The sequence below is a fragment of the Magnetospirillum sp. 15-1 genome (genome assembly GCF_900184795.1).
Taxonomy (GTDB): Bacteria; Pseudomonadota; Alphaproteobacteria; order Rhodospirillales; family Magnetospirillaceae; genus Phaeospirillum.
Window position 1 is genome coordinate 169918 of sequence record NZ_FXXN01000028.1, and the last position, 452488, is coordinate 622405.

The 452488-nt window shown below is 66.8% G+C and carries 426 protein-coding genes, 1 tRNA gene, 6 pseudogenes and 3 riboswitches (2 of these 436 running past the window's edge); of the genes and pseudogenes, 225 read left to right on the plus strand and 208 right to left on the minus strand.

The features are described from left to right. Window positions 1–543 carry the 3' portion of an ABC transporter permease subunit gene (locus CP958_RS22055; RefSeq protein ID WP_096704362.1) on the plus strand. Its footprint begins 264 nt before the window's first position, so the window shows 543 of its 807 coding nt (coding positions 265–807); the start codon falls outside the window, past its left edge; the stop codon is at window positions 541–543. A gap of 193 nt (window positions 544–736) precedes the next feature. Here the strand turns inward: CP958_RS22055 and CP958_RS22060 are convergent, their stop codons facing one another. From CP958_RS22060 to CP958_RS22170, 23 genes are all read right to left on the minus strand, one after another. Further along, complete coding sequence (locus tag CP958_RS22060) at window positions 737–1150, minus strand: hypothetical protein (RefSeq protein WP_096704363.1); 414 nt, start codon at window positions 1148–1150, stop codon at window positions 737–739. Then, window positions 1147–1440: an RnfH family protein gene (locus CP958_RS22065; RefSeq protein ID WP_096704364.1), complete on the minus strand. Its 294-nt coding sequence runs from the start codon at window positions 1438–1440 to the stop codon at window positions 1147–1149. The genes CP958_RS22060 and CP958_RS22065 overlap by 4 nt, the downstream gene beginning before the upstream one ends. Before the next feature lie 16 nt (window positions 1441–1456). Continuing rightward, a complete protein-coding gene (locus tag CP958_RS22070) occupies window positions 1457–2128 on the minus strand; it encodes an electron transport complex subunit E (RefSeq protein ID WP_096704365.1) in 672 nt (223 codons plus the stop codon). Next, the gene (rsxG, locus tag CP958_RS22075; protein WP_096704366.1) at window positions 2128–2757 is read right to left on the minus strand and encodes an electron transport complex subunit RsxG; all 630 of its coding nucleotides are present in this window, start codon (window positions 2755–2757) and stop codon (window positions 2128–2130) included. The genes CP958_RS22070 and rsxG overlap by 1 nt, the downstream gene beginning before the upstream one ends. Beyond that, a complete protein-coding gene (locus CP958_RS22080) occupies window positions 2754–3830 on the minus strand; it encodes an RnfABCDGE type electron transport complex subunit D (RefSeq protein WP_096704367.1) in 1077 nt (358 codons plus the stop codon). The genes rsxG and CP958_RS22080 overlap by 4 nt, the downstream gene beginning before the upstream one ends. Next, window positions 3827–5326: an electron transport complex subunit RsxC gene (gene rsxC / locus CP958_RS22085; protein WP_096704368.1), complete on the minus strand. Its 1500-nt coding sequence runs from the start codon at window positions 5324–5326 to the stop codon at window positions 3827–3829. The genes CP958_RS22080 and rsxC overlap by 4 nt, the downstream gene beginning before the upstream one ends. 13 nt (window positions 5327–5339) lie before the next feature. After that, on the minus strand, window positions 5340–5876 hold the full coding sequence (locus CP958_RS22090) for an RnfABCDGE type electron transport complex subunit B (RefSeq protein WP_096704369.1): 537 nt from the start codon (window positions 5874–5876) through the stop codon (window positions 5340–5342). A 13-nt stretch (window positions 5877–5889) separates the two neighbouring features. Next, a complete protein-coding gene (gene rsxA, locus CP958_RS22095) occupies window positions 5890–6471 on the minus strand; it encodes an electron transport complex subunit RsxA (protein WP_096704370.1) in 582 nt (193 codons plus the stop codon). A 15-nt stretch (window positions 6472–6486) separates the two neighbouring features. Beyond that, the gene (locus CP958_RS22100; protein WP_096704371.1) at window positions 6487–7026 is read right to left on the minus strand and encodes a SoxR reducing system RseC family protein; all 540 of its coding nucleotides are present in this window, start codon (window positions 7024–7026) and stop codon (window positions 6487–6489) included. 8 nt (window positions 7027–7034) lie between these two features. Next, window positions 7035–8033: an FAD:protein FMN transferase gene (locus CP958_RS22105; protein WP_096704372.1), complete on the minus strand. Its 999-nt coding sequence runs from the start codon at window positions 8031–8033 to the stop codon at window positions 7035–7037. A gap of 556 nt (window positions 8034–8589) precedes the next feature. Then, on the minus strand, window positions 8590–10560 hold the full coding sequence (locus tag CP958_RS22110; protein WP_242443069.1) for a tetratricopeptide repeat protein: 1971 nt from the start codon (window positions 10558–10560) through the stop codon (window positions 8590–8592). A 37-nt stretch (window positions 10561–10597) separates the two neighbouring features. Then, entirely contained in the window at window positions 10598–11818 is a 1221-nt protein-coding gene (locus tag CP958_RS22115; RefSeq protein WP_096704373.1) for a CaiB/BaiF CoA-transferase family protein, read from the minus strand. 18 nt (window positions 11819–11836) lie between these two features. After that, window positions 11837–13246 (minus strand): hypothetical protein, encoded by a 1410-nt coding sequence (locus tag CP958_RS22120; protein ID WP_096704374.1) that lies wholly within the window; start codon window positions 13244–13246, stop codon window positions 11837–11839. Next, the gene (locus CP958_RS22125) at window positions 13243–14229 is read right to left on the minus strand and encodes a nitronate monooxygenase (protein WP_096704375.1); all 987 of its coding nucleotides are present in this window, start codon (window positions 14227–14229) and stop codon (window positions 13243–13245) included. The genes CP958_RS22120 and CP958_RS22125 overlap by 4 nt, the downstream gene beginning before the upstream one ends. Beyond that, window positions 14226–14657, minus strand: a complete 432-nt coding sequence (locus CP958_RS22130; RefSeq protein ID WP_096704991.1) for a PaaI family thioesterase — start codon at window positions 14655–14657, stop codon at window positions 14226–14228. Before CP958_RS22130 ends, CP958_RS22125 begins: the two co-directional genes overlap by 4 nt. Further along, on the minus strand, window positions 14647–15375 hold the full coding sequence (locus CP958_RS22135) for an ABC transporter ATP-binding protein (protein ID WP_197706441.1): 729 nt from the start codon (window positions 15373–15375) through the stop codon (window positions 14647–14649). Before CP958_RS22135 ends, CP958_RS22130 begins: the two co-directional genes overlap by 11 nt. After that, window positions 15359–16075, minus strand: coding sequence for an ABC transporter ATP-binding protein (locus CP958_RS22140; protein ID WP_197706442.1), 717 nt, complete (start codon window positions 16073–16075; stop codon window positions 15359–15361). The genes CP958_RS22135 and CP958_RS22140 overlap by 17 nt, the downstream gene beginning before the upstream one ends. Further along, window positions 16065–17027 carry a branched-chain amino acid ABC transporter permease gene (locus CP958_RS22145; protein WP_096704376.1) on the minus strand — a complete coding sequence of 321 codons (963 nt, stop codon included), beginning with the start codon at window positions 17025–17027 and terminating at the stop codon, window positions 16065–16067. The genes CP958_RS22140 and CP958_RS22145 overlap by 11 nt, the downstream gene beginning before the upstream one ends. A 2-nt stretch (window positions 17028–17029) precedes the next feature. Beyond that, a complete protein-coding gene (locus CP958_RS22150) occupies window positions 17030–17905 on the minus strand; it encodes a branched-chain amino acid ABC transporter permease (RefSeq protein WP_096704377.1) in 876 nt (291 codons plus the stop codon). 159 nt (window positions 17906–18064) lie between these two features. Next, a complete protein-coding gene (locus tag CP958_RS22155) occupies window positions 18065–19231 on the minus strand; it encodes an ABC transporter substrate-binding protein (protein WP_096704378.1) in 1167 nt (388 codons plus the stop codon). Window positions 19232–19250: 19 nt separating this feature from the next. Beyond that, window positions 19251–20804: an AMP-binding protein gene (locus tag CP958_RS22160; protein ID WP_096704379.1), complete on the minus strand. Its 1554-nt coding sequence runs from the start codon at window positions 20802–20804 to the stop codon at window positions 19251–19253. Next, window positions 20804–21955, minus strand: coding sequence for an acyl-CoA dehydrogenase family protein (locus tag CP958_RS22165; RefSeq protein ID WP_096704380.1), 1152 nt, complete (start codon window positions 21953–21955; stop codon window positions 20804–20806). The genes CP958_RS22160 and CP958_RS22165 overlap by 1 nt, the downstream gene beginning before the upstream one ends. Before the next feature lie 32 nt (window positions 21956–21987). Next, window positions 21988–22800: an IclR family transcriptional regulator gene (locus CP958_RS22170; protein WP_096704994.1), complete on the minus strand. Its 813-nt coding sequence runs from the start codon at window positions 22798–22800 to the stop codon at window positions 21988–21990. 134 nt (window positions 22801–22934) lie between these two features. Here CP958_RS22170 and CP958_RS22175 point away from each other — a divergent pair, with 134 nt between their 5' ends. The 14 genes and pseudogenes from CP958_RS22175 to CP958_RS22240 all read left to right on the plus strand — a co-directional run bounded on the left by CP958_RS22175 (window position 22935) and on the right by CP958_RS22240 (window position 38599). Continuing rightward, window positions 22935–23705, plus strand: coding sequence for an enoyl-CoA hydratase (locus CP958_RS22175; protein ID WP_096704381.1), 771 nt, complete (start codon window positions 22935–22937; stop codon window positions 23703–23705). A gap of 17 nt (window positions 23706–23722) precedes the next feature. Beyond that, a complete protein-coding gene (locus CP958_RS22180) occupies window positions 23723–25243 on the plus strand; it encodes a 3-hydroxyacyl-CoA dehydrogenase (RefSeq protein WP_096704995.1) in 1521 nt (506 codons plus the stop codon). A gap of 3 nt (window positions 25244–25246) precedes the next feature. Next, window positions 25247–26444 (plus strand): annotated as a pseudogene (locus CP958_RS22185) (3-oxoadipyl-CoA thiolase). A gap of 4 nt (window positions 26445–26448) precedes the next feature. Continuing rightward, window positions 26449–27132: a universal stress protein gene (locus CP958_RS22190; protein WP_096704382.1), complete on the plus strand. Its 684-nt coding sequence runs from the start codon at window positions 26449–26451 to the stop codon at window positions 27130–27132. Between the two features lie 71 nt (window positions 27133–27203). Continuing rightward, window positions 27204–28643, plus strand: a complete 1440-nt coding sequence (locus CP958_RS22195) for an aldehyde dehydrogenase family protein (RefSeq protein ID WP_096704383.1) — start codon at window positions 27204–27206, stop codon at window positions 28641–28643. 4 nt (window positions 28644–28647) lie between these two features. Continuing rightward, a complete protein-coding gene (locus tag CP958_RS22200; RefSeq protein WP_096704384.1) occupies window positions 28648–29592 on the plus strand; it encodes an alpha/beta hydrolase in 945 nt (314 codons plus the stop codon). A 92-nt stretch (window positions 29593–29684) separates the two neighbouring features. After that, window positions 29685–30452 (plus strand): enoyl-CoA hydratase/isomerase family protein, encoded by a 768-nt coding sequence (locus tag CP958_RS22205; RefSeq protein ID WP_096704385.1) that lies wholly within the window; start codon window positions 29685–29687, stop codon window positions 30450–30452. Window positions 30453–30475: 23 nt separating this feature from the next. Continuing rightward, on the plus strand, window positions 30476–31222 hold the full coding sequence (locus CP958_RS22210; RefSeq protein WP_096704386.1) for an SDR family NAD(P)-dependent oxidoreductase: 747 nt from the start codon (window positions 30476–30478) through the stop codon (window positions 31220–31222). Between the two features lie 38 nt (window positions 31223–31260). Then, on the plus strand, window positions 31261–32079 hold the full coding sequence (locus tag CP958_RS22215) for an enoyl-CoA hydratase family protein (protein ID WP_096704387.1): 819 nt from the start codon (window positions 31261–31263) through the stop codon (window positions 32077–32079). A gap of 104 nt (window positions 32080–32183) precedes the next feature. Further along, entirely contained in the window at window positions 32184–33368 is a 1185-nt protein-coding gene (locus CP958_RS22220) for an acyl-CoA dehydrogenase family protein (protein ID WP_096704388.1), read from the plus strand. Beyond that, window positions 33365–34150 (plus strand): SDR family NAD(P)-dependent oxidoreductase, encoded by a 786-nt coding sequence (locus CP958_RS22225; RefSeq protein WP_197706443.1) that lies wholly within the window; start codon window positions 33365–33367, stop codon window positions 34148–34150. Before CP958_RS22220 ends, CP958_RS22225 begins: the two co-directional genes overlap by 4 nt. A gap of 140 nt (window positions 34151–34290) precedes the next feature. Further along, window positions 34291–34968, plus strand: a complete 678-nt coding sequence (locus tag CP958_RS22230; protein WP_096704389.1) for a TetR/AcrR family transcriptional regulator — start codon at window positions 34291–34293, stop codon at window positions 34966–34968. Between the two features lie 52 nt (window positions 34969–35020). Further along, on the plus strand, window positions 35021–37243 hold the full coding sequence (gene parC / locus CP958_RS22235) for a DNA topoisomerase IV subunit A (protein ID WP_096704390.1): 2223 nt from the start codon (window positions 35021–35023) through the stop codon (window positions 37241–37243). A gap of 261 nt (window positions 37244–37504) precedes the next feature. Continuing rightward, entirely contained in the window at window positions 37505–38599 is a 1095-nt protein-coding gene (locus tag CP958_RS22240) for a TRAP transporter substrate-binding protein (RefSeq protein ID WP_096704391.1), read from the plus strand. A gap of 48 nt (window positions 38600–38647) precedes the next feature. Here the strand turns inward: CP958_RS22240 and CP958_RS22245 are convergent, their stop codons facing one another. From CP958_RS22245 to motA, 6 genes are all read right to left on the minus strand, one after another. Then, window positions 38648–40114: a TRAP transporter large permease subunit gene (locus CP958_RS22245; protein WP_096704392.1), complete on the minus strand. Its 1467-nt coding sequence runs from the start codon at window positions 40112–40114 to the stop codon at window positions 38648–38650. Next, the gene (locus CP958_RS22250; RefSeq protein WP_096704393.1) at window positions 40111–40674 is read right to left on the minus strand and encodes a TRAP transporter small permease subunit; all 564 of its coding nucleotides are present in this window, start codon (window positions 40672–40674) and stop codon (window positions 40111–40113) included. The genes CP958_RS22245 and CP958_RS22250 overlap by 4 nt, the downstream gene beginning before the upstream one ends. A gap of 140 nt (window positions 40675–40814) precedes the next feature. After that, window positions 40815–41537 (minus strand): arginyltransferase, encoded by a 723-nt coding sequence (locus tag CP958_RS22255; RefSeq protein ID WP_096704394.1) that lies wholly within the window; start codon window positions 41535–41537, stop codon window positions 40815–40817. An 84-nt stretch (window positions 41538–41621) separates the two neighbouring features. Then, a complete protein-coding gene (locus CP958_RS22260; RefSeq protein WP_096704395.1) occupies window positions 41622–42143 on the minus strand; it encodes an RDD family protein in 522 nt (173 codons plus the stop codon). A gap of 9 nt (window positions 42144–42152) precedes the next feature. Next, the gene (locus tag CP958_RS22265) at window positions 42153–43187 is read right to left on the minus strand and encodes a flagellar motor protein MotB (protein ID WP_096704396.1); all 1035 of its coding nucleotides are present in this window, start codon (window positions 43185–43187) and stop codon (window positions 42153–42155) included. Between the two features lie 19 nt (window positions 43188–43206). Further along, a complete protein-coding gene (gene motA, locus CP958_RS22270) occupies window positions 43207–44067 on the minus strand; it encodes a flagellar motor stator protein MotA (protein WP_096704397.1) in 861 nt (286 codons plus the stop codon). A gap of 209 nt (window positions 44068–44276) precedes the next feature. Between motA and CP958_RS22275 the strand changes: the two genes are divergently transcribed. Continuing rightward, the gene (locus tag CP958_RS22275) at window positions 44277–44780 is read left to right on the plus strand and encodes a flavin reductase family protein (protein WP_096704398.1); all 504 of its coding nucleotides are present in this window, start codon (window positions 44277–44279) and stop codon (window positions 44778–44780) included. A gap of 161 nt (window positions 44781–44941) precedes the next feature. Here the strand turns inward: CP958_RS22275 and CP958_RS22280 are convergent, their stop codons facing one another. Further along, on the minus strand, window positions 44942–47347 hold the full coding sequence (locus CP958_RS22280; RefSeq protein ID WP_242443070.1) for a penicillin acylase family protein: 2406 nt from the start codon (window positions 47345–47347) through the stop codon (window positions 44942–44944). A 148-nt stretch (window positions 47348–47495) separates the two neighbouring features. Between CP958_RS22280 and mce the strand changes: the two genes are divergently transcribed. The 11 genes from mce (at window position 47496) to CP958_RS22335 (ending at window position 60569) form a co-directional block, all read left to right on the plus strand. Beyond that, on the plus strand, window positions 47496–47900 hold the full coding sequence (mce, locus tag CP958_RS22285; protein WP_096704400.1) for a methylmalonyl-CoA epimerase: 405 nt from the start codon (window positions 47496–47498) through the stop codon (window positions 47898–47900). A 69-nt stretch (window positions 47901–47969) separates the two neighbouring features. Then, entirely contained in the window at window positions 47970–48527 is a 558-nt protein-coding gene (locus tag CP958_RS22290; protein ID WP_096704401.1) for a DNA-3-methyladenine glycosylase I, read from the plus strand. 202 nt (window positions 48528–48729) lie between these two features. After that, window positions 48730–49533: a hypothetical protein gene (locus CP958_RS22295; protein WP_141400615.1), complete on the plus strand. Its 804-nt coding sequence runs from the start codon at window positions 48730–48732 to the stop codon at window positions 49531–49533. A 311-nt stretch (window positions 49534–49844) separates the two neighbouring features. Beyond that, on the plus strand, window positions 49845–50711 hold the full coding sequence (locus CP958_RS22300) for a hypothetical protein (protein WP_096704403.1): 867 nt from the start codon (window positions 49845–49847) through the stop codon (window positions 50709–50711). An 82-nt stretch (window positions 50712–50793) separates the two neighbouring features. Further along, on the plus strand, window positions 50794–52038 hold the full coding sequence (locus CP958_RS22305; protein WP_096704404.1) for a lipoprotein-releasing ABC transporter permease subunit: 1245 nt from the start codon (window positions 50794–50796) through the stop codon (window positions 52036–52038). Further along, the gene (locus CP958_RS22310; protein WP_096704405.1) at window positions 52031–52711 is read left to right on the plus strand and encodes an ABC transporter ATP-binding protein; all 681 of its coding nucleotides are present in this window, start codon (window positions 52031–52033) and stop codon (window positions 52709–52711) included. Before CP958_RS22305 ends, CP958_RS22310 begins: the two co-directional genes overlap by 8 nt. An 80-nt stretch (window positions 52712–52791) precedes the next feature. Continuing rightward, a complete protein-coding gene (locus tag CP958_RS22315; protein ID WP_096704406.1) occupies window positions 52792–54003 on the plus strand; it encodes an HD domain-containing phosphohydrolase in 1212 nt (403 codons plus the stop codon). 32 nt (window positions 54004–54035) lie between these two features. Next, complete coding sequence (dnaE, locus tag CP958_RS22320) at window positions 54036–57500, plus strand: DNA polymerase III subunit alpha (protein WP_096704407.1); 3465 nt, start codon at window positions 54036–54038, stop codon at window positions 57498–57500. After that, window positions 57500–57976, plus strand: coding sequence for an LEA type 2 family protein (locus CP958_RS22325; RefSeq protein ID WP_096704408.1), 477 nt, complete (start codon window positions 57500–57502; stop codon window positions 57974–57976). Before dnaE ends, CP958_RS22325 begins: the two co-directional genes overlap by 1 nt. A 98-nt stretch (window positions 57977–58074) precedes the next feature. Further along, the gene (locus tag CP958_RS22330; RefSeq protein WP_096704409.1) at window positions 58075–59763 is read left to right on the plus strand and encodes an exo-beta-1,3-glucanase; all 1689 of its coding nucleotides are present in this window, start codon (window positions 58075–58077) and stop codon (window positions 59761–59763) included. After that, window positions 59760–60569 carry an FkbM family methyltransferase gene (locus tag CP958_RS22335; protein ID WP_096704410.1) on the plus strand — a complete coding sequence of 270 codons (810 nt, stop codon included), beginning with the start codon at window positions 59760–59762 and terminating at the stop codon, window positions 60567–60569. The genes CP958_RS22330 and CP958_RS22335 overlap by 4 nt, the downstream gene beginning before the upstream one ends. A gap of 3 nt (window positions 60570–60572) precedes the next feature. Here CP958_RS22335 and CP958_RS22340 read toward each other — a convergent pair whose 3' ends face one another. The 4 genes from CP958_RS22340 to CP958_RS22355 all read right to left on the minus strand — a co-directional run bounded on the left by CP958_RS22340 (window position 60573) and on the right by CP958_RS22355 (window position 64511). Further along, window positions 60573–61358 (minus strand): formylglycine-generating enzyme family protein, encoded by a 786-nt coding sequence (locus CP958_RS22340; protein WP_242443071.1) that lies wholly within the window; start codon window positions 61356–61358, stop codon window positions 60573–60575. 24 nt (window positions 61359–61382) lie between these two features. Beyond that, a complete protein-coding gene (locus CP958_RS22345; RefSeq protein WP_096704412.1) occupies window positions 61383–61895 on the minus strand; it encodes a pentapeptide repeat-containing protein in 513 nt (170 codons plus the stop codon). Window positions 61896–62077: 182 nt separating this feature from the next. Continuing rightward, window positions 62078–63043, minus strand: coding sequence for a porphobilinogen synthase (hemB, locus tag CP958_RS22350; RefSeq protein ID WP_096704997.1), 966 nt, complete (start codon window positions 63041–63043; stop codon window positions 62078–62080). Window positions 63044–63218: 175 nt separating this feature from the next. After that, a complete protein-coding gene (locus tag CP958_RS22355; protein WP_096704413.1) occupies window positions 63219–64511 on the minus strand; it encodes a PLP-dependent transferase in 1293 nt (430 codons plus the stop codon). A gap of 184 nt (window positions 64512–64695) precedes the next feature. On the opposite strand from CP958_RS22355, the gene CP958_RS22360 reads away from it, so the two are divergent. Both CP958_RS22360 and CP958_RS22365 read left to right on the plus strand, forming a co-directional pair. Then, window positions 64696–65754 carry an enoyl-CoA hydratase/isomerase family protein gene (locus CP958_RS22360; RefSeq protein ID WP_096704414.1) on the plus strand — a complete coding sequence of 353 codons (1059 nt, stop codon included), beginning with the start codon at window positions 64696–64698 and terminating at the stop codon, window positions 65752–65754. A 29-nt stretch (window positions 65755–65783) separates the two neighbouring features. Further along, entirely contained in the window at window positions 65784–65984 is a 201-nt protein-coding gene (locus CP958_RS22365; RefSeq protein ID WP_096704415.1) for a hypothetical protein, read from the plus strand. Window positions 65985–66007: 23 nt separating this feature from the next. Here CP958_RS22365 and CP958_RS22370 read toward each other — a convergent pair whose 3' ends face one another. The 3 genes from CP958_RS22370 to CP958_RS22380 form a co-directional block, all read right to left on the minus strand. Continuing rightward, window positions 66008–66664 carry a flagellar motor protein MotB gene (locus CP958_RS22370; RefSeq protein ID WP_096704416.1) on the minus strand — a complete coding sequence of 219 codons (657 nt, stop codon included), beginning with the start codon at window positions 66662–66664 and terminating at the stop codon, window positions 66008–66010. Window positions 66665–66686: 22 nt separating this feature from the next. After that, complete coding sequence (locus tag CP958_RS22375; RefSeq protein WP_096704417.1) at window positions 66687–67484, minus strand: MotA/TolQ/ExbB proton channel family protein; 798 nt, start codon at window positions 67482–67484, stop codon at window positions 66687–66689. Between the two features lie 88 nt (window positions 67485–67572). Further along, entirely contained in the window at window positions 67573–70281 is a 2709-nt protein-coding gene (locus CP958_RS22380) for a bifunctional acetate--CoA ligase family protein/GNAT family N-acetyltransferase (protein WP_096704418.1), read from the minus strand. A gap of 219 nt (window positions 70282–70500) precedes the next feature. Here CP958_RS22380 and CP958_RS22385 point away from each other — a divergent pair, with 219 nt between their 5' ends. The 4 genes from CP958_RS22385 (at window position 70501) to CP958_RS22400 (ending at window position 73867) form a co-directional block, all read left to right on the plus strand. Then, entirely contained in the window at window positions 70501–71910 is a 1410-nt protein-coding gene (locus CP958_RS22385; protein WP_096704419.1) for a bifunctional enoyl-CoA hydratase/phosphate acetyltransferase, read from the plus strand. Between the two features lie 14 nt (window positions 71911–71924). Next, window positions 71925–73118: an acetate/propionate family kinase gene (locus tag CP958_RS22390; protein ID WP_096704420.1), complete on the plus strand. Its 1194-nt coding sequence runs from the start codon at window positions 71925–71927 to the stop codon at window positions 73116–73118. 102 nt (window positions 73119–73220) lie between these two features. Then, window positions 73221–73604 (plus strand): cyclophilin-like fold protein, encoded by a 384-nt coding sequence (locus tag CP958_RS22395; protein ID WP_096704421.1) that lies wholly within the window; start codon window positions 73221–73223, stop codon window positions 73602–73604. Beyond that, window positions 73604–73867 (plus strand): hypothetical protein, encoded by a 264-nt coding sequence (locus CP958_RS22400; protein ID WP_096704422.1) that lies wholly within the window; start codon window positions 73604–73606, stop codon window positions 73865–73867. The genes CP958_RS22395 and CP958_RS22400 overlap by 1 nt, the downstream gene beginning before the upstream one ends. Before the next feature lie 4 nt (window positions 73868–73871). On the opposite strand, the gene CP958_RS22405 is transcribed toward CP958_RS22400, so the two are convergent. From CP958_RS22405 to CP958_RS22415, 3 genes are all read right to left on the minus strand, one after another. Next, window positions 73872–74531, minus strand: a complete 660-nt coding sequence (locus tag CP958_RS22405; RefSeq protein WP_096704423.1) for a cyclic nucleotide-binding domain-containing protein — start codon at window positions 74529–74531, stop codon at window positions 73872–73874. An 89-nt stretch (window positions 74532–74620) separates the two neighbouring features. After that, window positions 74621–76108: an aldehyde dehydrogenase family protein gene (locus CP958_RS22410; RefSeq protein ID WP_096704424.1), complete on the minus strand. Its 1488-nt coding sequence runs from the start codon at window positions 76106–76108 to the stop codon at window positions 74621–74623. 10 nt (window positions 76109–76118) lie between these two features. Continuing rightward, a complete protein-coding gene (locus CP958_RS22415) occupies window positions 76119–77801 on the minus strand; it encodes a thiamine pyrophosphate-binding protein (RefSeq protein ID WP_096704425.1) in 1683 nt (560 codons plus the stop codon). A 95-nt stretch (window positions 77802–77896) separates the two neighbouring features. On the opposite strand from CP958_RS22415, the gene CP958_RS22420 reads away from it, so the two are divergent. Beyond that, complete coding sequence (locus CP958_RS22420) at window positions 77897–78229, plus strand: hypothetical protein (RefSeq protein ID WP_096704426.1); 333 nt, start codon at window positions 77897–77899, stop codon at window positions 78227–78229. On the opposite strand, the gene CP958_RS22425 is transcribed toward CP958_RS22420, so the two are convergent. After that, window positions 78171–78662, minus strand: coding sequence for a CinA family protein (locus CP958_RS22425; protein WP_096704427.1), 492 nt, complete (start codon window positions 78660–78662; stop codon window positions 78171–78173). The genes CP958_RS22420 and CP958_RS22425 overlap by 59 nt on opposite strands. A 2-nt stretch (window positions 78663–78664) precedes the next feature. After that, the gene (locus CP958_RS22430; protein WP_242443072.1) at window positions 78665–79147 is read right to left on the minus strand and encodes a phosphatidylglycerophosphatase A; all 483 of its coding nucleotides are present in this window, start codon (window positions 79145–79147) and stop codon (window positions 78665–78667) included. Between the two features lie 365 nt (window positions 79148–79512). Here CP958_RS22430 and CP958_RS22435 point away from each other — a divergent pair, with 365 nt between their 5' ends. Beyond that, window positions 79513–82008, plus strand: coding sequence for an ATP-binding protein (locus tag CP958_RS22435; RefSeq protein ID WP_242443073.1), 2496 nt, complete (start codon window positions 79513–79515; stop codon window positions 82006–82008). 9 nt (window positions 82009–82017) lie between these two features. Here the strand turns inward: CP958_RS22435 and CP958_RS22440 are convergent, their stop codons facing one another. From CP958_RS22440 to dapA, 3 genes are read right to left on the minus strand one after another with little or no spacing between them, the layout of a single operon-like run. Then, entirely contained in the window at window positions 82018–82659 is a 642-nt protein-coding gene (locus CP958_RS22440) for a sulfite oxidase-like oxidoreductase (protein ID WP_096704429.1), read from the minus strand. Window positions 82660–82697: 38 nt separating this feature from the next. Continuing rightward, window positions 82698–83159 carry an SsrA-binding protein SmpB gene (gene smpB / locus CP958_RS22445; protein WP_096704430.1) on the minus strand — a complete coding sequence of 154 codons (462 nt, stop codon included), beginning with the start codon at window positions 83157–83159 and terminating at the stop codon, window positions 82698–82700. A gap of 14 nt (window positions 83160–83173) precedes the next feature. Then, entirely contained in the window at window positions 83174–84046 is an 873-nt protein-coding gene (gene dapA, locus CP958_RS22450) for a 4-hydroxy-tetrahydrodipicolinate synthase (RefSeq protein ID WP_096704431.1), read from the minus strand. Between the two features lie 178 nt (window positions 84047–84224). On the opposite strand from dapA, the gene CP958_RS22455 reads away from it, so the two are divergent. The 8 genes from CP958_RS22455 to CP958_RS22490 are packed head-to-tail and all read left to right on the plus strand — an operon-like array spanning window position 84225 to window position 92986. Beyond that, window positions 84225–85388 (plus strand): efflux RND transporter periplasmic adaptor subunit, encoded by a 1164-nt coding sequence (locus tag CP958_RS22455; RefSeq protein WP_096704432.1) that lies wholly within the window; start codon window positions 84225–84227, stop codon window positions 85386–85388. Further along, on the plus strand, window positions 85385–86518 hold the full coding sequence (locus tag CP958_RS22460) for an ABC transporter permease (protein WP_096704433.1): 1134 nt from the start codon (window positions 85385–85387) through the stop codon (window positions 86516–86518). The genes CP958_RS22455 and CP958_RS22460 overlap by 4 nt, the downstream gene beginning before the upstream one ends. Before the next feature lie 2 nt (window positions 86519–86520). Continuing rightward, window positions 86521–87210, plus strand: coding sequence for an ABC transporter ATP-binding protein (locus CP958_RS22465; protein WP_096704434.1), 690 nt, complete (start codon window positions 86521–86523; stop codon window positions 87208–87210). A 52-nt stretch (window positions 87211–87262) separates the two neighbouring features. Continuing rightward, window positions 87263–89236, plus strand: a complete 1974-nt coding sequence (locus CP958_RS22470) for a lytic transglycosylase domain-containing protein (RefSeq protein WP_096704435.1) — start codon at window positions 87263–87265, stop codon at window positions 89234–89236. After that, window positions 89233–89910: a haloacid dehalogenase type II gene (locus CP958_RS22475; protein WP_096704436.1), complete on the plus strand. Its 678-nt coding sequence runs from the start codon at window positions 89233–89235 to the stop codon at window positions 89908–89910. The genes CP958_RS22470 and CP958_RS22475 overlap by 4 nt, the downstream gene beginning before the upstream one ends. Window positions 89911–89913: 3 nt before the next feature. Continuing rightward, window positions 89914–90243, plus strand: a complete 330-nt coding sequence (locus tag CP958_RS22480) for a hypothetical protein (RefSeq protein ID WP_096704437.1) — start codon at window positions 89914–89916, stop codon at window positions 90241–90243. Between the two features lie 37 nt (window positions 90244–90280). Continuing rightward, window positions 90281–92131, plus strand: a complete 1851-nt coding sequence (gene ilvD, locus CP958_RS22485; RefSeq protein WP_096704438.1) for a dihydroxy-acid dehydratase — start codon at window positions 90281–90283, stop codon at window positions 92129–92131. Window positions 92132–92146: 15 nt separating this feature from the next. Continuing rightward, entirely contained in the window at window positions 92147–92986 is an 840-nt protein-coding gene (locus CP958_RS22490) for a bacteriohemerythrin (protein WP_141400616.1), read from the plus strand. An 8-nt stretch (window positions 92987–92994) separates the two neighbouring features. Here CP958_RS22490 and xth read toward each other — a convergent pair whose 3' ends face one another. Continuing rightward, window positions 92995–93771, minus strand: a complete 777-nt coding sequence (gene xth / locus CP958_RS22495) for an exodeoxyribonuclease III (protein WP_096704999.1) — start codon at window positions 93769–93771, stop codon at window positions 92995–92997. A 185-nt stretch (window positions 93772–93956) separates the two neighbouring features. Here xth and CP958_RS22500 point away from each other — a divergent pair, with 185 nt between their 5' ends. Continuing rightward, a complete protein-coding gene (locus tag CP958_RS22500; protein ID WP_170959081.1) occupies window positions 93957–95762 on the plus strand; it encodes an ATP-binding protein in 1806 nt (601 codons plus the stop codon). Window positions 95763–95808: 46 nt separating this feature from the next. Further along, on the plus strand, window positions 95809–96420 hold the full coding sequence (locus CP958_RS22505) for a hypothetical protein (RefSeq protein WP_096704441.1): 612 nt from the start codon (window positions 95809–95811) through the stop codon (window positions 96418–96420). Between the two features lie 3 nt (window positions 96421–96423). On the opposite strand, the gene erpA is transcribed toward CP958_RS22505, so the two are convergent. Beyond that, a complete protein-coding gene (erpA, locus tag CP958_RS22510; protein ID WP_096704442.1) occupies window positions 96424–96777 on the minus strand; it encodes an iron-sulfur cluster insertion protein ErpA in 354 nt (117 codons plus the stop codon). A 293-nt stretch (window positions 96778–97070) separates the two neighbouring features. Here erpA and CP958_RS22515 point away from each other — a divergent pair, with 293 nt between their 5' ends. The 17 genes from CP958_RS22515 (at window position 97071) to CP958_RS27170 (ending at window position 112202) form a co-directional block, all read left to right on the plus strand. Further along, window positions 97071–98264 (plus strand): deoxyguanosinetriphosphate triphosphohydrolase, encoded by a 1194-nt coding sequence (locus CP958_RS22515; protein ID WP_096705000.1) that lies wholly within the window; start codon window positions 97071–97073, stop codon window positions 98262–98264. Window positions 98265–98269: 5 nt separating this feature from the next. Then, window positions 98270–100000, plus strand: coding sequence for an arginine--tRNA ligase (gene argS / locus CP958_RS22520; RefSeq protein ID WP_096704443.1), 1731 nt, complete (start codon window positions 98270–98272; stop codon window positions 99998–100000). A gap of 19 nt (window positions 100001–100019) precedes the next feature. Then, window positions 100020–100973 (plus strand): SPOR domain-containing protein, encoded by a 954-nt coding sequence (locus CP958_RS22525; protein ID WP_096704444.1) that lies wholly within the window; start codon window positions 100020–100022, stop codon window positions 100971–100973. Continuing rightward, window positions 100960–101991 (plus strand): beta-N-acetylhexosaminidase, encoded by a 1032-nt coding sequence (gene nagZ, locus CP958_RS22530; RefSeq protein WP_096704445.1) that lies wholly within the window; start codon window positions 100960–100962, stop codon window positions 101989–101991. The genes CP958_RS22525 and nagZ overlap by 14 nt, the downstream gene beginning before the upstream one ends. Further along, on the plus strand, window positions 101988–102674 hold the full coding sequence (locus CP958_RS22535; RefSeq protein WP_096704446.1) for a site-2 protease family protein: 687 nt from the start codon (window positions 101988–101990) through the stop codon (window positions 102672–102674). Before nagZ ends, CP958_RS22535 begins: the two co-directional genes overlap by 4 nt. Further along, complete coding sequence (locus CP958_RS22540) at window positions 102671–103489, plus strand: ScpA family protein (protein ID WP_096704447.1); 819 nt, start codon at window positions 102671–102673, stop codon at window positions 103487–103489. Before CP958_RS22535 ends, CP958_RS22540 begins: the two co-directional genes overlap by 4 nt. Next, a complete protein-coding gene (scpB, locus tag CP958_RS22545) occupies window positions 103486–104136 on the plus strand; it encodes an SMC-Scp complex subunit ScpB (protein ID WP_096704448.1) in 651 nt (216 codons plus the stop codon). Before CP958_RS22540 ends, scpB begins: the two co-directional genes overlap by 4 nt. A gap of 3 nt (window positions 104137–104139) precedes the next feature. Beyond that, window positions 104140–104532: a YbaN family protein gene (locus tag CP958_RS22550; RefSeq protein ID WP_242443074.1), complete on the plus strand. Its 393-nt coding sequence runs from the start codon at window positions 104140–104142 to the stop codon at window positions 104530–104532. A 103-nt stretch (window positions 104533–104635) separates the two neighbouring features. Then, window positions 104636–104875 carry a twin-arginine translocase TatA/TatE family subunit gene (locus tag CP958_RS22555; RefSeq protein WP_096704449.1) on the plus strand — a complete coding sequence of 80 codons (240 nt, stop codon included), beginning with the start codon at window positions 104636–104638 and terminating at the stop codon, window positions 104873–104875. A gap of 15 nt (window positions 104876–104890) precedes the next feature. Then, window positions 104891–105310 carry a Sec-independent protein translocase protein TatB gene (tatB, locus tag CP958_RS22560; protein ID WP_096704450.1) on the plus strand — a complete coding sequence of 140 codons (420 nt, stop codon included), beginning with the start codon at window positions 104891–104893 and terminating at the stop codon, window positions 105308–105310. A 10-nt stretch (window positions 105311–105320) separates the two neighbouring features. Then, window positions 105321–106148 (plus strand): twin-arginine translocase subunit TatC, encoded by an 828-nt coding sequence (gene tatC, locus CP958_RS22565; protein WP_096704451.1) that lies wholly within the window; start codon window positions 105321–105323, stop codon window positions 106146–106148. Between the two features lie 14 nt (window positions 106149–106162). Continuing rightward, entirely contained in the window at window positions 106163–107431 is a 1269-nt protein-coding gene (gene serS, locus CP958_RS22570) for a serine--tRNA ligase (RefSeq protein WP_096704452.1), read from the plus strand. A gap of 1 nt (window position 107432) precedes the next feature. Beyond that, window positions 107433–108212, plus strand: a complete 780-nt coding sequence (gene surE / locus CP958_RS22575; RefSeq protein WP_096704453.1) for a 5'/3'-nucleotidase SurE — start codon at window positions 107433–107435, stop codon at window positions 108210–108212. Beyond that, window positions 108212–108856: a protein-L-isoaspartate(D-aspartate) O-methyltransferase gene (locus CP958_RS22580; protein ID WP_096700043.1), complete on the plus strand. Its 645-nt coding sequence runs from the start codon at window positions 108212–108214 to the stop codon at window positions 108854–108856. Before surE ends, CP958_RS22580 begins: the two co-directional genes overlap by 1 nt. Window positions 108857–108918: 62 nt before the next feature. Further along, window positions 108919–109965, plus strand: coding sequence for a M23 family metallopeptidase (locus CP958_RS22585; protein ID WP_242443075.1), 1047 nt, complete (start codon window positions 108919–108921; stop codon window positions 109963–109965). A gap of 89 nt (window positions 109966–110054) precedes the next feature. Next, window positions 110055–111695: a globin-coupled sensor protein gene (locus CP958_RS22590; protein WP_242443076.1), complete on the plus strand. Its 1641-nt coding sequence runs from the start codon at window positions 110055–110057 to the stop codon at window positions 111693–111695. 12 nt (window positions 111696–111707) lie between these two features. Next, window positions 111708–112202, plus strand: a complete 495-nt coding sequence (locus CP958_RS27170; RefSeq protein WP_242443077.1) for a hypothetical protein — start codon at window positions 111708–111710, stop codon at window positions 112200–112202. 427 nt (window positions 112203–112629) lie between these two features. Here CP958_RS27170 and CP958_RS22595 read toward each other — a convergent pair whose 3' ends face one another. Next, complete coding sequence (locus CP958_RS22595) at window positions 112630–113649, minus strand: IS110 family transposase (protein ID WP_096702752.1); 1020 nt, start codon at window positions 113647–113649, stop codon at window positions 112630–112632. A gap of 277 nt (window positions 113650–113926) precedes the next feature. On the opposite strand from CP958_RS22595, the gene rpmI reads away from it, so the two are divergent. From rpmI to CP958_RS22625, 6 genes are all read left to right on the plus strand, one after another. Further along, complete coding sequence (gene rpmI / locus CP958_RS22600) at window positions 113927–114130, plus strand: 50S ribosomal protein L35 (RefSeq protein WP_008616783.1); 204 nt, start codon at window positions 113927–113929, stop codon at window positions 114128–114130. Window positions 114131–114133: 3 nt separating this feature from the next. Then, window positions 114134–114490: a 50S ribosomal protein L20 gene (gene rplT, locus CP958_RS22605; protein ID WP_009869562.1), complete on the plus strand. Its 357-nt coding sequence runs from the start codon at window positions 114134–114136 to the stop codon at window positions 114488–114490. An 83-nt stretch (window positions 114491–114573) separates the two neighbouring features. Beyond that, complete coding sequence (gene pheS, locus CP958_RS22610; RefSeq protein ID WP_096704455.1) at window positions 114574–115650, plus strand: phenylalanine--tRNA ligase subunit alpha; 1077 nt, start codon at window positions 114574–114576, stop codon at window positions 115648–115650. Beyond that, a complete protein-coding gene (pheT, locus tag CP958_RS22615; protein ID WP_096704456.1) occupies window positions 115647–118091 on the plus strand; it encodes a phenylalanine--tRNA ligase subunit beta in 2445 nt (814 codons plus the stop codon). Before pheS ends, pheT begins: the two co-directional genes overlap by 4 nt. A 9-nt stretch (window positions 118092–118100) precedes the next feature. Beyond that, the gene (locus CP958_RS22620; RefSeq protein WP_096704457.1) at window positions 118101–118709 is read left to right on the plus strand and encodes a histidine phosphatase family protein; all 609 of its coding nucleotides are present in this window, start codon (window positions 118101–118103) and stop codon (window positions 118707–118709) included. Window positions 118710–118809: 100 nt separating this feature from the next. Further along, the gene (locus tag CP958_RS22625; protein WP_242443079.1) at window positions 118810–119205 is read left to right on the plus strand and encodes a MarR family transcriptional regulator; all 396 of its coding nucleotides are present in this window, start codon (window positions 118810–118812) and stop codon (window positions 119203–119205) included. A 59-nt stretch (window positions 119206–119264) separates the two neighbouring features. On the opposite strand, the gene CP958_RS22630 is transcribed toward CP958_RS22625, so the two are convergent. After that, entirely contained in the window at window positions 119265–120131 is an 867-nt protein-coding gene (locus CP958_RS22630; protein ID WP_096704459.1) for a dienelactone hydrolase family protein, read from the minus strand. A 111-nt stretch (window positions 120132–120242) separates the two neighbouring features. On the opposite strand from CP958_RS22630, the gene CP958_RS22635 reads away from it, so the two are divergent. The 5 genes from CP958_RS22635 (at window position 120243) to CP958_RS22655 (ending at window position 123824) form a co-directional block, all read left to right on the plus strand. After that, window positions 120243–120539, plus strand: coding sequence for a YggT family protein (locus tag CP958_RS22635; protein WP_096704460.1), 297 nt, complete (start codon window positions 120243–120245; stop codon window positions 120537–120539). Further along, the gene (locus CP958_RS22640; RefSeq protein ID WP_096704461.1) at window positions 120536–120862 is read left to right on the plus strand and encodes a DUF167 family protein; all 327 of its coding nucleotides are present in this window, start codon (window positions 120536–120538) and stop codon (window positions 120860–120862) included. The genes CP958_RS22635 and CP958_RS22640 overlap by 4 nt, the downstream gene beginning before the upstream one ends. After that, window positions 120855–121742: a bifunctional methylenetetrahydrofolate dehydrogenase/methenyltetrahydrofolate cyclohydrolase FolD gene (gene folD, locus CP958_RS22645; RefSeq protein WP_096704462.1), complete on the plus strand. Its 888-nt coding sequence runs from the start codon at window positions 120855–120857 to the stop codon at window positions 121740–121742. Before CP958_RS22640 ends, folD begins: the two co-directional genes overlap by 8 nt. A 4-nt stretch (window positions 121743–121746) precedes the next feature. Further along, on the plus strand, window positions 121747–122418 hold the full coding sequence (locus tag CP958_RS22650; RefSeq protein WP_242443080.1) for an NnrU family protein: 672 nt from the start codon (window positions 121747–121749) through the stop codon (window positions 122416–122418). Between the two features lie 62 nt (window positions 122419–122480). Next, window positions 122481–123824 carry a TldD/PmbA family protein gene (locus tag CP958_RS22655; protein ID WP_096704464.1) on the plus strand — a complete coding sequence of 448 codons (1344 nt, stop codon included), beginning with the start codon at window positions 122481–122483 and terminating at the stop codon, window positions 123822–123824. Between the two features lie 146 nt (window positions 123825–123970). On the opposite strand, the gene panC is transcribed toward CP958_RS22655, so the two are convergent. The 11 genes from panC to ccoN form a co-directional block, all read right to left on the minus strand. Beyond that, window positions 123971–124825 carry a pantoate--beta-alanine ligase gene (gene panC, locus CP958_RS22660; protein WP_096704465.1) on the minus strand — a complete coding sequence of 285 codons (855 nt, stop codon included), beginning with the start codon at window positions 124823–124825 and terminating at the stop codon, window positions 123971–123973. Continuing rightward, window positions 124822–125646, minus strand: a complete 825-nt coding sequence (gene panB / locus CP958_RS22665; RefSeq protein ID WP_096704466.1) for a 3-methyl-2-oxobutanoate hydroxymethyltransferase — start codon at window positions 125644–125646, stop codon at window positions 124822–124824. Before panB ends, panC begins: the two co-directional genes overlap by 4 nt. A gap of 47 nt (window positions 125647–125693) precedes the next feature. Then, entirely contained in the window at window positions 125694–126452 is a 759-nt protein-coding gene (locus CP958_RS22670) for a helix-turn-helix domain-containing protein (RefSeq protein ID WP_242443082.1), read from the minus strand. Window positions 126453–126457: 5 nt separating this feature from the next. Continuing rightward, entirely contained in the window at window positions 126458–126619 is a 162-nt protein-coding gene (gene ccoS, locus CP958_RS22675) for a cbb3-type cytochrome oxidase assembly protein CcoS (protein ID WP_009870367.1), read from the minus strand. Continuing rightward, window positions 126619–128964: a heavy metal translocating P-type ATPase metal-binding domain-containing protein gene (locus tag CP958_RS22680; RefSeq protein ID WP_096704467.1), complete on the minus strand. Its 2346-nt coding sequence runs from the start codon at window positions 128962–128964 to the stop codon at window positions 126619–126621. The genes ccoS and CP958_RS22680 overlap by 1 nt, the downstream gene beginning before the upstream one ends. Then, window positions 128961–129449, minus strand: coding sequence for a FixH family protein (locus tag CP958_RS22685; RefSeq protein WP_096704468.1), 489 nt, complete (start codon window positions 129447–129449; stop codon window positions 128961–128963). The genes CP958_RS22680 and CP958_RS22685 overlap by 4 nt, the downstream gene beginning before the upstream one ends. A 1-nt stretch (window position 129450) precedes the next feature. Further along, window positions 129451–130908, minus strand: coding sequence for a cytochrome c oxidase accessory protein CcoG (gene ccoG, locus CP958_RS22690; protein ID WP_096704469.1), 1458 nt, complete (start codon window positions 130906–130908; stop codon window positions 129451–129453). A 231-nt stretch (window positions 130909–131139) separates the two neighbouring features. Further along, window positions 131140–132000 (minus strand): cytochrome-c oxidase, cbb3-type subunit III, encoded by an 861-nt coding sequence (ccoP, locus tag CP958_RS22695; RefSeq protein ID WP_096704470.1) that lies wholly within the window; start codon window positions 131998–132000, stop codon window positions 131140–131142. 2 nt (window positions 132001–132002) lie between these two features. Further along, window positions 132003–132164, minus strand: a complete 162-nt coding sequence (locus CP958_RS22700) for a cbb3-type cytochrome c oxidase subunit 3 (protein ID WP_096704471.1) — start codon at window positions 132162–132164, stop codon at window positions 132003–132005. Between the two features lie 13 nt (window positions 132165–132177). Then, window positions 132178–132900, minus strand: coding sequence for a cytochrome-c oxidase, cbb3-type subunit II (gene ccoO / locus CP958_RS22705; protein WP_096704472.1), 723 nt, complete (start codon window positions 132898–132900; stop codon window positions 132178–132180). Between the two features lie 13 nt (window positions 132901–132913). Continuing rightward, a complete protein-coding gene (gene ccoN / locus CP958_RS22710; protein ID WP_096704473.1) occupies window positions 132914–134365 on the minus strand; it encodes a cytochrome-c oxidase, cbb3-type subunit I in 1452 nt (483 codons plus the stop codon). 226 nt (window positions 134366–134591) lie between these two features. Here ccoN and CP958_RS22715 point away from each other — a divergent pair, with 226 nt between their 5' ends. Next, window positions 134592–135797: a class I SAM-dependent rRNA methyltransferase gene (locus tag CP958_RS22715; protein ID WP_096705003.1), complete on the plus strand. Its 1206-nt coding sequence runs from the start codon at window positions 134592–134594 to the stop codon at window positions 135795–135797. 283 nt (window positions 135798–136080) lie between these two features. Continuing rightward, window positions 136081–136542: a helix-turn-helix transcriptional regulator gene (locus tag CP958_RS22720; protein WP_096704474.1), complete on the plus strand. Its 462-nt coding sequence runs from the start codon at window positions 136081–136083 to the stop codon at window positions 136540–136542. A 113-nt stretch (window positions 136543–136655) separates the two neighbouring features. Here the strand turns inward: CP958_RS22720 and CP958_RS22725 are convergent, their stop codons facing one another. Then, a complete protein-coding gene (locus CP958_RS22725; RefSeq protein ID WP_096704475.1) occupies window positions 136656–137168 on the minus strand; it encodes an HPP family protein in 513 nt (170 codons plus the stop codon). 117 nt (window positions 137169–137285) lie between these two features. On the opposite strand from CP958_RS22725, the gene CP958_RS22730 reads away from it, so the two are divergent. Next, a complete protein-coding gene (locus tag CP958_RS22730; protein WP_096704476.1) occupies window positions 137286–138584 on the plus strand; it encodes an NCS2 family permease in 1299 nt (432 codons plus the stop codon). A gap of 7 nt (window positions 138585–138591) precedes the next feature. Here the strand turns inward: CP958_RS22730 and argB are convergent, their stop codons facing one another. The 6 genes from argB to rpmH all read right to left on the minus strand — a co-directional run bounded on the left by argB (window position 138592) and on the right by rpmH (window position 142888). Continuing rightward, entirely contained in the window at window positions 138592–139512 is a 921-nt protein-coding gene (argB, locus tag CP958_RS22735; RefSeq protein WP_096704477.1) for an acetylglutamate kinase, read from the minus strand. A 12-nt stretch (window positions 139513–139524) separates the two neighbouring features. Continuing rightward, window positions 139525–140115 carry a ribosome biogenesis GTP-binding protein YihA/YsxC gene (gene yihA / locus CP958_RS22740; protein WP_242443085.1) on the minus strand — a complete coding sequence of 197 codons (591 nt, stop codon included), beginning with the start codon at window positions 140113–140115 and terminating at the stop codon, window positions 139525–139527. 62 nt (window positions 140116–140177) lie between these two features. After that, window positions 140178–141911, minus strand: coding sequence for a membrane protein insertase YidC (gene yidC, locus CP958_RS22745; RefSeq protein ID WP_096704478.1), 1734 nt, complete (start codon window positions 141909–141911; stop codon window positions 140178–140180). Beyond that, window positions 141908–142207, minus strand: coding sequence for a membrane protein insertion efficiency factor YidD (gene yidD / locus CP958_RS22750; RefSeq protein ID WP_141400617.1), 300 nt, complete (start codon window positions 142205–142207; stop codon window positions 141908–141910). The genes yidC and yidD overlap by 4 nt, the downstream gene beginning before the upstream one ends. A 138-nt stretch (window positions 142208–142345) precedes the next feature. Further along, complete coding sequence (gene rnpA, locus CP958_RS22755) at window positions 142346–142747, minus strand: ribonuclease P protein component (RefSeq protein WP_096704479.1); 402 nt, start codon at window positions 142745–142747, stop codon at window positions 142346–142348. Window positions 142748–142753: 6 nt separating this feature from the next. Further along, window positions 142754–142888, minus strand: a complete 135-nt coding sequence (gene rpmH / locus CP958_RS22760; RefSeq protein WP_008619694.1) for a 50S ribosomal protein L34 — start codon at window positions 142886–142888, stop codon at window positions 142754–142756. 142 nt (window positions 142889–143030) lie between these two features. Here rpmH and CP958_RS22765 point away from each other — a divergent pair, with 142 nt between their 5' ends. Beyond that, window positions 143031–143801 (plus strand): methyltransferase domain-containing protein, encoded by a 771-nt coding sequence (locus CP958_RS22765; protein WP_096704480.1) that lies wholly within the window; start codon window positions 143031–143033, stop codon window positions 143799–143801. Here CP958_RS22765 and CP958_RS22770 read toward each other — a convergent pair. Next, window positions 143798–144397 carry an HD domain-containing protein gene (locus CP958_RS22770; protein WP_096704481.1) on the minus strand — a complete coding sequence of 200 codons (600 nt, stop codon included), beginning with the start codon at window positions 144395–144397 and terminating at the stop codon, window positions 143798–143800. The genes CP958_RS22765 and CP958_RS22770 overlap by 4 nt on opposite strands. Beyond that, entirely contained in the window at window positions 144394–145605 is a 1212-nt protein-coding gene (locus CP958_RS22775) for an MFS transporter (RefSeq protein ID WP_096704482.1), read from the minus strand. The genes CP958_RS22770 and CP958_RS22775 overlap by 4 nt, the downstream gene beginning before the upstream one ends. 172 nt (window positions 145606–145777) lie before the next feature. Between CP958_RS22775 and CP958_RS22780 the strand changes: the two genes are divergently transcribed. The 4 genes from CP958_RS22780 (at window position 145778) to ychF (ending at window position 148737) form a co-directional block, all read left to right on the plus strand. Further along, window positions 145778–146386: a 50S ribosomal protein L25/general stress protein Ctc gene (locus tag CP958_RS22780; protein ID WP_096704483.1), complete on the plus strand. Its 609-nt coding sequence runs from the start codon at window positions 145778–145780 to the stop codon at window positions 146384–146386. Further along, complete coding sequence (pth, locus tag CP958_RS22785; RefSeq protein ID WP_096704484.1) at window positions 146387–147088, plus strand: aminoacyl-tRNA hydrolase; 702 nt, start codon at window positions 146387–146389, stop codon at window positions 147086–147088. A 141-nt stretch (window positions 147089–147229) separates the two neighbouring features. Further along, complete coding sequence (locus CP958_RS22790; RefSeq protein ID WP_096704485.1) at window positions 147230–147616, plus strand: GxxExxY protein; 387 nt, start codon at window positions 147230–147232, stop codon at window positions 147614–147616. Between the two features lie 17 nt (window positions 147617–147633). After that, window positions 147634–148737: a redox-regulated ATPase YchF gene (gene ychF / locus CP958_RS22795; protein ID WP_096704486.1), complete on the plus strand. Its 1104-nt coding sequence runs from the start codon at window positions 147634–147636 to the stop codon at window positions 148735–148737. Window positions 148738–148767: 30 nt separating this feature from the next. Here the strand turns inward: ychF and CP958_RS22800 are convergent, their stop codons facing one another. Beyond that, on the minus strand, window positions 148768–149715 hold the full coding sequence (locus tag CP958_RS22800; protein WP_096704487.1) for a prenyltransferase: 948 nt from the start codon (window positions 149713–149715) through the stop codon (window positions 148768–148770). A 118-nt stretch (window positions 149716–149833) separates the two neighbouring features. Here CP958_RS22800 and CP958_RS22805 point away from each other — a divergent pair, with 118 nt between their 5' ends. Together CP958_RS22805 and CP958_RS22810 are read left to right on the plus strand one after the other, a co-directional pair. Then, window positions 149834–150211, plus strand: a complete 378-nt coding sequence (locus CP958_RS22805; protein WP_096704488.1) for a hypothetical protein — start codon at window positions 149834–149836, stop codon at window positions 150209–150211. A 39-nt stretch (window positions 150212–150250) separates the two neighbouring features. After that, window positions 150251–151318: a GGDEF domain-containing protein gene (locus CP958_RS22810; protein WP_096704489.1), complete on the plus strand. Its 1068-nt coding sequence runs from the start codon at window positions 150251–150253 to the stop codon at window positions 151316–151318. Between the two features lie 48 nt (window positions 151319–151366). Here CP958_RS22810 and htpG read toward each other — a convergent pair whose 3' ends face one another. Continuing rightward, window positions 151367–153238: a molecular chaperone HtpG gene (htpG, locus tag CP958_RS22815; protein WP_096704490.1), complete on the minus strand. Its 1872-nt coding sequence runs from the start codon at window positions 153236–153238 to the stop codon at window positions 151367–151369. Between the two features lie 257 nt (window positions 153239–153495). Between htpG and CP958_RS22820 the strand changes: the two genes are divergently transcribed. The 4 genes from CP958_RS22820 to CP958_RS22835 all read left to right on the plus strand — a co-directional run bounded on the left by CP958_RS22820 (window position 153496) and on the right by CP958_RS22835 (window position 156620). Next, on the plus strand, window positions 153496–153858 hold the full coding sequence (locus tag CP958_RS22820) for an HPF/RaiA family ribosome-associated protein (RefSeq protein ID WP_096704491.1): 363 nt from the start codon (window positions 153496–153498) through the stop codon (window positions 153856–153858). 151 nt (window positions 153859–154009) lie between these two features. After that, window positions 154010–154867: a LysR family transcriptional regulator gene (locus CP958_RS22825; RefSeq protein ID WP_096704492.1), complete on the plus strand. Its 858-nt coding sequence runs from the start codon at window positions 154010–154012 to the stop codon at window positions 154865–154867. A gap of 10 nt (window positions 154868–154877) precedes the next feature. Continuing rightward, window positions 154878–155186: a hypothetical protein gene (locus CP958_RS22830; protein ID WP_096704493.1), complete on the plus strand. Its 309-nt coding sequence runs from the start codon at window positions 154878–154880 to the stop codon at window positions 155184–155186. A gap of 342 nt (window positions 155187–155528) precedes the next feature. Further along, window positions 155529–156620: a hypothetical protein gene (locus CP958_RS22835; RefSeq protein ID WP_096705005.1), complete on the plus strand. Its 1092-nt coding sequence runs from the start codon at window positions 155529–155531 to the stop codon at window positions 156618–156620. Here CP958_RS22835 and CP958_RS22840 read toward each other — a convergent pair. Genes CP958_RS22840 through CP958_RS22860 form a run of 5 tightly spaced genes read right to left on the minus strand, consistent with a single transcriptional unit; the run spans window position 156612 to window position 159878 of the window. Further along, entirely contained in the window at window positions 156612–157256 is a 645-nt protein-coding gene (locus CP958_RS22840) for an ABC transporter ATP-binding protein (protein WP_096704494.1), read from the minus strand. The two genes, CP958_RS22835 and CP958_RS22840, sit on opposite strands and share 9 nt — an antisense overlap. Further along, window positions 157247–157984 (minus strand): cobalt ECF transporter T component CbiQ, encoded by a 738-nt coding sequence (gene cbiQ, locus CP958_RS22845; protein ID WP_096704495.1) that lies wholly within the window; start codon window positions 157982–157984, stop codon window positions 157247–157249. The genes CP958_RS22840 and cbiQ (CP958_RS22845) overlap by 10 nt, the downstream gene beginning before the upstream one ends. Further along, window positions 157981–158502, minus strand: a complete 522-nt coding sequence (locus tag CP958_RS22850; protein WP_096704496.1) for a hypothetical protein — start codon at window positions 158500–158502, stop codon at window positions 157981–157983. Before CP958_RS22850 ends, cbiQ (CP958_RS22845) begins: the two co-directional genes overlap by 4 nt. Then, entirely contained in the window at window positions 158499–159098 is a 600-nt protein-coding gene (gene cbiM / locus CP958_RS22855) for a cobalt transporter CbiM (RefSeq protein WP_096704497.1), read from the minus strand. The genes CP958_RS22850 and cbiM overlap by 4 nt, the downstream gene beginning before the upstream one ends. A gap of 15 nt (window positions 159099–159113) precedes the next feature. After that, window positions 159114–159878: a DUF4198 domain-containing protein gene (locus tag CP958_RS22860; RefSeq protein ID WP_096704498.1), complete on the minus strand. Its 765-nt coding sequence runs from the start codon at window positions 159876–159878 to the stop codon at window positions 159114–159116. A 224-nt stretch (window positions 159879–160102) separates the two neighbouring features. Between CP958_RS22860 and CP958_RS22865 the strand changes: the two genes are divergently transcribed. Further along, window positions 160103–161767, plus strand: a complete 1665-nt coding sequence (locus CP958_RS22865) for a cation acetate symporter (RefSeq protein WP_096704499.1) — start codon at window positions 160103–160105, stop codon at window positions 161765–161767. Here the strand turns inward: CP958_RS22865 and CP958_RS22870 are convergent. Continuing rightward, window positions 161761–162600 (minus strand): DMT family transporter, encoded by an 840-nt coding sequence (locus CP958_RS22870; protein ID WP_242443086.1) that lies wholly within the window; start codon window positions 162598–162600, stop codon window positions 161761–161763. The two genes, CP958_RS22865 and CP958_RS22870, sit on opposite strands and share 7 nt — an antisense overlap. 264 nt (window positions 162601–162864) lie before the next feature. Here CP958_RS22870 and CP958_RS22875 point away from each other — a divergent pair, with 264 nt between their 5' ends. Next, window positions 162865–163104 (plus strand): hypothetical protein, encoded by a 240-nt coding sequence (locus CP958_RS22875; protein ID WP_141400618.1) that lies wholly within the window; start codon window positions 162865–162867, stop codon window positions 163102–163104. Between the two features lie 61 nt (window positions 163105–163165). On the opposite strand, the gene CP958_RS22880 is transcribed toward CP958_RS22875, so the two are convergent. From CP958_RS22880 to CP958_RS22895, 4 genes are all read right to left on the minus strand, one after another. Next, a complete protein-coding gene (locus tag CP958_RS22880; RefSeq protein WP_242443088.1) occupies window positions 163166–163717 on the minus strand; it encodes a hypothetical protein in 552 nt (183 codons plus the stop codon). Window positions 163718–164155: 438 nt separating this feature from the next. Beyond that, window positions 164156–164692 carry an RNA 2',3'-cyclic phosphodiesterase gene (gene thpR / locus CP958_RS22885; RefSeq protein ID WP_096704502.1) on the minus strand — a complete coding sequence of 179 codons (537 nt, stop codon included), beginning with the start codon at window positions 164690–164692 and terminating at the stop codon, window positions 164156–164158. Then, on the minus strand, window positions 164689–165810 hold the full coding sequence (locus CP958_RS22890; protein WP_096704503.1) for an FIST C-terminal domain-containing protein: 1122 nt from the start codon (window positions 165808–165810) through the stop codon (window positions 164689–164691). Before CP958_RS22890 ends, thpR begins: the two co-directional genes overlap by 4 nt. Beyond that, window positions 165807–166412 (minus strand): arylesterase, encoded by a 606-nt coding sequence (locus tag CP958_RS22895; RefSeq protein ID WP_242443090.1) that lies wholly within the window; start codon window positions 166410–166412, stop codon window positions 165807–165809. Before CP958_RS22895 ends, CP958_RS22890 begins: the two co-directional genes overlap by 4 nt. Window positions 166413–166499: 87 nt before the next feature. Here CP958_RS22895 and CP958_RS22900 point away from each other — a divergent pair, with 87 nt between their 5' ends. The 3 genes from CP958_RS22900 (at window position 166500) to CP958_RS22915 (ending at window position 170874) form a co-directional block, all read left to right on the plus strand. Further along, a complete protein-coding gene (locus CP958_RS22900) occupies window positions 166500–167189 on the plus strand; it encodes an ABC transporter ATP-binding protein (RefSeq protein ID WP_096704504.1) in 690 nt (229 codons plus the stop codon). Between the two features lie 304 nt (window positions 167190–167493). Further along, window positions 167494–170016 carry an FtsX-like permease family protein gene (locus CP958_RS22910; protein WP_096704506.1) on the plus strand — a complete coding sequence of 841 codons (2523 nt, stop codon included), beginning with the start codon at window positions 167494–167496 and terminating at the stop codon, window positions 170014–170016. A gap of 135 nt (window positions 170017–170151) precedes the next feature. Next, a complete protein-coding gene (locus CP958_RS22915) occupies window positions 170152–170874 on the plus strand; it encodes a Bax inhibitor-1/YccA family protein (RefSeq protein WP_197706444.1) in 723 nt (240 codons plus the stop codon). 77 nt (window positions 170875–170951) lie between these two features. On the opposite strand, the gene CP958_RS22920 is transcribed toward CP958_RS22915, so the two are convergent. Together CP958_RS22920 and CP958_RS22925 are read right to left on the minus strand one after the other, a co-directional pair. After that, window positions 170952–171701, minus strand: coding sequence for a J domain-containing protein (locus tag CP958_RS22920; protein WP_096704508.1), 750 nt, complete (start codon window positions 171699–171701; stop codon window positions 170952–170954). 155 nt (window positions 171702–171856) lie between these two features. Beyond that, window positions 171857–174427, minus strand: coding sequence for an EAL domain-containing protein (locus tag CP958_RS22925; protein ID WP_242443091.1), 2571 nt, complete (start codon window positions 174425–174427; stop codon window positions 171857–171859). A 225-nt stretch (window positions 174428–174652) separates the two neighbouring features. On the opposite strand from CP958_RS22925, the gene CP958_RS22930 reads away from it, so the two are divergent. The 5 genes from CP958_RS22930 (at window position 174653) to CP958_RS22950 (ending at window position 178394) form a co-directional block, all read left to right on the plus strand. After that, a complete protein-coding gene (locus CP958_RS22930) occupies window positions 174653–175423 on the plus strand; it encodes a TerC family protein (RefSeq protein WP_096704509.1) in 771 nt (256 codons plus the stop codon). A 134-nt stretch (window positions 175424–175557) separates the two neighbouring features. Continuing rightward, complete coding sequence (fdxA, locus tag CP958_RS22935; RefSeq protein ID WP_096704510.1) at window positions 175558–175887, plus strand: ferredoxin FdxA; 330 nt, start codon at window positions 175558–175560, stop codon at window positions 175885–175887. Window positions 175888–176222: 335 nt separating this feature from the next. Continuing rightward, window positions 176223–176717 (plus strand): CarD family transcriptional regulator, encoded by a 495-nt coding sequence (locus CP958_RS22940; protein ID WP_068429376.1) that lies wholly within the window; start codon window positions 176223–176225, stop codon window positions 176715–176717. A gap of 55 nt (window positions 176718–176772) precedes the next feature. Next, the gene (locus CP958_RS22945) at window positions 176773–177606 is read left to right on the plus strand and encodes a hypothetical protein (RefSeq protein ID WP_096704511.1); all 834 of its coding nucleotides are present in this window, start codon (window positions 176773–176775) and stop codon (window positions 177604–177606) included. A 2-nt stretch (window positions 177607–177608) separates the two neighbouring features. Beyond that, a complete protein-coding gene (locus CP958_RS22950) occupies window positions 177609–178394 on the plus strand; it encodes a DUF4197 domain-containing protein (protein WP_096704512.1) in 786 nt (261 codons plus the stop codon). A gap of 7 nt (window positions 178395–178401) precedes the next feature. Here the strand turns inward: CP958_RS22950 and CP958_RS22955 are convergent, their stop codons facing one another. Beyond that, window positions 178402–178992, minus strand: coding sequence for a malonic semialdehyde reductase (locus tag CP958_RS22955; RefSeq protein WP_096704513.1), 591 nt, complete (start codon window positions 178990–178992; stop codon window positions 178402–178404). 90 nt (window positions 178993–179082) lie between these two features. Between CP958_RS22955 and CP958_RS22960 the strand changes: the two genes are divergently transcribed. Beyond that, a complete protein-coding gene (locus tag CP958_RS22960; protein ID WP_242443092.1) occupies window positions 179083–180105 on the plus strand; it encodes a polysaccharide deacetylase family protein in 1023 nt (340 codons plus the stop codon). Between the two features lie 115 nt (window positions 180106–180220). Here CP958_RS22960 and CP958_RS22965 read toward each other — a convergent pair whose 3' ends face one another. Together CP958_RS22965 and CP958_RS22970 are read right to left on the minus strand one after the other, a co-directional pair. Next, window positions 180221–180781 carry an HNH endonuclease gene (locus tag CP958_RS22965; protein WP_096704515.1) on the minus strand — a complete coding sequence of 187 codons (561 nt, stop codon included), beginning with the start codon at window positions 180779–180781 and terminating at the stop codon, window positions 180221–180223. A 207-nt stretch (window positions 180782–180988) separates the two neighbouring features. Further along, window positions 180989–181663, minus strand: coding sequence for a dienelactone hydrolase family protein (locus tag CP958_RS22970; protein ID WP_096704516.1), 675 nt, complete (start codon window positions 181661–181663; stop codon window positions 180989–180991). A 78-nt stretch (window positions 181664–181741) separates the two neighbouring features. Here CP958_RS22970 and gluQRS point away from each other — a divergent pair, with 78 nt between their 5' ends. Together gluQRS and CP958_RS22980 are read left to right on the plus strand one after the other, a co-directional pair. Next, complete coding sequence (gluQRS, locus tag CP958_RS22975; protein WP_096704517.1) at window positions 181742–182593, plus strand: tRNA glutamyl-Q(34) synthetase GluQRS; 852 nt, start codon at window positions 181742–181744, stop codon at window positions 182591–182593. Continuing rightward, complete coding sequence (locus tag CP958_RS22980; protein ID WP_096704518.1) at window positions 182590–182916, plus strand: antibiotic biosynthesis monooxygenase; 327 nt, start codon at window positions 182590–182592, stop codon at window positions 182914–182916. Before gluQRS ends, CP958_RS22980 begins: the two co-directional genes overlap by 4 nt. Here CP958_RS22980 and gstA read toward each other — a convergent pair. From gstA to CP958_RS22995, 3 genes are read right to left on the minus strand one after another with little or no spacing between them, the layout of a single operon-like run. Further along, the gene (gstA, locus tag CP958_RS22985) at window positions 182894–183499 is read right to left on the minus strand and encodes a glutathione transferase GstA (protein ID WP_096704519.1); all 606 of its coding nucleotides are present in this window, start codon (window positions 183497–183499) and stop codon (window positions 182894–182896) included. The genes CP958_RS22980 and gstA overlap by 23 nt on opposite strands. An 11-nt stretch (window positions 183500–183510) precedes the next feature. Continuing rightward, window positions 183511–183732 carry a hypothetical protein gene (locus tag CP958_RS22990; RefSeq protein WP_096704520.1) on the minus strand — a complete coding sequence of 74 codons (222 nt, stop codon included), beginning with the start codon at window positions 183730–183732 and terminating at the stop codon, window positions 183511–183513. A gap of 17 nt (window positions 183733–183749) precedes the next feature. Next, window positions 183750–185345, minus strand: coding sequence for a gamma-glutamyltransferase family protein (locus CP958_RS22995; RefSeq protein ID WP_096704521.1), 1596 nt, complete (start codon window positions 185343–185345; stop codon window positions 183750–183752). Window positions 185346–185436: 91 nt separating this feature from the next. On the opposite strand from CP958_RS22995, the gene gpt reads away from it, so the two are divergent. The 3 genes from gpt (at window position 185437) to irrA (ending at window position 186953) form a co-directional block, all read left to right on the plus strand. Beyond that, entirely contained in the window at window positions 185437–185892 is a 456-nt protein-coding gene (gpt, locus tag CP958_RS23000) for a xanthine phosphoribosyltransferase (RefSeq protein ID WP_096704522.1), read from the plus strand. Between the two features lie 61 nt (window positions 185893–185953). Continuing rightward, window positions 185954–186379 (plus strand): thioesterase family protein, encoded by a 426-nt coding sequence (locus CP958_RS23005; RefSeq protein WP_170959083.1) that lies wholly within the window; start codon window positions 185954–185956, stop codon window positions 186377–186379. Window positions 186380–186533: 154 nt separating this feature from the next. Beyond that, window positions 186534–186953, plus strand: coding sequence for an iron response transcriptional regulator IrrA (irrA, locus tag CP958_RS23010; protein WP_068429339.1), 420 nt, complete (start codon window positions 186534–186536; stop codon window positions 186951–186953). Window positions 186954–187135: 182 nt separating this feature from the next. Here the strand turns inward: irrA and typA are convergent, their stop codons facing one another. Next, window positions 187136–188956: a translational GTPase TypA gene (typA, locus tag CP958_RS23015; protein WP_096704524.1), complete on the minus strand. Its 1821-nt coding sequence runs from the start codon at window positions 188954–188956 to the stop codon at window positions 187136–187138. Between the two features lie 10 nt (window positions 188957–188966). Next, entirely contained in the window at window positions 188967–189983 is a 1017-nt protein-coding gene (locus tag CP958_RS23020) for an adenosine kinase (RefSeq protein WP_096704525.1), read from the minus strand. A gap of 188 nt (window positions 189984–190171) precedes the next feature. Between CP958_RS23020 and CP958_RS23025 the strand changes: the two genes are divergently transcribed. Both CP958_RS23025 and CP958_RS23030 read left to right on the plus strand, forming a co-directional pair. After that, entirely contained in the window at window positions 190172–190846 is a 675-nt protein-coding gene (locus tag CP958_RS23025; RefSeq protein WP_096705009.1) for an EI24 domain-containing protein, read from the plus strand. Then, a complete protein-coding gene (locus tag CP958_RS23030) occupies window positions 190843–191262 on the plus strand; it encodes a hypothetical protein (protein WP_096704526.1) in 420 nt (139 codons plus the stop codon). Before CP958_RS23025 ends, CP958_RS23030 begins: the two co-directional genes overlap by 4 nt. Window positions 191263–191376: 114 nt before the next feature. Here the strand turns inward: CP958_RS23030 and CP958_RS23035 are convergent, their stop codons facing one another. From CP958_RS23035 to CP958_RS23045, 3 genes are all read right to left on the minus strand, one after another. Next, window positions 191377–191853, minus strand: coding sequence for a TNT domain-containing protein (locus CP958_RS23035; RefSeq protein ID WP_242443094.1), 477 nt, complete (start codon window positions 191851–191853; stop codon window positions 191377–191379). A 130-nt stretch (window positions 191854–191983) separates the two neighbouring features. Further along, window positions 191984–192439, minus strand: coding sequence for a TNT domain-containing protein (locus CP958_RS23040; protein ID WP_096704527.1), 456 nt, complete (start codon window positions 192437–192439; stop codon window positions 191984–191986). Between the two features lie 95 nt (window positions 192440–192534). Beyond that, complete coding sequence (locus tag CP958_RS23045) at window positions 192535–194049, minus strand: UbiD family decarboxylase (RefSeq protein WP_096704528.1); 1515 nt, start codon at window positions 194047–194049, stop codon at window positions 192535–192537. 193 nt (window positions 194050–194242) lie between these two features. On the opposite strand from CP958_RS23045, the gene CP958_RS23050 reads away from it, so the two are divergent. Both CP958_RS23050 and CP958_RS23055 read left to right on the plus strand, forming a co-directional pair. Continuing rightward, a complete protein-coding gene (locus tag CP958_RS23050) occupies window positions 194243–196018 on the plus strand; it encodes an HD family phosphohydrolase (protein WP_096704529.1) in 1776 nt (591 codons plus the stop codon). Between the two features lie 3 nt (window positions 196019–196021). Next, window positions 196022–196543: a dihydrofolate reductase family protein gene (locus CP958_RS23055; protein WP_096704530.1), complete on the plus strand. Its 522-nt coding sequence runs from the start codon at window positions 196022–196024 to the stop codon at window positions 196541–196543. On the opposite strand, the gene CP958_RS23060 is transcribed toward CP958_RS23055, so the two are convergent. Genes CP958_RS23060 through CP958_RS23070 form a run of 3 tightly spaced genes read right to left on the minus strand, consistent with a single transcriptional unit; the run spans window position 196528 to window position 199808 of the window. Further along, a complete protein-coding gene (locus CP958_RS23060; RefSeq protein ID WP_096704531.1) occupies window positions 196528–197829 on the minus strand; it encodes a TAXI family TRAP transporter solute-binding subunit in 1302 nt (433 codons plus the stop codon). The two genes, CP958_RS23055 and CP958_RS23060, sit on opposite strands and share 16 nt — an antisense overlap. Before the next feature lie 21 nt (window positions 197830–197850). Then, the gene (locus CP958_RS23065) at window positions 197851–199437 is read right to left on the minus strand and encodes a CopD family protein (RefSeq protein ID WP_096704532.1); all 1587 of its coding nucleotides are present in this window, start codon (window positions 199435–199437) and stop codon (window positions 197851–197853) included. A gap of 11 nt (window positions 199438–199448) precedes the next feature. Then, complete coding sequence (locus CP958_RS23070) at window positions 199449–199808, minus strand: copper resistance CopC family protein (RefSeq protein WP_096704533.1); 360 nt, start codon at window positions 199806–199808, stop codon at window positions 199449–199451. A gap of 159 nt (window positions 199809–199967) precedes the next feature. Here CP958_RS23070 and CP958_RS23075 point away from each other — a divergent pair, with 159 nt between their 5' ends. Then, the gene (locus tag CP958_RS23075) at window positions 199968–200951 is read left to right on the plus strand and encodes a glycosyltransferase family 2 protein (protein ID WP_096704534.1); all 984 of its coding nucleotides are present in this window, start codon (window positions 199968–199970) and stop codon (window positions 200949–200951) included. Here the strand turns inward: CP958_RS23075 and CP958_RS23080 are convergent. From CP958_RS23080 to CP958_RS23090, 3 genes are read right to left on the minus strand one after another with little or no spacing between them, the layout of a single operon-like run. Then, window positions 200938–201327, minus strand: a complete 390-nt coding sequence (locus CP958_RS23080) for a hypothetical protein (RefSeq protein ID WP_096704535.1) — start codon at window positions 201325–201327, stop codon at window positions 200938–200940. The two genes, CP958_RS23075 and CP958_RS23080, sit on opposite strands and share 14 nt — an antisense overlap. Window positions 201328–201340: 13 nt before the next feature. Further along, on the minus strand, window positions 201341–201748 hold the full coding sequence (locus tag CP958_RS23085) for a bacteriohemerythrin (RefSeq protein WP_096704536.1): 408 nt from the start codon (window positions 201746–201748) through the stop codon (window positions 201341–201343). Between the two features lie 49 nt (window positions 201749–201797). After that, window positions 201798–202565 (minus strand): class III extradiol ring-cleavage dioxygenase, encoded by a 768-nt coding sequence (locus CP958_RS23090; protein ID WP_096704537.1) that lies wholly within the window; start codon window positions 202563–202565, stop codon window positions 201798–201800. Between the two features lie 91 nt (window positions 202566–202656). Between CP958_RS23090 and CP958_RS23095 the strand changes: the two genes are divergently transcribed. After that, the gene (locus tag CP958_RS23095; RefSeq protein ID WP_096704538.1) at window positions 202657–203586 is read left to right on the plus strand and encodes a LysR family transcriptional regulator; all 930 of its coding nucleotides are present in this window, start codon (window positions 202657–202659) and stop codon (window positions 203584–203586) included. Here CP958_RS23095 and CP958_RS23100 read toward each other — a convergent pair. Further along, window positions 203564–203755, minus strand: a complete 192-nt coding sequence (locus CP958_RS23100; protein WP_141400619.1) for a hypothetical protein — start codon at window positions 203753–203755, stop codon at window positions 203564–203566. The two genes, CP958_RS23095 and CP958_RS23100, sit on opposite strands and share 23 nt — an antisense overlap. Window positions 203756–203816: 61 nt before the next feature. Between CP958_RS23100 and CP958_RS23105 the strand changes: the two genes are divergently transcribed. Together CP958_RS23105 and thiC are read left to right on the plus strand one after the other, a co-directional pair. Then, a complete protein-coding gene (locus CP958_RS23105; RefSeq protein WP_096705011.1) occupies window positions 203817–204617 on the plus strand; it encodes an SPOR domain-containing protein in 801 nt (266 codons plus the stop codon). A 47-nt stretch (window positions 204618–204664) separates the two neighbouring features. Further along, window positions 204665–204777, plus strand: a riboswitch (TPP riboswitch). Between the two features lie 55 nt (window positions 204778–204832). Then, window positions 204833–206698: a phosphomethylpyrimidine synthase ThiC gene (gene thiC / locus CP958_RS23110; protein WP_096704540.1), complete on the plus strand. Its 1866-nt coding sequence runs from the start codon at window positions 204833–204835 to the stop codon at window positions 206696–206698. A gap of 26 nt (window positions 206699–206724) precedes the next feature. On the opposite strand, the gene CP958_RS23115 is transcribed toward thiC, so the two are convergent. Beyond that, a complete protein-coding gene (locus CP958_RS23115) occupies window positions 206725–207429 on the minus strand; it encodes a pentapeptide repeat-containing protein (protein ID WP_242443096.1) in 705 nt (234 codons plus the stop codon). A 224-nt stretch (window positions 207430–207653) separates the two neighbouring features. Between CP958_RS23115 and CP958_RS23120 the strand changes: the two genes are divergently transcribed. From CP958_RS23120 to pobA, 14 genes are all read left to right on the plus strand, one after another. Beyond that, a complete protein-coding gene (locus tag CP958_RS23120; protein WP_096704541.1) occupies window positions 207654–210077 on the plus strand; it encodes a bacteriohemerythrin in 2424 nt (807 codons plus the stop codon). 546 nt (window positions 210078–210623) lie between these two features. Beyond that, window positions 210624–211511 (plus strand): LysR substrate-binding domain-containing protein, encoded by an 888-nt coding sequence (locus CP958_RS23125; protein ID WP_096704542.1) that lies wholly within the window; start codon window positions 210624–210626, stop codon window positions 211509–211511. Window positions 211512–211619: 108 nt separating this feature from the next. Further along, complete coding sequence (locus tag CP958_RS23130; protein WP_096704543.1) at window positions 211620–212711, plus strand: 4-oxalomesaconate tautomerase; 1092 nt, start codon at window positions 211620–211622, stop codon at window positions 212709–212711. Next, complete coding sequence (locus CP958_RS23135; RefSeq protein ID WP_096704544.1) at window positions 212708–213736, plus strand: amidohydrolase family protein; 1029 nt, start codon at window positions 212708–212710, stop codon at window positions 213734–213736. The genes CP958_RS23130 and CP958_RS23135 overlap by 4 nt, the downstream gene beginning before the upstream one ends. Window positions 213737–213738: 2 nt before the next feature. Next, window positions 213739–214422 carry a 4-carboxy-4-hydroxy-2-oxoadipate aldolase/oxaloacetate decarboxylase gene (gene ligK / locus CP958_RS23140; protein ID WP_096704545.1) on the plus strand — a complete coding sequence of 228 codons (684 nt, stop codon included), beginning with the start codon at window positions 213739–213741 and terminating at the stop codon, window positions 214420–214422. Further along, the gene (locus tag CP958_RS23145) at window positions 214412–215332 is read left to right on the plus strand and encodes a DUF1932 domain-containing protein (RefSeq protein ID WP_096704546.1); all 921 of its coding nucleotides are present in this window, start codon (window positions 214412–214414) and stop codon (window positions 215330–215332) included. The genes ligK and CP958_RS23145 overlap by 11 nt, the downstream gene beginning before the upstream one ends. After that, window positions 215329–216240 (plus strand): amidohydrolase family protein, encoded by a 912-nt coding sequence (locus CP958_RS23150; RefSeq protein ID WP_096704547.1) that lies wholly within the window; start codon window positions 215329–215331, stop codon window positions 216238–216240. Before CP958_RS23145 ends, CP958_RS23150 begins: the two co-directional genes overlap by 4 nt. A gap of 5 nt (window positions 216241–216245) precedes the next feature. After that, window positions 216246–216677 carry a protocatechuate 4,5-dioxygenase subunit alpha gene (ligA, locus tag CP958_RS23155; RefSeq protein WP_096704548.1) on the plus strand — a complete coding sequence of 144 codons (432 nt, stop codon included), beginning with the start codon at window positions 216246–216248 and terminating at the stop codon, window positions 216675–216677. Window positions 216678–216681: 4 nt separating this feature from the next. Further along, on the plus strand, window positions 216682–217527 hold the full coding sequence (locus tag CP958_RS23160; protein ID WP_096704549.1) for a class III extradiol dioxygenase subunit beta: 846 nt from the start codon (window positions 216682–216684) through the stop codon (window positions 217525–217527). Further along, window positions 217524–218477 carry a Gfo/Idh/MocA family oxidoreductase gene (locus CP958_RS23165; protein WP_096704550.1) on the plus strand — a complete coding sequence of 318 codons (954 nt, stop codon included), beginning with the start codon at window positions 217524–217526 and terminating at the stop codon, window positions 218475–218477. Before CP958_RS23160 ends, CP958_RS23165 begins: the two co-directional genes overlap by 4 nt. A 7-nt stretch (window positions 218478–218484) precedes the next feature. Next, entirely contained in the window at window positions 218485–219477 is a 993-nt protein-coding gene (locus CP958_RS23170; protein ID WP_096704551.1) for an aldo/keto reductase, read from the plus strand. An 11-nt stretch (window positions 219478–219488) separates the two neighbouring features. After that, a complete protein-coding gene (locus tag CP958_RS23175; protein WP_096704552.1) occupies window positions 219489–219842 on the plus strand; it encodes a protocatechuate 4,5-dioxygenase subunit alpha in 354 nt (117 codons plus the stop codon). A 3-nt stretch (window positions 219843–219845) separates the two neighbouring features. Then, complete coding sequence (locus CP958_RS23180) at window positions 219846–220685, plus strand: class III extradiol dioxygenase family protein (protein ID WP_096704553.1); 840 nt, start codon at window positions 219846–219848, stop codon at window positions 220683–220685. A gap of 53 nt (window positions 220686–220738) precedes the next feature. After that, entirely contained in the window at window positions 220739–221914 is a 1176-nt protein-coding gene (gene pobA / locus CP958_RS23185) for a 4-hydroxybenzoate 3-monooxygenase (RefSeq protein WP_096704554.1), read from the plus strand. Here pobA and CP958_RS23190 read toward each other — a convergent pair whose 3' ends face one another. Further along, the gene (locus tag CP958_RS23190; RefSeq protein ID WP_096704555.1) at window positions 221915–222703 is read right to left on the minus strand and encodes a phosphatase PAP2 family protein; all 789 of its coding nucleotides are present in this window, start codon (window positions 222701–222703) and stop codon (window positions 221915–221917) included. It lies immediately after the preceding gene. Beyond that, the gene (locus CP958_RS23195) at window positions 222700–224343 is read right to left on the minus strand and encodes a glycosyltransferase family 39 protein (RefSeq protein WP_096704556.1); all 1644 of its coding nucleotides are present in this window, start codon (window positions 224341–224343) and stop codon (window positions 222700–222702) included. Before CP958_RS23195 ends, CP958_RS23190 begins: the two co-directional genes overlap by 4 nt. A gap of 252 nt (window positions 224344–224595) precedes the next feature. Here CP958_RS23195 and CP958_RS23200 point away from each other — a divergent pair, with 252 nt between their 5' ends. Next, a complete protein-coding gene (locus CP958_RS23200; RefSeq protein ID WP_096704557.1) occupies window positions 224596–226272 on the plus strand; it encodes a HAMP domain-containing methyl-accepting chemotaxis protein in 1677 nt (558 codons plus the stop codon). Here CP958_RS23200 and CP958_RS23205 read toward each other — a convergent pair whose 3' ends face one another. Continuing rightward, window positions 226273–227319 (minus strand): glycosyltransferase family 1 protein, encoded by a 1047-nt coding sequence (locus tag CP958_RS23205; protein ID WP_096704558.1) that lies wholly within the window; start codon window positions 227317–227319, stop codon window positions 226273–226275. It lies immediately after the preceding gene. Continuing rightward, window positions 227247–228083: a UDP-2,3-diacylglucosamine diphosphatase gene (locus CP958_RS23210; protein WP_096704559.1), complete on the minus strand. Its 837-nt coding sequence runs from the start codon at window positions 228081–228083 to the stop codon at window positions 227247–227249. The genes CP958_RS23205 and CP958_RS23210 overlap by 73 nt, the downstream gene beginning before the upstream one ends. A gap of 160 nt (window positions 228084–228243) precedes the next feature. On the opposite strand from CP958_RS23210, the gene CP958_RS23215 reads away from it, so the two are divergent. After that, on the plus strand, window positions 228244–229176 hold the full coding sequence (locus tag CP958_RS23215; RefSeq protein WP_242443098.1) for a YegS/Rv2252/BmrU family lipid kinase: 933 nt from the start codon (window positions 228244–228246) through the stop codon (window positions 229174–229176). Window positions 229177–229186: 10 nt separating this feature from the next. Here the strand turns inward: CP958_RS23215 and CP958_RS23220 are convergent, their stop codons facing one another. Beyond that, window positions 229187–229552 carry a hypothetical protein gene (locus CP958_RS23220; protein WP_096704560.1) on the minus strand — a complete coding sequence of 122 codons (366 nt, stop codon included), beginning with the start codon at window positions 229550–229552 and terminating at the stop codon, window positions 229187–229189. A gap of 77 nt (window positions 229553–229629) precedes the next feature. Here CP958_RS23220 and CP958_RS23225 point away from each other — a divergent pair, with 77 nt between their 5' ends. After that, window positions 229630–231228: a SagB/ThcOx family dehydrogenase gene (locus tag CP958_RS23225; RefSeq protein ID WP_096704561.1), complete on the plus strand. Its 1599-nt coding sequence runs from the start codon at window positions 229630–229632 to the stop codon at window positions 231226–231228. Here the strand turns inward: CP958_RS23225 and CP958_RS23230 are convergent. After that, entirely contained in the window at window positions 231203–231391 is a 189-nt protein-coding gene (locus CP958_RS23230) for a hypothetical protein (protein WP_096704562.1), read from the minus strand. The two genes, CP958_RS23225 and CP958_RS23230, sit on opposite strands and share 26 nt — an antisense overlap. A 62-nt stretch (window positions 231392–231453) precedes the next feature. On the opposite strand from CP958_RS23230, the gene CP958_RS23235 reads away from it, so the two are divergent. The 5 genes from CP958_RS23235 to CP958_RS27415 all read left to right on the plus strand — a co-directional run bounded on the left by CP958_RS23235 (window position 231454) and on the right by CP958_RS27415 (window position 235822). Continuing rightward, complete coding sequence (locus CP958_RS23235) at window positions 231454–233040, plus strand: peptide chain release factor 3 (RefSeq protein WP_096704563.1); 1587 nt, start codon at window positions 231454–231456, stop codon at window positions 233038–233040. A 147-nt stretch (window positions 233041–233187) separates the two neighbouring features. Then, window positions 233188–234675: a hypothetical protein gene (locus tag CP958_RS23240; protein WP_096704564.1), complete on the plus strand. Its 1488-nt coding sequence runs from the start codon at window positions 233188–233190 to the stop codon at window positions 234673–234675. Between the two features lie 331 nt (window positions 234676–235006). Beyond that, entirely contained in the window at window positions 235007–235252 is a 246-nt protein-coding gene (locus tag CP958_RS23245; protein WP_197706445.1) for an AbrB/MazE/SpoVT family DNA-binding domain-containing protein, read from the plus strand. Window position 235253: 1 nt separating this feature from the next. Further along, a complete protein-coding gene (gene mazF / locus CP958_RS23250) occupies window positions 235254–235592 on the plus strand; it encodes an endoribonuclease MazF (RefSeq protein ID WP_096704565.1) in 339 nt (112 codons plus the stop codon). A 104-nt stretch (window positions 235593–235696) separates the two neighbouring features. After that, window positions 235697–235822, plus strand: coding sequence for a hypothetical protein (locus tag CP958_RS27415; RefSeq protein ID WP_277948894.1), 126 nt, complete (start codon window positions 235697–235699; stop codon window positions 235820–235822). 668 nt (window positions 235823–236490) lie between these two features. Here the strand turns inward: CP958_RS27415 and CP958_RS26125 are convergent. Next, window positions 236491–236922 (minus strand): hypothetical protein, encoded by a 432-nt coding sequence (locus CP958_RS26125; RefSeq protein WP_141400620.1) that lies wholly within the window; start codon window positions 236920–236922, stop codon window positions 236491–236493. A 205-nt stretch (window positions 236923–237127) separates the two neighbouring features. On the opposite strand from CP958_RS26125, the gene CP958_RS23260 reads away from it, so the two are divergent. From CP958_RS23260 to CP958_RS23275, 4 genes and pseudogenes are all read left to right on the plus strand, one after another. Continuing rightward, window positions 237128–237204, plus strand: a tRNA-Arg gene (locus tag CP958_RS23260). A gap of 143 nt (window positions 237205–237347) precedes the next feature. Then, window positions 237348–237761 carry a hypothetical protein gene (locus tag CP958_RS23265; RefSeq protein WP_141400621.1) on the plus strand — a complete coding sequence of 138 codons (414 nt, stop codon included), beginning with the start codon at window positions 237348–237350 and terminating at the stop codon, window positions 237759–237761. A 676-nt stretch (window positions 237762–238437) separates the two neighbouring features. After that, a pseudogene (locus CP958_RS23270) lies at window positions 238438–239201 on the plus strand (IS5 family transposase). 161 nt (window positions 239202–239362) lie between these two features. Beyond that, window positions 239363–239703 (plus strand): annotated as a pseudogene (locus tag CP958_RS23275) (IS3 family transposase); the annotation flags it as partial. A gap of 37 nt (window positions 239704–239740) precedes the next feature. On the opposite strand, the gene CP958_RS23280 reads toward CP958_RS23275, so the two are convergent. The 3 genes from CP958_RS23280 to CP958_RS23290 form a co-directional block, all read right to left on the minus strand. Continuing rightward, on the minus strand, window positions 239741–240580 hold the full coding sequence (locus tag CP958_RS23280; RefSeq protein WP_141400622.1) for a hypothetical protein: 840 nt from the start codon (window positions 240578–240580) through the stop codon (window positions 239741–239743). A gap of 169 nt (window positions 240581–240749) precedes the next feature. Then, window positions 240750–241976, minus strand: a complete 1227-nt coding sequence (locus tag CP958_RS23285; protein WP_096704569.1) for a hypothetical protein — start codon at window positions 241974–241976, stop codon at window positions 240750–240752. Between the two features lie 86 nt (window positions 241977–242062). Then, the gene (locus CP958_RS23290) at window positions 242063–243025 is read right to left on the minus strand and encodes a radical SAM protein (RefSeq protein WP_170959084.1); all 963 of its coding nucleotides are present in this window, start codon (window positions 243023–243025) and stop codon (window positions 242063–242065) included. Between the two features lie 325 nt (window positions 243026–243350). Between CP958_RS23290 and CP958_RS23295 the strand changes: the two genes are divergently transcribed. Genes CP958_RS23295 through CP958_RS27420 form a run of 6 tightly spaced genes read left to right on the plus strand, consistent with a single transcriptional unit; the run spans window position 243351 to window position 249319 of the window. Next, a complete protein-coding gene (locus CP958_RS23295) occupies window positions 243351–244355 on the plus strand; it encodes a Gfo/Idh/MocA family oxidoreductase (protein WP_096704571.1) in 1005 nt (334 codons plus the stop codon). A 30-nt stretch (window positions 244356–244385) separates the two neighbouring features. Beyond that, on the plus strand, window positions 244386–245510 hold the full coding sequence (locus CP958_RS23300) for a DegT/DnrJ/EryC1/StrS family aminotransferase (RefSeq protein WP_096704572.1): 1125 nt from the start codon (window positions 244386–244388) through the stop codon (window positions 245508–245510). Next, a complete protein-coding gene (locus tag CP958_RS23305) occupies window positions 245507–246616 on the plus strand; it encodes a GNAT family N-acetyltransferase (RefSeq protein ID WP_096704573.1) in 1110 nt (369 codons plus the stop codon). The genes CP958_RS23300 and CP958_RS23305 overlap by 4 nt, the downstream gene beginning before the upstream one ends. Window positions 246617–246650: 34 nt before the next feature. Next, window positions 246651–247622, plus strand: coding sequence for an NAD-dependent epimerase/dehydratase family protein (locus tag CP958_RS23310; RefSeq protein ID WP_096704574.1), 972 nt, complete (start codon window positions 246651–246653; stop codon window positions 247620–247622). Between the two features lie 20 nt (window positions 247623–247642). Next, a complete protein-coding gene (locus tag CP958_RS23315; RefSeq protein ID WP_242443099.1) occupies window positions 247643–248839 on the plus strand; it encodes a DegT/DnrJ/EryC1/StrS family aminotransferase in 1197 nt (398 codons plus the stop codon). A gap of 3 nt (window positions 248840–248842) precedes the next feature. Further along, window positions 248843–249319, plus strand: coding sequence for an acyltransferase (locus CP958_RS27420; RefSeq protein WP_096704576.1), 477 nt, complete (start codon window positions 248843–248845; stop codon window positions 249317–249319). 93 nt (window positions 249320–249412) lie between these two features. Here CP958_RS27420 and CP958_RS23325 read toward each other — a convergent pair. From CP958_RS23325 to CP958_RS23335, 3 genes and pseudogenes are all read right to left on the minus strand, one after another. Next, window positions 249413–250619, minus strand: a pseudogene (locus CP958_RS23325) (IS3 family transposase). A gap of 61 nt (window positions 250620–250680) precedes the next feature. Beyond that, complete coding sequence (gene cas9, locus CP958_RS23330) at window positions 250681–251139, minus strand: type II CRISPR RNA-guided endonuclease Cas9 (RefSeq protein WP_096704577.1); 459 nt, start codon at window positions 251137–251139, stop codon at window positions 250681–250683. 258 nt (window positions 251140–251397) lie between these two features. Then, window positions 251398–251613 (minus strand): annotated as a pseudogene (locus CP958_RS23335) (tyrosine-type recombinase/integrase); the annotation flags it as partial. A 363-nt stretch (window positions 251614–251976) separates the two neighbouring features. On the opposite strand from CP958_RS23335, the gene CP958_RS23340 reads away from it, so the two are divergent. Continuing rightward, a complete protein-coding gene (locus tag CP958_RS23340) occupies window positions 251977–253560 on the plus strand; it encodes a benzoate-CoA ligase family protein (protein WP_170959085.1) in 1584 nt (527 codons plus the stop codon). A gap of 51 nt (window positions 253561–253611) precedes the next feature. Then, window positions 253612–255006: an MFS transporter gene (locus CP958_RS23345; RefSeq protein ID WP_096704579.1), complete on the plus strand. Its 1395-nt coding sequence runs from the start codon at window positions 253612–253614 to the stop codon at window positions 255004–255006. A 10-nt stretch (window positions 255007–255016) separates the two neighbouring features. On the opposite strand, the gene CP958_RS23350 is transcribed toward CP958_RS23345, so the two are convergent. The 9 genes from CP958_RS23350 to CP958_RS23390 all read right to left on the minus strand — a co-directional run bounded on the left by CP958_RS23350 (window position 255017) and on the right by CP958_RS23390 (window position 264488). Continuing rightward, window positions 255017–255478: a MarR family transcriptional regulator gene (locus CP958_RS23350; protein WP_096704580.1), complete on the minus strand. Its 462-nt coding sequence runs from the start codon at window positions 255476–255478 to the stop codon at window positions 255017–255019. Window positions 255479–255657: 179 nt separating this feature from the next. Continuing rightward, window positions 255658–256827, minus strand: a complete 1170-nt coding sequence (locus CP958_RS23355) for an ABC transporter substrate-binding protein (protein ID WP_170959086.1) — start codon at window positions 256825–256827, stop codon at window positions 255658–255660. Then, window positions 256824–258059, minus strand: a complete 1236-nt coding sequence (locus tag CP958_RS23360; RefSeq protein WP_096704581.1) for an amidohydrolase family protein — start codon at window positions 258057–258059, stop codon at window positions 256824–256826. The genes CP958_RS23355 and CP958_RS23360 overlap by 4 nt, the downstream gene beginning before the upstream one ends. Then, on the minus strand, window positions 258056–258928 hold the full coding sequence (locus tag CP958_RS23365) for a dihydropteroate synthase (RefSeq protein ID WP_096704582.1): 873 nt from the start codon (window positions 258926–258928) through the stop codon (window positions 258056–258058). The genes CP958_RS23360 and CP958_RS23365 overlap by 4 nt, the downstream gene beginning before the upstream one ends. 12 nt (window positions 258929–258940) lie before the next feature. Continuing rightward, window positions 258941–260518 (minus strand): ASKHA domain-containing protein, encoded by a 1578-nt coding sequence (locus CP958_RS23370; protein WP_096704583.1) that lies wholly within the window; start codon window positions 260516–260518, stop codon window positions 258941–258943. Next, complete coding sequence (locus tag CP958_RS23375; RefSeq protein WP_170959087.1) at window positions 260515–261207, minus strand: hypothetical protein; 693 nt, start codon at window positions 261205–261207, stop codon at window positions 260515–260517. The genes CP958_RS23370 and CP958_RS23375 overlap by 4 nt, the downstream gene beginning before the upstream one ends. Continuing rightward, complete coding sequence (locus tag CP958_RS23380; RefSeq protein ID WP_242443101.1) at window positions 261204–262544, minus strand: methylenetetrahydrofolate reductase C-terminal domain-containing protein; 1341 nt, start codon at window positions 262542–262544, stop codon at window positions 261204–261206. The genes CP958_RS23375 and CP958_RS23380 overlap by 4 nt, the downstream gene beginning before the upstream one ends. A 10-nt stretch (window positions 262545–262554) precedes the next feature. Further along, window positions 262555–263820, minus strand: coding sequence for a uroporphyrinogen decarboxylase family protein (locus CP958_RS23385; protein ID WP_096705017.1), 1266 nt, complete (start codon window positions 263818–263820; stop codon window positions 262555–262557). Between the two features lie 14 nt (window positions 263821–263834). Then, window positions 263835–264488 (minus strand): cobalamin-dependent protein, encoded by a 654-nt coding sequence (locus CP958_RS23390; protein ID WP_096704586.1) that lies wholly within the window; start codon window positions 264486–264488, stop codon window positions 263835–263837. A 358-nt stretch (window positions 264489–264846) separates the two neighbouring features. On the opposite strand from CP958_RS23390, the gene CP958_RS23395 reads away from it, so the two are divergent. Both CP958_RS23395 and bluB read left to right on the plus strand, forming a co-directional pair. Further along, complete coding sequence (locus CP958_RS23395) at window positions 264847–265332, plus strand: MarR family winged helix-turn-helix transcriptional regulator (RefSeq protein WP_096704587.1); 486 nt, start codon at window positions 264847–264849, stop codon at window positions 265330–265332. A gap of 66 nt (window positions 265333–265398) precedes the next feature. Further along, a riboswitch (cobalamin riboswitch) is annotated at window positions 265399–265587 on the plus strand. A gap of 45 nt (window positions 265588–265632) precedes the next feature. Further along, window positions 265633–266385, plus strand: coding sequence for a 5,6-dimethylbenzimidazole synthase (bluB, locus tag CP958_RS23400; protein ID WP_096704588.1), 753 nt, complete (start codon window positions 265633–265635; stop codon window positions 266383–266385). Window positions 266386–266389: 4 nt separating this feature from the next. Here bluB and CP958_RS27185 read toward each other — a convergent pair whose 3' ends face one another. From CP958_RS27185 to CP958_RS23440, 9 genes and pseudogenes are all read right to left on the minus strand, one after another. Next, on the minus strand, window positions 266390–266950 hold the full coding sequence (locus tag CP958_RS27185) for an IS5 family transposase (protein WP_277948895.1): 561 nt from the start codon (window positions 266948–266950) through the stop codon (window positions 266390–266392). Continuing rightward, window positions 266851–267168 (minus strand): annotated as a pseudogene (locus CP958_RS27190) (IS5 family transposase); the annotation flags it as partial. The pseudogene CP958_RS27190 and the gene CP958_RS27185, both read right to left, overlap by 100 nt. 73 nt (window positions 267169–267241) lie before the next feature. Further along, a complete protein-coding gene (locus CP958_RS23410; RefSeq protein ID WP_096704589.1) occupies window positions 267242–267787 on the minus strand; it encodes a flavin reductase family protein in 546 nt (181 codons plus the stop codon). 352 nt (window positions 267788–268139) lie between these two features. Continuing rightward, entirely contained in the window at window positions 268140–268445 is a 306-nt protein-coding gene (gene rpmB, locus CP958_RS23415) for a 50S ribosomal protein L28 (RefSeq protein ID WP_096704590.1), read from the minus strand. A gap of 169 nt (window positions 268446–268614) precedes the next feature. Continuing rightward, the gene (locus tag CP958_RS23420) at window positions 268615–269208 is read right to left on the minus strand and encodes a hypothetical protein (protein WP_096704591.1); all 594 of its coding nucleotides are present in this window, start codon (window positions 269206–269208) and stop codon (window positions 268615–268617) included. A 62-nt stretch (window positions 269209–269270) separates the two neighbouring features. Continuing rightward, the gene (locus tag CP958_RS23425) at window positions 269271–270179 is read right to left on the minus strand and encodes an Hsp33 family molecular chaperone HslO (RefSeq protein WP_347337853.1); all 909 of its coding nucleotides are present in this window, start codon (window positions 270177–270179) and stop codon (window positions 269271–269273) included. After that, complete coding sequence (argF, locus tag CP958_RS23430) at window positions 270167–271084, minus strand: ornithine carbamoyltransferase (RefSeq protein WP_096704593.1); 918 nt, start codon at window positions 271082–271084, stop codon at window positions 270167–270169. The genes CP958_RS23425 and argF overlap by 13 nt, the downstream gene beginning before the upstream one ends. Beyond that, window positions 271081–272235, minus strand: coding sequence for an aspartate aminotransferase family protein (locus tag CP958_RS23435; RefSeq protein WP_096704594.1), 1155 nt, complete (start codon window positions 272233–272235; stop codon window positions 271081–271083). Before CP958_RS23435 ends, argF begins: the two co-directional genes overlap by 4 nt. A gap of 135 nt (window positions 272236–272370) precedes the next feature. Next, window positions 272371–273183 (minus strand): ABC transporter permease, encoded by an 813-nt coding sequence (locus CP958_RS23440; protein WP_096704595.1) that lies wholly within the window; start codon window positions 273181–273183, stop codon window positions 272371–272373. 15 nt (window positions 273184–273198) lie between these two features. Here CP958_RS23440 and CP958_RS23445 point away from each other — a divergent pair, with 15 nt between their 5' ends. Beyond that, a complete protein-coding gene (locus CP958_RS23445; protein ID WP_096704596.1) occupies window positions 273199–273747 on the plus strand; it encodes a regulatory protein RecX in 549 nt (182 codons plus the stop codon). Here CP958_RS23445 and CP958_RS23450 read toward each other — a convergent pair. Next, a complete protein-coding gene (locus CP958_RS23450; RefSeq protein ID WP_096704597.1) occupies window positions 273739–275013 on the minus strand; it encodes a mechanosensitive ion channel domain-containing protein in 1275 nt (424 codons plus the stop codon). The genes CP958_RS23445 and CP958_RS23450 overlap by 9 nt on opposite strands. 28 nt (window positions 275014–275041) lie before the next feature. Here CP958_RS23450 and arsC point away from each other — a divergent pair, with 28 nt between their 5' ends. Then, a complete protein-coding gene (gene arsC / locus CP958_RS23455; protein ID WP_096704598.1) occupies window positions 275042–275389 on the plus strand; it encodes an arsenate reductase (glutaredoxin) in 348 nt (115 codons plus the stop codon). Window positions 275390–275787: 398 nt separating this feature from the next. Here the strand turns inward: arsC and CP958_RS23460 are convergent, their stop codons facing one another. After that, entirely contained in the window at window positions 275788–277800 is a 2013-nt protein-coding gene (locus CP958_RS23460; RefSeq protein WP_096704599.1) for a protein meaA, read from the minus strand. A gap of 215 nt (window positions 277801–278015) precedes the next feature. Between CP958_RS23460 and ccrA the strand changes: the two genes are divergently transcribed. Beyond that, on the plus strand, window positions 278016–279272 hold the full coding sequence (gene ccrA / locus CP958_RS23465) for a crotonyl-CoA carboxylase/reductase (RefSeq protein WP_096704600.1): 1257 nt from the start codon (window positions 278016–278018) through the stop codon (window positions 279270–279272). 71 nt (window positions 279273–279343) lie between these two features. After that, complete coding sequence (locus CP958_RS23470; protein ID WP_096704601.1) at window positions 279344–281005, plus strand: acyl-CoA dehydrogenase family protein; 1662 nt, start codon at window positions 279344–279346, stop codon at window positions 281003–281005. Window positions 281006–281166: 161 nt separating this feature from the next. Here the strand turns inward: CP958_RS23470 and CP958_RS23475 are convergent, their stop codons facing one another. Then, window positions 281167–284184 carry a response regulator gene (locus CP958_RS23475; RefSeq protein ID WP_096704602.1) on the minus strand — a complete coding sequence of 1006 codons (3018 nt, stop codon included), beginning with the start codon at window positions 284182–284184 and terminating at the stop codon, window positions 281167–281169. 3 nt (window positions 284185–284187) lie between these two features. Then, window positions 284188–285588, minus strand: coding sequence for an EAL domain-containing protein (locus tag CP958_RS23480; protein WP_096704603.1), 1401 nt, complete (start codon window positions 285586–285588; stop codon window positions 284188–284190). Between the two features lie 311 nt (window positions 285589–285899). On the opposite strand from CP958_RS23480, the gene CP958_RS23485 reads away from it, so the two are divergent. The 6 genes from CP958_RS23485 (at window position 285900) to CP958_RS23510 (ending at window position 292051) form a co-directional block, all read left to right on the plus strand. Beyond that, window positions 285900–286166: a hypothetical protein gene (locus CP958_RS23485; protein ID WP_141400623.1), complete on the plus strand. Its 267-nt coding sequence runs from the start codon at window positions 285900–285902 to the stop codon at window positions 286164–286166. 72 nt (window positions 286167–286238) lie between these two features. Beyond that, window positions 286239–286778, plus strand: a complete 540-nt coding sequence (locus CP958_RS23490; protein WP_096704605.1) for a cytochrome C oxidase subunit II — start codon at window positions 286239–286241, stop codon at window positions 286776–286778. Between the two features lie 12 nt (window positions 286779–286790). Next, window positions 286791–288239, plus strand: coding sequence for a cbb3-type cytochrome c oxidase subunit I (locus CP958_RS23495; protein WP_096705018.1), 1449 nt, complete (start codon window positions 286791–286793; stop codon window positions 288237–288239). Between the two features lies 1 nt (window position 288240). Further along, window positions 288241–288834: an SCO family protein gene (locus CP958_RS23500; protein WP_096704606.1), complete on the plus strand. Its 594-nt coding sequence runs from the start codon at window positions 288241–288243 to the stop codon at window positions 288832–288834. Next, window positions 288819–289475, plus strand: coding sequence for a hypothetical protein (locus CP958_RS23505; protein WP_096704607.1), 657 nt, complete (start codon window positions 288819–288821; stop codon window positions 289473–289475). Before CP958_RS23500 ends, CP958_RS23505 begins: the two co-directional genes overlap by 16 nt. After that, window positions 289472–292051, plus strand: coding sequence for a tetratricopeptide repeat protein (locus CP958_RS23510; RefSeq protein ID WP_096704608.1), 2580 nt, complete (start codon window positions 289472–289474; stop codon window positions 292049–292051). Before CP958_RS23505 ends, CP958_RS23510 begins: the two co-directional genes overlap by 4 nt. Before the next feature lie 46 nt (window positions 292052–292097). On the opposite strand, the gene CP958_RS23515 is transcribed toward CP958_RS23510, so the two are convergent. Then, complete coding sequence (locus CP958_RS23515) at window positions 292098–293723, minus strand: bacteriohemerythrin (RefSeq protein ID WP_096704609.1); 1626 nt, start codon at window positions 293721–293723, stop codon at window positions 292098–292100. Window positions 293724–294127: 404 nt separating this feature from the next. Here CP958_RS23515 and CP958_RS23520 point away from each other — a divergent pair, with 404 nt between their 5' ends. The 7 genes from CP958_RS23520 (at window position 294128) to CP958_RS23550 (ending at window position 302370) form a co-directional block, all read left to right on the plus strand. Then, window positions 294128–294721: a DUF6624 domain-containing protein gene (locus tag CP958_RS23520; protein ID WP_096704610.1), complete on the plus strand. Its 594-nt coding sequence runs from the start codon at window positions 294128–294130 to the stop codon at window positions 294719–294721. 76 nt (window positions 294722–294797) lie between these two features. Next, complete coding sequence (locus tag CP958_RS23525; RefSeq protein WP_096704611.1) at window positions 294798–295796, plus strand: hypothetical protein; 999 nt, start codon at window positions 294798–294800, stop codon at window positions 295794–295796. An 86-nt stretch (window positions 295797–295882) separates the two neighbouring features. Beyond that, window positions 295883–297445: a 2,3-bisphosphoglycerate-independent phosphoglycerate mutase gene (gpmI, locus tag CP958_RS23530; protein ID WP_096704612.1), complete on the plus strand. Its 1563-nt coding sequence runs from the start codon at window positions 295883–295885 to the stop codon at window positions 297443–297445. Window positions 297446–297452: 7 nt separating this feature from the next. After that, window positions 297453–299063: a peptidoglycan DD-metalloendopeptidase family protein gene (locus tag CP958_RS23535; protein WP_242443110.1), complete on the plus strand. Its 1611-nt coding sequence runs from the start codon at window positions 297453–297455 to the stop codon at window positions 299061–299063. Next, complete coding sequence (locus CP958_RS23540; RefSeq protein WP_096704614.1) at window positions 299060–300424, plus strand: S41 family peptidase; 1365 nt, start codon at window positions 299060–299062, stop codon at window positions 300422–300424. The genes CP958_RS23535 and CP958_RS23540 overlap by 4 nt, the downstream gene beginning before the upstream one ends. A 21-nt stretch (window positions 300425–300445) precedes the next feature. Next, window positions 300446–301864 (plus strand): divergent polysaccharide deacetylase family protein, encoded by a 1419-nt coding sequence (locus tag CP958_RS23545; RefSeq protein ID WP_096704615.1) that lies wholly within the window; start codon window positions 300446–300448, stop codon window positions 301862–301864. Further along, complete coding sequence (locus CP958_RS23550; protein WP_096704616.1) at window positions 301861–302370, plus strand: RNA pyrophosphohydrolase; 510 nt, start codon at window positions 301861–301863, stop codon at window positions 302368–302370. Before CP958_RS23545 ends, CP958_RS23550 begins: the two co-directional genes overlap by 4 nt. Before the next feature lie 15 nt (window positions 302371–302385). Here the strand turns inward: CP958_RS23550 and CP958_RS23555 are convergent, their stop codons facing one another. The 6 genes from CP958_RS23555 to CP958_RS23580 form a co-directional block, all read right to left on the minus strand. After that, window positions 302386–303843: a M48 family metalloprotease gene (locus CP958_RS23555; protein ID WP_096704617.1), complete on the minus strand. Its 1458-nt coding sequence runs from the start codon at window positions 303841–303843 to the stop codon at window positions 302386–302388. Between the two features lie 68 nt (window positions 303844–303911). Beyond that, entirely contained in the window at window positions 303912–305705 is a 1794-nt protein-coding gene (gene cobJ / locus CP958_RS23560; protein ID WP_096704618.1) for a precorrin-3B C(17)-methyltransferase, read from the minus strand. Beyond that, window positions 305696–306394 carry a precorrin-2 C(20)-methyltransferase gene (gene cobI, locus CP958_RS23565; protein WP_096705019.1) on the minus strand — a complete coding sequence of 233 codons (699 nt, stop codon included), beginning with the start codon at window positions 306392–306394 and terminating at the stop codon, window positions 305696–305698. The genes cobJ and cobI overlap by 10 nt, the downstream gene beginning before the upstream one ends. Before the next feature lie 175 nt (window positions 306395–306569). Further along, window positions 306570–307745, minus strand: coding sequence for a precorrin-6y C5,15-methyltransferase (decarboxylating) subunit CbiE (gene cbiE, locus CP958_RS23570; protein ID WP_096704619.1), 1176 nt, complete (start codon window positions 307743–307745; stop codon window positions 306570–306572). Beyond that, window positions 307742–308359, minus strand: coding sequence for a precorrin-8X methylmutase (locus tag CP958_RS23575; protein ID WP_096704620.1), 618 nt, complete (start codon window positions 308357–308359; stop codon window positions 307742–307744). The genes cbiE and CP958_RS23575 overlap by 4 nt, the downstream gene beginning before the upstream one ends. Before the next feature lie 9 nt (window positions 308360–308368). Continuing rightward, complete coding sequence (locus CP958_RS23580) at window positions 308369–309346, minus strand: sirohydrochlorin chelatase (RefSeq protein WP_096704621.1); 978 nt, start codon at window positions 309344–309346, stop codon at window positions 308369–308371. Between the two features lie 288 nt (window positions 309347–309634). On the opposite strand from CP958_RS23580, the gene cbiB reads away from it, so the two are divergent. Then, the gene (gene cbiB / locus CP958_RS23585; RefSeq protein ID WP_096704622.1) at window positions 309635–310630 is read left to right on the plus strand and encodes an adenosylcobinamide-phosphate synthase CbiB; all 996 of its coding nucleotides are present in this window, start codon (window positions 309635–309637) and stop codon (window positions 310628–310630) included. Here cbiB and CP958_RS23590 read toward each other — a convergent pair. Continuing rightward, window positions 310619–312067, minus strand: coding sequence for a cobyric acid synthase (locus CP958_RS23590; RefSeq protein ID WP_170959090.1), 1449 nt, complete (start codon window positions 312065–312067; stop codon window positions 310619–310621). The two genes, cbiB and CP958_RS23590, sit on opposite strands and share 12 nt — an antisense overlap. A gap of 87 nt (window positions 312068–312154) precedes the next feature. On the opposite strand from CP958_RS23590, the gene CP958_RS23595 reads away from it, so the two are divergent. Then, window positions 312155–312862: a SprT family zinc-dependent metalloprotease gene (locus CP958_RS23595; protein ID WP_096705020.1), complete on the plus strand. Its 708-nt coding sequence runs from the start codon at window positions 312155–312157 to the stop codon at window positions 312860–312862. Beyond that, window positions 312852–314066 (plus strand): multidrug effflux MFS transporter, encoded by a 1215-nt coding sequence (locus tag CP958_RS23600; protein ID WP_096704624.1) that lies wholly within the window; start codon window positions 312852–312854, stop codon window positions 314064–314066. Before CP958_RS23595 ends, CP958_RS23600 begins: the two co-directional genes overlap by 11 nt. On the opposite strand, the gene CP958_RS23605 is transcribed toward CP958_RS23600, so the two are convergent. Genes CP958_RS23605 through CP958_RS23615 form a run of 3 tightly spaced genes read right to left on the minus strand, consistent with a single transcriptional unit; the run spans window position 314035 to window position 318308 of the window. Beyond that, a complete protein-coding gene (locus tag CP958_RS23605) occupies window positions 314035–315441 on the minus strand; it encodes an ATP-binding protein (protein WP_096705021.1) in 1407 nt (468 codons plus the stop codon). The genes CP958_RS23600 and CP958_RS23605 overlap by 32 nt on opposite strands. A gap of 12 nt (window positions 315442–315453) precedes the next feature. Further along, window positions 315454–317754, minus strand: coding sequence for an NADP-dependent malic enzyme (locus CP958_RS23610; RefSeq protein ID WP_096704625.1), 2301 nt, complete (start codon window positions 317752–317754; stop codon window positions 315454–315456). 26 nt (window positions 317755–317780) lie between these two features. Continuing rightward, window positions 317781–318308 carry a hypothetical protein gene (locus tag CP958_RS23615; RefSeq protein ID WP_096705022.1) on the minus strand — a complete coding sequence of 176 codons (528 nt, stop codon included), beginning with the start codon at window positions 318306–318308 and terminating at the stop codon, window positions 317781–317783. 148 nt (window positions 318309–318456) lie between these two features. Here CP958_RS23615 and CP958_RS23620 point away from each other — a divergent pair, with 148 nt between their 5' ends. From CP958_RS23620 to CP958_RS23635, 4 genes are read left to right on the plus strand one after another with little or no spacing between them, the layout of a single operon-like run. Beyond that, a complete protein-coding gene (locus CP958_RS23620) occupies window positions 318457–318726 on the plus strand; it encodes a DUF4160 domain-containing protein (RefSeq protein ID WP_096704626.1) in 270 nt (89 codons plus the stop codon). Between the two features lie 5 nt (window positions 318727–318731). Continuing rightward, window positions 318732–318995, plus strand: coding sequence for a DUF2442 domain-containing protein (locus tag CP958_RS23625; protein WP_242443112.1), 264 nt, complete (start codon window positions 318732–318734; stop codon window positions 318993–318995). 53 nt (window positions 318996–319048) lie between these two features. Further along, window positions 319049–321658, plus strand: coding sequence for a DNA mismatch repair protein MutS (mutS, locus tag CP958_RS23630; protein ID WP_096705024.1), 2610 nt, complete (start codon window positions 319049–319051; stop codon window positions 321656–321658). Further along, window positions 321655–322593: a nucleoside recognition domain-containing protein gene (locus tag CP958_RS23635; protein ID WP_096704627.1), complete on the plus strand. Its 939-nt coding sequence runs from the start codon at window positions 321655–321657 to the stop codon at window positions 322591–322593. The genes mutS and CP958_RS23635 overlap by 4 nt, the downstream gene beginning before the upstream one ends. On the opposite strand, the gene CP958_RS23640 is transcribed toward CP958_RS23635, so the two are convergent. Next, window positions 322590–326048, minus strand: coding sequence for an FAD-dependent oxidoreductase (locus CP958_RS23640; protein WP_170959091.1), 3459 nt, complete (start codon window positions 326046–326048; stop codon window positions 322590–322592). The two genes, CP958_RS23635 and CP958_RS23640, sit on opposite strands and share 4 nt — an antisense overlap. Before the next feature lie 178 nt (window positions 326049–326226). On the opposite strand from CP958_RS23640, the gene CP958_RS23645 reads away from it, so the two are divergent. The 4 genes from CP958_RS23645 (at window position 326227) to CP958_RS23660 (ending at window position 330248) form a co-directional block, all read left to right on the plus strand. Beyond that, window positions 326227–327015 (plus strand): hypothetical protein, encoded by a 789-nt coding sequence (locus tag CP958_RS23645; RefSeq protein ID WP_096704629.1) that lies wholly within the window; start codon window positions 326227–326229, stop codon window positions 327013–327015. Beyond that, a complete protein-coding gene (locus CP958_RS23650; RefSeq protein ID WP_096705025.1) occupies window positions 326987–327838 on the plus strand; it encodes a M23 family metallopeptidase in 852 nt (283 codons plus the stop codon). Before CP958_RS23645 ends, CP958_RS23650 begins: the two co-directional genes overlap by 29 nt. 75 nt (window positions 327839–327913) lie before the next feature. Next, entirely contained in the window at window positions 327914–328114 is a 201-nt protein-coding gene (locus CP958_RS23655; protein ID WP_096704630.1) for a hypothetical protein, read from the plus strand. Window positions 328115–328208: 94 nt separating this feature from the next. Beyond that, window positions 328209–330248: a bifunctional aldolase/short-chain dehydrogenase gene (locus tag CP958_RS23660; RefSeq protein ID WP_096704631.1), complete on the plus strand. Its 2040-nt coding sequence runs from the start codon at window positions 328209–328211 to the stop codon at window positions 330246–330248. A gap of 234 nt (window positions 330249–330482) precedes the next feature. On the opposite strand, the gene CP958_RS23665 is transcribed toward CP958_RS23660, so the two are convergent. From CP958_RS23665 to CP958_RS23685, 5 genes are read right to left on the minus strand one after another with little or no spacing between them, the layout of a single operon-like run. Then, entirely contained in the window at window positions 330483–330920 is a 438-nt protein-coding gene (locus tag CP958_RS23665) for a rhodanese-like domain-containing protein (protein WP_242443114.1), read from the minus strand. Window positions 330921–330947: 27 nt separating this feature from the next. Beyond that, a complete protein-coding gene (locus tag CP958_RS23670; RefSeq protein ID WP_096704632.1) occupies window positions 330948–331742 on the minus strand; it encodes an ATP-binding cassette domain-containing protein in 795 nt (264 codons plus the stop codon). Beyond that, window positions 331739–332473, minus strand: coding sequence for a cobalt ECF transporter T component CbiQ (gene cbiQ, locus CP958_RS23675; RefSeq protein WP_096704633.1), 735 nt, complete (start codon window positions 332471–332473; stop codon window positions 331739–331741). Before cbiQ (CP958_RS23675) ends, CP958_RS23670 begins: the two co-directional genes overlap by 4 nt. Continuing rightward, entirely contained in the window at window positions 332470–332742 is a 273-nt protein-coding gene (locus CP958_RS23680; RefSeq protein ID WP_096704634.1) for an energy-coupling factor ABC transporter substrate-binding protein, read from the minus strand. The genes cbiQ (CP958_RS23675) and CP958_RS23680 overlap by 4 nt, the downstream gene beginning before the upstream one ends. Beyond that, entirely contained in the window at window positions 332739–333389 is a 651-nt protein-coding gene (locus tag CP958_RS23685) for an energy-coupling factor ABC transporter permease (RefSeq protein WP_096705027.1), read from the minus strand. Before CP958_RS23685 ends, CP958_RS23680 begins: the two co-directional genes overlap by 4 nt. Before the next feature lie 89 nt (window positions 333390–333478). Then, window positions 333479–333705: riboswitch (cobalamin riboswitch) on the minus strand. Between the two features lie 88 nt (window positions 333706–333793). Between CP958_RS23685 and CP958_RS23690 the strand changes: the two genes are divergently transcribed. From CP958_RS23690 to CP958_RS23700, 3 genes are all read left to right on the plus strand, one after another. Next, the gene (locus CP958_RS23690; protein ID WP_096704635.1) at window positions 333794–334492 is read left to right on the plus strand and encodes a response regulator transcription factor; all 699 of its coding nucleotides are present in this window, start codon (window positions 333794–333796) and stop codon (window positions 334490–334492) included. 9 nt (window positions 334493–334501) lie between these two features. Next, window positions 334502–336130: a stimulus-sensing domain-containing protein gene (locus CP958_RS23695; RefSeq protein ID WP_096704636.1), complete on the plus strand. Its 1629-nt coding sequence runs from the start codon at window positions 334502–334504 to the stop codon at window positions 336128–336130. A gap of 75 nt (window positions 336131–336205) precedes the next feature. Beyond that, window positions 336206–336565, plus strand: a complete 360-nt coding sequence (locus CP958_RS23700) for a hypothetical protein (RefSeq protein WP_096704637.1) — start codon at window positions 336206–336208, stop codon at window positions 336563–336565. Here the strand turns inward: CP958_RS23700 and CP958_RS23705 are convergent, their stop codons facing one another. Further along, window positions 336566–337249 carry a lipid-binding SYLF domain-containing protein gene (locus CP958_RS23705; protein WP_096704638.1) on the minus strand — a complete coding sequence of 228 codons (684 nt, stop codon included), beginning with the start codon at window positions 337247–337249 and terminating at the stop codon, window positions 336566–336568. Between the two features lie 137 nt (window positions 337250–337386). Here CP958_RS23705 and CP958_RS23710 point away from each other — a divergent pair, with 137 nt between their 5' ends. The 9 genes from CP958_RS23710 (at window position 337387) to ccmI (ending at window position 345405) form a co-directional block, all read left to right on the plus strand. Then, window positions 337387–337851: a (2Fe-2S)-binding protein gene (locus tag CP958_RS23710; protein ID WP_096704639.1), complete on the plus strand. Its 465-nt coding sequence runs from the start codon at window positions 337387–337389 to the stop codon at window positions 337849–337851. Between the two features lie 32 nt (window positions 337852–337883). Beyond that, entirely contained in the window at window positions 337884–340010 is a 2127-nt protein-coding gene (locus tag CP958_RS23715; protein WP_242443116.1) for a xanthine dehydrogenase family protein molybdopterin-binding subunit, read from the plus strand. A gap of 75 nt (window positions 340011–340085) precedes the next feature. Then, entirely contained in the window at window positions 340086–340820 is a 735-nt protein-coding gene (locus tag CP958_RS23720; protein WP_096704641.1) for a heme ABC transporter permease, read from the plus strand. A gap of 35 nt (window positions 340821–340855) precedes the next feature. Continuing rightward, entirely contained in the window at window positions 340856–341041 is a 186-nt protein-coding gene (ccmD, locus tag CP958_RS23725) for a heme exporter protein CcmD (protein ID WP_242443118.1), read from the plus strand. Further along, on the plus strand, window positions 341038–341478 hold the full coding sequence (ccmE, locus tag CP958_RS23730; protein WP_096704643.1) for a cytochrome c maturation protein CcmE: 441 nt from the start codon (window positions 341038–341040) through the stop codon (window positions 341476–341478). Before ccmD ends, ccmE begins: the two co-directional genes overlap by 4 nt. A 92-nt stretch (window positions 341479–341570) precedes the next feature. Further along, on the plus strand, window positions 341571–343559 hold the full coding sequence (locus tag CP958_RS23735) for a heme lyase CcmF/NrfE family subunit (RefSeq protein ID WP_096704644.1): 1989 nt from the start codon (window positions 341571–341573) through the stop codon (window positions 343557–343559). A 15-nt stretch (window positions 343560–343574) separates the two neighbouring features. After that, entirely contained in the window at window positions 343575–344117 is a 543-nt protein-coding gene (locus CP958_RS23740; protein WP_096704645.1) for a DsbE family thiol:disulfide interchange protein, read from the plus strand. Then, a complete protein-coding gene (locus CP958_RS23745) occupies window positions 344114–344578 on the plus strand; it encodes a cytochrome c-type biogenesis protein (RefSeq protein WP_096704646.1) in 465 nt (154 codons plus the stop codon). The genes CP958_RS23740 and CP958_RS23745 overlap by 4 nt, the downstream gene beginning before the upstream one ends. Then, window positions 344575–345405, plus strand: a complete 831-nt coding sequence (gene ccmI / locus CP958_RS23750; RefSeq protein ID WP_096704647.1) for a c-type cytochrome biogenesis protein CcmI — start codon at window positions 344575–344577, stop codon at window positions 345403–345405. The genes CP958_RS23745 and ccmI overlap by 4 nt, the downstream gene beginning before the upstream one ends. A 165-nt stretch (window positions 345406–345570) precedes the next feature. On the opposite strand, the gene ccmB is transcribed toward ccmI, so the two are convergent. Beyond that, a complete protein-coding gene (ccmB, locus tag CP958_RS23755) occupies window positions 345571–346236 on the minus strand; it encodes a heme exporter protein CcmB (RefSeq protein WP_096704648.1) in 666 nt (221 codons plus the stop codon). Then, the gene (gene ccmA / locus CP958_RS23760) at window positions 346233–346886 is read right to left on the minus strand and encodes a heme ABC exporter ATP-binding protein CcmA (protein WP_096705028.1); all 654 of its coding nucleotides are present in this window, start codon (window positions 346884–346886) and stop codon (window positions 346233–346235) included. Before ccmA ends, ccmB begins: the two co-directional genes overlap by 4 nt. 99 nt (window positions 346887–346985) lie before the next feature. Between ccmA and CP958_RS23765 the strand changes: the two genes are divergently transcribed. After that, window positions 346986–349838: a DUF748 domain-containing protein gene (locus CP958_RS23765; protein ID WP_096704649.1), complete on the plus strand. Its 2853-nt coding sequence runs from the start codon at window positions 346986–346988 to the stop codon at window positions 349836–349838. Window positions 349839–349910: 72 nt separating this feature from the next. Continuing rightward, entirely contained in the window at window positions 349911–351767 is a 1857-nt protein-coding gene (locus tag CP958_RS23770; RefSeq protein WP_096704650.1) for a sensor histidine kinase, read from the plus strand. Here CP958_RS23770 and CP958_RS23775 read toward each other — a convergent pair. Next, complete coding sequence (locus CP958_RS23775) at window positions 351762–352403, minus strand: GntR family transcriptional regulator (RefSeq protein WP_096704651.1); 642 nt, start codon at window positions 352401–352403, stop codon at window positions 351762–351764. The genes CP958_RS23770 and CP958_RS23775 overlap by 6 nt on opposite strands. Before the next feature lie 97 nt (window positions 352404–352500). Here CP958_RS23775 and CP958_RS23780 point away from each other — a divergent pair, with 97 nt between their 5' ends. Continuing rightward, complete coding sequence (locus CP958_RS23780) at window positions 352501–353883, plus strand: SLC13 family permease (protein ID WP_096704652.1); 1383 nt, start codon at window positions 352501–352503, stop codon at window positions 353881–353883. On the opposite strand, the gene CP958_RS23785 is transcribed toward CP958_RS23780, so the two are convergent. After that, a complete protein-coding gene (locus tag CP958_RS23785) occupies window positions 353880–354602 on the minus strand; it encodes a metalloendopeptidase (protein WP_096704653.1) in 723 nt (240 codons plus the stop codon). The two genes, CP958_RS23780 and CP958_RS23785, sit on opposite strands and share 4 nt — an antisense overlap. Before the next feature lie 177 nt (window positions 354603–354779). Beyond that, window positions 354780–355187 (minus strand): CVNH domain-containing protein, encoded by a 408-nt coding sequence (locus CP958_RS23790; protein WP_096704654.1) that lies wholly within the window; start codon window positions 355185–355187, stop codon window positions 354780–354782. A 330-nt stretch (window positions 355188–355517) separates the two neighbouring features. On the opposite strand from CP958_RS23790, the gene ccoG (CP958_RS23795) reads away from it, so the two are divergent. Beyond that, the gene (gene ccoG, locus CP958_RS23795; RefSeq protein WP_096704655.1) at window positions 355518–356963 is read left to right on the plus strand and encodes a cytochrome c oxidase accessory protein CcoG; all 1446 of its coding nucleotides are present in this window, start codon (window positions 355518–355520) and stop codon (window positions 356961–356963) included. A 4-nt stretch (window positions 356964–356967) separates the two neighbouring features. Here the strand turns inward: ccoG (CP958_RS23795) and CP958_RS23800 are convergent, their stop codons facing one another. After that, window positions 356968–357441, minus strand: a complete 474-nt coding sequence (locus CP958_RS23800; RefSeq protein WP_096704656.1) for a response regulator — start codon at window positions 357439–357441, stop codon at window positions 356968–356970. Between the two features lie 54 nt (window positions 357442–357495). Next, window positions 357496–358269 carry a hydroxyacylglutathione hydrolase gene (gene gloB, locus CP958_RS23805; protein WP_096704657.1) on the minus strand — a complete coding sequence of 258 codons (774 nt, stop codon included), beginning with the start codon at window positions 358267–358269 and terminating at the stop codon, window positions 357496–357498. 93 nt (window positions 358270–358362) lie between these two features. Here gloB and CP958_RS23810 point away from each other — a divergent pair, with 93 nt between their 5' ends. Further along, window positions 358363–359100, plus strand: coding sequence for a methyltransferase domain-containing protein (locus CP958_RS23810; protein WP_096705029.1), 738 nt, complete (start codon window positions 358363–358365; stop codon window positions 359098–359100). Here the strand turns inward: CP958_RS23810 and CP958_RS23815 are convergent. From CP958_RS23815 to CP958_RS23835, 5 genes are read right to left on the minus strand one after another with little or no spacing between them, the layout of a single operon-like run. Continuing rightward, the gene (locus CP958_RS23815) at window positions 359055–359600 is read right to left on the minus strand and encodes a HyaD/HybD family hydrogenase maturation endopeptidase (RefSeq protein WP_096704658.1); all 546 of its coding nucleotides are present in this window, start codon (window positions 359598–359600) and stop codon (window positions 359055–359057) included. The genes CP958_RS23810 and CP958_RS23815 overlap by 46 nt on opposite strands. Further along, on the minus strand, window positions 359593–360315 hold the full coding sequence (cybH, locus tag CP958_RS23820; protein WP_096704659.1) for a Ni/Fe-hydrogenase, b-type cytochrome subunit: 723 nt from the start codon (window positions 360313–360315) through the stop codon (window positions 359593–359595). The genes CP958_RS23815 and cybH overlap by 8 nt, the downstream gene beginning before the upstream one ends. A 14-nt stretch (window positions 360316–360329) precedes the next feature. After that, complete coding sequence (locus CP958_RS23825) at window positions 360330–362126, minus strand: nickel-dependent hydrogenase large subunit (protein WP_096704660.1); 1797 nt, start codon at window positions 362124–362126, stop codon at window positions 360330–360332. Next, a complete protein-coding gene (locus CP958_RS23830) occupies window positions 362113–363213 on the minus strand; it encodes a hydrogenase small subunit (protein ID WP_096704661.1) in 1101 nt (366 codons plus the stop codon). The genes CP958_RS23825 and CP958_RS23830 overlap by 14 nt, the downstream gene beginning before the upstream one ends. A 19-nt stretch (window positions 363214–363232) precedes the next feature. After that, window positions 363233–364981, minus strand: a complete 1749-nt coding sequence (locus CP958_RS23835; RefSeq protein ID WP_141400624.1) for a methyl-accepting chemotaxis protein — start codon at window positions 364979–364981, stop codon at window positions 363233–363235. A 233-nt stretch (window positions 364982–365214) separates the two neighbouring features. Here CP958_RS23835 and CP958_RS23840 point away from each other — a divergent pair, with 233 nt between their 5' ends. After that, entirely contained in the window at window positions 365215–367821 is a 2607-nt protein-coding gene (locus CP958_RS23840; protein ID WP_170959092.1) for a response regulator, read from the plus strand. 154 nt (window positions 367822–367975) lie between these two features. Here CP958_RS23840 and CP958_RS23845 read toward each other — a convergent pair whose 3' ends face one another. From CP958_RS23845 to CP958_RS23885, 9 genes are all read right to left on the minus strand, one after another. Then, on the minus strand, window positions 367976–369142 hold the full coding sequence (locus tag CP958_RS23845; RefSeq protein WP_096704664.1) for an MFS transporter: 1167 nt from the start codon (window positions 369140–369142) through the stop codon (window positions 367976–367978). Continuing rightward, window positions 369139–369531 carry a VOC family protein gene (locus CP958_RS23850; protein ID WP_096705030.1) on the minus strand — a complete coding sequence of 131 codons (393 nt, stop codon included), beginning with the start codon at window positions 369529–369531 and terminating at the stop codon, window positions 369139–369141. The genes CP958_RS23845 and CP958_RS23850 overlap by 4 nt, the downstream gene beginning before the upstream one ends. A 92-nt stretch (window positions 369532–369623) precedes the next feature. Next, window positions 369624–370622, minus strand: a complete 999-nt coding sequence (locus CP958_RS23855; protein WP_096704665.1) for a TRAP transporter substrate-binding protein — start codon at window positions 370620–370622, stop codon at window positions 369624–369626. A gap of 53 nt (window positions 370623–370675) precedes the next feature. Then, window positions 370676–371533 carry a CoA ester lyase gene (locus CP958_RS23860; RefSeq protein WP_096704666.1) on the minus strand — a complete coding sequence of 286 codons (858 nt, stop codon included), beginning with the start codon at window positions 371531–371533 and terminating at the stop codon, window positions 370676–370678. Continuing rightward, entirely contained in the window at window positions 371533–372747 is a 1215-nt protein-coding gene (locus tag CP958_RS23865; protein WP_197706448.1) for a CaiB/BaiF CoA-transferase family protein, read from the minus strand. The genes CP958_RS23860 and CP958_RS23865 overlap by 1 nt, the downstream gene beginning before the upstream one ends. 11 nt (window positions 372748–372758) lie before the next feature. Beyond that, the gene (locus tag CP958_RS23870; RefSeq protein ID WP_096704668.1) at window positions 372759–373445 is read right to left on the minus strand and encodes a class I SAM-dependent methyltransferase; all 687 of its coding nucleotides are present in this window, start codon (window positions 373443–373445) and stop codon (window positions 372759–372761) included. Then, window positions 373442–374281, minus strand: a complete 840-nt coding sequence (locus CP958_RS23875; protein ID WP_096704669.1) for a MaoC family dehydratase N-terminal domain-containing protein — start codon at window positions 374279–374281, stop codon at window positions 373442–373444. Before CP958_RS23875 ends, CP958_RS23870 begins: the two co-directional genes overlap by 4 nt. Then, entirely contained in the window at window positions 374278–375402 is a 1125-nt protein-coding gene (locus tag CP958_RS23880; protein WP_096705031.1) for a CaiB/BaiF CoA-transferase family protein, read from the minus strand. Before CP958_RS23880 ends, CP958_RS23875 begins: the two co-directional genes overlap by 4 nt. 112 nt (window positions 375403–375514) lie before the next feature. Then, entirely contained in the window at window positions 375515–376450 is a 936-nt protein-coding gene (locus tag CP958_RS23885; RefSeq protein WP_096704670.1) for a LysR substrate-binding domain-containing protein, read from the minus strand. A 194-nt stretch (window positions 376451–376644) separates the two neighbouring features. Between CP958_RS23885 and CP958_RS23890 the strand changes: the two genes are divergently transcribed. Together CP958_RS23890 and CP958_RS23895 are read left to right on the plus strand one after the other, a co-directional pair. Then, complete coding sequence (locus CP958_RS23890; RefSeq protein ID WP_096704671.1) at window positions 376645–377802, plus strand: acyl-CoA dehydrogenase family protein; 1158 nt, start codon at window positions 376645–376647, stop codon at window positions 377800–377802. Window positions 377803–377836: 34 nt separating this feature from the next. Then, window positions 377837–378613: an SDR family oxidoreductase gene (locus tag CP958_RS23895; RefSeq protein ID WP_096704672.1), complete on the plus strand. Its 777-nt coding sequence runs from the start codon at window positions 377837–377839 to the stop codon at window positions 378611–378613. Window position 378614: 1 nt separating this feature from the next. Here CP958_RS23895 and CP958_RS23900 read toward each other — a convergent pair whose 3' ends face one another. Next, window positions 378615–379208, minus strand: coding sequence for an XRE family transcriptional regulator (locus tag CP958_RS23900; RefSeq protein WP_197706449.1), 594 nt, complete (start codon window positions 379206–379208; stop codon window positions 378615–378617). Between the two features lie 117 nt (window positions 379209–379325). On the opposite strand from CP958_RS23900, the gene CP958_RS23905 reads away from it, so the two are divergent. Genes CP958_RS23905 through CP958_RS23915 form a run of 3 tightly spaced genes read left to right on the plus strand, consistent with a single transcriptional unit; the run spans window position 379326 to window position 382697 of the window. Continuing rightward, the gene (locus CP958_RS23905) at window positions 379326–380483 is read left to right on the plus strand and encodes an ABC transporter substrate-binding protein (RefSeq protein ID WP_096704673.1); all 1158 of its coding nucleotides are present in this window, start codon (window positions 379326–379328) and stop codon (window positions 380481–380483) included. Between the two features lie 10 nt (window positions 380484–380493). Beyond that, the gene (locus CP958_RS23910) at window positions 380494–381630 is read left to right on the plus strand and encodes an alpha-hydroxy acid oxidase (protein WP_096704674.1); all 1137 of its coding nucleotides are present in this window, start codon (window positions 380494–380496) and stop codon (window positions 381628–381630) included. Beyond that, a complete protein-coding gene (locus CP958_RS23915) occupies window positions 381627–382697 on the plus strand; it encodes an enolase C-terminal domain-like protein (protein WP_096704675.1) in 1071 nt (356 codons plus the stop codon). Before CP958_RS23910 ends, CP958_RS23915 begins: the two co-directional genes overlap by 4 nt. Window positions 382698–382702: 5 nt before the next feature. On the opposite strand, the gene CP958_RS23920 is transcribed toward CP958_RS23915, so the two are convergent. From CP958_RS23920 to CP958_RS23975, 12 genes are all read right to left on the minus strand, one after another. After that, entirely contained in the window at window positions 382703–383245 is a 543-nt protein-coding gene (locus tag CP958_RS23920; protein ID WP_096704676.1) for a response regulator, read from the minus strand. Further along, complete coding sequence (locus CP958_RS23925) at window positions 383238–384536, minus strand: ActS/PrrB/RegB family redox-sensitive histidine kinase (protein WP_170959093.1); 1299 nt, start codon at window positions 384534–384536, stop codon at window positions 383238–383240. The genes CP958_RS23920 and CP958_RS23925 overlap by 8 nt, the downstream gene beginning before the upstream one ends. A 170-nt stretch (window positions 384537–384706) precedes the next feature. Then, window positions 384707–386302: a dicarboxylate transporter/tellurite-resistance protein TehA gene (gene tehA / locus CP958_RS23930; RefSeq protein WP_242443120.1), complete on the minus strand. Its 1596-nt coding sequence runs from the start codon at window positions 386300–386302 to the stop codon at window positions 384707–384709. After that, on the minus strand, window positions 386299–386889 hold the full coding sequence (locus tag CP958_RS23935) for an SCO family protein (protein ID WP_096704678.1): 591 nt from the start codon (window positions 386887–386889) through the stop codon (window positions 386299–386301). Before CP958_RS23935 ends, tehA begins: the two co-directional genes overlap by 4 nt. A 14-nt stretch (window positions 386890–386903) precedes the next feature. Then, window positions 386904–388361 carry a cbb3-type cytochrome c oxidase subunit I gene (locus CP958_RS23940; protein WP_096704679.1) on the minus strand — a complete coding sequence of 486 codons (1458 nt, stop codon included), beginning with the start codon at window positions 388359–388361 and terminating at the stop codon, window positions 386904–386906. A 44-nt stretch (window positions 388362–388405) separates the two neighbouring features. Then, a complete protein-coding gene (locus CP958_RS23945) occupies window positions 388406–388873 on the minus strand; it encodes a hypothetical protein (protein ID WP_197706450.1) in 468 nt (155 codons plus the stop codon). Window positions 388874–389281: 408 nt separating this feature from the next. Further along, on the minus strand, window positions 389282–389989 hold the full coding sequence (narI, locus tag CP958_RS23950) for a respiratory nitrate reductase subunit gamma (protein ID WP_096704681.1): 708 nt from the start codon (window positions 389987–389989) through the stop codon (window positions 389282–389284). After that, window positions 389986–390645: a nitrate reductase molybdenum cofactor assembly chaperone gene (narJ, locus tag CP958_RS23955; protein WP_141400626.1), complete on the minus strand. Its 660-nt coding sequence runs from the start codon at window positions 390643–390645 to the stop codon at window positions 389986–389988. Before narJ ends, narI begins: the two co-directional genes overlap by 4 nt. Window positions 390646–390650: 5 nt before the next feature. After that, window positions 390651–392165: a nitrate reductase subunit beta gene (gene narH / locus CP958_RS23960; protein ID WP_096704683.1), complete on the minus strand. Its 1515-nt coding sequence runs from the start codon at window positions 392163–392165 to the stop codon at window positions 390651–390653. A gap of 3 nt (window positions 392166–392168) precedes the next feature. Beyond that, window positions 392169–395903 carry a nitrate reductase subunit alpha gene (locus CP958_RS23965; protein WP_096704684.1) on the minus strand — a complete coding sequence of 1245 codons (3735 nt, stop codon included), beginning with the start codon at window positions 395901–395903 and terminating at the stop codon, window positions 392169–392171. A 37-nt stretch (window positions 395904–395940) separates the two neighbouring features. Then, window positions 395941–397350 (minus strand): NarK family nitrate/nitrite MFS transporter, encoded by a 1410-nt coding sequence (locus CP958_RS23970; RefSeq protein WP_096704685.1) that lies wholly within the window; start codon window positions 397348–397350, stop codon window positions 395941–395943. Between the two features lie 76 nt (window positions 397351–397426). Next, the gene (locus CP958_RS23975) at window positions 397427–398761 is read right to left on the minus strand and encodes a nitrate/nitrite transporter (RefSeq protein WP_096704686.1); all 1335 of its coding nucleotides are present in this window, start codon (window positions 398759–398761) and stop codon (window positions 397427–397429) included. A 267-nt stretch (window positions 398762–399028) separates the two neighbouring features. Between CP958_RS23975 and CP958_RS23980 the strand changes: the two genes are divergently transcribed. The 3 genes from CP958_RS23980 (at window position 399029) to CP958_RS23990 (ending at window position 403298) form a co-directional block, all read left to right on the plus strand. Then, window positions 399029–399733: a cyclic nucleotide-binding domain-containing protein gene (locus CP958_RS23980; protein ID WP_096704687.1), complete on the plus strand. Its 705-nt coding sequence runs from the start codon at window positions 399029–399031 to the stop codon at window positions 399731–399733. A 173-nt stretch (window positions 399734–399906) separates the two neighbouring features. Beyond that, window positions 399907–402609 carry a sensor histidine kinase KdpD gene (locus CP958_RS23985; protein WP_170959094.1) on the plus strand — a complete coding sequence of 901 codons (2703 nt, stop codon included), beginning with the start codon at window positions 399907–399909 and terminating at the stop codon, window positions 402607–402609. Further along, a complete protein-coding gene (locus CP958_RS23990; RefSeq protein WP_096704688.1) occupies window positions 402609–403298 on the plus strand; it encodes a response regulator transcription factor in 690 nt (229 codons plus the stop codon). Before CP958_RS23985 ends, CP958_RS23990 begins: the two co-directional genes overlap by 1 nt. A gap of 24 nt (window positions 403299–403322) precedes the next feature. On the opposite strand, the gene CP958_RS23995 is transcribed toward CP958_RS23990, so the two are convergent. Beyond that, entirely contained in the window at window positions 403323–404720 is a 1398-nt protein-coding gene (locus tag CP958_RS23995) for a PLP-dependent aminotransferase family protein (RefSeq protein WP_096704689.1), read from the minus strand. Window positions 404721–404818: 98 nt separating this feature from the next. Next, on the minus strand, window positions 404819–406270 hold the full coding sequence (ccoG, locus tag CP958_RS24000) for a cytochrome c oxidase accessory protein CcoG (RefSeq protein WP_096704690.1): 1452 nt from the start codon (window positions 406268–406270) through the stop codon (window positions 404819–404821). Between the two features lie 230 nt (window positions 406271–406500). Here ccoG (CP958_RS24000) and CP958_RS24005 point away from each other — a divergent pair, with 230 nt between their 5' ends. After that, complete coding sequence (locus CP958_RS24005) at window positions 406501–407787, plus strand: Hsp70 family protein (protein WP_096704691.1); 1287 nt, start codon at window positions 406501–406503, stop codon at window positions 407785–407787. Between the two features lie 163 nt (window positions 407788–407950). Here the strand turns inward: CP958_RS24005 and CP958_RS24010 are convergent, their stop codons facing one another. The 11 genes from CP958_RS24010 to CP958_RS24060 all read right to left on the minus strand — a co-directional run bounded on the left by CP958_RS24010 (window position 407951) and on the right by CP958_RS24060 (window position 420953). Next, window positions 407951–409573, minus strand: a complete 1623-nt coding sequence (locus CP958_RS24010; RefSeq protein ID WP_096704692.1) for an electron transfer flavoprotein-ubiquinone oxidoreductase — start codon at window positions 409571–409573, stop codon at window positions 407951–407953. A 74-nt stretch (window positions 409574–409647) separates the two neighbouring features. Further along, the gene (locus tag CP958_RS24015) at window positions 409648–410586 is read right to left on the minus strand and encodes an FAD-binding protein (protein ID WP_096704693.1); all 939 of its coding nucleotides are present in this window, start codon (window positions 410584–410586) and stop codon (window positions 409648–409650) included. 129 nt (window positions 410587–410715) lie between these two features. Further along, window positions 410716–411465 (minus strand): electron transfer flavoprotein subunit beta/FixA family protein, encoded by a 750-nt coding sequence (locus CP958_RS24020; RefSeq protein WP_096704694.1) that lies wholly within the window; start codon window positions 411463–411465, stop codon window positions 410716–410718. A gap of 10 nt (window positions 411466–411475) precedes the next feature. Then, window positions 411476–412297: an NAD(P)-dependent oxidoreductase gene (locus tag CP958_RS24025; RefSeq protein ID WP_096704695.1), complete on the minus strand. Its 822-nt coding sequence runs from the start codon at window positions 412295–412297 to the stop codon at window positions 411476–411478. After that, entirely contained in the window at window positions 412285–412848 is a 564-nt protein-coding gene (locus CP958_RS24030) for a thioesterase family protein (protein WP_096704696.1), read from the minus strand. Before CP958_RS24030 ends, CP958_RS24025 begins: the two co-directional genes overlap by 13 nt. Window positions 412849–412875: 27 nt before the next feature. Next, on the minus strand, window positions 412876–414660 hold the full coding sequence (locus CP958_RS24035) for an acyl-CoA dehydrogenase C-terminal domain-containing protein (RefSeq protein ID WP_096704697.1): 1785 nt from the start codon (window positions 414658–414660) through the stop codon (window positions 412876–412878). A 202-nt stretch (window positions 414661–414862) separates the two neighbouring features. Continuing rightward, window positions 414863–417187, minus strand: coding sequence for a 3-hydroxyacyl-CoA dehydrogenase/enoyl-CoA hydratase family protein (locus tag CP958_RS24040; RefSeq protein ID WP_096704698.1), 2325 nt, complete (start codon window positions 417185–417187; stop codon window positions 414863–414865). Then, a complete protein-coding gene (locus tag CP958_RS24045) occupies window positions 417187–418323 on the minus strand; it encodes a thiolase family protein (RefSeq protein ID WP_096704699.1) in 1137 nt (378 codons plus the stop codon). The genes CP958_RS24040 and CP958_RS24045 overlap by 1 nt, the downstream gene beginning before the upstream one ends. A gap of 79 nt (window positions 418324–418402) precedes the next feature. After that, window positions 418403–418801 carry a MerR family DNA-binding transcriptional regulator gene (locus tag CP958_RS24050; RefSeq protein WP_170959095.1) on the minus strand — a complete coding sequence of 133 codons (399 nt, stop codon included), beginning with the start codon at window positions 418799–418801 and terminating at the stop codon, window positions 418403–418405. A gap of 116 nt (window positions 418802–418917) precedes the next feature. Then, window positions 418918–420579 carry a long-chain fatty acid--CoA ligase gene (locus tag CP958_RS24055; RefSeq protein WP_096704700.1) on the minus strand — a complete coding sequence of 554 codons (1662 nt, stop codon included), beginning with the start codon at window positions 420577–420579 and terminating at the stop codon, window positions 418918–418920. Between the two features lie 71 nt (window positions 420580–420650). Continuing rightward, window positions 420651–420953: an SCP2 sterol-binding domain-containing protein gene (locus CP958_RS24060; protein WP_096704701.1), complete on the minus strand. Its 303-nt coding sequence runs from the start codon at window positions 420951–420953 to the stop codon at window positions 420651–420653. A 525-nt stretch (window positions 420954–421478) separates the two neighbouring features. Between CP958_RS24060 and CP958_RS24065 the strand changes: the two genes are divergently transcribed. The 5 genes from CP958_RS24065 (at window position 421479) to CP958_RS24085 (ending at window position 430041) form a co-directional block, all read left to right on the plus strand. Further along, entirely contained in the window at window positions 421479–423359 is a 1881-nt protein-coding gene (locus tag CP958_RS24065) for a DUF1302 domain-containing protein (RefSeq protein ID WP_096704702.1), read from the plus strand. 15 nt (window positions 423360–423374) lie between these two features. Then, window positions 423375–424721: a DUF1329 domain-containing protein gene (locus CP958_RS24070; RefSeq protein WP_096704703.1), complete on the plus strand. Its 1347-nt coding sequence runs from the start codon at window positions 423375–423377 to the stop codon at window positions 424719–424721. Window positions 424722–424783: 62 nt separating this feature from the next. Beyond that, complete coding sequence (locus CP958_RS24075; protein ID WP_170959096.1) at window positions 424784–425749, plus strand: YCF48-related protein; 966 nt, start codon at window positions 424784–424786, stop codon at window positions 425747–425749. Continuing rightward, entirely contained in the window at window positions 425739–428129 is a 2391-nt protein-coding gene (locus CP958_RS24080) for an efflux RND transporter permease subunit (protein ID WP_197706451.1), read from the plus strand. Before CP958_RS24075 ends, CP958_RS24080 begins: the two co-directional genes overlap by 11 nt. Then, complete coding sequence (locus tag CP958_RS24085; protein ID WP_096704706.1) at window positions 428113–430041, plus strand: HAMP domain-containing methyl-accepting chemotaxis protein; 1929 nt, start codon at window positions 428113–428115, stop codon at window positions 430039–430041. Before CP958_RS24080 ends, CP958_RS24085 begins: the two co-directional genes overlap by 17 nt. A 16-nt stretch (window positions 430042–430057) precedes the next feature. Here the strand turns inward: CP958_RS24085 and CP958_RS24090 are convergent, their stop codons facing one another. Continuing rightward, entirely contained in the window at window positions 430058–430300 is a 243-nt protein-coding gene (locus tag CP958_RS24090; RefSeq protein WP_096704707.1) for a DUF1178 family protein, read from the minus strand. Between the two features lie 70 nt (window positions 430301–430370). Next, window positions 430371–431099 carry a DUF2076 domain-containing protein gene (locus CP958_RS24095; RefSeq protein ID WP_096704708.1) on the minus strand — a complete coding sequence of 243 codons (729 nt, stop codon included), beginning with the start codon at window positions 431097–431099 and terminating at the stop codon, window positions 430371–430373. 245 nt (window positions 431100–431344) lie between these two features. Between CP958_RS24095 and groES the strand changes: the two genes are divergently transcribed. From groES to CP958_RS24145, 10 genes are all read left to right on the plus strand, one after another. Further along, window positions 431345–431632: a co-chaperone GroES gene (gene groES / locus CP958_RS24100; protein ID WP_096704709.1), complete on the plus strand. Its 288-nt coding sequence runs from the start codon at window positions 431345–431347 to the stop codon at window positions 431630–431632. A 28-nt stretch (window positions 431633–431660) separates the two neighbouring features. Further along, on the plus strand, window positions 431661–433319 hold the full coding sequence (gene groL / locus CP958_RS24105) for a chaperonin GroEL (RefSeq protein ID WP_096704710.1): 1659 nt from the start codon (window positions 431661–431663) through the stop codon (window positions 433317–433319). A 155-nt stretch (window positions 433320–433474) separates the two neighbouring features. Next, complete coding sequence (coaBC, locus tag CP958_RS24110) at window positions 433475–434680, plus strand: bifunctional phosphopantothenoylcysteine decarboxylase/phosphopantothenate--cysteine ligase CoaBC (protein WP_096704711.1); 1206 nt, start codon at window positions 433475–433477, stop codon at window positions 434678–434680. Between the two features lie 130 nt (window positions 434681–434810). Beyond that, on the plus strand, window positions 434811–435266 hold the full coding sequence (dut, locus tag CP958_RS24115) for a dUTP diphosphatase (RefSeq protein WP_096704712.1): 456 nt from the start codon (window positions 434811–434813) through the stop codon (window positions 435264–435266). 6 nt (window positions 435267–435272) lie between these two features. Continuing rightward, window positions 435273–435728 (plus strand): Rrf2 family transcriptional regulator, encoded by a 456-nt coding sequence (locus CP958_RS24120; protein ID WP_096704713.1) that lies wholly within the window; start codon window positions 435273–435275, stop codon window positions 435726–435728. Between the two features lie 55 nt (window positions 435729–435783). Then, entirely contained in the window at window positions 435784–436743 is a 960-nt protein-coding gene (cysK, locus tag CP958_RS24125; RefSeq protein ID WP_096704714.1) for a cysteine synthase A, read from the plus strand. Window positions 436744–436820: 77 nt separating this feature from the next. Continuing rightward, complete coding sequence (gene moeB / locus CP958_RS24130; RefSeq protein WP_096704715.1) at window positions 436821–437621, plus strand: molybdopterin-synthase adenylyltransferase MoeB; 801 nt, start codon at window positions 436821–436823, stop codon at window positions 437619–437621. Further along, window positions 437608–438057 (plus strand): DsrE/DsrF/DrsH-like family protein, encoded by a 450-nt coding sequence (locus tag CP958_RS24135; protein WP_096704716.1) that lies wholly within the window; start codon window positions 437608–437610, stop codon window positions 438055–438057. The genes moeB and CP958_RS24135 overlap by 14 nt, the downstream gene beginning before the upstream one ends. A gap of 64 nt (window positions 438058–438121) precedes the next feature. After that, window positions 438122–439471 (plus strand): alkaline phosphatase family protein, encoded by a 1350-nt coding sequence (locus tag CP958_RS24140; RefSeq protein WP_096704717.1) that lies wholly within the window; start codon window positions 438122–438124, stop codon window positions 439469–439471. Window positions 439472–439570: 99 nt separating this feature from the next. Continuing rightward, window positions 439571–440083, plus strand: coding sequence for a Spy/CpxP family protein refolding chaperone (locus CP958_RS24145; RefSeq protein ID WP_096704718.1), 513 nt, complete (start codon window positions 439571–439573; stop codon window positions 440081–440083). A 64-nt stretch (window positions 440084–440147) separates the two neighbouring features. On the opposite strand, the gene CP958_RS24150 is transcribed toward CP958_RS24145, so the two are convergent. Continuing rightward, the gene (locus CP958_RS24150) at window positions 440148–441134 is read right to left on the minus strand and encodes a D-glycerate dehydrogenase (protein ID WP_096704719.1); all 987 of its coding nucleotides are present in this window, start codon (window positions 441132–441134) and stop codon (window positions 440148–440150) included. A gap of 182 nt (window positions 441135–441316) precedes the next feature. On the opposite strand from CP958_RS24150, the gene CP958_RS24155 reads away from it, so the two are divergent. Beyond that, window positions 441317–441811, plus strand: a complete 495-nt coding sequence (locus CP958_RS24155) for an SH3 domain-containing protein (RefSeq protein ID WP_242443124.1) — start codon at window positions 441317–441319, stop codon at window positions 441809–441811. Window positions 441812–441896: 85 nt separating this feature from the next. Here CP958_RS24155 and CP958_RS24160 read toward each other — a convergent pair whose 3' ends face one another. Both CP958_RS24160 and CP958_RS24165 read right to left on the minus strand, forming a co-directional pair. After that, window positions 441897–442361, minus strand: coding sequence for a diheme cytochrome c (locus CP958_RS24160; RefSeq protein WP_242443125.1), 465 nt, complete (start codon window positions 442359–442361; stop codon window positions 441897–441899). Then, window positions 442358–443194: a DUF1924 domain-containing protein gene (locus CP958_RS24165; RefSeq protein WP_096704720.1), complete on the minus strand. Its 837-nt coding sequence runs from the start codon at window positions 443192–443194 to the stop codon at window positions 442358–442360. Before CP958_RS24165 ends, CP958_RS24160 begins: the two co-directional genes overlap by 4 nt. 249 nt (window positions 443195–443443) lie before the next feature. Here CP958_RS24165 and CP958_RS24170 point away from each other — a divergent pair, with 249 nt between their 5' ends. The 4 genes from CP958_RS24170 (at window position 443444) to CP958_RS24185 (ending at window position 447468) form a co-directional block, all read left to right on the plus strand. Then, on the plus strand, window positions 443444–443731 hold the full coding sequence (locus CP958_RS24170; protein WP_096704721.1) for a PepSY domain-containing protein: 288 nt from the start codon (window positions 443444–443446) through the stop codon (window positions 443729–443731). After that, on the plus strand, window positions 443728–444408 hold the full coding sequence (locus CP958_RS24175) for a response regulator transcription factor (protein WP_096704722.1): 681 nt from the start codon (window positions 443728–443730) through the stop codon (window positions 444406–444408). Before CP958_RS24170 ends, CP958_RS24175 begins: the two co-directional genes overlap by 4 nt. Then, the gene (locus CP958_RS24180) at window positions 444405–445748 is read left to right on the plus strand and encodes an ATP-binding protein (RefSeq protein ID WP_096704723.1); all 1344 of its coding nucleotides are present in this window, start codon (window positions 444405–444407) and stop codon (window positions 445746–445748) included. Before CP958_RS24175 ends, CP958_RS24180 begins: the two co-directional genes overlap by 4 nt. 67 nt (window positions 445749–445815) lie before the next feature. Further along, window positions 445816–447468, plus strand: a complete 1653-nt coding sequence (locus CP958_RS24185) for a SpoIIE family protein phosphatase (RefSeq protein ID WP_242443127.1) — start codon at window positions 445816–445818, stop codon at window positions 447466–447468. Here CP958_RS24185 and CP958_RS24190 read toward each other — a convergent pair. Next, window positions 447440–448204: a transporter substrate-binding domain-containing protein gene (locus CP958_RS24190; RefSeq protein ID WP_170959097.1), complete on the minus strand. Its 765-nt coding sequence runs from the start codon at window positions 448202–448204 to the stop codon at window positions 447440–447442. The two genes, CP958_RS24185 and CP958_RS24190, sit on opposite strands and share 29 nt — an antisense overlap. Before the next feature lie 188 nt (window positions 448205–448392). Between CP958_RS24190 and CP958_RS24195 the strand changes: the two genes are divergently transcribed. From CP958_RS24195 to CP958_RS27425, 3 genes are all read left to right on the plus strand, one after another. Next, the gene (locus CP958_RS24195; protein ID WP_141400627.1) at window positions 448393–451449 is read left to right on the plus strand and encodes a CHAT domain-containing protein; all 3057 of its coding nucleotides are present in this window, start codon (window positions 448393–448395) and stop codon (window positions 451447–451449) included. Between the two features lie 147 nt (window positions 451450–451596). Next, complete coding sequence (locus CP958_RS24200) at window positions 451597–452127, plus strand: PAS domain-containing protein (protein ID WP_096704726.1); 531 nt, start codon at window positions 451597–451599, stop codon at window positions 452125–452127. An 11-nt stretch (window positions 452128–452138) separates the two neighbouring features. Further along, window positions 452139–452488, plus strand: partial view of a methyl-accepting chemotaxis protein gene (locus CP958_RS27425; protein WP_096704727.1) — the 5' portion only. 982 nt of this gene lie beyond the right edge of the window; the window shows 350 of its 1332 coding nt (coding positions 1–350); it begins with the start codon at window positions 452139–452141; the stop codon falls past the right edge of the window.

A 452488-nucleotide genomic window follows, 5' to 3' on the forward strand; every position in this document is an offset into this window, starting at 1 on the left:
TTCAAGCGCTTTCCCGGCCGTGCCCTGTTTACCGGCATGGTCTCGGCCCCCCTGGTGATGCCGGAGATCATCACCGGCCTCGCCCTGCTGCTGCTGTTCGTCGGCATGGAGAATTTGCTGGGCTGGCCCGACGGGCGCTCCATGACCACCATCGTCATCGCCCACATCACCTTCAGCCTGTCCTTCGTCACCGTGGTGGTGCGCTCGCGCCTGTCCCAGATGGACCGGTCGCTGGAGGAGGCGGCCATGGATCTGGGTGCCCGGCCACTGACCGTGTTCCTGCGCATCACCCTGCCGATCATCGCGCCGGCCCTGGCGGCCGGATGGCTGCTGGCCTTCACGCTCTCGGTGGACGACGTGGTGATTTCCGCCTTCGTCTCGGGGCCGGGCGCCACGCCGTTGCCCATCGTCATCTTCTCCAAGGTGCGCCTGGGGGTCAGCCCGGAGATCAACGCCCTGGCCACCATCGTGGTAGCGCTGGTGGCGCTTGCCATCGCCGTGGCGGGCCGCGTGATGATGACCAGGGAGAACCAGGGCGGGTGATGCCGCTGGCCGTCGTGCTGACGGCCTTGTTCGCCTCAGCATTGACCAAGCCGCTGGCATCGGTGGGCTGCCGCCCCCCCCCCATCCGTCCGGAGGGAAATCCTCTGAACCTTCTCTCAATCCATAAAGAAGAAGGGTTCGGGAAGCATGTCCCCCGATCGGGGGCTGGGGCGGAAGCCCCGTTTCCGCTCCCCTAGAATTCCTTCTGAACCTTGGCCCGCAGTTCCGCCGAGCGGGGGCTTTGGGTGTCGAGGGTTCCGTCGCTGCTGCCCATGCGGATGGACTCGGCCACGGCGCCCAGGCATTGCTCGTTGCGCAATTCGTACTGGTCCAACTGCCACGAGGCGTTGCGGTTCTCGCTCATCAGCATGGCCGCCTCGGTCTGCAACTGGGTGGCCTCGGCCGCCAGGCGGGCGGCATTGGCCGCCGACTTGGCGGTGGGGGTGGAGGCGCCGGCCGCCGCCATCTGGGCGGAGGACGCGGTACGGTCGTCACCCTTCAGCCAGATATGGGCCCAGGCCTTCCAGGGAGCGGCCGCCTCGACGTCCAGGGCGTAGAGGACGGCGTAGGCTACCGCCTGGGTGACGGTCAGGTCCTCGGTACTCATGACTCTGATCCTCCGGCCGCCGGAGCCTCGGGGGCGGCGCGGCGCTTGACGGTCTTGGGATCGACGGTGATGGGGCGGTAGATCTCGATGCGCGCCCCTTCCTCCAGGACGGCGTCCAGTGCGGCGGCCTTGCCGAAGATTCCGACCTTCTGGGTTTCCAGATCGATCTCGGGGAACTGGTTGAGGATGCCCGATTTCTCGATGGCTTCCTTGACCGTGGTTCCCTCCGGCACGTCGATGGACAGCCACGACTGGCGGGAGGGAAGGGCGTAGACGACTCCGATCTTCATGACTCTCGTCTCTCCCTTAGACGCTGTGGGCGCCGGCCATCTTGATCTCCTTGCCCGAGGCAAGATCGATCAGACGCTTGGCCACCACCATCAGACCGGCGATCAGGAAGCCGCCCGGCGGCAGGATGAGGACCAGGATACCCCAATCGGCCGGCATGACGCGCAGTTCCATGAAGTGGGCCCAGTTGCCCAGCAGCAGGGCGGCGTCGGCGAACAGGGTGCCCTGGCCGATCATCTCGCGCACCGCGCCGATGGCGGTCAGCGCCAGGGTGAAGCCGATGCCCATGAACAGGCCGTCGAGGAAGGACGGCAGCACCGGCTCCTTGGCGGCAAAGGCCTCCAGGCGGGCCAGCGGCAGGCAGTTGGACACGATCAGCGGAATGAACAGGCCCAGCACCTTATAAAGCTCGTGCATCCAGGCGTTCATCACCAGATCCACGAAGGTGACGTTGGCCGCCACGATCAGGATATAGACCGGGATACGCACCTCGTGGGTGACGTAGTTGCGGAACATGGCCACCATCAGGTTCGAGGCGGCCATCACCGCCGCGGTGGCGAGGCCCATGCCCAATCCGTTGGTGGCGGTGCCGGTCATGGCCATGGTCGGGCACATGCCGAGCAGCATGCACAGCACGCCGTTGTTTTCCCACAATCCGTCCTTGATGATCCGTCCGTAGCTTGCAGACATCACTTCTTCTCCATCATGCGGGAGGAATTGGCGGCGAAGAATTCCAGGCCGTGGCGAATGCCGCCCACCACGGCGCGCGGCGTGATGGTGGCGCCCGAGAACTGGTCGAACTGGCCGCCGTCCTTCTTGACCTTCCACTTGTCCACCGGCGGATTGCCGAGCGACAGGCCGGTGAAGCGGGTGATCCAGTCGGTCTTGGCGGCGTCGATCTTATCGCCCAGGCCGGGCGTCTCCTTATGGGAGATGACGCGCACGCCCAGCAGCTTGCCGTCGGGGGCGACGCCGATCATCAGCTTGACCGGGCCACCATAGCCGCCCGAGGCATCCATCTCGAAGGCCACGCCGGTGACCTCGCCGCCCTTCATGGCGCGGTAGACCACCGTCTCGGCCGGGGCGCCGTGGCCGCCCGCATTGGGACTGGGCAGCTTGATGGCGTCGTTGACCGGGTTGTTGTCATGGATGGATTTCGGGATGACCTGGCCCAGCGAGTTCATCTTGTCCTCCAGGGCGCGGTCCTTGATGGGCGCCTTGGTGATGTCGTCGGTGAGCGCCAGCGCGATCCCGAAGCCGGCACAGAAGGTGCCCAGGATGGTGGCGTGGACCCAGGTGGGCCGGATCGCTTGGCTCATTTGTCCCCCCTGGCCGGCAGAGGCTCGCCCTTGCGGGTGCGCCCGAAGACGCGCGGCCGGAAATGTTGATCGAGAATGGGCGTCAGCGCGTTCATCAGCAGCACGGCGAAGGCCACGCCCTCGGGATATCCGGCGTAGGTGCGGATGATCCAGGTGAGCAGGCCGACGCCGAAGCCGAAGGCCAGTTGGCCCGACTTGGACACCGGCGAGGTGACGTAGTCGGTGGCGATGAAGAAGGCGCCCAGGAACGACGCGCCCGACAGCAGGTGGAACATGCCGCTGGCGTGCCGCGCCGGATCGACGGCGTTGAAGACGGTCCCCATCAGGAACAGGGTCGCCAGCATGGCCACCGGAATGTGCCAGGAGATGATCTTGCGCCACATCAGGAACAGGCCGCCCAGCAGGATCAGCGGCACCGCCGTCTCACCCATGGAGCCGGGATGGAAGCCGATCATCATGTCGCCCAGGCTGGGGACCGAGGCCAGCGACTGGCTGACCGGAGTGCCCTTGGACAACTCGGTCTTGATGAAGCCCAGCGGCGAGGCGGTGCTGATGCCGTCGAGCGAGAAGCCGCGCCCGAAGGTGATGTTGAACGCCTCGGCCAGGGAGGGGGAGCCGGGGGTGAACAGCGGCTTGGGTGTCACGAACGAGGTCATCTGCAGCGGGAAGGAGACCAGCACCACCACGCGGCCGACCATGGCCGGGTTGAAGACGTTCTGGCCCAGGCCGCCGAAGGCGTGCTTGGCGAGGCAGACGGCGAACACCGAGGCCACCACGGCGACCCACCAGGGCGCCCACGGCGGCAGCGACAGGGCCAGCAGCCAGCCGGTGATCGCCACCGAGCCGTCGCCCAGCGCCCGGTCGGGATTGCCGCCGCTGATGCGCACGCAGGCCGCTTCGCACAGGGCGCAGGCCGCCATGGTGACCAGGAACAGGAAGATGGCGGGAAGGCCGAACAGCCACAGATTATACAGCGTCGCCGGCGCCAGGGCCGCCAGGACCGTGAACATGGTCCGGGAGACGTTGTTGGGGCCGTGGGTGAACGGTCCGCTCTTGTCGATCACGATACTCATGCGTTGGCCCCGCCTGCGGAGTTGGTTTGTGCCTGAGCAGCCGCCGCGGCCGCCTCGGCGGCTTCCTTGGCGGCCTTGGCCTTGGCGGCGGCTTCGCGCTTGGCCTGGGCCTGACGCTCGAGGCGGGCGTTATGGGCCTCGACCAGCGCCTTGGTCTGCTCGTTCTTGCGCCGCTCGCGGTCCAGCGCCGCGATCTTGCCCTTGGCGTAGTTGAAGTAGTGGACCAGCGGAATGTGCGACGGGCAGATGTAGGAGCACGAGCCGCACGACACGCAATCCTGCACGCCGATCTTGGCGGCGAGGTCCAGCTTGTCGTTCCTGATGTAGCTGGCCATCTCCACCGGCACCAGACCGCACGGGCAGTAGGTGACGCACGAACCGCAACGGATGCAGGGGCTGGAGGCGTGCTCGTTGGTTTCCTTCTGGGTCAGCGCCAGGATGCCGGAGGTGCCCTTGACCACCGCCACGTCCAGTGACGGCAGCGGCTGGCCCATCATGGGACCGCCCGAGATGATGCGCCTGGCCTCCTTGGTGACGCCGCCGCAGAAATCCAGCAGTTCGCTTACCCGAGTGCCCAGCGGCACCTCGATATTCTTGGGCTGGACGACGGCCCCGCCGCTCACCGTCACGACGCGCGACAGCAGCGGGCGGCCGAGGCGCACCGCCTGATGCACGGCGCGCGCGGTGGCGACGTTGTGCACCACCACGCCCACATCGGCGGTCAGCTTGCGGGCGGGAGTCTCGCGGCCGGTGACCGCCTGGGTCAGGTGGCGTTCGGCGCCCATGGGGTACTGCACCGGCACGCCGACCACTTCCACGTTGGGCTGGGTCGCCGCCACCGCTCTCAACGTCTCGATGGCCTGCGGCTTGTTGTCCTCCACGGCGATGATCACCTTGGGGGCGCCGAGCGCATGGGCCATGATGCGGGCGCCGTCCACCACCTCGGCGGCGAATTCGCGCATGACGCGGTCGTCGCAGGTCAGGTAGGGCTCGCACTCGGCGCCATTGAGCAGCAGGATTTCCAGCTTGTGCTGGTTGCCCAGGCCCAGCTTGACCGCCGAGGGGAAGGTGGCGCCGCCCATGCCGACGATGCCGGCTTCGGCGACGCGGGCCTTGATCTCGTTGGCCGAGGCGGCGAAGGGATCATTGATGGCGGGCATAAGCTCGCCCCATTCGTCCTTGCCGTCGGAATCCAGCATGATGGTCAGGGTCGGCAGGCCGGACGGGTGCGGCGCGGTCATCTCGGTGATGGCGGCGATGCGGCCCGAGGTGGGGGCGTGCACGGCGGCCGAGATCGCCCCTTGCGCCTTGGCCAGCAACTGGCCCTTCTTGACCAGGTCACCGGCATTGACGGTGGTGTTGGCCGGCGCCCCCATGTGCTGCTGCAGCGGCAGGTAGAGCGTCTTCGGCAGCGGCAGGGCGACGATGGCCTTCTCGCTCGTCAGCTCCTTGCGGTATTCCGGGTGGATGCCGCCCAGGATGGGAAACAGTTTCATCGACCGTCTCTCCTCAATGAGCCGCATGCTCGCCTGGCTTTTGCCAGTGCCAGGCTGCGATGGTTTGCGGAATGGGGCGCATCTCGATGGCCTCGGTGGGGCAGATCTTGAAGCACTTGGAACAGGCGTGGCAGGCTTCGGCGATCACGGTGTGCAACTGCTTGGGGGCGCCGACGATGGCGTCGGAGCCGCACTCGCCGATGCAGCGCAGGCAGCCGATGCACAGGTCCTCGTTGATGAAGGCGACACGGGGGCCGACTTCCTCGTGAGCATCGGCATCGGCGTGCACCCCCAGCTTCTTGGCCAGGGCTTCGATGGTGGCCTTGCCGCCGGGTGCGCACAGCGTGATGGGCGTGTCGCCCTTGGCGAGCGCGGCGGCGTACTGGGCGCAGCCGACGAAGCCGCACTGGCCGCATTGCGAGCCGGGCAGCAGGTTCTGCAGTTCTTCCTCGATGGGATTGGTGGGCACGGCCAGGAGCTTGGCGGCGGTTCCCAGAACCGCGCCCAGCGTCACACCCATCACCGCCAGACTTCCGACATCCAACAACATGACAGGCAACCTCCTAATTGGTGCTCATACCGGAAAAGCCCATGAAGGCCAGGGCCAGCAGGCTGGCGGTGATGAAGCCGATGGGCGGACCGGCGAACAGACGCGGCACCTCGTTGAGCGCGATACGCTCGCGCAGGCCGGCGAACAGCACCATGACCAGCGAGTAGCCGAGCGACGAGGCCAGGGCGAACAGCGTGCTCTCGATGAAGTTCATCTTGCCTTCGACCAGCAGCAGGTTCACGCCCAGCACGGCGCAGTTGGTGGTGATCAGCGGCAGGTAGATGCCCAGCATCTGGAACATGGCCGGCGAGACCTTGCGCACCACTGCCTCGGTGAACTGCACGGCCGCCGCGATGACCAGGATGAAGGCCACGGTGCGCAGATAGCCCAACTCGTAGGGCTCCAGCAGCGCCTTCTCCACACCCCAGTCGATCATGGCGGAAACCGTGATGCAGAAGGTGGTGGCGGCGCCCATGCCGATGGCGGTGTCCACCCGGGTGGTGACGCCCATGAAGGAGCACAGGCCCAGGAACCGCATCAGCACGACGTTGCTGACCAAAGCGGCGCTGATGATCAGCAGAAGGTAATGTTGCATCGGGTGCTTCCCCCTTTACCCATGTTCCGTGTGGCACGAGGCATCCGGCGGCGCCTCGAAGGCGCGGCGCAGGAAGCGGGGGGTCAATACCCCCCGTGCCGAAAGAATGCCGGAGATGATCCGGGCGCCGAACAGCCCGACCGCCAGACCGCCGACGGCGCCCAGCGCCGCCATGGAATCGGCGCGGCCGATTTCCTGTCCCGCGATGCCGCCGATCAGCAGAGTGACCAGCGGCAGGCCGTAGGCGGTGAGCGCCCCGGTGGTCAGGGTGTTCTCGCGCACACCCACCACCACCCGTTCGCCGACCGCGAGGCCAAGGTCGCCGGGCAGGGCGAAACGCTTGGCCATCTGGCGCGCCGAGGGGTCTCCCACCTGCTTGCCGATGCTGCACAGGCCGGCCGAATGGCAGCCGCCGCAGCTCGGCGCTTGCTCTGGCTCGGCCCAGGCCTTGCCGCCGCTGATGGCGACCACGCGGGCGAAGCCCTCGACCATGTCGCGGCCATCGGCGTCCGGAAAGAAGGATTCCGGCGGGGTGGAGGACTCGGGGGTGCTCATCACCAGACTCAGGCCGTCACCGTCGCGATAACGCCCTGGGGCGTGACGAAGAAGGCCTTCTCGGCGCCGCCCGCCCGCAGAATCTGCTGGCGCTTGTCTTCCGGCGCCAGGATCAGGGTGGTGGCCAGGCCGTCGGCGATGGTGGCGTTGTCGGCAATCACCGTCACACCCAGCTCGGCCGGGGCGGTACGCCCGGTCTTGGGGTCGATGATGTGGGTGAACTTGCCGGCTTCATCGAAGATGGTGCCGTAGCCGCCCGAGGTGGACACGCACTTGTTGACCACGTCTACCGAGGTGATGGCCTTGGTGTTGTCCGCCGGGTTGGCGATGCCGATATGCCAGGCCGAGCCGTCGGGCTTGGCTTCCATGGCGCGGGGCTCGCCCATGTCCACCAGCATCTGGGAGAAGCCGTGGGCGCGCAGCACGTCGGCCACCTTGTCGGTGATATAGCCCTGGGCGCGGGCGTTCAGCGTCAGCGCCATGCCCGGCTTGGCCAGGGAGACGCGGCGCGACGCGGCGTCGATCTCGATACCCTTCCAGTCGACCAGGGTCAGGGCGGCGTCGATGTCCCTTTGGGCCGGGCCGTTGGGGTCGGGATTGGCGGCGGTGAAGTGGCTGAAATACAGCTGCCACACCGGCTGGATGGTCGGATCGAAGGCGCCGTCGCTGATGGCGGCCAGGCTCTTGGCGTGGGCGACCAGTTCGACGAATTCGGCCGGCGCGTCGTCCAGCTTGCCGTCGCGGTTCAGCGCCGACAGGGCCGAATCGGCGCGATAGATGCTGAAGATGGCTTCCAGCCGGGCCAGTTCGTCCTGCGCGGCGGTCAGCGCGGCGCGGGCCTTGGCCTCGTCGGCGGCGAAAAGCTGAATGGTGGAGGGCGCGCCCAGCGTCGTCCCTTCCCAGCGGACCAGGCGGGCCTGGGCGGCATTGGCCTTCATCAGCAGCGGCAATCCGGCGGCCGCGGCCAGAATGGTGATGGCGCGACGGCGGGTGATACGAACGGTCATCGAGCCTAAGCCCTCCTTCGGGTGAAACTTCCGGGCGCCCAAGGCCAGACCCGGTTCGGGGCCTGTTCCCGTGGTCCCGCCAAACTCCTTAGCAAGACCCGCGCCACAAAAGTATAATTGCTCAAAAAAACGCCACATAGATGGTATGCGAGGACATCGCCCACATCAAGAGTGTGTGTTTTTAAATACGCATTGCAATACCAAATTTGGGGGATGGCGGAAAATAGCCGTTTTTTAAGCGATACGCGATAATTTGCCAGGGTGTAACGGGTCGGCTATGGCCTTTAGGCGGCAGAAAAAATTCCGCCTCGCCACGCCGCCGTCGTTGTCGCAAGTGCGACATGGACGGGGGATTTTCCTTTCAAATGTCGTGCCCTCTCCATAGGTATGGGGTTGTCCTATCCTTTTGTGCTTGGCAGGGGTGGGGTTTGATGGTAAGTAGAAATCCGCAACGACCTGTGCCCATGGGGCCGGGTCCTTTTTTTTGCGGTGTAGGAATATACCGCCGCGATCCCAACCCGGGGGGGTAGGGGAGAGCGGTAAAGGGGGGAGCTTTTCAGGCTTCCCCCTTTATCTTTGCGCACCAGCCGATCCAGGCTTGCCGGAAGAACGCTTCCACCGCCGCCACATGGGCCGCCCCGTCGCCGATTCCCCGTTTCATGGCGGGGCGCAGGGCATGGCGCAGGCGCGTCAGGCGCGGGGGATCGCCGGCCAGGGCGACGGCGAGGTCCTCATAGGCCGCCATGTCCGGGCGGGCCAGTTCCGTTTCCATCCCCATGGCCGAGAGCAGCGCCAGGGTCTGGCGCCAGAACGGGCGCGGCCCCGGCAGGGTGACCACCGGCACGCCCATCCACAGCGCCTCGCACGAGGTGAAGGCGCCGCAATAGGGGAAGGGGTCGAGGCCGATATCCACCTCGCGGTATTCGGCCAGCAATTGCTCGGGCGGCGAATTGCCGCGCAACTCCAGCCTTTCCGGCGCGATGCCGTGGGCGGCGAAGGCATCGCGGAAGCGCTTCGCCACTTCCGCCTGGGCGAGATGGGGCCATTTGAGCAGCAGGCGGCTGGCGGGAACCCGTGACAGGATGCGCGACCACGACCCGATCACCGCGTCGTTCAGCTTGGCGATATTGTTGAAGCTGCCGAAGGTGACGAAGCCTCGGGCCAGCATCGGCGGTTCCGCCGGTTCGGGGGTGTCCGGCCCCTGGTAGCACAGGCGCGAGCCGGGCAGCAGCGCCACCGTTTCGCGGAACCAGGCTTCGGCCTCGGGCGGCACGGTGGCACGGTCCATCAGGGTGTAGTCCATGGTCGCCAGCCCGGTGGTGAAGGGATAGCCCAGCCAGCTCACCTGTACCGGGGCGGGCTTGGCGGCGAACAGGCCCAGCCGGTTGCCCGCCGTCTGGCCGTCCAGGTCCACCAGGATGTCGATGCCGTCGTCTTGGATCAGCCGGGCCAGCCCGTCGTCGTCCAGGCCGGCGACATCGCGCCAGAGATGGGCATTGCCCCGCAATTCCCCGGTGACGTCGTCACCACCCGGCCGGGTGGCGTAACAGGCGGCGAAGATGCGGCCGCGGTCGTGGCCCTTCAGCACCGGACGCATCAGCAGACCGAGGGGATGGCGGCGGAAATCGGCGGAGACATAGCCGACGCGGATCACTCGGCCCGGTTCCGGCGTATTGGCATATTGGGCTGGAACCGGCACGCGGTGGCGGTTCATGACCTGTCGGTGGGCCTGTCCGATCTCCTCGCCGCTCATCTCGAGGAGGTAATGCAGGCAGTTGAGGTAGTTGGATGCCGCCTGAACCAGCCGGGAATCCATGTTCCAGGCGGCACGGTAGCAGGCGGCGGCCTCGGCGGCGCGGCCCTCGCCATAGAAGGCGTTGCCCAGGTTGTAATGGGCGGCGGCATGGCCGGGGCGCAGGGATATGGCTGCGCGCAAGGAATCCTGGGCCGCCCTGATGCGCCCCGCCTGCTGCCGCATGGCCCCCAGATCGGTCAGCAGCCGCCAGTCGCCGGGGGCCAGACGCACCGCCGCTTCCATGCTGTCGGCGGCTTCGGCCGCGCGGCCCAGGGCGTCCAGGCAGCGGGCCAACTGGGCGTGCGCCAGAGATAATTGGGGCAGTAATTCGGCGGTGCGGCGGTAGCAGGGCTCGGCCTCCGCCGCCCTGTCCAGGCGCATCCTGGTATTGCCCAGGTTGAACCAGGCGGGGGCCAGACCGGGAGAAAGGGCGGCGGCGCGGGCGAAATCCGTTTCCGCCTCCTCCAGCCGGCCAAGGTCGCTGAGCAGATCGCCCCGGTTGCACCACGCTTCCGCCAGATCGGGCGCCAGATCGAGGGCACGCCGGTGCAGCTCCAGGGCGGTATCGGCCTGACCGCGCTGCTGGGCGATCACTCCCAGATTGGTCAGGGCCCTGGCGGCCAGGGGCGACGGTTCGACAATGCGGTGATAAAGGGATTCCGCCTCTTCCACGCGGCCCTGGTTGTGCAGCGCTTCGGCCTGTTGGAGCAGCAAGGCGGGGTCCGAGGTCATCACCGATTTATCCCGGTGGCCTCCGCCCGCGTCAAGCTCACACCACGCCCTTGTCGCGCAAGGCGGACAGCGCGGCCGCATCCAGGCCGAGCAGTTCGCCCAGCACCGCATCGGTGTGCTCGCCCAGGAGCGGCGGCCCCCGGTCGTAGGATACCGGCGAATCCGACAGGCGCAGCGGGCTGGCCACGGTGGGGACCGTTCCGGTCAGGGCGTGGGGAACCTCCTGGCGCAGGTGCCGGGCCTGGGCCTGGGGATCGGCGAACACCTTGTCCATGGTGTTGATGGGGCCACAGGGAATCTGGCGCCGCTCCAGAGCCTCCAGTAACTGGGCCGAGGTATGGCGCCGGGTCTCGGCTTCCAGCAGCGGGATCAGCACGGCGCGGTGCTCGACGCGGGCGCGGTTCAGGGTGAAGCGCTCGTCCGCCGCCCATTCCGGATGGCCCAGTTCGTCGGCCAGCTTGGCGAACTGGCCGTCGTTGCCCACCGCGATGATCAGATGGCCGTCGGCGGTGGGAAAGGCCTGATAGGGGACGATGGCGGCGTGGCCGTTGCCGGCCCGGCCGGGGGCGTTGCCGCTGACCAGACAGGTCATGGCCTGATTGGACATCATGGCGACCTGCACGTCCAGCAGCGCCATGTCGATGTACTGGCCGCGCCCGGTACGGTGGCGCTGGTTCAGCGCCGCCAGCACGGCGACGGTGGCGTGCAGTCCGGTGGACAGATCGGCGATGGCGATGCCGGCCTTCTGTGGCCCGCCGCCGGGCAGCGTGTCCTTTTCCCCCGTCACGCTCATCAGCCCGCCCATGGCCTGGATCATGAAGTCGTAGCCGGCGCGCGGCGCATAGGGACCGTCCTGGCCGAAGCCGGTGATGGAGCAATAGACCAGCCGGGGATTGACCGCCGCGAGCGACTCGTAGTCCAGGCCGTACTTCTTCAGCCCGCCCAGCTTGTAGTTCTCCACCAGTACGTCGGCCTGGGCGGCAAGGCGGCGGATCAGTTCCTGGCCGTCGGGGCTGGCCATGTCGATGGTCACCGAGTGCTTGCCCCGGTTGGCCGCCAGATAATAGGCGGCGTCGCCCTTTTCCCCCGTCCGGGGATCGGCCAGGAAGGGCGGGCCCCAGCCTCTTGTGTCGTCGCCGGAACCGGGCTTTTCCACCTTGATCACCCGGGCGCCCAGATCGGACAGCATCTGGGTGCACCAGGGACCGGCCAGCACGCGGCTGAGGTCGAGGACCAGGATGTCGTCGAGGGCCCGCATGGAATGCTTCCTTACTTCTTACTGTGTCAGACGGGACAGAATGGTCAGCCAACCGGTCAGCACCGCGAAGGCCGCCAGGGTGAACAGGCCGTTCCAGCCCAGAACGATGGTCTTGGCCGGCTTGCCCACCAGCTCGCCCAGCAGCATGGCCGAGGCGGTCATGGCCGAGGAATTGATGGCCAGGCACCAGCCGCTGATCAGGCCCAGCGCCAGGGATTCGGTCGAAAGCGGCAGGCCGGGCGCCGCCCGGAGCGCCGAGGCGATGATGGTGACGGAAACGATGGGGTTGATGCCGATCAGGGCCGGGACCACCACCGCCAGGATGGCCAGGGCCGGCAGGATGACCGGCGGCAGCAGCGGCGAGGCGATCAGCGCTCCCAGGGTCTCGGGCGGGATCATGGCGGAGAACAGGGTGCCGATGAATCCGGCCGAGGACAGGATGGCGATCTCGGTGCGGTAGGCGGGGAAGGTGTTGGCCGCCTGGGTGACCACGCGATGGGCCACGGCGGCGCTGCCGTTGGCGATGCCGCCCTCCAGATACTGGCTGGCCAGCCAGCCCAGGCCGACCAGCGGGGTGGAGACCAGCATGGCGCGGCTGAGCGGCACGCCCAGCAGCCACTCGAACACCAGCGCCATCAGGAAGACCAGCAGCACCAGCCCGGCCACGCCGCCCAGGGCGGCGAGGTCGCGGGTAGGCTCGGTGGGCGGCACCAGATGGCGCAGATGGGCGGGGGCCTGGATGCGGTCCTGCACCCAGCCGAGCCCCAGGATCATGGCGCCGGTCGCCATGCCCAACGGCAGCATGGAGCTCCAGTGCAGGCTGGGCAGGGCGGTCAGCATCACCGCCAGGGAAATGGACAGCGGCGAGGCCAGCGGCGTGATGGAAAAGCCGCGCAGCAGGGCCATGACCATGCGGCGCTCGCGGATATCCCTGATCTGCTCGTTGCCGCCCGCCGCTTCCAGCGAGTTGCGGTGCTTGATCATGATGCCCAGCAGGCTCAGCACGCCGATATTGAGGATGATGCCGAACAGATAGCCGCCGACGGTCAGCAGGGCATAGCGTCGCCCCGGCGTCTGGTTGACGAAGAAGGTGGAGCAGCGGCTGACCAGGGGCGAGGTGCGGGCGGCTTCGCGCAAAAAGAACTGGTTGGCGAAGAAGGTGGCGAAGAAGGCGCCGGTATCCAGGGACGAGGCGATGACCTTGACGGGGTCGGCGGTGCCGGCCACGGCGGCGCCCATGGTCAGGCCGATGGCAAGGCCGACCATCACCTTGGCGTTGACCGCCATTTTGCGCCATTCCGCCGCCAGATAGGCGACCAGCAGCAGCCGCGCCCCCATGCGCAGAACCTCGGCCGGCACGATCACGTCGCCCAGCACGCAGGCGATCATGCCGAGCAGCAGCAGGGCGGAGGCACGAGTGCCGGTCATGGCGCCGCAAGTCCCTTCAGCCGGGCCAGCGCCGCCCTGGCCTCGTCCTCGAAGCGGGTAACGATGGCGGCCAGCGGCTCGATGCGGTCGGCGAAGGCCACCGATTGGCCCACCGACAGGGCGGCCTTGGTCCAGTCGCCGGTGCGATAGGCCTCGCGGCCCACCTTGCCGGAAATGTGCGGCATCAGCGCCTCGATACCGGCACCGCCCGATTCCAGGGCCTGGACCGTGGCGGTCGCCTCGTTACGCAGGACACGGGCGGTGTTGCGCAGACTGGACAGGATCAGGGTGGTCTCGGTCTCGTCGGCCTCGATCAGGCGGCGCTTGTAGTCGGCGTGGGCCCAGATTTCGTCGGCCACCAGGAAACGGGTGCCCACCACCACGCCGTCGGCCCCCAGCGCCAGGGCGGCCACCAGATGGGCGCCCGTGCCGATGCCGCCGCCCACCAGCAACGGGATGGACAGTTTGGCCGCCGCCACATTGGCCTGCACCATGGTTCCCACCATGTCCATGCCGGGATGGCCGCCGCATTCGGCGCCGACCACCGCCACGGCGTCGACGCCTTCGGCCTGGGCCTTCTGGGCGTATTTCACCGCCGGCACCTTGTGCATCACCTTGATGCCGGCCGCCTCGAGAGCCGGCAGGTAAGGGGCGGGATTGCGGCCCGAGGTCTCGACGAAGCGCACGTCCTCCTCGACGATCAGATCGAACACCGCCTGGGTGCGCTCGCCCTGGACCAGCTTGGGCAGCATGGAGACGTTGACGCCGAACGGCTTGCCCTCGGCCAACTCGCGGCATCTGCGGATGGCGGCCCTGAGGTCGGCCAATTCCTCGTAGCTGGCGGCGGTGATGAAGCCGCAGATGCCGGCCCGCGCCGCGGCGGCCACGTAATCCGGCGTCGCCAGCCATTGCAGCCCGCCGGCCAGCACCGGCAGGCGGATGCCGAACAGCTCGGTGATGCGGGTGGAGAACAGGGGGGTCACAGCGCCACGCCCTCCGGGGTCTCGCTCCCGGTGCGGTAGCGGAAGGTGCCTTCGCCCATGGCGATCAGCTTGCCGTTCTCGTCGAGGACTTCGGAGGAGCAGAACACGATACGGCTGCCGCCGGCCTTCTTGCGGCCGACGGCACGGATGATGCCGTGGCGGGCCTGGCCGGTGAAGCTGGTCGTCAACTGCAGGGTGACGACGCGACGCACCCGTCCGGGAAAGGGACAATAGGTAGCGGCAAAACCGCATGAGGTGTCGATCAGGGTGGCGAGCACGCCGCCATGGACCAGACCGGCCCGGTTGCAGTGCTTTCGCTCGATGGCGAGCTCCAGCACGGCGCGGTCCTCGGACCATTCCACCAGATGGTAGTCCAGCAGTTCCTGGAAGCCCGATCTGGGCTCGCCGTCCAGCAGATCAGTGCTCATGGAGGGCATCCCTGGCGAAGTAGAGGTCGTGGAGGCGGCCAAGATCAACCGAGGCCGCCGCTTCGGACAAGACCACCTTGCCGCCCCTGACCAGATAGACGTGGTCGGCGATCTTGAGCGCCTTGTTGGTGTTCTGCTCCACCAGCACGATGGTGCGGCCATCCTGCTTCAGGCGGTCGAGGATGCCCATCACCTCGTCCACCACCACGGGGGCGAGGCCGAGGGACGGCTCGTCCACCAGGATCAGCTTGGGCTCCTCCATCAGGCCGCGCCCCATGGCCAGCATCTGCGCCTCGCCGCCCGAAAGTGCGCCCGCCAACTGATCGCGGCGCTCGTAGAGGCGGGGGAACATGTCGTAGACCATTTTCAGGTTCCGGGGCGCGTTGGCCCGGCATTTCTTGGGGAAGGCTCCCATCATCAGGTTGTCGGCCACCGTCATGTCGCGGAACACCATGCGGCCTTCCGGGATCATGGCGATGCCGTCGGCCACCATGTCCCAGGTGGGGGCGTTGGTGCGGTCGGCACCCTGATAGAGGACCCGGCCCGAGCCGGTCTTCACCAGCCCCATGATGGCGCGCAAAAGCGTGGTCTTGCCGCCGCCGTTGGGGCCGAGGATGCAGGTGAGCTTGCCTTCCTCGATGGCGAGCGACAGGTCCCACAGGACGTTAATGGAGCCGTAGCCGGCCCTTAAGGATTCGATCTCAAGCAGCTTCGCCACCGGTGTAGCTCCTGATGACTTCGGGGTCGTTGAACACGTTTTCGGGGCTGCCCTCGGCGATCAGACGGCCGAAGTTCAGCACCACCACGCGGGGACACAGGCGGGTGATGGTCTCGATGTCGTGCTCGATGATCAGCAGGGCCAGGCCGTAGCGCTGCCGCACCTCGGACAGCGTATGCATGAAGGCGCGCTTGCCCGCCGTCTCGAGCCCGGCCAGCACCTCGTCGAGCATCAGCAGCTTTGGGTTGGTGGCGAGCGCCTTGCCCACCTCCAGCGCCTTCTGCTCGGTCAGCGCCAGCGAGGTGGCGGCGTCGGAATCCGCCTTGTGGCCCAGCTTCAGCAGGTCGAGGATTTCCTCGATCCGCTGCTTGTCGATGCGCCCGGTGGCGAAGCGCGACGCCACCATCAGGTTTTCGCGCACCGTCAGCTCGTGCATGGGCTGGGGCACCTGGAAGGCGCGGCCGATGCCGGCCCGCGCCCTGGCGTGGATGGGCATGGCCACCAGATCGCGGCCCAGGAAGCGGGCCTTGCCCCGCGTGGGGCGCACCAGCCCCGACACGGCGTTGAACAGGGTGGTCTTGCCCGCCCCGTTGGGGCCGACCAGACCGAGCACGTCGCCTTCCGCCATGGAGAAGGTGACGTCTCCCACCGCGATCAGGCCGCCGAAGGCCACGGTGACGCCGTCAAGCTCAAGCAGCATGGGCCGGGCCCTCCTTGCGCGACAGTTTGGCCATCAGCAGGGGCATCAGGCCGCCCGGACTGAACAGGATCATGGCGCCCAGCAGCACGCCCAGCACGATCTGATGGCCCTGGGGCAGGATGGGCTTGAAAGCCAACTGGTCGACCAGATAGACCACCACCGCGCCGACCAGCGGGCCGGTCACCGTGCGATAGCCGCCGAAGATGGCCGAGACGATGGCCAGCGTCGTCCACTGCCCGGCAAAGGCGTAGTCGGGCTCCAGGAAGTTGATGTAATGGGCGTTGAAGGCGCCGACCATGCCGGTGATGAAGGCGGAAACCACCAGCATCCAGGCTTTCAGCACGGTGGAGTTGACCCCCACCACGCGGGTGGCGTCCTCGCTGTCGTGCATCGCCTTGAGCGCCAGGCCATAGGCGCTGCGGCGGATCAGGTGATAGACCGCCATGGCCGCCACCACGATGGTCAGGATGACGAAATAGCCGCCCAGCTTGGAGCCGAAATCCAGGCCCAGCACGGTGGGCAGGCGGGGAATGGACAACAGCCCCGCCGCGCCGCCGGTGACCGGCTTCATCTCGGTGGCCAGGATACGGAAGATCTCGGCATAGGCCAGGATGGCGAGGGCGAAATAGGGGCCGCGCAACCGTAGCGCCGGCATGGTCGCCACCGAGGCCACGGCGGCACCCAGGCCGGCGACCAGCATGGCGGGGAATACCGGCCAGCCCCCCCTGAGCGTCAGCAGAGCCGAGACGTAGGCACCGACTCCGAAGAACGCGGCGTGGCCGAAGCTGACCATGCCGCCCAGATTGCCCAGCAGCGCCCAGGCCACCGCGATGCCGCCGATGGTCAGCGCCGCGACGATCAGGCCGATGACATAGGCGTTGGAGCCCACCGCCAGCGGCACGGCGATATAGGAGAAGGCCAGGAAGGCGGCGATCTTGATTACGTTGTTCATGCTTACCCCCGCCGCTTGGCGCGGCCGAACAGGCCGGACGGCATCAACAGCAGCACCACCAGGAACAGCACCATGCCGGCCAGTTCCTGCAGCGCCGACGACGCCATGGTGACGGTCAGGCTTTCCACGATGCCCAGCAGCACGGCGCCCAGCAGCACGCCGGGCACCGAGCCCATGCCGGCCAGCACGGTGATGATGAAGGCCTTGACCGTCAGGTGATGGCCCATGGCGGGCTGGATCACCTTGGCGGTGTAGATGGCGACACCCGCCACGGTGGCCAGCAGGCCGGACACAGCGAAGGAGAGTACCTCCGTCAATTGCGGGTTGACGCCCATCAGCTTGGCGGCGTCGCGGTTGGAGGCGACGGCGCGCAAGGCCCTGCCGTACCAGCTTTTTTCCAGCCACCACCACACGGCGCCCACCAGGATGATGCCGAGCGCGGCGAACACCAGTTCGGCCTGCATGGCGAACAGCGTATCGAACAGGATGGTGGCGTCGTGGTACCACGGCGTGGTGGCGGAATGGATGTCCGCCGACCAGATCATCAGCACCGCGTTGGTGAGGATCACCCCGATGCCGAAGGTCAGGATCAGCGAGTTCAGCTCGCGATCCTTCTTGATCATGCTGACCAGGTAATAGACCACCATGGCGGTCGCCACCACCACGGCCAGGGCCAGCGGCAGCGAGGCCAGGGGGTCGAGACCCAGCTTTTCCTCGGCGGTGTAGCTGATATAGGCGCCCAGCAGCACCAGCTCGCCATGGGCGAGGTTGATGACCCGCATGGTGCCGAACACCAGCGCGAGGCCGAGGGCGATCAGGGCGTAATACGCTCCCGACAGCACCCCGGAGAACAGGGATTGAAGGGTAAGTTCAAGCATGGACTCGGACCCTGGAACAGGAAATGGGCAATTCTATTCCCGTCATCACCGGGCTTGACCCGGTGATCCACGCGGTGTCGCCATTCCTGCGGTATCGGCGGCGGCGGGGCGTGGATGCCCGGAACAAGTCCGGGCATGACGGGAAAAATTCAGCGTTTCTCACCACGGAACGGCGGGGTACTTCACCTTGCCGGTGGCGGCGTCACTGGGCCACACCAGCACCACCTTGCCCGCCTGGTGCTGGCCCATGCGGTGGGTGAATTCCGGGTTGTCGCCGGATTCGTCGAAGCGGACCTTGCCGATCACTGTGTCGGCCTGGGTCTTGCGCATCTCGGCGGCGATGCCGCCCTTGTCCACGGTGCCGGCATCGGCGGCGCGGGCCACCGCCTCGAACAGCAGCTTGGACTGCACATAGCCGAAGATGCCCAGGTAATCGGGAGCCTTGTTGAACATCTTCTGGTAGGTCTCGGCGAATTCCTTGGCCTCGGGCGTGGTGAACTCGGCCGGGAAGGACAGGGTCGAGGTGCCCGAGACGTTTTCCATCAGGTCGGGGAACTCGGTGGCCATCTTGGAGGTGGCGAGCGACCATACGCCGGCGATGGTCTTGATGTCGGGCTTCAGAACCTTGGCGGCGCGCAGGATGCCCACGTAATCGTTCTCGTAGCCGATCATGGCGATGGCGTCGGGACGGTCCTGCAGCTTGATCTTGTGGATGATCGGCTTGAAGTCGTTGGTGGCCGGATCAAACGCATGCATGGTGACCTTGACGCCCTTGGGCGACAGGCCGGATTGCAGCATCTTGGCCACTTCCTCGGTGGCTTCCTTGGTGGAATAGACCACCGCCACCGACTTGACGCCCATCTCGCCGAACATGCCCATCAGGGCGCGGGCATAGCCTTCCGAGCTGTTGATGCGGAAGAAGGTCTTCAGGTTGCGCTTGGTCAGCTCGGTGGCGACGCCGCCCGAGGTGATGTAGACCTTGCCCAGCTTCTCGGCGGCTTCCGAGGCCGGGCCGATGATGTTGGAACCGTATCCGCCGGTATAGGCGACCACCCCGTCGGCGGCCAGCTTCTCCACGGCGCCCACCGCCTTGGCGGGCGAGGATTCATCGTCGACGGTCACGATCTTGACCGTGTGCTTGCCGTTCTTCTTGTTGAACATCTCGGCGGCCACCTGGATGCCCTCGTTCATGGCGGTGCCAACCCGGGCGAGATTGCCCGACAGCGGAATCTCGGCGCCGATCTTGAACTCGGCGGCCTTGGCCGGGGCAAGGCCCAGCATCAGCGACAGGGCGAGAGCCGAAACACAGAGCTTGCTCTTGGACATTATTGCTTCCTCCCAACGTTCAAAGATTGTCGTAGCTGTGGTTTCTTGCCGCCTCGGCGAGGCGGTTCTTCAGGATTTTGCCGGTGGCCCCGGCGGGCAGGTGCCCGACCACCACCACCTCGCCCGGTCGCTTGTAGGGGGCGAGGCGGGTGGCGGCCCATTCCTCCAGCTCGGTGGCGGCAAGCTCGGTGCCCGGCGCCACCTGGACGAAAGCCACCACCTCCTCATTGCCGTCGGCGGCGGGGCGGCCCACCACGGCGGAATGGGTGACCAGCGGATGGGCGTTGAACACCGCTTCCACCTCGGCGGGATAGACGTTGAAGCCCGAACGGATGATCAGCTCCTTGGCACGGCCCACGATGAACAATGCCCCATCGGGGTCGCGTCGCGCAAAGTCGCCGGTGTTGAGCCAGCCCTCGGGATTGATCACCTCATCGGTCATTCTTGGGGCGCGGTAATAGCCCTTCATGGTGCCGGGACCCCGGCTCCACAATTCGCCCACCTGGCCGTCGGGCATGTCCTGGCCGTCGGGACCGACGATACGCGCCTCGACGCCGGGCAGGGCGTGGCCCACCGAGCAATCGCCGCGCGGCGCGTCCAGGCGGGTCTGGCAGATGGTCGGTGCCGATTCGGTCAGGCCGTAACCGTTGTTCAGCACCCGGCCGAACAGCGCCTCGGTCTCGGCCTTGATGGCCGGGTCGAGCGGCGACCCGCCCGCCGACAGGAAGCGAAGCGCGGGGGCCTCCACCTTGGCGCCGGAGAGGCGGATGTGTTCCAGGAACTTGGCGAACATGGCCGGCACGCCGTTCCACATGGTGAGACCGGCCTTGAGGTCGGCCAGCACCTGGGCGGGAGCGAAGCGCGGCGCCACATGCAGGCAGGCGCCGCCATAAAGCGTTCCCACCAGCACCGAGGCCAGCCCGAAGACGTGGGACATGGGCAGCACGCCATAGGCCACGTCGCCGGCGCCCATATCGCGCAGGCCGCCCGATACCGCCCCCACGAACATGACGTTGCGATGGGTGAGCATGACGCCCTTGGGGGTCCCCGTGGTGCCCGAGGTATAGATCAAGGCCGCCACCTGGGTGTTGCCGGGCTCCACCGGCTCGGGCTGACATTGGGCGTTGAGCGGCCCCACGGCGAAGCTGCCGAGGAAGGGCAGGGACCGCAGTTCCGCGCCGTGCCGTCTGGCGTGGGCGGTGGCCTCCGCCGAGACGTCGGTGGTGTAGATCACCCGTCTGGCGCCGCAATGGTCGCGGATGGTGTCGATCTCGCGCTCGGACAGTCGTGCGTTGATGATCGCCGCCCAGGCATCAAGCTCGCCCGCCGCCAGGATCAGGGCCACCAGGGTCAGGCAATTTTCGCCCACCAGCATCAGCCGGTCGCCGGGACGCACCTGCAATTGGCGCAGCAGCGTCCCGGCCTCGTCCATGGCCTCGCCCAACTGGGCATAGGTCCAGCGGGTCTCTCCCTGGATCATGGCCGGGGCCTGGGGCGTGCGTCGCTGCCACTGCCGCGCCAGCTGGGCCAGCCGGGGCGGCAGGTCGGCCAGGATATCGGCGACAGGCCGCATCAGGCGATGTCCTTCAGCATGTTGCGCGCGATGACCAGTTGCTGGATCTGGGTGGTGCCCTCGTAGATGCGGAACAGACGGACGTCGCGATAGAACCGCTCGATGCCGTAATCGGCGATGTAGCCGGCGCCGCCATGGACCTGCACGGCGCGGTCGGCGATGCGACCCACCGCTTCCGAGGCGAACATCTTGCAGCAGGCCGCCTCGGTGGAGACGTTCTGGCCCAGGTCCTTCTTGCGCGCCGCGTCCAGCACCATGCAGCGCGCCGCATAGGCCTCGGTGCGGGAATCGGCCAGCATGGCCTGGATCAGTTGGAACTCGCCGATGGGCTTGCCGAACTGCACCCGCTCGGCGGCGTACTTGACGCTGTCCCTGATCAGGCGCTCCGACACGCCGACGCAGGTGGCCGAGATGTGCAGGCGGCCGCGATCCAGAACCTTCATGGCGGTCTTGAAGCCCTGGCCCTCGACGCCGCCGATGATGTTGGCGGCGGGCACGCGGACGTCCTCGAGGATCACGTCGCAGGTGTGGGCGCCCTTTTGGCCCATCTTCTTGTCGATCTTGCCCAGGCTGAGGCCGGGGGAATCGGCGTCGACGATGAAGGCCGTGATGCCGCCCGCGCCCTTATTGTTGGGATCGGTACGGGCCATCAGGGTGAAGATGGAGGCTTCCGGCGCGTTGGTGATGAAGCGCTTGGTGCCGTTGACGATGTAATGGTCGCCGTCGCGGCGCGCCGTGGTGCGCAAGGACGCGGCGTCCGAGCCGGCATTGGGCTCGGTCAGGGCGAACGAGGCGATCAGTTCGCCGGTGGCGAGGCGGGGCAGGTACTTCTGCTTCTGCTCCTCCGTGCCGTCGATGATGATGCCCTGCGAGCCGATGCCGTTATTGGTGCCGAAGATGGAGCGGAAGGCCGGCGAGGTCTGGCCGATCTCGAAGGCGCACAGTACCTCCTCCTCCATGGTCAGGCCCAGTCCGCCGTATTCCTCGGGAATGGACAGGCCGAACAGGCCCAATTCCTTCATCTCGGCCACGATCTCGGGCGGAAGGGCGTCGTCCTCGGCGATGCGCTCCTCGTTGGGCACCAGGCGCTCGCGCACGAAGCGCGAAAGGGTGTCGAGCAACTGATTGAGGATTTCCTGGTCACGGATCATGTCGGTCTCGTCCCGTCTTGGATGGATTGGAGTCAGCGGCGTCCCAGCGCCGCCTCGATCTTGCGGGCCACCGCCACCAGGCGGGGGCCGAGGTCGCCTTCCAGGCGCTCGCGCGACAGCAGGAAGGCGGCTCCGCCGCAGTTGAGCGCCACCACGGTGCCGGTGGCCGGATTGGTCAACGCCACGCCCACGGCGTGGACGTCGCTCTGCCAGTCGCCCACCGACATGGTGAAGCCACGGGTGGCGTATTCGCGGAAGGCCCGTTCCAGGCCCAGCTTGATGCGCGGCCAGTCGTCGGGATGACGCGTCCTGACCTCGTCGAGGATGGGATTGCGCTCGGCCTCGGGGATCGCCGCCAGGAAGGCGCGGCCCATGGCGGTGGTCGCCACCGGAATGCGCGAGCCCACCGACAGGCGGATGGTCAGCGCCCCTTTGCCGCGGCAGGATTCCACGTAGATCATGCTGGTGCGGTCGTGGCTGCCCAGCGACACCGCCACGTCGGAGTAATCGGCCAACTCCTGCATCAGCGGGCGGGCCACATGGCGGATGTCCATGCCGGCCAGGGCGGTGTAGCCCAGCGACAGCACGGCGGTGCCCAGCTTGTACTTGGAATAGCGGTCGATATAGATCAGGTAGCCCAGCTTGGTCAGCGTGTAGGTCAGACGCGATATCGTCGGCTTGGGCAGTCCGGTGCGCGCCGCGATCTCCTGGTTGCCCAGCATGGCGTCGTTGGCGCGGAAGCAGCGCAGCACCTCGAGGCCACGCGACAGCGCCACCACGAACTGCCTGTCCTGAGTTTCCTCGGTCTGCGTCTCTTCGGTCCGGCTTTCCTCGGATTCCGTCAAGGCTTCATCTCCCGGTTCCCCCTCCTTTTGGCGGGGGAGGATGTTTTCGTTTGCCAAGCGACCAAAACACGACTTAGGCTCTGGCGTCAACAGAATGTGAAATCGAATTCCGCACAGCGAAATTGAGGGACGTCATGACGGAAGTGCTCCTGGAAAAACCCTTTGATTCCGTGGCTTTGCTGCGTATCAACCGGCCCGAGGCCAAGAATGCGCTCAACGGCGAAGTGCGCCGCCAGTTGGCCGAGCACATGACGGCGCTGGGCGCCGACCCCACCGTCCGGGCCATCGTGATGACCGGTAACCAGGAGGCCTTCGCCGCCGGAGCCGACATCAAGGACATGGCCGAGGTGGGGGCCATCGAGCTGATGCAGCGCAACAATCATCTGCTGTGGCGGGCCATCGCCAATTGCCCCAAGCCGGTGATCGCCGCGGTCCAGGGGTATGCCTGGGGCGGCGGCTGCGAGTTGGTGATGCACGCCGACATCATCGTGGCGGGCGAGACCGCCAGCTTCTCCCAGCCCGAGGTCAAGGTGGGCATCATGCCGGGCGCCGGCGGCACCCAGCGCCTGACGCGCGCCGTGGGCAAGTTCAAGGCCATGCTGATGGTGATGACCGGCCAGGCGATCAGCGGCATCGAAGCCGGCCAGATGGGCCTCGCCAGTCTGGTGGTGCCCGATGCCGAGGTGCTGGACAAGGCGCTGGAGATCGCCAAGACCATCTCGCGTATGCCGCCCGTCGCCATCGCCCAGATCAAGGAAGTGCTGCTGGCCGGTCAGGACGCCTCGCTGGACACCGCCCTGATGCTGGAGCGCAAGGCCTTCCAACTGCTGTTCGCCAGCGCCGATCAGAAGGAAGGCATGAAGGCCTTCATCGAGAAGCGCAAGCCCGCCTACGTCGGCAAGTGAAAATGGGGGAAATGATCATGAGCCTCGACGCCAACCGTTCCGACCTCATTCTCGGGCTCGTAGGGACCGGCACCATGGGGCGCGGCATCGCCCAGATCGCCGTGACCTCGGGTGTCACCGTCATCCTGGTGGACGCCATGCCCGGCGCCGCCGCCAAGGCCCGTGACGCCGTTTCCGGCATGCTCGCCAAGCTGGCCGAGAAGGGCAAGCTGACCCCCGACGCCTGCGCCGCCGCGACCGGTCGTCTCAAGCTGGGTGAAAGCCTCGCCGATCTGGCCCCCTGCCATGTGGTAGTGGAGGCCATCGTCGAGGACATCAACGTCAAGCAGGCTCTGATGAAGGACCTGGAGGCGATCGTCTCCTCGGACTGTCTGATCGCCAGCAATACCTCGTCGCTGTCGGTGACCTCCATCGCCGCCGCCTGCCGGCACCCTGAGCGGGTGGGCGGCTTTCATTTCTTCAATCCCGTTCCACTGATGAAAGTGGTGGAGGTCATCGATGGCGTCATGACGGCGCCGTGGGTCGTCGAGGCGCTGACCGCTCTGGCCCGGCGCATGGGGCATTCCCCCGTGAAGGCCAAGGATACGCCCGGCTTCATCGTCAACCATGCCGGGCGCGGCTATGGTACCGAGGCGCTCAAGCTGGTGGGCGAGGGGGTGACCGATTTCTTCACCGCCGACCGTATCCTCAAGGGTGCCGCCGGATTTCGCATGGGGCCGTTCGAACTGCTCGACCTCACCGCTCTCGACGTTTCCCACCCGGTGATGGAGAGCATCTACGACCAGTATTATCAGGAACCCCGCTACCGCCCGTCGCCCATTACCCGGAGCCGCCTGACCGCCGGGCTGCTGGGCCGCAAGACCGGGCGCGGCTTTTATACCTATGAGGGCGACAAGGCGGTAGTCCCGCCGGCTCCCGTGGTCCCCGCCGCTTGGGAAGGTCCGGTATGGGTGGCGCCGGGCGAGGGCTCGCTGGCCGTCGCCGCCCTGGTGACCAAGCTGGGGGCCAAGCTGGAAAAGGGCGCGAAGCCGACCAAGGCCGCCCTGATCCTGATCCCGGTGCTGGGTGAGGATTGCACCGCGGCCGTGGTCCGCCTCGGCCTCGACGCCAGCCGCGCCGTCGCCATCGATCCGCTGTTCGGTCTGGACGGCCATCGTACCCTGATGACCAACCCGGTGACCGCCGCCGAAATCCGCGACGGTGCCCATGGCCTGCTGGCCGGCGATAATGTCGCCGTCTCGGTGATCTCGGACAGCCCCGGTCTGGTGGCGCAAAGGGTGGTGGCGACCATCGTCAACATCGGCTGCGATATCGCCCAGCAGCGCATCGCCACGCCCGAGGACATCGACAAGGCGGTGACGCTCGGCCTCGGCTATCCCGCCGGACCGCTGTCGTGGGGCGACCGCATCGGCGCCGACAAGGTCGTCGCCATCCTCGATGCCATGCTGGCCATCACCCATGACCCCCGCTACCGCGCCTCGCTCTGGCTGCGCCGCCGCGCGGCGCTGGGCGTTTCCCTGCTGACTTCGGAGTCCTGATCCATGCTCGACGCTTATCTCTATGACGGTCTGCGTTCCCCCATCGGCCGCCATGCCGGCGGGCTGGCTCCGGTGCGTCCCGACGATCTCGCCGCCGAAGTGATCCGCGCCCTGGTGGCCCGCTCATCCTTCAAGCCGGAAGATGTCGAGGACGTCATTCTCGGCTGCACCAATCAGGCGGGCGAGGACAGCCGCAACGTGGCGCGTCACGCCAGCCCTGCTGGCCGGACTCCCCGTGGAAGTGGCGGGGCAGACCATCAACCGCCTGTGCGCCTCGGGTCTGGCCGCCGTGCTGGACGCGGCGCGCTCGGTGACCTGCGGCGAGGGCGACCTGTTCGTGGCCGGCGGCGTGGAGAGCATGAGCCGTGCTCCCTTCGTGCTGGCCAAGGCGGAAAGCGCCTGGTCCCGCGACGCCAAGATCTTCGACACCACCATCGGGGCGCGCTTCGCCAATCCCAAGGTGATCAAGGGCTTCGGCAATCATTCCATGCCCGAGACCGCCGACAATATCGCCCACGATCTGGGCCTGTCGCGGGAAGCCTCCGACACCTTCGCCGCCGCCTCCCAGGCCAAGTATGCCAAGGCCAAGGCCGAGGGCTTCTACGAGGGCGAGATCCACCCCATCACCATTCCTGGCCGCAAGGGCGACACCGTGGTGGCCGAGGACGAGCATCCGCGTCCCCAGACCGATCTGGCGGCGCTGACCAAGCTGAAGCCGCTGTTCGAGGGCGGCGTGGTCACCGCCGGCAACGCGTCGGGCATCAACGACGGCGCGGCGGCCCTGTTCATCGGCTCGCGCGCGGCGGGCGAGAAGGCCGGCGTCGCGCCCATCGCCCGCATCGTCGCCGGGGCGGCGGCCGGCGTTCCTCCGCGCGTCATGGGCCTGGGGCCGGTTCCGGCCATCACCAAGGCCCTGGCCCGCGCCAAGCTCAGCCTGAAGGACCTCGACCTCATCGAGATCAACGAGGCCTTCGCCGTGCAGGTGCTGGGCTGCGTCACCCAACTGGGTGTCGCCGCCGATGATTCCCGCCTCAATCCCAATGGCGGCGCCATCGCCATCGGCCATCCGCTCGGCTGCTCCGGTGCCCGTCTGGCGTTGACCGCCGCCCGGCAGTTGCAGCGTACCGGCGGCCGCTATGCGGTGGTGTCGCTCTGCATCGGGGTCGGCCATGGGCTGGCCGCCGTGATCGAGAGGGTCTAGAGCCATGGGCTTGAAGGAAATCCTCGTCCATGTGGAGCCCGATGCGGCCGGGGCGGGGCGTCTCGACCTCGCCCGGGTCCTGGCGGCCGAGCATGGCGCCCGGCTGGTGGGCGTGGGGGAGGGGGATGTGGTCCCCGAGGGCGTCGACGAGTGGCGGCCCATCAGCGGGCTGAAGCAGTTGGCGCTGCATGCCCGCTACGCCGACCTGACCATCGTCGGACAGGCCCCCTCCGGTGCCTCCGACCACATCACCGAAACGCTGATGAGCGTCGGCCGCCCTTTGCTGGCGGTACCGCGCCACGGCCGCTTTCCCAGCGTCGGCCGCCGTGTTCTGGTGGCGTGGAACGCGTCCCGCGAGGCGACGCGGGCGGTGTTCGATTCCCTGCCGCTGCTGGAGGGAGCCACCAATGTCACGGTGATGACCATGGATGCCGAGGATGACGACCGTGTCCCCGGTGCCGATATCGGCCTTACCCTGGCCCGGCACGGCATCAAGGTCGACGTGGTGCGCTCGACCCTGGGCGATATCGACGCCGGCAACGCCCTGCTGTCGCGTGCCGCCGACCAGGGGGCCGACCTCCTGGTCATGGGGGCGTTCGGCCATTCGCCGTTGCGCGAGAAGATGCTGGGCGGCGCCACCCGCCATATCCTCGACCACATGACCGTACCGGTCCTCCTCTCACATTGAGGATGTTTCATTCGACGGGGGGCGGCGGATAAGGCAACAATCCGCCGCCCCCTTTTCCTTGGAGACTGGCTATGCGTGACTGCCTGGAATTCTACATCGACGGCGCCTGGGTGAAGCCCGCCCCGGGCTCGCGTCTGCTCGACGTGATCAACCCCGCCACCGAGCAGGTTTCCGGGCAGGTGGCGCTGGGCATCGCCGACGACGCCGTCCGCGCCATCGAGGCGGCGGCGCGTGCCTTTGCTCCTTGGGCGGCGACGCCCTTGGCCGAGCGCCTGGACATCCTCGCCAGGGTGACGGCAGGCTACGAGCGCCGCATCGACGAGATCGCCCAGGCCATCAGCCTGGAGATGGGCGCACCGCTGGAACGCTTCGCCAAGCCGGCCCAGGCCCGCGCCGGGCTGGGGCATTTCAAGACGGCCCTGGCCCTTGCCAAGACCTACGCCTTCGAGCGCCGCCAGGGCACCACCCTGGTGGTCAAGGAGCCGGTGGGCGTGGCAAGCCTGATCACGCCGTGGAACTGGCCCTTGAACCAGATCGCCTGCAAGGTGGCGCCCGCCTTGGCGGCGGGCTGCGCCATGGTTCTAAAGCCCAGCGAATTCGCCCCCTATTCGGCCCGTATCCTGGCCGAGATCATCCACGAGGCCGGTGTTCCCGCCGGCGTCTTCAACATGGTGTTCGGCGACGGCGCCGAGATCGGCCCGGTGCTGTCGTCCCATCCCCTGGTGGACATGGTGTCGTTGACCGGCTCCAACCTCGCCGGTTCGTCGGTGATGCGCGAAGGGGCGGCGACCATCAAGAAGGTGTCGCTGGAACTGGGCGGCAAGTCGGCCAACATCATCTGCGACAGCGCCGACTTCCCCAAGGCCATGGGCCACGCGGTCAAGGCCATGATGGGCAATACGGGCCAAAGCTGCAACGCGCCGTCCAGGCTGTTCGTCCCCGCCCATCGGCTGGAGGAGGCCGAGGCTCTGGCCGCCGAACTGTGCGCCCAGATCAAGGTGGGCGATCCCCTTGACCCCGAGACGGTGATGGGCCCCATCGCCAATGCCCGCCAGTTCGACAAGGTGCGGCGTATGATCCGCACCGGCATCGAAGAGGGCGCCAGGCTAGTCTGCGGCGGTCCCGAGCGGCCCGACGGGCTTGAGGCGGGCTACTTCGTGCGTCCCACCGTGTTCAGCCGGGTCAATGACCGGATGACCATCATGCGCGAGGAAATCTTCGGCCCGGTATTGTCCATGCGCGGCTATGCCGATCTGGATGACGCGGTGAATGGCGCCAATGATTGCGTCTACGGCCTGTCGGGCTATGTCACCGCCGGCGACCTGGACGAGGCCCGCGCCGTGGCGCGGCGGCTGCGCACCGGCATGGTGCATCTGAACGGAGCCCTGTCCCATCCCGGCGGACCGTTCGGCGGCATCCGCCAGTCGGGCGTCGGCCGCGAATGGGGCGAGGCGGGATTCGAGGAATTCCTGGAATCCAAGACCCTGTTCGGCTCCGAACCGAAGGAATAGACCAATGCTGGAAACCGGCTTCTTCTCCCTCGGCACGCCGGGGCGTCTCGACGAGGATCTCGCCTTCGTTCTCGCCAAGGCCGCCGAGTTGAATCTGCCCAAGCTGGGTGATCTGGGGCCGGTGGAGGGGCGGGCCGAGTTCGCCCGGCGGGTGGCGCGCACCAATCCCCCGGCGCCGGAAGGGATTGTTGCCGAGGACTTCACCATCGGCGGCATTCCGGCCCGGCGCTACCAGCCGCAGGGGGGGCCGAGGAGCAAGGCCCTGCTGCTGTACTTCCACGGTGGCGGTTTCGTGGTCGGCGACCTGGAGACCCACGATCCCCATTGCCGCGCCCTGGCGGCGGACAGCGGTTCCGTGGTGGTGGCGGTGGATTACCGCCTTGCGCCCGAAAATCCCTATCCCGCCGCCATCGAGGACGGCATCGCCGCGCTGAAATGGGCGGCCAGGGAGTATGCGGGTTGGAAACTGGGAGTGGCCGGCGACAGTGCCGGCGGCACCCTGGCGGCGGTGGTGGCCTTGCATGCCCGCGACCTGGATATTCCGCTGGCCCTGCAGATGTTGATCTACCCGGCGGTGGACCAGCGGGGTGACTTTCCCTCCCGCGTGCGGCTGGCCCGCGGCTATCTGCTGACCCAGGCCGATATGGAGTGGTTCACCGAGCAGTATTTCATCGGCCGGGCCAATCCGGTCCTCGAGCCCGATGCCTCGCCGCTGCGCGCCGCTTCCCATGCCGGGCTGGCTTCCGCTCTGGTGTTGACCTGCGGCTTCGATCCCCTGGTGGACGAGGGCGACGCCTATGCCCAGGCCTTGAAGCGGGCAGGGGTGCCGGTGCGCCATGTGCGGCTGGAGGGCTCCATTCACGGCTGTCTGGGGCTGGCCGGCTACGTCGCCTCGGGCAAGGCGGCGCTGGCGGAGGTGTGCCGGGCGTGGGGGGCTGTGGCCGCCTGATTCGTTGAACGGCCATTCAATGATGGTTGACTCTCGCAACGGAATGAATGAACATTCAGTCAGATTGAATGGTCAGTCAATTCGAGGCGTGAATGTCCTTCTCCGTGCTGAATACCGCCCGCCGTGGCGCCGTCTTCGTGGTCACCCTGGCCAGTCCGCCGGTCAATGCCCTGTCCCGCGCCCTGATCAAGGACCTGCATGCCGCCATGGATATGGTGGAGGCGGACAAGTCCATCCGTGTCCTGCATGTGCGTTCCGAGCAGAAGGCGTTCTGCGCCGGTGCCGATCTGGCCGAGATGCGCGAGAATCTGGCCAATCCCGATCTGGTGGATGCCCAGATCGCCTTTGTCCGCGACCTGCAGAACGTCTTGAAGCGCATCGAGACCCTGCCGCTCGCCACCGTCGCCGAGGTGGGCGGCGCGGCCATGGGCGGCGGGCTGGAACTGGCGCTGGCCTGTGATTTCCGCATCGCCGCCGACGAGGCCAAGCTGGCCCTGCCCGAGGTCAATCTCGGCCTTATTCCGGGGGCGGGGGGAACCCAGCGCCTGACCCGCCTGTGCGGCCCGGCCATCGCCAAGCGGCTGATCCTGGGCGCCGAAATCCTCGACGGCCGGAGCGCCGCCCAGATGGGCATCGTCCATTGGTCGGCGCCGCGCGCCGAACTGGCCGACAAGGCCGCGACGCTCGCCGATCGCATCGCCACCCTGCCGCGCGCCGCCGTGGCGGCGTCCAAGTCCTGCATCGAGGCCTCCCTCGACCCGTCCCGCGACGGCTACGAGGAGGAGCTGACCGCCACCCGTGACCTGTTGTTGCACGAACCCGAGACCCGCCACCGGGTCGAGGCGTTCCTGTCCAAGTGAATGTTCATCAAAGGAGCAAGGAAATGAAGTTCGAGGATAAAGTCGCCCTGATCACAGGCGGTGCGTCGGGCATCGGCCTGTGCACCGTCACCTCCATGGCCGAGTTGGGTGCCGACGTGCTGATCGCCGACATCAACGTCGAAGCCGGCGAGAAGGCGGCGGCCGGCTTGAAGGCCCGGGGCTTCAAGGCCGAGTTCGTGCGTCTCGACGTCACCGACAAGGCCAATATCGCCAAGGTGAAGGAGCATGTGCTCGCCACCCGCGGCCGCCTCGACATCCTGTGCAACGTGGCGGGCTGGGGCCATATCCAGCCGTTCGTCGACAACGACGACGCCTTCATCGCCAAGGTTATGAGCCTCAACCTGTCGGGTCCCATCGAGCTGATCCGCGCCTTCTTCCCCATGATGATCGAGAAGAAGACCGGCAAGATCGTCAACGTCGCCTCCGACGCCGGCCGCGTCGGGTCCTTGGGCGAAAGCGTCTATTCGGCGGCCAAGGGCGGCCTGATCGCCTTCTCCAAGGCGCTGGCCCGCGAGGGTGCCCGCTACAACATCAACGTCAACGCCATCTGCCCCGGCCCGACCGACACCCCGCTGCTCAAGTCCGAGCCGGAAAAGTTCCTCGAGGCCTTCCTCAAGGTCATTCCCATGCGCCGCTTCGGCCAGCCGCAGGAAGTGGCCGATTCCATCGTCTTCATGGCTTCCAACCGCGCCGATTACATCACCGGCCAGGTTCTGTCGGTCAACGGCGGCATCACCATGGTGGGCTAAGGGCCCCCTTCGCAACATCGAGACAAGAGGACAATCCCATGCGTAAGTTCAAGGCAGCCGAGTACAAGGCCACCCATTTCGACTGGAAAGTGGACGGCAAGGTGGCGACGCTCACCCTCAACCGTCCTGACAGAAAAAATCCGCTGACCTTTGATTCTTATGGCGAACTCCGTGATCTGTTCGAGAACATGGTCTATGCCGACGACGTCAAGGCGGTGGTCGTCACCGGTTCGGGCGGCAATTTCTGCTCGGGCGGCGACGTGCACGAGATCATCGGCCCGCTGACCAAGATGGACATGCCCGAGCTGCTGGAATTCACCCGCATGACCGGCGACGCGGTGCGCGCCATGCGCAATGCGCCCCAGCCGATCATCGCCGCCATCGACGGCATCTGCGCCGGTGCCGGTACCATGCTGGGCTGCGCCTCGGACATCCGCCTGGGCACCGCGCGCTCCAAGGTGGCCTTCCTGTTCGTCCGTGTCGGTCTGGCCGGCGCCGACATGGGCGCCTGCACCCTGCTGCCCCGCCTGATCGGCCTGTCGCGCGCCGCCGAGCTGCTTTACACCGGCCGTGCCATGGGTGGCGAGGAGGCCGAGCGCGTCGGCTACTACAACTCGCTCCATGCCCCGGAGGAACTGCTGGACGCCGCCAACAAGCTGGCCCACTCCCTGGCCACCGGCCCGACCTTCGGTCACGCCATGACCAAGAAGATGCTGTGGCAGGAATGGAACCACGGTCTGGGCGAGTGCATCGAGGCCGAGGCCCAGGCCCAGGCCATCTGCATGCAGACCAAGGACTTCGAGCGGGCCTATATCGCCTTCGCCAACAAGCAGGCGCCGATCTTCGAAGGCAACTAAGGTTCGAGCGAGTGAAACGAGCGCGGGAGCATTGAGCGGCCCGTAGCGCAGCGAAGGAGCCAAGGGGGCAGAAGCCCCCGCCCGGCGCCTGAGGGAAAAATACCATGAGTGATGCCACGTTCCTCGACTGGCCCTTTCTCGACGAGTCCCACCGCGCGTTCGCCGCGTCGCTTGAGGACTGGGCCAACACCATCCTCCCAGGGGTGTGTCCCGAGGACGAGGCGCATGGCCCCGCCATGGACCAGACCGCCCGACGCCTGGTAACGGCTCTGGGAAAGGCGGGGTTCCTGCGGGCGGCCATTCCGGCCGCCCATGGCGGGCGGGCCAAGGATTTCGATGTGCGGGCGCTTTGCCTGGGCCGCGAAATCCTGGCCCGCCACGCCGGTCTTGCCGATTTCGCCTTCGCCATGCAGGGGTTGGGCAGTGCCGCCATCACCCTGTTCGGCAACCAGGAGCAACAGGCCCGCTACCTGCCCAAGGTGGGAACGGGCGAATCCATCGCCGCCTTCGCCATTTCCGAGGCCGACGCCGGCTCGGACGTGGGGGCCATGAGCACCAGGGCGGTTCCGGACGGTGACCATTACGTCATCGACGGTGCCAAGACCTGGATTTCCAATGCCGGGCTGGCCGATTTCTATACCGTCTTTGCCCGTATCGGCGACGAGCCGGGGGCCAAGAATCTGGTGGCCTTCGTGGTGGATGCCGATACGCCCGGCCTGTCGGTCTCCGAGCGTATCGACGTCATCGCGCCCCACCCCCTGGGCTCGCTCAGGTTCGAGAACATGCGGGTGCCGGCCGCCAATATGCTGGGCAAGCCCGGCGACGGCTTCAAGGTGGCCATGAGCGTGCTGGACGTGTTCCGCACCACGGTTGGCGCCGCCGCCCTGGGCTTCGCGCGGCGTGCCATGGACGAGGCGGTTTCCCGTTCGCTGAAGCGCAAGGCCTTCGGCTCCAAGCTGGCCGATTTCCAACTGATTCAGGCCAAGATCGCCGATATGGCGGTGGCGGTGGACACCTCGGCCCTGCTGATCTACCGCTCGGCATGGACCAAGGATACCAAGGGTGGCCGCGTCACCCGCGAGGCCTCCATGGCCAAGCTGTGGGCCACCGAGCAGGCCCAGATGGTCATCGATCAGGCGGTGCAGATCTGGGGCGGCCTGGGGGTGATCAGCGGCATGACGGTGGAACAACTCTACCGCGAGATCCGTGCCTTGCGTATCTATGAAGGCACCAGCGAGATCCAGAAGCTGGTGATCGCCTCCAAGGTTTACGAAGGATTGAGCCCATGATGGGTGACGCAAGGCCGCTGGCCGGCCGACACGCTCTGGTTACCGGCGGCGGGCGGGGCATCGGCGCCGCCATCGCCCGCCAGATGCTGGCCCTGGGGGCCGCCGTCACCATCACCGGCCGCGATGCCGGCCGGCTGGACAAGGCCGCCGGCGACATGGCCGGGCTCGGCCGGGCCCAGGGCATCGCCGTGGACGTCAACGACGCCCAGGCCATTCAGTCCGGCTTCGCCCAGGCCGCCCAAACCTTCGGTCCCATCGCCGTCCTGGTCAACAATGCCGGTATCGCCAAGGCGGCGCCCTTTGCCAAAACCGATCTGTCCCTGTGGAACGATATCCTGCGTACCGACCTGACCGGTGCCTTTCTCTGCACCCAGGCGGCGCTTCCCGACATGCTGAAGGCGGGCTGGGGCCGGGTGGTCAACGTGGCTTCGACGGCGGGGCTGACCGGGATGGCCTATTGCGCCGCCTATTGCGCCGCCAAGCATGGGCTGATCGGCATGACCCGCGCCCTGGCGGTGGAACTGGCCGCCAAGCCGGTGACCGTCAACGCCGTCTGCCCCGGCTATACCGAGACGGATATCGTCGAGGAAACCATCGCCAATATCGTCGCCAAGACCGGTAGGACGCGCCAGGACGCGCTGGCCCAACTGGTGGCCGCCAACCCGCAGCAGCGCCTGATCAAGCCGGAAGAGGTGGCCGAGGCGGTGGCCTGGCTGTGCCTGCCCGGTTCGTCCGCCATCACCGGCCAAAGCATCGCCGTGGCGGGCGGGGAGTTGATGTAGGGATTGACGGGCGGGTAGGGGCGGAGTAGTCGGGAACGCAGATTTCCCCGACATCGTCATGCCCGGACTTGATCCGGGCATCCATGGATTGCCGGGTCGAGCCCGGCAATGACGGGCATATGGGAAGGGCGGAACGCTGAATGGACAACAAGCCGGGTACGGTTCACGACGTCAAGGCCCAGGTCAGCGACGAGGCGCTGGTCACCCGGCGGCGCGGCCAGATCATCGCGGCGGCGGTGGAGCTGTTCTCGCATCAGGGCTTCTACCGCACCACCATCCAGGACGTGGCCAAGAAGGCGGGCGTCTCCGCCGGGCTGATCTACCAGTACGTCAGCGACAAGGAGGACGTGCTGCTGCTCGCCCTGCTGTCGGTGCTGGAATCCTATAAGCACGAGATTCCGGCGGCGCTGGAGGGGCTTTCCGACCCGCTGGAGCGTTTCCAGGCGGCCATCCGCGCCTATTGCCGGGTGGTGGACCAACGGCGCGAGGCCACGGTTCTCGCCTATCGCTCCACCAAATCGCTGCCCGACGATCGCCGCCAGTTGATCAAGGATTGCGAGATCGAGACCAACGGCATGATCGCCGCCTGTCTGTCCGACTGCATCCGGTGCGGGCTGATGCGCGAGGTCAACGTGGAACTGGTGACCTACCAGCTGGTCACCTTCGCCCATAGCTGGGCACTGAAGCACTGGCGCCTCAAGGATCAGTGCGACCTGGAGGAATACGTGGCCGAGGGCCTCGATTTCTTCGCCCATGCCCTGCTGACGCCCAAGGGCTGGCGGCAGTGGAAAAGGATGGCGGACGCCACGACCGGTTGACCCTCCCGCTGCATCGGGTACTATATCTGGCCTTAAAAGCCAGAGGATTGTAATGACCAAGCCCGCCGTTACCGGCGATATCCGCGACACGCCGCTCGCCGAGGCCCTGGGCGAGCGCTATCTCGCCTATGCCATGTCCACCATCGTGTCGCGCTCGCTGCCCGATGTGCGCGACGGGTTGAAGCCGGTGCACCGCCGTCTGCTGTTCGCCATGCGCCAGTTGAAGCTGGACCCCAGCGGCGGCTTCAAGAAGTGCGCCCGCGTGGTCGGCGACGTCATCGGTAAGTACCATCCCCACGGCGACGTGGCGGTCTACGATACCCTGGTGCGTCTGGCCCAGGACTTCGCCGTCCGCTATCCCCTGGTGGAGGGGCAGGGCAATTTCGGCAATATCGACGGCGATAACGCGGCGGCCATGCGTTACACCGAGGCCAAGCTGACCGAGGTCGCCGCCGCCCTGATGGAAGGCCTGGACGAGGACAGCGTCGACTTCCGTCCCACCTATGACGGCACCGAGGAAGAGCCGGTGGTCATGCCGTCGGCGTTTCCCAACCTGCTGGCCAACGGCTCGGCCGGTATCGCGGTGGGCATGGCCACCAGCATCCCGCCCCACAACCTGGGCGAAATCTGCGACGCGCTGGATCACCTGATCGCCAAGCCCGATTGCGATGTGGACGAGCTGATCGCCCACATGCCCGGCCCGGACTTCCCCACCGGCGGCGTGCTGGTGGAGACCAGCGCGGCGATCACCGAGGCCTACCGCACCGGCAAGGGCGCCTTCCGGGTGCGGGCCAAGTGGGCGGTGGAAAAGCTGTCCCACGGCCTTTACCAGATCGTCATCACCGAGATTCCCTATCAGGTGCAGAAGGCCAAGCTGATCGAGAAGATCGCCGAGCTTCTGTCCGAGAAGAAGCTGCCCCTGCTGGCCGATATCAGGGATGAATCGGCCGAGGACATCCGTCTGGTGCTGGAGCCCAGGAACCGCACGGTCGAGGCCGAGCTGGTGATGGAGCAACTGTTCCGCCAGACCGACCTGGAATCGCGCTTCTCGCTCAACATGAACGTGCTGGACGCCACGTCGGTGCCGCGCGTCATGAACCTGAAGGAAGTGCTGCGCGCCTTTCTCGACCACCGCATGGTGGTGCTGGAGCGCCGTGCCCGCTTCCGCCTGGAGAAGATCGCCAAGCGGCTCGAGGTGCTGGAGGGCTTCCTCAAGGTCTATGCCGATCTGGACAAGGTCATCAAGATCATCCGCTTCGCCGACGAACCCAAGGCCGAGCTGATCAAGACCTTCAAGCTGTCCGAGGTGCAGGCCGAGGCCATCCTCAACATGCGCCTGCGCTCCCTGAACAAGCTGCAGGAACTGGAGATCAAGACCGAGCACGCCGAACTTTCGGCGGAAAAGGCCGATCTTGAGGCCCTGCTGGCCGATGAGGGGCGCCGCTGGGCCACCATCGCCGCCCAGAACGCCGAGACCCGCAAGGCCTTCGGCGGCGCCACCGCGCTCGGCAAGCGCCGCACCGAGCTGGGCGAGGCCCCTTCGTCCGTCGTGGTACCTATCGAGGCCTATGTGGAGCGCGAAGCCATCACCATGATCCTGTCCGAGAAGGGCTGGATCAGGGCGCTTAAAGGCCATTCCGACAATCCCGATGCCCTCAAGTTCAAGGAGGGCGATCAACTCGGGCATCTGCTCAAGGCGTGGACCACCGACAAGATCCTGGTCTTCGCCACCGACGGCCGCTTCTATACCATCGGCGGCGACAAGCTGCCGTCGGGGCGCGGTCATGGCGAGCCGCTGCGCCTGATGATCGATCTGGCCGGCGATGTGGATATCGCCGGCGTGATGGTCCACAAGCCCGGCCGCAAGCTGCTGGTGGCCACCAACTCGGATCGCGGTTTCGTGGTCGAGGAGAACGAAGTCCTGGCCCAGACGCGGGCGGGCAAGATGATCCTCAACTGCGGCCCCGGCGAAAAGGCCAAGTTCTGCCTGCCGTTCGAGGGCGACGCGGTGGCGGTGATCGGCGAGAACCGCAAGCTGCTGGTGTTCATGGCGGACGAAATCCCGGTGATGAGCCGGGGCAGGGGGGTGATCCTGCAGAAGTACCGTGACGGCGGCATGGCCGACATCAAGGTCTTCACCCTGGCCCAGGGCCTGACCTGGAACCTGGGCGACCGGGTGCGGACCGAGGCCGATCTTACCCCCTGGCTGGGCAAGCGCGCTTCGGTCGGCCGTCTGCCGCCCACCGGTTTCCCGCGTAACAACCGGTTCAGCTGAACACCTTCTAAATCTCCAAGGTCCCGTCATGGCCGGGCTTGTCCCGGCCATCCACGCCTTTCCGGCGGCACCACGTGGATCGCCGGATCAAGTCCGGCGATGACGAAGGTGAGGGAGGTCGCAAGACCATTCACCGGGTGTACCCGACCGGCCGATTGCGGTTTTCCGAAATGGCCGGTCGCGTTGCGTCCCCCTTGCATTGGTGTAGGATAATTTCCACCTGAACCGGATCAACCGGCGTGAATTTGGGAGGAGACTTTAATGCAGCGACGTAAATTTCTGACCGGAGCGGCCGTGGGAGCCGCCGCCGCATCGACCACGATCGCGGCCCCGGCCATCGCGCAGAGCATGCCCGAGATCAAGTGGCGCCTGGCGTCCAGCTTCCCCAAGAGCCTGGACACCATCTACGGTGCCGGTGAAGTGCTGGCGAAAAGGGTGGCCGAGGCCACCGACGGCAAGTTCCAGATCCGCGTGTTCGCCGGCGGCGAAATCGTTCCCGGTCTGCAGGTGCTGGATGCCGTGCAGAACGGCACCGTCGAATGCGGCCATACCGTCAGCTATTACTATGTGGGCAAGGACGCCACCTTCGGCTTCGACGCCTCCATGCCGTTCGGCGCCAATACCCGCCAGCAGAACTCCTGGCTGTATCATGGCGGCGGCCTCCAGCTGATGCGTGAGTTCTTCGGCAAGTACAACATCGTCAACTTCCCCTGCGGCAATACCGGCACCCAGATGGGCGGCTGGTTCCGCAAGGAGATCAAGACGGTCGACGACCTCAAGGGCCTCAAGTTCCGCATCGGCGGCTATGCCGGCAAGGTGCTGACCAAGCTGGGCGTGGTGCCGCAGCAGATCGCCGGCGGCGATCTCTATCCCGCCCTGGAGAAGGGCACCATCGACGCCGCCGAGTGGGTCGGCCCCTATGACGACGAGAAGCTGGGCTTCAACAAGGTTGCCCCCTACTACTACTACCCCGGTTGGTGGGAAGGCGGTCCCTGCGTCTCGGCCCTGGTCAACAAGGCGGAATGGGAAAAGCTGCCCAAGCATTACAAGGCGGTGTTCGAGGCGGCGGCGGCCGAGGCCAATATGGACATGAGCGCCAAGTACGACGTGCTCAATCCTCCGGCCCTGAAGCGCCTGATCGGTGCCGGCACCCAGCTGCGCCCGTTCTCCAAGGACATCATGCTGGCCTGTTACAAGGCGGCCCAGGAGACCTATGCCGAGGAATGCGCGGTCAATCCCGCCTTCAAGAAGGTCTACGACCACTGGAACGCCTACCTGATCGAGCAGCGTTCCTGGTTCAGCGTCGCCGAAGCCGGCTTCGACAACTTCATGCTCTACGGCATTCCCAAGAAGTAGGGCTCTCCATAAGGAAAGCCCCGGAACCTTGCGGTTCCGGGGCTTTTTTCATTTGGCCTCGGCGTCCGGCTGGCCGTACATGCCGCCACCGTATTCACCCTGGGGCACCTCGATCTGGATTTTCGAGGTATCCACGGCGCTGGCCTTGTCGATTCCGCCGGTCACCAGATCGGGGAAGGTGATGACCAGACCGACCATGATGATCTGGATGATCACGAAGGGCACCGCGCCCCAGTAGATCTGGCCGGTGGTGATTTTCGGCGTCAGCTTGTTGGTGATCTTGTCCATGTAATCGGCCTTGGGGGCCACGCTGCGCAGGTAGAACAGCGCGAAGCCGAAGGGCGGGTGCATGAACGAGGTCTGCATGTTGACGCCCAGCAACACCCCGAACCAGATCAGGTCGATGCCCAGCTTCTCGGCCACCGGCCCCAGCAGGGGGACCAGGATGAAGGCCAGTTCGAAGAAGTCGAGGAAGAAGGCCAGCACGAACATCAGCACGTTGGTGACGACCAGAAAGCCCAGCTTGCCGCCCGGCAGGCTGCTCATCAGGTGTTCGACCCACAGGTCGCCGTTGACGCCGCGGAACACCAGGCCGAACACCGTGGACCCCACCAGGATGAACAGCACGAAGGATGACAGCTTGGCAGTGGTGTCCATGGCCTGACGCATCAGGTTCCAGTCCAGTTTACGCTTGGCCAGGGCGAGGATCATCGCCCCTGCCGCCCCCATGGCGCCGCCCTCCGTGGGGGTGGCGATGCCCAGGAAGATGGTGCCGAGCACCAGAAAGATCAGCACTAGGGGCGGCACCAGGGAGAAGATCACCCGGCTGAGCAGCGCAAAGCCCCGGAGCGAGCGGGCCTCGATCGGCAGGGCCGGGGCGAAGTCCGGCTTGATCAGGGTGACCAGGAAGATGTACCCGGCATAAAGGCCGGTCAGAACGAAGCCGGGGATGAAAGCGCCCTGGTACATGTCGCCCACCGAGCGGCCCAACTGGTCGGCCATGATGATGAGGACCAGCGACGGCGGGATGATCTGGGCCAGGGTGCCCGAGGCGGCGATGACGCCCGAGGCGATGCGGCGGTCATAGCCGTAGCGCAGCATGATGGGCAGCGAGATCAGCCCCATGGAGATCACCGAGGCCGCCACCACGCCGGTGGTCGCCGCCAGCAGGGCGCCGACGAAGATCACCGCATAGGCCAAACCGCCGCGAATGGGGCCGAACAGTTGGCCGATGGTGTCCAGCAGATCCTCGGCCATGCCCGATCGCTCGAGAATCAGGCCCATGAAGGTGAAGAACGGAATGGCCAGCAGGGTGTCATTGCGCATGATGCCGAACACGCGCTCCGGCAGCGCCTGGAACAGATGGGCGTTGAGCAGCCCCAGTTCGATGCCCACCAACCCGAAGATGATGCCGTTGGCGGCCAGCGCGAAGGCCACCGGGTAGCCGATCAGCAGGAAGAACACCAGCGCCGCGAACATCAGCGGCGCCATGTTGGCGATCAGGAATTGGGTCATACCGCTTCTCCGTCCGCCGCGGTGTGGTGGTGGTGGCCTTGATCACCGGGGTCGGGCAGGTCGCCGGTCAGGATGGCGATCTTCTTGATCAGTTCCGAGACGCCCTGGAGCATCAGCAGGCTGAAGCCCGCCGGGATCATCAGCTTGACCGGCCAGCGGACCAGGCCGCCCGCGTCGGACGACATCTCCATCATGGTGAAGGACTTCATGAACATGGGCCAGGACAGCGTCAGGATCAGCATGGCCATGGGGAACAGGAAGAGCAGGGTGCCCAGGATGTCGATCCATATCTGGGTGCGGCGCGACAGGCGGCCGGCGATGACGTCGATACGGATATGCTCGTTGCGCAGCAGGGTATAGCCGGAGCACAGCAGGAACACCGTCGCGAACAGGTACCACTGCACCTCGAGCCAGGCATTGGAACTGGTGGAGAAGATGTAGCGGATGGTGGCGTTGCCGGAACTGACGATCACCATGAGCAGGATCAGCCAATAGACGCTCCGCCCGACCCGTTCATTGATGCGGTCAATGAACGAACTGAGTGCCAGAAGTGGTTTCAACGCCGATTCCTCCCGTTCCCCTATGGATGCTCCCTGTCGAGCACGATGCGGGGTCCGGCTTATACGCCGTTTCCCCCGGAAATGATGGCATGGGCTCCCTGGGGGGGCCAATTGTGGACTTCCGAACCGGGGCCGGGCTTTTAAGCCTCCAGCAGCTTCCATCCGTCCGGACCGAAGGCCTCCAGCGGCTGGAAGCGGGTCTTGTAGGACATCTTGCGGCTCTCGGCGATCCAATAGCCGAGATAGACATAGGGCAGGCCCAGGCGATGCGCCTCCTCCACCAGCCACAGGACCATGAAGGTTCCCAGGCTGCGGGACGCCAGATCGGGGTCGAAGAAGGAATAGACCGCCGACAGGCCGTCGCTCATGCGGTCCGACAGGCAGGCGGCCGCCAGATTGCCCTCGGTATCGCGGAATTCGACGATGAAGGTGTCGATCGGACTGTCCTCGACCATGGAGCGATAATCGTAGAACCCCATCAGTGCCATGTCGCCGCCCGAATGCCGCGATTCCTGGTAGCGGGAGAACAGGCGGAACTGGTCGGCGGTGGCTCGGGCCGGCACCGCGCGGGCCACCAGCCCGCCATTGGCGCGCGCGACACGGCGCATGGTGCGGTCGGGCTCGAACTCTTCCGCGACGATGCGCACCGGAATGCAGGCCTTGCAGCCGGGACAGGCGGGGGTATAGGCGATGGAATGGCTGCGGCGGAATCCGGCGCGGGACAAGGCCTCGTGCAGGGTTTCGGCGTCGGTGCCGTTCAGTTCGGTGACGATCTTGCGCTCGAGGCGTCCAGACACGTACGGGCAGGGCAGGGGCGCCGTCGTGAAGAAGAAGTGCGGCCGTTTAAGCGGAAAATGATCCATGGAAACCCGTTACCCATAATCCCGGCTGAACCGTCCGGTTTCTCACATATAGGGGGCGGCGCCCGTCGCTGCCAGCCCCTTGATTCAGCCGCTCCATTGGGCCGGATCGTTGACCACCACCGTCCCGGCCAGCATGTCGTGCACGGTCCGCCGCCGGGGATTGAACAGGGCCACGCCCAAGATCAGCCAGCAGGTCACCGCCACCGAGCCATAGAAGCAGACGGTCTGGACGGCGGCCTGCAGCAGACTGGGGCGCCCGTTGTCGTCGAAGGCGTTGGCTCCCACCGACATCACCCGAATCCCGGCCGCCCGCATGCCCAAGGTGGCGGCGCGGGGGCCGCCGATGGTCAGGGTGTGGTAGGCGATGGGGGTGAGGGCGATCAGCAGCAGCATGACCGGCCACAGCAGGGTGAAGGTCAGGGCCCCCACGATGATCGCCGCGATCCACATCATGCCGAGCAGCAGGCCGACCACCACCAGATCGATGAGGTAGGCATAGATGCGCCGCGCGGTGATGCCCATGTAGTAGCGGGGCTGGCCCCAGGGATCATCCCATTCCGGCGTGTTGTCGATGATGCGGGAGAACGGGGTGGGCGGCATCGCCATGGCGGCCGCCTAGCGCTTGGCCGGAGGAGTGGTGCCCTTCATGGGAACCGACAGGGATTGGGAATCCACCGGCCCCAGGTCGTTCTCGCGCAGCAGGATGATGCTGATGCGGCGGTTGCGCAGGCCCTTGGGATCGTTCTTGTCCAGCGGCTCCTGGTCGGCGCGGCCGACGATGCGGTCGATGCGGCTTTCCGGCACGCCCGAGGCGATCAGCGCCCGGCGGCTGGCCAGGGCGCGGTCGGCGGACAATTCCCAGTTGGTGTAGCCGGAGGGGTCGCGGAAGGGAATGGCGTCGGTATGACCGGAAATGGCGATACGGTTGTCGGGCAATTGCTTGACCACGCGGGCCACCAGATCGAGCATGGCCCTGGTGTGGCCGTAAGGCGCGCTGGAGCCCGATGGGAACATGGCCAGGCCTTCCTGGTCGGTGATCTGGATGCGCAGGCCCTCGGGCGTGTTGTCCACCAGCATGGAGCCCTGGAACTGCTTCATCTCCGGAATGCCCTTCATGGCGCCTTCCAGCACTTCCTTGGCCTTGTCGAACTTCTGCTGTTCGCGCTGGGCCATGGCCTCCTTGAATTCCTGCTCGGACATGCCGGCGCGGTCCTTGCCCTGGCCGGCACCCTGTCCTTCGCCCTGACCCGCACCCTGGCCCGGCCCCAGATTGCTTTCACCCGGGTTCTCGGGCTCGAATTCCTTGGAGCCGGTCAAATCCTCGCCGCCCGGACCGATGGAGGCGGGGGGCAGGTGCTGCACCAGACTGGGAGACGAGGTGTTGGAGACCTGGGCACCCTCGCCGATCACCTTGCCGCCCAGCAGGCCGCCGGCGCCCGACGCGCTCTTGGAGGCCATGGTGGGGGCGAAGTAGTTGGACACGCCGGTCAACTGCTCCTCGGTGACGGCGTTGAGCAGCCACAGCAGCAGGAAGAAGGCCATCATGGCGGTCACGAAGTCGGCATAGGCCACCTTCCAGGCGCCGCCGTGATGGCCGCCGGCCACCTTCTTGACTCGCTTGATGATGATCTGCTGACCGCCTTCCGCCATGTCCAGCCGCTCCTATGGCTCAATCGGGAGGCAGGTTGGTGACGGTCTCTTCCAGCTCCTGGAAGGTCGGGCGCAGCTCGTCGGGCAGGATCTTGCGCGCGAACTCGATGGACACCTGGGGGGCGTAGCCCTGCATGTGTCCCAGCAGCCCGGCCTTGATGGCCAGGAAGTAGTAATGGTCGGAATCGAAGCATAGCTGCATATTGCGGGCGATGGGCGCCACGAAGGCGTACGAGATCAGCACGCCCGAGAAAGTGCCCACCAGCGCCGCGCCGATCAGGTGGCCCAGCACCTCCGGCGGCTCGGTGATGGAGCCCATGGTGTGAATCACGCCCAGCACCGCGGCCACGATGCCCAGCGCCGGCATGGCGTCACCCATCAGGTTCACCGCGTGGGCGATCTCGTGATAATGCTTGTGATGGGCTTCCAGCTCGCCGTCGATGATGGATTCAAGCTCGTGGGCGTTGCTGGTGCCCAGCGTCAGCAGCCGCAGGTAGTCGCAGAAGAAGGTGCGGGTGTGGTGGTCGGAGCTGAACTTGGGGAACTTGCCGAACAGCGGGCTCTCGTCCGGCTTTTCAACGTGGCTTTCCAGGGCCAGATCGCCCTTGGTCTTGGCCAGCTTGAACACGGCGTACAGCACCGACAGCAGTTCGATGTAGTCGTCCTTGCCGTGATGGGCGCCCTTGAACACCAGACCGATATTCTTGGCGATGCCGACGATGGTAGATTTCGGATTGCCCAGCAGCATGGACCCGGCTGCCGCGCCGATGATGATCAACCATTCGAAGGGCTGGAACAGAACGCTGAGATGGCCGCCTGGCGCAGCATAACCGCCGATGACGCTGACGAATGTCACGACGATGCCGATGATTGCGAACATTCACTTCCCCTGGAGGCCATCCCAACGGGGACGGGCAGATCATCTCCTTACCACGGAGAATGCTATAATTCCTGCTCTATGTCTTGAGTCAACTGCCTTGTCGTGATGAAAAGCGTCTCTTTTCCGCTGTCAAGGGTAATGGCACATTTGACCTGGACGGTAGGACGCCTTTAAATTCGATTCCCGCCTCCAGTGATGCCGAGCCATTCATGTCCCTTGACCCCCGTTCTTTTCGTAAGACTTTGGGCTGTTTCGCTTCCGGCGTTACGGTGATCACCACTTTGACTCCCAACGCCAAGGAGCCGGTGGGCGTTACCGTCAGCGCGTTCAGCTCGCTGTCGCTCGACCCGCCGCTGGTGCTGTTCTGCCTGGGTAACAACACCTCCAGCATGGAGGCCTTCAAGACCTTCGGCCATTTCGCCATCAACATCCTGTCGGAACACCAGCGCGACCTGTCCATCCGCTTCGCCAGCCGGTCCGACGACAAGTGGCAGGGCGTCGTCCGGACCGAGTGGAACAGCGGCGTGCCGATCCTGTCGGGATGCCTGGCCAATCTTGAATGCTCGCTGGTCAACGTCATCGACGGCGGCGACCACCAGATCTTCGTCGGCAAGGTGGACAGGCTCAAGCACCAGGAGGGCGGCAGCCCGCTGGTCTATTTCCGCGGCAGCTACATGGACCCGGCTTCAGCGCGCCTCACCGACGTGGTGTAATCCCCGGCCACGCCCCTTCCATAGCGTGATGCCCAAAATGTGCATCACGCTATAGGCCTTATCATTGTCCCTCGCCGGGCGGGCGCCTCCGCGCCCTTGGCCGCGCCCTCAACGGCCGCTGGAGCGGCCCGCCTCATATTTGAGGCGCGCCGCTCTAACGTCTAACGTCCCCGTTCGAGAATCAGGACCGAGCGCTTGCTGTCCTGCCCGAAGCGGTAGAGGCGGTTGACGCTCCACGCCGGCAGCATGTCGCTGTAATGGCGTGACAGTGGATTGCCCGACTGGCCGGTGGCGATGACGAAGCGGCTGTCGGCCAGATCGGACAGGTCGAACACGGCCCGCAGCCCGGCTCCGTGAATCTGGGGGAAGCGGGTGGCGTTGTCCTCGACGCGATAGGCGGCGCGCGAGACGGTGAAGTCGTCACCGTCGGCGGGCACCTGCAGATCGGCCATTCCGCCCAGCAGGGGAACCTTGCCCAGGATGGGATGCTCGAAGCGGGCCGGATGGGCGGCGCCCCACCGCCACTTCTTCATGTCGTTGCCCCAGGTGGTATCCAGATCGGCCAGGGCCTTGTCCAGGCTGCGCTCGATCAGCTCGTCGCAGCTTTCCGCCTCGGGGGTGTCGACATTGTCGCACCAATGGCGCCGCCGGGTCAGGATATCCACCAGAACCTGGGGGCGGACCCGCTCGAAGGCCTGGAACGAGTCCTTCAGTTCGTCGGCCAGGATGGCGCGGTTAAGGCGATTGAGCCAGGCGGCGAAGATCAGCGGCTCGGCACGGTCGCGGTCGGCCTTGCCGTCCCACTCGGCGATCTTTTGGGCCACTTCGCGCGAACGCTGGTTCCTGAACTCCACGCCGGTCATCAGTTCCTTGATCTCGACGGCCTGCAGCGACACCGAATCGGCCTGGATGGCCATCATGTCCTCGATGGTCAGGCCGCGGCGCTCGCCCAGCAGGTCGCGGATGCGGGTGGCGCGGTAGCCTTCGGACCAGGTGGCGGAAATCAGGTAGGGGTACTTGTCGCCCACCACCTTGTTGTTGGCGTTGACCACCACGCCGGATTTGGGATTGAGGCTCTGGGGCAGCTTGGCGAAGGGCACCCAGCCGGTCCAGTCGCCCTCGCCGGTCCAGCCGCGCATGGGGACGGTGCCGTTGCCCGATTTGCGGATGGGAATGCGCCCGGCGGTAAAGAAGCCCAGATTGCCGCTCGTATCGGCATAGGCGATGTTCAGGACAGGTGCCTGCACGTCCTTGACCGCCTTGGTGAAGCCGGTCCAGTCGGTGGCCTGGTTCAGCAGGAGAAGGGCCTGGACGCTGGTGTCGCCCTGGCCGAGCGCCGTGGCGGCCATGCTCACCACTTCGTCCTTGCCGGCGACGCCCTGGGCGAGAAGATCGGAAATCACCGGCCCGTGGCGGGTCTCGCGCACGGTCAGCACCTCATCCGGCTTGCCCTTGACCCGGATGGTCTCGGTGCGGGTGAGGAAAGGGCGGTTGCCGTCGGCGGCGCGATAACCGGATTCGCCCGCCAGCTTCTCCACGAACAGATCGACGGTGTCGGCCTGGGTGGCGGTGAAGCTCCAGGCGATGTGGCCGTTATGCCCGATCAGGTGGAAGGGCAGGCCGGGAACGGTGGCGCCCGCCAGCTTGAGATCGGGGGCTTCCAGTTCCGCCAGATACCACAGGATGGGTGCGCGGAACCCCAGATGAGGGTCGCCGGCCAGCAGCGGCTTGCCCGAACGGGTGCGGGCCCCGCCGACCGCCCAGACGTTGGAGGCCGGGGTGGGGCGAACGGTATCGGGGGGCAGGTCCAGCAGCGCCTTGCCGCCCTCGGGCGACAGGGTTACCGGCGCATCGGCGGGATAGGCGGGGAACAGTTCCTGCAGCCGCTTGGCATCCAGGGTGCGGGCCAGCCGGGCCCGCAGGATGTCGTCCTGCCAGTTGCCGGTCAGCGTCATGGCCATGATCTTCTGCCAGACCATGGAATCGGCCATGGTCCACGGCTCGGGCTTGACGCCGAGGATGGTGAACTCGGGCGGCAGGCGGTGGGTGTTGTAGGACATCCAGGCGTTGACGCCGTCGGCATAGGATTGCAGCGCCGACCGCGTCGGGTCCGACAGCGCCCCCAGCGATTGCTCGGCGGCCCGGTAGAGTCCAAGGGTGCGCATGTAGCGGTCGCTGGCCAGGCCCGGCTCGCCGACGATCTCGGCCAGCCGCCCGGCGCCCAGGCGGCGCTGGGCCTCCATCTGCCACATGCGGTCCTGGGCATGGACCCAGCCCATGGCGAAATAGGCGTCGTGCCGGGTCTCGGCGACGATCTTGGGAATACCGACGCTGTCGCGGGTGATGGTGGTCTTCAACTGGATGCCGGCGACCGGATGGCGGCCGTCGATGCGCGGCAACGACCCCATGGCTACCACGAACAGGGCGGAGAAACCGAGGAGGAGAACCAGGGCGATCCCATTGACCACCTTGGCCCAGGTGGACATGGAATCGCCGATATGCGCGAAATCCTGGGCGCCCGGCTTGTCCTCGGCCGTGTTTTCATTCGTCGCGGCGTTTTCCGGCACGGCCTCGCCCCCACATCCCCAATTCAGGCGCAGCCTCTTCCTAACCCGCTGCGGGTCATGAGTAAAGGCCGCATCGCCTTTGGCCGGGACGCAGCGGGCATGGTATAGGTGTCGGCGATGTATTTTTTCAGCAAGGACGAGGAATCCGATGATCGGTAAGTTGAACCATGTCGCCATCGCCGTGCCCGATCTGGCCGCCGCCACCGCGCTCTACCGTGACACGCTGGGTGCCAAGGTTTCCGACCCGGTGCCGCAGCCGGCCCACGGCGTGACGGTGGTGTTCGTGGAATTGCCCAACACCAAGGTGGAACTGCTGCATCCCATGGGCGAAAAGTCGCCCATCGCCGGTTTCCTCGAGAAGAATCCGTCCGGCGGCATCCACCACATCTGCTATGAGGTCGAGGACATCCTGGCGGCGCGCGACAAGCTGAAGGCCACCGGCGCCCGCGTCCTGGGCGACGGCGAGCCCAAGATCGGCGCCCATGACAAGCCGGTGCTGTTCCTGCATCCCAAGGACTTCAACGGTACCCTGGTGGAATTGGAACAGGCGTAGCGCCCAACCAAACCCTACTCGGCCACGCGGGGTTGGCGGGGCGGCCGCGTGGCCGAGGAGAAATGATCCATGAGTTGGTATTGCGATGTCGCGCCGGGCCACCCCTTCCACGGCCCTTACCACGACCGGGAATACGGCTTTCCGCTCACCGACGAGCGCGGATTGTTCGAGCGCCTTTGCCTGGAGATCTTCCAGGCCGGCCTGTCCTGGCTGATCGTGCTCAAGAAGCGCCCCTCCATGGTGGCGGCCTTCGACGGCTTCGAGGTGGACAAGGTCGCCGCCTATGGCGAGGCCGACCTGCAGCGCCTGCTGAATGACGCCGGCATCATCCGCAACCGCCGCAAGCTGGACGCCATCATCGAGAACGCCCGCCGCCTTCGGGCGCTGCGGGCCCGCGAAGGCAGCTTCGCCGCCTGGATCGAGCGGCACCATCCGCTGACCAAGGACGGCTGGGTCAAGCTGTTCAAGGCGAATTTCGTCTTCATGGGCGGCGAGGTGGTCAACGAATTCCTGATGAGCATCGGCTACCTGCCCGGCTCCCATCGCGAGGATTGCCCGGTTTGCCAGTGCCTGAACGGCTTGGATGTGCCGTGGAAAAAGGTGGGGGAGGCTTTCTATTCTAAATAGGATGCCGGTGGGCTGTAAACGAAGTGTGTCAATAATGTTATTGTGGATAAATGAATGCCTGGAGACGCAGGTTGTTTCCGAGTTGTGGCTGCATATCGGCTTTGCGTAATCTGTGGATTCATAATTTGTAATTAGTATTGAGTGACGCTTTGCCTGTGCCTATAGTTCTCCCGTGGGCGACACTATCCGGGTGGGGGTGGCGATGTCTGAGAACGATCTTGGGTCACGATGCCGGAACACGGCCGGGACCGTCGTCAGGGTCTTTGCCGGCTTGCTGGAGGAACAGGCGGTCGGCGGTCAGGTTTCGGTGGATGTCATCCGGCGGACCTGTACGGTGGTCGGCGGGACCGGCGAGATTCTCGATGATCTCTATGCCAGCAGCGAGCGGTCCTGCCAGGACATCTTCGCCCTGCGGCAGGTGGACGGCCAGCGGACCAACTATATCGGCCGGATCGTCACCAAGACCTTTTCCCATGTGCTGGACGACCGTTCGTCGGGGATCACCCGGTCCCATCTCGGCCGCTTCTTCACGGCGCTGCGCATGATCCTGGGGGAGGAGGTCTACGACGATCTCCAGTCACGTTGCGCCGCCATCGCGGCGGAGGTGTCGCGGGGAGACGACGGCGTTACCCGGTGGGAGGCGTTCTATCACCATCCCGACGTCATGCTGATCCGCGAGCGCGTGCTGGTGTCCATCGCCCGGACCTTCCGGCGTTTCGAGCCGCGCAAGGACTGGCTGATGATCGTCATGAACTCGTCGCCGGGCAGCCGCTCCATCGGCGGCAGCGCCTTCGTGACCGCCGCGCAGGGCAAGCGCGGCGCCGACGAATTCGGCGATGCCAAGTTCCTGCTGGTATTCGACGCCCTGTTCGCCTCTTGCGCCCCCAAGGCCATGGACGATGCCCAGCGCGCCGAGTTTCTGTCGCGCTGGCAGGTGGCGCCGGAAGCGGTGTTCGGGCCGATCCTGTCGGAACTGGCCCGCTTGCGCGCCCGTCTGGCGGCCTGATCGCGCACGATCCGAAAACGGAAACGGCAGGATCGCCTTTGGCGATCCTGCCGCATCCTACGTTCCTGGCCTCGGCCTTTCGGCGGACCTGGGACACGTTCCTCCCGACACTCAAGCCGCTTTGGCGCAACCGTTATCGGATGTCTTGCTCGTTTGCCGAGCTTGAGGAGCACTTTACGAAATATTCTGGCGGCCGTCACCCCATTTCTTTGTGAACATTTCGTAAATGCGAGTGGCTGCGAAAGTCTTGAAGGCGGGCGGCGGGGGGCGCATCGTGGTGGTAATACCGTCCCACCGTTCGGAGCCGGGCCATGCGCCGTTTCGTGTTTCTGTCCGCCGCCCTTTGCCTTTCCTCCACCGCCGCCATGGCGCAAGGGCAGGGGGCAACCGCATCGTCCGGTCCCATGGTCATCACCATTTCCAGGCTGGATTGCTCGCGGGTGATCCAGCACACGCCGGCCGCCGACGTGGCCTACAAACCCGGCGTCGACGTCCATGGCAAGCCGGTGGTCTCGGCCGATGCCGATCCGAAGCAGGCGGAATTCGCCAAGAAGATCCTGCCCGAGGTGCTGGAGATTCCCCTCACCATCAATCCGCTGACCTACAACAAGGCCAAGGCGGCCAACAAGAACAAGGCGGCAGCCGCCTCCGCCGTGGCGGCCAACACCCAGGCCATCACCACGGCCAAGGCCCAGGGAACCGCCCTGAACACCCAGCTCGGCACGCTCACGTCCCAGAAGACGGCGCTGACCAATACCTACAACGCCGACACGGCGGCGCTGATCGCCAATACCGGCGGGGCCGGGACGACGGATGCCGGGCTGTTGCGGGTCCGGGCGGCGCGGCAGTCGGCCATCGATTCCGCCTACAACGGCAAGCTCTCCACCATCAATTCGCAGATCACCTCGGTGAACTCGGCCATTACCGCCAACACCGCCTCGCTCACCAATCTGCAGGCGCAGGACACCACCTTGCGCCAGCAATATACCGACACCAACATGGCGACCGAGGGAACCCTGGCCGGGTTGTCGGCCAAGGGGCTGGATTCGACCCAGATGAAGCTGGGAACCATCAAATACGACATCGCCCGCAACATCTTCACCTTCAACGACGAGCCCCTGATGTCCGAGGACCAGCGCGCCCTGGCCGAAGCCTGCGCCAGGCGAGGGGTGAGGTAGCGGGGCGAGGGGCATCGGGTAGCGTTGCCAAGCCGGCCGCCATTGCCTATTGTCCCCGTCCAGGATTGATCCGCGGGGTTCCATGATCTTCAATTCGTTCGAGCGCATGGTGGCGTTCCGCTATCTGCGGGCCCGGCGCAAGGAAGGCTTCATCTCGGTCATCGCCGGGTTCTCGCTGGCCGGCATCGGCCTCGGCGTCGCCACGCTGATCGTGGTGATGGCGGTGATGAACGGCTTTCGCCACGAGTTGCTGGGCCGCATCCTCGGCATCAACGGCCATATCGGCGTCTACGGTTCGGGCGCGCCGCTCACCGGCTTCGACCCTTTGTCCGAGTCCATCCGCAAGCTGCCGGGCGTCACCAAGGTCATCCCCACCGCCGAGGGACAGGTCTTCGCCACGTCGGCCGGCGGCGGCACCGGGGCCATCGTGCGCGGCGTGCGGCCCGAGGACCTGCTGACCCGCCAGGTCTTCCAGAAGAAGTATCGCGGCAATCCCGCCGATTTCGCCGGCGACGACGCGGTGGTGATCGGCAAGCGCCTGGCCGAGAAGCTGGGAGTGCGCATCGGCGATTCCGTCTCGCTGATCTCGCCCAAGGGCAACGCCACCGCCTTCGGCACCGTGCCGCGCATGCGCGGCTACCGGGTGGTGGGAACCTTCGACGTCGGCATGTTCGAGTATGATTCCGGCTTCATCTTCATGCCGCTGGAAGCCGCCCAGACCTATTTCCGCATGCCCGATTCGGTGACTCAGATCGAGGTGTTCGTCGAGAATCCTGACATGGTCCCCGAGACCCGCAAGGCCATCTGGGACATCGCCGGCAACAACGTCACCATCTATGACTGGCAGCAGGCCAACGCCAATTTCTTCAACGCCATCCAGGTGGAGCGGAACGTCATGTTCCTGATCCTTACCCTGATCATTCTGGTGGCGGCGTTCAACATCATCTCCAGCCTGATCATGCTGGTGAAGGACAAGGGGCGCGATATCGCCATCCTGCGCACCATGGGGGCGACGCGCGGCATGATTCTCCGCATCTTCTTCCTGGCCGGTGCTTCGGTTGGGGTGGTGGGGACGGTGGCCGGTACCCTGCTGGGTGTGGCCTTCGCCAGCAATATCGAGAATATCCGCCAGTTCATCCAGTCCATCATCGGCCGCGAACTGTTCGCCGCCGAGATTTACTTCCTGACCCAGCTACCCGCCCGGGTCGAGGTGCGCGAGGTGGTCACCGTGGTGCTGATGGCCCTGGGGCTGTCCTTCGCCGCCACCATCTACCCCGCCTGGCGCGCCGCCAAGCTCGATCCGGTGGAGGCCCTTCGTTATGAATAGCGACGGTCTGAAGCTGGACAACATCCGCCGCGTCTTCCATCAGGGCAAGGACGACCTGGAGGTGCTGAAGGGCGCCAATCTGGAGATCCGGGCGGGCGAGATCGTCGCCCTGGTCGGCCCCTCGGGAGCGGGCAAGTCGACCCTGCTGCACATCGCCGGCCTGCTGGAGCGCCCCGACAGCGGCGAGGTCCATCTGGCCGGCAATCCGGCCGGCGCCCTGGGAGAGAAGGAGCGCACCCTTCTGCGCCGCCTGCATCTGGGCTTCGTCTATCAGTACCACCACCTGTTGCCGGAATTCTCGGCCGTCGAGAACGTCATCCTGCCGCAGATGATCGCCGGGGTAAGCCGGACCCGGGCGCGGGCGCGGGCCATGGACCTGCTGGGCCGTATGAAGCTGGACGCCCGCGCCGAGCACCGCCCCGGCCAGTTGTCGGGCGGCGAGCAGCAGCGTGTGGCCATCTGCCGTGCCCTGGCCAACGGGCCGCGTGTCCTGCTGGCCGACGAGCCCACCGGCAATCTCGACCCCCACACCGCCGAAGGGGTGTTCGACGAGCTGATCCGTCTGGTCAAGACCTCGGGCGTGGCGGCCCTGATCGCCACCCACAACCCCGATCTGGCCGCCCGCATGGATCGGGTGGTGAAGATGAGCGAGGGCTTGCTGGTCGAGCAATAGGGTGATGCCGGCATCCGGTGCCGCTGGAGTCCGTGCTCGCCGAAGGGTAGAATGACGACAGGCATCGGCTGGGGGCATCCATGGGTGCGATTCCGATCTGTTTCGATCTCGACCGTCTGATCCTGGCCCTGTCCGACGCCTTTGATCTGGTGGGGGTGGACAAGACCGGCCATTCCCGCCGCGTCGGGCTGATGGCGGCCCGTATCGCCGAGGAATTGGGCTGGGAGAACGGCGAAATCCGCACCCTGTTGCGTGCCGCCCTGCTGCACGATTGCGGCGTCTCCACCACCGGCGAGCATCACGATCTGATGGGGGCGCTCCGCTGGGCCGATTCCGTCGAGCATTGCCAGCGCGGCGCCGGTTATCTCGCCTCCGTGCCGGAACTGGCGCGGCTGGCTCCCCTGGTGGCCGAGCATCACACCGCCTGGACCAATCTGTGCAACCGGGGCGTGGCCGATGACGTGGCCCTGGCCGCCAACCTGATCTGTCTGGCGGACCGCACCGACGCCTTGCTGCAGGGGGGCGCCACGGCCGGGCGTGACTTGGTGGTGATACTCAGGGGCCATGGTGGCTTCTTCGCCCCACAGGCGCTGACGGCGCTGGATCGCCTGGCCCGTCGCGAGGCATTCTGGTTCGCTCTGGAAGAGCCGGTCCTGTCGGAGGCCTTGACCCGTTTGATGGCGGTGGGAGCGCCCGAACTGCTCGATATCGCCTCGGTGGTGCGGCTGGCGGCGGTGGTGGGCGGCATCATCGACCGCAAGAGCCCCTATACCGAATGCCACAGCAGCGGCGTGGCGCGGGTGGCGGTGCTGCTGGGCAAGGCGCTGGGCCTCGGCGAGGTGACGCAGCGCGGCCTGGAGATCGCCGGCTATCTGCACGATATCGGCAAGCTGCGCATTCCCGACGAACTGCTCGACCGCCAGGGGGCGCTGGACGCCGCCGAACGCCTGCGCATGGCGCGGCACGCCTTCGACACCCGGGTGATTCTCACCCACGCCTTCGGACCGGGCGGCATTGCCGATTGGGCGGCCTTTCACCATGAATGCCTGTCGGGCAACGGCTATCCGTTCCATCTGGACGGGGACGCCCTGTGCCCAGAAGCGCGCATCGTCGCGGTGGCCGACGTGTTCCAGGCCCTGGCCCAGCACCGGCCGTACCGCGCGCCGCTTTCGGCCGACGAGATCGCCGCCCTGATGGACGGCATGGTGTTCGCGGGCAAGCTGGATTCCGAGGTGGTGGCCGCCTGCAAGGATCATCTCGACGAATGCTGGCGGGCGGCGACCGGGCAGTGACGCGCCGGCCGGACTAGGGTACTCTCGCCGCCATGCCTGCACATGCCGATTTCGTCCATCTCCGTGTCCACACCGCCTATTCCCTGGCGGAAGGTGCCATCAAGCTGAAGCAGCTGATCAAGCTGTGCGAGAAGACGGCCATGCCCGCCGTGGGCATCGCCGACACCGCCAACCTGTTCGGCGCCCTGGAATTCTCCACCTCCTGCGCCGATGCGGGCATCCAGCCCATCGTCGGCGCCCAGATCGCCATCCGGCGCGAGGATGGCGGTCCCTCCAAGGACGGGCGCAAGCCCGAGCCCGATACCCTGGTGCTGCTGTGCCAGAACGAGGCCGGCTATCTCAACCTGCTGAAGCTGGTGTCCAAGGCCTTCCTCGAGACCGATGCCGGCGAGACGCCGCAGGTGACGCTGCACGATCTGGAAACCCGCTCGGACGGCCTGATCGTCCTGACCGGCGGTCCCGCCGGACCGGTGGGGCGGCTGTTGGCCGACGGGCAGGGGGAGAAGGCCGAGATCGTTCTGGCCCGGCTGGCCCGAGCCTTCGCCGGCCGCAGCTATGTGGAGCTTCAGCGCCATGGCCTGGAGGTGGAGGACCGCATCGAGCCGGACCTCGTCGCCCTGGCCTACAAGCACGACCTGCCCCTGGTCGCCACCAACGAGCCGTTCTTCGCCGACCGGGGCATGTACGAGGCCCATGATGCGCTGATCTGCATCGCCGAGGGTGCCTACATCTCCCAGGACGAGCGCCGCCGTCTGACGCCCGAGCACTATTTCAAGTCGCCGGAGGAGATGCGGGCGCTGTTCGCCGACCTGCCCGAGGCCTGCGACAATACCCTGGTGATCGCCCGGCGCTGCGCCTTCGGCGTCGCCAAGCGCAAGCCCATCCTGCCGCCCTACCGCATGGACGGCCTGACCGAGGCCGAGGTGCTGCGCAAGAAGACCCTGGAGGGCCTCGATGCCCGGCTGGAGAAGCATGTCTTCCAGACCGGCATGACCGACGACGAGAAGGAGCACGCCGCCAAGCCCTATCGCGAGCGCGTCGAGTTCGAGTTGAACGTTATCGAGCAGATGGGCTTTCCCGGCTACTTCCTGATCGTGTCCGACTTCATCCAGTGGTCCAAGGCCCACGACATTCCCGTCGGACCGGGCCGCGGCTCGGGCGCCGGTTCGGCGGTGGCCTGGGCACTGACCATCACCGACCTCGATCCCTTGCGCTGGGGGCTGCTGTTCGAGCGATTCCTCAATCCCGAACGCGTCTCCATGCCCGACTTCGATATCGATTTCTGCCAGGACCGGCGTGAAGAGACCATCCGCTACGTCCAGGCCAAGTACGGCTATGCCCAGGTGGCGCAGATCATCACCTTCGGAAAGCTGCAGGCCAGGGCGGTGCTGCGCGACGTGGGCCGCGTGCTGCAGATGCCCTACGGCCAGGTGGACCGCATCTGCAAGCTGGTGCCCAACAATCCCGCCAATCCCATGACCCTGGAACAGGCGCTGGAGAGCGAGCCGCTCTTGAAGGAGCAGAAGGACCGGGACGAGGCGGTTTCCCATCTGATCGATCTGGCCATGAAGCTGGAGGGGCTGTACCGCCACGCCTCGACCCACGCGGCGGGCGTGGTGATCGGCGACCGGTCGCTGGACGAACTGGTGCCGCTGTACCGCGATCCGCGTTCCGACATGCCGGTCACCCAGTTCAATATGAAATGGGTGGAATCCGCCGGTCTGGTGAAGTTCGACTTCCTGGGGCTCAAGACGTTGACCGTGATGGAAACGGCGGTGAAGCACGTCAGGAAGACCAAGGGGATCGACATCGACCTGTCGGCCATTCCGCTCGACGACGCCAAATCCTACGAACTCTTGTCGCGGGGCGATGCGGCCGGCGTGTTCCAGCTGGAAAGTTCGGGCATGCGCGACGTGCTGCGCAAGATGGGTCCCAACCGTCTGGAAGATCTGATCGCCGTGGTGGCGCTGTACCGTCCCGGCCCCATGGATCAGATTCCGCGCTACATCGCCTGTAAGCACGGCAAGGAAGAGCCGGACTACATGCACCCGCTGCTGGAGCCCATCCTGAAGGAGACCTTCGGGATCATGGTCTACCAGGAGCAGGTGATGCAGATCGCCCAGGTGCTGTCGGGCTATTCCCTCGGCGGCGCCGACCTGCTGCGCCGCGCCATGGGCAAGAAGATCAAGGAGGAGATGGAGGCCCAGCGCAAGACCTTCGTCGAGGGCGCCACGGCGCGGGCCGTGGACGGCGCCCAGGCCTCCATGATCTTCGACAAGGTGGCCAAGTTCGCCGAATACGGCTTCAACAAATCCCACGCGGCGGCCTATGCGCTGATCGCCTACCAGACGGCCTGGCTGAAGGCCAACCATCCGGCCGAGTTCATGGCGGCGACCATGACCTACGAAATGAGCAACACCGATAAGCTCAATTCGTTCCGCCAGGAACTGGACCGCCTGGGCATCAAACTGTTGCCCCCCGACATCAATTCTTCGCAGCCCACCTTTTCGGTGGAACTGCTGCCCGACGGTGGTTCCGCCGTGCGCTACGCCCTGGCGGCGCTCAAGAACGTCGGCGAGGCGGCCATGAAGTCGCTGGTGGAGGAGCGGGAGCGGGGCGGGCGCTTCAAGGATATCGGCGATTTCGCGGCCCGCATGGATTCCAAGGTTCTGAACCGCCGCCAGTTGGAGAATATGGTCAAGGCCGGCGTTTTCGATTCCCTCGACAGGAATCGGGGACGGCTGTTCAAGAACGCCGACACGCTCTGCCGCTATGCGGCCAGCGCCGCCGAGGATCGGGAGTCCAGCCAGATGAGCCTGCTGGGCGGCTCCAACGCCCCGACGCTGAAGCTGGAGAGCGGCCCCGACTGGTCGCCGCACGAGAAGCTTAACCAGGAATTCGAGGCGGTGGGCTTCTACCTCTCCGCCCATCCGCTGGACGCCTATTCCAAGAGCATGAAGCGGCTCAACGTGCTGAAGATCGCCGAACTGCCGCGCCACCTGCAATCGGGCGGCAAGGGCAGGGTGCGTCTGGCCGGCTCGCTGCTGTCCAAGCAGGAGCGGGTCTCGGCCAAGGGCTCGCGCTATGCCTTCCTGCAATTCTCCGACGCGTCGGGCATGTTCGAGGTCACCTGTTTTTCGGAAATCCTCGCCACCTCGCGGGAATTGCTCGATGCTGGCGGGCCGCTGCTCATCGACGTGGACGCCAAGCTGGAGGAGGACCAGTTGCGCATGACCTGCCAGCGCATCGCGTCGCTGGACCAGGAAGCGGCCAAGGCTGCCGCCGGCATCCGGGTGATCATCTCCGACGACAGCGCCATCAGGCAACTGGCCGAACTGATCAACGGCGAGGCCAAGGGGCGCAACCGCGTGGCCATCGTGACCCGTGCCGACAACCGCGAGGTGGAACTGGGCCTCAGGTCGACCATCACGCTTTCGCCCAAGTTCATGGGCACGCTGCGCAGTATCCCCGGCATCACCGAGGTGGAGGAGATTTAATGTCAACGAAGTGGTTGACGGCCCTGGTGATGTTCCTGGGCCTTGCCGCCTGTACGCCCTCGGAATTCGCCGAGCCGCCCGAGGTGGTGCTGGTTTCCATGGTGCCGGTGGACGTGTCGCTGATGGAGCAGCGGCTGGCGGTGACCCTTCGGGTGCGCAACCCCAACAACGTGCCCATGAGCGTCGACGGCCTGCGCTTCGCCATCGACGTCAACGGCAAGGGGTTCGCCAAGGGCACCAGCGACAAGGCGGTCACCGTGCCGCGCCTGGGCGAGGCGGATATCGAAGGCACGGCCCACGTGTCGACCACCGATCTGGTCCGTCAGGTATTGGGTGCTCCCGATGCCCAGGGGCTGGCCTATCGCATGTCGGGCACCTTGTTCCTGGCCGGCATGGCCGGGCGCAGCGCCGGCTTCGAGACCAACGGCGATTTCGACTTCGCCTCGGCGCTGGGCGGCGCGGCCAAGAAGAATTGACGCTGTCCGGGGAGGACGGGCAGGATGCCCGCGCCCCAAGGCGTTTTCGGAATGCGGGCGCCCCGCCCGCTGGTGACACTGGTGTCCGTGAGTTCCTTATGAACCGTTTCCTCGCCCTTCTCGCCGTCCTCGTCCTGGCTGTCCTCAATGCCGCCGGCTGGTGGTGGTTCAACCGGCCGGTACCGGTGGAACTGTCGTTCAACGAGCCGTTCCCCTCGGTGTCCTTCGCGCCGTTCCGCCGGGGGCAGGGGCCGATCACCAAGGTCTACCCGACCTCGGACCAGATCGCCGCCGACATGAAGAGTCTGGTGGGCGTCGCCAAGGGGGTGCGCACCTATACCAGCCGCGAGGGTCTGGACGTGGTGCCGGAACTGGGCCGCAAATACGGGATCGAGGTCACCCATTCGGCATGGCTGGGCCAGAAGCCCGCCATCAACGACGCCGAGGTGGATGCCCTGATCAAGGCGGCCAACGCCTATCCCGACGTCATCAAGCGGGTGATCGTCGGCAACGAGGTGCTGCTGCGCCAGGACCTGCCGCCCGAGCAACTGATCGCCTATATCCGCAAGGTCAAGGCGGCGGTGAAGCAGCCGGTATCCTATGCCGACGTCTGGGCCTTCTGGCTGAAATACCCGGAAGTGGCCAAGGAAGTGGATTTTCTCACCATCCACATCCTGCCCTATTGGGAGGACGAGCCGGTCGGCGTCGATGGTGCCGCCAAGCACATCGTCGCCATCTACCGCCGCATGGCCGAGCAGTTCGGCAAGCCCATCCTGATCGGCGAGGCCGGCTGGCCGACGCGCGGCCGCTCGCGCGGGCCGGCGGTGGCCGACATGGAGAACGCGGCGCGCTTCGTCCGCACCCTGGCCCTGGTTTCCAAGGAGAACGGCTTCGACTACAACGTGGTCGAGGCCTTCGACCAGCCGTGGAAGGCCTTTCTGGAAGGCACCGTCGGCGCCAAATGGGGCGTGGTGGACGAGAACCGCCGGGTCAAATACGCCATGTCAGGACCCGTCGAGCCCAGCCCCGACTGGCCGCGCCATGCGGCGGCGGCGGTGCTGATCGGCACCGCGCTGTCGCTGGCCTTCCTGTGGCGGCGTCCCGAGCGCTATGACCTCAAGGGCGGCCTGCTGGTCGCCGTGCTGGGCCAACTGGCCGGGCTGTTCATCGTCTGGCAGTCCATCAACGCCTTCGCCATGGCCTATGACTGGCTGGAGGATGCCTGGGCCTATGTCCGCATCCTGCTGCATACCGGCTTCGCCCTGCTGATCGTGCGGGCGGCGGGCGAGGGCTTCGCCAGGGACGCCAGGCGGCTTTGCTGGCCGTTGGCCGAGAAGATCATGCCGGTCTACGGCTTCGCCGCCATCGTGGTGGGGGCCACCTTGCTGCTGCACGGCCGCTATCGCGACATTCCGCCCATCGAGTTCCTGATGCCCTGCTTCGGTCTTACCCTCTACGCCCTCGGCCGCATGGCGGTGCAGGGCAAGGCCTGGGACGAGGCCTTCGCGGTGGGCCGGCTGTTCGGCGGCGACGGCTTCGGCATGGCGAAGCGCTTCGTGGCCGGCCTGGGCCTTTCCGCTCTGGCGGCACCGCTGTCCGAGGCCTGGGCACTGTCGCGCGGCGACGATTTCATCACCTCCCATCCCCAATGGTCCGACCGCATTCCGCTGCTGGTCCGCGCCCTGTGGGAGAACCAGGAGATGTGCGTCTGGGCCGTCATGGTGGTGGTGATGATCCTGCCGTTCTGGGCGGAATGGCGGCTGCGCTCGCGCCTGGGCGGGTTGTGACCGGCGGCACCCTCAATCTGCCGCCCTATCTGGGCATGGCGCCGACCCGTTACGGGACCATGCTCTTTCCCGTGGGCGATATCTGGGTGGGGCGCTCCATCGCCACCTATGGCGAGTATTCCGAGGGCGAGACCGCCTTGTTCCGTCAGTTCGTTCGGGCGGGCGACACCGTGGTGGAGGCGGGCGCCAATATCGGCGGCCTGACCCTGCCGCTGGCCGGGCTGGTGGGAGCCGGCGGCCGGGTACTGGCCTTCGAGGCCCAGCGCTCCATTCATGCGGTGCTGAGCGCCAACCTGCTGCTCAACGGCCTGCGGCATGTGTGGGCCGAGCGGGTGGCGCTGGGCGGGACGGTCGGCAGCATCAAGGTTCCGTATCTGGATATCTCGCATGTCGAGAATTTCGGCGGCCTGTCCCTGGGCGGCGAGGTGGGGGAGGATTGCCCGCTCAGGACGCTGGATTCCTATAATCTGGCGGCGCTGAAGCTTATCAAGGTCGACGTGGAAGGCGCCGAGTCCGAGGTTATCGACGGTGCCCGCGAGACCATCGGCCGCCTGCGTCCGGTTCTCTACGTGGAGAACGACCGCAAGGAGAAATCGGCGGCCCTGATCGCCCGTATCCTCGATCTGGGCTATCGGCTGTGGTGGCACGTGGTGCCGCTTTACTCGCCCCATAACCCGCGCGGCAACGCCGAGAACGTCTTCGGCAACACCTCGTCGCTCAACATGGCCTGCCTGCCGCGCGAAAGCGGCATGGTTCTCGGCGGCGGTATGGAGATTCTGTCTCCCGACGCTCCGCCGCCGTTCTGATCCCTATTGCAGGGTCTTGGCCAGCCGGAAGCCCAGATTGGCGTTATGCAGCGGTTGCTTCAGGGACGCTCGGTACCAACTGGTCACCGCCATGGGCAGGTTGAGGACTGAGCCGCCGCGCGTCACGCGGTAGCAGCCGGTTTCCCAGTCCTTGGAGAATTTCTGGTCCTTCAGCCCGGCGATGAATTTTTCCATGTAGCAGTCGGCGGTCCATTCCCAGACATTGCCGTGCATGTCGTAAAGGCCGAAGGCATTGGGCTTCAGCTTGCCCACCGGATGGGTGACGTTGCCGGAATTGCTGACATACCAGGCGTATTCCCCCAGCTTCTTCTCGTCCTCGCCATAGGAATAGGTGGCGGACGAGCCGGCGCGGGCGGCGTATTCCCATTCCGGCTCGGTGGGCAGGCGGTAGGTCTGGCCCGACTTGGCGTTCAGCCTGGCGATGAACTCCTGGATGATCTTCCAGTCCACATGCTCGACGGGATTGGTCGGTCCCTTGTTTTCGCTGGGATTGGAGCCCATCACCGCTTCCCATTCGGCCTGGGTGACTTCGTACTTGCCGATGGCATAGGGCTTGGCGATGGCGATGGCCGGGCGCTTGGGGGCGTCGGGTTCGGGATCGTCGTAATCCTTGGGATTACCGACGATCACCGAACCGGCGGGAATCACCACCATCTCCGGGCAATAGGTGCAATCCTTGAAACTCTTGCCCGGAGCCGACGTGTCGGCCCGCGCGGCAAGCGGGGCCGTGACGGCGAGGGCCACAAGCAGGAGCAGGGAAATTCTCATGATGGCGACCCTTCCGTCAGGACTTTAGCGACAGCCGCCGATGGAGCCTTCCTTGCACACGTGGCCGTCGGTCCAGATGGCACCCGAGAAATCAGCGCCCTGCAGCGAGGTGTGGGCGAGATTGGCGCCTTTGAAATTGGCGCCCATGGCGAAGGTCTTGGTCATGGTGGCGCCGTCGAGGTCGGCCCCCGACAGGTCGGCGCCCATCAACTGGGCGGCGTGGAGGTGGGTATGGACCAGCTTGGCCTTGGACAGATTGGCCTTGGTCAGGTTGGCCACCTGCATGCTCGATCCCGTCAGATTGGCGCCGGCCAGGTTGGCGCCGTCCAGCCGGGCGGTGTCGTAATTGCCGTCGTGCAGGTCCCTGCCGGCCAGATTGGCGTTGCGCAGCTCGCCGAAGGCGCACTGATTTTCGGGTTCCGCCTTGCAGGCCGGATTGACGACTTCCTTGTCGTTGGCCAAAGCCGGCGCGGCCAGCGCCAGGGCGAAGAACGAGAGGAGGGCACTGCGGCAAAGCGGGCTCGTGATCTTGGTCATGGTCTCGATCCTTCCGTACTGGCGGAAATAGGAATGTTTAACACCTGTTTGTGTGGTGTTAGGAGCGGAGCATACGACGTGATGGCTTTGGCTGTTCTTGACTTTGGTTAATTACGTAGCGCAAATGTTCAATGTCCGCAAGGGGCGGCACCGATGGGGATCGATGCCGTAAAAGAGGGGAGTTACCTGGCCAGCAGGCGGGCCGCCTCGGGGGCGGTATAGGTCAGGACGGCGTCGGCCCCGGCCCGCTTGAAGGCGGTCAGGCTCTCCAGCATGACCTTGTCCCAGTCCAGCCAGCCGTTGAGCGCGGCGGCCTTCATCATGGCGTACTCGCCCGACACCTGATAGGCCAGGGTCGGGACGCCGAAGGCCTCCTTCACGCGACGCACGATGTCCAGATAGGGCAGGCCGGGCTTGACCATCACCATGTCGGCGCCCTCGGCGAGGTCCAGCGCCACTTCGCGCAATGCCTCGTCGGTGTTGGCCGGGTCCATCTGGTAGGTCTTCTTGTCGCCGCCCTTCAGCGCCGATTTGGAGCCGACCGCGTCGCGGAACGGGCCGTAGAAGGCCGAAGCGTACTTGGCGGCGTAGGACAGCAGGCGCACATGGTCGCAGCCCGCGCCGTCCATGGCCTCGCGGATGGCCCTGATGCGGCCGTCCATCATGTCCGACGGCGCCGCCACGTCGCAGCCGGCCTCGGCCTGGACCACCGCCTGACGGCACAGCATCTCGACCGAGGCTTCGTTCTGCACATAGCCGTCGATGACCAGTCCGTCATGGCCGTCGCTGTTGTAGGGGTCCAGTGCCACGTCGCAGATGATGCCCAGGCGGGGCACCGCCTTCTTGACGGCGCGTACCGCCCGGCAGACCAGATTGTCGGGATTGACCGCCTCGGCGGCATCGGGGGTCTTCAGCGACGCCTCCACCGAGGGGAACACGGCGATGGCGGGAATGCCCAGATCGGCGGCGCGGCGCGCCTCCTCGACCAGCAGGTCGATGGACAGGCGCTCGACGCCGGGCATGGAGGCCACCGCCTGACGCACGCCGTTGCCTTCGACCACGAACAGCGGCCAGATCAGGTCGTCCACCGACAGCCTGGTCTCGGCGACGATGCGGCGTTGCCATTCGTCGCGGCGGTTGCGGCGCATGCGGGTCAGGGGGAATTCGGCGTGGGGCAGGAAGGACGGCACGGTCCGGGTCTCCAGCAGGTGACGGCAAACGGGAAATGGCATAATGCCCCCCCGCCCGCCAGTGAACAATCGTCCATGAACGGGAAGGGGCCGGTCCCTCGCGGCACCGGCCCCTTTTTTTGCTGAAACGGCCTCAGGCGGCGTCGAGGGCCTGCTTGAGGTCGGCCAGGATGTCGTCGATGTGCTCGATGCCGATGGACAGGCGGACATAGCCCGGAGTGACGCCGGTGGCCAGCTGGTCGTCGGCCGACAACTGGGAATGGGTGGTGCTGGCCGGATGGATGGCCAGCGAGCGGGCATCACCGATATTGGCCACGTGATAGAGCAGCTTCAGCGAGTCGATGAAGCGCCGGCCGGCCTCGGCCCCGCCCTTCAGTTCGAAGCCCAGCAGGCCGCCATAGCCGCCCTTCAGCACCGCATCGGCGCGGCGACGGTATTCGCCGGTCTGCTGGCTGGGATGGATGACGTTGGCTACCTTGTGATGACCGGCCAGGAACTCGGCCACCGCCTGGGCGTTGCGGCAATGCTCGCGCATGCGCAGCGGCAGCGTCTCCATGCCCTGCAGCGCCTGGAAGGCGTTGAACGGGCTGATGGCGGCGCCGATATCGCGCAGCAGGACGACGCGGGCGCGGATGATGTAGGCGATGGGGCCCAGCGGCTTGACCGCCTGGGTCCACACGGCGCCGTGATAGCTGGGATCGGGCTCGTTGAGCAGTGGGAAGCGCTTGGCGTGCTTCTCCCAGTCGAAGGTGCCGCCGTCGACGATGGCGCCGCCGATGGAGGTGCCGTGGCCGCCGATATACTTGGTGCAGGAATAGACCACGATGTGGGCACCGAGCGACAGCGGCTTGGCGATCACCGGCGAGGCGGTGTTGTCGACGATCAGCGGCACGCCCACCTGATTGGCCAGCTTGGCCACCTCGGCGATGGGGAACACCTGCAGCTTGGGATTGGGCAGGGTCTCGGCGTACCACGCCCGCGTCCGGTCGTCGGTGGCGCGCACGAAGGCCTCCGGGTCGGCGGGGTCGACGAAGCGGGCCTCGATGCCCATCTGCTTGAAGGTATTGGCGAACAGGTTCCAGGTACCGCCGTAGAGGTCGGTGGAGGTGACGAAGTTGTCACCGGCCTGGGCAAGGTTCAGAATGGCGAAGGTCGACGCCGACTGACCCGAGGACAGCGCCAGCGCCGCGACGCCGCCTTCCAGGGCGGCCAGGCGCTGTTCCAGCACGTCGGTGGTCGGGTTCATCAGGCGGGTGTAGATGTTGCCCAATTCCTTCAGCGCGAACAGATTGGCCGCATGTTCGGTGTCGCGGAACTGGTACGAGGTGGTCTGGTAGATGGGAACCGCGACGGCACCGGTGGTCGGATCGGCGCGATAGCCGGCATGGAGAACGATCGTCTCGGGATTGGTGCTGGTGACGGTCATGGGCGTCGCATTCCTGTGGTTGGCCGCTGGGCCTGTGGTTGGCCGCCGGGGCGGAAGAGTGGCTTGATATTCGACCGCGCAAGGGTCGGCAACGAATGCCTCTTTGGCAATGGAAAAAATTTCACGGAATTTTTCTGTCCTGTCAATTATAAATCTACTCATTTAATAGATTAACGGAGTGGGCATGATCGATGAGACGCTGATGCACCGTGACGGAAGGCTGGGCCGGATCGTGCTCAACCGCCCCAAGGTGCTGAATGCCCTGTCGGCGCGGCAGTATCACGACATCACCGCTTACCTGAGCGGCTGGGAGGATGATCCCGAGATCGGCGTGGTTCTGATCGAGGGGGAGGGGGAGCGGGCATTCTGTGCCGGCGGCGACATCCGCATGGTGTGGGACGCCGCCCGGCGCGGCGACCACGACTTCAACCGCGATGTCTTCCGTACCGAATACCGGCTCAATCGCCGCATCCACCGCTACCCGAAGCCCTATGTCTCGCTGCTGGACGGCATCTGCATGGGCGGCGGCGCCGGGCTGTCGGTCAACGGCGGTTATCGTGTCGCCACCGAGCGCATCCGCTTCGCCATGCCCGAGACCGGGATCGGTTTCTTTCCCGACGTGGGAGCCACCCACTTTCTCAACCGCTGTCCCGGCCATCTGGGGCTTTATCTCGGTCTGACCGGCAAGCAATTGGGACCGGCCGATTGTCTGTGGGCGGGCATCGCCACGCATTTCGTGCCGGCCGAGCGGCTGGACGATCTGCGCCGCGCCCTGGGCGAGGCCGCCAAGTCCGCCGAGCCCGACGGCGCGGTGGCGGCGGTTCTGGCCCGTTTCCATCAGGAGCCCGGCGAGGGGCCGCTGCTTCGCCACGTGGCGGCGCTGGAAAACTGTTTCGCCCATCGCCGGCTGGCCGACGTGATCGAGGCCCTGCGGCTGGAGGGCGGGCAATGGGCCTGGGATACCCTGAGCGATCTGTCGGGCCGCGCCCCGTTCAGTCTGGCGGTGACCAACCGGCAATTACGCGAGGGGCGGGGGCTGGACTTCGACGACGCCATCCGGCGCGAGTTCCGCCTCGCCTGGCATTTTCTCCAGGGTCACGATTTTCTTGAGGGAATCAGGGCTCAGGTCGTAGATAAGGATCGGCAGCCGGCCTGGAGCCCATCCAGTCTGGCCGAGGTGGATGAATTGGCGGTGGCGGCGTATTTCCAGCCACTGGGCGACGACGAATTGCCGTTGCCCTAGGGGCTTGGGAGGCCGCGAGGAATTTGGGGATGAAGTCCGATATCGATGCGGCCGAGGTGTTGTTCGAGTTCATCCGCCTTGGCAATGCCGTCAAGGTGACGGCCTTTCACGTCCCGACGCTGACCGAGATATCCATCGTCGGCGCCAGGGGGGCCAGCGAGGCCCATCTGAAGCTGCTGGGGCTGAAGCGGCTGGAATACGTGCTGGCCAAGCAGCGCCGAAACCAGTGACCTGCCGGGGCCAGTGAAGCGACCTATCGGGGATAGATGTGAATCTCGACCCGGCGGTTGATGGCCTGATTTTCCGGATAGGCCTTGCCGGTGTCGCTGTGGTTGGGGACGCGCGGCGCATTGTCGGCCAGGGCGGCGATCTTCATGCGCGTGGTGGGAATACCCAACTCGTTCATGGTCTTGAGCGTCGACAGGGCGCGGGCCGCCGAAAGGTCCCAGTTGCTGGGAAATTGCGGCGTCTTGATCTGGGTGTCGTCGGTGTGGCCCTGGATCTCGATCTGGTAATTCTCGAACCGTGCCTGCTTCAAGGTGCCGCTGATTTCCTTCATCAGCGGCAGGATTTCCGGCCGGACCTCGGCGGAACCGGGCTTGAACATGGTACCGCTGGCCAGATTGAGGACGATACCCTTGTCGTCCTTGCCCACGTCCACGGTATCGTCCACCCCGGCGCCGGCCACCTGGCCCAGCAGTTCCGAACGCATGTCCTGCAACGGCGTCTTGCTTTCGCGCATGCCGATATCCTTGGCCATGCCCTGCTGGACCTGCTCGTACTTGTTCTTGTCGATCTTCGACATGGACACCAGGATGATGAAGAAGGCCATCAGCAAGGTGATCATATCGGCGTAGGAGAGCAGCCAGTCCTCGGCCGCTTCCTTGTTTTCCTTGCGGAACTTGCTCATGACCGTCGCGCCTCCTGCCCGGTTACTTCTTCGGCGCCTTGTCGATGTCGAAGTGGATGGCGGGATCGAGATAGGAGTTCATGGCGTCCTGGATGAAGCGCGGGCTGCGCCGCTCGGCCAGCAGGACCAGTCCTTCCGCCACCAGCATGTTGCGGAAGCGGATGATGGATTCGCGCTGATGGGCTTTTTCCGCCGCCGGCATCAGGATCAGACGGGCGAACAGCACGCCGTAGAGGGTGCCGAGCAGACCCACCGCCATGCCGGGGCCCAGCTTGGAGGGATCGTCGCCCATGTTGTCGAGCATGATCACCAGACCGACCAGTGTGGCCATCATGCCGAAGGCTGGAGCGTTGCTGGCCATGTATTTGAGGATTTCCACCGAGACGGTGTGGCGCTGGAAGGTGGTTTCCACCTGGTTTTCCAGCATGTGCCGCACCTCCTCGCCGGTGTAGCCCGAGACCACCAGGCTGACGCCATAGGCCAGGAAGGCATCCTGGTTCTTCAGGCTCTTCACGTCGCTTTCCAGGGCCTGGATGCCGTTCTTCTGCAGCATGTAGCCCCAGCGGATGACGCGGGCCACCTCGTTGGTCAGCATGCCGCGCGCCATCTTGGGCGAGAAGAAGATGGCCTTGATATTGCCCAGGGCCTGCTTCACGTAGCGGGCTTCGAAGCCCACGTTGGTGGCGGCCAGGGTGCCGCCGACCACCATCAGGAAGCCGGTGAGGTGAAGGAAGATCTTGTAGTTGGTCGTCGATTCGACGATCGCGCCGAGAAACAGCAGCAGGCTCAGCGTAAATCCGATGACCGTAGGCAGCGACATGACGGCAAGATCCCCAAACGCCGATTTCCCCGCCGCATCTTGCGGCAACTTGACTGATCCGGCAACAGCTTAGGGCTATGCCCCCCGCTTATACTGTGGGATCGGGGCCGATCGGGTGTTCCTTCTGCAGTTCCAGTTCCACCTCGACGATGTCGCCGTCGATGGTCCGGATGGGCAGGAAGCCCAGATGCTGGACGAAGGCCAGCATGCGCTGGTTGTCCTTCAGCACCTGGCCGACGATGGTCCGGGTACCGCGCGAGCGGCAGTAATCGATCATCTTGACCAGCAGGCGCTTGCCCAGGCCCGAGCCCTTGAGGTCCGAGCGCACCACGATGGCGAATTCGGCGGCTTCGTTGTCGGGATCGGTGACGGTGCGTACCACGCCCAGCGTTTCCCGGCCGCCCTCGGCCTTGTCGATCTCGCCGATGAAGGCCATCTCGCGGTCGTAGTCGATCTGGGTCAGCCGCGCCATTTCCGAATGGGGCAACTCGTGCACCAGCCCGAAGAAGCGGAAGCGGATGTCCTCGGGGGTCAGCTTGGATACCAGGATGTGGTGGTTGGGCTCATCCTCGGGCCGGATGGGGCGCAGGAAGGTCTTGCGCCCGTCGGTCATGGTGAACCACTCCTCCAGCTCCTTGGGGTAGGGGCGGATGGCGAGGCGGTCGGTGCCGGCCTTGGCCGGGGCCACCACCATGCGGGCGTCGAGCGCCAGCACCCCGTGGGCGTCGGCGAACAGCGGATTGATGTCCAGTTCGACGATCTCGGGGAAGTCGACCACCAGTTGGGACAACTGCACCAGGGCCAGCTGGATGGCCTCCTTGTTGGCGGGCGGACGGCCGCGATAGCCCTCCAGCAGGCGGGCCACCCGGGTGCGCGAGATCACGTCGGCCGCCAGATTCATGTTGAGCGGCGGCAGGGCCATGGCCCGGTCGGCGATGACCTCGACGGCGATGCCGCCCTGACCGAACATGATCACCGGTCCGAACACCGGGTCGGTGGCGACGCCGCAGATCAGTTCCTGGGCGCCGGGGCGCCGCGCCATGCTCTGGACGGTGAAGCCGTCGATGCGGGCGTCGGGATAGACCGTCTTGACCCGCTCCAGCATGGCGTGGGCGGCCTTCTCCACCTCGAAGGCGCCCTGCAGGTTCAGCATCACGCCGCCCACATCCGACTTGTGCAGGATGTCGGGCGAGAGAATCTTGAGCGCCACCGGCTCCTTCATGGCCATGGCGATCTTGCCGGCCAGGGCCGGGCTGCGCGCCACATGGGTCTCGACGGTGGGAATGCCGTAGGCCTCCAGCACCGCCTTGGCCTCCGGCTCGTTGAGGGTGCCGCCGCCCTTGGCCAGGGCCTCGTCGATCAGGAAGCGGGCCCGCTTGGTGTCGGGCACGAAGTCGGTCGGCGCCGAGGCCGGGACTTCCATCAGCAGTTCCTGGTTCCTGCGGTATTCCAGCAGGTGCATGAACGCCTGGATGGCGGCGCGCGGCGTGTCGTAGGTGGGAATGCCGGCGCCGCTGAACAGGTGGCGGCCGCGGGCCACCGCCTCGTTGCCCACCCAACAGGTCATCACGTTGGCGCGCGGCCGGTCCTTGGCGGTCTTGATGATCGCCGCCGCCACGTCGGTGGGGTCGGACACCGCCGAGGGAGCGTGCATGACCAGCACGGCGTCCACCGCCTTGGCTTCCGAGAGAATGTTCAGCGTCTTGACGTAGCGGTCGCCGTCGGCGTCGCCCGAGATGTCGACGGGGTTGCCCGGCGACCAGCCGGGGGGCAGCACCGCCTTCAGCTTGTCGTTCACGTCGTCGGGCAACTGGGCCAGTTCGCCGCCCATGCCGGCCAGATCGTCGGCGGCGATGACCCCGATGCCGCCGCCATTGGTGAGGACGGCCAGCCGCCGGCCCTTCATGGGCTTGGAGCGGGCCAGGGTCTCGACCGCGCCGAAGATTTCGTCGATGTCCTGGACGCGCAGCATGCCGGCGCGGCGCATGGCGGCATCGAACACCAGATCCGAGCCGGCCAGCACTCCGGTGTGGGAGGCCGCGGCGCGCGCGCCTTCCCGGGAACGCCCGGCCTTGATGGCCAGCACCGGCTTGTTGCGGGCGGCGGCGCGGGCCGCCGACATGAAATTGCGCCGCTCGCGGATGGATTCCATATAGAGCAGGATGGCGCGCGTGCCGGGATCGCTGCCCAGGTAGTCGAGCACGTCGCCGAAATCGACCCCGGCCGTGCCCAGATGGATGAAATGGGAAAAGCCGATCTCGCGGGCCCGCGCCCAGTCCAGCACCGCCGTGCACAGGGCGCCCGACTGGGAGACGAAGGCCAGCTTGCCGGGCAGGACGTTCTCGTGGGACGAACTGGCGTTGAGCCCGATGCCGGGGACCAGGATGCCCATGGAATTGGGACCCAGCAGGCGCATGCCGTACTGCCGCATGGCCGCCAGGGATTGTTCCAGCATGGTGGAGCCGTCCTCGGCCCGCTCGAGATGCAGGCCGCCGGTCATGACGCAGGCCGCCTTGGTGCCGCGCTCGCCCAGGGTGCGCAGGATGCCGGGAACGGTGGCGGGCGGCGTACAGATCAACGCCAGATCGGGAGCCTTGGGCAGGCAGGCCACGTCGGGATAGGCGAGCACGCCCCCCACCGAGGCATGTTCGGAGGTGACCGGCATCACCGGCCCGGCGAACTCGCCTTTCAGCAGATTGCGCATCACCACCGAACCGATACTCTTCGGCTTGGTCGAGGCTCCGACAACGGCGATGGATTGCGGGCGGAACAGGGACTTCAGATTGCGGGTGCTCATGGGAATCCCGATATGGCGGTGAATATCCGGCGCAGTCAGGAGATTAGTCCTCTTCCATGGTGCGTCGCAACATCTTGTGAAGCTTGCTTGGAAGATCCCCAAAATCCATCCGGTCTTGACCTTAGTCATCAAGCGGTCATTGTGCGGCGCGGTGGATCAAGGCTATAACTTCGCAGTGCAATAATATTTCGTCGGTATGAGTCCAAAAGGGGATCGGGCATGGTCGAGATGATGGAAAACCGCACGTTCGCCGAGATCAAGGTCGGCGACACGGCAAGCCTGACGCGCACCTGCTCCATGAAGGACGTGGAGCTGTTCGGCGTGGCCACCGGGGATCTCAATCCCACCCATTACAGCGTGGAAAGCGCCGAGAAATTCGGCAATCACCGCAAGGTGGTGGCCCATTCCATGTGGGGCGGCTCGCTGCTGTCGGCGCTGCTGGGCAACGAGCTGCCGGGACCGGGCACCATCTATCGCAGCCAGAACCTGGACTTCGCCGGCGCGGTGGAGGTCGGCGACACGCTCACCGTCACCGTCACCGTCACCGAGAAGATCGCTCCCGCCGATATCGCCCTGGACTGCAGGGGCGTCAACCAGCGGGGCGAGACGGTGTTTTCCGGCAAGGCCCGCGTCGCCGCTCCCGCCGAGAAGGTGGTGCAGCCGCGCATGGAATTGCAGGAAGTGGCATTGCGCCGCCGTCACCACGTGTTCGAGGACATCATCGCCCGCTGCGCCCCGCTGGCGCCCATCTCGGTGGCGGTGTGCCATCCCTGCGATCAGGTGTCGCTGGAAGGCCCGGTGGAGGCCGCCAGGCTGGGCCTCATCGATCCCATCCTGATCGGGCCGGAAGCCAAGATCCGCTCGGTGGCCAAGGAGTTCAACCTGGACATCTCGGGCCTGCGCATCGTCGATACGGCCCATTCCCACGAATCCGCCGAGAAGGCGGTGGCCATGTGTCGCTCGGGCGAGGCCGAGGCCCTGATGAAGGGAAGCCTGCACACCGACGAGATGATGCACGAGGTGGCGTCGCGCGATAAGGGCCTGCGCACCGCCCGGCGCATCAGCCACGTCTTCGTCATGGACGTGCCCACCTATCCGCGCACCCTGCTGATCACCGACGCGGCCATCAACATCTACCCGACGCTCGAGGACAAGGCCGACATCCTGCAGAACGCCATCGAACTGGCCCACGTTCTGGGTGTCGAGGTGCCCAAGGTGGCCATCCTGTCGGCGGTGGAGACGGTGTACCCGAAGATCAACTCGACCATCGAGGCGGCGGCGCTGTGCAAGATGGCCGATCGCGGCCAGATCACCGGCGGCGTGCTGGACGGCCCGCTGGCCTTCGACAACGCCATCAGCGAGGAAGCGGCCAAGATCAAGAAGATCAACTCGCCGGTGGCGGGGCGCGCCGACATCCTGCTGGTTCCCGACCTGGAGGCCGGCAACATGCTGGCCAAGCAGCTGTCCTATCTGGCCGACGCCGATGCGGCCGGCATCGTGCTGGGCGCCCGGGTGCCCATCGTGCTGACCAGCCGCGCCGACAGCGCCAAGGCCCGTCTGGCGTCCTGCGCCGTCGCCGTTCTCTTCGCCCACGCCCGCCGCGCCAAGGGCGCGGTCGCCGCTCAGTAAGGGATACAAGCGAAATGCGTGAAGGTATCCTGGTCATCAATGCCGGCTCGTCCAGCATCAAGTTCTCGCTCTATATCTCCGAGGGGAATGACCCGCCGCTGCTGTCGTGCAAGGGGCAGGTGGAGGGCATCAACGTCGCCCCCCATTTCATCGCCAAGGCGCCCCATGGCGGCGTACTGAACGAGCAGCGCTGGCCCGATCAGCCGAACATGAGTCACGAGGCGCTGTTCAAGTACATGATCGATTGGATCGAGGCCCAGTTGGGCGACGCCGAACTGAAGGCGGCGGGGCACCGCGTGGTGCATGGCGGCTCGCAGTACTCGCAGCCGCTGCTGGTCACCGACGAGCTGATGGAGGAGCTGGAGCGCCTGATCCCGCTGGCCCCTCTGCACCAGCCCCACAACCTGGCTCCCATTCGGGCGCTGACCAAGGTCCACCCCAACCTGCCGCAGGTGGCGTGCTTCGATACCGCGTTCCACCGCTCCAATCCCTGGACGGCGCAGAGCTTCGCCCTACCGCGCAAGATCACCGGCGAGGGGGTCAAGCGTTACGGCTTCCATGGTCTGTCCTACGAGTATATCGCCCGCCAGCTGCGCAAGCTGTCGCCGGCGACGGCGCGCGGCAAGGTCATCGTCTGCCACCTGGGATCGGGCGCGTCCATGTGCGCCATCGATGGCGGCAAGAGCGTGGCCAGCACCATGGGCTTCACCGCCGTGGAGGGCTTGCCCATGGGGACCCGCACCGGCTCCATGGACGCGGGCGTCATCTTGTATCTGCTGCAGCAAAAGGGCATGACCCCCAAGGAGGTCGAGGACCTGCTGTACAAGCAGTCGGGCTTGCTGGGCGTGTCGGGCGTCAGCAACGACATGCGGATTTTGCTGGAAAGCTCCGAACCCCATGCCGCCGAGGCGGTCGAGCTGTTCGTCTATCGCATCGGCCGCGAGATGGGCTCGCTGGCCGCCGCCATGGGCGGTCTCGACTCCATCGTGTTCACCGCCGGAATCGGTGAGCGCTCGCCCCAGATTCGTGAGAGAGTCTGCCGCCATGCCGAATGGCTGGGCGTCGAGATCGACGAGGAAGCCAACCGGCACGATGCCATGCTGATCAGCGGTGCCGACAGTCCGGTTTCCGTCTGGGTCATTCCCACCGACGAGGAAATGATGATCGCCAAGCATACCCGCGAGGTGTTGCGGAACTTGCAGGATTAGTTTCTAGACACCACATATGGTATGGCTATTGTGCTTCTGGTCAATTCCCTTGGGAACTGGCACATTGGGGCCATGACAGGAACCAGCCGGGACCGATAAGGCATGCGTAAGCTGAAGATTTCCATCGGACACCATGTCCTGCACGTCGATCTCTACGATACCGCCACCGCCGACGCGATCCTGGCGGCGGTGCCGTTCGAGACCCGCGCCGCCACCTGGCAGGGCGAGATCTACTTTCAGGCTCCTGTTCACGCCGACCGCGAGGATGATGCCCGCGACGTGGTCGAGGCCGGGGAACTGGCCTTCCGCCATGAAGGCGAGTCCATCGTCATCGCCTATGGCCCGACGCCGTGCTCGGAAGGCGACGAGATTCGCCTGGCGGTTCCCGCCAATATTTTCGGCCGTACCGCCGACGCGGTCGCGTTTCTGGCTACGATCGAGGCGGGCGCCATGGTCCGGGTCGAGGCGGCTGTGGAACAGGCGTGATGGCGTCCTTGCCTATGATGCGGGTGGTGGTCGCCCTGGCGCTGCTGGCCGGACTGTCGGGGTGCGCCGTTGCCGAGCTGACCGCCCATGGCGTCAAGGAATGGGATAAGCGCAATCGCGGTGACCAGGCCAGTCAGACCGCTTCCCAGCCGGCCTCCCAACCCCAGACCCAGGCCCGCGCCGAGGAGGAGCCGCCGCCGCCGGCCAGCGCCCCGGCTGCGCGCCGCTCGTCGGTGACGGTCGAGGAACTGCCGGCCCGGTAGGTATCTAAAGCTTCCGATGACCCTCGGTGCTCATCACGGTCTTGAGGCCGACATTGTGGGCGTCGCCTTCCTCCATGATGTGGTCGTGGCGCTTGTCCTTGGCGCGATTGCCGATTTCCGCCAGCTCGGCCACCGCCTTTTCCACCTTGTCCAGCGCCGCCAGCATCTCCTCGCCCAGGGGGCGATCCTCGATCAGGTTGGCGTAGCGGCTGACATTGAAGGCGAAATAGCGGATCAGCTTGATATTGTCGCGGAAGCTGCGCGGCCGCCGCACGAAGATACGGTGCGAGGTACGGATGTTCTTGATGAACATGTTGACCAGGGCGCGGACGAATTTGTCGGTGGCTTCCAGCTTGCGATTGAAGATGGCCTGCGGCACGCGGGTGACGGCGCAATCGGTGGCCGCGACGGCGGTGGCCATGCGCTCGGAGCTGTCGATCACCGCCATTTCGCCGAAAATCTCGCCCGGTCGGATGGTATCCAGTTCCACCCGCTGACCTTCCACCTGCTGGAAGATCATCACCTTGCCCTTTTCCAGGATATAGGCGGCATCGCCCGAATCGCCCTGGCGGAACAGGACGGCTCCCGCGGCGACGGCGAGCTTTTCCATCTTGGGTTCGCCGAGTTTGGCCTGCGAGGCGAGCGGAGCGCTGATTTCGTTCATGATCCTGGGGGGGAAGGAGCTGAAAGACGCCGAGACTGTGCTCGAATCGCTTCGAGGCCGCAACCGCCAAGACTTGATAAAGTGTGACATTACTCAAGTTCGAAGACGATTCCCTGAGCCAGCGGCAGTTCATGCCCGTAATTGATGGTGTTGGTGGCGCGGCGCATGTAGGCCTTCCAGGCATCCGATCCGGATTCGCGGCCGCCGCCGGTGTCCTTCTCGCCGCCGAACGCCCCGCCGATCTCGGCGCCCGACGGGCCGATATTGACGTTGGCGATGCCGCAATCGCTGCCCGAGGCGGCCAGGAACGTCTCGGCCTCGCCCAGATCGCGGGTGAAGATGGACGAGGCCAACCCCTGCGGCACGTCGTTGTTGAGGGCGATGGCGTCCTCCAGCCTGTCATGGGCCATGACGTAGAGGATGGGGGCAAAGGTCTCCGACCGCACCAGTTCCGTTTGCCGCCTGACCTCCACCAGGGCCGGGCGGACATAGAACGCCCCCTCCCAGCCGCCCACCGCAATTCGCTCACCGCCGGTCACGGTGGCACCTGCGGCGCCGGCCTTGGCCAGGGCGTGGCGCATGGCTTGATACGCCTTGCCGTCGATCAGCGGCCCCACCAGGGTGGCGGGATCGCGGGGATCGCCCACCCGGACGCGGCCATAGACGGCCTTCAGCCGCTCCACCAGCCTGTCGCGGACCGAGCGGTGGACGATCAGGCGGCGCAGCGTGGTGCAGCGCTGGCCGGCGGTGCCGGCGGCGGCGAACAAAACGGCGCGCTCGACCAGATCAAGGTCGGCCGACGGACAGATGATGGCGGCGTTGTTGCCGCCCAGTTCCAGCAGCGAGCGGCCCAGGCGCCGGGCGATGCGCGGTGCCAGCGCCTTGCCCATGGCGGTGGAGCCGGTGGCCGAGACCAGCGCTACCGCCCGGTGGTCGGCCAGGGCGCGGGCGGTGTCCGCTCCGCCGATCACCACTTGGGAGAGGCCTTCCGGCACGTCTCCGAACCGCCCGGCGGCCCGCGTCAACAGGGCATTGACGGCCAGGGCGGTCAGCGGCGTCTTCTCCGACGGTTTCCAGATCACCGGATCGCCGCAGACCAGGGCCAGGGCGGCGTTCCAGGCCCACACGGCGGCGGGGAAGTTGAAGGCGGTGACGATCGCCACCGGCCCCAGCGGATGCCAGGTCTCCATCATGCGGTGCCGGGGGCGCTCGGTGCTGATGGTCAGGCCGTGAAGCTGGCGCGACAGGCCGACGGCGAAGTCGCAGATGTCGATCATCTCCTGCACCTCGCCCAGCCCCTCCTGCAGGATCTTGCCGCTTTCCACGGTGATCAGCAGGCCGAGATCGGGCTTGGCGCGGCGCAGTTCGTCGCCCAGCAGGCGGATCAATTCGCCCCGGCGCGGCGGCGGAACGTCACGCCAGCGGCGGAAGGCTGCGGTCGCGACGTCAACCACCCCATTGACGTCCGCGGTGGCGGCTACCGAGGCGATGACCTCGCCGTGAATGGGGGAGCGAACCTCCAGCGGGCCGCTCGGTGGGGAAAGGCCCAGGCGGGCCAGCAGGCTGGAGACGTCCATGGAGCCTCCTTCAGGATTTGCCGGCCTTCTCCCGAATGGCCGACAGGGTTGTGCGGGTGGTGATGGCCTCGGGGTCCAGCACCAGATGCAGCAGGGCGAGGCGCCCGACGGCCAGAGCCTGCTCGAAGGCGGCGGCGAAGTCCTCGGTGCGTTCGACCCGCGCCGTCCAGGCGCCGTACGAAGCGGCCAGGGCGGCGAAATCGGGATTGGCGAGGTCGGTGGCCAGCGTCCTTCCAGGGTGGGAGGCTTCCTGATGCATGCGGATGGTGCCGTACATGCCGTTGTCCACCACCAGCACCACGGGGGCGAGGCCGTGCAGCTTGGCGGTGGCCAGCTCCTGGGCCGTCATCAGGAAGCAGCCGTCACCGGCGAAGGCCAGCACGGTGCGGTCCGGATGCAGCGCCTTGGCGGCCAGGGCGGCGGGCAGGCCATAGCCCATGGAGCCGTTGGCCGGGGCCAGTTGGCCGGGATAGCGGCGGAAGCGGTGGAAGCGCTGGGGCCAGCCGGTATAGTTGCCGGCGCCGGTGCAGATGATGGCGTCCTCGGGCAGGCGCGCCTCGATCTCGGCCATCACCTTGCCCATGTCCAGGGCGCCGGGGCAGGGATTGGGCACCCGGTTGGCCAGATGATCGGCGCGTACGGCCCTTGTCCAGTCCTTCCACGGCATGGCGGCGGGCGGCGCCAACTGGGCGACGCGTCGGGCGAAGGGCAGCATGGCGGCGACGATGGCGAGGTGGGGACGGTAGACGCGCCCCAGTTCCTCCGCCTCGGGGAAGACGTGGATCAGAACCTGCCTGGGATTGGGGGCTTCGATCAGGCTGTAGCCGGCGGTATCGATGTCGCCCAGCCGGGTGCCCACCGCCAGGATCAGATCGGCGTCCCGCACCCGCGCCCCCAGGCTGGGGGCCATGGAATAGCCCAGCTCGCCCCCATAGACGGCCGAGTCGTTGTCGACGATGTCCTGGCGGCGGAAGCAGGCGGCCACCGGCAAATTCCATCCTTCCGCGAAACGGGTGATCGATGCGGCGGCTTCCGCGCTCCAGCCGCCGCCGCCCACCAGCATCAGCGGGCGCTCGGCCTTGCCCAGCAGTTCCGCCAGCTTCTCCAGGCGGCACGGGCCGGGGTGGGGCAGGGCCGGCGGAAGTCGTTCCACATCGGCAACGACGGCCTGCTCGGCCAGCATGTCCTCGGGCAGGATCAGCACCGCCGGGCCGGGGCGGCCGCCCATGGCGGCGGCAAAGGCGCGGGCCACCGCCTCGGGCAGGCGGTCGGGCGCGGTGATCTCCTCGACGCGCTTGGCCAGGGGGCGGAACATCTGGGCCAGTTCCACCTCCTGGAAGGCCTCGCGCCCCCGGAACGGCCGGTCCACCTGACCGATCAGCAGCACCATGGGGGTGGAATCCTGGAAGGCGGTGTGGACGCCGACCGAGGCATGGGTGGCGCCGGGGCCGCGCCCGACGATGCAGACGCCCGGCCGGCCGGTCAGCTTGCCGTGCGCCTCGGCGGCATAGGCGGCGCCGCCTTCGTGGCGGAAGGCCAGGACCTTGAGGCGGTCGCGGCGGTCCCAGGCGGCGTCGAGGAAAGGCAGGAAGCTCTCGCCCGGCACGCAGGTCACCGTGTCGGCCCCCTGGCCGATCAGGGCATCGGCGAGAATCTCGCCGCCGGTACGGGATGCGGGGCCGGATCGCGACATGGAACTCTCCCACACTTCAGTGAAAGTGGCTGTGACAAGGCTGGCGCACAAGATAGGCTGGGAGGCGCGGCCGCGTCCATGGACCGCTTGGAGGAATGATGGCGACCGACTGGCCCGGACTGGAAAAGCGGCTGGAACTGGCGACGGGGGCCGAACCCGAACTCGACCGCGAACTGGCGATGGCCTTCGCCGTGGCCGAGGCGCCGTTCACCGCCTCGGTTCCCCATTGCCGCACTCTGGTCGAGGCGGCCTTGCCCGGCATGAAACTGCATCTGGGATACGGCGCCAGCGGGATGTTTCCCTACGCCTTGCTGTCGGGGGAGGGGCTGCACGTCGTCTCCGAGGCCCCCACCGTGCCCCTGGCCATCCTCAGGTCGCTGGCGGCGGCAGAAACAGCCCGAGCGCGGTCAGCGCCGCCTGCAGCCTGACGGCGTCGCGGTCGCCGTCGAAACGGTGTTCCGCGTGCCGGGTCGCCTGTCCCCGGCGGGCCAGGGCGAAATGCACCAGCCCCACCGGCTTGTCCGCCGAGCCGCCGCCCGGCCCGGCGATACCGGTTATCGCCACCGCCGCGTCGGCGTGGGAATGGCGCAAGGCGCCTTCGGCCATGGCGACCGCCACTTCGCCACTGACCGCGCCGCAGGTGGCGATCAGCGCGGCGGGAACCCCCAGCATCTCCGCCTTGGCCTCGTTGGAATAGGTGACGAAGCCGCGCTCCACCACCGATGACGAGCCGGCGATGGCGGTCAGCGCCGCCGCCACCAGACCGCCGGTGCAGGATTCGGCGGTGGCGAGCCGCTCGCCGCGTTGCCCGGCGACGCGCAGCACCTCGGCGGCAAGCTCGGTCAAGGGGGCGGCAAGCATGCTCAACTCCGTAAGTGGTTGAAAAGGATCAGCAGTCCCAGGCCGTACGACCCGGCCAGGATATCGTCGAGCATGATCCCCAATCCGCCGCCGATCCGCCGGTCGGCCCAACCCACCGGCCAGGGCTTCCAGATGTCGAAGATCCGGAACAGGGCGAAACCCGCCAGATAGAACAGGGGATCGAGGGGGGCGGCCAGCAGCACCAGCCATTGCCCGGCGACCTCGTCGATGACCACCTCGCCGGGGTCCTCGGTGCCGGTGCGGCGCACATAGACCGAGGACGCCCACCAGCCGACGCCGAAGCAGACCAGGGTGGCGGCCGCCAGCAGGGTCGGGCCGCCCGCCATGGTCAAGCCCCAGGCGAAGGGCAGGGCGGCGGCGGACCCCCAGGTTCCCGGCATTTTGGGCAGCAGCCCGGCGCCGAACCAGGTGGAGAGCAGGGTGGCGGGATGCAGGACGGACAGTCCCGTACGGTGATCAGGCAAGAGGCGGCCTCCATGGAGCGGCGCCACCATACCACCGGGGCCATTGCCGACAACTCTCATCTCAATGTCATATATCTTTCGGTGCGGCAGGATTGTGTATGGCTTTGACAATTATCATCTATAGCAATGAGTTCGTCACAATATTCAACTCGTGCGGGACTGGACAGGGTCTGGTGGGTATGTGAAAATCCTTACCAGTACGAGGCTTCGCCAAGACGGCCGATGACTGATTATTCCGGAACCGTTCGTGCTGTTCATATTATCCTTTTGGATATTTCGCGTTCTTTCGTTTAATGCATCGCGGCATCACAGAGGCGGCAATGAACATGCCTCGGGGAGCAGGACTGATCGGCAGACACGGTCTCATGGCGAGACTGGTGTTCCTCGGCATGGTCACCTGCGTGGCGCTGTGGGCAATCCTTGAATTCATGCATCAGCGGGATTTGGCCGCGCTGGTCGACCGTATCCTGGTGGAACGCCTGGAGCAGAAGGCCGGGCGGGATTCCCTGCGTCTCGAGGCCGTGTTGCGATCCCATCAGGCCCTGGCCTCGCTGGTCGGCCGGTTGGAAGGTGTGGGCGGCGACGGCGAGCCGAACTGGCTGCCTGGCCGGGATGAAAGCGGCGCGTTTCCACCCGTGGATATCCTTGCCACCCTGACTCCGGGCGAACCGCGCCTGTGGGCGTTGGAGGGGCGGACGATTCCCGCCGGACTGGCGATCGCGCTCGCCGCTCTGCCGCCGGGGCGGGTTCAGCGCATTGCTGTCCTCGAATCCGGGGCCGTCCTCATTTCGGCCGCCGCCCTGGCCGGCAATGGGGGGCGGCGGGTGGCGGTGGTCTCGCTGATCGACGACGGCTTTCTGGCGGTGACCATGGGGGCCTACCTGGATCGCGGCTTTGCCATGCTGGCGAGCGAACCGGGCGGTGGCCGGGTGGTGGCCCGCGCCGGAACTTCGGATGCGGCATTGCCGCCGGGTGAGCTGAAGGATTGGGCCGAGACGTTCCTGGTGGCCGGGATGGGGGTGTTCGGCGCCGGTGATGGATTCGCCGGGCTGGCCTTCGCCAGCGCCCTGCCGCGCGACCGGCAGGGGGTGATGAGCGAGCCGCTGATCGCCATGGAACGGTCCAGCCGCACCATCATGGGGGCCGGGCTCAGTTCGCTGTTCTTTGCCGCCCTGGTCTATGTGGCGTGGCGAATCCGTGAATCGGCCCGGCGGGTCGCCGCCAGGACCCGCCAGGTCTTCGGTGCCGAGAGCAGGAAGACCGCCGGCCGCGACGAACTGGATCATCTGGAGGCCGAGGTGGAAATCCTGGTCTCCGAGGTCGAGCGCTCCCGCCGCGCCCTGCGCGACGAGGAGGAGGCACGTATCGGCCTGCTGACCGAGCAGATGGCCTTGACCACCGAGAACGAGCGACTGAGGCTGCTGCAGTCCGTTACCGAAATCATGGGGATCGGCATCATCCGCGTCACCGACGCGGGGCCGCAGGCGGAAAATGCCGTCATGCGCGGTTTCGCCGAGGCGGCGAAGGGATTGGAGCCCTTCCTGCAGGCGCGGACCAGCGGCGATGACGTGGTGCGGACCGGCGACGGCGACGACGCCCGTATCTTCGAGACCAAACTGGCCCGCACCGTGGATACCGGCCTGATCCTGGTGGAGGACACCACGGCACGGCGCAAGGCCGAGGAAACCATCGCCATCTTCGCCCAGTTTCCGTCCCAGGACCCCAATCCGGTGCTGCGGGTGAACGGTGACGGCGTGGTGACCCACGCGAACCAGGCCGCATCGCGGCTGCTGGAGTTCTGGATGATCGACGTGGGCGAGGCGTTGCCCGATGATTGGAGGGGCAGCCTCACCGAGGCTCTGCATACCCGCTCGCAGACCGAGATCGAGATCACCATCCGCGACCGCATCCTGTCGCTGGTGCTGGTTCCGCTGCCGGAGGCCGGGGTGGTCAACGTCTACGGCAGCGACATCACCGGCCGCGTCGCCGCCGAGCGTTTGCTGCACATGGTCAACGAAAGCCTGGAGCGTCGCGTCCATCAGCGCACCGAGGCCCTGAAGGCGGAGATCGCCGAGCATATCCGCGCCGAGCGGGAACTGGTGGCCGCCAAGGAGCAGGCCGATCTGGCCAACCGGGCCAAGACCGAGTTCCTGGCCAATGTCAGCCACGAATTGCGTACGCCGCTCAACGCCGTGATCGGCTTCTCCGAGGTGATGGTGGCCGAGATGTTCGGTCCCCTGGGCTCGGCCCGCTATACCGGCTACGTCAACGATATCCTGACCTCGGGGCGCCATCTCCTGGCGGTGATCAACGACATTCTCGACATCGCCAAGATCGAGGCCGGCCAGATGGAATTCGACATGGCCCCGGTGGAGCCGTCGGAAGTGGTGGCCGCCGCGGTGCGCATCGTCGAAAGCCGGGCCGATGCCGGCGGCTTGTTCCTGGGCACCCGGGTGGCGGAGGATGTTCCCACCCTGTGGGCCGATCGCCGCCGGCTGCTGCAGATTCTGGTCAACCTGCTGTCCAACGCCGTCAAGTTCACCCCGGAAGGCGGCAACGTCGAGGTGTCGGTGGACATGATGGGCGACCATGTGGGTTTCACCGTCTCGGATACCGGTATCGGCATGAGCGACGACGAGGTGGTGGTGGCCATGCTGCCCTTCCGTCAGGTGGACGGCAGCCTGTCGCGCCGTTACGACGGTACCGGTCTGGGACTGCCCCTGGTGCGGGCCTTCGTCGAACTGCACGGCGGCCATCTGGATATTTCCAGCCGCAAGGGGGCGGGGACCAAGGTCACGGTGCGCCTGCCGCTGGGACCCTATCCCGACCGGGCCGGACAGTTCCAGAACGCCGGGGAGTAGGCGTTTCGGTCAGGTGTACCGCTCTTCCTTCCACGGGTCGCCCTCGCCGTGATAGCCGCGCAATTCCCAGTATCCGGGAGTATCGTGGTCGGAGACGGTGATGTGGCGCAGCCATTTGGCGCTTTTCCAGAAATACAGCTTGGGGATGACCGCCCGTACCGGCCCGCCATGCTCGCGGGGCAGGGGCTGGCCCTGCCAGGAATGGGCCAGCAGCACGTCGTCGTCGGCGAAGCGGGCCAGCGGAATGTTGGTGGTATAGCCGTCGAAACTGCGCAGCAGCAGGAAGCGCGCCTCCTTGCGTGGTCTGACCGCCGCCAGCAGATGCCGTGCCGAAACCCCCGCCCAGGTATTGTCGTAGCGCGACCATGTGGTGACGCAATGGATATCGCTGATCAGTTCGGTCTGCGGCTGGGCCATGAAGGCGGCCCAATCCCAGCGGATGGGATTCTCCACCATGCCGCCGACGCTCAAGGACCAGTCGCGGGTGGCGAGGTTGGGCTGGTCGCCCAGATCGAGGACGGGAAAGTCGAAGGTCTCGCGCTGGCCGGGCGGCAGGCGGCGGGCGGCGGGGGCCGTCTTTTCGCCGGTCAGGCCGCGCCCTTCGCGCGCCCACTTCTCCTTGGCGGCGATCAGCTTGTCCTTGTCGGTCATGGTGTGTCCTTCGGGCTGCCTGCCGAAGAGATGGGGACTCAGCCCTTGTCGCGCATCAGGCGGGCCTTGTCGCGGTTCCAGTCCCGCTCCTTGATGGCTTCGCGCTTGTCGTGCAGCTTCTTGCCCTTGGCCAGGCCCAACTGGATCTTGGCGATGCCCCGCTGGCCGAAATGGATGTCCAGCGGCACCAGGGTCATGCCGTCCTTGGTGATGGCGCTCATCAGCTTGGCCATCTCGCGCTTGTGCAGCAGCAGCTTCCTGGGCCGCCGCGTCTCGTGCGGGAAGGGCATCTTGGACTGGTATTCGGGGATATAGGCGTTGAACAGGTACAATTCGCCCTGCATGGGGCCGGCAAAGGCTTCGTTGATGTTGCCTTTGCCGACCCGCAGGGATTTGACCTCGGTTCCGACCAGCATGATGCCGGCCTCGACCTCGCTCACGATGAAGTATTCGTGGCGCGCCCGGCGGTTTTGAGCGGCGACGTGGCCGGGAAGCACCATGACCCCGATATCCTTCAGATCAGGCCGGCAGCCTTCATGGCCGCCTCGACCCGGTGGCGGGCGTTCTCGCTGGCCGGGACCAGGGGCAGGCGCACCTCGGGGGTGGACTTGCCCAGCAGGCTGGCGGCGTACTTCACCGGCGCCGGGCTGGTCTCGCAGAACAGGGCGTCGTGCAGCGGCATGAGCTTCTTGTTCAGCTCGTTGCAGGTGGCCAGATCGCCGGCGGCCCAGGCGTTCTGCATCTGGGCGCACAGCTTCGGCGCGATGTTGGAGGTCACCGAAATGCAGCCCACGCCGCCCTGGGCGTTGAAGGCGATGGCGGTGGCGTCCTCGCCCGACAACTGGCACAGCCGGTCGTCCAGGGCGGCGCGGATGCGCAGCGGCCGGGCCAGATCGGCGGTGGCGTCCTTGATGCCGGCGATGTTGGGCAGCGCCGACAGCCGCACGAAGGTGTCGACACCGATGTCGACCACCGAACGGCCGGGGATGTTGTAGACGATGATCGGAATGTCCACCGCCTTGGCGATGGCCTCGAAGTGGCGGAACAGGCCTTCCTGGGTCGGCTTGTTGTAATAGGGCGCCACCACCAGGGCCGCGTCGGCTCCGGCCTTCTTGGCATGACGGGTCAGCGCGATGGCCTCGTCGGTGGAGTTGGAGCCGGTGCCGGCGATGACCGGAACCTTGCCCTTGGCCACTTCCAGGCACAGCTCCACCACGCGGTGATGCTCGTCATGGGACAGGGTGGGCGATTCGCCGGTGGTGCCGCAGGGGACGACCGCGTGGGTGCCCTCGGCGATCTGCCAGGCGACCAGATCCTGGAACGCTTTCTCATTCACCTTTCCATTGAGGAAGGGCGTGATGAGAGCGGTGATGGATCCCTTGAACATGGCAGTCTTCCCAGATGGGTTGGTCGAAAAGAGCTAGGGACATTAGCCGCAACCGCATCCGGGAGCAAGATGACCATGCGCGACTCATGACAGTCATGACGGAAACCTGGGTTGGCACGGTAAATTAGATGTGTCTAAATAAGCATCGAATATCATCTTTTGCCCGAGGACTCTGTCGATGAAGGTTGTTGCCGTGCTGCGTGCCCACCCGCGATTGGCCGTGGCGCTGGCTTTGGTGCTGGCTGGTCTGGCCGTGGGGCGGATGGCGCTGGGAGGCGTCACGGTCGAGGTGGCGGTTCCGTCGCACGACGTGCCGATCCGGGTCTATGGACTGGGCACCATCGAGGCCAAGGTCTCCTCCAAGATCGGCTTCGCCGTGGCGGGAACCCTGAGCGAACTGCACGCCGATGCCGGTGACCTGGTGGCCAGGGGGCAGGTGCTGGGCCGGCTGGACGACGCCGAGCAGCGGGCCAAGGTGGCCGCCGCCCGCGCCCAGTACGACAAGGCCATGGCCCAGTCCACCTCGGCGCGGGCCATCGTCGCCAAGACCGCCGCCAACCGCGCCCAGAAGGAGCGGGTCAGCCAGCGCCGCAGATCGCTGGTGGCCTCGGGGACGGTCAGCGAGGAGACGTTCGGCGACGCCCATGCCGCCGCAATCAGCGCCGGTGCCGATGCCCAGGCCGCCAACGCCGACGTGGCCCTGGCCCTGGCGACCCTGGCCGATGCCCGCGCCCAGTTGGAACTGAATGAGGTCCTGCTGGCCCGTCACACCCTGACCGCTCCTTATGACGGCCGGATTTCGTTCCGTTCGCGGGAATTGGGCAGCGTGGTGGCGCCGGGCGAGGGCATTTTCACCCTGTTCGATCCCGAGACCGTCTGGGTGCTGTCCTATGTAGACGAGACCCTGGCCGGTGGCGTGGCGGTGGGCCAAGACGCCGAGGTGCGGCTGCGCTCGGCTCCCGCCAGGCGTTTTGCCGGCCGGGTGGTCCGCATCGATATCGAAAGCGACCGCACCACCGAGGAGCGGAAAATCTATGTGGCCTGTGCCGAGTGCCCCCAGCATCTGGGCGAGCAGGCCGAGGTGGTGATCGATACCGCGCGGGTGGATGGCGCCATTCTGGTGCCCAGCACGGCCATCGAGGGATTCGACGGCCGCCAGGGGCTGGCCTGGGTGGTGGAGAACGGGCGGCTGGCCCGCCGCTCGCTGTCCTTCGGGCATCGCACCCTGGATGGCCGCCTCGAGGTGGCCGGTGGCCTGGCAGAAGGAGCCAGGGTGGTGACCCGGCTGGTCTCCGGTCTGGCCGAGGGGCGTTCGGTCCGTACCCACGACGCGTCACCATGAATCTGGCGCTGCGCGATATTCGCCATAAGCTGGGGCGTTTCCTGCTGACCTGCCTGGGGCTGGCCCTGCTGCTGGGCGTGGTCTTGTCCATGATCGGCATCTATCGCGGTCTGGTGGATGACGCCCTGTCCCTGGTGCGTGCTCCCGCCGCCGATCTTTGGGTGGTGGAGGCCGGGTCGCGCGGGCCGTTCGCCGAGGCATCCCGCATGCCCGGCGACACCCGCGAAATGGTGGCCCGCGTTCCCGGAGTGGCGGAGGCCGGTTCCGTCACCTATCAGACCGTCGAGACCACCCATCAGGGCCGCAAGCTGCGCTTTCAGGTGGTCGGCTACGAGCCCGGCCGCATGGGCGGTCCGGCGGCCATCGAGACGGGCCGGGCCATCGCCCTTCGCCACGGCGAGGCCGTGGTCGACCAGCGGGCGGGCATTCCCCTGGGCGACCGCATCCATCTGGGGCGGGACGATTACCTGATCGTCGGTGTGACCCGCAACCACCTGTCCACCGGCGGCGATCCGGTGATGTTCCTCAGCCTGCGCGATGCCCAGGACCTGCAGTTCCTGCCCAAACCCTCCACCTACCGCCGCGATCAGGCCCGTGGCGCGCCGCCGCCCGCCCTGGATACCGTCAACGCGGTGGTGGCCCGGCTGGGGCCGGATGCCCCGGCCGACCGGGTGGCCCGCGAGATCGGGCGCTGGAAGCATCTGGGCACCGCCACCCAGGCGCAGCAGGAAGCCATCCTGGTGGAATCCGTGGTGGAAAAGGCGCGGCGCCAGATCGGCCTGTTCACCGCCATCCTGATGGTGGTGTCGGCGGTGGTGATCGCCCTGATCATCTATACCATGACCATGGACAAAACCCGTGAGATCGCCACCCTGAAGCTGATCGGCGCCCCCGACCGGACCATCGTCGGGCTGATCCTGCAACAGGCCCTGGCCATGGGGCTGATCGGCTTTTCCATGGGGTTGATCCTTGTCAACCTCGTGGCTGACAAGTTTCCCCGCCGCGTGCTGCTGCACGCCGAGGACGCCCTGATGCTGGGCGTGGTGGTACTGATGGTCTGCGTCGTCGCCAGCGGCCTGGGCGTCCGTCTGGCCCTGCGTATCGAGCCGGCGGCGGCGTTGGGAGGCTGAGAATGAGCGCCTTGGCAGAGTTGACGGGCATCGCCAAGCATTTCGGCGAGGGAAGCTCGCGGGTCGATGCCCTGCGCGGCGTAGACCTCTCCCTTCATCCCGGCGAGGTGGTGGGCCTGTTGGGCCCCAGCGGTTCGGGCAAGAGCACGCTGCTCAACATCATCGGCTGCGTCGTCGAGCCCAATGCCGGGCGGATGGTGCTGGACGGGATGGTGGTCTATGACGGAGCCTGGACCGGCGGTGATTTGCGCCGGCTGCGGCTGGACAAGATCGGCTTCATCTTCCAGTTCCACAACCTGCTGCCCTTCCTCAACAGCCGCGACAATGTGGCGGTGGTGCTGGAACTGGCCGGGCAGGACGGCCGGGCGGCGCGGCGCGGCGCCGACGAATTGCTGGAATACCTCGAGGTGGGCGGCCGTGCCGAGGCTTCTCCCGGCCAGTTGTCGGGCGGCGAGGCCCAGCGGGTGGCCATCGCCCGCGCCCTGGCCAACCGTCCCCGTCTGATTCTGGCCGACGAACCCACGGCGGCTCTCGATTCCCAGCGGGCGGCCATCGTCATGGACCTGCTGATCAAGGTGGCGCGGGAACAGCATGCGGCGGTGCTGGTGGTCAGCCACGACGAGAAGATCTACGACCGCTTCGACCGCATGGTCCGGGTACGCGACGGAGTGCTCGAAAGCGGTTCGGCTTGAAAGGGCTCCGTAGAGCCCTCTAGAATACGCCCCCGCTGAATGATCCCACTGGATGCGTCCGTTGAAGGTTCTGTCCTCCCTCGTCCTCGCCGCGTTTGTCCTCCTGAGCCTGCCCCGGCCCGCGGTGGCCGAGGGTGACGTGGCCCTGACCCGGCAGGTCATCGCCGCCGCCAAGCGCGACCATTTCGACGAGGCCGCCCGGCTGGCGCGGCAGTCCCATTCCAAGGTTCTGCCCCGGCTGGTGACCTGGATGGCCTATGTGTCGGGACGCTCGGGGGCCGATTTCGCCCAGTTGGCGGCCTTCATCCACGCCAATCCCGAATGGCCGATGATGAGCCAGATGACCAAGCGGGCCGAGGAATCCATCACCGCCGCCACGCCCATTCCCCAGGTGCTGGCCTGGTTCGACAGCCACCCGCCCACCACCGCCGATGGCGGCCAGGCCTATGCGCGGGCCCTGTTCGCCGCCGGCCGCGACGAGCAGGCGGTGCAGGTGATCCGCGACACCTGGGTCAATCTGAGCTTCGGGGCGCTGCAGGAAAAGCAGTACCTCAATCTCCTGGGCGAGCATCTGCGCTACGAGGACCATTGGCGCCGCCTCGACCGGCTGCTGTGGGACCGGCAGGAGACCTCGATCCAGCGCATGATCATGAAGGTGGATGCCGGCCATCGCGCAGTGGCGCAGGCCCGTCTCGCGCTGCAGGCGGGCAAGGCCAACCCCGAGCCGCTGATCAACGCCGTTCCCGCCTCGTTGCGCGACGATCCCGGCCTGATCTACGAGCGGGTGCGCTGGCGCCGCCAGAAGGATCTGGACGAGGACGCGCTCGACCTCCTGGCCCATCCGTCGCGCAACAAGGTCCGTCCCGACCTGTGGTGGCAGGAGCGGGCCATCCTGGCGCGGCGCGCCCTGCAAAAGGGGCTGGTGTCGCGGGCCTATCAGGCGGCGGCCGACCACGGGCTGGAGGGCGGCACCCAGTACGTGGACGCCGAGTTCCTGGCCGGCTGGGTGGCGCTGCGCTTCCTCGACGACAAGACCACCGCCATTCACCATTTCACCCGCCTGCACGAATGGGCCAGCCATCCCATCTCGCGGGCCCGTGCCGCCTATTGGGCGGGGCGCGCCTTCGAGGCGGCGGGCGACGCCAAGGCGCGGGAGTGGTTCACCCGCGCCGCGCGCTATTCCACCACCTATTACGGCCAGTTGGGGGCGTCCCGGCTGGGCGACCATCATTGGCCGCTGCCCGACGAGCCGCAGCCGACGCCCGAGGACGTGGCGCGCTTCGAGGGCCGCGACGTGGTCGCCGCCACCCGCCTGCTGATGCAGGTGGGGGAAAGCGAATTGCTGCGCTCGTTCTTCATCCGCCTCAACGACACCGTCCAGACGCCGGGCGAGCGCGCCCTGGTGGCCGGGCTGGCCACCCGCACCGGGCGGCACGACCTGGGGCTGACGGTGGCGCGGCGGTCCGACCGCGAGGGCGTCACCCTGGTGAACGCCGGCTGGCCGATTCCGCCCCTCGATGCCGACGAGAGCAATCCCGAAAAGGCCCTGGTCCTCGCCCTGATCCGCCAGGAAAGCGGCTTTGTCGCCGATATCGAATCGCCGGCCGGGGCCAAGGGGCTGATGCAGCTTCTGCCGTCCACCGCCTCCAAGGTGGCCAAGGCCCTGAAGCTGAAGTTCCACGTGGACAAGCTGGACGAGCCCAATTTCAACGTCCAGGTCGGCTCCGCCTATCTGCGCGACCTGGTGAGCGCCTTCGAAGGCTCCTACATCCTGGCGCTGGCCTCCTACAACGCCGGGCCGGGGCGGGCGCGGCGCTGGATTCGCGAATACGGCGATCCCCGCGACACCAACGTGGACGTGGTCGACTGGGTGGAGATGATCCCGTTCAGCGAGACCCGCAACTACGTGCAGCGGGTGATGGAAAGCGTCGCCGTCTACCGCGCCCGTCTCGGCAAGCATGCCGGTCCCACCCTGGAAGCCGACCTGAGGCGCTGGGCCCGCCGCACGGCGGAGGCCCGGCCGTGACTCTCGCCCCCGTCGGGGCGTGTGTCTTCGACGCCTATGGCACCCTGTTCGATCTGGGAGGCATCCCCCGGTCGGTGCGGGTGGAACTGGGTGACCGGGCCGATACCCTGATGCGCGTCTGGCGCCGGCGGCAGTTGGAGATCAGCTGGCTGCCGCTCCGGCCGGGGGCTCACGCCGATTTCTGGCGGGTGACCGACGAGGCCCTGGATTTCGCCATGGAGGCCGTCGGTGTCGACGACCGGCGCCTGCGGCTGCGCCTGATGGAGGGCTGGCTGACGCCGGCGCCCTATGCCGAGGTGGCCAAGACCCTGGGCCGCTTGCGGGAGATGGGCTACCGGACGGCCATCCTGTCCAACGGCTCGGTCCGCATGATCGAGGGCGCGGTGGCGGCCGCAGGGCTGGGGGATCGTCTGGACGCGGTGCTGTCGGCGGAAAAGGTCGGACGCTTCAAGCCCGATCCCCTGGTGTACCAGGCGGCGGCGACCCATTTCGGCCTGGCGCCGGAAAGCGTATGCTTCATATCGGCCAACGCCTGGGATGTCAGCGGCGCCGCCGCGTTCGGCTTTCAGGTGGTGTGGATCAACCGTGATGATACCCCGGCGGAGAAGCTGCCGCTGGGGACAAGGGCGACGGTGGCGAATCTGGCCGAACTGCCGATAATTTTGGGAAGGTGAGCCATGGATGAACTGGAAGAGCTGCGGGCCGAGAACGAGGCCCTGCGCGCCGAACTCGAGGAATTGCGCGCCGAGATCGAGGATTTGCATGGCGACGCCGACCTGGAATCCTGCCATATCGCCGGGTTGACCGCCCAGATCAGGGCGCTGATCGCCGAGGGCGATGCCTGCCCCAACAAGGATGCCCATCCGCTGCTGGTGCGCGAGAAATACACCCATGCGCGCACCGGGGAGGAAGTGGTCAAGACCCGCGCCTTCCCGCTGTACCGCGAGGCTTTCGACGCCGAGGCCGAGCGCCTGGGCATCGCCAATCCTGAGAAAGTCCGGGGCTGACCCGGTTCCCGTTTCCGCCAGACGAAGGTTGACTTCAATGCCCGCTTATCGTTCCCGTACCTCGACCCACGGCCGCAACATGTCCGGCGCCCGCGGCCTGTGGCGCGCCACCGGCATGACCGATGCCGATTTCGGCAAGCCGATCATCGCCATCGCCAATTCCTTCACCCAGTTCGTGCCCGGTCACGTGCACCTCAAGGACCTGGGCCAGATGGTGGCGCGCGAGATCGAGAAGGCGGGCGGCGTCGCCAAGGAATTCGACACCATCGCCATCGACGACGGCATCGCCATGGGGCATGCGGGCATGTTGTACTCGCTGCCGTCGCGCGAGCTGATCGCCGATTCCGTGGAGTACATGGTCAACGCCCATTGCGCCGACGCCATGGTCTGCATCTCCAATTGCGACAAGATCACTCCCGGCATGCTGATGGCGTCGCTCCGCCTCAACATTCCGACCATCTTCATCTCGGGCGGCCCCATGGAGGCCGGCAAGGTCACCTATCAGGGCGAGACCCACGCGGTGGACCTGATCGACGCCATGATCAAGGGCGCCGACCAGAACGTCTCCGACGAGGAGGCCCTGGCCTTCGAAAAGGAAAGCTGCCCCACCTGCGGTTCGTGCTCGGGCATGTTCACCGCCAATTCCATGAACTGCCTGATCGAGGCCCTGGGCCTCGGCCTGCCGGGCAACGGTACGGTGGTCGCCACCCATGCCGACCGCAAGGAGCTGTTCCTGGAAGCCGGGCGGCGCATCGTCGATCTGGCCAAGCGTGCCTATGAAGGCGACGACGCCTCGGTCCTGCCGCGCTCCATCGCCACCTTCCAGGCCTTCGAGAACGCCATGACGCTCGATATCGCCATGGGCGGCTCCACCAACACCGTGCTGCACCTGCTGGCCGCCGCCCAGGAAGCGGGGGTGGCGTTCGGCATGGGCGACATCGACCGCCTGTCCCGTCGGGTGCCCTGCCTGTGCAAGGTGGCCCCCAACGTGCCCGACGTCCATATCGAGGACGTGCACCGGGCAGGCGGTATCATGGGTATCCTGGGTCAGTTGGACCGGGGCGGGCTGATCAACCGCGATTGCGGCACCGTTCATTCGCGCACCCTGGCCGAGGCCCTGGACAAGTGGGATATCTCGCGCTCCGACGACCCCAGGGTGCACGAGCTGTTCAAGGCCGCCCCCGGCGGCGTGCGCACCACCCAGGCCTTCGGTCAGTCCAAGCGCTGGGCCGAGGTGGACAAGGATCGCGTCAAGGGCGTCACCCGCTCGGTTGACAACGCCTTTTCCAAGGACGGCGGACTGGCGGTACTGTTCGGCAACCTTGCCCTGGACGGCTGCATCGTCAAGACGGCCGGCGTGGACGACAAGAACCTGACCTTCTCGGGTCCGGCGGTGATCTGTGAAAGCCAGGACGAGGCGGTGGCCAAGATCCTGGGCGGTCAGGTCAAGGCCGGCGACGTGGTCATCGTCCGCTACGAAGGCCCGCGCGGCGGGCCGGGCATGCAGGAGATGCTTTATCCCACCAGCTACCTGAAGAGCATGGGCCTGGGCAAGGAATGCGCCCTGATCACCGACGGCCGCTTCTCGGGCGGCACCTCGGGTCTGTCCATCGGCCACGTCTCGCCCGAGGCGGCGGAAGGTGGTGCCATCGGCCTGATCGAGACGGGCGATATCATCGATATCCATATCCCGAACCGCAGCATTGCAATCCGGGTGTCCGATGCCGAACTGGAAAAGCGGCGCCAGGCCATGCAGGCCAAGGGTGCCAAGGCGTGGAAGCCGGTCGACCGTGACCGGCAGGTTTCGGCGGCGCTTCGTGCCTACGCCGCCATGACCACCAGCGCGGCGCGTGGCGCGGTACGCGACGTCTCCCAGCTGGAACGCTGAGGAAAGGATCGGCCGATGGGGTTAACGTGGAACGAGAGGATGAGCGTCGGCGTGCCGCTGCTCGATTCCGACCACAAGACCCTCATCGGCCTGATCAACCATCTGCATCGCTCCATCGGCGACGAGGAGGAATACGCGGCGGTCGGCAGCGTGCTGCAGGCCTTGGAGGAATATGCCGCCCATCATTTCGTCCGCGAGGAAAAGATGATGGAGGCCTGCCGCTATCCGCTGCTGGATCAGCATTACGGTACCCATGGCGGTTTCGCCGCGAAGGTGAGGGGCCTGAGGGCCCGTTACGACGGCGACCCGACGGGCGTGCGGGCGCGGGAGTGCCTGACCTTCCTCAACACCTGGCTGATCGATCACATCTGCACCACCGACATGAACTACCGCTCGTGGGTGATCGGCCATCCGGGCGCCGAGGCGGCCGCCCAGCGGGTGTCGCTGACCGGCGGCGGGCGGAAGGCGGTGACGGTGGATTGGACGCGGCTCCGTGTCCTGCTGGTGGACGACAACGTCAATTTCTCCGAAATCCTGCGGACCATCCTGCTCAGTGTCGGCGTGACCGGCGTGTCGGCGGTCCATGACCTGGACTCGGCCAAGGCGGTGATCAGCCATCAGCCCCTGGACATCCTGGTGTCCGACTGGCATGTGGGCGAGGAAAGCGGCCTCGATCTGGTGAAGTGGGTGCGGCGCGGCCCGCCTGATCAGGCGCGTCTGCCCGTGCTGATCCTGTCCGGGCACGAGCGTATGACCAACCGGGATTTGGCCCTCATGGCCGGCGCGGACGAATTCATGGAAAAGCCCATCTCGGCCCGCAATCTGTTGCTGGGGGTGGCGCGGCTGGTGGTGTAGGGGGCGGTTCAGCCCAGTTCGATCCAGACCGGCGTGTGGTCCGAGGCTTTTTCCTTACCCCTCGGCCCCTTGTCGATGTCACAGGCCCGCAGGTGGTCGGCCGCCTGGGGCGACAGCAGGAAGTGGTCGATGCGCAGGCCCTCGTCGCGCTGCCAGGCGCCCGCCTGATAATCCCAGAAGGAATAGCGGCCCTTTTCCCCGGGATGCAGGGCGCGGAAGGCTTCCGTCAGCCCCAGGTTGACGATGGCGCGGTAGGCGGCCCGGCTGTCCGGGCGGCACAGCGCGTCGTCGCGCCAGTTGGGCGGGTCGTAGACATCGTCGTCGGTGGGGCAGATGTTGAAGTCGCCGCCCAGGAGGAAGGGCACGCCCTGGGCCAGCAAGGCCTGGGCACGGCGCTTCAGGCGGGCCATCCACGCCAGCTTGTAGTCGAACTTGTCGCCGGGCGCCGGATTGCCGTTGGGCAGGTAAAGGGAGGCGAGGCGCCAGCCGCCGATGGTGGCTTCGATGTAGCGGGCCTGTTCGTCGGTCTCGTCGCCGGGCAGGCGGCTGGTGACGTCGCTCATGGGAGCGCGCGACAGGATGGCGACGCCGTTATAGCTTTTCTGGCCGTGGACGGCCGCGTGATAGCCGGCGGCCTCGATCTCGAGGCGTGGAAAATCGTGATCCTGGCACTTGATCTCCTGCAGCAGCACCACGTCGGGCGCGAAGGAGCCCAGCCAGTCGAGGACGTTGCCCAGGCGGGCGCGCACCGAATTGACGTTCCAGGTGGCTATCCGCAGGCCCATGATTTTCTTGTGCTCCGGGAAGGTATGGCTGGCTCGGAGGATACAGGAGACGGTGGTTTCGGCAAGGCAGGCCAGCATTTATCCGATTGTAAGAATAAATGCCGAGCGTGCATACTTATTCGGGCGGCAAAGCTTTGGGGGCGTGGGTGACAAGCGAAAGCGGCATCAACTCCAGGTTCAGGCTGTTGCGGTATTATTCTATCGCCAGCGCGGTGGCGCTGGTGGTTACCGCCTCCGTCCTGGTGGCCCTTTACCGTCACGATCAGATGGACGAGTTCGTTCTGTCCACCGAGGACGGGAACACCCGTCTCGCCACCACCTTCGGCAATACGTTCTGGCGCCAGTTCCAGCCGTTCTTCCTTTCGGCATCGGCTGTTCCGGCTGAGGTGCTGCGCCGCCGGGGCGAGTTGCGCGCCTTGGACATCGCCTTCGAAAGCCTGTCGACCGGGTTGCCCATCCTGAAGATCCGTGTCTATGACGAGCGGGGCCGCGCCGTCTATTCCTCGGTCCGCGACGAGGTGGGCGAGAGCTTTTCCACCACCCCCGGGGTGATGAAGGCCTTGGGGCAGGGACTGCCCTGGAGCCGGATGACCTTCACGCCGGGCATGCCCACCCTGGACGGGCAGCGGGCCGACCGTTGGGTGGTGCAGACCACCCAGCCGGTAAAGGGTGACCTCGGGCGGGTTATCGGCGGGCTGGAACTCTATTCCGACGCCACTCCTTCCATGGAGCGGTTGCAGTCCAATGTCTGGCAGCTGGGGATGCTGGCGGCGGGCATCCTGGCCGCCCTTTATCTGATTCTGTTCCTGATCGTCCGGCGCGCCGATGCCATTATTCACGACCAGCACGAACTGGTGGAGCGGGCCCGCGAGGCGCTGCGGCTCAAGGAGGAGCGATTCCGCGCCATCGCCGATTACACCTTCGACTGGGAATCGTGGCTGGATCAGGACGGCCGGCTGCAATGGGTCAATCCGGCGGTGGAGCGTCTGGCCGGCTATTCCATCGATCAGTGCCTGGCCATGGACGACTATCCCCTGCCCATGGTCTACGAGGACGACCGCGCCGAAATCCGCAGGCACCGGCAGGCGGCGCTGGACGGCACCTTCGAGAGCGGCATCGAGTTCCGGCTGATCTGCCGCAACGGCCTGATCAAGTGGGTGACGGCCAGCTTCCAGCCCATCTTCAACGACAGCGGGGCGATCATCGGCACCCGCTGGAGCATCCACGATGTCACCGACCGCAAGAAGGCCGAGCGGGAACTGGCCGAGCGCACCTCGGAGCTGGAGCGGTCCAACGCCGAGCTGCAGCAATTCGCCTACGCGGCGTCCCATGACCTGCAGGAGCCGCTGCGCACGGTGACCAGCTTCCTGCAATTGCTCCAGCGGCGCTACGAGTCCGCCCTGGACGACAATGCCAGGGAATATATCCGTTTCGCCACCGACGGCGCGGCGCGCATGCACCGGCTGATCACCGACCTGCTGGTGTTCTCGCGCGTTACCACCCATGGCGGCACCTTCGAGCCGGTGCAGATGGATCGGGTGCTGGACGTGGTTCTGAAGAACTTGGGCGCCGCCATCCAGGAGGCCGGGGCCGAGATTTCCCGCGACCCGCTGCCCGAGGTGGAGGGCGACGACATCCAGATGGTCAGCCTGTTGCAGAACCTGGTGGGGAACGCCATAAAGTACAGGGCGCCCGAGACGGTTCCGCGGGTCCATGTCGGGGCGGCGCAGGATGGCGATTACTGGGTCTTTTCCGTGCGCGACAACGGCATCGGCATCGACCCCAAGTATTTCGAGCGGGTGTTCGTCATCTTCCAGCGGCTGCACGCCCGGACCGAGTACGAAGGCACCGGCATCGGTCTGGCGGTGGCCAAAAAGATCGTGGAGCGACATGGCGGACGTATTTGGGTGGAATCCGTGCCGGGCGAGGGGAGTATCTTCCGCTTCACCCTGCCGGTCCGGCGCGAGCGAAAGAAGGAAGGGGGGGCCTAGCCTCGCCCTGCTGGTCCTTATCCCGCTGGTCCTGCCGTCATTCGCCTTGGCTCAGGCCTGCCCGCCGGCCGGGGCCTATGTGCCGGCCCGCGCCGTGACTTTTTCCACCTGGGTGGCCGATCCCACCTACAGCAGCGGCGAGAACCGGGCGCGCATCACCGCCCTGTCCGGCCTGACCCGGCCGGATTCCAAGGAGTTCACCACCGGCCTGACCCGCACTACCACCAATCTGGAGCTCAGGGTGCAGGGCTGGCAGATCGATCTGGGCCAGGGACGGCGCTGCATGGGGCTCGCCCGGGTCGAGGGCGTGTGGAAGATCACCGAGATCAAGGTCGACATCGCCCGGGAATATCCGCCCGGCGGCTGCCAGTACCGGGTGATCCGCACTCACGAGGACGAACACGTCGCCATCAGCCGCGATGCCTTCCGCCACTGGACACCCCAGGCGGAGACGGTGCTGCGCAATGCGGCGGCACGGATGGCGCCGCGTATCACGACGTTGAGCCCCGACGCCATGACCGCTGAATTCAAGGACCAGCTGACGGCGGCCATGAAGCCGACCTTCGAGGCCTTCGCCGCCGAGCTGCGTACCCGCAACGCCGCCATCGACACGCCGGGCAATTACCGGCGTGTCAACGGGCAGTGTCCGAGCTGGTGATGGTCAGACGGAGAACGAGCTGCCGCAGCCGCAGGTCGAGGTGGCGTTGGGATTCTTGATCTGGAAGGACGAACCGGCCAGATCCTCGACGTAATCCACCACCGAGCCGTCCAGCATGTCCAGCGAGGTCTGGTCGACCACCAGGGTGATGCCGAATTCGCTGAACATGCGGTCGTCGTCGCCGACCTTGTCGTCCAGCGAGATGCCGTAGGAAAAGCCCGAGCAGCCGCCGCCCGACACGCCCAGGCGCAGCATCATGTTGGGCTTGCCCTCCATCTTGATCAGGGTCTGGACGCGCTCGGCGGCGCTTTCGGTGACGCTGACGCGGGCGGCGTAATTGTGTTCGACCTCGGCCATCTTGTCCTCTGCGGCAAGGATTGGAATTGTTCGAAGGGTAGCACCGTGCCCACCCTGGAGGGAAGCTTCGTTCCCGCAATTTAGGTATTCCGATGCCGAATTCAAGTCATGCTTCGCTTCCCGGCGGTTCCACCGCCGAGGCAAACGGGCTGGATACGGAGGGAAAGCTGGATTTTCCCATGACGCTCAGCGCCGATCCCGCCCTTTACCGCGCCAGGGCCGCCGGGCGCGACCGCTGCGAATTGGCCGGGGGATGGTTGCGTTCCCCCGCCTTGGGCGGTAGTGTCCCGGACATGACCGAGTCCCGCTTTCATACCCTGGCCCCCTATGCCTGCCGGCCCGAGGAATCGCGCGGCCGCCTGCATGAAGAGGCGGACAGCCCGACCCGCTCGCCGTTCCAGCGCGACCGCGACCGCATCATCCACTCCGCCGCCTTCCGCCGCCTGCAATACAAGACCCAGGTGTTCGTCTATCACGAGGGCGATAATTACAGGACGCGGCTGACCCATTCGCTGGAAGTGTCGCAGATCGCCCGCTCCATCGCCCGCGTGCTGGCCCTGGACGAGGATCTGGCCGAGGCGCTGGCCCTGGCCCACGATCTGGGCCACACCCCGTTCGGCCACGCCGGCGAGGACGCGCTGCAAGAGGTGCTGGCCGAATACGGCGGCTTCGACCACAACGCCCAGTCCCTGCGCATCGTCACCAAGCTGGAACGCCGCTACGTGGAGTTCGAGGGCCTCAACCTCACCTGGGAGACCCTGGAGGGGCTGGTCAAGCATAACGGTCCGCTGGCCGGTCCGCTGGCCGTCCGGCCCGAACGGGTGCTGCCCGGCGCCATCGCCGAATATGCCCAGTTGCACGACCTGCGACTGGAGAGCTTCGCCGGCATGGAGGCCCAGGTGGCGGCCCTGTCCGACGACATCGCCTACAACAACCACGACATCGACGACGGGCTGCGCGCCGGGCTGTTCACCATCAAGGATCTGGCCGACGTGCCCCTGGTCGGGCCGCTGTTCCATCAGGTTGCCAGGCAATATCCCGATGCCGAGCCCTCCTTGCACATCCACGAGGTCGTGCGGCGGATGATCGGCATCATGATCTTGGACCTCATCGAGGAAACCCGGCGCCGCATCGCCGAGTTCAAGCCGCAAAGCGCCGACGACGTGCGCGGCCTGGGCCGGCCGCTGGCCGCCTTTTCCGCCGAGATGCGTGCCAATGACGCGGCGCTGCGCCAGTTCCTGTTCACCAATATGTACCGCCACTTCAGCGTCAACCGCATGACCAGCAAGGGGCGCCGGGTGGTGAAGGACCTGTTCAGCCTGCTGTTCGCCGAGCCCGAATGCCTGCCGCCCGAATGGCGGCGGCTGGCCGACGGCAAGGGCACCGCCAAGACCGCCCGCGTGGTGGCCGATTACATCGCCGGCATGACCGATCGCTTTGCGCTCGACGAGCATCGCCGGCTGTTCGACCTGCAAGAGAAGCCTTGAGAAAAATGAATCTGTTCAAATACTTCCGCGAAGAAATCATCAAGTCGGTCGAAGCGATCGTCCCCGGCCTCGATACCTCCAAGGTCACCGCAGAGCCGCCGCGCGAGACCAGTCACGGTGATGTGGCCACCAACGCCGCCATGGTGCTGACCAAGGCGGCGGGCATGAAGCCCCGTGATCTGGCCGAGAAGATCGCCGAGGCCTTGCGCGCCCATCCGGCGGTCACCGAGGTGGAGGTGGCCGGTCCCGGCTTCATCAATCTGCGCCTGTCGGATTCCTTCTGGTTCGACCGTCTGGCCGAAGTGCTGGCCGCCGGTACCGCCTATGGCCAGTCGGACATGGGCAAGGGGCACAAGGTCAACGTGGAATACGTCTCGGCCAATCCCACCGGCCCCATGCATATCGGACACGCCCGCGGCGCGGTGTTCGGCGACGCCCTGGCCTCGCTGCTGGTCAAGGCCGGTTACGACGTGACCCGCGAATACTACGTCAACGATGCCGGCTCCCAGGTGGATGTGCTGGCCCGCTCGGCGTATCTGCGCTACCGCGAGGCCCTGGGCGAGGAGATCGGCGAAATTCCAGAAGGCCTCTATCCCGGCGAGTACCTCAAGCCGGCCGGCGAGGCCCTGGCGAAAAAATACGGTCCGGCGCTCAAGGACAAGCCCGAGGAAGAGTGGCTGCCCGAACTGCGCACCTTCGCTGTCGACGCCATGCTGGACATGATCAAGGACGATCTGGCCGGGCTGGGGGTCAAGCACGACGTGTTCGTCTCCGAGCGCGGGCTGGTCGATGCCGGCAAGGTCCAGGATTCCCTGGATTACCTGAGCGGCAAGGGGCTGATCTACGAAGGCGTGCTGGAGCCGCCCAAGGGCAAGCTGCCCGACGATTGGGAGGCCCGGCCGCAAACCCTGTTCAAGGCCACCCAGTTCGGCGACGACGTGGACCGGCCCTTGAGGAAGTCGGATGGGTCATGGACCTATTTCGCCTCGGATATCGCCTATCACCTGGACAAGTACCGGCGCGGTTTCGCCTCCATGATCGACGTGTGGGGCGCCGACCACGGCGGCTACGTCAAGCGCATGCAGGCGGCGGTCAAGGCGGTGAGCGAGGGCGGCGGCGATCTCGACGTCAAGCTCTGCCAGATGGTCAATCTCCTGAAGGGCGGCCAGCCCTACAAGATGAGCAAGCGGGCCGGCACCTTCGTCACGCTGCGCGATCTGGTCGAGGCGGTGGGCAAGGACGTGGTCCGCTTCATCATGCTGACCCGCAAGAACGACGCCCATCTCGACTTCGACCTGGACAAGGTGCTGGAGCAGAGCCGCGACAATCCGGTGTTCTACGTCCAGTACGCCCATGCCCGCTGCCATTCGGTGATGCGCCACGCCGCCGGCATGTGGCCCGATGCGGTGGGGCCGGTTCCCGGTGTGGAGGTGCTGGCGCGCTTGACCGACCCGGCCGAGCTTGGTTTGATCAGGCTGCTGGCCGGCTGGCCGCGTCAGGTGGAAAGCGCGGCCGAGGCCCACGAGCCGCACCGCGTCGCGTTCTACCTGTACGAACTGGCCGCCGCCTTCCATGGGCTGTGGAACAAGGGTAAGGACGAGACCCGGCTGCGGTTCCTGATCGAGGACGACCGCGAGCTGTCCTTGGCCCGTCTGGGCCTGCTGCGCGCGGTGGTGGGGGTGATCGCCTCGGGGCTTGGCATCTTCGGTGTCGCTCCCGTGGAAGAGATGCGCTGAACAGGGGAGATGCGCTGACATGGCCAAACGTCCCGGCGACGATTACGAACGCGACCTGCTGGACATCATTCCCGAGCGCTACGACGCCGACGCCGATTCCCATCAGGCCCGCGCCGGCCATCGCCTGCGCAGTTGGGTGCTGATCGGCGGCGCCGTCATCGCGGTGGGCGCCATCGTCGCCGCCGGCCTGCATTTCGTCGGCGGCCGCAAGGGCGGCGGACTGGGCGTGCCGGTGATCAAGGCCGACGACCGTCCCATCAAGACCCGCCCCGACGACCGGGGCGGCATGCAGGTGCCCAATCAGGACAAGCTGGTCTACGAGCGCATGGATTCGGCCGGGGAGGGCGAGCCCAAGGTGGAGCGCCTGATGCCTCAGCCCGAAGCCGCCAAGGCGCCGCCCAAGACCATCTCCGTGCCGCCGCTGTCGGCCGAGCCGCCGCCGCCCGCTCCGGTGGCGAGCCGCCCGGCTCCCATTCCGCCCAAGCCCGGCGAGCCGCCGGCCCCCAAGACCGCCCCGGCGGCCAAGGTGGCGGTCCAGCCCATGGAAGCCTCGCCCATTCCGCCGGCCGCCGCTCCGGTGCCGCCGGCCTACCAGCCGGTGCAGGAGCGTGCCGCCGCGCCCGCCCAGCCCGAGCACATGGCGCCCGCCGTGGTGGCCCAGGCACCCCGCACGGCTCCGCCGCCGCCCGCTCCGACACCCGCCACCTCCGCCAAGGCCCCGGCCTCGGGCGAGTTCGTGGTGCAGTTGGGCGCGGTGCGGGCCGCCGATCAGGCCGACAAGGAATGGCTCCGCATCCAGAAGGCCAATGCCGATCTGCTGGGCGCTCTCAAGTCCGATATCGTCCGTGTCGAGCTGCCGGGCAAGGGAACCTTCTGGCGGGTGCGCGCCGCGCCCCTGTCCGAGCAGGCCGCCCGCCAGCTTTGCGCCGAACTCACCGCCCGATCCCAGGGGTGCATCGTTGCCCGCCGCTAAGACTCCTCCCGCCGCCGCCATCTTCGGCTGTTCCGGTCTGGCTCTCACCGAGGCCGAGCGCGACTTCTTCCGGCGCACCGATCCGCTGGGCTTCATCCTGTTCGCCCGCAACGTGGCCGATCCCACCCAGGTCAAGGCGCTGGTCAACTCGTTCCGCGAGACGGTGGGCCGCCCGGACGCTCCGGTGCTGATCGACCAGGAGGGGGGCAGGGTGCAGCGCCTGAAGCCGCCCCACTGGCGTAAGGCGCCGCCCGGCGAGCCCTTCGCCGCCCTGGCCGTCCGCGACCTGGAGGCGGCAAGGGAGGCCCTGCGCCTCAACTTCCGCCTGATCGGCGCCGAACTGGCCGATCTCGGCATCGACGTGGATTGCGCCCCCGTCCTGGACGTGCCCATTCCCGGCGCCCACGACGTCATCGGCGACCGTGCCTATGGCCGCACCGCCGAATCGGTGATCACCCTGGCCGGCGAGGTCATCGACGGCCTGCTGGACGAGGGCGTGCTGCCGGTGATCAAGCATATTCCCGGCCATGGCCGCGCCATGGTGGACAGCCACCTCGACCTGCCGGTGGTCGACACTCCGCTGGCCGAACTGGAGGGCCAGGATTTCCCGCCCTTCCACGCCTTCCGCCATGCGCCCTGGGCCATGACCGCCCATGTGGTCTATACCGCCCTTGACGCGGCGCGGCCCGCCACTACCTCCAGGGTGGTGATCGACAAGGTGATCAGGGGGGCCATCGGCTTCGACGGCCTGCTGATTTCCGACGATCTGTCCATGAAGGCGTTGGGCGGCAGCTTCGAAGACCGTACCCGCGCCAGTCTGGAGGCGGGCTGCGACGTGGTGCTTCACTGCAACGGCAACATGGCGGAGATGGTGGCCATCGCCTCGGAACTGCGCCCCCTGAGCGCGGCGGCCGAGGTGCGGGTGGCCCATGGTCTGGCGCAGAAGCGCAAGCGGGTGCCCTTCGACCGCAAGGCGGCCGAGGAGCGGGTCGAGGCTTTGCTCAGGCTCTCCCCATGATGGGCGATCTGGGTGGGCTGCTGTTCGGCATCACCATCTGGGCGATTCCGCTGATCTTCGCCGTGACCCTGCACGAGGCGGCCCACGGCTATGCCGCCAGGGCGTGCGGCGACGATACCGCCGAGCGCCTGGGGCGTATCTCGCTCAATCCGCTGCGTCACATCGACCCGTTCGGCACCATCATCCTGCCCGGCCTGCTGCTGGCCATGGGCGGCGTGATGTTCGGGTGGGCCAAGCCGGTACCGGTCAATTTCAACCGCCTGCGCAACCCTCGCCGCGACATGGTGATCGTCGCCGCCGCCGGCCCCGCCATGAACATGGGCCTCGCCATCCTGGCGGTGCTGGCCGTGCGGCTGGTGCCGGTCCTGCCCGAGGCGGTGCGCGGCTGGTATTTCCTCAATCTGGACAACGCCATCTATTTCAACCTGTTGCTGGCGGTGTTCAACATGATCCCCATTCCGCCCCTGGACGGGGGCCGGGTGGCGGTGGGCATCCTGCCGCGCCCCCTGGCCAGGCGGCTGGCCGGCATGGAAAAAGCCGGGATGCTGATCCTGATCGCCGCCCTGTTCCTGTTTCCCCTGCTGGGGTCCAAGATCGGCATGGACCTGGATGTGTTCCGTTGGCTGGTCCAGGGACCGGTGGATGCCATCGGCGGCTTCCTGGTCAGGACCCTGGGGCCGTGAGTGGCGGGCTGCCTTTCACCTTCGAGGAGGACCGGGACCGTCCCGGCCGCGCCCCGGCCGAGCGGCTGTTGCTTGATCTCGACGGCTGGGAAGGTCCGCTGGACGTCCTGCTGCAACTGGCCCGCGACCAGAAGGTGGATCTGGCTAAGATCTCGATTCTGAAGTTAGCCGACCAATACCTTGATTTCGTTCAGAAGGTCGGGCGCGAACAGATCGACCTCGCCGCCGAATACCTAGTGATGGCGGCGTGGCTGGCCTACCTCAAGAGCCGTCTGCTGCTGCCCGAGCCGGAGCCCGAGCCGGGCGAGGAATTGTCGCCGGCCGAGATGGCCGCCGCCCTGGCCTTCCGGCTGCGGCGGCTGGAGGCCATGCAGAAGGCCGGGACCCATCTGTTCACCCGCCGGCTGCTGAACCGCGACGTCTTCGCCCGGGGAGCGCCCGAGGATATCGAGGTAGTCAGCCGTTCCATCTTCGACCTGGACCTTTACGACCTGCTGAAAGCCTACGCCGATCACGTGGTACGCAACTCGGTGCGGACGCTGACCGTCGAGGCGCCCGACCTGTGGTCGGTGGAGCACGCCCTGGCGCGGCTGGAAGCCATGCTGGGGATCGGCAGCCTGCCCGACTGGTCTGTGCTGATGGCCTATCTGCCGGCCATCGAGGGAGATTCGCTCAAGATGAAATCGGCCATGGCCTCGACCTTCGTCGCCGCCCTGGAACTGGCCAAGCAGGGCAAGCTGGTGCTGCGCCAGGACGGCGCCGCCTATTCCCCCATCTACATCCGGGCGGGGCAGGGCGAGGGGAGGGAGGAATGACCGGCGATCCGCAATATCTCCGTATCGTCGAGGCGCTGATCTTCGCCTCGGCAGAACCGGTCTCCGAACGGGCGGTGGCCGAGCGCCTGCCCGAGGGTGTCGACGTGGTTCAACTGCTGGCGGAGTTGGAGACTCATTACGCGGCGCGCGGCTTCAATCTGGTGCGGCGTGGTGACGGCTGGGCCTTCCGTACCGCCCCCGATCTGGCCGAATCCCTGAAGGTGGAGCGTACCCAGGAACGCAAGCTGTCGCGGGCCGCCATCGAGACCCTGGCCATCATCGCCTATCATCAGCCGGTGACCCGCGCCGAGATCGAGGAAATTCGCGGCGTGGCCCTGTCCAAGGGCACCATCGACATCCTCTTCGCGTCGGGCTGGATTCGGCCCAAGGGCCGCAGGCGCACGCCAGGGCGCCCGCTGACCTGGGCGACCTCCGACGGCTTCCTCGACCATTTCGGCCTGGAATCCCTGGGCGACCTGCCCGGCGTCAAGGAACTGGAGGCCGCCGGTCTGCTGGATGCCAGAGCCGCCGCCGGCGCCTACGGCAATCGCGCCGTCGAGGATTCTCGGCTGGTGGATACCGTCGAGGAGGACGAGACCCAGTTGGACCTGCTGGACGACGAAACCCTGCTGGGCATCGGGGAGTAGACGGTGAAGGCCGTCGCCGACAAGGGCCGCAAGATCGCGCTGATGATCATCGGCTGGGCCTTCGTGGCCCTGGGCGTCGTCGGTGCCTTTCTGCCGGTGATGCCGACCACCCCGTTCATGCTGGTGGCGCTGTGGTGTTTCGCCAAGAGCTCCGACCGCTTCCATGCTTGGCTGTTCTATCACCCGGTGTTCGGCCCGCCCTTGCGCGACTGGGAGATCAACCGGGTCATCCCCCTTTACGCCAAGGTCTTCGCCCTCTCCAGCATGGCGGTCAGCATCGTCTATGTGGTCGGCTTCTCCCAGGCCCCGTGGTGGGCCATGGCCACCATGGGAGCCACCTGCACGGCGGGCGCGGTATTCATCCTGTCCAAGCCCAGCCGCAAGCCGGTTCAATGACCAAAGCCGCCCCCAAAAGCCGCCATTGCGGTGTTGCTTTTCTTTTGCGATGATCCGCCGCCGGCCGGTTTGCCCGGCAGTGACGTACGAGGAGTGTTGTGGCATGGGTAGCATGAGTATCGGTCATTGGCTCATCGTTCTGGTCATCGTGCTGCTGCTGTTCGGCGCCAACAAGATTCCGAAGCTGATGGGCGACATGGCCAAGGGCGTGAAGGCCTTCAAGCACGGCCTGAAGGACGAGGACGAGGCGCCGGCCCAGTCCGCCGCCGCTCCGCAGCCGCAGGTGACGGAAGCCCAGGCCGCCAAGCCGGCCGCCGCCCCCGATTCCGCCCCCAAGCACTAGTTCGGGACCCGCCGGATGTTCGACATCGGCTGGGACGAGATGGCGCTGATCGCCGTGGTCAGTCTGATCGTCATCGGACCAAAGGATCTGCCGGTGGTCCTGCGCCAGATGGGGCGCTGGACCCGCAAGGCACGCGAGATGGCTTCCGAGTTCCATCGCGGCGTGGATGACATGGTCCGCGAGTCCGAACTGGACGAGTTGAAGAAGCAGGTCACCAAGGTCTCGGACGTCAACCTGCTGCGGCAGGAGGTCGACAAGGCCATCGATCCCACCGGCGAGATGGCCAAGGCCATGGAGCTTCCCGCCCTGAACGTCAATTCCGCCGCCGAGGTCGCGCCGCCGGCTCTCGCCTCGGTGACCGAGCCGGCTCCGGAAGAGATCAAGCCGGCCGAAATCGATCTGACCGGGGCGCCCGCCCGCCCGCCGGAACCCTAGAGGACGTATTTTGAGCCAATCCCAAGACGACAAGACCATGCCGCTGCTCGAGCACCTGATCGAGCTGCGCCGGCGGCTGATCTGGTCGGCGATCGCCTTCATCATCGCCTTTGGGATCTGCTACTACTTCTCCAACGAGATCTACGAATTCCTGCTGGAGCCCTATTCCAAGGCGGCCCTGGCCAAGGGCGGCAACCGCCGCCTGATCTACACCGCGCCCACCGAGGCGTTCTTCACCTTCATGAAGGTGTCGGCCTTCGCGGGCGCCGCCCTGTGCTTTCCCATCTGGGCGGGACAGCTGTGGGCCTTCGTGGCGCCGGGCTTGTACAAGCACGAGAAGCAGGCCTTCCTGCCCTTCCTGTTCGCCACGCCGGTGCTGTTCGCCATGGGTGCCTCCATGGTCTATTACCTGGTGCTGCCCAACCTCTACACCTACCTGCTCGGCTTCGAGAATCTGGTCGGCGGTCCCAGCACGCTGCCCATCCAGATGGAGGCCAAGGTCAACGAATCCCTGTCGTTGATCATGACCCTGATCTTCGCCTTCGGGCTGGCCTTCCAGATGCCGGTGCTGTTGACCCTGCTGGCCCGGGTGGGACTGGTCACCGCCGCGGGACTGGCCGACAAGCGCCGCTTCGCCATCGTCGGCAATTTCGTCTTCGCCGCCGTCGTCACGCCGCCCGACGTGGTCAGCCAGTTGTCGCTCGCCATTCCCATGGTCGGGCTTTACGAGATTTCCATCCTCTCCGCCCGCTGGGCCGAGAAGAAGCGGGAAGAGGCGCTGGCGGATGACGGGGCCGATGATGACACCGCCCACGACGAGACCGATTTCAACGCGTAACCGGAATTTTTGCCATGCATGACTTGAAGTCCATTCGCGACAACCCGGACGGATTCGATTCGGGGCTGAAGCGCCGGGGCCTGGAGCCCAAGGCCGCCGCCATCCTGGAGCTGGACACAAGGCGCCGCGCCGCCCAGACCGCCTTTCAGGAAATGCAGGCCCGGCGCAACGACGCCTCCAAGCAGATCGGCGCCATCAAGAAGCAGGGCGGCGACGCCCAGGCCCTGATGGACGAGGTGGCGGCGCTGAAGGAGCGCATCCCGGCCGCCGAGGAAGAGGACCGGCAGCTTGGCGCCGAGATCGAGGCCATCCTGGCCTCCATCCCCAATCTGCCCGCCGATGACGTGCCGGAAGGCCCCGACGAGAGCGCCAACGTGGAAGTCCGCCGCTGGGGCACGCCTAAGGAATTCGCCTTCACCCCGCTCGACCACGACGCCATCGGCGCCAAGCTGGGGCTGATGGATTTCGACGGCGCCGCCAAGCTGTCGGGTGCCCGTTTCGTGGTGCTGAAGGGCCCGCTGGCCCGGCTGCAGCGCGCCATCGGCCAGTTCATGCTGGACCTGCAGACGGCTGAGCACGGCTATACCGAGATGGACCCGCCGCTGATGGTCAAGGACGGTGCCGCCTTCGGCACCGGTCAGTTGCCCAAGTTCAGCGAGGATCTGTTCAAGACCAATACCGGCCACTGGCTGATCCCCACCGCCGAGGTGCCGCTGACCAATCTGGTCAGCGACGAGATTCTGGACGACAAGGTCCTGCCGCTGCGCATGACGGCGTTGACGCCCTGTTTCCGCTCGGAAGCCGGGTCGGCGGGCAAGGATACCCGCGGCATGATCCGCCAGCACCAGTTCCACAAGGTGGAGATGGTTTCCATCGCCCATCCCGACGCCTCCGACGAGGAACACGAGCGCATGACCAGATGCGCCGAGACGGTGTTGCAGCGTCTGGGCCTGGCTTATCGCACCATCGTGCTGTGCACCGGCGACATGGGGTTCTCGGCGCGCAAGACCTACGACATCGAGGTGTGGCTGCCCGGCCAGCAGCGCTACCGCGAAATCTCGTCGTGCTCCAATTGCGGCGACTTCCAGGCGCGGCGCATGAAGGCCCGCTTCCGCCCCGAGGGCGAGAAGGGGACCCGCTTCGTCCATACCCTGAACGGCTCCGGCCTTGCCGTGGGCCGCACCCTGATCGCCGTGATGGAGAACTACCAGCGCGACGACGGCACCATCGAGGTGCCCGAGGCCCTGCGTCCCTACATGGGCGGGCTGGAGGTCATTGCCTAAGATGTTCGACCCGGTTTCCGATCCCTCGTCGCTCCGCATCCTGATCTCCAACGATGACGGCATCAACGCGCCGGGCATCAAGGTGCTGGAGGCCATCGCCCGCACGCTCTCCAAGGATGTCTGGGTAGTGGCGCCGGAAACCGAGCAGAGCGCGGCCGGCCATTCGCTCACCATCCGCCGGCCCCTGCGGGTGCGCAAGGTGTCGGCGCGGCGCTATGCGGTGGACGGCACTCCCACCGACGCGGTGCTGCTGGGCGTCAACCACGTGCTGAAGGGCAAGAAGCCCCACCTTGTGCTGTCGGGCATCAACCGGGGCTCCAACCTGGGCGAGGACGTCACCTATTCGGGGACCGTGGCGGCGGCCATGGAAGGCACCATCCTAGGCATTCCCGCCATCGCGCTCTCCCAGTTCATCAACCATCCCCATCCGGTGAAGTGGGGCACGGCCGAGCATTGGGCGCCCGAGGTCATCCGCCGGCTGCTCGCCAAGGGCTGGAGCCGCAACGTGCTGATCAACGTCAACTTTCCCGACGTGATCGCCTCGTCGGTCACCGGGGTGGAGATCACCCGCCAGGGCAAGCGCAAGATCGGCGACGACATCATGGAGCGCGAGGACCCGCGCGGCGAACCCTATGTGTGGATCGGCGCCCAGCGGGCCGAGGAGCGCTCCACTCCCGGCACCGACATCGAAGCAGTCTGTCGCGGCGCCATTTCGGTGACGCCGCTGTGCTTCGACCTGACCCATCGCGACGACATGAAGGCGCTGGAGACGGCCTTTTGATGAAAAGGGCGGAACCCCGCGTCATCCGCCTGCTGATGGAATTGCGGCGGATGGGCGTCGTCGACACGAGCGTGCTGTCGGCCATCGAGCGCATTCCGCGCGATCTGTTCGTCGCCGAGCCCTTCCTCGATCAGGCCTACGAGAACACGGCGCTGCCCATCGGCTGCGCCCAGACCATCAGCCAGCCCCTGGTGGTCGGCCTGATGACCCAGGCGCTGCAGGTGGGCGACCGCATGAAGGTGCTGGAAGTGGGGACGGGCTCGGGCTATCAGGCGGCCATCCTGGCGCGGCTTTGCCGCCGTCTCTATTCCGTCGAGCGGCATAAGCCGTTGCTGGCCGAGGCGGAGGCGCGCTTCAAGCATCTTCGCCTGCACAACATCACCTGCCGGGCCGGTGACGGCTCGCGCGGCTGGCCCGAGCAGGCGCCCTTTGACCGCATCATGGTCACCGCCGCCGCTCCCGACATTCCCCCCGCCCTGGTCGAGCAGCTGAAACCCGACGGTATCATGGTTTTGCCGCTGGGCGACGTGGGCGGCATCGACCAGGAACTGGTGCGGGTCACCAGGACCGACCGTGGCATCGATATCCAGCCCTTCCTGCCGGTGCGCTTCGTGCCGCTGGTCGAGGGCATACCCGAGGAATGATTGCCGGTCGTATCCGCCGCGCTTATAGTGCTGGCATGAGGCATGCGCCACATCATCTGGTTATGGTTCTGGGTCTCGCCGGCCTGATGGCGGCGTGCTCGCCCAGCTATGACTCCCAGGTGCCGGTATCGCGCGGTCCCGATGGCCCTCTGTATGTGCAGCGGCCGGCCACGGTGACCGTCTATGCTGGCGATACCGTATATGGCGTCGCCCGGCGCTATTCCCTGGCCGTCCGCGACCTGATCGAGGCCAACAACCTGCAGCCGCCCTACCAGTTGCAGCCCGGAACGGTGCTGCGCCTGCCCGGCGGCGGCCAGGATTACGTGGTGCAGAAGGGTGACACTCTGTCGGTGCTGGCCCGGCGCTTCAAGGTGGATTTCAATTCCCTGGCGGCCACCAACGGCAAGCGGGCTCCCTATGTGCTGCATGTGGGCGAGCGCCTGACCATTCCCGGCGTCAAGGGGGGGACTCCCGCGCCGACCCAGACCGCCATGGCCGCGCCACCCGCGTCGGGCGGTGGCACCGGCTCCATCGTGGTGGGCTCGCCCAATGCGCCGGGAGGAGGAGGAGGAGGGGGCAAGGCCACGGCCAAGCTGGACCAGCCGCCGGCCTACGCCCGCGCGCCGTCCCATGCCGCCCCGCAATCGCCGTCGCTGCCCGCCGCGCCGCCGGCCCGCGCCGGCTCCAGCTTCCTGTGGCCGGTCAAGGGCGAGGTGGTGGCCGAATTCGGCCCGCTGCCCGGCAAGGGCCAGCACAACGACGGCATCAATATCGTCGCCGCCAAGGGTACGGCGGTACGGGCCGCCGAGAACGGCGTGGTGGCCTATGTGGGCAACGAACTGAAGGGCTTCGGCAACCTGCTGCTGATCAAGCATGCCGACAACTGGATGACCGCCTATGCCCACAACGACCGGCTGATGGTCAAGCGCGGCGACCAGGTGAAGCGCGGCCAGACCATCGCCACCGTGGGCGCCAGCGGCTCGGTGACATCGCCGCAATTGCATTTCGAGATTCGTCGCGGAACCGAAGCGCTCAATCCCGTCGATTACCTACAAGATAAGGTCGCGTCGACGGAAAAAGTGTATCATTTTGCTATGATTGCGTATTGACCCCGGCGCGTGAACAGCCCACCCTAACCTCATAAATAAATGACCGTTCGTATAGGACGGCATGAGGGATGGATTCCAAGGAGGGGCGCATGGCCGGTGACGTCGCGGCCGAGTCCAAGAACAGGGACCGGCTCAAATTTCTCCGCCTGGATGACAATGCGGTTTCGGCCATGAAGGCGGCCGGTCCCCTGGTCGACGGTGCGCTTCCCGCCATTGCCGATTCCTTCTACGCCCACCTGATGGCCTGGCCGAACCTGCAATCGCTGCTGGGCGGCGGGGCGAAGGTCGGTCACCTGAAGCAGACCCAGCAGGCCCATTGGAGCAGCCTGTTCTCGGGGCGCTTCGACGACGATTATTTCAAGCGCGCGGTCGCCATCGGCGCCACTCACGAGCGTATCGGCCTGGACGTCAACTGGTACCTGGGCGGCTATTGCTTTGTGCTGGAAAAGCTGATCACCGAACTGCACGCCAAATGCGACAAGGCGCGTTTTCCCGGTATCGCCGGTGCCGTGCTGCGGGCCGCCTTCCTGGACATGGATCTGGCCATCTCGACCTATATCGAGCACGGCGAGGCGGGCAAGATGAAGCGCGAGATGCTTGCCTTGTCGGACACCGTCGACCGCGAGGTGGCGCTGACCGTCGGCGACATCGAAAAGCAGGTGAAGCGGCTGATCGAAGGCGCCCGGGAACTGACCGGGGTCGCCACCGCCTCGGAGGCCATGGCCGAGGCGGTGGCCGGCGCGGTSTCSATCTTCTGCTGGGCGGCGTCGGTCAGGCGCGAGGCCACCGAGGCGCTGGAGGAGACCTCGCGGCAGATTTCCGCCAAGGTCCACGGCACCTCGCGCCTGACCGACGCCGCCCAGCAGAAGATGGAGACCGCCGCCGCCACCGTCGACGGCCTGAAGGAGGCGACGGGCCGTATCCGCGACGTGGTGCGTCTCATTCAGTCCATCGCCGGCCAGACACGCATGCTGGCGCTCAACGCCACCATCGAGGCGGCCAGGGCCGGCGAGATGGGCAAGGGCTTCGCCGTGGTGGCCGACGAGGTCAAGCGCCTCGCCAAACTGACCGAGGACGGCATCCGGGGCGTCAACGCCCAAGCCCAGGCCATCGGCCAGGCCACCGACGAGACGGTGGCCATGGTCGAGGAGGTGACGCTGTCCATTCAGGACATCAACACCATCGCCCAGGAAGTGAATCACGCCAGCGAGATGCAGCTGTCGGCCACCGCCGACATCAAGGGCAATGCCGGGCAGGCCGCCGACCATACCGGTACCGTGCACGGCCATGCCCAGTCGGTGCTGAGTCAGGCCGAGCGCACCGGCATCACCGCCCAGCGGGTCAACGAACTGTCCATGGTGGTCAACCGCGACGTCAGCGATCTGCAGCGTCGCTTAGGCATCATCCTGCGCTCATCGGCGGCGGGCGACCGCCGCGCCGTGCCGCGCGTTGCCCTGGGACTGGCTTTCTCGGGGCGGATCGGCGCCAAGGAGATCAAGGGCCATACCGGCGATCTGGCCAGCAAGGGCGTGGTGCTGGCCGGGCTCAACGACCCGTCGCTGGTGGGCCAGAGCGGCAGCCTGGACCTGGAGGGGATCGGCCAATTGCCCTGCGAGGCGGTGGGGGCCAGCGTTCTCGGCCTGCACGTGCGGTTTCTCGAGGTGCCGCCGAGGGCCTTGACGGCCATTGCCGCCGCCCAGGACAAGGCCCGTACCGAGGAGCGCTTCTAGCATGCCGATCTGGTGCAGGGCGTGGCCGGCGGCGTCACCAGGGCTTTCGAGCAGGCGCTGAAGGCCGGGGAAATCACCGAGGCCGACCTGTTCGACACCCATTACGAGCCGATCCCCGGCACCGATCCCCAGCAATTCATGGCCCGGCACGCGGGCTTGACCGACCGGGTGGTGCACCAGTTCACCGAGACGGTCCTCGACAAGGACCCGCGCATCATCATCTGCTGCGTCGCCGACCGCAACGGCTACATCGCCACTCACAACAAGAGGTATTCCCAGCCGCAGAAATTGGGCGAAACGGTGTGGAACGCCGCCAATTCCCGCAACCGCCGCATCTTCGACGACCGCGCCGGGCTGGTGGCGGCGCGCAATGTCCAGCCGTACTTCGTCCAGACCTATCCCCGCGACATGGGCGGCGGCAATTTCGTGGTGCTGAAGGAGTTCGACAGCCCAATCACCATCAAGGACAAGCATTGGGGCGCGGTGCGGCTGGCCATCAAGCCGTAGTATCGTGAGGGCGGCCGGAACGGAACCATAAGACACGGACGGCACGGATGCGGAGCTTTGCTCCGCTCGCGGATGGACACGGATATGTATCCTTCCCGATTGTCGCCCTGGGGCGAGTCCGGGACGAGGATGGGGCAATTTCATAATCCGTGGCCGCGAAGCGGCATCCGCGTCCATGTGTGGACGGCCCCTGCGTTGCAAGGAAAATTAGGCGCAGTGTCCGCCGGTCTGGGGCAGTCATGTGTCCGGCCTGTTTGCGCGGCACACCTTGCCGCTGGCCATGATGTGATCCGCGAACCGCTCCCAAATCATCCGTACGGCCTCGACCGGCCGGGACACGAACAGGGTTTTTCGGCTCGTGGGTCTGACCGGTCGCCATCACGCTTTCATCGCCCTCGCAATCGAAGTGCCGTGGTTGGACTTTGGTTCAGGCGGCCAATCCGGCTTGCCTGTGATATGTGCCGCCATGGGCGAGAATAGCCCAGGCGATCCGGGCCAGCTTGTTGGCGATGGCGACGGTAGCCTTGCGTGCCGGCATGCGTTCCAGCAGCGCCTTGATCCACGGGCTTTCGGTTCGGTGGCGCAACATGCCGGTGGCACAGACGACGAGCAAGGAGCGGAGATAGCGGTCGCCGGCCTTGGTGATGGGGCCAAGGGCGGTCTTGCCTCCGGTCGAGTGCTGCGACGGCACCAGGCCGAGCCAGGCGGCGAAGTCGCGGCCGGTCTTGAAGCGATGAGGGTCGCCCATGGTGGCGGCGATGGCGCTGGCGGTGACCGGACCGATGGACGGGATGCTCGTCAGACGTCGACAGGCCTCGTCGGCGCGCTGAGCCGCCAGGACTTCGTGCTCGAGCGCATCGATCTTGGCCTCGGCATCGCGCAACTGTGCCGCCAGCATGCCCAGCGCCTCGCGCGCCAATTGCGGCAAAGCCAGATCGCCGGCATCCACGGCAAGAGCGATCAGGCCGTCGAGCGCTTTGTCGCCGCACGGCGCGACGATGCCGAACTCGGCCAGATGCGCCCGCACCGCATTGGCGAGCATGGTGCGCTGGCCCACCAGCATCTTGCGGGCACGATGAAGCATCAGCACCGCCTGCTGCTCGGGCGTCTTGACCGGCACCCGGGGGACAGAGCGCCGCGCCATCGCTTCGCAAATGGCAGCGGCGTCATTGGCGTCGTTCTTGCGGCCGCGCTTGACGTACGGCTTCACATAGGCCGGCGGGACCAGTACCACCTCGTGGCCCAGCGCCCCGATCTCCCGCGCCCAGTAATGGGCCGAGGCGCACGCCTCCATCCCCACCAGGCACGGCGACAGCTTGGTGAAAAAGCCGAGAACCTGGCCGCGCTTCAACTGACGGCACAAAATCGCTTCTTCATCCGCATTCACCCCGTGCAGCGCAAACGCGCCCTTCGACAGGTCGATCGCAATCCTGATAATCTCGCTCATGGGCGGCCCCCTCTTTGTGGCGTCTCAGAAACGACCACGTTAGGGCACTTCGATGCCGGTGAGCAGGGGCCGTCCACACCATCATCCGTGAGCCGGCGGAATGCCGGCTATCCGGCAAGTCCGTGTCTATTTCACCGGCCAAAATTGGAAGTGATTCCATCCCCTTGCATTCATGGATCGCCCAAGCTATAAGCGTCCCCTTCCTGAGCGGACAAGGCTGTTAGGGCTGCCTTGCCGTTCCTCGTCGCTGAACCATTCAGACTAAGGATAAGCGCAAATGCCCAAGATGAAGACCAAGAGCTCCGCCAAGAAGCGGTTCAAGCTCACCGGCACCGGCAAGGTGAAGGGCAACGTGGCGTTCAAGCGTCACTGCCTGTCGGCGAAGTCGCAGAAGATGAAGCGCCAGGCGCGCGGCACCTTCCTGCTGTTCAAGACGGACAGCGACAACGTCAAGAAGTACTTCCTGCCGAACGGAGGCTGATAAATGGCTCGCGTCAAGCGGGGCGTCACCACGCACGCCCGTCACAAGAAGATTCTCAAGCTCGCCAAGGGTTATCGCGGCCGGTCCAGCACCTGCTTCCGCGTTGCGATCCAGAAGGTCGAGAAGGCCCTGCGGTATGCCTATCGCGACCGCCGCGCCAAGAAGCGCAATTTCCGCGCCCTGTGGATTCAGCGCATCAACGCCGGCTCGCGCGCCTACGGCCTGCCGTACTCGCGTTTCATGGACGGCTTGAAGAAGGCCGGCATCGCGCTCGACCGCAAGGTGCTGTCCGATATCGCCATCCGCGAGCCCGATGCGTTTAAGTCGCTGGTGGAAAAGGCTCAGGCCGCCCTCCAGTAGGACTTCCTTTCGGGAAGCAATGTGTTGGAGAGGGGCCGGCCCAATCGGGGCGGCCCCTTTTCCTGTCTTGGGGAACGAGAGACATGCACGACCTCGATCAACTCCGCGCGCAGGCGCTGGCCGACGTGGCCGCCGCCGCCACACTGGATCAGCTGGAAGCCGTCCGCGTCGCCGCGCTCGGCAAGAAGGGCACCGTCACCGGCCTGATGAAGACCCTGGGCGGCATGGGGCCCGACGAGCGCAAGGCCGCCGGCGCGGCGCTCAACGCGGCGCGTGACCAGATCGAGGGCGCGCTGTCGGCGGCCAAGGCGACGCTGGAGGCCAAGGCCCTGGACGAGCGCCTGGCCCGCGAGCGCATCGACGTGACGCTGCCGTCCCGGCCCGAGGCCATGGGGCGCATCCACCCCATTTCCCAGGTCATGGACGAGATGAGCGCCATCTTCGCCCAGATGGGCTTCGACGTGGCGGAAGGCCCCGACATCGAGGACGACTTCCACAATTTCAACGCGCTGAACATCCCGCCTGAGCATCCGGCGCGCCAGATGCACGATACCTTCTATTTCGGCGAGAAGCCGGATGGCGGCCGCCATCTGCTGCGTACCCATACCAGCCCGGTGCAGATCCGCACCATGCTGGCCAACAAGCCGCCGATCCGCATCATCGCCCCGGGCCGCACCTATCGCTGCGATTCGGACATGACCCATACCCCCATGTTCCATCAGATCGAGGGTCTGGTCATCGACGAGGTCACCCATATGGGCCACCTCAAGGGCTGCCTGCTGGAATTCGTCCGCGCCTTCTTCGAGGTGGACGATGTGCCGGTGCGCTTTAGGCCCAGCTTCTTCCCCTTCACCGAGCCCTCGGCCGAGGTCGATATCGGCTGTTCGCGCGAAGGCGGCGAACTGAAGATCGGACCCGGAGCCGGCTGGCTGGAAATCGGCGGTTCGGGCATGGTCCATCCCAATGTGCTCAGGAACTGCGGCATCGACCCCGACCGCTACCAGGGCTTCGCCTTCGGCATGGGCGTCGAGCGCATGGCCATGCTGAAATACGGCATCCCCGATCTGCGCACCTTCTTCGATTCCGATCTGCGCTGGCTGAAGCATTACGGCTTCGTGCCGCTCGACGTTCCCACGCTCGCGGGAGGGCTGACCCGATGAAGTTCACGCTGGACTGGCTCAAGACTCATCTCGACACCGAGGCGAGCCTCGCCGAAATCGAAGTGGGCCTCACCGCCATCGGCCTCGAGGTCGAGGGTATCGACGACCCCGCCAAGCACCTGGGCGGCTTCGTGGTCGGCCATATCCTGGAGGCCGAGAAGCATCCCGACGCCGACAAGCTGAAGCTGTGCAAGGTGGATTCGGGCAACGGCGTGCTGCAGGTGGTCTGCGGCGCCCCCAACGCGCGCGCCGGCCTCAAGGTCATCCTGGCCCAGCCGGGCACCTATATCCCCATCACCGGCGACGTGCTGAAGAAGGGCAAGGTCAGGGGCGTGGAAAGCCAGGGCATGATGTGCTCGTGGCGTGAGCTGAAGCTGGGCGAGGACCACGAGGGCATCGCCGAACTGGACGTGACCGTCGCGGTGGGCGCCAGCCTGCTCGATATCATGAGCTTCGATCCCATGATCGAGATCTCGGTCACCCCCAACCGGGTCGACTGCCTGGGCGTGCGCGGCATCGCCCGCGATCTGGCCGCCTTCGGCCTGGGCAATCTGAAGCCGCTCAAGGTCGAGCCGGTGCCCGGTTCGTTCAAGAGCCCCATCGGCGTGCGTCTGGATTTCGCCCCCGAGGACGCCAATGCCTGCCCGCTGTTCGCCGGCCGCCTGATCCGGGGTGTGAAGAACGGCGACAGCCCGCAGTGGCTGAAGGACCGCCTGACCGCCATTGGGCTCCGCCCCATCTCGGCCCTGGTGGACATCACCAATTTCTTCGCCTACGACCTGTGCCGTCCGCTGCACGTCTTCGACGCCGCCAAGGTCAAGGGCGACATCCGCGCCCGCCTGGCCAAGGATGGCGAGACCCTGGCCGGTCTCAACGGCAAGACCTATACCCTGGACGCCGGCATGACGGTCATCGCCGACGAGAACGGCCCCGAGGCCCTGGCCGGCATCCTGGGGGCTGAGCATTCGGGCTGCACCGAGGCCACCACCCAGGTGTTCCTGGAAGCCGCCTATTTCGATCCCATCCGCACCGCCGCGACGGGCCGCAAGCTGGACATCCTGTCCGATGCCCGCTTCCGCTTCGAGCGCGGCGTCGATCCGGCCTTCGTGGTTCCGTCCATGGAGCTGGCGACACGGATGATCCTCGATCTGTGCGGCGGCGAGGCCTCGGAAGCGGTGATCGCCGGGACCGAGCCCGACTGGCAGAAATCCATCGTGCTGCGCCCCAACCGCGTCGCCGAGCTGGGCGGCGTCGAGGTGTCGATCCAGCGCATGGAGACCATCCTCAACGATCTGGGCTGCGCCGTGGCCGAGCACGACGCCCTCGCCGGCGATGTCGGCGAAAACGGTTCGCGAGCGTGGCCCGCTGGGGGGCTGCTGGTCAATCCGCCGTCGTGGCGCGGCGACATCACCGCCGAGCACGATCTGGTGGAAGAGGTCATCCGCATCAACGGCTACGACAACATCCCGGCCGTTCCCATGCCGCGTCCTTCCAGCCCTAAGCCGGTGCTGACCGCCGGCCAGCGCCGCGCCGGCTGGGTGCGCCGCCAGTTGGCGACCCGCGGACTGGTGGAGACGGTGACCTGGTCGTTCCTGCCCGAAGCCCATGCCGTGATGTTCGGCGGCGGGGCGCCCGAGATGCATCTGGCCAATCCCATCTCGTCGGACCTCGACGTCATGCGTCCCTCGGTGCTGCCCAATCTGGTCAGTGCCGCCGGCCGTAACGCCGACCGCGGCATGAAGGATCTGGGCCTGTTCGAGCTGGGGCCGCAATTCGACGGACCCGAGCCGGGGCAGCAGCGTCTGGTGGCCGCCGGCATCCGGGCCGGCCGGGCGCGCGGCCGCCATTGGGCCGATCCGGCCCGCAATGTGGATGCCTTCGACGCCAAGGCCGATTGCCTGTCCGCCGTGGCCGCCGCCGGAGCCAATCCCGACAGCCTGCAGGTGGTCGCCGAGGCCCCCGCCTGGTACCACCCCGGCCGCTCCGGCACGCTGAAGCTGGGCAACAAGCCGGTGGGCTTCTTCGGCGAGATTCATCCGGGCATCCTGTCCAAGCTGGACGTCAAGGGTCCGGTGGTCGGCTTCGAACTGTTCCTCGAAGCCCTGCCGGCGCAAAAGGCCAAGGCCACCAGGGCCAAGCCGCTGCTCAAGGCCTCGGCCCTGCAGCCGCTCGACCGCGACTTCGCCTTCACGCTGGATTCGGGCGTGGCGGCGGATGCGGTGGTCCGCGCCGCCAAGACCGCCGACCGGGCCCTGATCTCCGACGTGGCGGTGTTCGACCTCTATGAGGGCGACAAGATGGCGGCGGGCAAGAAGTCCCTGGCCATCACCGTGACGCTGCAGCCCACCGACAAGACCCTGACCGACGAGGAAATCGAGGCGGTGGGCGCGAAGATCGTCGCGGCGGTGGCCAAGGCCACCGGCGGCGAGCTTCGCGGCTGATCCCAGGCGGTGCCGACCATCATCCTGGTCCGCCACGGCGAGACCCGATGGAACCGCGAAGGCCGCGTCCAGGGCCACGGCGATTCGCCGTTGACGCCCAAGGGCGCGGCCCAGGCGCGGGCCTATGGGCTGCGGCTGCGGCAGATGCTGGGCGCCGGAATCCTGGGCGATCGGCGGGAATGGCGGGTGGTGTCCAGTCCGCTGGGCCGCTGCGCCCAGACCACCGGCATCCTGTGCGAGGTGGCCGAACTGGATTTCCACTCCATCACTTTCGATGATCGCCTGCGCGAGGTCCATACCGGCGAGTGGTCCGGCCTGCCCAAGGCGGAACTGGCCGCCCGTCATCCCGGCATTCTGGAGAGCGACGGACTGGATCACTGGGTGTTCCGCTGTCCCGGCGGAGAAAGCCATCAGGCGGTGACCAGCCGCCTTGCCGAGTGGCTGGCGGGTCTGGCGCCCGGTGACAAGGTGGTCGCGGTCAGCCACGGCATCGCCGGCCGGGTGCTGCGCGGCCTCTATCTGGGTAGCGATCCCGACCAGGCCATGCGGGGCGATTCACCCCAGGACGCATTGTTCTTTATGGCAAGAGGGTGCATCGAACGAATTAGCGTTCAATAAACTCTCGCTCCGTTGCGCCGCACAAAACCCCGTGCCATGATGAATTATGATGGACGGTAACGTTAGGTTTCGTTTTTCGGCTCGGACCACCGCCGAGGTCATGGCGCAGATTCTGCGTCTGGCCAACGGGGCGGCGTTTGCCGGCGGACTGAACCCGGCGCAATGGAGCGCGCTGCGCTATCTCGCCGACGCGGTGCCCGAGGCCCGCACCGTCACCGCCTTCGCCCACTACCATGCCACCACCAGCGGCACCGCCAGCCAGACGGTGGCCGCCCTGGTGCGCAAAGGTCTGGTGGACCGCCTGCCCGAATTGGGCGACCGTCGCCGCAACCGTCTGGAACTGACCTCGGCGGGCCACGAATTGCTGCAGGACGATCCCCTGGGCAGCATCGCCGCCGCCATCGCCGCTCAATTGCCCGAGGTGCAGGAAGCCCTGGCCCATGGGCTGGAGGTGACGCTGCGCACCCTGGTCCGGCCGGAAGACGGTCAAGACTGAGGATCGGGGCACCCCGGCGTCACGGCCGGGGCACCCCTGATTTCCATTCCGGAAAAACGTCATCCCACTCCGTTGGCCTTGAACCAGGCCAAGGCCTTGGTCCAGCCGTCCTTGGCCGGCGCCTCGCGGTAGGAGGGGCGGTAATCGGCGTGGAAGGCGTGGGGGGCGTCGGGATAGACCACCAGTTCCACCTTGACCCGCGCCACCTTGACCGCCGCCCGCATCTTCTCGACGGTATCGACCGGAATACCCTGGTCGGCGCCGCCGTAAAGGCCCAGCACCGGCGCGTACAAATCGCCTGCGATGTCCAAGGGCTGCTTCGGCGTCTCCGGAGTCGGGCTGCCCACCAGCTTGCCGTACCAGGCGACCGCCGCCTTCAGCTTGGGATTATGGGCGGCGTAAAGCCACACTGCGCGGCCGCCCCAGCAAAAGCCGGTGACGCCCAGCCGGTTGGAATCGCCGCCATTGGCCGCCGCCCACGCCGCCGCCGCGTCCAGATCGGACAGTACCTGGGTATCGGGCACGCGGGCGACGATGGTCGACAGGATGGTGGGAATATCGGTCAGCACGGCGGGATCGCCTTGGCGGAAATACAGTTCCGGCGCGACCGCCAGATAGCCCAGCTTGGCGAAGCGGCGGCAGACGTCGCGGATATGCTCGTGGACGCCGAAGATCTCCTGGATCACCAGGATGATGGGAAACGGCCCCTTGCCCTCGGGACCGGCGGCATAGGCCGGCATGGAATGGCCGCCCGGGGTGGGGATCATCACCGCTCCGGCCGACAGGCCCGTGGCGTCGGTGGAGATGGCGCCGGCCGAGGCGGGGCTGACCGCCAGGGCGTAGCCGGTGGCCAGTACGGCGGCCGACACGAAACCGCGCCGGGTCATGTCGGTCTTGGGCATCAGACTCTTGACGTCGTCGTTCATTACCACCCTCCCTAAATTCGAGTGCTTCCAAAGATGGCATCGGCGGCCTTGCGCGGCAAGGCCGCCGAGGATAGGTTTGGCGCGATTCGAACCGCCCTCGGGGTGCCACCGATGCATGTGATCCTGAATACGCTGATCGAAGTCATTCTGATCGCCCTGAACCTGTACTGGTACGTCATCCTGGCGTCGGTGATCGTCAGTTGGCTGGTGGCCTTCGGTGTGATCAACACCTACAACTCGGCGGTGCGGACCATCGTCGACGTGATCTACCGCCTGACCGAGCCGGCGCTGCGCCCCCTGCGGCGCGTCCTGCCCGATTTCGGCAATGTGGACCTGTCGCCCATCGCGCTCTGGCTGATCTTGTATTTCATCATCCGGGTGCTGGAGCAGGTGCGGTTCAGCCTTTGAGCGCCTCGCCCTTCACCCCCTGCGCGGGCGGCCTGAAGGTGGCGATCCGCCTGACCCCCAAGGCATCGCGCGACCGGATCAACGGCGCGGCGGCCGAGGCGGACGGCGGCGTGGTATTGAAGGCCCAGGTCACCACGGTGCCCGAGGACGGCAAGGCCAACGCGGCGCTTCTGAAGCTTCTGTCCAAGGCTTGGAGGATTCCCAAGTCGGACATGGACATCGTCCTGGGCGCCACCGACCGGCGCAAGGTGGTTTTGATTTCCGGCGATTCCGAGGATCTGCGGCATCGCCTCGACGAGTGGATGGCAAGCAATCATGACTGACGCGAAGCTGATCGACGGCAACCTGTTTTCCGGCAAACTGCGCGAGACCATCGCCGCCCGCGTGGCCGAGATGAAGGCCGCCCACCGGATCACCCCCGGACTGGCGGTGGTGTTGGTGGGTGAGGACCCGGCCAGCCAGGTCTATGTGCGCACCAAGGGCAAGCGCACCGTCGAGACCGGCATGCGCTCGTTCGAGCACAAGCTGCCCGCCGACACTCCCGAAGACGCCCTGCTGCTGCTGATCGAGAGCCTGAACAAGGACCCCGAGGTCCATGGCATCCTGGTGCAGTTGCCTGTCCCCAAGCACATCGACACCCAGAAGGTGATCGAGGCCATCGACCCGGCCAAGGACGTGGACGGCTTCCATCCCGTCAATGTGGGCCGTCTGGCGGCGGGCATGGACGCCATGGTGCCCTGCACGCCGCTGGGCTCCCTGCTGCTCTTGAAGGACACCCTGGGCAAGCTGGGGGGGCTGGACGCCGTGGTGATCGGCCGTTCCAACATCGTCGGCAAGCCCATGGCCCAACTGCTGATCAAGGAAAGCTGCACGGTCACCGTCGCCCATTCCCAGACCAAGGACCTGCCCGGCGTGGTGCGCCGTGCCGACATCGTCATCGCCGCCGTCGGCCGGCCGGAGATGGTCAAGGGCGACTGGATCAAGCCGGGCGCCACGGTGATCGACGTGGGCATCAACCGCATCGAACTGCCCGACGGCACCAAGAAGCTGGTGGGTGACGTGGATTTCGCCTCGGCGGTCAAGGTGGCGGGCGCCATCACCCCGGTGCCGGGCGGCGTCGGCCCCATGACCATCGCCTGCCTGCTCCGGAATACCCTGGTGGCATGTGCCCGTCTGCACAACCTGCCCGAGGTGGAGTTCTAGCACCGTGAGCCTGACGGGCGGCGTCGGCCATCTGGTCCTGTCGGTGGCGGTCTTCTTGGGGGCGCATTCGCTCTCCAACTGGAAGCCGGTGCGCGGGCCGATCGAGGCGAGGTATGGCCGCACCGCCTTTTATGCCGGCTATTCGGTGGTCTCCACCGCTTTGCTGGTCTGGGTGATCGCCGCCGCCCTGGCCTCCCCCACCGTGGTGGTGTGGGAGCAGCAGGCGTGGATGCGCTGGGTGCCGCCCCTGGTCATGCCCGTCGCCTGCCTGTTCTGGGTGCTGGGCCTGACCCAGAAGAATCCCTTCTCCATCGGTCCCGGCGGCACCGGCTACGACCCGGCACGGCCGGGCATCGTGCGGCTGACCCGGCATCCCATCATCTGGGGTCTGGGTCTGTGGAGTGCCGCCCACATCGTCCCCAACGGCCATCTGGCCGGGTTGCTGCTGTTCGTGCCGCTGTTCCTGCTCTGCCTGGTGGGGCCGCGCATCCTCGACGCCAAGCGCCGCAGGTCCCTGGGCGAGGAGCGCTGGCGGGAAATGGCCGGGCAGGCGGCGTTCGACATCCGCGCCCTGCTGGCCGAACTGGGCTGGGTGCGTCTTTTCGGCGGTCTGGTCCTCTACCCCGTGCTGCTTTGGCTGCACCCCATGGTGATCGGACTCAGTCCACTGCCCTGATCCCCCCTTTACGGCGGCCGAGAATCGGGGCAGCCTGAATGCCCCCTTTTGGAGCCGCCGCCATGCCCGGGATTTCGCCCCTCGATCTGTTGAGTGATCTGGTCGCCGACGCCCGCAAGGCCGGAGCCGAGGCCGCCGACGCGGTGCTGATCGATTCCGCCTCCCTGTCGGTGGGCATGCGCCTCGGCGCGCTCGAGCGCCTGGAACGGGCGGAATCCGGCGATGTGGGCCTGCGGGTGCTGATCGGCAAGCGTCAGGCCTTCGTGTCATCCTCCGACCGTTCCAAGGCGGCGCTGGCCGAACTGGTCGAGCGCGCCGTCGCCATGGCGCGGGCCATCCCCGAGGACCCCTATTGCGGTCTGGCCGATCCCGCCGATCTGGCCCGCGACTTTCCCGATCTCGACGTCTGCGATCCCCAGGAGCCGTCGGCCGAGCGCCTGATCGACATGGTGCGCAGTGCCGAAGATGCCGCCCGCTCCGTCACCGGCGTCACCAATTCCGAGGGTGCCGAGGCGGGCTGGGGCCGCTCTGGCGTCGCCATCGTCGCGTCCAACGGCTTCTCCCATGCCTATTCGGTGACCTCGTCGTCGCTGTCGGTCTCGGTGCTGGCCGGCACCAACGAGCAGGGCATGGAGCGCGACTACGATTATTCCTCGGCGGTGTTCCTGGCCGATCTGCGCGAGCCCGAGGAAATCGGCTTTGAAGCCGGCCGCCGTGCCGTCCGCCGCCTGGGCGCCCGCAAGGTGGCCACCAAGCAGGTGCCGGTGATCTATGACCCGCGCGTGGCGCGCGGCCTGCTGTCCAGCCTGGCCGGGGCCATCAACGGCGCCGGGGTGGCGCGCGGCACCAGCTTCCTCAAGGACAAGCTGGGCAAGGCGATCTTCGGCCGCGGCGTGCGGGTGATGGATGATCCCCACCGCCGGCGCGGCCTGCGCTCGCGGCCCTGTGACGGCGAAGGGATCGCCACCCGGACGCGGGCCATCGTCGAGGATGGCGTGCTGACCACCTGGCTGCTGGATCTGCGTTCCGCCCGGCAATTGGGCCTTTCATCCACCGGCCATGCCAGCCGGGGCACCTCGTCGCCGCCCTCGCCCTCGGCCAGCAACTTCTATCTGGAGGCCGGGCACGTCACGCCGTCCGAGATGATCCACGACATCTCCGAGGGCTTCTACATCACCGATCTGTCGGGCCAGGGGGTCAACGGCGTCACCGGCGACTATTCGCGCGGCGCCTCGGGCTTCTGGATCAAGGGCGGAGAACTGGCTTTTCCCGTCAACGAGGTGACGGTGGCCGGCAATCTCAGGGATATCTTCCTTAATCTCACCCCGGCCAGCGACCTGACGCTCCGCCACGGCATCGACGCGCCCACCTGCCGCATCGACGGGTTGATGGTGGCGGGACGGTAGGAGGACAGTTTTTCAGCCTTCCATGAACACGGATACCGCTACGCGGCCACGGATCGACACGGATAAAAGGATTTCCCCTTCATCCGCGAGCGGTGCACAGCACCGCATCCGTGTTCTCCGTGTCTTATGACACTGCCTCGGGGGGGTTAAGGCTCCACCCCGATATTGTCGATCAGCCGGGTCTTGCCCAAGCGGGCGGCGGCCAGGATGCGCAGGGGCCGGTCCAGGGTTTCGGCCGGGGCCAGCGAGGCGGCGTCGCGCACCTCGATGTAATCCACCGAATCAAAGCCGGCCTTGAGCAGCCCGGAGGCGGCCATGGGGCACAGATCGGCGGCCTTGGCGCCGGCCCGCAGACCGTCGGCGATGCCGCTCAGCCCCCGGACCAGCCAGGGCGCGATGGCCCGCTGCTCCGGTGTCATGTAGGCGTTGCGCGACGACATGGCCAGGCCGTCCTCCTCGCGCATGGTGGCGACGCCCTCGATACGTACCGGAATGTCGAGGTCACGGGCGAAGCGGCGGATCACCGCCAGTTGCTGGTAGTCCTTCTCGCCGAACAGCGCCACGTCGGGCAGGCATTGCAGCAACAGCTTGGTCACCACCGTGGCGACACCGGCGAAATGGCCGGGCCGCACCGCGCCGCACAGCCCCTCGGAGACTCCGCCCACCGAGACGGCGGTGGCGAAGCCTTGCGGGTACATCTCGTCGACGGTGGGGGCGAACAGCAGGTGGCAGCCGGCACCGGTCAGGGCGGCGGCGTCCTGCTCCTCCTGGCGGGGGTAGCGGGCGAAATCCTCGTTGGGGCCGAACTGGGTGGGATTGACGAACACCGAGGCGACGACGCGGTCGACCAATTCCAGACCGCGCTTGACCAGCGACAGATGGCCGGCATGCAGCGCCCCCATGGTGGGGACCAGGGCGACGGTCAGGCCTTCCTTGCGCCAGGCGGACACCTGGGCGCGCAGCTCGGCGACGCCGCGGACGACGGGCAGCGGCGCACTCATTTCTTCGGCATTCCGAAGCAATGCTCGGGAGCGGGGAAGGTGCGGGCCTTGACCTCGGCGGCATAGCGCTCGGCCGCTTCGGTGATCAGGGGGCGCAGATCGGCATAGCGCTTGACGAATTTGGGCGTGAAATCGTCGAACAGCCCCACCACGTCGTCGATGACCAGCACCTGGCCGTCGCAGGCCGGCGAGGCGCCGATACCGATGGTGGGAATGCTGATCTCGGCCGACAGGGCGCGGGCCACCGGCTCGACGGTGCCTTCGACCACCACCGAAAAGGCGCCGGCCTCGGTGATGGCGCGGGCATCGGCGCGGATGGCCTCGGCCTCGGCCTCGAGGCGGCCCTGGGCACGGAAGCCGCCGGCGGCGTGCACCGCCTGGGGCTTCAGGCCGATATGAGCCATCACCGGAATGCCGCGGTCCACCAGAAAGCGGATGGTCTCGGCCAGTTCGCGGCCGCCTTCCAGCTTGACGGCGGCGCAGCCGGTCTCGGCCATCACCCGGGCGCAGTTGCGGAACGCCTGCTCCTTGCTTTCCTGGTACGAGCCGAACGGCATGTCCACCACCACGCAGGCCTTGGAGGACGAGCGCACCACGGCGGCGCCGTGGTTGATCATCATGTCCAGCGTGACGCCCAGCGTGGTCTCCATGCCGTAGACCACCATGCCCAGCGAATCGCCGACCAGCAGGATATCGCAGACCGGATCGAGCAGCCGGGCGATGGGGGCGGTATAGGCGGTCAGCACCACCAGCGGCTCGGCCCCCTTGCGGGCGCGGATGTCGCGCGTGGTGATGCGTTTGATCCTGACTTCGGTGCTCACCGGAGGGCCTCTTTCGCTTAAGGAGACTGTGAAGGACAGATGGGTGTTCAGGCGCCTTCGGCCAGCTCTCTGAGTGCGTCCCAGTCATTGACGATGCAATGGCCGGACGCCGGCAACCCGATGATGCCGTCGCGTTTGAGCTGGGTGAAGGTGCGGCTGACCGTCTCGATGGTCAGGCCGAGATAATCGGCGATGTCGGCGCGGCTCATGGGCAGCGCCACCGGGCTGGCGGAACCGCCCGTCTGGAGCGAGCGCTGCGACAGGCGCAGCAGGAAGGTGGCCACCTTCTCGCGCGCCGTCTTGCGCCCCAGCAGCAGCATCTGGTCCTGGGCCGACACCAGATCCTTGACCGCCATGGTGAACATGCGGCGCTCCAGGCGGGGAATTTCGGAGACCAGGGAATCCAGCTTGCGGTGGGTGAAGCGGCACAGATGGGTCGGCGTGATGGTCTCGGCGGTGTAGCAATAGCCGCCGTCGATGCCCAGCCCGAACATATCGCCCGAGAACAGGAAGCCGATGATCTGGCGCCGCCCGTCGGGCATCAGCTTGTAAAGCTTCACCGCGCCGTTGGAGATGGAATAGACGTGATCCACCTCGTCGCCTTCGCGGAACACCGTGAAGTTGGCCGGCAGCGCCGCGTGGCAGCGCACGGTGGCCAGACGCTTGACCTCGTCCTGCGACAGATCGGCGCAGAAGGCGATCTCGCGCACGATGTCGCAGTTGCGGCACTGGGGCGAGCGCAGATCGGCAACGTGCGGCGTCTTGTGAGCGTCGTAGTCGAGGGGCGGCATGTGCAGGCTACCCATCCCCCTCAAGCCCCGGTCTTGGGCTGTTCGTCGTCATCGAAGAGAATGCGATGCGCTGCTCCGTCGAGGTCATCGAACTGACCCGACTTCAACGCCCACAGGAACCCGAGCAACCCCACGAAGCCCAAACCGAGGGCCACCGGGATCAGCATCAACAGATTGTCCACTAACCTCTCCGGCGCGATAGACGCAGAGCGTTCCCAATTACTACCAGTGACGAGGTGGACATGGCAATCGCGGCGATGAGGGGGGTCACCATTCCGGCAACGGCCAGGGGCACCGTGAAGAGGTTGTAGCCCAGCGCCAGGACGAAATTCTGCTTCACCAGCACGCGGGACAGCCGCGCCACCGACAGGGTTTCGATGACCGGAGTAAGGCGGGCACCCTGGAACACCACGTCGGCGGCGGTCTGGCTGACATCCACCGCCGAAGACGGCGACATGGAGACATGGGCGGCGGCCAGCGCCGGGGCGTCGTTGAGGCCGTCGCCGATCATCAGCACCTTGCGGCCCTCGGCGGCCAGTTCGGCCAGCCGGGCGCATTTGTCGGCCGGCGTGCAGCCGGCCCGCCATTGGACCAGCCCCAGGGCCTCGGCCACCTTGGCGGCGGCGGCGGGGCGGTCGCCCGACAGCAGCTCGATATCCATGCCCATGCCGCGCAATTCGGCCACCACCTGGACGGCGTCGGCGCGCAGCGCGTCCGAGAAGGAAAAACGCACCGGGGCATGGTCGGGACGGGCCAGCCACAGTTCGGGACCGTCGCCGGCCGAATCGTCGGGAACGCTCACGAAGCGCCGGCTGCCCAGGCGGATGCCCCGGTCGGGAATTTCCAGGCCCATGCCGGGCACCTCGACCACGCCCTCGGCCACCGGGGCGGCGGGGCAGGCGGCGGTGATGGCGCGGGCCAGGGGATGGCGCGACGAAGGCGTCAGGCCGGCGGCGACCATCAGGTCGTCGCGGCTCCAGGCGCCGTCCTCGGTCAGGACGGGCTTGCCGAGCGTCAGGGTGCCGGTCTTGTCGAACACCACCGTGTCGGCATCGGCGAAGCGCTCCAGCGCGGTGGCGGACTTGACCAGCACGCCCTGGCGCATCAGCCGGCCCGAGGCGATGACCTGCACCACCGGCACGGCCAGGGCCAGGGCGCAGGGGCAGGTGATGATCAGCACCGCCACGGCGTAGAGCAGGGCCTCCTGCCACGGCGTGGCGGTGAAGACGGTCCAGCCGGTGAAGGTCAGCAGGGCGGCCACGTGCACGACGGGCGCGTACCAGCGCGACACGCGGTCGGCCAGGGCGACGTAGCGGGCGCGGCCCTGCTCGGCCACCTCCATCATGCGGACGATCTCGGCCAGCAGGGTGCGCTCGCCCACCGCCGCCACTTCCAGGCGCAGGGGGGCGGACAGGTTGATGGTGCCGGCGAACACCTGGCCGCCCACCGCGACCGGGACGGGCAGGCTCTCGCCGGTCAGCAGGCTGGTGTCCACGTCCGAGCGGCCGTCGACGACGCGGCCGTCGACGCCGATGCGCTCGCCCGCCGCCACCAGCACCCTGGAGCCCGGCGCCACCTTGTGGGGCGGCAGCATACGCTGGCTGCCGTCGGCTTCCAGCACGGTGACCGCCACGGCGTCCAGGGCCAGCAGGTGCTCCACCGTGGTGCGCGCCCGGCCCCGCGCCCGCGAATCCAGGTAGCGGCCGATCAGCAGGAAGAACAGCAGGGTGATGGCCGAATCGAAATAGGCGTATTCACCGCTGTGGATGGTCTCCCACAGGCTCATCAGGCTGGCCAGCGTCACGCCGATGGTGATGGGCACGTCCATGTTGGTGCGCCCGGCGCGAAGCGCCGCCACGGCCGAGCGGGCGAAGGGCCGCACGCACCACGCCACGGCGGGCAGGACGATCAGGGCGGAAATCCAGTGCATGAGGTCGCGGGTCGCCGGCCCCATATAGGAGAAATGGCCGGCCCACACCGACACCGACAACAGCATGACGTTGCTGGCGGCGAAGCCGGCGATGGCCATGGCGCGCAGCAGTTCCTTTTCCTGGCGCTGGGTCTCGGCGCCCAGGCGTTCGGGATCGTAGGGCACCAGGCGGTAGCCCACGGCGATGACCGGGGCGAGCAGGGCGCCCGGCTCGGTCTCTTGGGGATTCCAGCGCACCACCAGACGCCGCGTGGTCATGTTGACCCGCGCCCAGGTGACGCCCTTCTGCTTGTTCAGCAGGGATTCGATCAGCCAGATGCAGGCGCCGCAATGCAGCCCCTCGATCATCAGGTGCAGGCTGGCCTCGCCCTTGTCGTCGGTGATCACATGGGCGGAAAAGTCGTGATAGCGGTCGGCGTCGTCGTCGGGGCGCAGCGGCCGCGCCGCCGGATCGGTGGTCCGGCGGGCGTAGTACTGTTCGAGACCCAGCCCCTCGACCAGATGGAAGGCCCCCTCGCAGCCGCGGCAGCAGAACGATCCGGCCAGATCGGCCGGCATCGGTCCCCCGCAATGGCGGCAGAGCGCAGCTTCGGTCACGGCACCACGATGCGGCGGAGAACCGAATAGGGCTGGTCCTTGGCCGAGGCCAGCACCGTCATGTCCCATACGCCGGCCAGCGGCAGTTCCTGCATGGTGGCGTAGGCGCCGGGGCCGACGGAGGCGAGAGCGACCTCGCGGTCATGGCCCTTGGCGGTGGGGCGGACGAAAAGAGCCTTCACCTGCATGCCGTCCACCGGCTTGCCGGCGGCATCCTTGTAGGTGATGGTGACATGGGCGCCGTGATTGGCGGCGGGCTCGACCTGCAGGTCCACCGACCAGTTCAGCGCTTCCTGCTGGCGTGCCGCCTCCAGGGTCTGGTTGAAGGCCAGACCCTTCTCGTAGGGGCGCTCGGTGGAGATGCCCGAGAAGGTGGAATTGGCGAAATACGCCATGGTCAGATTCACCGCCAGCACCACCATGAAGCCGCCGACGAAGATGTAGGGATACCACCAGCCGGGTTTGCGCTGTTGGGTCATGTCCATATTACCTCTCCGGTGCGGCGAACAGGGATTCGAGACGGTTGCTTCCGCCCTTGGCCGTCTCGCGCAGGGTAAAATACAGCGGCGTGCGCTTGCCCTGCAACTTGTCGGCGGGAGCGGTGACGAAGATGTTGTAGGTACCCACCGCGTCGGGCTCGACCCGCAGCATGGCCTTGGCGCCGGTGGCCTGGCCGCCGACCACGTTGAGGCCGGCGCCGTCGATGCCCGACACCGTCAGCTCGAACTCGCGGTCCTCGCGCACCATGTTGAGAATCTTGACGGTATAGCCGTTGCGGATGGAGCCGTCGGACAACTGGACGAACAGCGGCGAGCGCTCGTGCTGCACGGCGATGTCGAAGCTCTTGCGCGACGACAGGCCGAAGATCATCAGGGCGCTCACCGCGGTGATGATCGCCACGTAGACGATGGTACGGGCGCGGATCAGGCGGATCTTGGTCTTCTCGCCCCGTTCGCGGGCGGCGAGGTTGGCCGAGGAATCCCAGGTGATCAGGCCGCGCGGCAACTGGTACTTGTCCATCATGGTGTTGCAGGCGTCGATGCACAGCGCGCAGCCGATGCAGCCCATCTGCATGCCGTCGCGGATGTCGATGCCGGTGGGACACGAGGTGACGCACATCTTGCAGTCGATGCAGTGGCCGCGATTCTCGAAGGTCTCGCTCTTGCGGATGGGCTTCCTGGGTTCGCCGCGCCATTCCTCGTAGGTGATGATCAGCGAGTGCTCGTCGAACATGGCCGACTGGAAGCGCGAATAGGGGCACATGTACAGGCAGACCTGCTCGCGGGCATAGCCGGCCAGCAGGAAGCAGCAGCCGCCCACCACGGCGATGGTGCCGTAGACGGCGGTATCCTCGCGGCCGGTGAAGATGTCCCGCAGCATGGTCGGCGCGTCGCCGAAATACAGCGTGAAGCCGATGCCGCACGAGGCGGCGATGACCAGCCAGACGGCGTTGACGATGGCCTTCTTGACCAGCTTGTCGCCGTTCCACTTGGCACGGTCGAGCGCCATGCGCTTGGAGCGGTCGCCCACCACCAGCCGTTCCACGAACATGAACAGGTCGGTGTAGACGGTCTGGAAGCAGAAGAAGCCGCACCAGATGCGGCCGGCCAGCGAGCTCATGAAGAACAGGGCGATGGCCGCCAGGAACAGCAGGCCGGTGATGTAGTAGACCTCCTGCGGCCAGATCTCCAGGAAGAAGAAATAGCCGCGCCGCCCGGTCATGTCGGCCAGGATGGCCTGGCTGGGGGCGTCGGGGCCGCGATCCCAGCGCAGGAAGGGAGCGATGTGGTAGATCGCCAGCAAGACGATCATGGCCGCCCACTTCCAATTGCGGAAGGTACCCTTCACCGTGCGCGGGTGAATCATGACGGTCTCGGCATAGAGCGGACCGTCGCCGTCACCGGCGGGCTTCTTCAGGGTCGGATCGATCTTCGGGGTGGCCATGGATGCGAACGCTCTGCTGCGGAAGGGGCCAAAAGACATGGCGGGGGGTCGTACGTCGCGACCCGTCCCCGCCATCCCGGATGTGATACCCCATAATCAAAGAATCAAGAATGCTTGTTTTGTCGCCCCCGCCCCGCACCGCCAAGGGGGTGCCGGACCGGGGCCAGATATGCCGATGGGGTGCGCTCCCGTCGCCGGGAACGCACCCCACCGGGTCCCCCCATTACACTCTTACTTGCCGCCGCCCAGGTTGTGGACGTAGACGGCCAGCATCTTGACGGTGCTCGCGTCCAGGCGCTCGGACCAGGCCGGCATGGAGCCGTGCTTGGGCTTGGTCACCTGGGCCACGATGGCGTCCTTGGTACCCTTGTACAGCCAGATCTGGTTGTTCAGGGCAGGAGCGCCGAGGTCCTTGTTGCCCGTGCCGTCTTCGGCATGGCAGGCGGCGCAGTTCTCGGCATAGACGGTCTCGCCCGCCGAACCCTTGGCCGGAGCCTTGGAGGCCAGGGAGAGGACGTAGTCGGCCACCGCGGTGATCTGCTCGGGCTTGAGCAGGCCGTCGGCACCGAACTTCGGCATCTCGCTGGCGCGCGAGTTGGCGTTGGTGTTGCGGACACCGAACTTGATGGTCTGCTCGATGTCGGCCAGCGTGCCGCCCCACAGCCATTCGTCGTCGGCCAGGCTGGGATAGCCGAAGGCGCCGACGCCGCCCACGCCGTGGCAGGCACCGCAGTTCTCGTTGAACGCGATCTTGCCGCCGGCCATGGCATAGCGCAGCAGGTCCTTGTCCTTCTCGATGGCGGCCACGTCGGACGCCTCGATCTTGGACAGCCAGGCCGAACGGGCCTTCTTCTGGGCGGCCAGCTCGTTCTCCAGCTCACCGCGGGACGAATAGCCGAACGTGCCCTTGGTGTAGCCGTTGACCAGCGGCCACGCCGGGTACGCGACCCAGTAGCCGATGGCCCACAGGACGGTGGCCCAGAAGACGTAGACCCACCACTTCGGCAGAGGAGTATTCAGCTCCTTGATGCCGTCCCACTCGTGACCGGTAGTGTTCTGACCGGACACCGAGTCCTTTTCAATGGTCGCCATTGTTAGCGCTCCTCATTGTCGTCCCTCAGCGGGATGTTTCCGTACTCTTCCAGCCGCTTCTTGTTTTTCGGCCGGTAGGCATAGAAAACGACCCCGGTGAAGATCATGATCACCCACAAGACCCAGAAGGGCCGGAGTACATTGTCGACGAATGCGACGAACAAACTCCGTACTCCTCTAGCGGCGGATTGCCTCGGGCTTCACGGTCGAGAAATCGACCATGGTTCCCAGCACCTGCAGATAGGCGACCAGGGCATCCATTTCGGTGACCTTGTCCTTGCCGGACGCCGAGCCGATATGGGCCTTGGGATAGCTGGCGGCGATGGCCGGCTTGGCGGCCGGATCACCGAACACCTGCTCTTCCAGGTCCTTGGCGGCATTGGCGATCTGCGCGTCCGTATAGGGCACGCCGACAACCCGCAGCGCCTTCATGTTCGCCGCGACGTCGGAGTAGTCCAGGGGACGCAGGAGGTGCTTGTAGCCCGGCATGATCGATCCGGGGACCACGTCACGCGGGTTGACGAGGTGGCGGACCTGCCAATCGTCGGTGTACTTGCCACCCACGCGGGCCAGGTCGGGACCAGTACGCTTCGAGCCCCACTGGAAGGGGTGATCGTACTTGGACTCGGCCGCGAGGCTGTAGTGGCCATAGCGTTCGACCTCGTCCTTGAACGGACGGATCATCTGGCTGTGGCAGTTGTAGCAGCCTTCGCGGATGTAGATGTCACGGCCCTTCTGCTCCAGCGGAGAATAGGGACGGACGCCATCCACCTTCTCGATCGTCGATTCGATCGAGAACAGCGGAACGACTTCGACCAGACCACCGACGACGATCGTGAGAAGGATGCCGACGGCCAGGAAGAAGATGTTGGTTTCGAGCTTTGCGTGATGCTTGAACATGGGTCGGGTCTCCTCAGCGCGCCGCGTTGGTGGCGGAGGCCAAAGCCTCGTCGGCGACGTCGCCCTTGATGGTCTTGATGACGTTGTAGACCATCACCAGCGAACCGCAGACGAAGAGGAAGCCGCCCAGAGCACGGATCATGTAGTACGGACGCATGGCCTCGACAGTCTCGATGAACGAGTACTGCAGGAAACCAAGGCTGTCATACGCGCGCCACATGAGGCCCTGCATGATGCCCGAAATCCACATGGCAGTGATGTAGAAGACGATACCCACGGTAGCGACCCAGAAATGGACGCCGACCAGCTTCAGCGAATACATCTCCTTGCGGCCCCACAGCTTGGGAACAAGGTAGTACAGAGCGCCGAAGGACACGAAGGCCACCCAGCCCAGCGCACCGGAGTGCACGTGGCCGATACCCCAGTCGGTGTAGTGCGACAGCGAGTTCACCGCCTTGATCGACATCATCGGACCTTCGAAGGTCGACATGCCGTAGAACGCCACCGACGAGACCAGGAAGCGCATGACCGGATCGGTCCGGAGCTTGTCCCAGGCACCCGACAGCGTCATCAGGCCGTTGATCATGCCGCCCCACGACGGCATCCACAGCATCACCGAGAAGGTCATGCCCAGGGTCTGCGCCCAATCGGGCAGGGCGGTGTAGTGCAGGTGGTGCGGACCGGCCCAGATGTACAGGAAGATCAGCGCCCAGAAGTGCACGATCGACAGACGGTAGGAGTACACCGGACGCTCGGCCCGCTTCGGCACGAAGTAGTACATGATGCCGAGGAAGCCGGCGGTCAGGAAGAAGCCCACCGCGTTGTGGCCGTACCACCACTGGGTCATGGCGTTCTGCACGCCGCCGAACACGTTGTAGCTCTTCATCCAGCTACCGCCGAAGATGGCGGCGGGAATCGCGATGTTGTTGCCCAGGTGGAGCATCGCGATGGTCAGGATCATGGCGAAGAAGAACCAGTTGGCCACATAGATGTGGGGTTCCTTGCGCTTCATGATGGTGCCGGCGAAGGCGATCAGGTAGGCCACCCAGATGACGGTGAGCCACAGATCGATCCACCATTCCGGCTCCGCGTATTCCTGGCCCTGGCTGAAGCCCAGGACATAGGACAGCGCGGCGACGACGATCAGCGCCTGGAAGTTCCAGAAGATGAAGCCGCCGAGACCCGAACCGCCGAACAGGCTGGCACGGCTGGTACGCTGCACGATGTACAGCGAAGTGGAGAAAAGAACGTTGCCGCCGAACGCGAAGATCACCGCGGAGGTGTGAACGGGACGCAGGCGCCCGAACGAAGTCCACTCGAGATCGAGGTTCAGAACGGGAAAGGCCAACTGCAGGGCGATGAAGTCGCCCGCCAGGAAGCCCACGACGCCCCAGAAAATCGCGGCGAGCGTGAACTTCTTGATCACGTCTTCGCAATAGGGCGTGGCTTCGGTGTTGATGCTCATGCCGAACTCCTGTTTCGACCGGAAAAGGGTCCACCTGAAGCATCCGGCCGGTTCCATGGCGACACCATGCCCCCGGGGCCGATGGCGGCCGGGTGGTTCTTTGCTTCAAGTGTGGGCACTATGCCGACGGACGGGGTGGCCGCCATTGATATATATCAAAGTATGACGATTTTCAGGCATCACAGGCACTTGGCGCAGATATTTAGGCAAGTGTAGAGTGCCGGCCATGACACAGATTCATGAAGACGTCCCCGCCGCCCGCCCCGTGATCCGCCTGGCCAAGGGGCGCTCCAAGCGCCTGCGGGCCGGTCACCCCTGGGTATTTTCCAACGAGATCGAGATGGGCGCCGACGCCAAGGCGCTGCCGCCGGGTTCCCTGGTCACCCTGATGGATGCCGGCGACGAGCGCCTGGGCGTCGCCACCTTCAACCCCCATTCCCTGATCGCCGCCCGCGTGCTGTCGCGCCGTGCCGCCGACACGGTGGACGCCGACTTCCTGGCCGAGCGGCTGCGCGCGGCCCTGGCCTTGCGCGACACGCTGTTTCCCACCGCCCATTACCGGCTGATCCATTCCGAGGCCGACCGGCTGCCCGGCCTGATCGTCGACCGTTATGGTGACGTGCTGGCGGTGCAGACCAATACCGCCGGCATGGAGCGCCTGCTGCCGGTTCTGCTCGAGGCCTTGAAGGTCGTTCTCGACCCGCGCGCCGTGGTGCTGGTCAACGACAGCCCGGTGCGCAAGCTGGAAGGCCTCGAGCAGCATCACGAGGTGGCCTTCGGTTCGCTGGACGGGCCGGTGGAATTGGTGGAGAACGGCTGCTGCTTCGTCGCCGACCTCACCGGCGGCCAGAAGACCGGCTGGTTCTTCGACCAGCGCGACAACCGGGCCTTCGTCGCCCGGCTGGCCAAGGGTCGCCGCGTGCTGGACGTCTATACCTATGCCGGCGGCTTCGCGGTGCAGGCGGCCATGGCCGGCGCGGTGGAAACCGTCGCCGTGGACCGCTCCGAGCATTCCCTGGCCCTGGCGGATCAGGCGGCGCGGCTGAACGGCGTCGAGGTGCGCACGGTACGGGCCGAGGCCTTCGCCGAGATGGAGCGTCTGGCCCTGGCCGGCGAGCGCTTCGGCGTGGTGGTGGCCGACCCGCCGGCCTTCGTCAAGTCGCGCAAGGACCTGGGCGCCGGGGCCAAGGGCTACCGCAAGATGGCCCGTCTGGCCGCCGCCCTGGTGGAGCCGGGCGGCTTCCTGCTGTGCGCGTCGTGCTCCCACCACATGCCGGTCGAGACCTTCGCCGAGGAAATCGGCCACGGCCTGCATCTGGCCGGCCGCTCGGGCCGCATCCTCAGGAGTGCCGGTGCCGCCCCCGATCATCCGGTCCATCCCTGGCTGCCGGAAAGCGCCTATCTCAAGGCTCAGGTTTTCCAGCTCGATTGAATTCCAGCGACCCAAAGCAAATATCCCGACAGACCCAACCTTTAGGCATGCAGTAATCGTATCAATCGAAATCATGACCCCAAGGGGGGGCGAAGGGGGCTCTGCTCAAGAACGGTGCAGCAGAGTTACCTCCAAACGGTTGTCAAATACATATGCTTTGAATCCGGGTTTGTGTGCCTTGGGCTAACTTGTTGGTTTTTCCATTATTTCGGGCGATCTTTCCCTCTTGCGTTTGTAAAATTACTAGAGCAAGTATTGGGCGCTTCATGGGTCAGAGGGAAACATGCCGCGCAGAAAGGCAAATCGGGGCCGTACACCGGCCGGGGCGCCCAATCCGATCGATGTCCATGTCGGTTCACGCATGCGCTTGCGCCGGACGTTACTCGGGCTCAGCCAGGAAAAGCTTGGCGAGATGATTGGGCTTACCTTCCAACAGGTACAGAAATACGAACGTGGTGCCAATCGAGTCAGTTGCTCGCGACTGTTCGATTTGTCCCGCTCGCTCGAAGTACCAATTTCATACTTCTTTGACGACATGCCCGACGAGGTGAAGGGCCTGTCGCCGGTGCAGATGGTACGCGAACCCCCCAAGGAGGAACCGCCGGCCGCCGAGGCCGACCCCCGCCTGCGTCGCGAGACTCTGGAATTGGTGCGTAATTACTACAGCATCATCGATCCCGACGTGCGTCGCCGGATTTATGATCTGGCCAAGGCTCTGTCCGACCGCGGCGGCGCCGAGGAATAGGCCCGTCGGGCCGTTGAACCAAGTCATCCGTGTCATCCCGAGCAGAAGCGAGGGATCTCACTCCCGACGGTTCTCGGGATGACCGATCAGAGCAAAGTCCGGAAATATAAGCCTCAGCCGCCGCCCGCCGGGTCCCGGATGGGCAGCGGATAGGTTGCCCGGGGCGGCAGGCGGTGAATCAGCACCGCCACCGCCACCAGGGTGACGGCTCCGGCCAGGACCGGCAGGAACAGAAAGCCCCAGCCGGGATGCGTCATCATCACCACCAGCGGGTCGGCACCCGCCGGCGGGTGGGTTAGGCGCAACCCGGCCAGCACCACCATCACCACCGCCACCGACAGGACCATGCTGATCCAGCCGCCCGGCAGGAAATGGTCGAACAGCAACCCGATGAAGGTGGCGACCATGTGGCTGCCGATCACGCTGGACGGCTGCGACAGGGGCGAATCCGGCATGCCGAACACCAGCACCGCCGAAGCCCCCAGGGGTGCCGCCAGCATGGGTGCCCCGCCCACCTGATCCAGCATCGCCACCGTACTGAGCGCCAGGACGACGCCTAATCCGGCCTTGGTCCAGGACGGCAGGCACTGGCGCGACTGGTGGCGATGGATGAAACGACGGGGCATGAATCCTCCTGTTGGCGGCCTCGCTAAAGCGGGGGATAAATACATCTTTATGCCCGAGCCTATCCATGATGAGGGTCAAGGGTGGTGTCGATTCCTTGGCATTGAGAGAGAACAACGATGCTCGAGCGCCTGTTTCACTTATCCGGGCACCGAACCAACCTGCGGACGGAGGTGCTGGCCGGGGTCACCACCTTCCTGACCATGGCCTATATCATCTTCGTCAATCCGGCCATGCTGGCCCAGGCGGGCATGGACAAGGGCGCGGTGTTCGTCGCCACCTGTCTGGCGGCGGCGGTGGGCAGCGCCGCCATGGGCCTGCTGGCCAATTATCCCATCGCCCTGGCGCCGGGCATGGGGCTCAACGCCTATTTCACCTATGGGGTGGTGATCGGCATGGGCGTGCCGTGGCCGGTGGCGCTGGGGGCGGTGTTCGTCTCGGGGGTGCTGTTCCTGGTCCTGGCGGTGACCAGGGTGCGCGAAGCCATCATCAACGCCGTGCCGCAATCGCTGAAGCTGTCCATCTCGGCCGGCATCGGCCTGTTCCTCGGCCTGATCAGTTTCGAGAACGCCGGGCTGATCGAGGGCCACAAGGCCACCCTGATCACGCTGGGCCACCTCAACCGGCCCGAACCGCTGCTGGCGGCGGCCGGCTTCGTGGCGATGGTCGGGCTGGAGGCCCGGCGGGTGCCGGGCGCGATCCTGATCGCCATCCTGGGAACCGCGGCGGCCGGTATGCTGCTCTGCATCACCCCGTTCGGCGGCATCGCCGCCTGGCCGCCGTCCATCGCCCCCACCTTCCTCAAGATGGACGTGGCCGGCGCCCTGAACCTGGGGCTGGTGACCATCGTCTTCGCCCTGCTGTTCGTCGACCTGTTCGACAATGCCGGCACGCTGATCGGTCTGGCCCACCGGGCCGGCATGCTGGATGAGCGGGGCAGGCTGCCGCGCCTGGGCCGCGCCCTGATCGCCGATTCCCTGGCCGCTATGGCCGGTGGGGCGCTGGGGACCTCGACCACCACCAGCTATATCGAGAGCGCATCCGGCATCAATGCCGGCGGGCGGACCGGGCTGACGGCGGTGGTCACCGGGCTGTGCTTCGTGGCGGCGCTGTTCCTGGCGCCCCTGGCCGCCGCCATTCCCGCCTACGCCACCGCGCCGGCCCTGCTGTTCGTCGCCTGCCTGATGGCCCGCTCCCTGGCCGAAATCGCCTGGGACGACGTGACCGAGGCGGTACCGGCCGTGGTGACGGCCCTGGCCATGCCCTTCACCTTCTCCATCGCCCACGGCATCAGTTTCGGCTTCATCACCTATGCGGCGGTCAAGCTGCTGGGCGGCAAGGCGCATCAGGTCAGCCCGACGGTCTGGCTGCTGGCCGGGGCCTTCGTCTTGAAATTCGTGTTGCTGGGAAGTGGGTAGGCGGGCCTCAGCCCGCCTTGATCAGCGTTCCCACGCCGTGGGGGGTGAACAGCTCCAGCAGCACCGCGTGGGGGACGCGGCCGTCCAGGATGACGGCGGCGTCGACGCCCTTTTCCACGGCATCCAGGCACGTTTCCACCTTGGGGATCATGCCGCCCGAGATGGTGCCGTCGGCGATGTAGGCCTTGGCCTGGGCGGCGGTCATCTCGGGGATCAGGTTGCAGGACTTGTCCAGCACGCCGGCCACGTCGGTCAGCATCAGCAGGCGCCGGGAATTGGTGGCGGCGGCGATGGCGCCGGCGGCGGTGTCGGCGTTGATGTTGTAGGTCTCGCCGGCCGGGCCCATGCCCACCGGGGCGACCACCGGAATCACGTCGGATTCGCGGAAGACCTCCAGCACGTGCGGGGTGATCTCGGCCGGCTCGCCGACGAAGCCCAGGTCCAGCACCCGCTCGATGTTGGAATCCGGGTCCTTGACGGTGCGGCGCAGCTTGCGGGCGCGGATCAGGTGGCCGTCCTTGCCCGACAGGCCCACGGCGAAGCCGCCGGCCTCGTTGATGGCCGAGACGATCTGCTTGTTGATCTTGCCGGCCAGGATCATCTCCACCACCTCGACGGTGGCCTCGTCGGTGAAGCGCAGGCCGTCGACGCGGGGCGTGGTGATGTCGAGGCGCTTCAGCATGGCGTCGATCTGCGGCCCGCCGCCGTGCACCACCACCGGGTTGATGCCCACCTGCTTCAGGAGCACCACGTCGCGGGCGAACAGCCGGGCCAGGTCATCGGATTCCATGGCGTGGCCGCCGAACTTGATGACCAGCGTCTCGTCGCTGAACTGGCGCATGAAGGGCAGCGCCTCGGACAGGGTCTTGGCGCGGTCCAGCCAGGCCTTGCGGTCATGCATGATGTCGGCGGTGTTGTCGGTGCTCATGTCGGACGTTCCTCAGGCGAGAGAGGCCAGCTCGGCGCGCAGCTCGGGGATACCGGTCCCTTTTTCCGAACTGGTGACGATCAGGGTGGGATGGGCGGCGACGCGGGACTTGATTTCCTCCAGCGTGCGGGCCTGGACGGCGTCGAGCTCGGACGCCTTCAGCTTGTCGGCCTTGGTCAGCACCACCTGGTAGACCACGGCGGCCTTGTCCAGCATCTTCATCATGTCGCGGTCGCTGTCCTTGAGCCCGTGGCGGGAATCCACCAGGACGATGGTCCGGCGCAGCACCGAGCGGCCCTTGAGGAAGCCGTTGACCAGCCGGGTCCACTTTTCCACCACCCCCTTGGGGGCCTGGGCGAAGCCGTAACCCGGCATGTCCACCAGCACCAGCCTGCCGCCCAGATTGAAGAAGTTCAGCTCCTGGGTGCGGCCCGGTGTGTTCGAGGTGCGCGCCAGGGTGTTGCGCCCGGTCAGCGCGTTGATCAGGCTGGACTTGCCCACGTTGGAGCGCCCGGCGAAGGCCACCTCGGTCAGGGTGGCGGCCGGCAGGTGGTCCAGGCCGGATGCGCCCTGCATGAAGATGCATTCGCGCGCGAACAGCAAGCGGCCAGCCTCAAGGAGGCTGGCCTTCTCGTCATCGCCGCTGTTGGAGGACTCGCTCAGGGCTATTTCTCCTCGGCGCGCTTCATGATCACCCACTGCTGCAAGATGGACAGCGAGTTGCTCCACGCCCAGTAGATCACCAGACCCGAGGCGAAATTGGCCAGCAGGAAGGTGAAGATGATGGGCAGGAATTGCATCATCTTGGCCTGCACCGGGTCGGTGGGCTGCGGGTTGAGCTTCTGCTGCAGGAACATGGTGACGCCCATGATCAGCGGCCAGACGCCCAGGTGCATGAAGTGGGGCGGGGTCCAGGGGATCAGGCCCAGCAGGGTGAAGATGTTGGTGGGGTCCTGGGCCGACAGGTCGCTGATCCAGCCGTAGAACGGCGCGTGCCGCATCTCGATGGTGACGAACAGCACCTTGTACAGCGCGAAGAACACCGGAATCTGCACCATGATGGGCAGGCAGCCCGAGACCGGATTGACCTTCTCGGTCTTGTACAGCGCCATCATTTCCTGCTGCAGGCGCATCTTGTCGTCGGCGTAGCGGGCCTGCAGTTCCTGCACGCGGGGCTGCAGCTTCTTCATCTTGCCCATGGCCACATAGGACTTGTTGGCCAGCGGGAACATGGCGAGCTTGAGGACCACGGTCAGCGCCAGGATGGCGAGGCCCATGTTGCCCAGCGCGCTGTGCAGCATCTGCAGCAGGTAGAAGAACGGCTTGGTCAGGAAGTAGAACCAGCCGAAATCGATGGCCAGATCGAAGCGGTCGATACCCAGCTTGTCGGCATAGCCGTCCAGCAGGCTGACCTGCTTGGCGCCGGTGAACAGGTGGAAGCCGGCTTCGTCGGACTTGCCCGGCTCGACCATGCGGGCGGGGGCCAGATAGTCCACCTGATAGCGGTCGGCGTTGCCTAAGCGCTGATGCACGAAGCGGCCGGTGATCTCGGTCTTGGCCGGCGGCACCAGGGCGGTCAGCCAGTACTTGTCGGTGATGCCCGCCCAGCCGCCGGTGGTCTTGTGCCGGGCCGAGCCTTCCTTCTTGAGGTCGTCGTACTTTATTTCCTTCAAGGTGCCGTCGAACACGCCGAGCGGGCCTTCGTGAAGGATGTACATGCCGGCCACATGCGGGGTGCCGGTACGGGCCAGCAGGGCGTAGGGATGCAGGCTCGCGGCCTTGGTGCCGTAGTTCTCCACCCGCTGGGCGACGCCGAACATGTAGTTCTCGTCCACGGTGTAGGTGCGGACGAAGCGCAGGCCCTCGCCGTTGTCCCAGGTCAGCACCAGGGGAGCCGCCGGGGTCAGCGGGCCGTCGCCCTGGGCCTGCCACACGGAATCGGGACCGGGGACCTTGACGCCGGCGTCGGTGGCGACCCAGCCGAACTCGGCCCAGTAGGGCTCGGGCGATTCGGCCGGCGACAGCAGGTCGATCTCGGCCGAATCGGCGGCCGGGGTCTCGCGGTACTTGACCAGGGTGATGTCGTCGATGCGGGCTCCGGTCAGCGCGATGGAGCCGTGCATGGAGGGCGTCTTGATGGCGATGCGGCGGCTCTTGCCCAGGGCGTCGTTGCGGGACGCTCCGGTCTGGGCCGCGGCGGCGGCGGGGGTGCCGGGCACCTGGGCCGGGCTGGACGCCGTCGCGGGCGTCGGCGCGGTGGCCGGAGTCGCCGGCTTGCCGTCGGCGGTCTGGTGCTGGGCAACGGGCTCGGCCGGCTTGCTCGGGAAGAAGTACTGCCAGCCGATCAGGATGGCGACCGAAATGGCGATGGCGACGAAGAGATTGCGCTGGTCGTTCATGTCATCCTATTCCGGCAGTCGCGACGGACGGAGGTGTCCGCCGTGGTCGGTATATTGGCAGGGGGAACGGGGTCGTAGCCCCCATCGTTCCAGGGGTGGCAGCGGCAGATACGCTTGACGCCGAGCCAGGAGCCGCCCACCGGGCCGTGCTCCTCGATGGCTTGCATGGCATAGGCGGAGCACGACGGCGTGAACCGACAGCTGGCCGGCAGCACCGGGCTCAGCAGCAGCTGGTACAGGCGGATCAGGCCGCGCATCAGCAGGCTGGCGAGATTCCTGGGGCCGATGGGGTTCATGCCTCTCCTGGTCGTTACCGGCGCACCGGTGAACCGGTACGCCGTATTGCCCTCAAACGCCGGGCGCTTCGCTTGGCTTTCGCGGCATAAGTCGCGACGGGCCTTGCCCTTGCCGCCTCACCACAGAACTGAAGCCTGTCAGTTCTGTGGTGAGGCGGTATCGGGCGCCTCGGCAGCATGCGTCCTTTGCAGCGCGCCGACACGTTTTAACGCCGCCAGCAAATCCTGCAAGAGAAGAGAATATGGCCGCTCCAGCGTCTCCTTGCGTCCGATCACCACGTAATCGACGCCCGCGCTGGCGTGGGCCGGAAAAATCGCGGCCACCGCTTCCTTGAGCCGGCGTCTGGCCCGGTTGCGGCATACCGAATTGCCTACCTTCTTGGAAACGGTGAAGCCGACCCTCAGCGAGTCGGCTTGCAATTCCGTTCCGGGAGCGGGCGCGGCCTGAAGAATCAGACCCGGCGCCGCCCACTTTCGCCTCAGGGCCGCGACACGCAGGAAATCGGCCCTTTTCTTAAGCCGATCAAGCCGCGCGGCCATGGGAACTTAAGCGGACAGCTTCTTGCGACCCTGGCGGCGGCGGTTGGCGATGACCTTGCGGCCACCGACGGTGGCCATACGAGCGCGGAAGCCGTGGCGGCGGGCGCGGACGAGCTTGCTCGGCTGATAGGTACGCTTCACGGGAGGTACTCCAAACTGAACGGACTTGAAAATGAGCGGACGTGTATAAGCCGGGCGAACCTAAGAGTCAATGCGCGGAGTGCACGGCTTTCAGAACCCGTTCCGACCGGCTACACTGGGGCGATTTCCAAGAGGAGCCGCCATGGCCTGGGACCCCGCCATCTATTCCGCCTTCGCCCAGCCGCGGCTGCGTCCGGCCCTCGACCTGATGGCCCGTGTCGAGCCGGCCGATTGCCGGCGGGTGGTGGATTTGGGCTGCGGCACCGGCAACGTCACCCGCATCCTCAAGGAGCGGTGGCCCGACGCCGACGTGGTCGGCATCGATTCCTCGCCCGAGATGCTGGTGACCGCCCGCGATCATGGCGGCCCGGTGCGCTATCTTCAGGGCGACGCCGGCACCTGGGCGGAAAACGGCGGCGAGGTGGACATCCTGTTCTCCAATGCGGCGCTGCACTGGCTGGGTGACCACCAGATTCTGTTTCCCCGGCTGATGGAGCGCGTCGCTCCGGGCGGCGTGCTGGCGGTGCAGATGCCCCACAACCACTATGCCGCCTCCCACACCATCATGGCCGAGGCCGCCGCCGCCGGGCCATGGTCCGAGGTACTCTCCCCCCTGGCGGCCCGCTTCCCGGTGGGCGAGCCCTCCTTCTATTACGATATGCTGGCCCGGCACTCCTCCCAGATCGATATCTGGGAGACCGAGTACCTGCACGTGCTGGAGGGCGACAACCCGGTGGTCACCTGGACCAAGGGCACGGCGCTGCGCCCGCTGATGGATGCCGTCGAGGGGGCATGGGCGCTGGGCTTCCTGGCTGAATACGCCAAGCGCATCCAGGCGGCCTATCCGCCGCGTTCCGACGGCAAGACCCTGTTCCCCTTCCGCCGCCTGTTCATGGTGGCGCGCAAGGCCTAGGGCGCCAGATAGCCCCGCCGCACCGCCTCGTCCACCAGGGCGCGGGCATAGGCGCCCAGGCGTTTCGAGCCGGCCTCGATACGGGGTGTCAGCTTGTCCACCTTGGCCCGGGTGACGCCGTGTGGCTTCCAGGTGGCGCCCCCGGTCTCGAAATTGTGTAAAAGCGGCTGCAGGCGGTCCAGGGCGTCGGCGAAGCGGGCGTCGGCCGTCTCCCGCGCCTCGTATTCCTGCCACAGGGCGGCGTACTCGCCGGCCTGGTCGGCGGGCAGCAGGCCGAACAGGCGGGCCGCCGCCTTCTTTTCGCGCTCCTCCTTGTCCTCGTGTCCGGCCTCGTCGTGGATGAAGGTGTCGCCGGCGTCGATTTCGACGATGTCGTGGATCAGCAGCATGCGGGCCACCCGGCCGATATCCACCGGCCGGTCGGCGTATTCGGCCAGCAGGAAGGCCATGGTGGCGATGTGCCAGGAATGCTCGGCATCGTTCTCGCGCCGCGACGAATCCACCAGCAGGGTCTGGCGCAGCACGGTCTTCAGCTTGTCGATCTCGACGATGAAGGCGATCTGGGCGGCAAGACGGGGATCGGGGAAGGGGATCATGGGCCACTCCGGGGCAGTTCGAAATTGCGCAACGCCGGAAAGCGCCACGCCCACAGACCCGCCACCACCAGACAGCCCACGCCACCCGCCACCACCGCCGGGACGGTGCCCAGCAAGGCGGCGGCCACGCCGGATTCGAACTCGCCCAGCTCGTTGGAGGCGGTGATGAACACCAGGTTGACGGCGCTGACCCGGCCACGCATGTCGTCGGGGGTGCTGATCTGCACCAGGGTCTGGCGCAGTACCACGCTGACCATGTCGGCGGCGCCCAGCACCGCCAGCGCGGCCAGCGACAAAGGGAAGCTGGTGGACAGGCCGAATACCACGGTGCCCAGGCCGAACACCGCCACGGCGGCCAGCAGCTTGTGGCCGGCATGGCGCTCGGGCGGACGGTGGGCCAGCAGGGCGGCGGACAGGGCGGCTCCCACCGCCGGGGCGCTGCGCAGCAGACCCAGGCCCAGCGGCCCGGTCATCAGGATGTCGCGGGCATAGATGGGCAACAGGGCGGTGGCGCCGCCCAGCAGCACGGCGAACAGATCCAGCGAGATGGAGCCCAGAATCTCGGGCCGGCTTCTGACGAAGCGGATGCCGTCCAGGATATGGCCCCGGTCACTGCCGCCGGTGGGCGGCATGGGGCGCAACAGGAAGACGGCGGCGCAGGCGGCGGCCAGCAGTACCGCCGAGGTGCCGAACACCACCGCCGGGCCGAGGGCGTAGAGCAGGCCGCCCAGGGCCGGGCCGGCGATCACGCTCACCTGCCAGACCGTCGAGTTGAGCGCCACGGCGCGGCTGAGCAGGTGGCGGTCGACCAGCATGGCGGTCATGGACTGGCCGGCCGGCGCCCAGAAGGCCCGTACGGCGCCCATCACCGCCATCACCGCGAAGATGGCGTGCAGGCCGGGATTGCCCGATAGGGTCAGCAGCAGCAGCCCGCCCATGGCCAGGGTGGTCAGGCCGGTGGCCCCCATCAGGATCAGCCGGCGGTCGGCGCGGTCGGCCAGATGGCCGCCGGGCAGGGTCAGGATCAGGGCGGGGACGAACTGAGCCAGCCCGACCAGCCCCAGTTGCAGCGGATCGCCCGAGATGTCGTAGACCAGCCAGCCCACCGCCACCGTGGCGATCTGCTGGGCCAGGGACGACAGCAGCCGCGCCAGCAGGAACAGCCGGAAGCCGCGCAACGCCAGGACGTCGCGTGCCGTGCCCGTCATCGCGGGACCTGATGATGTGCAAAGGGAACGGCTGGCGACATGGGATGACCTTATTCAGCGGAACGAAAGGAGTCTACTTACCCTTGCCAACCGGGCGCAACCGGTGTAAACGACCCGCTTCCGCGTGGCACCCCTGGAGGCCGCGCTCATATACGTTTGTCAGGAGAGTTGAATGTCCGAAGCAATCGCCATCGCCGCCGAGCTGCGCGACGGAAGCGGAAAGGGGGCCGCCCGTGCCACTCGTCGTGCCGGTAAGGTTCCCGGTGTCATCTATGGTGACAAGAAGGCCGCCATCTGCATTCAGATGGACCCCCGCGTCGTTTGGGCCCAGATCAGCAAGACCGGTTTTTTCACCCAGCTGTTCAACGTCGATCTCGGCAAGGACGGCAAGCACCTGTGCCTGGCCCGTGACGTCCAGATGCATCCGGTGACCGATCAGCCGATCCATGTGGACTTCATGCGCGTCTCGGCCGACCACGCCATCCACGTCAAGGTGCCGGTCCACTTCGCCAACGAGCTCAAGTCGCCGGGCATCAAGAAGGGCGGCGTGCTGAACGTCGAGCTGCACGAAATCGAAATCACCTGCAGCCCGAACGATATCCCGCACGAGATCGTCATCGACCTGACCGGTCTGGAAATCGGCAGCTCCGTCCATCTGTCGGACCTGAAGCTCCCGGCCGGTGCCAAGCCTTACCACGTGGCCTCCGGTGCCACCGTGGCCTCTATCGCGGCGCCCACCGTGGCCCGTGCCGAGACCACCGAGACCGAGGCTGCCGGCTAAATGCTCCTGCTGGTCGGACTGGGCAATCCCGGCTCCGACTACGCCAGGAATCGGCATAATATCGGGTTCATGGCGGCGGACGTTATCGTCCGCCGCCATTCCTTTGGGCCGTGGCGGTCCAAGTTTCAGGCCGAAATCGCCGAGGGGACCATCGGGGGCGAGAAGGTCCTGGTCCTCAAGCCCCAGACCTACATGAACCTATCCGGCCAGTCGGTGGCGGCGGCGGCGCGCTTTCTCAAGGTGCCGGTCGACGACGTCATCGTGCTGCACGACGAACTGGACATCGCGCCCGGCCGTCTCAAGGTCAAGCGGGGCGGCGGGGCGGGCGGCCATAACGGGCTGAAGAGCATCGATTCCCATCTGGGCCAGACGTACCGCCGGGTCCGCTTGGGGATAGGCCATCCCGGCGACCGCAATCTGGTGTCGGGCTATGTGCTGCACGATTTCGCCAAGGTGGACGAGGCGTGGCTGGTGCCGCTGCTCGACGCGGTGGCCGATACGTTCCCCATGCTGGTCTCGGGTGACGATGCCGGCTTCATGACCCGGGTGGCGCATCTCACCGCACCGCCCAAACCCCCGAAGGCCGCCAAGCCGGCGGCCGAAGCGGCGCCGGCCCCCACTCCGGCCCAAGTTTCCCCCCCGCCGTCCGGTGGCAGCCTCGCCGAGGCGCTGAAGGCGGTCATGAATAAATTCAAGTCCTGATCAACCGGACGCCCGGTGGTGGGCGGCTCCGCCCTCTTGGTGTTCTTGGTGTCTTGGTGGTAAACCAGCGCCAGGGCCAGTGACCGGTGCCGGCCATGTCGGCGACGCTGAATCCACCACCAAGGCACCAAGGACACCAAGATGATTGAAGCGCCCGACCATCTCGACTCCCTGGCGAAGGTGGTCGTCGACGGGGCCTTTCAGGTTCATCGGACGCTGGGGCCGGGGCTTTTGGAATCCGTGTACGAGCAGTGTCTGACACGCGAACTGGCGAAACGGGGCCTGGACGTACGGCGACAAGTGGCGGTTCCGGTAACTTATGACGGCGACGTTATCGATTCCGCCTTGAAGCTCGACCTTCTGGTCGAGGATAAGATCATTGTGGAGATCAAGGCGGTCGAGAAGATCATTCCACTCCACAAGGCGCAGCTCCTCACCTATTTGAAGCTCTCCGGCCTCCGCCTGGGTTTCCTGGTCAATTTCAACGTTCCCCTCATCCGCGACGGCATCAGCCGACTCGCCCTTTAGCAGCCACGAGGACTTTCATGGGTTTCAATTGCGGTATCGTCGGCCTGCCCAACGTGGGCAAGAGCACCCTGTTCAACGCGCTGACCTCGACGGCGGCGGCGCAGGCGGCCAACTACCCCTTCTGCACCATCGAGCCCAACGTGGGCCGCGTGGCGGTGCCCGACCCGCGCCTGGACCGGCTGGTGGTCATCGGCAAGAGCCAGAAGGAAATCCCCACCCAGTTGGAATTCGTCGACATCGCCGGTCTGGTGCGCGGCGCCTCCAAGGGCGAGGGCCTGGGCAACCAGTTCCTGGCCAACATCCGCGAGGTGGACGCCATCGTCCACGTGCTGCGCTGTTTCGAGGACGGCGACATCACCCATGTGGAGGGCTCGGTCGATCCGGTGCGTGACGCCGAGACCATCGAGACCGAGCTGATGCTGGCCGATCTCGACTCGCTCGAGCGCCGCATCGTGCCCTTGGAGAAGAAGGCCAAGAACGGCGACAAGGAGGCCAAGGCCCAGATCGACGTCATGACCCCGCTGCTGACCGCGCTGCGCGACGGCAAGCCGGGCCGCACCGTGTCCTTCGATACCGAGGAGGAGCGCCGCATCCTGCGCACGCTGGGCCTGATGACCACCAAGCCGGTGGTCTATGCCTGCAACGTGGACGAGGCCAGCGCCGCCACCGGCAACAAGTTCTCGGAAGCCGTCGCCAAGTTCGCCGCTGCCGAGGGCAACAGCTCGGTGGTGATCTCGGCCGCCATCGAGGCCGAGGTGGCCCAACTGGCGTCGGAAGAGGAGCGCAAGGAATTCCTCGAGACCCTGGGGCTCGAGGAGACCGGTCTGGCCCGCGTCATCCGCGCCGGCTACGAGCTCTTGCACCTCATCACCTTCTTCACCGTCGGCCCCAAGGAGGCCCGTGCCTGGACGCTGCAGAAGGGCTGCAAGGCGCCCCAGGCCGCCGGTGTCATCCATACCGATTTCGAACGCGGCTTCATCCGTGCCGAGACCATCGCCTATGACGACTTCATCGCCTGCAACGGCGAGGCGGGCGCCAAGGAAGCCGGCAAGATGCGCCTGGAAGGCAAGGAATACGTCGTCCAGGACGGCGATATCTTCCACTTCCTGTTCAACGTGTGATTGGGCGATGGCGGGGCGAAGACCCCGCCTTTATCCCAGGAACGCCGCCCCCGTCAGGCACAGCCCGCCCAGCAGGTGGATGGCCAGAGTGATGCGGATGGCGGCCAGCTGGCCCGAGCGGCCGCCAGCCATCAGCGGGGTGGCGGCCAGGGCGGCCAGCATGGCGAGCAGGGGCGGAACCACCGCCCAGGGCGGCAGTTGGGCCAGCCAGCCCAGCGCCAGCATCAGGGCCGAGGCCACCGCCTGTACCGAGAGATAGAGCGAGGGAGCCCCCTTGATCCCTAGGCGCACCACCAGGGTGCGCTTGCCCGCCTGTTCGTCGGCACCGAGATCGGGCACTTCGTTGACGATCAGGATGGCGGCGGTCCAGGCGCCGACGATGGCGGCGCTTAGGACCGCCTCCAGCCCCATCCCACCGCTTTGCAGCCAGAAGCAGGCCACCACCGGCAGGCCGAAGGCCAGGGCCACCGCCGCCTCGCCCAGGCCGCGCGACGCCAGACTGAGGGGGGGCAGGGAATAGGCCACGGCCAGCCCGCCGCCCACCAGTCCGAAGATCAGAACCCATTCGCCCTTGGTCAGGCTGAGGATGCCGCCCAGCGTGGCGGCGGCAAGCAGCAGGGCCACGCCCCATACCGCCATGGCCCGAAGGCCGAGCCTTCCCTCCTGGATGAAACGCGAGCCGCCGGTGAAGGGGGCGATGCGGTCCTGGTTGAGGCGGTCGGCGCCGTTCAATTCGTCGCCCACGTCGTTCAGGACGTTGGCGCCGGCATGCAGGCAGGCCATGCCCGCCGCCGCCAGCCCGAGGGCCAGGGGGTCGAGCGCATGGGCGCGGTGGACGCCCCAGGCGGTGCCCACCAGCACCGGGATCAGGGCGGCAGGCAGGAACATGGGGCGGGTGGCGAGAAACAGGGTTCGGGGCAGGCCGGGCATGATTTCAAACTGCCCCTGTCCGCCCTGCTCGGCGTTGACGCGGGTCAAGGCACCGGTCTCCCCCTGTTTCGAAGGTATGGACGGGAGTCCACCCGATTGTTCCGGCGGGCAGGAGAGGCGTAGAGTCCGGGCTTCATGATGGGCGGCGCAGTCTTTGGGGGACGCGATGCCGGACAAGATACGCAGTTTCCAGGCAATGATCCATGTCTCGCTGGGCTTCGGCGCGGCGGCGGCGGTGCTGCAGGCCGGTCAGTTGGATCTGGCCAATGGCGGCGACGCCAGATTCGTCATCGTCGTGCAACTGGCGACCATGGTCGCCCTGGCGCTCCTCACCCACCTCATCACCCGCCAGGGATGGAACTGGGCCCGCTGGGCCTGCGCCATCCTGTGGTGTGTCGGCCTGCCCTTCCTGATGCTGGCGCTGATGCTGGCCTATCGCGGCGACCCGCTCTGCGGCGGATTGCTGGGGGTCCAACTGCTGGTCCAGGGTGCCGCGGTGGCATTGCTGTTCACCGAGGACGCCGGGAACTGGTTCGAAGCCTGATGTTGTGATACCAGTGACGCATGGGGAGGAAGAGACTCCATGCGTGATCTGGTTGCCCGGGTAATGGATTCCCGCCTGTCCGACCTGCTGTCCCAATGGCGGCGGGACGGGATGGCGGAGGCTGACCCGGCCGGGCGGTTCGCCGCCCATGCCGAGCATCTGCTGATCATCGAGGCCGAGGGCGGCGCCAACCGCTATGCCCATTACGGCAAGGCCTTCGCCGCCTGCTTCGGCAACGATCTGACCGGTCAGGTGATCGACCTGTTGCCCACCGATATCCTGCCCGCCGACCGGCGCTTCATGCTGGAATTCGAGTACGGCTTCGTGCGCCGCACCGCCCGTCCCCTGTGGCGCTCCTATACCGCCCTGTTCGGCCACGATTTGCCCCAGACCTGGCAGCGGCTGGTGCTGCCCGCCGGCCACGGACGGCTGGTGGTGGGCGCCTATCCGGTGGAGGGGACCACTTCCGGAGATAGTGCCGAGGCGCTGCTGCGTCTGGTCATCGACCGGGTGCCGGTGGTGCTGGCCGAGGACGGCGGCATCGAGGACATGGCCCTGTCGCTGGGGGCGTTCTGCGATACCAGCCGGCATGCCGCCGAACTGGAGGAACTGGCCAGCCGCGATCCGCTGACCGGCATCGCCAATCGTCGCCATTTCGAGCATCTGGCCGGGCTGGAACTGGACCATGCCCGGCGCATGGGCCGTTCCTTCGCCCTCTTGGCGCTCGACATCGACCATTTCAAGCGCATCAACGATACCTGGGGCCACGCCGCCGGGGACGAGGCGCTGAAGGCCTTCACCAATGCCTGCCGTCTGGCCTTGCGCGAGTACGATATCCTCGGTCGGGTGGGCGGCGAGGAATTCGCCGTGGCGCTGCCCAATACCGGCCCCGACGGCGCCCGGGTGCTGGCCGAGCGGCTGCGCGCCGCCGTGGCGGAACTGCTGATCCGTCCGGCCAAGGGGCAGTTCTTCGACCTGACCGTCAGCGTCGGCGTCGCCCAATTGCGCGACACCGATCTGACCGTCGCCACCGTGCTGGAACGGGCAGATCAGGCGCTGTACCGCGCCAAGAATTCCGGCCGCAACCGGGTGGTGTCGGAGGGGTAGGGAAACCGTGCGAAAGGACAAGCCCTTCGCACGGTTCCTTCTTCGGCTTTACCCCAACAGTCCCCGTTCCATGACCGCCACCATGCGCCGGGCGAAGGCGGCTGGGTCGGCGGGGGGCTCGCCTTCGATGATACGGGCCTGATCGAGCAGCAGGAAGGCGGCGTCCTCGATGCCGGCATCGGTGCCGCCGGCCTTGACCCGGGCGGCGAGACCCTTGATCAGCGCGTGGCGGGGATTGACCTCCAGGATGCGGGCCCGCTCGCCCGGCGCCTGATTGTGGGCGCGCAGCATCTTTTCCAGATGCATGCTCATCTCACCCTCGGCGGCCACCAGGCAGACGGCGGATTCGGTCAGGCGCTCGGAAGCGCGCACGTCCTTGACCTTGTCGCCCAGCGCCAGCTTGACCGCCTCGATCAGGGTGGTCAGCTCGTCGGCGGGGGCTTCGTCGGCCTTCTTGTCCTCGGCGCCCTCGGGGGCCTTGACCTTGGAGAGGTCGGCACCGGCGGCGGCCACCGAGCGGAACTCCTTCTCGGCATAGGACGGCACGGCCGAGACCCAGAACTCGTCGATGGGATCGGTGAGCAGCAGGACCTCGACGCCCTTGGCGGTGAAGCCCTCCAACTGCGGGCTCTTCTTCAACTGTTCCAGATCGTCGCCGGTGATGGTGTAGATGGCATCCTGGCCGTCCTTCATGCGCGCCACGTAATCGGCCAGCGTGGTGAAGCCGTCGCCATGGGTGGAGCGGAAGCGGCACAGTTCCAGGATATCGGTCTTGCGCTCGAAATCCTCGTAGATGCCCTCTTTCAGCACCGGACCGAAGGCGGCCCAGAACTCGTCGTACTTGCCGTCCGCGTCCTCGGCCTTCTTCTTCAGCTCGCCCAGGATGCGCTTGACCAGACCGGTGCGGATCTTGGACAGCACCGGATTGTGCTGCAGCATCTCGCGGCTGACGTTCAGCGGCAGGTCCTGGCTGTCCACCACGCCACGCACGAAGCGCAGGTAGGGGGGCAGCAGCTCCTCGCAATCGTCGGTGATGAACACCCGCTTCACATAGAGCTTCACATGCTGCTTGCGGTCGGGGTGGAAGATGTCGAGCGGCTTGGAGGACGGAATGAACAGCAGGCCGGTGTACTCGATGGCGCCCTCGGCCTTGTAGTGCAGCGTGCTCCACGGCTCGTCGAAGGCGTGGGCCACGTGGTGGTAGAATTCCTTGTACTGCTCGGGCGTGATCTCGGACTTGGACCGGGTCCACAGGGCGTTGGCCGAGTTGATGGTCTCCTCGTCCTTGTCGCCGTCCTTCAGCATCACCGGAATGGCGATGTGGTCGGAGTAGCGCTTGACGATGGACTTGAGGCGGAAGGCGTCGAGGAACTCGGTCTCGCCGTCCCTGAGCTTCAAGGTGATGGCGGCGCCGCGGGGGGCGTCGTCGGCGGGCGACACGGTGAACTCGCCCTTGCCGTCGGACACCCACTTCCAGCCCTTGGCCTCGCCGGCCTTGCGGCTGATCACGGTGACCTCCTCGGCGACCATGAAGGCGGAGTAGAAGCCGACGCCGAACTGGCCGATCAGGGTGACGTCCTTCTTGGCGTCGCCGGTCAGGCGCGACAGGAACTCCGACGTGCCCGACTTGGCGATGGTGCCCAGATTGGCGATCAGCTCGTCGTGGCTCATGCCCTGGCCGTTGTCGACGATGGTCAGCGTGCCCGCGTCCTTGTCGGGGATCAGGCGGATGCGGAACCCGGAATCGCCGTCCAGCAGATCGGGTTCGGTGATGGCGGCATAACGCAGCCGGTCGCATGAATCCGAGGCGTTGGAGATCAGCTCGCGCAGGAAGATTTCCTTGTTGGAGTAGAGCGAGTGAACAACGATGTCGAGCAGCTTGCCGACTTCTGCCTGGAATTGACGCTTTTCTTCGGCCATGGCGTATCCGTCTCCCGGAGCTAGAGTTGCGCGAAAAGGCGCTCTGATATGAGGGGAGCGGCGCCAGCTTGCAAGTGCGGCGATTCTCCGAGACAATGGAAGTTCGCTCCCGGCGTTGCCAAGGCCATTGTAAATGGCTATGTATGGCGCCCCGAGCTTCAAGGTTCCGCCTAGGGGGCGGAACCGTATAAGGAACCGAGTCGCCCGGCCCGCCGCCAAGAGCCGGCAAGAGGCGAACCGAGAGAATGGAGATGTTGATGCAGATTCCCCTCCAGATCACCTTTCACGGTGTCGATCACTCCGACGCCGTCGAAACCCGCATCCGCGAAAAGGTGGCCAAACTGGAGCATCTCTTCGATCGCATCACCAGCTGCCGCGTGGTGATCGAGCAGCACCACCGCAACACGTCGAACCTGCACCACAAGGGCGAGCCGTTCCATATCCGCCTCGCCCTGACGGTTCCCGGCGACGAGCTGGTGGTGAAGCGCGACCCCAAGGACAGCCATGTCAACGAGGATATCTACGTGGCGCTGCGCGAGGCTTTCGCCGGCATGGAGCGCCAGCTGAAGGAATACGTCGACCGCAGCCGCGGTAACGTCAAGGCTCGGGCTCAGGCCTAGCCATTCCTACCGGCATGGGTGGGCTGCGCCCACCCATGCTTCAAACATTCCGATTACCAACCGCAGGGTAGTTGAACTTTCCGCGCGGTTCGGATAAAACGCTGCCATCTGTTGCAGCGCAGCATGGCGCTGCCTTTTCCCTGGCCGCGTCATGAATATCGATCTCGCCCGCACCTTCCTGGAAATCGTCGATACCGGCAACTTCAACAAGGCGGCCGAGCGTCTGTCGGTAACCCAGTCGACGGTCAGCATGCGCATCAGGGCGCTGGAGGACGAACTGGGGCGCCCCCTGTTCGTGCGGTCCAAATCGGGCACCCAACTCACCGCCGCCGGCATGCAGTTCCGCCGCTATGCCACCACCATGGTCCGCGTCTGGGAACAGGCGCGCCAGGAGTTGGCCCTGCCGGCCGGCTTTCGCACCGTGCTCAACGTGGGCGGCCAGTTCTCGTTGTGGGACCGCCTGCTGGTCCAGTGGATTCCCTGGATGCGCACCGCCATGCCCGACGTGGCCCTCAAGGCCGAGGTCGGCGGGTCCGACAGCCTGATGCGCCAGTTGATCGAAGGCATGCTTGATCTGGTGGTGATGTATTCGCCGCTGTCACGCCCCGGACTGCACATCGAGAAGCTGCTGGAAGAGCGTCTGGTCCTGGCCTCCACCCGCCGGCGCACCGTGTCGGAATGGGACGAGGATTACGTCCTGGTGGATTGGGGGCCGGAATTCCGTGCCGCCCACAGCCAGGCCTTCCCCGATCTCAAGACCCCGGCGGTCCAGGTGGGGCTGGGGGCGTTGGGGTTGCAGCATATCCTGGCCTATGGCGGCACCGGCTACTTCCCCATGCGGGTGGTGCGCTCGTACCTGTCGGCGGGCCGGCTGTTCGAGGTTGCCGGGGCGCCGGAATTCCGCCGCCCGGCCTATCTGGTCTACGCCGAGGATGAAACCCGCGAGGACTGGTTCGATACCGCGCTCGACGGTCTGCGCTACGTGGCATCGCTGGAAAACGAAGACTGACCCTTCATCAATGTTCGTGATCGTGGCCGTCGAGGTCTTCCTCGGCGTGCTTGTGCTCGTGCGGTTTCCAGCCGTGTCGGGCCTGCTCGTGGTCGTGGTCGTGCCGACCGTCCTCGGCGTGGCCGTGCGGATGGCTGTGCTGGTGCAGGTGGTCATGCGCATGGGTGTGGGCGTGCGCATGGCTGTGGGTCACGTCGCCGTGGGAGTGGGGATGGGCGTGGACGTGGCTGTGCTCGTGGGCATGGTGGTGCTTGTGTTCGTGCCCGCTCGACTCGTCGTGATGGTGGCCGCCGTGCATCCGTCTCTCCCGGTCTGGTGACGTCGTCATTGTACTCCAATCGGCCTAGAATCGGAATGGCGGCGGCGGAGTCTTAGAATGAATAAATAATAAAATTGGATAAAATTTTATTCAAAGGCATTTATAGGAACTTGCAGAAAACAAGATAAGCATTACCAAGGTGATACAAGTTATCATGCCGTTATAAACGTTGATTTTCTCAACGAGAGCGCGCAACGTAAACTTAATGTGAATGCCTCGACTTGAGATGTGAACGCCATGTCCGGACGCAATTCGACGAAGACGAAGGGACACGGGCCCGCGGCCCGGTGGTCCAATGCCGACCCAGGCATCGAGGCGATCCGCGCGGCTCTCGAGGGGCCGGTGATCGAGGTTCTGCGGCGCGAGATCCTGGCCCTCAAGGGGCTGCCCCGCAACGCGGCCTACGACAAGGCCATGAACGACCCCAAGATGCTCGACGAGTGCCTGCGGCTGTTCCGCACCCGTCCCGAATTGTTCGCCCATGTGGTCATCGATGCCGGCAAGCAGCCGGTGACCGTCGATCATGACGTGCTGGCCTGCGGCCGGACCCTGGCCGAGGCGGTGGCCCTGGTGGTGCGCGCGGCGGCGCGGCGCTATTTCCGCTCCAAGCTGGACTTCCGCAGCAAGTTCCAGGCTCCGCCGCCCAAGCTGTCGCTGATGAAGCGCATGGGGCTCGCCTTGGGCCTGGCTCATCCGCCGCCGGCCCCCAGGCACGCCATCAAGCCGCATTCGCGCTCGGACGCCCTTTACCATGCCATCCGCGAACACCTGCGTTTCGACTGGCAGGTGATGCTGATCCCCCATTACACCCCCATGAGCCCGTCCCTGGTCAGCGACCTGGGGTCGCGCCTGCTGGACATCCGCGAGGCCGCCGAGTTGCAGGCCCTCAACGCGCCGGGCAACATGCCGCGCGACGGACGGGTGCCGCTGCTGCTGGACGATGCCAAGCGGCTGCTGGTGGCGGGCAAGGATACCATCGATGCCGAGATTCTCTGGCGGGTGGTGCAGCAGATGGATCTGGCCCGCCTGTTCCCCAAGTCGGAGGTCTCCCAGATTCGCCGCGCCGTGGCCCAGGTGTCGGCCACCCATGTGGACGTCATCCGCTCGCTGCTGCCGGTGCTGGGCGGCGATATCCGGCGCTTCACCGCCTTCCTGATGATCGCCTTCACCTCGCTCGGCGAGCAGCGCTTCAAGCAGGATTTCTGCCAGACCGGACAGGTCCACGCGGCCCGCAAGCTGGCCGAGCGTCTGAGCCAGATCGAGGCGCCGCCGCCCTGCCTGGACGACATGAAGCGGGTCTATGCCGCCCTGCTGTCCACCGCCTATGTGGGCGGCGTCGAGGCCGGTCCCTCCCGCCTGGAATCGCAGCCCCGCCTGAAGAAGGCCCTGGACGCCCTGGGTCCCACCTCCAAGCCGGTGTCCATCTCAGGCTAGCGTTCCGTTCGCCAGGGTCACCCGCCTGGTGGCCAGCCGTTCGACCACCTCGCGGTCGTGGGAGACGATGACCATGGCCTGGGGCAGCCCGGCCAGGATATCCGTCAGCCGCTCCCGCGTCGCCTCGTCCAGAGCGTTGGTGGGCTCGTCCAGCAGCAGCGCCTCGGGCTCCATGGCCAGCACGGCGGCCAGGGACACCAGACGCTTCTGTCCTCCCGACAGTTTGTGGGTGACGCGGTTCTCCAGGGCACCGAGGCCCAGGCGTTCCAGCACGTCGCGGACGATTTCGCGCGCTTCGGCCTTGCTGCGCCCCAGGTTGAGCGGGCCGAAGGCCACGTCCTCGGCCACCGTCGGGCAGAACAACTGGTCGTCGGCATCCTGGAACAGCAATCCGGCCTTGGCGCGGACCTCGACGAAATCGGCTTCGGCCCGCCGCTCCCGCCCGAAGGCGTGAACGCTTCCCGCCCGCGGCCGGATCAATCCGACCATGACATGCAGCAAGGTGGTCTTGCCGGTGCCGTTGGCGCCCAGCAGCGCCACCCTTTCGCCGGCGTTCAGGGCGAAGTCGACGCCGTCCAGCACCGGGTGGGCGGCGTCGAAGGCGTGCGACACCTGCTCGAGACGGATCAGGTCCACGCCACCCCCACGGCGATGACCAGGGCCAGACCGGCGGCCGAGGCGGCGCCGAAGCCCAGGTCCAGGCGGCCCGGCCCGCTCCGGGACTCGTCGTCCAGCGAGGGGAAGCGGCCGGTGAAGCCCCGGCAGCGCATGGCGGCGTCGATGCGCTCGGCCCGTTCCAGCGAACGCACCATCAGCATGCCGAACAGATGGCCGATGGAACGCCAGCAATGCAGGCCGGTGGTCGGACGGAAGGCACGGGCCCGCATGGCGAGACGCAGGCGGCGGTATTCATCCTCCAATACCGACAGGTAGCGGGTGGTGAACAGGAACAGGTGGACGAAGCGCCCGCTGACTCCCAGGCGGGTCAGGGCGCGGCCCATGACCGGGGCCTCCATGGAGCCGACCAGGGCGAACAGCGCCACCGCTACCGCATTGGCCTTGATGGCGATGCCGGCCGCCTGACGCAGCCCCTCTTCCGAGCCGCTCAGCCCCCACAGGCTGAACAGCGGATGGCCGGGCACCGTGAAGGGCAGCATGACCAGCACCAGCAGCATGAAGCCTTCCAGGCCGAGCAGGCGACGCAGGGTGGCGCCCAGGGGCAGGCGGGCCACCAGGGCGGCGGTCACCGCCAGCAGCAGCCCGACGCCCTGGGCGGCCAGCGATGGCGCCAGCACCTCGGCCAGGGCGAACAGCAGGGCGGCGATCAGCCGGGTGCGGGGATCGAGCCGTTCCACCAGACTCATGGCCTCCTCCGTCGCGATTGCAGCCAGGCCCAGCAGCCGAACAGGCCGAAGATGGTGCCGATGCCGCCCATCAGGTCGTGCAGGCGGATGCGCTCCTCGTAGGCGTCCAATTGCTGGCGCAGGGGGCGGATCTGGCGGGCGATGGCCGCTTCCAGGGCGGCCGTGTCGCCGACCGGCGCGGCCGCCGCCTTGCCCTCGGGCAGGGAGGGCGGAAACTCGGCGGCGGGAATGGTGAACTGGGCGGCATGGCCGTCCTCGGATTCCACCGCGATGGTGTGGTCCATACGGGCCGCCACGCCTTGGCGGAAGGTGCCGTCGGGGCCGGTGGTGAAGACGGCGACCGGCGATCCGTCGGCGCCCAGGATGCGGCCGGGCACGCCGGCCGCCTTGTCGCCGCCGGCGAAATAGGCCGAGCCGACGATGTCGGCGCCTTCGACGGTGGCGAAGACCTTGAGCTTGTGGGCCTGGGCCGGCGCGGTCAGCAGCATCAGGCCGAGGATTGCGGCGAGTCTCCTCATGCCAGCGCCTCCGGCTTGACCCGGGCCAGCAGGCCGATGGCGGCGGAGGCGAACACCGCCTCGACCACCATCACCGGCAGGTGGGTCAGAACCACCAGCCGGGCGGCGGCCTCGAACTCGCGGCCCGACAGGGCCAGGGACCCGGCCACCATCAACCCGGTCAACAGCACCGCGCCGCCCGAGCACAGGGCGGCGGCCAGGGCGGTGCGGCGCGGCCGGTCGGGGCGCCACAGCCGGCGGAACAGCAGGCCGGCCAGCACGGCGGGCAGAGCCATGTTGACGGTGTTGACCCCCAGTACCAGCACTCCGCCGAAGCCGAACAGCACGGCTTGCAGCAGAAGGGCGGCCAGCAGGGCGGGAAAGGCGGCCCAGCCCAGCACGATTCCGGCCATGCCGTTGAGCAGCAGGTGAACCGAGGCGGGACCGGCCGGCAGATGGATCAGCGAGGCGACGAACATCACCGCCGACAGCATGGCCACCTTGGGAACGCGCACCGGCTCCAGTTCCCTCAGGCCGCGCGCCACTCCCGCCGCGGCGAGGATTCCCCCCGCCACCAGCACCGGATTGGACAGCACGCCGTCGGGAATGTGGGCCATGGGTGGATGGGCTCCCTATCTCATGTCCTGGGCGCGCACCCAGATCAGGCCGCCCAGTTCCACCTTGGCCGGCTTGCCCTCGGGGCTCTTGGCCGGCTTGTCGCCCTCCACCAGGGCGGCGAAGCCCCACCAGCCGGCGCGCGGCATGGCATAGGCGAACTGGCCCGAGGCATCGGCCTTGATCACCTGGGTCACGAAGGGATCGGAGGGCGGCTTGACCGAGCCGTCGTTGCGCCACTCCACCTCGATTTCGGCGAAGGGCACCGGCTTGCCGTTACGGCGCACGATGCCCCGGAACAGATTGCCGGTCCACAGGCCGTAGGGCCGGGCCAGCGGTTCGATCTCCACCGGCAGGCCCACCGGCTTGTCCCAGCCGCCGCCGCTGGCGAAGTCCACCACCACCTTGGTGTAGTGGATGATCCATTTGCCCTCGGCCTTTTCCCAATAGGGGGCGGGCTCGACGAAAAAGACGTGGTCGCCGGGCTGGTCGAGACGGAATTCGGCGCTGAACACCGTCTTGTCGTCCCGCTTGCCGGGCTTGAGGCCGGGCCTGAGGTCGCGGGTCTTGTCGCCGCTCATCACGCCGAAGCGGACCGGCGGCGCCATCTCCATCACCGGGCCCCGTTCCATGGGATGGGTGAAGGCGAGGTCGAGGCGGATGTCGCGCGGGTCCTGCTCGCCGACGATATCGGCGGAGGGGATCAGTTCCTGGAAATGGGCATGAGCCAGGATGGGCGACAATCCCACGGCACAGGCGATCATACCGGCGACCAGACGCATGGACACTTTGTCCCCTCCGACAAAAAGATTATGCGACTTCGTTCTATCTCGGCCCGAGCATACCCGGCCCCACGGGGCAGGCCAAGACCTAATTGGGCCGGACTGGCGGAAGGAGGTGGGTCGCCGCAAAGCGACACAAAACGGACGGGAGTCCTTGCGCTTTCCGTATCAAATCAGTAAACAGGTACCAAAATACCATAATCAGCCTGGAGAGGCCGTCCCCCATGCCCAATTTCCTTCGCTTCGGCACCCTGTTCCTGCTGATGCTGGCGCCGGCCCTGCCCGCCCTGGCGGCCGGCGCCGATCTCGGCCAGACCGCCAAGCAGGCCACCAACTGGCACGCCATCTTCATGTTCGTGGCCTTCGTCATGCTGACCCTGGGCATCACCTGGTGGGCGTCCAAGCGCACCCGCTCGGCCTCCGATTTCTATACGGCTGGCGGCGGCATCACCGGCTTCCAGAACGGTCTGGCCATCGCCGGCGATTTCATGTCGGCGGCCTCGTTCCTGGGGGTGACCGCCCTGCTCTACGGCACCGGGCTGGACGGCATGGTCTATGCTGTCGGCGTGGTGGTGGGCTGGCCGCTGATGCTGTTCCTGATCGCCGAGCCGCTGCGCAACCTGGGTAAGTACACCTTCGCCGACGTGGTGGCCTATCGCCTCGCCAAGGTGCCGGTGCGCACCTACGCGGCGTTCAGTTCGCTTACCGTGGTGGTGTTCTACCTGATCGCCCAGATGGTCGGCGCCGGCCAGCTGATCAAGCTGCTGTTCGGCATGGACTACCTTTACGCCCTGTTCCTGGTGGGCGGGCTGATGATGGTCTACGTGGTGTTCGGCGGCATGGCCGCCACCACCTGGGTGCAGATCATCAAGGCGGTGCTGCTGCTGTCGGGCGCCACCTTCATGGCCTTCGCGGTGATGGCCCGCTTCGGCTTCTCGCCCGAGGCGCTGTTCGCCAAGGCGGTCCAGGTCAAGGGCTCCAACGCCATCATGTCGCCCGGCCTGCTGTTCAAGGACCCCATCGACACCATCTCGCTGGCCATGGCGCTGGCCTTCGGCACCGCCGGCCTGCCTCACATCCTGATGCGCTTCTTTACCGTTCCCGATGCCAAGGAAGCTCGCAAGTCGGTGTTCTATGCCACCGCCTTCATCGGCTTCTTCTACGTGCTGGCCGTGGTGATCGGCATCGGCGCCATCGCCCTGGTGGCCACCGACCCGGCCTATCTGGCCGACGGCAAGGCCTTGAAGGGCGGCGGCAACATGGCGGCCGTGTGGCTGGCCCACGCGGTGGGCGGCGACCTGTTCCTCGGCTTCATCTCGGCGGTGGCCTTCGCCACCATCCTGGCGGTGGTGGCCGGGTTGACCCTGGCCGGTGCCTCGGCCATCTCCCACGATCTCTACGCCAACGTCTTCGCCCGCGGCCACGCCAAGGAAGAGACCGAGCTGCGCATCTCGCGCCTCGCCAGTCTGGGGCTGGGGGTGGTCGCCATCATCTTAGGGCTGCTGTTCGAGAAGCAGAACATTGCCTATCTGGCCGGCCTGACCCTGGCCATCGCCGCTTCGGCCAACTTCCCGCTGCTGCTGCTGTCCATGCTGTGGTCGGGCCTGACCTCGCGCGGCGCCATCCTGGGTGGCAGCGTCGGCCTGGTCTCGGCGGTGGTGCTGACCGTGCTGGGACCGGCGGTGTGGAAGGCGGTGCTGGGCTATCCCCAGCCCATCTTCCCGTGGGGCAACCCGGCCCTGTTCTCGGTGACCGCCGGCTTCGTCGCCACCTGGTTCTTCTCGGTCACCGACGCCAGCGAGCGGGCGGTGCGCGAACGGGCCGAGTTCGACGCCCAGTTCATCCGCTCGCAGACCGGACTGGGCGCCGAGGGGGCTTCGTCTCACTGAGGCGGCGGCTTCCTCTCCGTCCGCAGCAGGTAAAGGCCGGACGCCATGACCACCATGGCTCCGGCCAGCGTGCTTGACCCGGGCATCTCCGAAAAGAGCAGCCAGCCCAGGCTCGACGATGCCACGATGTGGAAATAGTCGAAGGGCGCCACCACCGAGGCCGGGGCGAGACGCACCGCCTGGCTGATCAGCAATTGGGCGGTGCCTCCCAGAATGCCGGCGGCGGCGAACAGCCCCCAGGCGCTCGGGTCGGGGACCCGCCATACCAGGGGCAGCGCCGCCCCGGTCAGGACCATGGTCAGGATCGAGAACCAAAATACCGTGGTCACCGCCGCCTCGGTGCGCCCCATGTCGCGCATCAGCACCATGGCCAGGGCGTAGAGGACGGTGCCGGCCACGGCGAAGGCCGCCCCGGCTCCCAGCAGGTCGCCGGTCCAGGCATCCGGCCCGGCCACCACGAGAATGCCGCCGAACCCGGCCGCCACCGCCAGCCAGCGGTCGCGGCCGACTCGTTCCTTCAGCAGCGGCACCGACAGGGCGGTGACCAGCAGCGGCGCCGCGAAGCCGATGGCGGTGACCTGAACCAGCGGCAGGCGATGGATGGCCAGGAAGAAGCAGCCGACCGCCAACAGGGCGATGGCCGAGCGCGCCACATGCGCCCAGGGCCGCGCCGTCGCCACCACCCGCATGCCGTTCTGCCACAGCAGCGGCGCCAGCGGGATCAATCCGAAGCCCGCCCGGAAGAACAGCACCTGGATCACCGAATAATCCGCCGCCATCAGCAGTTTTGCCAGCGCATCCATGCCGGCGAACAGCGAGGTGGCGGCCAGCATGGCGGCAATGCCTCCCAAGTGGCTAGGCCGAGTGTTAAAAGCCGATGACAACAGTATGGTGTCCCTTGATTCGCAGGGGGTGCGGCCCATATGCAAACGCGTAAAAGATGGCTTGTCGCAGACAGTTACCGCGCTGCACAATACTTGATGCGGTGCGATGTTACGTAAAATTACAAAACAAATGATACTAATGCGACTCTGTCAATTTGTGAGCGGCTCATGTATAGTCCGCCTTGAGATCACAACCGGATAAAGGGGGCTGCCATGCTGTCAAGCGCGTACAGATCCACCCCGCAACCGGCCGGAATCCGTGCCGCACGCCGCTTGGGCGTCGCCACCGGTGGCCGGTCCTCTCGATCCTTCGCCTATATCGGCGGCGGCGTCGAGCCGACCCTGGACGAGGTCATGGCCGACCCCATCGTACACCGCCTGATGGCCCGCGACGGCGTGGCGCTGGATTCCCTGAACTCACTGATCGCCGAGGTGCGCGGCCGCCTGCTTTAGGGGGCTCGGTTTCCCGGTGACGTGACAAGCCCCCGCCAGGGGGCTTTTTGCTGTGGGAGGCTCAGCGCTTGGAGGAGGGAGGGGCCAGCGGTTCGGCGCGGACACCGCCCGACGGCGCCGGCCGCGGCGCGGGGGAGGGATCATAGCCGCCGCCATAAGATGACCCCGAGCCGCCGCCGTCCGATTGCTTGGGCGCCACGGTGACCGAAACCACCGAGCCATAGACGGTGCGCCGCTCGATCTGCACGGTGGCGGCGCGGTCGCCGCGCACATAGGTCAGCACGCTGGTTTCGGCGGTGACGCTCATCATGGGCTGCCAGCCGAAATTGGGCATCTGCTGCTGGTAGAAGGCGGTGACCTCGTTGGCGGAGTTGAACAGGGTCATCACCACCCGGCCGGTCCAGCGGTCGCGGTCCGACAGGATCAGCGAGCGGTCGTTGTCCATGGTGGCGCCCGACGGAATGGGGATATCGGTGACCAGTTGGAAATTGGACGGCTGATCACCGCTGGCGCTGGCCGCCGACGAGGGCGGCAACTGGGTGCCGCGTGAACAGGCCGCCACGCCGAGGGCGGCGGCGAGGCATAGGGCGATGCGAAGGGATGGGCCGATCATGGCCTTGAAAATACGGTGAAGACCGGCCGTGAACAAGGCAATGTTTGCGTTTTGTCGCATTGCCCCAAGATGTGGGTGTCCAGTTTGAGTTTCCGGGTGCCGGGGGATAGGCTGTTTCACCACCAAGACACCAAGGGCACCAAGAGAGCGGAGCACGCGACAAGACAGTATCTTTATCGTCTTGGCCGGACTTGTTCCGGCCATCCACGCGGTTCCGCCTGAATATCGGGTCAGACCATGAGGCTGGCGACTGGGCGTGGCTGCCCGGAGCACGTCCGGGCACGACGAGATAAAGGAAAGTCCCCTTGGTGCCCTTGGTGGTTTGTCCGCCTTTTCCGTATCCCCATATGGGGGGAATACAGTCAAACCCAGGGGGAGCAAGGTCGCCGAGGACAGTGTGCCGAGTTAAGCCGGACACCAGTGCGCCCGCGCTCGGAATTAGCCCAACGGATAATGCTCCAGGGCATCGTATTGTGAGCCCTGGCGCCCCAGGATGCTGCGGAACAGGGTGAAGCGTTCGACCGCCACGTGCTCCTCGCGGAAATGACCGGTGGCGTCGATGAAGTCCTGGATGCGCCCCGGCGGCGTATCCTTGAGTCGGGCCAGGGTGACGTGGGGATTGAACTTGCGCGGCTCGGGGCTGGTCCCGGCCTGGGTCACGGCGCCGTCGATGCGCGCCGCCAGCCGCGACAGCGCCTCGGAGCGCTCCACCCCCAGCCAGAGGGTATGGGCCCTGCGCCGGTCGCCGAACAGGCCCAGCCCGGTCAGCGTCAGGGCGAAAGGCGGTTCGACCAGGGCGGCCAGGCCGTGGTGGATCTCCTCGGCCAGATCCTCGTCCACCTCGCCGATGAAACGCAGGGTCAGATGCAGGTTGGCGGGGTCGATCCAGCGGGCGCCGGGCAGGCCCTGCTGCAGCGTGGCGATGCGCGCCGTCAGGTCCTGGTCGAAACCGATGCCGACGAACAGCCGGATCACGGTTTGGCACCCGGAAGCAGGGTCAGCACGCCGGTGAAGCCGTAGAGGCGGTCGTGGCTGATCTCGCCGTTGGCGAAGAAGCCGATCAGCGGAAAATCGCCCAACACCTCGTGCAGTAAATCCGGCTCGGCGTCCGGATGGCCGAACATATGCTCGCCGCGACCGGTGCACGACACATAGAGCCCGGCCCGGATGGGACGGCCGTCCAGCCGTTCCTTCAGTCCGGTCAGCATGCGGCGCAGATCGGTGCGGGCCGCGTTGGCGTCGCGGCGCACGAACATCAGCTTGCCGCCCTCCTCCACATGCTCGCCGATGGCGATCCAGCCCTGGTTGGGATCGATGCCGATCAGGGTGCGGACCTGATAGTCGGGGCCGTCGTCGCCTTCCACCGGCAGGCCCACATGGATGTAGCCGGCGATGCGGCGCAGGTCGCGGGCCAGCAATTCGCCCACCTCCTCCTTCAGCACGTCCAGCGCCGGGCGGCCGTCGATGGCCATCACCACGCCCTGCCAGGATTCGGTGACGGTGTGGATGTCGCCGAGCGGCGCGCAGCCCTGGGTCATACCGGTCAGCACCTCGATGCCCGAGCCGAGCAGCACCCCGGCCAGCCCGCCGTCGGTGGCGATGCCGGCCAGTTGCGCCGCCGGACCCGCCGCCGACATCAGCCCGCCGGCCAGGAAACCCGCCTCGGCGGCCAGATCGACGATGGCCTGTGGCACCTCGGGGTCGCGGGGGTCGCCGTGCACCAGCCCGACGCAGGGAAAATGCCGCTTGGTCCAGCCCCCGGCGTCGCCGATGAAGACGCGGAACTGGTCGGGGGGCAGGCTGCCGACCATGGCGGCCACGGCGCCGTCGTCGCGGATTTCCCCTTCGTCGACGCACAGGCCGGGGGCGACACCGCCCACCCAATGCTCGATGCGGGTGGTCTCGCGCAGGAAGGTCAGCAGCGAGGAAAGATTGGGGGCAAAGGCCTCGGTGGCGTAGAGGAAGCCGAAATTGGCGCCGGACGGCAGCGGATTGAGGCGGTCGAGGCAGGCCTTGGCGGCGGTTCCCCAATGCTCGCCCTTGCCGTGGGCGACGCGGAACGGGGGAAGGGCGGACGCAGGGTCGGCGGTCATGGCTTTCCCCTTTCCAGCAATTTGCGCACCGAGGGCAGGATGCGGTCGACGATCACGTCCACCCCCCTGGCGTTGGGGTGCAGTCCGTCGGGCAGGCAGAGGCGGGGGTCGCCGGCCACGCCGTCCAGGAAGAAGGGGTAGAATACCACGTCGTGCTCGGCGGCCAGACGCGAGAATACCGCCTTGAACTCGGCCTCGAAGGCCTTGCCGTAATTGGGTGGCGCCAGCATGCCGGTCAGCAGCGCCGGCACGCCCGCCGCCTCGAGGCGCTTCAAGATGGTATCGAGATTGTCGTGGGTCAGCTTGGGGTCGAGGCCGCGCAGGCCGTCATTGGCCCCCAGCTCGACGATGGCGAGTGTGGGCTTGGCGGCCATGGCCCAGTCCAGCCGCGCCTTGCCCCCGGCGGTGGTGTCGCCCGACACGCCGGCATTGATCAGGTGGACGTCGCGGCCCTCGGCCCGCAGCGCCCGCTCCAGCCGGGCGGGAAAGGCCTCGTCGGGCGCCAGGCCGAAACCGGCGGTGAGCGAATCCCCCAGGGCCAGGATGCGGTTGGCGGTCGCCGCCTCGGCCATGGCGCGTCCTCCCAGCGCATTGACAAGCATCAGGGCGGCCCCATATCGCAAGACCACACGTCGTCCCCGGTCTATCCTGTCCAAGACGTTCAGCTCGCCCAAGAAAGTCGCCCTCGCATGCATCAGCGTCCCATCGCCGGCCTTCCCTTGGTTTCAATGGCGGCCGTCCATCTCAACTTGGCGAGCCTGGCGGGCGAGGTCAATGTCCTCGATGGCATCGATCTGGAAGTGGCGCCGGGCGAGACCCTGGGAGTGGTCGGGCCGTCGGGCTCGGGCAAGTCCACCCTGCTGATGGTGATGGCCGGGCTGGAGCGCCCCACCTCGGGCCGGGTGGCGGTGGCCGGTGAGGATTTCGCCGCCATGGACGAGGACGGGCTGGCCCGCTTTCGCCGCGACCACGTGGGCATCGTCTTTCAAAGCTTCCACCTGATTCCCACCATGACGGCGCTGGAAAACGTGGCGGTGCCCCTGGAACTGGCCGGCCATGCCGACCCCTTCGGGGCAGCGGCCGAGGAATTGGGCCGGGTCGGACTGGGGCGGCGCCTCTCCCATTATCCCGGCCAGCTGTCGGGCGGCGAGCAGCAGCGGGTCGCCCTGGCCCGCGCCTTCGTGCCGCGCCCCAAGCTGCTGCTGGCCGACGAGCCCACCGGCAATCTGGACGGCACCACGGGGCGCGCCGTGATGGACCTGCTGTTCGACCTCAACACCCGCTTCGGCACCGCCCTGGTCCTGGTCACCCATGACGACCGTCTGGCGGCGCGCTGCTCGCGGGTGGTCCGGGTCGAGGACGGGAAGATCAAGTCATGAGCGAGGCAGGGCCGAGCGCGGGAGCGTTGAGCGACCCGGAGCGCAGCGGAGGAGCCAAGCGCGCGGAGGCGCGCGCCCGGCGCTTGAGGGGCAATGTCATGAGCGAGGCAGGGCCGAGCGCGGGAGCGTTGAGCGACCCGGAGCGCAGCGGAGGAGCCAAGCGCGCGGAGGCGCGCGCCCGGCGCTTGAGGGGCAATGTCATGAGCGAGGCAGGGCCGAGCGCGGGAGCGTTGAGCGACCCGGAGCGCAGCGGAGGAGCCAAGCGCGCGGAGGCGCGCGCCCGGCGCTTGAGGGGCAATCTAAAATGATCTCCCTGGCTGTCACATTTGCCCGGCGGGAATTGCGCGGCGGGCTCAAGGGCTTCCGGGTGCTGGTGGCCTGTCTCGCCCTGGGCGTGGCGGCCATCGCCGGGGCCGGCAGTCTGCGCGCCGCCTTCGATGCGGCGCTTTCCGAGGATGCCCGCGCCCTGCTGGGCGGCGATCTGGATATCCGCCAGACCCACCAGCCCTTCGCCCCGGACATGCTGGCGGCGCTGGCCGGCCTGGGCAAGGTCACCGAGGGTGCCGAGATGCGGGCCATGGTCCAGGTGGATGCCAACACCCGCCGCTCCCTGGTGGAGCTGAAGGGCGTGGATGCCGCCTATCCCCTGGTGGGGCGGCTGGAACTGTCGCCGCCCGTCCCGTCGCCCTTCGCCCTGCGGGACGGCGAATGGGGCGCGGCGGCGGAAGCCAATCTGCTCGATCGCCTGGGCCTCAAGCTGGGCGACCGGGTGGCGGTGGGTGACGCCGTCCTGCGCATCAACGCCGTCATCGCCAGGGAACCGGACCGCGTCGCCACGGCGCTGTCCTTCGGCCCCCGGCTGATGGTCGACAACCGGGCGGTGGAGGCCACCGGGCTGATCCGCCCCGGCTCCCTGGTGCGTCATACGGTGCGGCTGCTCCTGCCTGACGGAACGAGTCCGGCGGCGGCCAAGGCGGAACTGGCCCGGCGCTTTCCCGAGGCGCCGTGGCAGGTGCGCGACGTGGCCGAGGCCTCGCCCGGCGTGGGGCGCTTCCTCGACACCCTGGCGTCCTTCCTGTCCCTGGTGGGGCTGACCGCCCTGCTGGTGGGCGGCATCGGCGTGGCCAACGCGGTGAAGGCCTATCTGGACGGCCGCATCGGCACCATCGCCACCCTGAAATGTCTGGGGGCGCCCTCGGGGCTGATCTTCACCACCTATTTCCTGCTGGTCGGCCTGCTGGCGGCGCTGGGCATCGTCCTCGGGCTGGCGGCGGGGGCGGCCCTGGTGCCGCTGGTGGCGCAACTGGGGACCGAACGTATTCCCCTGCCCCTGAAGGACGGGCTCTATCCCCGCCCGCTGCTGATCGCCGCCGGATTCGGGACGCTTTCTGCCCTGGTCTTCACCCTGTGGCCGCTGGCCCGCGCCAAGGCGGTTCCCGCCGCCCTGCTGTTCCGCCGTCTGGTGGCGCCGGCGCCGGGGCCGGTGGGCAAGCCCATGCTGGCCGCCCTGGTGCTGGCCGGAGGCGGGCTGGCGGGGCTGGCCGTGCTGTCCGCCGCCAACCGCCCCCTGGCCGCCTGGTTCGTGGTCGCCGCCGGGGCCACCCTGGTGCTGTTCCGCGCCCTGGCCTGGGGGTTGTCACGGGCGGCCTCGGCGCTGGCGGCCCGCCACGGCAAGCGGGCCGGGCCGACCTGGCGCATGGCGCTGGCCAATCTGCACCGCCCCGGCTCGGCGGTGGTGGGCATGGTGCTGTCGCTCGGCCTCGGCCTGTCGGTGCTGGTGACCATCGCCCTGGTGGAAGGCAATCTGGCCGCCCAGTTCGGCGAAAGACTGCCCGAGCAGGCACCGTCCTTCTACTTCATCGACGTGCAGCCCGATCAGGTGGAGGACCTGGAACGGACGGTGAGGGACACCGATCCGGCCGCCGAACTGTCCAAGGCGGCCATGGTCAGGGGCCGCATCTCCTCCATCGGCGGCGTGCCGGTGGGCGAGGCGAAGATCGCCCCCGAGGCGGAATGGGCGGCCAGGGGCGATCGCGGCCTGTCCTCGGCTACCGCCCAGCCGCCCGGCTCGCGCATCGTGGCGGGAACGTGGTGGCCCGAGGATTATCAGGGGCCGCCGCTGGCCTCGGTGGATGCCGCCGTGGCCAAGGGTTTCAACCTCAAGGTGGGCGACCGTCTGGGGCTCAACGTCCTGGGCCGCGAGATCGAGGTGGAGGTGGCGTCGCTTCGTCAGATCGACTGGTCGAACCTCTCCATGAACTTCGCCTTCCTGCTGTCGCCCGGCGTGCTGGACGGCGCACCCCATACCTTTATCGCCACGCTCCGCACCGCGCCCGCCATGGATGCGGTGGTGGAGAAGGCGGTGACCGACCGCCTGCCCAATGTTTCCTCCATCCGGGTCAAGGAAGCCCTGGAGACGGTCAAGGGCATCATCGCCGAGGCCGATCTGGCGGTGCGGCTGGCCGGGGTGGTGACCCTGGCGGCCGGCGCCCTGGTGCTGGCCGGCGCCGTGATGGCCGGCCACCGCCGCCGGGTGTGGGAAGCGGTGGTGCTCAAAGTGGTCGGCGCCACGCGGGGGCAGTTGTGGCGAGCCCATCTGGCCGAATTCGCCCTGATCGGGCTGATCACCGGTCTGGCCGCCGCCCTGGTGGGTTCGCTGGCGGCCCGCGCCATCCTGATCCACGTCATGAAGACCGATTGGGTGTTCCTGCCCGGCGCCACGGCGCTGACCCTGGCCGCCTGCATGGCCGCCAGCCTGCTGGCCGGCTTCATCGGCACCTGGAAGGCCCTGGGCGCCAAGGCGGCGCCGCTGCTGAGAAACGAGTGACGTCCCCCGCATTCGTCGGGGATGGCAAGAATGCCTATCCGGAAGGCGGAGGATATGAAGTCCGTGTAACTTGATTCTTCGCGGAAGTCCCTCATATTGGTGTGCAGGTTCAACTGAGTGTTCAAAGGAACGACCATGGCTTTCGGATCAGACCGCAGATACATGAGTGCCGCCCAGGCGGAGGCTGCTCAGATCGACGTGGGTCTGCGGCAGTACATGCTTAGTGTGTACAACTACATGGCTTCGGCCCTGGCTCTCACCGGCATCGTCGCCTGGGTGATCGCCAGCGTCCCGGCCCTGACCGCCATCGCCGTCTACTCGCCGCTCAAGTGGGTGTTCATGCTCGCCCCCCTCGGCCTGGTGTTCTTCATGGGCGCCAAGCTCGACAGCATGCGCGCCTCGACCGCCTCGACCCTGTTCTGGGTCTATGCCGGCCTGATGGGCGCCTCGCTGGCCTCGGTGTTCCTGGTGTTCACCGGCGCCTCGGTGGCGCGGGTGTTCTTCATCACCGCGGCGGCCTTCGCGGGTCTCAGCCTCTACGGCTACACCACCAAGAAGGATCTGTCGGGCTTCGGCAGCTTCCTGATCATGGGCGTGTGGGGCCTGATGATCGCCGGCATCGTCAACATCTTCCTCGCCAGCCCCATGCTGCACTTCGTCATGAGCGCCGCGGGCGTGCTGATCTTTGCCGGCCTGACCGCCTACGACACCCAGAACATCAAGCAGATGTACTGGGAAGGCGATCACTCCGAGGTCGCCCAGAAGAAGGCGGTGTTCGGCGCCTTGCAGCTCTACATGGACTTCATCAACCTGTTCATGTTCATGCTGCAGTTCATGGGCGTGCGCCGCGACGAGTAAGCGTCGGCCACGGATGAACGAACGAGCCCGCCCCGGAAGGGGCGGGCTTTTTCATTGGGCGAAAGCTCGGGCGGCGATCAGTCCCGCAGGACTTCCATGGCCTGGTTGAGCTGGCTCATGCGGTGGTGGTTGCCGTGGTTGCTGTCCGGGTGGTGGATGGTGGCCAGCATGCGGAACTTGGCCCGCACCGTGCGGCGGTCGGGGGTGGCGCCCGGCTGGAAACCCAGCACGTGCAGGGCGTCGGCCCGGGTCATCACTCCGCCGGGCAGGGGCTCGAAGGACAGTACGTTGATGATGGCGCGCAGCCGTTCGATCTCCTCGTCGGCGGCGGCGATGGCGGTGGCCTGCTCGCGCACGCCCCGGCGGCGCTCCACCTTGGGAAAGGCCTCCTCGGCCGGCGGCGGCGGCGGGGCGGCGGCGGGTGGCGGCGGAGCGGGCGGCTCGTCGCCCGGCCGTTCCACACGGAGGCGAACGTCGCCCAGGGCCATGGCCAGGGCCATGGCCAGGGCGCGGCGGATGGCCTCGACGCTGTAGCCCGGCGCCATGCGGACCTGCAGGCGGGGCTTGCGGCGCCAGGGGCGTCCCTCGGCCGGGCCGGATTTGAGGATGACCGTCTCGCGGTCGTCGGGCTGGGGCTCGCCAGGATCGGGATAGGCGGCGATGGTCTCGGGCGGCACCACCAGCAGCACCGAGCGGGCGATGTCGCCCACATTGACCCGCCGGCGCAGCGCCAGCTTGTCCACCGCGTCGCGAAAGGCGCTGGCGCAGGGGATGGTATAGGAATGCTTCACCGTATTGGTGGCGGCGGTCGCGGTCTGATCTTTCATGGTCCGGATTCGACGGTCACTTCAGGTTGCCCTTACCCACCCGAATTGAATAGGCCGAAATGGTCGAATCCGTCAACTGCAAATGTTGGCCGTTGAGGGTGAAAGTGAAGATCGCGCCGAAACGGCGTTGAAATGAAACAATTCTTCGCGGGCGCTCAGGCGTCGGCGGTTTGGCGGCTCGGCGGGGTGAGATTGAGGCGGCGCCCTTCGGCCAGCAGGGCCCGCAAGCCGTCGGCGGGCAGCGGCCGGCTGAAGAAATATCCCTGCATCTGGTCGCAGCCCAGGCCGCGCAGGAAGTCCAGATGCTCCTGATGCTCGACGCCCTCGGCCACAACCTTGAGCCGCAGCGCCCTGGCCATGGCGATGATGGCGTCGACGATGGCGGCGTCGTTGGGGTCGGTGGTGACGTCCAGCACGAAGGAGCGGTCGATCTTCAGCTTGCTGATGGGGAAGCGCTTCAGCACCGACAGCGAGGAATAGCCGGTGCCGAAATCGTCGATGGAGCAGGCGATGCCCATCTCCTTCAACTGATTGACCACGGCGATGGCGTTGTCGGCGTCGCGCATGGCCGAGCTTTCGGTCAGTTCCACCTCGAGCCAGCGGCTGTCCAGCTGGTTTTCCACCAGGGCGCGCTCGCAGGCGGCCAGCAGGCGCCGCGCATACTGGAACTGGCGGCCCGAGACGTTGACCGCCACCGGAATGGCGGGCAGGCCCTCGTCCTGCCATTGCTTGTTCTGGCGGGTGCACTCCCACAGCATGAATTCGCAGATTCCGTCGATCAGGCCGGATTCCTCGGCCACCGGGATGAAGTCGGCGGGCGAGACCATGCCCAGGTCCGGGCTGTTCCAGCGAACCAGCGCCTCCATGCCGACCACGTCGCCGTTGCCCAGGTCGACCTGGGGCTGGTAGTGGGCGATCAGCTCGCCGTGCTCGATGGCGCGGCGCAGCCGGGTCTGCAGCGACAGGGTCTTGGCGGCCCGCGCGCTGATTTCCTTGGTGAACATCTGCAGGGAGGCCGGTCCCTGGGCCTTGGCCAACTGCAACGCCGCGTCGGCGTTCTTGATCAGGGTCTCGGGGTCGTCGCCGTCGCGGGGATAGAGCGCCGAGCCCATGGCGGCCGAGACGTCGAAATCCTGCCCCGCCGCCGCCACGGTGGCATGGGCCGAGGCGCGCAGGCGCTCCAGCGCCTCCATGGCCTCGCGCTTGGAGCCCAGGCCGGTGATCAACACCAGGAAGCGGTCGCCGGAGGTCCGGGCGATGACGTCGCTGCCCGACAGGGCGGCGCGCAGCAGATCGCTGGCGGCCATCAGCACCTGGTCGCCGATGCTGTGGCCCATGGTGGCGTTGATGATGCCTAAGCGGTCGAGGCCGACGCTGACCACCGCCAGCATGGTCTGGTCGCGGGCGGCGATCTCGCGGGCGGCGGCGAAACGTTCCAGGAAGGCGGTGCGGTTGGGCAGGCGGGTCAGCGGATCGAAATAGGCCAGGAAGGACAGGCGCTGCTCCGCCTGCTTGCGGTCGGTGACGTCCAGCATGACGCCGTCCCACACCACGTCGCCGCCGGCCCTGAGCGTCGGGCGCGACTGGCCGCGCAGCCAGCGCCGGCGGCCGTCGGTGCCGGGGACCGCCATTTCCTCGTCGAAGGGCTCCATGGTCCGGGCTGAGCGGCCCAGGCCGGCATAGAAACTCTGCCGCTCCTCCTCGGGGATCATGGACAGGAACAGTTGCGGATTGTCCAGCAACTGCTCCGGCCCCAGGCCCAGGATGGCGCGGCAGCCCTCGCTCACATAGGAGAAGGCCAGGCTGCCGTCGGTGCGCAGCACCCGCTGGAACACCATGCCGGGCACATTGGCGGCGATGGCGCGCAGCCGCTCCTCGGATTCGCGCAGCGCCGCCTCGGTCAGCTTGCGCTCGGTGATGTCGCGGCCGATGCCGACGAACAGCCGCTGGCCCTCCAGCCGGACCTCGGTGGTGGACAGTTCCAGGGGAAAGGTCGAGCCGTCCTTGCGCAGCCCCATCAGCTCGCGCGCCCCGCCACCGACGATGCCGCCCTCAGAGACCTCGGCGGATTCCAGCAGATCGTCCAGATGCATGTCGGGCGGCAGCAAGATGGTGAACGGCCGGCCGGCCAGCTCGGCCATGCTCCAGCCGAACAGCGCCTCGGCGGCGGCGTTGACGCTGTCGATGGTGCCGTCGGATTCCACCACGATGAGGGAATCGCCGGCATGGTCCATCAGCATTTCCAGGCGCAGCTCGGCCCGGCGCCCTTCGGTGACGTCGACCATCAGCCCGTCCCAGACGATGGTTCCGTCCTCCTGGCGACGGGGCTCGGCGGCACCCTTCAGCCAGCGGACCTCGCCATGGGCGGTGATGGCGCGGAATTCCTCGCGGCAGGTATCGAGCGCCGCCGCCGAGCGGCGGATCTCGCTCAGATGGGCGTCGCGGTCGGCCCAGTGGACGGCGTGCAGGCAGCCCTGGGAGTTGACCCCCATGGCCTCGGGGGCGAAGCCCAGCACCGAACGGATGCTGAGGCTGAACCAGGGATAAAGGAGACTGCCGTCGGGGCGGAGGACGCGCTGGAAGGCGAAGCCGGGAAGGTTGGCGGTCAGGCCGTCCAGGCGGGCCTCGGCCTCCGCGAGACGAGGCAGCGCCTCTCCGGGAGCGCAGGGAGCCCGGTCGGCCGAATGTGGAGCCCGCCCATTGCCGGTGTGGTTGCTGTCAGTCACCCTTGAGCCCTTTCCCGACAAAGGGGCCGGGACGAATGGAAACTCCTACTTACCGCAATGGTATCGGGGGTTGGGGCCGTGGTCAAAACCCATTTGTTCGGGGCCTGTACCGGGGCGGGCGGGAAGGTTACGGGGAATTAAGGGACATCGGAGTGGATTCCCTGCGGGAATCCCTTACATTCCGCCCAGCCCAACCGACATCCCCAACCGACATCGAGGACGATCATGATGATGGCCTGGATCTCCGATCCCGAGATTTGGCTCAGCCTGGCGACCCTGTCGCTGCTCGAGATCGTGCTCGGCATCGACAACCTGGTCTATCTGGCCATCATCTCCAACCGCCTGCCCGAGCCCATGCGGCCGCTGGGCCGGCGCCTGGGTCTCGGCTTCGCCGTGCTGACCCGCCTCGGCCTGCTGGCCTCGCTCAGCTGGATCGTCGGACTGGTCGAGCCGGTCTTCGTGATCTGGGACCATCCGGTCAGCTGGCGCGACATCATCCTGATCGGCGGCGGCACCTTCCTGGTGGCCAAGGCCACCCATGAAATCCACGGCAGCCTGGAGGGCGAGGAGGATACTCCCGCCGCCGAAGGGCAGGGAGGGGGCGCCGCCCAGGCCGCCTCGGCCGGTCTGGCGGCGGTCATCGCCCAGATCGCCGTGCTCGATATCGTCTTTTCGCTGGATTCGGTCATCACCGCCGTGGGCATGGCCCGCGACCTGTGGGTGATGGTGGCCGCCGTCATCCTGGCCTCGGGCGTCATGGTGGTGGCCGCCAATCCGCTGTCCGCCCTGATCGCCCGGCATCCCACCATCAAGATGCTGGCGCTGTCCTTCCTGCTGCTGATCGGCGCCACCCTGGTGGCCGACGGCACCGGCTTCCACATGCCCAAGGGCTATATCTACTTCGCCATGGCCTTCTCGCTGGGCATCGAGATTCTGAACCTGGTGGCGCGGCGCGGCAAGCGGACGCCGGTCAAGCTGCGCAACCCCGTTCCGTGAGGCCGGGATGACCCTTTCGCCGCTAGGGTTGAGGCGGCGGGGGTGACTGTGGTATCGCTTCCGCCGGATTTTCTTCCGGCGGAAGGCATGCCTTGCCCGCCGCATCACGATTTCAAGGGATATTGGAGAACGACATGGCTTACGTCGTCACCGAGAATTGCATCAAGTGCAAGTATCAGGACTGCGTCGAGGTTTGCCCGGTGGATTGCTTCTACGAGGGCGAAAACTTCCTGGTGATCAACCCCGACGAATGCATCGATTGCGGCGTCTGCGAGCCGGAATGCCCGGCCGAAGCCATCTTCCCGGATTCCGATCCCAAGGCCGCCGCCTGGACCGACACCAACCGCCAGTACGCCGGCTCCTGGCCCAACATCACCCGCAAGGGCGATGCTCCGGCCGACGCCGACGCGTGGAAGGGCAAGCCCGATAAGGCCAAGCTGCTGTCCCCCAATCCGGGCCGCTGACCCTTATCGCAAGATATTGTAGCCGACGCCGCCCCATGGCCCCGAAAGGTCGTGGGGCGGCGTTCGCGCATGAGGACATGGCGGAAACGCGGGCCTTCGGGGAATTTTCCTGTTCTTCACGGAAGCGCCCTGTGCTATAAGGGCAAGTCCGTCGAACTGTGTCGGCGGACAGCTTACTGGCATAGCCACCGGGGCGGGAGTTCGCCCACCAAGACAAGCTGCGAGATTTCCACCAGCCCGTCAAGGGCGCGGCTGGCGCGGATTCTTCGTTTCTTGGTTGGGCGTATCGGGCGCGTTTGCCGGTTCCAGACCTTCTGTCGAGGGAATTGTTGAAGATGACGATCGTTTCTTTCTCCCAGGGCGATTATGTGGTCTACCCGACCCACGGCGTCGGCCAGGTCGTGGCCGTCGAGACCCAGGAAATTGGCGGCATGAAGCTGCAGTTGTTCGTCATCACTTTCGATCGCGACCGCATGACGCTGCGCGTCCCGGTGACCAAGGCCCAGAAGTCGGGCCTGCGCAAGCTGTCGTCGCGCTCGGTCATGGACACCGCGCTGTCCACCCTGAAGGGCCGCGCCAAGGTCAAGCGCACCATGTGGAGCCGCCGCGCCCAGGAATACGAGGCCAAGATCAATTCCGGCGATCCGGTATCCATCGCCGAGGTGGTGCGCGACCTGCACCGCAACGCCAACCAGCCCGACCAGTCCTATTCCGAGCGGCAGATCTACGAGGCCGCGCTGGAGCGTCTGGCGTCGGAACTGGCGGCGGTGGAGCGTATCGACACCCAGGCGGCGACCGAGAAGCTGCAGGGCCTGCTCGAAGCGGCTTGATGTTTGGCTCGGTGGCTGCGACCATGTCGTCCGGTTGCGAAACCCGAGCGGATTTATGAACGTCGAAGCCGAACGGCCGTCCACGACCCTGGCTGATTCCAATGTCTTCGCGACCCTGCGGGGCGGTGGCCGTATCTGGGCCATCGCCGCCATCAGGGGCGAACACGGCCGCCTGTGCGCGCTGCATGCCCGCCTGGGCCAGGAATTGCGGCCGGGCGACCAACTGGTCTATCTCGGCGATTATCTCGGTTGCGGCGCTCCGGTGCTGCAGACCATCGATGAATTGCTGACCTTCCGCCGCGCCTTCATCGCCACTCCCGGAGTGGAAGTGGACGACGTGGTCTATCTGCGCGGCACCCAGGAAGAGATGTGGCAAAAACTGCTGCAGTTGCAGTTTGCTCCCAATCCCGCCGAAGTGCTGCGCTGGATGGTCGATCACGGCATCGCGCCGACCATCGCCGCCTATGGCGGCTCGGTGGAGGAGGGGCAGAACGCCATCCGCGAGGGTATCCTGGCCCTGACCCGCTGGACCAGCCAGCTGCGCCAGACCATGCGCAATTACGACGGCCACACCACGCTGATGAGCGTGCTGAAGCATGCCGCCTTCACCGACGACAACACGCTGCTGTTCACCCATGCCGGTCTCGATCCCACCCGGCCGCTCTCGGCCCAGGTGGATGCCTTCTGGTGGGGGTCGAGCCTGTTCGCCGGGTTGGATGAGCCCTATTCCGGCTTCAAGCTGGTGGTGCGCGGCGCCGATCGCCGCAAGGGCGGCGTGGTGCTTGGCCCCTTCGCCGTCACGCTGGATTCCGGCTCGGGCCACGGCGGTACCCTGACCGCCGCCTGTTTCGGCGCCGATGGCGCCATTCTGCAAATCCTGGAGGCCTGACGATGAGCCTGTTCGCCAAGACCGCGTGTCTGGGCACCGCGGCCGTATTGCTTTGCGCCTCGCCGGTCCTGGCCCAGGGCAGCCTGATGGATCTGGGCAAGGGCATGGTCAGGCAGGAACTGGAGCAGCGGGCCGGCGCCTCGCCGTCGGCCGGCGGTTCGGCCGGTTCGTCGCTGTCCACCTCGGAGATCGGCTCGGGCCTCAAGGAGGCGCTGCGCGTCGCCGCCGACAAGGTCACCGGCCGCTTGGGAAAAGCCGACGGTTTCAACGCCGACCCGGCGGTGCACATCCCGCTGCCCGACAAGCTGGCGGCGGTGAAGCAGGGGCTGGCCCTGGCCGGTAAGTCGCAGATGGTCGACGATCTGGAACTGAAGCTCAACCGCGCCGCCGAGGCCGCTACCCCCAAGGCCAGGCAGATCTTCTGGGACGCGGTGCAGAAAATGACGCTCGACGACGCGCGCGGCATCCTGGGCGGCCCCAAGGACGCCGCCACCCAGTATTTCAAGCGCAGCATGAGCCCCGACCTGCGCACCGCCATGCGGCCGGTGGTGGACAGCACCGTGTCGCAATCGGGCGCGGTGCAGTCCTATTCCAGCATGGCGGGCGCGGCCCGGGGCCTGCCCATGATCGGCGACGCGCTGAAGGCCGGCCCCTCCATGCTGACCGACCACGTGCTCGACTACGCCCTGGCCGGCATCTTCAATTATCTCGGCCAGGAAGAGGCGGCCATCCGCACCGACCCGGCCAAGCGCTCCACCGACCTTCTCAAGAAGGTGTTCGGCGGCTGAGCGATACTCACTCCACCCGGCACGCCTCGGTGAAATCCAGGCGTGGTCCCCGGGGGAACAGGCCGGAATCGTCGCCGTAGCCGATATTGACCAGGAAATTGGAGCGGATGCTGGTGCCGGCGAAGAAGGCTTCGTCCACCTTGGCGTTGTCGAAGCCGCTCATGGCGCCGCAATCCAGGCCGACGGCGCGGAGCGCCAGCATGAAATAGGCGCCCTGCAAGGTGCCGTTGCGCGTCGCGGTCGACTGGATCATGGCCTCGTTGCCCACGAACCACGCGCGGGCGTCGGTATGGGGGAACAGCACCGGCAGGCGGTCGTAGAATTCCATGTCGTGGCCGATGATGGCGGTGAGCGGTGCCGCCATGGTCTTGTCCAGGTTGCCCGGCGCCAGAGCGGGTTTCAGGCGCTGCTTGGCCTCGGGCGAGCGCACGAAGACGATGCGGGCCGGCTGGCAGTTGACGCTGGTCGGTCCCATGCGGGCCAGGTCCCAGGCCTGACGCAGCAGATCGTCCGGAACCGGGGTGTCCTTGAATTTCGAGTAGGTACGGGCCGCACGAAACAGAATGTCCTGGGCCGAATCATCAAGAATGCGGGTCATATCCGCCTCTCTCCTCTTGTCTTTTTACCCGCGAATGCGGCAAACATCGACACTGTAGGCGCCGAGCGCGGCGCCCGACAGGGGGCGATTGTGAAACAGTCTGTTGTCTTGGCGCTGCTGCTGTGGCTGGCCGTGGTCGTGAACCTGCCGGTTCTCGGCTCGGTCGCATGGGCCGCCGATTCGGCCGTGGTGCTGGTCTATCACCGTTTTGACGACGACAGGGTGCCCGCCCTCAACACTACGACCGAGCAACTGGCCGCCCATGTCGCGGAACTGAAGAACGGCGGTTATGCGGTGCTGCCGCTGGCCGAGATCGTCTCGGCGCTGCGCGCCGGCCGGCCGCTGCCCGACAAGGCGGTGGCCCTTACCGTCGACGACGCCTCGGCGGGATTTCATGACCGGGCCTGGCCGCTGCTGAAGAAGGCGGGGCTGCCCGTCACCCTGTTCCTGGCCACCGACGAGGTGGATCGCGGCGGCCCCGACGTGATGAGCTGGAGCCAGCTCCGCGAGTTGACCGCCGCCGGTTTGGGGATCGGCACACAAGGGGCGGCCCGGCTGCGTCTGCCCAAATCCCCGCCCGAGCAGATTTCCGCCGATCTGGCCCGCGCCGGCGCCCGCCTGGACAAGGAACTGGGCAGGGGCACCGAGTTGTTCGCCTGGCCCTGGGGCGACGCCAGCGCCGAGGCCGAGGACGTGCTGCGCCGTTCGGGCTTCGCGGCCGCCTTCGGCCAGCATTCGGGCGCCGCCTGGGCCAAGGGCGATCCCTTTTTCCTGCCCCGCTTCGCCCAAAGCTCGGCCTATGGCGATCTGCAGCGCTTCCGCCTGTCGGTGCGCTCGCTGCCCCTGCCGGCGGTGGACATCACCCCGGAAGACCCGGCCATCAAGGCCAATCCCCCCGCCTTCGGCTTCACCCTGGCCGAGGACGTGCCCGGCATCGACGGGCTGTCGTGTTTCGCGTCGCACCAGGGGCAGGTCAAGGTCGAGCGCCTGGGGCCGCGCGTCGAGGTGCGCATGTCCAAGCCCATTCCCTCGGGCCGGGGACGCCTCAACTGCACCGTGCCGGCCCTGGAGGGGCGCTGGCGCTGGTTCGGCTGGCAGTTCTTTGTACCGTAAAGGATAGACCGAAACTCGACCGTCGAGCTTCGGTTAGGCCCAAGGGTCGCGGAGGCGACCCGCCCGGCGCCTGAGGACGGCGTTGACCGGTATCGACCAACCAACGCATTTGGAATCAGAACGGCTCGAGCTCGCTGTCCCAGTACAGGAAATCGCGCCAGGATTCGTGCAGGTAGTTGGGTGGAAAGGCCCGGCCGTTTTGCTGCAACTGCCAGGTGGAGGGCTGGCCGGGGCGGCTGAGCAGCCCCATGCCTACCTCGAACAGCAGGCGGTCGCCCTTCATCAGGTTGCACGGCGCGCAGGCGGTGACCACGTTGTCCCAGGTGGTGCGGCCGCCCTTCGAGCGCGGCAGCACGTGGTCGAAGGTCAGATCGTGGGTGGGAAACCACTCGCCGCAATACTGGCAGGAGAAGCGGTCGCGCAGGAAGACGTTGAAGCGGGTGAAGGCCGGCCGGCGCGCCGTCGGGATGAACTCCTTCAGCGCGATGACGCTGGGCAGGCGCAGGGCGTGCCGGGGGGAATGGACGACGCGGTCGTATTCGGACACCACGGCGACGCGGTCCGATACCACCGCCTTGATGGCGTCCTGCCAGGACCACAGGGACAGCGGGAAGTAGCTGAGCGGCCGGAAATCAGCGTTCAGCACCAGGGCAGGATGGCTGTCGAATGCGACCAAACCCCTCTCCCTTCCTACGAGAGACCTTTACAAAATATAGTATTCGCTATTGTTGTTCCATACCCCTTTTCGTGATGGTTCCGTGACCTGTCGCCGCCCTCAATCGCCGGGCGCGTGCTTTTCGCCCGCTTGGCTCCCGCGGCATAAGCCGCGCGGCCCCTTGGGCCTAACCAAATCACGATGAACGAATCTCATCGTGATTTGGTGTCAGTCGGAAATGCCGAACACCTGGCCCAGGAAGCCCATGGCCATCTCGGCGCCGGGGCCGTCGATGCCGTGGCCCAGGCCGGGACGCAGTTCGGTCAAGACCGGGACGCCCACGGCGGTCAGGGCCTGCTCGGCACCCTTGAGACAGTTGGGGTTGACCACCTCGTCATCGGCGCCGTGGATCAGCAGGATGCGCGGCCGGGCGGTGATTTCCTTGGGCAATTCATCGGGATCGACCAGGGCGCCGGAGAAGCCGACCACCGCCGCCGGGGCCACGGCGCGGCGGAGCGCCACGTGCAGCGCCATCATGGTTCCCTGGCTGAAGCCGATCAGCGCCACGTCGGCGGGCTGTACCCCCCACAGGGCCACCTGTTCGTCGATATAGGCCTCGAGGATGGGGGCGGTGGCGCGGACCCCGGCCGAGATGGCGGGGATGCTGCGGTCCTGCAGGCTGAACCACTGGCGACCGAACGGCGCCATGTCGAAGGCGAAGGGGGCGTCGGGCGCCACGAAGGCGGCGTCGGGCAGGATGGAGGCGAAGAACGGCGCCAGTCCGATCAAATCCGAACCGTCCACGCCGACACCGTGCAGCAGGACCACCAGCTGGGCGGCGGGGCCGCCCGAGGCGGGCTCGACCGAGGGACCGGACAGTTTGACGGGCGACGGGCTGGACATGACGGCTCCTGACGAATCAAATCGGCGGCATTATGGTATGGTTCGCGGTGACTGTCCCGCCAAAGCTAGCGACATATTGTGACCATCACCCGTTTCGCTCCCAGCCCCACCGGCGAGTTGCATCTGGGCCACGCCCATTCCGCCCTGTTCGCCTTTGCCGAGGCGCGGGCGGCCGGTGGGCGCTTCCTGCTGCGCATCGAGGACATCGACCGTACCCGCTGCCGTCCCGAATTCACCCAAGCGATCTTCAGCGACCTCGCCTGGCTGGGCCTGGAATGGGAACGGCCGGTCCGCATCCAGTCGGAACACTTCGACGATTACCGCGCCGCCCTCGACCGGCTGGAAGGCATGGGGCTGCTGTATCCCTGCTTTTGCACCCGCCAGGATATCGCCCGCGAGGTGGAGGGGGCCGGTCATGCTCCCCACGGCCCCGACGGGCCGCTCTATCCCGGCCATTGCCGCCATCTTTCGCCCGCCGAGCGGGGTGAACGGCGGGCGGCCGGGCAGCCCTTCGCCCTGCGCCTCCACACCGAGGAAGCCATGCGGCGGACCGGCCCCCTGGCGTGGCGCGACCGAACCCGGGGCGAGCAGTCCGCCCGGCCCGATCTGTTCGGCGACGTGGTGCTGGCCCGCAAGGACACACCGGCCAGCTATCATCTGGCGGTGACCGTCGACGACGCCCTGCAGGGGGTAACCCTGGTGACGCGGGGCGAGGACCTGTTCGCCGCCACCCATGTGCACCGGCTGCTGCAGGCCCTGCTGGACCTGCCGGTTCCCGATTATGTCCATCACCGCCTGCTCACCGACGAGCATGGGCGGCGCTATGCCAAGCGCGACCGGTCCCTCACCCTGCGGGCCCTGCGCGAGGCGGGGCGTACGCCGGACGAGGTGCGCATGCTGGCGGGATTTGCCGAGGAGACGATTCCATGAACCACGAACCGCCCTATTACGCGGTGATTTTCGCGTCGACCCGTACCGAAGGTGACCAGGGCTATGCCGCCATGGCGGCCCGCATGGTGGAACTGGCCGCCATGCGTCCCGGCTATCTGGGGGCCGACAGCGTCCGCGATGCCGAAGGCCGTGGCATCACCGTCAGCTACTGGTCGAGCCTGGAGGATATCGAATCCTGGCGGATCGATTCCGAGCATCTCGCGGCCCAGCGAATGGGCCGCGAGAAATGGTACAAGGAGTACAGCCTGCGCGTCGCCCGGGTGGAACGGGCGGCGGAGTTTAGGCCAGACCCTCGGCCTTGAGCACCGCCTGGGCGGCGGGACGGGCCTTGATGCGCTCGTAATGGGCCGCCACGTGCGGCCAGGCGGCGGTGTCGATCTTGAGGCGCGGCAGCCACGAGACCACGGTGAACAGATAGAAATCCGCCACGGTGATCCGCTCGCCCATCAGGAACGGTCCCTTGCCCAGCGCCTTGTCCAGGTAGTCGAGGCGGCGGCCGAGGATGGTCTTCAACACCGCCTTGCCCTCCTCGGGCATGGCCGGGTTGAACTGGGTGCCGGCCGGCTTGTGCAGTTCGGTGGCGATGAACACCAGCCACTCCACCAGCTTCATGTAGTCCTGGGTGCCCACCGCCGGCGCCAGACCCTTTTCCGGGGCCATGGCGGCGATGCGCAGCAGGATGGCGACGCCTTCGGTCAGCACGGCGCCGTCGTCGATGACCAGGGCGGGGATGTAGCCCTTGGGATTGACGGCCAGGAAATCCTCACCCGATTCGGTCTTCTTGGCCATCAGATCGACGGCCTCGAGGGTGTAGGGAATCCCGGCCTCTTCCAGGGCGATATGCGACGCCAGCGAGCAGGCGCCCACCTTGTAATAGAGCTTCATGAGTTTGACTCCTAAGCGTCCGGCGGAACCTCGTTCAGGGAATCGCAGCCTGCGCAACGATACAACAGATTGACCTTCATGGTGCGGATTGGAACGTCGTGCATCATCTCGCGGCCGCAGACGCCGCAATGGACGTTGTCGCCCCCCAGGCCGATCATGGCGACTCCGGTATCGATGATTTCACGCTCGCCCGCCCTGTCCTCGGGAACGTGCTTCAGCACCACGGTACCCATCTGATCCTATCCTCTCGTCAAAATGCCGCCACCACGCCGTCGGCGCGGGGGTCGGCGGCGCCCTCGATGATGCCGTCGGCCCGGCGCACCAGCGCGCCGGCATGGCCGAGCAGCGAGTCCCATTCTCCTACCACCTGGACGGTGTGACCCGCCTGTTCAAGGTGGCGGATCACGTCCGGGCCGAACCGGGCTTCCAACTGGATGCCGGCGGGGGCCGGGGTGCCGTCCAGGGAGCGGGCCAGACACCAGCGCGGTGCCGAGACCGCCTGCTGCAGGCTCTGGCCGTACAGTGCCGCCCGGGTGAAGATTTCCGCCTGGACCAGCGGCTGGGCGTCGCCGCCCATGGTGCCGTAGACCATGGTGCGGCCGTCCTTCAGCCGCGCCAGGCCGGGTGACAGGGTGTGGAGGGGCCGGCGACGGGGTTCCAGGGAATTGCGGTGATCGGGGTCCAGGCTGAACGAGCAACCGCGATTCTGCCAGACCAGTCCGATTTCGGGCAGCACCACCCCCGAGCCGAAGGCGTGGTACAGGCTCTGGATGAAGCTGACGGCGCGGCCCTGGCCGTCGATCACGCCCAGCCATACGGTGTCGCCCTCGGCTCCGGCGCCGGGCAGCGGGCTGGCCTTGGTCTTGTCGATCTCCCAGGCCATGCGGTCGAGGACGCCGTCCTCCAGATAGGTGGTGGCGTGGATGGACATGCGCGCCGGGTCGGTGACGTGGGCGTCGCGGACGCGATAGGCCAGCTTGGCCGCTTCCACCAGCCCGTGGATGTGGTCGAAGCCATCGGCCTCGGTGATGCCGAGGCGCTGGTAGAGGCCCAGCAGGACCAGCGAGGCCAGCCCCTGAGTGGGCGGGGCGGTATTGAACAGGTGGCCGCATGGCAGGTTGAGCGACAGGGGGCGGCGGCGCATGCCGCGATGGCGGGCCATGTCCTCGGCCCGGAGCGGCGATCCCGCCGCCTGCAGGCCGGCGGCCACGGCGCGGGCCACCTCGCCGCGATAGAAATCGTCGAGGCCGGCATTGGCCAGACGCTCCAGCGTGTCGGCCAGGGCCGGCAGGCGCAGCACCGTGCCGGCCGCCGGCGTCTTGCGTTTGGCCAGGAACGTCTCGGCGAAGCCGGGCTGGCGCCGCAGTTCGGCCAGCCCGCGTTCGGTGGCGGCCGCCTGATGGCGCGAAACGGCGAAGCCTTCCCGCGCCGCGAACACCGCGTCCTCGAACAGGCGGCGCAGCGGCAGCCGCCCGCCCCAATGGCTGGAGACGTCCAGCGCCAGTTGCCAACTGGATACGGCGCCCGCCACGGTAGTGGCGGCCAGCGGCCCCCGGCTGGGAATGCGCTTGTGACCGGCCTTGCGATAAAGCTCCGGGTCCACCTTGGCTCCGGCGGCGCCCGAGCCATCGATGGAGATGGGTGGCTTGCCCGGCTCGGCGATCAGCCAGAAGGCGTCGCCGCCCAGGCCGGTCATGTGGGGATAAACCACGCCCAGCGTCGCCGCGGCGGCGATGGCCGCCTCGATGGCGGTACCGCCGTCGCGCAGCACCGCCAGCCCCGCCTGGGAGGCGAGGTGGTGGGGAGAGGTCACCATGCCCCGGCGGGCCATGGGCGAATGAAGCATCGGGCGGGTCCTTTTGTGGCAGGGCGATTGTTGCGAAAATGCCGCCCGCCGTCCAGAGTGGCGATACCACCCACCACGCGACCGTTGCCCCATGGACCTCGATCCCGCTTTTTCCCGCACCCGCTCCCTGTCCTGGGAGGAGATCCACACCCTCTCGCGCCGGCTGGCCCGCAGCCTCCGGGCCAAGGGACCGTTCGCCGGCATCATCGCCATCGCCAGGGGCGGCTTGGTCCCCGCCGCCATCCTGGCCCTGGAACTGGATATCCGCCAGATCGATACCGTGTGCATCGCCGGCTACGACGAAAGCACCCGCCACGACCTGGAAGTCCTGAAGCGCGTTCCGGGCGACGGCAAGGGCTGGCTGGTGGTGGACGATCTGGTGGATACCGGCCGTACCGCCCAGGCGGTGCGCGACATGCTGCCGGGCGGCCACTACGCCACCCTCTACGCCAAGCCCTCGGGCAAGCCCATGGTCGACACCTATGTGGAGGACGTGCCCCAGGAAACCTGGCTGGTGTTTCCCTGGGAAGTGCTCGAACGGGTTTGACCCCCGCGCCCCGGCGGTGAATAATCGGTATCGCGATGCCGATTTGCCGGGAGCCCGGGTCATGAGCGTGTTTTCCATCAGCAGACGGGTCAGTTGGGGCGATTGCGACCCGGCGGGAATCCTCTATACCCCCCGCGTCTTCGACTATTGCACCGAAGCCATCGAGCGCTGGTATGCCGGCCCCATGGGCATCGACTGGCCGACCATGAACCGGCGCGACAACATGGGTTCGCCCACGGTTCACGCCGAATGCGACTATCTGGTGCCCATGCCGCCCGGCCTGGAACTGGAGGTGCGGGTTCTGGTCGGGAAGGTCGGCACGGCGAGCATCAATTTCGTCATCGAGGGCGTGGCGGCGGATGGCACCATCCATTTCCGCGCCCGCTATGTCGGCTGCATCACCGATTTCGGCAAGAACAGGGCGGTGCCCATTCCCGAACCGTTGCGCAGCCGCGTCGAGGCCTATGGAAATGCCTGCCGCCCGTAACCATGTATGAAAAATAGATCTTAGGGCTAAGTCCCTAATACCAAAGCCCTAACTCCCAAAAAAAGTGGCGTTAAGGGACTTTATTTTTCGAAGAACTCTATGTTAGCGTTGAGATAGATCAATTCCACCCCACCCCGAAAGGGCGGTTGCCAACATGACCATGATCACCGTTCGCCCCTACAGTCACGCCCTGGACCGGCTCCGTGCCGTGGGTCTGCGTCCCACCCGCCAGCGTCTGGCTCTGGCCCGCCTGCTGTTCGATGGCGGCGACCGCCATATCTCGGCCGAGCAGTTGCACACCGAGGCGCTGTCGTCGAGCATCCGGGTGTCGCTGGCCACCGTCTACAACACGCTGCACCAGTTCACCGATGCCGGCCTGCTGCGGGAGATCGTGGTGGATGCGGGCCGCAGCTACTTCGACACCAATACCAGCGACCACCACCACTTCTTCTACGAGAAGAGCGGCAAGCTGTGCGACATCCCCGCCGACCTGATCGCCGTGGCCAAGGTGCCCGATGCGCCCGAGGGCTTCAACATCAGCCGGGTGGAAGTCATCGTCCGGGTGGACGGCTGAAGATCTGAGCTTACGGTTCCCTCGCCTTCAAGGGAACGAACCGGCACAGGGCGCCTTCCTTTGGGACGGCGCCCTGTGTCGTTTCCGGTGGTGGGGCGCTTTCCTCTCGGAAGATGCCCCGAGTCGTTTCGGGTGTTCACCCCACAAAGAAGAAGGGCGACCCTTGGGGCCGCCCTTTTCGCTCAGTCGTTCTTGGCGGCGCGATCCGCCTTCTTGCGCTCGTTGGGGTCGAGCAGGCGCTTCCTGAGGCGGATGGACTTGGGCGTCACTTCCACCAGTTCGTCGTCCTCGATATAGGCGATGGCCTGTTCCAGGCTCATCTTGCGGGGCGGCGTCAGCTTGACCGCCTCGTCCTTGCCCGAGGCGCGGACGTTGGTGAGCTGCTTGCCCTTCAGCGCGTTGACCTCGAGGTCATTGGGGCGGTTGTGCTCGCCGATGATCATGCCTTCGTAGATCTTGACGTTGCCGGTGATGAACATGGCGCCGCGCTCTTCCAGGTTCCACAGCGCATAGGTGACCGCGTCGCCCTGACCGTTGGAGATCAGCACGCCGTTGCGACGGCCCTCGATGGCGCCCTTGTAGGGGGCGTAGCCGTGGAACATGCGGTTCATCAGGCCGGTGCCGCGGGTATCGGTCAGGAACTCGCCGTGATAGCCGATCAGGCCACGGGCCGGGGCCAGGAAGGTGACGCGGGTCTTGCCGCCGCCCGACGGACGCATGCCGGTCAACTCGGCCTTCCTGAGGCTCATCTTCTCGACCACGGCGCCGGAATACTCGTCATCGACGTCGATGAACACTTCCTCGATGGGCTCGAGCCGCTTGCCGGATTCGTCGGTCTTGAACAGAACGCGGGGACGCGAGATGGACAGCTCGAAGCCCTCGCGGCGCATCTGCTCGATCAGCACGCCCAACTGCAGCTCGCCACGGCCCGACACCTCGAAGGCATCCTTGCCGGCGGTCTCGCGGATATGGATGGCGACGTTGGACTCGGCCTCGCGGGCCAGACGGGCGGCGATCATGCGGCTCGTGACCTTGTCGCCTTCCTGACCGGCCAGCGGGCTGTCGTTGACCGAGAAGGTCATGGACAGCGTCGGCGGGTCGATGGGATTGGCCTTGAGGGGCTCGGTGACCTCGGGGGCGCAGATGGTGTCGGCCACGGTCGGCTTGGTCATGCCGGCGATGGCGATGATGTCGCCGGCCTCGGCGAATTCCACCGGCACGCGCTCGATGCCGCGGAATGCCAGCAGCTTGCTCATGCGGAAGCTCTCGAGCAACTGGCCGTCATGGGACAGGCCCTTGACCTGCATGTTCAGCTTGGCGGTGCCGGAATAGATGCGCCCGGTCAGCACGCGGCCGAGATAGGGGTCGGCCTCCAGCGTGGTGGCCAGCATGGAGAACGGCGCCTCCAGGTCGCGCTTGGGGGCCGGCACGTGGCGGACGATCAGGTCGAACAGCGCCGACAGGTCCTTGCGCGGGCCTTCCAGCGAGTCGTCGGCCCAGCCGTCGCGGCCCACCGCGAACATGGTGGGGAAGTCCAGCTGGTTGTCGTCGGCATCCAGCGCCGCGAACAGGTCGAAGCATTCGTCGTGGACTTCGTGGGGACGGGCGTCGCCGCGATCCACCTTGTTGACCACCACGATGGGGCGCAGGCCGAGGCCGAGGGCCTTGCCGGTGACGAACTTGGTCTGGGGCATGGGGCCCTCGGCCGCGTCGACCAGCACCACGACGCCGTCCACCATGGACAGGATGCGTTCCACCTCGCCACCGAAGTCGGCGTGGCCGGGGGTGTCGACGATGTTGATCCGCACGCCCTTCCACTCGACCGAGGTGCACTTGGCCAGGATGGTGATGCCGCGTTCTTTTTCCAGGTCGTTGGAATCCATCACGCGTTCAGCGACCTGCTGGTTTTCGCGGAAGGTTCCCGATTGCCGCAGCATGGCATCCACCAGAGTGGTCTTGCCGTGGTCGACGTGGGCGATAATGGCGATGTTGCGCAGTTCCATGGGACTCGTCTTACCGGAGATTTTCGAAGATATGGGGACCCAGCTTGGCGCGGGCCAGATCCTTGAGCGAACGCTCGGGCCGGGCACCGAAATGGGAGATGATTTCGCCGGCGGCGATGCCGCCCAGCATGGCGCAGGTGGCGAGGTCACGCCCCTGGGTAAAGCCGAACAGGAAGCCGGCGGCATAGAGGTCGCCGGCACCGGTGGTGTCGACCAGCTGGTCGATATCGTCGGCGGCGACCACCTGGACCTCGTCCTCGGTCACCACCACCGAGCCCTTGTCGCCCCGGGTCACGGCGGCGACGCGGCAGTGGCCGCGCACGGCGCGCACGGCCTCGTCGAAGGACTCGGTCCTGTACAGCGAGCACAGCTCGGCCTCGTTGGCGAACAGGATGTCGATGTGGCCCGACACCAGATCGAGGAAGGCGTCGCGGTGGCGGTCGACGCAGAAAGGATCGGACAGCGACAGCGACACCAGACGGCCGGCGCCGTGGGCGGCGGTGGCGGCCTTGAGGAAGGCGCGCTTGGCCTCGGGCGGGTCGTAGAGATAGCCCTCGAGATAGGTGACCTCGGCCCCGGCGATCACGCCGGCATCAACGTCGTCGGGCCCCAGCTCAACGCAGGCGCCCAGATAGGTCAGCATGGTGCGCTGGGCGTCGGGAGTGACCAGCACGAAGCAACGCGCCGTCGAGGCGCCGTCGCTGGCCGCCCTGGTCTCGAAATGCACGCCGGAATTGCGGATGTCGTGGCGGAAGACCTGGCCCAGCTGGTCGTCCTTGACCTTGCCCACATAGGCGGCGCGGCCGCCCAGGGCGGCGATGCCGGCGATGGTGTTGGCGGCGGACCCGCCCGAGCATTCGATACCGGGCGGCAGCTGGGTGTAGATGGCCTCGGCCTGCTCGGCATCGATCAGGGTCATCACGCCCTTGGTCAGGCCGAGACGATGCAGCAGCAGGTCATCGGCATGCACCAGTACATCAACGATCGCGTTGCCGATACCGGCGACGTGAATGGTCTTGTCCGCCATGGCTAGATACGGGCCTTCTCGCAAGGAAAGTCTGTGCCCCCGGCGCACGGGCGCCATTTCCTGAGGCATTTTGCGGCGCAGTATAGCCATGGAGCCGCCATAAACAACAAAAACCGCCTTGACGCTTGGCGAATGGCCCGGCGCGTGCTTGAATCGACCGTTTCCCCGCCATGTCGCCGCCGGATTCCATGACCATCCCCGCCGCCCTGTACAAGGCCTTCGCCCAACTGAGCGACCCCCGCCTGCGCCGTATCCTCGGCTTCGGCGTGGCGGCGGCCCTGGGCTGTTGGCTGGTGCTGGCCCTGGCCGCCTCGGCGGCGCTGCGGCAGATCCACTGGTTCGACAACCACTTGGCCGACGTCAGCGCCGGAATCGTCCTGGGGCTGACGGCCCTGCTGCTGCCCATCCTGTTCTTTTCGGCGCTGGCCACCTTCGTCATGAGCTTCTGGCTGGACGACGTGGCCGACATCGTCGAGGCCGAACACTATCCCCATCTCGGTCCGGCGCGGGAGATGGGCTGGGCGGAAATCCTGCGTCTGTCCACCCGCTTCCTGCTGGTGATGGTGCTGATCACCGCCGTGGCGGCGCCGATCTATCTGGCCCTGCTGTTCCTGGGCTTCGGCATCATCCTCAACTATGCGGTCAACGGCTACCTGCTGGGGCGCGAGTATTTCGAGGTGGTGGCGGCGCGACGGCTGGAGCCCGAGGCCATGCGGGCGACCTTTAGCAACAACCTCGGCCGCCTGTGGCTGTGCGGCGCGGCCATCAATCTCCTGTTCCAGATTCCGCTGCTCAACCTGACCGCCCCGGTGGTGGCCACCTCGTTCATGGTCCACGTCTTCCAGTCCCTGAGGAAAGAATGATCAAGCGTTTCGGTTCGTTGTCGCTCCTGCTCCTGGCCGCCGCCTGCAACGGGGCGGGCGGCTCGGCCACGACCGGCGGCCCGGTCACCAGCGTGTCCGGCGCCGAAAACGAGGAGCAACTGGCGCTGATGACGCCGCCCGCTCCCGGCACCATGGCGCCGTCGGCCCTGAAGGGCATGAGCGCCGCCGCCATCCGGCGCGCCCTGGGCAAGCCGGGCTTCGTGCGCCGCGACCCCCCGGCCGAGATCTGGCAGTACCGGGTCAAGGTCTGCACGCTGGACCTGTTCCTTTACGAGGACAAGGGCCGCATGGCCGTCGCCCATTACGCGGTGCGCGCCCCCAATGGCGGTTTCATGGGCGATGCCGCCTGCCTGGACGAGGTCCTGGCCCGCCGCGACGGCACGCCCACCAGCTAGAGCGGCGCGCCTCAAATATGAGGCGGGCCGCTTCAGCGCCCGTTGAGGGCGCGGCCAAGGGCGCGGATGCGCCCGCCCGGCGAAGGAAAATGATAAGGCCGTCGCATCCCGGCTTCAGCCGCAGGACGGACGTTCGGCCTCCGTCACCTCGATCGTCCCCTCGGACAGCAATTGGGCCGCGGTGGCGGTGGTGCGGAACTGGGGAGCGCCGCCGCGCTGGCCGAACCAGGCCGGGGTCTTGCTCGACCAGGCGACCAGCGGCTTGACGACCCGGTAGCTGAAATAGGGCGCGCCGGCGCAGTCATAGGGCAGGGCGCGGCCCGAATAGGCGGTGCCTTGCGGATTGAAGCGGTTTTCCGTCTCGCAGCCGAAGCGGTCGATCACCATGCCCGGCGGCAGGACCACGGTGATGGTGATCTCTGAACTCCATTCATGGGTCGGCCAGCGCAGGTTGCCCTTGCTGTCCTTCCAGCGGCTGGAGATATCCGGGCGGATATCTCCCCCGCTGCAATCGGCCAAGGCCGGCGTGGCAACGGGCAGCCAGCCCAGCATGGCAAGGGCGGCGGCAGTCAGCGGCGATCGCATGCGCATGGATTATTTCCCCCGAACTCACCCCCGGGGAAAATCATGCTCTAAATGGTAAAAGCGGTCACGCCAATACAACTATATCTTGCGGAAGGGGCGCTACGACCGGCGCCATATACCCTCCCTGCCGACAGGGCTATTTTGGGCAGGCGGGCCGCTCGGCGTTCACCGTCTCGATCACCCCGTCGGCCAGCAATTGGGCCACGCTGGCGTCGGTCTGGAATTGGGTGGCGCCGCCCGGCTGGCCGAACCATGGCGCCGCCTTGGCCGTCCAGGCCAGCAGCGGCCGCACGACGCGATAGGTGAAATAGGGCGCCGTGGCGCAGACATAGGGCAGGGCGCGGGCCGAGAAGGCCGCACCCCGCGGGCTGAGGAAGTTGCCTGTTTCACAGCCGTAGCGGTCGAGAATCATGCCGGGGGCCAGCACCACCGGCGTGGCGGTACCGGCGGCACCGTCGTTGGGCGGCCAGATGACCCTGCCCTCGGTGGTCTTCCACTTGGCCAGAACTTCCGGCGGTGTGCAGTCGGCGAAGGCCTGGCCGGCCAGCAACAGGAACGCGGCGAATGCCGTCAGGAACGAAAGTCGGCGCATCAGGACATCTCCCCCGGTTGATCGGGAGATGATGACTCAATCGGAGAAATATGTCACCGACTCACAACCAATTCATAATTGAGGCGCGATGTGTCTCATCGCCAGATGGGCTTTCCAGATCCCGGCAATCCGTACTCGGCCCAGCGCTCGCTGACCTGATCGACCACGTCGTCGCTCATGCGGATCTTCTCGCCCCATTCGCGGTGGGTCTCCGGCGGCCACTTGTTGGTGGCGTCCAGGCCCAGCTTTCCCCCTAAGCCCGATTCCGGGCTGGCGAAGTCCAGGTAATCGATGGGGGTGCCCTCGACCACCGTGATGTCGCGGGCCGGGTCCATGCGGGTCGAGATGGCCCACATGACGTCCTTCCAGTCCCGCGCATTGATGTCATCGTCCACCACGATGACGAACTTGGTGTACATGAACTGCTTGAGAAAGCTCCAGATGCCGAACATCACGCGCTTGGCGTGGCCGGGATAGGCCTTCTTGATGGAAACCACGGCGATGCGGTAGGAGCAGCCCTCGGGCGGCAGCCAGAAATCGACGATTTCGGGGAATTGCTGCGCCAGCAGCGGGATGAACACCTCGTTCAGCGCCTCGCCCAGCACGCTGGGCTCGTCCGGCGGCCGTCCGGTGAAGGTGGACAGATAGATGGGGTCGCGGCGCATGGTGATGGCCGAGATGCGAAAGACCGGGAACTCCTCCACCGAGTTGTAATAGCCGGTGTGGTCGCCGTAGGGGCCTTCCGGTCCGCTCTCGTCCAGCATGACGTGGCCTTCCAGCACGATCTCGGCCTCGGCCGGGACCTTCAAGGGCACCGTCTTGCAATCCACCAGTTCCAGCTTCTTGCCGCGCAAGAGGCCGGCGAACTGGTATTCCGACAGGGTCTCGGGCACCGGGGTCACGGCGGCGATGATGGTGCCGGGGTCGGCGCCGATCACTACCGCCGCCGGCATGGGCTGGCGCTTTTCCTGGCCCCAGCGCTGGAAGTGCTGGGCGCCGCCCCGATGCTTCAGCCAGCGCATCAGGGTGGTGTTCTTCCCCGTCACCTGCATGCGGTAGATGCCCAGGTTGAAGTTGTCGCGCTTGTCGTCCTCGGGGTGCGGTCCCTGGGTCACCACCAGCGGCCAGGTGATCAGCGGCGCCGGCTCGCCCGGCCAGCAGCCCTGGATGGGCAGTTGCGACAGGTCCACCTGATCGCCGGTCAGCACCACCTGCTGGCAAGGCGCCGAACCTACCGTCTTGGGGCGCATGGCCATCACGGTCTTGGCCAGCGGCAGCATTTCCAGGGCTTCCCGCCAGCCGCCGGGTGGCTCCGGCTGCTTGAGGAAGGCCAGGGTCTCGCCCACCTCGCGCAATTGGGCGGGCTCGCGGTCCATGCCCCAGGCCACCCGCTCCACCGTGCCGAACAGGTTGACCAGCACCGGCATGGGGTATTTCGAGCCGTCGGCGCGCACCACGTTCTCGAACAGTACCGCCGGGCCGCCCTCGGCCAGCAGGCGGGTCTGGATCTCGGTCATCTCCAGGTGGGGTGATACCGGCGCGCTCACCCGCTTCAGCCGGCCGGCCTTTTCCAGGCGGGAGATGAAGTCGCGCAGGGATTCGTAGGGCATGGGGAACGTCTCCTGAGGTGCGGCCAACAGGGGAATACGATCCCGCCTTGCCGTCAAGGCTCACATGCCCCAGATAAAATACTGCCGCAAATGTGACGATATGTAGTGTTCTTACCCGACTTCACGTCACCGTCAATTCGGCGTAGGCTTTTGAGGGGTTATCGCTTGATCCGCCCATAAGGGATAGACGTCTATGGCTTCGGTCCATAAGAAAGAAGAACGTTATCGGACTCTGATCGAGCTGGGCATCGCCCTGTCGGCCGAGCGCAACCACAACCGCCTGATGGAGAAGATTCTCCAGGGCGCCAAGAGCATGTGCAACGCCGACGGCGGCACGCTCTACCTGATGACCGAGGCCAAGGACGGCTTGCGCTTCGAGATCATGCTGAACGACACGCTGAACATCGCCATGGGCGGCACCACCGGCAAGCCCATCCCGTTTCCGCCGCTTCGGCTGTACGACGACCAGGGCGAGCCCAACCACAAGAACGTGTCCAGCTCGTGCGCGCTCACCGGGCAGACGGTCAACATCGCCGACGCCTACGACGTGGACAAATACGACTTCACCGGCACCAAGGCCTTCGACGCCAAGACCGGTTACCGCTCCAAATCGTTCCTCACCGTGCCCTTGAAGAATTACGAGGGCGAGGTGATCGGCGTGCTGCAGCTGATCAACGCCCGCGACGGGCGCAACCGTATCGTGGAATTCGGTCCCGACATCACGCCGCTGATCGAGGCCCTGGCCTCCCAGGCGGCGGTGGCGCTGGACAACCAGCGCCTGATCGAGGCCCAGAAAAACCTGTTCAAGAGCTTCATCCAGGTGATCGCCGGGTCCATCGACGCCAAGAGCCCCTATACCGGCGGCCACTGCCACCGGGTGCCGGCCATCACCTTCATGCTGGCCCAGGCGGCCTGCGACCAGACCGACGGCCCCTTCGCCGATTTCTCCCTGACCGAGGAGGAATGGTACGAACTGGAGGTTTCCGCCGGCCTGCACGATTGCGGCAAGGTCACCACGCCGGAATACATCGTCGACAAGGCCACCAAACTGGAGACCATCTACAACCGCATCCACGAAGTGCGCATGCGCTTCGAGGTGGCCAAGCGGGACACGGTCATCACCTATCTGGAAGGCCTGGTGGCCGGCGAGGAGAAGGCCGAGACCCTGAAGGCCCGCATGGACGGGGACCTGGCCCAGCTGGAGTCCGACTTCGCCTTCGTGGCCGAGTGCAATGTGGGCGGTGAATTCATGGCGCCCGACAAGGTCGAGCGTCTGAAGGCCATCGCCGAGCGCACCTGGGTCCGCACCCTGGACGACACCATGGGCCTGTCCCTGGACGAGACGCGGCGGCGTACCGGCGACGAGCCCAAGCCGCCGGTGGTGGAGAAGATGCTGGCCGACAAGGACTGGCACATCGTCCCCCACGAGATCAACGTGGACGTCAGCCGCTACGAGGCCGAGGGCTTCAAGATGAAGCCGCTGGAGCACCGCTACAATCTGGGCGAGCTGTACAATCTGGCCATCGGGCGCGGCACGCTGACCGCCGAGGACCGCTTCAAGATCAACGACCACATCGTCCAGACCATTTTCATGCTGAAGGCCCTGCCCTTCCCCAAGAATCTGGCCCGCGTCGCCGAATGGGCCGGCGGCCACCACGAGAAGATGGACGGCACCGGCTATCCCAAGGGCCTGAGGCGCGAAGAGATGTCGCTGCCGGCCCGCATGATGGCGGTGGCCGATATCTTCGAGGCGCTGACCGCCGCCGACCGGCCCTACAAGAAACCCAAGACCCTGTCGGAATCCCTCAAGATCATGTCGTTCATGGTCAAGGACCAGCACATCGACAAGGAATTGTGGGAACTGTTCCTGACCTCCGGTGTCTGGAAGGATTACGCCGAGAAGTACCTGCGCCCCGAGCAGGTGGATTCGGTGGACGTCACGGCCTACCTGCCCAAGGCGGCAGAGTAGGGCATGGCCGCCGGCTTTCGCGTCTACATCGCCGCCAGCCTGGACGGTTACATCGCCGATGCCCAAGGCTCCATCGCCTGGCTGAAGCCGTTCGATTCCATCGATTACGGCTTCGACGAGTTCATGGAGCATATCGGCACGGTGGTGATGGGCCGCACCACCTACGAGCAGCTGCATGCCATGGGGCACTGGCCCCACGGCGACAAGCGCTGCATCGTGGTGACGTCGCGCTCCATGGAGACCGCCCCCGATAACGTCGAGCCGTGGCTGGGCGATCTGGCCCAACTGGTCGCCGAACTGAAGGCGTCGTCCGCCGGCGACGTCTGGGTGGCGGGCGGGGCCAAGGCGTTGCGCGCCTTCCTCGATCTCGGCGCGGTCGACCATTTCGACCTGTTCGTCATGCCGGTGCTGCTGGGCAAGGGCCGGCCGCTGTTCGAGCCCAGCGAGCGCAACGGCCGCATGACCCTGCTGGGCGCCAAGACCTACATCAACGGCGTGGTGCGGCTGAGCTACGTGGTGGGTTGATTCCGTCTGGCGGTGTTCAGCGCCTCGCGCGCCGAATCGTAGGCCAGGCGGAAGGCGTCCAGCCCGCGCGGCGAGATGGTGCCGTCGGCCAGCCCACCCAGCACCTCGTCGAGAACGGCTTCCAGCTCGGCCTCAACCGTGTCCAGTTCGCCCTTGCTGCGGGAGGTCCGCGCCCGGTCGCGCAGCTCCATCAGCGCCTGGGCGCGGCGGCCGGCATGGACGGGGGCGCTGCGGAACACCGCGCCGTAGAGGGCGGCGGCGCCCGATCCCAGGATACCGGCCACCGACAGCCCCACATAGAGCAGGTCGGAATAGCGGTCGAAGAAGGTCTTTACTTCGCTGGCCACGTATTGGTCGGCGCCGGGATGGACGGCGATCAGCGCCCCCTTCTCGGTGCTGGGCGGCTCGATGCGGGTGGCGAAGTTCTGTTCGACGGCCAGTTGGCGGCCGCTCTCGAACAGGGCGTGCATCAGTTCCACCACCTGGGTATCGGGCATCTTGGCGCGGGCCACCAGGACGCGCTGCAGCGCCACGGTCTCCAGTTCCTCGTCGGGAATGCGCGGCGAGCCGACCAGCAGCCCGGCCTCCAGGGTTTCGGCGTAAAGGCCGGGCAGCTTGCGCTCCAGGGCCTTGGCGTCGCCGATGGCATGGACGCCGAAGCCCTTCAGCTTCTGCGCCAGTTCCTGGAAATCGTCGGCGCCCGACAGGCGCGACAGCGGCTCGACGATCACCGCCAGGTCGGCGCCGCCGCCGGGGGCGAGCAACTGGTCCAGCGGCGCGCGGGGCGGGACGGTGCGGATGTCGATAAGCTTGGGGTCGTGCTTGTACTGCTCCAGCAGACGGCGGACGAAGGCCTCGTTGCGGCCGTCGCGCCCCACCACCACCACGTGGCGGCGCTCCATGTCGGCCAGCGACCTGAACTTGCTCTTGGGAGGGGTGATCAGTAGCACCACCTCCTCCTCCAGGATGGCGATGGCCCGCGCGCTGGGCGGGATGCGGCGCTCGTCGGTGCGCACCACCACCAGATCGGCCTCGTGCTGGGCGAAGCGCGACAGATTCTGGGAGCCGGCCTCGTTGACCAGCAGCTCCAGGCGGATGGAGGCGTGGTTGTGGGCCAGCACCTCGGCCAGCTTGCGGGCGAAGCGATGCTCGGGGGCGGTTTCGGGGCCGACGGCGATGGTGACGATGGTGGGCTTGTAATACCAATAGCCGACCGTGCCGACCACCAGGGCGGTCAGCGCCAGAGTGAGGGCGGCGAGAAGCAGGATCTTGGTGCGGTTACGCATGGAGCCTGCCCCGCCTCTCCATCACGGCAATTCCCGATAGAATATCAGCAATAGCCCGACCATGGAGAAGCAGACCGGCCACAGCAGGCCGGCGATCCGCCGGGCCCGGCCGTCGCCCCTGATCTCCAGCCAGCGCAGCCAGCCCGACATGACGCCGAACAGGCCCATGGGGATGTGGCTGAACTCGATCAGGAAACGCTCCTTGACGTCGGTCAGCGTGTGGTTGTGGACCAGCAGCAGCCCGGCCCCCACCGCGCACAGGATGGGGAAGATCAGCGCGGCGCGCTCGCTCTTGAGGCGCCCGGTGCGCACCGCCCATTCGAACAGGCCGAAGGGGAACAGCAACAGCCCGACCACCCGGTGCTGGAACACCTCGGGATCGGCCAGGGTCTCGAAGAAACCGTGCGGTCCGATGGGCCAGCTTTCCGGGTCGGAGCGGACGATGATGGCGCCGCCGATCACCAGGAACAGCAGCGGCCAGTGCCGGGCCGGCCCCACCCCCATGCGCTGCGCCATGGCGCCCAGGCCCATGGCCAGCACGAAGATGCCGGCCCAGTTGTGGTTGAACTCGGACCACATCTTGTCGGCGGTGATGGATGCGGCGGTCTTCTCGATGCTGATCGACAGGGTTTCCGGCGGCGGGCTGACCAGGCGCGGCGCCCGCACCGGCGCCATGCGCTCGACGATCTCCATGATCGTCGCCTGATGCTGGGTCTGGTCGGCGGCGGGCGGCTGCGAGGCCATGGAGGCGGCGATCATCAGCACGGTGATGCCGACGCCGATCTCCACCTCGGCGAAGCGGCGCAGGCGAAATTGTCCCCTGTCCTCGGCCTCCGAGCGGGTGGATTTGCGGTTCATGGCGGCGAGCAGCAGCAGCACCGACAGCAGGGTGATCTTGGCCCCGGTCATGATGCCGTAGGCGGTGCCGATCAGGGCGCCGGGCGTGGCGATGTAGCCCCAGGCCAGCATGGCGGCCCCCACCAGCAGTAACCCCACCGCCCCGGTGAACAGGTGCGAGAAGCGCATGCCCACCATCAGGCGGTCCTTGGAGGCGCTCACATGGGACAGGGCCAGCAGCATGAAGGGAATGCCGCCGATCCACAGGGAGGCGCCGGCCTGATGCAGGGCGTCGGCCAGGATGTAGTAATTGCGGTCGTCGACCCGGGCGAAGGCGTGGCTGGACATCACCGAGGCGCCCAGCACCACCACCGCCAGCAGCGCCAGGGACGGGACCTGGGCGGGGTTGCGGTCCATGCGCGCCGCCACCGCCAAGGCGAGGGCGGTGATGACCATGATCATATTCCACTGGACGAAATCGGCGCCCATGGCGTCCGAGGGCTGAATTCCCAGCCCGGCCACCAGTTGGGCGAGAGTGGCGAAGATGGAAAGACCGGCCACCACGGCCAGGGCAAGGCCGCCCTTGGCGGTCCAGGAGAGGCCGGTGCGCTCCATGGCGACGACACGGCCGCCCAGCCGCGCCGCCATCGGCCGGGTGAAGCCCAGCAGGAACAGCACGCCGCCCAGGATCACCGATTGGGCGGTGAGCTGGAGCCCGCGCAGGATGACCGCGAAGAAGGCCAGGATATCGGGGGGCAGGGTGGTCAGCATGACATCGCGCCTTAGGGGGCGATGGTCAGGAAGGGAACCTGGCCGCGGCTGACATGCCCGTCCACCGACAGCACGTCCCAGAACAGGATGTAACGGCCGGGAGCCAGCCCTTCGGCGCGGGCGGTCAGTTCGGCCTCGGTGGCGCCCTGCTGCGGGGGCAGGGTCTTGGCCCCACCCGGCCCCTTGAGGGAGAGGCGCGAACGCCTGGCGTCGATGCGGCTGTTGTAGCGCAGGTGGAATTCCACCTTGTTGCCCACCACCTCGGCCTCGGCGGGCGGCGTGGAGTCCACCAGCACGGCGTGGGCGCGGGCCTCGGCGGCGGCCAGCAATCCCACGGCCATCATCAGCGGAAACAGCACGGACTTGATCATCGGGCGAAGGTTCCGGAACGGTCTCAAATATCGGTCTGACCGTGCCATGGACCAGCGTTGCGGGCAAGTCCGCAGCGTAAGGGGAACCCGCAAAGCTGCGTTGCCCCGACGTGCCCATGGTGACATGCTTGGGGAAACGATCTTGTCGGACGGACGCCCATGACCGCGAATTCGCAACGGATTTCGCCCCCCACCCTGTCGGTGGTCATTCCCTGCTACAACGAGGGGGAAAACGTCGCCCTGCTGTTCGCCCGGCTGCTGCCGGTGCTCGACGGGCTTGGCGTATCCTTCGAGGTGGTCTGCATCAACGACGGCTCGCGGGACGACACCCTGGACCGCCTGCTGGAGGTTCAGAAAGGGGACGCCCGCCTGAGAATCATCGACCTGTCGCGCAATTTCGGCAAGGAGAAGGCCCTGTCGGCCGGACTGTTCCACTGCCGGGGCCTAGCGGTGGTGCCCATGGACGCCGACCTGCAGCATCCGCCCGAGGCCATCGCCGACATGCTGGCCAAATGGCGCGAGGGCTTCGAGGTGGTGTTCGCCCGGCGCGACGCGCGCACCGGCCAGACCCTGTCGGAGAAGCTGTTCGCCAAGGCCTTCTACTGGGTGTTCGATCACCTGTCGGACGTGCACCTGCCGCGCGAGGTGGGCGATTTCCGCCTGATGGACCGCAAGGTGGTGGACACCATCAACCAGATGCCCGAGCGCTCGCGCTTCATGAAGGGTATCTTCGCCTGGGTGGGCTACCGCCATGCCGAGATCGTCTACCGCCAGGGCGAACGGGCGGCCGGCACCACCAAGTTCAATTCATGGAAGCTGCTGCGCTTCGCCTTCGACGGCCTGACCTCGTTCTCCAACTTTCCGCTGCGGGTCTGGGGCGGCATCGGCGCCATCATCTCGTCGCTGGCCTTCCTCTACATCGTCATCCGCCTGATCCGCACCATGATCTGGGGCATCGACGTGCCCGGCTACGAATCCACCCTGATGTCGGTGCTGTTCCTGGGCGGCATCCAACTGCTGACCCTGGGCATCATCGGCGACTATCTCGGCCGGGTGTTCGACGAGGTCAAGGGCCGCCCGCTGTTCATCATCCGCCAGCTCTACGAGCCGGGCGGCAAGGGCGACGGCGCTACCAATCCCTGAACACCAGATTACGGGCGCCGGTCATGCAAACCATCCGCATGACGCCCGGCCGGTCCGGGCTTAAGGGACAGATCGTGAAGTCGCCATAGGCCGCCTTGGAACAGGGAGGCTCCGAGAACATCGTCTCTTCGAGCGACGGGGGCAGGAGATGGTCTCCGGCCGGATGGGAATTGGCGGCCACGACGCCAAGAATCCGCTTGGTTCCGATCACCCAGATGCGGACGGTGGGAACCCCTCCACAGGCGGTCAGCCGGCCATGAACGGTGAAGCACTCCCCCACCCGTGCCGGGCTGGCGGCGCAGGCCATCTCTTCCGCCGTGGCCGGCGCCAGAGGCAGGAACAGGACGGCCAGGGCGAGGAGGGCCTGCCGGGCCATGGCCGCGCCCCGCTCACACCGCCGGATGGTTTTCGGCATAGGGCCGGTAGCGCAGATCCTTGCCGATGATGTGGCGCATCAGCCACTTGGACAGGAAGTCCAGGGTCTCCGACGCGGTCACCGAGGCCGGATTGTCCTGGTGGCGGCTTCGCATCTCCAGGACCTCCTTGACCATGGCGCGGTGCACCGCCTGATGCTCCTCCAGGTCGGGATAGGAACAGGCCGCCAGCAGCTTCTCCTCCTCGGCGAAGTGATAGCGGGTGTAGTCCAGCAGGTCGGCCAGCACGCTGTCGACGGCGGCGGCGGCGTCGCCGCTCATGGCGTCGAACACCTGATTGATCAGTTCGATCAGTTTCTTGTGGTGATCGTCCATGCGCGGGATGCCGACGCTCAGGTTCTCGGTCCACTGCAGATAGGACATGCCGCCCTCCCCGGTTCAACTTTGACCAACTCTAACATGGCTCGGGTCTTCACCGGAACCCGTAGGCGTCCATGGCCAGCACGCCGGAATCCACGCCGCGATGCAGCCGGGTCGCCTCGCCATGGGCGGCGGCGCCCAGGGCGACGAAGAAGGGCAGCAGGTGTTCCTCGGTCGGGTGGTTGTGCTCGGCATGGGGGGCGCGGGCGCGGTAGTCCAGCAGGGCCGCCACGTCGCCCCGCTCGGCGGTTTCGGCCAGCCAGGCGGTGAATTCCGCCACCTGGGGTTCGATGCCGGCGGTGACCTTGCGGCGGAAATAGTCCTCGAGATTGTGGGTGGCGGCGCCCGAGCCGATCACCAGCACGCCGTCGGCCACCAGCGGCGCCAGCCGGCGGCCCAGAAAGTAATGGTGCGCCGCCCCGGCCCGGGGCTGCACCGACATGGGCACCACCGGCACATCGGCCTCGGGCCACATCAGGCTCATCACCGACCAGATGGAATGGTCGATGCCGGCGCCGGGGTCGCGGCGGCAGACGGCGCCCAGCCGGTCGGCGGCCTGGGCCGCCACCTCCGGCGCGCCGGGCGGCGCGTAGGCCAACTGGTACAGTTCGGCGGGGAAGCCGTAGATGTCGTTGATCTTGTCCGGCCAGGCGGCGAAGCCCAGGACCGGCTCGCGCGTCTGCCAGTGGGCCGAGGCGACGATGACGGCGCGCGGACGGGGCATGGTGCGGCCCAGATCCTTCAGGAACTGCCGGGTCGGGGTATCCTCCAGCACCATCATGGGCGAGCCGTGGGACAGGAACAGGGTGGTGAAATCCATGATCTTTCCTCCAATGGGGAAAGAATACGCTTTCCGGCGCCTCGGCAACAATGCAGGATGATTTAAACACATTGTTGCCTGGGAGGCATCGATGACGCCCCGCTTCGACACCATCCTCGCCTTTGTCCGGGTGGCGGAAACCGGCAGCTTTTCCGAGGCGGCCCGCCGCCTCAACCTGTCCAAGTCCATGATCAGCCGTCAGGTCTCGGCGCTGGAGGCCGATCTGGGCGTGCGGCTTTTGCACCGGACCACCCGCTCGCTGTCGCCCACCGAGGCGGGGCGGGCCTATCTGGAGCGCTGCCAGCGCATCCTGGCCGATCTGGACGAGGCCAACCTGCTGGTCAGCCATCTGCAGGCGGTGCCGCGCGGCCGGCTGCGGGTCAGCGCGCCGCTGTCCTTCGGCATCGGCCACCTGTCGAGCTGCCTGCCCGGCTTCCTGGAGCGCTACCCCGAGATCGAGCTGGAGATGGGCTTTACCGACCGTCACGTGGATCTGGTGGAGGAAGGCTGGGATCTGGCGGTGCGCATCGGGCGGCTGGCGGATTCGTCGCTGATCGTGCGGCGCCTCGCCCCGGTGCGCCGGCTGGCGGCGGCCTCGCCCGCCTATCTGGCGCGGCGCGGCACACCCGTGCGTCCCGAGGATCTGGCCGGCCACGACTGTCTGACCCATGGCGGGCGGGTCCACTCGGAATGGCGCTTCACCGGCGACGACGGCAAGCCCCTGCAGGTGGAGGTGCGGGGGCGGTTCGATGCCGACAACGGCGACGTGCTGCGGGACATGGCGCTGGCCGGGCTGGGTATCGTGCTGCTGCCCAGCTTCTTTCTCGGCGACGACATCCGCGCCGGCAAACTGGTGCCGCTATTGGAGAAATACGTGCCGCTGGATTCGTCGCTCAACGCGGTCTATCCCCACGGCCGCCATCTGTCGCCCAAGGTCCGGGCCTTCGTGGATCATCTGGCGGCGACCTTCTGCCCCGAACCCTATTGGGACCGGGGCCTTACGGGACCAGCCGCCAGCTGACACCGGCCGGCACGGCGGGCGGCGGCATGATCTCGGCCGGATCGCCGCACTGGCGGCGAGCCCAGGCGGTGGCGATGGCGGAGAGGGCGGCGAAGGGCGCGCGGGCGCCGTCGAGCGCTTCCAACAGCGTCGCCCAGTCGGTAAGGTCGATGTGGAACGTGTCGTCCATGGACATTGAACCGAAGCGGTGATTGCCTGATGCAGACTACAGCCTTTAACGGATGGCTTCTGTGAACCCGTGCGCATATCTCCGGCATTTTCTCGTCTCGGTAACGCTGCTTACCCTGGGGCCGCTGGCCGGGTGCGCACCGTCGCCCGAGCCCATGCAGACCGTCCGCGACCATTATTTCTACGGCGGGCTGGCGGCGTTCCACGAAGGCCTGCCCGCCGAGGCGGCCAGCCAATGGCAGCGTGCCGCCGAACTGGGCGACGGCGAGGCGGCCCGCAATCTGGCCCATCTTTACCGCCAGGGCCTGGGGGTGGAGGCGGACGGCCATATGGCCCAGGCCTGGTATCAGGTGGCCGCCGATGCCGGGGTGATCAGCGCCGAATACAATCTGGGTATGCTTTACATGAAGGGCGGGGCCGGCCTGCCCGCCAATCCCGACGAAGGCATGAAGCGGCTGACCAGGGCGGCCGAGGCCGGTTTCCCGCCCGCCAAGGCCGAACTGGAGCGTCTGGCCGCGGCGGCCCCGCCCTCCGCCCCTCCCGCCACCGCCGCCGAGAGTCCGCCCGCGCCGGTACCGGTGGCGGCCGAACCCGTTCCAGCCCCGGCGACGGCCGAACCCGTTCCTGTGCGCATGCAGATCGGTTCGTACCGCACCAGGGCCGCCGCCGAGCAGGACTGGAAGCGCCTGCGCCTCAAGGGGCTTTCCTTTGAGATCATCGCCAACCGGGTGGGCGAGCAGGGCCGCTGGTACCGGCTGGTGGCGGTGGGCCCGGCCGAGACCATCGGGGCGTTCTGCGGTTCGGCCCAGGCCAAGGGCATGTCGTGCTGGTCGCGGACGAAGGGTATCACCGGCACAAAGTAAGGTCTTGCAAAGCTTGACTTCCGGGCCGGGACAAGCCCAATCTTTGCATCTTTCCGAAGGGGAGCCCCGATCAAGGGGCTGAGAGGCCGGCCAAGCGCGTCGGCGACCCTTGGAACCTGATCCGGGTTATTCCGGCGAAGGGATCGGAACCAGCCGCTGCTTCCGCCTCCATTCGCCCGGACCCTGCCCGCCGCCTTAAGCGAGGAAGCACGCCGATGTCCGAGTCCGCCCTGAAGATCACCACCGGCCCGCTGCCGGGATCGCGCAAGATTTATGTCGAGGGTTCGCGTCCCGACGTCCGGGTGGCCATGCGCGAGATCGACCTGACGCCGGGCTGCGGCGAGCCGCCGGTACGGGTCTACGACTGTTCCGGCCCCTATACCGATCCGTCGCTGTCCGTCGACATCGCCAAGGGCGTGCCGCGCATCCGCGAGCAGTGGATTCTCGAGCGCGGCGACGTCGAGCATTACGCGGGCCGGGCACATAAGCCCGAGGATGACGGCCTGAAGCCGGGCGAGACCATCGGCGTGCCGGTGTTCGACCGCGCCGCCCTGGGCTTGCGCCCGCTTCGCGCCAAGCCGGGCAAGGCGCCGACCCAACTGGCCTATGCGCGGGCCGGCATCATTACCCCCGAGATGGAATACGTCGCCATCCGCGAGAACATGAAGCGGGCCGAGCTGCACGCCGCCATCGTCCGCGGAGCCGATGGATCGTCGCGGCGCGACGGCGAGGATTTCGGCGCCGACATTCCCGACGAGGTGACCCCGGAATTCGTGCGCGCCGAGATCGCTCGCGGCCGCGCCGTTCTGCCCGCCAACGTCAACCACCCGGAAGCCGAGCCGATGATCATCGGGCGGAACTTCCTCACCAAGATCAACGCCAATATCGGCAATTCCGCCGTGGCCTCCTCGGTGGAGGAGGAGGTGGAGAAGATGGTGTGGGCCACCCGCTGGGGCGCCGACACCGTCATGGACCTGTCCACCGGCCGCCACATCCACGCCACCCGCGAGTGGATCATCCGCAACTCGCCGGTTCCCATCGGCACCGTGCCGATCTATCAGGCGCTGGAGAAGGTGGACGGCAAGGCCGAGGAACTGACCTGGGAGATCTTCCGCGACACGCTGATCGAACAGGCCGAGCAGGGCGTCGACTATTTCACCATCCATGCCGGGGTGCTGCTGCGCTACATCCCGCTGACCGCCAAGCGCACCACCGGCATCGTGTCGCGCGGCGGCTCGATCATGGCCAAATGGTGTCTGGCCCATCACAAGGAAAACTTCCTCTATACCCACTTCGAGGATATCTGCGAGCTTCTGAAGGCCTATGACGTGGGCTTCTCGCTGGGTGACGGCCTGCGGCCCGGCTCCATCGCCGACGCCAACGACGCCGCCCAGTTCGGCGAGCTGGAGACCCTGGGCGAGCTGACCCACAAGGCCTGGGCCCACGACTGCCAGGTGATCATCGAGGGTCCCGGCCACGTGCCCATGCACAAGATCAAGAAGAACGTCGAGAAGCAGATCGAGCTGTGCGGCGAGGCGCCGTTCTATACCCTCGGGCCGCTCGTCACCGACATCGCGCCCGGCTACGACCACATCACCTCGGCCATCGGCGCGGCGATGATCGGCTGGTTCGGCACCGCCATGCTGTGCTACGTGACGCCCAAGGAGCATCTGGGCCTGCCCGACAAGCAGGATGTGCGCGAAGGCGTGGTCACCTACAAGCTGGCCGCCCACGCCGCCGATCTGGCCAAGGGCCATCCCGGCGCCCAGGTGCGTGACAACGCGCTCAGCCGCGCCCGCTTCGAGTTCCGCTGGAAGGATCAGTTCAACCTGTCGCTGGACCCGGAGAAGGCCCTGGCCTTCCACGATCAGCATCTGCCGGCCGAGGGCGCCAAGCTGGCGCATTTCTGCTCCATGTGCGGCCCGAAGTTCTGCTCCATGAAGATCAGCCAGGAGGTGCGCGACTTCGCCGACGCGCAAGCCGGCATGGCCGAGATGAGCGAGAAATTCGTCAAGGACGGCGCCGAGATCTACCACACCGAGCCGGCCCAGGCGCAACAGGCCAAGCCGGCGGCGGAGTGAATCCGGGGGCTGGGCGGTAGGGTCTCCTACCGCCTCTCCTCGGCTCCGAACAGGGCGGCCAGGGTTTCGGTCACCCCCGCGGGCACATTGCGGGCTCCGTCGAACACCGTGTGCAGCAGATCGGCCTTGGCGAAGTCGGCGCCCTCCAGGTCGGCGCGCACGAAACGGGCGAAGCGCACCGACGCCCCCGACAGCCGTGTTCCCTTGAGATTGGCCTCGGTGAAGTCGGCCCGTTCCGCCGCCGCTCCGGTCATGTCGGCGCCCTCCAGGTCGGCTCCGTTCAGCCGGGCGTCCTCGAACACGCCGCGCAGCATATAGACCCCCGCCATTTTGGCTCCCGACAGGTCGGCCCGCTCCATCAGGATGTCCTTGAGGAAGGCGCCCTTGAAATTGGCGCCGACCAGCCGGGTGCCGATCAGATTGGCCCCGAACAGGTAGGTCCCGCCGAGGTCGGCGCCGGTCATGTCGGCCTCGTCGAAAATGGTGTGGAACAGGTCGGCCTCGGTGAAGACCGCGCCCTTCAGGCTGGCCCCGGTCAGATTGGCCCATTTCAGATTGGCCTTGGCGAAGCGGGCGCCGTCCAGCCGGGCGCCGCGCAGGTCGCCGTTCTCCAGCATGGCGCCGGAGAAATCACAGCCGGTAAGGTCGGCCCCAGGCGCCGGGCGGCATTGGGCCGCCGCCGCTCCCACCCATAGCAGCAACGCGGCCGGCAGCAGCATAAACAGTCGCATGATTCCCCTCCTACTCACACCCCGCTGCCGTTGACATGGGGCCGCGCGAGGGGCGTGAAAAGGGGCATGCCGAATATATATTAGCCTTTAGTATTTTAATAATTCCAGGCATAGGTGTTTATACGAATTACACTTTCAGTTTAGTGCTCACATACTGAAGAACTAGATTTCGCAATTTTCGCATATGCACTTCGACCGAATAACCGCCTCTCGGGAGCGTCACAATGTTCAATCTCAACGTTTCCGGGCGAATTTATGCCGGGTTCGGCCTGATCGTCCTGCTGCTGCTGGTGCTGGCCGGGCAGTCCATCACCACACTGGGCTCCTCGAAAGCTCAGATCGACAAATACGCCGGCGTTTCCGACAACGCCCAGAGGGTGCTGAGCCTCAAGGGCGATTTCGCCAATATCCGGCGCAACGTCATCATCTTCGCCGATAACGCCGACCCCAAGGCCCTGGAGCAGATTCGCAAGATCCAGCCCTCCATCGCCAAGACCCTGCCCGAAGCCGCTACCGCCACCGTCGATCCGACCCGCAAGGCCAACCTGACCAGAATGCAGGAGCTGTTCAGCGCCTACATGGCCGGCTTCGACAAGGTGGCCGACCTGCGCAAGGCCAAGATGGAACTGGTCGAGAAGCGCATGAACGTGGTCGGTGTCGCCGCCCGCAAGGACCTGAGCCAGATCATGAAGACGGCCATGGAGGACGGCGACCACGAGGCCGCCGCCCTGACCGGCGTGGCGCAGGAATCGCTGCTGCTGGGCCGGATCAACGCCATCAAGTTCCTGGCCGATCCCAGCGACGATCTGACCCGAGAGGCCGGAAAGCAGATCGAGGAATTCGTCAAGGAAGCCGAAGCCCTGACCAAGCGGCTGCGTAACCCCGAGCGCAAGCGTCTGGCCGGCGAGGCCGAGGCCAACGCCAAGGCCTATCGCGACGCCTTCATCCAGGTGGCCGCCGCCACCACCACTCTCGACACCCTGGTGTTCAAGGACATGGCCGCCCTGGCCGCCCAGTTCGCCGATCTGGCCGACCAGACCGTGCATTCCCAGGACCAGGCCATGGACCTCCAGAAGGCAGATACCGAGGCCGGCATGGCGCGCAGCAGCACCGCCACCTGGACCGGCGCCATCATCGCGCTGGGTCTGGCCGTGCTGTTGTCCTGGCTGATCGCCCGGTCCATCGTCACGCCGCTGTCGGCCATGACCGGGGCCATGACCGAACTGTCCAAGGGCAACAAGACCATCGACATCCCGGCGCGCGAGCGTACCGACGAGATCGGCGCCATGGCCCAGGCCATGGAGATCTTCAAGGAAAACACCCTGAAGATGGACAAGCTGCAGGCCGAGCAGGAAGCCCAGAAGCTCAAGGCCGAAGCCGACCGCAAGGCGGCGCTGCATCACATGGCCGACACCTTCGAGGAAAGCGTCGGCAAGGTGGTGCAGACCGTCACCTCGGCGGCCACCGAACTGCAGGCCGCCTCCAGCCAGATGGCCGGTACCGCCCACGAGACCAGCGCCCAGGCCACCACCGTCGCCTCGGCGGCGCAGCAGGCCTCGGCCAATGTGGAGACCGTGGCCGCCGCCACCGAGGAACTGGCCGCCTCCATCTCGGAAATCGCCAAGCAGGTGGAGCGTTCGCAGGCCGTCGCCAGTCGTGCCGAGGAAGAGGCCGAGAACACCACCAATCAGGTCCGCGCCCTGTCGGACAATGTGGGCCGCATCGGCGAGGTGGTGGTGCTGATCAACGACATCGCCGCCCAGACCAACCTGCTGGCCTTGAACGCCACCATCGAGGCGGCCAGGGCCGGCGACGCCGGCAAGGGCTTCGCCGTGGTCGCCAACGAGGTCAAGAATCTCGCCAACCAGACCGCCAAGGCCACCGACGAGATCGCCAGCCAGATCAAGGCGGTGCAGGAAGGCACCGGCAACGCGGTCAAGGCCATCGACACCATTTCCAAGGTCATCTCGGAAATGGGCGAGATCAGCGCCTCGGTCGCCTCCGCCGTGCAGGAACAGACCGCCGCCACCGGCGAAATCGCCCGCAACGTGGAACAGGCCGCTGCCGGGACCTCGGAAGTGTCCAGCAACATCGATTCGGTGGAACAGGCGGCGCGCGAAACCGGCCATGCCGCCGAGCAGATCAGCGAATCGGCCACCGACCTGTCCAAGCAGGCGGAAGTCCTGCGCGGCGAGGTGAGCCGCTTCCTGCATCAGGTCCGCGCCGACAAGGCGGACATGAAGATCCTGGAATGGGACAACGCGCTCAATACCGGCGTGGCGAGCATCGACCGCCATCACCAGGACATGTATGCCGAGATCAACCGCTTCTACGGCGAGATGATGAGCGGCAACGGCGATGCCGCCATCCAGGGCATCCTGGTCCAGGTGGCCAAGTCCTTCGAGCCGCACTTCAAGGAGGAAGAGGAGGTGATGACCCGCCACGGCTACCCGGCCATCGACGATCATCGCCGCCGTCACGCCGAATTCTTCGCCAAGTTCGAGGGGTTGAGGCACGAGGTGGAGGCCGGCAAGGACGGCGCCACCGGGCGGATGTTCCAGTATGTCGCCGGCTGGCTGAAGGACCATATCCGCCACGAGGACGGCAAGATCGCCGCCTTCCTGCGCGACAGGAAGATCGTCGCCTAGAATTTGGCCGAGTTTGGTCGAATCGAATGTTCTTTTTTCGTTACCCTCGGGCTTGACCCGAGGGGCCATGGACGGCCGGGCCAAGCCCACGGCTGTCCGGCTTAATTTTCGGCGAAGGGACTCGAAGGGCTGAGCCAACGCGGTTCTCAGCCGTTCATGGACACGGATGTACGCCTTCTTCCGGTCGTTACACCGGGCGGGGATACGGAAGAGACGGATAAACCACCAAGACACCAAGGACACCAAGAGGGCGGAGCGCATGACAAGACGGTGTCTGTGTCGTCTTGGCCGGACTTGTTCCGGCCATCCACGCGGTTCCGCTTGAAGGCCGGGCCAGACCATGAGACATGGCAACCGGGCGTGGCCGCCCGGAACAAGTCCGGGCATGACGGGATAAGGGAAAATCCTCTTGGTGCCCTTGGTGTCTTGGTGGTGAAACAGCCTATCCCCCGGTTTGGTCCGAGGGAGGCGGCGGCTGGCGGCAAGGGGCTCGTCGTCCGGACCTTCGCGTGACATCATGCGAGACCTTGACGCCGGGGGGAGCCCTTGAACCTCAAGCAGCTGGAATACTTCGTCCGCGTCGCCGAACTGGGCAGCTTCAGCAAGGCGGCCATGGTGCTCGACATCGCCCAGCCTGCCCTGTCGCGGCAGGTCCGCCTGCTGGAGACCGACCTGCGGATCACGCTGCTCAGCCGCACCGGGCGGGGCGTGGCGCTGACCGAGGCGGGTTCGCGCCTGTTCGAGCATGCGGTGGGCATCCTGCAATCGGTGGAACGCGCCGCCGAGGATTTGGAATCGGCGCGCGGCGAGCCGGCGGGGCGGATCGTCATCGGCCTGCCGCCCAGCATCGGCCGCCGTCTGATCCTGCCTTTGGTCGAACGCTTTCGCGCCACCCTGCCCAAGGCGCGGCTCGCCGTCGTCGAGGGGCTGTCCACCCACGTCACCGAATGGATCGCTACCGGACGGGTGGATCTGGGGCTGGTCCACAATCCCGAGCCCAATCCGGCCATCGAGGTTTCACGCCTGCTGGACGAGCCGCTGGGGCTGGTCGGCCCGGCCGGCGACTTTCCCCCCACCCTGCGCTGGGCCGAGCTTGGCACCTGTCCCCTGATTCTGCCCGAGCGCACCCATGCCATGCGCAAGCTGCTGGAGACCCAGGCAGCCTTCGCCGAGGTGCGGCTCAAGGTGGTGATGGAGGTATCCTCCATTCCCTCCATCCTCGATCTGGTCGCCGCCGGCTACGGCCATGCGGTGCTGACCGAGACGGCGCTGGCCTCCTGGCGCCGCGCCGGGGCGTTCAGCCTGCGCCGGCTGGTCGACCCCGCCGTCACCAGCACCCTGTTCATGGCGGTGTCCGCCCACAAGCCCATCACGCCGCTGGGACGCCGCGCCATGGCCCTGTTACAGGATCTTGTGAAAACGGAAATGGGCTGAAGCTGTCCCAGTTATAGCAGATTGCTATAGCTGAAAGTGGCCCCTGGGGGCTTGGTGGGGCGGCCCGATTTTGTCACCATGGCAAGGTCGAACGCTGGGAGGCCCGACATGCAGACCCCGATCCCTTGCCTGTTCATGCGCGGCGGCACGTCACGCGGGCCGTTCTTCCTGGAAAGCGACCTGCCGGCCGACGTGGCGCTGCGGGACAAGGTGCTGCTGGCCGTCATGGGCTCGCCCCATGCGCGGCAGATCGACGGGCTGGGCGGCGGCCATCCGCTGACCAGCAAGGTCGGCATGGTGCGCCCCGGCACCCTGCCGGGCGTCGATCTCGACTTCCTGTTCGCCCAGTTGCAGCCCGACCGGGACACGGTCGACACCACGCCCAATTGCGGCAACATGCTGGCCGCCGTGGTGCCCTTCGCCCTGGAACGCGGCATCGTGCAGCCCCAGGGCGACACCACCACCTTGCGCGTCCTGACGCTGAACACCGGCATGCAGTGCGACATCACCGTCCAGACGCCGGGCGGGCGGGTGGAGTATGCGGGCGACGCCCGCATCGACGGGGTGCCCGGCACCTCCGCCCCCATCGCCATCAATTTCCTCGATACCGCCGGTTCGGTGTGTTCCGGCCTGCTGCCCACCGGCCGGGTCCGGGACGTCATCGACGGGCTGGAGGTCACCTGCATCGACAACGGCATGCCCATGGTGCTGTTCCGCGCCTCCGACATGGGCCGCACCGGCTCCGAAAGCGTCGATGCCATGAATGCCGACGACGACCTCAAGGTCCGTATCGAGGCCCTGCGGCTCAAGGCCGGGCATCTGATGGGCCTGGGCGACGTCAAGGCGAAGAATTACCCCAAGATGTGCCTGATCGCTCCGCCCGCCGCCGGTGGGGCGGTGGGAACCCGCTGCTTCATTCCCCATGTCTGTCATGACGCCATCGGCGTGCTGGCCGCCGTGACCGTGGCCACCGCCTGCGTGCTGAAGGGCTCGGTGGCCGAAGGTCTGGCGGTGGTGTCGGGCGGCGGCGTCAAGACCATCGCCGTCGAGCACCCCACCGGCGAGTTCAGCGTCGAACTGGAGCTGGATGCCGCCGATCCCGAGAAAGTCATTCGCGCCGCCCTGCTGCGCACCGCCCGCCTGCTGATGAAGGGTGAGGCGATGGTTCCGGCCTCCGTCTGGGAAGGAAAGTCCGCATGATCATCGATATCCACGGTCACTACACCACGGCGCCCAAGGCGCTGGAAGAGTGGCGCAACCGCCAGATCGCCGGATTGAAGGACCCCGCGCAGGCGCCCAAGGCCGCGGAGCTGAGGATCAGCGACGACGAACTGCGCGAGTCCATCGTCGCCAATCAGCTCGCCAAGATGAAGGAGCGCGGCTCCGACCTGACCATCTTCAGCCCGCGCGCCAGCTTCATGGCCCACCATATCGGCGATTTCCAGACGTCGTCGACCTGGGCGGCCATCTGCAACGAGCTGTGCGCCCGCGTCGCCGGCCTGTTCCCCGACAATTTCATCGGTGCGGCCATGCTGCCGCAATCGCCGGGTGTCGATCCCAAGACCTGTCTCCCCGAGATCGAGAAGTGCGTGAAGGAGTATGGCTTCGTCGCCATCAACCTCAATCCCGACCCTTCCGGCGGGCACTGGACCTCGCCGCCGCTTTCCGACCGCTCGTGGTATCCCATCTACGAGGCCATGGTGGAATACGAGCTGCCGGCCATGGTCCACGTGTCCACCTCGTGCAATGCCTGCTTCCACACCACCGGCGCCCATTATCTCAACGCCGACACCACCGCCTTCATGCAGTGCCTGACCTCGGACCTGTTCAAGGACTTCCCATCCCTGAAATTCATCATCCCCCATGGCGGCGGCGCGGTGCCCTATCACTGGGGCCGCTTCCGGGGGCTGGCCCAGGAGCTGAAGAAGCCGCTGCTGCGCGATCACCTGCTCAACAACATCTTCTTCGACACCTGCGTCTACCACCAGCCGGGCATCGACCTGCTGACCAAGGTGATCCCGGTGGACAACATCCTGTTCGCCTCCGAGATGATCGGCGCGGTGCGCGGCATCGACCCGGAGACCGGGCATTACTACGACGACACCAAGCGCTACATCGAGGCGACGCTGAACCTTTCGCCCGAAGACCGCTTCAAGGTCTACGAGGGCAACGCGCGCCGCGTCTATCCCCGCCTGGATCGGGCGCTCAAGGCCAAGGGACTCTGATCATGAATGACCTCGGAATCGTCAAACGCAACATCGTCCGCGCCGACCGGGCCGCCGTCGAGAGACTCGTCAAATTCGGCGTCGCCACCATCCACGAGGCCATGGGCCGGGTCGGCCTGATGAAGCCCTATATGCGCCCCATCTATCCCGGCGCCCATCTGTGCGGCACGGCGGTGACCGTGCTGCTGCATCCCGGCGACAACTGGATGATGCATGTGGCGGCCGAGCAGATTCAGCCGGGCGACGTGGTGATCGCCGCCATCTCCGCCGATTGCACCGACGGCTTTTTCGGCGACCTGCTGGCCACCTCGTTCCGGGCCAGGGGCGCGGTGGGGCTGGTAATCGATGCCGGGGTGCGTGACGTAAAGGACCTTACCGCCATGGGTTTCCCGGTGTTCTCCAAGGCCATCAGCGCCAAGGGCACCATCAAGGCGACCCTGGGCAGCGTCAACGTGCCCGTCGTCTGTGCCGGTGCCGCCGTCAATCCCGGCGACGTGGTGGTGGCCGATGACGACGGCGTGGTGGTGGTTCCGGCGGCCGTGGCGCAAGCCGCCGCCGATGCCGCCCAGGCGCGCGAGGACAACGAGGCGGCCAAGCGCCGGCGTCTGGCCGCCGGCGAACTGGGCCTCGATATGTACAAGATGCGCGAAGCCCTGGCGCAAGCGGGGTTGAAGTATGTGGACTGACCCCACCATCGGCCTGATCGGCTATGGCGAGGTGGGCCGCATCCTCGCCGAGGATCTGCGGGCGCAAGGGGTGCGGGTGGCCGCCCATGACATCAAGCTGGGCGGACCGAACGAGGGTGAACTGGTGGACCATGCCGCCCGCTTCGGGGTCGAACTGGTCTCGGGCCATGCCGCTTTGGCGGCCCTGTCCGATCTGGTGATTTCGGCGGTGACCGCCTCCCAGGCGGTCACGGTGGCCGAGGCTTGCGCGCCGGGGCTGCGGGCGGGGACGTATGTCCTGGATTTCAACTCGGCGTCGCCCAAGGCCAAGACCGAGGCCGCCGCCCTGGTGAACGCCGCCGGTGGGCGCTTCGTCGAAGGGGCGGTGATGACCTCGGTACCGCCCTACCGCATCAAGGTGCCGCTGCTGCTCGGCGGTCCCGACGCCGCCGGGCTGGAGCCGCTGCTGAACGGTCTGGGCTTTGCCGCCAAGGTGGCGTCGGACAAGCTGGGCGTGGCCTCGGCCACCAAGATGTGCCGCTCGGTGATGATCAAGGGCCTGGAGGCCATGGTGATCGAAAGCTTCGCCACGGCACGGGCCTATGGCGTCGAGGATGCGGTCATCGCCTCGCTGGCCGAGACCTTTCCCGGCATGGAGTGGGAAAAGCTGGGCGCCTATTTCTTCCAGCGGGTGATCCAGCATGGCCGCCGCCGTGCCGAGGAAGTGCGCGAGGTGGCCCGGACGGTGCGCGAAGCCGGCCTTGAACCCTTCTCGGCCGCCGGCACCGCCCTGCGTCAGGCCTGGGTGGCCGATCTGGCCGATGCCGGTGTGTTCGGCGCCAAATCCGCCCCCGGTTTTGCCAAATCGGACGACTGGCGGGTCGAGGCCGACCGTATTCTCGCCATCTCCAAGCGGAAGGACGAGTCATGACCTTCGAGAAGACTCCCGGCTGGCTCGACTGGTATGCCGGTCCCTCCAAGCCGGCCTTCACCCCGCCCCCCGGCGCCGTGGACGCCCATTGCCACGTGTTCGGTCCCGGCGACCAATTCCCCTTCGCGCCCGAGCGCAAGTACACCCCCTGCGATGCCTCCAAGGACCAGTTGTTCGCCCTGCGCGACCATCTGGGCTTCGCCCGTAACGTCATCGTCCAGGCCACCTGCCACGGCGCCGACAACCGCGCCATGATCGATGCGTTGAAGCATTCCCAGGGCAGAGCGCGCGGTGTCGCCACGGTGAAACGTTCGGTCAGCGACGCCGAACTGGCCGGGATGAATGCCGCCGGCGTGCGCGGCGTGCGCTTCAACTTCGTGCGTCGGCTGGTGGATTTCACGCCTAAGGACGAACTGATGGAGATCGCTTCGCGCATCGCGCCGTTGGGCTGGCATGTGGTGATCTATTTCGAGGCGGTGGACCTGCCCGAGCTGTGGGATTTCTTCACCGCCCTGCCAACCACCGTGGTGGTTGACCACATGGGCCGCCCCGACGTCACCAAGCCGGTGGACGGGCCGGAGTTCTCCCTGTTCCTGAAATTCATGCGCGAGCACGCCAATGTGTGGAGCAAGGTGAGCTGCCCCGAGCGCCTGTCGCTTTCCGGGCCGCCGGCCCTGGACGGCGAGCGTGCCGCCTACCGCGACGTGGTGCCCTTCGCCAGGGCGGTGGTCGAGGCGTTCCCCGACCGGGTGCTGTGGGGCACCGACTGGCCCCATCCCAATCTGAAGGACCATATGCCCGACGACGGGCTGCTGGTGGATTTCATCCCCCACATCGCTCCCACGGCCGAGCTGCGGAAGAAGCTGCTGGTGGACAATCCCATGCGTCTCTACTGGCCCGAGGAGTGATCCCCATGGCACTGGACAAGCCCTATCTGGACATTCCCGGCACCACCATCTTCGACGCCGAGCAGTCGCGCCTGGGCTACCACCTCAACCAATTCTGCATGTCGCTGATGACGGCCGAGAACCGGACCCGCTTCAAGGCGGACGAGCGCGCCTATCTGGACGAATGGCCGATGAGCGAGGAGCAGAAGCGGGCGGTATTGGCCCGCGACCTCAACCGCTGCATCCAACTGGGCGGCAACATCTACTTCCTGGCCAAGATCGGCGCCACCGACGGCCGGTCCTTCCAGCAGATGGCCGGGTCCATGACCGGCATGAGCGAGGAGGAATACCGGGCCATGATGCTGGCCGGCGGGCGCTCGGTGGAGGGCAACCGTCATCTCGGCGAGGACGGCGACGCCCAGCCCCACCGTCAACCCCAGGGCAAGGGGAGGGCTTGAAGCCATGGCCCGCATCACCGCCAGCGTCTATACCTCGCACGTGCCGGCCATCGGCGCCGCCATCGACCTGGGCAAGACGCAGGAACCCTACTGGCAGCCACTGTTCGCCGGCTACGAGCCGTCCAAGCGGTGGATGGAGGGCAACACGCCGGACGTGGTCTTCCTGGTCTATAACGATCACGCGACAGCATTCAGCCTGGACCTGATCCCCACCTTCGCCATCGGCTGCGCCGCCGAGTTTCGGCCCGCCGATGAGGGCTGGGGGCCGCGTCCCGTCCCGGTGGTGAAGGGCCATCCCGAACTGGCCGCCCATATCGCCCAGTCGGTGATCCAGGACGATTTCGACCTGACCATCGCCAACAAGATGGACGTGGATCACGGGCTGACCGTGCCGCTGTCCCTGATGTTCGGGCAGCCCGATGCCTGGCCCTGCCCGGTCATTCCCTTCGCGGTCAACGTGGTGCAGTACCCGGTGCCGTCGGGACGGCGCTGCTACGCCCTGGGCAAGGCGATCAGGAAGGCCATCGAGAGCTTCGACCGGCCCTTGAACGTCCAGATCTGGGGCACCGGCGGCATGAGCCACCAACTGCAGGGAGCCCGTGCCGGGCTGATCAACCGCGAGTTCGACACCGCCTTTCTCGACCGGCTGATCGCCGATCCGGAAGGGTTGGCCCAGGTGCCTCACATCGACTATGTGCGCGAGGCCGGTTCGGAAGGCATCGAGCTGGTCATGTGGCTGATCGCCCGCGGCGCCATGACCGAGGATGCGGCGCCCCGGCTCGTCCACCGTTTCTACCACGTGCCGGCCAGCAACACCGCCGTCGGCCATCTGATCCTGGAGAACCCATGAGCAAGCCCGTCAACATCGCCCTGGTCGGGGCCGGCGCCTTCGGCACCAAGCATCTGGACGCGCTCTCGGTCATCGACGGCGTCCGGGTTGTTTCCCTGGTCAGCCGGCCCGAGGACAGGCCCGAGGACGTGGCCGCCAAGTACGGCATTCCCCATGTGGCCCATGATCTGGCCGAGGCCCTGGCCCGCCCCGAGGTGGACGCCGTCATCTTGTGCACGCCGACCCAGATCCACGCCGCCCAGGCCATGGCCTGCCTGAAGGCGGGCAAGCATGTGATGGTCGAAATCCCCATGGCCGACAGCCTGGCCGACGCGGAGGCCCTGGTGGCGCTGCAAAAGCAGACCGGCAAGGTCGCCATGTGCGGCCACACCAGGCGCTTCAACCCCAGCCACCAGTGGGTCCACAACAAGATCACGGCGGGCGGGTTCAACATCCAGCAGATGGATGTGCAGACCTATTTCTTCCGCCGCTCCAACATCAACGCGCTCGGCCAGCCGCGCTGCTGGACCGACCATCTGCTGTGGCACCACGCCGCCCACACCGTCGACCTGTTCGCCTACCAGACCGGCGGCGAGATCATCGCCGCCAATGCGGTGCAGGGTCCCATCCATCCGGACCTGGGCATCGCCATGGATATGTCCATCCAGCTCAAGAGCAGCACCGGAGCCATCTGCACCCTGTCGCTGTCGTTCAACAACGAGGGGCCGCTGGGTACCTTCTTCCGCTACATCGGTGACAGCGGCACCTATATCGCCCGCTACGACGATCTGTTCGACGGCAAGGACCAGCCCATCGACGTCACCAAGGTGGACGTCTCCATGAACGGTATCGAGCTGCAGGACCGCGAGTTCATCGCCGCCATTCGCGAGGGGCGCGAGCCCAACGCGTCCGTCGCCGGGGTGCTGCCCTGCTACCGGACGCTTCACCAGCTCGAACTGCAGTTGAAGTAGGCCCCCCATGGAAAAGCGCCGCGCCGGTCCCTTCAGCGTTACGGCCCTGGCCCTGGGCTGCATGAACCTCAGCCACGCCTACGGCACCCCGCCGGAGCGCCAGACGGCGGAGGCGCTGCTGCATCGCGCGCTGGACGCCGGAATCGATTTCTTCGATACCGCCGCCCTTTATGGCTTCGGGGCCAACGAAAGCCTGGTGGGGGCGGTGCTCAAGCCCCACCGCGCCCGTATCACCCTGGCCAGCAAGTGCGGCATGACCGGGGTGGACGGCAAGCGGGTGATCGACGGCCGCCCGGCGACCATCAAGCGCACCTGCGAGGATAGCCTGAAGCGCCTGGGTACCGGGGTCATCGACCTCTATTACCTGCATCGCTGGGACAAGTCCGTGCCCATCGAGGACAGTGTCGGCGCCCTGTCCGAACTGGTGGCCGAGGGCAAGATCAGGGCCGTCGGCCTGTCCGAGGTCTCGGCCGCCACCCTGCGGCGCGCCCATGCGGTGCACCCCATCGCGGCGGTGCAAAGCGAGTATTCCCTGTGGACCCGCAATCCCGAGATCGCCGTGCTGGACGCCTGCCGCGAGCTGGGGACGGCCTTCGTCGCCTTCAGTCCGCTGGCCCGCGGGTTCCTGTCCGGGCGGCTGACCGATCCGGCCACCCAGTTGGAGGCCAAGGACATCCGCCGCCAGATGCCGCGCTTCGACCCCGAGCCCTACGCCCGCAATCTGGCTCTGCTGGATGGCTTCAAGGGCGTGGCGGCCGAGACGGGCTGCACCCCCGCCCAACTGGCCCTGGCCTGGGTCCTGGCGCGGGGAGGCAACGTCATCGCCCTGTTCGGCACCAAATCCCTCGAGCACCTGGACGAGAACCTGGGGGCCGACGGACTTCGCCTGTCCCCGGACGCCATCGCCCGGCTGGACGCGCTGATCAACCAGAACACCGTGTCGGGGGCCCGCTACAACGCGGCCACCCAGACAGAGATCGACACGGAAGAATTCACCTAAGGAGGCACCACGTGGCAAGCAAACCCAAGCGGGTCATCCCCGGCACCACCATCTTCGACGGCGACATGGCGCGCAAAGGCTATGCGTTGAACAAGATGTGCTTTTCGTTCAATGCCGAGGAGAACCGCCAGGAATTCCTGAAGGACCCGGCCGCCTACTGCGACAAGTTCAGCCTGAACGAGGAGCAGAAGAAGGCCGTGCTGAGCCTGCAGGTGCTGGACATGCTGGCGGCGGGCGGCAACGCCTATTTCATCGCCAAGCTGGGCGGCATCTACAAGCTGGACATGCAGGACGTCGGCGCGCAGCAGACCGGCATGACCAAGGAAGAGTTCCAGGCGAAGCTGGTCGCCGCGGGGAGGGAGTAAGCCATGGCCAAGATCGTCGGCGGCATCAACGTCACCCATGTGCCCTATCTGGGCCGCGCCATCGCGGGCAACCTGCAGCAGGAACCCTATTGGAAGCCGTTCTTCGACGGCTTTCCGCCGGTTCAGGCCTGGCTGGACAAGGTCAAGCCCGACGTGGCGGTGGTGGTCTACAACGACCACGGCCTGAACTTCTTCCTCGACAAGATGCCGACCTTCTCCATCGGTGCCGCCGAGGAATACCGCAACGCCGACGAAGGCTGGGGCATTCCCACCGTGGCGCCGTTCAAGGGCGACGTGGACCTGTCGTGGCACCTGGTGGAGGCGCTCGTCGAGGCCGAGTTCGACCTGACCACCTGCCAGGAGATGCTGGTCGACCACGCCTTCACCCTGCCCATCGAGATGCTGTGGCCGAAGCGCACCACCGGGACCATCCGCACCGTGCCCATCTGCCAGAACACCGTGCAGTTCCCGCTGCCCTCGACGAAGCGCTGCCTCGCCTTCGGCCGGGCCATCGGCAAGGCCATCGAGTCCTGGGACAGTGACGCCCGCGTGGTGGTGCTGGGCACCGGCGGCCTGTCGCACCAGCTGGACGGCAAGCGGGCCGGCTTCATCAACAAGAAGTTCGACCTGGAATTCATGGACAAGCTGGTCAGCGATCCCGAGTGGATCACCCGCTATTCCATCCCCGACATCGTCGAGCTGACCGGGACCCAGGGTGTCGAGCTGCTCAACTGGGTGACCTGCCGCGGCGCCCTGGGCGACAAGGTGCGGACCATCCACACCAACTATCACATCCCCATCTCCAACACCGCCGCCGGCCTCTTGGCCATGGAGACGGTGTAGGAGGCCGAATGCCGGGCCCGCTCGCAAGAAGGCGGGCCCAGGAAGGAGCGAACATGAGAGTCCAAGTCGCCATCATCGGGGCCGGTCCGTCCGGTCTTATCCTCGGCCAGTTGCTGGCCAAGGCCGGCATCGACGCCATCATTCTCGAGGCCCATACCGGCGAATACGTGCTGGGCCGCATCCGGGCCGGCGTGCTGGAGCAGGTCTGCGTCGATCTCCTCGACGAGGCCGGGGTGGGGGGGCGCATGCACCGCGAGGGCTTACCTCACCACGGCATCGAACTGCTGATCGAAGGAAGCCGCCACCGCATCGACCTCCACGGCCTGACGGGCGGCAAGGAGGTGATGATCTACGGCCAGACCGAGCTGACCCGCGACCTGATGGAGGCGCGGACGGCGGCTGGACTCAAGACTGTCTACGAGGCCAAGGAGGTGGCGGTGTCGGGTTACGATACCGACCGCCCCCGCGTCAGCTACCTGAAGGACGGGGTACGGCACGAGATCCTTTGCGACTTCATCGCCGGCTGCGACGGCTTCCATGGGGTGTGCCGGGCCTCGGTCCCCAAGGAGTCCATCCGCAATTTCGAGCGGGTCTATCCCTTCGGCTGGCTGGGCCTGCTGTCGGACACCCCGCCGGTTTGCGACGAACTGATCTACGCCAAGAGCGAGCGGGGCTTCGCGCTGTGCTCCATGCGCTCCAGGACCCGGTCCCGCTACTACGTCCAGGTGCCGCTCACCGAGAAGGTGGAGGATTGGTCCGATCAGCGCTTCTGGGACGAGTTGCGTCTCCGTCTCGACCCCCAGGCCGCCGCGTCGCTGGTCACCGGTCCGTCGCTGGAAAAGAGCATCGCGCCGCTTCGAAGCTTCGTGGCCGAGCCCATGCGCTTCGGCCGCATGTTCCTGGCCGGCGACGCCGCCCACATCGTGCCGCCCACAGGTGCCAAGGGACTCAATCTGGCGGCGTCGGACGTGCGCTATCTCGGCCACGCCCTGATCGAGTATTACGGCGGCTCGTCCGAGGGCATCGACCGCTATTCCGAGCGTTGCCTGCGCCGGGTGTGGAAGGCCGAGCGCTTCTCCTGGTGGATGACCAACCTGCTGCACCGTTTCCCCGACACGCCGCCCTTCGAGCAGCGGGCGCTGGAGGCCGAGCTGGACTACGTGGTCCACTCCCTGGCCGGGCGGACGACGCTGGCGGAGAACTACGTGGGCCTGCCCTTCGAGGATTGACTACTCCGCCAGCTTTTTATCCCGCTCGAAGCGGACGCGGACGTCGATGCCGCGCTTGGTGAGCAGGGAGTGGAGGGCCAGGGTGACCATGGTGCCCAGCCAGGCTCCGGCCACCACGTCCGACAGGAAGTGCACGGTGGTCAGAATCCGGGAAAGCGCCACCAGCAGCGCCACGGTGAAAAAGGCCAGGTCGTAGCGCGGGAAGATCAGGGCCAGCGCCGTCATGGCGGCGAAGGACGCCTGGGAATGGCCCGACGGGAAGGAATTGGTGAGATAGCCGCGGGTCAGCGGCACGAAGTCATAGACATTGCTGTCGAACAGGGCGGCGGGCCGGGTGCGGCCGACCAGCATCTTGATGATGTTGCCGGCGATGCCCGACACGGCCATGGACAGGAACAGGAAGCCCGGCACCCAGGCGGCCCGGCGCAGGCGGGCGCGCTTTTCCAGCCCCGGCGCCGCCAGGGCCGACAGGATCAGGCCCAGCGTCAGCACGCCGGCGGGGATCATCCACACGCCGCCCAGGCCCAGATGGGTGACGGTCTTCCAGAACCCCTCGAACTCGCCGCTCACATGGGCCTTCAGCCAGCGGGCCAGCGGCCGGTCGAGGAGGAAATAGCCGACGACCACCGCCAGGGCGCAGTAGACGGTGGCCCAGGTGCGGGGGTGCCGGCGGGTGCGGGCCCATTGCCCGGCCGAGAACGAGCGGAAGCCGGCCAGCTCCTCCCAGACCAGGGTGGCCCGGTTGCCGCCCCGCTCCCACTGGCGGACGATGAAATCCAGCAGCCTCATGGCTCTTTGCCTTCCACCGCGTAGGCGGTCAGCGTCACCTTCCTGCCGCGCGAATAGTTGAAGCCCTTGACCATGCCGACCACCACCGGCTTGACGCCAATGGCGGCGGCGGCGGCGAAGAACGGCTCCTCCTCGCGGTCGGCCACCAGGGTGAGGGCCGCCGGGCCGTTCAGCAGGTGCTGCGCCGCGTTGGCGCCGCTGGTCAGCACGGTATCGGTTCCCAGCAGGAAGACCAGGCTGGGCTCGGCATAGCCGGCCACCACCACCGCGCCGCGATGGGGACGGCTGGCCACCAGTTCGGCGGCCTCGCGGCTGACGAACAGATAGTCGAGGCTGGGCAGCACACCGTCGAACACCACCTGGAAGCTGGTTACGGCGGTCAGCACCAGGGCCATGACGGCCGGGCGCATGCGCTCCTTGAAGGCCAGCCAGCCGGCGGCCAGGGCGGTGCCGGCCACCAGCAGCGCCGAGGGGATGCTCATCACCGGGAAGGCGGGGGCGAATTGATGGGGCGCGATCACCACCGCCGCCGCCAGGGCCAGCCCGATCACGCACCAGACGCCGTACCACAGCTTGGCCGGCTTGGACCGCAGGTCTGGGGCGCGGCCCACCACGGCCACCGCCATCAGCAGCGCCAGGGCGGGGAAGGTGGGCAGCACGTAATGGGGCAGCTTGGTGGGGACGATCTCGAACATCACCCAGGCCGGGATGATCCAGGCGAGGCAGAAGCGGATCTCGGGCCGCAGGCGCACCTTCCAGGCGGCCGTCAGGCTGGGCCACAGCAGCAGCGAGCCGGGCCACAGGATCACCGCCGCCAGGGCGAGATAGGTGCCGGGCCAGCCGCCATGGCTTTCCTGGGCGCCCAGCAGCTTGGGCAGCAGGTCGCCCTTGACCGCCTCGCCGACGAAGGCGCCGCCGGTGGCGTTGGAGATGGCCACGAACCACGGCGCGGCGATGGACGCCGCGACGATCAGCCCGGTGAAGGGCCTGAGGCCCACCAGCCAGGCCCATTGCCGGTCGGCGAAGCCCAGCGCCAGGATGGTCAGGATGGAGATGGCCGGGATAACCGGTCCCTTGACCAGGATGGAGACGCCCATGGCCACCCAGAACACCAGCGCCACCAATGGCCCCGGTACCGCCGCCTGTCCCCTGGCGCCCAGGTGGAAGCGGGCCAGCGCTCCTTGCGCCGCCACGGTGCAGGCCAGCATGATGGCGTCGGTCTTGGCCTGATGGGCCTCGGACACCAGCATCAGCGACGAGGCCAGCAAGGCGGCGCCCAGTAACGCCACCTGACGGCCGAACAGGTATTGCCCGAAGGCGAAGGTCATCAGCACCGCCGCCCAGGCCGACAGGGCCGAGGGCAGGCGATAGGGCCACACCTCGCGGCTGGCCTTGTCCGAGAACAGGCTGACCGAGGCGGCCTGCAGCCAATAGGCGCCCACCGGCTTCTTGGCCCGCATTTCCTGCTGGAACTGGATGCGGATGTAGTCGCCGGTCTCCAGCATCTGGCGGGTGGCCTGGACGAAGCGCGATTCGTCGCGGTCCATGGGCGGCAGCGCCACCAGACCGGGCAGGTAGAGGAACAGCGACAGCAGCGAAAGCAGGAGATAGGGGCGGATACCGCCGGTCAGTCGTTCCACGATGGGGCGATCCGTGCAGACGTGGGGATCGGCATCAACAGCATGAAGCGGCCCGCCCGGTCAAGGGGCGCCTCCCTCCTTGGCGGCTGTGCCGATCCAGACGCTGAAAATTTGCGGATCAGCCATGTGCTCTCCATGGCCGATCTTACGCCTTTGTAATGGCGCGCCTCCCCACCCTTTGGGCTAGCCTCGGCGCGATCAGGGGGCTGATGCGAGCCCGGCGTCGCCGGGTGGACGAAAGAGGCGTGCGCCATGCTGGGCAATATGAAGATCGTCGCCCGACTGATGATGGGATTCGGGCTCCTGGTGATGCTGATCGCCGGCTTGGCCGGCTATGGCGTCTATTCCGGCAAGGTGACCTCCCGGGAATCCGGCCGGGCTCTCCGGCTGATGGGCAATCAGGCCATGGTCGAGCAGTTGGAAAAGGAGATCTTCCAGGGGCGCATGCTGATCTGGATGGCCCTGGCCACCGGGGACGAGGGCAGGCTGAAGGCCGCCGGCGAGGCGCTGGCGACGGCCGGTCACAGCCTGGATACGCTGCGCGCCAAGACCACCGCTCCCGAGCGTCTGGCCAAGATCGAGGATTTGGGCCGGCTGCTCGGCCAATACGCCGTGGAAGCCGCCAGGATCAAGGTCACCGGCGGCCGTGCCCCGTCCCTGGGCGTCGCCGAGTCCGAGACCGCGGCGGCGGCGGCCGGGGCCGTCGCCGACCGGCTCGACGCGGTCGGCGACGACCTCGCCCAGAATTTCCACCGCGTGGCCGCCGAGGTGGAGGCCGACGCCATGCAGCGGATCGAATCGGCCATCGATGCCTCGATCATCGCCGGCCTGTTCAGCGTGGCGCTGGGGCTGCTCCTGTCCCTGACCATCAGCCGTTCCATCAGCCGGCCCGTCGCCGCCATGACCCGGGCCATGGATGCCCTGGCGGCCGGCGACACCACGGTGGCCGTTCCGGCCATCGGGCAGAGGGACGAGATCGGCGAGATGGCCAAGGCGGTGCAGGTGTTCAAGGACAACGCCATCCGCGTCGCCGCCCTCAAGAGGGAGCAGGAGGAGGCCAAGGCCAGGGCCGAGGCGGAACGGCGGCGCGGCATGCTGGAACTGGCCGATTCCTTCGAGATGCGGGTGATGGGGCTGGTCAAGGGCGTCTCGGCCCAGGCCACCCAGATGGAGGCGGCGTCCCAGGGCGTGTCGGCCGCCGCCGGTCAGGCCCAGGTCCAGGCCACCACCATCGCCGCCGCCGCCGAGCAGGCCACCGTCAACGTACAGACCGTGGCCGCCGCCGCCGAGGAACTGTCGTCCTCCATCGCCGAGATCGGCCGCCGGGTGGCCGAGGCGGCATCCATCTCCCATCAGGCCGCCGAGGAGACCGGGCGTACCAACCAGATGGTCCAGGGGCTGGCGGCGGCGGCGGCGCGAATCGATCAGGTGGTCGGCCTGATCACCGATATCGCGTCCCAGACCAACCTGCTTGCCTTGAACGCCACCATCGAGGCGGCCAGGGCCGGCGAGGCGGGAAAAGGTTTTGCCGTGGTCGCCAACGAGGTGAAGCATCTGGCCAACCAGACCGCCAGGGCCACCGAGGAGATCGGCACCCAGATCGGCGCGGTGCAGGACGAGACCCGCCGCGCCGTGGACGCCATCCGCAACATCGGGCAGGTGATCGAGCAGGTGCGCGAGATTTCCGCCGGCATCGCCGGGGCGGTGGATCAGCAGAGCGCCGCTACCTGCGAGATCGCCCGCAACGTCCAGCAGGCGGTCATGGGAACCCAGGACGTGTCGGTCAATATCGCCGGCGTCTCCCAGGCGGCGACCGCCACCGGGGCGGCATCGCGCCAGATGCTGTCGGGGGCCGGCGAACTGGCCGGGAATTCCGGCCATCTGCGCGACGAGGTGGTCCGTTTCCTCGACGGAATCCGGGCCGGCTAGCTACTCGGCCGCCACCGCCCGCCATACCCCGGTCTCGAAGGGGCGCAGATTGTCGAGGAACTGCCGGGTGCAGGCCTCCCACGAGAAGTCCAGGGCGTGGGCGCGACACAGGGCGGGATCGATGGACAGGGCGGCGATGGCCGCCTTTTCCAGATTCTCGTGCAGCACTCCGGCCGGCGAGCGGCCGATGACGTCGTTGGGACCGGGCACCGGGTAGGCGGCCACCGGCAGGCCGGAGGCCAGGGCCTCCAGCAGCACCAGCCCGAAGGTGTCGGTGCGGGACGGAAACACGAAGACGTCGGCGGCGGCGTAGTGCCGGGCCAGATCCTCGCCGAAGCGGGCTCCGGCGAAATGGACCTCGGGGAAGCGGCGCTTCATCTCGTCGGCTTGCGGCCCGTCGCCCACCACCGCCTTGGAGCCGGGCAGGTCCAGCGCCAGGAAGGCCTCGATGTTCTTCTCCACCGCCACCCGACCCACATAGAGGAATACCGGGCCGGACAGGCCGGCGAAGGGGCCGCCTTCGCCCTTGGCCTCGGGGCGGGGGCGGAACAGTTCGGTATCCACGCCGCGCGACCAGCGGCCGATATTGCGGAAGCCGCGCCCCGCCAGTTCGTCCTCGATGCCTTGCGTCGCCACCATGACGCGGGACGAGGAATCGTGGAAACGCCGCATCAGCGCGTAGGACAGGGGCAGTGGCACGCCGAAGCGCGCCTTGATGTATTCCGGGAACTTGGTGTGGTAGGCGGTGGTGAAGGGAATGCGCCGTCGCCGGCAGTAGCGCCGCGCCGCCCAGCCCAGCGGGCCTTCGGTGGCGACGTGGATGGCGCAGGGCTGCGCCGCCTCGATCATCGCCGCCAGCTTGCGGCCGGGCTTCAGCGCCAGGCGGATTTCCGGATAGGTGGGGCAGGGCAGGGTGCGGAAGCGGTCGGGGGTGACCATGACCACCTCATGGCCGGTCCGCTCCAGCTCGGCCCTCAGGGTGTCGAGGGTGCGGACGACGCCGTTGATCTGAGGGAGCCAGGCATCCGTGACGACGAGTATGCGCATGTGTTTCCCTCGACCTCCAGCCAGCGGATGATTTCCAGTGTGCCGTCGAAGCCTTCCGCCAGGGCGGTGCAGCTTTCGACCCAGTCGCCGTCGTTGCAGTAGAGGATGCCGTTGACGTCCCGCTTCTCGGCGTGGTGGATGTGGCCGCACACCACGCCGTCGGCGCCGTGGCGGCGTGCCTCGTCGGCCATGGTCTCCTCGAAGCTGGCGATGTACTGCACCGCGTTCTTGACCTTGTGCTTCAGGTAGGCCGACAGCGACCAGTAGGGAAAGCCCAGGGCGCGCCGCGCCACGTTGAGCCAGTGGTTGAGCGCCAGGGCCACGGTGTAGGCGCTGTCGCCCAGATGGGCCAGCCATTTGGCGTGCTTGACCACCCCGTCGAAGGCGTCGCCGTGCAGGACCAGCAACTGCCGTCCGTCGGCGGTCTGGTGCAAGATGGTGGTCACCACCTGGATGTCGCCGAACAGCAGGCCGTGATAGTCGCGGGCGAACTCGTCGTGATTGCCGGGGACGAACACCACCCGCGTGCCCTTGCGCGCCTTGCGCAGCAGCTTCTGCACCACGTCGTTGTGGCTTTGCGGCCAATACCACGAGCGCCTGAGCCGCCAGCCGTCGATAATGTCGCCGACCAGATAAAGCGTCTCGGACTCGGTGCTTTTCAGGAAATCCAGCAGGTCGTCGGCCTTGCAGCCGCGTGTACCCAGGTGAATATCCGAAATCCAGATGGTCCTGTAACGCCTCTTGATGTCGAGACTGGCGTTCATCGGGCAATCATCCGAAGTCAATGTTATGGAACTAATATCCTATATATGTCTGTGCCTCACATTCATTGTTACTGTGATCAGCTTATTTAATATAATTGAAGTTTATCGGTAACAAATAATTCACCGTGCTTTGTCTGGCGGCGCGCTATACACCGTTCCCATGACAGTCGATCAAGCCGCCTGCCTGACCGTTCCCGAGACGCAAACCGCCATGGCGCCGCGTAGGGTCCTGGTGATTCACAATCCCACCGCCGGCCGCCGCCGCCGCCGGCTGCTGGACATGGTGATGACGGCCATCACGGGGCTGGGCGGACAGGTCACCTGCCGCGAGACCGGCCGGCGCGGCGATGCCGAGGATTTCGCCGCCCTGGCCAGCGCCGACGATTTCGACGCGGTGATCGCGGCGGGCGGCGACGGCACGGTCAACGAGGTGCTGAACGGTCTGGGGGCGGGGCAGGGCGGGCTGGCCCTGGGGGTGATTCCCCTGGGCACCGCCAACGTGCTGGCCTGCGAGATCGGGCTCGATCCCGACGATGTGGAGCAGGTGGCGCGCACCGTCGCCTTCGGCCCGGCCCGGCGCATCCATGTGGGGCTGGCCAACCGGCGGCGCTTTTTGCTGATGGCCGGCGCCGGCCTCGACGCCCATGTGGTGGAAGGCGTCAGCACCGCCCTGAAGCGGCGGGCCGGCAAGTTGGCCTATGTGGTGGAAAGCCTGCGCCAGGCGGTGGGCTACGATTTTCCCAAGCTGACCGTCCGCGCCGACGGGGTGGAGTACGAGGCGCGCATGGTGGTGGCCTGCAAGGGCCGCTTCTACGGCGGGCCGTTCATCGCCGCCCCTGACGCCGATCTGGCGGCGCCCATGCTGGAACTGTGCATCCTGCCCAATCCGGGCATGGCGGGCATGCTGCGCTACGGTATCGCCCTGCCGCTGGGCAAGCTGCCGGGCCTGCCCGAGGTGAGGGTGGTGTCGGCCCGCAATATTCTGATTACCGGGCCGCGCGGCGCCCCGGTCCAGGGTGACGGCGACATCGTCGCCCGTCTGCCGGCGGAAATCTCCATCGCCGACGAGACGGTGGACCTTATCTGTCCCTGATCCTCTGGCCCTAATCCTCCAGATCGTCCCGTTCCATGGTGCGGCGGCGTTCCTCGGCCAGGGAGTGCTGGGTGGCGAATTCGCCGGCCGTGTCCAGCACCAGGATGGCCCCGGCCAGACGGCCCCAGGCCGCGGTCTGGTCGGGATTGCGCGGACGCAGCCTGGCCCGCAGATCCACCAGCAGCCGCATCAGCGTCCGCCCCGGCATCAGGGCGAGGGGCGCGTCGGGCAATGCCGCGATGCCGAACGCCTCCTGCACCGCTTCCAGACCGGTACGGATATACTCCTGATCGCTTTCGTCGAGCGGCAGGATGCGGTCGGGCGTCTTGCGCACCAATCGTTCGCCGGCAAGGTCGGTAGGGGGAGGTGTGGCCATGGTCGACGGTACTCGGGGGTGATCCAGGCTGGCTTCATTCCAATATATGGTGTGGACAGCAAGGGGAAAAGACGGAGATGGATGACGCCTTGGACCACATCGCCGCCTACCACGTCCGCACCAAGCATTTCAGCCGCCGCTATGCCCGGGGGCCGGGCTTCCTCGACTGGGAGACCCAGCCCGATCCCTTCCGCGCCTTCGCCGGGGCGCGGCGCATCGCCCTGCCCCTGCGCCAGGGGGCCGAAACCCCGCCGCTGCGGGCTCTGGAGCAATGCGCGCCGGCTCCCCTCGATCCGGACGGGCTGGGCCTGTTCCTTGAGCTGGCGCTCGGTCTGTCGGCCTGGAAGGAAGTGGGCGAGGCCCGCTGGGCGTTGCGCAACAATCCCAGCAGCGGCAACCTCCATCCCACCGAAGGCTGGGTGATCCTGCCGCCGCTGGCGGGGATCGGCCGGGGGCCGGGCCTCTACCACTACGCCCCGTTCCACCACGCCCTGGAGGAGCGGTGCCGGTTGGATGCGATGCCCGCCGCCCTGCCGCCCGGCGCCTTTCTGCTGGCCCTGTCGTCCATTCCCTGGCGGGAAGCGTGGAAGTATGGCGAGCGCGCCCTCCGCTATTGTCAGCATGACGCCGGCCATGCCCTGGCCGCCGCATCCTATGCCGCCGCCTGCCTGGGCTGGCACCTCCGCGCCCTGACCGCGCCGGGGGACGAGGATCTGGCGGCGCTGCTCGGCCTCGACCGCCCGGAATCCTGTCATCGCTTCGAGCCCGAGCATCCCGACCTGATCGCCCTGGTGTCGCCCGTGCCCCTGGCCGAACCCGTGCTGCGGCCGGTGACCGGGGAATGGGCGGGCGAGGCCAACGTCCTGAGTCCCGACCACGAGGTCTGGGAGGTGATCGGCCAGGCCCTTGCCCGGTCGGAAAAGCCGCTCACCCCACCGGCCCCGTCGCCGCCCTCGTTCCCGTCCCCGCCTTTGCCGGGCGGCGACGAGGCGGCCGGCGCCATCATCCGCCGCCGCCGCAGCGCCCAGGCCATGGACGGTGTCACCGGCATGGGGCGCGACGCCTTCCTGCGCCTGCTGGCCGCCACCCTGCCCGACCAGGGGCGGGTACCGTGGCGTTCGTGGCCCTGGGCGGCGCGGCTGTCGCTGGTGCTGTTCGTCCATCGGGTGGAGGGGATGGCTCCCGGTCTCTATGCCCTGGTCCGCGACCCCGATGCGCGGGAGCGGTTGCGGGCCGATTGCGATCGCCGCTTCCTGTGGGAGAGGGCCGTTCCCGACCTGCCGCTCTATCGCCTTGCCGATGGCGATTTCTCGTGGGTGGCCACCGAGGTGTCGTGCACCCAGAGCATCGCCGGGCGCGGCGCCTTCTCGCTGGGCATGCTGGCCGATTTCGACCGCACCCTGGCGGAGGAGGGGCAATGGGCCTATCGCCGCCTGTTCTGGGAGGCCGGGATGATCGGTCAGGTGCTCTATCTGGAAGCCACGGCGGCCGGTCTGTCGGGCACCGGCATCGGCTGCTATCACGACGACGAGGTCCACGATCTTCTGGGCCTGCCGCCGGGCGGAGGGCCGTGGCAGTCTCTCTACCACTTCACGGTGGGCGGCGCGGTGGAGGACACCCGCATCGCCACGCGGCCGGCCTATGGGCATCTCAGTCCGGCTGGTTCTCCGCCCTGACCCATTGGCCGCCGGCCAGTTGCGCCCGCATTTGGGCCGCCTCCTCGCAGTCCTGGACGAAGGCCAGGACGGCGGAGCGGGCGCATTCCGCCGGATCGCGGCCCAGCTGGCGGGCGACGGTATAGAGGCGGGACGCCAGATCGGGGGCGAGGTCGATGCGCATTGCCGAAGTCTCCAACCTAATCCGCTTGATTCTTGCACCGCTTGGCGCGAAAACCCAGCCCCATGAGCACACTCTCCGACGCCATCGCGCTTAGGCGCACCTTCGCCATCATCTCCCACCCCGACGCCGGCAAGACCACGCTGACGGAGAAGCTGCTGATGTTCGGCGGCGCCATCCAGATGGCCGGTGCCGTGCGCGCCCGAGGCGAGCAGCGCCGCACCCGTTCGGACTGGATGGCCATCGAGAAGGAGCGCGGCATCTCGGTGTCGGCCTCGGTGATGAGCTTCGAGTATGGGGGGCTGTCCTTCAACCTGCTGGACACCCCCGGCCACGAGGACTTTTCCGAAGATACCTACCGCACGCTCACCGCCGTGGATTCGGCGGTGATGGTGCTGGACGCCGCCAAGGGCATCGAGACCCAGACGCTCAAGCTGTTCGAGGTCTGCCGCCTCCGGGACGTGCCGATCATCACCTTCGTCAACAAGGTGGACCGCGAGGGCCGCGAGACCTTCGACCTGCTGCACGAAGTGGAGAAGACCCTGGCGCTGGACGTGTCGCCCGTCACCTGGCCCATCGGCATGGGGCGTGATCTGAAGGGTGTTTACGATCTGGTCAACGACCGCGTCATCATGTTCGACCCCGGCCGCGGCGACCACATCGCCGAGATCAGCGTCGACGCCTCGCTGGAGTCCCCCAAGCTGGACGAGGCGGTGGGAAAGGCCGCCGCCGACCGTCTGCGCGAAGAGGTGGAACTGGTGCGCGGCGGCTATCCCGAATTCGACCTGGAAAGCTTTCTGGCCGGTCACCTGACCCCGGTGTTCTTCGGCAGCGCTTTAAAGACCTTCGGCGTGGCGGAACTGCTGAAGGGTATCGGCCGGCTGGCGCCGCCGCCCATCTCGCGCAAGGCCGACACCCGCACCGTCGAACCGGACGAGGCCAAGGTCAGCGGCTTCGTCTTCAAGGTCCAGGCCAACATGGACCCCAATCACCGCGACCGCATCGCCTTCTTCCGCATCTGCTCGGGCCGTTTCAGGCGCGGCATGAAGCTGAAGCATGTGCGCTCGGGCAAGGTCATGGCCCTGGTCAATCCGGTGTTCTTCCTGGCCCGCGACCGCGAACTGGCGGAAGAAGCCTTTCCCGGCGACATCATGGGCATTCCCAATCACGGCCAGTTGCGCATCGGCGACACGCTGAGCGAGTCCGAGGACATGAACTTCCTCGGCATTCCCACCTTCGCGCCGGAAGTGCTGCGCCGGGTGCGCCTGGACGATCCCATGAAGGCCAAGCAGTTGAAGAAGGCGCTGGAGGATCTGGCCGAGGAAGGCGTCTCCCAGGTGTTCAAGCCGCTGGATGGCTCCACCTGGATCGTCGGCGTGGTCGGGCCGCTGCAGTTCGACGTGCTGACCACCCGCATCGAATCCGAATACAACATCAAGGCCGGATTCGAGGATGGCGGCTTCGTCACCGCCCGCTGGGTGGCGGCCGACACCGAAGCCGAGATGAAGCGCTTCATGGACTCCAACAAGTCCAACATGGCCGAGGACCGCGACGGCGCCATGGTCTATCTGGCGCGCAACTCCTGGCAGCTCAACCGCGCCCAGCAGGATTTCGAGAAGATCCGCTTCACGGCGACGCGCGAACAGCACTGAGCCGATGCATTGTTTTCACTGTGGAAATTGGCGTCCCGGAAGGGAAAAGACATCCGATTTCAATAACTTATTGACTCATTGAAAATAAATGCGTTTTCGGAGCAAAATGGTAAACACGAATGGTAAACATACCAAAATGAGGGTGCCATGGCCGTGGTTTGGCGGGGGGCTTCCTGTCGCTTTGTGATCCGGGTGCCAAGAGACCTTGAAGCTACCTTCGGGAAGCAGATCGTCGAGACCCAGAAGGGGGTATCACGCACCCTTCCAAAGCGAAGGCTGAACGACCTTGAGCTACAGTGGCGGGCATCCAAAAAGGAGATGTTCGAGCAGGTTCGAACTGCATCCAACGGCTCTCACTACATTTCTCGGCTGGAACTTCGGCAGGCCGCCAGGGATGCGGCAATACGAGGTGTTGGGCATTTTCCCGACCCCATCATAACCACTGGCCTGAGAGTCGGTGGAATGGTGACGCCCAACCCAACGGTCGAGGAGCTTCGTGCGGAGTTGGATGCTATTGGGGCGACGGCCAAGATTTATGCCGACATATGGATCGATGAAAAGGGCTGGACGCTGGCGAAGGAGGGGTACGACTTTTTCCTGGGATGTGTGCGGAACTCGCTCGAAGATCGAATCGTTTACGACATCATGAAGCATCTTGGTCATCTTGATGACCGTGGTGGCGATATGGCGACTCAGTTAATGCTGAATCCTGCCCGCGCCCCAGGGGAAAAGTCTGTCCTTAGCCAAAATAGGATCGACGATGCCGAATGGAATCTTGGTCGCCGTCGCCTGACATTGATGCAGGCAATAGGAGAGTTCAAGCAGAGGCCCGATTTTGTGCGTCTACGCTACACGACGAAGATGACATTTGACGATACATTCAGCATCATTACCATGAAATTTGGCGCAACTCGTGAGGTCCATACAATAGTTCCAGAGGACTTCTCTGGCATTGGCCTTGATCTGCCAAAGCTACCACTTTACCTAAAGCGGCGCATCAAAAACGGGGGGAGCTTCAATGCGTTGGTCAATGAGAAAGGCGAAAAAATCGCAAGATCAACTGTGAACAGGCATATTGGAAATATTAAGCAAATATGGAAGTGGCTTGCCGGGCAGCGCCTTATAAAACATGACTCAACAAGTGAACTTAAGACGGTAAAGGGCGAGCAAAAGCATCCGCGCCACGTGCTAACTGCTGATGATATAAAGAAAATTTTTGTAATTAGAGCAAACGAGATTCATGGCGGCGACAGGAACTCAATGAATTTCTGGCTGCCATGGATTGGATTGTACACAGGCGCACGGCGCGGGGAAATTGCTCAGCTAACGCCGCATGATATACGGCCATATGCTGGCGTTGAGTGCTTCTATATCGAGACCCTTGAAGAGAATGGTGCTATTTCTGAAAAAACTGTCAAGACTGATGCTTCAAAGAGGGTTGTTCCCGTTCATTCTGAACTCATTGAGCTTGGCCTTCTTGATTTCCGTGATCGCGCCACGGGCAATAAGAATGGAAAATTATTCTCAGAACTAACCTGGAGCACCACCCATCGATGGATGGGCAAGGTCGAGAAGTTTCTGTCTCGGGTATCGCCGTGTTGCTCGCAGAGTTGGTTGAGATATCGATTCCATTGAATTTTTGCCATTTGCGTTTTCCTCCATGAGCGTTTTCAGTGAAAACGCTGGGGCGGCCTGGAAAACGCTGATGAAAGAGGCTGTCACTGGTCCCGTCGGACGCAGCTAAGCCCCAGCCTACTATTTATCCTGGTGGTTTGCCCAAACGGCCTGATTCCCGGAAATATTTCATGGCCCAAAACGCGGTGGCTGCATGGGTGCAGGACAGTGACTGACGCCCCAATAAGCCGCTGATCCAAAAGCCGTTTCACCCACAATTCCGGGTGTCGTCATTGTTGCTACAAGGGTGCGGTCATGTTATTGTATCGACATTGATGCTACGCAGGAGCGCATGATGCGTGTGAATGTGAAGAAGTGGGGCAATAGCGCTTCCGTGCGCATTCCTGCCGCTGTCATGGAGGCTGCCCATGTCCGCATTGATGACACGGTGGATGTGCAGGCCGTAGACGGCAAGATCGTCATCGAGCTGGTCCGTGAAACGGATTACGAGCTGAATCAGCTTCTGGACCGCATCACCCCTGAAAATCTGCACGAGGCGATCGACTTCGGCGGTCCGGTCGGCAAGGAAGCTCTGTGAGATGGCCGGAAAGTATGTGCCCGACGCTGGCGACGTGGTGTGGCTGCAATTCGATCCCCAGCTTGGTCGTGAGCAGCGCGGGCATCGTCCCGCTCTGGTGATCAGTCCGGCTGCCTACAACGGCAAAACCAATCTGATGGTTTGCTGCCCGATGACCAGCCACATCAAGGGCTACCCCTTTGAGGTCGCGATTGATGGCGAGGAATCGTCCGTCGTCCTGGCCGATCAGGTGAAAAGCCTCGATTGGACGCAGCGCCAAGCGGTGTTCAAGAAGAAGGTGTCGCCTGCCACGCTGTCAAAGGTGCGGCGGAAAATCTACGCCCTACTTGGGCAGCCATAGGCCGGAACCATCCCAACTTGGTCGGCGGCTGCATGGGTGCAGTTCCGAGATATATCCCTCGATAACGCACTGATACGGCAGGTGATTTCCCGATGATTTCACCCATGTCGTGTTACACGACGCTATGGCGCTTTGCGCTCAAATCGGGAATTGCCCATGGCCTATCCACCACGCAGCGCTACATCGAGGTCAACGACCAGATGATGCGGGCTGCTGTGGAGAACCTTTAGCCAACCTCCCGCGAACATACTTGAAGTATGTCCCTTCCCAACGAGATGGGGTGGCTGCCGTTGCGCACCTTAACCTTTTGGATTGGTCGAGATTAGGCTATTCTGGTATTAACGGGTGACTGCTTGTCAAAGGTATCTAGCGGAAAGGATAGGGTCATGGGATGGGGATGTGACCACGAATGGTCTGCGTACAAAAAATGGAAGACAACAATATGGGGAGGTCGGGGGGGGGATTACTACACTCACAAATGCCGGAAATGCGGTAAGGAAGAGAAGTGCGAGTTAGTTTCCAACCCAGAGGCCGGAAGTCACAACGAATACGCCCCCAATTTTATATGCAAAAAATGTGGCAACGGCTAAAAATTGCGTCCTCAGAAGGAAGTGATTGGACATCCCCCCCTGGCTCAGAAGAAATAATGGGCGATCAGGGGCGCTAAGGGCGTGATGTCGATGATCGTCGGTCGCTGCCACATCGCATCCTGCACCTCAGCGGGGAGATCAGCACGACCAAAAGCCGGACGTGGCCGAGTTGCAACGGGGCGTACTTAAACTGATCTAACCTATCTGCAGTCCTCAAGAGCGAATCAAGTTTAACAAAAATATGTCAGGCCAATGGCTTGGTAATAGCGTTGTGCTTTTGCAGGATTATGGTTAATTGGCTTGTTCTGCTATTTTTTCTTGCATTGTGATGGGCGCATTTTCATTGATGTCGCTCTACGGTAGTTAGCCTGTTGACATATTCCCTCTGCTTTTTCTCCAATAATTTTAGCTGCATCATATTCATTTGAAGCCTGCACATCAACAATCGTAGCCCCAGTCTGGTTGTCGCAATAAACAAGACATGAGTACGTCAATGTGCGATTTGATTGTGTTTTTAGCTTGTCTAATGTTTCAGAAGCACTGCCCTCCGATGGAGATGATTGGGGTTTGCTTGCTTGGCATTTCAAAGGATTTTTGCGGCATTCCTCCATTGCATCAGCAACAGACTCCGCAGCTCCTCGCACCGCTCCGCCAATCAAGCTGTTGGGTGTTTTGGAGGTGTCGCGAATTTTGTTGGCCTCCGCGCGCCCACCACTAGCCTGTAAGGCTGAAGCATGCATCTTTCAACCATCCGCATCAGGAACTATCGTCGTCTCAAGGACGTCCGCCTTGACCTTGACCGACAGATCTCGATCTTCGTAGGCGCAAACAACAGCGGCAAGACATCGGCCACACAGTCCACTGAGAGCACATGCCCGAGGAAAATGATCGCCTGCCTTGCACCCCTTGCGAAACCCAAGCCGGGGCGCTAGTTTCCTTGGCGACGTCCCGGTAGCTCAGCAGGATAGAGCAACGGTTTCCTAAACCGTAGGTCAGGGGTTCGAATCCCTTCCGGGACGCCACTCTCAAAAAATGGCGGATTCTAGCCATTCCCGGCGAGACAACTCTCCATCCGTTACACAGTCTCGTTACGCAGTTCGTTACACAGTCTGCCGAGGCAGCAGCGCCCAGATAAATACCTCCATCACCAACGAAGGAGGTTCCCATGTCCGATATCTGCGCAATCCCATCCCATCCACGGCCTGTCAGCATCGTGCTGGTTCCGATTGCCGGGATGGTGTCGGCCAGACCAGACCTGGGCCATTTCACGGCGCTTGAAGAGGTCAGGCTCTGCATGGCCGGGATGCCAATCAAGGATGCCGACATAAGATTTTACAACATGCGCGACCACGGAAGTCGGATCACCCTTGAATTCTCCGGCACCGCCATTGGCTACACTTCGATTGGCATGGCACCCGGCATCGAAATGGTGGCTCAGGCTCCAATTGAGGTCTCGACCGGTGATGTCGTCGGCATCGCCGACCGCGCCGCACTGAAACTCGGCCCAGTTATCACCATGGTTGATCCAGATGGTGACGTACTTCAAATGACCACAAACAGTTATGAGATCAATTTTTGATTTCGTAAAATTCCTCGCATTCAAAGCATCGAAGTTTACCAGATAAGGTCACACAGAAAGTTATTCCGCCACAGTGTGGGCAAGTTTTGGCGTGATCATCTGGATTTTTTGATCTGTCATTTGGAAATTTTATGATTTTGCATTCATTGTTCATCATCGCTCTCCATTTCTAATTTGCGGCACTCCATTCTTATCTGCTTGAGATCAGCATCATCCTCGCACCACACCATTATCTCGGCATACCCCATACGTGAAAAAACGACATCGAGGTGTTTGTCGGTTAATTGGCCTGCACCGTTAGCTTTGCAGGCACAGATCGACGAAGCGGCATGGCGGTCCTCGGGAGCCTGCCACACAGGACAGCGATCAGGTCAAGTCCATCGTTCGCAGCTTGGGAACGGATGCGACTGGCGCTAACGATCCTGGCGGCATTGATCCTGATCAGTTCGCCTACTGCGGTTCTCAGGTCACCGTGAACCGCGAACAGCGCGAGTTTAATAACCAGGGCCTGCCGAGCACCGAGGAATCGATTGCGAGTATTGTCAGTTCCTCGTCTGCCGACGCCCCTGACGCAAGGTCGGCGGCCTAATCCCTTATTAGGCCGTAAACTCATAAACAGGCTTCCCCTTCGTCGCGCGTCGTGATTCAACGATTCCCTCTGGCACGGAGGGCATTGATGGCACGGCGGCGGTACGAGTTGACGGATCACGAATGGTCGATCATCGAGCCCTTGCTTCCGAACAAGCCTCGCGGCGTGCCTCGGGTTGATGACCGTCGGGTCCTGAACGGTATCCTGTGGCGGTTCCGCACGGGCTCGCCTTGGGCGGAAGTTCCCGAGCGCTACGGCCCATCGACCACCTGCTACAACCGGTTCGTCCGCTGGCGCAAGGCGGGCGTCTGGGACCGGCTTCTGGAGGAAATCTCCAAGGCTTACGATGGCGACATCATCATGATCGACTCGACCTGTGTCCGCGTTCACCAACACGGGGCCACGGGAAAAAAGGGGCTCTCGACGATGGCAGCATGGGACGTTCCCGTGGGGGGCTCACCAGCAAAATCCACGCGCTCGTCGATGCGGAAGGCCGTCCCGTCACCCTGCGCCTGACCGCCGGGCAGGTCCACGACAGCGTCGAGGCCGAAGCCTTGCTCGATGGAGCCTTGGGCGACGGCTCAACCCTGCTGGCCGACAAGGGCTATGACAGCAACGCCATTCGGGCCTTGGCCGAGAAGAACAAGACCTGGGCCAACATCCCGGTCAGGTCCAACCGCAAGGGCACCTTCGCCTTTTCCGCCTGGGTCTATCGCCAGCGCAATCTGGTCGAACGCTTCTTCAACAAGATCAAACACTTCCGGGGGATCGCCACCCGCTATGACAAAGACCCACGGAATTTCCTCGCCGCCGTAAAGCTCGTCGCCCTGCGCATTTGGTGCGCCGCGTAATGAGTCTACGGCCTAGTACCATCGACCTTCCGGACGCCACCCTTGCATCGGTTTCGGCGGGACGGGCCAAGCCCCGCCGAAGCCGTCTGGTGGGATTTGGCCGCGACCGGCGCAAAGTGTCCAGAAATGGGAGCAAATTATTCCGCCGCCTGAGGCTGGGGATGACCTCCCAACTGGTGGTCGATGCCCTGATGATGGCGGTGTGGCGGTGCGGCAGGCCTGATGCCGTGCTTCACCACTCCGATCGCGGCAGCCAGTATACCAGCGACCAGTTCCTGCGCCTGCTGGCCGATCAGCTCAATGAGCCGGGTCGGAAACGTCTGGGACAATGCCGCCATGGAGAGCTTTCAAGACAGAGCGGACCGCCAGAAAGGTCTACCGTACCCGCGATCACGCCAGGGCCGATGTCTTCGACTATATCGAGCGCTTCTATGACCCCAGGCGGCGGCATTCCATCCTGGGGCATCTCAGTCCCATGGAGTACGAAATGAAGGCGTCATAAGCCAAACATTCCGTCCACCGAACCGGCAGCAGGCCAGTCATGTGCGCCAGTGCATCTGCAAGGACAGCAGCGGCATCATGATGGATTCAAGCAAGGCGACATCCTCGGGGAAGTTCTTAGGGCGCAGTTGATCGGCTCGTTCCTTGATTGCCTGGAGATCGTCAGCCCCGATCCAGGTCAGCCGCCGGAATAAGTGCATATAAATCACCTCCAGCAGCCTGTCTTGCCCCTGGACTTGAGAATCGTCACCGATATCAGATACGGTGGTCAGAAACGGAAAGACCAGAATGCCGTTAAGAACTCCGCCGCACATGGCTTGACGCAATAAAAGATCATAGGCGTAGTCAAGGCTATCAAAACTCATAGCCTCGATGATCTTATTCTTTGAATTTTTGTTAACAATGTATGAGCCTGCCCCGGCAAATGCCCTATTCCACAGTGCGGCATTCGTCAGAGATATGCTATTGCTTTCCAGGCACTGCCGGCGAGCCTTCATCAAGTCGGCCATGTCTATGGCATTGGAAACATAGAAGTCTATTAGAATTATATCCCAGTCGTTCTCCGAGATGGACTCAATAATACGTTCAAGCCAGAACTGAGTCGCATGACAAAATTTTGTGTCATCCTCAATAATCATTACATGGTTATCATAGCACTTGGATTGACGTATGCACTCAACATGAGAGTGATAGTTTCCCTTCAGATTGGGTGATGCAGTCCCCTTTGTATCAAGAACCAATTGTGACTGGGCGGAAATGGCCTCAAAACGGTGAAGGGTCCACTCGTCTGTAAAGGCGGACTCGCTGAAATTTCTGACAAGCTCGTCGTTGCGGCCAGTAGCGCTCTGCAGGTTGATGTATAGGATATCCAGCTTCACTGCATGTCTCCGTGGCAACCGTGGCCGCGTTTCAGGGGCGCCGAGTCGAGGCGGTGGAGAGGCCTATGGGAGGGCTACGAGGAAATATTGGAGTAGGCATCAGGGCCAGTGGGTACCGTGAATCCCCCCTCCTTCAGCCTGGAGAAACTCATCCAATAGCGATCAAAACTCACAGGGCAAGCCCGTTTTCTGCACGCAACCGCCCCAGAACCTGCTCGACATGAATGTCCACGTTGAACCGCTCCGCCACCAGGGTCTTGGCCTGGATGCCGACGTGCTCGGTCAGGTTGGCATCCGCGGCAGCACACACGCTGGCGAGGTTCCCATCCGAAGGAACGAACAGTATGGTCTCACCATGCACACATTCCGCGCCCAGCCTCACGCTGAAATCAGACACCGAGGCACACCCCAGCGCCGAGGCATTCAACACCCGCTCATGGATGGATTCGGGAAAGCTCGGAACGGAATTGACGGCCATTCGGCTTTGCGCCAGCAAGTTGACGACGCTGTCATAGGACTGGCGACCGATAAATTTAACATTCGGGGGCATGGTCCTGGAGAAGTGATCCTCCGTACCGGTCACCACCACATTCAGATTCGGCGGAATATCGGCCAGGGAATCAAGAAGGTCTCGCCGCTTGCGTTGGCGCACAACCTCATCAAGATGATGAAGTATATGTAGCAGCCCACTACGCATATTGGGGTCCAGCGACATGAAGTCCGACACCCCATGCTGCTTCAGGACATGCAGGAATACCGAGAGTGGCGGGAGCATACCATGACTGCTGCAAAGCGCTTCATACAGGTTGGTCGCAATGTTCTCGAAAACCGGGCTGACCGAGACCGCCCTTAGTTCATCAAGAAATGTCTCAATCGTCCTGGGGATGAGCGTCAACGGCACCAGAACATCGATCGGCCGCGCGTCATGGGGGAGGAGTTGCGGCACCACCCGCTCCGGCAGGCTGCAGAACTCCTTCGTCAACTGGTATTGATCGGCGGAGCCGAACAGGAAACGGATTTCTTCGATCAGAGACGGCGTATCCGCCCACATCTGGGCTGAGCGCGGGATGTTTTCCAGCCGCTCGGTCATGAAACTCGCGAAGGCGTGATCCCCGAGGCGACCAATGACGGGGACATGGCAGGCGTCAAACAGTGAAGTGTTGCTGTAATGATTATGGGCGTTGATTCTCATGTCAAAAAAGAACATGCCCGCATAAAATACCGTATCCGGCTCAGCCAATTGCCGAATAAAATCTTTCATAAATTCGTCCCGGCCCGACGACAGCAGGAGGGTGGAATGACCGTGACGCTCCAGCGCCTCCATCAGGACGAGCTGATAGTAGGTCAGAACACCATAATTATTCCCAAGCCGCGGATCGACGAAAACAAACTTCATTCCCCCTCCTTATGCGGAATAATTCACCACCGGCCGCCAAGGGCGGCCATAATTACCGTTGGCGAAATCAAGGAAATGGGCCACCATCACAACGGCTTTTTTCCCGTCATCTTCTCAATTGCCGTGAAATAGTCGTAGTCCCAGCGCATACCCTGCCACTCGGTACAGTCGGCACAGAATGGATTTGCATGAAAGTCGCCCCGCAGATGGATCTGACGATATTCCTCATAGGCACTTGATTGCCAAATTTCTTTTATGCTGCTTGTGCGAATGTCCCCGATTTTGCTCTTGTTGTACCAATCATCGACGCAATACCGCGCCTCGCCCACCTCATTGATATTGAACCGTCGCCAGAACTGCTGACATGGCCACCGCTCGACCGGCTCGAACGGAACTTGCTTTCCCGTCAGATTCGGGCCGGGCTGCCCGGTGACATGCGTGGCGTCGTAATAGGTTCGAACCATGACATTATCAACCAGCGGCTGCCAATACTCCACGAAGGCAGGTATTTCGGCCCGAGCCTCCTCCTGGTCTATGATATTGACTTGAATCCTGGCAGGCGCCTGCAGGGCGGCGCGCCGGTCGATCAGGCGATGAATATTATCATGAACCTTCTTGTAGTGCCGCGACTTCCTGATGCGTTCATAAGTTTCTTCGTGAAAAGCATCCAGGCTGATATTGATAATGTCGATCAGGCGTTCATGAAGAATAATCTCCGCCTTTTCCGGCGTAAGAAGGGTGCCGTTGGTAGTCAGGTTGATCAGCTGAATACCCTTGCCCTTGGCATAGCGCATCATGTCGATGAAGCGCCGGTGGGTCAGCGGCTCGCCATCGGTTCCCAGATTCAGGATCGACCAGGGATGGAGCGCCATCTCGTCAATGATCTTGACCCACACGTCCCACGGCATCTCGGTGCCAACATAGCCGGCGTGGTGGGAGTACGCCTCCCAGTGGCAGTGGATGCAGCGTTGGTTGCAGACATTGGTGATACTGACCACGACCATTGGAGGGAAGTCTTTGGCGCGCTCGGAATCGAAGCCATAGTCCACAATCCGATCCTCCTGCATGCCCATCCGGGCGGGGGCTCAGCCACATTTCTATCCAAGCGGCGGGCGCCTCCGCCAGATCAAGGAGGCAGGACGGCCCGAGGCACTCGCCGGCGGGCCGAGGTGCCCACCCCAGAAATCTGGCGCCTGGATCGCGTCCACAGGGCGGCACACCCTGATATCCGCATGATAGAGTCTGACCAGCAAGATTAGTATAATGATCTGCAAAAGTTAACCATAGCTTAAGACGGGGCTGTCTCTGATGCTCATTGACCAAAGAATTAGCAGAATGCTATAGATAGCAGTCGTAAAGAGAGGGGGGCTTGCAATGATTGGGGTTGCCGTCGTCGGGCTTGGATACTGGGGCCCAAATCTCGTGCGGAATGTCCTCGGCAATTCCCGCATGCAGCTTGTCGCTATTTGTGACTACTCTTCTGAGAACCTTCAAAGAATGGCTGCCAAGGTGCCGGGCATCATGGCGACGACCAACTTTGAGGATCTGCTTTCCAACCCCCAGATCGACGCCCTTATTATTGCCACTTCAGTGATGACTCATTACGAACTGGCCATCCGGGCCCTGAAGACGGGAAAGCATGTTCTCGTCGAGAAACCGATGGCTCACTCCGCCGAATGCGCCGCCAGACTGATAGAAGAGGCGGACAAGAAAAATCTTATCATCATGGTTGATCATACATTCGTCTACACAAGCGCTGTCAGGAAAATTAAGGAACTTGTGGACAGCGACGACATCGGCCAAATTCACTATTATGATTCAGTTCGCATCAATCTTGGTATATTCCAGAGCGATGTAAATGTTATTTGGGATCTTGCGGTGCATGATTTTTCTATCATGGACTATATTTTTGGCCGTGCTCCCGTGCAAATCAGCGCCATCGCCCGCAGCCACGTCCCAGGGCAACCCGACAACATGGCTTATGTCACGGCATTGTATTCGGATGGCTTGGTGGCGCATTGCCACGTCAACTGGATGGCGCCCATGAAGGTGCGCACCACCCTTATCGGCGGAGCGCGAAAGATGATCGTCTACAACGACATTCAGTCGGACGAGAAGATCAAGATCTACAACAAGGGTGTTTCGGTCGATTCCGAGCGCACTGATCTGCGCATCAATTACCGCAGCGGCGACATGCACGCCCCGATGCTTGACAATGTCGAGGCACTGAGCCGTGTCATTGAAGCATTCGCGGATGCCATCGAACGGAAGGCGGTGTCGCCAACCGCTGGGCAGTGCGGCCTTCGCGTGGTGAAGATGCTGGAAGCGGCCAGTATTTCGGCCAAGCGGCTCGGCGAACCGGTCACGCCTCAGGCCTGATAGGGCCTCTTTTGTCTTGGGGGATGTTCGATGACGGTTCCATTTCTCGACCTCAAGCAACAATATCAGAGCATCAGAGCCGAGATACTAAGCGCGATCGCGACGACACTTGATTCTGGCCAATTTGTACTTGGCCCAGACGTGGAACGGTTTGAACAAGGTTTCTCCAGCTTTGTCGGAACGAAATACGCAGTTGGCGTGAATTCGGGCACAAGCGCGTTGCACCTGGCGTTTCTCGCGCTGGGGATCGGCCCTGGCGACGAGGTCATCACCGTGCCGCATACTTTCGTGGCGACGGTGGCGGCCATCCGCTACACGGGCGCCCGGGCAATCCTGGTGGATTGCGATCCCGTCCGCTTCACAATGAGCCCGGAGGCCCTGGAATCCACCATCACCAGCCGGACCAAGGCAATTGTCCCGGTCCACCTTTATGGCCAGTGCGCCGACATGGCCCCCATCCTCGCCATCGCCAACCGCCACGGCATTCCGGTGATCGAGGACGCGGCGCAGGCCCATGGCGCCACCTACAAGGGACAGGGCGCCGGTACCATGGGTGTCATGGGCTGCTTCAGTTTCTACCCCGGAAAGAATCTCGGCGCCTATGGCGAAGGGGGGGCGGTGGTGACGAATGACAGCCGACTGGCCGCAAAGGTGGCCGCAATGCGTGACTGGGGCCAGGAGGTCAAGGGCATCCACGCCCTGCCCGGCTACAACTACCGCATGGAGGGCATTCAAGGGGCAATTCTTGGCGTAAAGCTGCGTCACCTTGCAATCTGGATCACCCAGCGGCAGGCCGCGGCGGCGCGCTATGATGAAATGCTGTCCGGTGCGCCCGAGATCACTGGCATAGTTCCGCCGGCCCCCTGCCCTGATGGCGCGCACGCCTATCATCTTTATGTCGTTCGGGTCGCGAACCGCGATGCGGTGCGGGCGCGCATGGCCGAATTGGGTGTTCAGACCGGGGTGCATTACGCCTTGCCCGTGCACCTCCAGCCATCACTGACGGACCTGGGATACGGCCCAGGGGCATTCCCTGTCGCCGAACAGACGGTCCGCCAGATCATCTCACTGCCCATGTTCCCCGAACTGACGGAGGAGCAGGGCAAGACGACTGTCGATACCTTGCGTCAGGCGATCGCGGATGTGGGGCGATGAGTGCCGGCCAGGCATTGAGAACCGACGCAGCCACCCGGCAACGTTACGACACGCTGTATGACGCCTGCCCCCATGGACTCGTCCAGCAATCTTCATGCTGGGCCGACGCCACGGCCCCGCTTGGTCCAGACGACGCCATATTCCTGGTCGCCGGCGATGGCGATCAGGATTTTGCCGGACTGCCGCTCTACTTGTATCGTCACGCCGCAGGCAATCTTATCACCTCGGTTCCCCAAGCCGGGCCGCTGGGTGGGATCTTCTGCCGCCCAGGCCTCGACGCGGCCACCCGACGGGCCGCATTCCAGTCATTGCTCGGCAGGGCTGTTGCGCTGTCACTGGAACACGACTGCATCGCCTTGACCATCATCTCCGACCCGTTCCAGCAAGATGACGAGCTTTACCGGGAGCATCTGCAGCCCCAACTTGAATTCGAGAATTTCACCCAGGCCTGCATGGTGGACGGCTTGGTCAGGGAGGGACGGGTCCTGCCTCCAGCATCGGATAAGCGCAGGAATGTACGACGGCATCTTCGACGGGCTCAGGAATTCGGCTTGCGGTCGTGGCTGTGCCGCGATGACGATGAATTCGACCGGTGGTACCAGATTCATTGCAAGCGCCACCGCGAATTGGGTGCCGCCCCGCTACGCCGCGATCTCTTGTCAAACATTCTGGCCAGGCTTGGGGCACGAAAGAGTGCATTTCTGGTCCTGGCGGCCGCAGGGGAGCAAATAGTCGGCGGTTGTCTGTTCGTGCACAATCGCATCGTCGGCGACGTCTTCATCATGAGCATGGACAGTGATTTCGCTGATGCCGGAACGAATTACTTCCTGGTTGAGCAGGGACTGCTGGAGTTTCATCGCCGGGGGGTGAAGATCATGAACTGGCAGTCCTCCTCCAGCCGTGCCAGCGGCGTTTATGCCTTCAAGAAGCAGTGGGGCAGCGAGGAGTACCCGTATCGTTTTTATACTCGGATATTTCGGGATGTATCTTTCTTCCGCGATATGGGGAGCGTTCAAATGGCCAGGTTCTATCCGGGCCATTACGTGGTTCCGTTTGGATTGTTTGATGAGGATGATGGCGACGTGCGGCTGTTCCGCAAGCTCTAGGCAAACTTGCCGGCAGATGATCGGAGAGAGATAGATGGGCAAAACCTTTTCCAAGGTGGTGGTCACTGGGGCGGCCGGCTTTGTTGGCTCGACGATCATTGATCAGATGCTTGCCTCGGACATGGCCGCCGAGATCGTAGGAATCGACAATTTGGTAAGAGGCCGGGCTTCGAACCTGGCTGGCGCCCTTGCCTCCGGTCGGGTCCAATTCGTCGAAGGCGACATCCGCGACCGAGGCCTGATGGAGCGGCTGATGGACGGCTGCGACTTACTGTTTCACCAGGCCGCCTTGCGTATCACCCATTGTGCCGCGGACCCCCGTCAGGCCATGGAGGTTATGGCCCTGGCGACCTTCGATCTGCTCGAACTCGCCGTAAAGCACCGTGTTGATCGGGTGGTGGCCGCGTCGTCGGCCTCCATTTATGGCCTGGCAGATCGCTTTCCCACGGATGAGTCATGCCATCCCTACGACAACCGTACGCTCTATGGCGCCTGCAAGATGTTCAACGAAGGCCTGCTTCGTTCGTTCAATGATATGTTCGGCCTGAACTACGTGGCATTGCGCTATTTCAATGTGTTCGGTCCGCGTATGGACATCCATGGGGTCTACACCGAGGTCTTGATCCGGTGGATGGAAAGAATCGCAGAGGGCAAGCCTCCGCTGATTTTCGGCGACGGCACCCAGACCATGGATTTCATCTACATTGACGACGTTGCGCGGGCCAATGTCCTGGCGGCCCAAAGCTCGTGCTCCGATGAGGTCTTCAACATCGCCAGCGGTACGGAAACCAGCCTGAAAGAACTGGCGATCGCCCTTCTGCGGGTGATGGGCTCCTCCCTTCCGATCGAGTACACCGAGGAGCGCAAGATCAACCCGGTGCCTCGCCGGCTGGCTGACACACGTCTTGCCCGGGAGAAGCTGAACTTCACCGCGGCCTACGATCTCGAAGTCGGACTGAAGCTCATGGTCGACTGGTGGCGGGCCCAGAAGGGAATGGAGGCATGATACCAGTCGCACGCCCGTGGATGGATGATCTGGAGGCAGAGGCCGTCCGACGGGTCATCAACTCTGGATGGGTCACCCAGGGGCCGGAGGTCGAGGCCTTCGAGCGTGAATTCGCAACTTTCGTTGGGGCGCCATACGCTTGCGCCGTATCCAACTGCACGGTAGCGCTTCATCTTGCGCTGCTGGCGGCCGGTGTTGGTCCTGGTGACGTGGTGGCGACGGTCAGCCATTCGTTTATCGCCACAGCCAACTCAATTCGCTATGCGGGTGCCGTGCCGCTGTTCATCGACGTACAGCCGGAGAGCGGCAATATCGACCCGGAACAGCTTCGTGCGGCCCTGGCGAGGGATATCAAGGCGATCCTGGTTGTGCATCAGATCGGAATGCCTTGCGATCTCGCCACCATTGGAGAAATCGCAGCCGGGGCGAATATCCCGGTGATCGAGGACGCAGCCTGCGCCATCGGCAGCGAGATCAAGGTTGACGCCAGATGGCAGCGTATCGGCCGGCCTCACGGACTTGTGGCGTGCTTCTCCTTCCACCCTCGCAAGTTGCTCACCACCGGCGAGGGCGGAATGATCACGACCGCGGACCCCGACATCCACAGCCGTTTACGACTGCTCCGCCAGCACGCCATGTCTGTCAGTGACCGGGTCCGTCATGGATCGGCTACGGTAACCAGGGAGTCCTACACAGAACTCGGCTTCAATTACCGGATGAGTGACATCCAGGCCGCCATCGGCCGTCAGCAATTGCTCCGTCTCCCGGAGATCGTGGCGGAGCGGCGCCGTAGAGCCGATCACTATTCCCGCCTGCTTGCTGATATGGCTGGCATCACGGTGCCGAGGGAGCCCCATTGGGCCCGCAGCAATTGGCAATCGTACCAAATCGTCCTGGAACCGGGGGTGGATCAGGCGGCGGTGATGCAGGACTTGCTTGACGCCGGCATTTCCACGCGACGAGGCATCATGAATGCCCATCGCGAGCCTGCCTATCTCGACCAGCCATGGCTGTGCCTGGGTAATCGCCCGGATTGTGGCTGCGCCAATTCCACTTGCCGGGCACTGGCTAACAGCGAGTCCATTCAGGAGCGGGGAGTTATTCTTCCGCTCTTTCACGGCATGACGGATGAAGAACAAGAATTTATTGCAATGGAACTACGCGCATCCCTTGACAGACGGGGGACAATTCAAGCTGCCAACGTCAAGGAGCATTAGCTCATGCCCATATCATCCGATGTGAAAATTGGCGATGATGTCAGAATTTTCCACCCTGACCTCGTGAATCTTTATGGGTGCTCCATTGGCGCGGAAAGCAAGATTGGCACTTTTGTCGAGATCCAGAAGAATACCAGCATCGGGAGGCGCTGTAAGATCTCGTCCCACAGTTTCATCTGTGAGGGCGTAACCATTGAGGACGAGGTCTTCGTCGGGCATGGGGTGATGTTCATCAATGACCGCTATCCCAGGGCAACGGCATCAGACGGTCAGTTGCAGACGGAAAATGATTGGACGGTCGTCCCCACACTGGTCAAGCGTCGTGCGTCCATCGGCAGCGGCGCCGTCATAATGTGCGGCATTACCATTGGGGAAGGTGCGATGATCGGGGCTGGGGCCGTTGTGACCGCCGACGTGCCCGATGGTGCCTTGGTTGCCGGAGTTCCTGCCAGGCTCCGGGCCGGTGACCCGTTCCCCTGATTGATCCCGGTCAGAGGGAGAGTCTCATCATTGTTTGATGCCCGATTTGGGTGGGGATGGCAATGTGGGCCGGGGTGACCTGCCGTGGAACTTTCATCCAGCCGTAAGTAGAGCCTTGGGCGAAGTTACGCCGTGTGGCGCGGTGTGAGCAATGGGGCCGGGCTCGGAGCCCCGGAGGGGCGGAGAGAGCGGCCCCATTGCTTTGAGTTTGGCGGCGTGAGCCGCCGGGGTCTGGTACCCCAGGGCCGAGTGCGGCCTGGCTGTATTGTAATCGGCGACCCAGGCGGCGATGACGGCGCGGGCCTGGGCCATGCTGGTGAACACCGTCTCGTTCAACAATTCGTCGCGCATCCGGCCGTTGAAGCTCTCGACAAAGCCGTTCTGCATGGGCCTGCCCGGCGCGATGTAGTGCCATTGCATGCAATGATCCTGCGTCCACTTCAGCATGGCATTACCGGTCAGCTCGGTGCCGTTGTCGGACACGATCATCTCCGGCTTGCCGCGCCGGGCCACCAGCACCGTCAATTCGCGGACCACACGCACGCCCGAGATCGAGGTGTCGGGCACTGCTGCCAAGCATTCCCGCGTCACATCGTCGACGATGTTGAGCACGCGGAACCGCCGCCCGTTGTCCAATTGGTCGTGGACGAAATCCAGCGACCAGCGGGCGTTGGGCTTGGCCTCCACCAGGATCGGTGCGCGCGTGCCGATGGCCTTGCGACGGGTGCGGCGCTTGCGCACCGCCAATCCTTCCTCGCGGTAAAGCCGGTAGATGCGGGTGATCCCCGACGGCTCACCGTCGCGCCGCAGCAGGATGAACAGTCGTCGATAGCCGAACCGGCGGCGTTCCTGGGCAAGCCCGCGCAGGCGGTCGCGCAGGCCGCTGTCGTCGGGCCGAACGGAGCGGTAGCGGATCATGGTGCGATCCACCGCGATCACTGCACAGGCCCGACGCTCGCTCATCGCGAAGCCACTCCGCAGATGGGCGACAGCTTCCCGCTTGGCGGCGGGCCCTACCATTCTTTTCCCAGAAGATCGCGGAGCGCGGCCTCGTTGAGCATAGATTCCGCCAGCAGCTTCTTCAGCCGGGCGTTTGCTGCGCTGCCCTTCGGGTCTCATCCTCAAGCGCCTTCAGCCGCCGGGCCTCCGACACATCCAGGCCGCCGTACTTGGCCTTCCATTTGTAGAACGTGGCGCTCGAAATGCCGTGCCTGCGGCACACATCCGCCGTCGCTGCCCCGACCTCCTGCTCCTTCAGGATGCCGGTGATCTGTTCCTCGCTGAACCTGCTGCGCTTCATGTCGTCCGTCCTTTGATAGGCCGGACTCTACTTCAAACTGGAGGAGATTTCTCAAGGCAGGTCACAGGGTTCCTGCCATGGCCCGCTTCATCCGCCCTTCCTCAGCAGCATTGGATGTTGAAGCCTGCTTGGCGGTGGACTTAAAGCCGCGGTGGCGGGCGATATGCCCCAGCGCCACCGCCAACTCCAAGGGCAATAGCCTTCGACCAAGGCCCGCCACCCGCAATTCCCAGGGGCCGAGGCCCGGTTGCTTCGGCGCATCACGGCTCGATTCGGACATCAGCCCATGACGGCTGAAAAGTGCTAGAATCAGCCCCATTCTCTGACGGCGGCGGCGAATAACTCGGCGCAGGCCACGCTTTTCTCGATGAATTTCCGATGTTGGCCGCCGCTCCTTGTCGGTTTCCGGCGTGTCGAACATCCATGTCCCTGCTCCGAGAATGCTGCCATAGCCTTCGCCCAAGTCCAGCACGGCCCATCCGATCGATGCGATTCCCCCGTCCAATCCAAGAATATTCATGGCGCATCCTCCACTCCGGAATAATTGCAGCAAGTGCGCCTGGGAAGGACTTTGCCAGCAACCTTTGGTAAGAGAGTGTGTAGATTGGAAATCGGTAGGGATGCTGCGGTAAAGTTGTTTTCTACTTAAGGATTACCCCCCCCGCTGCGGTGACGTGGCGGGGGGATTTCTTTTTAGACTGCGTTACTAATGGCTGGATAGCGGGGAAGAATATCCGCTCAGTTCCGCCACTTGACCTGCAACTGCTGCCCCCGTGAATCATCCCATCCGCTTCGCCGAACCCTCCGCCCGCAGGTGGGTGTAACGCTTCAGTATCTGGAGCGTCTTGTGGCCGTTGACGGTGGTGACCTCCATGGGATTGAAGCCGGCTTCGAACCGGCGGCTGGTTGCCTCGTAGCGCAGATCACGGAAGCGAAGATCTACGGTCCCGGCGCGTTTGCAGGCCCACTGAAAGGCGTGGGCGCACGTCACCGCATCCGTCTTCCACGCGGTGCGGCAAGCCCATGAGCACTACGCCTCGTAGGGCTCTTCCCTGAGCACCGGCGGGCTTTCCCGCGCGTCCTCAAAAAATAATCCCACCGATATTGCCGCTTGTTCGGAAGCCGGCGTTGAATCACGGCCGCGCGATTTTGGGAATCCCCGTTATCGACAGGACCTGGCCGCCGGTCCGGGCCTCCAAGACGATGGTGATCATCGGCAGCAACATGAATGGCCGTTCAATTGTTGTGTTGACAACTATATTCCTGCCATGCCCAAATGAAGACGCGCGGCGAGAGATGCGGTCCAACGCATCCGGATCAGAGCCGCAGAAATTCGGGAGGTGACATGGTTCCTGGGATGTCGGCATCCCTCGTGGATGCAAGCGGCCGCATCAATGCTTGCGACCAGATCATCGGCACGTCTCTGCGCCGGGGTTTGGCCGACGAGTCGGCTATTCTGTGCGAGACCTCTTCGGTTTCCTATGGCGAGTTGGACCGCCGGACCAGCCGCTTCGCCGACGCGCTGAGACGCGCGGGCGTCGCGCCGGGCGAGCGCATACTGATTGTCTTGAAGGATACCCCGGATTTCATCTCCGTCTGGCTGGGGACGATCAGGGCCGGTGCCGTATCGGTGGCGGTCAATACCCGGGCGGCAGCCAAGGATCTGGCCTTCATGGCTGCCGACAGCGGTTGCCGGGTGCTGATGATCGAGGAAGAATTCCTGCCGGTCTGGCGCCAGGCAGAGGCCACGTTTACCGGGACGCCGCCGCTGGTGCTGGTGCGCGGACGCCCCGACGGTGCCGGAGCCGTCGGGCTGGACGAGTTTCAGGCCGGCGCCGCCGACACTTTCGCGCCCTACATGGCTGCGCCGGACGAGCCTGCCTTCTGGCTTTACACCTCGGGCACCACCGGCACGCCGAAGGGCGCGGTGCACTGCCACAAGGACGTACTGATCGGCGAGCGCCACCTGTGCGAGAGCTTCGGCGTCAAGCCGGGCGAGCGCATCTTCTCGTCGTCCAAGCTGTTCTTCGCCTTTGCTCTGGGGCATTGCCTGATCGGCGGATTGCGCGCCGGCGCCAGCGTCATCCTCTACGAGGGTTGGCCCGACGGTGCCGCCATCGCCGAGGTGGTGGAACGCTTCCGTCCCGCCGTCATGTTCAGTGTCCCCACCTTCTATCGCAACCTGCTGCAGAACAATCTGGCCGGCCAGGAAGGCTTCCGGGCGGTGCGCCACTACGTCTCGGCCGGCGAGGCCCTGCCGGAGAGCCTGTACCAGCGTTGGCGCGAAGTGACCGGCGGCCCCATCGTCGAAGGCATCGGCGCCACCGAGACCATCTTCCTAGCGGTAGCCGGCACCCCCGCCCAGCACAAGCCCGGCGCCACCGGCCGGCCCATGCCCTGGGCCGAGGTGCGGCTGCTTGACGGCGACGACCGTCCCGTCTCCCAGCCCGACACGCCCGGCGTGCTGTGGGTGAAGATGGATTCGCTCTGCCAGGGCTATTGGAGGCAGCCGGACAAGACCGCCGATTCGTTCCGCGACGGCTGGTACCGTACCGGCGACGTCTTCACCATTGACGCCGACGGCTGGTGGACCCACCAGGGCCGCAACGACGATTTGCTGAAGATCTCGGGCCAGTGGGTCAGTCCCACCGAGATCGAGGAATGCGCCGTCACGGTCCCCGGCGTGACCGAAGCGGTGGTGGTGGGCGCCCCGAATGCGGAAGGACTGATCCGCCTCGCCATGTTCGTGGTCGCCGAAGACGGCGGCAGCGAGGTACTGGAAACGGCGCTCCGCGACAAGCTGCTTGGCACCCTTTCCGTCTACAAATGCCCGCGCACCATCTTGTTCGTAGAGCAGCTGCCCTGCACCGCCACCGGCAAGATCCAGCGTTTCCGCCTGCGCCAGATGGCGACGGAGGCCATGACCGCAAACAACAAATAATAATCACCGGGAGAGACAAAGCCGCCAAAATCAAAATAGGAAGGAGACTTCATGTCCGGCGGCAAGACCATCAACGTCCAGACGTTTCTCAATGAAACGCGATTTTCGGCCTATCAGTGGATTACGTTCGCGCTCTGCTTCTTCGTCGTCCTGCTGGACGGCTTCGACACGGCCGCCATCGGCTATATCGCGCCGTCACTGCTGAAGGAATGGGGGATCTCCAAGCCGGCGCTGGGGCCGGTGCTCTCGGCCGCGCTGTTCGGCCTGGCCGCCGGCGCGCTGGCGGCGGGGCCGCTGGCCGACCGCCTCGGCCGCAAGCTGGTGCTGACCGGCTCGACGCTGGTGTTCGCGCTGGCCTGCGCGGGCTCGTCCTTTGCCGGCAGCCTCGAGCAGCTCACCGCGCTGCGCTTCGTCACCGGCATCGGCCTGGGGGCCGCCATGCCCAACGCCATCACCCTGATGAGCGAGTACAGCCCGGACAAGCGCCGCTCCCTGCTGACCAACGCCATGTTTTCCGGTTTTCCCCTGGGTGCGGCCTTCGGCGGCTTCCTGGCGGCCTGGATGATCCCGCAGTGGGGATGGCGATCGGTTCTGCTGCTGGGCGGCATCGCCCCCCTGGTGCTGGTCGGGATGATGATCGCGTTCCTGCCCGAATCCGTGCGCTATATGGTGGCGCGGCGGATGCCGGCCGAGCGTATCCGCGCCGTGCTCCGGCGCATCTCTGCGGCGGTGGACCAGACGAGCGACTTCGTCATGACCGAGACGGCGGCGGCCGGAGCGAAGGCACGCGGCGGGCTGCTCCTGGTGCTGTCACGCGGCTACCTTGTCGGCTCGGTCATGATGTGGCTGGCCTATTTCATGGGGCTGGTCATCTTCTACGCCGTGATCAACTGGATGCCGCTGCTGATGAAGGATGCCGGCCTGTCGCCCCAGGACGCCACCTTGATCTCGGCCCTGTTCCCCCTGGGCGGCGTGGGAGCCATCTTCTTCGGCTGGCTGATGGACCGGACCAACGGCAACCGGGTCATCGCGGTGGGCTATCTGCTGACCGCCGCCGCCATCTACGGGGTCGGCCAGGCCGTGGGCAATGTCGGCCTGCTGATGGTGCTGGTGCTGGTCGGCGGCTCGCTGCTCAACACCTCGCAGGTCTCGATGCCGGCCTTGGGCGCCGGCTTCTACCCCACCCAATGCCGTGCCACCGGCGTGGCGTGGATGCTGGGCATCGGCCGCTTCGGCGGTATCGCCGGCTCCATGCTGGTGGCGGAACTCGCCCGCCGCGAGCTGGGGCTCGGCACCATCTTCACCGTGGTGGCGGTGCCCGGGATCATCGCCGCCGCCGCCCTGCTGATCAAGCAGTTGGCGCATCCGGAAACACGGGCCGAGCATCAGGAGAGCGTGGCCGAGGCCCACGGCCATACCGAGGAGGTCCGTCTCGGCGGCCATTGACCGCCTGCCGTCAGCCCGGGTCGTCGTCGTCCAGCATGGCGTCGGCCCGGCGCTGGACCAACTCCAGGCAACGCAGGAAGCTCTCCGCCTCCTCGGGGCTCAACACCGACAGCAACGCCTCGTTGCGCTGGCGCGACAGCGGCGCGATCCGGGCCACCAGATCGCGCCCCGCATCGGTCAGACTGAGCAGCTGGCTCCGGTTATCCTTGTCGTTCGGCACACGCAGCAACAGGCCGCGTTCTTCCAGCCGGGCGACCGAACGGCTGATCCAGCCCTTGTCGATATGCGAGCGCCGGCTGATGTTCTGGGCGGTGGTCGGCTCGTGCTGGGCCAGGATGGCGAGCGTTCGCCAGGCGGTGAGGCTGAGGTCCCAGCGGCGGCCGTAAACTTGGTTGGCCGCGCGCTCCAGGGTGTCGGCGATACTCGACAATCTGAAGGTCAGCAGGGCTTCAAGATGGAGGGGTTCGGGCATCACCGGCGGGGCATCAATGAAAGAACTCGGAAAGCCCGTGCGGGGCTGTGCCGCGGAAAATGGCGGAGCGTGCTAGCCTTGAGCCATCCGTGTCGCCTCGTCAACTCCCTTGATTGCAACGGCCCCGCCCCGGAGAGCATGGGATGATCGGCGGCGGGTTGTTCCCGCCGCCGATGGGATTACTTCAGATATTTGTGGTCGCTCAGTTCCCAGTCGCCGTTCTTCACCTCGATCATGTGATAGGCGTCGTCGCCCAGGCCCAGGTGATCGGCGGGCGACATGTTGACCACGCCCGCCGTACCGATGAAGCCTCTGGTCCTCTCGATCTCGTCGCGGACCTTGGCCTTGTCGGTACCGCCGGCCCGCTTCATGGCCTCGATGGCGATCATCAGGGCGTCCCAGCCGTGACCGGCCAGGGTGCTGACGTCCTGGGGCTTGTTGCGTTCCTCGAACATGCGCTTGAAGGTGACCACCACCGGCCGCTGCGGGTTGTCGGCCGGCAGTTGCTCGGCGACGATCAGTGCCCCGGCCGCCAGCCGCATGCCGTCGGCGGCGGTTCCTACCAGGCGCAGGAATTCCCGCGACGCCACGCCGGGCGACTGGTAGGTGGGCAGGTTGAAGCCGATCTGGCGGATATTCTTGGTCGCCACCGCCGGGCCGTTGCCCGATCCGAAGATGAACAGAGCCTGTACGCCCGGCGTGGCCCGGATCTTGGTGAGCTGCGGGGTGACGTCCGGGTCCTTGGGCGAGTAGACCTCGTCGGCGACGACCTCGACGCCATGCCGGGAAGCCAGGGCGACGGTATGGTCATGGCCTGATTTTCCGAAACCGACGTTCTCGGACAGGATCGCCAGCTTGGTCAGGCCCCGTGCCTTGAGTTCGGCCAGGACCCTGTCGGCCGCCATGCGGTCGGTGGGCGGCACCTTGAACACCCATTTGCGCACCGGATCGACGATGCCGACGCCGCCGCCCATGGAGATGTAGGGCATCTCGGCCCGCTCTATCAGATTGAGGACCGCCATGCTGGTCGGCGTGCCCGACCCGCCCAGAATGATGTCCACCTTGTCGTTGTCGATCAGCCGCTTGACGAAGGTGGTGGCCTTTTCCGGCTCGGATCCGTCGTCGTAGAGGATCATCTGGATATTGCGGCCCATGATCCCGCCCTCGGCGTTGATCTTGTCCACCAGCATGTCCAGGGTTCGCTTCTCCGGGTCGCCCATCAGGGACATCACCCCGGTCACCGACAGGAATACGCCGATCTTGATGTCGTCGGCGGCCCGCGCCGGCTGGTGGCCCGCCAGGGCCAGGATCAGCGCCAGCACAATGGCGGTCAGTCGTGTCCGTCTCATGTTTCCTCCCCCTTCGTGGTCGGCTGATTTTTCGCGCCTCGTTTCACACCCACTCCATCCAGGCCGTCCCTGGAATCCTCATGCCGCCAGTGGCGGACCCGGCCGAGCGCTGCGGCCTCGTCCATGGGCGAGACCGGCAGCAGCACCAGGTCGGCGGGGGCGCCTGGGCGGATTTCGCCACCGTCCAGCCCCCAGCGTCGGCGCGGCAGGCTGGTGGCGCCCCGCAGCAGCGTTTCCATGGGAGCGCCGGCCGCCGCCATCAGCAGGATCTCGTCGATCAGGCCGCCGCCGTGGGGAACGCCCTGGCCTCCGGCATCGGACCCGGCGTAAAGGGGCACGCCCAGTTGCGCGGCCCGGGCGATGGAGTCGGCGTGACGGGCCAGGATGCCGTCCAGACAGGCCAGGATGTCGGGACCGAAGCCGCTGACGGCCGGGTCCAGGCGGCGCTGCGCCGCCACCGGGGCCAGGGTCGGGGTCCAGGCGACGCCGTCGCCGGCCATGGCGCGCAGCGATTCCTCGTCCATCAGGTAGCCGTGCTCGATGGAATCAAAGCCGGCGGCGATGGCCACCCTCAGTCCTTCCGGCCCGTTGCAGTGGGCGAAGGCGGGGCGGCCGCGCCGGCGGGCGGCGCCGACGACGGCGCGGGCGGCGGCCTCGTCGAACTGCGGTTGGCCCTTGACCTGCCCCGACGCGAAGTCGATCACTCCGGTCAGCAGGACCTTGATGTCATCCACATGGTCGCACAATTCGTCGACGATGGCGGCGATGTCGCCGTCATGGGCCACCGCCCGGCCGAGGAAGGAGCCATAGCGTCCGGGCCGGTGCAGCGCCGGCCCCGGCGAGCGTAGGGCCACCGGATGGCGGGCGGCGGCCAGCTCCTCGCGGATGGCGTGGTTGACGCCGCGCGGGTCGCCGGCGTCGCGCAGGACGGTGATGCCGGCCTGCCACGCCCGCTCGGCGTTGGCCCGCGCCACGTCGAGGACGGCATCGTCGTCGGCCGCCATGGCCGCCTTGCGGCGCACGGCGTCCAATTCGCCGCCGTCCAGGAAGACGTGGACATGGGCATCCACCAGGCTGGGCATGGCGAAGGCGGCATCGACCGCGCCTTCGGCTCGCTCGATGCCCAGGATGGCGGCGCCGTCGTGGATGATCGCCCAGGGGCCGCCGCCGACGATCCGCTCGCCGTCGAAATAGGCTCGAACGGTCAGGCGCCGGTGCGGTCCGGCGGTCATGCCCGGTAGAGCCTTCTGACCTGGCGCAGCGCGTCCAGGCCGGAACGCTCAAGGACGTCGCGGAACACCCCCATCACATAGTCGTCGTCGGGCAGGAAGCGGTAATCCTTCCACGGCGTGCCCAGGATGGTATCGAAGCCCAGCGGCGTGGCCAGGGTCAGGAAGGCGCATTCCAGCGCATGCTTCAGGTCGGCGCCGTTGGCCGCCTTGGCCGGCAGTTGCTGGCCGATGTTGGACAGGCCGCCGGTGATGTGCACCCCCTTTAGGTCCGGATCGCTGCCGATCACCCGGATGGCGTCGAGCGCCATGCGGGTCAGCCCTTCGCTGTCGGCGGCCATGGCGCTGATGGAGACGTCGATGACGATGTCCTCGTGGGGAATACTGGCGCGGTCGGTGTGTTCCACTATCCGCCGGGCGACGGCCACCACCTCGTCGGCCTTGGTGTTGCGTCGTCCGGCGCCGTCCTCCAGCCGTTCCGAGGCCATGACGATGATCCTGCAGGGGCGGATGGCGAGAAGCTCCAGCATGCCGAGATGGGTTTCGGCGATGGAGTTGATCATCGGCTTGGCGCCGCCGGCCCGGTCGGCGTCATAGGTGGAGAGATAGACGGTCTGCAGCGTCATCGATGCCGAATCGAACGACAGGGGCACGGAGACCGCCTCCTGGATGCCCTCGACCACCGCCCGGGCGAAGCCGTGGTCCTTTTCCCCCGCCATTCCGGTGTTGACGTTGAGGTAGCGGGCGCCCGCCTCGGCCTGCTTCACGGCCAGGGCCTGAATGCCGGCGATATCCTTGGTTTCGAACAGGGCTCGCGTGCTCTTGAAGCCCGGATTGATCCGTTCGCCGATGATGGTCCACTGCTTGCTCACACCGTCCTCCCCTCACATGGCCATGGCCTGGATGAAGCGTTTTTGGAAATCGGGCCGCGACGCCAGTTCCAGATAGCGGGCCCGGCGGGCCAGTTCGCACGCCCGGCGCCGTTCCCGGTGGCAGGCCAGCATGCGTCTGGCTCCGGCCCCGGCGGCGTTGCCCACCTGGGACAGCCGCCCGGCCGGCAGGACGGGCAGCATGCCGATGGTGGTGGCGTCGTTCAGGTCGATGTACTTGCCGAAGGCCCCGGCGACGATCAGGTGGTCCAGGTTGCCGGCCACCAGGCCCGCGCTGTCCAGCAGCAGGTCCAGCCCGGCGCGGATCGACGCCTTGGCCAGTTGCACGTTGCGGATGTCGGCCTGGGTGAACAGCACCGGCAGGCCACCGGTCTCCTCCTCCGACGCCAGCACCACGGCGCGGGTTTCGCCCCGCTCGCGGATGGCGGGATGGCCGAGGCCCAGCCGCCCCTTGCCATCCACCAGACCGCCGCGGCACAGTTCGGCCAACAGTGACAGCACCCCCGACCCGCACAGCCCCACGGGGGCTTCGCCGCCGATGGTGGTGAGGATCAGGCCGTCGCCGGTGACCCTGGTCCGTTCCACGGCACCGGCCGCCGCCCGCATGCCGCAACTGAGCATGCCGCCCTCGAAGGCGGGGCCGGACGGGCAGGAGGCGCTGGCCAGCCGATGGCCGTCGAACAGCGAAATCTCGGTATTGGTGCCGATGTCCAGCAACGCCCAGCGTCCCGGCGGCGGAGCCTGAAGCACTTCCAGCAGGGCGGCTACATGGTCGCTGCCGACGAAGCCGGCGATGTTGGAGCCCACATGGAGGCGGGCATCGGATGCCACCCCGATTCCCACCGAGGCCGCCGGCAGGTCCTGGGCCTCGGCCACCGCCGGCTGGTAGGGAACCTTCACCAGGGTGTCCACCGGCAGACCCAGCAGCAGGTGGCTCATCACCGAGTTGCCGACCACGGCCACCTGGCCGATATCCTCCGGCCGGCCGCCGGAGAGCGCGCCGGCCAGCTCGGTGATCGCCCCGGCGGCCAGGCGCTGCAGCTCGGCCGGGGCGCCGGGAACCCGCAAGGCCCGGCCGCCGCGACTGATGACGTCGGCACCGAAGATACCTTGCGGGTTCTCGGCCGCGCCGGTCGCCACCACGCGGCCGGTGGCCAGATCGATCAGGGCGGCGGCCAGATTGGTGGTGCCCAGGTCGACGGCCAGCCCCAGGCCGGATTCGGCCACCGGCTCGGCCATGGGAATGTGACCGGCGCCGTCCTCCTGGCCACGGGCGATGGCGGCGGCGGCGCTGCGGGGCGGCACGTGCACGCGGGCATCGCCGACCACCCTGGACTGGCAGGCCCGGCGCCACCCGCCCGACAGTTCGCCGTCCGAGAACACCTCGAGATCCGAGGCCGTCGGCTCGTCCACCCGTCCCTCGATCCGGACGCCGCAGGCCCGGCAGCGCCCCCGGCCGCCGCAGGCGGCGCCGATGCGCACCCCGGCGCGGCGGGCCGCTTCCAGCAGCGTCTCGCCGGCCAGGGCGGCCGTCGCGATGCCCGAAGGCTCGAAGGCCAGCCGGATGTTCATCGGCACACCTTACGGGTCTCGGCCGGCTTGCGGCAGCGGTCGTGGAAGCGGCATTCGCGGCAATTGGCGATGCGCGCCCAGCGCCGCACTCCGGGGCCGATGGCGACCACCATGGACAGGGATTTGAGCGGCATCAGCAGGCCGCCGCCGCACACCTCGACACCGGCGCCCCCCGGGTCGCCCAGGCGGGCCAGGATGGGCTGGGCGGCCAGCGGCAGGCCGGGATCGCCGGGAAATAGCGGGCCGCCGGCCCGGCTGCCGGCCCGGTGGGCGGCGAGACGGATGGCGGCCAGCAGCCGCTGGCCCAACTGCCACACGGCACGCGAGCCGATCTGGTCGAACAGCGCCGCTTCGACCATTTCACCCCGCTCGGCGGAACGGGCGGCTCGCTCGGCGATGCCGTCACCCAGCGAGGCGAACACCACCGCCAACCGGTCCGCCCCGGCGAAGCGGTGTACGGAAGTGCCCTCCAGGCTGTCGGCGTCTCCCAGGCGCAGGGTGTCGCGGCCGACCATGGTGGCGGGAACCAGCCGAATGGTGGCCCGGGGCCGGATGGCACGGTCCAGGTCGTCGGCCAGGGCCGACAGGCGGCGGCGCACCGCCGGCCGCCCGCTGGTGGGAACGGCGATTGTGGCGCGGCGGGCGAGGCCGGATTCGAGGCGGCCGGGATCGAGGGGAATCTCCATCACGCCACCTCCCGTCGGCCGGAGCGATCCCGGGTCAGCCCGGCGGCCTCGACCACCTCGGCCACCTTTTCCAGATGGTGGTGGAACATCAGGTGCACCCCCGCCACACCCTCGATGCGGCGCAGGGCGGAGATCAGCTCCACCGCCAGGGCCGAAGCCTCGGCCAGCGGGTCGGCGGCCTGCTCCAGGCGGGTGACGACGGTATCCGGAATACGCACGCCCGGCACCTTGTGAGCCAGCCAGCGGGCGGTGCGGGCCGACGGCACCAGGCCGACGCCGGCGATGATGTGGCAGCGGCGGTGCAGTCCGGCGGCGCGGATGCGCTCCATGTAGAGGGCGAAGGCCTCCAGGTCGAAGACGTACTGGGTCTGGACGAATTGCGCCCCGGCCGCCACCTTGGCGGCGAGGCGCTGGACGCGGGCCGTCTCGGGCGGCGCGAAGGGATTGTCCACCGCCCCGATGAAGTAACCGGGCGGCACGGCCAGCGCCCGCCCCGACAGGAAGCGCCCGCCATCGCGCAGCGTCTTGGCGGTGGCGACCAGGGCGACGGCGTCCAGGTCGAAGACCGGCTTGGCCTCGGGATGGTCGCCCGCCAGCACGCCGTCGCCGGTCAGGCAGACCACGTTTTCGATCCCCAGGGCGGCGGCGCCCAGCAGGTCGTTCTGCAGCGCGATGCGGTTGCGGTCGCGGCAGGTCATCTGCATCACCGCCACGTGGCCGGCGCGGCTCAGCAGGGCGGCGGCGGCCATGCTGGACAGGGCGCAATGGGCCGCCGAGCCGTCGGTGACGTTGATGGCGTCCACCCATTGGCCCAGCCGTTCCGCCTGGGCCAGCAGGGCCGAGCCGTCGGCGGCGGTGCCCGGTCCGATCTCGGCGGTGACCACGAACTCGCCGGCAGCCAATTTGGCGGCCAGCCGCCCGGCGGGCAGGGGGCGGTCCGGCGGCAGTTCCGGGGCGGCGGGCTTGGCGTCCAGGGCCTCGGCCAGCCAGGCGGAGCGCCCGGCCCGGCGGTGGTCGAGCAGCGGCTGGCGCTCGGGCAGCCGTTCGCCCAGGCGGCTCCAGATGTCCTTCCAGGCGCAGGGCATGGCGGCATCCAACTCGCAGGTGCCGTCCGAGCGCACGCCGCCGCAGGGGCCGTTGCGCAAGCCCTTGGGACAGCGCATGGGACAGCCCAGCCCGGTGGCGTCCAGGGCGCACTGACCGCACATCCGGCAACCGAACAGGCGTTTCTTCAAGACCCGCTCGGCCCAGCCCAGGGGCCGTTCCAGGCGCCCGCGCCCCAGGACCGCCGCCGTCCGGCGGACCAGGGTCAGCATCAGGCGGCGCGGGGTGGAAGACATGGCCGCCTCCTCAGCCGCCGTACCGGCGGGCGGCGCCGAACATGGCGCGCACATTCTCGACCGGCGTTTCGTCGGGAATACCGAAGGCGCAATCCAGGATCAGCTTGCCGCCCTTGTTGAAGACGTTGTCGACCAGGTGCTTGACGGCGGCATCCACCTCGGCGGGAGTGCCGGTGGTCATCATGGACGGCGACAGGTTGCCGCGCAGCGCCACCACGTCGCCCAGCACCTCGAACGCCTTGACCATGTCGGTGCGCTCGAACCAGTAGATGCACTTGCCGGCCGGGATGTCGGCGATGTGCTCCAGCCGTTTGGTGCAGTCGGATTCCCACATGGGAATGGGAATGATGCCGGCGTCGATCAGATCGATCAGCATCTGCCGGAAGGGCGGCCACCAATAGGTGGTGAATTGCTGCTCCGACATGAACGTGTCGGGAGCCCAGTGGGTGGGGATGAAGACGAAGGGATTGCCGCTGGCCCGCACCGCCTCGATGGTGCTGCGGGTGATGGAGATGCGAACCTTGTCCAGCATTTCCAGCAACTTGTCCTTGCGCCGGAACAGATCGGTCATGATCTGCTTGGCGCCCCGAAAATAGTCGGCGATGTAGTCGTAGGGGGAGATGGACGAATACATGTAGGACGCCGGGTAGCCCAGGGCGGCCATGCGCTCTTCGAAGGCGATGTGCAGGTTGAACAGGCGTTCCGATTCCTCGGCGGCCTTCATCACCCGTTCCAGCGCCTGGCGGACCTTGGGCCGGGCGAAGGCGCGCATGCCCAGCACCAGCCGGGTATAGTAGAGGCTGGAAAAGGACGGCAGTTCCTCGAAGCCCTCGAACACGCCGGCCACTCGGGGCAGATAACGGCGGAAATAATAGCCGGTGGGGTCCTCCAGGTATTCGGCGTACTCGTCGCCCTTCATGTACTCGGCGTCCAGATACTGGAAGGGCTGGTTGTCGCCGACGCCGTGCCCCGGCCATTGCAACTGCTTGAAATCCAGCGCCTCCAGCGCCCGGCCCGAGGCGGTGGCCAGGAACATCGGGCTGTGGCAGTCGGGCTCGAATTCCTGAATGGCCCGAGCCGCGATCTCCGCCGTCTTGTCGTAGTCGTACATCAGCTGGCGGCAGGTGATGTTGCCGTACTTGGCCAGCCAGAAGGTGGGCTGCATGCCGATGGGCAGGCGGTCGGGCTGCTTCAGGTTGACGCAATCCATCACCCGCTGCCAGCGGGCGTCGTAGGCGACCTTGGCCTCGGGAGTCTGGGCGGGGGAAGCGATCATGTCGGAGTCTCCCGTCAGGCGGCCTTGGCCGTGCCGATCCACCCCTGGCACAGGGAGACGGCGGCCATGGCGTTCAATCCGAAGGCGTCGGCGCCGGTATAGCTGCGGACGGTCTCGTCCACCTGGCCGCCGCCGATCATGATCTTGAGTCCGTCGCGCAGGCCCGCCTGCTCGATGGCGGCAACGGTATCCTTCATGGCGTCGAAGGCGAGGGTGAGGAAGCCGGAAAGCCCGATCACCGCCGGCTTCAAGTCACGGACCGTGTCGACGAAGGTCTGGATCGGCACGTCGATGCCGAGGTCCACCACCTTGAAGCCGTTCACCTCCAGCATGAAGGTCACGATATTCTTGCCGATGTCGTGCAGATCGCCAGCCACGGTGCCGATCAGCACCACCGGTCCCGCGGCTTCGCCGTCACTGTCGTCCATCAGCAGGGGCTTCACCATGGCGCCGATCTGCTCGAGCATTTCGCCCGCCATCATCAGTTCGGGCAGGAAGTACTCGTTCTTCTCGAACCGGGCGCCGACGATATCCATGGCGGCGCGGCAAAGATCAAGAATGCGCTGGGGGTCGAAGCCCTGATCCAGGGCTTCGCGCGACAGGCGAAGGGCCGCGTCTTCGTCCATGTCGGCAATGGCGTTCACCAGGGCCGCCTCATTCAAGGCCATCTCGGACCTCCCTCTGTTTTTGTCGGGCGGGCCAATGGCCGCACCTCTTATGTGGGTACTGGACCATAAAGGACAGTATGCTGTCAATTCGATTCGATGAATTGTCATTCAGTCGGCAATATCGTGAGTGCCGCCGAATGGCGTATATATCCTATGATATCAGGCCTATCGCCAGTATTCCCCCCGGATGCCGCCGGATCATGTTGCCGTGACAATAACTTTCCGCACCGCAACACGATGTAATTGGGAATTAAAATAGTGCGTATACATACATAAATTCGGCGCATGGGGGATTGAGGTTGCCGGTGAATTGGGGTCAGATGCCCGGCACGGGCGAAATTGAAGGACGTGACGAACCATGCCGGAGGCGCTGCTGGATACGGGCGAGAACGACGCCCTGCCGATCTACGGCAATCCCGGACATCTGGCCCGGCGGCTCCATCAGATCGCCGTGTCGATCTTCCTGAACGAGACCCAGGACTTTGGCATCACGCCGGTCCAGTTCGCCTCGCTGACCGTGATCAAGGCATTTCCCGGCGTCGACCAGCGGTCGCTGGCGCGCATGATCGCCTTCGACCGCTCGACCATCGGCGATGTGGTGATCCGGCTGGAAAAGAAGGGCCTGCTGGAGCGGCGCGAGGGCAAGGATCGCCGCATCAAGTCCCTGTTCATCACCGAGGCCGGCGATACCATGCTGGCGGAGCTGGGCGAGCCGGTGCGGCGTTTCCAGCGCACCTTGCTGGAGCCGCTCTCCGAGGGCGAGCAGCTGATCTTCCGCTATTTGCTGCACAAGCTCGTCAACCAGAACAACGAGCTGAGCCGGGTTCCGCTGGAACTCCTGTGACCGACGTGCCCGCCGCCTCGGAGTCAGGGGGGTGTTTTGGGATGCTTCCCGGCGAGACATGATCTATGAATGGGCCATCCACTCGGTGCCGGGGCGCTTATGGCGCACCGGAGAATCGGGAACGCGGTGAAAGTCCGCGACGTGCCCAACGCTGTATGGGGGACCGGCAGGCTGATGCCACTGGCTTTGTGCTGGGAAGGCGCCTCGCTGGGATGAACCCGAGTCAGAAGACCGGCCAAGTGGAGATGGTCCTTCCGGCCTGGACACCGGTTGGGCGCACGCCATCACAGGGGAAAGCTGATGGATGCCCAAAGCTCTCTTTTGCCTGCCGCTCCCATGCCCGCCGCCGAGCGGGACGCCGTCTACCGGGCCATGCTGACGCGCCGCGACACGCGGGGCGAATTCCTGCCCGACCCCATCCCGGACGAGGTCTTGAGCCGGGTGCTGATCGCCGCCCACCATGCGCCCTCCGTCGGCTTCATGCAGCCGTGGAGCTTCGTCGTGGTGCGCGACCGGGAGGTCCGGGGCCGCGTCCATGACGCCTTCCTCAAGGCGCATGCCGAGGCGGCGGAGATGTTCCCCGAGGACAAGCGGGACGTCTACCGCTCGCTGAAGCTGGAGGGGATTCTCGAGTCGCCCGTCAACATTTGCGTCACCTGCGATCGCGACCGCGCCGGTCCGGTGGTGATCGGCCGGACCCATATCCGCACCATGGACCTCTACAGCAGCGTCTGCGCGGTGCAGAACCTGTGGCTGGCGGCGCGCGCCGAGGGACTCGGCCTCGGCTGGGTCAGTATCTTCGACAACACCGAGGTGCAGGAAATCCTGAACATCCCCAAGGGGATCATTCCGGTGGCCTATCTGTGTCTCGGCCGGGTGCGGGGCTACCACCCCAAGCCGGAACTGGAAAGCGCCGGCTGGCGGCCCCGTCTGCCCCTGGAGACGCTGCTGCACTTCGACGGCTGGGGCCGGCAGGAGGAGGGTGGCGTCCTGACGGAATGTGTGCGCCAGGACCAGGATGCGGTCGGCAAGGGAACATTCGTTCCCGTCTAGGTGTTTAGGTCCTGTTGACAAAGGCCGGTAGCCATAGTTTGGCAGCGGCGAGATGCAGGAATCCAAGAAAGGATTTGGCGGTCTTGTCGTAGCGGGTGGCGATGCGTCGGAACTGCTTGAGGCGATTAAACATGCGCTCGATGCGATTGCGATCCTTGTATCGCAGGAAGTTGCATGCAATGGGCTGGGAGCGATTGGACCGGGGCGGGATGACCGGCAGGATGCCGTGAAAGAGCAGGTTCTCGCGCACGGCGTCGCCGTCATAGCCCTTGTCGGCCAGCAGCATGCGCGGGGTGGCGGTCGGCAACGCCATCAGGTCTTCGACCGCCTGATAATCCGAGACTTCGCCGCCGGTCAGCTTGAAGCCAAGAGGGCGTCCCTGACCGTCTGCGCGGGCGTGGATTTTGCTCGTAAAGCCGCCGCGGCTTCGACCAAAGCCTTCCTTATGAGTCCCCCTTTTGCGCCAGCGGCTTGGCTGTGCCCTCGGACAATGGTGCTGTCGATCATATGCTGCCAATCGTCGGTCAGGCCGAGATCGACCAACGTTTCCAGTAGGGCATCCCACACGCCTTGCTCGGCCCAGCGGCGGAACCGGACATTGACCGAATTCCATTTGCCGTAACGCTCGTGCATGTCGCGCCACGGGCAGCCGACCCGCAGCACGTGAAGCATGCCGTTGATGAAACGGCGGTTGTCATGGGAAGGACGGCAACCGCGCCCCCGTTCAGCGGGCAGCAACTCCCCGATGATCCCCCATTCCTCGTCCGTCAGATCGCCACGCATACCACTGGTCTCCGCAAAGACCAGGGTTGAATCACGTCCGGCTGAGTTTGGGAATCCCCTTTGTCAACAGGACCTAATCCAGTCCGTCCGGCAGCTTCGCCCGCATCATGTCGCGCCGGTCCAGCCGGTCGCCGTCGACGATGAAGGTGCCGTCGCCGACGGCGTGGACCAAACGGCGTTCGGCGCGCGTGGTGTCCATATGAGCGGCGACACCTTCCAGCACGACGATGCCGTAGCGTTCGACAATGTCGACCACCCGGCATTCGATGTTGGCCAGGCACTCCCTGATCAGCGGCGGGCGCACCCGGCTGGCTGTGGCGCGGGTCAGGCCGAATCGGGCGAACTTGTCGGTGTCCTTGCCCGAGCACATGCCGATGCCCACGGCGGTATCGAGCAGGTCGATCGTGGGAATGGCCAGCACGCATTCGCGCGTATCGCACAGCGCAGCGTAGGAATGGTTCCATGGCCCGGTGGCGATGGCGAAATCAGCCGAAAAGTCGAGCACCATGGTCCAGGTGATGGTCATGACATTGTCCCGGGTCCCGTCGTGGGTGGTGACCAGCACCACGGGCCCCGGCTCGATCAACGTGAATGCCTTGGCGAGGGGGAGGTCCTGCATGTCCGCCTCCGTCAGGGAAACTTCCCTTTGTTCCGCCGGATCGCCCCGATTGGGGCGGGGATGTGATGGATCACGGCCCATCAAACCCGCTCCGCCAGAATAACACACCCGTCCAAACTGAGAGAAGTTTCGCTCCCCCACCCCAGATCGCTGACGGCGCCCACGCCCCGTGACCGCTCAAGGGGCCGCCTGAACCATGGCTGTGCCGTGCGAGGGCAATCCCGCGAGACCAACGACCATGGCGGGCCGAGGCGGTCGTTTCCGTCTGCGGCGGAGCGGAAGCGGAGGAATGGAAGCGCCAAAAGGGCCCGTGGTTGCCCACGGACCCTTTCCAAACACGATGACGCGAGGCTTAGGCCGCGACGGCGTCCTGCTTGCTCGCCAGAGCGCGCTCGATGCGCTTCTTCAGGCGGCGGGCCTCGGCGCTCAGCTTGGTGCTGGCGATGGACAGCAGGTACAAGTCGATGCCGCCGTTGTGCTCGATGGTCTTCAGACCATTGGTCGAGATGCGCAGGCGCACGGCATGACCCAGGGCGTCGGACAGCAGCGAGGCTTCCTGGAGGTTGGGCAGGAACCGACGCCGGGTCTTGTTGTTGGCGTGGCTGACGTTGTTGCCGGTCAAAACGCCCTTGCCGGTGATGGCGCAGCGACGTGCCATGGTAAAATCCTCGCTTCAAGTCGTTCGCCGGATTCGCCATTTCGGCCGTACGCCGGGGCTATCCGTGGAAAATTGGCCCGATCTTCCGATCGGAGGAAGCCGCGTTTTTAAGGTGGCGAGCGCCGCCCGTCAAGCGCGGAATCTGATTCGATCCAAATCCTTATGGACTCTACCTCACCCAACGGCCGAGATAGTTCTGAATCAACTGGGCCATCTGCTGGTCGATGTCCCTGACCAGGCTTTCGCTGATGTCATAGAGCACCCGGTCGCGCTCGTTGAGCGTGATGCCCTCGGCCACGGTGCGCGAGCGCGTCGCCTGGGCCATGGTCTCGCCCTGGATCATGCCGCGCTGGTCGAGGATCTGGATCGCCACGTTGAGGGCGGCGTCGTAGCGCAGTTCCTGCTCCTTCTTGAAGGCGCCGCTCAGGCCCTTGTCGATGGCGAGCGGCACCTCGACCACCTTGGCGTCCTTGATCACCACGCGGGCCGAGCCGGTGCGGCCCACCGGCTTCAGGCGGTCCTGGGCCCAGCGCTGCGCCGCCCCTTCGGGCGACACCGGCATCAGGTGCTCGATATGGGGGGAGCGGCCGGGGGCCACGAACTCCGAGACGATCTCCAACTGCCCGACGTCAAGCTGGAAGGGCCGCAGGTTGGCGAAGCTGATTTCGGGCAGCTTCTGCATGGGCGGCCTGGCGTTCTGGCAGGCGCTGGCCGTAAGAGCGGCGACGACGGCCACCATCAGGCGGAAATGCCGAGAGATCATGGGAAGGGTTCCCCTTGGCTTGCAACGATGTGGGCTCAATATCGGTGCGGTGTGGCGGACCGTCAAGACGGCTGCAGCTCCGATAGGCGGAAGACATGGTCGGTGCGGCAGAACTCGCAGGTCACCACGATCCGGCCCGCCTCGTCGGCCACCGAGGCCACCTCGGCGGCGGGAAGCGAGCGCAGCGTCGCCTCGACCTTGGTCCGCGAGCAGCGGCAACGGGCCTGCAGCGCCTTGGCCTCGAAGACCTGCAACTGTTCGGCATGGTACAGGCGATAGAGCAATTGCTCGGGCTCCAGAGTGGGGTCGACCATCTCGGCGCCGGTGACGCTGGAGAGCAGGATCTCGGCGCGGCGCCAGGTTTCCCGGGCCTCCTCGGCCACCAGGATGGGAGCGCTGCCGGTCCCGGCCGGCATGCGCTGGATCATCAGCGCGGCGGCCGCCCAGCCCAGGCCGTCGGCCGGCGGACGCACCACGGCCTCGATGGCGGTGTCCAACTGCTCTGATTGTTTGAAATAGGCCCGGGCGCAATCTTCCAGGGTCGGCCCTTCCAGTTCGACGATGCCCTGATAGCGTTCGGTATCCGGCCCCTGGTCGACGGTGAAGGCGAGATAGCCCTTGCCCAGCATGGCGGGCACCGAGGCCCGCCCGGCGAGCGGCACCTGCCCCAGCCGGGCGGCATCGAAACGGGCGTGGGCGCGCACGTCGCCGCCGCTGGTCACGTCGGCCACCAGCAGCGAGACCGGGCCGTCGCCCTGGGCCTGCAGGGTGAAGATGCCGTCGAACTTCATGGAGGTGGCCAGCACGGCGGCCAGCGCCATGGTCTCGGCCAGCAGGGCGGCCACCGGCACCGGATAGGCATGCTGGTCGTCGAGAATAGTATCCAGCGCACTCCCGAGCCGCGCCAGACGGCCACGCACCGCGCCACCCATCACGGCGAAGGGCAGGACCGAATCGGTCAAGCCAGGCACCAGGTCAGGATGCCCTTCTGGACGTGCAGGCGGTTTTCCGCCTCGTCCCATACCACCGATTGCGGGCCGTCCATGACCGGATCGGTCACTTCCTCGCCGCGATGGGCGGGCAGGCAGTGCATGAACAGGGCGTCGGGCGCCGCCTTGGCCATCAGCGCCTCGTTGACCTGATAGGGCTCCAGCAGTTCGTGGCGGTTGCCATCCTTGCAGCCCATGGATACCCAGGTATCGGTCAGCACCAGATGGGCGCCGGCCACCGCCTCGGCGGGGTGGGTGGTCAGCACCACGCTGGCGCCCTTGGCACGCGCCCAGTCCACCGCGCGGCGCGACGGCATCAGGCCTTCCGGGCAGGCCAGCCTGATCTCGCAGCCGAAATGGCCGGCGGCGTGAATCCAGCTGGCGGCCACGTTGTTGCCGTCGCCCACCCAGGCCACCACCTTGCCCTTGAGCGAGCCGCGATGCTCCTCGAAGGTCATCACGTCGGCCATCACCTGACAGGGATGGGATTCATCGGTCAGGCCGTTGATCACAGGCATGCCGGCGTATTGGGCCAGTTGGGTCAGCTTGTCGGCCAGGTTGGTGCGGATCATCACCGCGTCGACGAAGCGCGACAGTACCCGGGCGGTGTCGGCGATGGTCTCGCCCCGGCCCAGTTGGGTATCGCCCGCCGCCAGCATGACGACGTCGCCGCCCAGTTGCTTCATGCCCACCTCGAAGGACACGCGGGTCCGGGTCGAGGGCTTCTCGAAGATCATGGCCAGCATCTTGCCGGCCAGCGGCGCCTTGGGGCCCTTGCCCTGCTTATAGGCGAGGCCGAGATCGAGGATATGGCGCAGCGTCGCCGTATCGAATCCATCGAGGTCGAGGAAGTGGCGCGGGGCGCCCGATGCTTTGACAGAGTTCATTTCACCTCGTCGAAGGTGCGGGACAGGATGCCCACCGCTTCGTCCACTTGGGCGTCATCGATGATCAGGGGCGGCAGCAGCCGCACGATATTGTCGCCCGCCCCCACCGTCAGCAGGCCGTTGGCGGCCAGACGGGCCACCATCTCGGTATTGGGCATGGCGGGCTTGATCCCCAGCATCAGGCCCAGGCCGCGCACCTCGGTGATCACGCCGGGGGTGCGGGCCGCCGCCGCCTCGACCTTGGCGCGCAGCAGCTTGCCCATGGCCTGGACGTGATCGAGGAAACCCGGCTCGGCCATGACGTCGAGAACTTCGCCAGCCACCGCCATGGCCAGCGGATTGCCGCCGAAGGTGGAGCCGTGGGTGCCGGGAACCATGCCCGACGCCGCCTTGGCGGTCGCCAGGCAGGCTCCCACCGGGAAGCCGCCGCCCAGCCCCTTGGCCACGCCCATGATGTCGGGGGTGACGCCCGCCTGCTCGTGGGCGAACAGGGTGCCGGTACGGCCCATGCCGGTCTGCACCTCGTCGAAGATCAGCAGCAAGCCGAACTCGTCGGCGGTAGCGCGCAGGCGCCGCAGGTAATCGGGGTCGCCGGGGACGATGCCGCCCTCGCCCTGGACCGGCTCCACCAGGATGGCGGCGGTCTCACTGGTGATGGCGGCGCGCAAGGCGTTGAGATTGCCGAAGGGCACGTGGTCGAAACCGTCCACCGCCGGGGCGAAGCCCTCGAGATGCTTCTTCTGGCCGCCCGCCGCCACGGTGGCGAGCGTCCGGCCGTGAAAGGCGCCCTCGGCGCAGATGATGCGGTAGCGTTGGGGATTGCCGGCGGCGTAGTGATGGCGCCGGGCCATCTTGATGCTGCATTCCAGGGCTTCGGCGCCGGAATTGCAGAAGAACACCGTGTCGGCGAAAGTGCGCTCCACCAGCTTGGCGGCCACCTTCTCCTGCCCCGGCACCCGGTAGAGATTGGAGGTGTGCCACACCCGCCCGGCCTGCTCGGTCAGCGCCTTGACCAGACGCGGGTGGCAGTGGCCCAGGGCGTTGACGGCGACGCCGGCGGCGAAATCGAGAAAGCGTCGGCCGTCATCGGTGAACAGATAAACACCCTCGCCCCGCTCGAAAGCGAGGTCGGCACGCGCGTAAGTCGGCATCACCACTGGAATCACAATGCTCTCCCGAGAATGCCCGGCGGCCTCGCGAATGCGAGCGATGGTGCCGGTGCGCTCATGGAAAGCGGCAGAATATCGGTTGGAAATCCAGGAATGTCAACCCGTAAGCGGGTTCCATCAGCTTCTCAGCTTGTATCCCGTATCCAGCATGCGCCAGGTGATGAGCAGCAGGACCAGATCGGCGACGGCCATGGCCGCCACTCCGACCATCACCGACCCGTCGCTGGTTCCGATGAATCCGGCCCTGAATCCGTCGATCATATAGAAGAACGGATTGACCAGGGCGATGGCGTGGAAAGTCTGGGGCAGGCGCTCGATGGAATAGAAGGTGCCCGACAGGAACGACAGCGGCGTCACGATGAAATTGGTCACGGCGGCCATGTGGTCGAACTTGTCGGCCCAGATGCCCCCCATCATGCCCAGCAGGGACAGCATCAGCGAGCCCATCACGGCGTGATAGACGATCAGGGCGGGATTGTGGACCGGCAGGTGCACGAACAGGGCCATGGCCAGCCCGACGGCGACGCCCACCGCCAGACCGCGCGCCACGCCGCCCAGCGCCACCGCCGCCGTCTGCTCGGCGCCGGTCAGCGGCGGCATCAGCATGTCGACGATGTTGCCCTGGACCTTGGCGATGATGATCGACGACGAGGTATTGGCGAAGGCGTTCTGGACGATGGCCATCATGATCAGGCCGGGGCTGAGGAACTGGACGAAGGGCACGCCCTTGACCTGGGCGGCGACGGGGCCCAGCGCCAGGGCGAACACCGACAGGAACAGCAAGGTGGTGACGACGGGAGCGATGATGGTCTGGAAATAGACCTTGAGGAAGCGCCGCACCTCCTTCATCAGCAGGGTCCAGGTGCCCAGCCAGTTGACCGCGCCATAGGAGCGGGGCGCGGGCGGAAGGATGTTGACGTCGTCTCTCATGCTACACTCCGTTCCATGAAGGAACACGTCTCCAAATCCGGCGGGCGCCCCCCACCCAGGATCACCGCATCATACCTCGAGAATGCAGCGCTGCATTATCTCGAACGCTATTCCTCGTCCAGGGCCAATCTGCGCCGGGTACTCATGCGCAAAGTGGACCGCTCGCTGGCCCATTGGGGCGGCGAGCGGGAGGAAGCCGGCCAGGCCGTCGACGCGGTGATCGCCAAGCTGGCCGGTCTCGGCTATCTCGACGACGCCGCCTATGCCGAGATCAAGGTGCGGGGCTTGCGGCGCAAGGGGGCCAGCACCCGGCTGATTTCCGCCACCCTGGCCGCCAAGGGGGTGGAGACGGAAACGACCGTCGCCGCCCTGGCGGAGCAGGAACCCGACGCGGAACTAACCGCCGCCTTCACCCTGGCGCGCCGCCGCCGCCTCGGCCCCTTCCGGCCCAAGGACAAGCGAGCCGAGTTCCGGGCCAAGGACCTGTCGACGCTGGGCCGCGCCGGCTTTTCCTGGGAGATCGCCCGCGCGGTGATCGAGGCGGAAGAACCGCCGTCAGTCTGACACCACCTTCTGGGCCTGGGGCGAGCTCATGCTGATGCCCGCCGCGTCGAAGCGCTGCTTGAGGCGGCGGTTGAACTCGCGGATCAGGGTCATGCGGTCGCCCGGCGTGGTCTTGATGCGCACCCTCAGGATCACCGAGGCGGCATCGAAGCGTTCGACGCCCTGGACCTCCAGCGGATCGATCATCATGGCATCCCATTTGGGATCGGCCCGCATCTCGGTACCCAGGTCGACGATCACCTGGGTGGCCTTGTCGGTCTCCACCGCGTAGGCGACGGGAATGTCGATGGCGGCGTAGTTGAAGCCGCGGCTGGAATTGATCACCGTGGACACGGCGCCGAACGGCACGGTGTGCAGCGAGCCGTTGCCGTCCCTGATCTTGATGGCACGGATGGAGATGGCCTCGACCGTCCCCACGTGCTCGCCCACCTTGACGGCGTCACCCACCGCGATGGTGTCCTCGAACAGGATGAAGGCGCCGGTGATGATGTCCTGCACCAGCTTCTGCGAGCCGAAGCCGATGGCGATACCCAGCACACCGGCACCGGCCAGCAGCGGAGCGATGTTGACGCCCAGTTCCGACAGCACGATCAGCCCGACCATCACCACCAGCAGGACAAAGGCGGCGTTGCGCACCAGGGGCAGCAGGGTGCGCACCCGGCCGGAGCGCTGCAACTGGTTGCCGTCGGCATCGGTGGCGGCGAGATAGCGCTCGATGACGGCGCGCAGCATCTCCCAGAACACCACCGCCAGGGCAAGGACCAGGATGATGTTGACCACTCCGGACAGGATGCGCCGCCCCCATTCCGAGCCCACCACCGCCAGCACGTTGTAGAGTCCAAGCGTCTGGATGGTCATCAGGCCCACCGCCGCGCCCAGGCCGCCCAGCAGGATGCGGCGCAGCCAGCCGAGGCGCTGGCGGATGCGCAGGTGCTGTTCCTCGGACAGCCGGCGGCCGGCGAAGCGATGCCACGCGCCGCGCGACAGCCGGTCGGCGCCGAAGGCTACCAGAACGGTCAGGACGACGATCACCGCCGTATGCTGCCACTGGTCGCGCCCCGAATGGTCGGCCAGCTTCTGCACCATCACGTCGGCGGCCTTGTCGCCGATGGCGTTGATCTGGCCGGGCAGCTCGGGAATGGACGCGGGCGGCGGCGATGCCGTCTGGGCCAGGGCACCGCCGGTCAAGGCGCCCAGCAACAACCCCAGCAACAACAAGGTGGCGAGCAGGCGCCGCAAGACGCCATTATGGGCAACAGCACTCATCGTCTTTAACCGCTCCGAGGATCGAGGCATGTCCGGTCAGGTCACCATCTATCACAACCCGCGCTGCGGCAAGTCGCGCGATACGCTGAAGCTGATCGAGGACAAGGGGATCACCCCCCGGATCATCGAATACCTGAAGGAGCCGCCCTCGGCGGCCGAGCTGAGCCGTATCGTGTCCCTGCTGGGCAAGCGCCCCGCCGATATCCTGCGCGGGAAGGAGGCCGCCGAGGCCGGCATCGACCCGGCCGGACTGGACGATGCGGCGCTGATCGCCGCCATGGTGGCCAACCCCATCGTCATCGAACGCCCCATCGTGGTGACGGACGACAAGGCGGCGCTGGGCCGCCCGCCGGAAAGCGTACTGGCGATTCTGTAAGGACGGCCTTCACGCAAACGCAACGCTCCGGCGCTTGGCGTGCGAGTTGGAACCGGTATAGATTGCCGTCTCGAGCCGTCTCCTCCTCGTCAGGGAAGACAGGCTTTCGGCGAGGGGGCCGGCCATTTTCCCCGGATGGCCCCCTCGCCTTTTATTTTTGTCCCTCAGTCGCCGGGCGGGATGCGTCCCGCATCCCTTGGCTTTCGCGCCATAAGGCGCGCCGGCCCTTGGCCGCAACTCCTCGCCTGCGGCTCGTCGGTTTTTTGTCCCTCAGTCGCCGGGCGGGATGCGTCCCGCATCCCTTGGCTTTCGCGCCATAAGGCGCGCCGGCCCTTGGCCGCAACTCCTCGCCTGCGGCTCGTCGGTTTTTTCCCTCAGTCGCCGGGCGGGAACGGCCGTCACGCCGCCTTGGCGGTTCGGTCCAGCAGGGCGACGATGTCGCCCATGATGGCGGTGATGTCGTAATCCTTGGGCGTGTAGATACGGGCGCAGCCGGCGGCCAGCAGCACCTTCTCGTCCTCGGGCGGAATGATGCCGCCCGCCACCACCGGGATATCGCCCAGGCCGGCGGCCTTCATGCGCTCCAGCACCTCGGTGACCAGCGGCACGTGGCTGCCCGACAGGATGGAGAGGCCGACCACGTGAACGCCTTCCTCCAGGGCGGCGTTGACGATCTGGGCCGGAGTCAGGCGGATACCCTCGTAGACCACTTCCATGCCGGCGTCGCGGGCACGCACGGCGATCTGCTCGGCGCCGTTGGAATGGCCGTCCAGGCCGGGCTTGCCCACCAGGATCTTGACCCGGCGGCCCAGCTTGGCCGAGACCTCGGCGACCTTCTCGCGCACGGCGCCCATCTTCTCGCCCTTGACCTGAGCGGCGGCACGGGCCACGCCGGTGGGGGCGCGGTATTCGCCGAACACGTCGCGCAGCGTCTGGGCCCACTCGCCGGTGGTGATGCCGGCATGGGCGGCGGCGATGGAGGGTTCCATGACGTTGCGGCCCTCCTGCGCCGCCGAGCGCAGCTCGGCCAGGGCCTTGTCCACCGCCTTGGCGTCGCGGGACGAGCGGAAGGCCGCAAGGCGCTCGATCTGCTCGGCCTCGGCCTTGGGATCGACGGTCATGATGGAACCCCCATTATCCCCATTTGGGCCGGTGGTGAGCGGCGAGGGCTCGGTCTCGGTCCACTTGTTGACGCCGACGACGATCTGCTCGCCGGTCTCGATGGCGCCGATGCGGCGCGCGTTGGATTCCACCAGCTTCTGCTTCATGTAGCTGGATTCCACCGCCGAGACGGCCCCGCCCATGGCGTCGATGCGCGCCAGCTCCTCGCGCGCGCCCTCCTTGAGGGATTCCACCTTGGCCGTGATCTCGTGCGAGCCGTCGAAGATGTCGCCGAACTCGAGCAGGTCGGACTCGTAGGCCATGATCTGCTGCAGGCGCAGCGACCATTGCTGGTCCCAGGGGCGCGGCAGGCCCAGGGCCTCGTTCCAGGCGGGAAGCTGCACGGCGCGGGCCCGCGCGTTCTTGGACAGCACCACCGCCAGCATTTCCATGACGATGCGGTAGACGTTGTTCTCCGGCTGCTGCTCGGTCAGGCCCAGCGAATTGACCTGGACGCCGTAGCGGAAGCGCCGGGCCTTCTCGTCCTTGACGCCGTAGCGGTTGACGCAGATCTCGTCCCACAGCTCGGTGAAGGCGCGCATCTTGCACAGCTCGGTGACGAAGCGGATGCCGGCATTGACGAAGAAGCTGATGCGGCTGACCACCTGCTCGAAATCGGCGGCCGGCACTGTGGGACGCACGGTGTCGAGCACGGCGATGGCGGTGGCCAGCGCATAGGCCAGCTCCTGCTCCGGCGTGGCGCCCGCTTCCTGCAGGTGATAGGAGCAGACGTTCATGGGGTTCCACTTGGGAACCTCGCGATAGGTAAAGCCGATCACGTCGCTGGTCAGCTTCAGGGAGGGCTGCGGCGCGAAGATATAGGTGCCGCGCGACAGGTATTCCTTGATGACGTCGTTCTGGGTGGTGCCGTTCAGCACCGAACGATGCGCCCCCTGCCTCTCGGCGGCCGCGATGTACAGCGACAGCAGCCAGGCGGCCGGCGCGTTGATGGTCATGGAGGTGTTCATCTTCTCCAGCGGGATGCCCTCGAACAGGGTCATCATGTCGCCGAGATGGCAGACGGGCACGCCCACCTTGCCCACTTCGCCGCGCGCCAGGGCGTGATCGCTGTCGTAGCCGGTCTGGGTCGGCAGATCGAAGGCGATGGACAGTCCGGTCTGGCCCTTGGACAGATTGGTCCGGTAAAGCTTGTTGGACTCGGCCGCCGAGGAATGGCCTGAATACGTGCGGAACAGCCAGGGCTTCTCACGCGACGGGGTGGCGGTTTCGCGGGCGGTCTTGTCGGTCATCGGGGGCTCCAGACTGAATCCATTCAAAAAAATGTAACTTTGTCAGGGGTTAGGCCTCGCTGGCGACCTAAAATTTCTCTTTCCCCCGAGTTCGCGAAACAAACTATCATTTTGTGCATTGCGAAGAAAGCGACAAAACGCTAAAAGGCGGTGTACCGAGCGCCGAGGCTGGCCGCGTCGGGCAAGTGTCGTCCAGAGGGTCAAGGAGTTCTAGGATGAGCGAGCAGGTGGTCAAGGATCTCTACGAGCTTGGCGAGATTCCGCCGATCGGACATGTGCCGAAGCAGATGTATGCCTGGGCCATCCGGCGCGAGCGCCATGGCAAGCCCGACACCGCCATGCAGGTCGAGGTGGTCGACACCCCCGACATCGATCCCCATGAAGTGCTGATCATGGTGATGGCCGCCGGCGTCAACTACAACGGCGTCTGGGCCGCGCTGGGCAAGCCCATCTCGCCGTTCGACTACCACAAGGCCGATTACCACATCGCCGGTTCCGACGCCTCGGGCATCGTCTACAAGGTCGGCTCCAAGGTGAAGCGCTGGAAGGTCGGCGACGAGGTGGTGGTTCACTGCAACCAGACCGACGGCGACGACGAGGAATGCAACGGCGGCGACCCCATGAACTCCGCCAGCCAGCGCATCTGGGGCTATGAGACTCCCGACGGCTCCTTCGCCCAGTTCTGCCGCGTCCAGGCCCAGCAGGTCATGGAGCGTCCGCGCCACCTGACCTGGGAAGAGAGCGCCTGCTACACCCTGACGCTCGCCACCGCCTATCGCATGCTGTTCGGCCACCGCCCGCATGTGCTGCGTCCCGGCCACAACGTCCTGGTCTGGGGCGCCGCCGGCGGCCTGGGCTCCATGGCCATTCAGCTGATCGCCGTGTCGGGCGCCAACGCCATCGGCGTGATCTCGGAAGAGGACAAGCGCGAGTTCGTCCTCGGCCTGGGCGCCAAGGGCGTCATCAACCGCAAGAACTTCGACTGCTGGGGCCAGCTGCCCGACGTCGACGGCGACCCCAAGGTCTTCGGCGACTACATGAAGAAGACCCGCGAGTTCGGCAAGGCCATCTGGGACATCACCGGCAAGGGCAACGACGTCGACTTCGTGTTCGAGCATCCCGGCGAGTCCACCTTCCCGGTGTCGTGCAACGTGGTCAAGCGCGGCGGCATGGTGGTGTTCTGCGCCGGCACCACCGGCTACAACCTGACCTTCGACGCCCGCTTCGTGTGGATGCGTCAGAAGCGCATCCAGGGCAGCCACTTCGCCAACCTGCTGCAGGCCTCCCAGGCCAACCAGCTGGTGATCGAACGCCGCATCGACCCCTGCATGTCCGAGGTCTATTCGTGGGACGACATCCCCGCCGCCCACATGAAGATGCTGAAGAACGAGCATAAGCCCGGCAACATGGCGGTGCTGGTCCAGGCCCTGAAGCCCGGCCGCTACACCGTCGAGGATTGCATCGAGGGCTGATCCCCGAGCGAAAACCCTCTCCCGAATCCGGGAGAGGGTTTTTTTCATTTCATTCCGTCAAGGACGCCGTCATGACCGCCATCCTGCTTTCCAACCTGATCCCCACCTGCGAATCCGCCGCCCTGGTGGTCGACAAGCTGCGGCTGGCCGCCAAGTCCTCGGTCACGGCCATGGTCAGCAAGGACGGCAAGATCAACGGCGCCCTGTTCGACGCCAACCAGTCGGCCGCCCACGGCTATGCCTGGCTGGCCACCTACGTGGCGGCGCTGCAGCAGATGCTGGGCTGGGCCAAGCGCCTGGAGGCCGAGGGCAAGCTGGGCGAGCTGGAGACCCTGATGCTCCAGGCGGCCTACGGCGAATACGTCGCCCAGATTTACGGCGGCATCCCCATGAGCCAGGGCGAGATCGTCCGCCTCGGCGACCTGGGTCTCGACACCGAGGTGGTGCACGAGCTGTCCAACGACGCCACCGCCACGCTGCGCAAGTCGGGCTGCACGGCGGCCGTGCGCACCCGCATCGCCGAGCTGATCAAGGACGGCCACCATTTCGGCGAGCCGGGCCTGGAGGACGAGACCCTGGTGCTGATCCACGATCAGTTCCGCAGCTTCGCCGAGAACGAAGTCATCCCCCATGCCCATGAATGGCACCTCAAGGACGAGCTGATCCCCATCGAGGTGGTCAACCACGTGGCGGAGATGGGCGTGTTCGGCCTGACGCTGCCCGAGGAATACGGCGGCCTGGGCCTGGGCAAGATGTCCATGTGCGTGGTCACCGAGGAACTGTCGCGCGGCTATATCGGCGTCGGCTCGCTGGGTACCCGCTCCGAGATCGCCGGCGAGCTGATCCGTCTGGGCGGCACCGAGGAGCAGAAGCAGTACTGGCTGCCCAAGATCGCCTCGGGCGAGATTCTGCCCACCGCCGTGTTCACTGAACCCAATACCGGCTCGGACCTGGGCAGCTTGCGCACCCGCGCCGTGAAGCAGGGCGACGAGTACGTGGTCACCGGCAACAAGACCTGGATCACCCACGCGGCGCGTACCGACGTGATGACCCTGCTGGTCCGCACCAATCCCGACACCAAGGATTGGAAGGGCCTGTCCATGATGATCGCGCCCAAGCCGCGCGGCACGGAAGAGAACCCCTTCCCCGCCGAAGGCATGACCGGCGGCGAGATCAAGGTGCTGGGCTATCGCGGCATGAAGGAATACGAGCTGGGCTTCGACGGCTTCAAGGTCCCCGCCGCCAATCTGCTGGGCGGCGAGGAGGGCCAGGGCTTCAAGCAGTTGATGGAGACCTTCGAATCCGCCCGCATCCAGACCGCCGCCCGCGCCGTCGGCGTGGCCCAGTGCGCCATGGAAGCGGGTCTCAAATACGCCAACGAGCGCGTGCAGTTCGGCAAGCCCATCTACGAGTTCCCCCGCGTCGGCGGCAAGATCGCCTGGATGGCGGTGGAGACCATGGTGGCCCGTCAGCTCACCTATTTCTCGGCCCGCGAGAAGGACGAGGGGCATCGCTGCGACATCGAGGCCGGCATGGCCAAGCTGCTCGCGGCGCGCGTCGCCTGGGCCAACGCCGACAACGCGCTGCAGGTGCACGGCGGCAACGGCTATGCCGAGGAATACCCCATCTCGCGCATCCTGTGCGACGCCCGTATCCTCAACATCTTCGAGGGTGCGGCCGAGATCCAGGCCCAGGTCATCGCCCGCGGTCTGCTGAGCGGCGCGCGCAATTAGAGCGGCGCGGCCAAGGGCGTGGATGCGCCCGCCCGGCGAGGGACAATGATAAGGCCTATAGCGTGATGCACATTTTGGGCATCACGCTATAACACCGCACATCGGTTTTCCGGCGGCCGGAGCGGTCGAATGGCTTCGCCGCCGGGGAATTGACCGGAGCGCTACGACGACAACGCGGAGCGAAGTGCCGGGCCGGCAGCCCGGTGTTCCGCCGCGATGCAATTGCGGCCTTTGTTCTTCGCCCGATAAAGCTGGGCGTCGGCCATGGACAACAGTTCCTTGGCGGTATCGCCGAGGCGGCACCTCACGCTCAGAACCCCCAGGCTGGCGGTAACGTGGTCGGCGGCCGAAGAGGCCCGGTGCGAGATGCGGAGACCGGCGACGCCGACGCGGATGCGTTCGGCCAGGGCCATGGCGCCGAGATGGTCGGTCTCGGGCAGGACGATGCAGAACTCCTCGCCGCCATAACGGGCGGCATGGTCGGACGAGCGGCTGACCACACCCCGGATGGCGCTGCCGATCTGCCGCAGGCAGTCGTCGCCGGCAACGTGGCCATAGGTGTCGTTGAAGGCCTTGAAGTGGTCCACATCCAGCAGGATCAGCGACAGCAATCCCTGTGACCGGCGCAGCCGCCGCAATTCGGCATCAAGCACCTCGTCCAGCCGCCGGCGGTTCTCGAGCCCGGTCAGGCCGTCGACCTCGGCCAGGATGGTCAGGCCGTCGCGGGCCTTCTTCAACTCGATCTGATTGCGGATGCGCATCCGGATGATCGGCGCCGAAATGGGCTTCGAGACATAATCGGCGGCCCCCGCCTCCAGGCCCCGCCTTTCGGCATCCATGTCGCCGAGCGAGGTGATGAAGATCACCGGAACATGGGCGGTGGCGACATTGGCCTTGAGATGGGCGCAGACTTCGTACCCGTCCATTCCCGGCATCATGATGTCGAGCAGGATCAGGTCGGGATTGGCGGTACGGGCCAGTTCAAGCGCCCCGGCGCCGTCCGGGGCCACGATGGTCTCGTACTCCGAGCCAAGAATTTCGCGCAGCACCAGGACGTTCAGCGGATCGTCATCGATGATCAGGATCGTGGTGTCCTTGGTACCGCCGGTGCCGCCCGTCGCCGGTAGCGGGCAATGCTCGGCTCCCGCCGCGACCACCGAGGCAGCGCTGGCCAGGGCAGGCCGCAAGGCCGCTTCAAGGGCGATGATTTCCCCGTCCAGATCGCGACGGTCGCGGCGAATGGCCGTTTCCAGTTCCGCCGCGGCCGCCGAGAGCGCCGTCGCCTCCAACGCGCCGGCCACGCCGCGCAAAGAGTGGACCAGGCGCCGCGCCTCGTCATCACGGCCACTGCCGAGCAGACGGCGGACCTCCGTCACCGCCTGGGAGTAGTGACGGTGGAAGCCGACGATCATGTCCCGCAGCAGCGTGCGGTTTCCGTCGACGCGGCGAAGCGCCGCCGACAGATGGAACGGCGGCAGTTCGGCCGGCAGATCCTGGCCGCAAACCGGCGGAGCCGGCCGGATATCGGCCGACGGCGAGGCCCGCAGGCGGGATTTCAGGGTCTGGTGGAGGGCGAAGGCGTCGATCGGCTTGGTGATGACCTCGTCCATGCCGGCCTCCCGGCAGGCCCTGACATCCTCGTCCCGTGTCAGGGCCGTCAGCCCGATGATCGGCAGGCGGTCGCCGCCGATCCGTTCCCGGATCAGGCGGGTGGCCTCCAGGCCGCCCATCTCGGGCATATCGACATCCATCAGAACCGCATCGAAGGCCCTTTGCCCGCCCAGGACGGCCTCCACCGCCAGCTTGCCGTCCCCGACGACGGCGACGCCGAGGCCCATGGCCCGCAGCAGCGTATCGGCCACCTTCTGATTGATGGGATCGTCCTCGACCACCAGGACATGAGCCGGCACCATGTCGAAATCGGAAGGTTCGGCGGCGGGCGGAGCGGAGTCCGCCAGCGAGGACTGGCCGGGATATTCGAACGGCGCCTCGAACCAGAAGACGCTGCCCTCGCCCTCGCGGCTGTCGACCCCGATCCGCCCGCCCATGGCGTCGGCGATCTTCTTGCAGATGGCAAGGCCGAGCCCGGTGCCGCCAAACCGGCGGGTAATGGAGGCGTCCGCCTGGGCGTAGGCGGTGAACAGGCAGGGCCTGGCCTCGGTGGGAACACCGATTCCTGTGTCGGCGACCGAGAAGTGGAGAAGAACGTCGTCGGCATTGCGCCGCACGACGGTCACCGCCACGCTGATGCTGCCGCGCTCGGTGAACTTGATGGCGTTGCCGACCAGATTGAGCAGAACCTGACGCAGCCGGGTCGGGTCCCCCTTCAGGCGGCGCGGCACGGTCTCGCCGGCCTGCATGGACAGCGTCAGGCCCTTTTCCTCGGCGCGCGACGCCATCAGCGAGGTGATGCTCGATCCGAGGCGCCAGAGGTCGAATTCCACGCGCTCGAGCTCCAGCCGGCCCGAATCCAGCTTGGAGAAGCTGAGGGTATCGTCGACGATGGTCAGCAGCGCCTGGCTGGAATAATGGATGGTCTCGACCCAATCGCTCTGGTCGGCGTCCAGGTGGCTGCGCCGCAACGGCTGCAGCATTCCGATGATCCCGTTGAGCGGCGTGCGGATCTCGTGGCTCATCATGGCCAGCAATTCGGACTTGGCGCGCGCGCTCTGCTCCGCCTCGACCTTGGCCTGCCTCAGGGCGTCGTCGACCCGGCGGCGTTCGGTGATGTTGCGGATGATCCCGATGAACAGCCGTCCCTGCGGGCCGGACCAGGTCGATACGGTCAGTTCGATGGGGAATTCGCTACCGTCGGCGCGCAGCGCGTACAGCTCGCGGGTCTTGCCCCCGAACGGCGATCCGTCCCCCCGGCACAGGCGGCTTACACCGGCATCGTGACCGGCCCGGTACCGCTCGGGGATGATCGTGTGCAGCGGCCGCCCGATCATCGATGCCTCGCCATGGCCGAAAATGGCCTCGGCCCCCCGGTTCCAGGACAGGATGATGCTGTTCTGGTCGATGGTCACCACGGCGTCGGCCGCCACGGCGGTCAGAGAGGCGAATCGGGATTCCCCACCATCGTCACGGCGACGCAAATGCCGCCACAGCCCCATACCTCCTCCAGCGGCAAGCAGGGCCGACAGCAGGGCGATGATGACGATGTCGCCGGGGGTGCCCATGGCTCAGACCGCGATCTCGACGGGGGGATGCTCTGCACCCTCTTGGCTGGCCAGCAGCCCGAACGCCTGAGGCCCGGCCAGGGCCGGAGCGATGGCATATCCCTGGATGATGTCGCACCCGGCCAGTTCCAGCGCCTCCACCTGCTCGATGTTTTCCACACCCTCGGCGACGACGGTCATGCCCAGGCCGTGGCCCAGCCGGATGATGGCGTCGACCAGGATGCAGCTGTCGAGGGCCGCCGGCATGTCGTCGATGAAGCTCTTGTCGATCTTGACGGTGGATGCGCTGAACCGCTTCAGATAGGCCAGGGAGGAATAGCCGGTTCCGAAATCGTCGATGGCGATGCCGATTCCCATGGCGGTCAGGGCGTCGATCACCCCCCGGAGCGCCGGTTCCATCATCACGCTTTCGGTGATTTCCAGCTCCAGGCGGGCGGGCGGCAGTCCGGTCTCCGCCAGGACCGAGGATACCATGGTCACGAAATCGCGGCCGAGGCTCAGTTGATGCGGAGAGACGTTGACGGCGATGGACGCGGCATGACCGTCGGCGGTCCAGCCGACGGCGGTGCGGCATGATGCGGCCAGCATCGCCTCGCCCAGCGCCAGTATGAGTCCGGCCTCCTCGGCGGCCGGAATGAAGCGGATGGGGGCGATCATTCCCCAATGGGGGTCCGGCCAGCGGGCCAGGGCTTCGAAGCCGGTGATCCGCTTGCGGAAAATATCGAATTTCGGCTGGAAGAACGGAACGATCCGGCCGTCCTCGATGGCCTGGGGCAACGCCTTGACCAGTTGATCGTCGCTGAGAACCGGCCTGATGTCCCCATCCGCCCGAAACAATCCGAACTGGGTGCCCGGCGAGCAGGCCGTGGCCTCGAAGGAGGGATAGAGATCCAGATCCTCGCGGCTGATCCGCTGCCCCAAGGCCCCCAGAACCGAGAGCGTCTCGGCGACAAAGCGGCCGGGATCGGCGCTGATGGCCTGGGGGCCGGGCCAGGCGCGGCGATAGGTGTCGAATTCCGCCTTCATGCCCCCCATTTCGCTCTGGAAGCGGTCGGCGACGGCCTGAAGGTGGGGAACCGGCCAGCCCCGCAGCTTCGGATAGAGCAGGCGGTCTTCCAACGCCAGATGGATGGAAAACTTGCTGAACAGTTCGCGAAGGATGGTGGCGACCGCGCCCGGATCACGCTCGACGCGCGTCACGTCCAGCATCCCGTGAATCCGCTCCATCATCTCCCGCATTTGATGATGGTGGCGTCGGAAACTGTCGGTCGCGGCGGGAACAGAAGGGGGAACGGGCATCGGGGGACCGACTCCAGGCAAGCCGGCAGCCAACGGGCGGAGTGCCGAGGCGGCCGGGGATCGACAACCGGGCTTCATGATGTCGAACGCCCTCCCCTCCCGCATTGACGTTGGTTAGCTGACTAAAGAGCTAAGGTAAGGCTCCAACCCACCCCTGCTCGACCGCAACACATCCGATTTTCGCAATCTTTGGGGCAGAAAGTCGGATAAAACGGCGCATTAAAATTTTGATCGCCGCTGGCTGCGCTCGAGATTATGCGGAAATATTATTTATTATTAAGTAGATAGCCTGCATACTCCCAAATCCTTCGCAATGATTCCCTACTATCAACATGGTTGACTAAGGGGCTCAGGTTTGGTTCGCTTTAAACATGCATTCTTTATGCATCTACCGAGTCCAGCGAATGGAGGATGAAATGTCCAAGCTTCACACTCTGCTTTTATCGGCCGCCGTCATCACCGGCCTCGCCGCCCCCACCATGGCAACCCAGCCATCGCCGCAGCCCCTGTCGGCGAGCACGTCCATCATGGCGATCGGCAACCCCCACCCAACCACCCAGGCCCACGCCGCCAACAGCGCCCGCATCGAGGAACGGCGCCGCGCCGAAGTGGCCGACTGGCAGAGCCTGCTCGGAAGCCAGCAGCCGTTCCCGGCCATGGGAGTGGGCGGACACTCTCGCTGAGGCCGGCCGGGGGGCCGCCTCTTTCGCCGAAACACGCAATTCAGTGCGGATTTACCTAATTAGGAGCGCAAAATGGTTCAGCACGTTGCCTGGGTGATCACCCTGATCGCCATGGGGGCGGTTGCCCTCAGCTTCCTTTGGGTCGCGGCCGGGGCGGGCGAATTCGCCGAGTATCCGGGCATCGTCGAAAGAGCCTATCGCCTGCGCAAGGCGCTGTTCGTGGTCTTGCTGGTGGTATCGGGCGGTGTCAGTGCCCTGACGCTGGGGGAACTGCCCTATACCGCCGCCTACGCGACGTCCTCCGAAGGCGCGCTCCGGCCGCCCCAGGTGGTCGAGGCGGTGGGCAGCCGTTGGCAATGGGAGCTTTCCCCCGAACGGATCGTCGCCGGCCGGCCGGTTCAGTTCCGGGTCACCTCCAATGACGTGACCCACGGCTTCGGCATCTACGACGATTCCATGCGGCTGCTGGCCCAGACCCAGGCCATGCCGGGATACACCAACGTCCTGACCTACACCTTCCAGCGGCCGGGAACCTATCACCTGCTCTGCCTCGAATATTGCGGCGTCGCCCATCACGCGATGATGGGCGAGTTCACCGTCACCAGCCACTGAAGGATGCCGGCGATGATCATCCAATCCCATCTTGTTCCGACCCGGGGCGCCCGGCGGGCGGTCGCCGCCTATCTGGTGGTGTTCGGCGCGGTGCTCCTGCTGATGATGGCGCTGGGGCTGCTCATGCGTCTCAACCAGGGAGGGCTGGTGGCGCTGCCGGCCGAACTCTTCTACCAGAGCATGACCGTGCACGGCACCGGCATGGTCGGGGTCACCGCCATCGGCGGTGCCGCCGTGCTGTGGTATTTCCTCGGCCGCCACGTCCACCTGACCACCTGGGTGTTCGTCCTCAACCTCGTCACCTTCGTCGTCGGGGCGGCAATGATCCTGGTCGCCGACTTCATCGGCGGCTTCGCCGCCGCCTGGACCTTCCTGTTTCCCCTGCCGGCCAAGGCCGGCGGCCAGTGGGAGCAATGGGCCGCGGCGGTCCATCTGGGCGGGCTGCTGCTGATTGGCACCGGCTTCCTGCTGCTTCACCTCGACACCGTACGGGCCATTCTCGGCCGCTACGGCAGCCTGACCCGGGCGCTCGGCTGGCCCAGCCTGTTCGGCAGCGATCCCGAGCCGCCGCCGCCGACCGTGGTGGCCAGCACCATGGTGGCCATCGCCAACACCCTGGGGCTGGTCTTCGGCGCCTCGGTACTGGTGATCAGCCTGGTGAACCTGATGGTGCCGCAATTCGCCATCGACGCCATGGTCGCCAAGAACATGATCTACTTCTTCGGCCACGTGTTCATCAACGCCACCATCTACATGGCGGTGATCGCCGTATACGAGCTGCTGCCCGACTATACCGGGCGGCCGTGGAAGCCCAACCGGCCGTTCCTGGCGGCCTGGACCATGTCCACCATCCTGGTGCTGGCGGCCTATCCCCACCACCTCCTGATGGATTTCGGCATGCCGCGCTGGCTACTGATCCTCGGGCAGATCCTCTCCTATGTCAGCGGCCTGCCGATCCTGGTGGTCACCGCCTTCGGAGCCCTGATGATCGTCTACCGCTCGGGGCTGCGCTGGGACCTGGCCGCGGGCCTGCTGTTCATCGGGGTGTTCGGCTGGGCGGCCGGGGTGATTCCCGCCATCATCGACGCCACCATCATCGTCAATTCGGTAATGCACAACACCCTGTGGGTTCCCGGACATTTCCACAGCTACCTGCTGCTGGGGCAGGTGGGCATGGTGCTGGGCTTCGCGTCCTGGCTGGGCCGGACCGCCGGGGCGCGGGTGCCGGGCCGCTTCGGCATCGCCGCCTTCTGGATCTTCGTGGCGGGCGGCATCGGCCTGACCCAGTCATTCCTGTATTCCGGTCAGGCCGGCATCCCGCGCCGCTTCGCCGAGTATCTGCCGGAATGGATCGGGCAGGCCCGGATCGGCGCCCTGTCGGCGGCGCTGGTGATCCTGGGGACCGCCATGCTGATGGCCCGGCTGGTCGCCAGGACCACCCCGGCCGGCGCGGCCCGCTGACATGGTCCGCGGCCTCGCGGCGGCCATGGCGGTGATCATCGTCGCCGCGGCGGCGTTCTGGTCGGCGACCGAGGGCTTCCGGGTCTTCACCACCGAGGGGGCTCGGCGTCTGGAAGTGGCGCGATCGCCGCGCCCCCTTCCGGCGGTCGTCCTGGAGGATCAGGACGGCCGCCGGATCGGCCCCGAATGGCTGCGGGGCCGGGTGGTGCTGGTCGAGTTCGTCTACACCCGCTGCCCCACCGTCTGCTCGACCCTGGGCGAGGTGTTCGGCCGCCTGTCCCAGGCCCTGCCCGGCGTGACGCTGCTCAGCATCAGCTTCGACATCGAGCACGACGGGCGGGCCGAGTTGAAGGACTACGCCATCCGCCACGGCGCCGACGGCGACCGCTGGCGGGTGGTCCGCCCGACCAGCGGCGGTGATCTGCGGGACTTGCTGGATACCGCCGGCGTGGTGGTGATCCCCGACCCGTGGGGCGGCTATCAGCACAACGCCGCCATCCATCTGGTGGATGGCCGGGGGCGGCTGGTCCGCGTCCTCGATTTCGAGCCGCTGTCCGCCCTGATCGACGAGGTGACGCCGTGGCTGGCCTCCTGACCCCGTCCGCCCATCCGGGCCGGATCGCCCTGGGGGCCGGATTGCTGGCCCTGCTGGCCCTGCCGTCCCTTCGCGAAGCCATGGAACGCGACATGGCCCGCCATATGCTGGTGCAGATTCCCCTGCTGGCCCTTTGCGGCTGGCTGTGCGCCCCATCCCCCGCCGTCGGCCGGAATCCGGCGGCGGCCTGGGACCGTCACGGCATCGTCGGCATCCTGGCCGCCAATCTGGCGGCGGCCTATTGGATGCTGCCGCGCACCCTGGACAACGCCATCGCCTCGGCCGCCTTCGAAGCCGCCAAGTTCATCTCGCTGCCCCTGCTGGTCGGAGTGCCGCTCCGCCGCTGCTGGCCCCGCCTGCCCATGCTCGGCCAGGGCTTCGTCGTCGCCAACGCCGTCTCCATGCTGGGCATCGTCGGCTGGCTGTATCTGGCCGCCCCCGTCCGGGTTTGCGTCTACTACCTGATCGACCAGCAGGAAATCGTCGGCCGCGCCCTGCTCTGTCTGGCCGGTGCCATCACCTTCGCGGTGCTGGTCCGGGCCTTTGTCGGCGGCGCCCGACCATCCGTCCCATTCCACCACATGGCGCCGCAGCAGCAGCGCCCACGCTTCAATCATCAAGGCTGGGGGAGCCGCCAATGACCAAATCCGTACCCATTACCAGTACCCTGGCGCAGGCCGTCCGATGTCAGCAATCCGGACGGCTGCCCGAGGCCGAGCGGCTTTACCGCGCCATCCTCCGGACCTCGCCGAATCACCCCGAGGCCAACCACAATCTCGGATTGCTGTCGGTGGCGGCCGGACGGCCGGGGCAGGCTTTGCCCCATCTGCGCGCCGCCCTGGAGGCGCAACCCTCCGATGTGCGGTTCTGGCTGAGCTATATCGACGCCCTGATCCGCTCGGGGCAATCGGGTCTGGCATTGCGGGCGGTGGCGGAGGGGCGCCGGCATGGCCTGTCCGATCCCGGATTCCAGGCACTGCTCGCCTGGGCGGACGCCACCGCGCGGGGCGGCGCGGCATATGCCGGCGCCGTTGCCCTGCACACCGCCGGACGGCTGGAGGAGGCCGTCGCCGAATACCGCCGGACCCTGGACCTCCATCCCGATCTCGAGGACGCCCTCGCCAACCTGGGAATGGCCCTCTATGGCCTCGGCCGGCTGGAGCAGGCGGAAGGCTGCTATCGCCGGCTGCTGGAGATGCGGCCCGGCAACGCCATGGCGGCCAACAACCTTGGCAACATCCTGCGCCAGTCGGGACGGCTGGACGAGGCGGAGACCGTCTGCCGCCAGGCCGTGGAGATCATGCCGAACCTTGCGGCGGGGCATTACAACCTGGGGCTCGTCCTGGCCGGATTGGGCCGTCTGCCCGAAGCCGTGGACAGCCACCGCCGGGCGGTGGAGGCCGCGCCCGACTTCGCCGAAGCCCATTGCGCCCTCGCAGACTCCCTCTACCGGCTGGGCCGGTTGGAGGCGGCGGTGGAGACGTGGCGCCGGGTCCTCGACCTCAAGCCGGACCTCGCCGAGGCCCACCTCAATCTCGGCATCACCCTTCTTGAACTGGGACGCGCGGCCGAGGCCCTGCGATGCTGCCTGTCCGCCATGGCCGCCGATGAAACCCCGGCGTCCAGGATGCTGTTCGTCAATTGCGTCAGGAGCCTTCGCCCGACCCGCGACGACGGCCGGGTTCGGGCTCTCCTGGTCCGCGCCCTTTCCGAACCTTGGGGCATGCCGGCCGACCTGATGCCCCTCGCCACCGCCATGATCCGGCTGGCTCCCGAAATCGAGGATTGCATCGCCGGCGCAAGGAACGCCCACCCCCGGCGCCCGCCCCTGTCGGAGCTGTTCCCACCCTCCGGTATCGCGGCGGCGTCCGGGGACGCCCTGCTGCACGCCGCCCTCACTTCGGCGCCGATCCAGGACCTGGATTTCGAGCGTTTCCTGATCTCGGCACGCCATGCCCTGCTGCACGCCGTCGGCGGAACCGCCCCGGAGCGGAAATACGCCGACACCCTCCTGGCCTTTCACTGCGCCCTGGCCCAACAGTGCTTCATCACCGAATACATCCACGACTGCGCCGGGGAGGAACTCGAGGCGGCCACCGCCCTGCGTGCCCGGCTGGTGGCGGCGCTGGACAATGATGCCGCCATCCCGGCGCGGTGGTTGCCGGCGGTGGCGAGCTATTTCCCGCTCCATACGCTGCCGGATGCCCGGCGCCTGCTGGACCGGACATGGCCCGAGGAGGCGAGGGCGATGCTTGCCTCCCAGGTGGAGGAACCTCTCGCCGAGGCGGAATACCGCTCGGCCATTCCCCGCCTGACGCCCATCGACGACGACGTGTCGCGGCAGGTGGCGGCCTTGTACGAGGCCAATCCCTATCCCCGATGGGTCAGGGTCTCGGTGATCGACGAACCCCGCCCTCTCGACGAGGTGTTGCGCCGGACCTTTCCCCTGGCCCGGTTCCATCCCCTGGACAGGGGAGACGGCATCGACGTCCTGGTGGCCGGCTGCGGCACCGGACAGCACCCCATCTGCACGGCCCAGACCTACCGGGCGGCCCGGCTGCTGGCCATCGACCTCAGCATGGCCAGCCTTTGCTACGCCAAGCGGAAGACCGCCGAACTGGGCCTGGACGCCATCGAATACGCCCAGGCCGACATCACCCGGCTGTCGGGTCTCGGCCGGCGGTTCGACGTGATCGAGGCGGTCGGCGTGCTGCACCATCTGGCCGATCCCCTGGAGGGATGGCGGACGTTGCTGGGCCTGTTGCGGCCACGCGGCGTGATGCGTATCGGCCTGTACAGCGAGTTGGCCCGCCGGGATGTGGCCCGCGCGCGCGATTTCATCGCCGCCGGGGGGTACGGATCAAGCCCGGAGGAAATCCGGCGCTGCCGCCGGGATTTGATCGAGGCCGGAGACGGCGCCGACTTCGCGTCCCTCGCCGGCTTCAGCGATTTCTTCGGCACCAGTCCCTGCCGGGACCTTCTGTTCCATGTTCAGGAACATCGCCTGACCTTGGAGACCATCGCGCGGTTTTGCGACGAGAACGGCCTGCGCTTCCTGGGCTTCACCGTGGAGAGGCCGGTGCTCGACGCCTACCGCCGGCGGTTTCCCCATGATCCGGCGGCGACCGACCTGCGGCAATGGCAGGCTCTCGAGATGGAGAATCCGGATACCTTCCGCAGCATGTACCAGTTCTGGATTCAAAGGATCGATATCTGAGCAGGGATGGTCCTGCCCGGCATGAAGCCGGGCAGGACGGAATGGCCTAATGACGGTCCAGTCTGGCGAGGAAGCTGTCGATGGCGCTCTGGAATTCGCCGGTGGTCCGGGCCAGTTCCTGGGTGGCCAGGGCGATCTCCTCGGCGCCACCCGCCGCCGAGTCCACCGTCGACATCACGTCTTTCAGCCGCCCCGCCACGTCGGCGGTTCCCTCGGCGGCCTGACGGACCCGCTCGGCGATGTCGCCGGTGGCGGCATCCTGAAGGGTCATCACCTCGGAGACCCGCCGCGAAATCCCGTTCATCTGGGCGATAATCTCGCCGATCGAGCCGATCTCGGTCACCACCTCGCCGGCCGAGTTCTGGATCGAGCCCACCACCTGGCCGATCTCCTCGGTGGCCCGCGCGGTCTGGCTGGCCAGATGCTTGACCTCGTTGGCGACCACGGCGAAGCCTTTTCCCGCCTCGCCCGCCCTGGCCGCCTCGATGGTGGCGTTCAGGGCCAGCAGATTGGTCTGGGCCGCGATATCGGTGATCAGGGTGACGATCTCGCCGATCCGCCGGGTCGATTCGTCGAGGCCGGCGATGGTTCCCGATGCCCGCTCGGCGGCGGTCAGCGCCTTGCCGGCGATGGCGCTCGCCTCGTCGACATGGCCGCGCACTTCGGCGATGGACTGGGACAGGTCATGGGCGGCGACGGCGACCACATCGACGCTGGCCGCCACCGCGTCCGAGGCCTGCACCGCCTCGTTGCAGCGGCCCCGCGACGTGCCGACATCGGCCAGGACCACCTTGGACTTGGCGCGGGCGACCTTGACGTTGGCGGCAACGCTGGGCACCAGATCGTGCAGCGAATCCTGGAAATCACCGCGGACACCGTCGATGGCCTGACGCCGGGCGATGGCGGCGCGGCGCTGCTGGGTCTCGCTCTCCTGATGGCTGCGCAGGACCTCCCAGATGTTGAGCTTGACCAGCTCGGCGGCGGCGGCCATGCGGCCGAGCTGATCACCGCGGCGACCGCCCGGCACCTTGGTGTCGAGCTTGTTCTCGGCCAGCCGGGTCAGGCTCTCCGTCATGGACACCACCACGCCCACCGCCCGGCCGCCCAGGACAAACGCCAGGACCAGGGCGACCAGGGCCGCCGCCGCCTGAATCCATAAGGCCGCCCCCGTCGCCCCCGTGGCCAGCGACCCGGCCAGTCCCGCCACCGCCGCAAGCGCCGGCAGGGCCAGGGTCACCACCAGGGAATGGGGGCTGAGCAGCGGCAGCACGCGGAAGCGCTCCCCGAGGAAGTCCTTGTAGGCCATGTCCTCCTTCATGACATGCTCGACCAGCCAGGCCTCGATGGAATCGGCGAATTTGGCGGTCACCCCGCCCCGCCGGCCGGCGCGCCAATCGGTCAGCACCGCCATGGCCTCGTTGGCGAAGCGATCGTGATTGGCCTTGTGACCGGAAAAGCCCGGATAGCCGTTGCCCTCGAGCAACGCTTCCTCGCGGCGGAAATGGTAGGCGGCGAATTCGATCATGCGCTCGAGCAGAAACTCGATGTCGTCGGGATGAGCCTGCTCCACCGCCATGGTGCGCAACTCGTCGATCATAGTGAAAAGTTTCCGGTGATCCTCATCAATGGCGACGATGCCCACCGAGAATTGAGAGTTCCACTGTACGGCCATGATGCCTGCCCTCGGTCAGCCAGCGCATATCAAGGAGAAGACCTCGGCATCTGGCACAATGAACAACAAATCGAGCCAGTATATTTGGACAAATCCCGGCAGCATCGACTTGACGCCAGTCAATAAGGCGCCATTCATCAAAATTATATGAAATCAGCATCTCAGGCCCGAGATGTTGATGTTAGTCAAAACTTGGCCCGCATTTATTTCTGCTACTTTGGATCGGCTTCAGACTGACGGCACAAGGCGTCCGCAATCGGAACCCTCGCGCCCGCCCGGCGATCAAGGGCCGCGAATTGCCGGGCGGAGCACACGCGCCCCGCCCAGCAATTTGTTGATCTACGAAGACAAATCGAATATCTGCCTGGGGCGAGTTTCAAGTTTTCCCATCAGGAGCGCCGCCCTTGGCCGGACATTTCCGCCACCGCTTACTGGCGTTGAAAGACGCCGAGCAGGCGTTGCGCCTTGAACTGCTGCAATCGGGCGAGCCGGTGGGCGGTTACCCGCCCCGGCTGCGCCGCCTGCATGAATCCAATGCCCGCGAGCTGGAACTGATCGTCGACGACGAAGGCTGGCCCACCGCCGACGCCGCCGGTCCCGACGGAGCCGAGGCCGCCTGGCTGGTGGCCATGCATTCCGTGTCGCGGCCCAGTTTCATGCGTCGCTGCCTCGGCCTGCTGAAATCCGCCGCCAACCGCGACGAGGTGCCGCGCCGCCACGCCGCCATGCTGGAAGACCGCATCCGCGCCCTGGAAGGCCGGCCGCAGAAATACGGCACCCAACTGGACTGGCAGAACGGCAGGCTCTCCGCCCTGCCCATCGAGGATGAAGCGGGGGTGGATACCCGCCGCACCGCCGCCGGCCTCGCACCCCTGGCCGAAACCATCGCCACGGCGCGGGCCGCCGCCCAGTCGGACGGCGCCCCGCCGCCCGAGGAATGGGAAGCCTCCAGCTCGGTGCTCGAGGCGCTGGCCCGCGAAGTGGGCTGGCGGGAATAGGGGAAACGGCGAGGCGGCGCTTGCCCCGCCTCCTCCGCCATGCTCTATGGCGCATAGCAACGGCAGGTGAGTCAGCATGTACAGCGACGACGATCTCGACGCGGCCACCGCCGCCGGAATCCTGACCTCCGAGACGGCGGCGGCGTTCCGCCATTTCGTCGCCGGCCGGCAATCGGCTCATGATGCCGACGAGGAGAGCGTGCGCCTCGTCACCAGCTTCAACGACATCTTCGTCACCATCGCCGCCATCCTGCTGCTGTCGGCGCTGGGCTGGCTGGCCGGCAAGTTCAGCCCGGCTTTGGGCGGTGCCTCGGCGGCCATTGCCGCCTGGGCCTTCGCCGAGTACTTCACCCGCAAACGCCGCATGGCCCTGCCCAGCATCGCCCTGCTGCTGGCCTTCGTCTACGGCGTGTTCGCCACCGGACTGGGCCTAAGCGGTGTCCAGGACGCCTTCCGGGGCGGCTACGGCGTCGCCGCCTCGGCCGCCGTCGCCGCCCTGGCCACCTGGGGCCACTGGCGCCGCTTCATGGTTCCCGTCACCGTCGCCGCCGGAGCGATGAGCGCCGCCGGGGCGCTGCTGGCCCTGGGTATCGCCCTGGTGCCCGCCTTGCGTGATTTCACCCTGCCGCTGATCTTCACGGCCGGGCTGGGATTGTTCGGTCTGGCGCTCCGGTGGGATGCCGGGGATCTGGCGCGCAGGACGCGGCGCTCGGACGTGGCGTTCTGGCTGCATCTGGCCGCCGCCCCGCTGATCGTTCACCCGGTGTTTTCCCTGCTGGGAGCCGGCGGCGCCACCGTCGCCGGAGCCGCCGGAGCCGTCACCATCTATATCGTGCTGGCCGTGGTGGCCCTGGCGGTGGACCGCCGGGCCTTGCTGGTTTCGGCGCTGGCCTATGTGCTTTACGCCGCCACCACCCTGTTCGAGGCGGCGGGCTTGTCCACCGAGGCCTTCGCCCTCACCGCCCTGGTGATCGGCTCGGCGCTGCTCAGCCTGTCGGCCTTCTGGCACCATGCCCGCCGGCTGGTGCTGGCGCCGCTGCCCGCCTCGCTGCGGCAAAGGCTTCCCAACGCATGACGCGAGTGGGCTAAAACTGGCGGGAAAGGTCGATTAAGTATAAGGTGCCGGCCAGCAAGCCCCCTTTCGCCACAGGTTCGCCGCCCATGTCCAGTGCTTCCCTTCGCCGCCCCCGTCCCGTCGTGCTGTGCATCCTGGACGGCTGGGGCTGGCGCGAAGAAACCGCCGACAACGCCATCGCCCAGGCCGACACCCCCAATTGGGACCGCTTCCTGGCCAGCTATCCCCACGCCCTGCTGCACACCTCGGGCCTGCAGGTGGGGCTGCCCGACGGGCAGATGGGCAATTCCGAGGTGGGGCACATGAATCTCGGCGCCGGCCGGGTGGTGATGCAGGACCTGCCGCGCATCGACACCGCCGTGGCCGACGGCTCGCTGGCCGCCAATCCGGTGCTGACCCGGATGATCGCCGCCCTGAAGCGGAGCGGCGGCGCCTGTCACCTGATGGGACTCCTGAGCCCCGGCGGCGTCCATTCCCACCAGGACCATCTGGCCGCCCTGGCCCGCACCATTTCCGATGCCGGTGTGCCGGTGAAGGTTCACGCCTTCCTCGACGGCCGCGACACGCCGCCCAGCAGCGCCAAGGGCTTCATGGAACGCTTCCTGGCCGACGTGAAGGGCCACGACGTTTCCGTCGCCACCGTGTCGGGCCGCTACTACGCCATGGACCGCGACAAGCGCTGGGATCGCGTCTCGCTGGCCTGGAACGCCATGGTCGAGGCCAAGGGCGCGGCCGCCGCCGATCCGCTGGCCGCCATCGCCGCCTCCTATGCCGACGGCAAGACCGACGAGTTCATGCTGCCCGCCGCCATCGGCTCCTATGCCGGCATGAAGGACGGCGATGGCCTGCTGATGGGCAATTTCCGCGCCGACCGGGCCCGCGAGATCCTCGACTGCCTGGTCAACCCGACCTTCGACGGCTTCGCCCGCGCCCGACAGGTGGCCTTCGCCGCCCGTGTCGGGCTGACCGAGTATTCCAAGGACCTGAACGCCTTCCTCGACACCCTGTTCGGGCCGGAATCGCTCTCCAACATCCTGGGCGAGGTGCTGAGCGACGCCGGCCTCAGGCAGTTGCGCATCGCCGAGACCGAGAAGTACGCCCACGTCACCTTCTTCTTCAACGGCGGGCGCGAGACGGTGTTCCCCGGCGAGGAACGCATCCTGGTCCCCAGCCCCAAGGTCGCCACCTACGACCTGCAGCCGGAAATGAGCGCGGTGGAGGTCACCGACAAGCTGGTGGCCGCCATCGAGGGCGGCACCTTCGACGTGGTGGTGGTCAACTACGCCAATGGCGACATGGTCGGCCATACCGGCTTCCTCAAGGCGGCCATCGCCGCCGCCCAGACGGTCGACGTCTGCCTGGGACGGCTGGAGGCGGCGGTCGCCAAGGCCGGCGGCACCATGCTGGTCACCGCCGATCACGGCAATGCCGAGCAGATGAGGGACCCCGAGACCGGCGAGCCCCACACCGCCCACACCACCGGCCCGGTACCGGCCGTCCTCGTGGCCCCGCCCGCCGGCGTCACCGGCATCGGCGACGGCCGTCTGGCCGATGTGGCGCCGACCCTGCTGGCCCTGCTGGGCTTGGCCCAGCCGGCCGAGATGAGCGGGCATTCCCTGCTCCGCCAGACCCTCCGTGCGGCGGGTTAGACTCATCATGCCGGCGGTTCGGCATGTCGAACCGCCTTTTGACCCCTCGCCGGGCACGCCCCTCCGGGCGCTTGGCCGCGGCCGCAATGGCCGCTGGAGGGCGGCTGTCGCCGCCGCCCTTCTTTTCGGAACGGCGCTGCTCCTTCTGGGGGCGGCGCCCGCCTTTGCCACCTGGGACCGCCCGGTGGATGCCGGCGAACGCCTGCGGGAACTGGAAGGCCAGTTGGAGCGCTCGCGCGCCCAGCACGAGGACGTGCGGCGCAAGGCCGAGGAACTGTCGGCCGAGACGGCGCGGCTGCGCGGTGACATGGTCAAGGCGGCCCGCGCCGCCCAGGAAAGCGAGGACCTGCTCTCCGAACTGGAATTCCAGTTGGAAGACCTGCGCCGGCGCGAGGTCAGCAGCTCCGACGCCCTGGAACGCCGCTCGCGCCAGATGGTCGGCGTGCTCACCGCCCTGCAGCGTCTGGCCTGGCGCCCCACCGAGGCGCTGCTCGCCCAGCCGCAGAGTCCGGCCGACACGGTGCGCTCGGCCATCCTGCTGCGCGCCGCCGTGCCGCAGATCGAGCAATCGGCCCGCGAATTGCGGGTGGAGATCGACGGCGTCGCCAAGCTGCGCAGCGAGATCAGCGAGCAGCGCAAGCTGATCGCCAGCACCACCGGGGCGCTGGAGCACGAACACGTCCGCATCAAGGATATGTTCGAGCGCAAGTTCCAGGTGCAGAACGCCACCGAGCAGGAACGCCGCGCCCTGGAAGCCCGGCTGCAGGACCTGGGCAGTCAGGCCGAGGATCTGCGCGACCTGCTGGGCCGCCTGGACCAGGAGCGCGAACGCCGTCTGGCCGAGGCCGCCGCCAAGGCCGCGGTGGAGAAGGCCGCCCGCGAGGCCGAGGCCACCGCCCGACGCGCCGCCCGCGAGGCGGAACTGGCCGCCCAGAAGGCGGCGCGCGATGCCGAACTGGCGGCGCAAAAGGCCGCGAGCCAAGCCGTCGCCGAAGCCAAGGCCCGTGACGAGGCGGCCAGCAAGGCCGCCCAGCAGGCCGCCGCCGAGGCCAGGGCCCGCGAGGACGCCGCCGCCCGCGCCGCCCAGGAGGCCGAACTGAAGGCCCAGGCCGAAGCCAAGGAAAAGCAGCTGGCCGCCGAAAAGGCCGCCCACGAGGCCGAACAGGCCTCACGCGAGGCCGCCGCCACCCGCCCGGTGAAGAACGACAAGCCGTTCAGTCAGGCCCAGGGGCGGCTGCCCTATCCCGCCCGCGGCCGCGTCGTCGAGACCTATGGCCAGCCCAACGACGTCGGCCACGTGGCCAAGGGCATCACCATCGCCACCCGCAAGGCGGCGCAAGTCATCGCCCCTTACGACGGACACGTGGCTTTTGCTGGCCCGTTCAGGGGTTACGGCCTTCTCTTGATCATCGAACACAGCGAAGGCTATCATACGCTGCTGGCGGGAATGGCGCAGATCGATTGTGCCGTCGGTCAGAAGCTGTTGACGGGAGAGCCCGTCGGCGTCATGGGGCAGGACGACAGCAAGCCCAACCTTTACGTGGAGCTGCGCCGCAATGGCCAGCCGGTCAACCCGTTGCCTTGGCTCATGGCACAAAAAAGTAAGGCTAGTGGATGATTCGCAAGATTCTGATCGCGGCGGGCAGCTTCGCCCTGCTGTCGACGACCGCTCTCACCCCCGTTTCCGCCGCCGAGCGCAAGGAGACTTACAAGCTCCTCGACCTGTTCGGCGAGGTGCTGGAAAAGGTCCGCAGCGAATACGTGGAGCCCGTCAATGACGAGGAGCTGATCGAGGCGGCGCTGAACGGCATGCTGAGTTCGCTGGACCCCCATTCCGGCTACCTCAACCCCAAGAACTCCAAGGACATGGACATCCAGACCCGAGGCGAGTTCGGCGGGCTGGGCCTGGAAGTGACCATGGAGAACGGCTGGGTCAAGGTGGTGTCGCCCATCGACGACACCCCGGCCTACCGCGCCGGCATGCAGCCCGGCGACTTCGTCACCCACCTGGACGGCGAGCCGGTCCAGGGCCTGTCGCTGTCCGAGGCGGTGGATCGCATGCGCGGCACCGTCAACACCGACATCAAGCTGACCGTGCGCCGCGCCGGGGTGGAACAGCCCTTCGACATCAAGCTGACCCGCGCCGTCATCAAGGTCCAGACCGTCAAGGGCCAGCAGCACGGCGACATCGGCTATATCCGCATCTCGCAGTTCAGCGCCACCACCCACGCCGATCTGGTGCGCATCATGGCCCAGCTGAAGAAGGACATCGGCAAGACGCCGACCGGCTTCGTCATCGATCTGCGCAACAACCCCGGCGGCCTGCTGGATCAGGCGGTGGCGGTGTCCGACGACTTCCTGGACAAGGGCGAGATCGTCTCGACCCGCTCGCGCCGTCCCGAGGATACCCAGCGCTTCAACGCGCGGCCCGGCGACATCGCCGACGGCCTGCCGCTGGTGGTGCTGATCAACGACGGTTCGGCCTCGGCGTCCGAGATCGTCGCCGGCGCCCTGCAGGACCACAAGCGCGCCGTGCTGCTCGGCACCCGCTCGTTCGGCAAGGGCTCGGTCCAGACCTTGATGCCGCTGCACGGCCACGGCTCACTGCGCCTGACCACGGCGCGCTACTACACGCCGTCGGGCCGCTCCATCCAGGCGGTGGGCATCGAACCCGACATCAAGGCGCAGCAATCCAAGGTGGAGCCCATCGCCGGCGCCAACGTGGAGCGCCGCTCCGAGGCGTCCCTGCGCAAGGCCCTGCCCAATCCCAACGGCGACAAGACCAAGCCGGCGGACAAGGACAAGGCGCCCGAGCCCGAAGCCAAGGCCCCCGAGCACAAGGCTCCGGAGGCCAAGGGCGAGGGCAAGGCGGAAGCTCCGACCCCGATCAAGCTGGGCGACCCGGCCCAGGATTACCAGCTGGCGCGGGCTCTCGACCTGTTGCGCGGCCTGTCGCTCTATCGTCCGGCCCAGCGGTAAGCGGGGCTCGGACACCAGGCCATGGCATCGGATCGGCACGACGATCTCGAAGAACTGGACGAGGATCCGGTCCCCGAGATCGTCGTCGAGGAGTTCAAGGCCCCCCGCAAGCCCATCAACTTCAAGCCGATCCTGATCGGCTTGCTGGTGCTGGTGCTGGGCGGTGGATTGGGCGGCGCGGCCTATCTGCTGACGGCTTACGACGTGCGCGACGTCATCGGCCTGATGGATGTGGGCGAGAACCCGCCCAAGCTGTCCTTCGAGTTGCCGGGACGCGGCGAGCCGCCCAAGCCGGGGGTGGGCGGCGGCCTGCTGACTCCGCCCGTGGCGCCGGGTGCGGCGTCCTCGGGCGGCGAGATGCTGAAGGCGGCGCCCGACGACACGCCGCCCCCCGACGCCCTGCTGCCGCCCGCCGAGGCCAAGCCCGACGCCAGGCCGGAGGCGAAGCCCGAGGCCAAGCCCGACACCAAGGTGGCGGTCCTGCCGCCCGAAGGCGGCTATGTGGCCGAGCCGGAATCGCCGGTCTCCAAGGCCTTCGCCCCCAAGGCGCCGCCGCCGGTGGATTCGTCGGGCATTCCCAGCCAGCCCAATCCGCGCAGCGCCGACAAGCCGCCCAGCTACGAGGGCCTGCCCGAGCGCAAGGGCGAGGTCAAGGCGCTGCCCGCCGCTCCCGTCAAGGAGATGCTGAAGCGCACCGCCATCGGCGACCTGCCCATGCCGTCCCCCGAGGGCAAGCAGCCCTGGCAGGTCTATGCCCGGCCGTGGTCCGGCCCCGCCGATCGCGGCAAGGTGGCGGTGGTGGTCATGGACATGGGCCTGGACAAGGCCGCCACGGAAGCCGCCATCGCCAAGCTGCCGCCCGAGGTGACCCTGGCCTTCAGCCCCTATGCCCAAAGCCTGGACAAATGGGTGAAGAAGGCCCGCGATTACGGTCACGAGGTGCTGATGGTGCTGCCCGCCGACATGGCCGGCACCCAGCCCCGCGACCCCGGCCCGCTGGGCATGACCAATTCGGTCCCGCCGGAAAGCAACCTGGCCCGCCTGGAAGGGGTGATGGCCCGTGGCGCCGGCTATACCGGCGTCATCTCGCTGGGCGACAAGTTCGCCGCCACCGAACAGATCGTCCAGACGCTGGGCAAGCTGCGCGACCACGGCCTGCTCTATGTGGGGCCGGGAACCGCCCCGGCCGACCGCATCCCGCCCATCGCCCCGGTCACCGCCATCGCCGATACCGACCTGTTCCGGGAAGCCATCGAGATGCGCCTCAATCAGGTCTCCATCGCGGCGCGCACCAGGGGCAAGGCCCTGGTGGTGATCAATCCCCGGCCGCTGTCCTATGACCGGCTGCTGCCCTGGCTCAACGATTTCGACGGCCAGAAGCTGGTGATCGTGCCGGTCTCCACCCTGGTCCAGCCCCCGCCCGCCCCCGGAAAGTCATGAGCAAGAAGCACAAGGCCCCATTGCTGCCCTACGACCAGCGCCCCTACCGTCCCGGTATCGGACTGGTGCTGCTCAACCCCCAGGGGCTGGCCTTCGTCGCCCAGCGCATCGACACCCCCGGCAACGCCTGGCAATTCCCCCAGGGCGGCATCGACGAGGGCGAGGACCCGCGCGCCACCGCGCTCCGAGAGATGGAGGAGGAAATCGGTACCAACAAGGCCGAGATCATCGCCGAGAGCCGCGAATGGATTTCCTACGACCTGCCGCCCGAGGTCGCCGACAAGAGCTGGAAGGGCCGCTTTCGCGGCCAGGCCCAGAAGTGGTTCTGCGCCCGCTTCACCGGCACCGATGCCGACATCAACCTGGAAACCGAGCATCCCGAGTTCTGCCGCTGGCGCTGGATGGAACTGGCGGAAGTGCCTCCGCTGATCATCCCGTTCAAACGGGTGCTCTACGACAAGGTCGCCGCCGAGTTCCTGCCCGTGGTGCAGGCCATGCGGGTCTGACCACGGTATTCCCGCTCAAATAATCATCTTCAGCTTCTGCCCCGGCTTGACGCCCTCGCCGTCGGCAAGGCCGTTGAGCACGCGGAAGCGCTCGACCTTGTGGTCCTCGTAGGGCAGTTGCTCGGCCAGTTTTTCCACCGTGTCGCCGGCCTTGGCGGTGATGATCTTCAGCTTCAGCGGCTTCATGGCGGATTTCTCCGCCTCCGACAGCTTGCGCAGGGACAGGCCCGAGGTCTTGAACTCCTGGGCATGGGCCGCCGTGACATTGGGCGGGGTGAGGTAGAGGAAGCGATAGGTCACCTTGCCGTTCTTCACCGCCAGCAGGCGGGCATCCATGGCGCCCTTGTTGGTGTTGAGCTTGGTCATCCCGGTGGCCGCCGGCATGCCGTTGATCTCCAGCGCCTCGATGGAGGTCAGCCGGGCGCCCTTGGCCCACTGGGTCTGCAGGTAGTTGGTCATGTCGCCCTGGGCCTCGGCCCCCATGTCGAAACGGATCAGCGAACCGTCCGTGTGGGTCGCCGTCACCGATTTGGGGCCGTTGATCAGGCGGAAACCAGCCGGCACCTCGTAGCGGATGCCCAGTCCGGCATGGGAGAACACCCGGCCGCGCACCACGCCTTCGTCGGGGTCGTCGCCGACCAGCAGGCCGTCCATGTGGGCCAGATACTGATCTCGCCCCACCGCTCCCTTGTGATCCTCGAACTTGACCGCCGCCGCCGCGTCCTTGACCCGGTCGATGGTGCGTGGATGGCTGGCGAACATGGAATATTCGTCCACCGAATCCGGCGGCCGCCCGGCCAGCACCGCCTCGAGCCGGGATTGCTCGCGCAGCTTGTTCAGAAAGGTCGCCATGTATTCCGGGTTCCAGCCGCTGTTGTTCATATAGCGGATGCCCAGTTGATCAGCCTCGCTCTCCTGGTCGCGGGAATAGCCCTGGATATAGGCCGCCGCTCCCATTTGGGCGATGTCGCCGGTCCCCGATACGCCGGTCAGCACGCCCACCACCACGCCCAGCACGCCGGTCGCCACATTGGCGGCCATGGCCTGGCTGTAGCGCTGGGCGGTGTGGCGGCCGGTGACGTGGCCGATCTCGTGGCCGACCACTCCCGCCAGTTCCGCCTCGTCGTCGGCCAGGGCCAGCAATCCCCGGGTGACGTAGACATAGCCGCCGGGCAGCGCCATGGCGTTGACGATGGTGCTGTTCAGCACCGTGAAGCGGAAGGTCGCGCCGGGCGTCTCGGTATTGCCCACCAGCCGATTGCCGATGCCGGCCACATAGGCCTGGACCTTGGGGTCTTCATAGGCGCCGCCGAACTGCTTCAAGATGTCGGGATGGGCCTCGGCGCCCATCTTCTGCTCGTCCTCGGCCGACAGAACGTTGAAATTGCTGCGCCCGGTCCCCGGCGAGACCTGACACGAGGTCAGCAGGGTCGAGGCCAGCAGGGCGGCGAGCAAGGTGGTGGAGCGGCGCATTTTTCCCTCGGCGGATGGGGCCGTGAAGGGGAATGATACGACGTCCACCGGCGGGGGCAAGCGTCGCCTTACTCCATCTTCTTGCCGTAGCCCCGGGGCGTATAGGTCCAGGTGTGCTGGCCGGCGGTGAAGGTGCGGGTCTCGCTGGAGCCCACCACCACCATGGTCAGCATGTCCACCTTGTCGGCGTCCAGGTCGGCGAGGCGGGTCACCTCCACCGTCTCGCCGGGACGGCCCAACTGGCGGGCCAGGATCACCGGCGTGTCGGGGCCGCGCCCGGTCAGCAGGATGTCGCGGGCCCGAGGCAACTGGTCGCGGCGACGCTGCGACACCGGATTATAGAAGCACACCACGAAATCGGCCATGGCGGCGGCCTTGAGACGGGTCTCGATGCTGTCCCAGGGCGTCAGCAGATCGGACAGCGAGATGGTGCAGAAATCGTGGTTGACCGGGGCGCCGGCCCGCGCGGCCGCCGCCTGCAGCGCCGAGATGCCCGGCACCACGACAACCTCGACGCGGTTCCAGTCGGCCCGCTTCCTGCGGTCCAGCAGTTCGAACACCAGGGTGGCCAGGGCGTAGATACCGGGATCGCCGGAACACACCAGACTGACCGTGCGGCCCTCGGCGGCGAGGTCCAGGGCCTTGGCGGCGCGGGCCTCCTCGGCGCCCAGCGCGCTTTCGTGCCGATCCTTGCCCTGGACCGCGTTGCCCAGCAGGTCGAGATAGAGGCCGTAGCCGACCAGATCGCTGCTGGCCTCGATGGCCGCCGAGGCCTCGGGCGAGCGCCAGTGGGGCGTGCCGGGACCGATGCCCACCACGAACAGCCTGCCGCGCGCCCGGCCGACCTTCCGGGCCGCGACGGCGCGGGGCGCCCGCGCCACCGCCATGGTGGTGCGCGCGCCCTTGATCTTGGGAACCACCAGGACACCGTCGCTCCCCGCCGCCGCCAGGGCGGCGCCTTCCGCCACGCCGTGGCAGCCGGTCTCGGCGAACACCACGTCGGACGGAGTGGCGAGGCGGGAGGCCTCGGCCTCCAGCTCGGCCGCCGTGAAGAAGCGGGCCGGCACCCCCAGCTCGGCGGCCAGGGCATGCACCGCCGCCTCGTCGGCCTTGAGGTCGATGCTGGCGACGCAGGCGATGGATTGGGGCGACAGCACTTCCTGGGCCAGCACGTCCTTGACCAGGGCGCTCAGTTCCTCGGCCGGCGTGCCACGCTCGCAGCCCACCCCCAGCACCAGAGTCGGGGGGTGCAGCACCAGTTCGTGGTCATCGGGATCGACCGACCGGTCGGTGATGCGGACGGCCAGATCGCCCTCCTCGGCGAAGACCACGCCGTTCAGCCAGTCGGCATCGCCGACCTCGACCTCCAGCGTGACCTTCTCTTCCGCCAGCAGGGCGGCGGTCACCGACTTGACGGCGGCCGGATTGGCGACGCGCCAGCCGGGCGGCGGATCGTCCAGGGCCACGCCCAGAGCCAGTTCCCCGGCGGTGGTCAGCGCCGGGCGCACCTGCAGGCTGCGGGCGATCTGGCGGGCCAGGGCATTGGCGCCATGATGGCCGCCCAGCAGCGGCACCACCGAGGACCCGTCAACCGCCACGGCGAGAACCGGCGGCTCGGCCTGCTTGTCGCCCAGCACCGGCCCCAGGGCACGGATCAGGATGCCGGCGGCGCAGATGCCGATGATGGGGGTGCGGGCGGCGAACAGGGTACGCAGATGGGCGGATGTGTCCTGAAAGCCGACGTCTCCCTCTACCCGGCCGATCAGGCCGTGGATGGAGGCGCCGGGCAGCGTCGCCTGCAGCGCGCGGGCGGTTTCCAGTCCGGCGGGGGTCACCACCACCAGGGCAATGTTCAAAGCCATGCGTTTCCTCTGCGGTGCACCAGGATCAGGGAGAAATAGGGAAGCTCGGTGACGGTGGCCGGGTCGTGGGCCTTGCGCCCCGGCAGCCCGACACGCTCGACGATGCGGGCCTTGTCCCACAGGCCGAGACGCTGCAGCACGCCCCGCACCTTGGGCAGATGGCGGCCGACCTTCATGATCACGGCGGCATCCGACGCGGCCAGCGCCGCCTCGATCTCGGCGGCCGGACGGGTGGCCGGGATGATCGCCACCCCGTCGTCCCAGGCGCACAGCGGTGCCCGCAGGTCGGCGGCGGCGGCCATGACGGACGACACGCCGGGCACCACCTCGATGGCGAAGCGGGGCGACAGGCGGGCGAACAGGTAGATGAACGAGCCGAAGAAGAACGGATCGCCCTCGCACAGCACCGCCACGTCGCGCCCCGCCTCCAGATGGGCGGCGATCTCGGCCGCCGCCCGGTCATAGGCGGCCTCGGTACCGTCGCGGTCCACGGTGAAGCCCATGCGGATGGCGATCTCGACCTTGCCCGCCGGGATGTGCGGGGCGGCGATGGTCCGCGCCAGCCCCTCGCCCTCCAGCGGCGCCGGCCAGGCCAGCACCGGCACCTCGCCGATCAGCCGCACCGCCTTCAGGGTCAGCAGCTCCGCGTCGCCCGGGCCGATGCCGATGCCGTAGAGGGTGGCGGTCAAGACGCCCTCCATGGTCCGGGCGAATGGGCCGTTTCACCACCAAGACACCAAGGGCACCAAGAGGCAGAAGAGATGGACACGGCGTCACCTCGCGAAGGAAGACTTGGTGTTCTTGGTGTCTTGGTGGTTTGTCCACCGAGCGGCCCACACCCGCGGACGAGTTCGAGCGACAGAATCACTTCTTCCACCCCACGTAACGGGTCACCGGCAGGGCGGGATGCCAGGCGTGGAAGCCGCCCACCCGGTCGAGATGGGCCACGGACAGCCGGGTCATCTCGCCGCCGTGCAGGCCGTAGAGCGCCACCAGGGCCGCCTCGCCCTCCATGGTCACCGCGTTGGCCACCAGCCGCCCACCCCGGCCCAGGGCCGACCAGCAGATGTCCAGCAGCCCGGCCTCGGATACCCCGCCGCCCACGAAGATGGCGTGGGGCGGTTCGCGGTCGAGCGGCAGGGCGTCGGGGGCGCGGCCGGCGATGATCTCGAGATTGGGCACGCCCAGGCGGGCCGCGTTGCGGGCGATGCGCTCCAGGCGGTCGGGCTTGCTCTCGATGGCGATGGCATGGCCGCCGGCCCGCATCCATTCGATGGCGATGGAGCCGCAGCCCGCCCCCACGTCCCACAGCACCTGACCGGGGGTGGGTGCCAGAGCGGCCAGGGTGGTGGCGCGGATATCGCGCTTGGTCAACTGGCCGTCATGCTCGAAGGCTTCGTCGGGCAGGCCGGGCACCAGGGAAAGCGGGCGCAGGCCCCGCTCCGCCACGCATTCCACCGCCACCACGCAAAGGTCCGAGGTGCAGCCGGCCACGTCGGTGAGCCGCTCGCCGGGGCCACCCAGATGTTCCAGCACCGCCACGCGGCTGGGGCCAAACCCCCTGGATTCCAGCAGCGCCGCCACCTTGGCCGGGCTGGCGCGATCCTCGGCCAGGACCAGCAGGCGCCGCCCCGGCGCCAGATGCAGGGCCAGGGATTCGACCGGCCGCCCGTGGATGGTCAGAAACAGGCAATCCTGCAAGGCCCAGCCCAGCCGGGCGGCGGCCAGGGAGAAGGCGCCGGGATGGGGCAGCACCGCAACCCCGTCCGCCCCGAACCAGCCGATCAGGGTGGCGGCGGCGCCGAACCACAGCGGCTCGCCGCTGGCCAGTACCACCACCCGCCGGTCGGCGCGGGCCTCGAGCAGGGCGCGGCTGTGGGCGAAGGGCGAGGCCCATTCCAGCCGTTCGGCCCCATTGGCCGGAATCATGGCGAGATGGCGGGCGCCGCCCACCAGCACCTCGGCGCCGTCGATCAGGGCGCGGGCGGCGGGGCAAAGCCCGTCCAGACCATCCTCGCCGATGCCGATGACGGTGATCATTTCAATCCCCCGGCCAGGGCGTTGACGGCCGCCGCCGCCATGGCGCTGCCGCCCCGGCGGCCCTTCAGCGCCACATGGGGCAGGCCCGAGGCGATCAGGGCGTCCTTGCTTTCCACCGCGCCGACGAAGCCGACGGCGAAACCCAGGATAACGGCGGGACGGGGCGCTCCGGCCGCGATCAGTTCCAGCAGGCGGAACAGGGCGGTCGGGGCATTGCCCACCGCCACTATCGAGCCGTCCAGATGGGGCAGCCACTTCTCGACGCCCAGGGCGGAGCGGGTGGTGGCGGCGTCCCTGGCCTCGGCCTGGCTCACCTCGTTCAGGGTGCAGATCACCCGATTGGCGGCGGGCAGGTTGCGGCGGATGATGCCGTGGGCCACCATCTCGGCGTCCACCAGGATGGGGGCGCCGCCCTTAAGAGCCCGTGCTCCCGCCAGCCCGGCGCCCTCGCTCCACGCCAGATCGGCGGCGATCTCGGTCATGCCGCAGGCGTGCACCACGCGAACCGCCAGATCGGCCAGATCGCCGGGCATGCGCGCCAGATCGGCCTCGGCCCGGATGGTGGCGAAGCTCTGACGGTAAATCTCGGCGGGGTCGCTGATCCAGGCGGTCACGGCCCGGCCTCAGTCGTGACGGTGGGGACGGTAGGCATGCCCATGGCCACCATGGTGATGGCCATGATCGTGGTCATGGTGGTGCCCGTGATCATGTCCGTGATCGGCGTCGGTGCCGATGCCGCGCACATGGTGGTGATGACCGGCCTGCACGGCGCCCACCGAGGTCTCGTAGCCCACCACCTGTTCGCGGTACTTGCACAGGCTGCAGTTCATGGCGGGCGAGCCGTCGAGGATCTCGCCCACCCGTTCCACGAAGCTGTCGACCACCAGGGGATGGTCGTTGAGATAGGGGGCCTTGACGAACTCGATGTCCGGATGGGCGGCGGCGGCCTGATCGGTCCACTCGTAGATGCGCTTGACCAGGATGCCGGTGAACAGGAAGTACGGGAAGACGACGACCCGCTTGTAACCCAGCCGGGTCACCCGCTCCAGCGCCTGGTCGACCAGGGGATAGGCGACGCCGGAAAAGGCGATCTCGGCCCAGCCGAAACCCATGCCTTCCCACAGCATGCGCGCCACCTTGGCGATGTTGGAATTGGCGTCGGGATCGTTGGTGCCGCGCCCGACCACCAGCAGCAGGGTGTCCTTGCGCTCGATATCCGAAGCGGCTTTTGCCTCGGCCTCCTCGATGCGGGCGCGGGCGGCGGCCAGCAGCTTGGTGTCGATGGCCAGTTCACGCCCGAAGGTGATGGGCAGGTCCGGATTCTCGGCGGCGAAGGAGTTGATCTCCCACGGCAGGTCGTTCTTGACGTGGCCGGCGGCGAACAGCATGCCCGGCACCGCCAGGATGCGCGACACCCCCTTGGCCTTCAGGGCGTCGAGGCCGGTGCGGATGATCGGCGTGGCGAATTCGAGGAAGCCCGAATCCACCGCGTATTGCGGCAGCCTTTGGGCCAGATGACCGGCCAGCGCCTGGAATTCCCGGATGGCATCCACGTCGCGGCTGCCGTGGCCGCACAACATCACACCGATCTTCTTGCTCATCTCGCCCTGGTCCTTGCCTTCGAGCCACCCGGCTGGTCCATGCCTCCGGCCGGTTTGAAACGGGGACTATAGGCGTGAGGACCCGAGCGATTCCAGCCAAATTCGGCGCAGCCTCAGGGCGCCCCTCGGGATTGTTGAACCACGAAGGCACGAAGAGACGAAGAAAAGAGAAGAAATTTCCTTCTTCTTCGTGATCCTTCGCGCCTTCATGCCTTCGTGGTCAAATCCTCGGCCGCCGGGCGATCATCGCCGTTGACGCCGTGCCCCCGCCCCGCCCATCCTTGCCCCATGTTTCCGCTGTTCATGCAATCCGCTCACGCCCCAGACGGTCTGATGCTGCTGTTCATGGCCATCGCCGTCGACGCGGCGCTGGGCGAGATGGGGCCGCTGTTCCGCCTGTTGCCCCATCCGGTGGTGCTGATCGGCCGCCTCATCGGCGCGCTCGACCGCCGGCTCAACCGGCCCGAGCGCTCCGAGGCCGACCGCCGCCGGCGGGGCATTCTGGTGGCGCTGGGGCTGAGCGTGGTCGCCTTGGGGACCGGGGCGGTGATCGCCTTTCTGGCCCGCACCCTGCCCCATGCCTGGCTGTTCGAGGTCTTCGTCGCCGCCACCCTGCTGGCCCAGCGCTCACTGTTCGAACACGTCCACGATGTGGCGGTGGCGCTGAAGGACAACGGGCTGGAGGCCGGGCGCTATGCCGTGTCGCGCATCGTCGGACGCGATCCCCAGAGCCTGGATTCCCACGGCGTGGTCCGCGCCGCCGTGGAAAGTCTGGCCGAGAATTTCGGCGACGGGGTGGTGGCGCCGGTCTTCTGGTACGCGCTGCTCGGCCTGCCCGGCCTGCTGCTCTACAAGACCATCAACACCGCCGATTCCATGATCGGTCACCGCAACGACAAGTACCGGGCCTTCGGCATGGCCTCGGCCCGGCTGGACGATGCGCTGAACCTGATCCCGGCCCGCCTCGCCGGGCTGCTGCTGATTCTGGCCGCGCCGTTCGTGCCCAGGGGCCGGCCGTGGGGCGCCCTGGTCACCATGCTGCGCGACGCGGGCCACCACCGCTCGCCCAATTCCGGCTGGCCCGAGGCCGCCGCCGCCGGTGCCCTGGATCTGGCGCTGGGTGGCCCGCGCAAGTATCCCGGGCTGGTGGTGGACGAGAAATGGATCGGCACGGGCCGGGCACGGGCCGAGACCTCCGACATCCAGCGGGCGCTGCATCTCTACACCGTGGCCTGCCTGCTTCAGGTGGGCGGGGTGATCTTCCTGCTGTGGCTACAGGCCTGACAGCCGCCGCAGCCGGTCCATGTCCAGGTGCTTTTCCAGATGATCGGCGAGGCGGTCCAGCACGCCGTCGACCATGGGCTCGTAGGCGAGGCCGGAATCCCGCCCCAGCAACGCGGCGCGGAAGGCATCCGAGCCGAACAGGCCGTGCAGGTAGCAGCCCATGATCCGCCCGTCCGCCGACACCGCGCCGTCGGGTCGCCCCTCCAGGGTAAGGAAGGGCCGCGCCGTGTCGGGACCATGGGTGCGGCCCATATGCATCTCGTAACCGGCCACCGGATGGCCGGCGCCATCGGTGCCCGACGCCCGGCGCAGCACCTTGTCGCCCTCCATGACGGTGTCGATATCCAGCAGGCCGAGACCGGCGGCCACGCCGCCCTTCGGTCCTTCGACGCCCAGGGGATCGGCGACGCTGTTGCCCAGCATCTGGAAACCGGCGCAGACGCCCAGCACGCGGCCGCCCCGGCGCGCATGGGCCAGGATATCGATGTCCCAGCCCTGGGCGCGCAGGAAATCCAGATCGGCGATGGTGGATTTCGAGCCGGGCAGAATGATCAGATCGGCATCGAGCGGCAGCGGGCGGCCCGGCTCCACCATGTCGAGGCTGACCCCCGGCTCGGCGGCCAGGGGATCGAAATCGTCGAAATTGGCGATGCGCGACAGGCGCGGCACGGCGATCTTCAAACCATCGCCTCCGGCCCGTCCCTTGCCCAGCGAGGCGGAATCCTCGGCCGGCAACAGGGCGGCATCGGCGAACCACGGCACGATGCCGAGACAGGCAAGGCCGGTCTTGTCCCGGATGATGTCGAGCGCCGGGGTGAACAGCGCCGGATCACCGCGAAAGCGGTTGATGATATAGCCCCCTAGCCTCGCCCGCTCCGCCTCGGGCAGGATGGCCCAGGTGCCGACGATGCTGGCGATCACGCCCCCCCGGTCGATGTCGGCCACCAGCACTACCGGCAGGTCGGCGGCCTCGGCGAAGCCCATGTTGGCGATATCGGCGGCGCGCAGGTTGACCTCGGCGGCGCTGCCGGCCCCTTCCACCACCATCAGGTCGGCGTCCGCGGCGAGGCGGCCGTAGCTTTCCAGCACGCGGGGCAGCAGAGTGGGCTTCAAGGCGTGGTAGTCGCGCGCCGTGGCGCTGGCGATCACGCGTCCCTGCACCACCACCTGGGCGCCGGTCTCGCTTTGCGGCTTCAGCAGCACCGGGTTCATGTCCGAGCGGGGCTCGACCCCGGCGGCTCGGGCCTGCAGCGCCTGGGCGCGGCCGATCTCGCCGCCATCCGTGGTGACGGCGGCATTGTTGGACATATTCTGCGGCTTGAACGGGCGGACGGCCAGCCCCTGGCGGGCGAACAGCCGGCACAGCCCGGCCGCCACGAGCGACTTGCCCACGTCCGAGCCGGTACCTTGCAGCATGAGGGCGGGTGTTCTCTTCATGGAGCGGACTGTCGCAGACGGCACGCATGGGAGCAAGACGCATGCCGAGGGTTGTCTCTTTCGCCCCGATCACGATATGACGGGGCGATGGGTACCGCGTTTCTCCTCCACATCAATGGCCGCAGCCTGCCGGTCGCCGTCAAGCGGTCGGGCCGGGCGCGCAACATGAGCCTGCGCCTCGACCCCACCGGCGGATCGCTGGTGGTGGTGCTGCCCGACGGTGTGCCGGAGCGCGAGGCCGAACGCTTCGCCCACCGTCAGACCGCCTGGATCGAGAGTCGCCTCGCGGTGATGCCCGGTCCCATTCCCTTCGCCGATGGCGGCGAGGTCCCGCTGCTCGGCCTGTCCCACCTGATCCGCCACGAGCCCCAGGCCCGGCGCGGCGTGTGGGCGGAAGAAGGGGTGATCCACGTCTCGGGCCGCCCCGAGCACGTGGCCCGCCGGGTCGGGGAATTCCTGCGTGGCGAGGCCCGCGTGGTGATGGCCCACCATTCCCGCCAGTTGGCCGCCGAGCTGGGCCGCAAGCCGGGCCGCGTCACGGTGCGCGACACCACGTCGCGCTGGGGCAGCTGCTCGGCGCGGGGCGACCTGTCGTTCTCGTGGCGGCTGGTCTTGGCGCCGGATTTTGTCGGCCGCTATGTCGCCGCCCACGAGGTCGCCCATCTGGCCGAGATGAATCACGGCCCCGATTTCTGGGCGCTGGTCGACGGACTGGTCGGCGACAGCGCGGCGCCGCGCGCCTGGCTGAAGCGCCATGGGCCACAATTGCACCGTTACGGGGGACATGTTGAGTAATGTAACGCCGTCGCGGCGCATCGCGGTGCTGCTGACCCTTCTGGTGGCCTTCGGCCCGGTCTGCACCGATCTCTATCTCGCCTCGCTGCCCGACATGGCCCGCGATCTCGCCACCACCACCACCATGGTGCAGATGACGCTGTCGGCCTTCGTCGGCGGCTTCGCGGTGATGCAACTGGTCTACGGCCCGCTGTCCGACCGCTTCGGCCGGCGGCCGCTGATCCTGGGCGGCATCCTCATCTATGTGGCGGCCAGCCTCTATTGCGTCGTCGCCCCCACCGTCGAGGCGCTGATCGTCGGGCGGTTCTTTCAGGCGGTGGGCGCCTGCTGCGGCCCGGTGCTGGGCCGCGCCGTGGTCCGCGACCTGTTCAGCCGCGAGCAGGCCGCCAAGGTGATGAGCTACATGGCCTCGGCCATGGCGCTGGCTCCGCTGGTGGCGCCCACCATCGGCGGCTGGTTCCACACCTGGTTCGGCTGGCGCTCCAATTTCGTGCTGCTGGCCCTGTTCGGCGTCGCCCTGCTGGTCCTGGTCTGGCGCCTGCTGGCCGAGACCAACCATCACAAGGATTCCCAGGCGCTCAATCTGGGGCGCATGCTCGAGAATTACCGTGAGCTGCTGACCCACCGCCTGTTCCTCGGCTACGTGCTGACCATGACGGCGGCGTTCGGCGGGCTGTTCAGCTTCATCTCCGCCTCGAGCTTCGTGCTGATCGACGTCATGGGCATGGAGCCGCGCTTCTTCGGTCTGGCCTTCTCCCTGGCCTCGGCGGGCTATGTGATGGGCGGCTTCGCCGGGGCCAAGCTCACCCACCGCTTCGGCATCGAGCGCATGGTGGGGGTCGGCACCCTCGGCTGCGCCCTGGCCGGTATCGCCCTGGCCGCCCTGGTATGGTCGGGACTGGCCAAGCCGGGCGGTGTGGCCGGCATCGTCATGATCATGGGCCTGGTGATGGCCTTCTTCGCCGCCTGCGCCCTGGTCCTGCCCAACGCCACGGCGGGCGCCATCGCCCCCTTCCCGCGCGCGGCGGGCACCGCCTCGTCGGCCATGGGGTTCATCCAGATGAGCGGCGGCGCCGTCGCCGGCTGGCTGGTGGGGCGGTTCTACGACGGCTCGGCACGGCCGCTGGCCGCCATGATGGCGGTGATGGGGCTGGTGGCGCTGCTGATCTATCTCAGGGCGGTGCGGCCGGCAGCCAGACGGTGAAGGTCGAGCCCTCGCCCACCCGGCTGTCGATGGCGAGATGGCCGCGATGGCGGTTGACGATGTGCTTGACGATGGCCAGCCCCAATCCGGTGCCGCCCATCTTGCGCGAGCGCGCCGTGTCCACCCGGTAGAAGCGCTCGGTCAGGCGGGGCAGATGCTCGGACGGGATGCCTTCGCCGTGATCCCTGACCGCCACCCTGACCACCGGACCGGCCCTGAGCGCCGCACCCGCTCCGGGGGGCAGGGACTCGGCCAGGGCGACGCTCACCTCCACCGAGGTTCCGTCGTTGCCGTACTTCACGGCATTGTCCATCAGGTTCTGAAACAACTGGGCCAGTTGGTCGGGCTGGCCCGTCACCTGGGGCAGGTCGGCGGCGATGGAGAGCACCAACTCCATGCCGCGCGGGCCGACCAGGGGCTTCAGCGCCTCGGCGGTGCCGGTCACCAGACGGGCCAGATCCACCCGCTCGCTGGGCGGCGTATGCTCGTCCAGTTCGATGCGCGACAGGGACAGCAGGTCGGCGACCAGCCGGCTCATGCGGCCCGATTGCTCGGCCATGATGCCGAGGAATTTCTCGCGCGCCTCCTCGTCGTCCCGGGCCGGACCCTGCAGCGTCTCGATGAAGCCCGACAGCGCCGCCAGCGGGGTGCGCAGCTCGTGGCTGGCATTGGCGACGAAATCGGCGCGCATGCGCTCCATGGCCCGGATGGCGGTCAGCTCGTGCAGGGTCAGCAGGGCGATGGCCGCCTCGAAGGCCGGCTGGCCGTCCAGGCGGTCGATACGGGCGGCGAAGGTGCGCTCCACCGGAATGGCCTGGGTGAACTCGCATTCACGGAACGGCGCGGCCCCCGACAGCACCGCCTGCACCGCCTCGGTGACGCCCGGATCGCGCAGCACGGCGGCCAGATCGCTGCCCGCCGGGTCGCGGCCGAACAGCCGGGTGGCGGCGCGGTTGGTCCGCACCACGCGGCGGGCGGAATCCAGCAGCAGCAGCGGGTCGGGCAGGTTCTCCAGCAGGCTGGCGTTCCAGCGGGCGGTCTCGGCCAGTTCGGCCGAGCGCTGCTGCCACAGCCGGCGCAACGCCGCCACCGAAGCGGCGATCTCGGCCAGCACCATGCCGTCCTTGCCGGGCGCGGTGGCGATGTCGCCGCCATGGGCCAGGGTGCGGACCCAGTTGGCCAGCCCCGACAGCTCGCCCAGGTGCGAGCGCACCAGGGGCAGCAGCAGCGAGGTCACCATCACCCAGGTTCCCACGGCGGGCCACGCGTCCAGCCGTCCGGCCCCGGCCAGCACCACCAGCATGATGGCGGTGGGACTGGACAGGAACAGGGCGAACAGCAGAACGCGGCCGGAAGTGACCGTTCCCCGGCTCACGCCCGCCACCGGTCAGCGCAGGGCGTCATGACAGGCCAGCACCGCCATGTTGACGATGTCGTTGGCGGTGGCGTCCATGGAGGTGATCTGCACCGGCTTGGCGAGGCCCACCAGGATGGGGCCGATGACGCTGACCCCGCCCAGCTTCTGCAGCAGCTTGGACGCGATGGTGGCGGAATAGAGGCCGGGCATCACCAGCACGTTGGCCGGCTCCTTCAGGCGGCAGAACGGGAAGTGGCTGAGCAGTTCCGGGTCCAGCGCCACGTCGGCGGCCATCTCGCCGTCATAGTCGAAATCCACCTTGCGGGCATCCAGCAGGCTGACCGCCGCGCGCATCCGGTCCGAACGCTCGCTGCTGGGATTGCCGAAATTGGAATAGCTGATCATGGCGACGCGCGGCTCGTGGCCCATCTGGCGGGCCTTTTGCGCCGTCTGCACCGCGATGTCGGCCAGTTGCTCGGGCGTGGGCGTCTCCATCACCGTGGTGTCTGCGACGAAGACCAGCTTGCCCTTGACTACGAACACCGTCATGCCGAACAGCAATTCGCCCGGCGTGGGATCGATGACCCTCTTGATCTCCTCGAAGGCCTGCCAGTAGTTGCGGGTCAGACCGGTGACCATGGCGTCGGCGTCGCCCGCCTGCACCATCAGGGAGCCGAAAATGTTGCGCTCCTGGTTGACCTGGCGCTGGACATCGCGGTACAGCGCGCCCCGGCGCTGCAGCCGCCGGTACAGCATGTCGGTGTAGGCCTTGGTGCGGGGCGAGATGCGCGAATTGATGATTTCCAGCGATTCGGCGGCCGGCAGGCCGATGTTCTTCATGGTCTCGCGGATGCGCTCCTCGCGCCCCAGCAGGATGGGGTGGCCGAGGCCGGCATTGGAGAACGCCACGGCGGCGCGAATCTGCTTTTCCTCCTCGCCCTCGGCGAACACCACCCGCTTGGGGTTGGCCTTGACCGCCTCGGTGATGGCCTGCATGCCGGCGCTGGCCGGATCGAGGCGGGCCGACAGTTCGCGCTTGTAGGCGCTCATGTCGATGATCGGCTTCCTCGCCACGCCGGAATCCATGGCCGCCTTGGCGACGGCGGGCGGGATCGAGGAAATCAGGCGTGGATCGAACGGCACCGGGATGATGTAGTCGGCGCCATAGCGCAGGCGGCGGCCGGAATAGGCGGCGTCCACCTCGTCGGGCACGTCCTCGCGGGCCAGGGCGGCGATGGCCTTGGCGGCGGCGATCTTCATGGCCTCGTTGATGGTGCTGGCCCGCACGTCGAGCGCGCCGCGGAAGATGTAGGGGAAGCCCAGGACATTGTTGATCTGGTTGGGATAGTCCGAGCGCCCGGTGGCGACGATGGCGTCGGAGCGTACCGCCTTGACCTCTTCCGGGGTGATCTCGGGATCGGGATTGGCCATGGCGAAGATGATCGGCCGGGGCGCCATGGACGCCACCATCTCGGGCGTGACCGCGCCCTTGGCCGACAGGCCGTAGAACACGTCGGCGCCCTCCAGCGCCTCGGCCAGGGTGCGGGCCTTGGTCGGCACGGCGTGGGCCGATTTCCACTGGTTCATGCCCTCGGTACGACCCTGATAGATGACGCCCTTGGTGTCGCACAGGATGACGTTCTCGTGGCGCACGCCCATGGCCTTGGCCAGCTCGATGCAGGCGATGCCCGCCGCCCCGGCACCGTTGACCACCACCTTGACCGTGGACATGTCGCGCCCGGTGAGGTCGAGGGAATTGATCAGGCCGGCCGCCGAGATGATCGCCGTGCCGTGCTGGTCGTCATGGAACACCGGAATGGGCATCAGCTCGCGCAGGCGCTGCTCGATGATGAAGCATTCCGGCGCCTTGATGTCCTCGAGATTGATGCCGCCGAAGCTGGGGCCGAGATAGCGGACAGCGGCGATGAACTCGTCCACGTCGCGGGTGTCGACCTCGAGGTCGATGGAATCCACGTCGGCGAAGCGCTTGAACAGCACCGCCTTGCCTTCCATCACCGGCTTGCTGGCCAGGGCGCCGAGATCGCCCAGCCCCAGCACGGCGGTACCGTTGGAGATCACCGCCACCAGATTGCCCTTGGCGGTGTAGTCATAGGCCAGGGCCGGATCGCGGGCGATGTGCAGACAGGGAAAGGCCACGCCCGGCGAATAGGCCAGCGACAGGTCGCGCTGGGTGGCCAGCGGCTTGGTGGGGACCACCTCGATCTTGCCCGGACGGCCCGAGGCATGCATCAGAAGGGTGTCGCGCTCCAGGGCGTCGGTGCCCTTGGCATCGGCATCGCGCGACGTCTCGGAGTGGAAATTGCTGGCCATGTGAGTCTGGTATCCCTGCTTTTATCTTAGTGGCGAGTGCCCTTGGCGCGCTCGAAGATGTGGATGTTGGCGCCGCCGGCATCGGCCAGCAAGGCGCGGACCTTAGCTTCCTCGTCGTTGGAATCGGTGCTGACCCACAAGATCACGCTGCCGGCCGCCAGGGCGCGGGCGAAGCCGTCGGAATCGGGGATGGCCGCCACCTCGTCCAGCACTTCCTTGAGCGCCACGCCGCCGACACCGGCCGCCACCAGGCCGGCGATCACCGCGCCCACCGGACCGGCGGCCAGGGCGATCAGGCCGGCCGCCACCAGGGGGCCTTCGTATTTCAGTTCGCCCACCAGGGCCACCAGGCCATCACGCCACTTGCGCGACTTGGCCCCGGCCGCCCCCTCGGCGGCGTCCAGGGAATCGTGGGAGGTCAGGACCGACAGCTTGTCGCGGCCGAAGCCCTCGGCCAGCAGAGCGGACACGGCGGCCTCGAAATGGGTACGGTCGGCGAAGGTGCCCACCACTTCGCGAAGGGCACCGGGGCGGGGTTTCAGGGCGGCGGTCATGGGATTCTCCTCGTCTCGACCTTGGATATCCATTGTGCTCCAAGACCGGGACTCTGCATAGGGGGGCGGGGCGCGGAAGAGCTTGAAAATTGCGGTCGCTTCGGCATACCTGTGGCAACGACCGCCCCTGGGCCGCGAAGGAATCCCGATGCCCGTCATTTCCATGTTCTACGGCATCATCGTCCGGATGTTCTATTTCGATACGGACCAGCACAAGCTGCCCCATATCCATGTGGAATACGGAGAACACAAAGCGGTACTGTCCCTTGCCGAGGGCGAGGTTCTGGCCGGAGACTTCCCTGCCGCCAAACTTCGCCTCGCCCAGGCCTGGATCGAGATTCACCGCGAGGAATTGCGGGCCGATTGGGACCTGGCGGTCCAGGGAGAAACCGTGTTTCGCATCGATCCGCTGCGCTGAGGCCGATGACCATGCATCCCGACGTCATCTCCGTGGAAGCTCTCGAGGGTTATGCCCTGCTGCTGACCTTCGCCAACGGCGAGAAGCGGATCTTCTCGGTCGAGCCCTATCTCGAGCACGGCATCTTCCGTGAATTGCGCGACTCCGCCTATTTCCGCTCGGTCAGGGCCGTTTCCGGGTTTATTTCCTGGCCCCATGAGCAGGATTTCAGCCCAGACACCCTGTACCTCAAGAGCATTCCAGCCCCCTCCGCCAAGGCCCGCCCGTGACCGTCGACACGCCCGCCATTCCCCCGGCCCCGGACCTGGGTGACGCCACCCCCATGATGGCCCAGTACCTGACCATCAAGCGGGCTCATCCCGATTGCCTGCTGTTCTACCGCATGGGCGATTTCTACGAGCTGTTCTTCGACGACGCGGTCAAGGCGTCGGCGGCGCTCGACATCGCGCTGACCAAGCGGGGCAAGCACGCCGGCGAGGACATCGCCATGTGCGGCGTGCCGGTCCGCGCCTACGAGGCCTATCTCGCCAAGCTGGTGCGCTCCGGCTTCAAGGTGGCCATCGGCGAGCAGATGGAAGACCCGGCCGAGGCCAAGAAGCGCGGTTCCAAATCGGTGGTGGCCCGGGACGTGGTACGCGTCATCACGGCGGGCACGCTGACCGAGGACACCCTGCTGGATGCGCGGTCGCACAATTACCTGGCGGCGGTGGCCGAGGCGCAGGGGTCGCTGGGCCTGGCCTGGGTCGATGTCTCCACCGGCGATTTCGCCATGCAGGCCATTCACCCCAAGACCCTGTCGGCCGCCCTGGCCCGCCTGTCGCCCGGCGAGTTGCTGGTTTCCGACCGCCTGTTGGGCAATGCCGAATTCCACGACGTGTGGGGCGAATGGAAGAACGTGCTGTCGCCCCTGCCCACCGCCCGCTTCGATTCCGAGAATTCGAGGCGGCGCCTCGAGGCCCTTTACGGCGTCGGCGCCCTGGACGGCTTCGGCGCCTTCACCCGGCCCGAGCTGGCGGCGGGCGGCGCCCTGGTAGATTACGTCGAGCTGACCCAGAAGGGCAAGCTGCCCCGCCTGTCACCCCCCAGGCGCCTTGCCGAGGGCGCGGTGATGGAGATCGACGCGGCCACCCGGCGCAACCTGGAACTGGCCGAGACCCTGTCGGGCGAGCGCCGGGGCTCGCTGCTCGCCACCATCGACCGCACGGTGACCGGGGCGGGGGCGCGGCTGCTGGCCGCCCATCTGGCGGCGCCGCTGACCGATCCCCACGCCATCGAATGGCGCCTCGACATGGTGGGGTTCTTCGTCGAGCACGAGGGCGTGCGGGCGTCCTTGCGCGAGACCCTGCGCCGCTGCCCCGACGTGGAGCGCGCCCTGTCGCGCCTCTCCCTGGGGCGCGGCGGCCCCCGCGACCTCGCCAATGTCAGGGACGCCCTGGCCGAGGTGCCCAACCTGCGCATCCTGGTCACCCAGTCCCATCTGGATACTCCGCCCGGCATCGCCCAATGCGCCCGCGAGCTGGGCGAGCATTCGACCCTGGTGGACCGCCTGGCCCGCGCACTCGCCCCCGACCTGCCGCTCAACGCGCGGGACGGCGGTTTCATCGCCGCCGGCTACCACGACGGCCTGGACGAGTTGAAGAGCCTGCGCACCGAAAGCCACGGCCTGCTGATGCGCCTGGAAAAGCGCTATCAGGACGAAACCGGCGTCGCCTCGCTCAAGATTCGCCACAACAACATCATCGGCCACCACATCGAGGTACCGGCCAAGCAGGCCGACCGGCTGGGCGAGGGCTATATCCACCGCCAGACCATGGCCAACGCGGCGCGCTACACCACCACCGAGCTGATCGAGCTGGCCGGCAAGATCACCGGCGCCGCCGACCGCGCCCTGGCGCTGGAGATGGAATTGCTGGCCGATCTGATCGGCGAGGTGACGGGCCGCGCCGCCGGGATCGCCCTGGCCGCTTCGGCCCTGGCGGGTCTCGACTGCGCCGCCGCCCTGGGCGAGATGGCGTCGGCCGGGCGCTGGTCGCGCCCCAGGGTCGACGACAGCACCGCCTTCGACATCAGGGGTGCCCGCCACCCGGTGGTGGAAGCCGCGCTGGAAGCCAGCCAATCGGGTCCCTTCGTCGCCAACGACTGCGATCTGGCCGACACCCAGCGCCTGTGGCTGGTCACCGGCCCCAACATGGCGGGTAAGAGCACCTTCCTGCGCCAGAACGCGGTGATCGCCATCCTGGCCCAGATGGGGTCCTTCGTACCGGCCGAAGCGGCGCATATGGGCGTGGTCGACCGCCTGTTCTCCCGCGTCGGCGCCGCCGACGATCTGGCGCGGGGCCGCTCCACCTTCATGGTCGAGATGGTGGAGACCGCCGCCATCCTCAATCAGGCGGGACCGCGCGCTTTGGTGATCCTGGACGAGATCGGGCGCGGCACCGCCACCTTCGACGGCCTGTCCATCGCCTGGGCGGTGGTCGAGCACCTGCACGAGGTCAACCGCTGCCGCGCCCTGTTCGCCACCCACTACCACGAACTGACGCGGCTCACCTCGCGGCTGGCGGCGCTGTCCTGCCACATGATGCGGGTGAAGGAGTGGCAGGGCGACGTGGTGTTCCTGCACGAAGTGGGCGCCGGAGCCGCCGACCGCTCCTACGGCATCCACGTGGCGCGTCTCGCCGGCCTGCCGGGCGCCGTGCTGACCCGCGCCGAGGAGGTGCTGGGCATCCTGGAGAAGTCGGATCAGGCGTCGGGCATGGCGCGTCTGGCCGACGATCTGCCGCTGTTCGCGGCGCTGGCCCGGCCCAAGCAGGCCCCCGCCGCCGCCGTGCCGCAGGTCTCGCCCTTGGAAGAGGCCTTGAAGGCGGTCAATCCCGACGACCTGACGGCACGCCAGGCCCTCGATCTGGTCTATGAGCTGAAGCGGCTGCTGTGAACAGCCTGATCACCATCATCCTGCCGGCCGGGCGTTCGGCCATCGAGCTGTCGCTGTTCGTGCTGCTGCCGGTCATGGTGGTGATGCTGTCCATCATGCGTCTGGCCGAGGCCTGGGGCGCCCTGGACTGGCTGGTGGCGAAGCTCGCCCCGGTGCTGCGCCCGTTCGGCCTGACCGGGCTGGGGGTGTTCGCCGCCCTGCAGGTGAGCTTCGTCAGCTTCGCCGCGCCGGTGGCGACGCTGGCCATGATGGAACAGCGGGGCACCTCGGACCGCCATCTGGCCGCCGCCTTCGCCATGGTGCTGGCCATGGCCCAGGCCAACGCCATGTTCCCCATGGGAGCGCTGGGCCTCGACGTGGCGCCGGTGCTGGGCATCTCGCTGCTGGGCGGACTGGTGGCCGCCGCCGCCGCCCATTACCTGTCGGGCCGCACCCTCTCGGCCGACGAGCACGTCATGGACGAGACGCTGCGCCATCCGGTGGCCGAGAACGCCAAGGGCGTGCTGGACGTCATCAACCGGGCCGGGGCCGAGGCCTTCAAGATCGCCATCGGCGCCATTCCCATGCTGGTGCTGTCGCTGACCGTGGTCACCGCCCTGCGCCAGGGCGGCGCCATCGACGCCCTGACCACGGCGCTGTTGCCGGCGCTCGACCGCCTGGGCATCGCCCCCGCCCTGATCCTGCCCATCCTCACCAAGTATCTGGCGGGGGGCACCGCCATGCTGGGCATCATCGACGAGCAGGTGCGCACCGGGCAACTGCCCCCCGCCCAGCTCAATGCCTGGGCGGGGGTGCTGATCCATCCCCTGGACCTGCCGGGGGTGGCGGTGCTGATGGCGGCGGGCCGCCGGGTCGCTTCAGTGTGGAAGCCCGCCGTTCTGGGTTCTCTCGCCGGCATCGCGCTCAGAAGCGCGCTGCATCTGGCCTTAAGCTAGCTCCGCAGGCCCGCCTGCCGCAGCGAGCGGTCGATCCAGGCCTTGCTGAGCTTCTCCCAGACCGAGTTCTGGCCCAGGCGTTCGGCCAGGCTGGTGAAGTCCACCTTGTCCAGGGGCTGGTCCTGGTCGAAGCAGGTGAACACCACCTTTTCCTCGCCGGTGACCGGGTCCTTGTGCTTTTGCAGGCACTGGGCGCAGACCTCCTTCAGCATGCATTGCATGGGCGAGTTGATGGAGCCGATGCCCTGATGCTCGCGCTTGAGGAAGGGGGCGAGGCGGTCGTGCCGTGCCTTGGCCACCGCCGCCATCATGCGGTCCGAGCCGATGGCGATGATGCGGTCCACGTCGGTGATGGGAATGGTCTGCTCGCCCAGGCGGCCCTCGCCATAAGCCACCATGGCCTCGACGATATTGCCGACGAAGGCGCGGTCCTGGGGCCGGTCGGGGGTGAAGGACTCGCCGCCGTCCACGCACCATATCACCACGTCGGCGGCGGCCTCGATATCGGCCACCTTGAAGCGGTCATGGGGGTTCTTGTAGCCGGCGAAATACAGCACCTTGGACCCGGCGCTTCGGAAGGCGGCGCCGATGGAGAACAGCACGGCGTTGCCCAGGCCCCCGCCGGCCAGCAGCACGGTTTCCGAGCCGCACACATGGGTGGGGGCGCCGGTCGGCCCCATGAGGACCACCGGTTCGCCGGGGGTGAGATGGGCGCACAGATCGCTCGATCCACCCATCTCGAGGACGATCAGACCGACCAGACCCTGTTGGGTATCGACCCAGGCGCCGGTCAGCGCCAGACCTTCCATGGCCAGCGAGGTGTTGCCCACCTTGCGGGCCAGCATCTCGAAGTTCTGCAGGCGGAAGAACTGGCCGGGACGGAAAGCCTGCGCCGCCGCCGGAGCCTTGACCACCACCTCGATGATGGTCGGCGTCAGGCGGTTGACCGCATGGATGCGGGCGCGCAGGCGGTCGTTGAGGGTCTCGAACAGCCGGGCGGCCGGCACCGGATTGGCCGGGCGCCGCTCCATGGTCCGGGTCACCACCGGATGGCCCTGCTTGGCCGAGGCCATGGCCGAGACCACGTTGCCGGCATAGGAGGGGTGCAGGTCGCCGAAGAAGCTGACCGTGCGGTCGTGGCCGTCGATATGCATCAGGACGTGGACGTCGCCCGGTTTGGTGCGGCGGTCGGGAGTGACGAGCCGCCCCTCCTCGTCCACCGCCTGGAAGTACTTGCCGTCCAGGTGGATGCCCTTGGCCTCGCGGGCCGGAGTGGTGTTGGGCACGGTGCCCGCCGCCACCAGCACGGCGCGGGCCGGCAGGCGGTGGGGTTGGCCGTCGCGGTCCTTGAGCTGGATGCCGTTGGCCGAGCCGAAATCGTCGGTCTCCACCGCCACCGGGGTCATGCCTTCGAGGAAGCGGATGCCCTCCTCCATGGCCTTGGCGATTTCCTCGTGGTTGCGATAGGCCGGGCTGTCGGTCAGGCCGCGGCGGTAGGCCACGGTGGCGCCGCCCCAGGACTGCAGCAGCTCGAGGATACGCGGCGCCCGGCCTTCGGCGCCGGCGGCGCGGCGCTCGGCGCGGATGGCCTCGGCATGGGTGATGAACTCGTCGGCGATCTCGTGATCCTCTTCCGACCAGTGGGCGCGCACCGCGTGCTCGCCCCGCTCGGCCACCAGTTGCTCGTGGCGGGACAGGAACTTCTCCACCTGGACGGGGTAATAGGCCAGCGCCTCGGTGCAGGTGTCGATGGCGGTCAGCCCGCCGCCGATCACCACCACCGGCAGGCGGAGCTGCAGGCTGGCCAGGGTGCCGGGTCGGGCCGCGCCGGTCAGCTGCAAGGCCATCAGGAAGTCCGAGGCCTGACGCACGCCGCGCGCCAGACCGCCCGGCATGTCGAGGATGGTGGGCTTGCCGGCGCCGGTGGCCAGGGCCACATGGTCGAAGCCCAGCTCGAACGCCTCGTCCAGAGTCAGGTTGCCGCCGAAGCGCACGCCCCCGAACAGGGCGAATTCGGCGCGACGCTCCAGCAGCAGACGGATGACGTCGAGGTAGTTCTTGTCCCAGCGCACCGTGATGCCGTACTCGGCGACGCCGCCGAAGCCGCCCATGACGCGCTCGGCCAGGGGCTGCCACAGGGTGCGGATGTCGCGGATGGGGCGGAACGGCACCCGCTTGCCATGGGGGTCGACGCCCGACAGGTCGGCGGCCAGCGGCTCGATCTTCAGGCCGTCCACCGCCACCACGGCGTGGCCGTCCTGCATCAGGTGATGGGAGAGCGTGTAGCCGGCCGGCCCCATGCCCACCACCAGCACCTTGCGGCCCGAATCGGGCTTAGGCAGCGGGCGGCGGATGTTGACCGGGTTCCAGCGGGTCAGCAGGGAATAGATCTCGAAGCCCCAGGGCAGTTCCAGCACGTCCTTCAGCGTCCGGGTCTCGGCCTCGGGCACGTTGACCGGGTCGCGGTTCTGGTTCTGGTAGACGCAGGCGGTCATGCAGTCGTTGCAGATGCGGTGACCGGTGCCGGCCGCCATGGGATTGTCCACGGCGATGATGGCCAGCGCCGCCAGGGCGTGGCCGGCGGCCTTGGCCTCGTGCATCTCGGAGATCTTCTCCTCGAGCGGACAGCCCTCCATGGCGACGCCCAGGGGGTTCTTCTGGGTCTCGCCGGTCTTCCTGTCCTTCATGCCCTTGGAGCAGGAATCGCGGCCCTGATGGTGGCAGAGGATGCAGTAATTGATCTCGTCCAGCGCCCCGGCCAGATCGGCGCCGGCATCGGTGAGGTTGAAGCCCTCGCGGCGGCGCAGGCGCCCGGCCTCGAATTCCAGGGCGGGAACGCCGCACAGCTCGCCCCGCACCACCGGCACCTGATGCAGGGGATCGTGCTTGGCCGGCACCTTGAAGAGAATACCGGCGGGGTGGTAGGCGCTCTCGTTGGCGGCCACCTTGGCGGCGGCCAGACGGACGGCCAGCGTCAGGTCGTCGGCATGGGCGGCCTCGTCATCCATCCAGGCCAGGACGCGCCGGGCGAAGCCGGCTTCCGAGAACGGCTCGCCCACCTTCAGCGTGTATTCCATCTCCAGCGCGTGGGCGTCCAGGGTGGCGGCCTCGTCGGGCTTGATCTCCTTCAAGGCCCGGCGCTGCACGAACAGGCGCTTGGCCTGGTAGAGCGGCGCCAGGGCGTCCTGACGGGCCTTCAGCTCGCCCAAGGCGGCGCGGATGGCGAACAGTTCGGCCAGGAAGTCGTCCAGATGGGGGGCCAGCTCGACCAGCAGCGCCGCCTCGTCCTTGGGCAACAGGGTGGCGGGCTCGGCGCGGGCGGCCGCGAGGCGGGCGGCCAGGGCGCCATCGGCGGCGGCCAAGGCGGCGAGGAAAGCCCGATCCACCCGCTCCAGGCCGGAGCGTTCATACAGATCGTTGAAGGAAAGGCCATGCCCAAGGGCCGGATGCGTCATGTCCACACTCATCGTTTGAAAAGCCTCGAGATCAGCGGATACCCCCACTCGTCAACCTCATATGGCATTGTGTAGAATTATTCACAACGACAAAATTTTTGTGGTGAATTGGGGTAACGCCTCATTAACGCCATGAAGACTACCATGGGATGGGGGAACGGGTTGCAGGACGGACAGGATGGATCATCCCGTGGACAAGCCGGCGACCACCGAGGAGCAGGAGGCCTTATTCCAGGCCATTATCCTGAAGATGCCCGGCGTGGCCGATCCGGCCAAGCTGGAACAGTTGACCATTCTCGCCCTGGATCTGATGCTGCGCCGTCCCTATGACAGGGACCTGCGCGAGGCATTGCGGCACCGGGTCCGCGAGGTCATCGCCGAGGTCAAGCCCGGACACAACGCCGAAGTCCATCGCAACGAAATGCGTTTCGCGGCGCGCGGCTGCGTCGAGGTGCTGCGCGCCGCCAAGGAGCAGCGCCTGCCGCGCTCGGCCACCGACAATTGGGCCCAGTCCAAGGACGGCAAGTTCCACCCCCACCACCATCGCGACGAGGAGGAGGAAAAGGCGGAAGGACGCGGCCTGCTGATCGCCGGCGCGGCGCTGGTCGCCCTGATCCTCACGGTGGGCGGCTACATCCTGTGGAGCCGGTCGCAGGCCCCGGCCGAGAATACCGGCAGCGAAACCGACCGCTTCGTCGCCCAGATGATCGAATCCAGCCAGGGCAACGCCCCGCCGTCCCATATCTTCGGCGGCGCCATCCGGGTCACCTCCATGAACGGCGTGCCGGTGGTGATCGCCGAGCGCGTCCCGACCCGCATCTGCTCGGCCTCGGGCATGAAGCTGGTCAAGAAGGGTCTGCTCAGCGTCAACGGCATCACCCCTTCCCGGGTATCGTCGGCCATCATCACCGAATTGTGCAACAAGGACGGGAGCAGCGATGCCACGCTCATGTGGGCGCCTAAGTAAGGCCCTGGTCCTGCTGGCATCCCTGTCATGGATCGGCGCCGCCACGGCGGGGACCAGCCTGTCCGGCCACGCCGAGCAGGGCGGATTGATGGTCGGCGGCACCGAGCCCGGCGCCCGGATCAGCCTGGACGGCCGTGCCGTGCCGGTGGACGCGCAGGGGCGCTTCCTGCTGGGCTTCGGACGCGATGCCGCCCGTACCGCCGAATTGCGGATCACCCTGCCCGACGGAAGCGAGGAAAACCGCGCCCTGGCGGTGTCGCGCCATGATTGGCCGGTCCAGCGCATCGAGGGCCTGCCGCGCGAGAAGACCGAGCCCGACGCTGCCTCGCTGGCCCGGCTGAAGGCCGAGACCGCCATGGTCCGCGCCATCCGCGACCACGTCACCCTGGACTGCCGAATCCTCGGCGGCGACGGGCTTGTTCGCCCCGCCGAAGGAACGGTCTCGGGCGTGTTCGGCAGCCAGCGGGTCTATAACGGCATCGGCGGCGCGCCTCATTCCGGCCTGGATATCGCGGCGCCGGCCGGCGCCCCGGTCTTTGCCGCCGCCGACGGCACGGTGGTGCTGGCGGCCCCCGACCTGTTCCTGACCGGGCGCACCGTGATGATCGATCACGGGCTGGGCCTGATCTCCAGCTACGGCCATCTGTCGCGCCTCGACGTGGCCGCCGGAACCGTGGTGCGCAAGGGCGAGCGGATCGGCGCCGTCGGCGCCACCGGTCTGGCGACCGGCCCCCATCTGCATTGGGGCATGTCCTGGCTGGAAGTGCGCCTCGACCCCGAGGCGGTGGAAAACACTCTCCACAACATATACGTCAGTATATGAGATGCAACTAGGAGGTAGATTTCTTACTCCTTCGTATGATAGATGCTCCTTATGGATAGGATCTGTGGGGGCGCCATGCATGCGCGCTTGGCCGCCATCGGTGAAAACGACACCCTTGGCGACGACATTCTGGATCAGTTGGAAGGCGAGGCTCTGGTGATTCTGGAGCATCCCGATCTCTACATGGCCGTCACCGTCGCCATGGCGCGCTCGTCGCTGGAGTTGATCCAGCGCCTGCGCCGCCGGAACTCCATCCCGGCCGCCCGGGTCGCCTAGGTCTCCCCCCTTCTTTCCCAGCCTTCCCCTTCCCTGCCCCCGGAACATGGCGTAATAATCCCGCCTCCCGCTCTCGCGCCGTTCCGAGGTCGCCATGAAATCCCTGTGGTCCGATACCGATGCCGAGTCCTTCGTCGCGCGCTATGCGTCCGAGGGCGTCAACCGCGACCTGGCCCTGAGGGTCTACACCACCCGTCTGCTGGGCGGCGACCCCCGGCTGGTACTGCACGGCGGCGGCAACACCAGTTGCAAGACCACGGTCACCGACCTGCTGGGCGAGGCGGTCGAGGTGCTGTGCGTCAAGGGCTCGGGCTGGGACATGGGCGACATCGAGCCGGCCGGCCTGCCCGCCGTACGCCTCGCTCCCCTTCTGAAGCTGCGCAAGCTGGAACGCCTGTCCGACGAGGACATGGTGGATTACCAGCGCGGCAACCTGATGAACTCGTCGTCGCCCAACCCGTCGGTGGAGACGCTGCTGCACGGCTTCCTGCCCCACAAGTTCATCGACCACACCCATTCCACCGCCGTGCTGTCCCTGGTGGACCAGCCCGACGGCGAGGCCCTGGCGCGTGAGGTCTATGGCAGGCGCATGGGCTACGTGCCCTACATCATGCCGGGCTTCGCCCTGGCCAGGAAGGCGGCCGAAATCTACGAGCAGGACCCATCGGTGGAAGGCCTGATCCTGGTCAAGCACGGCATCTTCACCTTCGGAGACGACGCCCGGACCGCCTACGAGCGGATGATCGAGATGGTGACCCTGGCCGAGCAACGGCTGGAGAAGGGCCGCAAGCCCCTGGCCGCCGCCAAGGACCTGCCCAAGGACCCCGCCCTCCTGGCCGAGGTGGCGCCCATCCTGCGCGGCCTGCTGGCCAATGGCTCCCGGCGCCGGGTGCTGGATTTCCGCACCTCGTCCGCCATCCGCGCCTATGTGGACGGCGCCGAGGTCGGCCGCTACTCCCAGCAGGGCGTGGTCACCCCCGACCACACCATCCGCACCAAGAACTGGCCGGTGGTGCTGCCCGCGCCGCAGGCCGGCAAACTGGCGGAGTGGGCCGAGGGCGCCAAGGCGGCCATCGACGCCTTCGAGGCCAAGTACCACGCCTATTTCAGCCGCAACAACCAGCGCCTGGGCGGCATCAAGACCGAGCTCGACCCCAAGCCCTGCGTCGCCCTGGTACCGGGCCTCGGCCTGTTCGGCGTCGGCGCCTCGGCCAAGGATGCCGGCATCGCCGCCGACATCGCCGTCAACACGGTGGAGAGCATCACCGACGCCGAGGCCATCGGCCGCTTCGAGCCGGTGGGCGAGGCCGATCTGTTCGACCTGGAATACTGGTCGCTGGAACAGGCCAAGCTGGGCAAGGCCGCCGAGAAGCCCCTGGCCCGTCAGGTGGTGGTGGTCACCGGCGGCGGATCGGGCATCGGCGCCGCCACCGCCAAGGCCTTCGCGCGCGACGGCGCCGAGGTGGCGGTGCTCGACCGCGACCCGGAAGCCGCCGCCAAGGCCGCCAAGGCGTGCGGCGGCAAGGCCATCGGCCTGGCCTGCGACGTCACCGACGCGGCCTCGGTCCGCGCCGCCTTCGACAAGGTGGCCGAGCGTTTCGGTGGGCTGGACGTGGTGGTCAGCAATGCCGGCGCCGCCTGGCAGGGCGCGGTGGGCGAGGTGGACGACGCCACTCTCAGGACCTCGTTCGAACTGAATTTCTTCGGCCACCAGAGCGTCGCCCAGAACGCCGTGCGCATCTTCAAGGCCCAGGGCACCGGCGGCGCCCTGCTGTTCAACGCCTCCAAGCAGGCGGTCAATCCGGGCAAGAATTTCGGCCCTTATGGCTTGCCCAAGGCCGCCACCATGTTCCTGATGAAGCAGTACGCGCTGGACCACGGCAAGGACGGCATCCGCTCCAATGCGGTCAACGCCGACCGCATCCGCTCGGGCCTGCTCACCGACGAGATGATCAAGAGCCGTTCGTCGGCGCGCGGCCTGACCGAACAGGATTACATGGGCGGCAACCTGCTGGGCCGCGAGGTCACCGCCGAGGACGTGGCCGACGCCTTCCTGTGGCTGGCCAAGGCCTCCAAGGTCACCGCCTGCACCCTCACCGTGGACGGCGGCAACATCGAGGCGTCGCTGCGGTAGTCGGTGACCTTGTCATCCTCCTGTGTAGCCGACCACCCGGTCTTTGAGGGAAACGGCTTGGGCCGCCGAACCACGAAGGCGCAGAGGCACGAAGAAAAGAGAAGAAAATAAATTTTTCTTCTCTTTTCTTCGTGCTCCTTCATGCCTCGGTGCCTTCGTGGTGAATTTGGCCGTTGGGATACTGAAGAGATCCCCATCAACAACCGCTCGGGATGGCAGGAAAGCCGGGAGGTCTCAGCACGTCGGACAACGCACCACGGGCAGGTCGCGCTTGATCCAGCCCGGCCCGGCGCCCGAACCGCCCATGCCCTCGGAGACGTCGAGGATGCGGGTGAAGCCGGCCTCGGACAGCGCTTTGGCGGTGGCCCCCGAGCGGTTTCCGGTGCGGCAGATCAGGGCGATGGGGGCATTGCGGTCGCCGTTGGTGGTGGCCAGCAGGTCGCGGATGAAACCGGCGCCGCCGTCGGGATGGCGCATGGGAATCAGCCTGGCGCCCTCGGGCACCCCGGTCTGCTTCCATTCCTCGGGCTGGCGGATGTCGACCAGGACCACGTCACCCTTCTTCACCGCCTGCAGCGCGTCGGGAGCCGAAATGGTCTTGATCTCCGCCGCCAGGGCGGTCCCCGCCATCACCAGCCAAGCCGCCATCGCCATCATCAGGGAACGCATCATATCCGCCTTTTGCTTATTGAGGCATTTCTAATACACCCTCTGCCGGGCCGCCATCAAGGCCAGCGCCTCCTGGCGGGTCCGCACCCCCAGTTCCAGCAGCAGCGGCGGCTCCAATCCGCAGGCGGCCAGCGAGTCGCGGTCGGCCAGCACCTGGGCGGCCTCACCCTGGGCGATCACCCGCCCCCCCTGGAACAGCGCCACCCGGTCGGCGAAGCCATAGGCCAGATCGACCTCGTGGGTGGTGAACACCAGGGTGGCCCCCGCCTGGGCGAGACGATCGAGCGCCGCCAGCAGGCGTTTGCCCCCCTGGTGGTCGAGACCGGCCAGGGGTTCGTCCAGCAGCAGCACCTCCGGTTCCATGGCCAGGGCCCCGGCGATGGCCACCCGCTTCTTCTGGCCGAAGGACAGCATATGAGTGGCGCGCCCGGCCAGTTCGGCGATGCCCAGGGCCTCCAGCGCCGCGTTCACCCGCCGGCGGGCCTCCGCCTCGGACAGGCCGAGATTGAGCGGCCCGAACGACACGTCCTCGGCCACCGTGGCGGCGAACAACTGGTCGTCGGGCTCCTGCAGCACCAGCCCGACCCGGCGGCGCCAGCCGGTCAGCGCCGCCCGCGAATACCCTATGGCCTCGCCTCCCAGCAGCACGGTGCCGGCGGCCGGCTTCAGCGTGCCGTTCAGGTGGAGCAGCAAGGTGGTCTTGCCCGCCCCGTTGGGTCCCAGCACCGCCAGCCGCCGCCCCCGCTCCACCGCGAGATCGAGACCGGCCAGGGCGGCGACGCCGCCGGGATAGGCATAGCAGAGGCCCCTGGCCTCGAGAATCATCCCAGCCACAGGCTCACCCCCGCCAGCAGGGCGTGACCGCCCAGAATCAGCGCCAGGGCCGGTCCCGAGGCCGGGCGCGCGGTGGAAATCATGGGCAGCGAGCCGTCGAAGCCCCGTGCCGCCAGTCCCGTCTCCAGACGCCTTGCCCGTTCCATGGCGCGCGGCAGCAACTGGGCGATCAGCAGGCCGAGGGAGCGCACCTGCCGCCGCGGCCCGAACCAGCCGAGACGCGCCTCCTGGGCGGTGCGGATGGCCGTCGCCTGGTCCAGCAGCAGGAACAGGAAATGCCAGGTGAGCAGCATGATCTCGGCGATCTCGGCCGGCAGGCCGATACGGCGCAGGCCGCGCACCAGATCGGGAGCCGGGGTGGTGGCGGCCAGCAGCAGCAGGGCCGAGGCGGCGGAAGCGGCGCGCAGTACCACCAGGGCGGCGCGGCGGCCCTGGTCGGCGGCCAGATGCAGGCCGTGTGAATCCACCTCCACGGCCAAGGTGGCGGCACCGGTCAGCACGAAGCCCAGCGGCAGGGCGTTGAGACGCAGCCAGTCGCCGGCGGGCAGCCGCGCCCCGCCCAGGGCCAGGCCCCAGACGGCGCCCAGCACCAGCGCCCCGCCCGGCCAGGGCGGCAGGATCAGGGCCAGGACCAGCAGGCCGAGGGCGAGCGCCGCCTTTTCCGACGGCGCCCGCTTTCGCCACGGCCCCGCCTGGGACAGGCGGTCAATGGCGAGACTCATTTGCTGGAACGACCGTGCCGCCGTCCGATGACGTAGCCCAGCAGACCGGCTCCGAAGGCGGCCTGGACCGCGAACAGCAGCCCCTCGATCTCCTTGGAAGGCTGCCAGAACGGCCCGGTCCACTTCTCGTAGGCGGGATGGGACGAGGTCACCACCTCGCTGGCCGCGTCGTCGGTGCCGCCGAACTGGCCGGCCGGGTTGAGGATCAGCGGAGCGGCGACGATCAGCAGGGCGGTGCCCAGCAGCAGGGAATTGGTGCGCGCGCTCATGCCTTGGCTCCTTCGATCCGCATGCGGCGGCCGGCGAGGGCGTTCATCACCACCACGGTGACCAGTCCCTCGGCCACCGCCAGGGGCGCTTGCGTGATGGCGAAGATGCCGCCGAACTTGGCGAAGGCGCCGGCAAAGCCGGTCTCGGCATCGGGAAAGGCCAGGGCCAGTTGGAACGAGGTGACCACATAGGTGGCGAGATCGCCCAGAAACGCCGAGAGGAACACCGCCACCGCGACCGGAACGCCGAGCCGCCCGGCGAGGCGCCAGACGCCATAGGCCACCCACGGCCCGGCGATGGCCATGGAGAAGACGTTGGCCCCCATGGTCGACAGCCCGCCATGGGCGAGCAGCAAGGCCTGGAACAGCAGCACGATGGCGCCGATCACCGCCATGATGCCGGGACCGAACTGCATGGCGCCCAGCGCCGTGCCGGTGGGGTGCGAGCACGAGCCGGTGACGCTGGGCAGCTTGAGCGCCGACAGCACGAAGGTGAAACCGGCCGACGCCGCGATGTCGAGCCGCGCCTCGGGCCGTTCGGCCACGATGCGCTTCAGCGAGCGCGCACCCAGCACCACGAAGGGGGTGGAAACGCAGGTCCAGGCCAATGCGTGCCCGGCGGGAAGAAAACCTTCCATGATATGCATGATGAACAGACTCCGTTCGTCGAGAGACTTCACTCGTCGCCGCGAAACGGAAAACTGACCCGACGGCACACCCCGGCCGAACGGGCTCGCAAGCGACTCTCGATGATGGCAGGTCTCCTGACTCGCGGGTCGTTGGGTCCGGCATAGCCTTCCCAGCCCATTTTCGGGCCAGTGGCGTCTCTAACGGCCGGAACCTCTCCGCCTACAGTTGCGGGGGCAGTCACGGATTTGACCCTCTTTTCGAGGGGCGCACCGCGTTCCCATTTTCACCCCGTGCCGTCGCCGGCCACGGGGAACCATCGCCGGGCACTATAATTTCGCCATGATCGGGATGCAAACCATTCCGGGACTGGTGGATTTGGGCCTGCTAGATTATGGCCCTGGCCTGTTTGAGGAGGTTTCCCGTGTCCCATACCATCGCCCTGGTCGACGACGACCGTAACATCCTGACCTCGGTCTCGATGGCGCTGGAGGCCGAGGGCTTCAAGGTGCGCACCTATACCGACGGCGCCGAGGCGCTACGCGGCCTGACCAGCCAGCCGGCCGACCTGGCCGTGCTCGACATCAAGATGCCGCGCATGGACGGCATGGAGCTGCTGCAGCGCCTGCGCAAGCAATCGGCCATCCCGGTGATCTTCCTCACCTCCAAGGATGACGAGATCGACGAGTTGCTCGGCCTGCGCATGGGCGCCGACGACTACATCAAGAAGCCCTTTTCGCAGAAGCTGCTGATCGAGCGTATCCGCACCCTGATCCGCCGGCTGGAGGCCAACGCCGCCGGACCGGACGAGGGGGGCGGCGAGACCCTGGTGCGCGGGCTGCTGGTGCTCGACCCCGGCCGGCACATCTGCACCTGGAAGGGAAAGGCGGTCGACCTCACCGTCACCGAGTTCCTGCTGCTGAAATCCCTGGCCATGCGCCCCGGCCACGTCAAGAACCGCGACCAGTTGATCGATGCCGCCTATGGCGAGTCCATCTACGTGGACGACCGCACCATCGACAGCCACATCAAACGGCTGCGCAAGAAGTTCCGCGAGGTGGACGACGAGTTCGCCCAGATCGAGACCCTGTACGGCGTCGGCTATCGTTATCGTGACGAGTGAGTCGCTGTCATGACGAGTGAGCCTGGGCCTTCCCGGCGGCGCCTGCCCCGCTGGCGGCTGCTCGCCTCGCCGCTCACCCGGCGCATCCTGGCGGTCAACCTGCTGGCGCCCATCGTGCTGGTGGCGGGCGTCATGTATCTCGACCGCTACAAGCAGGGGCTGATCCGCGCCGAACTGGACGGGCTGGGCACCCAGGCCGAGATGGTGGCCGGCGCCATCGGCGAGGGCGCGGTGTTCGAGGAAGAGATGGGCTTCTTCGAGATCAATCCCGACATGGCGCAGCAGATGGTGCGCCGCCTGTCCGAGCCGGCCAAGTTCCGCGCCCGGCTGTTCGGGGCGGTGGGCGAACTGGCCGCCGATTCCCGCGTGGTAGGCGGCGCCAAGGGCTCCATCTACATCGAGGAACTGCCGCCGCCCACCCCGCCCCACTGGGCCGACCGGCTGGCGCGGCAGTGGGACCGCTGGGCGCGATGGATGCCCAGGGACGAGACCCTGCCGCTCTACCGCGAGCATCCCAACGCGCGGGCCGACGATTTCGAGGAGGTGATGAGCGCCATGGCCGGACGGCCCGCCTGGGCGGTGCGGTCGCGCAAGAGCGGCGCCCTGATGCTGTCGGTGGCGGTGCCGGTCCAGCGCTACAAGCAGGTGGTGGGCGCCCTCTTGATCACCGCCGACGGCACCAACATCGCCCGCTCGCTGTTCCAGGTGCGCATCGCCATCCTGCAGGCCTTCGCCGTGTCGCTGGCGCTGACCATCGGCGTGTCGCTCTACATGGCCGGCACCATCGCCCGGCCCATCCGCCGGCTGGCCCTGGCCGCCGAGCGGGTCCGCCACGGTCAGGGCCGCGTCCACGCCATTCCCGACCTGTCGCGGCGCAAGGACGAGATCGGCGAGCTGTCCGTGGCCCTGAAGGAGATGACCGAGGCCCTGTGGCGGCGCATGGACGCCATCGAGGCCTTCGCCGCCGACGTGGCCCACGAGATCAAGAACCCGCTGACCTCGCTCCGCTCGGCCGTCGAGACGGCGGCGCGCATCGAGGACCCGGAAAAACGCGCCCGCCTGATGGCCATCGTGCTGGACGACGTCGGGCGCCTGGACCGGCTGATCAGCGACATCTCGGACGCGTCGCGCATCGACGCCGAGATGAGCCGGGCCGAGACCGGGCCGGTGACCCTGGACGCCATGCTCGACACCATGGCCGAGATCTATCGCGGCACCTGCGAGGACCGGGGCCTGCGCTTCGAGGTGGAGCGGCCCGGGGGCGACGCCCTGGCGGTCCAAGGCATCGAATCGCGTCTGGTCCAGGTACTGCGCAACCTGATCGCCAACGCCGTGTCGTTCAGCCCGGAGGGCGGCCTGATCCGTCTTGCCGCCCGGCGGGACGGCGGACGCATCGTGCTGACCGTCGAGGATCAGGGGCCGGGCATACCGCCCAACAAACTGGACGCCATCTTCGAGCGTTTCTACTCGGAGCGGCCCGAGGGCGAGAAGTTCGGCACCCATTCCGGCCTGGGCCTGTCCATCTCGCGCCAGATCGTCGAGGCCCATGGCGGCACCATCCGCGCCGAGAACCGCGAGGCCGACGGCCCGACGGGGGGCGGAGCCCGATTCGAGGTGAGCCTGCCCGCGTCGGACTGAAGCGAGCGCACCACCTTTATTCCGCCGCATTCCGGTGGCCTGATACGTCATCACGTTTTTGGGGAGCACACGCTCATGAACAAGACTCTGATCGCCGTCCTTGCCGCCCTGCCCCTGCTGTCCGCCCTGCCCGCCGCCGCCCAGCAAGGCGATATGCCCAGGGACAATCGGGAAATGCGGCAGGATCACCGCGAGATGCGCCGCGACAACCGCGAGATCGGCCAGGACCGCAAGGAAGCGGTCCACGATCGCAACGAACTGCGCAAGGACAGGAAGGACGGCGACAAGGACGCCGTCGCCAAGGACCGCGCCGAACTGCGCAAGGACCGCAAGGAAATGCATGAGGACAAGCGCGAGCGCCGCGAGGACCGCAAGGATCTCAAGGACGACCGCCGCGACCGCCGCGAGGATCGTCGCGAACGCCAGGAGCGCTGATCAGCGCGACAGGATGTCCCTCAACCGGTCCGCCTGCCGGGAATCCACCGTTCGGCTGAACAGAATATCCTCCGGCGTCGGATTGCCGCCGTAATAGGCGGAATTCCACGAATGGCGGGGCAGGATGCCTGCCCCGTCCAGGGTGGCGCCGCCATAAAGGCCGACGGCGCGCGAGAAGGCATAGATATCGGCGCCCACGTTGGTGGTGGTATTGGCCGAGGCGCCCGCGCCCACCACCACCACCGCCACGCCGGCCTCGGCGCCGGCCTTGAACTGGTTCTCCACCACCGCCTTGAGGCCGCCCTCGTTCATGATGATGTAGACCGCCTCGGCGTCCTGCAGGCCGATCTGCAGCCCGACGCTGCCCGCCGCGATGGAGTAGAAGGCCGGACCGCTCCAGCGCCCCGACCCGTCGCGGGCCAGCAATACGCCGGTGCCGTACTGGGCACCCAGGATGAAGCCGCCCTTGACCAGATCGGGAACCACCAGCACGGCCCGCGCCCGGCCGAGCAGGTTGCCCATCTGCGAACTGAAATTGGGGTCGCCGCGCAGGCGCTCGACCACGGAGACGGCCTTGCCCACCATCATGGTCTGGTCGGTGACCTGCTGGGCGCCGGCTTCCTTGCCGAACCCTCCGGCCACCACGAGAAGCGCCACAAGGGCCAGGGCGATCAGTCTTTGCATAGCGGACTCCCTCAACAATCGTCCCCGTCCCCACTCCAACCACGGCCGTGGTTAGGATTGTGTTAACCCTTGCCCACCCGCCCCAATGGGGGTAAGCCTGGAAGCCTTCCAAACGCGGAAGAAAGGGCGATAGACGGATGTTCTCACTCATCGTCAACGGCGAGCGCCACAAGGTGGACGCCCCGCCCGACACCCCGCTGTTGTGGGTGCTGCGCGATCAGTTGGGCATGAACGCGGTGCGTTATGGCTGCGGCCAGGGCCTGTGCGGCGCCTGCTCCGTCCTGGTGGACGGCGAGCCGGCCAGGGCCTGCCAGATGCCGGTCTCCGAGATCAACGGCCGGCGCATCGTGACGCTCTCCGGCCTCAACGACAGCGTCTCCGCCCAATTGCGCGCCGCCTGGATCGAGTTGGACGTGCCCCAATGCGGCTATTGCCAGTCGGGACAGTTGGTCAGCGCCAACGCCCTGCTGCGCCGCAATCCCAAGCCCAGCGACGGCGACATCGACACCGCCATGAGCGGCAACCTGTGCCGCTGCGGCACCTATCAGCGCATCCGCGCCGCCATCCATCTCGCCGCCCGGCGGCTGCGGGGGGGATCATGAAGCGCCATGCGTCTCCCTCCGGGATGGACGGCATGAACCGCCGCACCTTCCTGATCGCCACCGCCGGAACCGGGCTGGTCCTGGCGGTGGGCGACGCCCATGCCGAAGCCGAGGGCGAAGCGGCGGCATGGCAGGCCAACGCCTTCGTCGCCATCGGCCCCGACGGCCGGGTGACGGTGACGGTCAAGCATCTGGAGATGGGCCAGGGCGTCGCCACCGGCCTGCCGGTACTGGTGGCCGAGGAACTGGAAGTGGACCCCGCCCAGGTGGCGGTGGAATTCGCCCCCGCCGACGCCGGGCGCTACAATAACCTGTTCTGGGGCCCCAGCCAGGGTACCGGCGGCTCCACCGCCACCGCCAATTCCTGGGAGCAGTTGCGCCTGGCCGGCGCGGCGGCCCGCGAGATGCTGGTGGCTGCGGCGGCGCGCATCCTGCAAGCCGATGTCGGCAGCCTGACCGCCATCAACGGCGGGGTCATCCACCAGCCCAGCGGCCGCCGCCTGGCCTATGGCGATCTGGTGGCGGCCGCCGCCAAGCTGACCCCGCCCGCCGCGCCGAAGCTGAAATCGCCGGCCGAGTTCCGCCTGATCGGCAGGAATGGGGTCAAGCGCACCGATTCACGGGTGAAAAGCGACGGCACCGCCCAGTTCGGCGGCGATGTCCGCCTGCCCGGCATGGTCACCGCCCTGGTGGCCCGCCCGCCGGTCTGGGGCGCCCGCATCGAGTCCCATGACCGCAAGGCCGCCCTGGCGGTCCCTGGCGTGGTCGCGGTTATCCCCGTCTCGTCGGGCATCGCCGTGGCGGCCAACACGTTCTGGGCGGCGAGCCAGGGGCGGGAGGCTCTCAAGGCCCGCTGGACCGAACCGGCGGAGCGCGTCTCCACCGAAGCCCTGCGCGCCGCCTGGACCGCCCTGCTGGACAAGCCGGGCAGCACCGCCGCCGCCCGTGGCGACGCCGACCTCGCCCTGGGCCAGGGAACCCAGCGCCTGGCCGCCACCTACGAGCTTCCCTACCTCGCCCATGCCCCCATGGAGCCGCTCAACTGCATGGTGCGTCTTTCGCCCGGCAAGTGCGAGATCTGGGCCGGCTGTCAGTTCCAGACCCACGATCAGGCCCTGGCCGCCAAGGCCGCCGGTCTCAAGCCCGCTCAGGTGGAGATTCACACAATGCTGGCCGGCGGCAGTTTCGGCCGGCGCGCCAATCCCACCTCGGATTACATCGTCGAGGGCGTCGAGGTGGCCAAGGCGGTGAATGCCCCCGTCCGGCTGATGTGGACGCGCGAGGACGACATCACCGGCGGCTATTACCGTCCCATGGCGCTGCACGGTTTCGAGGCGTCCCTGGACGAACGTGGCCTGCCGCTGGCCTGGCGCCACCGCATCGTCTGCCAGTCCATCCTGGCCGGCGGCCCCTTCGCCGCCATGGTCAGGAATGGCGTCGATCCGGTCTCGGTGGAGGGTGCCGCCAACCTGCCCTACGCCATTCCCCATCTGGCGGTGGACCTGCATTCGCCCAAGGTGCCGGTGCCGGTGCTGTGGTGGCGCTCGGTGGGCTCCAGCCACACCGCCTTCGCCACCGAATGCTTCCTGGACGAGCTGGCCCAGGCGGGAAGCCAGGACCCGCTGGAGCTGCGCCGCGCCCTGCTGGCCGACCGGCCCCGCCACCTGGGCGTGCTCGAACTGGCCGCCGCCAAGGGGGGCTGGGGCAATCCGCTGCCGCCCGGCAGGGGACGCGGGCTGGCCGTGCATGAATCCTTCCACTCCTTCGTCGCCCAGGTGGTCGAGGTGACCGTCGGCCCCAAGGGCGAGATCAAGGTCGATCGCGTGGTCTGCGCCGTGGATTGCGGCATGGCCGTCACCCCCGACGTGGTCAGGGCGCAGATGGAGGGCGGCATCGCCTTCGCACTGTCCGCCGCCCTGTTCGGTGAGATCACCCTGAAGGACGGCCGCGCCGAGCAATCCAACTTCCACGACTACCGCTGCCTGAGGATCGACGAGATGCCGGTGGTCGAGGTCCATATCGTGCCCTCGGCCGCCGCCCCCACCGGCGTGGGCGAGCCCGGCGTGCCGCCCCTGGCCCCGGCCCTGGCCAACGCCATCTTCGCCGCCACGGGAAAGCGCATCCGCAAGCTGCCCATCGGGGATCGGGTAACGGTGTGACATGAACTTTTGTTCACCGTGCGCCCGTTCGACTCCGCTGGAAATGCGAATGGAACGGCGCTAAGAAGAGGCGCCATGCATCGCTTCGCCAATCCCGCCCGCTTCCTGCGCCTCGCCAAGGTGATCCTTCCCTGGTCGAACGCCGTCGCCATCCTCTGCCTGGGGGCTGGTCTGTATTTCGCCCTGTTCGGCTCGCCGGCCGATTACCAGCAGGGTGACAGTGTCCGCATCATGTACGTGCACGTGCCGTCGGCCTGGATGGGCATGTTCTGCTACACCGCCATGGCGGTGTTCTCGGCCATGGCGCTGATCTGGAAGCATCCCCTGGCCGATCTGCTGGCCAAGGCCACCGCCCCGGTCGGCGCCGCCTTCACCTTCCTGTGCCTGCTGACCGGGTCCTTGTGGGGCAAGCCCATGTGGGGAACGTGGTGGGCCTGGGACGCGCGGCTGACCAGCATGCTGATCCTGCTGTTCCTCTATCTCGGCTACATGGCCCTGGTGAACGCCTTCGACGACGCCGAGCGCGGCCACAAGGCCGCCGCCATCCTGGCCCTGGTCGGCGCCGTCAACATTCCGGTCATCAAGTGGTCGGTGGATTGGTGGAATACGCTGCACCAGCCGGCCAGCGTGGTGAAGATGGGCGGACCGGCCATCGACAAGACCATGCTGATTCCGCTGCTGCTGATGGCGGTGGGCTTCAAGGCCTACTGGATTTCCATCCTGATCCTCAGGGGTCGCGCCGAGATCGCCGGCCAGAAGATTCGCGTCATCCGCATGGCGCAGATCCACGCCGCGTCGCAAGGGGAGTGACCAACGTCATGGAATCTTTCCAGGCTATGCTCCATATGGGCGGCTACGCTGGCTATGTGTGGCCCGCCTACGGCGCCGGCGCCGTGGTGCTCCTGCTGGTGCTGGTGCTGTCGCTGACCTCGGCGCGCAAGGCCGAGGCCGAGCTGGAAGTGCTGCAGCAGGCGAGACGGGGCATTCGCTCCCGGAACGGGCGCGGCAAGGATTCGGAGAACCAAGAGTGACCCGCAAGCAACGCAGGCTGTATTTCGTCCTTCTCGGCATGCTGGCCCTGGGCGGCGCGGTGGCGCTGGTGCTCACCGCCATCTCCGACAGTCTGGTCTATTTCTATTCGCCCACCGACATCGTCACCCAGCGCATCCCGGAAGGCCGGCGCATGCGCATCGGTGGTCTGGTGGAGAACGATTCCCTGGTCAAGGACGGCAAGACCGTGACCTTCAAGGTCACCGACGTCACCAACGCCATCCCGGTGACCTATACCGGCGTGCTGCCCGACCTGTTCCGCGAGGGCCAGGGCGTGGTGGTCGAGGGCCGCATGGAAAAGGGCGGCCACTTCAAGGCCTCCGAGGTGCTGGCCAAGCACGACGAGAACTACATGCCCAAGGAAGTGGCCGAGGCCCTGAAAAAGTCCGGCCAGTGGAACGACGGCAAGACGAAGTAGCGTTGTTGGGTTTCCGTCATGCCCGGACTTGATCCGGGCATCCATGGACCCCCGGATCAAGTCCGGGGGTGACGAGGATAAGGACCATATCCATGATCGCCGAGATCGGCCATTTCGCCCTGGTGCTGGCTTTGTGCGTCGCCCTGGTGCAGGCGGTCGTGCCGCTGATGGGGGCACGGCGCGGCAACATGGCCTGGATGAACGTGGCCGGTCCCGCCGCCACGCTGCAATTCCTGTTCATCGCCATCGCCTTCGGGGCGCTGACCAACGCCTATGTCACCAGCGATTTCTCGGTGATGAACGTCGCCCAGAACAGCCACACCGACAAGCCCATGCTCTACAAGGTGGCCGGCGTGTGGGGCAATCACGAGGGCTCGCTGCTGCTGTGGATCACCATCCTGGCGCTGTTCGGCTTCGCGGTGACCCTGTTCGGCCGCAACCTGCCGCCGGGCCTCAAATCCCGCGCCCTGGCGGTGCAGGCCATGATCGCCGTGGGCTTCCTGGCCTTCATCCTGCTGACCTCCAACCCCTTCGCCCGCCTGGACCCGCCGCCGGTCAACGGCCAGGGCCTCAACCCCATGCTGCAGGACCCGGGTCTGGCCTTCCATCCGCCCTTCCTCTATCTGGGCTACGTGGGCTTCTCCATGGCGTTCTCCTTCGCCATCGCCGCCCTGCTGGAAGGCCGCGTCGACGCCGCCTGGGCCCGCTGGGTGCGTCCCTGGACCCTGGCCGCCTGGGTGTTCCTCACCTGCGGCATCATCCTGGGCTCGTGGTGGGCCTATTACACCCTGGGCTGGGGCGGCTGGTGGTACTGGGACCCCGTCGAGAACGCCTCGTTCATGCCCTGGCTGGCCGGCACCGCCCTGCTGCACTCCGCCATCGTGGTGGAGAAACGCGACGCGCTCAAAAGCTGGACCATCCTGCTGGCCATCATCGCCTTCGGCCTGTCGCTGCTCGGCACCTTCCTGGTGCGCTCGGGCGTGCTGACCAGCGTGCACGCCTTCGCCACCGACCCGGCGCGCGGCGTGTTCATCCTGCTGCTGCTGTGCACGGCGGTGGGCGGCTCGCTGGCCCTTTACGCCGCCCGCGCCCCCATGATGAAGATGGGCGGTCTGTTCTCGCCCATCTCGCGGGAAGGCGCGCTTTTGCTCAACAACGTGCTGATGGCCACCGGCGCCGCCACCGTGCTGCTGGGCACGCTGTATCCACTGATCGCCGACGCGCTGAACCTCGGCAAGGTGTCGGTGGGTCCGCCCTTCTTCAACGCGGTCTTCCTGCCGCTGATGGCCCCCATGGTGCTGGTGATGGCCGCCGCCCCCATGCTGTCGTGGAAGCGTGGCGACATGGCCGGCGTGCTGGGCCGCCTCAAGTTCATCGCCGCCCTGGCCCTGGGTACCGCCATGCTGGTGTGGTTCCTCCAAGGCGGTTCGGCCGGTCCGTGGTGGACGGCGGCCGGCTTCGCCCTGGCGGTGTGGCTGGGCCTCGGCACCCTGTGGGACATGGCCGAGCGCATCGGCCTGTTCACCCGTCCGGCCAACGCGCTGAGCCGCGCCGCCCGGCTGCCCAATTCCGCCTGGGGCATGCTGCTGGCCCATTTCGGGCTGGCGGTGTTCATCGTCGGCCTGACCGCCTCGTCGGCCTGGACCACCGAGCACATCCAGACCCAGAAGGTCGGCGAGACCGTGCAGGTGGGCGGCTACGGCGTCACCCTCAAGGGGGTCGAGGACGTGCCCGGCCCCAATTACACCGCCAGCCGCGCCACCTTCGAGATTTCCAAGGACGGCAAGGCCATCGGCGTGATGCAGCCGGAAAAGCGCATGTATCGCCAGCCGCCGCGCCCCACCACCACGGCGGCCATCCGCTCAGGGATCACCGGCGACCTTTACGTGGTGATCGGCGATCCCGACCCCAAAGCCGGTCCCGGAGGCGGCTGGGTGACGCGGCTGTACTTCAATCCCTGCATCCCCTGGCTGTGGGCCGGCGGGCTGCTGCTGGTCGTCGGCGGGCTGATCTCGCTGGCCGACCGCCGCCACCGTATCGGCGCCCCGGCACGGGCCGCCAACGCCGCCGCCAAGGCCTGAGGAGACGAAACGACGATGCGCCGCTTCCTCTATGTCCTGCCGGTGGCGGTCTTCGCCATCATGGCCCTGTTCTTCCTCAAGGGCCTGACGCTCAATCCGCGTGATATCCCCTCGGTACTGATCGACCGGCCGGTGCCGGAGATGAGTCTCGCCCCCCTGCCGGGGCGCGGCGAGAGCTCGGGCCTCGGCACCGAGAACCTCAAGGGTCGGGTATCCCTGGTCAACATCTACGGCTCGTGGTGCATTTCCTGCGTACAGGAGCATCCCGTGCTGATGGAGATCAAGCGCCGGGGCGACGCCCCCATCCACGCCGTGGACTGGCGCGACGATCCGGTGCTGGGCGCCGCCTGGCTCAAGAAGAACGGCGACCCCTACGAGCGCGTCGGAATCGACCCGCCGCCGGGGCGCACCGCCGTGGATTTCGGCGTCACCGGCGCACCGGAAAGCTTCATCGTCGATAAGGCCGGGGTCATCCGCTACAAGCATGTGGGTCCCATCTCCATGGATATCTGGACCAAGACCCTGCTGCCCATCATCCGGGAGCTGGAAAAGCGATGAAAAGGCTGGTTGTCGCCCTCCTCCTCCTCTCCACCCCCGCCTTGGCCGTCAATCCCGACGAGATGCTGAAGGACCCGGCCCAGGAACACCGCGCCCGCGAGCTGGGCAAGGACCTGCGCTGCCTGGTCTGCCAGAACCAGTCCATCGACGATTCCGACGCCGATCTGGCCAAGGATCTGCGGGTCATCGTGCGCGAGCGCATCGCCAAGGGCGACAGCGACGAGCAGGTGAAGAAATTCGTGGTCGACCGCTATGGCGACTACGTGCTGCTGAAGCCGCCGTTCAAGGTTACCACCCTGGCCCTGTGGCTGGGGCCGCTGGCCCTGTTCCTGGGTGCCCTGTGGGCGGTTCTGGCCTTTTACCGCCGCCGCCCGGCGGCCGGGACCGCGCCGCCGCCGCCGCCGCTGTCGGCCGAGGAACGGCGCAGACTGGACACGTTGTTGAAGGAGAGCGAGCGGTGATCTGGATCGTCTTCGCCGCCATGGTGGTCCTTGCGCTGCTGGTATTGCTGCGCCCGCTGCTGGCGACCTCCGCCGCCACCGCCGCCCGTTCCGAATACGATCTGATGGTCTACAAGGACCAGTTGGGCGAGATCGTCCGCGACGTGGAGCGCGGCCTGCTGTCCCCGGCCCAGGCCGACGCGGCGCGCACCGAGATTCAGCGCCGCATGCTGGCCGCCGCCGATGGCGACAAGGGGGCCAAGGCCACCATCGCCAAGGCCGGCAAGACCGCTCCCATCCTGGTCGGTTTGCTGCTGCCGCTGCTGGCGGTGCTGGTCTATCTGCCGCTCGGCGCCCCGGAACTGCCCGATCGCCCCTATGCCGGACGCGCCGCCCAGATCGCCGAGATGCAGGAGAAGGCCGCCACCATCCAGGCCATGGTCACCCGTCTGGCCGAACGGCTGAAGCAGGACCCCTCGGACGGCAAGGGCTGGGCCATGCTGGGCCGCTCGTACCGCGCCCTGGGCTTGGCCGACGAGGCCAAGGACGCCTATCGCAACGCCATCACCCTGCTGCCCGGCGATGCCCAGACCCGCATCGAGCTGGCCATCATGCTGCTGGAAGAGGCCGAGAACGACGCCCTGCCCGACGAGGCCATCGCCCGTCTGGAAGAAGTCCTGGCCATCACCCCCGACCAGCCCGACGCCCTGTACTTCACCGGCCTGTCCGCCGCCATGAAGGGCGACAGCGCCCGCGCCAAGGCCCGCTGGAACCGCCTGCTGATGGTCCTGCCCGCCGAGTCCCCGGCGCGCGGTCAGGTGGAAAAGGACATGGCGCGGCTGCCATAGCTCAGAACGTGTCATCCTGACTACCGCAGCGAGAGAGGATCTTTCGGCCTGAAGACGGCTGCCTGACTTGCCTGAAAGAAACCGTCTTCATGCCTTCGTGGTGAATCAGCGTATCCGATCCGATTGACGTCGCCGCGAGGGCATTCGCTGGCGCTCAGGGCTTTTCTACTCCAGCGCCTGCCGCAGCGCGGCGGCGCTGGCCCAGGGGGCGAGCACCAGGGCGGCGGCCAGCATGGCCGAGAGAATCAGCAGGTGCGGCTTGGCCGACATGCCCTGCACGGCGGCGTCGATGGCCCCCACCCCGAAGATCAGTACCGGCACGTAGAGCGGCAGGATCAAGAGCGACAGCAGCACGCCGCCCCGCCGCGCCCCCAGCACCAAGGCGGCGCCGATGCCGCCGACCAGGGACAGCACCGGGGTGCCCAGGGCCATGGCGGCCAGCAGGGTAAGGAAGCCGTCCTCGTGCATGTGCAACAGCACGGCCAGCACGGGCGCCGCGATCATCAGCGGCAGGCCGGTGGTCAGCCAGTGGGCCAGCATCTTGGCCGCCACCACCACGCCCAGCGGCGCCGGGGTCAGCACCAGCAGTTCCAGCGAACCGTCCTCGTAATCGGCCTGGAACAGCCGGTCGAGCGACAGCATGGAGGCCAGCAGGGCGGTAACCATCAGCACGCCGGCCGAGACGCGCTCCAGCACGTTGACTTCCGGCCCGATGCCGAAGGGGAACAGCACCACGGTCAGCACGAAGAAAGTCACCACCATGACGCTGTCCGAGCCCTGGCGCAGCGCCAGGCGCAGGTCGCGGCGCACGACCTCGAGGAAGCGGTTCATGGCAGTTCCTCCCTGACCGAGAAGCGGTCGAGATGCAGTTCGGCGGCGCCGGGCATGTTGATGTCGGCATGGGTGGACAACACCACCATGCCGCCGCCGGCCCGATGTTCGGCCAGCACGTCTTCCAGCACCCTGATGGAAGCCTTGTCGAGCGCCGTGGTGGGCTCGTCCAGCAGCCACAGCGGGCTGGGCGCCGCCAGCAGGCGGGCCAGATTGGTGCGGCGCTTCTGCCCGGCCGAGAGCATCTTGCCGGGAATGGTGGCCAGCCGCGCCAGCCCGAAGCGCGCCAGCGCCGCATCCACGGCGCGGCCGGCACGCTCGGCGTGGGGGTCATGGAGATGGGCCCAGAAGCGCAGGTTCTCGGCCACCGACAGCACCGGCTTCACCGCGTCGTGATGGCCGAGGTAATGGGTGCGCGCCGCGTGGGCCTCGGGGTCCTCGGCGATCGGCCGGCCGTCCCAGGCCAGCAATCCGTGGGCCGGCTTCAGCAACCCGGCCAGGACGCGCAGCAGGGACGACTTGCCCGAACCGTTGGGTCCCAGCAGCACCAGGGCGCCGCCCGTCGCCAGGGAGAACCCCAGCCCGGCGAACACCACGCGCCCGCCGCGCACGCAGGCCAGATCCTTTGCGGAGAAGGTCGAATCGCTCATGGCCCGCACCATGGCAAAAATCGGCGCGCTTGACGAGGGGCTTGGTGGGAAGGGTGATTGCCCCCTTGCCTTTTCCGGCGGCCGACCGATCATGGGGGCATGAAACTGGTCGGCAGAAAGCTTGCGGGGCAGGAAATCCGGCGGCGTCACGTGGTGGCGGCGGTGGCGGGGCTTGTGGTCCTCGTCCTGACCCTGGCCTGGGACCTGCTGCCCGATGCCGGGCTGCGCTGGGGGCTGGCCAAGGCCCTGCGCGGCCTGGGCATGGTCGAGGTCAGCATCGACGACACCGACATCTCGCTGTTCGGCGGCCGCCTGACGGTGCGCAAGGTGGTGGCCCAGCCGGCGCTGGGCAGCGCGCTGGGCATCCGGGATTTCGACCTGAAATTCCGCTGGAAGCCGCTGCTCGACCGCCGTCTGGTGCTGGACCGCGTGGCGGTCGAGGGCATCGACATCGAGTTGAAGCGGGAAGACGGCGGCGGCTTCGTCCTCAACGGCCTGCCCCTGACGGTGGCGGCCACGCCGCCCTCGGCCAAGGACCAGGCTTCACCGCCCTGGGGCATCGACGTGGCGGGGCTTGAGCTGACCAATTCCCGCCTGCGCATCACCGACGGCGACTTCACCGCCAATATCGCGGTGGAACGGCTGCTGGTGGAGAACCTCAACAGCCTGGAGCCCGGCCGCGCCGTCGCCTTCACCCTCAAGGGCGGCCTGAACGATGCCGCCATCGCCCTGTCGGGCACCGTGCATCCCTTCGCCGCCGAACCGTCCTTCGCCGCCGCCCTGCAACTGCAGCGCCTGTCGCTGAGCGATTTCGCCGTGCTGGCCGAGCGGGCCGGGGTCAAGGGGCTGGGCGGAACGGCGGAGTCCTCCCTCGCCGCCGACGGCGTCCTGCGCCAGGACGGTCTCGACTTCAAGATCACCGGCCGCCTCGCCCTCGAGGCCCCCGCCCTGACCGCCCCCATCACAGCCAAGGCGACCCGGCTTGAACTTGAACTGGGTCACCTCGCCTGGGACGGCGCCAAGGCGGAGCTGGCGGCGGGTCTGGTCGCCGAAGCCCTGGCGGTCACCGCGCCGGGCGGCGGCGGCTCGGCCGGCAAGCTGTCCGTCGGAGTGAAGGCGCTGACCTGGGACGGCAAGCGGCTGGGACTGGAGGGAGGCCGCATCGAGGGCGCCACCCTGGCCGGCAAGGCAGAGGGCGGCGAGGGCGCCGCCGCCGGGCTGACCCTGGAGGCCGGCCGCTTCGACTGGGACGGACGGAAACTGGGCTGGCAGGGCGGGCTGAAGCTCACCGGCGCCCACATCGCCGTGGCGGGACATGACGCGACCCCCGAATCCCTGGACTGGTCGGGCCGCTTCGACCTGGACACCGCCGGTCCGGCCGGCAAGGCAGAGGGCAAGCTGGCCCTGGGGCCGCTGCGTCTGACGGTGGGCGACATCCGTACCGCCCTGCACGCCGCCGAGACCCAGGGGATGATCGAGTTCGGCAAGACGGTGGCCGGTGAATTGCCCAAGGCCCGCATCGAGGGGCTGGTGGTACAGGATGCCGCCCGCAGGATCGATTGGGCCGCCGTGGACCGGATCGAGGCCGAGACTCTGGCCCTGGGCAAGGACGGTGGCGTTTCCGTCGCCCGCCTCTCCGCCGATGGGCTGCACGCCATCAGGAAGGACGGCCAGGGCGGCTATCCCTGGCGCATCGAGAGCCGGCGCCTGCGCCTCGATCATGCCGGGCGCAACGCCGACGGTGACGTGGCGGTGGACGAGGTGCGCGTCGACGGCCTGCTGGCCCGCCTCAACCGCACTCCGGAAGGTCTGGTCGGCTTTACCTTCGACGACGGCAAGGACAAGGGCAAGGCGGCCCCCAAGGACGACGACCAGCCCGATATCCGCATCGGAAAACTGGTGGTGGGGGGCGACAGCCGGGTCAACCTGCGCGACCGCACCATGGCCGAGACGGTACGCCTCGACATCACGCCGCTGGAGCTGTCCATCGGCAAGCTGGACAGCGAATTCCCCGACCGCGACAGCCCGTTCGAGATCAAGGCCGGTGTGGGACGCGGCGTGGTCACGGCGTCGGGCACGGTGCGCCCCTTCGCCGAAAAGATTTCCGGCCGGGTCGACGGCAAGATCACCGCCTTCGAACTGCCGCCGCTGTCGCCCTATTTGGCCGAGGCGCTGGGCGTTCATCTGCAATCGGGGCATTTCGACGGCACGCTGGGCGTCGGCGCCGACCAGGGCAAGCTGTCGGGCGCGCTCGACGTGGCGCTGTCCAACCTGTTCATCGCCCCGCCCGATCCCAACGCTCCGGTGGTCCTGAAGGCCGAGATGCCCATCGAGACGGTCCTCGACCTGCTGCGCGACGGCGAGGACCGCATCCGCCTGTCGCTGCCCATCCGCGGCGACACCGCCAATCCCGACGTGGACGTCAGCGACGCGGTGGCCCAGGCGGTGGCGGGTGCGCTCAAATCCACCGTGCTGACCACCTTGAAGCTGGCCTTCCCGGTGGCGGCGCTGATCGAGCTGGCGGTGGATGCCGACGACAGGTCCCATCTGGCCCTGGCACCGCTCGCCTTCGCGCCGGGGACCGATATCCTCAGCGGCGAGCACGAAAAGACCCTGGCGGTGGTGGCCGAGCTGCTGAACGGCCGTCCCGGCCTCAAACTCACCCTGTGCGGCAAGGCCGACGACAGCGACTGGCCGGTGGTGGCCGCCAGGCGGCGCGCCGCCGACAAGCCGCTGCTGTCCAAGCTGGAGCAGTTCGTAGGCTTTGAGCGCAGTGCCGAATCCTTCGGCCCGCCCGACCGCAACCTGCTCTCCGCCCTGGCCCAGCGCCGCACCAACGCCGTCCGCGATTTCCTGGCCGACAAGGAGGGTGTCCAAGCCGACCGGCTGTTCGGCTGCCGCCCCATGGTGGAAGCCACCGGCAAGGGGCCCAGGGTGGAATTGCTGCTGTAAGGGGGGTTGTCGCCCGACGCTGTCGACGTCATCTTACCCATGCAGACGCCATATCCATAACGGGTTAGCTTCATGAAGTTCGACAATCGCCCACCGGAACGAGAGAGGCTGGCGGTAACGCCCGTCTCGGCCGGAAGATTGCCGAGCATCCGCTCGAAACTGGTGCTGCTGGTCATGGTCTGCCTGCTGCCCAGCACCCTGGCGGTCGGCCTGCTGATCTATGATTTCTATCACCGCCAGCGCGCCCTGCTGGAACAGAACATGGTCCAGACGGCCCATGCCCTGTCGCTGGCCGTGGACCGCGAGATCGCCAGCACGGTGGCCACCCTGCAGACCCTGGCGACCTCGCCCCATCTCGCCAACACCGATCTGGCGGGCTTCTACGAACAGGCCCAGGTGGTCCAGCGCCAGCAGAACGGCGACAACATCGTGCTCAGCGATGCCTCGGCGCAGCAGGTGGTCAACCTCAAGCGCCCCCTGGGCACGCCATTGCCACGCCACGGGGCGCCGGAACAGATCGAAAAAGTGCTGGCCGCCGGCCGGCCGGCGGTATCGGACCTGTTCATGGGCGGCGTCATCCACCGTCCGCTGATCAGCGTCGACGTCCCGGTGTGGAAGAACGGCAAGGCCGTCTACGACATCAGCATGGCGATCCTGCCCGAGCATCTCGGCCACATCCTGACCGAACAGCAATTGCCCCCCGGCTGGATCGCCGCCATCTTCGACAGCCGGGGCATCATCATCGCCCGCACCCATCAGCCGGAGAAATTCGTCGGCCAGAGCGGCACCCCCATCCTGGTGGAGCGCATGCGGCAGTCCAAGGACGGGCTGTCGGAGAACAATACCCTGGAGGGCATCCCCGTCTATGGCGCCTTCAGCCGCAGCGAGGTGGCCCAGTGGTCGGTGGCGGTGGGCGTGCCCAAGCAGGTGCTGCTGGCCGAACTGCGGGATTCCATCCTGCTGGTCTGCATCTCGACGCTGGCACTGACCATCGTCGGCCTGGGACTGGCCTGGATGATCGGCGGCCAGATCCGCCGCTCGGTGCGTTCGCTGATCGAGCCGGCCCTGGCCCTGGGCTCGGGCGCGGACATCAGCGCGCCGCGCCAGGATATCCGCGAGGTCGAGGAACTGGCCCGCGCCCTGGCCACCGCTTCGGCGCTGCTGCAACGGCGCACTGCCGAACGCGATCAGGCCCGCCGCAACGAGGCGGAAACCCAGCGGCTGCTGCAGGAACTGATCGACGCCAACGGCGAGTTGCAGCGCTTCGCCCACATCGCCTCCCATGACCTGCAGGAGCCCCTGCGGACGGTCACCTCCTTCACCCAGTTGCTGGCCCGCCGCCTGGCCGGCCGCCTGGACAGCGAGGCCGACGAGTACATGGAGTTCATCGTCGGCGCCGCCAAGCGCATGCACGAGCTGATCAACGGCCTGCTGACCTTCGCCAACGTATCGGGACAGGGCCAGGTGATGGGGCCGGTTTCCGCCGCCCAGGCCTGCCGGGCCGCCCTGGACAATCTGCACGACAGCATCGTCGGCAGCGGCGCCGAGATCACGGTCGGCGACCTGCCGGTGGTGGTCGCCACCGAGGTCCAGCTGATGCAGGTGTTCCAGAATCTGATCGGCAACGCCATCAAGTTCCGGCGCCCCGACCGGCCGCCCCGGATCGCGGTCACCGCCGAGCCGCACCAGGGTCTGTGGCTGTTTTCCGTCGCCGACAACGGTATCGGCGTCGAGAAATCCGAGCAGGACATTTTCCAGATCTTCCGCCGCCTGCATACCTCCGACGCCTATCCGGGCACCGGCGTCGGGCTGGCGGTGTGCAAGCGGATCATTCAGGGCGGCGGCGGAGAAATCTGGCTCGAGCCCAACCCCACGGGGGGCAGCATCTTCCGCTTCACCGTCCCGGCGCCGTCAGACGAGGCGTCATAGGGCGGCGAGATCGTCGGCGATGCGGCGGATATGGGCGCGGGTTTCCGCCTCCGCCGTCTCGCCGTCACCATGGGCCACCGCCTCGACCATGCGGGCGTGCTCCTCCACCCGCTGGTCCAGCATGGCGGGGCGGAGATCGGGGCGGATGCACATGGCCTTGGTGCGCGCCCACAACCGCTCGATGATCTCCACCATCACCTTGTTGCCCGAGGCCTCGGCCATCATCTTGTGGAAACGGGCCACCTCGGCGGCGTAATCGTCCAGGGCGCCCCGGGCGATGGTATCGCGCTGGAGGATCACCGAGGCGCGCAGTTCCGCCACCCGCTCGGCCGTCGCCTTCTCGGCGGCCAGACGGGCGGTGGCGCCTTCCAGCACCTCGCGGGTCGCCAGGATGTCCATCAGCCGCGCCTTGTCGAAGCCGGTGAAGAACACGCCATGACGCGGCCACACCTCGACGATGCCGTCGGCTTCCAGGCGGGCGATGGCCTGCCAGACCGGCGAGCGGCTGACGCCCAACTGGCGGGCCAGATCCTCGACGCTGATCTTGTCGCCGGGCATGAAGCGCTCGCCGGCCAGCAGCATCTCGTGCAGCGCGGTATAGGCCTGCTCGGCCAGATTGGTCTTCTGCAATTTCATGCCGTCAACTCTCCTCCCCCGCCGAATTGTGCCCAAGCTGGACTCCGGACGCAAACACGAATAACGTATCACGTAACATGAAACATGAGGTGGCGTGATGAGCCTGTCCCTGTCCCGTATGCCGCTGCCCCGCATCCTGGCCTGGATCGCCGTCATCGCCGGCGCGGTCATCGTCATTCTCGACCCGCTGCCGGGGACCGAGGGGCGGGTGCTGGGCCTGTCGGTGGCGTTCATCGGATTGTGGGCCACCGGGGTGATCGCCGAGCCCATCACCGCCGTTTTCTTCTTCACCATGGCCATGCTGCTGAAGGCGGCGCCGTCATCGGTGGTGTTCGGCGGCTTTCAGTCGGCGGCGCTGTGGCTGGTCTTCGGCGGACTGGTCATGGGGGTGGCGGTGCGCACCACCGGCCTGGGCGAGCGCCTGGGAGCGCGGCTGAGCCACGCCTTCGGCTCCAGCTATTGGGGCGTCATCACCGGGGTGACCCTGGTGGGCGTCGCCATGGGCTTTCTGATGCCGTCCTCCATGGGCCGCGCCATCTTGCTGATGCCCATCGCCGTGGGGCTGGCCGAGCGCTACGGCTTCGAGCCCGGTTCCAACGGCCGCCTGGGGGTGGTGCTGGCCGCCGCCTTCGGCTGCCACGTCCCCACCTTCTCCATCCTGCCGGCCAATCTGCCCAATCTGGTGCTGGTGGGCGCCTCCGAGACCCTGTGGCACTACACGCCCAGCTATGGCGCGTATCTGCTGCTGCACTTCCCGGTGCTGGGCTTCCTCAAGACCGCCATCATGATCCCGCTGATCGTCAAGCTGTGGCCCGACACTCCCAAGCCCGAGATGGCGGGCCGGCCGCTCGGTCCCATGAAGCGCCAGGAAGGACAACTGGCCCTGCTGCTGGCCGCCGCCCTGGTGCTGTGGGCCACCGATTTCATCCACCACGTCAGCCCGGCCTGGGTCAGCATGGCGGCCGGCGCCCTGCTGCTGCTGCCCGGCATCGGCATGGTGGACCGCAAGGCCTTCAACGAGCAGATCAATTTCGGCTCCATGTTCTATGTGGCCGGCATCATGGGACTGGGCGCCATCGTGGACCAGTCGGGGCTGGGCGCGCGGCTGGCCGGGGCCATCCTCGAGGTGCTGCCCCTGGCCCCCGGCCATCAGGCCACCAATTTCACCGCCCTGGCGGTATTGTCCACCGTGGTCAGCGTGGTCACCACCCTGCCCGGCGCGCCGGCGGTGCTGACCCCCATGGCCGGCCAGATGGCCGAGGCCTCGGGCCTGCCCGTCGAGGCGGTGCTGATGAGTCAGGTGCTGGGCTTCTCCAACCCCATCCTGCCCTATCAGTCGGCGCCCATGGTGGTTGCCATGCAGTTGGGCGGCGAGCGCCTGGGCCCGGCCCAGAAGCTGTGCCTGTGGCTGGCCGGCATCACCGTCGTGTTCCTGCTGCCGCTGAACTACCTGTGGTGGCGACTGCTGGGGTGGATCTAGAACAGGGCGTACTGGTTGATGGGCTGACCGCCCTTGCCCCGCCGGGCGACGGTGGCGGCCGCGACGGGCGGCGGAGCGGCCGTCGGACGGCGCGGTGCCGGTTCGGCCCGCATGACGGGGGCCGGGACCGGCGAAGCCACCGGCGGCAGGGGATGGGTCTGGTCGGCGATACGCTCGTCCAGTTCGCCCTTCAGGGCGGTGGCCACCAGGCCCAGGCGGCGGTTCTCGGCCTCCAGGCGGTCGGCGCGGCCCTTCAGCGCCTCGAACTGGACGGTCAGGCGTTCCGCCACCTCGATAGCCTGGGCAAGGTCGGCGTGCAGGGCCCGCTCGGCCGCCTGGGCGGTATCGGCCCGGCGCTTCTCGGCCCCCATGGTCTCGCGCAATTCGTCCAGTTCGGCCTTCAGCCGGATGGCCTGGGCGACATCCTGGGCGGCCAAGGCCAATCCGCCGGCCGTCGCCGGACCGCCCTGGCGCAGCCTCTCGTTCTCGGAGCGCAGGTGGCGGACCTCGTTGCGCAGGTCGAAGACGGTGTCTTCCAGATCCTCCATCCGGGTGGCGCTGACCACCGGACCGCCCTCGGCCAGCCTCGAGGCCAGAGCGACGAAGTCCAGTCCGGCGCCCTCCAGCAGCCGCCCGGCGGTGCGCAGGGCGTGCAGCGCCTCGGCGTCGTTGTCCGACGCGGCCAGGGCCAGCACCTTGGCGAGTCTGTGAACGTCCATGACCTCTTTCCCCCAAGAATGGGCGATTCTGTCAAAAGCCGAGTCCGGGGGCAAACCATATTTTGTGGGCGAGTTCCGTTCCCGACCACCATGATCGGGGCAAAAAAAGGGGACGGACGACCCCTTCGGACCATCCGTCCCGCAGCGCGCCCCCGGGAGGCGGGGACGCATCCAGGATCAGCAGGGACCGTTCTGCAACTTTCCGTCGCAATTGCTGATATTGCCCTGGAAGCCCTGGAAGCCGGGCAGCGAGGCGGGGACCATCTGGCCGGCCTTGGTGCGGCAGGAGGCGTTCAGGGTGTTGCCGCTGACCGAGATGTTGGAACAGGTCATGGAATAGGAGCCGTTGGGACCGGCACAGGCCAGCACGCCGTTGATGTTGCCGATGTCGCCCACGCAGGACGAGGCGAACTGCAGCGAGGTCTGGGCCTGGCTGCCGTCCATGCGGGTGCAGGTGGCCGACAGGGTGTCGCCGTTCATGGAGGCGCCGGAACAGGTCTTGGTATAAGACCCGGCCGGATTCGCCAGAACCGGGGCGGCGGCGGCCAGGACCAGAGCGGCGGCGGCAATCAGAATCTTCTTCATCGGTTTCTCCCCTCACGAGTTTTGGTGCACATCTAAAAGATTTATATATATCTAGCTCACAGCGTTTTTTGCGGAGCCATTTATTGATAGCACAACCAATGATTCGTGATGAATATGATTCACGTATGCGTTTTAGTTGATTTGTGGCGTGATCCGTCTAATTAATGGCATATCGATCGAAACCTTACTTTTCATAGGGTTTCTGCCCGATCTCCAGGTCGGCCCAGCCACCATGCGCGCGCTCCGGGGGAGCAATGCGCGTTCGCCTGGAGACAAACCGCCGCGCATGTTATATTGAACCGGTCTAATATAAATTCCGGAGAACCCGCCATGGACGCCAAGCCTGCCGTACCGGCCTTGCCGCTGCACAAGGGCGAGGTGCCCCTGTACATGGAGACCGGCAAGGCCCAGCCCCGCGCGGTCAGCGGCACCTTCCGCTCGCTGAAATGGTGGGCCATGGTCCTTACCCTGGCGTGGTGGCATCTGGGGCCGTTCCTGCGCTGGGATCGCGGACCGGGAGCGCCCAATCAGGCCATCCTGATCGACATGCCCGGCCGGCGGGCCTACATGCTGTTCATCGAGATCTGGCCGCAGGAAATCTACTACCTGACCGGCATCCTGCTGATTTCGGCCATTCTGCTGTTCCTGATGAGCGCGGTGGCCGGCCGGGTGTGGTGCGGCTTCATCTGCTGGCAGACGGTCTATACCGACCTGTTCGTGGCGGTGGAGCGTCTGGTGATCGGCGACCGCAGCCAGCGCATCGCCTTCGAGCGCGAACCGGCCAGCCCCGCCAAGCTGGCCAAGAAAGCCGTGATCAACCTGGCATGGCTGGCCATCTCGGCGGCCTGCGGCATCGGCTTCACCCTGTGGTTCGGCGACGCCTTCGAGATGCTGAAGGACATCTTCACCGGCCGGGCCAATCCGCCGGTCTATGCCTTCATCGCCATCCTGGGCGGCTTCTGCTTCCTGCTGGCCGGCTATGCCAGGGAGCGGGTCTGCGTCTATCTCTGCCCCTATTCCCGCTTCCAGTCGGCCATGTTCGACGAGCATTCGCTGATCGTCACCTACGAGGCGTGGCGGGGCGAGCCGGGCGGCCCGGCGCGCAAGGGCCAGAGCTTCGAGGGGCGCGGCCATTGCGTCGATTGCCGCGCCTGCGTCCAGGCCTGCCCCACCGGCATCGATATCCGCCGGGGCAACCAGTTGGCCTGCATCGGCTGCGCGCTGTGCATCGACGCCTGCAATCAGGTGATGGACCGCTACGAGCTGCCGCGCGGGCTGATCTCCTACGATTCCAGCCATAACATCGACGCCCGCAAGGACGGCAGGAGCGGCAGCTTCCGCATCATCCGGCCGCGCACCCTGATCTATGGCGGCATCATGGCCGTGGTCCTTTCGGTGATGCTGTTCCGCCTCACCACCCGCCCCGACGTGGACGTCAACGTGCTGCACGAACGCTCGCCCCTGTTCGTCCAGATGTCGGACGGGGCCATCCGCAACGGCTATGCCTACAAGGTGCTGAACATGAAGGCCGAGGACCGCGCCTTCACCGTGCGGCTGGAAGGCGTCGAGGGCGGCACCATCTCGGTGGTGGGCGGCGAGAGCAATTCGGCGACCGCCGAGCTGCGCGTCCCGCGCGACTCGGTGGGCGACTTCCGTTTCTACGTCACCGTTCCCGCCGCCAAGGCGGCGTCCAAGAGCATGCCGGTCACCTTCGTCCTCACCGGCTCGAGCCGCGAGGTGCGGACCCACACCATCTTCGCCGGGCCGGAGAAGTAACCTCCTACTCGTCCTCGACCATGTCCACCCAGCTGGGGTCGTGCCCGCTGCGGTGGGCGGGCGAGGCCAGGGTCGGCTTGGCGGTCGGCACCGCCAGACCGGGCAGCACCGCCTCGCCCAGGGCGGCGCGGATGGCGGCGACCAATTGCTCCGGCGAGACGGGCTTGCCCAGGAAGCGCACCGCCGGCCCCACCTGCTGGCGCGACACCGCCGGCGTCCAGTGGCCCGACAGGACCAGGATGACCACTTCGGGAAATGCCTCGTACATTTCGGTGATCAGGGCCTTGCCGTCCATCACCGGCATGGCGATGTCGGTCACCACCACGTGGACCGGCCGCTCGGCCAGGATATCCAGGGCCTGGGGCGCGCTGCCGGCGAACAGGCTTTCCCATTCCTCGGCGTAGTCCGCCATGGTGCGCCGGATGCCTTCCAGCACCCGGGGCTCGTCATCAACGAACAGGACACGGGCGCGGGTCATTGCCCTCTCCACCGAAAGCTGCTTATCCGTGGCAGTTTATACCAATCGTCGCCATCAGAACACGTCCTTGCGCCGCCGCAACTCGGCGAAGACCAGGGACGGATCGCTTCCCGGCTCCATGCCCACCGCCTTGGCCACGGCGGCGGTATCGGCACGCAGGAAGGGATTGGCGGCCCGCTCGTCGGCCAGACTGACCGGCACCGTCGGGCGGTTCTGGGCGCGCAGGCGCTCCACCTGCTCGACGCGGGCCTTCAGCGCCTCGTTGTCGCGCTCCACCAGCCGGGCGAAGCGGGCGTTGCCGGCGGTGTATTCATGGGCGGGATAGGCCATGGTGTCGGGCGGCAGGTCGCGTAGCTTGCGCAGGGACGTCCACATCTCCTCGGCCGAGCCCTCGAACAGCCGGCCGCAGCCCAGCGAGAACAGGGTGTCGCCGGGAAACAGCACGTGGCTGTCGGCGAACCAGTAGGCGATGTGGCCCGAGGTGTGGCCCGGCACCTCCAGCACGGTGACGGCGGCGTGGCCCAGCATGAAGGTCTCGCCCTCGGAAACCTCCTGGGTGATGCCCGGAATGCGCTGGGAATCGCGGGCGGCGCCCACCACGGCGCAGCCGGTGCGCCGCGCCAGTTCGAGATTGGCGCCGGTATGATCACCATGATGATGGGTGTTGAGGATGTGAGTCAGGGTCCAGCCACGGGCGGCGAGACGCTCCAGCACCGGCTCGGGCACCGCCGGGTCGATGGCGGCGGTGGCTCCGCCCAGCGGCTCGTGCACCAGATAGACGTAGTTGTCCGACAGCACCGGAATCTGTTCGACGACGATCTTAGCCATGGCCGCTCTGCCTCTTCTGATGCTCCGGTTGTAGCACCAACCGTCCAAAACGCCTATCTTTGCCCCATGAACGGAGAACTGTCCTACCCCGCCATGTGGACCGACGTGGTCGACCTGCGCGACTTCTACAGCGACAGCCTGGGCCAGAGCGCCCAGCGACTGATCCGCCGGCAATTGCGCGCCCTGTGGCCCAACGTCGGCGGTCAGCGGGTGCTGGGGCTGGGCTTCGCCACACCGTATCTGCGGGTATTCCTCAACGAGGCCGAGCGGGTGATCGCCGCCATGCCGGCCAGTCAGGGCGTGCTGCCCTGGCCGCCCGAAGGACCGGGCCTCACCACCCTGGTGGACGAGACCGACTTGCCCCTGCCCGACCGCTCCATCGACCGGCTGCTGCTGGTCCACGCCCTGGAGGCCACCGAGCAGGTGCGCGCCATGATGCGTGAAGCCTGGCGGGTGCTGGCCGACGGCGGGCGCCTGATGGTGGTGGCCCCCAACCGGCGGGGCATCTGGGCGCGGCTGGAACGCACGCCCTTCGGCAACGGCCGTCCCTACACCATGGGCCAGTTGAACCGCCTGTTGCGCGACAACATGTTCACGCCCATCCACAGCGCCTCGGCACTGTTCCTGCCGCCCACCAGTTCGCGGATGATGCTGCGCTCGGCCCCGGCGGTGGAGGAGATCGGCCGGCGCTGGTTCCAGACCTTCGGTGGCGTGATCATCGTCGAGGCCGCCAAGCAGATCTATGCCGGCTCGGCGGTGCGCGAAGCCAAGGGCAAGCGCCGGTCCTACCTGCCGGTGGCCGAAGGATTCTCACGGGTAATGAAGTCCTGACCCCCGGAAGACGCGGCGGGCGGAAACCCCCATTCGGTCAGTTGGCCGACCGCCACCGCCAGCGCCTCGTCGAGGCGACCTTCCACCTCCGGCGTCAGGCCGCCGCCGAAATCGTCCAGTTGGCCGGCCTGCACGCCCACCACCACCATGGCCTCGGGTCCGCCGCCCAGCAATTCCACCGCCGCCAGAACATCCATGAAGGTGGTCTGGTGCAAAGACAGGCGCTTGGCCCCCATCATCCGGGGAATCTCACCGTCGCGCAGGACCATCAGTTCGCCGGGCGGACGGCCGAAATCCACGGCGTCGAGGACCAGCAGCCGGCGGGCGGCGCGGACCATGGGCATCAGATAGAGGCCCTGGGTACCGCCATCCACCAGTTCGACCCCTTGCGGGAAGGCATGGCGGTTGGACAGTTCGGCCAGGGCGCGCGGGCCGAAGCCCTCATCCGCCCACAGCAGATTGCCGATGCCCAGGACCAGAACCTCGGCCCCCTCATTCATCGCCGCGTCCCCGGCCCTTGAACAGGCGGTAGCCGGACAGCATGGTGCTGACCATGCTCTGGCGCGACACGATGTCCTCGCGCACGGCGGTGTAGACGTGGACCATGACGAACAGCGCCACCAGCCACATGGAGGCGCGGTGAATGGTGTGCAGGTCCATGGTGTTGACGGCGAAATCCCGCATCCAGCCGAACATATGGTACTGCCAGCTGTCGTGGCCGGCCACCTCGGCCAGCATGCCGAAGCCGGTGACCAGCAGCACCAGCGAGGGCGCCACGTAGATGGTCAGCATGGCGATATGGGCCAGCGGATTGAGGCCGCTGTAGCGCCGGGGTTCCTTGACCAGGAACAGGTTCCAGGCGGCCTGATAGCGCAGCCCGTCGACCCAGCGCTTGCTCCAGATGGGCGGGATGAACAGTTGGCGGGCGAAGTTGTTGCCCACCACCGCCCACCAGACCCGCATCACCCACAGCACCGCGAACAGATAGCCCGCCGCCAGATGGATGAAGCGAATCCAGCCCATCACGTAGACCGTGCTGGGGTCGCCGGTATAGGACGGCAGCGGCGTGCCGATCAGGTAGCCGGTGGCGACCAGCGCCACCACCACCGCCGCATTGAGCCAGTGCCACAGGCGCATGGGCGCCTCGTAGACATAGATCTGGCGGATGCGCTCGTGGTCGCCGATCTCGCGGTAGGCGTGGTCGAACCGGGCCATGCCGCCCTCCTTTGCTACAGGACCTTGACCACCGCCCGCTCGGCGCCGTCCGGCCCGATGACATGGGTGGCGCAGGCCAGGCAGGGGTCGAAGCTGTGGATGGTGCGCAACACTTCCAAAGGCTGGGCGGGGTCGGCCATGGGGGTGCCGAGCAGCGCCGCCTCGAAGGGAGCGATGGCGCCCTGGGCGTCGCGCGGGCTGCCGTTCCAGGTGGTGGGCACCACGCACTGGTAATTGGAGATGCGCCCGTCCTGGATGCGCAGCCAGTGGCCCAGCGCGCCGCGCGGCGCCTCGGCGTAGCCGACGCCCTTGGCCGACTTGGCCCACTTCTCCGGCCCCCATTTGTCGGTATTGGCGGTGTCCAGGTCGCCGGCCTTGATATTGGCGATCAGGCCATCGATGGCCTCGACCAGCCGGTCGGCGGCCCACTGGCATTCCAGCCCGCGCGCCGCGGTACGGCCCAGGGTCGAGAACAGCGCCGGCAGGGGCAGGCCCAGCTTGGCCAGGGTGCCGTCCACCATCTCCTTGATGTCGCGCTTGCCCATGGCGTAGGCGATGACGAAGCGGGCCAGCGGCCCCACCTCCATGGCGTGGCCCTTCCAGCGCGGCGCCTTGATGTAGGAATACTTGGCGCCCTCATCCAGGGCCTTGATGTGCTTCTTGTCGCCCTTGGTATTGGGGCCGAGCTGGAAATTGTACTCGGTCATGCCATCCCAGGGATGCAGCCCCTTGCCCTCGTCGGGATAGCGGTACCAGGAATGGGGGACGAACTCGCGGATCTCGTCGGGATTGCGCAGGTCCACCGGATGGATTTCGCTCAGCTTGCCGTCGATGATGGCGCCCCTGGGCAACAGCAGGCTGTCGTTGGAATCGTCGTTGGCCTGGGCCGGGAACTCACCGTAGGACAGCAGATTGCGCCCCGAGAGCCCGGCGCCGATGGTCCCCCATTCCTTGTAGAACGAAGCGATGGCCAGCAGATCGGGAATGTAGACCTGATCGATGAAGGTCTTGGCGCGGGCCGCCACGTCCTTGATCAGGGCCAGACGCTCGATGTTGAGCGCGCCGACCGCACCGCCGGAATGGACGTTGACCGCCGAGGGTACGCCGCCGACCAGCCACATGGGATGCGGGTTCTTGCCGCCCAGCACCGCCTGGATCTTGACGATCTCCTTCTGGAAATCCAGGGCCTCCAGGTAGTGGGCCACCGCCATCAGATTGGCCTCGGCCGGCAGCTTGTAGGCGGGATGGCCCCAATAGCCGTTCTTGAACAACCCCAGCTGACCCGACGAGACGAACTTCTTCAGCCGTTCCTGAACGTCGCGGAAATAGCCTTCCGACGCCATGGGCCAGGGCGAGATGGACTGGGCCAGGGCCGAGGTCGCCTTGGGATCGGCCGACAGCGCGCTGACCACGTCCACCCAGTCCAGGGCGTGCAGGTGGTAGAAGTGGACCAGGTGGTCGTGGACGTACAGCGTCAGGTGCAGGATGTTGCGGATGATGTTGGCGTTGCGCGGGATGGGAATGCCCAGCGCATCCTCCACCGCCCGGACGCTGGCCATGGCGTGCACGCCGGTGCACACCCCGCAGATACGCTGGACGAAGGCCCAGGCGTCGCGCGGATCGCGGCCCTGCAGGATGTTCTCCAGGCCGCGCCACATGGTTCCCGACGACACCGCGTTGGTGACGCGGTTGCGCTCGTCCACATTGACCTCGACCCGCAGGTGGCCTTCGATGCGGGTGACGGGATCGACCACCACCCGGCGCCCGGCATCGTCCAGTTCGAAGCCGTTGGGCGTCTTAACCTTGGCCATCCTGATCCTCCGTTTCCTTGTCCTTGCCCGCCAGCATCCGGCGGGTCGCCGTCACGCCGGCATGGGCGGCCATGGCCGCTCCCAGCCCGGCCATGGCGCCCAGGCCGATCTTGTCGGCATTGGCCTCGATGCCGAACTGGGCCATGTCGGGCACCCGCTCGTAGAACGGCCCGCGATCCCAGAAACCGTCCTCGGAACAGCCGATGCAGCCGTGCCCGGACTTGATGGGCGACGAGACGCCGTCGTTCCAGCCGATGGTGGTGCAGGCGTTGTAGGTGGTCGGGCCGCGGCAGCCCAGCTTGTACAGGCACCAGCCCTGACGGGCGCCGTCGTCGTCCCAGCTTTCGACGAACTGGCCGGCGTCGAAATGGGCACGGCGATAGCATTTGTCGTGGATGCGCTGGCCGTAGAACATCTTGGGCCGCCCCTGGCGATCCAGTTCCGGCAGACGGTCGAAGGTCAGGATGTAGCTCAGCACCCCGGCCATCACCTCGGCGATGGGCGGACAGCCGGGAACGTTGATCACCGGCTTGTCCTTGATGAACTTGGATACCGGGGTGGCCTTGGTGGGATTGGGCTTGGCCGCCTGGACGCAGCCGAACGAGGCGCAGGTGCCCCAGGCGATCACCGCCTTGGCGTGGCGGGCGGTTTCCAGCAACTGGTCGGTGAAGGGCCGCCCGCCGACGATGCAGGCCATGCCGTCGTCCAGCAGCGGCGCGTTGCCTTCCACCGCCAGGATGTAGTTGCCCTTATAGTTGGTGGTGATCTCCTCCAGGATGGCCTCGGCCTGGAAGCCCGACGCCGCCATCAGGGTGTCGTCGTAATCCAGCGAGATCATGGACAGGATGATGTCCTTGGCCAGCGGATGGGAGGCACGGATGAAGCTTTCCGAGCAACAGGTGCACTCCAGCCCGTGAATCCACAGCACCGGCAGGCGCGGCTTGGTCTCCAGCGCCTTGGCCAGCACCTCGTGGCCGCCCGGCCCCAATCCCATGGATACGGCGGTCACCGCGCAGAACTTCAGGAATTCCCGGCGGGGAATGCCATGCTCGCTGATCACCTCGTAGAACGTCTTCTTCTTGAACATCCCGTTTCTCATCCCTGCCTCAGGTCGCCTTGACGGCGGCCAGGAAGTTCTCGACCTCGGCCCGCATGGTTTCGGATTCGGCCCGCAGCTTGTCGGTCACCTCGACCATGCGCGCCGCCATCTCGCCGGTGTGCAGCGCCGCCGACGACACCTCGACGATGCCGGCCGAGACCGAGCGGTTGCCGTGGGCCGATTCGTTGATGTTGCCGACGATGGACTGGGTGGCGGCATTCTGCTCCTCCACCGCCGAGGCGATGGTCGAGACCACTTCGTCGGCCCTGACGATGGTGTCGTGCACCGTGGCCAGAGCCGCCGCCGCGTTGCGGCTGGTGCTCTGGATGCCGCTGACCTGGTCGGCGATCTCCTCGGTGGCCTTGGCGGTCTGGCTGGCCAGATGCTTGACCTCGTTGGCCACCACCGAGAAGCCCTTGCCCGCCTCGCCGGCCCGCTGCGCCTCGATGGAGGCGTTGAGCGCCAGCAGGTTGGTCTGGGCGGCGATCTCGCCGATCAGGGTGACGATCTCGCCGATCTTCTCGGCCGCCTCCGACAGGTGCCCCATGGTGGCATTCAGCCCCTGGATGCCCTCGACCGCCTCGCGGGTAATGGCGGTGGAGGCACCGACGCTGCTGCTGATCTCGTGGCCCGAGGCGCCCAATTGCTCGGTGGAGCTGGCGACGGATTCCACGTTGGCGGCGGCCTGCTCGGCCGCCACCGCCACCTGCTGGGCCTGGCGCTCGGTTTCCTCGGCCACCGCCGACAGGGTGTGGGCGGTTTCGCGCACGTCCTCGACGGAATGGTTGACCACCGCCAACACCCGGGTGGCCACCACGCCGAACTCCTCGGTCAGGCGCTGGCGCATCTGGGCGCGTTCGAGCAGCAGGCGGTCGGCGGCCTGCTTCTGCGCCTCCAGCTGGTCGGCGCGGATCATGCTTTCCTTGAACACCTCGACGGCGCGGGCCATGTCGCCGATCTCGTCCTGCTTGTCCACCAGCGGCACGCCCACCGTCTTGTCGCCCCGCGACAGATGGGCCATCACGCCCCCCAGCCGGTCCAGCGGCCGCACGATGCGGAAGCGGGTGAACCAGTAGAAGAACACCGCCAGCAGCAGCAGCAGCAGGCCGTTGAACAGCATCACGCCGCCCACGGTGGCCGATACCGTCCAGGTGGCGTCCTCGACCCGGTCGGCGCTGTCCTTGTGCTCCTGACGCAGCAGGGCGCCCAGCCGGTCAAGGGCGACCAGGGCGCCGGCCTCGTCCACCACCGCGCGGGCGTGGGCCTTCTCGGCGGGCTCCTTGCGGGCCAGCGCCTCGGCCACCTGGGGCATGGCGCGGTCGTAGGCGTCCACCAGGGCCATGACCGCCTTCAGCGCCTCCTGCTCGTCCTTGGACGCGCCGGCGGTGAGATAGGCCGGGCCGATCTCGCGCAGCCGGGCCAGATCCTGGGTCACCGCCTGCCGCAGCAGCGGGTCGTCGGTCAGCAGGTAGTCGTGGAAGTGCTGGCTGAGCCCCCCGAAGCCCAGATGCTGGCGCAGGTCCGACAGCAGCATCAGCCGCCGGGCCAGACCGGTATCGAAGTTGCGCCAGACCGAACCGATCTCGGCCACCTTGGCGAAGCTGGCCACCGTGCCGCCGATCCCGGCGGCCAGCAGCAGGGCCATCAGCACCGAAATCAGGATGCCGACCAGCCTCAGCCGGATGTTCGAGACGAACCAAGCCATCCCTGCGGCACCGCGGCCGAGGGCGTTGAGATCCTGCGACGATACGTGCATGTCCCCCACCATGGCGAATGTGTATCCATTCCCTGAGGTAGATTATCAGGGCATGGATTCCGCCGGTAAATGGGTGGAACTACCCAAAACCACGTTCTACTGCTAATTTGACGGGTCATTCGGGGAATTCGGCTATGCCTTTTGAGAATAACGATAAATTGAAAATAGCCGCGGGGGAATCCCCCTCTATTACTAACGGATTGGTCGATATCTACCACGCCCATCATTCACCGATGACGCTGTTGCTGTATCTGGCCCTGGTCACCGGACTTGCCGCAACCCAGGTCGCGCATCACGGCTATGTTGAAGCATTGGGGTGGTGGGTGACGGTGGCGGCCGTCGCCGTCACCAGCCTGTGGCAACAGCGGCGCTACGCCGCCGACCCGGCCCGCGCCGAGCATGCCGCCCGGTGGAGCCGCCATTTCGCCGCCCTGTCGGCGATCAACGGCAGCCTGCTGGGCCTGGGGGCCTTGCTGTTCTTCGACCCCGACCTGGGCGCCGACGCCATGGTGCCGCTGATCTTCGTCGTGATCTTCACGGTGGCGGCCAGCCACGCCAAGACGGCCATTCCCATGTGCGCCTACGGCACCTTCCTTCCCGCCCTGGCGCTGACGGTGGTGGCAGTGGCGGTCAGGCCGGAAGCGGGCGGCGGCTTCCTGATCGTGTTCCTGATCGCCCTGGCGGCGTTCGGCATCGGCTTCACCCGCTCCAGCCACCGGATGCTGGAAAAGGCCCTGCGGCTGAGCCGGGCCAATACGGAACTGATGGAGGAGGCGCAGCGGGCCCGCGATCAGGCCGAATCGGCGAGCCAGGCCAAATCCGCCTTCCTGGCGGTGGTCAGCCACGAGGTGCGCACGCCGCTGAACGCCATGATGGGCATGACCGAGCTGCTGGCCGAGGCGCCGCTGGAAGAGGCCCACCGCCGCCGCCTCGACACCCTGAGATCGGCCGGCGACCATATTCTGGGCCTGATCGAGGACATGCTCGACTTCTCGCGCATCGAGGCGGGACAGGTGGAACTGGCCGCCAAGCCGTTCCATATCGGAGCGCTGGCCGCCGAAACCGTCGAGCTTCTCGGCGAGCAGGCCTACCGCAAGGGAGTCAGCCTCCAGATGGAGGTGGAGGACGGCGGCTGGCCCTACCGCCAGGGCGACAGCCGCCGGCTGCGCCAGGTGCTCGTCAACCTGCTGCACAACGCCATCAAGTATACCGAGATCGGCACGGTCAGCCTGCGCCTCGAGGCCAGCCGCGATTCGGTGGTCCGCTGCTGCGTCGAGGACCAGGGAAGCGGCATTCCCTCCGACCGCCGCGAGGCGGTGTTCGAACCCTTCCTGCGCGGCGGCGACAGCGAGGCCCACCGCGAGGGAGCCGGTTTGGGACTGGCCATCAGCCGCCGGCTGGTTTCGCTGATGGGCGGCGCGCTGTGGCTGGAGCCGCTGGAGCGGGGCAGCCGTTTTTGCTTCACCGCGATCCTGCCGGCGGTGAACGAACCCGACCTTCCGGCGGAACCCGCCGTCCCGCCCCTGGCCTGTCGCGGCCGCGTGCTGGTGGCCGACGACAGCGCATTCGGCCGCGACATCGTGGCGGCCATGGCGGCCGGCTCGGGCGTATCGCTCGATCTGGTCGAGGACGGCGAGCAGGCCGTGACCAAGGCCCGCCGCCATCGCTACGACCTGATCCTGCTGGACCAGCGGATGCCGCGCATGGACGGCTCCCAGGCCCTGGCCGCCATCCGCCGCGACGAGGCCGAACGCGGCCTCGCCCCCGTCCCGGTGGTGGCGATGACGGCGGGCATTCCCGGCAAGGTCCGCGCCGACTTCATCGCCGCGGGCTTCGCCGACCACCTCGCCAAGCCGTTTTCCCGCAAGCATCTGACCGACCTGCTGACCCGCCACCTGCCCGGAGCCACCGAGCCCGGCGCCGGCCGGCCGCCGCTGGCGGTCGCCGACGCCACCATCATCTCCCACTGCCAGGACGATGCCGCCAAGCTGGCGACGGCCATAGACGGCGACAAGGCCGACGACGCCGGCCATCTCGCCCATCGCATCAAAGGGATCGGCATGGTGTTCGGCATGCCGCATGTGGCCCGCGCCGCCGAGGCCATCGAGACCGCCATCGGCGACTGGGACGAGGCCCCCAGGCCCCTGCTGGCCGCGCTCAATCAGGCCCTGGCCGACGAACGCCGCCGGCTGGGCCGGGGACGCGGGGTCCGCCGGACCACCGGCCCGGTGCGGGTGCTGCTGGTGGACGACCACGAGATGGTCCGCGACGGCTTGCGGGCGGTGCTGGGCAATCAGCCGGATTTCGAGGTGGTGGGCGAGGCCGCCGATGGCCTGGACTGTATCCGCATGGTGGTCCGCCATCATCCCGATCTGGTGCTGATCGATCTGGCCATGCCGCGCATGAACGGCGCCGAGACGGTGCCGGAAATCCGCAAGCGCCTGCCCGCCGCCCGAGTGGTGATGCTGACCGGCGCCGCCTCGCCCGCCCTGATGCGCAGCGCCAGCGAGGCCGGAGCCGACGCCCTGGTGCGCAAGGACGTCTCCGCCGAGGAATTGCTGCGCATCCTGCGGGCGGTGCTGGCCGGCAAGCCACCGCCGGCGGCCGCCAGCCCGCCGCCGGCGGGCGACGATTCCCTGGCGGCCCTGACGCGGCGCGAGCGTCAGGTGCTCAAGCTGATCGTCGAGGGCCGCCGTACCCGCGACATCGCCGATCTGCTGGCCTTGAGCGAACGGACGGTGGAAAAGCATCGGGCCAGCCTGGGGCACAAGCTGGGAACCTCGACACCGGCCGAACTGGCGGCCCTGGCGGTGCGCCACGGCCTGACCGCCGATTGCTAGCCCCTGCCGCTCAGGCTTCTATAGCGTGATGCCCAAAATGTGCATCACGCTATAGGCCTTATCATTGTCCCTCGCCGGGCGGGCGCATCCACGCCCTTGGCCGCGCCCTCAACGGGCGCTGGAGCGGCCCGCCTCATATTTGAGGCGCGCCGCTCTATCCCCGCATTCGCCATGCGGCGGCGGCCAGCGCCGCCACGGAAATCTCCACCGCGACCACCAGGGCGACGCAGCCCGGCCAGCCGTAATGGCTCCAGGTCCAGGCGGGCAGGACGCCGCCGACGCTGCCGCCCAGATAGTAGCTGCTGACATAAAGCCCCACCGCCATGGCCCGGCCGTCGCGGGCCAGATGGGCGATGCTGCCCAGGGCGACGGGCTGGGAGATCAACTGGCCGAAGCTGAACAGGCTGAGCCCCACCAGGATCACCGCCACCTCGTCCGCCAGGGTGATGAGCAGTCCGGCCGAGGTCAACGCCACCGCCCCGGCCACCACCACCCGGCGGCTGAAGCGCCGCAGGAGGAAGACTCCGGCGGCCGAGGCGGGAACCCCGAACAGCGTGATGGCGAACAAGGTGCCCAGGGCCACCGGCCCGAACAGATAGGGCGGCGCGGCCAGATGGAAGTTCATGTAGGTGAAGGTGCCGGTCATGCAGAACAGCAGGCCGAAGCCGATGCCGCAGGTAGCCATCAGCGGCAGGTTGCCCAAATGCCGCCGCAGGACGGCAAGGCCGCCGCCCTGCCCCACCGCCGGGGCCGGCTTGGGGCTCCGGTCGGCGGGCATCCACAGGGCGATGACCAGCGCCCCGGCCAGATTGAGCAGCGCCAGGACGGGAAAGGCCGCCCGCCAGCCGGCGGCGGCGGCCACCAGGGCGGTGATGTAGCGGCCGCAGAACCCGCCGGCCACCATGCCGGCCATGTGCAGGCCGATCATGGAGACCGCCTCGGATTGCGGCCATTCCTCGCCGATATGGGCGGTGGCGACGGAAAACACCGCCGGCAGGAACAATCCCTGCAGGAAACGCCACAGGATCAGCTGGCCCATGTCGGCCGAGGTGGCGGCCAGGGCGGTGGGAATCACCATCAGCAGGGCGCCGGCCACCATGACCCGCTTGCGCCCCAGCCGGTCGGCCAGATGCCCGGCCAGCGGCGCCATGCAGGCCACCGCCAGGGTGGTGGCCGAGACGGTGGCCGCCGCCATGGCCTCGCCCACCCCGAATTCCGCCCTCAACGTCGGCAGCAGGGCGTGGGTGGAATACATATCGAGAAAGCTGCAGAACCCGGCCGCCGCCACGGCCACCCGGCGGCGGTCCAGGGCCGGAATCACCGCCCCGGCCCTTCCTCGTTGCTGATCTCCACCAGATTGCCGTCGGGATCGCGGACATAGACCGAGTTCAGGGTGGCGCGGGCGCCGGTGCGCCGCACCGGCCCCTCCTCGATGGCGATGCCGAGCGAGGTCAGATGGGCGACCACCTCGTCCAGGGGGACCGAGGTGGTCAGGCAGAAATCGGCCGATCCCGCCGTCGCCACACGGGCATTGGGCAGGAATTCGCCCCCCTTCTGGTGCAGGTTGATCTTCTGATCCCCGAAGGACAGCGCCTTGCGCCCGCCGCCGAACTCGACGACCTGCATGCCGAGCGCCGACCGGTAAAAGGCGCAGGTAGCCCCCATGTCGGCGACGGTCAGAACGAAATGATCGATACGGTCGATGCGCATGGCGGTCTCCTGGCTGGCCCTGATCAATGAGGTAAAGAGCGATTCAGACAACAGATCGGCGCAAGGCTGCGCCGATCTGTTGTCATCGCACCCTAGTTTGCCGTTCCCTGGGCTTCCTTGACCATCTCCTGGATCAGCGCCTTGCCGATGCGGCCCTCCACCTGGGTGTAGACCGGCTGCAGGGCCTTGCGCCAGGCGGCGGTCTCGGCGGGGGTCAGCTCGATGATCTCGGTCTTGCCGCTGGCCCGGATGGCGGCCATGGCCTCGTCGTTTTCCTTCTGGGCGATGTCGTTGGCGTATTCGGTCGCCTCCTTCATGGCCCGCTCCAACTGCTTGCGGATATCCACCGGCAGGCCTTCCCAGAAGCGGAGATTGGTGATCACCGCATAGCCGATATAGCCGTGATTGGAGACGGTCAGGTACTTCTGCACCTCGTGCATCTTCTGGGTGTAGACGTTGGAGGGCGTATTCTCGCCGCCATCCACCACACCGGTCTGCATGGCCTGATAGACCTCGGAGAAGGCCAGCACCTGGGGCAGCGCGCCCAGCGCCCGCATCTGGGCGTCCAGCACCTTGGAGGACTGGATGCGCAGCTTGACGCCCCGGAAGTCATCGGGCATCCGCAGCGGCTTGTTGGCGGTCATCACCTTGAAGCCGTTGTCCCAGAAGGCCAGCCCGTAGATGCCGTAGCGCTGCAGCTTGGTCATCAGGCCGGTGCCCACCGCCCCTTCCAGCGAGCGGCGCAGCGCCGCCTTATCGGGCAGGATGTAGGGCAGGTCGAATACCTCGAACTCCTTGGCGCCCAGCGGGCCGAACTTGGCCAGCGACGGGGCCAGCATCTGGACGGCGCCCAACTGCAGCGCCTCCATCTCCTCCTTGTCCTTGTAGAGCTGGCTGTTGGGGTAGACCTCCACCCGGACCTTGCCCCCGGTGTACTTCTCGGCCAGTTCGCGGAAACGTTCGGCGCCCCGGCCCTTGGGGGTCTCGGCGGAGGTGACGTGGCTGAACTTGATGACGATCTGGTCCGCCGCCCCGGCCGGTGAAACGGCGCACAGGACGGCGGCGACAACGGCGATGCAAAGCCTCTTCATGGTGAAACTCCCCTTACTTTCTTGTTTTGTGATGGTCATTGCCGGTTCCCCGTTCAGCGGGGAATCCTGGTCAGAATGGCCCTGGCCCGTTCGGCCACCGGGCGGTCGATCATGCGGCCCTCGACGGCGACCGCGCCCACGCCGCGCGATTGGGCGTCGCTCCACGCGGCCATCACCGTCTCGGCCCAGGCGATGTCGCGGGCGGTGGGAGCGAAGGCCTCGTTGACCACGGGGATCTGGTAGGGATGGATGCACAGCGCCCCGGTCATGCCGAAGGACCGCGCCAACCGCACCGTGGCGCCATAGGCGGCCAGATCCTTGAACTCGGCCAGAGAGCCGGGCAGGCCGATGGCCATCAGGCCGCGCCCCGCCGCCGCCAGGGCGATCATGCGGCAGGGCAGCGACAGGGCCGCCTCGGAGGGCTCGACGCCCAGCGCCAGGGAGAAATCCTCGCCCCCCAGCGCCAGACCGATCAGGCGCTCCTGCGCCGCGATCTCGCCCAGCCGCTCCAGACCCAGGGGGGATTCGATCAGGGGGATCAGGCCGATGCCGCCTGCGGCAAGGCCGCGCTCGGCCTCCCACTCGCCGATCATGGCGGCGATCACCCGCAGGTTTCCGGCATCCTCCACCTTGGGCACCACCAGGGCGCTGACCCCCGGCCGCACGGCGGCCTCCAGGTCGGCGACGATGTCGCGCCAGCCGGTATTGATACGCACGAGAACGGGCAAGCCCAGGCCGGACAGCCGGGCCGCCGCCTCGGCGATGCCGGCCCGTGCCGCCGGCTTGGCCGCCGGCGGCACGGCGTCCTCCAGGTCGAGGATGATCGCGTCGGCTCCCTTCTGGTGGGCCTTGTCCAGCAGACGGGCGTTATCGGCGGGCACGAACAGCAGCGAACGCGGGCCTGCGGCCATCAGACGACTCCTTCCTGGCGAAGACGGGCGATATCGGCCGCCCCCAGGCCCAGCACTTCCCCAAGGACCTCCTCGGTGTGCTGCCCCAGGGTCGGAGGGGCGCGGCGAACCGTGGGCGGGGTGCCCGACATCTTGATGGGACTGCCCAGCAACGGCACGCCGTCGGCCTGGGCGTGGGAGGCCGGGACCACCATGCCCCGCGCCCGGACCTGGGGGTCCTGGAACGTCTCGGGCATGGTGTTGACCGGGCCGGCCGGCACTCCCAGGGCTTCCAGGCCGTCCAGCCAATAGCGCCGCGGATGGCGGACGATGACCTCGGCCAGCACCGGAATCAGATCCTCGCGATGCTGGACGCGGGCCGAATTGGTGGCGAAGCGCGGATCGCCGGCCAGGGAATCGAGGCCTGCGAAGCGGCAGAACCGGGCGAACTGCCCGTCATTGCCCACCGCCAGGATCAGATAGCCGTCGGCGGCCCGGAAGACCTGATAGGGGACGATATTGGGGTGGCCGTTGCCGCGCCGCACCGGCTCGATCCCGGACACCAGGAAGTTTTCCGCCTCGTAGGTCATCAGCGCCAGCTGGCAATCCAGCAAGGCAAGGTCCAGATGCTGGCCCGGCCCCGCCGCGTCGCGATGGCGCAGAGCGGCCAGGATGGCGATGGCGGCGTAAAGCCCGGTCACCAGATCGGCATTGCCGATCCCCACCTTGACCGGCTCGCCGGCCGGGTCACCGGTCAGGCTCATGATGCCGCCCATGCCTTGGGCCAGGAAGTCGTAGCCGGCGCGCGGCGCATAGGGTCCGGTCTGGCCGAAACCGGTGATGGAGCAATAGACCAGCCGGGGAAAGCGGTCCTTTACCTGGGCATAGGACAGGCCATAGCGCTCCAGGTCGCCGACCTTGAAGTTCTCGACCACCACGTCGGAACGCCCCATGAGGTCGAGCAGCAGCTTCTGCCCCGCCTTGGAGGCCATATCCACCGCCACCGAGCGCTTGTTGCGGTTGGCGCTGAGGTAATAGGCGCTTTCGCGGGTGTCGCCGCCGTCGCGGTCCTTGAGGTAGGGCGGCCCCCATTTGCGGGTGTCGTCGCCGATGCCCGGCCGCTCGATCTTGATGACGTCGGCGCCCAGATCGCCAAGTATCTGGGTGCAACTGGGACCGGCCAGCACCCGGGTCAGGTCGAGGATACGGATGCCGTCGAGGGCCGACCTGTCCATGGACGCCGCCCTCATTGCCGGAAAAAGGTGTTGAGCCGCATGGGCTGGTCGAATTCCACGCCGCCCGCCGTGACGCGGCCATGGGTGGTGAAGCGGCGGCGCAGTTTCCCCTCCACCGCCGGCAGGCGGGCGACGCGCGCCGGGTCGGGGGCGACGATGGCGGCCAGGAACTGCGCCACGTCGCGGAAACGCACGGTGTTGAGGTAGAAGCTCTCGGCCCCCACCGACAATTGGGGAGGGGCGGCCCGCAGGGCGGCCAGGGCGGCGGCGCGGATGTCCGTCTCGTCCTCCAGCGGCCGCAGCGTCTCGAAATACAGACCCTCGGCCAGGGGCTCGACCACCATCAGCAGGCCCTTTGGCGCCAGCACCCTTGCCGCCTCGGCCAGGGCGGGCGCCAGGGCGGCGGCCGGCACGTGGTGCAGGCTGTTGAAGTAGAGCAGCGCGTCCACCTCGCCGTCGGCGAAGGGCAGGGTCTCGCCCCGTCCCACCCGATAGCTCTCGCCGGCCACCGGAGTGACGGCGCGGGCACGCACCAGTTGGCCCTCGTCCACCTCGATCCCGACGGCGCGGGCGCCCATGGCGGCCAGATGGCGGGTCATGCCTCCGTCGCCGCAGCCCACATCCGCCACCAGCAACCCGTGGGGCGAAGGCAGGAGAGCGGCCAGTTCGGCCTTGTGGCTGGAATAACGGGGGCTCATCGCGCGTCCAGTTCGGCCGTCATGGCGACGTTGCCCTGGTGGTCCAGCGCCCACAGCAGGGCACCGCCATCACGCGGCGCACCACACACCGACAGGGGATGGATATCGAACAGCGGGCGCTTGGCCCGGAACCTGAACCCGGTGACCACGGCGCCGGGATTGTGGCGCAGGAACAGGTCCACCAGCAGGGTGGCGGTCAGCGGCCCGTGGAACACCAGACCGGGATAGCCCTCCACCTCGCGGCAATAATCGCGGTCGTAATGGATGCGATGGCTGTTGAAGGTCAACGCCGAGAAGCGGAACAGCAGCACGATGTCGGGAACGATCCGCCGCTGCCACACCGCTTCGGCCGGCGCCGCCTCGGAAACGGCCGGAGCCTCACCCGGCCGGGATGCCTCGCGGTAGACGATATCGTGGAACTCGGTCAGCGCCGGACCGGCCGGCGTCGACACCTCGTGGCGAACCTTGACGAACACCATCTTGCCCGACCGCCCCTCCTTGGGGGTGACCTCGTCGATGGTCGAGCGGCGGGTGATGGACTCACCCACCCTGATGGGAGCGGTGAAGCCGAGGGCGCCGCCGGCCCACATGCGCCGGGGCAGGTCCACCGGCGGCAGGAAGCCGCCGCGATGGGGGTGTCCGTCCCCGGAGATGTCGCGCTGCAGGGCGCGGGGCAGGAAATAGAGCCAATGGCCGAGCGGCGGTACCTCGCCGTCGCGCCACGGCGGCAGGGCATGGTCCAGGGTGGCGGCCAGACCGGCCAGCGGCGCGGCGGCGGCCACGTCCCCGATGGTTTCCGACCGGCCGATCCAGTCCCGCAGGTGATCGAAACTCATGGGGCGAACTCCTGGCGGATGGCGGCGGAATGCTGGCCCAGGGCGGGAACGGGCCGGGGAATGAAGGCCTCGCCCCGCACCTGTACCGGCGGGGCCACCGCCTCCACCGGTCCGGTGGGCGTGCATATCGTCACCCGGCGCAGTTGGGCATGGGTGGACAGGTCGGACACCTGATTGAGCGAACCATAGGCGATGCGGGCCACCCCCAGGCGCCGGGTCGCCTCGGCGTGATCCATGTCCTTGAACGCGCGGGCGATGATGGCGTCCAGCTCGGGGCGGTTGGCGACGCGATCCTTGTTGGAGGCAAAGCGCCGGTCGGTGGCCAGATCGGGATTGCCGAGCACCCCGTCGCAGAACAGCCCCCATTCCCGCTCGTTCTGGATGGACAGCACCACCGGGCGGCCGTCGCGCGTCTCGAAGGCGCTGTAAGGCGCGATGCTGGGATGGCTGAGCCCCACCCGGCCGGGCGCCTTGCCGCCGTAATCGTGGTGCAGCAGCGGCACGGTCATCCAGTCGGCCAGGGCATCGAACAGCGACACCGCGACGCCGCCGCCCCGGCCGGTCCGCTCGCGCTCCAGCAGGGCCTGCAGGATGCCGGCATGGGCATACATGCCGCAGGCGATGTCGGCCACCGAGACGCCGACCCGGCCGGCCTGCTCGGGGACGCCGGTGATGGAGGCCAGCCCCACCTCGCTTTGCACCAGCAGGTCGTAGGCCTTCATGTCGCGATAGGGGCCGTCCTCGCCATAGCCGGTGATGTCGCAGGTGATCAGCCGGGGATGGCGGGCCCGCAGCGAAGCCGAGCCGAATCCGGCCCGCTCGGCGGCGCCGGGCGCCAGGTTCTGCACGAAGACGTCGGCCTGGGCGACCATGCGGTCCAGCAGCGCCGCGTCCCCGGCCTGCTTGATGTCGAGGACCAGGGATTCCTTGCCCCGGTTGATCCAGACGAAATAGGCGCTCTCGCCATGGACCACGCTGTCGTAGCCGCGGGCGAAATCGCCCTCGGGGCGCTCGATCTTGATCACCCGCGCCCCGGCATCGGCCAGCCGCGACGTGCACAGCGGCGCGGCGACCGCCTGTTCCAAGCTGACCACCAGCAGGCCGGAAAGAGGATTGGCCATGACGCGCGCGGACTCCTGTGACACGACGGTTGTTCACGGGAATCATTTAGCGAGGGTGGAAAAATCTTTTCCAATACAAGCGCTGCATCCGGTCCATACAGCACTTGTATGGTCAGTCGTCCCCGGCGCCGTCCAGCAGCAGTTCGCCCGGCCACACGCCCTGCCCGACCAGATCGCGCAGCACACGCAGCATGGTGTCGCGCACGGCGCCGGCCGCCTCGGTCAGCGGCATGCCGCGCGGACGGCACAGGTGGACCGAGCGGCGCAGCACGGGCTCGGTGATCCGCCGGGCCTCGATGGTGCGCTGGCGGCATTCGTCCAGCACCGCCGACAGGGAGAGGACCGAGCAGCCCACCCCCTTGCCCACCAGGGTCTTGATCTGGGGCAGGCCGTCGATCTCCACCGCCACGTCCAAGGTGATGCACTTCTCGCGCGCCGCCTTTTCCAGACGTTCGCGCAGGCCGTGGGGACGGCTGGGCACGATCAGCTGGACGCCGGAAAGATCGTCGAAGGCGATGTCGGCATTGCCGGCGCCCGGCGGACAGATCAGGTAAAGGTCCTCGGCGACCAGCGGCTCGCTGGCGAAGCTGCGCGTCTTCACCACGTCGTAGAGGCAGCCGAAATCCAGGCGCCCGTCGTTCAGCCATTCCAGGATGGTGCCGCTGAACGATTCCACGATGCGCAAGGACACCTGGGGAAACTCGCTCCGCACCGCCTCGACCAGCGGCACGGCCAGCACCAGGGCCACCGAGGCGGGCAGGCCGATGGTCACCGAACCGCTGGGAGTCCCGCAATAGCCGCGTATCTGCTCGGTGGCCTGGGCCACATGGCGCAGGATGACCTGGGCGTGTTCGTAGAGGCGCGCTCCGGCGGCGGTGGGCTTGACGCCCTGGATGCTGCGGGTCAGCAGCTTGACGCCCAGATCCTCTTCCAGATTGCGGATGTTGTGGCTGAGCGCCGGCTGGGCGATGTTCAGCCGCTGGGCGGCGGCGGTGAACGAGCCCTCGTCGACGATTCCCACGAAATAGCGCAACTGGCGCAGGTCCACCGGCGGGTCCCCCTGGTGCGGATGGGCGGTTCGGGCGGCAAGTGTGCGCCTTCCGCCCGTCTTTGCAATGACCCAAGGGTGCAAAATAGAAAACATCGATGCAAGGCATAGAAAGCCTCTCTTGGACGGGGAAACGGTCCAAGGGTTAGTCTCCGCTCGGCCCGGAGCACGGGCCGTCGCCGGTGGAGCCTGAGATGCTGAATGTGGAAACCTTTGCTGATATCCGTGACTCGGTCCGCCGGCTGTGCGCCGCCTTTCCGGGCGAATACTGGCGCAGGCTGGACGCCGAGCGGGCCTATCCCACCGAATTCGTCCGGGCGCTGACCGAAAGCGGCTTCCTGTCGGTGCTGATCCCCGAGGAATACGGCGGATCGGGCTTAGGAATCGCGGCGGCGGGCGCCATCCTCGAGGAAATCCACCGCTCGGGCTGCAACGGCGCCGCCTGCCATGCCCAGATGTACACCATGGGCACGGTGCTGCGGCACGGCAGCCCGGCCCAGAAGGAGATGCTGCTGCCCGGCATCGCGGCCGGCGACATCCGGCTGCAGGCCTTCGGCGTCACCGAGCCGACCAGCGGCACCGACACCACCCGCATCCGCACCTTCGCCCGCCGGGAGGGCGACAAGTACATCGTCAACGGCCAGAAGGTGTTCATCTCGCGCGCCGAGCATTCCGACTGGATGGTGCTGCTGGTCCGCACCATGCCGCGCGATCAGGTGGGCAAGCCGTCCCAGGGCATGAGCGTGCTGCTGGTCGACATGCGCCGGGCGGTGGGCAACGGCATGACCATCAAGCCCATCCGCACCATGATCAACCACGGCACCACCGAGATCTTCATCGACGACCTGGAGGTCCCCGCCGCCAATCTGGTGGGCGAGGAGGGCAAGGGCTTCGACTACATCCTGGACGGCATGAACGCCGAGCGGCTGCTGATCGCCAGCGAATGCATCGGCGATGCCCGCTTCTTCATCGACCGGGCGGTGGATTACGCCAGGACCCGCGAGGTGTTCGGCCGCGCCATCGGCGTCAACCAGGGCGTCCAGTTCCCCATCGCCCGCGCCCATGTGGAAACCGAGGCGGCATCGCTGATGGTGCAAAAGGGTATCGCCCTGTTCGATGCCGGCCAGCCCTGCGGCGCCGAGGCCAACATGGCCAAGCTGGTGGCCTCGGAAGCCTCGTGGCATGCGGCCGACACCTGCCTGCAGACCCATGGCGGCTTCGGCTTCGCCGAGGAATACGACGTGGAACGCAAGTTCCGTGAGACGCGGCTCTATCAGATCGCCCCCATCTCCACCAACCTGATCCTGTCCCATGTGGCGACCCATGTGCTGGGGCTGCCCAAGAGCTTCTGATATGGTGGCGCGTCAATCATCGGGGTGAGGCAGCATGGAACTCGGTCTCGACGGCAAGGTCATCCTCATCACCGGCGGCTCCAAGGGCATCGGCCTGGCCTGTGCCGCCGCCTTCGCCGCCGAGGGCGCCAAGGTCGCCATCTGCTCGCGCTCTCCCGCCAATATCGAGCGCGCCCTCGCCGCCCTGCCCGGCGCCCGGGGCTTCGCCGCCGACCTGTCCGATTCCGAGGCGGCGGCCGCGATGATCGAGGCGGTGGAAGCCGGCCTGGGACCGGTGGACGTGCTGGTCAACTCGGCCGGCGCCGCCCGGCGGACCCCGCCCGAGGAATTGAACCCGGCCCGCTGGCGCGACGCCTTCGACGCCAAGGTCTTTACCTATGTCAACGTCATGGACCCCATGGTCAAGCGCATGGCGGCGCGGGGACGCGGGGTCATCGTCAACGTGATCGGCATCGGCGGAAAGGTGGCCATGCCCACCCATATCGCCGGCGGCGCGGCCAATGCCGCCCTGATGCTGGCCACCGCCGGGCTGGGAGCCGCCTATGCCGGCCAAGGGGTGCGGGTGGTCGGCCTCAGCCCCGGCCTGACCGAGACCGAGCGGGTGGCGGAGGGGATGGAGGCCGTCGCCCGGCAATCGGGGCAAAGCGTCGAGGAAGCCCGCCGCGCCAGCATCGAGCGCCTGCCGCTCGGCCGCATGGCGGCGCCGGAGGAAGTGGCCGACGCGGTGGTCTTTCTGGCCTCGGGCAAGGCCGGCTACATCACGGGCACCACCCTGTCCATGGATGGCGGCCAGAACCCGGTGGTGCTTTGACCTAGCGGTCGTCGCCGGACAGCACCACCAGGATTTCGGCGTCGCCGTCACCCACCGACAGGAAGGCGTGGCCCTGGGCCGCGTCGAAATAGATGCTCTCCCCCTGGCCCAGCAAGACCGGCTCGCGGTCGTCCAGGTGGACCTCCACCCGACCCGACAAGACGAACAGGAATTCTTCGCCGGCATGGCGCAGCAGGGGGCCGAATTCCTTGAGGGAACGGGCCCGCACCCAGGCGACGGCGGGCACCATGCTCTTGCCCGCCAGGGTCGCCGCCAGATAGCCGTAATCGTAATTGGGCGTCGTCACCCGGTGGGCCTGATCGCGCCGGGTCACCGCCGAGCGCAGGGGCACGCCCTCCGCCGGCTCGGACCCGAACAGCTCGGAAATATCGATGCCGAGGCCGCGGCTCAGTTGCAGCAGCTTGTCGTAGGTGGGCGACATCTGGCCGCGCTCCACCTTGGAGACGGTGGAGATGGCCAGCCCGCTGGCCTCGGCCACCGCCTTGAGGGTCCAGCCGCGCGCCAGACGATGGGCCCTGAGGCGCGAGCCCATCTCGCTCAGGGGTACGGGAGTGCCGGCTTCGGTCGGGGTCATGGCGCCATATTTTCCGATACGAAAATTTTCTGATAGGAAAATTCCGTCGATCTGCCTACCTTAAACAAAACGGCCGCCAAGCCAACAGCATTCACGCAGGATAGGAAGGTCAACGTCATGGGAAGCAATGCTCCGCTGTCGCGTCATCTGAAAGTCCTTCTGGCTCTCGGCCTCGGGCTGGCCTCGGCGCCGGTTTGGGCCGCCGAGCCGATCCGCATCGGCTCGGTGGTCTCCGCCACCGGCCCCGCCAGTTTCCTCGGCGATCCCGAGCAGAAGACGCTGGAGCTCCTGGTCGACAAGATCAACGCGGCGGGCGGCGTCCTCGGCCGCAAGCTGGAGCTGATCCCCTATGACGACGCCAGCGACACCGCCAAGGCCAACACCATGATCCGGCGGCTGATCCAGCAGGACAAGGTGGACGTGGTGATCGGCGCCTCGACCACCGGCTCGACCATGGGCATGGTGCCCCAGGCCGAATCCGCGAAGATGCCCATGGTCTCGCTGGCGGCGGCCTCGGTGATCGTCGAGCCGGTCAAGCCCTATGTCTTCAAGATGCCCCACTCCGACCGCATGGCGGCGCAGAAGGTCCTGGAGGACATGAAGAAACGGGGCATCGCCAATTTCGCCCTGCTGTCCGACACCGGCGGCTTCGGCAAGTCGGGCCATGACGAGACCCTGAAGATGGCGGCCTCCATGGGTATTCCGGTCATCGAGGACCTGTCCTACGGCGACAAGGACACCGACATGACGCCGCAGTTGACCAAGGCCAAGCAGTCGGGCGCCAAGGCCATCTTCGTGTTCGGCACCGGCCAGGCCCCGGCGGTGATCGCCCGCAACCACGCCCAGCTCAGCCTGGGAATTCCGCTCTATATGTCCCACGGCCAGGCCTCCATGGAATTCGCCAAGCTGACCGGCAAGCCCGCCGAGGGCATCCGCATGCCGTCGCCGGCCCTCCTGATCGCCGAATCCCTGCCGGCCACCGACCCTCAGCGGGCGGTCAGCGTCGAGTACAAGCGGGAATTCGAGGCCCGCTACAAGATCGACGTCTCCACCTTCGGCGGCTATGCCTTCGACGCCCTGCGCATGGTGGTCGAGGCCATCAAGACGGCGGGCGGCACCGACAAGGAGAAGGTGCGCGCCGCCCTGGAGCAGACCACCGGCTTCATCGGGGTCAGCGGCATCTACAACATGACCGCCGCCGACCATATGGGCCTGGGCAGCCAGTCGTTCCGCATGGTGGAAATCCGCAACGGCGGCTTTGCCGAAGTCCAATAGGACGGCCGTCATGCTGGTCAATGTGGAAGACCACCGCCGGCAGGCCCGGCGGCGCCTGCCCCGCTTCGTCTTCGACTACCTGGACGGCGGCGCCGACGACGAAAGCTGCCTGCGCCGCAACCGCGCCGACATGGAGGGGGTCACCCTGACCCCCTCCTGCCTGCGGGACGTGTCGGGCATCGATCCTTCCGTCACCCTGTTCGGACAAAGGTGGCGGGCGCCCATCGCCGTCGCCCCCACCGGCTTCAACGGCCTGCTGCGGCCCGAGGGCGACCGGCTGGTGGCGCGGGCGGCGGCGGCGGCCGGAGTGCCGTTCAGCCTGTCCTCCGCCTCCAACGTCCGCATGGAGCGGATCGGCGCGGACAGCCGGGGCGAACGGTGGTTCCAGCTCTACGTCATGACCGACCGCTCCATCGCCGAGCAGATGCTGGAGCGGGCGCGGGCTTCCAGCTTCACCACCCTGATCCTCACCGTGGACGTGCCCATGGGCGGCAACCGCGAGCGCGACCGGCGCAACGGCTTTCGCCTGCCCTTCCGGCCGTCGCTCGCCACGCTCTTCGACATCTGCCGCCATCCGGGCTGGCTGGCCGGCATGGCCCGGTCGGGGACCCCGCGCTTCGCCAATCTCGGCCGCGACGAGGATGCGGGCCAATCGGCGGCATTGCAGGCCGCCCTGCTCAGCCGCGCCATGGACCGTCGCCTGATCTGGGAGGATATGGCGTGGCTGCGCGACCGCTGGCCCGGCCCCATCGTCATCAAGGGATTGCTGCATCCGGAAGACGCCGTCCGGGCGGTCCATGCCGGGGCCGACGGCATCATCGTCTCCAACCATGGCGGCCGCCAGCTGGACGCGGCGCCGTCGACCATTTCGACCCTGCCGGCCATGGTCGCCGCCACCGCCGGGCGCCTGCCGGTGCTGGTAGACAGCGGCTTTCGCCGGGGCAGCGACGTGGTCAAGGCACTGGCCCTGGGCGCCGCCGGAATCCTGCTCGGCCGTCCCATCCTCTATGGTCTGGCGGCGGGCGGCGAAGCGGGCGTGCGGGCGGTGCTCGACACCTTCATCACCGAGATCGAGACCACCATGACCCTGATCGGCGCCGCCACCATCGGCCATATCGGCCCCCATCATCTGGTTCGTCCATCATGATCATCACCGGCCTGACCGCGCGGGCGGTCAACGTTCCCCTGGACTATCCGGTGCGCACCAGCGTCGGAACCGTCGCCACCGCCCCCCTGGTGCTGATCGACATCGGGACCGACCGCGGCATCGTCGGCCGCTCCTATGTCTTCACCTACACTCCGCTGGCCCTGGCGGCGGTGCGGGAATTGCTGAGCGCGCTCGGCGAGGCCCTGGCGGGATACCCGGCGGCGCCGGCCGAGATCGACCGCCTGCTGGAAGGGCGCTTCCGCCTGCTGGGCGCCACCGGATTGGTCCGCATGGCCATGGCCGGCATCGACATGGCGCTGTGGGACGCCGCCGCCCACCACCTGGGCGTGCCCCTGGTGGAGATGCTGGGCGGCACCCGCCGCCCCATCCCCGCCTATGACAGCCATTCCATGGACGGCGAGACCCTGGCGGTAGAGCGGGCGAAACAGGCGGCCGGGCAGGGCTTCACCGCCATCAAGACCAAGATCGGCTACGCGACCCTGGCCGAGGACATCCGGGTGATCCGGGCGATCCGCGCCGCAATCGGCGACGGGGTCCAGATCCTGGTGGACTACAACCAGTCCCAGAGCGTCCCCGAGGCCATCCGGCGCGGCAAGGCTTTGGAGAGCGAGGGCGTCGCCTGGATCGAGGAACCCACCCGGCAGGAGGATTACCTGGGGCATGCCCGCATCCGCGAGGCCCTGGCCCTGCCGGTGCAGATGGGGGAGAACTGGTTCGGCATCGACGAGATGACCTGGGCGCTGGATGCCGGCGCCACCGACCTCGCCATGCCCGACGCCATGAAGATCGGCGGCGTCACCGGCTGGCTGCGTGCCGCCGCCCTGGCCCAGAGCCGGGGCATCCCCATGTCCAGCCACATCTTTCAGGAAGTAAGCTGCCATCTCATGGCGGTCACCCCCACCGCCCACCTGCTCGAGCGCATGGACCTGGCCGCCCCCATCCTGGACCGGCCGCTGCGTTTCGAGGCGGGCTCTGCCCTTATCCCCGACCGGCCGGGCACCGGGATCGGCTGGAACGAGGCGGCGGTGGAACGCTACGCCGTGTGACGCCGTCAGGACGGCGCGTGCTTGCTGAGGATGCGCTGCAGGGTCCGCCGGTGCATGCGCAGCCGGCGGGCGGTCTCGGACACGTTGTGGCCGCACTCGCCGAACACCCGGTTGATATGCTCCCAGCGCACCCGCTCGGGGGTCATGGGCTCGGCCTCGATGGCCGGTTCCACGCGGGTTTCCTCGCCGCGCAGCACCGACAGCAGATGCTCCACATCCACCGGCTTGGGCAGGTAGTCGGCGGCGCCGGCCTTGATGGCGGTGACCGCCGAGGCGATGTTGCCGTATCCGGTCAGCAGCACGATGCGGGTGGAGGGCGCGATCTCGCGCAGGATGCGCACCAGGTCCAGCCCGTTGCTGTTGCCCAGCCTGAGATCGACCGCCGCATAGGTAAGCGGCGTTCCCTCCGCCACCGCCATGGCTTCGGCGATAGTGCCGACGGCGTGCACCGTCAGGTGGCGGCGCTGCAGGGCGCGGGTCAGGCTGAGGCGGAACGGATCGTCGTCGTCGACGACAAGGATGGTTTCCTGCCCGAGTTGGTCAGCCATGGCGGTCCAATGTCGCTGTGGCTCCAAGCAGATCAACCATGCGCCACCGCACCGTCACCTCGGCGCCGCCGTCCTCGGCATTGCGGAAGAACAACTGCCCGCCGGTATGGGACAGCAGCGTATTGGCGATGAAGATGCCCAGGCCGAGATGGGTGCCGTCCTGGTCGCGGTTGGAGATGTAGGGCTCTCCCAGATGCTCCATCAGGCGCTCGGGATAGCCCGGCCCGTCATCGTGAATCCTTACGGAAAGGCTGTCGGCTCCCCACTCGGTCTGGACGTCGACGCGGGTGGTGGCGAACTGAAAGGCATTCTGGAAGAGATTGCCCAGGCCGTGGAGAATTTCCGGACTGCGCATGATCCAGGGCTCCGCCTCGGCGGGACCGGTATCGGACCGGCTGGAGAAGGACAGGTCGATGGTCATGTCGCGGTACGGCGCCGCCGCCATCTCGACCAGGGTGGACACCGAGACGGTCTCGTCGCCGACCATGGCGTCGTATTCCCGGCGGCGATACAGCCGCTTCAGGATTTCTCGGCACCGCTCGGTCTGGCTCAGCAGCAGCGTCATGTCCTCGACATAGGGGCTGTCGGGCGGTGCCTGGGCGACGATCTCCTGGGCCAGCAGGCAGACGGTGGCCAGCGGCGTGTTGAGCTCGTGCGCCACCATGGCCGCCAGCCCGCCGACCGCCGCCGCCTTCTGTTCCTTGAGCAGGGCGGTGCGGCTGGCCTCGTAGGCGGCGTCCATGCGCCGGGTCTCGTTGGCCATGTGCCAGGTGAAGAAGCTGACGGAGACGATGCCGACGCAAAGGGCGACCCATTCGCCGAAGATGTAGACGCCGGGAAACGCCAGGGGCGTCGGCCAGGGCAGCGGCAGGTGGACCACTCCCGCCACGGTGATGGCCGCCGCCGCCAGCCCGCAGATCAGCGTCGTGTTGCGGGCCGGCAGAACCGCCGAGGCCACCGCCACCGGGCCCATGATGAAGATACAGAACGGATTCTGCGGCCCGCCGGTGAGGCTGATCAGCAGGCACATCTGCAGCACGTCGAAGGCGATGTGCCAGGTGGCCTTGCGCTGGTCGAGGCACCACGCGCCGCCACGGTCCACATTCTGCAGGGCGTTGAAGATGGCCGAGGCGCCGATGGTCAGCACCACCGGCATCAGCGCCAGATGGCCGAGAAACACCTCGACCACCAGAACCGTCGCCGATTGGCCGCCGATGGCCAGCCAGCGGATCAGGATCAGCGTCCCCAAACGGGTTCGCAGGGCGCTCTTGTGATGAGCGTCTCCTCCCAATGGGGCCGGCTCCTCCATACTCACTCCCACTCCAGCGCGGATCTCGCCTTTTGATATTTGTCAAATTTACGGGGAGTAATTATACGTGTTGAACCTCCGCCTGAATTTAACAATGGACAAATGGCCGGACAGGCTATGCGCCATATGCGGTTTGATTTCCCGGAATGCACTCAGGATGCCACACCGTCGGCCCGCGCCAGCCGGTCCGGCTTGTCGTGCACCTTGGCGGCGACCGGAGCCACCAGACGGCCGGTAACCAGCAACCAGAAGGTCCGCGCCAGGAAATAGCCGATGATCAGGTTGGCGGCGGCGAACAGCGGGATGGCCAGCTCGGCGATGGGGCCTTCGACGCCGTTCTGGACCATCCGCAGGGCCGAGAGCGGCAAGGCGACCACGCCGAAGCTGAACGCCCAGTGGCCGGGAACGAAGGGCTGGGACGCGAACCAGGGAATCAGCCGGATCATGATGGCCGCCTGCAGCAGGCCGTAGCCGAACAGGATCTGCGCGAAGGTATCGGGCACGCCGCCGTTCACCGCCAGATAGGCGACGCAGCAGACCACCGGCGGCGCCAGTTGGATGCCCAGGGTCGGGCGGATGGCCTGGGCCAGCGGTCCCATGGTGTACATCTGGTGCATCAGCACCGATTCGATGGACAGCCACGAAATCAGGCCGGCCCCCAGGAACAGCATGCCGAAATGGGGGTAACCGAGTGCTCCGGCGGCGATGGCGCTGACGAAGTTTCCGGCGACGGTGGGCAGGTAGAGAACCGCCGTCAGGCTGGCCGGGTCGCGCTCGGCTCGCCACAATCCGCCGGTCACCGCCCCGCTGAACACGATGTGTCCGCCCCAGCCGATGACCGCCAGCGTCATTGCCGCCGGACGCGAATAGGGCAGGATCGAGACCGCGGTCAGCAGCGTGGTGACGAATACCAGCCCGACGAAGCAACTGGTGATGGGATGGCGCGCCTCGGCGATCGCCGCCGCGCGGGCGAAGGTCCACTTCAGGATGAACAGCACCGCCAGCACGGCCCAGATGCCGCCCGCCAGCCCCAGGATCGCCTCGCCGATCCATGGCGGCAGCCCCCACAGGCGGGCCGCCACCCGCCAGCAATTCCCAAGGCCGGCGACGCCGAGGATGATGCCGAACAGGGAGACGGGAACGATGGGGACCGTGATGCCGTCGGCGTCGTCGCCGCGCAACGGAGCGAACAGAGTCTTCCACAGGACCGCCGCCGCCAGGACACCGGCCAGCCCGAGGAAGCCGGTGCCGACGCTGACCTGCTCGTTGAGCAGATAGGCGTTGCACAGCCGCTCCGGCGCGATGCGGTACAGCCAGCCCTCGGCGGCGAACATGGATATGGCGTTGAGGTGGACGAAGCTGCGCCCCACGAACCCCATCCGCCGCCAGCTGAGGATGATGGCGGCTCCCACCAGGGGAACCGTCAGGAACTTGGCCATCTCCGTCACCGGATCGACCAACGCCGCGTCCAGGGCACGCGGCAGCATCCAGTACAGCAGGATGAGCGTGGCCAGCACCAACCCGTAGACGCCGTGCTGATTAAAGCGCCTCTCCCAGGACGGCAGCCTGTCCGGCAGGGCCAGCGCCGCCAGCCCTCCCAGCAGGACCAGCAGGGGAATCTGCACCAGCATGTGGCCGACCAGGGTCGCCTCCATGCTGCGGGCGACCGCCGGGATCAGCAGCACGACCCCCAGGAATATGGCGCCAAAAGCGGAATTCCGCCGGATTTCTGCCGATGCCCAGCTCATCGTCTTCCCCCCAGATCGGCGATCACCTGATTGGCGGCGCGGTAATCATATATCTGCGACAACCGCCCCGCCGGGTCCACCACATGGAGGGCGGCATTGTGCTCGAACCCCCCCATGTCGTCGGGAACCACCACCACGCCGAAGGTGCGGAGCAACGGCGCCAACTGGCCCGGATCGCTCAGCCGGGCCACCCTCCAGCCCCGCCCGTCGGCGCCGAAACGCTCGGCATAGCCCCGCAGGGCCTCGGTATCGTCGTGCAGGGAATCGAACGAGATGCTGAGCAGCGAGAGGTCGCGCCCCAGCCGGCCGGGGGCCATTCCGCCGGCGATGCGCTGGAACGACTGACCCAGCGTGGTGCACAGGGTCGGACATCGGCTGTAGATGAACTCGACCACCAGATACTGCCCCCGATAGTCCTGGAACCCAAAGGAGTTGCCCCCCTGGTCTTCCAATCGGACGACCGGGAGGGCACGCGGCTGCTGCGAGACGGCCAGGCGGCGGGCGCCTTCCGTGGTGAAGGCCCGCAACTCGTCGGTACTCCACCACAGAAAGCCGGCCCCCAGGAGAACCGTGACGGCCAGAGCCATCCAGGCATCCCTGGTCAAGTGGACACTCCCTTGTTCAGGTTGCGCAGGAAGCGGACCATGAATACCAGGGCCGCCGTCACCGACATGGCCGCGAAGATGGCGCCGGCCCGGTCATAGGCCAGCCATTCCGTCAGGTGAACGGCGTAGCGGCGGGGAATGCCGGCGGCGCCCCCGGCCAAAAAGGCCATGATGAAGCCGAAGCCGCCCACGGTGAACAGCCAGAATCCCACCCGGTCGATCAGCGCCGCCTTGTCGCCGTGCATGTCCATCATCAGGTGGTAGCCGAAGCCGAACAGCATGGAGACCAGGCTGAGGAGGAAGTAGGTGTGGAAATGCCCCGGCACCCACTGGGTGTTGTGCATGACCTGATTGACGATGATGGTGGCGTCGGCGACGCCGGGAAACACCCCCGCCGCCCAGCCCAGCATGGCGAAGAACAGCAGGCCCGACGTCATGTTCCAGCGGATGCCCGAACGGTGGACGTTGGCCAGGGTGCCGAACACCGAGATCAGCAGAACCGGCAGCCCGTGAATCCACGAGACGACCTGCCCGATGATCAGCATCCATTCCGGCATGACAAAATCCATCAGCAGGTGCTGCGGGTAGACCAGGATGACCATCAGGCCCGACGCGGTCCAGCCGCCCAGGAACCACTTGTTGATCTTCCAGGGACGGCCGGTGTGCCGGGGCATGATCTCGAACACCGCGATCAGACACTGGTAGATGGTGCCGTTCATGAAGACGTGGCCGAAGAAGTAGGTCATGTTCTTGGCCATCAGCGCGTCGATCCGGTATTCGGGCGCATACAGGCTGACCAGATTCAGCACCAGGATGGTGGCGCCCACCAGGATGCCGGGGATGTTCATCAAGAAGATCACGGTCGCCGCCACCACCGCGGCCGGCGGCGGCGGCGCGTCGCTCGTGCCGAACAGTTGGGGCCAGCCCAAGGCCCGGCCGAGATTGCCGTACTTGCCGAGGATCGCCCGCGCCATGTCCAGGTAGAACACCAGGAATCCGCTGCCGATGAGCAGCAGGCCGAGCAGGAATGACGCCGCCGCGGCGTTGCTCCACGCCCCCTGGGACATGGCGGGAAGCGGATAGAGGAAGTTCCATCCCCCGGCGAAATCCCCGAGGAAGGCTCCGCCCAGGATCAGCACCACGCCGGTGACGAACATCACCAGGTTCAGGACCAGAACCGTCGTGCTCAGCTCCACGTAATGGCGCAGGAAGTACCAGCAGATCATGGCGCCTCCCAGGCCGGCGGCTCCCACCGTGCCGATGCCGTGCACCGTCATGATCTGATAGAACAGGCTGGTATCCAGGCCGAACGCCTGCGCCTGGGAGGCGCGCATGAGCAGGCCGAAGATCATCATGAGAACGAAAATGGCGACGGTCGCAACCAGATAGGCCAGCACTCCGCGTCTTGCCGAGATGTCGAGCGGCAGCTTCGCATTGTCCGAAACGGCTTTCATGTTCCCCTCCTGGAGATGAATAGTGTGCGGCGATCGGGCTTCACCTACGGAAGCACCTCGAACTCCGTCGACATGGCGTGATGGGCGAGGCCGCAATATTCGAGGCACAGGATCGTGTATTTTCCGGGTGCCTGGAATTTATGGCGCAGGGTGTTGACGTAGTCCGGCATGGCCTGGGTCTGGGCCACCACCCGCATGGAAGGATCATAGATGCCGAAGCCGTGATTGACATCGGCGCTGGTGACACGGAATTCCACGGTTTCACCGACCCGGAAGGAATTCCGGCTGAGCGTCCACTCCCACTGCCGCCCGACGGCCTCAACCACCTGAACCGGACCGCTCCGCAGGTCGGCCGCGGCATAGGGAAGTTCGGCCAGGGTGTGGAATGCCAGGGGAATACCCATGGCGATGGAGATGATGAACAGCGAGCGCCGGGTCCGCTCCTGGGTCTGCCCGTCAACAGTCGCCGCGATATGTGACTTCGCATATATTACGAAGAAGACGCCGATCATGAATAATATTGGGAAGACGCTCACTTTCCACGCTATGTCCTGCATAACACCCCTCCTGATGCTTCGTTCCGGCACATCACCGATCAGCCCTTACGAGCCCATAACCATGAGGTTAAGACCCAAATTGCGCGGCACGCTTTAGAATGTCCGCCGACGACATTTCACCTTTAACAAAGCGCATTGTGCACAGTATGCAACCACAGGAAGTGTATTCATTCGCCGTTCTCGGCTATTGACGCTTATGGCCCCTGCGTCATTTGGTCGCAGGTCATGACGCCGTTTTCTCCTTTCACCCCTCCCGGCAACGGGGAACCGAAAGGCCACACGCAAAAAAGCCGGGGACCAGCCCCGGCTTTTCCGCAAACCCGCCCCCCAGCGGGCAGGAGTATCCCCCCCGGTTCCCGTCTCTCAGCCGGCCCGGACCCGCGAAGCACCGCGGTAGCGGCTGCGCACCAGCTGGTAGCGCCGGACCAGATACGACAGGGGAGCGCTCCACACATGCACCAGCCGGCTGAACGGAGCCAGCAGCACGATGGTCAGACCGAGCACCAGATGTATCTGGAACACCATGTCGGTTCCGGCCACCAGTTCGGCCGCCCCGCCCCGGAACGTGACGATGCGCTGGGCCCATTCGGCCAGAACCAGCATCACCGTGGCGTCGTGGTGGGAGGCCGAGGCCGGAATGGTCAGCAGCCCGATCACCAGTTGGACCAGCAGCAGCAGCAGGATGAAGGTGTCCATGGTCGAACCGGCCGCCACCACCCGGTCGTCGGTCAGGCGGCGATGGACCAGGATCACCATGCCCAACAGGCACAACGTCCCGAAGATGCCGCCGGCGGTCATGGCCAGCACCTGCTTGGTCTCGGCGCTGAGGCCGAAGGCGGTATAGAGACCATGCGGCGTCAGCAATCCGACGGCATGGCCAAGCAGCAGCAAGATGATGCCGATGTGAAAGGCATTGCTGGCGAAGAACATTCCGCGCTGACGGAGGAACTGGCTGGACCCGCTTTTCCAGGTATAGGGCTGGTAGTCGAACCGAACCAGACTGCCGACCAGAAAGACGGCGGCGGCGATATAGGGGTAGATGCCGAAGAAAAAGAAATTGAGGTAGCTCATTGTCCGGTTCCTTCCAATCTGGCCGCCATGGCCGCGCCGCTCGGGCAGCCGGCCAAGGCCGACCCGGCCCCGAATTCCACGGGCGCCTCGGCCCAAACCTCGTCCAGGTCGTCATCCACGTCCGGGGTGGCGATCACCCCCACCTCCAGGGCGGACACCCCGGCCAGGGCCGCCACCGCCGCCATGATGGGGCCGTAGGGACTGTTGCGGGAGGCAAGGCGCTGACCGAGAGCGGCGATCACATGGCCGGCCTCGGCCAGCAGGTTGAGAGCCTCCATCTCGGGACGGGTGGACAGATACTCCAGGAGCAGGGGCAGATAATCGGGCAGCTCGCTCACCCCGATATCAAGACCGTGGCCCAGATACATGGCCCTGAGATCGACCATGGCCTGGCCCCGGTCGCGGGAATCGCCGTGAACATGCTCGAACAGGTTCAGGGACAGCGACCGGCTGCGGTCGAACTGCTCCACCCAGTCGGCCTGCGCCTCCAGCAGATCGCGGGAGGCCAGGGCCGAGATGAACTCGTCGACCTTTTCCGTCAGATGGGCGGGCAGCATGCTGTCCGCCGCGAGCATGGCCCCCAGTTCGGGAAGATCGGCGAGAATCTCCTCGTTGGGGTAATCGAGCAGCGCCGCCAGAATTTTCAGAGTGATCATGGGGGTCACTCCGCCGCGCTGGCGGGCTTGCGCCCGGGTGTGCCGAACAGGTTGGTCTGGGACGTGCCGCCGCAACCGTCGCCGAACGAAAAGCCGCAACTGCCCTTCAGATCGAAGGCGTCCTCGGCGTATTCGCGGTGCGTGGTGGGAACCACGAACCGGTCCTCGTAATCGGCGATGGCCATGATGCGGTACATTTCCTCGGCCTGCGCCTCGGTCAGCCCCACCTGCTTCAGCGGCGCCAGATCGGGCACCCCGTCCACGGTCTTGGACCGCATGTAGGCCCGCATGGCCAGCATCCGCTCCAGGGCCGAGACCACCGGCTTCTCGTCGCCGGCCGTCAGCATGTTGGCGAGATAACGGACGGGAATACGCAGGCTGTTGACGTCAGGAATGACGCCGTTGACGCCGATGGCTCCCGAATCGGCGCGGCCCTGGATGGGCGACAGCGGCGGGATGTACCAGACCATGGGAAGGGTCCGGTATTCGGGATGCAGCGGAAAGGCCACCTTCCAATCCATGGCCATCTTCCACACCGGGGATTCCGCCGCCGCCTTCAGCCAGGCCTCGGGCACGCCGTCGAGACGGGCCTGGGCCTGGACCTCGGGGGAATTGGGGTCCAGGAAGATGTTCATCTGCGCTTCATACAGATCGGTCTCGCGCTCGGTCGACGCCGCCTCCTCGATCCGGTCGGCATCGTAAAGCACCACGCCCAGGTAACGGATACGCCCCACGCAGGTCTCCGAGCACACCGTCGGCTGCCCCGATTCGATGCGCGGGTAGCAGAAGATGCACTTCTCGGCCTTGCCGGACTTCCAGTTGTAATAAATCTTCTTGAACGGGCAGGCCGACACGCACATGCGCCAACCCCGGCACTTGTCCTGGTCGATCAGGACGATGCCGTCCTCCTCACGCTTGTAGATGGAGCCCGAGGGGCACGCCGCGACGCAGGCCGGATTGAGGCAATGCTCGCACAGCCGGGGCAGATACATCATGAAGGTGTTCTCGAACTCGCCGTACATCTCCTTCTGGATATTGGCGAAGTTCTGGTCCTTCGAGCGCTTGCGGAACTCGGTGCCGAGGATTTCCTCCCAATTGGGTCCCCACTCGATCTTTTCCATGCGCTTGCGGGTCACCAGCGAGCGCGGACGGGCGGTGGGCGGCGTCCTCGACACGCCGGCCTTCTGCAGGTGCTCGTAGTCGAAGGTGAACGGCTCGTAGTAATCGTCGATTTCCGGCAGGCGCGGATTATTGAAGATCTTGGCCACCAGCGAGGCGCGCGATCCCAGCCGGGGAACCAGGGTGCCGTTGGCGCGGCGGCGCCAGCCGCCCTGCCACTTGTCCTGATTCTCCCAATCCTTGGGATAGCCGATGCCCGGCTTGGTCTCGACGTTGTTGAACCAGGCGTATTCCACCCCTTCCCGCGTGGTCCACACGTTCTTGCAGGTGACCGAGCAGGTATGGCAGCCGATGCACTTGTCCAGGTTCAGAACCATTGCGATCTGTGCGCGGATCTTCATGGCTCAGGCCCCCCTTCCTTCAAGACGGCCTTCGAGCCAGTCCACATTGGTCATCTTGCGCACCACCACGAACTCGTCGCGGTTGGAGCCGACCGTTCCGTAATAGTTAAAGCCGTAGGATTGCTGGGCGTAGCCGCCGATCATATGGGTCGGCTTGACGCTGGCCCTGGTGACCGAATTGTGGATGCCGCCGCGCAGCTTGGTGGTCTCGGCACCGGGGGTGTTCACGATTTTCTCCTGAGCGTGGTACATCATGCACATGCCTTCCTTGACGCGCTGGCTGACCACCGCGCGGGCGGCGATGGCACCGTTGGCGTTGAAGACCTCGATCCAGTCGTTGTCCTCGATATCGGCCTTGGCCGCGTCCTTTTCCGACAGCCAGACGATCGGGCCGCCACGCGACAGGGTCAGCATGATCAGGTTGTCGGTATAGGTGCTGTGGATGCCCCACTTCTGGTGCGGCGTGATCCAGTTGAGCACCACCTGCTTGGCGCCCGACGCCTTGGACTCGATCACCGGCCGGATGGTCTTGGTGTCGATGGGCGGACGGTAGACGCACAAGCCCTCGCCGAAGCCCAGCATCCACTTGTGATCCTGGTAGAATTGCTGGCGCCCGGTCAGGGTCCGCCAGGGGATCATCTCGTGCACGTTGGTATAGCCGGCGTTGTAGCTGACCTTCTCGGATTCCAGACCCGACCAGGTGGGCGACGAGATGATCTTGCGCGGCTGCGCCTGGATATCGCGGAACCGGATCTTCTCGTCCTCGCGGTGCAGGGCGAGGTGAACGTGGTCGCGGCCGGTGAACTTGGACAGGGCGTCCCAGGCCTTGACCGCCACATGCCCGTTGGTCTCGGGCGCCAGCATCAGGACCGCCTCGGCGGCGTCGATGTCGGTTTCCAGCCGGGGCATGCCCTTGGTGACGCCGTCCTCGGCCACCAGACGGTTGAGCTCGCCCAGGGCATCGACCTCGTCGTCGGTGTTCCAGGAGATGCCCTTGCCGCCGTTGCCCAGCTTCTTCATCAGCGGGCCGAGAGCGGTGAACCGCTTGTAGGTGTTGGGATAGTCGCGCTCGACGATGGTCATGGCCGGCATGGTCTTGCCGGGAATGGCCTCGATCTCGCCGGCCTTCCAGTCCTTGACGTCCAGGGCCTGGGCCAGCTCGCCGGGGGTGTCGTGCATCATGGGCGTCAGCACCAGATCCTGCTCGACCCCCAGGTGACCGACCGACAGCTCGGAGAACCGCTTGGCGATGCCCTTGTAGATGTTCCAGTCGGAACGGGCCTCCCAGGCGGGGTCCACCGCCTGGCTGAGCGGATGGATGAACGGATGCATGTCCGAGGTGTTGAGATCGTTCTTCTCGTACCAGGTGGCGGTCGGCAGGACGATGTCGGAGTAAAGGCAGGTGGTGGACATGCGGAAGTCGAGCGTCACCAGCAGGTCCAGCTTGCCGTCGGTGGGGGCGTCGCGCCACGTCACCTCGGTCGGCTTCTCGCCGCCCTTGACCCCGTTGTCGTCATTCATGACGCCGTGCTGGGTGCCCAGCAGGTACTTCAGGAAGTACTCGTGCCCCTTGCCCGACGAGCCCAGGAGATTGGAGCGCCAGACGAATAGGTTGCGGGGGAAGTTCTTGGGATTGTCGGGGTCCTCGCACGACATCCGCAGCGACCCCGAGGTCAGCCCCTCCACGGTGTGGCGGACCGGGTCCTTGTTGGCGGCGACCGCCTCGCGGACCAGATCCAGCGGGTTCTTCTCAAGCTGGGGGGCCGAGGGCAGCCAGCCCATGCGTTCCGAGCGGACGTTGAAGTCGATCAGCGCGCCCTTGAAATCCTCGGGATTGGCCAGCGGCGAGAGGATCTCCTTGACCGACAGCTTCTCGTGCCGCCACTGGTCGGTGTGGTTGTAGAAATACGACGTGGAGTTCATCTGGCGCGACGGCCGCACCCAGTCGGTGGCGAAGGCCAGCGGCACCCAGCCGGTCTGCGGCCGCAGCTTTTCCTGACCCACGTAATGGCCCCAGCCGCCGCCCGACTGGCCGATGCAGCCGCACATCACCAGCATGTTGATGATGCTGCGGTAGTTCATATCCATGTGGTACCAGTGATTCATGGCGGCGCCGATGATCACCATGGAACGGCCGTGGGTGCGGTCGGCGTTGTCGGCGAACTGGCGGGCCACGGTGATCACGTCGGCGGCCTTCACGCCGGTGATGCGCTCCTGCCATGCCGGCGTATAGGGCACGTTCTGGTCATAGGACGACGCCACGTGCTCGCCGCCCAGCCCCCGGTCGATGCCGTAATTGGCGGCCATCAGGTCGAAGACCGTGGTCACCAGGGTTTCGCCGTCGGCCAGGGCCAGACGCTTCACCGGGACATTGCGCACCAGGATGTCCGGGTGGGGATTGTTGTGGAAATGCTCGTGGTCGATATGGCCGAAATAGGGGAAGGCCACGCCGGCGACCTCGTCGCGGGCGTCGAGCAGGCTGAGCGCCAGCTTGACCTCGGCACCGTCGCGCCCGTCCTTGGGCTCGATGTTCCACTTGCCCTTCTCGCCCCAGCGGAAGCCGATGGAGCCGTTGGGGACGATGATGCGGCCGCTGCCTTCCTCGATGCCGATGGTCTTCCAGTCGGGATTGTTGGCCTGATCCAGCTTGCCGTCGAAATCCGAGGCGCGCACGAAGCGGTCGGGAACCAGGGCGTCACCCCGGCGCACCAGACGGACCAGCAGCGGCATGTCGCTGGTGCGGCGGCAGTAATCCTCGAAATAGGCGGACTTCTTTTCCCCCAGGTGGAATTCCTTGAGGATGACATGCCCCATGGCCATGGCCAGGGCGGCGTCGGTTCCCTGCTTGGGGGCCAGCCACAGATCGGCGAACTTGGAGGCTTCGGAGTAATCGGGGCAGACCACGACGCTCTTGGCCCCCTTGTAGCGGACCTCCGTGTAGAAGTGGGCGTCGGGCGTGCGGGTCTGCGGGACGTTGGAGCCCCAGAGAATCAGGAAGTTCGAATTGTACCAGTCGGCCGATTCCGGCACGTCGGTCTGCTCGCCCCACATCTGCGGGCTGGCCGGCGGCAGGTCGCAGTACCAGTCGTAGAAGCTGAGCGAGACGCCGCCGATCAGCGACAGGTACCGGGTGCCGGCGGCGAACGACACCATGGACATGGCCGGGATCGGCGAGAAGCCCGCCACCCGGTCCGGTCCCCAGGTCTTGATGGTGTGGATGTTGGCGGCGGCGATGATTTCCTGGGCCTCGTCCCACGAGGCGCGGACGAAACCGCCCAGCCCGCGGATGGACTTGTAGGACCGGGCCTTTTCCTTGTCGCCGACGATGGAGCGCCAGGCCTCGACCGGGGCCAGGCTCTTGCGGGCCTGGCGCCACAGCCGCAGCAGATCGCCGCGGATCAGCGGATGCTTCACGCGATTGCCGGAATACATGTACCAGGAATAGCTGGCCCCGCGCTGGCAGCCGCGCGGCTCGTGGTTGGGCATGCCGGGACGGGTGCGGGGATAGTCGGTCTGCTGCGTTTCCCAGGTGACGATGCCGCCCTTGACGTAGATCTTCCACGAGCACGACCCGGTGCAGTTCGTTCCGTGGGTCGAGCGGACGATCTTGTCATGCTGCCAGCGGCGGCGATAACCCTCCTCCCAATCCCGGCTCTCATTGGTAACCACACCATGATCGCCGGAGAAGGTCTCGACGTTACGCTTGAAGAACAGCAACCTGTCAATAAAGTTACTCATTTCACGATCACCTTTCACTTATTTCCGCCAGCGGTGGTCAGCACTTGATTTCCGCGTTTTTCCGCGTGTACCACCACCACGTCGCCGCAACGCAGGTGACGTAGAAGGCCAGAAACATGTACAGCGCCCCCTGGGCTCCACCCGTCATGGAGATGGAGGTGCCAAAGCTGCGCGGGATGAAGAAGGCGCCATAGGCGGCCAGGGCGGAGCTGAAGCCAAGGACCGCGGCCGCCTCCTTGGCGGCCTCCTTGCCGGCCTCGACTTCCGGGATGTGGCGGGTTTCGCCTTCACGCCGCTTCAGGGTGGCGAAGATGACCGGGATCATCTGGAAGGTGGAGGCGTTGCCCACGCCGGTGCCGGCGAACAGCAGCAGGAACATGGCCAGGAAGCCGTTGAAGCCCATGGCGTCGCCCTTGTGCCCAAGGAAGTACAGCACGCCGCAGACCGCCAGCATCATCACCAGGAAGGTCCAGAAAGTGACGCGGCCGCCGCCGAAGCGATCGGACAGGAAGCCGCCGATCACCCGCGCCACGGACCCCACCAGCGGCCCGAGGAAGGCATAGGCCAGGGGATTGACGTTGGGGAACTGGGTCTTGGTCAGGAGCGCGAAACCGGCGGAATAGCCGATGAACGAACCGAAGGTCCCCAGATAGAGCCAGCACATGATCCAGTTGTGCTTGCGCTTGAAGATCACCGCCTGCTCGCGGAACGACGCCTTGGCGCTGGCGATGTCGTTCATACCGAACCAGGCGCTGACGGAGCAGGCCAGGATGAAGGGAATCCAGATGAAGCCCGCGTTCTGCAGCCACATCCGCTTGGTCTCGGCGCCCTTGACCCAGGTCTGGGGCTCGCCGCCCAGCGTGCTGAACACCGCCGAGGCGATGACGATGGGAACCACGAACTGCACCACCGAAACGCCGAGATTGCCGATGCCGGCGTTCAGGCCCAGCGCCATGCCCTTCTTATGCTTGGGAAAGAAGAAGCTGATATTGGCCATGGACGAGGCGAAATTGCCGCCGCCGAAGCCGCACAGCAGGGCAAGGCCCAGGAACACCGCGTAGGGCGTCGTCGGGTCCTGCACGGCGAAGCCGATGCCCGCCGCCGGAAACAGCAGCGAGGCGGTGGACAGCGCAGTCCAGGCCCGGCCGCCGAAGATCGGCACCATGAAGGAATAGAAGATGCGCAGTGTCGCCCCGGCCAGACCGGGCATGGAGGCCAGCCAGAACAGCTGGTCGGTGTCGAACTTGAACCCGACATTGGGCAGGTTGACCACCACCACGCTCCAGACCATCCACACGGCGAAGGCGAGCAGCAGGGCCGGCATGGAAATCCACAAATTGCGCATGGCCACCTTGCGGCCCTGGCTCTCCCAGTAATCGGGATCTTCCGGCGTCCAGTTGGTCAGCACATGTCGCGGGTGGAGTTTTCCCGAATCATCAACGTGCATACTCGCCCCCTATTTTGGCAAGAAAAGCGGCCAGCCTTTGCTGGCCGCAGTATCGCGTCATCTCTTGTTCCAAGAACTATTCACTGGCCGCCGGCATGATGCGGTCCAGACCGTCGCCCACGGGAAGGGCGGGACCGTCGATCATGCCCATGCGACGCAGAGCCTCCGTCTCCATCCGGCGAACCGCGTAGTGCATCCAGGCCAGCGAGGCGACGACCACCAGCAGCAGCAGCATGAAGCAGCTGGTCCATACGCCGGTAAGGTCGTTGAGAGCCCCGAATGCGATGGGCAGAATGAAGCCGCCCAGTCCGCCGATCAAGCCGACCACGCCACCGACCGCGCCCACATGGTGCGGGTAGTAGACGGGAATGTGCTTGTAGACGGCCGCCTTGCCCAACGCCATGAAGAAGCCGAGGATGAAGACGATGACGGTGAAGGGCACGAAGCCCAGCGACAGGCTGAACTTGATGTCGCCCTTGAAGCCGTGGACGACGTAGTCGGTGGCCGGATAGCAAAGAACGAGCAGGCAGAGCGTACCGACCCCGAAGGTCCAGTACATGATCCGGCGGGCGCCCAGCTTGTCGGACAGCCAGCCGCCCATGGCGCGGAAGACGCTCCCCGGAATGGAGTAGGCCGCCCCCAGCATGCCCGCCGTCGTCACGTCCACGCCGTAGGCGCCCATGTAGTAGCGCGGCAGCCACAGGGCCAGCGCCACGAAGCCGCCGAATACGAAGAAGTAATAGAGCGAGAAGCGCCACACCCGGACTTCCTTGAGCGGCCCAAGCATGCTGGACAGCGAATCCGCGCTCTTCCCCACGGCGCGGCGGCTCCGCAGGACCGGATCGTCCTTGGTGCACAGGTAGAACAGGATGCCGCTGATGAAGATGGCCCCCGCCCAGACATTGGCGACCATCTGCCAGCCGAACGCCACCATCACCCAGGGCGCCAGGAACTTGGTCACCGCCGCCCCGACATTGCCCATGCCGAAGATTCCGAGCGCGGTGCCCTGCTGCTCCTTGGGATACCAGCGCGACACGTAGGCGATGCCGACGGCGAAGCCGCCGCCCGAGATGCCGACACCCAAGGCGGCCAGCAGGAATCCTTCATAGGTACTGGCCGTGGTCACCAGCCATGTGGCGACGGCGGAAATCATCATCACGATGGAAAACACCACCCGGCCGCCGTACTGGTCGGTCCAGACGCCGAGCATCAGGCGCACCAGCGACCCGGTCAGGATCGGAGTGGCGATCAGCAGCCCGAACTGGGTCTCGTTGAGCCCGAGATTTTTCTTAATCTGGATGCCGAGGATGCTGAAAATCGTCCACACAGCAAAACACACGGTAAAGGCGAGTGTGCTGGACCAAAGGGCTAATCTCTGTTCGCCCTTGGAGACTTGAGTCAGATCGTGCATTGCCCCCTCGCAATCCAAAGACGGGCCAAACCCGCCGAAAACGATGGCCGACCATATCGACGGGATGAGAGGTGGGTTTTGACCGAGCCGTCAGTCGCGACAAATTGACGCGGGAACAAAACGCGAAACAAAACCTTTTGCGTGTTGACCCAGATCAATTAGGGGGAGCTAATGACAGCGTCACGCAGCAATCGGATGCGTTTCTTTCTGGAGGAATGGCGAATGCAGGTGCTCAGTGCCTCCACGAGGTCTCCAGGGAGCGGATACATGCAGAGGCGGCAGTTTCAGCCGGAGGATCTGGATCAGATCCGACGCGCGCCGCTGCTGAGCGAGCTGCCGCAGCACCTGATCGACGCGCTGCTGTCGGACGGCATCGTCCATCGCTATCTGCCGGGGGAAATGCTGTTCCGTCAAGGCGAGACACCGGAATTCCTACATATCGTCCTTGGAGGCGAGATCGGTCTTTACTGCGTCGGCAACGACGGCGGCGAGACCATGATGGAAATCATGAAAGCCGGCGAGTGTTTCATCGCCGCGGCGGTGCTCACCGATCTGCCCTATCTCATGGGCGCCAAGGCGCTGCTGCCCTCCCGGGTCATGCTGCTCCCGGCCGACCGGCTGCGGCGGGATCTCCTGACCATCCCCGACCTCGCCCTGGCCATGCTGACGTCGCTGTCCATCCACTTCCGCAAGCTGGTGCGCGAGGCCAAGGCCCTGAAGCTGAAGTCGCCGACCCAGCGGCTCGGGCTCTATCTTCTGTCGCTGACCAACAAGCGCGAGGGCTCGGTAGCCCTATGGCTTCCCCACAGCAAGGGGGTCATCGCCGCCCGCATCGGCGTGCGCCAGGAGACGCTGTCACGGGCCCTGGCCCAGTTGCGTCAATGCGGCGTGACCACCACCGGGGCACAGGTGACCGTAAGCAACATCGCCGCTCTCTCCGCCTTCTGTCACCTGGACGAAGACGTCCTCTGACGCCCCACGGCGGCATTAAGGACGGCGCGGCCAAGCCGTCCTCCGCCATGGCCGCGCGCCGGCCGGGGAATGCGGCGATCTCTTCGGGACAACGCATCCCGGCATCGATCAAGAAAACCTCGGTTTCCACCTGAACGATCCTTCGCTACGCTCTCGGGACGACAGGAGAAGCCGTGGCAACCGACGACGACCACCGTCCATCGCCCGACGTTCTTCTCGCCCAGGCCCGGCGGGAGGGGCGCGGACGCCTGAAGATCTTCCTCGGCGCCGCGCCCGGCGTGGGGAAGACCTACGCCATGCTGTGCGCCGCCCACGAACGCCTGCGCGACGGCGTCGACGTGGTGGCCGGCGTGGTCGAGCCCCATGGCCGCAAGGAGACCGAGGCCCTGACCAAGGGCCTGGAGGTGCTGCCCAGCCGGCGGATGGAGTATCGGGGGCACGATTTCCGCGAGATGGACCTGGACGCCCTGCTGGACCGCCGGCCCGCCATCGCCCTGGTGGACGAGCTGGCGCACACCAACGTTCCGGGATCGCGTCACCTGAAACGCTGGCAGGACGTGGAGGAGGTGCTGGCGGCCGGCATCAACGTCTACGCCACCTTGAACATCCAGCATCTGGAAAGCCTGAACGACGTGGTCGAGCAGATTTCCGGGGTCAAGGTGCGGGAAACCCTGCCCGACGGCGTCCTGGCCGGCGCCGACGAGATCGAATTGATCGACCTGCCGCCCGAGGACCTGATCAAGCGCCTGAACGAGGGCAAGGTCTATGTGCCGGAACAGGCGCGCCGCGCCGTCCACAACTTCTTCTCGCCCGGCAACCTGACCGCGCTGCGCGAGATGGCGCTGCGCCACGCCGCCGAGCGGGTGGACGCCCAGATGGTGGATTACATGCGCTCCCACGCCATCGCCGGCCCCTGGCCGACGCGGGAACGCATCCTGGTCTGCATCGACGAGCGCATGGATTCCGGCCGTCTGGTCCGGGTCGCCAAGCGGGCGGCCGACCGGCGCGGCGCCGCCTGGGTGGCGGTGACGGTGGAGACCACCCGCACCCTGTCGCTGCCGGAATCCGACAAGGACCGGGTGGCCGAGGCCATGCGCCTGGCCGTCCAACTGGGCGGCGAGACGGTGGCGCTGCAGGGCGAGGACGTGACCGCCGCCATCCTGGCCTACGCCACTGAACGCAATGCCACCCAGATCGTGGTGGGGCGCCCCCGCCGCCTGGGACTGCTCGACCGTTTCACCGCCACGGTGACCGACCGGCTGGTGGAACGGGGCGGCGGCTTCAACATCCTGGTGGTCGGCAGCGACGACGAGGGCAAGCCCAAGGCGCCGCGCTCCGTCGTCCAGGCCCAGCCGGAAAGCCGGGACTGGCTGGGGCTGGCCGTGGCGCTGCTGGCGACCGGAGCGGCCACCGGCCTGGGCGTCGCCATCGATCATTGGCTGCCGGTGGCCAGCATCTCGGTGGCCTATCTGCTGGCGGTGATGGTGGTGGCCATGCGCTTCGGCCTGCGTCCGGCCATCCTGGCCTCGCTGGTCAGCTTCTTCGCCTTCAACTTCTTCTTCACCGAGCCGCGCTTCACCCTCGCGGTGTCCGACGTGCAGAACCTTCTGACCCTGGTGTTCTTCCTGATCGCCGCCTTCATCGTCTCGGGCATGGCCAGCCGGCTGCGCACCCAGGTCCAGGCCAGCCGCGAAAGCGCCCGGCGGACCGCCAATCTTTATGATTTCGGCCGCAAGGTGACGGCGGCGGCGACCCAGGACGACGTGCTGTGGGCGGTGGTCCACCATGTGGCCGACACCATCCGGGGCAAGTCGCTGGTCCTGCTGCCCATGGACGGCCGGCTGGCCATCGCCGCCGGCTATCCGCCCGAGGATCAGATCGACGACAGATCGTCGGCCGCCGCCGATTGGGCCTGGGCGCACGAGAAGCCCGCCGGGCGGGGCTCCGCCACCCTGCCCGCCGCCCATTGGCTGTTCCTGCCGCTCAGGACCGCGCGGGGGCCGGTGGGCGTCCTCGGCGTCCAGATGAGCGAGGACGCCGACCTGCCCAGCCCCGAGCAGATGCGGCTGCTGGAAACCCTGGCCGATCAGGCGGCGGTGGCCATCGAACGCACCACCTTAGTCTCGGACATCGAGATGGCGCGGGTGGCGACCGAGCGCGAGCGCCTGCGCTCGGCCCTGCTGTCTTCGCTGTCCCACGATCTGCGCACGCCGCTGGTCTCCATCATGGGGGCGGCCAGCAGCCTGATCAGCTATGACGAGGCGCTGAGCCGCGACAATCGCCGCGACCTCGCCCAAACCATCCAGGACGAGGCCGAACGCCTCAACCGCTTTGTCCAGAACCTGCTGGACATGACCCGGCTGGGCAGCGGCACCCTGAAGCCGCGCATCGACTGGGCCGATCTGGCCGATATCGTCGGCGGCGCCGTCGAGCGGGCGGCGCGTCTTACCCGCTCGCATGCGGTCAAGGTGGACATCGACCCCAACATTCCGCTTCTGTGCGTCGACGCCGTTCTGCTGGGACAGGTGTTCTTCAATCTGCTGGACAACGCCTGCAAGTACTCGGCCCCCGGCACCGCCATCAAGGTGTGGGCCAGGAAGGTCGCCGATCATATCTCCATCGAGGTGGCCGACCAGGGGCCGGGCATCCCCGAGGCCGACCGCGAGAAGGTGTTCGACATGTTCTACCGGGTCAGCCAGTCCGACAGCCAGACCGCCGGCACCGGCCTGGGGCTGGCCATCTGCCGGGGCATCGTCGAGGCGCATGGCGGCACCATCCGGGCGGAAGCGGGCCTGCACGGCACCGGCACCGCCATCGTCATCCGCCTGCCGCTGCCACCGGTACCGCAGGTGGCCGACGAGCCTGAGGGGGCGTGATGGGCAGCAGGATTCTGGTTGTCGACGACGAGCCGCAGATCCGCAAATTCCTGCGCATCTCGCTTTCGGCCAACGGCTACGAGGTGACCGAGGCGGACTCGGCCGCCGCCGGACTGGCCGCCTTCCGCGCCCAGCCCCCCGACCTGCTGGTTCTCGATCTCGGCCTGCCCGACATGGACGGCCAGGAGGTGATCTCCACCGTGCGCGAGACCTCGGACCTGCCGATCATCGTGCTGTCGGTCCGCGCCCAGGAGCAGGACAAGGTCGAGGCCCTGGACCGGGGCGCCAACGACTACGTGGTCAAGCCGTTCGGCGTCGCCGAGCTGATGGCCCGCGTCCGCGCCTCGCTCCGCCCCCGCACTCCCAAGGATGTGGCCGAGGCGGTGGAGATCGGCCCGCTGCGGATCGATCTGGACCGGCTGGTGGTGACCCGGCGGGACGAGGAAATCCACCTGTCGCGCAAGGAATGGGACCTGCTGGCCTTTCTCGCCCGCCGGCCCGATCACGTGCTGACCCACAAGCTGATCCTGAAGGAGGTCTGGGGTCCCGCCCATGTGGAGGACACCGCCTATCTGCGGGTCTACATCAACCAGCTCCGCCAGAAGCTGGAGGACGACCCGACCCGGCCCCGGCTGATCGTCACGGATCAGGGAGTGGGGTATCGCCTGAAACGGGGCGAGGGATATTAGGGTGGCGCGCCCCCAATCCGACGATCAGACCACCGACGGCGCCATGGCGGGAGGCTGATCCAGGAGATCTGCCACCTGGGCCAGGACACTGCGTGTTTCCGCCTCGTCGGAGAGCGCGCCCAGGCACAGGCGAACGGCCTCCGGTGCCGTGGGCGCCACCGAGAAGGCGTCGCTGGCCGCCACCAGAAGACGCCGTGCCCGCAATTGCCCGGTGAAGTCCGCCCGCCCCCAATCCTCGGGCAGAGGCAGCCACAGGTGAAAGGCCTCCGGCGCTCCGGCAAACGATCCCGGAGGCAGAATCTCGGCGGCCGCGAGCTGGCGGCGGCGGGCCTCCGCCCGAATGCCCTCCAGCACCTTCCCGGCGGTGCCCGAGGTGATCCACCGGGTCGCCATGGCCGCCGCCAGGGGCGAGGCGGCCAGGGTGGTGGCGCGCACCGCCCCGGTCAGACGCGCGGCCTGCCGCCGGTCGGGCGCCACCAGAAAGGCGATGCGCAGGGCCGGCGAAAGGCACTTCGCCAGTCCGGCGATATGATAGACCACATCGGGGCCCATGGCGGCCAGCGGGGGCGGGGCGTCCTCCGGCAGCATTCCATAGGCGTCATCCTCGATGACGGCGACGCCGTGCCGGCGGGCGATATCGACGATTTCCGCGCGGCGCTCCGCCGTCAGCGTCGCCGTTGTCGGATTGTGCAGCGTCGGCGTGCAGTACAGCGCCTTGGGCGCATGGCGCTCGCAGGCCGCGCGGAAGCTGTCGGGCAACAGGCCGGAGGCATCCATGGCCACCCCCGCCAACCGTATGCCGAGATGGGCGGCCAGGGACTTCATGCCGGGATAGGTCAGCTCCTCGGCAAGAATGGTGTCTCCGGGTTGGGCGAGAGAGGTCACCAGGGCCAGCAGCGCCCCCTGCGCTCCGGGGCAGACGATCAGGCGGTCCGGCGACAGGCCGGGAAGGCGGGAGGCCAGCCAGGTCACCCCGGCGGCACGGTCCTCCTCGGCCCCGGCATTGTCGCCATAGCCCAGCAGACGCCGGTCCGTGAAGCTGGGCGCCAGGTCCGACATGTCCCGCCGCATCCCCTCCAGCAACCGGGGGTCGGCGGGCAGGGGCGGGGTATTCATGGTCATGTCGATGAAGGCCGAAGCCGGCGCCCCGACGGAGGGCCGGCTTGCCGGCCGGGCCTGGACGAAGGTGCCCTGCCCGACCTTGCCCACCACCAATCCCCGTCGCTGCGCTTCATTGTAGGCCCGCGAGACCGTGGTGAAGTCCAGCCCCAGCCGCTCGGCCAGCACCCTCAGGGGCGGCAGCTTGGCGCCGTGCGGCAACGCCCCATCCCGAATGTCGGCGGCGATCGCGTCGGCAATGGCCTGGTAGACGGGTTTCCCAACCTTTTCCAGCTTGGGGGCCCATCCCCGTTCCGTGTCCATCAATCCTCGCACGATTGTTTCATCACAAACCGATCAAGTATGGCAGCAGCGGTGTCCGAGCCGCAAGCCGGCCTTGGCGATCATCGGGATGGGATGGATCATCGCGCCGCCTCGGCGATGAAGGTATTGGGACGGACCGCCTCGTCACCCGGGGTCCGGTCGCTCAGCCGGAATTCGATGGGGGTGGCACCGGCCGGCGCCTGCCCGGCCGGCACCCGCACCGACACGCGGTAGGTGGTCACGGCATCGGCGGCGGCGGCGAGACCTTGCCCGTCGGATGTTTGGCCAAGGTCCCTTACCCCCACCTGCGCCCCGGCCAGCCCGAGAACCTCCAGCCGCAGAAGGCGCGGCGCGCGCTCGCGATTGACGATCTTCACGGTGTAGTCGTTGCGGATCGAGCCGTCGGACAGCGTGACGGAGACCGGCGAACGGTCGTGCAGAATGGTCATGTCGAGCATCCGGCGCTGGCCGCCGGCCACCGCCATGCCCGCCAGGGTCACGCCGATGATGGCGCCATAGATCATCAGGCGCGGCCGGCGATGCCACGGCTGCTTGGGTGCCGGCGCCTCGGAGGACGTATGCGAGAACGGGCGCCAGCCCACCAGAGTCCGGGGCAGGCCGAACCGCGGCATGACGGAATCGCAAGCATCGGCGCAAAGGCCGCAGCCGATGCATTCCATCTGAATACCGTCGCGGATGTCGATACCCACCGGGCAGACCTGCACGCACATCCGGCAATCGACGCAATGCCCTCGCCCCTCGAACGACTGCGCCACGCGGGCATGCCCACGGCTCTCGCCCCGTCCGGCATCGTAGGCGACCACCAGCGAATCATGATCGAGCATGGCGCCCTGAAAGCGCGGCCAGGGGCACATGTAAATGCACATCTGCTCGCGGGCCCATCCGGCCATCACGTAGGTCATCAGCCCGACCATCGCCACGAAGCCATACAGGACGATTCCCGCCTCGCCGGTCAGCATTGCCCCGGCCGCCCGGGGCGCGTCATTGAAGAAGAACAGGAACGAAGCGCCGGTCATCAGTGAAACGGCGAGCCAGGCGGCGTGCTTCACCAGCTTCCTCACCACCTTTCCCGTGGGCCAGGGCGCATGGTCCAGCTTGTGGCGCCGATTGTGATCGCCCTCCACCCGGCGCTCGATCCATACAAAGATATCCGTCCACACCGTCTGGGGGCAGGCGAAGCCGCACCAGACCCGGCCATACAACGCCGTCACCAGAAAAAGTCCGATGGAGGCGATCACCAGAACGCCGGTCAGGAAATAGAATTCCTGCGGCCAAATTTCCGTGTCGAGGAAATAGGCCCGCATGGCGACGAAATCGAACAGGATCGCCTGATCCGGATGGCCGGCGCCGCGATCCCAGCGCAGCCAGGGAAGGAGCGATACGGACAGGATCGACAGCCAGGCGATCACCGTCTTGGCCGACCGGTTCGCCCCCTTCACCGCACGGGGATGAATCTTCCGGGCCTGGGCATACAAGCTGACGTCACCGCCGCTGGCCGGCCTGATGTGATCGGGGGATTGATCGGTCATACGACACCTCAATATCAGAATAACGCCACTCATATCGGGAGGCGACGCGATCATATGTAGGGATTGTATGCTCAATCAAGTTAAATTGTATGGCATATTGTTTGACATCGCCCCATGCGGCGCGAATCTGTCTGGCGTTTTCACATGGCCGACACTATGACTGCGACCCCGCCGCCCCGCCTCGCCCAGGGGCCGGAGGGGCCGTCAGATGCAGCACACGGGACCAATACATGTTCGTCGGAATGGATTTCGGCACCACCAACAGCGCCGTCGCCCTGGCCCGGACCGATCGGAGCGTGGAGGTGCTGAACTTCGCCACCACGGCCGGGCCGGCCTCGACGCTGCGCTCGGTGCTGGCCTTCGAGAATGCCCGGCGCGACGCCCAGCGCCGCATCCTGCCCCTGGCCGGCCATGACGCCATCGACGCCTATCTGCACGGCGACGGGGATTGCCGCTTCCTGCAATCCTTCAAGTCCTATCTGACCAGCCGGTCCTTCACCAGCACCGCCATCTATGGGGCGCCCTACTCCCTGGAGGAGCTGGTGGCGCTGATCGTCTCCCAATTGCGGCGAACCGCCGAGGCGGCGGGGGCCAAGGTCGAGCGGGTGGTGGCCGGGCGTCCGGTGCGCTTCGTCGCCGAGGGCGGCGAGGAGGAGGACGCCTACGCCACCGGCCGGCTGGTCGAGGCCTTCGCCAAGGCCGGCATCGGCGATGTGGTGTTCGAGTACGAGCCCATCGCCGCCGCCTATTATTACGAAAGCACGCTGCGGCATGACCAGACCGTGCTGGTGGCCGATTTCGGCGGCGGCACCAGCGATTTCTGCCTGATCCGCCTGGGACCGGGGCGCGCCGGGCTGGCTCGGCCCGAGGACGCCATCATCGGCACCGCCGGTGTCGGCATCGCCGGCGACGCCTTCGACCGGCGCATCGTCGAGCACGGCCTGTCCGGGCATTTCGGCAAGCGCACCACCTATGTCAGCGACGGCAAGGTCCTGCCCATGCCGGCCTGGGTCTACGCCAAGCTGGAGCGCTGGCACCATGTCGCCTTCCTCAACACGCCCTCGACGCTGCGCCTGCTGCGCGACCTGCGGCGCCATGTGGAGCATCCCGACCAGATCGAGCAATTGCTGGCGCTGATCGAGCACAATCTCGGCTATCACCTCTACCGTTCGGTGGAGCAGGCCAAACGCGACCTGTCCCAGGCGGACGAGACCGTGCTGCGCTTCGATCACGACCCGGTGCTGGTGGAGCGCCGCGTCACCCGCGCCGAATTCGAAGGCTGGATCGGCAAGGAACTGGCCGCCATCGAGCATTGCGTCGACGGTTTGCTGGAGAGCACCGGCACCGGGCTCGCCCAGGTGGACCGGGTCTTCCTCACCGGCGGCTCGTCCCTGGTGCCGGCGGTGCGCGCCATCTTCGCCGACCGCTTCGGCGAGGACCGCCTCAGCACCGGCGGCGAGTTCATCTCGGTCGCCACCGGCCTCGCCCAGCGCGCCCGCGAGGTGTTCGGCGGCTGAGGCGCGCTCATCCCTTATACCATATCCCGGTGATCGCAACCGATCACCGGGCTCGCCCTCAATCGGCGGGCGGGCGCGGGCGCCCTTGCCTCCCGCGCCATAAGGCGCGCGGCCCGTTGGGCCTAACCAAATCCCGATGAGTCCGGCTCATCAGGATTTGGTATTACATGTTGGGATAGTTCGGTCCACCGCCACCTTCGGGGACGACCCAATTGATGTTCTGGGTTGGGTCCTTGATGTCGCAGGTCTTGCAGTGCAGGCAGTTCTGGGCGTTGATCTGCAGGCGGGGATTGGAGCCGTCGTCGTTCCTGACGATCTCGTAGACGCCGGCCGGGCAGTAGCGCTGCTCGGGGGCGTCGTAATGCTCGAGATTGATGGCGACGGGCACCGCCGGGTCGCGCAGCTTGAGGTGGGCCGGCTGGTTCTCCTCGTGATTGGTCGACGAGATGAACACCGAGCTGAGCTTGTCGAAGCTGACCACCCCATCGGGCTTGGGGTAGCTGATCTTCGGGCATTCGCTGGCCTTCTTCAGCGCCAGATGGTCGGGCCGGTGGTGCAGCGTCCAGGGCATCTTGCCCTTGAACACATAGGTCTCCAGCGCCGAATAGGCGATGCCGCCGAAGAGGCCCCAGTGGAAGCTGGGGCGGATGTTCCTGACCTCGTGCAGCTCCTTCCACAGCCAGGACCGCTTCAGGTGCTCGGGATAGGCGCTCACCTCGTTGGCGCCGCCCTCGTGGCCCAGGGCCTCGGCGACGGCCTCGGCCGCCACCATGGCCGACTTCATGGCGGTGTGGGTGCCCTTGATCTTGGGCACGTTGAGGAAGCCCGCCGTGTCGCCCACCAGCACGCCGCCGGGGAAGCTGAGCTTGGGGACCGACTGGAAGCCGCCTTCCGACAGGGCGCGCGCGCCATAGGACACCCGGCGGCCACCCTCGAAGATCGGGCGGATGGCCGGATGGGTCTTGAAGCGCTGGAACTCGTCGAAGGGCGACAGGTGCGGGTTGGCGTAGTCCAGGCCGACCACGAAGCCCACCGCCACCTGATTGTTCTCCAGGTGATAGAGGAACGAACCGCCATAGGTGGCGGTGTCCAGCGGCCAGCCGACGGTATGGACGATGGTGCCCGCCTTATGCTTGGCCGGGTCGATCTCCCACAGCTCCTTGATGCCGATGCCGTAGGTCTGGTCCTCGCAATCCCGGCACAGGTCGAAGCGCTCGAACAGCGTCTTGGTCAGCGAGCCGCGGCAGCCCTCGGCGAAGATGGTCTGGCGCGCCCACAGCTCGACGCCCGGCGTATGGTTGTGGGTGGGCTGGCCGTCCTTGCCGATCCCCATGTCGCCGGTCGCCACGCCCTTGACCGAGCCGTCCTCGTGGTACAGCACCTCGGCCGCCGCGAAGCCGGCGAAGATCTCGACGCCCAGCGCCTCGGCCTGGGCCCCCAGCCAGCGGGTGAAGTTGCCCAGCGACACGATGTAATTGCCGTGATTGTTCATCTGCGGCGGCGTCATCAGCCGGATGGCCTTGGACTCCGTCAGGAACAGGAAGCGGTCGTCGCTGGCCGGCGTCAGCAGCGGCGCGGCGCGCTCCCGCCAGTCCGGGAACAGCTCCGCCAGCGAGCGCGTCTCGATCACCGCTCCCGACAGGATGTGGGCTCCCACCTCCGAACCCTTCTCCAGCACGCAGACGCTCAAGTCGGCGTTGAGCTGCTTCAGCCGGATGGCCGCCGTCAGGCCAGATGGCCCGCCGCCAACCACCACGACGTCGAATTCCATGGATTCACGTTCCATTAGACCTGCTACTCCCCCCCCCCTAAAAAGCGGGGACGAATCCATGCCGGATTCGCCCCCGTCAGGTTGCGGCCTCAGGGAGACTGGAGGGCCGCGGTGAATTCCGGCAACACCTTGAAGAGGTCCGCGACCAGGCCGTAATCGGCGACCTGGAAGATGGGGGCCTCCTCGTCCTTGTTGATGGCGACGATGACCTTGGAATCCTTCATGCCGGCCAGGTGCTGGATGGCGCCCGAGATGCCGACGGCGATGTAGAGGTCCGGCGCCACGATCTTGCCGGTCTGGCCGACCTGGAAGTCGTTGGGCACGAAGCCGGCGTCGACCGCTGCCCTTGACGCACCGACGGCGGCGCCCAGCTTGTCGGCCACCGCTTCGAGCAGCGGGAAGTTGTCGCCCGACTGCATGCCGCGCCCGCCCGAGATGATGATGCGGGCGCTGGTCAGCTCGGGACGCTCGGACTTGCTGAGCTGGCTGCCCACGTAGGACGACAGGGCCGGGTCGGCGGCCGCCGCGACGGCTTCCACCGAAGCCGAGCCACCCTCGGCCTTGGCCGCCTCGAAGCCGGTGCCGCGCACGGTGATCACCTTGACCGCGTCCTTGGACTGCACGGTGGCGAGCGCATTGCCGGCATAGATCGGGCGGATGAAGGTGTCGGGGGACACCACGCCGGTGATCTCCGACACCTGGGCCACGTCGAGCAGCGCCGCGACGCGGGGCGCCACGTTCTTGCCCCCCGTGGTGGCGGGCGCCAGGATGTGGCTGTAGCCGCCGGCCAGGCTCACCACCAGGGCGGCCAGGGGCTCGGCCAGATGGTTGGCGTAAAGGGCGGCGTCGGCCGACAGCACCTTGGCCACACCCGCCACCTTGGCGGCGGCCTCGGCCACGGCAGTGATGCCGCTTCCGGCGACCAGGACGTGCACATCGCCGCCGATCCTGGCGGCGGCGGTGACGGTGTTCAGCGTGGCGGCCTTGAGAGTGCCGCCCTCGTGCTCGGCTAGAACCAGAATGGTCATTCGTTCGTCCCTTTCCCGTCGTCATGCCCGGACTTGTTCCGGGTATCCACGGCCGTGCCGCGCCTCGATCCTGGGTGCTGCGGCACCGTCGTGGATGGCCGGGTCGAGCCCGGCCATGACGATGAAGTGTTAAATGACTTTGGCTTCGTTCTTCAGCTTGTCGACCAGGGCGGCCACGTCGGCCACCTTGATGCCGGCCTTGCGCTTGGGCGGCTCCTCGACCTTGAGGGTCACCAGACGCGGGCCGACGTCGACGCCCAGATCGGCCGGGCTCACCGTGTCGATGGGCTTCTTCTTGGCCTTCATGATGTTGGGCAGGGACGCGTAGCGCGGCTCGTTGAGGCGCAGATCGGTGGTCACCACCGCCGGCAGCCTGAGGCTCACCGTCTCCAGGCCGCCGTCCACCTCGCGGGTCACCGTGATGGATTCGCCCGCGATCTCCAGCTTGGAGGCGAAGGTGCCCTGGGGGCGGCCCAGCAGCGCCGCCAGCATCTGGCCGGTCTGGTTGGAATCGTCGTCGATGGCCTGCTTGCCCAGGATGATCAGGCCGGGGGCCTCCTTGTCCACCAGGGCCTTCAGGACCTTGGCGACGGCCAGCGGCTGGACCTCGTCGTCACAAGACACAAGGATGCCGCGGTCGGCGCCCATGGCCAGAGCGGTGCGCAGCGTCTCCGATGCCGCCGCCGGACCCACCGACACCACCACCACCTCGGCGGCCTTGCCGGCTTCCTTGAGGCGAACCGCCTCCTCCACCGCGATCTCGTCGAACGGGTTCATGGAGAACTTGACGTTCTGCGTCTCGACGCCCGAACCGTCCGACTTCACCCGGATCTTCACGTTGTAGTCGATCACCCGCTTGATCGCGACCAGGACTTTCATTTGTCTTTCCTCACTCCACGAACAGATCAGGCAGCAATTGGCCGGCCGGATCGACGGCATAGCCGCTCAGGTCGGTGACCCCTTCCTGACGGAGCACCTCGTCGTCCATGAAGAAATTGCCGCTGCACTCCCGCGCCGGGCGGGTGAGGATGGCGTGGGCGGCATCGGCCATGATCTCCGGGGTGCGGCAGTGACCGGGCTTGATGAAGCCACCCAGCATGGCGAGCGCGGCGGTGTCGATCACCGTCCGGGGCCACAGCGCATTGGCGGCGATGCCCGCCTCGCGGAATTCAGCGGCCCAGCCCAGCACGCACAGGCTCATCCCCATCTTGGTGATGGTGTAGGCGGTGTGGCCCGCATACCACCTGGCATCCAGGGACGGCGGCGGCGACAGCACCAGGATATGGGGATTGGCCGCCCGACGCAGATGGGGCAGGCAGGCCTGGGTCACCGCGAAGGTCCCGCGCACGTTGACCGACATCATCAGATCGAAGCGCTTCATGGCGGTGGACGGCGTATCGGTCAGGCTGATGGCGCTGGCGTTGTTGACCACGATGTCGATGCCGCCGAAGGTCCGTGCCGCCAGGGCCGCCGCCTCGGCGATGCCGGCCTCGTCGCGCACGTCGACCACCAGCGGCAGGGCCCGCCCGCCCGCCGCCTCGATTTCGGCGGCGGCCGAATGGATGGTTCCCGGCAGCTTCGGATTGGCCTCGACGGTCTTGGCGGCGACGACGACGTTGGCGCCGTCGCGGGCGGCGCGGAGCGCGATGGCCTTGCCGATCCCCCGGCTGGCCCCGGAAATGAACAGGGTCTTCCCCTTCAAAGAACGCATGGACTTGCCTCCAGGGCAGGGTTTAACGAGGGACATGCCTCGATGGCTCCGTCCAGATCGCGCCAGGGAACGATCCAGTCGGGCAATGACGGAGAGGGACCGGTGAACCCCACGGCGTCGGCGATGGCGGCCGGCGGCACCACGCCGGTGGCGCCGACGAAGGCGCCGCGCACGATGGTGTGGCAGGCCAGATTGCCCTTGGACTCGATACGGTGCTCCATGTAGAGCCACTTCTCGTCCCAGGCGATCAGCCGGCTGCTCAGGGTGAGCGGCTCGAACGGCTTGAGCGGCCGGCGGAAGCGGACCAGCGCCGCCGCGATCACCGGCTGCCAGCGATTGCGCAGCACCGGCCGCCACAGGCCGCCGCGAACGATCAGATCGAACCGCCCGAGATCCATCAGGGCGAAATAGCGGGCATTGTTCATGTGGATGTTGATGTCCAGATCGTGCGGCATCACCCTGAAATGCAGCAGCGATTCATCGGTGAGCCCCAGACGCGGGCGGAAGAGGGAGGCGATGAACACCCTCAGGAGCCTAAGCCACAGGTTCATGACCGCGTTCCCTCTCCCGCCAGAGCCCTAGAAGGCCGCTTCGTCGAACGACATCATCGAGCCGCCGCCGGCCAGAATGGCCGAGAGCAGGCCGCCGGTCTGCGGCAGCAGGCGTTCCATGAAGAACCGCGCCGAGCCCACCTTGGCGGCATAGAAGCCGTCCGGGTCGTCGGCCAGCCGGGGCAAGCTGGTCTCGGCCATGCGGGCCCACAGATAGGCCAGCGCCGTCAGGCCGAACAGCCGCAGGTAGTCGCTGGCCGCCGCCCCCGCCTCGTCGGGATTCTTCATGCCGGCGCGGGCCACCTGGGCGGTGGCCTGCTGCAGGCGCACGAAGGCCTTGGCCAGGGGCTGGACGAACTCGCCCAGCACCGGGTCCTCCACCTTGGCCTCGATGAAGGCCGAGACCGGATGGAAGAAGCGGCGCAGATAGCGGCCGGCATGGGCCGGCAGCTTGCGCCCCACCAGGTCCAGGGCCTGGATGCCGTTGGTGCCCTCGTAGATCTGAGCGATGCGGCAGTCGCGCACATACTGCTCCATGCCGTGTTCGCGGATGAAGCCGTGGCCGCCGAACACCTGCATGCCCAGATTGGTCGCCTCGAACCCCAGATCGGTCAGCAGCGCCTTGATGATCGGGGTGATCAGGGCGACGAAGTCCTCGGCCTCCTCGCGGACGGCGGGGTCGGGATTGTGCTTTTGCTGGTCGACGTTCCAGGCGGCCCAGGCCGCCAGGGCGCGGCAGCCCTCCACATAGGCCCGCTGGGTCAGCAGCATGCGCCGCACATCCGGGTGGACGATGATGGGATCGGCGGCCTTGTCGGGATGCTTGGTCCCCGTCAGCGAACGGCCCTGGATACGCTCGCGGGCATAGGCCACGGCCCCCTGGTAGGAGGCCTCGGCCAGGCCCAGCCCCTGCACGCCCACCGACAGGCGCTCGGTGTTCATCATGGCGAACATGGCGCGCATGCCCTTGTGCGGCTCGCCCACCAGCCAGCCGGTGGCGTCGTCGAAATTCATGACGCAGGTGGACGAGGCCTTGATGCCCATCTTGTGCTCAATGGAGCCGCAAGCCACGCCGTTGCGCACGCCGGGGGTGCCGTCGGCCTTGGGCAGGAACTTGGGCACCAGGAACAGGCTGATGCCCTTGACGCCCTTGGGCGCGTCGGGCAGGCGGGCCAGCACCAGATGGACGATGTTCTCGGTCAGATCGTGCTCGCCGGCCGAGATGAAGATCTTGGTGCCGGTGATCTTATGGCTGCCGTCGTCCTGGGGCACCGCCCTGGTGCGCAGCAGCCCGAGATCGGTGCCGCAATGGGGTTCGGTCAGGCACATGGTGCCGGCCCAGGTGCCGTCCACCATCTTGGGCAGATAGGCGTCCTTCAGCGCGTCGGAGCCGAAGCCGTGCAGCGAGACATAGGCGCCGTGGCTCAAGCCCGGATACATGCCGAACGACAGGTTGGACGAGCAGATCATCTCCTCGACCAGGGTGGCGACGGTCTTGGGCATTCCCTGCCCGCCATAGGCGGGATCGCAGGAAATGGAGGTCCAGCCGCCCTCGCGGAACAGCCGGTAGGCCTCGGCGAAGCCCTTGGGCGTGCGCACCACGCCGTTCTCGAAGGCGCAGCCCTCTTCATCGCCGGAGCGGTTGATGGGGTGCAGCACGCCTTCGCAGATCTTGGCGGCCTCTTCCAGCACCGGATCGATGAGATCGCGGGAAAACTCCTCGTAGCCGGGAAGAGTGGCGAGTTTGTCGCCCTCCATCAGCTCGAAGAGGACAAAGCGCATGTCGCGCAGGGGAGCCTTGTAACTGGCCATGATTGGGTTCCTCTTTACCGATGGGCCACTGCCGTGACCCGTCTCGTTGTCCCTCAGGCGCCGGGCGCTTCGCTTGGCTTACGCGCCACCGCACGCGTAGGCGTGCTACCAAATGTTTACCGGCGAAGCCGGCATGCGCGGCGGGCCTTGCCCTTGCCTTCTCACCCTCGAACTGAAAAATCAGTTCGAGGGCTCGGCGGTTCTAATTGCGGAGCGGCTTGCCGGTCATCAGCATGGCCTCGGTCCGCGCCAGCGAGCCGGGATGCCGGACCAGACGCATGAAGCGCGAGCGCTCGAGGTCCAGCAGGGCGGTTTCGTCCAGCACCTCGATGACGTCGGTATCGCCGCCCGACAGCACCTCGGCCAGCGCTCCCGAGACCACCTCGTCATGGGGAGTGGCCTTGCCGAGACGGCGGAAGCCGCCGACCGCCATGTCCATGGCCACCTTGGCCGCCGGTCCCGGCAGCACGAAGCTGGGCGGCTCGGGCGGGGCGTAATTGTCGACCAGGGCCAGCGCCCTGGCCTTGGCATCGGCCAGCAGGCGGTAGCGGTTCATGGTGATGCCGTCGTCGGGCCGCAGGAACAGCAGCTCCTTGGCCTCGGCCGCCGACTTGGCGACGGTGGCGGTGCTGACGATCTCGAAGACCTTGCCGATGGCCGGCATCGGCCCCTTGGGCAGACGCCCCAGGGTGGCCCAGCGGTGCAGCATCTCCTTGCAGCCGCCCCAGGCGGGGACGAGGCCGACCCCGACCTCGACCAGCCCCACATAGGTCTCGGCATGGGCCTGGACCGCGTCGCAATGGAGCAGGATTTCGCAGCCGCCGCCCAGCGCCATGCCCGACGGCGCGCCGACCACCGGGAACGGGGCGTATTTCAGGGCGCGATAGGTTTCCTGCCCCTGGGCGACCATGTTTTCGATCTCCGTCCAGGCGGCGATATTGGCGGCGAACAGGGCGAGGCCCAGATTGGCGCCGGCCGAGAAGTTGCTGCCCTCGTTATAGATAACCAGCGCCTTGAAGTCCTTTTTGACCCGTCGGATGGACTTGTTCAGCAGATCCATGATGTCGGGGTCCATGGAGTTCATCTTGCTGGTGAACTCCAGGCAGGCGACGCCGTCGCCGATATCCCACAGGGCGGCCGAGCCGTTCTTCAGCACCGGTTCGGTGGTCAGCTTGATGTCTTCGAGCATGATCACGCCATCGGGGCGGAGCACGTCGCGGTATTGCCCGTCCAGCCCCAGCACCTGCCGGCGCCCGGCCTTGATGCGGTAGAAGGGGCGGCCGGCGGCTTTGCGCAGGATGGCCGGCACCGCCCTACCCTCGGCCTCGAGCCGCGCCACCAGCCAATCGACGCCCAGCTTGTCGATCAGCTCGAAGGGGCCGAACTTCCAGTTGTAGCCCAGCCGCATGGCCTCATCGATGGCATCGACCGCGTCGGCCGCATCACCCAGCAGGGTCGCGGCATAGGTCAGGGTCGCACCCATGACGCGCCAGGCGTAGCGGCCATGCTTGCTGTCGTGGTCGAACAGGGCGGAAAGCTTGCGCCCGGCGGCCTTGACCGCCGCCACCTCGGCCCTGCGCTGCGGCCGGAACCGGCCGCTGGCCAGATCGATGGCTTCCTTGTCCTTGCGGCCGCCCTCGCGGTTGAGGCGATAGAAGCCGCCCTTGCCCTTGCGCCCGGTATAGCCCTCGGCGATCAGGCGATCGACCAGCGGCACCGGCCGGTTGATGGCGTGGAAGGGGTCGTCCTTGGGCAGGGCCTGGGCCATGCTGGCGTTGACGTGGGGCATCAGGTCGAGGCCGACCAGATCCAGCAGGCCGAACACGCCGGTCTTGGGGATGCCGACCGGCCTGCCGATGATGGCGTCCGCCTCCTCGATATCCAGGTCCAGGTCGACGGCCTCGGCCACCGCCGCCTGCAGCCAGTACACGCCCAGGCGGTTGGCGATGAAGCCGGGGCGGTCCTTGCACGACACCACGCTCTTGCCCAGGCGGTGATCGGCGAAGGCCGACACCGTGGCCAGGGCCTCCGGCCGGGTCTTGGCGCCGCCCACCACTTCCAAAAGCCGCATGTAGCGCGGCGGGTTGAAGAAGTGGGTGATGCAGAAATCGGCGGCGAACCCCTCGCCCAGGCCATCCACCAGGGCGGCCAGCGGAATGGTCGAGGTGTTGGAGGACACCACGCTGCCCGGCTTGCGCGCCGCGTCGATCCTGGCGTACAGCGCCTGCTTGATGTCCAGGCGCTCGATCACCGCCTCGACGATCCAGTCGCATTCGGCCAGCAGGCCGAGGTGATCCTCGGTATTGCCGGTGGTGACCAGCCGCGCCGCCGCCTTGCTCATGAAGGGGGCGGGATCGGCCTTCAGCATCCGGGCGACGGCGCCCTCGGCGATGGCGTTACGGTTTTCGGCGCCGGCCGGAACGATGTCCAGCAGCACCACGGGCACACCGGCATTGGCCACATGGGCGGCGATTCCCGCCCCCATGACGCCGGCGCCGATGACCGCGACTTTGTTGATTCCGGCCATCACACCGCCTCCAGGATGGTGGCGATGCCCTGGCCGCCGCCGATGCACTGGGTCGCCAGGGCATAGCGGCCCTTCTGGCGCTTCAGCAGCGAGGCGGCCTTGCCGACGATGCGGGCGCCGGTGGCGCCGAGCGGATGGCCCAGGGCAATGGCGCCGCCGTCGATGTTGACCGTCTCGGGCTTCAGGCCCAGTTCGCGGATGCAGGCGATGGCCTGGCTGGCAAAGGCCTCGTTCAGCTCGACCACGTCGAGCTGGGCGGCGTCGATGTCGGCGCGCTTCAAGGCCTTCAGGCTGGCGCCCACCGGGCCGATGCCCATGACCTCGGGATCGCAGCCGCAGACGGCGACGCTTTTCACCGCCGCCAGCACGTCGAGCTTGTGGCGGGCGGCGTAATCCTCGCTGCACACCAGCAGCGCCGAGGCGCCGTCGGTCAGCGGCGAGGACGTGCCGGCGGTCACCACGCCGGTGGCGGAAAAGGCCGGCTTCAACTCGGCCAGGCTTTCGGCGGTGGTCTCGGGGCGGATGCAGCCGTCGGCGCCGACCGTGCCCTTCCGCCCGGTAATGGCGACGATCTCGTCGGCGAACCTGCCGGCCTGCTGGGCCGCAATCGCCAATTGGTGCGAGCGGGCGGCGAAGTCCTCCTGCTCGCGCCGCGAGATGTTCCACTTGGCGGCCACGTTCTCGGCGGTGTCGCCCATGCCCATGTAGGCGCCGGGATTGCTGGCGGCGAAATCGGGATGCGGCAGGGGGTTGAAGCCCATCATGGGCACCCGGCTCATGCTTTCGACGCCGGCGCAGATGAAGGCCTCGCCGGCTCCCATCCCGATGGCGCCGGCGGCGATGTGCACCGAGCTCATGGAGGAACCGCAGAAGCGGTTGATGGTGGCCGCGCCCAGGCAACGGGGCAGGCCGGCCATCAGGCTGACCAGCCGTGCCACGTTGAAGCCCTGCTCGCCCTCGGGGAAGGCGCAGCCGAGCAGCAGATCCTCGATATCCTCCCCGGGGATTCCGGCCTTGGCCACCAGGGCGCGGACCACCTGGGCGGCCAGCTCATCGGGACGGACGGACGCCAGGGCGCCCTTCTTGGCCAGGGTGAACGGCGAACGCGCGTACCCCGCGATTACCACCTTCTTCATCGACGTTTCTCCAGGGATTGAAAAGCTTGGAGGGCTGCCGTCGAAGAGGGTGGCAGGCTGTGATGCTCCCTTCCCTCTCCTAGGCCGAAGGCATGTCCACGCCCTTGTTGGACAGCATTTCGAGGCTGAGGCGCTCGATTTCCCGCAGCTCGCTCAGGCTGGCCTGAACGGCTTGCAACTGATCCTCCAGTTGGGCGACGCGCGAGCGAACCTTGCCGACCAGCAACTGCAGCTGCTCGACCTGGGTGGTGTCCACCACGTAGAGGTCGAGGAATTCCTTGATGTCCTTGATGCTGAAGCCCAGGCGCTTGCCGCGCAGGATCAGAATCATCCGCGCCCGGTCGCGATGGGTGTAGACCCGCGTGTTGCCCGCCCGCTGCGGCAGGATCAGACCCTGATCCTCGTAGAAACGAATGGTCCTGGGCGTGATCCCCAGATCGTTGGCCAACTGGGTCACGGAATAGATCTTGTCCGTCACGGTGAAATTCCTCTTTGCAAGACAGATGACGTATCAGGCCGAATTCGGCACCATACGTCATCTTGATGTCAGGGGAAATCACCATGATCACGCTTTCCGTCGGCTGATGTCGTGGGTTAGGACGCGGCGGTCAGATCGGAAGCCGCCACCTTGGTGGCTTCCTCGGCGACCAGCTCTTTCTTGGAGAGCTTGCCGATCATGGTCTTCGGCAACTGATCACGCAGTTCGATCTCCGCCGGAAGCTCGATCCGCGACAGGTGATCGGCAAGGAAGGTCCGCAGTTCCTGCGGCGAGGCGGCGGTTCCCTCGCGCAGCCGCACGAACGCCTTGGGGGCCTGGCCGCGATAGGCGTCGGGAATGCCGATGACCACCACCTCGGCGACGGCGGGGTGGCGGTAGAGCGCCTCCTCGACGATGCGGGGATAGACGTTGTAGCCGCCGCAGATGATCAGATCCTTGATGCGGTCCACCAGGAAGACGTAGCCGTCCTCGTCCACATAGCCGATATCGCCGGTGCGCAGCACGCCGTCGCGCAGCACCGCGGCGGTCTCGTCCGGCCGCTGCCAATACCCCGCCATCACCTGCGGGCCGCGCACGCAGACCTCGCCCTTCTCGCCGGTTCCCAGCCGCTTGCCGTGCTCGTCGGCGGCATGGATCTCCACCAGCGTCCCCGGCAGGGGCAGGCCGATGGAGCCGTCCTTGATGGTTCCGTCCGGCGGATTGCAGGTGACCACCGGTGAGGCCTCGGACAGCCCGTAGCCTTCCACCAGCGAACAGCCGGTCAGGCGCTGGAAATCCATCCGGACTTCCAGGGGCAGGGGCGCTCCGCCGGAAATGCAGAACTTGATGGACGACAGATCACTGCCGCCCCCCTTGGCGGCGCCGTTGATGGCGGTATAGATGGTCGGGACACCGGGAAACAGGGTCGGCCGCGTCTTGGCGATGGTGCGCATGACCTGCTTCAGCTCGAACCGGGGCAGCATCACCAGCTCGGCGCCGATCAGGACGCCGAAATTCAGGCCCACGGTCATGGCGAACACATGGAAGAACGGCAGCACGCACAGCACGCGCTCCTTGCCGGGCTCCAGGCAGCCGACCACCCGGCGAAGCTGCTCCACATTGGCGGTCAGATTGGCGTGGGTGAGGATGGCCCCCTTGGGCACGCCCGTGGTGCCGCCGGTATATTGCAGCACCGCGATATCCTGTTCCGGATCGATGGTCTCGGGGCGCAGGTCGGTGCCGAACGAGGTCAGGCGGGCGAAAGAGACGTGGCGCAGATCCTCGGGGATGTCGGCCCGCTCGCTGCGCTTGAGGACGCGGAACATCAGCCCCTTCACCGCCGGCAGGATGTCCTTCATGGAGCACACCACGACCCGCTCGAGGCAGGACTCCTCGAGCAGCCCGGCCACCTTGGGATAGATCTGCTGCAGATCCAGGGTGACCATGATGACGGTTCCCGAATCCCTGACCTGGGTGGCCAGTTCCCGCTCCACGTAGAGCGGATTGTAATTGACCACCGTTCCGCCGGCCTTCAGCACCGCGTAGTAGCAGATGACGAAATAGGGGGAATTGGGCAGGCACAGCCCGACACGGACGCCCTTGCGAACCCCCAGCTGACGGAAGCCGACCGCGGCGCGCGCCACCAGATTGCCCAGCTCGGCATAGGTCCAGCGCCGGCCCAGGAAATCCATGGCCATGGCGGGGCCGAACCGTGCGACGGCATCGTCCAGCAGGCTGTCGACCCGCCGCAGCGGAATAGCGACCGGTGGTACGCTCATGACGCTTCATCCTCCCAGCTGGCGGACTTTTGCCGCCTTATATTTTTTTATCCCCGGCCGACGTGTTTCCGTCAGCCGATCGCCCCGACCAGGGCCATCGCCACTCCCATCGATCCCCTGACCTTGATGCGCCCCATGGCATAGGCGAGCATCGGGTCCATCTTTCCCGTCATCAACTTTATCAGGTTCTCGGAGCTGATCTTGACGGTGCAATCGCATTCGTCGCCGTCACCGTCGATCAGCACCGCCCGCCCGCCCCGGGCGTCGACCAGATACTGGCCGTCGGCCGTCAGATCGAAACAGACCACCGCGTTAAGGCGTGACAGCTTCGGCAAACTCTCTTCAATCAATCGCTCAAGCTCGTCGGCAGACATCGGCTCGCCCCTTGCGTCGCTCAATTGACGTTTACGTAAACATCAACACTCAGGCATGTCAACGCCATTTCCTCGGTAATTGATGCGGCGGCCGCTGGCGCAACAGGGATAGCACGCGGCAAAGAGCGCGGTTTGCCGCCATTTCCCCACAAAACCACGGTGCGAACCTCATATAATCAGGAGGCGAGCCGGCTTTTAGGAATATGCCGAAATGGTGATGATTTTTTATGTTGACGTAATCGTCATGTTTGTGCCGAATAGATATGCCGAGAGCAAGCACCATATGCAGGTCGGGAAACGGCCCCTCGGTGGAGGCAAACGATCATCCGGGGAGTCACGCGGCCGCGGCCGCGACCATGGCTTTCATCATACTGATGCGCTGCACCGATGGCTGGCTTCGATCTCCGGTTCGTCAGGGTAGGCCGCTGAGCTGATTGTGGAATCCTCCATGCATCAACGTCTGTCGCCGTTCCGGCCGGAGCGGCGACGCAGGGCCAAGACTTGAACAGGACTGGGGGATTAACGATGAGCAGTAGGTCACGTTCCGGAGGATTGGGTCTCGCCGCCGTGGCGGCGATGGTTTCGGCCTCCCTGGGGGGAGCCGCCAGAGCGGAGCAGTTCGAATACGAAGGGTGGCAGGGCAACTGGAACACCACCGTGTCCCTCGGCTCGACCTGGCGCGCCCAGGACCCCAATCCGAAGCTGTTCAAGGCCGCCGACGGCGCCTCGATCGGATTGGCCGGCGGCACCGGCGGCAGCAGCAGCGATGCCAACACCCTCAACTCCAAGGCCGGCGACCGTGTCTCGACCATCTTGAAGATGGTCAGCGACCTGGAGATCAAGAAGGACGACATGGGCGGCCTGGTCCGCTTCAAGGCCTGGTACGACGAGGCGCTGAGCGCCGAACGCGTCCGCTACGGCAACATGGCCGACAATTACGCCAAGGGAACTTCCCTGTCGGACAGCGGGCTGGAAACCAGCCAGCAGTTCAAGGGCGTTCAGTTGCTGGACGCCTATGTCTACAACACCTTCGACGTGGCCAACCGGCCGCTGCAGGTCCGCCTGGGGCGCCAGTCCCTCAACTGGGGCGAAAGCCTGTTCTTCCAGGGCGTCAACCAGATCAATCCCATCGACGCCCCCGCCCTGCGGCGGCCCGGCGCCGAGGTCAAGGAGGGCATGCTGCCCATCTGGGCCATCGACGCCAACGCCAATCTGGGGGCCGGCGTCTCGGTGGAGGGCTTCTATCAGCTGGCCTGGGAACCGACCACGGTCGAGGCCTGCGGCACCTATTGGTCTTCCCTGGATATCCAGGCGAGCGCCAATCCGGGCCAGTGCAACAAGATCGTCGTCGGCTCCACCTCGTCGGCGGCGGCCATCGCCAGCGGGACCTACGCCCCGCTGAACCCCGGCAAGAAGGCCCGGTCGCTGGGCGAGTTCGGCATGGCCGTCCGGCTTTCCGCCGACCCGATCGACACGGAATTCGGCCTTTACGGCATGAACATCCATTCCCGCACCCCGATCATCACCGGCAACAAGGGAACATGGGGCAGCACGGCGGCCGGCGTGATCAACGCGCAATCGACCAAGAATCCGCTGATGGCCCATCAGATCAGCACCAACGCCCTGCTGGCCGGCAAGGGCATCGTCTCCGCCTCCGCCTTCTGGGAATATCCCGAGGACGTCCAGGTGTTCGGTGCCAGCGCCGCCACCACCGTCCTGGGATGGTCGGTGGGGTCCGAGATCAGCGTCATCCCCAACCTGCCGGTGCAGCGCAACGCCAACGATCTCCTCAACGGCCTGCTGAACCAGACCGGACCGCTGGCGTCATTGGTGACCTCGACGCCCAGCATGGGCGACATCAGCGGTTATGACCGCTTCACCAAGACCCAGTTCCAGCTCAACGGCATCAAGACCTTCGGCGGCGTGGCCGGCAGCGCGAAATCGACCCTCGCCGCCGAAGGCGCCTTCCAGTGGGTCAATGTCCCCGACTACCGCGACGGCACCTCCGTCCGCTACGGCCGGTCATTCATCTTCGGGACCGGCTCCAGCGCCGGCAACAACACCTGCAGCGGCAGCAACAATCCCCAGGCCGACGGCTGCCGGAACGACGGCTACGTCACCCAGTTCTCGTGGGGTTACCGCCTGCGCGGCCAACTGGAATATCCGCAGATCTTCGACACCGCCGTGACCTTCACTCCCAGCATCTACTTCGCCCACGACGTCAAGGGCGTCTCGGCCGACGGACAGTTGAACGAGGGGCGCATGGCCATTGGCCTGGGAAGCCGCTTTTCGTTGTCCCAGCAGTACAATCTGGACATGAACTACGTCTATTACGGCGACAACGCCAAGTATGATCCGCTGCGGGATCACGACTTCTACTCGCTTAGCATCAGCGCCAGCTTCTGACGGGAGGCCAGTTCCATGAAGATCAGCACCATTCCTCTTGCGTCCATCGCCCTGGCCCTGTCCCTGGCGTTCCCCGCCGTCGCCGGCCCGGCCCGGACCGACATCGAGCGCCTGGGCGCCGACCTGACCCCGGCCGGCGCCGAGAAAGCCGGCAGCAAGGACGGCGCCATCCCGGCCTGGGACGGCGGACTGAGCAAGGCGCCGGCCGGCTGGAGCCCCGGCCAACCCTATGCCGACCCCTTCGCCGACGAGAAGCCGCTGTTCACCATCACCGGCCAGAACGCCGAGCAGTACAAGGACAAGCTGTCGCCCGGCCTGCTGGAACTGCTCAAGAAGTATCCGACGTTCCGCATGCCGGTCTATCCCAGCCACCGCACCGTCGCCCTGCCCAAGGCGGTGACCGATCAGGCCAAGGCCCAGGCGGACAAGGTCGAGATCGAGGGATTCGGCGTCAAGAACCTGGGGACCTCGAACATTCCGTTCCCGATCCCCAAGACCGGCATCGAGGTTCTGTGGAATCATCTGGTCCGCTATACCGGCGGCGGGCTGGAGGACGATTACTCCACCTTCCTGGTTCGCGGCAGCGGCGATTATTCCCGGTTCGGCCTGCGCCTCAAGCGCATCTATGCCGGCAACCTGGAGGGCGCCCGCGACGGCGAACTGATGCGCTACATGTCCTTCTACACCTATCCGGCCTCGCTGGAGGGCACCATCTATCTGGTCCAGGACCCGGTCAACCAGGTGGAAAGCAGCCGCGCCGCCTGGATTTACAATGCCGGCCAGCGCCGCGTCCGCCGGGCGCCCGACCTTGCCTACGACATGATCACCGACGGGTCCGAGGGCATGTACGTGGTCGATCAGGTGGACGGCTACAACGGCGCCCCCGACCGCTATGACTGGAAGCTGCTGGGCAAGAAGGAACTGTACGTCGCCTACAACAGCTACAAGATCGGCGACAAGAGCCTCAAATACGCCGACATCATCCAGAAATCCTCCATCAACCCCGACGTGGTCCGCTACGAGCCCCACCGGGTCTGGGTGGTCGAGGGCACGCTGAAGTCGGGCGCCAAGCACTTGTACGGCAAGCGCACCTTCTACATCGACGAGGATTCGTGGAACGTCCTGCTCGAGGACGCCTACGACACCCGCGGCGGCCTGTGGCGGGTCGGCATCCACGGCCTGATCCAGTACTACGACGCCCAGGTTCCGCTGTACGGCTTCAACCTGTGGCACGACCTGACCAGCGGCGGCTATGCCCTTTACGGCATCAACAACGAGACCAGGGCGGTGCGCAAGATCGGCACCACCGGCAAGGCGAGCGACTTCGAGCCCGACGCGCTCCGCCGCGCCGGCACCAAGTAGGGATCGGGGCCGCCTGTCGCCGGCGGCCCCTTTTCATTCCACCGACTTTGAGAATGCCGTCCATGACCAGACATTCCATCGCCATCCTTCTCCTCGCCCTGGCTCCGCTGATCGGTCCCGCAGCGGCCGAACCGGTGGCGGTGGCGCATCCCGACGCCATCATCCTGCTCGATCTGGTCCGCGAGGGGGCCTCGCTGATCGCGGTGGGCGAGCGCGGCACGGTTCTGCGCTCCGACGACGATGGCGGCACCTGGAGCGCCGCCATGCCCGCCACCACGCGGACCCTTACCGCGCTGGCCTTCGGCCGGGACGGCACCGGCGTGGCGGTCGGGCATGGCGGCACGCTGCTGAGGACCGCCGACGACGGCCGCACCTGGCAGGCGGTCGAGGTTCCGGCGGCCGGCAGGGATTCCCTGCTGGGGGTCGTGGCGCTGGGCGATGGACGCTTCATCGCCCATGGCGCCTTCGGCCTGTTCCTCCTGTCCGACGATGCCGGCCGGACCTGGACGCGGCACACCATCCTGGGCGACGAGTTCGACCGCCATATCTACAAGATCGTGGCGCGGTCGCCGCGCGATCTGCTGCTGGTGGGCGAATCGGGGACGTTGGCCGTCTCGGCCGATGGCGGCGCCACCTGGCGCATGCGTACCCCGCCCTATGCCGGCTCGTTTTTCGGAGCCATCGTCGCCCGCGACGGCGCCGCCCTGATCTTCGGCATGCGCGGCCACGTCTATCGCTCCACCGCCCCGGACGGGGAATGGAGCGCCGTGCCCGTGGACACCAATACCGCCTTCAACAATGGCCTGACCCTGGCCGACGGGCGCCTGATCCTGGCGGGAAACAACGGCGTCGCCGCGATCAGCGACGACAACGGCAAGACCTTCCGCGCCGTCAAGGCCGCGCGGGGCGCCAATCTGGCCCAGATCGCCGAAGCGCGCTCCGGCACCCTGATCGCCGGCGGCGATGCCGGCATTCTTCGTCTTGATATGCCGACGGCAGAAAACAAGGACTCCCGACATGGGCGATAGAGTGATGGCAAGCCCGGTGTTCGAGGAGAAGGGGCTGGAGGCGCGGAACTTTTCGGTCGGCTGGGTCGGTCGGCTTTCCTACCAGATCTTCCACTGGCGCAGGACCCTGCTGGCCCTGGGCATCCTCATCACGCTGGGCCTGGGCTATTCCGCCACCCATCTGTGGGTCGACGCCAGCTTCGAGAAGATGATCCCCCTGCACCACGAGTACATGAAGACGCTGCTGCGCTACCGCGACACCTTCGGCGGCGCCAACAAGATCATCGTCGCGGTCAAGGCCAGACAGGGAGACATCTACGACAAGGCGTTCATGGACACCCTGCGCGCCGTCACCGAGGAAATCTTCTTCATCAAGGGGGTCGAGCGCTCGTCGGTCCTGTCCCTGTTCAGCCCCAACGTCCGCTACACCGAGGTGGTCGAGGACGGCTTCCGGGGCGGCACCATCGTCGATTCGGACTTCAGCGGCAGCCCCGAGCAACTCCGCAAGATCCGGGAGAACACCCTGAAATCCGACTGGGTCGGGCGCATCGTCGCCACCGACCAGACGGCGGCCCTGGTGGTGGCCAATCTGCTGGACGGCCAGGTGGACCTGCAGCGGGTGGCGCATCAGCTCGAAGACATCCGCACCCGCTACCAGACCGATGCCATCACCTTGCACGAAATCGGCTTCGCCAAGGCGGTGGGCGATTTCGCCGAGGGTGCCGCCGGCGTCGTCACCTTCTTCGCCGTGGCCTTCGTGATCACCGCCCTGCTGCTGTACTGGTATTGCCGTTCGGCCATGCTGTCCGCCTGCGCCCTGGTCTGCGCCCTGGTGCCGGTGGTCTGGCTGCTGGGGCTGCTGCCGATCCTGGGAATGGGCATCGATCCCATGTCGATCCTGGTCCCCTTCCTGATCTTTTCCATCGGCGTCTCGCACGCCGTGCAGATGACCAATGCCTGGAAGCTGGAAAGCCTCCACGGCGCCGACGGCGTGACCGCGTCGCGCAACAGCTTCCAGAAGCTGTTCATTCCGGGCGCCATGGCCCTGCTGGCCAACGCCCTGGGCTTTCTGGTCATCACCATGGTCGATATCGACGTCGTGCGCGAGCTGGCCATCACCGCCACCCTCGGCGTCTCCATCATGATCCTGACCAACAAGCTGCTGCTGCCGGTCCTGCTGTCCTTCATGAAGCTGTCGCCGGCCGACGCCCAGCGGCTGAACGGCATGGAAACCGCCGGCGACCGGCTGTGGGAGCGCGTCGCCCCCCTGGCCTCCCGCCGGAACGGCCGCTGGGCGTTGCTCCTGGCCCTGGCGCTGCTGGGGCTCGGATTGTGGGAGGCGCGGGACCTCAAGATCGGCGATCTCGGCAAGGGCATTCCCGAACTGAGGGCGGACTCCCGCTACAATCGGGACATCGAGATGATCACCAGCCATTTCGCCATCGGCGTCGACCACCTGCAGGTGGTCGCCGAGGCCAGCGGCGACGAATCCCCCTGCGTCGACCGCGAGGTGATGGACAAGCTGGAGGACTTCGAATTCATCATGCGCCAGACCGACGGCGTCGCCTCGGTGCGCGGCCTGGTGGGCTTCGTCAAGACCGTGACCCAGGGCTTCGCCGAAACCAGCGTGAAATGGCGCGTCCTGCCCGAGGAGAAGATGCAGATCGCCCAGGGGGTGGGCTATGCCCGGCGCATGGGCAACGAGCTGATGAACGCCAACTGCACGGCCATGCCCCTGACCATCTATCCCCGCGACCATCAGGCCGGCACCATCACCCACATCATCGAGCGCATCCGCGCCTTCAAGGCGGAGAACGACTCGGACAAGGTCCGCTTCCGTCTGGCCGCCGGCAACGTGGGCGTCATGGCGGCGACCAACGAAGCGGTGGCCGCCGCCGACAAATGGGTGAACCTGACCCTGTTCCTGTCGGTGAGCCTGCTGTGCCTCGTCACCTTCCGCTCGTGGCGGGTCACCCTGTGCATCGTCATCCCGCTGGGCATCGTCACCGTGCTGTGCAACGCATTGATGGCCGCGCTGGGCATCGGGCTCAAGGTCAACACCCTGCCGGTGGTGGCATTGGGAGTGGGCGTCGGGGTGGATTACGGCATCTATCTGTTCGAGCGCATGAAGCATGAAATGCGCGAGCGCAACCACTGCCTGGAGGAGGCTTTCGCCACCGCCCTGAAGCAGCGGGGAACCGCCTCGGTCTTCACCGCCGTCACCATGACCATCTCGGTCGCCACCTGGGCCTTCTCGGCGCTGAAGTTCCAGGCCGACATGGGCATCCTGCTGGCCTTCATGTTCCTGGTGAACATGCTGGGCGCCATCTTCCTGCTGCCGGCCTTCGCCGCCTTCCTGGTCGGCGACGGCAAGGGCCCGTCCCATGCGCATCGGCAATAGGATCGCCGCCGGCTTCACCGTCGTGGTGGTCCTGGCGGCCATCATCGGCGGCGTGGGCTGGTTCAGCCTTCACTCGGTCGGCACCGCCGCCGCCGCCGCCCGTCAGGCGCAGTCCCTGGCCACCCTGATCGACGGTATCCGCGCCGACGTCCTGCGCTACCGCCACGAGCCCGAGGACGGGCTGGCCGCCGAGGTGACGGCGCGCCTTGACGGCGTCGCCCCGCTTCTCGCCCAGGTCATCGCCGCCTCCCGCTGGGACGGGAGCGACGCCGAGGGCGCCAGGGCCGCCGTCGATGAGTTCGGCGCCGCCTTCGCCGCCCTGGTGGAGGCCAGCCGGCGCAACGCCGCCTCGCTGGAAAGCATGGAGCGGCGCAGCGACGAGATCACCCGGTTCACCGAGGATTTTCCCGATTCCGCACCCGAGGACGCGCGGGAGCAGGTGTTCTCCATGCGTCTGGCCCAGGCTTCCATGCACAGCATCGAGCAGGGATTGCGGGGTGGACGCATCGAGACGGCGACCGCCGAAATGATGGCGGCGCTGCGCCCGCTGTTCACCGCCACCATCAAATTGAAGCAGATGACCTCGGGTCCGCTGGCCGAACAGGTCGCCAAGGTGGCCGACACCGTTCACCAATACCGCACCGAATTCGAAAGCGTGCGCGAGGTCGCCGACCACCGGCGCACCGCCGACGAGCGGATCGCCCAGGCGGTCAACCGGCTGGAGGAACTCCTGCGCGGCGATGCCGAACGGGTCAAATCCTCCATGGAGCGGGTTCAGCGCACCTCGACCTGGCTGCTGCTGGCCGGGGTGCTTCTGGGGCTGTCGGCGGGAACCGGCATCGCCATCGTCCTGACCAAGGGCATCGTGCGGCCGGTCCGCACCCTGACCCACCTCATGGAGGACCTCGCCACCGGCAATCTGGCGGTCCAAGTCGCCGGCACCGACCGGGTGGACGAGATCGGCGCCATGGCCCGCGCCGTCAAGGTCTTCAAGCAGAACGCCGAGGAGGTCCGCAGTCTCCAGGCCGATAAGGCGGCGCAGGAAATCCGCGCCCGGCAGGAACAGCGCGAGGTCCGTCTCCGCCTCGCCGAAACCATGCGCGAGACCCTGGGCTCGCTGGTGCACGGCGTGACGGAAGCCTCGTCCCGGCTGGAGCATTCCGCCCAATCCCTGTCCGCCAGCTCGGTCCAGACCTCGCGCCAGGCCCAATGGGTGGCGGAGGCGGCCCATCAGGCCCTGACCAGCCTGGAGAAGGTGCTGTCCTCGGCCGAGGAATTGTCGAGGTCAGCCACCGAGATCGGCGGCAGCACCGCCGAATCCTCGGAAATCGCCCGCGAGGCGGTGGCCGGAATGACCCGCACCGATCAGACCCTGGGCGAGCTGTCGCAGTCGGCGGAAAGCATCACGGCGGTCATCAGCCTGATTCAGACCATCGCGGCCCAGACCAACCTGCTGGCGCTCAACGCCACCATCGAGGCCGCCAGGGCCGGCGAGGCGGGCAAGGGCTTCGCCGTGGTCGCGGGCGAGGTCAAGGCGCTGGCGACCCAGACCTCCTCGGCCACCGTGGAGATCAGCCGGCAGATCGAAGCCATCCAGACCGAAACCGGCGATACCATCGCGGCGATTCGCGGCGCGGGAAAGATCATCTCGCGCATGGATCACATCTCGGCCCTCGTCACCGCCACGGCGGAAACCCAGACCTCCGCCACCCGCGACATCGTCGACACCCTGAGCCGGGCGGCCACCGATACCCGCGATGTCTCGCTCAACATCAAAGGGGTGACCCAGGTCGCCGAGTCCACCGGCATCGAGGCGGCTCACGTGCTGGACGCGGCCCGGAGCCTCGCTCACGACGCCCAGATGCTGCGCCGCGAGGTGGAAGCCTTCATCGCCGGCGTATGCCGGGAATAGGCTGCGGCCGAAGTGTCTAGTGCTGCCCCGCCATGGGGCAGCCGCCGCAGCCCATGGGCGTGCCGCAGGAGGGCGGCGGGACGGCCGCCGCGCGGCCCTTGCCCACGTTGGGAGCCATGATGGCCTTGCCCACTTCCTTGTCGCCGCATTCGGGACAGGTCAGCGCGCCGGCGTCCTTCTTGGCATCGTAATCGCCGCTGTTGTCGAACCACTCCTCGAAGTGATGATCGTGGGAACAGCGCAGGGTGTAGAGGATCATGTCGGGCTCTCATGCAAGGAAACCGCCCCCGTTATAAGGGAGCGGTTTCCGCCGTTGCAATGTTGTTGGCTTAGAAGCTGTCGTCGCCGCCCACGTCGTAGCCGGGATCGAAATCGGCGTAGCCCTGGTCGTCGGCCACGTTGCTGTCGTAGCTGACCTGGGGGCTGTCGTAGCTGGCCTGGGGCGCGTCGCCGCCGGCCGCCGGGGTGGACGAGCCGTAGTAATTGTTGATGGTGGTGTTCTCGGTGATGGTCTCCGAGGCGGGCTGGGCGCCGCCGCCCCAGGGCGAACCGCCGGCATGGCCGCCGGCGAACATGCTGGAGATGCCGTTGGCCAGCAGCATGCCGCCGGCCACGCCCACCGCCGCGCCGGCCGCCGTACGCAGGAAGCTGCCGCCGGCCGAGGGCTGCCCGCCCCACGGCGAGGCCTGGGGCTGGGCATATTGCTGCGGCGGAGGGGCGTATTGCTGTTGCTGGACCTGCTGCTGCGGCGGCTGGGTCGAGGGCACCGAACCGCGCCCGCCGCCCCAGGGATTGCCCGGCTGACCGAAGCCGCCCGCCTGTTGCGGCGGCTGGGTTCGTCCGGCCAACTGGGCCTCGAGGTCGCGGATGCGGGCCTCGTGCTCCTTGATGGCCATTTCCTGCACCACCACCGCCTCCACCAGATTGTAGGCGGCGTCGGGCACCGCGCGCATCCGCTCGAGGATCAGGGCCTCGGCCTCGCGGTCCTTGTTGCCGCCCGCCAGCCTGGCCAGGCGGTCGAACACGCTTTGGATCAGGTCACGTTCGGAGGGGGTCATGGTTCGCCTTCCCGATTGAGAAACTTTCGCCCCACAATGTAGGTGCGAATCACGGCAAGTCCATGGCAGAAAATTATCATTACAAATCATTAAGTTGGCGAATTACCCTCTCCCAATTTGGGGAAATTTCACCCGATCGCGCTTGACTCTCCCGCGGACCCCTCCTAGATGGTTGGCACTCGTCGCCGGAGAGTGCTAACAGCGCCCCGGCTGGATCGAACCGTCTTACGGAGGTTATTCCCAAAATGAAGTTCAGACCGCTCCATGATCGCGTGCTGGTGAAGCGCCTCGACGCCGAAGAGAAGACTGCCGGCGGCATCATCATCCCCGACACCGCCAAGGAAAAGCCCATGCAGGGCGAAATCATGGCTGTCGGTTCCGGCACCCGTGGCGATGACGGCAAGCTGGTCGCCCTGGACGTCAAGGCCGGCGACCGCGTGCTGTTCGGCAAGTGGTCCGGCACCGAGGTCAAGATCGACGGCGTCGATCTGCTGATCATGAAGGAATCCGACATTCTCGGCATTCTCGCCTAACCCACGAATTCTATAGAGGTTAAGACAAATGGCTGCCAAGGAAGTCAAGTTCTCCACCGACGCCCGCACCCGCATGCTGCGCGGCGTCGACATTCTCGCCGACGCGGTGAAGGTCACCCTGGGCCCCAAGGGCCGCAACGTGGTGATCGAGAAGTCGTTCGGCGCGCCCCGCATCACCAAGGACGGCGTCACCGTCGCCAAGGAGATCGAGCTGGCCGACAAGTTCGAGAACATGGGCGCCCAGATGGTGCGCGAAGTGGCCTCGAAGACCGCCGATCTGGCCGGTGACGGCACCACCACCGCCACCGTGCTGGCCCAGGCCATCGTCCGCGAGGGCGTCAAGGCCGTGGCCGCCGGCCTCAACCCCATGGACCTGAAGCGCGGCGTCGATCTCGCCGTGGCCGCCGTGGTCGCCGACGTCAAGTCGCGTTCGCGCAAGGTCGCCACCAATGCCGAGATCGCCCAGGTCGGCACCATCTCCGCCAACGGCGAGAAGGAAATCGGCGACATGATCGCCAAGGCCATGGAAAAGGTCGGCAACGAGGGTGTCATCACCGTCGAGGAAGCCAAGGGCCTGGACACCGAGCTGGACGTGGTCGAGGGCATGCAGTTCGACCGTGGCTACACCAGCCCGTACTTCGTGACCAACGCCGAGAAGATGACCGTCGAGCTGGATAACCCCTACATCCTGCTGCACGAGAAGAAGCTCAGCGGCCTGCAGCCCCTGCTGCCGGTGCTCGAGCAGGTGGTCCAGTCGGGCCGTCCGCTGGTGATCATCGCCGAGGACATCGAGGGCGAGGCCCTGGCCACCCTGGTGGTCAACAAGCTGCGCGGCGGCCTGAAGGTCGCGGCCGTGAAGGCTCCGGGCTTCGGCGATCGCCGCAAGGCCATGCTGGAAGACATCGCCATCCTGACCGGTGGCCAGGTGATCAGCGAAGACCTGGGCATCAAGCTCGAAAGCGTCAACCTGGAGATGCTGGGCACGTCCAAGCGCATCACCATCACCAAGGAAGACACCACCATCGTCGACGGCTCGGGCAAGAAGGGCGACATCGACGCCCGCTGCAAGCAGATCCGTGCGCAGATCGAGGAGACCACCTCGGACTACGACCGTGAGAAGCTGCAGGAGCGTCTGGCCAAGCTGGCCGGCGGCGTGGCCGTCATCAAGGTCGGCGGCGGCTCCGAGATCGAGGTGAAGGAGCGCAAGGATCGCGTCGACGACGCCCTGCACGCCACCCGCGCCGCGGTCGAGGAAGGCATCGTCCCGGGCGGCGGCGTCGCCCTGCTGCATGCCGTCAAGGCCCTGGAAGGCCTGAAGTCCGGCAATCCGGATCAGGAAGTCGGCATCGGCATCGTGCGTCGCGCCCTGCAGGCTCCCGTGCGTCAGATCGCCGAGAACGCCGGCCATGACGGCGCCGTGGTTGCCGGCAAGATCGGCGAGTCCAAGGATCTGGCCTTCGGCTTCGACGCCCAGACCGGCGTCTACACCGACATGATCAAGGCCGGCATCATCGACCCGACCAAGGTCGTGCGTACCGCCCTGCAGGACGCCGCTTCCGTGGCCGGCCTGCTGATCACCACCGAAGCCATGATCGCCGAGCGTCCCAAGAAGGACGTGGGCGGCATGCCCGGCGGCGACATGGGCGGCATGGGCGGCATGGGTGGCATGGGCGGCATGGACTTCTAAGTCCGGGCCAGCCAACGCTTATCGCGTTAAAGGAAGCCCCTCTCCCGGCAACGGGAGGGGGGTTTTTCTTATGGAGGCGACTCCCCCCTTGCGCCACCGCCTTCGGACCGCTACCGTAACCACACTTCGCCAACGTATTTTTCCGAGGCTTCACAGTGCTGGACGGCAGGCGGGTTCTTCTCATCATCTCGGGCGGTATCGCCGCCTACAAGTCGCTGGAACTGATTCGCCGCCTGAAGGATCGGGGCTGCGCCGTACGCTGCGTCCTGACCAAGGGCGGGGCCAATTTCGTAACGCCGCTGGCCGTATCGGCGCTGTCGGGGGACAAGGTCTATCAGGAGACCTTTTCGCTGACCGACGAGGCCGAGATGGGCCATATCCGCCTGTCGCGCGAGGCCGATCTGGTGGTGGTGGCGCCGGCCACCGCCAACCTGCTGGCCAAGATGGCGGCGGGCATCGCCGATGATCTGGCGTCGACCGCGCTGCTCGCCACCGACAAGCGGGTGCTGGTGGCGCCGGCCATGAACACCATGATGTGGGAGCACCCCGCCACCCAAGCCAATCTGGCCCTGCTGGAATCGCGCGGCGTGACCCGCATCGGCCCCGGCGCCGGCGATCTGGCCTGCGGCGAGGTGGGGGCGGGCCGCATGGCCGAGCCGGCCGAAATCCTGGCGCGCATCGAGGCCATGCTCTCCGACGGTCCCCTGAAGGGGGTCAAGGCCGTCGTCACCAGCGGCCCGACGCACGAGGCCATCGACCCGGTGCGCTTCATCGCCAACCGCTCGTCGGGCAAGCAGGGCCACGCCATCGCCGCCGCCCTGGCCGCCCTGGGCGCCGAGGTCACCCTGGTCAGCGGCCCGGTGACCATTCCCGATCCCGCCGGCGTGGGGGTGGTCAAGGTGGAAAGCGCCATCCAGATGCTGAACGCCGTGCGCCAACATCTGCCCGCCGACGTGGTGGTCTGCGCCGCCGCCGTCGCCGACTGGACAGTGGCCAACCGCGCCACCGAAAAGCGTAAGAAGAAGGTGGGTGATCCACCGCCCACCATCGAGCTGACGCCCAATCCCGACATCCTGATGACGGTGTCCAGGGCAGAGGGGGCGGCGCGGCCCAGGCTGGTGGTGGGCTTTGCCGCCGAGACGGAAAAGCTGCTGGAGCACGCCGCCGACAAGCTGGCGCGCAAGGGCTGCGACTGGATCGTCGCCAACGACGTGTCCGAGGCAAGCGGCACCTTCGGCGGCGATGCCAACACCGTTCATGTGATCGATGGGGCCGGCACCGAATCCTGGCCCGCCATGGGCAAGGACGAGGTGGCCCGCAAACTGGCCGAGCGCATCGCCAAGGCTTTGGGGAAAGCATGATGACGAGCGAGGCGAAGCCGAAGCGCGGGCGCATTGGGCGCCCCGGAGCGACACCGGAGCGAAGCGAAGGTGGGAAGTGGAGGAGCCAAGCGCGCGGAAGCGCGCGCCCGGCGTTTGAGGGGCTTCAACAATGACCGAGATTTTGATTCGACGCCTGGAGCACGCCGCCGAGCTGCCCCTGCCCGCCTACGAGACCGCCCATGCGGCCGGCATGGACCTGATGGCCTGCATTCCCGCCGATATGGAGCTTGCGCCCGGCAAGCGCGCCCTGATCCCCACCGGCTTCGCCATCGCCCTGCCCGAAGGCTTCGAGGCCCAGGTGCGGCCGCGTTCGGGACTGGCCGCCAAGCACGGCATCACGGTGCTCAACGCGCCGGGCACCATCGACGCCGATTATCGCGGCGAGATCGGCGTCATCCTGATCAATCTGGGCGAGACCGCCTTCGCCATCAGCCGCGGCATGCGCATCGCCCAGATGGTGATCGCGCCGGTGTCGCGGGCCCAGTGGCGCGAGGCGGAAAGCCTGGACGACACCCAAAGGGGGACCGGGGGCTTCGGCTCGACCGGCACGGGAAGGAAGGGCTGACCGACCATGCTTCGTCCATCGAAGAAAATGCTGTTCGCCATCGAGGCGGTGCTGGACATCGCCTACCACGCCGGCGGCGAGCCGGTGCAGAGCCGCGAGATCACGCGGCGCCAGGGCATTCCGCGGCGCTATCTGGAGCAGACCCTGCAGCAACTGGTCCGCGCCGGTATCCTGGTGGGCGTGCGCGGCCCGCGGGGCGGCTACCGTCTGGCGCGCGAACGCCGCCGCATCTCGGTGGGCGAGGTGGTCCGCGTGGTCCGCGCGCTGGAAACCGCCGAGGACCCCTACCAGGACATGCCCGCCTCGGAACTGGGCAAGCACGTCATCCGTCCCATGTGGGGCGACCTGACCGAGGAGATCATGTCCCGCCTGGACGCCATCTCCATCGACGAGCTGTGCATGCGCGCCTACAAGGGCGGCATTCCCAGCGAGGCGCATCAGAAGTTGGACTTCATCATCTAACCTTGGTACGATGTAGTTAAGCATCGTATTACACCATTGTTGTGGGGAATTCGAGATGACCACTTCCGCCCCCGCCTTCCGCGGCAAGATCTACGACAGCATCATCGACACCATCGGCGCCACGCCGCTGGTCCGCTTCAAGCGCATGGCCGCCGAAGCCGGCGCCAAGGCCGACATCCTCGGCAAGCTGGAGTTCTTCAATCCCCTGGCCTCGGTCAAGGACCGCATCGGCTTCGCCATGATCGAGGCGGCCGAGGTGTCGGGCCAGTTGAAGCCCGGCGGCACCATCATCGAGCCGACCTCGGGCAATACCGGCATCGCGCTGGCCTTCGTCGCCGCCGCCAAGGGCTACAAGCTGATCCTGTGCATGCCGGAAAGCATGTCGCTGGAGCGCCGCAAGATGCTGCAGCTCCTCGGCGCCGAGATCGTGCTGACCCCCGCCTCCAAGGGCATGACCGGCGCGGTGCGCCAGGCCGAGGAACTGCTGGCCTCCACGCCGGGCGCCATCATGCCGCAGCAGTTCAAGAACGAAGCCAACCCGGCCATCCACGAGCGCACCACCGCCGAGGAAATCTGGAACGACACCGACGGTAAGGTGGACATCATCGTGTCGGGCGTCGGCACCGGCGGCACCATCTCCGGCATCGGCCACGTGCTGAAGAAGCGCAAGCCCGGCCTGAAGATGGTGGCGGTGGAGCCCGAGGACAGCCCGGTGCTGTCGGGCGGCGCCCCCGGCCCCCACAAGATCCAGGGCATCGGCGCCGGCTTCATTCCGGACATCCTGGACCAGGGCATCATCGACGAAATCCTGCAGATCGGCAACGAAACGGCCCTGGCCACCGCCCGCAAGGCGGCCAAGCTGGAAGGCATTCCGGTGGGCATCTCGTCGGGCGCGGCCATCGCCGCCGCCCTGGAACTGGGCTCGCGCCCCGAGAACGCCGGCAAGGTGATCGTCGCCATCATCCCCAGCTTCGCCGAACGCTACCTGTCGACCGCCCTGTTCGATCAGGTGTAGAGGCGCCTCGGAACCATCCTATATAGTCGTCACCCCCGGACTTGATCCGGGGGTGACGATTTCGCAGGGACCACTCAATGGACTTCACCGAGGAGCAGATCCACCGCTACGCCCGCCACATCATCCTGCCGGAGGTGGGCGGCATCGGGCAGGCCAAACTCCTCGGGTCCTCCGCCCTGGTGATCGGGGCGGGCGGCCTGGGCTCGCCGGTGATCCTTTATCTCGCCGCCGCCGGTGTGGGAACCATCGGGGTGATCGACGACGACGACGTGGAGCTGTCCAATCTGCAGCGCCAGATCATCCACCGCACCTCCAACGTGGGTGCGGCCAAGGTGAACAGCGCCGCCGCCGCCGTCGCCGACATCAACCCCGACGTCAAGCTGGTGCCCATCCGGGCCCGCCTGGACAAGGACAACGCCCGGGAGATCTTCCGCGACTTCCAGGTGATCGCCGACGGCTCGGACAACTTCCCCACCCGTTTCCTGGTCAACGACGCGGCGCGGCTGGAGGGCAAGACCCTGGTGTCGGCCGCCATCCTGCGCTTCGACGGCCAGTTGGCCACCTACAGGCCGGGCGGCCCCTGCTATCGCTGCATCTACCGCGAGGCCCCGCCCGAGGGCCATGTCCCCACCTGTTCCAGCGCCGGAGTGCTGGGCGCCATCGCCGGCACCATGGGCGCCATGCAGGCCACCGAGGTGATCAAGGAATTGCTGGGCATCGGCGAATCCCTGTCGGGCAAGCTGGTGATCTACGACGCCCTGTCGGTCACCTTCCGCACCGTGCGGGTGCCGCGCGACCCCGGCTGTCCCCTGTGCGGCGACCATCCCACCATCACCGATCTGTCGTCCCATGGGAGCACCGCCAATGTCTGCGGCTGAAGGCCGCGGCGGGCCGGACAAGCTGTCCATCGTGGTGTTCTCGGGCGATTTCGACCGTATCCACTATGCCCTGGTGATGGCTGCGGCAGCGGTGGCCTCCAACACGCCGGTCACCCTGTTCTTCACCATGTGGGCCGGCCGCGCCCTGGAAGCCCCGCTCGCCGACGGCTCCGCCGCCTGGACCCGGCTGAAATGCTCCGACGGCGGCTCGGCCAAGGCCATGGACGACGGCTTCAAGGCCAAGGGCGTGGGCAGCTTCGAGGAATTGCTGGAGGCCTGCGTGGCGCTGGGCGTCACCGTCATGGTCTGCGAGATGGGTCTGAAGGCGCTGGGCATGGACCCCGAATCCCTGCGTCCCGACGTGCCGGTCGCCAGGGGCGGCGTGGTCACCTTCCTGGCCGACGCCTCCAAGACCGGCGGGATGCTGTTCATCTAACCGTCATCCCGGACGGCGCGACCATCTCCTAGAATGCCTTCGCCGTTATTCGGGGGAGAGGATCATGATGCGTGGTGTCGCCGTCGCCCTGGCGCTGTGCGCCGCCACGTTTCCCGCCCTTGCCGCGCCGGCGGGCCTGGAGAAGATCAACCACATCGTGGTGATCTATCTGGAAAATCGCAGCTTCGACAATATGTTCGGCACCTTTCCCGGCGCCGACGGGCTGGACGCCGCCAAGAGCGCGCCGCCGCAGGTGGACAAGGCGGGCAATCCCTACGCCGCCCTGCCCCCCATCCTGGACGAAAAGAGCAAGGAGCCCGACCCGCGCTTTCCCGCCCGGCTGGCCAATGCCCCCTTCGACGTCGGCCCCTTCGTCACCCAGACCGAAAAGCATCGCGACCTCGTCCATCGCTTCTACCAGAACCGGGAGCAGATCAACGGCGGACGCAACGACAAGTTCGCGGCATGGTCCGATGCCGGCGGCCTGGTGATGGGCTATTACGATACCGCCAACACCCGGCTGTGGGCTCTGGCCAAGGAGTTCACCCTGGCCGATAATTTCTTCCAGGCGGCCTATGGCGGCTCGTTCCTGAACCATTTCTGGCTGATCTGCGCCTGCACGCCGCGCTACGAGACCGGACCGACGGCCATCCGCGCCCAGTTGGACGCAGACGGCCATCTGGTCAAGGACGGCGCGCTGACCCCCGACGGCCATGCGGTCAACACCATCTTCTCGTTCTATCCGCCCTATCCGCCCTCGGCCACCGATCTGGCGAAGCGGCTGCCGCCCCAGACCATGCCCAACATCGGCGACCGGTTGAGCGACAAGAAGGTGTCGTGGGCCTGGTATTCCGGCGGCTACGCCGCCGCCATGGCCGGGCGCAACGAAGGCAATTTCCAGTATCACCACCAGCCCTTCGTCTATTTCGCCAGCACCGGCGAGGGCACCGCCGCCAAGGCCGCCCACCTCAAGGACGAGACCGAGCTGTTCAAGGCGGTGGCTCGGGGCCGGCTGGAGAGGGTGGTGTTCTACAAGCCGGTGGGCGACGAGAACCAGCATCCGGGCTATGCCGACGTGGCGGGCGGCGATGCCAAGGCCGGCCGGCTGATCGACGCCATCCGGACCAGCCCGCTGTGGAAGGACACCGCCATCATCGTCACCTACGACGAGAACGGCGGCTTCTGGGATCATGTGGCGCCGCCGGCCGGCGACGCCTGGGGACCGGGCACCCGCGTCCCCGCCCTGGTCATCTCGCCCTATGCCAGGCGCGGATTCGTCGACCACACGGCCTATGACACCACCTCGATCCTCAAGCTGATCGAAACCCGTTTCGGGTTGGAGCCGCTGGGCGGACGCGACGCCCGGGCCAACGACATGACCGCCGCCTTCGACTTCCGGCGGACGGCGCGGTAGTTACCAAGCGTTACCATTTTCCCGTCCCGGCGACATTCGCGGGTTACGCCCCCCCTGTAGAACGGTGTCATTCCGATCCACCCGTTCACAGGTGCCCCCATGACCCGCATCACCGCCATCACCGCCTCCGTCGCCATCGCGCTGGGCATCGCCGCCCTGGTGAACGTGGCCCGCGCCGCCGATCAGGCCGTTCCCGCCCCGCAAACCGCCAATTTCGAGCGCATGACCCGCCATTGCGGCGACATGGACGCCCGCATGGCCGCCCACATGGCCTATTCCGAGGTCAAGCTGAAGCTGACCGAGGCCCAGAAGGCGGATTTCAAGCGCCTGACCGAGACCATGAAGGAGGCCTCGGCCCCCATGCGCAAGCTGTGCGAGGACAGGGCCGATCCGGCCAAGCTCACCACCCTGCCCGAGCGCATGGGCCGCATGCAGCGGCAGGCCGAGGCCCGCACCGAAGCCCTGCGCAAGGTGGTGCCGGCCATGACCGCCTTCTATTCGACCCTTTCCCTGGAGCAGCAGAAGATCGCCGACGACCTGATGCCCGGCGCTGGCGGCAAGGGCGGCTTCGGCCGCGGCCATGGTCATGGCCACGGCATGATGCATCACTGAGACCCGCCCACGAAAAAGCCCCCCGGAGCATCGCTCCGGGGGGCTTTCCTTTGGCGGATAATGCCTAGAACATCGAGGCCAGGACGCGGTCCGGCGGCTGGTGGCCGTCGGCGAAGGTCTTGATGTTGATCAGCACCTTCTCGCCCATGTCGATGCGGCTTTCGATGGTCGCCGAGCCCAGATGGGGCAGCAGCACCACGTTGTCCAGGGCCAGCAGCTTGGGGTTCACCGCCGGCTCGTGCTCGAACACGTCGAGGCCGGCGCCGGCCAGATCGCCACGGATCAGCATGCGGGTCAGCGCGTTCTCGTCGACGATCTCGCCACGCGCCGTGTTGACCACGTAGGCGTGCTTGGGCAGCAGTTCCAGGCGCCGGGCCGACAGCAGGTGGAAGGTGGCCGGGGTGTGCGGGCAGTGGACGGTGATCACGTCCATGCGGGCCAGCATCTGGTCCAGGCTTTCCCAATAGGTGGCTTCCAGCTCGGTCTCGATGTCGGGATGGACGCGCTTCCTGTTGTGGTAGTGGATGGACATGCCGAAGGCCTTGGCGCGACGCGCCACCGCCTGGCCGATGCGGCCCATGCCGATGATGCCCAGACGCTTGCCCCAGATGCGGTGGCCCAGCATGAAGGTCGGGCTCCAGCCCTTCCAGTCGCCGGAGCGGATCAGGCGCTCGCCCTCGGCGATGCGGCGCGGCACCGACAGGATCAGCGCCATGGCCATGTCGGCGGTATCCTCGGTCAGCACGCCGGGAGTGTTGGTGATGATGATGCCCCGCTGGCGGGCGGTGGCCAGATCGATGTGATCGACGCCGGTCCCGAAATTGGCCACCAGCTTCAGATTGGGGCCGGCCTGGGATAGGACGCCCGCATCGATGCGGTCGGTGACGGTGGGGACCAGCACGTCGGCGATCTTGACGGCCTCGATCAGCTCGGCCTTGGTCATGGGATGATCGTCGACGTTCAAGCGGGTGTCGAACAGTTCCATCATCCGGGTTTCGATGGCGTCGGGCAGCTTGCGGCTGACCACGACGACGGGCTTCTTGTGCGGCATTTCCTGTGTCCTCCCGGAACGTTTCCTCAAACGACCTAGCAACTCGGAGACCCCTTGTCCAGAGCCCATTTGGACCTTCTTTAAAAGGCAAACACCGGCTCGCCTTGACCGGGTCGGGCCGGGGCACTCTATAATACGCCGCCGGAGGAATGATGGACTGCCGACGTTGGGGGATAATCGAAATGCGTAAATGGGGGGCGACCGCCCTGGCCGCCTTGCTGCTTTGCCTGGCGCCGGCCGCGCTGGCGGGCGAGGCCAGCGGCCTGCCGCTGCCCCGTTTCGTGTCCTTGCGCTCGGACGAGGTCAATCTGCGGGCCGGGCCGGGACAGCGCTATCCCATCGACTGGATATATTCGCGCAAGGACCTGCCGGTGGAGGTGATCGCCGAGTTCGAGGCCTGGCGCAAGATCAGGGACTGGCAGGGCACCGAGGGCTGGCTCCACCAATCCATGCTGTCGGGGCGGCGCATGATGGTGGTGATCGGCGGCCAGCGCACGCTGCGCGCCGGCGATTCCGACAGCGCCGACGCCCTGGCCCTGGTGGAGCCCGGCGTGCTGGGCCGTCTGCTGCAATGCCCGCGCAACCGGGACTTCTGTCGGGTGGAGATCAACCAGATCCAGGGCTGGTTCAAGCGCGACGAGATCTGGGGCGTCTACAAGGGCGAGTGGATCGAATAAAACGGGGACCGGTTCCCGAGGCTCATCCTCCCCGAGTTCCGGCCCCCGCCGTCAGCCCGCCCGGAAGGGGAAGGGCAGGCGTTTCTCACTCATCCTCGTAGGAACCGGTTTCCGCGCCCCGATGGCAGGCCACGCAATTGGACCGGGTCATCACCTCGGGCCGCTTCCATTCCCGCTCGGAGATGCGCTCGTGCTTGGCGATGAAGCGCGGCGTCTCGGTGATGCGCAGCGGCGTCTCGGACAGGGCGATGCCGCGCAGCGCCTTGCGCCCCGCCTTGCCGCCGCCCGTATCGGCGGCGCCCGCCACCAGCACCTGGCGGATACGTTCGGCCTTGTCGGACGCCATGCCGGCGTTGTCGCCGAAATGGTCGGACAGCTGGCCCATCATGCGGGTCCACGAGCGGGCCGGCAGGAAGGCGGGCTGGAAGGCCATGTGGCACTCGCCGCAGGCCTTGAGGGTTTCGGGATCGGTCACCGGGCGGACATGGTCGGCCAGGGCGGGAAGGGCGGACAGGCTGAACACCGCCGCGAGGATGATCCGCTTCATCATTTGCTCTCCATATAGGCGATGTAGTCGCCCTTCTCGGTCGCCGAGCAGACCCGGCCCAGCACGGTCTGGCAGTCGCGGTCGAAGCGCTCTTCCACCTTGGCGGCATCGGTGAAGCGCTTGGGGTTGGCCGATACCGCCACCGGCTTGATGGCGCGGCCGGTCTTGGCGTGGCGGCCGTCGGCGGTGGGGTCGGCGGTGTGGCAGGTGGTGCAGGACGCATAGTCGGGGCTGGCGGTATTCTTCGATTCGAACAGCGCCCGGCCGCGCTCGGGCGAGAAGCCGGCGAAGCCCGGCCCGGCCTGCCGGGCATAGCCGGCCTTGATGGCGTCGCGGGCCGCATCGGCGGCAAAGGCGGCGGGAGCGGCCAGCAGGGCGATGGCGAACAAGGCGGCGGTCGAGCCCTTCAGCATCTCGCGCACCCGGCGGCCCTGGAAGATCCAGGCGATGATGGCGGCATGGGCCAGCACCAGCCAGAGCGAAGCCTCGGCCAGTCCCTCGTGCAGGTCCTCCAGGGCGGGGATGACATCGGCGGCGATGCCGGTCACCCCGGCCACCGCCATGCCGCCCACCAGGATGGCGGCCATCCAGGCGAACAGGGGATTGCGGCCGGGCTTGGCCCAGGTCAGGCGGGGCTTGGGCAGGGCCAGCGGCCCACCGGCCGAGCCGACCAGCGCCAGGGCCAGGCGCAGCACGACGGCGCCCACCACCCAATAGCCGGAAAACACGTGCATGGCGTAGGTGTCCTCGTCGGCGGTGACATAGGCCACCAGGAAGCCTCCGGCCAGGGCGGCATGCCACAGGCGGAGCAGGCGGAATTCCCAGCGGGCGTTCATCAGTGGTGCTCCTCGTGGAAGGGGAAGGAAACCGGCTGCACGGTGGCGGCATAGGCATAAGCGCCCCCGGCGACGATCAGGGCGGCCATCAGGCCGTGAACGATCATGCGGGTCAGCATGGCGGAACTCCTTGTTGAAAAATTACCGGGTCCGTGAATTCATCTGGGCGGAGGATAGGAGCACGGCCCTGAACCGGGCGTGACCCGCCGGTTCATCCGCCGTTCATGCGGCGCGGACGATGATTTGCTCATGAAAACCATTCTAGCCATCCTGCTTCTCGTCTCCCTCCCCGCCTTGGGCGGCGAAGACCACGACCGCATTCGCCGCGCCGTGCAGGCCGGCGAGATTCTGCCGCTGTCGCGCATTCTCGAGCAGGTGGACCGCGATTATCCCGGCGAGCTGATCGAGGCCGAACTGGAAGACCGGCACGGCCATCCGATCTATGAGATCAAGCGCCTGACCCGCGACGGGCGGCTGCTGAAGCTCTATTACGACGCCGCCGACGGCACCCGGCTCAAGGTCAAGGAGAAGCGATGAGAGTCCTGGTCGTCGAGGACGAGCCGCAACTGACCCTGGCGCTGGAACGCGCCCTGGAAGCGGCGGGCTTCGCGGTGGACACCGCCTATGACGGCGAGAACGGCTGGTACCTGGGCGACACCGAAAGCTATGACGCGGCCATCCTCGACCTTGGTCTGCCCAAGGTCGACGGCATCACCGTGCTGGGCCGCTGGCGCGAGGCCGGGCGGACCATGCCGGTGATGGTGCTGACGGCCCGCGCCCGCTGGGCGGAAAAGGCCCAGGCCTTCAACGCCGGCGCCGATGATTACGTCACCAAGCCCTTCGAGATGGAAGAGGTGGTGACCCGCATCCGCGCCCTGATCCGCCGCGCCGCCGGCCATGCCTCGCCCGAGATCACCTGTGGAAGCCTGCGCATCGACACCATCGGCGGAAAGGTCAGCCGCGACGGCATGCCGGTGACGCTGACCGCCCAGGAATTCCGCATCCTGTCCTATCTCGCCCATCACCAGGGACGGGTGGTCAGCCGTTCGGAACTGGTGGAGCACGTCTACGACCGCGATGCCGACCCGGATTCCAACGTGCTGGACGTGCTGGTGGCCCGCATCCGCCGCAAGCTGGGCGTCGATGTGATCCACACCCTGCGCGGCCAGGGCTGGCGCATGGAGGCCCCCGAAAACGAGGGCCCCGGACAATGACCGCGCGTGACTCCCTGCATCGCCGCCTGATCCTGGGGGCCGGAGCCTGGGTCGTCCTGGCCCTGGGAATCGGCGGCTGGGTGCTGAGCCACGCCTTCGCCGACAGTGCCGAACAGGCCTTTGTCCGGCGTCTCGATACCCATCTGCGCGCCCTGCTGGCGGTGGTCGAGCCGGAAAACGGCAATCCGATCTCCGTGGGGCGGCCGGCGGGCGAGCCCCGTTTCGAGCAACCCTATTCCGGCTGGTACTGGCAGGTCTCGGACGGTGCCGGCATCAACGCGCGCTCGCGCTCCCTGTGGGATTTCGCCCTGCCCATGGCAACCGACGGCATGGCGGGCAGCATCCAGATGCATCGGGAGAGCGGGCCGCGCGGCCAGAATCTCGAGGTGATGGAACGCGACCTGCTGCTGGACGAGAGCGGCCGGCGCCTGCATGTGGCGGTGGCCGGCGACCGCGCCGAGGTGGAGGAGGAAATCCGCCGCTTCCGGCTGTTGCTGACCCTGTCCCTGGGCGGATTGGGGCTGGGGCTGCTGGCCGCCGTGGCGGTGCAGGTGAGCTACGGCCTCAGGCCGCTGCGGCGGCTGGAGGACGAGTTGGACCAGCTGACCCACGGCGCCGGCCGCCTGGACGGCGCCTATCCCCAGGAAATCGCCCCGCTGGTCGAGGCCATGAACCGGGTGCTGGAACACGACGACCGGCTGATCCGCCATGCCCGGAACCACCTGGGCAATCTGGCCCACGCCTTGAAGACGCCCCTGGCGGTACTGCGCACCGAGTGCGGTGCCATTCCCGGAGTGGCGCCGCAGGTCGAGCGGGTCAGCCGCCTGATCGACCTGCATCTGGCCCGCGCCGGCTCCGAGGCCTCGTCGTCGCGGGCCATGGGGCGGCGGGTCCCGCTGGCCCCGCTGCTGGCCGACCTGGACGGCGCCCTGCGCAAGGTCTACGCCGAGCGCCGGCTGGACATCACCATCGACTCGCCGCCCGAGGCCGATTTCGCCGGAGAGCCCGACGATCTGGCCGAAATGGTCGGCAACCTGATGGACAACGCCTGCAAGTGGGCGGCGACACGGGTGCGGGTCAGCGCCCGGCGGGGGATGATCCGGGTCGAGGACGACGGGCCGGGCCTGACGGCGGAACAGGCCGAGGCGGCGGCGCGGCGCGGCATCCGCCTGGACGAAAGCGTGCCGGGCTCGGGCCTGGGATTGGCCATCGTCGCCGATCTGGCGGCGTTGGGCGGCCTGAAGCTCGGCTTTGGCCGCTCGCCATGGGGCGGACTGGCGGTCAGCCTGACGGAAGAGGCCGCGGACATGGCACCCCGGCGGCCAGACGACCGCGAATGAGCGTGACAGCGCGCCTGCCTTGTTTATCATGGAGGGATTCACCTTCCGTCGAGAGCCCCCCCCCCCGGTGAACGTCTCAGTCCCCCCTTCCGCCTCGCAAGTCCATACCATCGGCACCTTTCGCGGCCTGTCCTTCAAGCAGGCGGTGGCGACGCTGCTGATCGCGCTGGGCCTGGGCACCGCATCGGGAATCTGGGACCTGTCGGCCGATTACCAGCGCATGCGCCAGGAGGTGGGCAAAGGCAGCGAAGCCAATCTCGCCCTGGTGCGCGGCATGGCGGTGGAGGCCGCCTACATGCTGAGCCACGATCTGGCCAGCGAGGTGGTGGGCGGTCTGGCGCTGGACCCCATGGTGGCCGAGGTCCGGCTGACCGACAATTTCGGCGATGTTCTGGGACAGGCCAGCCATCCGCCGGGCACGACCGCTTTCCCCGGCCTGGCCCAGCGGCTGTTCGGCGACATGGCCCAGCACTCCCTGCCGCTTCAGACCCGCATCAAGGAAGCGGCCAGCGACGTGGGCAAGCTGGAACTGCGCCTCGACCCCGCCCTGCTGCTCAACCGCTACCTGGACCATGTGGCGGCCAGCGCCGCGTCGGGCGCGGCGCGGACCGTAATTCTGTGTCTGCTGGTGGTGGCGGTGTTCTACGGCCTGATCACCAAGCCGCTGCTGCGCATCGGCCAGGCCATCGCCACGGTGGACCCGGCCCGGCCCGGCGCCCTGCTGATCGATCTGCCGCCCCGCCACGAGGGTGACGAACTGGGCCTTCTGGTGCGCAACGTCAACGCCCTGCTGGCCGAATCCCAGCGCGGACTGGACGGCCGCGACACCGCCGAAGGCGCCCTGGCCGCCCTGGCCCGCGACCTGGAGCAGCGGGTCCAGGACCGCACCCACGAACTGGAGCAGCAGAAGGAAGGGGTGGAACGGGCCAACGCCGAGCTGGAAAAGGCCAACCGTTTCATTTCCGATGGCATCCGTTACGCCAGCCGCATCCAGACGGCGCTGCTGCCCGATACGGCGGCACTGGAAGGGACGGTGCACGAATTCACGGTCGGCTGGCGCCCCTTCGATATCGTCGGCGGCGATTATTACTGGACCGGCACCTTCGGCGACAAGACGGTGGTGGCGGTGATGGACTGCACCGGCCACGGCGTGCCCGGCGCCTTCATGACCGCCGTGGTGTCGTCGATCCTGGCCCGCATCCTTCATCACCACGGCCATGACGATCCGGCGGTGATCCTGGCCCTGCTCAACTTCCTGGTGAAGTCGGCGCTGCGCCAGGACCGGGCCGACGCCCCCGCCGACGACGGCCTGGACGCCGCCATCTGCGTCTTCGACCGCGAACGCGCCGTCGCCACCTTCGCCGGCGCCAACCTGCCGCTGATGATGTGGAGCGACAACCAGATAAAGGTGATCCGGGGCGACCGGCGCAGCCTGGGCTACCGCGACAGCCCGCCCGACGCCACCTTCGCCTGCCACGAGGTCCCCATCCTTCCGGGCGCCACCTTCTACCTCTACACCGACGGCCTGATCGATCACATGGGCGGCCCCAACCACCGGCTGTTCGGCCGGAGAAGGCTGCAGGAGGCCCTGAGCGGCATCGCCCACCTGCCGCTGGAGGAGCAGAAGGAAAAACTGTTCGCCACCCTGGATGCCTGGCGTGGCGATCAGCCCTGCCGCGACGACATGACCTTCATCGCGATCCGGCCGCTGGCTCCCTGACCATTCCCGAGGAATAGCGGGCGACGATGCGGTCGTACTGGCCGTCGGCCCGCAGCCGGGCCAGACCGCGGTTGAAGGCGTCGCGCAGGCCGGCATCGCGAAAGGCGACCCGGTATTCGGTCGGCGGGAACAGCGGGTGATAGCGCAGGGGCTGGGTGGTATCCACCTTGGCCTTGACCTCGGACTGGTTGGCGAACCAGTTGAAGATTTTGGAATCGGCGACCACCACGTCCACCCGGTCGAGGAACAGCAGCGTCGGCTGCGCCTGTTGCTTGGGGTCTTCCCGGTAGTTGGGATTGGCCGCCGTCACCGCCTTGAATTCGGGGCCGAGATAAAGGGCGGCGTTCTGGAAGGCCAGCACCGATTTGTCCGCCAGATCCGCCAGACCGTTGATGGCCAGATTGCGCGATTCCAGGGTGATGGCGTAGTTGCGGTAGACCACGTAGACGTCGGAATAGGTCGCATCGGGCAACCCGCCCGGCCGCTGGGTCAGCATGGCGTCGATCTGCCCGCCCTCGAACGCCTTGACCTCGCGGGCCAGCGGCAGGAATTCCGGCACCAGCCGATGGCCTTCGACGGCCAGGGCCTCCTTGGCGACGTCGTATTCCAGGCCGCGCAGCTCATCGGGAATGACGTAGGGCGAGATGGACCGGCCGATGCCCACCTTCACCTCCCTGGCCAAGGCCGGAGTGACGAGAAGCGGCAAAAACAGCCACACCAGAAAACCAGGGCGCATCACGACCTCGCATCGACAGACGCTCTCCCTGGCATGAAACGGGGTACGCAATATTCCGTCAATACCGACGTTTGATCTTCGCACCGAACTAATTGTTATAAAATTACGCCGGAAACAGTTGCGCCGCCTCCCCGTCATCATCACATTGCGGAGAACGAGGGCCGCCGATCTGGCAGAGGAAGTCTGGCATGACGTCACGGCTTTTCATTATGGTCGCCCTCGCCCTGGCCGTGCTGCGGGGCACGCCCGCGCCGGCCCAGACCGCCGAGGACGGCGGCCCCATGCAACGCAAGGCGACCGAAGCCTCGGCCGACCGCCTGCTGGACGAGTCCCTGCTCAGCAATCCGGAGAAACGGGCCCGCGCCGCCGCCAAGCTGGCCGAGCCGGAACCCGACACCAAGGACCCGGCGACCCTGGCCGAGTTCTACTTCTACCGCGGCAACGCCGCCATCGAACTCGGGCGGCAGTTGGACGCGCTGGCCGCCTTCCGCAAGGCCTCCAAGCTGGTGGCCCCCAATGGCGACCTGCGGGCCGACATCTTCTACAATTTGGCCCAGACCGAATCCAATCTCGGCCGCATCAACCCGTCCATCGCGTCCTACCGCGAAGCCATCAAGAGCACCGAGGCCGTCAATCTGGTGGTGCGCGATCTGGCCCTGATCGCCGAGGGCTACGCCAAGCTCGGCAATGCCGACGGGGCGCGCCAGACCCGCGAGGAATGCGTCGCCGCCTCGAACCGGGCGGCCAGCGGGCGGGCGGAACAGCGTAATCCGGTGGCCGCCGCCTGGCGCCGGGTCAACGAACTGCGCTGCGACATCGCCGTGTCGGTGGCAGAGGGCAAACTGGCCGAGGCCGAGCCGCTGATCCGCAAGGTGATCGCCAATTACGAGGAGGCGCCCAACACCAGGGGGACCTATATCGTCGGCAACCGCCATTTCCAGCTCTCGGAAAACCTGCGGCAGCAGGGCCGTCTGGCCGAGGCGGAGAACGAGGCCCGCATCGCGCTCAACATCTATCAGAGCACGGTGGGCGCCACGTCGCAGCGCACCGGGTCCGGGCTGGTGGCGCTGGGTCGCATCATCGCCGAGCAGGGGCGGCTGAAGGAGGGCGAGTCCCTGGCCCGCAAGGGTCTCGACGTCACCCAGGCCGCCGGGGTGGCCGGCAAGGGGGCGTCGCGCGGCGTGCTGGCCGATATCCTGGCCGCCCAGTACCGCTGGGCCGAGGCCCGCGCCGAGTTCGACCTGATGCGCGAGGGCTATGCCAACGACCCCGACGGGCTGGAAGCCTTCATCCGGCAGAATTCCAACTACGCCCTGGCCATGCTCAAGACCGGCGGCGCCGAGGAATCGCTGCGCCTGTTCACCGGCGCCTGGGAGGATTTCGCCAAACGCCTGGGCGAGGAGCATTACACCACCGCCCAGGCACGGGGCTTCATGGCCGCCTCGCTGGCGGCGCTGGGCCGCGACGCCGAGGCCCGCGGGCATTTCGCCAAGGCGGTGCCGATCCTGATCGAGGGACAGGGCGACGAGGACGAGGAAACCGGCAATCTGGCCCGCGATCAGAAGTTGCGCCTGATCCTCGAGGCCGACATGGCCCTGCTGCTCAAGACCGGCGACGCCCAGGCGGTGGCCGAAGGCTTCCGCCTCGCCGACGCGGCGCGCGGCCGCTCGGTGCAGCGTGCCCTGGCCGCCTCGGCGGTGCGGGCCGCCGCCGCCGACCCCGCCCTGGCCGAACTGGCACGGCGCAGCCAGGACGCGGAAAAGCAGATCGCCGCCATGAACGGCCTGCTGGCCAACGCCATCAGCGCGCGGGCCGAGGAATTGGACGCCGATGCCATCGCCGACCTGAAGAAGCGGATCGGTGCCCTGAAAGCCGGACGCGGCGCCGATCTCAAGGAGATCGCCGCCCGCTTCCCCGAATACGGCCGCATGGCCAATCCCCGGCCCAGCACCGTGGCCGACATCCAGGCCCATCTGCGGCCGGGTGAAGCCATGCTGGCCTTTTACAGTGCCGACGACCGGCTGTATGCCTGGGCAGTGCCGGCCGGCGGCGAGCCCCGCATGGTGGCCGCCCCCTTGGGCCGCGTGCCGCTGGAGGCGCAGATCAAGGGGCTGCGCCAGGCTCTCGACCTGTCCATCAGCGGTATCGACGAGATTCCCGAGTTCGATCTGGACAGCGCCTGGCGGCTTTACGCCGCCGCCCTCGCTCCCCTGGAGCCGGCCTGGGCCCAGGCGACCACCGTCTTCACCGTACCTCACGGGCCGCTGGGCCAGTTACCGCTGGGCCTGCTGCCCACCGCCCCGCCGCCCAAGGCGGCGAAGCCGGCGGCCGGGACCGTCGGGCCGCTGTTCGCCAAATACCGCGACGTGCCGTGGCTGGCCCGCAAGGTCGCCATCGCCCAACTGCCCTCGGCCGGGGCGCTCTCGACCCTGCGCGCCCTGCCCGACCGCAACGTGCCGCGCCGCACCTTCATCGCCTTCGGCGATCCCCTGTTCGCCAGGGATCAGATGGACACCCCCGCCGCCGCCGCGACCCAGCGTGGCGTCAAGCGCCGCGCCGCGCCGAAATCAGGGCCGGACTTCACCGCCGAACTGTCCCAGTTGCCGCGCCTGCCCGACACCGCCGAGGAGGTGTCGAGCATCGCCCGCGTGCTGAACGCCGACCCCGAGCAGGACATCTTCCTGCAGGCCCGCGCCAGCGAAGCCAAGGTGCGCAGCCTGGATCTCTCCAAATGGCGCATCGTCATGTTCGCCACCCACGGGCTGATCCCCGGCGACCTGGCCGGTCTGGACCAGCCGGCCCTGGCGCTCTCCTCGCCCGAGGTGAGCGGCGACGGTTCGGCCGGCGTGCTGACCATGGAGCGGATCATGGGGCTGAAGCTGGATGCCGACTGGGTGGTGCTGTCGGCCTGCAACACCGCCGCCGGCGAGGGGGCGGGGGCCGAGGCGGTATCCGGCCTGGGCCGCGCCTTCTTCTATGCCGGTACCCGCGCCCTGCTGGTCAGCAACTGGCCGGTGGAGACCACCTCGGCCCGCCTGCTGACCACCGACCTGTTCCGCCGCCAGGCCGCCGACCCGGCCCTGTCGCGCGCCCAGGCGCTGCGCCAGGCCATGCTCGGCCTGATCGACGGTCCCGGCCCCCTGGACGGCGCCGGCAAGGAACAGTTCTCCTATGCCCATCCCACCTTCTGGGCGCCGTTCTCCCTGGTGGGCGATGGCGGCGGGGGGCGCGGAGCGGGACAATAAGCCGGCGGAATTCATGCCGGTTGACAGGGTGTGGCCCCACCCCCAACCTTCGTCGGGGGGCAGGATGAACAGCCGCATGAACAATGCGGCCGTGCTTCCGCTCGAACTCTTTGATTATACTAAATTTATTCAACGGAAGGCTCCGCCATGGCCATCGACCGATCGCTTACCAATGTGGAGCGGACCTTTCAGTGGGACGACGTCATCGTCTCCAAGACCGATTTGACAGGAAAAATTACCTACGCTAACGACGTTTTCCTGGGGATCAGCGGCTATACCGAGGAGGAACTTCTCGGGGCGCCCCATTCGATCCTGCGGCATCCGGCCATGCCGCGTTGCGTCTTCAAATTCCTGTGGGATCGCATCGCCGCCGGCCACGAGGTCTTCGCCTATGTGCTGAACCGGGCCAAAAACGGCGATCATTACTGGGTGTTCGCCCATGTGACGCCCTGCTACGACCGGACCGGCAAGATGGTGGGCTACCACTCCAACCGCCGCGTCCCCAAGCCCGAGGCGGTGGCCACCGTCAAGCCGCTCTACGAGACCCTGCTGGGCATCGAGAACAGCGCCGCCGACCGCAAGCAGGGCGTGGAGCAATCCTTCGCCGCCCTGGTCAAGACCATCGGCGATCTCGGATTCGACAGCTATGACCGTCTGGTCATGACCATCAGCCGGTAGGAGAGAAAAGCATGTCCAATCCGTCGCTGCGTGGCCGGACCAATACCGCCGCCTTTCTGGTCGGCTCGGCGGTCGCCGTCATCGTGCTGGTCGCCCTCGCCGCCGTCTGGCGCCTGTTCGCCGCCGAGGGCGGGGCCGGTTTCGCCATCGGCGCGCTGGTGGTGCTGGGTCTGGCCGGGCTGTTCCTGCTGGCGGTGTCGCTGTCGGCCTTCCGCGAGGTGGGCGCCGTGCTCGGCCTGATCGAACGCGGCGCCGCCACCGCCCAGCAGGCCGCCCAGGGCGATCTCAACATCCGGGTGCTGCGCATCGGCCGCAAGGACGAGCTGGGCCGCATGATGAACGGCCTCAACCATGTCCTCGA

Excerpts from the sequence above, each read along its gene's own strand:
- CP958_RS22395 (WP_096704421.1), top strand. The coding sequence starts at position 73,221 with ATGCGTAAGCTGAAGATTTCCATCGGACACCATGTCCTGCACGTCGAT.
- CP958_RS22850 (WP_096704496.1), bottom strand. The coding sequence starts at position 158,502 with ATGAGGAGACTCGCCGCAATCCTCGGCCTGATGCTGCTGACCGCGCCG.
- CP958_RS22400 (WP_096704422.1), top strand. The coding sequence starts at position 73,604 with ATGGCGTCCTTGCCTATGATGCGGGTGGTGGTCGCCCTGGCGCTGCTG.
- CP958_RS23550 (WP_096704616.1), top strand. The coding sequence starts at position 301,861 with ATGAGCAAGAAGCACAAGGCCCCATTGCTGCCCTACGACCAGCGCCCC.
- CP958_RS23660 (WP_096704631.1), top strand. The coding sequence starts at position 328,209 with ATGAAATCCCTGTGGTCCGATACCGATGCCGAGTCCTTCGTCGCGCGC.
- CP958_RS23500 (WP_096704606.1), top strand. The coding sequence starts at position 288,241 with ATGGTCCGCGGCCTCGCGGCGGCCATGGCGGTGATCATCGTCGCCGCG.
- CP958_RS23510 (WP_096704608.1), top strand. The coding sequence starts at position 289,472 with ATGACCAAATCCGTACCCATTACCAGTACCCTGGCGCAGGCCGTCCGA.
- CP958_RS22525 (WP_096704444.1), top strand. The coding sequence starts at position 100,020 with ATGGCCAAACGTCCCGGCGACGATTACGAACGCGACCTGCTGGACATC.
- CP958_RS23740 (WP_096704645.1), top strand. The coding sequence starts at position 343,575 with ATGCGCCGCTTCCTCTATGTCCTGCCGGTGGCGGTCTTCGCCATCATG.
- CP958_RS22070 (WP_096704365.1), bottom strand. The coding sequence starts at position 2,128 with ATGTCTGCAAGCTACGGACGGATCATCAAGGACGGATTGTGGGAAAAC.
- CP958_RS23870 (WP_096704668.1), bottom strand. The coding sequence starts at position 373,445 with ATGAGCCCCCGTTATTCCAGCCACAAGGCCGAACTGGCCGCTCTCCTG.
- CP958_RS23600 (WP_096704624.1), top strand. The coding sequence starts at position 312,852 with ATGTTGAGTAATGTAACGCCGTCGCGGCGCATCGCGGTGCTGCTGACC.
- CP958_RS23060 (WP_096704531.1), bottom strand. The coding sequence starts at position 197,829 with ATGCGTAACCGCACCAAGATCCTGCTTCTCGCCGCCCTCACTCTGGCG.
- CP958_RS22425 (WP_096704427.1), bottom strand. The coding sequence starts at position 78,662 with ATGCTTGCCGCCCCCTTGACCGAGCTTGCCGCCGAGGTGCTGCGCGTC.
- CP958_RS23945 (WP_197706450.1), bottom strand. The coding sequence starts at position 388,873 with ATGATCGGCGTCTTCTTCGTAATATATGCGAAGTCACATATCGCGGCG.
- CP958_RS22685 (WP_096704468.1), bottom strand. The coding sequence starts at position 129,449 with ATGGACATGACCCAACAGCGCAAACCCGGCTGGTGGTATCCCTACATC.
- CP958_RS22370 (WP_096704416.1), bottom strand. The coding sequence starts at position 66,664 with ATGAGCAAGTTCCGCAAGGAAAACAAGGAAGCGGCCGAGGACTGGCTG.
- htpG (WP_096704490.1), bottom strand. The coding sequence starts at position 153,238 with ATGGCCGAAGAAAAGCGTCAATTCCAGGCAGAAGTCGGCAAGCTGCTC.
- ccoG (WP_096704690.1), bottom strand. The coding sequence starts at position 406,270 with ATGACCGATCAATCCCCCGATCACATCAGGCCGGCCAGCGGCGGTGAC.
- CP958_RS24135 (WP_096704716.1), top strand. The coding sequence starts at position 437,608 with ATGTCTGCGGCTGAAGGCCGCGGCGGGCCGGACAAGCTGTCCATCGTG.
- ccmB (WP_096704648.1), bottom strand. The coding sequence starts at position 346,236 with ATGAACCGCTTCCTCGAGGTCGTGCGCCGCGACCTGCGCCTGGCGCTG.
- CP958_RS23305 (WP_096704573.1), top strand. The coding sequence starts at position 245,507 with ATGAGTGCCGGCCAGGCATTGAGAACCGACGCAGCCACCCGGCAACGT.
- CP958_RS24190 (WP_170959097.1), bottom strand. The coding sequence starts at position 448,204 with ATGCGCCCTGGTTTTCTGGTGTGGCTGTTTTTGCCGCTTCTCGTCACT.
- narH (WP_096704683.1), bottom strand. The coding sequence starts at position 392,165 with ATGAAGATCCGCGCACAGATCGCAATGGTTCTGAACCTGGACAAGTGC.
- CP958_RS24140 (WP_096704717.1), top strand. The coding sequence starts at position 438,122 with ATGATGCGTGGTGTCGCCGTCGCCCTGGCGCTGTGCGCCGCCACGTTT.
- CP958_RS23150 (WP_096704547.1), top strand. The coding sequence starts at position 215,329 with ATGACCTTCGAGAAGACTCCCGGCTGGCTCGACTGGTATGCCGGTCCC.
- ccmD (WP_242443118.1), top strand. The coding sequence starts at position 340,856 with ATGGGCGGCTACGCTGGCTATGTGTGGCCCGCCTACGGCGCCGGCGCC.
- CP958_RS23830 (WP_096704661.1), bottom strand. The coding sequence starts at position 363,213 with ATGTTCAAGAAGAAGACGTTCTACGAGGTGATCAGCGAGCATGGCATT.
- CP958_RS22515 (WP_096705000.1), top strand. The coding sequence starts at position 97,071 with ATGACCGAGTCCCGCTTTCATACCCTGGCCCCCTATGCCTGCCGGCCC.
- CP958_RS22310 (WP_096704405.1), top strand. The coding sequence starts at position 52,031 with ATGAATAGCGACGGTCTGAAGCTGGACAACATCCGCCGCGTCTTCCAT.
- bluB (WP_096704588.1), top strand. The coding sequence starts at position 265,633 with ATGGATGCCCAAAGCTCTCTTTTGCCTGCCGCTCCCATGCCCGCCGCC.
- ccrA (WP_096704600.1), top strand. The coding sequence starts at position 278,016 with ATGAGCGAGCAGGTGGTCAAGGATCTCTACGAGCTTGGCGAGATTCCG.
- CP958_RS22325 (WP_096704408.1), top strand. The coding sequence starts at position 57,500 with ATGTCAACGAAGTGGTTGACGGCCCTGGTGATGTTCCTGGGCCTTGCC.
- CP958_RS24170 (WP_096704721.1), top strand. The coding sequence starts at position 443,444 with ATGAAAACCATTCTAGCCATCCTGCTTCTCGTCTCCCTCCCCGCCTTG.
- gpt (WP_096704522.1), top strand. The coding sequence starts at position 185,437 with ATGGACCTCGATCCCGCTTTTTCCCGCACCCGCTCCCTGTCCTGGGAG.
- CP958_RS23160 (WP_096704549.1), top strand. The coding sequence starts at position 216,682 with ATGGCCCGCATCACCGCCAGCGTCTATACCTCGCACGTGCCGGCCATC.
- CP958_RS24070 (WP_096704703.1), top strand. The coding sequence starts at position 423,375 with ATGAAGATCAGCACCATTCCTCTTGCGTCCATCGCCCTGGCCCTGTCC.
- CP958_RS24175 (WP_096704722.1), top strand. The coding sequence starts at position 443,728 with ATGAGAGTCCTGGTCGTCGAGGACGAGCCGCAACTGACCCTGGCGCTG.
- ychF (WP_096704486.1), top strand. The coding sequence starts at position 147,634 with ATGGGTTTCAATTGCGGTATCGTCGGCCTGCCCAACGTGGGCAAGAGC.
- CP958_RS23410 (WP_096704589.1), bottom strand. The coding sequence starts at position 267,787 with ATGCAGGACCTCCCCCTCGCCAAGGCATTCACGTTGATCGAGCCGGGG.
- CP958_RS23145 (WP_096704546.1), top strand. The coding sequence starts at position 214,412 with ATGTGGACTGACCCCACCATCGGCCTGATCGGCTATGGCGAGGTGGGC.
- CP958_RS24145 (WP_096704718.1), top strand. The coding sequence starts at position 439,571 with ATGACCCGCATCACCGCCATCACCGCCTCCGTCGCCATCGCGCTGGGC.
- CP958_RS23920 (WP_096704676.1), bottom strand. The coding sequence starts at position 383,245 with ATGGCTGACCAACTCGGGCAGGAAACCATCCTTGTCGTCGACGACGAC.
- mutS (WP_096705024.1), top strand. The coding sequence starts at position 319,049 with ATGATGGCCCAGTACCTGACCATCAAGCGGGCTCATCCCGATTGCCTG.
- CP958_RS23665 (WP_242443114.1), bottom strand. The coding sequence starts at position 330,920 with ATGATGCGTTCCCTGATGATGGCGATGGCGGCTTGGCTGGTGATGGCG.
- irrA (WP_068429339.1), top strand. The coding sequence starts at position 186,534 with ATGACCATGATCACCGTTCGCCCCTACAGTCACGCCCTGGACCGGCTC.
- narJ (WP_141400626.1), bottom strand. The coding sequence starts at position 390,645 with ATGATCACTCTGAAAATTCTGGCGGCGCTGCTCGATTACCCCAACGAG.
- CP958_RS23540 (WP_096704614.1), top strand. The coding sequence starts at position 299,060 with ATGATTCGCAAGATTCTGATCGCGGCGGGCAGCTTCGCCCTGCTGTCG.
- CP958_RS22115 (WP_096704373.1), bottom strand. The coding sequence starts at position 11,818 with ATGCGGGCCCTCGACGACATCCTGGTCCTCGACCTCAGCCGCGTGCTG.
- CP958_RS22490 (WP_141400616.1), top strand. The coding sequence starts at position 92,147 with ATGGGGTTAACGTGGAACGAGAGGATGAGCGTCGGCGTGCCGCTGCTC.
- CP958_RS24160 (WP_242443125.1), bottom strand. The coding sequence starts at position 442,361 with ATGATGAAGCGGATCATCCTCGCGGCGGTGTTCAGCCTGTCCGCCCTT.
- CP958_RS23910 (WP_096704674.1), top strand. The coding sequence starts at position 380,494 with ATGCTGGTCAATGTGGAAGACCACCGCCGGCAGGCCCGGCGGCGCCTG.
- CP958_RS23860 (WP_096704666.1), bottom strand. The coding sequence starts at position 371,533 with ATGGCCGCAGGCCCGCGTTCGCTGCTGTTCGTGCCCGCCGATAACGCC.
- cbiQ (WP_096704633.1), bottom strand. The coding sequence starts at position 332,473 with ATGAGTCTCGCCATTGACCGCCTGTCCCAGGCGGGGCCGTGGCGAAAG.
- CP958_RS24025 (WP_096704695.1), bottom strand. The coding sequence starts at position 412,297 with ATGCGTTCTTTGAAGGGGAAGACCCTGTTCATTTCCGGGGCCAGCCGG.
- CP958_RS23915 (WP_096704675.1), top strand. The coding sequence starts at position 381,627 with ATGATCATCACCGGCCTGACCGCGCGGGCGGTCAACGTTCCCCTGGAC.
- CP958_RS23515 (WP_096704609.1), bottom strand. The coding sequence starts at position 293,723 with ATGGCCGTACAGTGGAACTCTCAATTCTCGGTGGGCATCGTCGCCATT.
- CP958_RS22360 (WP_096704414.1), top strand. The coding sequence starts at position 64,696 with ATGATCGATGAGACGCTGATGCACCGTGACGGAAGGCTGGGCCGGATC.
- CP958_RS22160 (WP_096704379.1), bottom strand. The coding sequence starts at position 20,804 with ATGCGGCCTGTCGCCGATATCCTGGCCGACCTGCCGCCCCGGCTGGCC.
- CP958_RS23745 (WP_096704646.1), top strand. The coding sequence starts at position 344,114 with ATGAAAAGGCTGGTTGTCGCCCTCCTCCTCCTCTCCACCCCCGCCTTG.
- CP958_RS22415 (WP_096704425.1), bottom strand. The coding sequence starts at position 77,801 with ATGTCGCGATCCGGCCCCGCATCCCGTACCGGCGGCGAGATTCTCGCC.
- CP958_RS24060 (WP_096704701.1), bottom strand. The coding sequence starts at position 420,953 with ATGTCTGCCGACGAGCTTGAGCGATTGATTGAAGAGAGTTTGCCGAAG.
- CP958_RS22225 (WP_197706443.1), top strand. The coding sequence starts at position 33,365 with ATGATGGGTGACGCAAGGCCGCTGGCCGGCCGACACGCTCTGGTTACC.
- CP958_RS23115 (WP_242443096.1), bottom strand. The coding sequence starts at position 207,429 with ATGCGACTGTTTATGCTGCTGCCGGCCGCGTTGCTGCTATGGGTGGGA.
- CP958_RS23450 (WP_096704597.1), bottom strand. The coding sequence starts at position 275,013 with ATGAGTGCTGTTGCCCATAATGGCGTCTTGCGGCGCCTGCTCGCCACC.
- CP958_RS22820 (WP_096704491.1), top strand. The coding sequence starts at position 153,496 with ATGCAGATTCCCCTCCAGATCACCTTTCACGGTGTCGATCACTCCGAC.
- CP958_RS22635 (WP_096704460.1), top strand. The coding sequence starts at position 120,243 with ATGCATGTGATCCTGAATACGCTGATCGAAGTCATTCTGATCGCCCTG.
- CP958_RS22130 (WP_096704991.1), bottom strand. The coding sequence starts at position 14,657 with ATGAGCACTGATCTGCTGGACGGCGAGCCCAGATCGGGCTTCCAGGAA.
- CP958_RS23810 (WP_096705029.1), top strand. The coding sequence starts at position 358,363 with ATGTGGACCGACGTGGTCGACCTGCGCGACTTCTACAGCGACAGCCTG.
- CP958_RS23905 (WP_096704673.1), top strand. The coding sequence starts at position 379,326 with ATGGGAAGCAATGCTCCGCTGTCGCGTCATCTGAAAGTCCTTCTGGCT.
- CP958_RS23210 (WP_096704559.1), bottom strand. The coding sequence starts at position 228,083 with ATGAACGCCAGTCTCGACATCAAGAGGCGTTACAGGACCATCTGGATT.
- panC (WP_096704465.1), bottom strand. The coding sequence starts at position 124,825 with ATGAGTGCGCCGCTGCCCGTCGTCCGCGGCGTCGCCGAGCTGCGCGCC.
- CP958_RS23705 (WP_096704638.1), bottom strand. The coding sequence starts at position 337,249 with ATGCAAAGACTGATCGCCCTGGCCCTTGTGGCGCTTCTCGTGGTGGCC.
- CP958_RS22455 (WP_096704432.1), top strand. The coding sequence starts at position 84,225 with ATGAAGGTTGTTGCCGTGCTGCGTGCCCACCCGCGATTGGCCGTGGCG.
- CP958_RS22390 (WP_096704420.1), top strand. The coding sequence starts at position 71,925 with ATGCGTGAAGGTATCCTGGTCATCAATGCCGGCTCGTCCAGCATCAAG.
- surE (WP_096704453.1), top strand. The coding sequence starts at position 107,433 with ATGTTCGACCCGGTTTCCGATCCCTCGTCGCTCCGCATCCTGATCTCC.
- CP958_RS22865 (WP_096704499.1), top strand. The coding sequence starts at position 160,103 with ATGCCCAATTTCCTTCGCTTCGGCACCCTGTTCCTGCTGATGCTGGCG.
- CP958_RS22870 (WP_242443086.1), bottom strand. The coding sequence starts at position 162,600 with ATGCTGGCCGCCACCTCGCTGTTCGCCGGCATGGATGCGCTGGCAAAA.
- CP958_RS22765 (WP_096704480.1), top strand. The coding sequence starts at position 143,031 with ATGGCCTGGGACCCCGCCATCTATTCCGCCTTCGCCCAGCCGCGGCTG.
- CP958_RS23090 (WP_096704537.1), bottom strand. The coding sequence starts at position 202,565 with ATGGATTTCACCACCCTGTTCCTGTCCCACGGCTCGCCCATGATGGTG.
- rsxG (WP_096704366.1), bottom strand. The coding sequence starts at position 2,757 with ATGAGCCAAGCGATCCGGCCCACCTGGGTCCACGCCACCATCCTGGGC.
- cbiM (WP_096704497.1), bottom strand. The coding sequence starts at position 159,098 with ATGGCCCACATTCCCGACGGCGTGCTGTCCAATCCGGTGCTGGTGGCG.
- argB (WP_096704477.1), bottom strand. The coding sequence starts at position 139,512 with ATGAGCACCGACAACACCGCCGACATCATGCATGACCGCAAGGCCTGG.
- CP958_RS22810 (WP_096704489.1), top strand. The coding sequence starts at position 150,251 with ATGCGTGATCTGGTTGCCCGGGTAATGGATTCCCGCCTGTCCGACCTG.
- moeB (WP_096704715.1), top strand. The coding sequence starts at position 436,821 with ATGGACTTCACCGAGGAGCAGATCCACCGCTACGCCCGCCACATCATC.
- CP958_RS23020 (WP_096704525.1), bottom strand. The coding sequence starts at position 189,983 with ATGGCGGACAAGACCATTCACGTCGCCGGTATCGGCAACGCGATCGTT.
- CP958_RS23775 (WP_096704651.1), bottom strand. The coding sequence starts at position 352,403 with ATGAAATTGCAGAAGACCAATCTGGCCGAGCAGGCCTATACCGCGCTG.
- CP958_RS24085 (WP_096704706.1), top strand. The coding sequence starts at position 428,113 with ATGCGCATCGGCAATAGGATCGCCGCCGGCTTCACCGTCGTGGTGGTC.
- dut (WP_096704712.1), top strand. The coding sequence starts at position 434,811 with ATGACCGAGATTTTGATTCGACGCCTGGAGCACGCCGCCGAGCTGCCC.
- CP958_RS22405 (WP_096704423.1), bottom strand. The coding sequence starts at position 74,531 with ATGAACGAAATCAGCGCTCCGCTCGCCTCGCAGGCCAAACTCGGCGAA.
- CP958_RS23095 (WP_096704538.1), top strand. The coding sequence starts at position 202,657 with ATGACGCCCCGCTTCGACACCATCCTCGCCTTTGTCCGGGTGGCGGAA.
- CP958_RS23395 (WP_096704587.1), top strand. The coding sequence starts at position 264,847 with ATGCCGGAGGCGCTGCTGGATACGGGCGAGAACGACGCCCTGCCGATC.
- CP958_RS23935 (WP_096704678.1), bottom strand. The coding sequence starts at position 386,889 with ATGGCTCTGGCCGTCACGGTTCTCCTGGGGGCCGGCTTTCTGTGGTGG.
- CP958_RS22465 (WP_096704434.1), top strand. The coding sequence starts at position 86,521 with ATGAGCGCCTTGGCAGAGTTGACGGGCATCGCCAAGCATTTCGGCGAG.
- CP958_RS24030 (WP_096704696.1), bottom strand. The coding sequence starts at position 412,848 with ATGAACCTGTGGCTTAGGCTCCTGAGGGTGTTCATCGCCTCCCTCTTC.
- gstA (WP_096704519.1), bottom strand. The coding sequence starts at position 183,499 with ATGAAGCTCTATTACAAGGTGGGCGCCTGCTCGCTGGCGTCGCATATC.
- CP958_RS22140 (WP_197706442.1), bottom strand. The coding sequence starts at position 16,075 with ATGCTGCTTGAGCTTGACGGCGTCACCGTGGCCTTCGGCGGCCTGATC.
- CP958_RS22245 (WP_096704392.1), bottom strand. The coding sequence starts at position 40,114 with ATGACCCAATTCCTGATCGCCAACATGGCGCCGCTGATGTTCGCGGCG.
- CP958_RS24005 (WP_096704691.1), top strand. The coding sequence starts at position 406,501 with ATGTTCGTCGGAATGGATTTCGGCACCACCAACAGCGCCGTCGCCCTG.
- CP958_RS23610 (WP_096704625.1), bottom strand. The coding sequence starts at position 317,754 with ATGGCCAGCAATTTCCACTCCGAGACGTCGCGCGATGCCGATGCCAAG.
- CP958_RS23265 (WP_141400621.1), top strand. The coding sequence starts at position 237,348 with ATGTCCGATATCTGCGCAATCCCATCCCATCCACGGCCTGTCAGCATC.
- CP958_RS22355 (WP_096704413.1), bottom strand. The coding sequence starts at position 64,511 with ATGACCGTCACCAGCACCAATCCCGAGACGATCGTTCTCCATGCCGGC.
- pth (WP_096704484.1), top strand. The coding sequence starts at position 146,387 with ATGCTCCTGCTGGTCGGACTGGGCAATCCCGGCTCCGACTACGCCAGG.
- CP958_RS22580 (WP_096700043.1), top strand. The coding sequence starts at position 108,212 with ATGAAAAGGGCGGAACCCCGCGTCATCCGCCTGCTGATGGAATTGCGG.
- ligK (WP_096704545.1), top strand. The coding sequence starts at position 213,739 with ATGAATGACCTCGGAATCGTCAAACGCAACATCGTCCGCGCCGACCGG.
- CP958_RS24040 (WP_096704698.1), bottom strand. The coding sequence starts at position 417,187 with ATGGCCGGAATCAACAAAGTCGCGGTCATCGGCGCCGGCGTCATGGGG.
- cybH (WP_096704659.1), bottom strand. The coding sequence starts at position 360,315 with ATGGCCCGGTTCGACCACGCCTACCGCGAGATCGGCGACCACGAGCGC.
- CP958_RS22205 (WP_096704385.1), top strand. The coding sequence starts at position 29,685 with ATGTCCTTCTCCGTGCTGAATACCGCCCGCCGTGGCGCCGTCTTCGTG.
- CP958_RS23190 (WP_096704555.1), bottom strand. The coding sequence starts at position 222,703 with ATGAGGCTGCTGGATTTCATCGTCCGCCAGTGGGAGCGGGGCGGCAAC.
- ccoG (WP_096704469.1), bottom strand. The coding sequence starts at position 130,908 with ATGGCCACCCCGAAGATCGATCCGACCCTGAAGAAGCCCGCCGGTGAC.
- CP958_RS24200 (WP_096704726.1), top strand. The coding sequence starts at position 451,597 with ATGGCCATCGACCGATCGCTTACCAATGTGGAGCGGACCTTTCAGTGG.
- CP958_RS23965 (WP_096704684.1), bottom strand. The coding sequence starts at position 395,903 with ATGAGTAACTTTATTGACAGGTTGCTGTTCTTCAAGCGTAACGTCGAG.
- CP958_RS22875 (WP_141400618.1), top strand. The coding sequence starts at position 162,865 with ATGCTGTCAAGCGCGTACAGATCCACCCCGCAACCGGCCGGAATCCGT.
- CP958_RS23525 (WP_096704611.1), top strand. The coding sequence starts at position 294,798 with ATGTACAGCGACGACGATCTCGACGCGGCCACCGCCGCCGGAATCCTG.
- CP958_RS22300 (WP_096704403.1), top strand. The coding sequence starts at position 49,845 with ATGCGCCGTTTCGTGTTTCTGTCCGCCGCCCTTTGCCTTTCCTCCACC.
- motA (WP_096704397.1), bottom strand. The coding sequence starts at position 44,067 with ATGTTCGCAATCATCGGCATCGTCGTGACATTCGTCAGCGTCATCGGC.
- CP958_RS23360 (WP_096704581.1), bottom strand. The coding sequence starts at position 258,059 with ATGACCGCCGGACCGCACCGGCGCCTGACCGTTCGAGCCTATTTCGAC.
- CP958_RS22295 (WP_141400615.1), top strand. The coding sequence starts at position 48,730 with ATGTCTGAGAACGATCTTGGGTCACGATGCCGGAACACGGCCGGGACC.
- CP958_RS23790 (WP_096704654.1), bottom strand. The coding sequence starts at position 355,187 with ATGAAGAAGATTCTGATTGCCGCCGCCGCTCTGGTCCTGGCCGCCGCC.
- mce (WP_096704400.1), top strand. The coding sequence starts at position 47,496 with ATGATCGGTAAGTTGAACCATGTCGCCATCGCCGTGCCCGATCTGGCC.
- CP958_RS22065 (WP_096704364.1), bottom strand. The coding sequence starts at position 1,440 with ATGAAGATCGGAGTCGTCTACGCCCTTCCCTCCCGCCAGTCGTGGCTG.
- CP958_RS23700 (WP_096704637.1), top strand. The coding sequence starts at position 336,206 with ATGAACAAGACTCTGATCGCCGTCCTTGCCGCCCTGCCCCTGCTGTCC.
- CP958_RS23590 (WP_170959090.1), bottom strand. The coding sequence starts at position 312,067 with ATGAAGAGAACACCCGCCCTCATGCTGCAAGGTACCGGCTCGGACGTG.
- CP958_RS23850 (WP_096705030.1), bottom strand. The coding sequence starts at position 369,531 with ATGCGCATCGACCGTATCGATCATTTCGTTCTGACCGTCGCCGACATG.
- CP958_RS22720 (WP_096704474.1), top strand. The coding sequence starts at position 136,081 with ATGCCGCGCAGAAAGGCAAATCGGGGCCGTACACCGGCCGGGGCGCCC.
- typA (WP_096704524.1), bottom strand. The coding sequence starts at position 188,956 with ATGGAACTGCGCAACATCGCCATTATCGCCCACGTCGACCACGGCAAG.
- CP958_RS22825 (WP_096704492.1), top strand. The coding sequence starts at position 154,010 with ATGAATATCGATCTCGCCCGCACCTTCCTGGAAATCGTCGATACCGGC.
- CP958_RS23825 (WP_096704660.1), bottom strand. The coding sequence starts at position 362,126 with ATGGCCAAGGTTAAGACGCCCAACGGCTTCGAACTGGACGATGCCGGG.
- CP958_RS22080 (WP_096704367.1), bottom strand. The coding sequence starts at position 3,830 with ATGAGTATCGTGATCGACAAGAGCGGACCGTTCACCCACGGCCCCAAC.
- CP958_RS22630 (WP_096704459.1), bottom strand. The coding sequence starts at position 120,131 with ATGAACGACGACGTCAAGAGTCTGATGCCCAAGACCGACATGACCCGG.
- CP958_RS23485 (WP_141400623.1), top strand. The coding sequence starts at position 285,900 with ATGTCCAAGCTTCACACTCTGCTTTTATCGGCCGCCGTCATCACCGGC.
- CP958_RS22275 (WP_096704398.1), top strand. The coding sequence starts at position 44,277 with ATGTCCCTTGACCCCCGTTCTTTTCGTAAGACTTTGGGCTGTTTCGCT.
- CP958_RS22480 (WP_096704437.1), top strand. The coding sequence starts at position 89,914 with ATGGATGAACTGGAAGAGCTGCGGGCCGAGAACGAGGCCCTGCGCGCC.
- groES (WP_096704709.1), top strand. The coding sequence starts at position 431,345 with ATGAAGTTCAGACCGCTCCATGATCGCGTGCTGGTGAAGCGCCTCGAC.
- CP958_RS22375 (WP_096704417.1), bottom strand. The coding sequence starts at position 67,484 with ATGTCGCTGCCTACGGTCATCGGATTTACGCTGAGCCTGCTGCTGTTT.
- CP958_RS22970 (WP_096704516.1), bottom strand. The coding sequence starts at position 181,663 with ATGTCCAGCCCGTCGCCCGTCAAACTGTCCGGTCCCTCGGTCGAGCCC.
- arsC (WP_096704598.1), top strand. The coding sequence starts at position 275,042 with ATGTCCGGTCAGGTCACCATCTATCACAACCCGCGCTGCGGCAAGTCG.
- gpmI (WP_096704612.1), top strand. The coding sequence starts at position 295,883 with ATGTCCAGTGCTTCCCTTCGCCGCCCCCGTCCCGTCGTGCTGTGCATC.
- CP958_RS22155 (WP_096704378.1), bottom strand. The coding sequence starts at position 19,231 with ATGTCCAAGAGCAAGCTCTGTGTTTCGGCTCTCGCCCTGTCGCTGATG.
- groL (WP_096704710.1), top strand. The coding sequence starts at position 431,661 with ATGGCTGCCAAGGAAGTCAAGTTCTCCACCGACGCCCGCACCCGCATG.
- CP958_RS22920 (WP_096704508.1), bottom strand. The coding sequence starts at position 171,701 with ATGAAAGATCAGACCGCGACCGCCGCCACCAATACGGTGAAGCATTCC.
- CP958_RS22805 (WP_096704488.1), top strand. The coding sequence starts at position 149,834 with ATGCCGGACAAGATACGCAGTTTCCAGGCAATGATCCATGTCTCGCTG.
- CP958_RS23650 (WP_096705025.1), top strand. The coding sequence starts at position 326,987 with ATGCCACGCTCATGTGGGCGCCTAAGTAAGGCCCTGGTCCTGCTGGCA.
- CP958_RS23085 (WP_096704536.1), bottom strand. The coding sequence starts at position 201,748 with ATGTCCTATCTGCAGTGGACCGAGAACCTGAGCGTCGGCATCCCGCGC.
- CP958_RS23350 (WP_096704580.1), bottom strand. The coding sequence starts at position 255,478 with ATGCCCGAACCCCTCCATCTTGAAGCCCTGCTGACCTTCAGATTGTCG.
- yidC (WP_096704478.1), bottom strand. The coding sequence starts at position 141,911 with ATGAACGACCAGCGCAATCTCTTCGTCGCCATCGCCATTTCGGTCGCC.
- CP958_RS23355 (WP_170959086.1), bottom strand. The coding sequence starts at position 256,827 with ATGAGACGGACACGACTGACCGCCATTGTGCTGGCGCTGATCCTGGCC.
- CP958_RS23120 (WP_096704541.1), top strand. The coding sequence starts at position 207,654 with ATGTTCAATCTCAACGTTTCCGGGCGAATTTATGCCGGGTTCGGCCTG.
- scpB (WP_096704448.1), top strand. The coding sequence starts at position 103,486 with ATGACCGGCGATCCGCAATATCTCCGTATCGTCGAGGCGCTGATCTTC.
- CP958_RS23070 (WP_096704533.1), bottom strand. The coding sequence starts at position 199,808 with ATGATCAAGTCCGTGCTGTTTCCGCTGATGATGGCCGTGGGATTGCTG.
- CP958_RS22145 (WP_096704376.1), bottom strand. The coding sequence starts at position 17,027 with ATGAACAACGTAATCAAGATCGCCGCCTTCCTGGCCTTCTCCTATATC.
- dnaE (WP_096704407.1), top strand. The coding sequence starts at position 54,036 with ATGCCTGCACATGCCGATTTCGTCCATCTCCGTGTCCACACCGCCTAT.
- CP958_RS22715 (WP_096705003.1), top strand. The coding sequence starts at position 134,592 with ATGACACAGATTCATGAAGACGTCCCCGCCGCCCGCCCCGTGATCCGC.
- CP958_RS22595 (WP_096702752.1), bottom strand. The coding sequence starts at position 113,649 with ATGAGCGAGATTATCAGGATTGCGATCGACCTGTCGAAGGGCGCGTTT.
- rnpA (WP_096704479.1), bottom strand. The coding sequence starts at position 142,747 with ATGGCCGCGCGGCTTGATCGGCTTAAGAAAAGGGCCGATTTCCTGCGT.
- CP958_RS23480 (WP_096704603.1), bottom strand. The coding sequence starts at position 285,588 with ATGCGGGAGGGGAGGGCGTTCGACATCATGAAGCCCGGTTGTCGATCC.
- CP958_RS23555 (WP_096704617.1), bottom strand. The coding sequence starts at position 303,843 with ATGCGCCGCTCCACCACCTTGCTCGCCGCCCTGCTGGCCTCGACCCTG.
- CP958_RS23235 (WP_096704563.1), top strand. The coding sequence starts at position 231,454 with ATGAGCACACTCTCCGACGCCATCGCGCTTAGGCGCACCTTCGCCATC.
- CP958_RS23295 (WP_096704571.1), top strand. The coding sequence starts at position 243,351 with ATGATTGGGGTTGCCGTCGTCGGGCTTGGATACTGGGGCCCAAATCTC.
- CP958_RS23765 (WP_096704649.1), top strand. The coding sequence starts at position 346,986 with ATGAAACTGGTCGGCAGAAAGCTTGCGGGGCAGGAAATCCGGCGGCGT.
- CP958_RS23995 (WP_096704689.1), bottom strand. The coding sequence starts at position 404,720 with ATGGACACGGAACGGGGATGGGCCCCCAAGCTGGAAAAGGTTGGGAAA.
- CP958_RS23225 (WP_096704561.1), top strand. The coding sequence starts at position 229,630 with ATGGATGACGCCTTGGACCACATCGCCGCCTACCACGTCCGCACCAAG.
- CP958_RS23695 (WP_096704636.1), top strand. The coding sequence starts at position 334,502 with ATGACGAGTGAGCCTGGGCCTTCCCGGCGGCGCCTGCCCCGCTGGCGG.
- CP958_RS22345 (WP_096704412.1), bottom strand. The coding sequence starts at position 61,895 with ATGACCAAGATCACGAGCCCGCTTTGCCGCAGTGCCCTCCTCTCGTTC.
- CP958_RS23435 (WP_096704594.1), bottom strand. The coding sequence starts at position 272,235 with ATGCCGACTTACGCGCGTGCCGACCTCGCTTTCGAGCGGGGCGAGGGT.
- CP958_RS22880 (WP_242443088.1), bottom strand. The coding sequence starts at position 163,717 with ATGATCGGCCCATCCCTTCGCATCGCCCTATGCCTCGCCGCCGCCCTC.
- CP958_RS22435 (WP_242443073.1), top strand. The coding sequence starts at position 79,513 with ATGGCGAGACTGGTGTTCCTCGGCATGGTCACCTGCGTGGCGCTGTGG.
- cbiB (WP_096704622.1), top strand. The coding sequence starts at position 309,635 with ATGTTTCCGCTGTTCATGCAATCCGCTCACGCCCCAGACGGTCTGATG.
- rsxA (WP_096704370.1), bottom strand. The coding sequence starts at position 6,471 with ATGCAACATTACCTTCTGCTGATCATCAGCGCCGCTTTGGTCAGCAAC.
- CP958_RS23715 (WP_242443116.1), top strand. The coding sequence starts at position 337,884 with ATGAACCGCCGCACCTTCCTGATCGCCACCGCCGGAACCGGGCTGGTC.
- CP958_RS23815 (WP_096704658.1), bottom strand. The coding sequence starts at position 359,600 with ATGAATGAGGGGGCCGAGGTTCTGGTCCTGGGCATCGGCAATCTGCTG.
- CP958_RS23245 (WP_197706445.1), top strand. The coding sequence starts at position 235,007 with ATGATGCGTGTGAATGTGAAGAAGTGGGGCAATAGCGCTTCCGTGCGC.
- hemB (WP_096704997.1), bottom strand. The coding sequence starts at position 63,043 with ATGCGCCGCAACCGCCGCGACGAATGGCAACGCCGCATCGTCGCCGAG.
- CP958_RS22470 (WP_096704435.1), top strand. The coding sequence starts at position 87,263 with ATGCGTCCGTTGAAGGTTCTGTCCTCCCTCGTCCTCGCCGCGTTTGTC.
- CP958_RS22265 (WP_096704396.1), bottom strand. The coding sequence starts at position 43,187 with ATGGCGGAAGGCGGTCAGCAGATCATCATCAAGCGAGTCAAGAAGGTG.
- CP958_RS23495 (WP_096705018.1), top strand. The coding sequence starts at position 286,791 with ATGATCATCCAATCCCATCTTGTTCCGACCCGGGGCGCCCGGCGGGCG.
- gloB (WP_096704657.1), bottom strand. The coding sequence starts at position 358,269 with ATGGCTAAGATCGTCGTCGAACAGATTCCGGTGCTGTCGGACAACTAC.
- CP958_RS22775 (WP_096704482.1), bottom strand. The coding sequence starts at position 145,605 with ATGACGGGCACGGCACGCGACGTCCTGGCGTTGCGCGGCTTCCGGCTG.
- CP958_RS23170 (WP_096704551.1), top strand. The coding sequence starts at position 218,485 with ATGGAAAAGCGCCGCGCCGGTCCCTTCAGCGTTACGGCCCTGGCCCTG.
- CP958_RS22150 (WP_096704377.1), bottom strand. The coding sequence starts at position 17,905 with ATGCTTGAACTTACCCTTCAATCCCTGTTCTCCGGGGTGCTGTCGGGA.
- CP958_RS22955 (WP_096704513.1), bottom strand. The coding sequence starts at position 178,992 with ATGACCCGCATTCTTGATGATTCGGCCCAGGACATTCTGTTTCGTGCG.
- cbiE (WP_096704619.1), bottom strand. The coding sequence starts at position 307,745 with ATGATCACCGTCATCGGCATCGGCGAGGATGGTCTGGACGGGCTTTGC.
- CP958_RS23180 (WP_096704553.1), top strand. The coding sequence starts at position 219,846 with ATGGCCAAGATCGTCGGCGGCATCAACGTCACCCATGTGCCCTATCTG.
- cysK (WP_096704714.1), top strand. The coding sequence starts at position 435,784 with ATGACCACTTCCGCCCCCGCCTTCCGCGGCAAGATCTACGACAGCATC.
- CP958_RS23370 (WP_096704583.1), bottom strand. The coding sequence starts at position 260,518 with ATGAACATCCGGCTGGCCTTCGAGCCTTCGGGCATCGCGACGGCCGCC.
- cbiQ (WP_096704495.1), bottom strand. The coding sequence starts at position 157,984 with ATGAGTCTGGTGGAACGGCTCGATCCCCGCACCCGGCTGATCGCCGCC.
- CP958_RS24150 (WP_096704719.1), bottom strand. The coding sequence starts at position 441,134 with ATGCCGCACAAGAAGCCCGTCGTCGTGGTCAGCCGCAAGCTGCCCGAC.
- CP958_RS23840 (WP_170959092.1), top strand. The coding sequence starts at position 365,215 with ATGACGCTGTTGCTGTATCTGGCCCTGGTCACCGGACTTGCCGCAACC.
- CP958_RS23345 (WP_096704579.1), top strand. The coding sequence starts at position 253,612 with ATGTCCGGCGGCAAGACCATCAACGTCCAGACGTTTCTCAATGAAACG.
- ccoO (WP_096704472.1), bottom strand. The coding sequence starts at position 132,900 with ATGTTCAAGCATCACGCAAAGCTCGAAACCAACATCTTCTTCCTGGCC.
- CP958_RS23685 (WP_096705027.1), bottom strand. The coding sequence starts at position 333,389 with ATGCATATCATGGAAGGTTTTCTTCCCGCCGGGCACGCATTGGCCTGG.
- CP958_RS23025 (WP_096705009.1), top strand. The coding sequence starts at position 190,172 with ATGACCATCCCCGCCGCCCTGTACAAGGCCTTCGCCCAACTGAGCGAC.
- CP958_RS22555 (WP_096704449.1), top strand. The coding sequence starts at position 104,636 with ATGGGTAGCATGAGTATCGGTCATTGGCTCATCGTTCTGGTCATCGTG.
- CP958_RS23615 (WP_096705022.1), bottom strand. The coding sequence starts at position 318,308 with ATGACCGCCGCCCTGAAACCCCGCCCCGGTGCCCTTCGCGAAGTGGTG.
- CP958_RS23440 (WP_096704595.1), bottom strand. The coding sequence starts at position 273,183 with ATGAGAGACGACGTCAACATCCTTCCGCCCGCGCCCCGCTCCTATGGC.
- CP958_RS22860 (WP_096704498.1), bottom strand. The coding sequence starts at position 159,878 with ATGCGTCTGGTCGCCGGTATGATCGCCTGTGCCGTGGGATTGTCGCCC.
- CP958_RS23300 (WP_096704572.1), top strand. The coding sequence starts at position 244,386 with ATGACGGTTCCATTTCTCGACCTCAAGCAACAATATCAGAGCATCAGA.
- CP958_RS23580 (WP_096704621.1), bottom strand. The coding sequence starts at position 309,346 with ATGAGCAAGAAGATCGGTGTGATGTTGTGCGGCCACGGCAGCCGCGAC.
- CP958_RS22585 (WP_242443075.1), top strand. The coding sequence starts at position 108,919 with ATGGTTCTGGGTCTCGCCGGCCTGATGGCGGCGTGCTCGCCCAGCTAT.
- CP958_RS22365 (WP_096704415.1), top strand. The coding sequence starts at position 65,784 with ATGAAGTCCGATATCGATGCGGCCGAGGTGTTGTTCGAGTTCATCCGC.
- CP958_RS23980 (WP_096704687.1), top strand. The coding sequence starts at position 399,029 with ATGCAGAGGCGGCAGTTTCAGCCGGAGGATCTGGATCAGATCCGACGC.
- CP958_RS24080 (WP_197706451.1), top strand. The coding sequence starts at position 425,739 with ATGGGCGATAGAGTGATGGCAAGCCCGGTGTTCGAGGAGAAGGGGCTG.
- ligA (WP_096704548.1), top strand. The coding sequence starts at position 216,246 with ATGGCACTGGACAAGCCCTATCTGGACATTCCCGGCACCACCATCTTC.
- CP958_RS23735 (WP_096704644.1), top strand. The coding sequence starts at position 341,571 with ATGATCGCCGAGATCGGCCATTTCGCCCTGGTGCTGGCTTTGTGCGTC.
- CP958_RS27415 (WP_277948894.1), top strand. The coding sequence starts at position 235,697 with ATGTCGTGTTACACGACGCTATGGCGCTTTGCGCTCAAATCGGGAATT.
- CP958_RS24095 (WP_096704708.1), bottom strand. The coding sequence starts at position 431,099 with ATGACCCCCTCCGAACGTGACCTGATCCAAAGCGTGTTCGACCGCCTG.
- dapA (WP_096704431.1), bottom strand. The coding sequence starts at position 84,046 with ATGTTCAAGGGATCCATCACCGCTCTCATCACGCCCTTCCTCAATGGA.
- CP958_RS22670 (WP_242443082.1), bottom strand. The coding sequence starts at position 126,452 with ATGGGTAGCCTGCACATGCCGCCCCTCGACTACGACGCTCACAAGACG.
- CP958_RS22110 (WP_242443069.1), bottom strand. The coding sequence starts at position 10,560 with ATGACCTCGGACCCCGCCTTGCTGCTCCAACAGGCCGAAGCGCTGCAC.
- CP958_RS23220 (WP_096704560.1), bottom strand. The coding sequence starts at position 229,552 with ATGGCCACACCTCCCCCTACCGACCTTGCCGGCGAACGATTGGTGCGC.
- CP958_RS23670 (WP_096704632.1), bottom strand. The coding sequence starts at position 331,742 with ATGATTCTCGAGGCCAGGGGCCTCTGCTATGCCTATCCCGGCGGCGTC.
- CP958_RS22260 (WP_096704395.1), bottom strand. The coding sequence starts at position 42,143 with ATGGCGATGCCGCCCACCCCGTTCTCCCGCATCATCGACAACACGCCG.
- CP958_RS23460 (WP_096704599.1), bottom strand. The coding sequence starts at position 277,800 with ATGACCGACAAGACCGCCCGCGAAACCGCCACCCCGTCGCGTGAGAAG.
- CP958_RS23470 (WP_096704601.1), top strand. The coding sequence starts at position 279,344 with ATGACCGCCATCCTGCTTTCCAACCTGATCCCCACCTGCGAATCCGCC.
- CP958_RS22255 (WP_096704394.1), bottom strand. The coding sequence starts at position 41,537 with ATGGATCATTTTCCGCTTAAACGGCCGCACTTCTTCTTCACGACGGCG.
- CP958_RS23380 (WP_242443101.1), bottom strand. The coding sequence starts at position 262,544 with ATGTCTTCCACCCCGCGCCGCCTGATGCTGACCCTGGTCCGCCGGACG.
- CP958_RS22180 (WP_096704995.1), top strand. The coding sequence starts at position 23,723 with ATGAGCCTCGACGCCAACCGTTCCGACCTCATTCTCGGGCTCGTAGGG.
- CP958_RS27420 (WP_096704576.1), top strand. The coding sequence starts at position 248,843 with ATGCCCATATCATCCGATGTGAAAATTGGCGATGATGTCAGAATTTTC.
- pheS (WP_096704455.1), top strand. The coding sequence starts at position 114,574 with ATGCACGACCTCGATCAACTCCGCGCGCAGGCGCTGGCCGACGTGGCC.
- CP958_RS23595 (WP_096705020.1), top strand. The coding sequence starts at position 312,155 with ATGGGTACCGCGTTTCTCCTCCACATCAATGGCCGCAGCCTGCCGGTC.
- CP958_RS22910 (WP_096704506.1), top strand. The coding sequence starts at position 167,494 with ATGATCTCCCTGGCTGTCACATTTGCCCGGCGGGAATTGCGCGGCGGG.
- CP958_RS22895 (WP_242443090.1), bottom strand. The coding sequence starts at position 166,412 with ATGCTTGTCAATGCGCTGGGAGGACGCGCCATGGCCGAGGCGGCGACC.
- CP958_RS22995 (WP_096704521.1), bottom strand. The coding sequence starts at position 185,345 with ATGCTTCATTCGCCCATGGCCCGCCGGGGCATGGTGACCTCTCCCCAC.
- CP958_RS22725 (WP_096704475.1), bottom strand. The coding sequence starts at position 137,168 with ATGCCCCGTCGTTTCATCCATCGCCACCAGTCGCGCCAGTGCCTGCCG.
- CP958_RS22940 (WP_068429376.1), top strand. The coding sequence starts at position 176,223 with ATGACGATCGTTTCTTTCTCCCAGGGCGATTATGTGGTCTACCCGACC.
- ccmA (WP_096705028.1), bottom strand. The coding sequence starts at position 346,886 with ATGAGCGATTCGACCTTCTCCGCAAAGGATCTGGCCTGCGTGCGCGGC.
- CP958_RS23100 (WP_141400619.1), bottom strand. The coding sequence starts at position 203,755 with ATGGACGACACGTTCCACATCGACCTTACCGACTGGGCGACGCTGTTG.
- CP958_RS23940 (WP_096704679.1), bottom strand. The coding sequence starts at position 388,361 with ATGAAAGCCGTTTCGGACAATGCGAAGCTGCCGCTCGACATCTCGGCA.
- CP958_RS22100 (WP_096704371.1), bottom strand. The coding sequence starts at position 7,026 with ATGAGCACCCCCGAGTCCTCCACCCCGCCGGAATCCTTCTTTCCGGAC.
- CP958_RS22230 (WP_096704389.1), top strand. The coding sequence starts at position 34,291 with ATGGACAACAAGCCGGGTACGGTTCACGACGTCAAGGCCCAGGTCAGC.
- CP958_RS22890 (WP_096704503.1), bottom strand. The coding sequence starts at position 165,810 with ATGACCGCCGACCCTGCGTCCGCCCTTCCCCCGTTCCGCGTCGCCCAC.
- CP958_RS23230 (WP_096704562.1), bottom strand. The coding sequence starts at position 231,391 with ATGCGCATCGACCTCGCCCCCGATCTGGCGTCCCGCCTCTATACCGTC.
- CP958_RS22780 (WP_096704483.1), top strand. The coding sequence starts at position 145,778 with ATGTCCGAAGCAATCGCCATCGCCGCCGAGCTGCGCGACGGAAGCGGA.
- thiC (WP_096704540.1), top strand. The coding sequence starts at position 204,833 with ATGTCCGAGTCCGCCCTGAAGATCACCACCGGCCCGCTGCCGGGATCG.
- CP958_RS23080 (WP_096704535.1), bottom strand. The coding sequence starts at position 201,327 with ATGGCCCGGCAGGCCCTCCTCGCCCTGGCCGTCCTGTTCCTGCCTCTG.
- CP958_RS23420 (WP_096704591.1), bottom strand. The coding sequence starts at position 269,208 with ATGATCTCTCGGCATTTCCGCCTGATGGTGGCCGTCGTCGCCGCTCTT.
- CP958_RS22380 (WP_096704418.1), bottom strand. The coding sequence starts at position 70,281 with ATGAGCACCCGCAATCTGAAGTCCCTGTTCCGCCCGCAATCCATCGCC.
- CP958_RS24015 (WP_096704693.1), bottom strand. The coding sequence starts at position 410,586 with ATGACCATTCTGGTTCTAGCCGAGCACGAGGGCGGCACTCTCAAGGCC.
- tatB (WP_096704450.1), top strand. The coding sequence starts at position 104,891 with ATGTTCGACATCGGCTGGGACGAGATGGCGCTGATCGCCGTGGTCAGT.
- CP958_RS22945 (WP_096704511.1), top strand. The coding sequence starts at position 176,773 with ATGAACGTCGAAGCCGAACGGCCGTCCACGACCCTGGCTGATTCCAAT.
- CP958_RS23895 (WP_096704672.1), top strand. The coding sequence starts at position 377,837 with ATGGAACTCGGTCTCGACGGCAAGGTCATCCTCATCACCGGCGGCTCC.
- CP958_RS22060 (WP_096704363.1), bottom strand. The coding sequence starts at position 1,150 with ATGAGTACCGAGGACCTGACCGTCACCCAGGCGGTAGCCTACGCCGTC.
- CP958_RS22305 (WP_096704404.1), top strand. The coding sequence starts at position 50,794 with ATGATCTTCAATTCGTTCGAGCGCATGGTGGCGTTCCGCTATCTGCGG.
- CP958_RS22980 (WP_096704518.1), top strand. The coding sequence starts at position 182,590 with ATGAACCACGAACCGCCCTATTACGCGGTGATTTTCGCGTCGACCCGT.
- CP958_RS22440 (WP_096704429.1), bottom strand. The coding sequence starts at position 82,659 with ATGACCGACAAGGACAAGCTGATCGCCGCCAAGGAGAAGTGGGCGCGC.
- CP958_RS22215 (WP_096704387.1), top strand. The coding sequence starts at position 31,261 with ATGCGTAAGTTCAAGGCAGCCGAGTACAAGGCCACCCATTTCGACTGG.
- CP958_RS23475 (WP_096704602.1), bottom strand. The coding sequence starts at position 284,184 with ATGGGCACCCCCGGCGACATCGTCATCATCGCCCTGCTGTCGGCCCTG.
- rsxC (WP_096704368.1), bottom strand. The coding sequence starts at position 5,326 with ATGAAACTGTTTCCCATCCTGGGCGGCATCCACCCGGAATACCGCAAG.
- CP958_RS23385 (WP_096705017.1), bottom strand. The coding sequence starts at position 263,820 with ATGATCGCTTCCCCCGCCCAGACTCCCGAGGCCAAGGTCGCCTACGAC.
- CP958_RS22210 (WP_096704386.1), top strand. The coding sequence starts at position 30,476 with ATGAAGTTCGAGGATAAAGTCGCCCTGATCACAGGCGGTGCGTCGGGC.
- CP958_RS22290 (WP_096704401.1), top strand. The coding sequence starts at position 47,970 with ATGAGTTGGTATTGCGATGTCGCGCCGGGCCACCCCTTCCACGGCCCT.
- CP958_RS22330 (WP_096704409.1), top strand. The coding sequence starts at position 58,075 with ATGAACCGTTTCCTCGCCCTTCTCGCCGTCCTCGTCCTGGCTGTCCTC.
- CP958_RS22950 (WP_096704512.1), top strand. The coding sequence starts at position 177,609 with ATGAGCCTGTTCGCCAAGACCGCGTGTCTGGGCACCGCGGCCGTATTG.
- CP958_RS22200 (WP_096704384.1), top strand. The coding sequence starts at position 28,648 with ATGCTGGAAACCGGCTTCTTCTCCCTCGGCACGCCGGGGCGTCTCGAC.
- CP958_RS22190 (WP_096704382.1), top strand. The coding sequence starts at position 26,449 with ATGGGCTTGAAGGAAATCCTCGTCCATGTGGAGCCCGATGCGGCCGGG.
- CP958_RS22315 (WP_096704406.1), top strand. The coding sequence starts at position 52,792 with ATGGGTGCGATTCCGATCTGTTTCGATCTCGACCGTCTGATCCTGGCC.
- rplT (WP_009869562.1), top strand. The coding sequence starts at position 114,134 with ATGGCTCGCGTCAAGCGGGGCGTCACCACGCACGCCCGTCACAAGAAG.
- CP958_RS24180 (WP_096704723.1), top strand. The coding sequence starts at position 444,405 with ATGACCGCGCGTGACTCCCTGCATCGCCGCCTGATCCTGGGGGCCGGA.
- CP958_RS24165 (WP_096704720.1), bottom strand. The coding sequence starts at position 443,194 with ATGAACGCCCGCTGGGAATTCCGCCTGCTCCGCCTGTGGCATGCCGCC.
- CP958_RS22625 (WP_242443079.1), top strand. The coding sequence starts at position 118,810 with ATGGCGCAGATTCTGCGTCTGGCCAACGGGGCGGCGTTTGCCGGCGGA.
- argS (WP_096704443.1), top strand. The coding sequence starts at position 98,270 with ATGAATCTGTTCAAATACTTCCGCGAAGAAATCATCAAGTCGGTCGAA.
- CP958_RS23310 (WP_096704574.1), top strand. The coding sequence starts at position 246,651 with ATGGGCAAAACCTTTTCCAAGGTGGTGGTCACTGGGGCGGCCGGCTTT.
- CP958_RS23005 (WP_170959083.1), top strand. The coding sequence starts at position 185,954 with ATGAGCGTGTTTTCCATCAGCAGACGGGTCAGTTGGGGCGATTGCGAC.
- CP958_RS24055 (WP_096704700.1), bottom strand. The coding sequence starts at position 420,579 with ATGAGCGTACCACCGGTCGCTATTCCGCTGCGGCGGGTCGACAGCCTG.
- CP958_RS23240 (WP_096704564.1), top strand. The coding sequence starts at position 233,188 with ATGGCCGTGGTTTGGCGGGGGGCTTCCTGTCGCTTTGTGATCCGGGTG.
- CP958_RS24035 (WP_096704697.1), bottom strand. The coding sequence starts at position 414,660 with ATGGCCAGTTACAAGGCTCCCCTGCGCGACATGCGCTTTGTCCTCTTC.
- CP958_RS23535 (WP_242443110.1), top strand. The coding sequence starts at position 297,453 with ATGCCGGCGGTTCGGCATGTCGAACCGCCTTTTGACCCCTCGCCGGGC.
- pheT (WP_096704456.1), top strand. The coding sequence starts at position 115,647 with ATGAAGTTCACGCTGGACTGGCTCAAGACTCATCTCGACACCGAGGCG.
- CP958_RS23340 (WP_170959085.1), top strand. The coding sequence starts at position 251,977 with ATGTCGGCATCCCTCGTGGATGCAAGCGGCCGCATCAATGCTTGCGAC.
- CP958_RS24120 (WP_096704713.1), top strand. The coding sequence starts at position 435,273 with ATGCTTCGTCCATCGAAGAAAATGCTGTTCGCCATCGAGGCGGTGCTG.
- CP958_RS24075 (WP_170959096.1), top strand. The coding sequence starts at position 424,784 with ATGACCAGACATTCCATCGCCATCCTTCTCCTCGCCCTGGCTCCGCTG.
- CP958_RS23315 (WP_242443099.1), top strand. The coding sequence starts at position 247,643 with ATGGATGATCTGGAGGCAGAGGCCGTCCGACGGGTCATCAACTCTGGA.
- CP958_RS23135 (WP_096704544.1), top strand. The coding sequence starts at position 212,708 with ATGATCATCGATATCCACGGTCACTACACCACGGCGCCCAAGGCGCTG.
- CP958_RS22105 (WP_096704372.1), bottom strand. The coding sequence starts at position 8,033 with ATGACCGTTCGTATCACCCGCCGTCGCGCCATCACCATTCTGGCCGCG.
- CP958_RS23855 (WP_096704665.1), bottom strand. The coding sequence starts at position 370,622 with ATGAAGAGGCTTTGCATCGCCGTTGTCGCCGCCGTCCTGTGCGCCGTT.
- CP958_RS23620 (WP_096704626.1), top strand. The coding sequence starts at position 318,457 with ATGCCCGTCATTTCCATGTTCTACGGCATCATCGTCCGGATGTTCTAT.
- CP958_RS23030 (WP_096704526.1), top strand. The coding sequence starts at position 190,843 with ATGATCAAGCGTTTCGGTTCGTTGTCGCTCCTGCTCCTGGCCGCCGCC.
- CP958_RS22915 (WP_197706444.1), top strand. The coding sequence starts at position 170,152 with ATGGCTTTCGGATCAGACCGCAGATACATGAGTGCCGCCCAGGCGGAG.
- CP958_RS24010 (WP_096704692.1), bottom strand. The coding sequence starts at position 409,573 with ATGGAACGTGAATCCATGGAATTCGACGTCGTGGTGGTTGGCGGCGGG.
- CP958_RS23625 (WP_242443112.1), top strand. The coding sequence starts at position 318,732 with ATGACCATGCATCCCGACGTCATCTCCGTGGAAGCTCTCGAGGGTTAT.
- CP958_RS22535 (WP_096704446.1), top strand. The coding sequence starts at position 101,988 with ATGATGGGCGATCTGGGTGGGCTGCTGTTCGGCATCACCATCTGGGCG.
- CP958_RS24045 (WP_096704699.1), bottom strand. The coding sequence starts at position 418,323 with ATGAAGAAGGTGGTAATCGCGGGGTACGCGCGTTCGCCGTTCACCCTG.
- CP958_RS22090 (WP_096704369.1), bottom strand. The coding sequence starts at position 5,876 with ATGTTGTTGGATGTCGGAAGTCTGGCGGTGATGGGTGTGACGCTGGGC.
- CP958_RS23065 (WP_096704532.1), bottom strand. The coding sequence starts at position 199,437 with ATGCTGACCACCCTGCCCCCCGATATCCTGGCCTTCTTCGCGGTCATC.
- CP958_RS22420 (WP_096704426.1), top strand. The coding sequence starts at position 77,897 with ATGATGGCGACCGACTGGCCCGGACTGGAAAAGCGGCTGGAACTGGCG.
- CP958_RS22220 (WP_096704388.1), top strand. The coding sequence starts at position 32,184 with ATGAGTGATGCCACGTTCCTCGACTGGCCCTTTCTCGACGAGTCCCAC.
- CP958_RS23890 (WP_096704671.1), top strand. The coding sequence starts at position 376,645 with ATGCTGAATGTGGAAACCTTTGCTGATATCCGTGACTCGGTCCGCCGG.
- CP958_RS23865 (WP_197706448.1), bottom strand. The coding sequence starts at position 372,747 with ATGGACAGGTCGGCCCTCGACGGCATCCGTATCCTCGACCTGACCCGG.
- narI (WP_096704681.1), bottom strand. The coding sequence starts at position 389,989 with ATGAGCTACCTCAATTTCTTTTTCTTCGGCATCTACCCCTATATCGCC.
- CP958_RS23055 (WP_096704530.1), top strand. The coding sequence starts at position 196,022 with ATGGCCGCCGGCTTTCGCGTCTACATCGCCGCCAGCCTGGACGGTTAC.
- CP958_RS23285 (WP_096704569.1), bottom strand. The coding sequence starts at position 241,976 with ATGAAGTTTGTTTTCGTCGATCCGCGGCTTGGGAATAATTATGGTGTT.
- CP958_RS23720 (WP_096704641.1), top strand. The coding sequence starts at position 340,086 with ATGCATCGCTTCGCCAATCCCGCCCGCTTCCTGCGCCTCGCCAAGGTG.
- yidD (WP_141400617.1), bottom strand. The coding sequence starts at position 142,207 with ATGAACCCCATCGGCCCCAGGAATCTCGCCAGCCTGCTGATGCGCGGC.
- CP958_RS23040 (WP_096704527.1), bottom strand. The coding sequence starts at position 192,439 with ATGCGCCGACTTTCGTTCCTGACGGCATTCGCCGCGTTCCTGTTGCTG.
- smpB (WP_096704430.1), bottom strand. The coding sequence starts at position 83,159 with ATGGTGCTTCCCGGCCACGTCGCCGCTCAAAACCGCCGGGCGCGCCAC.
- CP958_RS22770 (WP_096704481.1), bottom strand. The coding sequence starts at position 144,397 with ATGATCCCCTTCCCCGATCCCCGTCTTGCCGCCCAGATCGCCTTCATC.
- ccoN (WP_096704473.1), bottom strand. The coding sequence starts at position 134,365 with ATGAGCATCAACACCGAAGCCACGCCCTATTGCGAAGACGTGATCAAG.
- CP958_RS23785 (WP_096704653.1), bottom strand. The coding sequence starts at position 354,602 with ATGGACGTTCACAGACTCGCCAAGGTGCTGGCCCTGGCCGCGTCGGAC.
- CP958_RS23680 (WP_096704634.1), bottom strand. The coding sequence starts at position 332,742 with ATGAGCGCGCGCACCAATTCCCTGCTGCTGGGCACCGCCCTGCTGATC.
- CP958_RS23050 (WP_096704529.1), top strand. The coding sequence starts at position 194,243 with ATGGCTTCGGTCCATAAGAAAGAAGAACGTTATCGGACTCTGATCGAG.
- argF (WP_096704593.1), bottom strand. The coding sequence starts at position 271,084 with ATGAACTCTGTCAAAGCATCGGGCGCCCCGCGCCACTTCCTCGACCTC.
- xth (WP_096704999.1), bottom strand. The coding sequence starts at position 93,771 with ATGGGCCTGCGGATAGCCACCTGGAACGTCAATTCGGTGCGCGCCCGC.
- CP958_RS23130 (WP_096704543.1), top strand. The coding sequence starts at position 211,620 with ATGCAGACCCCGATCCCTTGCCTGTTCATGCGCGGCGGCACGTCACGC.
- fdxA (WP_096704510.1), top strand. The coding sequence starts at position 175,558 with ATGGCTTACGTCGTCACCGAGAATTGCATCAAGTGCAAGTATCAGGAC.
- CP958_RS22655 (WP_096704464.1), top strand. The coding sequence starts at position 122,481 with ATGCCCGGGATTTCGCCCCTCGATCTGTTGAGTGATCTGGTCGCCGAC.
- CP958_RS22410 (WP_096704424.1), bottom strand. The coding sequence starts at position 76,108 with ATGGACGTCTCCAGCCTGCTGGCCCGCCTGGGCCTTTCCCCACCGAGC.
- CP958_RS23545 (WP_096704615.1), top strand. The coding sequence starts at position 300,446 with ATGGCATCGGATCGGCACGACGATCTCGAAGAACTGGACGAGGATCCG.
- CP958_RS24195 (WP_141400627.1), top strand. The coding sequence starts at position 448,393 with ATGACGTCACGGCTTTTCATTATGGTCGCCCTCGCCCTGGCCGTGCTG.
- pobA (WP_096704554.1), top strand. The coding sequence starts at position 220,739 with ATGAGAGTCCAAGTCGCCATCATCGGGGCCGGTCCGTCCGGTCTTATC.
- ilvD (WP_096704438.1), top strand. The coding sequence starts at position 90,281 with ATGCCCGCTTATCGTTCCCGTACCTCGACCCACGGCCGCAACATGTCC.
- ccoG (WP_096704655.1), top strand. The coding sequence starts at position 355,518 with ATGGACGCCAAGCCTGCCGTACCGGCCTTGCCGCTGCACAAGGGCGAG.
- CP958_RS22900 (WP_096704504.1), top strand. The coding sequence starts at position 166,500 with ATGCATCAGCGTCCCATCGCCGGCCTTCCCTTGGTTTCAATGGCGGCC.
- rpmB (WP_096704590.1), bottom strand. The coding sequence starts at position 268,445 with ATGGCACGTCGCTGCGCCATCACCGGCAAGGGCGTTTTGACCGGCAAC.
- rpmI (WP_008616783.1), top strand. The coding sequence starts at position 113,927 with ATGCCCAAGATGAAGACCAAGAGCTCCGCCAAGAAGCGGTTCAAGCTC.
- CP958_RS22240 (WP_096704391.1), top strand. The coding sequence starts at position 37,505 with ATGCAGCGACGTAAATTTCTGACCGGAGCGGCCGTGGGAGCCGCCGCC.
- CP958_RS22340 (WP_242443071.1), bottom strand. The coding sequence starts at position 61,358 with ATGAGAATTTCCCTGCTCCTGCTTGTGGCCCTCGCCGTCACGGCCCCG.
- ccoP (WP_096704470.1), bottom strand. The coding sequence starts at position 132,000 with ATGGCGACCATTGAAAAGGACTCGGTGTCCGGTCAGAACACTACCGGT.
- CP958_RS23645 (WP_096704629.1), top strand. The coding sequence starts at position 326,227 with ATGGATCATCCCGTGGACAAGCCGGCGACCACCGAGGAGCAGGAGGCC.
- CP958_RS23640 (WP_170959091.1), bottom strand. The coding sequence starts at position 326,048 with ATGACGCATCCGGCCCTTGGGCATGGCCTTTCCTTCAACGATCTGTAT.
- erpA (WP_096704442.1), bottom strand. The coding sequence starts at position 96,777 with ATGGCCGAGGTCGAACACAATTACGCCGCCCGCGTCAGCGTCACCGAA.
- CP958_RS23205 (WP_096704558.1), bottom strand. The coding sequence starts at position 227,319 with ATGCGCATACTCGTCGTCACGGATGCCTGGCTCCCTCAGATCAACGGC.
- CP958_RS23875 (WP_096704669.1), bottom strand. The coding sequence starts at position 374,281 with ATGAGTTTCGATCACCTGCGGGACTGGATCGGCCGGTCGGAAACCATC.
- CP958_RS22195 (WP_096704383.1), top strand. The coding sequence starts at position 27,204 with ATGCGTGACTGCCTGGAATTCTACATCGACGGCGCCTGGGTGAAGCCC.
- CP958_RS23655 (WP_096704630.1), top strand. The coding sequence starts at position 327,914 with ATGCATGCGCGCTTGGCCGCCATCGGTGAAAACGACACCCTTGGCGAC.
- CP958_RS23900 (WP_197706449.1), bottom strand. The coding sequence starts at position 379,208 with ATGACCCCGACCGAAGCCGGCACTCCCGTACCCCTGAGCGAGATGGGC.
- CP958_RS22830 (WP_096704493.1), top strand. The coding sequence starts at position 154,878 with ATGTTCGTGATCGTGGCCGTCGAGGTCTTCCTCGGCGTGCTTGTGCTC.
- CP958_RS22175 (WP_096704381.1), top strand. The coding sequence starts at position 22,935 with ATGACGGAAGTGCTCCTGGAAAAACCCTTTGATTCCGTGGCTTTGCTG.
- CP958_RS23770 (WP_096704650.1), top strand. The coding sequence starts at position 349,911 with ATGAAGTTCGACAATCGCCCACCGGAACGAGAGAGGCTGGCGGTAACG.
- CP958_RS23780 (WP_096704652.1), top strand. The coding sequence starts at position 352,501 with ATGAGCCTGTCCCTGTCCCGTATGCCGCTGCCCCGCATCCTGGCCTGG.
- CP958_RS22930 (WP_096704509.1), top strand. The coding sequence starts at position 174,653 with ATGATGATGGCCTGGATCTCCGATCCCGAGATTTGGCTCAGCCTGGCG.
- CP958_RS23165 (WP_096704550.1), top strand. The coding sequence starts at position 217,524 with ATGAGCAAGCCCGTCAACATCGCCCTGGTCGGGGCCGGCGCCTTCGGC.
- CP958_RS24155 (WP_242443124.1), top strand. The coding sequence starts at position 441,317 with ATGCGTAAATGGGGGGCGACCGCCCTGGCCGCCTTGCTGCTTTGCCTG.
- CP958_RS22730 (WP_096704476.1), top strand. The coding sequence starts at position 137,286 with ATGCTCGAGCGCCTGTTTCACTTATCCGGGCACCGAACCAACCTGCGG.
- CP958_RS22990 (WP_096704520.1), bottom strand. The coding sequence starts at position 183,732 with ATGGGTACCGTGGTGCTGAAGCACGTTCCCGAGGACAGGGCGGGCGAG.
- CP958_RS23990 (WP_096704688.1), top strand. The coding sequence starts at position 402,609 with ATGGGCAGCAGGATTCTGGTTGTCGACGACGAGCCGCAGATCCGCAAA.
- CP958_RS22165 (WP_096704380.1), bottom strand. The coding sequence starts at position 21,955 with ATGATCCGTGACCAGGAAATCCTCAATCAGTTGCTCGACACCCTTTCG.
- CP958_RS24090 (WP_096704707.1), bottom strand. The coding sequence starts at position 430,300 with ATGATCCTCTACACCCTGCGCTGTTCCCACGATCATCACTTCGAGGAG.
- CP958_RS23390 (WP_096704586.1), bottom strand. The coding sequence starts at position 264,488 with ATGGCCTTGAATGAGGCGGCCCTGGTGAACGCCATTGCCGACATGGAC.
- CP958_RS23490 (WP_096704605.1), top strand. The coding sequence starts at position 286,239 with ATGGTTCAGCACGTTGCCTGGGTGATCACCCTGATCGCCATGGGGGCG.
- CP958_RS22790 (WP_096704485.1), top strand. The coding sequence starts at position 147,230 with ATGATTGAAGCGCCCGACCATCTCGACTCCCTGGCGAAGGTGGTCGTC.
- cas9 (WP_096704577.1), bottom strand. The coding sequence starts at position 251,139 with ATGAATATTCTTGGATTGGACGGGGGAATCGCATCGATCGGATGGGCC.
- CP958_RS23075 (WP_096704534.1), top strand. The coding sequence starts at position 199,968 with ATGACCGCGAATTCGCAACGGATTTCGCCCCCCACCCTGTCGGTGGTC.
- serS (WP_096704452.1), top strand. The coding sequence starts at position 106,163 with ATGCATGACTTGAAGTCCATTCGCGACAACCCGGACGGATTCGATTCG.
- CP958_RS23710 (WP_096704639.1), top strand. The coding sequence starts at position 337,387 with ATGTTCTCACTCATCGTCAACGGCGAGCGCCACAAGGTGGACGCCCCG.
- cobJ (WP_096704618.1), bottom strand. The coding sequence starts at position 305,705 with ATGGCTTTGAACATTGCCCTGGTGGTGGTGACCCCCGCCGGACTGGAA.
- folD (WP_096704462.1), top strand. The coding sequence starts at position 120,855 with ATGACTGACGCGAAGCTGATCGACGGCAACCTGTTTTCCGGCAAACTG.
- CP958_RS23215 (WP_242443098.1), top strand. The coding sequence starts at position 228,244 with ATGACAGTCGATCAAGCCGCCTGCCTGACCGTTCCCGAGACGCAAACC.
- CP958_RS24020 (WP_096704694.1), bottom strand. The coding sequence starts at position 411,465 with ATGAAAGTCCTGGTCGCGATCAAGCGGGTGATCGACTACAACGTGAAG.
- CP958_RS23045 (WP_096704528.1), bottom strand. The coding sequence starts at position 194,049 with ATGCCCTACGAATCCCTGCGCGACTTCATCTCCCGCCTGGAAAAGGCC.
- tehA (WP_242443120.1), bottom strand. The coding sequence starts at position 386,302 with ATGAGCTGGGCATCGGCAGAAATCCGGCGGAATTCCGCTTTTGGCGCC.
- CP958_RS23975 (WP_096704686.1), bottom strand. The coding sequence starts at position 398,761 with ATGCACGATCTGACTCAAGTCTCCAAGGGCGAACAGAGATTAGCCCTT.
- CP958_RS22385 (WP_096704419.1), top strand. The coding sequence starts at position 70,501 with ATGGTCGAGATGATGGAAAACCGCACGTTCGCCGAGATCAAGGTCGGC.
- mazF (WP_096704565.1), top strand. The coding sequence starts at position 235,254 with ATGGCCGGAAAGTATGTGCCCGACGCTGGCGACGTGGTGTGGCTGCAA.
- CP958_RS23200 (WP_096704557.1), top strand. The coding sequence starts at position 224,596 with ATGCTGGGCAATATGAAGATCGTCGCCCGACTGATGATGGGATTCGGG.
- CP958_RS23445 (WP_096704596.1), top strand. The coding sequence starts at position 273,199 with ATGAAGGAACACGTCTCCAAATCCGGCGGGCGCCCCCCACCCAGGATC.
- CP958_RS23970 (WP_096704685.1), bottom strand. The coding sequence starts at position 397,350 with ATGCACGTTGATGATTCGGGAAAACTCCACCCGCGACATGTGCTGACC.
- CP958_RS23800 (WP_096704656.1), bottom strand. The coding sequence starts at position 357,441 with ATGACCCGCGCCCGTGTCCTGTTCGTTGATGACGAGCCCCGGGTGCTG.
- CP958_RS23835 (WP_141400624.1), bottom strand. The coding sequence starts at position 364,981 with ATGCACGTATCGTCGCAGGATCTCAACGCCCTCGGCCGCGGTGCCGCA.
- CP958_RS23035 (WP_242443094.1), bottom strand. The coding sequence starts at position 191,853 with ATGCGCATGCGATCGCCGCTGACTGCCGCCGCCCTTGCCATGCTGGGC.
- CP958_RS22120 (WP_096704374.1), bottom strand. The coding sequence starts at position 13,246 with ATGACCGGCACTCGTGCCTCCGCCCTGCTGCTGCTCGGCATGATCGCC.
- CP958_RS22460 (WP_096704433.1), top strand. The coding sequence starts at position 85,385 with ATGAATCTGGCGCTGCGCGATATTCGCCATAAGCTGGGGCGTTTCCTG.
- CP958_RS26125 (WP_141400620.1), bottom strand. The coding sequence starts at position 236,922 with ATGCATGCTTCAGCCTTACAGGCTAGTGGTGGGCGCGCGGAGGCCAAC.
- CP958_RS23880 (WP_096705031.1), bottom strand. The coding sequence starts at position 375,402 with ATGGCCAATCCTCTTTCCGGCCTGCTGGTGGTCAGCTTGGAACAGGCG.
- CP958_RS24065 (WP_096704702.1), top strand. The coding sequence starts at position 421,479 with ATGAGCAGTAGGTCACGTTCCGGAGGATTGGGTCTCGCCGCCGTGGCG.
- parC (WP_096704390.1), top strand. The coding sequence starts at position 35,021 with ATGACCAAGCCCGCCGTTACCGGCGATATCCGCGACACGCCGCTCGCC.